The following is a 446,824-nucleotide window of genomic DNA, read 5'->3' on the forward strand; positions in this document are numbered from 1 at the left end:
ATCCACGATCCACAAGTTCGAGGACATGCCGCCGGACGTGGTGGGCCGGGACAACGTGTTCGTCCTCATCGACGAGGCGCATCGAACCACCACCGGGGACCTGGGCAACTTCCTGATGGGGGCACTACCCAACGCCACCTACCTCGGGTTCACCGGGACGCCGATCGACAAGACCGCCTACGGCAAGGGCACCTTCAAGGTGTTCGGGGGCGATGACCCACGGGGGTATCTGGACAAGTATTCGATTCGCCAGTCGATCGACGACGGAGCGACGGTCCCGCTGCACTACACGTTGGCGCCCAACGAGCTGCGGGTTGAGAAGGAGGTGCTGGAGCGCGAGTTCCTGGCACTCGCAGAGACGGAGGGCGTGGCCGACGTCGAGGAACTCGACCGGGTGCTAAAGCGGGCGGTGACGCTGCGCAACATGCTGAAGAACCCCGATCGCATCCGCAAGGTCGCTGCCCACGTCGCCAAGCACTACACCGAGACCATCGAGCCGATGGGCTACAAGGCGTTTCTCGTCGGCGTCGATCGGGAGGCGTGCGCCCTCTACAAGGGCGAACTCGACAAGCACCTCCCACCTGAGTGGTCAACGGTTGTCTACTCGTCCGCACACAACGATCCGCCCGATCTGGCTCGGTGGCATCTGTCCGACGACGCTGAGCGGGCGGTGCGCAAGGCATTCCGCAAGCCCGATGAGCTTCCGAAGATCCTCATCGTCACTGAGAAGCTTCTCACCGGGTTTGACGCTCCGATCCTGTATGGCATGTACCTCGACAAGCCGATGCGGGACCACGTGCTCCTGCAGGCCATCGCCCGCGTGAACCGTCCCTATGAGGACGACGAGGGACGGCGGAAACAGAACGGACTGATCGTCGATTACGTCGGCATCTTCGAGAATCTGGAGAAGGCGCTGGCGTTCGACTCCGAAGACGTCGGCGGCATCGTGGAGGACCTCGAGGTGCTGCGAGTCCGCTTCGAGCAGCTGGTCGGCGAGGCTCGCAGCGAGTATCTCGACATCGGCCAGGACTTAGGCGGCGACAAGAAGGTCGAAGCGTTCATCGAGGCGTTCCGGGACCCGGAGGATCGGGAAGGCTTCTACTCGTTCTACAGGGAAGCCGAGGAGCTGTACGAAATCCTGTCACCGGACCCGTTCCTGCGGCCGTACGTCGAGGACTTCGGCAAGCTGTCGGAGATCTACCGACTGCTGCGAGCCACCTTCGAGCCACACCTGCCGGTGGGCAAGAGCTTCCTGCGCAAGACCGCCGAGCTGGTCCAAGAAATGACACACACAGGTCGCATTATGGATCCGGAGGACGTGTACGTCCTCGACGAAAGGATCCTCGACATGCTGACCGACACCGACAAGCCCGACACCGTCAAGGTCTTCAACCTGGTCAAGGTGCTGGAACAACAGGCCCGGGAGAAGGGGCCTCAGCAGCCCTACCTGATCCCGATCGGAGAGCGGGCCGAACAGATCGCCGAAGCGTTCGAGCAACGGCTCATCGACGCCCAGCGGGCGCTGGAGGAACTCACCGCTCTGCTGGAGGAGGCCCAATCGGCCGAGCAGGAGCGGCACGAGTCGGGGATGTCCATGGAAGCGTTCTCTGTGGCGTGGCTCCTCAATCGGGAGGATGTCGACGAGTCGCTCGACATCGGCAGGGCCATGGAAGCCACGTTCAAGGACTACCCGCACTGGCGGGCAAGCCACAAGCAGCAGGCCGAGGTCCGCAAAGAGATGTACAAGCAGCTGCTGCCGGCGATGACCGTCGAGCAAGCCACCGACCTGGTCGGTCGCATCATCGATGTACTGAAGCGGAGCGATGTATGAGCCCGCTGTCGAAACTCGAGGAGCGGGTAGCGGCCGATCTGTTCAAGGCCGACGTTCGCCGGTGGGCGGACCAGATCGGCGTGGAGCCGAAGGAGATCCACCTCCGCCCGATGAAGCGCAAGTGGGCATCAGCCTCGTCGGCAGGGCGCCTCACGTTCGATACGGATCTGCTGACCGAGCCGCCGCAGAAACGAGCAGAGGTCATCGTGCACGAACTGGTCCACCTCAAGATCGGCAACCACGGCCCACTGTTCCGGAACCTGGTACGGGCTCACCTTGGAATCCGGGCCGAGACCGCAGGTAGCTGATGGGAAGACCGCCCCAGAGTCGCGATGGGATCCCGGCGGCTTCGGGCGGGAGGCCCATTGTCGCCGGCGTCGCTCCGTTCAGGCGGTCACTACTTCCCTCAAACCGTGACTCAGAGCTGTGGGCGTCGCTCAATGCTCTCGCCATTGAGCCGCATGGCTATCGACGGCTTGAGCGGAAGCACGGGATCAAGCTGGACGTTCAGGCTGGACGGCGGTTCTCGGCGTACGTAGTCCAAGCGCAGCAGTATTACGCCACCATCGGAACGGTCGATCCGATCGCCAAACCGCTGAGTGGCTACTACTTCGCGCTCAATCTCGCGAAGGCGTATCTGACGGCCGTAGATCCGAACAGCACCACGCCCGACTTCGTCCACCATGGCCTGACCAGCGGTTTCGCACGGAAGTCCCGGTATTTCTTCCAGCAAGAAGTGGTCCGTGTTCGTGATTCGGGTGTGTTCCGGCAACTGGCCCAGGCGACCGGTCGCGGCTTCTGCTGGGCCAAGGGATATGAGATGCGCATTGTCGATCTGATGCCATATCTCCCTGATGGCTACGACCTGTACGCGGATGCGAATGATGAGGCCCCGAAGTTGTTGCCGGTGGCGGATTGCTTTGCGTTGTTTGGCGGCAAGCAGGGCTGGATTCGCGTCGAAGTTAATGGGCACGAACTACGGCAGCGAAACATCGGTCCAGAGAGCCTGCCGACAAGAGCCCGAATCTTTGGAGAAGCCTTCAGGCTCGTGTCGTCTGACCTTCCGACGTTCTCGTACGAATCGAAGAAGGCGTTCTCCTACAACAAGAAGCTCTCGGAGGTTCTCGCCGATCTGTGCACCGTATTCGACGGCAGCCTGGTTGCTTCCAATCGGTACGTGCCCGGCAACCAGCGGTACTTGGTTCTCAGTCCACGCTCGAGCCTGTTGTCGCATGAGGCTGTGACTTTCGCGGTCCTGCACCAGCTGTCGACGATCGTCCGCTATCGACCACAGGATGCCGAGCGAGTGCGCGGGACGAAGCACTTCTGGCTCTTCTCGGGGTGGATCGATCGTGCATGCCAGGGTCTCCTTCTCGGAGTGGCGAGCAGGATCACGAGGGAGGAGCACGTAGCCGTCTGACGGCCCGGCCAAGGCTTGCGGCTGGATGCTGGAGCTCGATGCCAGGGGCGCATAGGACGCGTTTTGCTGAGAAACGACGCGAATCGATGAGCGTCAATACGTGGCAAATCCCCTGGTCGGAATCGAGCAGAGTTTCGTACGGCTGGCCTTGGTCAAGAGTGGTGACCTCGTCGATGAGTCGCCGCGGGGATATGGGAGATCTCCCTTCGCCGTCGCCACGCTAGGCCAAAGACCATTTCCACTTCGTGAGGTTTCCCGCCGGTCGCCGAAACCCGCGGAACGACCTTTACACCGCAGAGGTCACTGGTTCGATCCCAGTAGCGCCCACTGCGAAGACCCTTGTACCACACGGCCAGGAGCCGAACGCCGACGAGGGCACGCCTTCACTCGACCCGCACGATGCGCGACCCGGCACCAGCTCCGCAACTCATGTGCCTCGCGCACGACCCCCTTTCAAACCACACGCACGCGCTCATCGACCATGGGCTGGTCAGCGTCCTTGGCGAGTTCAGCGACGGAGATTTGCTTGTCTTCGCTACCGTCGCCGAAGAAGAGCCTGCCGATCGGGAAGTAGAGACCGCGAACCGTGAGCGGAGCGTCGACGCCATTGAGGAGCGATTGCGCGGCTGGGGCGAGCGTCTCCGTCGCTGGGAGGATGAACGAAGGGTCGAGAACAGCAGACCGAGTTCGTAGCCAGGTTGTCCGCGCGTCCGCACGCGACCAGTCAGAAGGTCGGCCACAACGAGCGATGCCCCTGCGGATCAGGGTCGAAGTACAAGCACTACCCCGGGCGTTGAGCCGACCCACGCGTCGACCATATCGCCGTTCGAGGCGCCCGGTATTCTCTTTAGATCAATGGAAGACGATCTCCTGCAACGGGTTTTGGCCGAGATGGGGGCGACAGATCCCGACCGTGGGCGCGATGCCGAAGCAGTCGCCGAGTGGCTCACGGCGGGCGAGGGTGTCGATGTCATCGATCTGGCAAGCGTGCAACGCTTCGCCTGGTACGGCCTGCCACTCAAGTGGTTCGGCTCTGCCGATCGACACAGACGGGTGCTCGCTGCCGCTGCCGAGTTGTTCGGTCGGCTCGACCTGCCACAATACGCGGCCGTGTGCCAGAGCCAGGAGACGGCGGAGATTCTCGACGCCTATGCCGTGTCGGGCCAGAGAGGATTCAAAGCCTTCCGCAAAGCGACCGAGCGGTCCGGTGTCGATCCCCCTGATCTGGAGGGCTTTGCGTGGGGTGACGTGATGGGCGTCGAAGAAGCGGTCGCCCAGGTCACGGCCGAGCGGGCCCTGGAGGAGGCGATATCACAAGGAACACTGACTCCGGGGGCACGTGGTTGGAAGTCAGTGGCGCGCGAGATCACCAGGGCGGTGCTGGATTCCGCCCATCCCACCCTTCCGGGGCAGACGCACCGCACCGCCATCGTGACCGAGCGCCTCGACGCCTGGCTCAGTCGGGTGGAGCGCCACAGTCCGGCCCTGCATCGCCTGCGCTCCCGTCACGTCAACCAGCTGCTGCACCCGATTCCGGTGCCGGCTGACATCGCCGACCGGATGGAGCCGATCACGTGGTTCCTCGATCGGGTCGACGAGGGGGCCCTGCTCACCCAGGCCGGATACCTGCCGACCGCTATGGTGCGAGAGGGCTGGGAGCGGTTCTCCTGGGATCTGGGGTGGACCGACCGGGCCCCGCGCAGCGAGGTGGACGTCGTCCAGGTTCACGAACTACACCATCTGCTGCGGAGGCTGGGCGCGGTGCGGCGACGCGGCCCGGACCTGCGGCTTTCCCGGCTGGGTCAGCGCATGCGTGATGATCCGCATGTGGCGTGGCGAGTGACCGCCGCCGGGTTGAGCGACGGGGAATGGCCCCGGGCGGTGGCCGAGGCCTTCACTCTGCTTTTCCTCGAGGGCGAGGAGCATGATCGAGAGCTGGAGTCACAGGCGACCGCCATCGTCGCCGAAGCAGGATGGCAGACAGGCGGCGAGCCCCCCGACGCCAGCGCGGTGAATTCGACCTGGTGGGAGACACGTCGGCCGCTCACGGTTCTCGGCGGGATCGAGTGCGGCTACGACTGGCGGTCCCCGATCACAACTTTGACGGGGTTCGGTGAGGCCACTCTTCTGGAGCAGATCCGGGTAAATGCGACCGGACCTCGATCACGACCGTGACGGTGATGTGGTGACACGGGTCCTACCACGCCTCGACCGCGAGGATCGGAGGATCGGCGGGCGATCCGACCGTTCGGCGCGATCGTCGATCTTGTGGACCTTGACGACGATGAGGGCTGCAACGCCCACGACCTTGGCAGATGGTGTCTTCGAGTTCGGGCCGTTCCTTGAGAAGGTTGGGATCGAGGGCGACATCCCCGCCTGTGGTGAAGTCCTCGTAACCATCCAGGGCGGGGCTTTGCGGCGCGGTGAAAAGCGACCGAGGCCCCTGTCGGGAAACTTCCGACCAAACTACCTCAACACCACGAATCCACAGCGCCGGATACAGCGCTCGTTGTAGCATCGGTGTGTTCTCATGGAACCGATTCACGGAGTTGTTCGTCCTCCTTGTGTGGAGACAAGGACAGAACCTGTGCCGATGGAGCAGCTCCGGCCGACCGTCGACTTCGAGGTGTTCTACCGCCGCTCCTGGTTGAGTGTGTATCGGCCTCTGGCAGCAACGCTTGGTGATCAGGAACTTGCGTCAGAGGCTGTCGATGAGGCAATGGTCCGCGCCTATGTGAAGTGGCGAACGGTACGCGAGATGGACAACCCCGAGGGCTGGGTATATCGAGTCGCATACCGATGGTCGGTGGATCGACTGCGGCGGCGAGGCCGTGAGCAGAGGCTGCTGCCACAACTCGTTGACCCACCCATAGGTGGTGAACCCGTCGTTGAACCGGGGCTGTCGTCGGCACTCGATGCGCTGTCGATTGAGCAACGAGCAGTTGTGGTTCTTGCGTGTGCGTTCGATTGGTCGGCGCGTGAGATAGCGGATGCACTCCAGATCCGTCCTGGCACGGTCAAGAGTCGTCTCCACCGCGCCCTGCAACGGCTGAGAGAGGAGATGGGCTTATGACTGTTGATGAGGCCACACGCACATATGTCCAAACGATCGTCGACTCTGTTCCCACCCGATCCGGGGATCTCAATGCTGTTGTTCGGCGTGGCGGACATCGCCGCAGGCTCAGGAATGCGTCGATGGTCGTCGGCGGACTGCTCGCCATCGTTGTTGCTGTGGCGCCGTTGTTCACGCTCGCCTCCGGCCCGGATCCGATGCACATTGCAGGGAGTCGTGGCGATACCTATCTGGTGCTATCAGACGGCTACGAGGTACCCGTCGAGCCGGAACCGGTGGAGTCACGCGGCGCCCTCGTCTATCTCGGATCGCTCGGACCGGAACCGGCTTTCGATACCTCAGCCTTGGGCACCGAAGTCATGTTCGAGCGGCAAGAAGCATCCCATCTCGTCGTCCCGTCATCGTCGAACCCGCTCGAACGCAACGCCCTCCGAGCCTCCGTGCTTGTGTATCTTGGCGATATCGAAACGGCCCAACTTGCCCTCAATGTGCTCGACACCGGTGAGGTGTGCATCTTCTTCGGCAACGGGACCGATGTGACCGGAGGCGGCTACTGCCCCGTGACAGATCGACCTCAAGTTGGGACGAGCTCAGATCCGGTTGTCGATGGCTGGCTTGTCTGGTCACAGCTCCCGAAAGACGCTGCAGTTGTTCAGATCACCTTGCCCGACGGAACGAGCTACTGGCAGCGACCTGTCGCGCGCACCTCATTCTTCCAGGTCGCCGATCCCGACACGCTCGCCGCCGCACGACTCGTTGCACTCGACGCGGACGGCAAGGTCCTGATCCGTGACGAGGCAACCTTCCTCGAAGGTCACGAGAATTGGAAAGACCCACTGGGGAGAGGCAAGGAACATGGGGACAGATGATCCCGTTGCGACGGTGGGGGAGAGGCATTTCGGGATACGGCTGCCATGGCGACCTGATGCCGCGTTGGGGCAGAGGTCGAAGCGCGCCGTACTTGTAAGGTTGAGGTGGATCGCTCGATCCGCCTTCGACGATCGCCGAGGTGCGGTCCCCGGACACATCTGATCGTTGCTGCGGAGATCAGCTGCGGGTTCGCGTCCGAATGGTCAGCCGGTTGCGGTGAGTTCGAGGAGTCCGGTCCTGGGTGTGCCGATCAATGCTGGTGAGGTCTCGGGCGAGGACCACACTTGGGTCTGGAGGTACTGCAGGAAACGCTCCGCATGTGCCGTGTCGTCGAATTCGAGATCGACGATCACATATGCCGGGTCGTCGGTTGGGCGGTGGACTCGGTGGCTTCGGACGCCAGCTTCCTTGCGAGCCGGGGTGAAGCGGTCGAATGCTGCTTTCCAGGTGGCGTAGTCGGTGATCGGGTGTTCGATGTGCAGGGTGGTCATTGTTCTCTCCTCGGTGTGGTGGTGACACTGTCGCTACGGTATCTGCCGGGTGTCGGGCGGCCTATCCCAAATTCCTGGGTTGCGCGGCAGGTTCGTGGCCATGACAGCTAGCTTTTCGGGATGAGGAGCGTCGATCCTGGTGTCCGAATCTCTTCCCGTTTTCGGGCGCTCGCCGCAGCGGGACTGGATCAGCGTTCGGTGAAGGTGGCGCTGCTCGACGAGATCCGGCGCCTGGTGCCGTTTGATGCGTATGTGTGGGTTTCGACGGATCCTGAGAGCGAGGTGGGATCCTCGCCCGTGGCGGATGTGCCGTTCTCGCCCTGGGACCTTCCGCGGCTCATCCGGCTGAAGTACGGGACGGCGACGAACAGGTGGACGCATCTCGTCGAACCGGCTTCCAGCCTGGCGATGGCCACAGGAGGAAACCTGGCGGAGAGCCTTGTGTGGCGGGAGCTCCTGAGCGACCACGGGGTGATCGACATCGCCGGGGTGGTGTTTCGGGATAGCTTCGGGTGTTGGGGGTTTCTCGACTTGTGGCGGATGCCGCCGCACTCACCGTTCTCGGAAGAGGAAGTGGCAATCCTCGCCCGTGTCGCCGAGCCTTTGACGGCGGCGCTGCGGGGAGCGCTCGCCTCGACATTCGATGAGACGGTACGGCGGACCGATCGGGTCGGACCCATAGTGTTGATGCTCTCGCCGGATCTCGTGGTGAACGCGCAGACTCCCGAGACGCCGTCCTACTTGCGCTGGCTGCTGCCGGATGACTCGGTGCCAGCCCCGGTCCCGGCGGGCGCATACAACGTTGCCGCCCAGCTCCTGGCTCGAGAGGCGGGTGTCGACGACCATCCACCGTGGGCGCGGGTGCATGTGTCGGGTGGGCCGTGGCTCACTCTGCGGGCCTCGCGGATCGGGCTCTCCGCTGATGATGTGCTGGCGGCCGTGGCGGTGAGTGTCGAGCCGTCGGCTCCGCTCGAACGTCTATCTCTGTTCGTCCGCGTCTTCGGCTTGACACCACGAGAGGCCGAGCTCGTCGGTCATCTCCGCGACGGAGGCGACACCCGTCAGGTGGCGGAGCGGATGTTCCTCGGAGAGCTCACCGTTCAGGACCATCTCAAGTCGATCTTCCGCAAGACCGGCACCCACAGTCGGCGCGAGCTGCTCGCCCGCGGCCTCGGGCAGTGACGGGTCGGCTTTCGAGTTTGCTCGGCTCGCAGGTGGCGTAGGTGCCTACGAAGTCGAGGCGATTCCCTCGACAGTCCAGGCTCGGACGGGTATGTGTCCCGTGAAGTGGTGGAAATTGGGTAGGTCCTTTTCTTGAAGGGGTCACCGTGTGACTCTCAGCGAGTTCATCCACGAGCTCGTAAGGAGATGCCACACGATGACCCACCATGATGATGCCTCAACGTTTGCTGATGTGCTTGCACGTTTCGGTGATGACGGCACCAAAGAGCTGTTCCGGGGCCTTTTAGAACAAACGCTCCAGGACCTGATCGACGCCGAGGTGACTGCCCAGATCGGTGCCGGGCGCCACGAACGCACCGAGTCTCGTTCGAATTATCGCAACGGGACCCGTGAGCGTGCCTTGTCGACTCAGGCAGGCGATGTCGGGTTGCGGATCCCGAAGCTGCGGGCCGGGTCGTTCTTCCCGTCGCTTCTTGAACCCCGCCGCCGGGTCGACAAGGCCTTGTGGGCGGTGATTATGACAGCGTATGTCACGGGCACCTCGACGAGGAAAGTTGATGATCTCGTCAAAGCGCTCGGTTGTGACACCGGGGTGTCGAAATCCACTGTCAGTCGTATCTGTGGCGAGATCGACCAACACGTTGCCGTGTTCCGTACCCGGTCACTGGATCACCTGGGATTCCCATACGTATATCTCGATGCCACCTATGTCAAAGCCCGCGTCGATCACCACGTCGTGTCAAGGGCTGTAGTGATCGCAACCGGTGTCGCTTCGGACGGAAACAGGGAAGTGTTGGGCCTCGATGTTGGCGATTCAGAAGACGAGGTGTTTTGGACCCAGTTCCTGCGATCGTTAAAAGACAGGGGTCTTGGCGGTGTCAAGCTCGTGATCTCAGACGCCCACCCCGGACTCAAAAACGCCATCGGGCGAGTGTTCCAAGGCGCAGCGTGGCAACGATGCAAAGTGCATCTGTTGCGCAACCTGATGGCTCACATCCCCAAGAGTCACAAACAGATGATCGGAGCAACCGTGCGGACCATCTTCGTACAACCAGACGCCGAATCGACTCGTACCCAACTCCGGCAGGTCGCCTCGATGCTCGAAACCCGATATGTGAAAGCTGCCGAACTCCTCACCGATGCGGAACACGATGTCACAGCGTATGCAGAGTTCCCGCAACCACACTGGTCAAAGATTGCCTCAACAAACCCGCTCGAGCGGGTCAACAAAGAGATCAAACGTCGTTCCAAGGTCGTAGGAATCTTCCCCAACGACGAATCCGTGATCCGCCTCGTCGGTGCCGTGCTGGCTGAAACCCACGACGAATGGCAAACCACCGAACGCCGCTACCTCTCAGAAGGATCCATGAACCAAATCGGACAACCACCACAGGAGGTCAACGCGCCCTACACACCAGAACTACCCGCCGCCTAACATGACAAACAACCGCTGAGAGGCACAACCTCATTTACACCACTCAACGGGACACTGCCTCGGCGGTGAAGTCGCGGCGACCCGCTTGCGGCCTACCTGGATGCCTCGATGCCGTAGCTGGCCACAGACCCGCGGTGCCCCATAGGTGCCGTGAGACGCCGTATGGATATCGACGATCTCAACGGTGAGTGCAGCGTCGTCGCGGTCACGTTGGGACGGCTCCCGGCTCCGCCACTCGTAGAACGTTGAACGAGGCACCCCAGCAAGTGCACAGAGCCTGGTGACCGGATACCGATCGGCATGCTCGGAGACGAACCGTCGGCTCACCTGTTCGTCTCCCGAGCGAAATACGCTGCCGCCTTGCGGAGGATCTCCCGATCCAGACGCAACTCTCGATTCTCCTTCCGGAGCCGCTCGAGCTCAGCACGCTCATCAGGATCAAGACCCGACTCGGCTTCGGCACGAGCCGCCTTGACCCACGCTGCAAGCGTGTTATCCGAAATCCCCAACGACCGAGCAACCTCGACCCTTGGACGGTCAGACGACCGATACAACTCGACAGCTTCCCTCCGGAACTCCTCCGGATACTTGCTTGGACGACCCATCGAAGGGCTCCCTTCCCCTGAGACTCACCCCAGGATCGGGTGTCCAACAAACCGGGTCAACTCCAGAGAGGCACAACCTCATTTACACCACTCAACGGGACACTGCCCTCGGACGGTCAGGCTGATGGCTCCATCTCGAGCTTTCGCTGCTCATTTCCTGTCGTACCGGGCTGATATGTTGTTTGGTATGAGCAGTTTGTTTGGTCCTCATAGGATTTCAGATATTGAGGCCCGTTTGGTTGGTATTGAGCGCCGGATTGGTGAGCTCCGAGCGTGGCAGGCGTGTCTTGTCAACGAGTTGGACAAAGCCAAGGCGCATCGCAGTGATGCGTCTCGTACGCTTGGTGAGTGGTTGCAGTCGCATCTCGATGTCAGCCGTGAAACCGCCCGGGCCCTTGTGGTTGCAGCACGAGGCGGCAGGGATACCGGCCGCAATGTGCAGCGAGACCTTGGAACCACGACCACTTTTGATCGGGCCGTGGCAACCCACAAGCTGATCTCCACCGGCATGTCAGAGCATGAGGCGAGGGATACGAGGTCGATGAACCTCGAGCAGGTCCGCAAGCTCATTGCACGGCGGCGTCGGACGGAGCCGGTTGATGAGCGCAGAGTGTTCGCTGAGCGGTACTTTTCGGTTCAGCCAACTCTTGACGAATCAGCGTGGACCGTTTCGGGGCGCTTGTCGGGGGTGATGGGCAGGATCGTTGACAAGGCAGTCACTCAGAAAGCCGACGAACTGCGTCTGATTCCAGGTGCCGAGGCATCGACGAGGGCGCAGCGTCAGGCTGATGCGTTGGTTGCCATGTTGCAAGACTCCCTCGAAAGCGACCCTGGAGAATCAGATGTCGGGTCCTCGGCGGGTCGTTGGGCCACATCACCGTGTTTGTCGACGCCCGAACCGTCGATGCTCGAACCGATGGGCAGTCAACGGGATCCCCGCCTCTGATGGTCCGGTTGTGGAGGTGGCCTTCGGTCCACGGGTCGGTCCCGATGTGCTCGAAGCGGTTCTCTGTGGTGGGACCGTCCGGGCTGTCGGAATGGACGGCGACGAACCGGTCTTCGCGTCACAAGCAACCCGGGCGATCCCTCCGGCGATCCGCGATACGGTGCTGTTTCGCGACGGTGGATGCACGATCGATGGTTGCAACAGCCGATACCGCCTTGAACCGCATCACATCATTCCCCGATCCGAACACGGCACACACCATCCATCGAACCTGACCACCCTGTGCTGGTACCACCATCATGTCGCGATCCACGGCAACGGGTTTCGCATCGACACCGAATCACCACCGCACAAGCGTCGCCTCATCCGGCCGCTCAACCATCGCGGGCCGCCACCATCGAGGTGACGACCAACGCTGCAGCCGTCAGCGGCGGGAAGGCGTGTCCTGGTCCTGTTCCTCTGCGATCTCTTTGCGGATCGCGTCCATGTCGAGGTCTTCGATCTGCGCGATCAGGTGCTCGAGGGCTTCCTCGGGAAGGGCTCCGGGCTGGGAGAAGACGCCGATGTTCTCCCGGAAGGCGACGAGGGTTGGAATCGAGCGGATACCGAAGTTCTGCGCAACCTCTTGCTGATCCTCGGTGTCGACCTTGGCGAAGGTGATGTCGGGATGCTGCTCTGACACCTTCTCGTAGGTTGGCGCGAACGAACGACACGGACCGCACCATTCGGCCCAGAAGTCGATCAGGACGATGTCGTTGCCTTCAATCGTCTCCACAAGCGTGTCTTTGGTGATATCGATGGTTGCCACAGTTGATTGCTCCCTGAATAGTGCTTCGACGATGGAACGCTGGGTGCCGGCGGCATATTCCTTGCGCCGTGCCGCTTGACTACCGGCCGACGCTTGCTGGGTCGTGCCCGTCGGTACCCTGCCGTCAGTGTCGGAAACCACCACCCTTGTGTCGCTCTCGGGCGTTGCGGTGCGTGCAGGCTCGATCCCGATCCTGCGCGATATCAACCTGTCGGTCGGTCCCGGTGAGGCCGTCGGGCTCTTCGGTGCAAACGGCGCAGGGAAGACCACCCTGTTGCGGCTCATCGCGACGATGACCCGACCGTCACACGGGACCGGCTCGGTGTTCGGCGCAGACCTCAACAGCCCCGACCGCTTCCAGGTGCGATCCCGCATCGGCTACATCGGCCACACCCCAGGGTGGTACCCCGAACTCACCCTCTTCGAGAACCTTTCCTTCATCGCCGACGCCATGGGCATCGCGGATGCCGATGTCGATGCGTGGCTCGCAGCGGTCGGTCTCGGCGCTGCAAGGGACCGCAGGGCCGACCGTTGCAGCCACGGGATGCAGCGCAGAGCCGAGTTCGCCCGTGTGCTCATGACCGAACCGGACCTGCTTCTCCTCGACGAGCCCCACTCGGCCCTCGACGCCGACGCCGTGAACCTCGTCGACAGGCTCGTCCATCGAACCGTCGAGCGAGGCGGGGCGGCAGTGCTCGTCTCCCACGACCACACCCGGGTACGGGGTCTCGCCGACCGGATCCTCACGATCGAAAACGGCACGATCGCCGGCGGGGACCGCACATGAGTGCTTCGTTCACGGCTCAGGCCATGACCGTCACCCGGCGCGACCTTCTGCGCGAACGCCGATCCGGAGAGGTCGCGTGGGTCACGCTGCCGTTCGGGGCGGTTGCCCTCCTCCTCGTCCCGATCGCCATCGGGACCGACACGCCGACGCTGCGCAGCGTCGGGATCGGGATGTTCTGGGTCGTCGTGATGCTCTTCGGTGTCCTGATCGCTGTGCGACGCACCACCTCTGACTCGGTCGCCCAACGCGACATGGTCGCGCTCACCGGTATGGATCCCGCCGCCGCCTTTGTTGGCACCGCGGTTGCCAACTTCGTGCTGCTCGTGCTGTTCGAAGTCGTCCTCGGCGTCCTCACCGTCGTGCTCTACGATGTCGAGCTGACCCAACCCGCGTGGATCCCTGTCATCATGCTGCTCGTCGCAGCCGGGCTCTCGCTCCTCGGAACCATCGCTGCGGGAATCGTCGCAACGGGCCGATCGACCACCGCCCTCGTCCCCCTCATCGTGGCTCCCATGTCGGTCCCGCTGCTGATCGCAGCAACCCAGTCCTTCGAAGGCTTACGGCTTGGCAAGAGTATCCTCGCGTGGATCCTGATGCTGGTCGTCATCTCGCTGGTTCTGGCGATCGCCGGGATCCTTTCCGCAAGAGCCCTCCAGGAGACCGGATGAGCACCCCGCAGCAGATCCCGAGCCCGGTTTGGCCATGGTACGCAATGGGCGCCGCAGGCATCGTGACCCTCGTCGCATCGTTCGTCCCCCCGCCCGACGCCGTCCAACAAGAGCTCTCCCGCATCCTGTATGTCCATGTGCCGGCCGCGTGGCTCGCCTATGTCTCGTTCGGGGTCACGATGCTCGCCTCGGCCCTGTACCTGTGGAAGAAGAACCTCACATGGGACCGCATCGCCGCCGCCTCGGCTGAAGTCGGTGTCCTGTTCACCGGCATGACTCTCGTCATCGGGATGATCTGGGGGAAATCGACCTGGGGAGTCTGGTGGACATGGGACGCCCGCCTCACGCTCACCGCGATCATGTTCTTCGTCTACCTCGGCTACCTCGCCCTTCGCCGCTCCACCGACGACCTCGAAGCAAGGGCGAGCCGGGCCGCCATCCTGGGCGTGCTCGCCGTCGTCCAGATACCGCTCGTCCACTTCTCCGTCGTGTGGTGGCGGGGCCTGCACCAGACCCCGTCGCTGCTCAAACCCGCATCGGTCGACATGGACACACCCATGGTCATCACGCTGTTCGTCGCCGTTGCGATGTTCACCGTCATGTATGTCGCGATGATGTTCAAACTCGTCGAACTCGGGAAGCTCCAAGACCAGGTTCTCCTCGCCGAACACGCAGACGCCGCGCCCGTCGCAGGCTCGGCCGTGACGGCACCGTCGCTCGGAGGTGAGTCCTGATGGACACCGCAGAGCAGTGGAACTGGGTGGGGCTCGCCTTCGGGGCGACCTACATCAGCCTCGTGGTGTTCGCCGCATCGATCGCGGCGCGCATCAACAAGGCACGGGAGAAGCTCGGGAAATGAAGCGGTACGCCCGGTTCCTGATCCCCGCAGGCATCATCGTCGTCGTCCTCGTCGTCCTGCTCGTCAACCTGTCCGCATCGCTCGTGTACTACTCCACACCGGCCGAAGTCCTCGAACGGTCGCCGTCAGCGGAACGGTTGCGGCTCGGTGGACGGGTCATGCCCGATTCGGTGATCGACGGCGGCACCACTGTGACCTTCACCGTTGCCGACTGCGACACGAGCGTCACCGTCGTCCATGCCGGTGTTCCTCCCCAGCTGTTCCAAGAAGGCATCGGCGTGGTCGTGGAAGGAACATGGGACGGGACGGTGTTCGCGTCGGACACGATGCTCGTCAAACACGACGAGCAGTACCGCTCAGACGACGAGCACTACGACACGGAACGCCACGCCTGTAGCGACGCATGATCGCCACCGCAGGCTACGCGGCGATCCTCGTCGGGCTCGGGGCAGCCGTCACCCTCGCCGTCAAGGGAGCGAGGGCAGCCGGTGACCGGTCGGCCGTCGCGGTCCCGATCAGGGTCCTCGTCGCTGCTGCTGTCGCTGCGTTCGTCCTCCTCGAGATCGGCATCCTGACCCACGACTTCTCGATCGCCTATGTCGCGAACAACACGGCGACCACCACACCGCTGATCTTCCTGTTCGCAGGTGGCTGGGCCGCGCTCGAAGGATCCGTCGTGCTGTGGGCACTCATGCTCGCCGTCTTCATCTGGCTCGTGTACCGCTCCCGGGCGTCACAGGACCGCCTCGGGGTTGCTGCGCTCGCCGTCATGGGAGGCGTCGCCGTGTTCTGGTTCGGGCTCATGGCCGTTGCGGCGAATCCGTTCGCGGTGTGCACCGAAGTCGTTGGCGGCGTCTGCGCCAACGACTCGTGGTGGCCGCTTGCGTCGACCGTGGCGCCCGCCGAAGGGCTCGGGCCGAACCCGCTGCTCCAAAACCACATCCTGATGGCGGTCCACCCGCCGATGCTCTATGTCGGCTATGTCGGGATGACCGTGCCGTTCGGGTTCGCGATCGCCGCCCTGTGGCTCAGGGAAACCGGCGCGTCGTGGCTCGACCGAACCCACCGCTGGACCCTCATCGCGTGGGTGTTCCTCACCACCGGCATCTTCTTGGGGGCGTGGTGGTCATACGAGGTCCTCGGATGGGGCGGCTACTGGGCGTGGGACCCCGTCGAGAACGCCGCGTTGCTTCCGTGGCTCGCCGCGACCGCGTTCTTGCACTCGGCGCTCGTCCAGCGGCGCCGGGGCATGCTCCAGGCGTGGAACTTCATGCTGGTGATCGCGGCGTTCTCGCTCACGATCCTCGGCACCTTCCTGACACGGTCCGGGGTCATCGCATCGGTCCACTCCTTCACCCAGTCTGCGGTCGGCCCGTCGATCCTGACCTTCCTCCTCATCGTGGTCGTCGGATCTCTCGCCCTGTTCGCCGTGCGCGCTCCCGACATCTCCCAAGCGCCTCGCCTCGACTCGCTCGTGTCGAGGGAAGGCTTCATCCTCGCCAACAACCTGCTCCTCACCGTGCTGACCTTCACGGTCCTGTTCGGCACTATGTATCCCCTCATCGTCGAAGCGATCGCCGGGGACGAAGTGGCCGTTGGGAGGCCGTTCTTCGACAAGGCGGCGGTCCCGCTCGCGCTCCTTTTGCTCCTCACGATCGGGATCGGGTCGGTGGCCCCGTGGCGGGTCGCGACCGGAACGGTGCTGTGGAAGCGGCTCCGGTGGGCCATCGCCGCGGGGCTCACCGCAGGCGCCGTCGCGGTCGTAGCCGGTCTCGACTCGGTCGGTGTCCTCGTGACCCTCGTCGTCGCCGTCTTCGTCATCGCAGCACTTGTCATCCGCTCCGCAGAGGTCGTCGGCGCACGGCCAGAGCCGGTATTCGCTGCGATGGGCAAGGTCGCGTCGAACGATCCCGGCTACTGGGGCGGCCAGGTTGCGCACCTCGGTGTGGCGCTCGTCGCTATCGCGCTTGCAACCACCAGCGGGCTCGCCGTGCGAGAAACCGTCCAGATCGACCAAGGCGGAACCGCCGTCGTCGGTGGCCACTGCCTGTCGTATGTGGCGCCGTTCGAAAGGGTCAGTGCGCACCGCACGGTGAGCGGCGTGTCGATCCTCGTCCTCGACGAGGCCTGCTCCGACCAGCGGGCACGCCTTGAACCAAGTGTCAACACCTACCCGGGGGTCTCCCAGCCCGTCGGCACCCCCGATGTGTGGACATCGTTGCGCAGCGATGTGTATGTCGGCCTCGCCGGCGGCACACCGGAGTCGGTGCTGCTCAATGTGTTCATCTTCCCGTACCAGTGGCTGCTGTGGTTCGGTGGCATGGTGATCGTTGCCGGCGGTGGCCTTGCGATGATGCGGAAACCGGCACGACACCGGCGAGCGTCAGAGCCCTCACAGGCACAAGGGGCCACCCATGAATGACACAATGAAGACCCTGCTTCCCATTGCGGTTGGCGCCATCGCGCTCGGCATCATCGTCGTCGGGCTCGCCGGAGGCACCGGCTCCGCGCCGACCGTCGACGATCGCGTCGAAGCGCTCGCAGCATCGATCAAGTGCCCGTTCTGCAGCGGGGAATCGCTCGCAGACAGCGGTTCGGCGGTCGCAGCCGACTACCGGGCATTGATCGCGCAACGAATCGAAGCCGGCGCGACCGACGACGAGATCCTCGACGAGTTTGCCGCCAACTTCGGTGATGCCTACATCCTCGACACCTCGACCAGCGGATGGCAGCTCGCTTTGTGGGCGATCCCTGTCGCGGCCCTCATCGGCGGCATCGTCGCGGTGGTCGGCATCAAACGGGCATCCGGGCGACCATGACACGCCACGACCGCACCATCGAAGAGATCGACGACCTCAACCGTGAGATCGCCGAGGTCGCAGAACAGCTCGCAGAGGGGGACATCGACGAGGCAACCGCCGCCGAGCTCACGGACAAGTACACGGCACGGCTCGGAACGCTTATCGATGCGCGAAGCACCGAACCAGACGACGAGCCGGCAGCGCGTGGTGCCCTCACCCGGCGTGCCAAGGCTGGCATCGGGATCGTTGGCGTGGCGGTCGTCGCCATCGCGGTGTTCGCCGTCGTGTCCCTCGCCGGCGACGGGACGACCGGCCTCGAAGGCGTCGCCCAGGAGGTCCTCACCGACGGGAACGGGCGCGACCTCTCGACGATCTCGAACGAGGAGATGGAACAGGTCGTCGCCCAGAACCCGAGCGTCGTCCCGATGCGGCTCGCGCTTGCACGGAGGTACTTCGAGGCGGGCGAATTCGACAAGGCACTCGACCACTACTTCGTCATCCTCGACAACGAACAACACCCCGAAGCCCTCGCCAATGTCGGATGGATGACCTACCTCAGCGGCTATCCCGATGTTGCTGTCGCCTATGTCGAAGCGGCACTCGAACGGGACCCGACCTACCTCGTTGCGAAGTGGTACCTGGCCAACATCTATGTGGCACTCGATCGCGGCGACGAAGCGATCGTCCACCTCGTCGCCGTCGCGGAAGCGGATGAGACCCCGACCGACATCAAAGACCGCGCCGTTGAACTCATCAGCCAGATCGAATCGCCCGATGGCTGAGCCCACAACCGGGCGTGGCTCAAAGATGGTGTGGGTCGCCATCGCCGGCGGGCTCGTGTTCGTGGTCCTCGCCACGGTGTTCGCGTCGCGGTTCGGTTCCGACCCGGGCATCACAAACTCGCCGCTCAAGGACAAGCCCGCGCCGACCAACCCGATCGCGCTCATGGACGGTTCAGGGGACATCTCGGTCGCCGACTATGCCGGTGACATCGTCGTCGTCAACTTCTGGGCGTCGTGGTGTTTCGGCTGCCGCACCGAGCACCCTGCCCTCACGCGCGCCGCTGCCGAGTATGAGGCATTCGGCACCACCTTCATCGCCGTCAACTACCAGGACGACCAGCACCGCGCCGAAGCGTTCCTCGACGAACTCGGACGAAGCCCGCAGACCGTCTATACCGTCGACGAAGGATCGGCGACCGCCTTCGCATGGGGCGTCCTCGGCCTCCCCGAGACCTTCTTCGTCGACCGGGAAGGCATCGTGGTCGGCAAGGTCTCGGGACCGATCAGCTACGAGCTGTTGAGCGCAACCATCGACCGGATCATCGTCGGCGACGCCATCGATGATGTCGTGACCGGGGATGTCGAAAACCGGTGACGGCCAGCCGGCGGCGGTGCGCTACCGGACCTCCAAGGCCTCCATCAGGCGTTCGGTGACGCCGGTGATCTCATCCACCGCCCGATCGAACGCCTCCCGATTGTGGGAGGCAGGGCGTGTGAACCCCGAGACCTTCCGCACATACTGCCGGGCGGCTTCCTCCATCGCCGCACGGTCGTGGATGACCTGTCCGTCCCTGAGCCGGTGAATCGATCTGCACATGCGCCTCTCCTCGGTCGAGCCGCCATCGTACGGCCGGCCCGCAGACGCTGTGCCCTCGGACAGTCAGCATTCCGGGCGCTACGCCAGTGCCGGGCCTTAGCATCGCTGCCACAGCAATCCTGAAAGGGATCATGGCCTCGGAAGCCGACTATCGCCTACCGCGGACGGTGCTGCCCGTCCACTACGCAATCACCCTCGAACCCGATCTCACGGCAGCGACCTTCTCGGGTGTCGTGGCGATCGATATCGAGGTCATCGAACCGACCCCGACGATCGTGCTGAACGCGATCGAGCTCGATCTGGAATCGGCAACGGTCGCCACCGATGGCACCGAACACACCGGCACCGTCACCCTCGACGCGGAGGCCGAGCGAGCGACCATCACGCTCGAGTCGCCGCTTCCGACCGGCCCGGCGGTACTGAGGATCGAATTCACCGGAATCCTCAACGACGACCTCCGTGGCTTCTACCGGTCGGTGTACACCGACGCCGACGGCAACGAGCACACCATCGCGACAACCCAGTTTGAAGCGACCGACGCCCGCCGTGCGTTCCCGTGCTGGGACGAACCCGACCTCAAGGCAAGCTTCCAGACAACGCTCGTCGTCGACGATGGCCTCACCGCCGTCACCAACGGGGGCGAGGTCGCCCGCACCACCCTCGACTCCGGCAAGGTCGCGATCCGTTTCGCCGACACCATCGAGATGTCGACTTACCTCGTGGCGTTCGTCGTCGGGGAACTGGAGGCGACCGACCCCGTCGATGTCGACGGCGTGCCCCTGCGGATCGTCACCCCTCCCGGCAACTCCCACCTCACCGACTTCGCGCTCGAAATGGGTACCCATGCGCTTCGCTTCTTCGCCCACTACTACGACATCCCGTATCCGGGCGACAAGCTCGACATGGTCGCCATCCCTGACTTCGCATTCGGCGCCATGGAGAACCTCGGCTGCATCACCTACCGCGAAACCGCCCTGCTGCTCGACCCGGCAACGGCGACCCAGGCAGAGCGGACCCGAGTCGCCGATGTGATCGCGCACGAGATCGCGCACATGTGGTTCGGTGACCTCGTCACCATGAAGTGGTGGAACGGCATCTGGCTCAACGAAGCGTTCGCCACCTTCGCTGAGATCAAATGCGTCGACGCCTACAAACCGCAGTGGAAGCGGTGGCTGTCGTTTGCTGCGATGCGGACCGCAGGCCAGGAAGTCGATGCCCTCTTATCGACCCGCCCGGTTGAGTTCGAGGTCGCATCACCGGACGAGGCGAACGCCATGTTCGATGTCCTGACATACCAGAAGGGTTCGACGGTGCTTCGGATGCTCGAACGCTTCATCGGCGAGGACGCGTTCCAAGCAGGTGTCACCGCGTACCTCAAGAAGCACCGCTACGGGAACACCGATGCACGAGACCTGTGGGTGTGCCTCGAAGCGGCATCGGGCCAGCCGGTCGGCGAGATCATGGACACATGGATCCTCCAAGGGGGGTATCCGCGGCTGTCGGTAAACCGTGAAGGTGACGGGTTCTCGCTGACGCAGGAACCGTTCCGGCTGATCGGGTCCGGCGAAGGGATCTGGCAGGTTCCGGTCCTGTACTCGTCGTCAACGGGGGAGGGGAAGGTCGTCGTCGGGGACGAACCCGTCACGATCGACGCGGCGGACGACCTCATCGTCGATGCCGGAGGCGAGGGCTTCTACCGGGTCGCATACGCCGACGATCTCTTCGCGGGGATCATCGAACGACTCCCGAACCTCGACCCGATCGAGCGCTACTCGGTTGTGTCAGATGCTCAAGCGGCGATGCTCAAAGGGGACATGCGCGCCCAAAAGTACCTCGATCTCGTCGACCGGTTGAGGGACGAGGACGAGGTCGATGTGTGGTCGATCGCCCTGTCCGGTATCGACACCCTCGACCGGGTCATCGCGACCGACGACCGCCCCGAGCTCCAAGCCTATGTGCGGCGCTTGGTCTCGCCGAAGGCAAGCGAGCTCGGCTGGGCGGCGAGAGAAGGCGACTCGGACCGTGTCCGCCAGATGCGGGGTCTTCTGCTGCGCACGCTCGGGAACCTCGGTGCGGATCCGTCTACGATCGCGACTGCCACCGATGTGTACGACGGGGGCGACAACACGGATGCTGAGATCATCGACGCGGCCTTGATGATCGTCGCAGCCAACAGTGGCGCGGAACGCTTCGACGAGCTGATCGATAAGTCCAAGAACGCAACCAACCCGCAGCACACCATCAAGTATCTGCGAGCAGCGACCCAGATCCGTGACCCGGAAGCGGCCGAGCGGCTGTTCCACATGGTGCTCGAAGGCCAGGTCAGGACACAGGACTCGTTCTGGGTGCTCGCTTTGCTGATCGGGCACCGTGAGAACGGCCCGATGATCTGGGGACTCATCGAAAAGCACTGGGAGGCGGCCCTCGCGGTGATCCCACCGGTGACCAAGCGGCGAATCCTCGATCTGATTCCGAACCGTTCCGAACCCGAAATCGCGCCGAGGATCGAACGCTGGCTCGGCGACCATCCCATCCCCGGTGTCGAACTCGCGACGAGCCAGCAGCTCGAGCTCCTCCGTGTCAATGTCGGGCTCCGCGAACGCGAAAGCACCCGCCTCGGCGACGCACTCCGCGGCACCTCCACATAGCCTCATTCGATCGCCCGCTACTGCCAAGGTACAGCCCTCTGGTCGCGGACCGCGCGATGTGGCATGCTCGCGACATGTCCTTCGCTGGTTCGGCCCGTCATGCGTTGTATGCTCGACTTGAGGATGTGCTGGGAACCGAGCACGCGGACACGCTGATGGCCCATCTCCCGACAAGCGCCAATGACGAGGCCGCCACCCGTGGCGACATCGTTCGCCTTGAGACCCACTTCGACGCGCTTGAGTCGCGACTTGACGCGCTCGAGTCGCGTCTTGATCGGCTGGAAGGGCGCTTTGACCGTCTCGAGGAGCGTTTCGACCGATTCGAATCGCGAATCGGGGAGATGTATGACATCATCATCGAGCAGCAGCGGTTCTACACGCGCAACACGGTCTGGTCGATGGTTGGGATGACCGCCATCTTCAGCCTCATCGTCACGCTCGTCGGCTGACGGTCCCCCGGTCGCCGTTGGTGGTTCTAGTCTGCGATCCGAATGCTCGCGGGAAGGAAGCCGGTGCAGGTCGTTGTCGATGGGTCGCCGCTGACGATCGACGAGGTTGTCGCTGTTGCGTACGGGGACGCCGAAGTCGTTGTCGGGGACGGGCTCGACGAACGCATGGCGCCCGCCGCCGAGCTCGTCGACCGGGTGGTGGCCGACGACCGGATCGTCTACGGCATCACGACCGGATTCGGCGCTCTCGCGAGCACCCACATCCCGCCCGACCGGGCGACCGACCTCCAGTACGACCTCATCCGTAGCCACGCGGCAGGGGTCGGTGAACTCATGCCCGCCGAGATCGTCCGTGCCATGCTGCTGTGCAGGGCACGCACCCTTGCGCAGGGCCATTCCGGTGTGCGCCCCGCCGTCGTGCGAGCCCTCATCGACCTGCTACGCAACGGCATCCTCCCCGCCGTTCCGTCGCAGGGATCCGTCGGGGCATCCGGCGACCTCGCACCGTTCGCCCATCTCGCCCTCCCCCTCATCGGCGAAGGTCTCGTGCTGTCCGACGACGGTCCCGTGCCGTCGGGTCCCGTGCTCGAAGCTGCCGGGATCGAGCCACTCGCCCTCCGGCCGAAGGAGGGATTGTCGCTGCTCAACGGAACCGAAGGGATGCTCGCAATGGGCTGTCTCGCCGTGCACCGTGCCCGCCAGCTCGTCGACGCGAACGATGCGGCGTGCGCCCTCAGCGTCGAGGCCCTCATGGGGTCGACCCGACCATTCGAACATCGGGTCCATGCCCTCCGGCCACATCCCGGACAGACCGAATCGGCGGCAAGGATCGGCAGGCTCCTCGAAGGATCCGAGATCTCCAAGATGCATCACGACGACTTCACGCACAAGGTCCAGGACGCATACAGCCTCCGGTGCGCCCCCCAGGTCCACGGTGCGGTCCGTGACACGATCGCCCGCGCAGAGTCGGTCTTCGGCATCGAACTCGGGTCCGTTGTCGACAACCCGATCGTGTTCCCAGACGATCGCGATGTCATCTCTGCCGGGAACTTCCATGGCCAGCCGCTCGCCTTCGCGCTGGACTTCCTCGCCATCGCCGTGACCGAGCTCGGCTCGATCTCCGAGCGAAGGACCGATCGCCTCCTCGACCCCGACCGATCGAGCGGGCTCACACCGTTCCTCGCGACCGAGCCCGGCGTGTCGAGCGGGTACATGATCACCCAGTACACCGCAGCGGGGATCGTTGCTGAGAACCGTGTGCTGTCCCACCCTGCGTCGGTCGAGTCGATCCCGACCTCGGGCCTCCAGGAGGACCATGTGTCGATGGGGTGGGGAGCCGCAACGAAGCTCAACACGATCCTGACCAACACCGCCCGTGTGATCGCCGTTGAACTGATGTGTGCGGCCCAAGGCGCCGAACAGCGCGAGGCGGCCCTCGCCCCCGGTACCGCAACCGTGAAGAACCTCGTCCGATCGGTGTGCAAACCCCTCGTCGCAGACCGACCGCCCGGCCCTGACATGGAGGCCATTGCGAACCTCATCGAGACCGGGGCATTCAGCCGGATCGGAGCACCATGACCAACGCAGCATTCGCATACGGCACCGGCCCCCGGACCGTGTCGGCACCAACGGGTTCCGACCTCACCGCCAAAGGCTGGCTCCAAGAGGCCGCTCTCCGGTGTCTCCTCAACAACCTCGACCCCGAGGTCGCTGAGGCCCCGATGGACCTCGTCGTGTACGGAGGGCGGGGGAAAGCTGCTCGGAACTGGGACGCTTTCGACGCCATTGTGGAGTCGCTCGTCGACCTCGACAACGACGAGACGCTCCTGATCCAGTCGGGGAAGCCGGTCGGTCGGTTCCGCACACACGAGATGGCGCCGAGGGTCCTGCTCGCGAACTCGAACCTCGTTCCGGACTGGGCGAACTGGGAGCACTTCTGGGACCTCGAGGAAGCCGGCCTGATGATGTACGGGCAGATGACGGCAGGTTCGTGGATCTACATCGGGACCCAAGGCATCCTCCAAGGCACCTACCAGACCTTCGCGGCGATCGCCGACCAGCGCTTCGGAGGATCTCTCACCGGAACGCTCACGCTCACCGCCGGTCTCGGAGGGATGGGCGGGGCGCAGCCACTCGCCGTGACGATGAACGGTGGCGTGTGCCTCGCCGTCGAGATCGACCCCGACCGCATCCGCAAGCGGCTCGACACCCGCTATGTCGACGAGGTCGCAGACACCCTCGACGGCGCGGTGGCAGCGGCGCTCGAAGCGAAGGCCGCGGGCGAAGCGACATCGATCGCGGTTGTCGGCAACGCAGCCGATGTCTTCGCGGACCTCCTCGCCCGCGGGACCGACATCGACATCGTCACCGACCAGACCTCGGCGCACGATCCGCTCAACGGGTACATCCCCGCTGGCATGACCCTCGCGCAAGCCGACGCCCTTCGTGCCGAGGAACCCGCCGAATATGTCCGTCGCGCGAGGGCATCGATGGCAGCGCACTGTGCGGCGATGGTCGGCTGGCAACACGCAGGCGCCGAAGTGTTCGACTACGGGAACAACCTGCGTGGGGAAGCTGTCGAAGGCGGCTACGCCGACGCCTTCTCCTACCCCGGCTTCGTCCCCGCCTACATTCGGGACCTGTTCTGTGAAGGTCTCGGCCCGTTCCGGTGGATCGCGTTGTCGGGTGACCCGGCCGACATCGGGGCCACCGACGACGCCCTCAGAGAGCTGTTTCCCGACGATGTGGCGCTGCGCCGGTGGCTCGACATGGCCGAGGAGCGTGTCGCGTTCCAGGGTCTTCCCGCGCGCATCTGCTGGCTCGGCTACGGGGAACGCCACCGGGCAGGCATCGCCTTCAACGACCTCGTCCGCACCGGAGCTGTGTCGGCTCCGATCGTCATCGGACGCGACCATCTCGATTCTGGCTCGGTGGCCTCCCCGTACCGGGAAACCGAAGCGATGCGCGATGGGTCCGATGCCGTTGCGGACTGGCCGATCCTCAACGCGCTGCTCAACACGGCGTCGGGAGCTGCGTGGGTTGCGGTCCATCACGGCGGGGGCGTCGGGATGGGCAAGTCGATCCATGCCGGTGCGCAGGTCGTCGCCGACGGTACCGACGCTGCTGCGCTGCGGATCGAACGCGTCCTCACCAACGACCCGGGGATGGGTGTCATTCGCCACGCTGACGCCGGGTACGACCTCGCGATCGATGTTGCCCGCCGTCGCGGTGTCCGGATCCCGATGCTTGACCGCTGAACCGTGTCCGACCTCCTCATCTCCAACATCGGCCAGCTCGTGACCAACGCACCGGGCCACCAGGGGCCGCTCGGCACCGTCGATGACGCCGCGGTTGCGGTTCGTCACGGCACCATCGCCTGGGTCGGGGAATCGGCAATGGTGCCGCCCGAGCACCGGGATCTGCCACGCCTCGACGCAGACGGCCACGCCGTCGTTCCCGGGTTCATCGATCCCCACACGCATGTCGTGTTCGCCGGTGATCGGGCGCATGAACACGCGATGCGTCTTGCGGGGGCCAGCTATGAAGCGATCCAGGAAGCTGGAGGTGGGATCTACGCGACGGTCATCGCCACGAGGGAGGCATCGCTGGCAGACCTCGTTCTTGCGTCCCACACCCGGGTCGCCCGCATGCTCGCCTCGGGTACCACCACCGTCGAGGTCAAGACCGGATACGGCCTCGACACGGCGACCGAGACCAAGATGCTCGATGCGATCGATGCGATCGACGCAAGCCTCCCGATCGACATCGTCCGGACCTTTCTCGGCGCCCATGTGGTCGCACCCGAGTTTGCAGGTGACCGTGGGGCGTATGTGGACCTTGTCGCGGACGAGATGCTCAACGCGGTGGCGGACAGGGTCGATTTCGTCGATGTGTTCTGCGACTCGGTCGCGTTCACCGTCGCCGAGACCCGAAGGATCCTCGAAGCGGCTCGCACGAAAGGACTGCGGGTGCGGCTCCACGCCGACCAGTTGTCCCATACCGGGGGAGCGGCACTCGCCGCCGAGGTGGGAGCGGTGGCAGCCGACCACCTCGACTTCGCGACCGACGCCGATCTGGTTGCGCTCGCGCGCTCGGGAACGGTTGCGGTCCTCCTTCCGGGGGTGTCGCTCACGATGGTCGAGCCACCCCCCGATGGGCGCCGGTTCATCGACGCCGGGGTCACCGTTGCGCTCGCGACCGACTGCAATCCGGGAACATCGTATGTCGAGACGATGCCGTTCATTGTCGCCCTCGCAGCGACCACCTCCGGCCTCACACCCGAAGAAGCGCTCTGGTCCGCCACCGCAGGCGGCGCCGTTGCGCTCGGCCTGAAGGACCGTGGCGTCATCGCCGCAGGCAAGCTCGGCGATCTCGTGATGCTCGACGCTGCGTCGTATGAACACCTCGTCTACCGCCCGGACGGGGACCTCGTCCGTCGAGTCATCAAGCGCGGCGTGGTGCTGTGACATCGGGCCTCGCCGATAGTCTTGCCAGCCACATGCGTCCGTACTTGACCCGCGAACACCCGATCCGGATGGCCCACCGGGGCAGCCGCGTCCTGTGGCCCGAGAACACGCATCACGCCTTCGACGGAGCGGCACAGTTCGGCTTGTGCTACATCGAGACCGATGTGAGGGTGACCCGCGACGGGGTGGTCGTCGTGTTCCACGACGAGACCCTCGAACGCACAACGAACGGCGTCGGCGCGGTCGCGGACTGGGACTGGGACGACTTGAGACACCTCGATGCTGCCTACCGGTTCTCACCTGACGCCGAATCGTTCCCGCTGCGGGGCACCGGAATCGGGATCCCCCGCCTTGACGACACCTTCGACACCTTCCCTGGCATCCATTTCAACATCGACCTCAAGGGACGCAACGCCGAATGGTCGGTCGCTGATGTCGTTGTTCGCAAGCGAAAACAGGACGAAGTTCTCGTCGGGGGCTTCATCGACACCCGCACGGCCCGGTTCCGGAGGATCACGAAGGGAAGGGTCGCGACCTCGGCAGGGTCGACCACCGCGACGGCCATGTACGCGGCCTCGCGAGTCGGGCGGACGATCAATCGAGGCGTCGACGCGTACCAGTTGCCCCACAAGATCACGGGTGCACGGATCGACCAGAAACTGGTCGACGCCATCCACGCGGCCGGGGCACAGGTGCACCTGTGGACGGTCGACGACCGAGATGACATGCTCCGGTTCCTCGCGATGGGCGTCGACGGCATCATCACCGACCGCCCCGATACGCTCAACGCGGTTCTTGGGGGGGACAAGGAATGACCCATGGAAGCCTCATCGGTCCCATTGTCCGGCTCCAGGTCCAGAAGTACCCCATCAAGGCGAAGGGAACCGGCTACATGCCTGAAGGCATCCTCGCCGTCGACCGCGCGTCGGTCGACGCCTCGGGGATGCTTGGTCACCACGACGACACCTGGGTTGTCGACGCCCACCACCGAACACACCCCATGTCGCGTGGGGGCGGTCGACGACCGCTGTCGGTCGGGTTCACCGGCCACTACCGCCTCATGGCGGATCGCTTCGGATCCGCGCCGTATGGGATTGCCGGGGAGAACATCCTGATCGACGGACCACCCCTGGCGCTCGAAGACCTCGTGGAAGGTCTCGTCGTCGAGACGACACATGGGACCCTCATCGCACTGGAAGGGGCACGGGTTGCCGCCCCATGTCTCGAATTCACCTCCTTCATGCTCGGACTGGACCATGTGGGGACACTTGAAGAGCTCGAAGGCCCACTCGCCGACCTCCACGACGGACGCCGCGGGTTCATCGTTGCCGCCAACGGGGCCGAATCCGCCGTCGAGGTGGCCGTCGGCGACCGAGTCCGCTTCGCAGGGGCAAGATGACCGTGTCCACGCAGCAGAAGATCCGGTATTCGGACTGTGACCCGCAGGGAATCGTGTTCAACGGCAACTACGCAAGGTACTGGGACGACGCGATGACCGACTGGATCGAAGACGCCGGATACGGCGGCCCGGAGCTCGGCGGCATCGGTGTCGATGTGGTCGCAGCGAGAATGGAGATCGACTTCAAGGCATCGGTGCGTCTCGGCGATGTGATCGAAACAACGGTGTCGGTCGGTTCGCTCGGCAACACCTCGATGACGCTCGGGTTCGTCACCACACGGATGTCCGACGGCGCCGTCGTTGCGTCCGGAAGGGAAGTCATCGTGTTCGTCGACCCTGAACAGTTTCGACCGGTCCGGATTCCCGATGATGTGCGCAAGGTGCTCGGAGCGCTCTGACTGTTGTACCGCGTGTGCCCGAATCCTCAACCGATCCGGAACGGGATCCCGTTCATCATGACGAGGCAATCGACGACCCGGTCGCGTGCCGCTTCGAAACCGAGGCGCTCGAAGAGCTCGTACGGTTCACCGTTGTGCTGGTGGTAGACCGTCAAGCCGTCGGCTCGCTCAAGGATGTAGAGGCCGTCCGCGGGACCGGGGATCGTCCGTCCGAGTGCTCTGAGCGCCGATAGGTCGGGGATCTCTGCGATCAGGTCGACGCGTTCGACCGTGAGCGCCTCCCGGAAATCCGAGCCCGTGGTTGCACGCCGTCCGAGCATCGCAGAAGCCACGGCGTGGGCCCGACGCTCGAGAATCGCCCTTGCCTGCTCCTGACGCGTGAAGCTCACGACACGACAGGCAGATACCAGGGCCGGGCAGTCTCGAACCGGTCGATCTCGGTCTCGTGTTCGAGGGACAGAGCGATGTGATCGAGGCCGTTGACGAGGCAGTGCTTGACGAACGGATCGATGTCGAATGTGGCATCGAACCCGTCCGCCGTCACGGTCTGGGCGGGGAGGTCGATTGTGACCGGCCCCCCTGTCGTCGTGGCGATCTCGACGAGCCGGTCGACTTCCTCCGTCGACAGTTCGACGGTGAGGAGTCCGACCTTCGAACAGTTGGTACGGAAGATGTCGGCAAACGACGGAGCGATGACTGCGCGGAAGCCCCAATCCTCAAGCGCCCACGGTGCATGCTCGCGGGACGACCCGGAGCCGAAGTTGTCCCCGGTCACAAGGATCACGGCGTCACGGTACCGAGGCTGATTGAGCACGAAGGTGGGATCGGGTTCGCCTTCGCGGTCCGACGCCCAGTCGAAGAACAGGAATTCGCCGAAGCCCGATCGTTCGACCCGTTTGAGGAACTGTTTCGGGATGATCTGATCAGTGTCGATGTTCGCCCGCGGGAGCGGTGCGGCAATGCCATGGATCGTGTCGACGGACCGCATCACAGGCCGTCCCTGATGTCGACGAAGTATCCGCTGACTGCGGCAGCGGCCGCCATGGCGGGCGAAACCAAGTGGGTGCGCCCTCCTCGTCCCTGGCGCCCCTCAAAGTTCCGGTTCGAGGTCGACGCGCACCGTTCCTCCGGTTGGAGGACATCGGGGTTCATCGCGAGACACATCGAGCAGCCCGCTTCACGCCACTCGAGACCGGCGGCGCGGAACACGGCGTCGAGGCCCTCTGCCTCGGCCTGCTGCTTGACGAGGCCCGACCCTGGTACGACAAGCCCCGTGACGGTGTCGGCGACTCTTCTGCCTTGGAGCACCGCCGCAGCCGCCCGGAGATCCTCGATCCGCCCGTTCGTGCAGGATCCGATGAACACGCGATCGATCGCGATGTCGGTGATCCTCTTGCCTGGCTCGAGATCCATGTACGCGAGGGCCCGGGTGATCGAGTCGCGCTCGAGCGGATCGTCGGTGTCGTCGGGGTGTGGGATACGGCTGGTCACAGGGAGGGTCTGGCCGGGGTTCGTCCCCCACGACACATGGGGCTCGATCGTCGCTGCGTCGATGATGACCTCCGCATCGAAGGAAGCACCCTCGTCGGACCCGATGCCGCGCCATGTCTCGAGTGCCTCGTCCCACGCGGTGCCCGAAGGTGCCATCGGCCGTCCCTTGAGGTAGGCGAAGGTGGTCTCGTCCGGTGCGATCATCCCCGCCCGTGCACCGGCTTCGATGGTCATGTTGCACACGGTCATGCGTCCTTCCATCGACAGTGCCTCGATCGTCGAGCCGCGGTACTCGATGACATGCCCGGTTCCACCTGCCGTGCCGATGCGGGCGATGATGGCCAGAATGATGTCCTTTGCGGTAACGCCCGTCGGCAGCGTGCCGTCGACGGTGATCGCCATCGATTTGGGCTTCGATTGCTGGAGCGTCTGGGTGGCGAGTACATGCTCGACTTCTGAGGTCCCGATGCCGAAAGCGAGCGCTCCGAACGCGCCGTGGGTCGCCGTGTGGGAATCCCCGCACACGATCGTCATTCCTGGCTGGGTGACACCTTGCTCGGGTCCGATGACATGGACTATGCCCTGCCGCTCGTCATCGATGTCGAACAGGCGGATCCCTTCGCGTTGTGTGTTCGCTCGGAGCGTCGCGATCTGCTTCCGTGAGAGCGGGTCGTCGATGCCCTGATCCCTCGGTGTCGTCGGTACGGCATGATCGATGGTCGCGAGGGTGAGATCGGGTCGCCTGACCGGTCGATGAGTCATTGAGATCGACTCGAAGGCCTGCGGTGATGTGACCTCGTGGACGAGGTGCAGGTCGATGTAGATGAGGGCCGAACCGTCGGCGTCCTCGTGCACGACATGGCTGTCCCACACCTTGTCAAGCATGGTCCGTGGCTTCGTCATGTCGCTCCTCGCCGGGTTCGGTGAGTGACCGGCAGGCTAATGCTCACCAGCTACGACCCCGCCGCGTCCAGCACGCCGGATGTGTCGCGCGTACCCAGGGTTCCCGTTCAACGAAAAGGTACTCCCTCGTCCACAGAAGCGGCCGTACCGTGGGCCACAGTTGACCTTTCAGTCGAACGGGAACCCTGGGTACGCGGAGTGGTGGGTCGCGGTTCTACGATGCGGGGATGTCGCTCGTTCTCGCCGTCGTTGCAGCTGTTGTCCTCGCGCCGCCGTTCGGAGCAGCATCGGCGACCGCGGTCGATGACACCGACGGACTCGTCGTCGAGGTCGTCGTCCAGTTCGACGCCGCTGCCGAGGCGGTCATCGTCCGGCCCCATTCGGACTTCGAGGAGCTCCCACCGACCGCAATGGCGGTGCAAGACGACGGCACATGGATGGCATGGGTGCAGCTGCCGACCGCGCAGAACTGGCAGATCACATTCGAAGGATTCCACCCCGACGGCGAGGTGGACCTCTCCGAATCCACGGATCTCCTCTCGCTTGGTGTCGACCCCGTCGTCATCACATCGGAGGTGACCGCGCCCCTCCCATCCCAACCGCTCATCCCCGCCGGGTCGTGGTGGCTCATCATCGGTGTGGTCCTTGCCGTGGCGGCGCTCGGGGTCCTCGCCGCTTGGACCTTTGGGGCAGATCGCACATCGGCGGTCGCCGATGCGCACACCGAGATCGCCGCGATCGACGACGAATGAGCCGGCTCGGGTGAACCCGTCCACCGAGCTGCCGAGCGGCGGCGCCCGGCTACCGTTCCACTAACTTTAGCACAGAGCGCTAAAGTGACGGCATGTCTGGAGAACTGTACGACCCGGTCGCAAACCCATATGCGCCAGGGGCTGGGACGCCCCCGCCGGCGCTCGTTGGTCGGGACGCCGTGCTCGAACAGGCTGACATTGCGATGCGGCGCCTCATGGCGTCCCGAACCACCCAGCACCACCTGCTCACCGGATTGCGTGGTGTCGGCAAGACCGTGCTCGTGTGGAAGATGGCGGCGCTCGCCGAGCACCTGGGCTATCGGGTCATCAGGCTCGAGGCGCTCGGTGGTGACGACACGATTCGCAGTCTGCTCCGTCAGACACGCCGCATCGCGCAGGATTTCGGTTCGGGCCCGGCGCTGACCCGACTGATGCGTTCGATCGACTCGGTATCCATCACGGTTGCCGGTACCGGCATCGGCGTCGGGCGGGAGGTTGCGACACCGGATCGCGACGCTCTCATCGATGTGATCTCCGACCTCGGGGCCATCGCGTCTGGTGCCGGTGTCGGTGTGCTGGTTGCCCTCGACGAAGCACAGACACTCGCGCCGGACGATCTCCGGCGCATCCTTGCGGGAGTGCACCGATGCTCACAAGACGGCCTTGCGCTGTACTGCGTCCTTGCGGGATTGCCGAATCTGGTCGGCGATGTGGCGAAAGCAGTGACCTATGCAGAACGCATGTTCACCGTCGCCGAGCTCGGGCCACTGACACCCGACCAGGTTGTCCAGGCCGTTGCTCAACCGGCCGCCGAAATCGGTGTCCGTTGGTCAGACGCTGCGGCCGACGCCATCGTCGACCGTTCCGACGGGTTCCCGTTCTTCGTCCAGACCTGGGCCTACCACACCTGGAACGCCGCTGTGGACGACCCGATCTCGGCTGCCGATGTCGAGCGTGCGGCACCCCACGCCGAACATGCTCTGGACTCTTCGTTCTTCGCTGCACGGATTGCTCGCATCCCTGAATCGGAGGTTGCCTATGTGCAAGCCCTCGCTTCGCTCGGGCCGGGCCCACACCGATCCGGAGAGGTGGCGGCGGCGGCGGGCCGGACGACACCCCAGGTCGCAGCGTTTCGAGACCGCCTGATCAGCGAGGGCGTGATCTACGCACCCCGCTACGGATGGGTCGAGTTCGCCATCCCGCACTTCGACCGATTCGTCACCAGGGCGATTCCCCGATCCTGAGAGGGTGTCCGCGTGCAGCCGCTCCGGAGGAAAGACGCCGGTATTCAGCCCCGACGCCTGCGTGTGGCGGCTACCAGAGCCCCAGCGGCGAGTGCACCTGCACCGGCGATCAGCCACACCTTCTTGGGCGGGGCCGGAACGCGCGGCCCGAGGCTGACCGGCCGCTGGAACTTGAGGATGGGCCATCCTTGCTCTTCCGCCTCGTCCCGGAGCTCCTTGTCCGGATTCACCGGGACCGGGTTCCCGACGGCTTCGAGCATCGGCAGGTCGGTGAAGCTGTCCGTGTAGGCGAATGAGGCTTCGAGGTCGATCCCGTCGGCAGCCGCGACCTCCCGCATCGCGTCGGCCTTCCCCGGCCCCATCACATAGCGTTCGAGCTCGGGGACATACCGGCCGAGACCGTCGGTCCTGATCCGGGTCGCGATGACATGGTCGATCCCGACCATCCGTGCGATGGGCGTGACGAACTCCTCGGGACTCGCCGACACCACATACACCGAGCGGCCCGATCGGCGGTGCTCGTCGATGAGGAACAGGGCCTCGGCGAACACGAGCGGCTCGATCACTTCGTCGAGAGTCTGCGCGACGATCGCTTCGATTTCGGCACGATGCCAACCCGAAACCAAGTCGAGCATCTCGTTGCGGGCGCGTTCGAGGTCGTCCTCGTCTGCCCCGAAGAGCATGTAGGACAGCTGCGCGATCCCCAGTCGGACCAGCGTCCCGCGCCGGAGAAAACCCGCCTTGTACAGCGGGCGCCCGAACGCGAGCGTGGACGAACCGGCGATGATCGTCTTGTCAAGGTCAAAGAACGCGGCTGGTTTCATCATCGGGAAGTGTATCGGTCGGGTCCCGGTGCCAGATGAGCCCTCCTTCGGCGCATCACGGACCCCTTCCCCTTGACCGTGCAGTTCGATATGTTCTTGCTGCTTCCCCTCCTGCCAAACCAGGAGGAATCCCGTGGCGGTTGTCGCCCTGTGGCCGTCCAACGACTTGCTGTTGAGTCTGATCGCTCCCATCGGCCTTGCTGCGACGCGGCGACAGTGCCTCGTCATCGACCTCGAAGCAAACGGGCCTGCGATGCGTGCCCCGTTCAGCCTCGCGGATCTGGTGCGTGACGGGCCGACACGAGCACAGCTCGAACCGACCGGACCGGGTGTTGCCATCCTCCCGAACGGTGGTGTGTCGACATCGGACGCATCGACGGTGGTTTCGGCACTCGCGCAGCGCTGGCCCGATGTGGTACTCCGCTGCGACCCTTCCCTTCCGCCACCCCGGTCCGCAGTGTGTCTTGTTCCGCTCCTGCCCGAGCCATTCACACCGATGGGGGCCAACCGGATCGTGTATCAACAGCTCGGTTTCCCCGTCGACGCACCAGCCGGTTCCCTAGTGCTGCCCCGCCCGTCGCGACCGACCGTCGATGCGCTCGTCGCCTTGCGTGCACCGCCCGGCCGGTCGCGCTGGCTCCGCAAGCTGTCGACCATCTGGAGCACCGCATGAACGATGTCGACCGGATCGTGGCTTCGATCATCGGATCCGATGTACCCCTCGAGCGAGTCGCCGTCACCCGTGCCGCGGCCACCGTCAAACCCGATGAAGCACCGATCGCCCCCCACCGGGTCGTCCACGATGCGGTCGACGAGCTCGTCGGCCTCGGTCCGCTCGAGCGCCTCCTCCGCGACCCGACCGTGTCCGATGTGCTCGTCAACGGACCGGCCGAGATCTGGGTGGAGCGCTCAGGTGCGCTCGAACTGACCGATGTTGTGTTCTCGGGTGCCGATGCCATCGTTGGGGCGGTTCGGCGTGTGATCGCCCCGTTGGGACTGCGGCTCGACCGTGCGGTTCCCGCCGTCGACGCACGCCTCCCCGACGGTTCCCGGCTCCACGCAATCATCCCGCCCGCTGCCGTCGACGGCCCGATCGTCGCTGTGCGTCGGTTCCTCCACACCGTGGTCGATATGGAAGGCTTCGTCGCCATCGGAGGGATCGACCCCGACGGTGCCGAACTGCTTGAAGCGGCGGTTCGGTCCCGTGAGAACATCCTCGTCGCAGGCTCCACCGGGGCAGGCAAGACGACCCTGCTCAATGTGCTGTGCGCCGCAATCACCACCGGCGACCGGATCGTGACCATCGAAGATGCCGCCGAGCTCGACATTGCCGGTCATGTCGTCAGGCTCGAAGCCCATCCACCGAATGTCGAAGGCAAAGGCGAAGTGACGATCCGGTCGTTGCTCGCACATGCCCTCAGGCTCAGGCCGGACCGGCTCATCGTCGGGGAAGTGCGAGGCCCTGAGGCGCTCGACATGGTTCAGGCCCTCAACACCGGCCACGCCGGTTCGATGTCGACGGTGCACGCCAACGGCTCGGCTGAAGCACTCGCCCGTCTCGAGTCGCTGGCGTCGATGGTCACCTCGAACCTGTCGGTGTCGACGCTCCATGCCCAGATCCGTTCGGCGTTCGACCTCGTCGTGTTCGTCGAGCGAGCCGACACGGGACGGCGGGTCGGGTCAGTCCATCGTGTGGAGCCGACCACGCTCACGGAGATCTACCCGTGTTGATGTGGACCCTTGCGATCATCGCGGTGCTGTGCGGAGCCCCGTGGCTGCTGGTCGGTGCCGCGGTCCTCGTCGCCGTGACTCCGATGCCGGGGATGGTGGCGTTGGTCGCTGTCGGTGCGATCGCCGGTATCCGGGCTCGGCGAAGACAGGCGAAGGGACGATCCGAAGTCACCTTTCTGCGGTCGGTTGCGTCAACCGTCGCCGCGGGGGGAACGCTGCGGGACGGTGTTGTCGCTTCTGGCCTCGCCGGTTCCCATGTGCTGCGACTCTGCAAGGCGGGGGCTTCGATGACCGATATCGGTGTGGCCGCATCGCGCGACCTCTTGGTCAACGGGAGGGCATTTGCATCCCTGTGCGCGATGTCCGAACAGACGGGTTCGTCGGTTGCCGCATCGATCACTTCCCTTGCGACACGGGCAGCCAAGCGCGAGTCCCGCGAACGCAGGAAGCGGGTGTCCCTCGCCCAGGTGCGGTTCTCGGCCTTGATCGTCGGGGTCGCTCCTCTCGCCCTGACGACGGTGATCACCGCCGCCCGTGGGATCCCTGAACCCGGCGGAGCGGCAGTGATCATCCCCATGATGGTCGGCGCGGCTCTCGAAATCCTCGGCACGACGATCGTGTTTCGCATGTCGGTTCGTCCCCAACGATGATTGTTGCCGCCGCTGCGCTCGCGATTGCCTACGGCGTGCTTCGGGGCCCATACCGCACGATCGTGATTCCGTCGATCGCCGTGGCGGGAATCCACCCCGCGCTTGGGCTCGCATGGGGCGCAAGCCATCTCGCGGTCGTGCGATCCCGTCGGATCGGATCGATCAGGGCGGCCGCCCGCGATGAGCGCTGCGAGCAGCTCCTCGCGATCGACCTCGTCGCGAGCGGCGTAGAGGCGGGTGTCGCCTTCACAAACGCTGTCGAAACCGCGATTGCCCATCTTCACGATCCCGTCGCGGGCGATCTCGCTCGACGGCTCCGTTTCACGAACCGCCGGATTCCGGAACATCGCGACGATGGCCCGATCGATGCCATGTTCGACGCTGCCGAAGTGTCGTCGGTGACCGGGGGCGCGCTCGCCAACGATCTGCGCGAACTCCACCGGACCGAGATCGAGCGGGACGACACGGCCGTCGAGGAACGCCTCCAGCGGTTGCCCGTCAAGATGCTCTTTCCCCTCGCTTTGTTGATCCTTCCGGGCTTCTTGCTCACGACCGTTGTGCCAGCGGTCGTCGCCGGAGTGTCCCGACTCGCCCCCTGACCACCGGCAAGACCACCGGCAAGACCACCAGCAAGACCACCAGCAACAAGGAGAACCCATGATCACAACCGAATCCGGTCAGGCAACCGCCGAGTATGCGCTCGTGCTGATCGCTGCGGCAGTCGTGGCCCTTGCTCTCATTGCGTGGGCTTCGACCACCGACGCCCTTCCAGCGTTCTTCAACTCGGTCATCTCGAAGATCGTTTCGTTCGCGAACGGTGCGTGAGCCCGCGGCGGGTATCGGTGCCGAAGGAGCATCAGCGGTCGTCGAGTTCGCGCTCGTGCTTCCGCTCGTCCTCGTGTTGCTGTTCGGCATCGTTGAGGTCGCCGTGATCGCGCGGTCCGAGATCCAGCTCATCCACGCGGCAAGGGAGGGGGCGCGTGAGGCAGCCGCGTCACCCGACACCTCCCGAGCGGCAAACGCCGTGCGGTCCGCCCTCGGCGATCTCGGATCACGGGCACGCATCGGTGTGTCGCGACCAGCAGCGATCGGCGCTCGGGCCACGGTGCGGGTCTCGGTACAGCATCGGGTTGCGGCCCCCATCTTCGGCGGGTTCACCGTGACACTCTCTGCGTCTTCGACGATGCGTGTCGAACGGTGACCAATCGTGAGCGTGGGTCGATGCTGGTCGGCTTCGGCCTGATTGCAGTGCTTGTCGTGTTCATCGGGGCCGTCGGCGTCGTCGGTGCTGCCGCCGCTACCTACGCACGCGCCGCGACCGCGGCCGACGCTGCCGCCCTCGCAAGCGCACCCGTCACCTTTCGGCCCTTCGGCGCGCGGGGGTCACCGAGGCAGGAGGCGAGTCGCTTTGCCCGCATCAACGGAACCCGTCTCGTGTCGTGTTCGTGTCCGGTGAACCGTGCGTGGATCGAACGGACGGTGTCGGTGACCGTGGCACGGACGATCACCCTCCCGCTTGTCGGGGAGATCACCGTGACCGCGACAAGCCGTGCGGTGTTCGATCCGACCCGCCTGCTTCCCGATGGGTCTGGAGTTCCCTGATTCGAGTCGCCTAGGCTTGCGCTCCATGCAAATCGTGATTGTCGGTGCTGGCGCCATCGGGTCGTTCCTCGCAACCAAACTCTCGATGGAACGCCAGGATGTCGTCGTGATCGAATCCGATCCAGAGGTTGCCGCCGCTGCACAGCGGGACATCGACTGCCTCGTGATCACCGGTAACGGTGCATCGGTCGAGACCCTCAAGCAGGCCGGAATCGAATCCGCCGACCTGCTGATCGCTGTCAGTTCCTCCGATGCGGTGAATGTCCTCGCGTGCGCCGCGGGGACGAGGCTCGGCATCCCCTTCAAGGTCGCGAGGGTCGAGGACTCACAGCTCAAAGCCGAAGTCGAAGCCCTCGGTGTGGATCTGGTGATCGACCCCGGAGCTGCCGCGGCACGGGAACTTCTCGCCTTGGCGATGGGGGGTGAGGTGGCAGAGATCGTGTACTTCGCCGGAGGCGATCTCATGTTGATCGGAGCGTTCATTTCCGACGACGCCACCTTCGTGGGAAGGACCCTCGCCGACCTTCGCGCCACGCTCCACAGCTGGGACTGGCTCGTCGTGGCGATCATCAGGGACAACCGGACGAAAATCGCCAGAGGCTCGACGACCCTCAAGGCAGGGGACCATGTCCTGATGATGGCGCGGCGCGACAACAAGCGCGAGGCGTACGAGTGGCTCGGTCTCTCGAGTGAGCCAGCGCGCAAGGTCATCATCCTCGGCGGAACCCGGGTCGCAACCCTCGCCGCGGGGCTGCTCAGTGAGAATCGAATCAGTACGACCCTCATCGAACCCGACATGGATCGCTGCAAGGTGATCGCAGAGCACTATCCGCGGGTCGTGACCGTCTGTGGGAATCCCACCGACCCGAAGCTGTTGATGTCCGAGAACGCCGGGGATGCCGACTCGGTGATGGCGTTGACCGGCTGGGACGGCGAGAATGTGCTCGGGGCGCTTGTTGCGAAGTCGCTCGGGGCGCGGGAGGTCATCTCGAGGTTCACCAACACCGACTTGATGAGCATCGGATCTTCGATCGGCATCGACGCCACCGTGAGCTCGCGGCTGTCGGCAGCGAACGAGATCCTGCGGTTTGTCCGGCGGGGAGCGATCTATTCGGTCGCGACCTTCTCGGACTCCGACGCCGAAGCGATTGAGCTCGAAGTGGGTCCGAACAGTCCCGCGGTCGGCAAGACGCTCGCCGAACTCAGGCTTCCGAAGTCGATGATCATCGGCGGCGTGCAGCGTGGCGACGATGCGTTCGTTCCAAGGGGAAGTACGCGCATCGAAGTCGGCGACCATGTGATCGTCATCGCACTCCCGGATGCCATCGAAGCAGCAGAGAACCTTTCGGGTTAGCCGTGTCGTGGCGAAACCTTCTTCATGTCGTCGGAGCGGTGGTCGCTGCGATGGGTGTCGCCATGGCCACATCGGTCGCGGTGGCGATGATCTACGGCGAATGGTCCGATGTGCCGGGGCTCAGTGGCGCCGCGGCCGTCACGATCGTGACCGGTGCGGCGCTGTGGAGATTCTTCGATCGACCGGGTGAACTCCGCTCGCGTGAGGGCTTCGCTGCGGTCGGGCTTGCATGGATCGCGCTCGGGCTGTTCGGGGCGTTGCCCTACCTGCTGACCGGCGCGATTCCCGATGTCACGAATGCCGTGTTCGAAGCCTCAGCTGGGTTCACGACGACCGGGGCGTCCATCCTCGCCGATCCCGGAGCGATGCCCCACGGAATCCTGTTCTGGAGGTCGCTCACGCAGTGGATCGGCGGTATGGGGATCATCGTGTTGTCCGTTGCGATCCTCCCATTGCTCGGGATGGGTGCCGTCCAACTGGCAAGGGCAGAGTCACCAGGGCCCGCCCCCGACCGGCTCACGCCGAGATTCTCCGAGACGGCGAAGCGCCTCTGGTATGTCTACGCGATCCTGACCGCTGTCGAGGTGGTGTTCCTCTGGTTCGGTGACATGAGCTTCTTCGAGTCGGTGAACCATGCGTTCACGACGATGTCGACCGGGGGCTTCTCCACGCATCTGGGCTCGATCGGCGCCTACTCCCCGTACACGCAGTGGGTCGTCATCGTCTTCATGGCGGTCGCAGGGATGTCCTTCACCCTGCACTATCGGGTGCTGACCTGGCGTGACCCGCTGGCATACCTCAAATCGGTGAGCCTCAGGGTCTACCTCACCATCATCGGCGCCGCAGCCGTCCTGATGACCATCGGCACCTGGGGTGACGCCGTGGCGACGACGATCAGGGACGCCGTGTTCACCTCGTTGACCATCGTGACGACCACCGGATACGCAACCACCGACTTTTCGGCATGGGTGCCTGCACTCGGGGTGATGATCGTCGGGCTGATGTTCGTCGGCGGGATGGCTGGCTCCACCTCGGGTGCCATCAAATCGGACCGGCTGCTGATCCTCTCCCAGGCATCGAAGACCGATGTCCGGCGGCTGATCCATCCGAGGGGCGTGTTCGTGACCCGCGTCGGGAAAGAGGCGGTCCCCGATCTCGTCGTCGAGACCGTCCAGACCTTCTTCCTTCTGTACATGTTCGCCTTCATGACGGGCGTCTTCCTCGTCGCCGGAGTCGGGTTCCTCGCAGATTCGGACCTCAGCATCACGACCATGGTGTCGGCGGTCGCCTCGTCACTTGGCAATGTGGGGCCGGGACTCGAAGAGGTTGGCCCGGCCGGGAACTACGAGGATGTGCCGATGCTGTCCAAGTGGGTGCTGTCGTCCCTGATGATCGTGGGGCGGCTCGAGATCCTCCCGATTCTCATCTTGTTCAATCCCGAACTGTGGAGGAAGTAGCGCCGGGTTCTGGCGCTCGATCCCACCCAACGGCACTCGGAATCTGTTGTCGCCGGTCGCGGGTCCGTATACTGCCGCCGATTCCCGAGTTTTCCCCGACCAGGAGTGAGATCTGTGTCTAATCCCGATCTGTGGCTGTATGTCGCCATCGGCATGGGTGTGGCGTCCCTGCTGCTCGCAGCCGCCTATGGCCGGCAGGTGATTGCCGTCTCGCCTGGCAACGACCGCATGCGCGAGTTGATGGGTGCCATCCGCAAGGGCGCGATGGCGTTCATGCGACGCGAGTACCTCGCAATCGCGGGCTTCGTCGTTGTCATGGCGGTCCTCATCTTCTCACTGCTCGACTGGGGACGGCCATGGGGCGCCGTGGCGTATGTGTTCGGCGCGACCCTTTCGGGGCTTGCCGGTTTCATCGGGATGCGGATCGCAACCGCAGCGAACGCGAGGACCGCAGAGGCGGCACGCACCGGCGGCACCGCTGGTGCCCTCCCGGTTGCCTTCCGGGGTGGTGCGGTGATGGGATTCACCGTCGCGGGTCTCGGACTGCTCGGGTTCAGCATCGGCATCTGGTTCTTCGGTGAGATTCTCGAGGACGAGCACTGGATCGACATCGTTACGGCGATCGGCCTCGGAGCGTCGTCGATCGCCCTGTTCGCTCGTGTCGGCGGGGGCATCTACACAAAGGCGGCCGATGTCGGCGCCGACCTCGTAGGGAAGGTCGAAGCTGGCATCCCTGAGGATGACCCGCGCAATCCGGCGACCATCGCCGACAATGTCGGGGACAATGTCGGGGATGTGGCAGGCATGGGCGCCGACCTGTTCGAGTCCTATGTCGGGTCACTCGTCGCACCGATCGCCTTCGCCTCGATCGTGTTTGCCGGTGAGGCGTACCTGCCGTACACGATCTTCTATCCGTTGATGATCGCGGCCATCGGGATGGTGGCGTCCATCGTCGGGTCCTTCCTTGTCCGCCCGAGAGGTGACAACCTCGCGAGGGCGCTCCACACGGGGACCTGGGCGGCCGCGGGGCTCACCGTTGTCGGGGTCGCCATCGCGACGCCGATCATGTTCAAGGATGTGCCGGGCGTCGAACACGCATGGGGGTTCTTCGGTGCGGTGATTGTCGGGCTCGTCGTCGGCATCCTCGTCGGCAAGATCTCCGAGTGGTACACCTCGGACCACTACAAGACCGTCAAAGAGATCGCCCGCCAAGCCGAAACCGGTCCCGCGACGGTGACCCTTGCCGGTATCGCCGAAGGGAAACGGTCCGCCGCATTCTCGGTTGTGGTTGTCGCCCTCGGCATGGGTGCTGCGTACTGGGCGGGGGATTGGGCCGTCGAAGGCGCAGGCATCTACGGTGTCGCCATCGCGGCGATCGGTGTGCTCTGCACCCTCGGCATCACGGTCTCTGTCGATGCCTATGGGCCCATCGCGGACAACGCGGGTGGGATCGCCGAGATGGCGGAGCTCCCGCCCGAGGTTCGCGAAGCCACCGATCAGCTCGACGCGCTCGGGAACACCACCGCGGCCGTTGCGAAGGGATTTGCCATCGCATCCGCAGCCGTGACCGCACTTGCCCTGTTCTTCACTTTCGCCCAAGCGGTGGAGGTCGACAGCTTCGACATCCTCGACATCGAAGTCGCCATGGGTTTGTTCATCGGCGCGATGTTCCCGTACCTGTTCGCCGCGATGACGATCCAAGCCGTCGGTCGTGCGGCGTTCCAGATGATCGAAGAGGTTCGCCGTCAGTTCCGCGAGATTCCGGGCCTCCGCGAAGGTCGCGAGGGCGTTGTCCCCGAATACGCCAAGTGTGTCGACATCTCGACGAAGGCGTCCCTCCGGGAGATGATCATCCCGGGGGCCATGGCCGTCGCACTCCCACTCGTCGTCGGCTTCCTGTCCGTCGAGATGCTCGGGGGACTCCTCGCAGGTGCCCTCATCTCGGGATTCCTGCTCGCGATCTACATGGCGAATGCTGGCGGGGCATGGGACAATGCAAAGAAATTCATCGAGGCCGGTGCGTTCGGCGGCAAGGGATCCGATGCCCACAAGGCCGCGGTCGTCGGCGACACGATCGGGGACCCGTTCAAGGACACCGCCGGTCCGGCGATGAACATCGTGATCAAGGTGATGACGATCGTGTCGTTGATCTTTGCATCCGCGTTCATCAGCTGACAGCTCAAGATCCGGGGACTGATGGGAAGAACTGTCACGATCATTCGACATGCCGAGACCAACGCCAACCGGGAACGGCGCTGGCAGGGATCAACCGATTCGGGGATCTCGACGCTCGGCTTCGAACAGATCGACCGACTCAGGGAGCGCTTCGCCGGACGCCTCGATGCCGATGTGGTGGTGTCCTCCGATTTGCCGCGAACCATGGCGACTGCGGCGGTTCTCGGTGAGGTGACCCCTGATCCTCGCTTCCGGGAGTTCTCGATCGGATCGTGGGAAGGACTGACCTCGGCGGAGGTCGAACAGCGGTATCCGGACGAATGGCTCTCCTTCGTCAACGGCGAGGATCTCGCGCCCGGCGGGGGAGAGCAGCTTTCGATGTTTGATCGCCGCATCGGGGATGCCTTCGACGATCTCGTCGACAAACTTGCCGATGGGCAACATGCGGTCCTCGTCACCCATGGCGGTGTCATCTGGTCGATCATGCGCCAAATCGCCGGCCTCGACGGGCGACCCTCGATGACTCCTTCGCACAATACGGCCGTGTCGCAGATCAGCATCGGCTCCGACGGGGAACGCCGCATCCACACATTCAACGACGCAACCCACCTCGACCACACGACCCAGCAATTCGGGCCGGTAGGGCTTCGCGCGACATTCATTCGGCACGGGCAATCGGAGGGGAATGTCGCCGGCACATGGGACAGCACCACCGACTCACCGCTGACGGACCTCGGACGGCGCCAGGCCGCCGAAGCCGCCGATCACGCCCCTTCGGTCACGGCCATCTTCAGTTCACCGAGGGTCCGAGCTACACAGACCGCCACGATCATCGGTCAGCGGATCGGGGTGCCGTCCCCGACCAGCGACGAGGATCTCGCGGAGATGTCATTCGGCGCCTGGGAAGGGCTCACCACCGCGCAGATCCTCGAACAGCATCGGGACGACATCGCCGAATATGAGAGCGGAAGCGGGGACCACACCCCAAGAGGTGGCCATGGGGAGTCCCTCGTCGGCGCTGGTACGAGGATGCGGGGGGCCGCGGAGCGGTTGGCGAAGGCGGCAAACGCCGATCCGTACATCGCCGTGTCGCACGGTGCGGCGATACGGGCCCTAGCGATCAATGTGCTCGGGGTCGCCAACGCCGGTCGCGGGAAGATCGCGATTCCTCGCAACACCGCGCAGTCGAGCTTCCTGCTCACCGAGCACGGCGCGGTGATGGCGTCGTACAATGTGGCTCCGCATCTGGACTGAACCGATGCGCCTCCTCATCGTCACGAACGACTTCCCACCCAAGCCGGGCGGCATCCAGCAGTACCTCGGAAACCTCGTCGACGCCTACTCGGACCCGGTCCACATCGTCGGGCCCCACGACCCTGCGGCCGAACCCGATACATCCGTGACGCGAGGAACGCGGCGCTACATGCTGCCGACCCGATCGACAAGGGCCCTTGTCGCGGGCACCATCCGCGAGTTCGAGCCGGACGCCGTTCTGTTCGGCGCGCCGCATCCGCTTGCGGCGCTCGGACCGTCGCTGCGGGACGAGTTCAACCTTCCCTTCGGCGTCCTCGCCCACGGCGCGGAGGTGACGATCCCTTCGGCCATTCCCGGATGTCGGCAGTGGCTCGGCCGGGTGTTGCGCGCCGCCGATGTCTGTTTCGCGGTGAGTCGCTATACCGCCGAGCGGGTCACAAGGATCTCTCGAAGCGAGGTGACGCGCGTCGGCGCGGGCGTCGATGTCGGGGCCTTCAAGCCGCCGGAGTGGACCCGTGCGAACCCGAAGCCGGTGATCGGTTGTGTCGGCCGGTTCGTTCCCCGCAAGGGCCACGAACGGCTGCTCGAGGCCGTGGCGATGATGGATCGGGATGTGCAGGTGCTGATGGTCGGCAAGGGTCGCCTGGAGTCCCGCATCCGGGAACGGGCCAACAAGCTCGGTGTGGACGCCCGGTTCGAGATCGATGTTCCGTGGTCGGACCTCGGGGATCTCTACCGCTCGATGGATATCTTCGCGATGCCGTGCAAGTCGCGATGGGGCGGGCTCGAAGTGGAGGGGCTCGGGCTCGTGTTCCTCGAAGCCTCCGCGACCGGCATCCCGGTCGTCGCCGGCGACTCCGGGGGCTCACCGGAGACGGTCCGTGTCGGCGAGACCGGGTTCGTTGCGACCGAACCAGCAGAGGTGGCGAGGCATCTCACGACCCTCGTCGATGACCCCGATCTTGCCGCGGCGATGGGCGCGGCCGGGAGGGAGTTCGTCGTGTCCGAATTCACATGGAACCGGGTCGTCGAGCGTTTCGTCGCCGGTTTTGCACCGCATCTGCGTTAGCTTGCGCCCCGCTGAGGCCCTTGACACGGACACGAACCTGTCCGATGTTTGATGGACCCATGAGCGAGAGGTACTTGTGTCGAAGAAACTTGTCATCGTTGAGTCGCCTGCGAAGGCGCGAACGATCGGGGGGTATCTGGGCGGTGACTTCGTCGTGGAGTCCTCCGTGGGGCACATCCGCGACATCCCAGCGAAAAAGACCGAACTCCCCGAGAGCAAGCAGGCTGCATGGGATCGGACCCGGTTCGGGATCGATATCGACAACGACTTCACCCCGATCTACATCGTGTCGCCGTCGTCTCGCAAGCAGGTTCGGTTGCTCAAGCAGCTTCTGAGGGACGCAGACGAGCTGTACCTGGCAACGGACGAGGACCGCGAGGGGGAAGCAATCGCGTGGCATCTCCTTGAGGAGCTCAAGCCGAAGGTCCCGGTGCACCGGATGGTGTTCCACGAGATCACCAAGCAGGCGATCGAGGAAGCCGCGGCCAACCCGCGCATGCTCGATGTCCCCCTCGTCCAGGCACAGGAGACTCGTCGGATCCTCGATCGGCTGTTCGGTTTCGAAGTCTCGCCTGTCCTGTGGCGTCGGGTTCGGAGGGGCCTGTCGGCCGGTCGGGTCCAGTCCCCCGCGACGAGGATTCTCGTCGATCGCGAGCGTGAGCGCATGTCGTTCGTGCGGTCGAACTACTCGGGCCTTCGGGCGACCCTTCGCCATGACGACACCGAGTTCCAGGCCCTCCTGCGCGCCGTTGAGGGCCAGCGTATCGCTGACGGTTCCGACTTCGGTCACGACGGAGGCCTCACCAAGGAGCGCAGGGTCCTCTCATCACACGACGCTGCCGCTCTCGCCGCAGGGCTCAGCAGCGCAGATTTCGTCGTTGCATCGGTTCAGTCCAAGCCGTACACCCGCCGGCCCTACGCGCCGTTCCGGACGGCGACCCTCCAGCAGGAGGCTTCCCGCAAGCTGCGGTTCGGGGCGAGGCGCACCATGAGCGCAGCCCAGGCGCTGTACGAACAGGGCTACATCACCTATATGCGGACCGACTCGACCAATCTGTCGGGAACTGCCATCGAAGCTGCCCGTTCCCTCGTCGCGGACCGCTACGGGCAACGGTTCCTTCCCGAAAAGCCGCGGTTCTACGGGAAGCAGGCAAAAGGCGCCCAGGAGGCGCACGAGGCGATTCGTCCTGCGGGACAGAGGTTCACCGACATCGACCGTGTGGCGTCCCATTTCGGGCCAACAGCCGATGCGTCTCGCCTGTACGAACTCATCTGGATGCGCACGGTTGCCTCCCAGATGAAAGATGCCAAGGGCGAGAGCGTCCGGGTGTCGATGACCGCCGATACGCTCGACGGCGAGATCTGCGAGTTTGTTGCGCGTGGGCGCACCATCACCTTCGCCGGCTTCCTGCGGGCGTATGTCGAGGGGAGGGATGATCCCGACGCTGCCCTCGACGACAAGGAAACCCATCTGCCAACCATGCGGGAAGGTGACGCTCCTCGCTGCGTGGCACTCGAGCCGACCGACCACGAGACAAAGCCACCTGCGAGATACACCGAGGCTTCGCTTGTGAAGCGCCTTGAGGAGCTCGGTATCGGGCGTCCATCCACCTACGCATCGATCATCTCGACAATCCTCGACAGGGAATACGCGTTCAAGCAAGGCGCGGCGCTGGTCCCGACCTGGAGAGCCTTCGGGGTCGTTGGGCTTCTCGAGCAGTACTTCTCGGACTATGTCGACTACGACTTCACCGCGAAGATGGAAGAGGACCTTGACCGGATCGCCTCGGGTTCCGAGGAGATGGTTCCGTACCTTCGCGGCTTCTACTTCGGGAATGGAAGCCCCGGCATCGTTGATCTCGTCTCGGAGGACGCCCTCGACCGTATTGACCCGAAAGCTGTCAACTCCTTCGAGATCGGGGTCGGTGATGACGGTGTTCCCATCATCGCCCGCTCCGGCCAGTACGGCCCGTACCTCCAGCGAGGCGAGGATCGTGCATCCATACCCCCTGACCTCCCGCCCGATGAGCTGACGCTTGAGCGAGCGAATCAGATCCTGAGCGAGCCCAAGGACGAGCGATCGCTCGGAAGCGACCCCGACACCGGCCTCGAGATCTTCGTCAAGAAGGGCCGTTACGGGCCCTATGTGCAGATGGGGGAGCGGGACCCCGAATCGCAGGAGAAGCCACAGATGGCCTCGGTGTTCAAGTCGATGGATCCCGCCGCTTTGACCCTTGAGCAGGCGATCGACCTCCTCAAGATCCCACGCGAGATCGGGCCCCATCCCGACGACGGGGGACCCGTGTTCGCCAAGAACGGGCCGCACGGTCCCTATGTCAACTGGGGCAAGGAGAACCGGTCAATCGAGACGGAAGAACAGCTGCTGACGATCACCCTCGACGAAGCCGTCGAGCTGCTCGCCAAGCCCCGCAAGCGGCGCGGTGCAAAGCCGCCGCTGAAAGAACTCGGGAAGGACCCGGTGACGGGCAACGACATCGTCGTCAAGGATGGCCGTTTCGGCCTGTACATGACCGATGGTGAGACGAATGTGTCCCTCCGTGTCGCCGAGACCCTTGAGAACCTCACCGTGGAGCACGCAGCCGAACGCCTCGCGGAGAAGCGGGAAAAGGGCCCGGCGCCACCGAAACGGAAGCGGAAACGGAAATAGGCCACTTCACCCGCCGCGACCGATTCTGACGGGACCGTGAACCGTAAACCGTAAACCGTGAACCGTAAACGGTGAACCGTCAACCGCAAAAGGTGCACTCCCGGTACCGTGTGGTCATGACCGGTCTCGCTCGTCGCTACATCGCCATCGAAGGAATCGAAGGTGCTGGGAAATCGACGGTCGCAAAGGCGATCGCCGACCATCTCAAGACCGTCGGGCACCCTGCGATCTTCGTGCGGGAGCCAGGCGGGACCGATGTCGGTGAACGGATCAGGGAGATCCTTCTCGGCAACGGCGATCCGCCGTCACCGAGAGCTGAGGCGGTCCTGTTCGCGGCGTCAAGGGCCCAACTCGTCGAGACGGTGATCAAGCCGGCGCTCATGGATCGTTCTTGGGTCGTCAGCGACCGATCCGCATACTCGTCGCTTGCCTACCAGGCAATCGGACGGGGACTCGACCTCACCGCGATCCGCAACCTCAACGACATCGCGATCGACGGTCTCTGGCCGGGAAGGGTTGTCCTGCTCCGCCTCAGCGCGGAGGCCGGCCTCGAACGACAAGCCGTCGACGACCGCATCGGGAGCGAAGCGATCACCTTCCACCACCGAGTTGCAGACGGGTTTGATGCCCTCGCCGCGGCTGAACCGGATCGCTTCATCGTGGTTGACGCCGAGCCACCTGTCACCGAGGTGATCGGATCCGTCATCGATGGGCTGGGACTGTGACCGCGTTCGCGTCGGTCATCGGCCATGCTCCGGTCGTCGAGTTGCTGAGGTCGGAGCTCGAGCATCCGGCCCAGGCATACCTCTTCGTCGGTCCTTCCAATGTCGGCAAGGCCTCGGTCGCGAGAGAATTCGCAGCGAACCTCGTCGGAGGTGACGATCCCGATGCCGTGCGCCGCGCGACCGGCGGCTCCCATCCGGATGTGATCGTCGTTGCACCGGAGGGTCGATCGTCGATCACCGTCGACCAGGCCCGGTCCGTGGTGTCGTCAGCGATCCTTGCGCCGCTGGAGGCGGCGATGAAGGTCTTCCTCTTCGAAGAGGCGTCGATGCTCAACGATGAGGCCGCCAACGCGCTGCTCAAGACGATCGAGGAACCGATCGTGTCGTCATCGTTCGTCTTGGTTGCCGACTCCGAGGACGACCTCCCTGCCACGATTGCGAGCCGGTGCAGGACCGTCGTGTTCGGCCGGGTGGGGACCGATGAGATCATCGACGGCCTCGAGGCCAACGGTGTGGATCCCGCCGCCGCCGCCGAGGCAGCGCGGATCTCGGGTGGGCGGCCCGGCCTCGCGCTTGCCCTCGCGACGGAGCCAGCCGTCGCTGCGTTCCGCGAGGCGTGGCTGTCCGTGCCGGGCGCCCTCACTGACCACCCCGGCGATGCCTACCGGATGGTCGGCAAGGTCCTCGATGCGACCGAGCCACTGCTTGGCGCCATCAAGGCCAGACAGGAGCGAGATATCGAGCTGCTGTACCCCGATCGCGACCCCCCGAAAGCCCTCGTCGAGCGGCAACAGCGAGAACTCGCTCGGGCCGCTGACGCCCTTCATGTCACCGGTCTTGAACTCCTCGCGAGCTTCTACCGAGACATCGCTGCGTCTCAGCTCGGGGCTCGCGTCCAGAACGCCGATGTCGATGTCGCCCTGCTCGCGCGCTCCGATGTCACCACGGCAGTGGCGAACGCGGCAAGGGTCTTTGATGCAATCGATGCCATCGGCGCCAACCAGCGGCCAAGCCTCGCCTTTGCCTCGTTGTTCGTGGATCTCGGACAGCATGGGTGAACGGCCCCTGATCAAGCGAAGCATCGACGCGGCATCACGCATCCCCGCGGCGGTGCTGGCCCGCGTGTACTTCGACATCTCGGTCGAGGGCCTCCACCACATCCCAAGCGAAGGTCCGTTCGTGATGGCCGCGAACCACTTCTCGCATCTCGATCCACCGTTCATCGGGTTCTCGACCCCGAGGACCGTCCGGTTCCTTGCGGTCGACGAGCTCTTCGGTCGGTCTCGGATCTTCGACCTCACGATGCAGTACTACGACGCGATTCCGCTCGACCGCGACGGCTATCCGATCGCGGCGATGCGGACCGCAATCGACCACCTCGAGTCGGGTCACCCCATCGGGCTGTTTCCTGAGGGGCGCAGGGTCGAGCAGTGGGGTGGAAACGATGCAAAGCGCGGCGCTGCCTGGCTTGCGTGGATGACCGGTTCCCCGCTGATTCCGGTTTCGATCTGGGGGACCCAGCACACCATGTCGCCCACCCAGCGCGGGTTCAATCGGACGGCGGTCCGCCTGTGGTATGACGAGCCGCTGTGGTGGTACGACTATGCGGACCGGATCGATCCGGTAGGCTCCATGACGACCGACTGGTTCACGGTGGTCGACGGGAGGCTCTCGGACTGGATGGAGCTATGAGCCCGAAGCGAGTCGTTGTTGCGGGGGCATCCGGCCTCATCGGATCTGGCCTGATGGAGGCACTCGAATCGAGGGGTGATGTCGTGGACCAGCTCGTGCGGCACACCTCCCGAGATGATCTGCCACCACACCGCTTCGGGTGGGATCCGCAGTTCGGGAGACTCGATCCTGCGGTCCTCGAGGGTGCGGACGCGGTGGTGGTCCTCAACGGAGCGCCGGTTGGGGACAAACGCTGGACACGCGCACGCAAAGAGCTCCTGGTCTCGTCCCGGGTCGAGCCCGTCACCACTGTTGCCCACACCGTCGCGGCGATGGAAGATCCGCCGCCGGTGCTCGTCACGGCATCGGCGATGGGGTTCTACGGCGACCGGGGCGACGATGTGCTCCCCGAGGCCGAGCCTGCCGGGGAGGGCTTTTTCGCCAAGCTGTGCGCGGCGTGGGAGGAGGCGTCGCACCCGGCAATGCGGGCCGGGGTTCGCGTCGTCAACATGCGCACCAGCCTCGTGCTGTCGCGGCGGGGAGGTGCGCTGAAACCGATGCTGCCGTTGTTCAAACTCGGGCTCGGCGGGCGTATCGGCGACGGGAAGCAATGGTGGTCCTGGATCTCAGACCAGGACTGTGTTCGGGCCTTCCTCCATGTCATCGATACGCATGTGCACGGCCCGGTCAATGTTGCGTCACCGAATCCGGTCACCAACGCCGAGTTCGTCAAGGCCCTTGGGTCGGCGCTGCACCGGCCGACCGTCCTTCCCACACCGCGGTTCGCCCTCGTGGCGCGGCTCGGTGGCGAGCTCGCGGAATCCATCGGCTATGTCTCGCATCGTCTTGCACCGCGCGTCCTTGAGGACTCGGGATTCACCTTTGTGCACGAAACGGTTGACGCCGCGCTCGCGGCAGCCGTCCGCTGAAGAACCCGAAGGGGACTGTTCGACAGGTTTGATATCATCCGCGCCTTCGCCGGGGTAGCTCAGGGGTAGAGCAACGCACTCGTAATGCGTAGGTCGCGGGTTCAAATCCCGCCTCCGGCTCCGTTCACGCGGGGCGGTTCGGGGCAATGTGCGGGACCGAGACGAAGAGATGCCCCCATGCCTCGATCCGTCCCGGTCCGCACAACCTGTCACCGTTGCTGGGCGGCGGCCGCCGCCATCGCATCGGTCGGGCCATCACCTCTTCAGACCGTGACGGTCCAGACTCGGCGGCGAAGGCGGGCAACATCTAGCCATCGTCGCCCACTCCGATGCAGCCACTCGCGTCCAGTCACGATTATGAAGACTATGACTCAACAATCGCGGTACCATCGTAGGCGGCGGCGCCAGAACCAGCAAACAGGAGGAGCCGCACCGGGTGGTGCGGCTCCTTCGCCTTGTTCGCCTCGGGTTGCCGGGTCAGTGCTCCCCGTCACCACCCGTGTAGGTGAACTTGAGGTGCTTCTCCTCGCCGGTTGATGCCTGGACGATCACCTTGAACGGTTCCCCAACAGGTGCCCCTTCGAAGAAGACCTTGAGTTCCCAATGGCCCTCATCGGACACCTCGGCACGACCCGAACCCCAGGCAGAACCAACCTCGACCACACTTCCCGGCTTTCCCTTGCCGTAGAAGATGTCGTACGGCGGGTTCTCCGAACAGGACCCGTAGGTTTGCGCCGCCCAGAACTCGTAGCCGGGCTCGTCGTCCCCCACATACCACACATGAATGGTAGCGACCGACTTGTTGCCCTCCTTGTCCTTCGCCTTGAAGGTAAGGGTGTTCTTGCCTGCCTTGAGCTTCACCTCGATCTTCCAGTCGTCGCCGTCGACATGGGCCTTGCGGTCCCCGTAGTAGACCTTCGCGCCCGGTTCGACGGTGCCTCGAACGAGGATGACTCGATCGTCGGTCTCAGAACCATCCGCAGGTGAGGTGATCGCGAACCTCGGTGGCTCGCCGTCATCACCGACGAGATACACGGTCACGGAGTCGCGCGCCTTGTTCCCTGCTTCGTCGAATGCCGTGAAGGTGAAGGTGTTCTTGCCCTTCTTGAGCTTCACTTCGATCTTCCAGTCATCACCGTCGACATGCGCAGGACGGTCACCATGAAAGACCTTGGCGCCGGGCTCGACATGACCGACAACCCGAATGACCTCGTCGTGGGTCTCATGGCCGTTCTTGGGGGAGACAATCCAGAACTTTGGCGGGGTCGTATCGGGCTCGGGAACCGGGTCGAGGAAGAGCGTCAATGTGAGGAAGGTCTTGTTCCCAGCTCGATCCATGGCCTTGAAGGTCAGCGTGTTGCGCCCCTCCTTCAACTCGACGCGCATGCTCCAATCATCACCTTCGACATACGCGCGACGGTCGCCGAGCCACACCTTCGCTCCGGGTTCGACACCGCCTTTGACCACGACGACATCGCTGTCGACATGGCTCTCGTTCTCCGGACTCGTGATGGAGAACCGAGGAGGTGTCGTGTCGCGGTCCTTGTCGTCATCGCGCTTGTCGGGCTTTGGAGTGTCTCGTCCGACCGACTCGGCGATCTTGCTCTCCGATTTCGGAATGGTCGTGGTGGCCTTGTCGGACGCCGGTTCCGTCGCGGGCGCGAACACCGACTCGGTCCGGTTCCCCGCCATGCCCGCAATCGCGGCACCGCCGATGAACACGAGCGTGAAGGCGATGACTGCCGCAGCGATTGGTTTGCCTCTCATGGATTGATCCTCCGTTGCACGATGTCGATGCCTTCCGGATCCCGAGATGCCCACCCGTTACACGCATCGTGGGGCTGTCAGGTTTACTCCCCACCGGAGAATCATCTGCAGGGCCCGGACTCCTGTGCCGATACGGACCTCAGTGGGAGTTGCGACGCTGCATCACGGCGGCCGAAGTAAACCTCTCATGCCTGACCTGCGAGTAACGGGTAAGAGAATGACCGTACGGCCGAGACCTCGTGTGCCCGAAACGGCACAGGATGACGGGAGGGGGGCGACCCCTTTCGTCCCTGTCGTTCGCTCGGTCGAACCGTTCGATCGGTTCTATGCACGAGAGTTCCGGTCGGTTGTGGGCCTCGCCTACGCATTGTCAGGGAGTCGATCTGGTGCTGAAGATCTCGCTCAGGAAGCGTTCATTGCGGCCCACAAGCAGTGGGCGAAGATCGGTGCGTATGACAAGCCGGAGGCTTGGGTGCGGCGCGTGGTGTCAAACCTGTCGGTCTCAAGGTTCAGGCGTCGCGCAAGTGAGCTCAAGGCAATGACCCGCTTGGCAGGGTTCCGCTCCGAGCATGCCACGATCGGTGAGCTTCCCGCGGAAGCCGGCCACTTCTGGGCCCAGGTTCGACGGCTCCCGAAGCGGCAGGCCCAGGCGGTCGCGCTCCACTACCTCGAAGACCTCCCGATCGCCGACATCGCCGACATCCTCGATTGCAGCCCTTCAACGGTGAAGGTACATCTCCACAAGGGGAGGCAGACGCTCGCCGAACGGCTCGATGTGCAAGGAGGCGTGCTGTGACAACCCTCGACCTGCTCGCCCGTAGTTCTGCAGATGCGATTCGTGACAGCGTCGCTTCGGTTCCAGTCCCGAGCGGCGGGATCTCCGCGGTTGCGAGGGGATTGGTCCTGCGCCGTTCGGTTGGCTATGCCCTTGCAGGTGCTGCGGCGGCTGTCGTCGCGGTCGTCGCGATGCTCCTGGTCGCACCCCCGGTCGTCGAGGTCACCGACACGCCGACCACCGTCGTCATCCCCACCACAACGGTCGTCGTGCCGACCGTGGAGCCACCGTCGCGACCGGATGTTCCAGTCCTCCCGATCATCCCTCCCGAGGGTGTGGACCGAACCCATCAAGCGACGCCCGACACGACCGCCGACATCGTGGTGGACACACCGGCTGACGGCACCCACACGACCGACCAGTCCGTCACCGTGGCGGGAACAGCAGAGGTTGGTGCCACGGTCGTGACACAGGACGATGTCGCAGTGCCGGTTGACTCGTCGGGTGCATGGCATGCCGATATCGCCCTTGAGATGGGCGAGAACCTGCTCGTCTTCCGCGCGACCGATGCGGTAGGCAACCTCGGGTATGCAACCGTCCGCGTCTTCCGTGACCCACCCCCCACGACCACGACCAAGCCCCCGACGAGCACCACGACGACCACCAAACCCGGCTGGGAGTTCTCTGCGCACAAGACCTACGGATCGTGTTCGGAGAATCCGCCGTACGACATCTACTACGGCACCGGCAAGCCCGGAACCGAGATCATCGTGACGAGTGAATTCGGTGGTGGAACGGTAGAGGTCGACGGAAGCGGCGAGTGGAGCGTCAAGGTGTTCTTCCCGGAGGCTCCTCCACACGCCCCGTTCACCGTCAAGGTGAAGCACTTCGACGGATCGAAGAAGACTTTCGAGTTCGTCTACAGCCCGTAGACGCCTGAGTGCTTGTCGCCGCCGATCATCAACACTGTTTCTCTTCTTCGATGATCGCGCGCAACGCGGCGAGGAACTCCTCGGACGGCTGCTGCTTGCCCGCAGCGGCGATGCGCGCTTTGAGTTCCTGTTCGAACTCGAAAGCGTCGTCGCAGTGGTTGCATCGTCGCAGATGCCAGCGGATACGGGCCTTTCGGGACACGGTGAGTTCCCCGTCGATGTATTGATACACATATTCGACAGCGTTTTCGCATCCGCTCATTGGTGTGGCTCCACGAGTCCGTGTTCGACCGCCAAGTTCCATAACTGTTTTTGCAGCGACTTTCTTCCCCGATGGAGCCGGGACATCACGGTGCCGATGGGTATGTCGAGGATCTCGGCGATCTCCTTGTAGGAGAATCCCTCGACATCGGCGTAGATGACGGGCATCCGGAAGTTCTCGGGGAGGGACTCGATGGCCTCGATGATGTCGTCGTCCACGAACATGTCGAGTGCGGTGCGCTCGGCGCTCACGGTCGCCCCAGAAGCCTCACCGAGGCGTTTGAACAGATAGATGTCCTCGAGCTCTCCGAGTTCGACCTCATCGGGCCTGCGTTGTGCCTTGCGATACTTGTTGATGTAGGTGTTGGTGAGGATGCGGTACAGCCACGCCCTGAGGTTGGTGCCGGCCGCAAACGAGCCATACCCTCGGTAGGCCTTCAGGTAGGTCTCTTGGACGACATCCTCGGCGTCGGCTGGGTTGCGGGTCATGCGCAGGGCAGCCGAATACAGCTGGGGAGCGTATTGCATTGCGTCGTCTGCGAAAGCCGCCTGATCTGCCATTGCCCGAAAAGTAGTCGCGCCAGCCCCCCAGTTCACATTTCCGGGACCCGAATCCGGGTCAGTCCTGGGGCCCTTATCCGATTCTCATGATCGAAGCGGAACCTTTTTGGGTATGGGGGCGTTGAAAGAGGCAGAAGATCAACGCCGGGATCCGGTTGCGGGTCCCGTGCCGTGGGAGGTCACGATGAACGAAACAGCACTCAAGGGGCGCCGGTTCGCCGGCGGGACAAGGCCCCCGAAGACATACGCGTCCGGCCGAACATGCGCAGCCAAGGACTGCGAGACACGGTTGTCGCAGTACAACCGCCGCGAATGGTGCTATGCGCATGCACCGACCAAGTACCCGAGGCTCAGGGGACGAATCGTCAAGGCCGAGGCGTAGCACTCGCCCGAGGACGCCACAGCCCTCCCCGACGGCCGGTGGACCACGACAGTGTGTGAATCCACCGGCCGTCTATTCTGTTCCCGATGCGTACGGTTTCGCGGCTCGCCCTCATCATGGTCGTCACAGTGCTGGCGATCGGTTCGACGCTTCCCGCCTTCGCCACGGAGGCGGCCACCGAGGGCGACGGCGCGACGACCACCACGGCTGCACCTGCCGAGACCGCGACCGGCGATGTCCCTGCGGTGGAACTTCCGCCACCAGAGGTCGTCGAGGCGAATCAGCCGTGGACCGCTCGATTCATGTACCCCCTGTTCGGCGTGCTCGCCCTTGTGATCATCGGTGGGTTCGCCATCGCCTACAACCGGACGGTCCGGCACCGCTACGAAGTCGTCAACTGACCGCAGTCCCGGTCGCAACCCACGAACCGTAGTCTCGCGATCATGAGCAAGGTCGATTGGGACACAGCGCGAGCCACCTCCAAGCGGTTCTCGGGTGACTACCCACTCGCAGGTACCTACCACGAGCGTCGCTTCGCAATGCAGGCTCCCGACCTTGTGGCGCGTGCGTCGGCGCTGGTTGCCGAAGCGACGGGGCTCTCCATCCCCGGATCCCCGACGGTGGGGGTCATCTCTCGGCACGACTGGGTCGTGACCAACACCCGCTCGTTCGCACACATGCTCGAGCCCATCGAGCGTGCCCTCGCCGCGGACGCGTCCGAAACCGAAGCCGCTGCTGCCGTCGAAGGACCGCGGGAGTCGAAGCCGACCCTTGCTGGCAAGGCCATGGGGGTTCAGGTCGGAGCCGTTCTCGGGTTCATGTCCAAACGCGTGCTCGGCCAGTACGAGCTCGTCCTGCCAACCGATGACGACACGGTCGGCGACTCGGTTCTTTTTGTCGGAGCCAATGTCCTTTCGATGGAACGGCAGCACCAGTTCAAGCCGTCGAGTTTCCGATTCTGGGTGGCCCTCCACGAATGCGCCCATCGCGCGCAGTTCACGGGGGTGCCGTGGATGCGCGGCTACTTCCTTTCGCTCGTCGAGGAACTGATCGCGGCGGATGGCCCCGAGAAGGGTCGCATGGCGCGCATCGCCTCGGAACTGCGCTCAGCGAAGGACCAAGGCGAGGATCCGCTTGGTGACAAGGGCATCCTCGGTCTGCTCGCTTCGCCGAAGCAACGGGAGGTCATCGACCGGGTTCAGGCGCTGATGAGCCTGCTTGAGGGACACGGCCATGTCGTGATGGACCGGGTGGGCGAGCGCGAGATCGTCGATGTCAAGCGGATGTCGCGCGTGTTGACCGCGCGCCGGAACGATCCGAGGACCGCGGCGTTCCTGAAGCTGGTCGGGATCGAGATGAAGATGCGCCAGTACGACGACGGTGCGAAGTTCATCAACGAAGTCGAACGCCTTGCCTCCTGGGACACCCTTTCGATGGCTTGGGAATCGGCAGAGACGCTGCCAACCCTCGACGAGATCCGTGACGCAAGGCTGTGGCTCGAGCGCATGCATTCATGAACGATCACCTTGTGTTACGGGTTCGGGATGCCCTCGGTACGGCACCGTGTGTTGTCGCTGTCGGGGGAGGGGCAGATTCCGCGGCATTGCTCCACGCCGCGGCACAATCCGGGAACCCGGTTCGTGGGGTCTTCGTTCACCACCATCTCTCCCACAGCGACCTCCTCGCCGCAGCGGCGAGAGCGATCGCCGCACACACCGGAACCGAGCTCGCGGTGGTAGATGCACCCGTCGTCGAAGGCTCCGATCTCGAGGCCCGCGCAAGGGCCGCACGGTATCGCGTCCTCGAACAGCACCTCGAACCTGGCGAACGGTGCTGCACCGCCCATACGCTCGATGACCAGGCAGAGACGGTGCTGATACGCCTGATGCGGGGATCAGGTCCGGTAGGCCTCTCTGGGATCCCATCGACGCGAGGCCCGTTCTGCCGTCCCTTCCTGACCGTCCGGCGCGCCGAGCTGCGGGCGGTGGCTGATGCGACCGGTCTCCCCTACACGGACGATCCGTCGAACCGTGACGATCGCTTCCTTCGGTCGCGGATCCGGTCCCACCTGATGCCGTTGCTCACGCAACAGTACGACGAGTCGATCGTCGAGGACCTCGCCCGGAGCGCCGATCTCGTCGCAGCGCAACACGGCGTCATCGTGGCGATGGCCTCGGAGATCCCTGTTCACATCAGCGACGACTCGACCGCGATCCCTACCGCGCCGCTTCTGACGGCGCCGCTTGCCGCTGCGTCCGAGGCGGTGCGCCGAGCACTCACGGTGCACCTCTTCCCCTACCACGGCAGCCACGCCGATGTCTCAGCGGTTCTCGCGACGGCCCGCGATGGCACAACCAGGACCCTCACCGGGGGCCTCGTGTGCGGTCGTGAGGGTCCGCATGTCGTCGTGGCCCCAAAGGTCGAGCAGGACGCCCCGACGCCGGTGTCCCTCGAGGCGGGCGTCCTGGCGTGGGGGCCTTGGCGCTTCGCCGTGTCGCTGTCTGACGCACCCGCCCTCATGACGACCGTCGGGCGTCGGACCGCGGTGAGCATCCGACCCGGGGACGAGGCGGTCATGCGCTGCGTCACGAACGGCGATCGTCTCGACATGAGTGGCCAAACGACGCCCGTTGCGGAGCTGCTCCGTGCCGCAGGCGTTCCGCCCCGGCTGCGTTCGTCTTGGCCTGCGATCGCGGTCAATGGCAAGATTGCCGCTGTTGCCGGAATCAGGGTTGCTGACTGGGCACGCCCCGGACCGGGCGAAGCGGCGATGGTGATCGAGCGGGAAGGGCCAATGTGAAGATCGGCAAGACACTCGTAACGGCGGAAGAGATCGAAGCCAAACTCGAAGAGATGGGTGCGGCGATCTCTCGGGATTATGCAGGAAAGGATCTCCTGCTGGTCGGGATCCTCAAAGGCGCCTTCGTTGTCATGGCCGACCTCGCGCGCCACATCACGATTCCGGTCGAGTTCGACTTCATGGCGGTGTCGTCATACGGATCCGCGACGAGGAGTTCGGGGGTCGTACGCATCCTCAAGGACCTCGATCAGCAGATCGCAGATCGCCATGTCCTGATCGTCGAGGACATCGTCGACACGGGCCTGACGCTGCACTATCTGCTCAAGAATCTGACGGTTCGCAAGCCGGCGAGTCTCTCGCTCGCGGCGCTGCTCGTGAAAGACGGCGTCGAGCGTCCCCCCCTCGACATCGCTTACGAGGGCTTCCACATTCCACCAGATTTCGTGATCGGCTACGGCCTCGACTATGAAGGGAAGTACCGAAACCTCCCATATGTCGCCGTTGTGGACTCCGTCGACTGACCGGATCTGCCGAATTTGACGGACTGAAGCCGTACCATGGGCTGGCCGATGGAGAGGCATCGGCTTCGATCCGCCCGCTAGGAGCACCGTGAACCGCACGGCGAGAACCATCCTCGTATATTTCGCAGCGATCGTTCTGGTCGTCCTCGCGTTCCAGGTTGTGTTCAATCAGGCGACGGCGCCGACGGAGTTGACGCTCGACGAGTTCACCACGGCACTCGAAGCCGGGCATGTGCAGGGGGAGGTCCTGATGAAGGATCGCTCCAACGAGCTGTCCGGCACGATCGACACGGGTAGCGAGGAATTCACATTCATCGTCAACTACCCGGCTGAGTACGCGGGCGACCTCACGAAGCAGCTCCAGGCGTCGGGTGTCTCCCTCCGCGTCGATGCCGAAGCGCCGACCATCCTCGACTACATCCTCACCTTCGTCCCGTATCTGCTCATCTTCGGGTTGTTCATCTTCGTGATCATGCAGATGCAGGGCGGCGGAAACCGTGTCATGCAGTTCGGCAAGTCCAAGGCAAAACAGGTGTCCAAGGACACGCCGAAAGTGCTGTTCTCCGATGTTGCCGGCGCTGACGAAGCCGTCGAGGAACTCCAGGAAATCAAGGAGTTTCTCGCGTCGCCTCAGAAGTTCAGGGCGATGGGTGCCAAGATCCCGAAGGGTGTCCTGCTCTATGGCCCGCCGGGGACCGGGAAGACCCTGCTGGCAAGGGCCGTTGCCGGCGAAGCCGGGGTCCCGTTCTTTTCAATATCGGGTTCCGACTTCGTCGAGATGTTCGTCGGGGTCGGCGCGTCGCGGGTACGGGATCTGTTCGACCAGGCGAAACAGAATGCTCCGTCGATCGTGTTCATCGACGAGATCGACGCCGTGGGCCGTCACCGTGGCGCCGGGCTCGGCGGCGGCCACGACGAACGGGAGCAGACGCTCAATCAACTCCTGGTCGAACTCGACGGGTTCGATGTGAAATCGGGCGTGATCGTGATCGCATCCACGAACCGTCCCGACATCCTCGACCCCGCACTCCTCCGACCGGGCCGTTTCGATCGCCAGGTCGTCGTGGATCGTCCCGATCTCAGGGGCCGCCAAGCGATCCTCGAGGTCCATGCAAAGGGGAAGCCGCTCGCTGACGGCGTCGACCTCGGAGTCCTCGCACGACAAACTCCCGGTTTCACCGGTGCCGATCTTGCGAACCTGATCAACGAGGCGGCGTTGCTGTCGGCGCGTCTCGGCAAGGACTCGATCGGTATGGCCGAGCTCGAAGAGGCCATCGAGCGGGTGATCGCGGGGCCGGAACGCAAATCGCGGGTCATGTCCGATGCCGAGAAGGAGATCACTGCGTACCACGAGGGAGGGCACGCTCTGGTCGGGTATGCGCTCCCGAACTCGGATCCGATCCACAAGGTCACGATCATCCCGCGGGGCAGGGCTGGCGGCTACACGCTTGCCCTTCCCCTCGAGGACAAGTACTACCAGCGACGGTCCGAGATGGTGGACCAGCTTGCGATGCTCCTTGGGGGGCGGACTGCCGAGGAGCTCATCTTCGTCGATCCGACGACCGGTGCCAGCAACGACATCGAGAAGGCGACCCAGATCGCCCGCAAGATGGTGATGGAGTACGGCATGAGCGACAAGCTCGGTCCCCTCCAATACGGGAAGCCCGATGGGGAGGTGTTCCTCGGGCGCGACTACAGCCGAAGCCAGGACTATTCGAACGAGGTCGCCGCAGCCGTCGACGAGGAGGTGCGGTACCTCATCACCCAAGCGCACGACGAGGCGCGCAAGATCCTCGAAACCCACATCGATGCCCTGCACCGCATCGCCAAGGCGCTCATCGACAAGGAGTCCGTCGACGCTGACGAGGTGGAAGAGCTGTTCGAGGATGTCCCGAAGTGGCAGCACGGCGATGACGGTTCCCTCAGGATCAAGGCGCCCGACAGTGGTCCCGCGATCCAACCAGCCGTCGCGGCGAGGACCGACGGCGCTTGAGCGGGTGACGCTGCTGCCCCGCCCGAATCCGGCATCCGAACTCCGCTGGGAGGTGCGCGGGGGGGTGGTGGATCTTTCGGCACCCGTCATCATGGGAGTCGTCAACGCGACACCGGACTCGTTCTCCGACGGCGGGAAGTACCTCAGCGTCGAAACCGCAGTCGAAGCGGGGATCTCGATGGTCGCGGACGGTGCCGCGATCATCGATGTCGGTGGTGAATCGACACGCCCCGGTTCGGATCCGGTTCCCACTGATGTCGAGCTCGCTCGGACCATTCCTGTTGTTGCGCGCCTCGCCGCGCGTGGATTGACGGTTTCGATCGACACCTCCAAGACGGAGGTGGCTCGAGCCGCAATCGAGGCAGGAGCGGCGATCGTCAACGATGTGACAGGGCTCGCCGATCCGGAGATGGTGGATCTGTGCGCATCCACCGGAGCGGGTGCCGTGGTCATGCACATGCTCGGCGATCCGCGCACGATGCAAGATCGGCCTCACTATGACGATGTCGTCGGCGATGTCCTCGAGTTCCTCACCCGGCGCGCCGCCGGGGCCCAACGACGAGGTGTCGTTCCTGGTCAGATCGTGATCGATCCGGGGATCGGGTTCGGCAAGACGCTCGACCACAACCTCATCCTGATGCGATCGATCGATCGGTTCGCCGCCACGGGTTACCCCGTCCTCGTGGGCGCCAGCCGGAAGCGATTCCTCGGCGCGATCCTTGAGCCGCTCCGGGGTGCGACGACGCCGCAGCAGCGGGACCGCGCGTCGGCGGCAGCCGTTGCGGTGGCGGTCGCCGGAGGGGCACGGGTTCTGCGCGTGCACAGCGTGCCTTCCGCTGTTGAGGTAGCGCATGTCGTCCACACTATTGTGAACGCCGGAGGGTCGTAATCGTCTGGTATGAGCAAGAAATCAACAGGTCTTGAGCCCCGCGGGTTCCGTTGGGTGATCAAGGGTCGCCTTGCCGTATCCGAACGAATCGGGGGGTACGGCTTCGAACATCGCAAGGTTCGTCGCGAAGAGGAGCTCATCTGGCTCCGCGACCGAAACATCAACTCGATCGTGAGCCTGCTCGGGCCTGAGCAGGCAGCACAGCCGTACGACAGCGCCGGATTCGCGTTTGCATCGATGGATGTTCCCGCGGATGTCGAACCCGAGGACGCAATTCCCGTCTTCGAACTCCTGCACCGTTCGCTGTCTGCTGCAGGAGCCGTCGTGCTCGTACACCGAGACACCATCGACGACACCCTCGCAGGCCTCCTCGCTGGCTATCTCATCCACTCCGGCATGCTCGACGATCCGATCATTGCCACCGATGTGATCCAGCGCATCCTCGGACGGGCGATCGGCCCGGAAGGTCGTCGCCTCATCCCGCTCTCCTGACGATGGCAAAGGCGTTCATCGGCCTCGGGTCCAATATCGGTGACCGCCGCAAGCACCTCCTCGCAGCCCTCGCGGGGATCAGCGACCTCGGGACGGTCACCGTTGGTTCACCGGTCTACGAGACCGATCCCATCGGGAATATCGACCAGGACCCGTTCGAGAACGCTGTGGTCGGTCTCGACACCACGCGGTCGGCACGGGACCTCCTCGCGGGCCTCGTCGAGATCGAAGACCGCAACGGACGGCGCCGCGATGTCCGATGGGGGCCGAGGACGCTCGATCTGGATCTCCTGTGGTATGACGGACAGGTCATCGCTGAGCCGGAGTTGATCGTCCCGCATCCACGGATCCGGGACCGCAAGTTCGTTCTCGCGCCGCTCGTATATGCGGCTCCGAGCCTCGCGGACCAAGACGGACCGTATGCCGACTCGCTCGCGGCAGTCGACGATCAGATGGTTCGGAGGGTGACCGGGCAGCTCGACCCACGCACCCTACGCTGGCTTGCCGGGATCGGTTCGGCTTTGGAACTTCGAGGATCCGACGGTACCTATGTGGTGAACCTTGCTTGCGACTGGGAGAACCTCAACGGTTCCATGTTCGGCGGCTATCTCGGAGCGGCTGTCCTCGCCGCCGCCGCCGCAGAGCACCCAGACAAGGTCCCAACCACGCTGACCTACCGGTACCTCCGGCCGGTTCCATGTGGCGGCGAGGCCCTCCTGGCCGTGGAACACAACCGGCGGACCGACCGGTCAGCGGACCTGTCGGTGTCGGTGTGGATCGACGACCTCGAATACGGACGCGCGCACCTGTCGGTCGTCACCGACCGCGGGCAGGTCGTCGCGTCCCCCGCGGTGCCGCAGGTGCTTCCGATGCACCGATGTCGACCGCTCGACGAACTGATCGACGCTGTCGGCCAGGAGCCGGGCAACTCGGTCCGATCCTGGCGTCCGCTCGAGAACTGGGACATTCCCGACCTCGTCGACGGGACATCGGGCGTCGTTCGGGCGTGGTGTCCGAACCCGGTGGAGGGTCTCGACGATTCCTACCTGTCGGCAGCAGGTCTGTTCATGGCGGTCGACGCCCTCGTGTGGCCGGCAGCCATGCTCGCCGCGGGGCGGCTCGGGGACCGGGCGATCTACACGCCGACCGTGGAGATCTCGACGCGATTCGCGGACACGGAACGGCTCGGTGGTTGGTGTATCGGTGAAGCTCGGGTTGATCACCTCACGACGAAGTGGGTGGCGGGTACGATCCAGGTGTGGGCGGGGGACGGACGACACGCGGCGACCGGCCACTCCCTCAACCTCGCGATCGGATGAGCGACCCGTCGCACGGACCGGGTACGCTTGTGGCTCGGACCGATACCCGGACGGATCGGAGCCTCATGAACATCGCCTTGTACGGGCCGGGTCGAGCCGGCGGATCGCTGCTCATCGCCGCGTCCAACGCCGGGCATCCGATTGTCCACATCGGCGGGCGATCCTCGGCTGCCGTAGCGTCCCTCAAGCGCCGCGTCCCCGTGACCGTCGGGGAGCCGGATGTGCTGATCATCGCCGTGTCCGACGACGCCCTCCCACGCATCGAGGCTACATCGCTGATCAAGGCTCCGATCGTCATGCATCTGTCAGGGGCCGTGTCGATCGCGGTGCTCGAACCCTTCGCCGCTGCGGGTGCACGAATCGCGTCGTTCCATCCCCTCCAGACCCTTCCGGATTGGGAAGCGGGTGCGCGAAGGCTGCCAGGTTCGTCCGTGGCTGTGACCGCCGAGCTGGACACCGAGTCGATCCTCGCCGATTTCGCCCGTTCTCTTGGGTGTAGGCCGTTTGCCATCACGGACGAAGCGAAGCCGCTGTACCACGCTGCGGCATCTGCGGCGGCGAACCACACGATTGCCGCCCTCGCTGTGGCCGACGCGTTGTTCCGATGTGCTGGAGTGGATCCGCTCGAGGCGCGCCCACTCGTCGAGTCAGTGATCGACAACGCGTACGACATGGGGCCGGTTCGGGCGCTCACCGGCCCAATCGCCCGTGGTGACATCTCGACGGTTGCCGCCCAGCTCGACGCCATACGGGCGGAGGCCCCGGAGCTCACCGACGCCTTCGTGTCCCTGTGTTCGGCGACGGCGAGCGTCGCAGGCCGGACAAGCGAGTTCGCCGAGGTCCTGCGGTGAAGATGGTGCGTACCTTCGCCGAGGTCCGGGCGCTCACCGAAGGAGAGGTGGGCCTCGTCCCGACGATGGGATTCCTCCACGAGGGCCATCTGAGTCTCATCGCGGCTGCTGCCAATGCGTCGGACACAACCGTGGTGTCGCTGTTCGTGAATCCCACCCAGTTCGGCGACGACTCGGACCTCGACGCGTATCCGCGAGATGAGGGCCGTGACGCCGGTCTCGCCGAGAAGGCTGGCGCCGACATCTTGTTCGCGCCCGACCCCGACGAGGTGTATCCCGAGGGAAACCGCGTGACGGTTGCCGTCGGCGGTGTCGGCGATGCCATGGAGGGACGCTTCCGGCACGGCCACTTCGAAGGCGTGGCCACCGTGGTCGCCAAGCTCTTCGCAGGCATCAGACCGGACGCAGCGTTCTTCGGACGCAAGGACGCCCAGCAGCTCGCCGTGGTTCGCACGATGTGCGCTGGCCTCCGGTTCCCGATCCGGCTTGTTGGACTTCCGACGGTGAGGGAGTCCGACGGTCTTGCCCTTTCGAGCCGCAACACCCGGCTCAAGGGGGAGCCACGCAGGAGTGCGGTCGCCCTCAGCAGGTCGCTGTTCGCCGCTGCCGATTCGATCGAGGACGGCGTGGTCTCATCGGGCGCGATCAAGGCGACGATGCGATCGGAGCTCGCATCGTTCCCAGCCGTAGAGGTCGAGTACATCGAGGTTGCCGATGCCCATGGAGCGTTTCCCGTCGACCGCGTCGAGTCGGATTCGTTCGTTGCGGTCGCGGCGCGTGTTGGAGGGGTTCGACTCATCGACAATGTCTCCGTCGATGCCGAGACCATGACCGTCGACCGGGGGATTCGACTCCACGAGCCGAGCATCCTGTACGGGGAGGTCTGATGCTGCTGACCGTTGATGTCGGGAACACGCAGATCGCCCTCGGGATGTTCGACGGCGACGAACTGATCGGCCACTGGAGAGTCGCAACCGAGCCTGAGGCGACCCTCGATGAGATCCGCTGGAAGATGACCGGGATTCTCGGGCAGGACGGCTTCACTCAGGGTGACATCGAAGGTCTCGCGATCTCGAGCGTCGTGCCGGCGGTGACGACGAATCTGCGCAGAATCAGTCACTACCTCACGGCGGGTCGGTCGGTCGTGGTCGAGCCCGGTGTGAGAACGGGTATGGCGATCGAGATCGACAACCCGCATGAGGTGGGTGCCGACCGCATCGTCAACGCGGTCGCCGCACGGCACAAGTATGGCTCGCCGACGGTCGTCGTGGATTTCGGAACGTCCACGAACTTCGATGTGGTCGGCTCATCCGGCTCGTATCTGGGGGGTGTCATCGCTCCCGGGCTTGTCATCGCGACGAACGCACTTGTTGCCGGGACCGCGGCATTGCGCCGGGTGGAGTTCGCGTCGCCCCGCAGCGTGATCGGCAAGGGCACCGTCGAGGCAATTCAATCCGGCGCCGTGTTCGGCCATGCAGGCATGGTCGACGCCATCTGCGACCGGATCGCGGTTGAGCTCGGTGGGGATGTCACGCGGGTGGCGACCGGGGGGTTAGCGTCTACGATCGTGCCGCATTGTCGAAGTGTCAGCACGGTCGACGACTATCTGACGCTGGAAGGCCTCAAGATCATCTTTGACCTGAACCAGGACCACTCGTGACCGAACCGCCGCCCGACGACAGCGCGTTCGACGATCGGGATTCCCTCGAATCGCATCCCCTGACGAGGGAACGCGTTCGCAAGTACCGCGAGGTGCTCGAAGACGGCGGATTCCCCTACGCCTATCAACGCACCCACACCGCAGAGGACCTCGCCGCACAGTTCGCCGGCCTCGAGCCGGGTTCCGAGACCGGTGTCGAGGTCGCTGTTGCGGGCCGCCTCATCAACACGCGGATGATGGGCAAGCTCGTCTTCGGGGTGCTGAAGGATTTCACCGGGTCCGTTCAGCTCTTCGTTGATCGTGGCACACTCGGGGACGAACCGTTCGATCAGTTCGGGGAACTCGATGCCGGTGACTGGATCGGGGCCCTCGGGACGGTGATGACGACCAAGCGTGGCGAAATCTCGGTGCGGGTCGGGTCCTTCGTGCTCCTCCAGAAGGGACTTCGTCCGCTGCCTGACAAATGGCATGGTCTCAAAGATGTCGAGGCGCGTTCCCGCCGTCGATATGTCGATCTCATCACCAACGAGGATGCGCGCACGACAGCGATCGCCCGCACCAAGGTGATCGCCGAGCTGCGGCGCCAGTTCGAGTCACGAGGCTATCTGGAGGTGGAGACACCCGTTCTTCTTCCGCAAGCGACCGGCGCGACCGCGCGGCCGTTCACGACCCATCACAACGCCCTCGGTCTCGACATGTCGCTCAGGATCGCGACCGAGCTGTATCTCAAGCGCCTCGTTGTCGGCGGGTTCGAGCGAGTGTTCGAGATGGGGAAGATCTTCCGAAACGAGGGGATCGATGCTCACCACAACCCCGAATTCACGATGCTGGAGTCCTACGAGGCCTTCGCGGATGTGAACTCGATGATGGATCTCGTCGAACAGGTCGTCGAAGCGTGCGCGATGGCCGTGAACGCGTCGACCGACCTCGTCGTCGGCGATCGCCCGCTGAGCCTCGCACCACCGTTCAAACGCGTCACGATGCTCGAAGCCGTGCAGGCCGAAACGGGCCTTGACATCGACTACCACACGGATCGTGACGAGCTGACCGCAGCTGCCCGCGACCTCGGCGTTGACCCGGAGGACCATTGGGGAGCGGGGAGGATCGTTGAGGCCCTCTTCGATGCGTGTGCAGGTGACACGATCTGGGAGCCAACTTTCGTCACCGAGCACCCGATCGAGGTGTCACCCCTCGCGAGAGTGCACCGCTCGAAGCCTCATGTGACCGAACGGTTCGAGTTGTTCATCGCGGGCTCCGAGTACGCCAACGCCTTCTCGGAGCTCAACGACCCGTTCGATCAGCGAGCGCGGTTCGAGGCCCAGGCCGCGCGCAAGGCCGCAGGCGACGACGATGCACACCCCGTCGACGAGGACTACCTGCGGGCGCTCGAATACGGGCTCCCACCGACAGGTGGTCTCGGGATCGGTGTCGACCGTCTCGTCATGCTCTTGACGGGCAAGACCCACATCCGCGAGGTCATCCTGTTCCCAACAATGCGCCCCGAGTAGCGCCCCTCAACGAAGGGCTCCCACTCGGCCTTTCCCGAGTGACAGCCCCGGGTTGTACCCAGGGTTGCGGAATCAGGTGCGATCGGCGTCGTCGGACACGACGGACCAGGCGTCGAGGAACGAGCCGGTGACATCGAGGTGGGTGTCGCCGGAGACCGCGATGGCCCAGCAGGTGACGGTTCGGTTCCCGAGCTCGAACTGGAACGGACCCATACCGAAGCCGGTCGCAAGGACCTCAACCGACGGGTCGCCGCTCGGGACGAGAGCTTCGCCGAGGTCCGCACAAGCCTCATCGAACTGCGTGTCATCGCCGACGGGGTAACCGTCGCCAGCGAATTCGACGGATCCGAGGTACTGGTAGCCGTGGGCTGCATCGCACCGCACGACCACTCTTGGGTCGGTTGCGCACGCACCGGGCTGAATCGACCATGCGAGATCGGTCAGGCCCGAAAAGGGGCCGGTCACGAGTCGTTCGGTGTCGTTGGGTCCGGGGATGATCGCCAGGCAAGCGATGTAGCGGTCCCCGCGCTCCCATTCGTCGGCGTCTGGCATGTAGCCCACGAGCGACACGCGAAGGTCCGCCTGTGCGCCACCGAAGGTCTCCGTGTAGGCACGGTCGCACGCATAGGAGCGCTGGTAGGTGATCTGGTCGATGTCGTACGCTTGGAGGTCCGTTCCGAGGTACTCGCTGTGAAGGACCTCCCCGTTGTGCGGGCCGTTGCACGGCACGACGATGTCCTGCGGGAACGGCGCCCACGGAGCGTTGCCGTAGACATCGAGCTGGTCCTGGGGCAGGTAGATGCAGTGTCCGGTCTCCCACACCTGGTTCGGCGCATCGAGCTCGGCACGAGCCTCGAGGTACTCGCGTGCGGCGGTATCGGATGTCGCCGTCGTGATCAGCAGCCCGTCACCTTCACTCCACAGGTAGAACACACCGCCGGACGCTGCCTCCACCTCGACGATCGCTGTTGCCGATTCGGGGTCGGGTGTGTCCTCATCGGCCCACAGCGCGAAGAGGCCGGCGAGGAACGGGAACCCCCGGAGACCGGACAGGGGAATGATCGACACGACGGCGATTCGTTCGCCGTCGGTGTCCGTGAAGCTCGTGACGGCGATCCCGTCGGTGAGCTCCAATGGCAGCCACGCCTCGATGAGATCGAGGAGTCCCGCATCGATACCGGTCGGTTCGAAGACCTGTTCGTAGCCCCTCAGCAGGATGATGGCGTCGAAGGCGACAACATCGGGATCACCGACCTCGGGCGGAGCGATCGGGTCAGTTGTGGTTCCGTCGTCAGGATTCGTCGGAGTCTCATCGGGTGGCAGACTCGTCGTCACCGCTGGAGGCGCAACGGTGCTCGTGATCGAATCCGAGATCGAAGTGCAACCGGTCACACTGATGGCCAGCGTGAGCAGACCCGCAGTGATCGTGTGATGACGCATGTCGTGAGTCCTCTTGGCAAGTCGTATTGCTGGCTCGGCGAGGCAACCGAGCCCTGATTGGATCCTATTGACTCCGAGCAGAATCGACGCGATCGAGCAGGTACCGGTCGAGGTTTGCAAGGATCTTTGACAGCGGGTTTGCCGGTATCTGGTTGGCTGCCTTCTCCGCGAGCCGGATCCGGTCGACCGCCTCGTCGAGCACGGATTCGATGTGTCCGCCCCTCACGGTGAGTTCGACGACCTTGTCGATCGCCTCGGACGGGTATGGCCTGCCCTGCGCGAGCAGCGCCCTGATCTCTTCGCCATGGTCGCCGTCAGCTGCGTAGAGGACCGGCAAGGTGAAGGTCCCTTCGCCGATGTCGGACCCAGCGGGCTTGCCGAGGAATTCCTCGTTGGCAACGAGATCGAGCACATCGTCGGTCATCTGGAACACCATGCCCATCTCCCACGCCCAATCCGAGATTGCTTCGACCGTATCGGTGTCTGCGCCACCGGTGAGGGCCCCGAGGCGCGCCGATGTGCGGATGAGGGATGCGGTCTTTCCGCCGATCACCGAGAAGTAGCCCTCGGCTCCGTGATCGAGGCTGTCCGTGTGAATCAGCTCGCGGACCTGTCCTTCGCAGAGGGTGGCGTAGGTTCGTGCGATCAAAGCGACCGCTTCTTCACCCAATGGTGCCGCGATCTCCGATGCGCGGGCGAGCAGGAAGTCACCGGCGAGGATGGCAACCGTGTTCGACCAGTTCTCGTTCACGCTGGGGGTTCCACGCCTGGTCTCGGCCTCGTCGATCACATCGTCGTGGTACAAGGATCCGAGGTGAACGAGTTCGACCGACACGCCTGCCTCGATCGGGTCAGATCCGGCGGCGCCACCGAGCTCCGCCGCAACCTGGGCGAGGAGCGGCCGGTACCGCTTGCCGCCAGCTCCGAGGAGATGCTGGGCGATGCTCGTGAGGAACTCCGTGTCGGCCACGGTGACCTCACCGAGGCGCTGCTCGACAGCGCTCATCCGCTCCCATACACGGGGTATCGGAACGAGCTGTTGGAAGATCGGACGATCCAAGATCCCTGCCCTTGTGGGGAATGGCGATGGTAGCGCAGGGGTTCTTCTGATAGACCGCTGGGGAGCAGTCAGGAAGGCACGGCCGGAAGGCCACGAATCGGTCAAGTCGGCCGGTTCGGTCCCCGTTGTTAAGGGGGTGGCTCCCTATACTGCGCGAGGCGCACCGGCTGACGGAGCGCCATAGATGTTTGAGGGGTGAACGGAACGGTGTTTGAGCGATTCACAGACCGGGCCCGAAGGGTCGTGGTACTTGCCCAGGAAGAAGCGCGGCTCCTCAACCACAATTACATCGGAACCGAGCACATCCTTCTCGGCCTCATCCACGAAGGCGAAGGTGTCGCGGCTCGCTCCCTTGAGAGTCTCGGGATCAACCTCGAGTCGGTTCGTGAGCAGGTCGTCGAGATCATCGGTCAGGGCTCCCAGGCGCCTTCAGGGCACATCCCGTTCACGCCACGGGCGAAGAAGGTCCTCGAACTGTCGCTTCGTGAGGCCCTCCAGCTCGGCCACAACTACATCGGGACCGAGCACATCCTTCTCGGCTTGATCCGAGAGGGGGAGGGTGTTGCGGCGCAGGTCCTCGTCAAGCTCGGGGCAGAGCTCACGAAGGTCCGACAGACCGTGATCCAGCTCCTGTCGGGTTCCCAGGAGGAGCAAGTCTCGAGTTCGAGTTCGTCATCCGGCTCATCGAGCTCCCGAGGGGAAGGTTCGTCGTCCGGTTCGACGGTCCTTGACCAGTTCGGACGGAACCTTACCCAGCTCGCCCGCGATCGGAGCCTCGATCCGGTGATCGGTCGGGCAAATGAGATCGAACGCGTGATGCAGGTGTTGTCGCGCAGAACGAAGAACAACCCAGTACTCATCGGCGAGCCCGGGGTGGGCAAGACCGCCATCGTCGAGGGCCTCGCGACCCAGATCGTCGACGGCACCGTTCCCGACACGCTGACCGGCAAACATATCTACACCCTCGACCTCGGTGCCCTCGTGGCGGGATCCCGGTACCGGGGTGACTTCGAGGAACGCCTCAAGAAGGTCCTCAAAGAGATCCGCACCCGCGGTGACATCATCCTGTTCATCGACGAGATTCACACGCTCGTCGGCGCTGGCGCTGCCGAAGGTGCGATCGATGCCGCGAGCATCCTCAAGCCGATGCTTGCCCGCGGTGAGCTCCAGACGATCGGGGCGACGACCCTCGAGGAGTACCGCAAGTATCTCGAGAAGGACTCGGCGCTCGAACGCAGGTTCCAGCCGATCCAGGTCGATGAGCCGTCCGTTGCCGACACGATCCGGATTCTTGAAGGGCTCCGCGAGTCGTACGAGGAGCATCACAAGGTCGAGTTCACCGAGCAGGCGCTCGTCAACGCCGCAAACCTGGCCGATCGTTACATCGCCGACCGTTTCCTTCCCGACAAGGCCATCGATCTCATCGACGAGGCGGGGTCGCGCATGCGACTGCGCCGTTCGAATCTCCCGCCTGAGATCAAAGAAATCGACGAGCAGATCGGCAAGGCTCGATCGGACAAGCGCGAAGCAGTCGCGTCACAGCAGTACGAGCGGGCCGCCCAGGTGCGCGACCACGAGCGTCAGCTGATCGATGAACGCCGGCAGCTCGAGAAGCTCGCATCCGAGGACGGCGCGGTTGCGTCAGCGGTCATCGACGAGGAGGAGATCGCGCAGGTGCTGGCCCAGTGGACAGGGATTCCGGTCCATCGCCTCACCGAGGAGGAGACGGCCAAGCTTCTCAACATGGAGGATGAGCTCCACAAGCGCATCATCGGCCAGTCCGACGGGATCGCGGCGGTGTCCAAGGCAATCCGTCGCACGAGGGCTGGCCTGAAGGACCCGAAGCGCCCGGCGGGATCGTTCATCTTCCTCGGCCCGTCCGGCGTCGGAAAGACCGAAACGGCGAAGTCCCTGACCGAGTTCCTGTTCGGGGATGAATCGGCGCTGATTCAGATCGACATGTCCGAGTACATGGAGAAGCACGCCGTGAGCCGCCTCGTCGGCTCACCCCCGGGCTATGTGGGGTATGACGAGGGCGGGCAGCTCACGGAAGCCGTCCGGCGCAAGCCCTTCTCGGTTGTACTGTTCGACGAGATCGAAAAGGCCCATCCCGATGTCTTCAACATCCTCCTCCAGATCCTTGAGGACGGACGACTCACCGACGCGCAGGGTCGCACGGTGGACTTCAAGAACACCGTCATCATCATGACATCGAACCTCGGAACGGCGGAGCTTCGCAAGAAGGCAGTCGGGTTCGCTCTCGCCGACGACGCAGTCAACTACGACAAGATGCGCGAAAAGGTGATGGAAGCGCTCAAGACCCAGTTCCGGCCCGAGTTCCTGAACCGCATCGACGAAACGATCGTCTTCCACGAACTCACCCTCGAAGAGGTCAAGGCGATCGTCGACCTGCTCCTCACCCGGGTCAGGGAACAGCTCGAGTCGCAGGCGTTGGATCTGGTGCTCACCGATGATGCCAAGGAGCTGCTCGCCACGAAGGGATACGACCCGCAGCTCGGCGCCCGTCCGCTGCGTCGGGCGATTCAGCGGATGCTCGAGGATCCGATCTCCGAGAAGGTGCTGTTCCGGGAGTTCCCTGCCGGTTCGACGATCCTCGTCAGCATCGATGAGGACGACAACGAGCGGCTCGCGTTCGAGGCAATCGAGACTCCGAACAAGCCTCCGGTGGAACTCGCCGAGAACTGATCCCGCCACCCGGCCGCGCGCTGGCGCGTCGCCGATCAGAAGCGGTCTCGGTGCCAACTCACTAGACTCACCGCTGCTCACGGTGGGTCGAACAACGACCCTTCCTGCCGGAGACCGGGAGCTTTCATTCCAACGAAACGAAAGGGTGCGCCATGCGCTCATGGATCGAACGGCGGGGCATCGTCCTCGCTCTGATGCTCGTCCTCGCGCTCGTTGCGGCTGCATGCAGCAGCGACTCGGACGAAACAACCACAACCGAAGGCGACATGTCGTCCGGTGAAGCCGTCAAGACCTGTCTTGTCACGGACCTCGCCGGTGTCGGCGACCAAAGCTTCAATGCAAGCGCTTGGAAAGGCGTCCAGGATGCGGTCGCTGCGGGGTACGCAACGGAGGACTCGTTCTATCTCGAGTCGACGGATGCAACCGACTGGCAGCCGAATGTCGACCAGATGATCTCGCAGGGTTGCCAGCACATCGTCACCGTCGGGTTCGCTCTCGGCGAGGTGACGGCGACCAACGCCCAAGCGCATCCCGAGATCACATGGACGATGATCGACAATGTGCTCACCGACGCGAACTTCAGCCCGCTCGCGCTTCCCAATGTGCGCGAGCTTGTGTATCAGACCGACGAAGCGGCGTTCGCGGCCGGCTACCTTGCGGCTGGGGTTACCCAGACCGACATCGTCTGCGTGTACGGGGGTGCGAACTTCCCGACTGTTTCGATCTTCCTCGACGGTTTCGCGAGGGGCGTCGAGCATTACAACGACATCAAGGGAACCTCCGTGGAGGTCAAGGGTTGGGACATCGATGCCCAGGACGGCCTGTTCACCGGTTCGTTCACGGACATGGAGCTTGCACGCTCGACGGCACAGAGCCTCTTCGACGAGGGCTGTGACATCATCCTGCCGGTTGGTGGCGCCATCAACCTGCCTGCCGGTGATGTCATCCTCGACACGGGGATCGACGCTGCCATGATCGGTGTGGATGCAGATGCCTACATGGCCATGGATCCGAAGTACCAGTCCGTGTGGCTCACAACGGTGGAGAAGGCGATTGCGCCGTTCATCACGCTTGCGGTCCAGGAGCAGGACGAAGGGACCTGGAGCCCGGGTGCGTTCGTCGGCAACCTCGCCAACGATGGTGTGGGGCTCGCCCCGTACCACGATTGGGCGGACCGCGTGTCCCCGGAACTCGATGCCGAGGTTCAACAGCTTCTCGAAGACATCAAGAACGGTGTCATCGACGCGTCCTTCACCCCGGTCGGGTACTAGTCCCCTGCACGGCAATCGATTCGAAGAAGGGCTCCCGCTTCGGGCGGGGGCCCTTCTTTGGTTCTGCCCCGGATAGACCCCGTCGGTCGGGGAGTCGGCGGCACCGATCGCGGCCGACGCACGGACATGCACCGATCTATGGTGGGGTCGGCGGCGGAGCCCGGAGGCGTTCATGACATTGGAATTGCGCGGCATCACGAAGCAATTCCCTGGCGTGCTCGCCAACGATGATGTGAACCTCTCGGTCTCAGAGGGTGAGATCGTCGCGCTCCTCGGTGAGAACGGGGCGGGCAAGACGACCCTGATGAACATCCTCTACGGGCTCTACACGCCGACATCCGGCGAGGTGCTTGTGGATGGATCGCCGCTGCTTCTTGAGTCCCCCGGGGATGCGATCGCCGCCGGCATCGGCATGGTGCACCAGCACTTCATGCTCGTTCCGGTGTTCACGGTTGCCGAGAATGTGGTCCTCGGGTTCGAACCCGTGAAAGGGCTTGGGGTTCTCGACAAGCAGTCCGCCCGCAAGAGTGTCATCGAGATCTCGGGCCGCTACGGACTCGATGTCGATCCCGATGCCGTCACGGAGGATCTTTCGGTCGGATTCCAGCAGCGTGTCGAGATCATCAAGGTCTTGTCGCGCGAGGCACGGTTCGTCGTCTTCGACGAGCCGACATCGGTGCTCACACCACCGGAGGTCGAGCGATTCTTCGAGATCGTCAACGGCCTCAGGGCCGACGGCAAGGGCATCATCTTCATCTCCCACAAACTCGGTGAAGCGCTCGAGGTCGCGGACCGGATCGTGATCATGCGGAGAGGGAAGACCGTTGCTGAGGTCACACCCGACGAGGTGACGGAGGAGCAGCTTGCCGAGCTGATGGTAGGAAGACCCGTTGATCTTGTGGTGGACAAGACGGATGCCGACCCGGGGGAGATCGTCCTCGCCGTCACCGAACTCGTGGTGCTCGACGACCGCAACAATCGGGCCGTCGACGGTCTCAGCCTTCAGGTACGAGCGGGGGAGATCGTCGGCATTGCCGGTGTACAAGGGAACGGTCAGACCGAGCTGGTCGAGTCCATCACGGGTCTCCGCCCCTCCATCGGGGGCGTCGTCGAGCTCAACGGTGAGGACATCACGACGAAGTCGCCCCGTGCGATCCACAAGATGCAGGTCGCCCATGTGCCGGAGGATCGTCAGCGCAGCGGCCTCGTGTTGCCGTTCACGGTCACCGAGAACATGGTGCTCGACACCTACTACGAGCGTCCGATCTCACGGGGCATCCTGATGGATTGGGATGCAGCCGAAGAGCGCGCTGAGCGGCTCGTGGAGGAATACGATGTTCGGACACCATCCACCCGGGTGGAGGTCTCGACCCTTTCGGGCGGCAATCAGCAGAAGGTCATCGTGGCACGCGAGTTCGATCGCGATGTGCAGCTTGTGGTCGCATCGCAACCGACCCGTGGGATCGATGTCGGATCGATCGAGTACATCCACAGCCGGATCGTCGACGAACGCGATGAGGGCGCTGCCGTCCTGATCGTGTCGTCCGAACTCGAAGAGATCAAGGCGCTGTCAGATCGCATCCTTGTCATGTACGACGGCAAGGTGGTCGCCGAATTTGATCCGTCGGCCTCCACGACCGAGATCGGGCTTGCGATGCTCGGAAGCCGTACGACCGAGGAGGCGCCGTGAGCGACCGACTCCCGACCGACGAATCGGCTGAGGCAACGGACGACCGCGGCGGTTCGAACGGAGCGCCGGAGTGGTATCGGCGTGTGACCGGTATCGGAACATCGGCTGCACAGGCAGCGATCGTCCCGGTTCTTGCCCTCGTCACCGCGCTGATCGTTGGAGCGTTCATCATTGCTGTGACCGATGTCGACACGCTCAAGATCTGGGGTGGCGATCCCGTCGAGGCCCTCCGACTCACCATGGTCGGGATCTGGGACGCGTACCGCGCGCTCTTCGTCGGATCCCTTGGGTCTTTCTCGGCCCTCAGCGAAACCCTCTTCGCCGCTACCCCGCTGATTCTCGCAGGGCTGGCGGTTGCCGTCGGTTTCCAGGCAGGACTGTTCAACATCGGGGTGAACGGGCAGATGCACATCGGCGGTATCACCGCGCTATGGGTCGGCTTCACATTCGCGATTCCGGCCGTCTTCCACATTCCGCTGGTTGTGGCAGGGGCCATGGTCGGTGGGGCGATCTGGGCAGGCATCGCCGGCGTGTTGAAGGCAAGAACCGGTGCCCATGAGGTGATCACGACCATCATGCTCAACTTCATCGCGCTGTTCCTCATCGACTATCTCCTCACCACATCCGTGTTCCAGGCGCCGGGCCGCAACGACCCGATCTCGAAGCCGGTGGCTGGCTCGTCGGTGTTCACAACGATCTTCGGGTCCTATCGCGTCAGCATCGGCTTCTTCATTGCCTTGGCGGCCGTGGCGGTCGTGTGGTGGCTCATGTACCGAACAACGATCGGCTACGAATTCCGCGCCGTGGGTTTCAATCCTTCCGGCGGTCGCTATGCGGGTATGAGCGTCGCATGGGTGTATGTGTCGGTGATGGCGGTCTCTGGCGCACTTGCCGGTATCGCGGGCGCGAACCAGATTGTTGGTGTGGCGCCATATCGGGCCATTTCCAACTTCGCAGGCAACATCGGCTTCGACGCGATCGCACTCGCCTTGCTCGGTCGGTCACATCCGGTTGGCGTTCTGTTCGCGGGGCTTCTCTTCGGCGCGCTTCGTGCCGGTGGTCGTGAGATGCAGGGTGCCGCCGGGATTCCCCTCGACTTGGTGCTCGTCCTCCAGGCACTCATCATCGTGATGATCGCGGCACCCGAGCTTGTCAGAGCGATCTACCGGATCAAGACGCCCGACGAGGAGATCACGATCGTGAAGTCGACGGGATGGGGCTCGTGACCACGGTTGCTGACACGAACGATCGGGTGATCCAGACCCGGGCAACCCCCGCCCAGAAGCGCGCAACCTTTGTTGGTTTCGTTCTCATCGCGCTCGCTGCCTTCACCCTGTGGGCGTTCGGACTCGGTGTCGACAGCGGCATCGAATCCACCTTCAACCTGTCACTGCCCAATGCGCGATTCGGTGACCTTTCATGGACTGTCGATGCGCGCACCGTTGCGTTCGTTGTCGTGGTCATCCTCGGATTCCTCGGCGGATGGTCACTGCGGCGCACCCACCTCACACGCACCAACCTGCTGCTTTCGATCGGCCTCGTGCTCTTTTCGTTCGCCTTCCTCACATGGGCAGCTGCGGGTGGGTCCTTCAGCCTCGTGGGGATGCTGCGGTCCACCGTGGTGCTGTCAGTACCGGTCACCCTCGGAGCCCTCACCGGGCTCATGTGTGAGAGCGTCGCGGTCATCAACATCGCCATCGAAGGGCAGCTGCTCACGGCGGCATTCGTCGGGGTCATCGTCGGATCATCTGCGGGGATCTGGGTCGGGCTCGCCGCGTCGATGATCACCGGAGCACTCCTCGGTGCCGTCCTTGCGGTGCTCTCGATCAGGTATCGGATCGACCAGATCATCGCCGGGGTCGTCATCAACATCTTTGCGCTCGGCCTCACGGCCTTCCTCGCGCAGCGCGTGCTGACCGAGGCACCGACTCTCAACTCACCGGGCCGGTTCACCGCAATCAAGATCCCGCTGCTCGGGGACATCCCCGTGATCGGCCCCATGTTCTTCGACCACAACATGTTCGTGTACATCACCTTCATTCTGGTGATTGCCCTGCATTTCGGCTTTTTCTACACACGGTGGGGCCTACGGGCCCGATCGGTTGGTGAGCATCCGAAAGCGGCGGACACTGTGGGGATCAATGTGTTCCGGACGCGGTACCGCAATGTGATCCTTGGCGGTTTCATCGCCGGATTCGGTGGGGCGTTCCTCACCCTCGCGCAGGTATCCCGCTTCGAGGACAACATGACCGGCGGGATCGGGTTCATCGGACTCGCGGCGCTCATCTTCGGACGATGGCGGCCGCTCGGGATCGTCGGTGCCGGCCTCGTGTTCGGTTTTGCGAGGGCGCTCCAGCAGAAGCTCGGCATTCTCGGAACACCGATCCCATCGGAGTTTCTTTCGATGACGCCCTACATCGTGACGCTGATCGTCGTCGCAGGCGTCGTGGGCAGGGCGAGACCGCCAGCGGCGGACGGGCAGCCCTACTTCAAGGACTGAGGCAGTTCACGGTTGACAGTTGACCGTCTCGAATGGTTGACGGTTGATCATTCACCGTTCACAGGTCTGCTGTGATGCGGGAGCGGTTGTCAGTTCTGATAGCCGAAGAACTTCACATCCTGGAGCGCGAGTTCCTCGAATGGTGGAGCGTCTCCGACCGGTTCGGCGTGGTGGACCGTCGTCACCCAGATCTTGAGGTTGAATGTTTCAAGACTCGCGATCTTCACTCGCTGGGGCTCGTTTGAGTTCTGGAGCCTTCCACTGATCGGAACATTGAGGTCATTGACCTCGATCTGGAAGCCGTTGATCTTGTAGTTGCGGCGGAAGATGTCGTCGTCTTCGACATTCTGGAAGAGGACCTCGGTGATCTGCACCGCGGAAGGGAAGGTGAACTCAAGCCATGCTCCGACGCCGTGGAGGCTGTTGTCGTTCCATCGTGTGTCGGGGTTTCCATCGATCAGGTTCTCTGCGCCAAAATCATCGCTGATCTCCGAACTCGCCTTGACCGAACTGGGGATCAGCTCGACGGGGGGCGAAAAAGCGGTCGAGGATGTCGATGAGATCGTTGTAGTGGGTCCGACGACATCGCGGCCATCGGACCCGCCGAAGATGTTCATCATGAGGGCAACGAGTGCCACAACCAGCACCACGGCAGCGAGGACTCCGAGGGCTCGGCCGCCAGCGGTCGATCGCGAGGGGGGTGCAGGGGCGATCGGCATGGGGGTCGTGCTCAGCCGCGAGCCGCATCGCTCACAGTGCTGGTTGTACGACGCGTTCGGGGCCCCACAAGCAGGGCAACTGACCGCCGCGACGGTCTGACCGGTGGTGGTGACATGCTGTTGACTGATGGGCATCTCACCCGTGGTGGCTGCGGCCTGCGACGGTGCTGTTGTGGTGGGGGTTGGCGGTGTATCCGACAGTTCGAAGGGCTCAAACAAGTCGTCGAACTGGTCGTTGCGGTCGTCGCCTTCCATATGCGTTCCTCACCTGTGGCTCGCCCGGCCGCGGGCCTTCAGTTCCTACTGGCAGGTATTGTGCCACGAATGCCGATGTTGTCCGCGATACGAGTCGCCGAACCCTGGACTCCTGTGTCCATCATCGCTGGCCTCGTGGTTCTCACCGCTCTCGTTGCCGGAATCGTGTGGTTGATCCGGCGGTCGTGATGTGTCACACCCGCGCCGTACGGTGTGCGTGATGAAAGGTACCCCCACAGCCGAGAAACTGACCTACCGGTGCGAATCGTGCGGGCACACCTCGTCGCGATGGATGGGCTTCTGCCCCCAGTGCCGTTCGTCGGAGGGGCTCGTCGAGACGACCGTGCGACCACACCGGGTCGCTCCGTCGATCGATGTCGTGTCCGCGGATGCCCCGCCGAAGACGATCAACGGTCGGGCACCGACTGGTCTCGGGGAGTTCGATCGTGTGCTTGGGGGCGGCATGGTCCCCGGGGTGACGGTCCTCGTCGGAGGAGCGCCGGGCATCGGGAAATCCACGCTTCTGCTCCACGCCGCGGACCGTTTCGCTTCGTCGACAGGACCCGTCCTCATCGCAACGGCAGAGGAATCGGCGCGGCAGGTGCAACTACGGGCGCACCGGGTCGGTGTGCGCACCGGCCAGGTGCTGATCGCGTCGGTCGCCGATGTCGACGACATCGTTGCCATTGCGGCAGCTCGGAAGCCAGCGGCGGTCATTGTCGATTCGATCCAGACCGTCTCGTCGACCGGCAGCAGCGGTGCGGCGGGTGGTGTTGTCCAGGTTCGTGATTGCGCGGCCCGCCTCATCGCGTTTGCGAAAAACTCGGACACTCCGGTGATCATCGTCGGGCATGTCACCAAGGACGGATCGATCGCGGGACCACGCACACTCGAGCACATGGTTGATGTGGTGTTGTACCTCGAAGGGGAGTCCGACGCCGGCCTTCGCTTCCTTCGCTCGGTGAAGAACCGCTACGGCGCGGTGCACGAGGTCGGTGTCTTCGACATGACACCGGACGGTCTCGTGGAGGTTCCCGATCCGAGCGGTTTGCTCGTGGGATTGCGCGACGACACCGCGCCGGGATCGGTGCTGTTCCCGGCCATCGAAGGGCGACGGCCGGTGGTGGTCGAGGTCCAGGCGCTCGTCGTCGGATCGAACGCGTCGCAGCCGCGTCGGAGCGTCACCGGTCTTCTTCCTTCACGGGTCCACCAGATCCTCGGCATTCTGACCCGCCACGCACGGATCCCGCTTGCGGGTCAGGAGGTCTACCTGTCCGTGATGGGCGGTGTGCGAATCTCCGAACCGGCCGCCGACCTCCCGGTCGCGCTCGCCGTTGCTTCGGCCTTCCACGATGTCGCGCTCGGCAGGGTCGCGGCATGGGGCGAGCTCGGCCTGACCGGCGATGTGCGCCCGGCCCCCCGCCCGTTGGTGCGAACGGCCGAGATCGAACGGATCTCGGCTGGGCCCATCCTGTGCCCGGAAACGGGCTTCAAACGCCTCGATCGAGCTCTCGCGGCGACGGGGCTCGCATCCGGCTGAATCGCTCCGGATGGGCCGTTCACCCCGCTCTTGCCGACGATGCGACTACCCTGCGCTGCGATGACGCCTCCCGAATCGGCCCCACTTGAGATCCTGCGCCGCTTCGCGCCCGGCACGCCGTTGCGCAACGCAGCCGAACTGGTCATGCAGCAGGGAACCGGCGCCCTGATCCTGTTCGGATCGGGCCCCGAGGTCGACGATGTGTGCACCGGGGGCTTCGAATTGAGCGGAGCGGCGTTCACCGCCCAGCGAGTTGCCGAGCTCGCCAAGATGGACGGCGGCATCGTCGTCGATGACCAAAAAGGTGCCATCGTGCGCGCCAATGTGCACTTCATGCCTGACGCGTCGATTGCAACGGCAGAAACCGGTACCCGGTTTCGTACCGCCGAGCGGCTTTCGATCCAGACCGGTTGCCCCGTCCTCGCCCTATCCGAGGAAGCCCTCGTCGTCGCCATCGTCTTTTACGGCCCGTCGCGGTTCATGTTGCAGTCAACGACTTCGCTCCTCGACGAGGCGAACCAGCGTCTCCAGTCCCTCGAGCGGCTCCGTCGACAGTTTGATGATGCGGTTGCGAGGTTGGAGCGATACGAAGTCGACGGCATCGTCTCGTTCCGGGAGGTGGTGAGCGTTGTGCAGCGTGCCGCCGTTATTCGACTTCTTGCGATGGAGCTCGAGCCCATCACCGCCGAACTTGGCGACCAGGCGTCGGTGATCTCCTTACAAGCAAGCGATCTCATCGAAGGAGTGGACGAGATCGCCGAACTGGTGAACATCGACTACCAGAAGCGAAAGCCGCGCAAGGAGACATCGATCTACTCCAAGCTCGACGGCCTGGATCGTGATGATCTGTTCGACCCATTCGCGGTCGGAGCGGCCCTCGGATTCCAGCCGACGGATTCCCATGTCGCGCCCCGAGGTGCGCGGGTGCTTGCGGGTGTTCCGAGGCTCCCCGACTCTGTGGCCGATGCGATCCTGAGGAAGTTCGGATCGTTCGAACGGTTGCGTGTCGCCACGGCGTCGGACCTCGACTCGGTTGACGGTGTCGGGCCGACGCGGGCCCAGACGATCCGTGCGTACCTCGACCGCCTCGAGGAGGTCGGGTTGCTCGGGGATGTCGTCAACTGACCCAGCGCTTGGTCCAACAACCGATACACTCGTTGTCCGACAAGATGCATTGAGGATTCGTGCCAGCAAAGAAGAAACCAACACAGAGCAAGCCGGCGGCCAAGAAGAAGCCGGCGCGCAAATCAGCCGCCAAGAAGCCAGCGACCGCCAAGTCGGCCACGAAGAAGCCAGCGGCCAAGAAACCAGCGGCCAAGAAGTCGACCGCCAAGAAACCAGCGGCCAAGAAGTCGACCCCCAAGAGGTCGACCGCCAAGAAGAAGCGATCGGCGAAGAAGCCAGCAGCAAAGAAGTATGCCTTCGAGGTCGGCGACAAGGTCGTCTACCCGCACCACGGCGCCGCCACCATCGTCAAGATGGAGCGCATCGAGTTCGATGGGGCGAAGAAGGACTACTTCATGCTCGAGGTGGCTACCGATCAACTCACGATCCAGGTTCCGGCCGAGAGCGCCGTCGAACGGGGTGTGCGTCCGGTCATCTCCAAGACCAAGGCGCGGCAGGTCTTCGCCACCTTCAAGGAAGATCCGCAGGAAGCCGGTTCCAACTGGAGCCGCTGGTACAAGCTGCTGACCGAGAAGATCAACTCGGGGGACATCTTCCAGGTTGCCGAGGTGGTCCGTGATCTCACCTACGCGCAGCAGGTCAAGGGCATCTCTCCGGCGTTGAAGCGCATGCTCGCCAAAGCACGGCTGATCATCGTCTCGGAGCTGCGGTTCTCGCTCGACCTGAGCGAGGAGGACGCTATCAAGAAGCTCGACCGGGCGTTGCCAAAGGTCGAGGAACCACTCGAGGCCTGATGGGCGTGGACCCCACCGTCTGATGACCCCATGGGCAATCGTGGTGGCAGCGGGCTCGGGGGAACGCTACGGCGGTCCGAAACACGAACTGATGCTCGATGGCGTGCCGCTGTGGAAGCGTTCCGTGTTGACACTCCGGGCAGCCGGGGTGGACTCGGTCGTTGTCGTCGGCGATGTCGAAGGTGGAATCCCGGGTGGTGCGCGACGAAGGGACTCGGTCGCGGCGGGCCTTGCGGCCGTGCCTGAGATGGTCGACTGGGTTCTCGTTCACGACGGCGCTCGGCCACTCGTGACTCGCCGTCTGGTGGCCCGTGTTGTCGAGGCAGCCCTGTCGGGGGTCGCCGACGCGGTGGTTCCGGCATTGGAGGTTACCGACACCCTCAAGGAGGTGGAGGGAGCAGCCGTCGTGGGAACGGTCGATCGGAGCCGCCTTGCGGCCGTGCAGACACCCCAGGCGTTCCGGGCGTCGATGCTGCGCGAAGCGCATCGAATCGACCCCGACGATGATGTCACCGACGACGCCGGCCTCATCGAGAGGATCGGCGGTACGGTGGTCTGTGTGCGTGGTGAACGAACGAACATCAAGATCACCTTCGAGGGGGACCTCGCAATCGCTGGTGCCATCTTGGAGCAGCTACACGATGACTGACACCCGAACCGGGATCGGCTATGACGCGCACGCTTTCGGCGGTGTCGGTCCTGTTGTCCTGTGTGGTGTTCCCATCGACCACCCGACCGGCGTCGTCGGTACCTCGGATGCCGATGTGGCGGTTCACGCGGTGTGCGATGCGCTTCTCGGCGCCGCGGCCCTCGGCGATCTCGGTGAGCACTTCCCGAGTGTCGCTGCGAGTTCCATCGATGCAGACTCGCTCGAGATGCTGTCGACCTGTACGGACATGGTCAACGCTGACGGGTACACCGTGTCGAGCATCGATGTCACGATCATCGCCCAGCAGGTTCGGGTTGCGCCCCACCGGGACCGCATGCGGACGAACCTCGCCAACGCAACTTCCACCTCGCTCGAGCGCGTCTCGGTGAAAGGCACCACCACCGACCACCTGGGTTGGATCGGCCGCAACGAGGGTCTCGCCGCCGTCGCCGTTGTCACCATCGCACGCTGACCACGGTGTCAACGCGTACCCAGGGTTCCCGTTCTACTAAAAGGTACATTCTGGCCCATAGAACAGGCCGTTCCGTGGGCCACAGTTGACCTTTCTGTTGAACGGGAACCCTGGGTACGCGTTCACAGGTGGTCGGCGACGCGGCGGCCGACCGCTGGATCGTTCGTGAAGATCCCAACGATGCCGGCGTGGAACAGGCGATCCATTTCGGTGGGATCGTCAACGGTCCATGCGAACAAGCCGAGTCCGTATGCGCCCGCCTGGTCAACGAGACCGGCAGCGTCTCGTGCGAGGTGACCGGCGTCGAGATGCACCGTCCGATGGCCCTCACGGCGCGCCACACCGAAGGCAGCCGACAAGCGGCGAGAGACCACGAGGCCTGTCGCGATGTGGGGTGCAAGCTCCCGTGATCGCCGAACGACGCCCGCGTCGAAGGACGAGATCAGCACTCTCGACGGATCGTCGCGAGCCTCGATCTCGTCGATCGTCGCATCGGTGATGGTGCGGCTCCGGTCGAACCCTCGTTCCGTCCGATGGTTCTTGATCTCGACATTCACAAACACATGCCGTGGGATCACCTCGAGAGCCTCGCGTAGGGTGGGTATCTCGGACACCGATCGTAGCTCGCTGAGCGTGCGCGCCGAGATCCTTCCACCCCTCGCATGGGTCGGATCGTGGGAAAGAACGAGGTACCCGTCTGCGCAGCGTCGCACATCGAGCTCGATGCCGTCAGCGCCTGCGGCCACGGCGCGTTCGAACGCTTCGATGGAGTTGTCGGGCGCGTGGGCGCTGTCGCCTCGGTGGGCATACACCAGCGGACCCGGTCCCTGGGGTGTCCGGCTCATCGGCTGCACAGTACCCCCGCCGACGACATCGTTGGAAGCGGGGACCCGAGCGATGTCGACACGCCCCGCATCTGCGGGTCGGGTGGCCAGAATCGGTAGCATTCCCGCCATGCAGGTCTACAACACGATGGAGCGTGCCGTCGTCCCGTTCGATCCCAAGGATCCCGAGCGGGTGACTATCTATGTGTGCGGGCCAACCGTGCAATCCGAGCCCCATCTCGGACACGGTCGATCAGCGGTCGCGTTCGATGTGTTGTGGAGATACCTCGAGTGGGTTGGCTACGGCGTCGAATTCGTTCGCAATGTGACCGATGTCGACGACAAGATCATCGATCGCGCGAACGAGATGGGCTTGACGACACAACAGGTCGCTGCTGAGGCGTTTGACTCCTTCACCGTTGCGTACGACCGGCTGGGCAACCGTCGACCGACGATCGAACCAAAAGCCACCGAGCACATCGACACGATGATCAAAGCGATCGGCTCGCTCATCGACCGGGGGGTCGCCTACGAGTCCGGCGGCGATGTCTACTTCTCGGTTCGGTCGTTCGAACCATACGGCAAGCTCTCCCGGCACGACCTTGACGACCTGCGAATCGGGGATCGCGTCGACCACTCCTCCAACAAGCACGATGTTCTGGACTTCGCGCTCTGGAAGGCTGCGAAGCCGGACGAGCCCGCGTGGGACAGCCCATGGGGCCAAGGACGACCCGGATGGCACATCGAGTGCTCAGCGATGGCCGCCGAGTACCTCGGGCAGCCTTTCGACATCCATGGCGGGGGCACCGATCTCATATTCCCGCACCACGAGAACGAGATCGCCCAGGCCGAAGCCGCCACTGGCGATACCTTCGCCCGGTATTGGATGCACAACGGCATGCTCAACCTCGTTGGCGAGAAGATGTCGAAGTCCACCGGACATGTTGTGTCCCTGCTTGACGGGCTCGACCGCTGGGATCCGATGGCCATTCGGCTGTTCTACCTCAGGACGCACTACCGAAAGCCCCTCGACTTCTCCGAGGATGCCATTGGCGACGCGGAAGCGAGCCTCGAACGGCTTCGGGCGTTCCGTCGTCGAACCGTCGGCTTGGTCCGTCAGGAAGCTGATCCGGAGGTTCTCGGGGAGTTCCGAAGCCACATGGACAACGACCTCGATGTTGCCGGCGCCCTCGGCGTCATCTTCGACACGGTGAGGAACGCCAACGCGGCCATGGATCGAGGGTCCACGCCGTCCGCATCGATTACTGCCGTGGATGAGTTGCTCGCAGTTCTCGGGCTCGATGTGGATGCCCCGACCGACGACGCGGTCGATGTGGATTCCCTTGCAGACGAGCTCGACATCGCGGATCGTTCCATCAACGGTCTCGTGGCAGCGCGCGACGCGGCGCGCCGCGACCGCGACTTTGCTCGTGCTGACGCCATTCGAGACGGCCTTGCGGAACGAGATATCATCATCGAGGACACACCCGATGGCACGCGCTGGCATCGGAGCTGACCTCGAGGGCTATCACGCCATCCGAGCGGCTCTCGACGCTGGGCGGGTTCGCTCCCTGAAGGTGGAGCGAGGTCGAATCGGGCACGCCGAAATCGCCGTACTCGTCGAGGACGCCACGGTCCGCGGCATCGAGGTGATGCTTGTCGACGATGTGCGCGAGGGAGCTTCCACGAGTGCACCCCAAGGTGTGGTCGCCGCCTGTGAACCGATTCGAACGATGGCGCTCGATGAAGCAGCCACGACGGGTGATCCACCTGCGCTGCTCGTGATGGACCATGTCGAGGACCCACGGAACCTCGGCGCCGCTGCGCGGTCCGCCGACGCGGCGGGAATCTCCGCCATGGTGGTCTCGCACAACCGGTCCGCTCCACTTGGAGCAACGGCCTTCAAGGCAGCGGCCGGTGCGCTCGAACGGCTCCCGGTTGTGTCCGTCTCGTCGATTCCGGATGCGCTGCTGCGGCTGAGCAAGGCCGGGCTGTGGTGTGTCGGGCTCGACGGATCCGCTGATCGGTCGCTGCTCGGACTCGACCTGCTCGGTGAACCGGTCGCGGTGTGTGTCGGAGCCGAGGGTCGCGGCCTTTCCCGTCTCGCAGCCGAACGGTGTGATGTGCTGGTTCGCATCCCGATGGTGGGATCCGTCGAGAGCCTCAACGCTTCGGTCGCCAGCGCCCTCGCGTGCTATGAGGTGGCTCGCGTGCGCGGCTGGGTATCCTGATCCCCGTGCTGGCGTAGCTCAGTTGGCCAGAGCAGCCGCCTTGTAAGCGGCAGGTCATGGGTTCGAGTCCCATCGCCAGCTCTGACGATTCCCAAGCGCGGTCGTCGGACCGTTGAGGCGTCCGACCGGCGGTCGGTTCTCGTGGTCGAGGTCCGCCACCGATACAATCGGCGAGTGGCCGACGAGCACCGCGATTACGACGAACCCAAGGGCCGGAACCTCACCATGGTGATTCGCCGTCTCGGTGTGTTCTCATGGTCGATGATCGGTGTTTTGATCCTCACGGCAATCGTCTTCTGGCTCATCGACAAGGGACGGATCGTCCTTGCACCGCTGTTGCTGGCAGTGGTGATCGTGTTTGTTCTCAATCCGATGGTCTCGTGGCTTCACCGTCGCGGTGTTCCCCGGATCCTCGGTGCCCTGCTCGGCTTCCTCGCCTTCTTCGCAGGGCTCGCTCTCGTCGCCGTCGTGGTTACTCCCGACATCATCGACCAGACCCAGTCGCTCGTCGACCGCTTCCCAACGATCTTCGACGACACCGCCCAGCAGCTGCGCGATCTGCTCGACGACCTCGGGTTCGGGAGCATCGCGGTGTGGAGCTATCAGGATCTGGTGGACTACCTCAACGACCCCGGCAATAGGGACACGCTCATCGATCTGTTGACCGCCAACATCGGGAGTGTCACCGCTGGTGTATTCGAGTTCATCCTCGTGTTCCTCATCGGTCCCGTCCTTGCGTTCTACTTCCTCGTCGATCTTCCCTCAACGGGTGAGAGGATGGTCGGGCTGATCCCCCCGAAGAAGCGGGGCGAGATGATGCATCTCGGCCGTCAGCTCAATGTCGCGCTCGGCGGGTTTCTTCGAGGGCAGCTCGTCGTTGCGCTGATCGTCGGTTCGCTGCTCTCCTTCGGATACTGGTTGATCGGCCTCGATTTCTGGTTGCTGATCGGAATCATCGGCGGCATTCTCAACATCGTTCCGTTCCTCGGGCCCTGGATCGGTGGTGCGCTCGGGGTCATCGTGGCGCTCACAACAGGGGACTTCTCGACGGTGGTCTGGGCGGTCGTCGTCGCCGTCGTTGTGCAGCAGATCGACAACAACTTCGTGTCGCCAACGGTCCTGCGCGCAACGGTTCGGCTGCACCCCACGGTCACCCTGCTCGTCCTTGTGCTCGGCGGAGCCCTTGCGGGCATCTGGGGCGTCATCATCGCTGTGCCGCTGACGGCCTCTCTCAAGATCCTCGTTGGTCACTGGTGGCGAACACGCGTCCTCGGGCAGACCTGGGAGGAGGCAGCAGAGGCGATGTTCGACGAACCGGTGGTGCCCCGTCACCGCCGAACCGGTGAGCTTCCGGTCGTGATCGCAGGTGATGCGAGCTCGGTCGACACCGATTGAGACGACACCGATTGAGACACGCTTGAGACACGATTGAGACACAGAGGGTCTGTCGATATGGCCTACGACTCGTCGGTCGCCGTCTCGTCGTCAGCCACATCCTCGCTGGCGTCTGACTCAGTCGCCTCTGACCCAGTCGCCCCTGACCCCACCGGCGGTGGGGGGAGATCCTCTTCGACTGCCTCGGCGACGGGGGATGTCGTCGAGGGTGGTGTCTGGGCGTCATGAGCCGAAATGGCGGCTGCGACGGCCTTCTCCGATTCCTGTCGGGTCACCAGGATCGCAACGACTGCGGCGATGATGCCGACGAGCACCACGATCCCCAGAATGATCCAGATCCAGATTGAGCCGGATCCTCCGAAGGACGACTCGGCGACGATGTTGATCGATCCGCCAAGCGGGATCTTCCACACCAAGCGGCCGTCACGGACCTCATCGGCGTTGTGCTCGGTGACCTTGCCCGGCATCTTGATGATGATGTTCGCCGAGATGATGTCATCGGTGATCTGGGAAGGGTCAAACCCGAAATCCCCGCCGAGATCGTCGGTCTGCTGTCCCTCGACCGACGCCGTGAGCTTCGCCCCATTGTCGTCGAAGGAGTACGAGAAGTTCGAGAACCCTTCACCGGCGTCCCCACCGTCCCATGTCGACAGGTCGTCGATCTCGGTGGAGACGGTCCAGTAGGTCATGTCTCCTTCGCTGCGCGTTTCGATCGGCCCGTCCCCGTCGAAGCCTTCGAACAGACCGTCGAGGAAGTCGTCCTCCGAGGCCCCGACTGAGCTGGTGATGAGGTCACGGAACTCATCATCCATACCGAACTCGACGGTGAAGGTCGCTGAGCCGTCCTCGTTGATGTCGAGTCCGACATTGGACTCGAGACGGCATGCCGCCAGCACGAGTGCGAGGATTCCGAAAATGAGTGCATATTTGCGCATGGTCTGCTCCCCTGGGTGGGGTGATGGTAGGCGGGGGATTGCAGCGTTGCGAGAACCGATAGGGTCAGGAGATGGAGGCTATCGCCGCGGAACTGCGGGCATCGTTCGTCGGAGCGTATCCGGCGTATGTCAGTCGCTGGTTCGCCAAGCGAAGGATCACGCCCGACGAGATGCTCGGCGACGCTGTTGTTGCCGGCACCCAACAGCTCGATCGCTTGCTCTCGGCCGCGGGCGAAACGCCGATCGCGGAACAGCGCAGGGGACCGCTTGAGTTGTTCGCAGATGGGCTCCGGCCAGTTGCAAGGGCGCTCGCCCACACCGGCATCGACCCGTTGCCGGTCGGCCAGCGATCACGACTCCAGGATTGGGATGTGTACGGCCTGGCACCCGGCTCGTCCCAGGTGTTGGGGGAGCGCGCACATGCTGCACACCTCGCGTGGGGTGTCGCACGGGCAAGCGCCGCTGGCGTTGGTGTGGGCGCCGGCCGCCGCCCACCGGAGCGTCCGGCTGTTCAGGTCGTGTGCCGGGATGCAGACGCTGGCAGGATCGCAGCAGCACTCACGGCCGCGGGGTACCGGATCGCCCGCGACGATGCGGTACGGGTCGTCGTGGTGCTCGTCGATGTCGACATCTTCCCCGACTCGATCGCGACCTTGGTCGACAGCGGTCGGCGCGTGCTCGCGTACGGTGACTCCGTCAACGACCTCACATCGCCCGGTTGGCATTCGGCAGGCGTGTGGAGGGTTGCAAGCCGAGCCCGGGTCCTCGAGCAGCTTTCCACGCTGCTACCCGGCCTCGCGTGATCCGTATCGCGCCGCGATCGCCGCCGACAGGTAGTTGGTGAGCCCGACACCGGCCTTGTCGAGGTTCGCGGCGAAGCGCCGATCGCCGGTATAGAGCTCACCGAGACCGCTGTGGATCTCCGGGGAGCAGTCGTAGAACCAACGGCTGATATGCGCTCGGTGCGCATCCACCGCATCTGCGGCTCTCGGGTCATCCGCTGCGACGGTGTTTGCCATCAGACCGAGGAACTGCTCGTACACCGCGTCGGCTTCGGCGGCAATCTCCTTCCAGTCGGCTTCGGTGTAGGTCGCCGTTCGCGCGGCGGACTGTCCATAGGCGTCCGTGTCGCCCCACCGCTGTCGCGTCTCGTCGTCGTACTGGGAAGGATCGAAATCGCCGAACACGCTCAGCTTCTCGTCAGGGGTCATGGGTGCTCCTGTTCTGTGTGCGAGGATTGCTCGGTCGAGCATGGTGCCGATCGAGCGCAGCCTTGATATCTGGTCCGTGACGCGACGCCGCTCCTCGATGAGGGCTTCGGTGGGATCCGTGCCGCCATCGATGATTGACCGGATGTCCTCGAGACCAAGGCCGAGTTCCCGATAGACGAGGATCGTCCGCAGTCGGTCGAGGTCATCATCGCCGTACAGGCGATAGCCGTTACCGGCACGGCTCGACGGTGTGAGCAGTCCTATCTCGTCGTAGTGGTGCAGGGCCCTCACGGTGAGTCCCGACAATGCGGCCACGGTGCCAACCGTTCGCTGTTGCATCCCTCCACCGTAAACCATGACGCAGCGTGAGGGTCAAGCCGACGAGGGTGCAGTACTTCGGAGCGTCAGGAGCGGAGCCGGAAGATCCGCTTCAGGACGACAAGGCCACCGATGACCGCCCCGAGGGCGACCAATGCCTTGCGAGCGTCGATGATGACCGTGGCATCGCCTTCGATCGTTCCGGCGAAGAGCATCCCGATCTTGCTGTGGTCGGCCTTGACGGTGTCGGCGATCGTGATCATCGCCCCCGCCGAGGTGAAGGTGACATTGTCGGCGCTCACCAACACCGCGCCGCCCAGCTGGAACGAGGCGTCGGTTGCCTCTGCCACCACCACACCACCCTGGTTGACGGTGAGGGTCCCGGCCGACGCCGACTGGATGCCTCCTTGGGTGACCGTGACCGTGTCCGCTTGCACGACGCCGGCGCCGCCCTGGTTGATCTCGACCGTTTCGGCGTTGACCTCGTCGATGACCTCGATGTCGTGATCCATGGTGTCCTCAGTTCGAGCGCGTAGCGATGTCGGTGCCAGTTTACGGGAGCGAACGCTTCGTCATCCCAGACGGTGACAACGGGCAGCCCGCGCGGTCAGGATCGCGACCCACGGGCCGCGAGCTGAACATCCCGCCCTGCCTGGATGTGGGCGATCATCTCCTTTTCGGCCCGTGCGGCATCTCCGGCGAGGAGGGCATCGAGGAGCGGGACATGCTCGTCGACCACATGTTGGATGTGGGCGTCCGAGCTGAACGCATGCGCGTACATGCGTAGCCCGATGCTCCGAGTCCAGACGGAGTCGAACAGCTCCACGAGCACCGGGTTTCCGGTCGCTCTGACGACTTCTCTGTGAACGGCCTCGTTTGCGCGAAACGCCTCAGTGACGGAGACCGGTTCGGACTCGGCGTGTGAACGCACCATCCGCTCGAGCTTGCCGAGTGCGGCTGCATCCTGGGCCTCGGCGACCGCCCGGGCGGCGAACCCCTCGATCGCGATGCGGGCTTCGTACAGGTCGTTGATGTCGTCTTCGGAGATGTCCCGGACGAAGAACCCCCTTCGCTGCACGAACTCGAGGATCCCCTCTTGTTCGAGGCGAAGAAGGGCTTCACGAACCGGGGTTCTGCTCACCGCGAGGTCGGCAGCGAGCGACTCTTGGATGAGCCGGGTACCGGGGGGGATGGTACCTCGCACGATCGCGTCGAACACCTGCTCGTAGACCGATTCGGCAAGCCGGGTCTGTGTCTGATCGATCTTGCTGAACACCGTGTTCCTCCCCACTGACGCGGCCTGCAGGCTACCGACCCGCAACCGTGGTGGCGACGGATTGTATTCCGCATACACCCCGTCGTTGGGCCCTTCTCCTCAACGCGGATCCCCACGACACGGATTCCGATAAGTGAGTTGCGCGCTCAGAAATTTCTGTATACCGTATTCAAGCAGATCGGGTGGCAGGAAGTAGCTGCGCTCGCGAGGGAGGTACGAATGTCCTGTAGAAACAAGCCGGTGGGCAGGTCCGTTCGAATGAGGTGGTTCACGATTGTCACCGTGATCGCCCTCCTTGCGGCGGCATGCTCGTCGGGATCGAGCGACGACACGACGACCACTGCCCCGGGCGGTGAAACGACAACGACCGCAGGCGGTGAAACGACCACCACCGCGGTGGCTCCCGGTGTCACCACACTCGACGATTGGCTTGCCGCCGATCTGTCCAACTGTGCGGACGCCCCGACGGGTGAGCCGTTCATCATCGGGTACGCGGCCGACTTCTCAGAGGTCGGCGGATTCGCCGACGAGCCTGGGGCGGACGCTGCCAAGTTCATGGTCGAGCTGATCAACTGCGCTGGCGGCGTTGGCGGGCATCCCGTCGAGATCATCGTCAAGGATGTGCAGGGCGATCCCGATGTCACCCAGCGCGCAGCGACCGAGCTTCTCGACGAAGGCGTCCACGCCCTCCTCGGACCACCGTTCTCCGATTTCGGACTTCCGTTGCTCCAGGTGGTCGGCGGACAGGTACCGGTCATCTTCGTTGCATCGACCGAGCCCATCCTTGCGAACGAGGAGTCCCTGTCGTTCCTCGGGACCTTCGACGACACGAGGCAGGCGACGGAAGCGGCGCTGTTTGCTCGCGGCCTTGGAAACGAATCCGCGGTGACATTCAGCATCCCGGGTCCGTACTTCGGATACAACCCCGAGGTTTTCACCAAGGTGTTCGAGGATGACGGTGGAACCGTTCTTTCGGACTACACCTTCGGCTTCGAGGATCAGGATTTCTCGACGCAGGTGAACGCCATTGCTGGCCTCGCCGAGCCGCCGGATGTCCTGTTCACGGCGATGCTCACGCCACAGCTCGGGGTGTTGATCCCACAGCTCACCGCTGCTGGCATCACACCGACCTATGTCTTCGCGGATGCCGCGGACGCGACAAGGGTCTGGGATCTCGGCGCCGATGCCGAAGGCGCGTACTTCGTGAGCCATGCCTTCCCGTCACCGGACAACCGGATGCAGGACTTCCTCGACAAGTATGAGGAGGCAAACGGTGAGCCGCTTGCAACCTTCTCGTTCGGGGGTCTCGCGGCCGATGCGGTGGTGCTGATGACCGATGCGTTCGTACGATCAGGCTTCGCCCTCGACGGCGTCACGATCGGCGAAACCCTCAAAGGGGCGTCGGATGTCACCGTTGTGACCGGGACGGTCAGCTATGCGGGCTCGAACGGTGTCCAGCAGAAGCCGCTGTACATCCTCCAGGTCAAGGGCGGCGATGTCGCCCTCGCCGAGGTGGTTGGCAGCTCCTAGGGACCAAAGGCACCCTTCCATGCTGGAGGTGGAGGGTCTCACGACCCGATACGGATCCATCACCGGCCTGCGCGACGCTTCGATCGTCGTGCGGGTCGGTGAGATCGTCGGCATCATGGGTCCGAACGGTGCCGGAAAGACCACGCTGCTCAACACCATCATCGGGTTACTAAGACCCTCCGCCGGACGCATCGTTTTCCGCGACGATGATGTGACTGGTCTCAGCCCGGAGGCCATGCTGCGCCGAGGCATCGCCCTCGTTCCCGAGCAGCGACGCCTGTTCAGCGAGCTGACCGTCGAGGAGAACCTGCTCGTTGCCGGCGTCACCAGCAAGGCAGTCGACCGCCACAAACGGCTCACTGAAGTGATGGACCTCTTTCCGGTTCTCGGTGACAGAGCGACCATGCCAGCGGGGTTTCTCTCGGGTGGGGAGGCGCAGCAGCTCGCGATCGGGCGGGGCCTGATGAGCGGGCCGGAGCTCCTCCTGATGGACGAGCCGACGCTCGGCCTCGCCCCGAGTCTTGTCACCATGGTGTTCGATCTCGTTGAGCGTCTTCGCAAGGACGGGACGACGCTCGTTGTCGTCGAGCAGAACGCACGGCGCCTCCTCGAGATCGCCGATCGCGCCTACCTCCTGCGAACGGGCAATGTCGTGGCTGAGGCAACCGCAGACGCCCTCAAAGAGCGCGACGACCTCTTCGATGTCTATCTCGGTGCAGCCGAATGAGTGTTTTCGTCCAACAGCTGGTGGATGGGATTGGCCAGGGAAGCATCTACGCGCTGCTCGCGCTCTCCCTTGCGGTGATCTTCGGCGTGATGCATCTCGTGAACTTCGCCCACGGTGAGTTGATCACGGTCTCGGCCTATGTCGCGTATGGGCTGTCGGTCGCGGGCTACGGATGGGCCGTGATCATTCCGGCGATTCTCGTGACCTCGGTCATCACATCGATCGCCATCGAGTTCCTTGCGTTCCGTTGGGTGAGGGGATCTGACGAATTCACCATGCTGCTCACATCCTTCGGCGTGCACTTCGTCGTCAGCGCCCTCTTCTTGATGTTTGTCTCCCCGAAGCCGCTCAGTTTCCCGAAGCCGGGTTGGATCTTCAACACCGTCAATGTGGCGGGGATCAGCTTCGAGGTTTTCGACCTGGTGACCGTCGCCGCGACCCTTGCAACGCTGTACGCAACGGCGTGGGTGCTGCGCAAGACCATGTTCGGGATCACGCTGCGGGCCGCCTCGCTCGATTTCGACGCAGCAAGGCTCATGGGTGTTCGGTCCAACGGTGTCATTCGGGGGGCCTTCGCAATGGCGGGCGTCCTCGCCGGGGTCGCAGGCGTGTTTTGGCTGATGAGGACCGGCACCGCGAGCCCCACTGCAGGGTTGACACCGTTGCTGTTCGGCGTGATCGCGGTCGTAGCGGGGGGTCTCGATAGCCTGCGTGGCGCCGTTGTTGGAGGATTCGCGCTCGGGATCGTCCAGGTCATGTTGCGCGGGTTCCTCCCGCCGCAGTACTCGGGCCTCACCGAAGGACTGCTCTTCGTCCTGCTTGCCCTGCTGTTCATCTTCCGTCCCCAAGGCCTGATCACCGTCAGCCACGCGGAGCGAGTGTGATGCGGCAGCGCCTCCTTGATCGGTGGGTGCTTCCGGTCGGGGGCCAGCTCGTGCTCGTCGGGATCCTCATCCTTGGCGGCGTGGCGTACGCAAGCGGAGGCCAGGGTGGTGGCCGCGACCTCCTCGTCACCCAGGTGTTCATCAACGCGATCCTCGTCGTGGGACTCCAGGTCTACATGGGCAACACGGGGGTGCTCTCGTTCGGGCATATGGGCTTCGCCGCCATCGGTGGATACACAGTCATGCTGCTGGTGATGGATCCGACCATGAAGGACATCCTCATCCCCGATGCGCCATTCGGCGTCGGTGACATCTCCATCGACCCGCTCGCTGCGACCGTAATCGCCATCGCCCTCGTGGCCCTCTTCGCATTCGTCGTCGGTTTGGGACTGATCCGAGCGGTTCGGTACGCGGGCCCGGTCGCTGCGACGATGATCACGCTTGCGCTGTTGTTCCTCGTTCGTGAGGTGGCGGCCAACTTCGTCACGCTCACGGCAGGGAACCGTTCCGGACTGGCTCTGGGACCGGGTCAGGGACTCGACGGCAAGCTCTGGGTCTACATCGGGCTGGTGTTTGCGGTCGTGGTCGCGAGGCTGTTCCGTGAAAGCCGACTTGGGCGACTCGCACAGGCCACACGCGACGATGACCTTGCCGCGAGGGCCATGGGGATCAACCCCGCCGTTCCGCATATGGTGGCGCTGCTGTTGAGTGTTGTGCTCGTGACGGTCGGGGCGTCGTTGCGGGTGCTGTCGCTCGGCTCGATGACACCCAACTTCTTCTTCTTCGACCTCACCCTGTTGACCCTCGCGATGCTGATCGTCGGCGGGAGGGGAAGCGTCACCGGCAGCCTGGTTGGCGTCGCCGTCATCACGGTCGGCAACGAGGTCGCCAGAGTCCTCGCAAGTGACTCGGTGACCGTGCCGGGCCTCGACTGGTTCCTCAGGCCCGGACTGTCGGCGCTGTTCCTCGGCGGGGCGATGCTTGGCTTCATGATGCTGCGACCGCAGGGCCTGTTGGGGGATCGCGAGCTTGAGGACCCCCTCCGACGGCGCCTTCGCGAGAAAGCCGATCCGCCGGAACCACCGACGAGCCTCCCGGAACCGGGTGATGCTCGACTCGTCGGCACGGATATGACCGTCCGTTTCGGAGGTTTCGTCGCCGTCGACGGTGTCTCGATCGAGGTTGCTGTCGGCGAAGTGGTAGGCCTCATCGGTCCCAACGGCGCTGGGAAGACGACGCTGATCAATGCCATCACCGGGGTCATCCAACCGAACAGCGGCACTTGGAGCCTCGATGGTCACGACCTCAGCGGGCTGCCCTCCTTCAAGGTGGCGCGGCTCGGCATCGCCCGCACCTTCCAAAACCTCAGGTTGTTCCAGAGCCTCACCGTGCGCGAGAACATCGCCGCATCAGCGATCGTTGCGGCCCGCCACCGCAGCGAGTATGCCGCCCCCGCTGCCGATGCCCTGATCTACGCCGTTGGCCTGTGGGATGACCGTGAAAGCCGCGCCGGTGCCATCAACTACGGCGCTGCGCGCAAACTCGAGCTTGTCAGGGCTGCCGCTCTCGCCCCAGGGATCCTCCTCCTCGACGAACCGACGGCGGGGATGTGGGAAGAGGACTCGGTTGCCATGGTTGGCCAGATCCGACAGGTCGCATCGTGGATCGGGGCGGGCGTGCTCGTGATCGACCACGATCTCCATTTCATTACCGCGATCTGTGATCGCATCTATGTCCTCGACCAGGGGGAGATCATTGCCCACGGCTCCGCCGAGGAGGTGAAGGCCGACCCACGGGTGCAGGCCGCCTACCTCGGCACCGATGAGTGAATCGAGTGCCTCACTGGAGACCGCGCGTACCGGGTTCCAGGAGATCGGGGGCTCCAAGGCTGTGGGTAGAGTTCGTCAGCCAGCGGAGGACGACGAGGCTGTGAGACACGAGCACAAGCGGGCCTTCATCACCGGGGCTGGATCCGGTATCGGGCGAGAGACGGCCCTCCGGCTGTCGCGGGAAGGGGCGTCGATCCTCGCAACCGACATCGACCTCGATTCCGCGAACGAAACCGTCCGGCTGATCGAGGGCGAGGGTGGTGCTGCGCTCGCGGCGCGCGTGGATGTGCGCGAACGAAGCGAGATCACCGCAGCGGTCGATCTCGCGAGGGATGCGTGGGGTGCCATGCATCTCCTCGTCAACAACGCCGGTCTCGTCACGAAGCATTCGCTTGCTGATCTGACCGAAGAAGCATGGGATCTCGTCGTGGATGTGAACCTGAAAGGTCAGTTCCTCGTGGCACAAGAGGTCTCGAAGCTCATCGCCGAGTCAGGCGGTGGCGCGATCGTGAACCTCTCGACCGTGGAAGCACTGGTGGTGGTGACGAGTGAATCGACCTCCCAGCCGCACTACAACGCAAGCAAGGGCGGGGTCCCGATGCTCACGAAGGCCCTCGCGGTCGAGCTTGCCGCCGCGAACATCCGGGTCAACTGTGTTGCGCCTGGTCCCGTGGCCACGGACTTCTTCGACTATGAGGCCGTGACGAGCCCCGAGGCGTTCGAGTTCATGAAACAGCGGCTCCTTGTTCAGCGAGTGGGGCTGCCGAGCGACATCGCATCGGCGATTTCGTGGCTCCTGTCCGAAGAGTCTTCCTTCGTCGATGGGATTCAGCTGATCGTCGACGGCGGCTGGACGACTCGATGAGCGGCCACATCCTCGAACCGTCGCAGCTCGAAGGGACCGGCATCCAAACGGTGATCATCGCGTCGCCCGACCTCACAGGCCGCTTGATCGGTCGACGGGTTCCGACGCGCCGGTTCGAGCAGGTGCTCGAAGATGGCGTGGATGTCTGCACCTGCGTGTTTGCCTGGGATGTGAAACAGGGGCTGGAACTCATCGAGGCCAATGTGTTGCCCCTGTGCGGTCTGCACAACGGCGTGCCCGATGTCACGCTGCGCGTCGACCCCGACTCGTTGCGGAGAGCCGCGTGGCTCGACGGTGTTGCGATCTGCTTCGCTGATCCGGTCGATGCGGAGACAGGTGAACCGTTGGCGCTGTCGCCCCGTGTCATGCTCAAGAGAGAGCTTGCTCGCCACACCGAGCTCGGGTACGCACCGAAGACCGGGACCGAGCTCGAGTTCTACCTGTTCGCCAACGATGCCCGCGCATTACGCGACGACGGGTTTGCGAACCTGCGACCGACGACCGCCGTCTCCTCCGACTTCATGATCCATGAAGGAAACGCCTACGAACCGTTCTTCCAGAAGCTGCGCCGCGACCTCGCAGACAGCGGAGTCGAGGTCGAGGCTGCCCAGGCCGAACTCGGCACCGGACAGTGGGAGATGACATTCGCCTACGGGGATCCACTCGAGATGGCCGATCGGCACAGCCTCTACAAACTCGCGGTCCGCGATGCCGCGATCGCGTCCGGGATGTCAGCGACCTTCATGGCAAAGCCGCTGAGGGATCAGCCCGGATCGTCGTGCCATGTCCATGTGTCCTACCAGTCGCTCGATGGCGACGAGCTGTTCTGGGATGGTGAAGGCGAACACGACATGAGCGCCTTGATGCGCGAAGCGATCGGCGGCGTCTTGGAGGAGGCGCCGGGTTTCATGGCGTGGTATGCCCCAACGATCAACTCGTGGCGGCGGTCCAACTCGATGGATGCAGCAGGTTGGGGCCGCACATGGGGCTTCGACAATCGCACGGTGACCGTCCGCGTCGTCGGCCACGAACCGAAGCGCTTACGATTCGAGTTCCGGCTCCCCGGAGCGGACACCAACCCGTACCTCACCCTCGCGGGTCTGCTGGCGTCCGCCCGTTCGGGGATCGTTTCGCACCGCGGGTTGCCAGCGCCGGTGGCAGGGAACGCCTACGAAGCGCCGCGAGATGATCAGATGCCGGTGTCGCTCAGCGATGCGATTGTGGCATTCGAGGCCTCGACCCTTGCCGCAGAAGCGTTCGGCACCGATGTGGTCCATCACCATGCCACGGTCCTGCGGCACGAATGGTCGGTGTTCCTCTCCGAGGTCTCCGTGTGGGATCTTGAGCGGTACTTCGACCGGATCTGAAGACCGAAGGTGTCGTTTCCTGATCTGTACACCTGGATTGCCGGCTCGCCGGAACCGAGCGAGATCGAGTTGGAGGACGATCTCTTCGATCCGAACACCTCGTCGCCGATACAGCGCCTCAGGTCGTCATCGGAGATGCAGGTGGACCGGGCGATCGAGGCGGCGGCGCGGGCGCACGCATCGGGTGTATGGCGTCGAAGCGGCGTGGCCGACCGGGCAGCCGTGCTCGACGCGTTCGCGAACGAGCTTGAGGGGGTCGTCGACGATGTGGCCCGCTTGGACTCCCTCAACAGCGGCGTCCCGATCACGGTCACAAGGATCCTCGCGGCATCGCTCCCCGGTACGGTCCGCGCAGCAGCCGAGCTGGCGAAGGCTGTGGGGGATGTGCAGGCCCTCCCTGCGGATGGACGCACCGTGCGGCTCCGCAAGGAGCCGTGGGGGCCCGCCGCACTGATCCTTCCGTGGAACGCTCCGTCGGCGATGGCGACCAAGAAACTCGCGTTCTGCCTCGCCGCTGGTGCGACCGCAGTCGTGAAGCCGTCCCCGGCGTCGCCGTGGAGCGCACAGCTGATCGTCGAAGCGGCTGCACAAGCGGGACTGCCGTCCGGAGTCGTGAACCTCGTGCTCGGGGGTCGGGCAATCGGCGAGCGGCTCGTCGGTGATCCCCGGATTCACGCGATCTCGATGACCGGTTCGACCCCAAACGGCAAGGCGATCGCCGCGAGGGCCGGAGCGAACCTGACGAGGCTGCAGCTCGAGCTCGGATCCAACAACCCGGCGATCGTCCGAGCGGATGCCGATATCGAGGCGACCGCCGCGAGTGTGGCGTCGGGTACGATGAAGCTCTCGGGTCAATGGTGCGAGGCGCCGCGCCGCGTGCTTGCGGATCGCAGCATTCTTCCGAACTTCGTCGAAACCCTTATCGACATCCTTGGCGGCATGCGTCTCGGCTCGAGTCTCGACGACGACACCGAGATCGGCCCGGTGGCGTTCGAGGCAAGGAGGGACGAACTGGTGTCCCAACGCGACGCGCTGGTCGCAGCCGGTGCAAAGGCAGTCGGGACGAGCCCGATACCGGACGCCGGATGGTTCGTGTCGCCGACCGTGATCGTTGGCGACGCCATTGACCTGTCCGGGGAGCTGTTCGGCCCGATGGTGACGGTGCAGCCGACCGACGACGATCGACAAGCCGTTCGTCTTGCCAATCAGGGCAGCTGCGGGCTCGCTGGGTATGTGTACTCACGGGATCTCGACGCGGCGCTCACGATCGGGGCTCGTCTTGTCGCCGGTGAGGTGAAGGTCAACGGTTCGAGCGTGCTCGACCTCGCCCCCGGTGCGGTGCAGAGCTTCTTTTCGGACAGCGGGGTCGGCGGCCACGGCGATGCGAACCTCCTCGAGTTCTTTCGCGGCACGCAAGTTGTCGGTGTGGAAGCCCCCGGACTCCCCATCTGACCCCCTCGGCCGCCACGACGATCACATCGGCGCTGATCTCCCGGTCGCGATTGCGCCCGTGGGTCCGACTGGTGGCGTTCTTGGGGACCATTTGCCACTTCTTTGTACACCGTGTACTGTATACAAAACCTGAGAGCGGAGGAGGTGGGTCGTGTGTGGAATTGCTGGTCGCATTCTTGGTGAACCCGGACCGGTTGGAGCCGACCTCGTCGACTTGATGCAGGCTCAGCGCCACCGCGGCGCCGATTCCACCGGTTTCGCCCTCTACGGAGAGCCCCTCGCTTCGGGCTACCGCGTTGCGGTTTTCATTGAGGATCGGTCGGATGCCGACTCCACGATCGACCAGTTCACGCAGATCGTCGCTCGGCACGGGTCCGAGCTCGTTGAGGCTCCGATACTCAACGACGCGGCGACGCGTCACGGCGCGATTCGTTTTGTGATCTCCGAACCAGAAGATCCGATCGAGGAATGGACGAAGGCATGTGATGCCATCGCAGGCACCGAGATCCTCTCGGTTGGCCGCTCGCTCGAGATCGTCAAGGACGAGGGCGACGCCGACCAGGTGGCCGACCGGCACGGCGTCCGTGACTTCATCGGTACCCATGGGCTCGGCCACGCACGGCTCGCCACCGAGTCGTCGGTCTCGCCGATCGCGAGTCACCCGTTCTGGGCGAGGCCGTTCCCCGATGTCGCCATCGTCCACAATGGACAACTCACCAACTACTTCCTGTGGCGGAGGCGGCTCCAGCGCGAGGGCTATCGCTTCTCGACGGAGAACGACTCGGAGCTGATCGCGGTGTGGATCTCGGATCAGATGGAATCAGGAGCGTCGCTTTCCGAGTCGCTGAGGGCCAGCGTGACGGCCCTCGACGGTGTTTTCACCTTTCTGCTGTCCACCGCAGACGAAATCGGCATGGCGAAGGACCGCCTCGCCATCAAGCCGATCGTCGCCGTGGAGTCCAACGGTGAGACGGCGATGGCAACCGAAGAGCAGGCGATCCGGCACATCTACGGCGTCGATGTCGAACCGATCAACTGTGACGGGCCCGGTCTCGTGCGGGTCTGGCCGATCAAGACGGGGGTGGGTGTGTCATGAGTGCGCCTTTGGAGATCGAAGCGGGTGAGCGGCCGCTCCGGGAGGTCAATGCAGAGATTCGGCGGGCCGTCGGGGAGGGCCGCGATGTCGTGGTCACCAACAGCATGTCCCGCCACAACCTCGCGGTCGGTCTTCCGCCCGGGGGTTCGGTGACCATCCCCGACGGCGTCGGCTACTACTGCGGGGGGCTCAACACCGGAGCGAGGATCAGTATCGGCCGCAACGCGGGCTGGGGTCTCGGTGAGGCGATGTCTGCGGGCGAGATCGTTGTCGATGGGCGCGCCGGACTCGGCGTTGGAGCCTCGATGCTCGGGGGCCTCGTCCATGTCAAGGGCAACGCTGGCCCGAGAGCCGGTGTCGCGATGAAAGGCGGCGACATCGTCGTTGAGGGCTCCGTGGGTTTCTTGAGCGGCTTCATGGCGCACGCTGGTCGCATCATTGTTTTGGGGGACGCTGAGGACGCAGCGGGCGACTCGTTGTGGGGCGGATGCATGTGGGTTGCCGGTGAGGTTGCATCGCTCGGCGTCGACTCCAAGTTCGTTGAGCCCGATGCCGAGGAGGTGGACGCTGTTGAAGAGCTGCTGTCCCGCCTCGGGATCGGCGACGACACGAGGTCGTGGAAGAAGATTGTTTCCGGCCAGAAGCTCTGGCATTTCGATTCGAGGGACGCGCAAGCATGGCTGATGATCTGAAGTACTCCGTGGAAGACCTTGTGGCGCTGAGGGACGGGGCAGATCCCGCCCACCCTGCGGGAAGCATCGCGTCGTACGACCGCGGCGAGTCCCCACGCTGGACCCCTGAGACGATCGCAGAGATCCAGGCAAAGGCACAACTCGGGCGCTACGCCATCCGGGGGTTCTCGACCTTTCACCGCAACTTGCCGTCGCTCGACGATCTCGTCTTCGTACCCGCAACCCTCACGCGCCTCCCGCTCGAGGGCTATCGGGAGGATTGCGATGCGGTCACCGTCCTCGGTAACCGGCCCGGCCTCGTCGAGCGGCCCATCGAACTCGCCATTCCGATCTACATCGCATCGATGTCGTTCGGGGCGCTTTCGGCATCGGCGAAAGCAGCGCTTGGCAAGGGAGCGTCGAAGGTTGGGACGATGACCTGTACCGGCGAGGGGGGCATGCTGGCCGAGGAGCGCGAGGCATCGGACAAGCTCGTGTACCAGATGACCCCGTCACGGTACGGGCTCGATCTCGACCACCTGAGGCGAGCGGACGCCATCGAGATCGCCGTCGGTCAGGGCGCCAAACCGGGAACGGGTGGCGTGCTGCTCGGCATGAAGGTTTCGGATCGTGTGGCGAACATGCGCACCCTCCCGCCGGGCGTCGATCAGCGTTCGACCGTGCGTCATCCCGACTTCCTCGGTGCGGACGACCTTCAGGTCAAGATCGAGGAGCTGCGCGAGGCGGTCGATTACCAGGTCCCCATCTTTCTCAAGATGGGCGCGACCCGTCCCCGGTACGATGTGGCGATCGCTGCGAAGGCAGGTGTGGATGTCATCGTGCTCGACGGTATGGAGGGTGGAACGAACGCGGCTCCCGAGATCCTCCTCGACCACACCGGTGTCCCGACGATCTCGGCCATTCGAGCTGCGCGAGAAGCGCTCGAGGACTGCGGCATGGCCGACGAAGTGAGCCTCGTCGCCGCAGGCGGGATCCGTTCGGGAATCGACGCCGCCAAGGCACTCGCGCTCGGAGCCGACGCGGTGATGATCGGGACGGCTGCGAACATCGCCCTCGGATGCAACTCGCCTCGCTATGTGGACGACTACGAGGCCATGGGAACCTCCCCGGGAAGGTGCCACCATTGCCACACCGGACTGTGTCCGGTCGGGATCCAGACCCAGAACCCCGAGTTGGAACAGCGCATGGATGTAGACGCCGGGGCCGAGCGGGTGGCGCGGTTCCTCACGGCGATGACGATGGAGATCACCCTGATTGCAAAGGCGTGCGGCAAATCGAGTGTCCACAACCTCGAACCGGAGGATCTCCGGGCCCTGACCTTGGAGGCATCGGCCTTCACCGGGGTAGCCCTTGCCGGAATCGATCGACCCTTCACATGGTAAAGGGTCCCTTGGACGCGAACGGAGGATGCCGATGACCGACCAACTCCTACCCGGCACGCACACGGTGGTTCTCGCCCTCGGGGACCTGTGCGGCATTCTCCGAGGCAAACGAATGCATGCATCCCAGTGGGACGGGGTCGCCGAACACGGCATGGCCATGGCTGGCGCCATCTTCGTCTTCGATATGACCTGCGATATCTGGGACACGCCGTTTGCCAACATGGACAACGGCTATCCGGACATCTATGTCACCCCGATTCCCGGGACCCTGCGTCCCGTACCGTGGGCAGATGGCACGATGCTCGCGATCGGTGCAGCCACCCAGGAGGGCGGAGCGCCGGTGCCCGTCGATCCACGCAGAGCCCTCGAAGGCGTAATCGGCAAGTTCGACGATCATGGCTATCAAGCCAAGATCGGTGTCGAGTTCGAGTTCTACCTCCTCGATCCCGAGACAAGGACACCGGTCGACAACGGAGTCCAGGTCTATGGCGTTGCGCGGGGTGCCCAGTTCGAGCATGTCCTCGGCCCGATCCGGAACCAATGCACCGAGTTCGGAATCCCGATCGAAGTGTCCAACCCCGAGTACTCATCCGGCCAGTTCGAGGTGAACATCCGCTACGGCGACGCGCTGACCGCGGTCGACAATGCAGTCCTGTTCCGCAACGCTGTCAAGGAGATCGCGGCGCAACACGGTTTTCTCGCAACCTTCATGGCGAAGCCGTTCACGGCTGAATCCGGAAATGGCCTCCACATCCACCAGTCGTTGTGGCAGGGCGATACGAACATCTTCGCCGACGGGAACCATCTCTCGGACATCGGACGGTGCTATGTCGGGGGGTTGCGCAAGCACATGGTGGAGTTCACGCTCTTCGGTGCACCGACGCCGAACAGTTACAAACGGCGAACTCCGTATTCGTTCTGCCCTGCGAACAACTCGTGGGGAGGGGACAACCGGACCGTCGGCATCAGGGTCATCGAGGGGCGTCCGTCAGCCGTGAGGGTCGAGCAGCGTGACGCAAGCGCTGAGGCGAATCCGTACATGGTCGTCGCAGGACAGCTCGCCGCGGGGCTGCGAGGCATCGAAGAGGAGCTGGATCCCGGCCCGCGCAACGACGGTGACGCCTATGCCGAAGCCGAAGCCGATGCGCTCCCGACCTCGATCCCTGAAGCCGTCGAAGCACTTCGCGGATCCGAATTCGCCGCCGAGGTGTTCGATGCCCAGTTGCTTGAGGTCGTGATCCAGATGGCCGAGCGCGAGGAGGGGTTCCTGCGTGCGAATGTCACCGATTTCGAACGGGACCGATACCTGGAGGTGTATTGATGCGCATTGCTCGAGTGGTTGGCACGGCAACGGGGTCGGTGAAGGATCCACCGCTGACCGGCCACAAGCTCCTCATCGTCGAACCCGTTGACGCAAAGGGGAAGACCGTCGGGCCCCACGAGGTCGTCACGGATGCCGCGGTGGGTGCCGGTGTTGGTGACTGGGTGCTGATCGCAACCGGATCGGCTGCTCGGCAGCCCGGTTCCACGACGGGTGTGGCGACGGATGCGTCGGTTGTGATCATCCTCGAGGAGCTCAAGATCGGGAACGAGACGACCTACTACAGCGGTTTGGCGTGACCAAACGGCAATCAACGACAAGACCCGCTGGGAAGAACAGTGATTCGAGCCCAGCACGACGAAAGGAAACGCGTATGGCAGATCAGTCGAAGTTGGCATTGGGCATGGTTGAGACGAAGGGCATGGCAGCGGCAACCGAGGCTGCCGATGCGATGCTCAAAGCCGCCAATGTCCAGCTCACCAGCTATATCCAGGTTGGCGGCGGCCTCGTGTCGGTGTTCATTCGGGGTGAGGTCGGTGCGGTCAAGGCGGCCACCGATGCAGGTGCTGTTGCTGCGAGCAAGATCGGTGAGGTGCTTTCGGTCCATGTGATCGCCCGTCCCCACGATGAGCTGCCCGGCACGATGTCGTTCATCACGAGCTCGTAGCGGGCATGTTCGAGCCCCAGCCCGTCGGAGGGGGCGTCTGAGTGGACGCCGACCTCCGTAGTATCGCCCAGGCTCGGGACTGCGTCGAGCGCGCAAGCATTGCGTTCGACCAGTTCCGCGGTGCCTCCCAAGAGGACATCGATCGCATCGTCGAGACGATGTCGCGCGCGGCGGCTCGGGAGGCGGGACGGCTGGGATCCCTCGCCGTGGAGGAGACCGGACACGGCAACGCCGCCGACAAGCGCATGAAGAACCTCTTCAACGCCCTGTCGGTGGCTGAATGGCTCCGCCATGTGCGCACGGTTGGCGTCCTGTGGAAGGACGAACGAACCAAGGTGATGGCCGTTGCGGAGCCGATGGGGGTCGTTGCGGCGCTCATTCCGGTCACGAACCCGACCGCGACGGTGATCTTCAAGGTGTTGAGTGCCGTCAAGGCCGGCAATGCCATCGTCTGTGCCCCGCATCCGCGTGGTGTGCGTTCCGGAGTCGAGACCACTGCGGTTCTCGCGGCTGCCGCCGACGAAGCCGGTGCCCCACCGAACCTGATCCAGTGTCTCTCCGAGGTCACCCTCGACGGCACCTCGGAGCTGATGCGCCACCGTCGGACCTCGGTCGTGATGGCGACCGGAGGCTCGGACATGGTGAGGGCGGCGTATTCGTGTGGCAAGCCGACGCTTGCGGTCGGACCCGGCAATGTCCCTGTGTTCGTCGATGCATCCAAGCGGCACGACCTTGAGGAGGTAGCCGACCAGATCCTCACCTCGAAGGCCTTCGACTACGGCACGGCATGTGTCGCCGAACAGGCGGTCGTTGCCCACCGGGAGATCGCGCGACCGTTGCGCGATGCGATCAGCACGAAAGGCGGATACTTCTGCACGCCATCGGAAGCGCAGGCCCTCGCGGCGGTCATGTTCGAACCGAACGGTCGCCAAGTCCCGAACCATGTTGCACAACCTGCGTCGAGGCTCGCCGAGATGGCAGGGTTTGATGTGCCGCCACGGACGAGGGTGCTCGTGGCAGAAGCATCCGAGATCGGGCGGCAGGTTCCGCTGTCGCGCGAGAAGCTCAACCCGGTGCTCGCGTACTACGAGGCGGGCTCGCACGATGACGCCTATCGACTGTGCGAGGCGGTCCTCGCGTTCGGCGGTATCGGCCACAGTGCGGCGGTCCACACCAACGACGCGCGGGTCAAGGCCCAGTTCTCGATGCTGCCGGTGGGCCGACTGCTGATCAACACGCCGTGTGCGCTCGGTGGCATGGGCTATTCGACCGATCTCGAGCCCAGCTTCATGCTCGGAACGGGGACCTGGTCGGGTTCGATCGTCTCGGACAATGTCACAGCGCTCCACCTGATCAACATCAAACGCATTGCCGAAGAGACACGGCCGTGGCGAAGCTTCAGTGAAATCGAAAGGAAAGCACCATGACAAGGTCCAAGACCGACATCCGGGCCCTCATCCAGATCGACCGGTTGCAGCCGCGGTTTGCCGCGTACAGCGCCGCAACCGTGAGGGGCTCGATTCCCCTTGAGGGAGACACCTTGCTCGTTGGTGAGATCGCCCCCGGCAACGAGGTGTTCCAGGTGGTCGACATCGCCTTGAAGGCCGCCGAGATCGAGTCGGTCTCCCAGATCGTCGAACGCGAATTCGGATTCTTCATGTTGCGGTCGCCGGTGAACACGGCGATCTCGATCGCCCGCGACGCGATTCTGGATCATCTCGGTGCGCAGCTGTCGGATCGCATGAAGCCCCGGATCGAGAGCACGCAGCGGATCACCGCCGTGGAGCCGCATCAGGCCAAGCTTCTCAACATCTGGCGGCAGGGGTCACTTGTGATCCCCGGAAGCACGCTCGGCATGGTCGAGTGCTCTCCTGCCGCGTATATCACGGTCGCGGCGAACGAGGCCGAGAAGGCAGCGAGTGTCGACATCGTCGAGGTCAGGGCGCTGGGGCGCTTCGGAAGGTTCTTCATGTCGGGGTCCGAGGACAGCGTCAGCGCAGCGCTCGATGCCGCCGTTGCAGCGGTGGAAGGGATGGACGGTCGTTCATGAATGTCATTGGTGAACGCGATGTCAGGACATTGGCTGCACGCAGCGATGTCATCGTCGTCGGTTCCAATGATCTCCTCACCCCGAACGCCCGCGACCTCGTGGCGCAGCTCGGACTGCGCATCGTGTCGGAACCGATCGAAACGGCGCCTCCGAACGCCCCTGATCATGGGACGGCCGTGCGAAGAGTGCTCCTGCGTCGATCCCCCAAGTGGGTTGCCCCAGAGCCGACCACCGCTGCGAAAGCCAAGCCGTTTGCCCGCGTCGCGATGGTGGGGTGTGGCGCAGTCGGTGCGGCCGCAGCCCACATGGTTGCGGCAACCGAAGCCGCGACGGACCTGACCATCGTTGACCTTGTGCCGGGCCTCGCCGCGAGCACTGCGCTTGACATCGAACACGCGTCCGGCATCACCGGTTCGCCGACCAGATGCGCAGGCGGTGAAACGATGGACCTCGTCGCTGGCGCCGATGTCGTGGTGGTCACCGCAGGCAGTCCCCGATCTCCCGGAATGTCGCGAGCGGATCTCCGCGACATCAACGCGAAGGTGATCAAAGGTGTGGCCGCAGCCGTCGAGGAGTTCGCCCCGAATGCGGTCCTGATCGTGGTCACCAACCCCCTCGATGAGATGACCTACGAGGCGTACCGGTCGACCGACCTGCCGAGGGAGCGGGTTCTCGGGATGGCGGGAACGCTCGACTCCTCACGGTTCCGATGGGCGCTCGCGACCGCAGCCGAGGTGCATCCACGGGATGTGTCCGCCTTCACCCTCGGAAGCCACGGTGACGAGATGGTGCCGATCCTGTCGCTCGCCACGATTCGGGGCCGTCCCGTCGAAGAGGTGTTGGATCCCGACGCGATCGAACGATGCGTACAAGAGACGGTCGGAGGAGGTGGGCGCATCGTTGCGCTGCGGCGCACCGGATCGGCTTCGATCGCCCCCGCGCATTCGATCGTCGAGATCCTCGATGCGATGCGCGGTGCGATTCAAGGTCCGATTCCGGTGTCGGTCGTGCTGGAGGGGGAGTACGGGATCAGCGATGTCGTTGTCGGCGTTCCGGTGCAGCTTGGAAGAGGCGGCCTTGAGAAGGTCGTCGAGTTGCCGCTCACACCGAGCGAGCTTGCGATGCTCCAAGGGGCGGCATCCGTCGTCAAGGAGCGATTGGTTCAATGATGTGTCTTGGAGGTGACCGATGAACAGGGACCAGATGCTGTCCGACATACTCGAAGAGTTGCGGAGCTGGCAGGGAAACGAAGGCGAATCCGGAGGGACGAGCGCGCCCAAGCCGCAGGCGAGTTACTCGTCCGGATTCGAGCGCGCCGTGGATCCGTCCCGGCGTGCCCACAAGGCGGACACGCTCAAGGTGTCCATCATCGGAGGTGGCAACGGCGGAATGGCCATGGCCGGTCATATGGCGATCCTCGGTTACGAGATCACGATGTGGTCACCGTTTTCGTGGGAGGTGGAACCCATCGAGGAGAAAGGCGGCGTGACGATCGTCGGCTCCGAGGTGTCCGGGTTCGGAAAGGTGGCCAAGGTCACCCGGAGCCTCGACGAGGCAGTCAAGGGTGCGGACCTGATCATGGTCGTTGCACCCGCAATGGCGCACAAGCCGTACGCATCGATGATGGCTCCGCTGCTGCGTGACGGTCAGGTCGTCGTGCTCAATCCGGGGCGCACCGGTGGCTCGCTGGAGTTTGCACGCACGCTCACGAGGTTCGCATGTTCTGCCCGGATCGTGCTCGGCGAGACCCAGACCTTCATCTACGCCGCCGAACGCAAGGATCCGTTCACGGTTGAGATCCTCAAAGAGAAGTTCCGGATGCGCGCGTCTGCGCTTCCGGCGGCGGACAATGACCTTCTGATGGATCCGTTGCGCGATCTGTATCCACAGATCGAACCTGCTCAGAATGTGCTCGAGACAGGGCTCAACAATGTTGCGCCGGTGGTGCACCCCGGCACGGTGCTGCTGAACACCTCGGTGCTCGAGCGCACGGCGGCGGGTGAGCCGCTCAAGTTCTACCAGGACCAGGTGACTCCCACGATTGCGACCCTCGTGATGGGCAAGCTCGACCAGGAGAAGCAGGATGTCGCGAAGGCGCTTGGCCTCAAGGAGGTGTGGTCGCTGCTCGACTGGTACCGCGAGAGTTATCACATCGTCGGTGACAGCATCTACGAGGTCTTGAAGGGCAATCCCTACATCGCGGGTTTCACGGCGCCGAGCCACATCCTTGCCCAGAACCATGTCCTCGACGATGTGCCGAACTCGCTCGTCCCGATCGCCGATTTCGGTCGAGCGCTCGGGGTGGCGACACCGACGATCGATTCGATCGTCCATCTCGCGAGCGCGATGTGCGGGATCGATTGGTGGGACGAAGGGAGAACCGTGTCGAGCCTCGGTCTTGCCGGCATGTCCATCGATCACATGATCGAGCATGTCGAGCACACCGCCCTCGGGGGTCGATGCTCGGAATCCGGTGTGTGTCGTGCCTTCGGCTTCTACGGCTAGGGGAGGTGTCGCATGACTGACTCCGCCGATGGTCGGTTGGTTTCCGCTGCGCACATCGACGCCGCATCCGAGGCAGGTATGGCCGAGCTGACGCTCCCACCGGGCACCGTCGTCACGCCGCTGGCCCGCGAACGGGCCGATGCGCTCGGGGTCGCGCTCAAGGTCGGCTCGGCGACGGTTTCGACGCCCGCAGCAGGCACGAGTCGTACTGCCCTCGAAGCCAAAGCTCGTGAGGTGGCCGCGAGAGTGGTCGCCAAGGAAGGGGGCGACCCGGCCATGGTCGATAGCTTGGTGCGCACCGCACTCGACCGCATGGGCCGGGATTGCCCATGCGGCAAGCACGGATCACACGGGTAGCCGAACCACCTCGTCGCGTACCCAGGGTTCGCGTTCGACGAAAAGGTAGCTTTTGGCCCATAGAACGGGCCGTCCACGGTTTATCGGTGTCGTCGCCTGGGTATCCCGCGCTAGTACCTTGGGCGCCGCTCCTGTCGCTCCTGCGCCTCGTTCACTCGCAGGTCGCGACCACCGAGATCCTGACCGTCGAGTTCTTGCATCGCTTTGCGGGCGTCGTCGTCTGCCATCTCGACAAACGCGAAGCCGCGTGAGCGTCCGGTGTCGCGATCGGTGATCAGGGCAACATCTTGCACCGGCCCGATCGCTTCGAAGGTGGACCGCACCGATTCTTCGGTCGCGCTCCATGGGAGGTTTCCCACATACAGTCTCATTACTTCTGGCTCCATTCAATTGGAAGCCCACGGCCGCGCTCTCTGCACTCCGTCGGAACTCGACTCAGGCGGGAAATCGGGCGGGGGTCACTGACGCATGCGAGGTTAGCCGTCCATTCGGCGGACCGCACACAACCCCGGGCTGTGCCCTGGGCTCCCACCCGGATCGTACCGTGCGGCAACCCTGGGCTGTGCCCTGGGCTCCCACCCGGATATAGCCGAGTGGGAGCCCTCGGTACGCGACGACCATCCCGGCGGATCCGGCCTCACACGGCGCGTTCGCGGACCGTCGCGCCGAGGTCGATCCTGCGGACCTTCCGAATTGCGGGAATCAACGAGAGACCGGCAGCGGCGATCATTGCCAAGGCGCTGATCACGACACTCGTCGGCCGCATGGCGAACTCGAGGGTGAACGCATCGACCGAGAACTGTTGCATGAACACCCATCCGATGAGGTAGCCGGCGACGATCCCCGGGATGATCCCGAGCACGGTCAGGAGGATGTTCTCCACCCCGATGAGTCGTGCAACCGAGCGGTGGGAGAGTCCGTTCGCTCGCATCGTGGCGAACTCCGTCGATCGCTCGGCGACATTCACCGAGATCGCGTTGTACATAAGCGCAAACGCCAGCGCACCGCCGAGGACCAGCATGAAGCCGACAAAGGCGTAGAAGAACCCGAGGAAGTCGTTGATGATGTTGTAGAGCGTTCTTGAGTCCGACACGAAGGCGACTTCGTCGAGGCCCCGGATCTCGTCGATGATCCGCTTCCGGTCTGCTCCGTCGGCGAACTTCGCTTGGGCGGCGGAAACCGTTGGATGGGAGGCCGTTTCGGCACCGACGATCTGATCGAATCGATCCCGATCCATGTACAGCACCGTACCGACCGGTTCGTCGAGGAACCCGACCAGCTCGGCCGTGAACTCCACATCGAGCTCAGGAAGGGACAGGCGGAGTTCGTCGCCGGGTTTGACATCGAGCCGGTTTGCCAACCCGTTGCCGGCGAGCACACCCTCTGCGGGAATTCCGTCGGGAAAGCCGTGCATCGTCGTCCCTTGCTGGTAGCCGAGCAAAGCCGTGTCGAATCGGTCCGCGCCAAATGCCACCGTGGCATTGACTCGGGCCACGACCTCTGCGCTCTGGACGCCAGCGATCGCTTCGATCGGAGCCAGAGAGCCCGAGCCGACGGCTGTGGCGAAGCCGATGTCGGCGTCTTGCAGCGACACCTCCTGGAACTGTCGGTCCATGAGGATGGTGATCGAGTCGATCATGCCCCACGACACCATGATGAGGACCAGGCCGAGAACGACACCGAGAACCGTGGCGGAGCTGCGACGCTTGTTCCGACCCAGCCCGCGCAGGATCATCAGCCACCGGACGCGGAGATGGCGAAGCGGCGGGATGACCCGCTCGAACCCGCTTCGTCTTCCACGACCTTCGGGAGCAGCACCCCGCATCGCCTCGGCCGGAGCAACCCCGACCGCTCGTCGCGCTGGCGCCCAAGCACCGAGAGCGCCCGCGGCCACCGCGAAGGCCAGCCCGATGATCGGAGTCACCCAGTGAAACGAGCGCACCGTGTCAGGGATGTCGAGCGCAGATGTGTACACGCCGGTGATCGCGAACGCGGACGCCATGCCGACGATCAGGCCAACGACCCCCGCAACAAGGCCCAGCCGGACCCCGTACGAGAGATAGTGACGCAGGATCCCTCGCCGGCCCATCCCTGATGCCCGCAGCGTCCCGATCACGCTCCGCTGGGCAAACACGATGCGGGTCAGCAGCACATAAGCCGCCATTCCCGCCGCGGTCATGAACAACACGGGGAACATGATCGAAAGCGACTGGAAGCCATTGACATCGAGAAGCAGCGTGGAGTGGGACGGATGATTGGCCCGGGAGATCACATCGGCGGCTCCGGCCGCCCCGGCCGCGTCGGTGACGAGCATGTCCGTGTGTTCGCGGTCAGCGTTCGCGTTGTAGGTGATCACAACATCGTTGCGTGCCGCCTGTTGCGGGATGTCGTCGACAAGTGCATCAGAGACGAAGGCGACTCCGAATGTTCCAGGCGCCGGGAACAGATCCTGGTTGTCCCGAGCAGGCCACAGATACTCCGCTGAGACGGCAACACCGACGACGGTTCCGTCAACCCAGCCGGAACCGGTGAAGATCTCGACCGTGTCCCCCGGACCGATGTCGAACTGCTCCGCCATGTGGGTTTCGATCACAACCGATGACGGTGCGTCTGGATCGAGGTAGGTGCCTTCGGTCACATCGATCCTGTTCACCGGCGGTTGGCCGTCCGCCGGGTAGGCGATGACCCGCCCGAGGAAGTTGCTCCCCTCGTCGACACTCATCGGCAGATCGGCTTGGATCCGAGCTTCGGCCCTGTCGACCCCCTCAATCGTGAGTGCAATGTCGACGAAGTCGGCATCGACACCGATGACCGTGATGTCGGCGAATGCCAGACGGTCGTAGGTGGCGTTGTATGACCCGTCGAGGTTTCGGTACGCGTCGTAGCTCGCCGCGAAGAGCATGACCCCGAGGCCGATCGTGACCGCGACGGCTATGAACTGGCCCCGCTGTCGTCGGATATCGCGCTTGCGTTTGGTGTTGAGCAGGCTCACCAGGTGACACCTGCCGGATCGGCCGGATCGTCGTTCGTCGTGACATCGACAACCTCTCCGTCCCGTAGCTCGATCACCCGATGGGCGATCCGAGCGATGTCGGTGTTGTGCGTCACCGTCAGTACCGACCGCTGACCGTCGGTGACGCTCTCGCGCAGGAGACTGAGGATCTGGACGCCCGTTTCCACATCGAGAGCCCCGGTCGGTTCGTCTGCGAGGAGCAAGGCAGGGTTCTTGACGAGGCCGCGGGCGATCGACACGCGCTGCTGTTGGCCTCCCGACAGCTGACCGGGGAAGCTGTCGACCCGGTCGCCGAGCCCGACATTGTCGAGTACCTGTCGAGAGCGTTCCTCGGCATCGTCACCGATCAGCTCGGCGATCAGGGCGACATTCTCGAGCGCGGTCAAGGTGGGAACAAGGTTGTAGAACTGGAAGATGAATCCGACCGAGTTCAGCCGGTAGTCGGTTTGGCCGTCGTCGTCGAGATCAGCGAGATCGATGCCGTCGGCGATGACCGTCCCGGAGGTCGGGGATTCGAGTGCACCGACCTGATTGAGGAAGGTTGTCTTGCCGGATCCAGAGGTCCCGAGAAGTACGACAAACTCACCCTTCGGCACCTCAACGGTCACATCCCGCAGTGCGTGGACTGCCGTCCCCCCCGTGCCGTAGATCTTCGACAGGTCGTTGGTCTGGATGGCTGCCGTCATGTCAGGTCCTTGTCGCGGGAGCATTCGAACCAAGTGACTATCGCGCCTCCTCACAACCGGTGCAACCGACGGCCACTGACGGCCGGTTCCTCAACATTGTTCCTCATGTCCTGATTCTGCGCCCCAAGCTCCCCGTCGACGGAAAACAGCTCGGCGTCACCAGTCGTCCAACGGTGGAGCCCGCTTTTTCCGTTTGGGGTTGACGAGCCGTCTTCGATTTGGTGCCGTGTCCGGGTCGATGATGTAGCCGTTGGTGTGGATGGCTATGTGGTGGTGATACCAACACAGCGTGGTCAGGTTCGTCGGATCGTGGGCGCCGTGTTCGGACCGTGGAATGATGTGATGCGGCTCGAGACGGTAGCGGCTGCCGCATCCGTCGATCGTGCATCCTCCGTCACGGAACAGAACACTGTCACGGGTCGCTTTCGGGATCGCCCGTGCGGAATCTGTGGTCGCCACCGGCTTGCCTCGGGTGTCGAGGCCGATCACACGAACCGTGCCTCCGCACAGCAGCGCTTCGAGGGTTTCGGGTCCGACGCGTGGCCCGAATGGGATCTCGGCGGTGAACCCGCCACAGGATTCGACTGTCTTGGTGCGTGCATCAACAAACACGGTCACCTGACCAGACATGGCACTGTCGACGATTGTGGTATCACCACCGAGCGAGTCCTGCATCAATGCCACGAGCGCATCGGCTTGGCGTTGACTGCGTGAGGATTGCTCGGCACCGGGGACGAGCCGGAGTTCGTCAGCTTTTTGTGCAATGGCCTTGTCGACAATGCGTCCCATCAATCCCGGCAACCGTCCATGGATCGTCCATGCGCCCTCGTCAAGGGACGGCTGGATCGTGAAATGACGATCGGCGTGTTCTGTGCGTTCATCTGCGGCTGTCATGCGGCGGCGACGGACACGCATCTTGCGGAGATCTTCCAAATTGAGTCTGCTCGTTTCGAGCGCTTCGGCTTCGGTGGCACCGGCCTCAACAAAGCGATGCATTTCAACGACCCGATCAAACGTCGCACCGCCATATCCCAACCGGTGTTCGATCCGTCGACACTTGGTACTGTTGCGAGCCGCGGACACCAATCCGGCTGCAGTGGTCCTTGAAACATCAAGATGTGACTGAACCCACTCGCCAAGGGTGCGTGACGCGTCACTGCGATGAGCGTTGATCTTGGCCAACTCGTTGACGATCGTCACCTGCTCAGCACGACGCTCAGAGATCTCAGCCTCAAGAACAACCAGGCGCTTCTCGAGCTCTGAAACGGAAAACGGTGCAAACAAACTTGCCATACCAACAACGTATCAGCCGGATATGTCAGATCTTCAGATCTTCAGATGTCAGATGTCAGATGTCAGATGTCAGAAGTCGGAGGGGGCTGCTCAGTCGCGAGAGTCGAAAGCGAAAGCGCTCTCGCTGCTGCCATCACGGCAAGGCCTCGTGTTCCGACCCAGGGTTAGAGCAGCTCGCTCGTCTCAAGTACCCGGGAGTTGTAGAAGGTGGACAGGTACTCCAGCGATTCGCTTTGGACCTCGTCGTACCGCTCACCAACCATCGGGGCGAATACGCATGTTGCGTCCGAGACCACTGCCACTGCAATACCCCTTGCGAAAGCGTCGTAGGTGGTATGCCGGCAACAGCAGTTGGTGTGCTGACCAACGACCACGAAACTGCCGATGTTGTGTACGCGGCATGTCGCATCGAGATCGGTCTCGGTGAACGCCGAGTAGAACCGCTTTGGAACGACGAAATCCCCCGCCTCAGGGGTCAGTTCGCTGACGACTTCGGCCCCCGTGGAACCGGCGAGGGCGTGCTCTCCGAATACGGCGAACTCAAAATCATTGTCCTTGTGCGCGTCATTGGCATAGATGACAACCCAGTCATCACGGTTCCGTGCAGCCTCGGCAAGCTGATGGATGTTGCCGATGATCGGCTTTGCGGCTTCATTGGCAAGCGTCCCATCGACAAAGTCGTTCAGCATGTCAAGAACCACCAGTGCGGTCTTCATGAATCTCCTCCTATGAGTCTTCTGTACTTGAAGTATGCCCCTGTCGACGAGAATCCCGTGCCGGAAATCGCTCAAACCAGGGAGGCCTGTTTGCACCCCGCCAGGATTCGAACCTGGGACACCCAAGATGGTCTTCCTGAACAAGACAAGTAGGATCGCAGCGCGTTTCCCATCCCTTCGAAGGTGTGCTCCCGGTCGATCGACGACGCGAAACTTAATGTGCGCCACCGCGACCAGCACAGAATGCAGCCCAGACACCACAAGTCGTGATCCCACCCCAGCGTCGCGCCCAATGCAGTCCGACCAGTTCACCTGGGCTTCCTCGCCCGGGGCAGTCTCGATCGGTATCGACGGCCCCGGACCCGTCGTGAATCGGGGACCCCGCAGCTGACGCAAGTGACGGGTCACCGTCGCATACGACCCCCACCCCACAAGCGTCTTTCACATCAGGAAGAACCCACCACCACACCAAACAGCTCGCCGATCTACTGCACACCACCGAGCAGATCATCCGCGCCTGGGTAAGGGGAGGGATCATCCCGGCGCATCGCAGACCGGGCGGCCGCAAGTCCATGTTTCTCCGCCACGAGATCTTCGACTGGCTCATCGCCAACCGCTACATACCGGACTGAAGGCAGCTCAGGTCTTGGAGGCGGGCTGGCCGTACCGCTGCCGCGCTGCCTCGCCCGAGGTTCCCACCATGGCGCCGATCGCTGCCCAAGAGTGCCCATCGGCGCGTGCCACCGAGACCGCGTCAGCGAGCCGGCGCTCGGCGTCGGCTCGAGCCTGGAACGCCAGCCGGACCCCTCGCAGCGAGGCGGCGTCCTTGATTCTGGCTTCATCCGGCTCGTGTTCCTCGAACCGCGCGGCGAGTTCGTCGGCTTGATCGAGGATCTCTTTGGCGGTTCGTGGCATCGGCGTCACCTCCGGTACTTGGGTCGGGCGGCCATGGCATGGACGATGACGGCACCATCGGCACTGTCCACAACACCGATCTCGTAGAGATTGCCAGCGTGGTCGGGTCCGATGAGCATGGTGAGACCCTCATCGAGGTCCTCGGCTCGGATCGGATTGTTGAAAGCGTGCATGATCGTGTCGTCGGAGACGCCGTGTCTACATGCGCTCGGTGCGATCCGTGGCGTCTTCACTCACACAAGTTACCTTGTCGCGCCCATGATTACAAGGTAACTTGTCGCTGATCCTTAGCGAAATAGGGTGGCCTAGTGAACGACTCGCTGCCGTGTTGACGACCGCGCCAATGATGATCACGAGACTTACAGCGCGGCGGACTACTTGCTTTGTCTACCTCAATACCCAGAACTCACAGGGTGGATCAGCGTGAACGTACACTGGCTCGACACCGACTCATCCGAGGCCACACAACTTGAGACGGTCTGTCACAAATCGGATTCAGAGCCTGAAGATGGATACCGGCCTGGCTCGAGACCCTCCCGCCAAAGTTCGGCATATGAAGGATTGGACAGTTGCGAGATTGCCGATCCGCAGAACCCAATCCAACAATGTTGTTCCGTCATTCATCGGCCCTGTGGAATGACAAGTCTCCAGGATTCCCGGCGCCCCCGCCAGGATTCGAACCTGGGACACCCGGTTTAGGAAACCGGTGCTCTATCCCCTGAGCTACGAGGGCCAAATGCCAAGAATACCCCGGATTCCCGCCGGCGCAGGGCGCGCCAAGCCACACAATCGGGGCCATGACGAGGGCGTGGTCGAAGCATGCCAGCCCGCACTGCTGCGCTTGGGTTGTTGAATACTCGCCTCGGCGGTGAAGTGGTCGATGCCATTACTCGCACCTTGTCGAGCAGTGCCTTGTCTCATCCTGCTTCCGCTCCTGCGCTCAACTCGGCCGATCGCGCCGCACCGGACCAGGCTGTCCGATGGGCCCGAACCTGGGTGATCCCGGGATCTCTTCCGGTAGAGTCGTGGTGACGAAGGGAGTCTGCATATGGTCGGAAGTCGAGGCGGAAGACGGACCGGCCGACGCGCTGCACGCCGGACCACGAGGCGGATGAACCGCCGCGAATCCATGATGGACGCAGCTTCGCCCGAGCCGGATTCCTACGAGCCGACACCTGATGATGCGCCCGCGCCCGCCGAGGTCGGGGCCGACCCGTACGAGAAGCTGAAGGAAGCCAAGCAGCTGCTCGACGACGGGATCCTCACCGAGGAAGAGTTCGCAGCCGAGAAGAAGAAGATCCTCGGCACATAGCGGTTTGTCTCTCGTGCGAGAATCCCTGCGCGCCCTGTCCACAGGCGCTTTCGGGGCCCAACGGCCGCCCCACAACGCTGAGTGGCCATCCGAGGTCGTGCGCATGGGCGCTCTGCTACCGTGGCGCAGCGAGACTTGTGTCCTCCACTGAGAGGAGCCGCAGAGGTGATGGATCACACCGTCGTCGCAGACGCCGAACAACTGACATTCGCTCCGACCTTCAATGTCGCCGTGCCGTTCATCGACCGGCATACGGCGGAGGGCCGCGGCTCGAAGGTTGCGATCCGGACGAACAACGGACACGAAGTCACCTATGCCGAACTTGCCGAACAGGTCAATCGTGCAGGGAACGCCCTTGCCGGCCTCGGACTGGTGCCGGGGGACCGAGTCCTGATGATCGTCAAGGACGATCCGATCTTCTACTCCATCTTCTGGGGCGCAATCAAGGCCGGGTTCGTCCCTGTTCCCCTCAACACGCTGTTGCGGTCAAAGGACTACGCGTTCGTGCTCGAGGACTCGGGTGCCGCCGCCCTCGTCTGGTCGCCCGAATACGACGAGGAAGTCGTCCCCGCCCTCGCTGCCGTCGATCCGGGGCCCGCCCACCAGCTCCGAACCACCGGCGACGGTGTCACCGCCCACTCGCTGCTCGCCGGGGCATCCGACGAACTCGAGCCAGCGGCCACCACCGCCATGGATGACTGCTTCTGGCTGTACTCGTCGGGGTCGACAGGGAACCCGAAGGGAGCCGTCCACCGGCACCGCGACATGGTTGTCACCTCGCAGTTCTACGGCGTCGACACCCTCGGTGCCCGCGAGGACGACATCTTCTTCTCGGCTGCGAAGCTGTTCTTCGCCTACGGCCTCGGCAACGCGATGACCTTCCCGTTGTGGGTCGGCGGCACCGCCGTCCTCTACGACGGCCGACCGACGCCCGAAACGGTGTTCGACATGATCGGCCGTTTCAAGCCGACGCTCTACTTCGGAGTGCCGACCCTCTACGCGGCCCAGCTCGCGGGGTTCGACGACCTCGCACCTGACACATCTTCGATCCGAATGTGCGTTTCGGCAGGTGAAGCCCTCCCGCCTGACATCCTGAACCGCTGGAAGCAGCGCACGGGACTCGACATCCTCGACGGCATCGGTTCGACCGAGCTGCTGCACATCTTCATCTCCAATGTCGAAGGTGACATTCGCCCCGGGGCAACCGGGCGTCCCGTTCCCGGCTATCGGGCACGGGTCGTCGACGAAGCCGGCGACGATGTCCCGCCAGGGACCTCAGGACGGTTGCTGATGTGTGGTCCGTCGGTTGCGAAGGAATACTGGAACAACCCGACCAAGACAGCCGCCACGATGCTCGGTGACGACTGGATCGACACCGGGGACACTTACATTCGCGACGAGGACGGCTACTTCTGGTACCAGGGGCGCAGCGACGACATGATGAAGGTCGGCGGCATCTGGACATCCCCATTCGAGATCGAAGCGAAACTCATGGAACATCCCCTCGTCCTCGAAGCGGCCATCGTCGGGAGGGCGGACGATGCCGACCTCGTCAAGCCCGCCGCAATGGTGGTCCTGACCGACCGGTCGGCCGCCGGACCCGACCTCGAACGCGAGCTGCGAACGCTGTGCAAGGACGGCCTTGCGCCCTACAAGTATCCGAGATGGATCGAGTTCGTCGACGAACTCCCCAAGACCGCGACCGGGAAGATCCAGCGATTCAAGCTCCGGACCGACTGATGCCAACGGCTCAACCACCCATGGGAGATCCTGCCACCTCGGAATTTGCTAACCCCTCGGCTAAGGAATTAGGATCGCTCCCGCCACCCGGCAATGACGTACTTCTCGACAAATGAATAGGCAATGATCGGGGAGAAAGAATGAGAAAGCGCAGATGGCTCATTCCGATGAGCCTCGTCCTTGCGCTGACGCTCATCATGAGCGCATGCAGCTCGGACGACACAGCAGATACGACAACAACCACCGAGGGAGAGGCCGCAACAACAACGACGGCTCCGCCCGCGGACACGACGACAACCGAACCGATGAACACCGAGCCGATCAAGATCGGCATGCTGACATCGTTGACAGCGACCTTCGCCCCGTGGGGCGTGTCGGTTGTCGACGGCATGCGGCTCGCCGTTGCGGAGATCAACGCTGCAGGCGGCGTCAATGGCCGCATGCTGGAACTGGTCGAGCGTGATACCCAATCCAATCCGGAAGAAGGCGTGAGCGGCTTCGAGCGAATGGTCGAAGACGGCGTCGTCGCGGTTGGAGGGATCATCTCGAGCGATGTGGGGCTCTCAACGGCGCGTACTGCCGAAGAACTCGAAGTTCCGCTGTTCCTCGTCAAGGCCGGATCCGACGCGATCCTGACCACCGACAGCCGGTACACCTTCCGGACCTGCCTCGTGGCAGCTCCGATGGTTGCCGGACCGCTCCGCCAGTATGTGGATGCCGAGGGCATCACGAAGGTCGGGGCGATCGTGGCTGATTACGCGTGGGGCCAAGCCATCAAGTCGGCACTCGAAACCGAGTTCGCTGACGCCGAAGGTGTCGAGCTCCAGATCGAGGTTGCACCGGTTCCCGAGCAGGACTTCTCTGCCTACCTGCGCCGCCTGAGCGACTTCGGTGCCGAGGTTCTCGTGGCGACGGGCCATCCGCCCGGAGGCGTTTCGATCACGAAGCAGTCCGCCGACTTCGGGATGAACATTCCGGTCACCGGCTCGTGGAACCCGATCGCGCTGATCGTCAACGCGGTCGGTGAGCAGGCAATCGATCGGTATGCCGACTTCGCGTGCGTCGATTACGACGATCCGGAGTACCAGGATCTCGCGAGGCGTTACCTCGCCATGTCGAACAACACCTTCATGGAGGATGATGCCGTCGCGGGCTTCGGCATCGTGCACATCATCGCCGAGGCGGTCGCTGCCGTCGGGGACGACCCTGTGGCCATCGCCCAGTATGTCCACGACAACACCTTCGACATCCCCGGCTACTCGCATCCGCTGAGTTGGACGGAGTGGGGTGAGCTCGCTGCGGCGCAACCGACCTTCACGGTCATGCGGCAGATGACGCCACCTGACGGCGTGAGCCCGGGTGCGGACTGGTACCCGGAGCTGCTGATCAAGGCAGAGCCACTCGAGCCGTTCGTTCCATAATCAGTGGATGGCAGTCCTCGAACTCGACAACATACAGAGACGCTTCGGTGGACTGCCTGCCGTTGACGGTGTGACCCTTGGGTTCAACGATGGCGAGATTCTCGCCATCGTTGGGCCCAACGGCGCGGGCAAGTCCACCTTGCTCAAGACCATCACCGGGATCCACCCTGCGACCGGCGGGATGATCCGCTTCGACGGCGTGGACATCACGAGGATGGCCACCCACGACATTCGCCACGCGGGTATTGCCATGGTGCTCCAGACGCCCCGCATCTTTGCGTCGCTCACGGTCCGTGAGAATGTGCTCGTCGGCGCGATGTTCGGCACGAGCGAACGCACCAGCGAAGCCGACGCCCGCGATCAGGCCGACGCGATGTTGGCCTTCGTTGGCCTCGAGGACAAGGCGGATCTCGCGATCGGCCAGCTCAACCTCCACGAACAGCGCTATGTCGATCTCGCGAGGGCACTCGCAGGAGGGCCGAGGCTCCTTCTCCTCGACGAAGTCATGGCAGGCCTCAACGACACCGAAACACAGGCTTCGATCGAGATGATCCGAACCGCACGGGACCGGTTCGGGATCACCATCATCTGGGTCGAGCATGTCATGAAGGCTGTCATGAGCCTCGCCGAGCGTGTTGCGGTCCTCGACTTCGGCCGACTCCTCACAAGTGGCGACCCCAAGACCGTCATGCGGGATCCCGCTGTCGTCAAGGCGTACCTCGGCGATACGGTGCTGCCAGATGCTTGAAGTCAACGCCGTCTCGTCAGGCTACAACCGGGAACCGGTCGTGCACGATGTGACGATCAATGTCAACGACGGAGAGATCGTTGCCATCATCGGCTCGAACGGAGCAGGGAAGTCGACATTCCTGCGTGCCGTGTGCGGCCTTCTACGGGTGATGTCGGGGACCATCACCTACGACGGCGCCCCCATCGCGAACAAACCGGCCTACCGGATCGCCCGCGCGGGCGTGGCGTTCGTCCCAGCGGAGCGGCACCTGTTCCCCGGCATGACGGTCGACGACAACCTTTCGCTCGGTGCGTATCCGCAGCGGCCAGATCCCGAACGCCAGGCCCTCGTCTTCGAGCTCTTTCCACGGCTCGGTGAGCGGCGACGCCAGGCCGCAGGGACGATGAGCGGAGGCGAGCAACAGATGCTGGCCGTTGCGAGGGCGCTCATGGCCAAACCCCGCCTCCTCATCCTCGACGAGCCGACGACCGGGATCGCACCGAGCCTCGCCGTCAACGCATACGGTTCGATCGCGAGCCTTCGTGACCACGGCATCTCGGTCCTCGTGGCCGAACAGCAGGTTCCCCTCGTTCTCGAGATCGCCGACCGTGGATATGTCCTCGAAAACGGAGTGATCCAGCTCGAGGGAAGCGCCGACGAGCTCCACGACAACCCGACGGTGCGGCGCGCCTACCTGGGGGTGTCATGACCGCGGTCATCCTCGACGGACTCGTGCTCGGACTCCAGTTCGGACTCCTCGGAGTCGGGCTCACCATCGTCTACGGCATGGGAGGGGTGCTCAACCTCGCATATGGACCGATGGCCGTCGCGTCGGCCATCATGATCTCCGTCACGATGCGCTGGGGCGTCCCAGCCGGCCCTGCGGTGCTGCTCGGCCTGCTCACCGGTGCCGGCCTCGGCCTGCTCCTCAATGTGACGATCATGCGCCCCGTCTACCGGCGGCAAGGCGAGGATCGCGTCCTGCTGAGCCTCCTCCTGACGATCGGCGTCGCGTTCATCATCAACGGATACCTGCAATGGCAACTCCCGATCGAGGCGCTCAGCCTCAGCATCGGCGGCGACGCGATCCCGATCCTCGGCGTGCCGATGCGCACAGGGAGCCTCCTTGCGTCGGCCATCACCATCGCCGCCGGTGGCGGGCTCCTCGTCTTTTTCAGGCGCACAACCACCGGCCGATCGGTCCGGTCCGTCATCCAGGACGAGGTCGGCGCGAGGCTCTGCGGTGTGAGCCCCGCAGCGGTACGCATGCTGATCTTCACCCTCAGCGGCGCCATCGCGGGGCTCGTCGCCGTGACCCGGTCCATGTCGTCGCCGGTGCCGGTCACGGAAGGATTCAACCTCACCATCCTCGCGCTGCTGGTGACGGTCGTCGGTGGCCTCGGCAGTATCAGAGGGGCGTTCCTCGCGGGCCTCATCCTCGGTGTTGTCAACGCATTCAGCTCGTTCTACATCGGCTCGTACATCACGACCATCGTGCTGCTGCTCGCTGCGGCGCTCACCATCTTGCTGCGTCCCTCCGGACTCTTCGGGGAGCATCCGACATGATCGACCAAGCCGAGCGCGGATCGAGGAAGGAGCGGATGTATCGGGCGTTCGGTGGATCCTCGTCGGGGTTCGCCCCGTATGTTGCTGTCGCGGTCACGGCACTGCTGCTGTCCCTCCTTCCGCTGTGGATCGGTGACTCCCGCACCCTCATCGGGGTCGCAACGAGCGGCCTCCTGTTTGCCTGCTACGCCATCGCGTTCAACCTGATCTTCGGAAGTACCGACCAGCTCTTCCTCGCCGTCGGAGCCCTCGCAGGCCTTGGTGCGTACACATCGGCCATCACTTCCGAGCGTCTCGGTGTTCCGCTTCCCATCGCAATCACGCTCGGTGCACTCGCAGCGATGGCGATCAGCGGGGTCTTCAGCTGGATCGCCGTGCGCCGATCGCTCGGGATCATCTTCACGGGTATCGTCACGCTGACCTTCTCGCTCGCATTCGACAACCTGCTGCTCGGCCAACGCGAACTCACGGGCGGCGAGACCGGAATCGTCGTCGACGCAGGGAAAGGCGCCTTCTTCCGGGGACAGGTCCCGCCGTACTATGTCTTTCTCGTCCTGATGGTGGGATTCCTCGTGGCGTACGTGGTCATCCACCGATCGCAGATGGGATGGGCGTTCCGGGCGCTCCGCGACGATGAGCTCTCGGCCAAACTCGCCGGGGTGAATGTGGCGAGGTACCGCATCTACGCGGGGGCGATCGGCGGTGCCATGCTCGGACTCTCTGGTGCGATGTGGGCACATGTGGAGGGCTTCATCAGCCCCGCCACCTTCACCTTCGTCCATGTCGATGTCCCGGTGCTGGTGATGCTCGTGTTCGGCGGTATCGGAACCCTGCTCGGCCCCGTCGTCGGGTCGGCCTTCTTCACCTACCTCGGCGAGGTCCTTGCCTCCTTCAGCCAGCTTCGACTCATCGTCGAAGGGACCCTGCTCATCGTCCTGTTCCTGTTGTTACCCCAAGGTGTCGTCGGGGCGGTGCGGGCTGGGCTCGCTCGACTGCGGCGGGGGCGAAAGGAGGCATAATGGGGGGCATGCTCGAAAGCGCGACCGGTATCGTTGTTCCGCTGGACGGGAGGGAACCCAGCGTTCGGGCCGTCCCGATCGCAGTGCGAATCGGGGGTCGGCTGGAACTTCCGGTTCGGCTCTACTCGGTGTCTGACGATCCGGGCCGCGAGGTGTGGCTGCGAGATGTCGCGGCGAGATACGGATCGGTCGAATCGGTTGCGGTCTCGGTCGAGCAGTCGGATGATCCGGCCGCCGCGATCGCCAGGACGGCAGGCGACACCGAGCTCGTGTGTATGGCGACCTCGGCCTCCATCCTTCCCCATCAGGGCCGCATCGGCTCGATTGCCGAAGAGGTTGTTCGTACCGTGCGGCGCCCCGTCGTTCTCGTCGGGCCCTCCGTCCTTCCGAGGACAGGAAACTCCACGGGGCGAATCATCGCGCCGGTGGACGGATCGGAGATGTCAGAGACAGCCCTCGGGTACGCGGCAGACCTCGCCGCCGCCGCATCGGTTCCGTTGTGGGTCGTCACGGTGGTCTCTCGGCGGTCGGAAGCCGCCCTCGCCGCCGACATCGGGGGTGCTGCGACGCCGGTCGTCGAGGCGAACTATGTGGCGAGGCTCGCCCGCGACCTCGAGGAGCGGGCGGGGATGGTGGTCGATTTCGAAGTGCTCCATCGTGACGACGCTTCCGAGGCAATCCTTGAGTTCGCAGGGGATGACGGCACGGTGGTCATGACCACACACGGAAGGTCAGGACTTCGCAGAATCTTCGGAGGCAGCGTCGCTACCGCCGTTGTTGCGGACTCCCCACGGGCCGTGTTCGTCTGGCGGCCCGACGAGGAGTAGCCGCCCGCATCCGCCGTCAGGGCTCGTCGACGACGAAACGCCTTGCTTTGAGCTCGAACCGCGGCAGGGTTCCGCGCGACACGACCACGACTTCCGGTCGCATACCCAACGAGGACTCGAACGCGGACTGCACAACGCGGGAGGTCCCGCCTTCGTCCATGCCGTCACGGCATTCTATCTCGATGACGAGGGCTGCCATCTGTCGCTTGTTCGCCACGGTGACCCTGAATTCCTCGACCGCGTCGTGCCGTCGAAGGATTCCCTCGATGGCCGAAGGGAAGACATTGACACCGCGCACGACGAACATGTCGTCAGCCCGCCCGATCACCCCGCCGTCGAAGCGGGTGAAGGTCCGCCCGCATGGACACGGATCGAGGCCGAGCCGAACCATGTCGCCGGTGCGGTACCGCAGTACGGGAAACCCGATGCGCCCGAGGTTGGTGATGACGAGTTCACCCTCCGTCCCCGGGTCGGCAGGCAGGTCCGTGGCCGGATCGATCACTTCGACGATGAACTCACTGTCGATCGCGTGGGTGCCACCAGGTTGGGCCTCACACTCGAAGCTGTGCGCCCCGACCTCGGACGCTCCGGCATGGTCGTAGCACTTGGCACCCCAAGTCGTCTGAATCCGCTGTTTCGTTTCCGGCACATTCGCGCCGGGCTCCCCGGCGTGCACGGTGACGCGCATCGGGATTCGCGTCAGGTCGAAGCCCTCGTCTCGTGCAACCTCGGCGAGGCGGAGTGCGTAGGTCGGTGTGCAGGTCATCGCGGTGACACCCATGTCGGCCATCAGCCCGAGACGCTGCGGTGATGTTCGGCCGCCGCCCGGGATCATCAGGGCCCCGATCCTGTTCGCCCCACCCACCGCGGCCCAGAACCCGATGAACGGACCGAACGAGAACGGAACGAACAGCCGGTCTGCTGCCGTCAGCCCTGCCCCGGACAGCACGAAACCCCAGCAATGCTCCCACCAGTCCCAGCTCTGTGCCGTGTCGTAGACCCGCAGCGGTGTGCCGGTCGTCCCTGATGTCTGATGGACACGGGTGTAGGCCGTCTCAGGGAAGGTGCAGTTGGTGCTCGGTTCGCCATCTTCCTGCGCGGTGAGCAGCTCGGCTTTCGTCGTGAACGGAAGCCCGGCCAGGTCCTCGAGGGTCCGGATGTCGTGCGGGTCGGCGCCTGCGGCTTCGAGTTTGGCGGTGACAAAGGCGTTTGCCCCGTAGACGGCGTCGATGACCGCGGCGAGCTTGGTCTCCTGAAGATCCCGCATCCGGTCGGCCGGCAGGGTTTCGATCTGGCTGTCGAAGAAGGTGGTCACCACCGTGTCAGTCTGCATCACCGCATCCCGGCACGCAAACCGGCTGCACCTCGGATGCGGTAGCTTCCCGCATTTCTCTTTCGGTGCTTGGATTCGCCGTGTCCCGATTCCATGGGTTGGCACGAACGCGAATCGGAATGGAGCACCGGCATTAGGCTCGATGGTGTGATCGACTTCCAAACCCACCCAGACAAGTACCGACACTGGAGGCTCCGGATCGAGGACCGCGTGGCGTTTCTCGATATGGATGTGGATCCCGACGCCGGCCTCCACGGTGACTACAAGCTCAAACTCAACTCATACGACCTCGGCGTCGACATTGAACTCGCGGACGCAGTCCAGCGGCTTCGCTTCGAGCATCCCGAGGTCGGCGCCGTCGTTATCGGCTCGGTGATGGATCGGGTGTTCTGCGCGGGCGCCAACATTCCGATGCTCGCAGGCGCCCCCCACCCCTTGAAGGTGAACTTCTGCAAGTTCACGAACGAGACCCGCAACAGCATCGAGGAAGCGTCCGCGTCCTCCGGCCAGCGCTACCTCTCGGCCATCAACGGGACCGCGGCCGGTGGCGGCTACGAACTGGCGCTTGCCACCGACCACATCATGCTGATCGACGACGGGAGTGCCGCAGTTGCGCTTCCGGAAGTGCCGCTCCTCGCCGTCCTGCCCGGAACCGGCGGACTCACCCGGCTCGTCGACAAGCGGTTCGTGCGCCGCGACCGCGCCGATGTGTTCTGCACCGTCGAAGAGGGGATCAAGGGTGACAAGGCTGTCGAGTGGAAGCTGATCGACGAACTCGTCCCCGGATCGGCATTCGAAGAGACCGTCCGCGAACGCGCAGCCGAATTCGCGGCCGCAAGCCCAAGACCGGTCGATACCCCCGGCGTCGAGCTCCTCCCCCTCGACAGGACCATCGCCGATGACAGCGTTGCGTATTCCACCGTCTCGGTGAGGATCGACCGCGCAGCGAGATCCGCCGAGTTCGTGATCGCAGGGCCCACCGACGACCCACCCGTCGACCCGGAAGCGGCCGTTCAGGCAGGTTCGGCCTGGTGGGGACTCCGTGCGGCAAGGGAACTCGACGACGCCATCCTCCACATGCGTGTCAACGAACTCGAGATCGGGACATGGATCTTCCGAACTGAGGGATCGCTTGAGGCGGTGCTTGGTCACGATGCCTTCCTCCACGAGCACGCGGAGCACTGGTTCGTCAACGAGGTGTTGCTGTATTGGCGCCGGATCCTCAAGCGTCTCGATCTGTCGTCACGGTCGATCGTTGCGCTCATCGAGCCCGGCTCGTGTTTCGCCGGGATGCTGTTCGAGATCGCCCTCGCCGCGGACAGGGCATACATGTTCCTCGGTGAGCGCCAAGGTGATGACGGCGTCGCCGTCGTTGCTGCAACCCGATCGAGCGCAGGGGCCCTTCCGATGTCGAACGGCCTGACGCGGATCGCGACACGGTTCTGGGGCGATGACGACGGGCGCCGCCGCGCCGAGGCCGTGATCGGCAAGTCCCTCGACGCGAAGGGGGCGATGGATGCAGGGTTGGTGACCGAGATCTTCGACGACATCGACTGGGACGATGAGCTGCGCCTGATCCTCGAGGAGCGAAACTCGTTCAGCCCCGACGGCCTCACGGCGATGGAAGCCAACCTCCGCTTCCCGGGCCCAGAAACCCTCGAAACGAAGATCTTCGGTCGCCTGACCGCATGGCAGAACTGGGTGTTCCAGCGTCCGAACGCCTCCGGTGAGACCGGAGCGCTCGGCCGCTACGGGACCGGTCTGCGACCTGACTACGACAGAAAGAGGGTGTAGGACCATGACCTTGGACAAGGTGGACTACGACGCGTTGATTCCGAACAATGTCGGTTTGGCTCAGGATGAGAAGCTGCGGCGTGCCCTCGAGGCGTGGCATCCCGGCTACATCGACTGGTGGATGACGATGGGTCCCGAAGGATTCCAGATGGCCGATGTGTACCTTCGCACGGCGATCTCGGTCGAAAACGACGGGTGGGCCAAGTTCGACTATGTGAAGATGCCCGAATACCGGTGGGGCATCTTGCTTGCCCCAGCGGTCGAAGGCCGCACGATTCCTTGCGGCGCCCACCTCGGCGAACCTGCCTGGCAGGAGGTGCCCGGTGAGTACCGATCGATGCTGCGACGCCTGATCGTGATCCAGGGCGACACCGAACCGGCCTCGGTTGAACAGCAGCGTTTCCTCGGCGAGACGGCCCCGTCGCTCTACGACCTTCGCAACCTGTTCCAGGTCAATGTGGAGGAGGGCCGCCACCTGTGGGCAATGGTCTATCTCCTCCAGAAGTACTTCGGCAAGGCAGGCCGCGAGGAGGCCCACGATCTCCTCGCCCGCCAATCCGGGAGCGACGAACGCCCCCGCATGCTTGGAGCGTTCAACGAGGAGACCCCAGACTGGCTGTCCTTCTTCATGTTCACCTACTTCACGGACCGTGACGGCAAGATGCAGCTCGAAGCACTCGCCCAGTCGGGTTTCGACCCCCTCTCGCGGACCTGTCGGTTCATGCTCGCCGAAGAAGCCCATCACATGTTCGTCGGATACACCGGTGTCAAGCGGATCGTCGAAGCGACAGTCGCCGCGATGGATGCTGCCGGCGTGGATGACCCGTACGATGTCGAGGCGGTGCGGGCACTCGGCGTGATCGACCTTCCCGCGATCCAGCGCAAGATGAACCTACATTTCTCCCTCACCCTCGATCTGTTCGGGTCCGAGGAATCGACGAACGCGGCGAATTTCTTCAATGCGGGCATCAAGGGCCGCTACCACGAGTCGAGCCTCGACGATGACCACCGACTCACCACGGACAAGTACCCGGTGATGAAGCTCGTCGACGGACGGCTCCGGCCGGTGGATGTGCCTGCCCTCACCGCACTCAACGCGAGGCTGCGCGATGACTTCATCGACGACTGCCAGGGCGGGGTGACCCGATGGAATCGGGTGATCGCAGGTGCCGGGATCGACTTCGAGCTCAGGCTGCCCCATGTCGCGTTCAACCGTTCCGTCGGCGAGTTCGCCGACATCGATGTGTCCCCGGACGGGAAGCTGCTCACTCCACCGGAATGGGCCGCTCAGCGCGACGGGTGGCTGCCGACGAGCGACGACCGCGCCCACATCGAGAGCCTGATGCAACCCCAGTTCGAACCTGCCGAGTTCGCTTCGTGGATCACACCGCCGTCGCGGGGCATCCAGAACATGCCAGAGGACTTCCTCTATGTGAAGCTCCCCTGAGGTGTCCGGGATGGATGCGGGGGTGACCGACCGTGGCAGCGACCTGGTCCGGATTGATGGGCACCTGCTCGATCTTCGCATCGTCGGGGAGGGCGATGGATCTCCGTCTGTGGTCTTCCTCCACGAGGGCCTCGGGTCGGTCGACTTGTGGCGGTCGTTTCCCGCCGATGTCGTGGACAGGGTCGGTGAGCGGGCGGTCGTGTACAGTCGCTACGGACACGGATGGTCCGATGTCCAGCGCGAGCCGCGACCGCTCGATTTCATGCACCACGAAGGTCTTGTGGTGCTTCCCGAACTACTCGAGGCGGTCGGGGTGGTCGATCCGATCCTGATCGGCCACTCGGACGGCGCGTCGATCGCGCTGCTGCACGCGTCGGAGCATCCTGTTGCTGGCCTTGTGCTGCTTGCGCCGCATGTGTTCACCGAACCGATGGGGCTCGCCGAGATTGCTGGCTTCACCGCACGGTTCCACGACACGGACCTCGCACAGCGGATGGCCAAGTACCACCGTGATCCGGTCGCCACCCTCAACGCGTGGGCCAATGTGTGGAACGATCCACAGTTCGTGCCATGGAACATCGAATCGTGCCTTTCATCCATCGCCTGCCCGGTACTCGTGATCCAAGGGGTCGACGACCAATACGGCACCCTCGCCCAGGTCGAGGCCGTTGCCTCCCAAGTGAGCGGCGAGGTCGACCAGCTCATCTTGGACTCGTGCCGGCATTCCCCGCACCTCGACCGCCCAGACGAGACGGTCCAAGCAACGGTGGACTTCATCAATCTGCTGCGTGGTCGTCTCGACGAGTGACGGGCTCCGCTGGTGGGTTTCCGTGTGAACGGACCAATCGTCGCGATGGCTCCCGCGGTGTCGTAGAATGTCCACCATGATGAATCTGTTCGCTTGCTGCGCCTGCTGTTGCGCTTGTCCGAACGCGGGAGGCGTGTAGCGGTTCATCATCACCAAAACCAACCCCATGCCATGACCCGCATCAGCCGATGCGGGTCTTTCACATTCGAGGAGCCACCAATGACGACCACAACAGCACCGAGCATCGGCACCGACACGGCGGTGCGTCGGTACGGCGACATCCGTGACCTGTTGCCGGGTCCCGACAACCCGACGCCGCTGGTTCGGGTGAACCACATCTTGGCGAACGACAGCACCGACTTGTTCCTCAAGCTGGAGTGGATGAACCCGTTCGGGTCGATCAAGGACCGGCCCGCCGCTTATATGCTCGACCGGCTCGAATCCAGTGGGATCCTCGATGGCAAGGAGCTCGTGGAAGCGTCGTCCGGTAACACGGCGATTGCCCTCGCGGCGATCGCGGCGTTGACGGGACGGCGGCTCACCGTGACGATTCCCGACGGTGTACCCGACGAGAAGAAGGTGTTGCTGCGGATGCTCGGTGCCGAGGTCTGGCCGACACCAGACGACATGTGTCCCGTGGATCACCCCAAGGACGGCGCGATTGCCCTTGCCCGATCTCTTGCCGAGAGTGACGACGGCAACCGATATGTGCTTGTTGACCAATACAACAACGAGGCCAATGTCTTGGCGCATTACGAGACGACCGGTCCCGAGATATGGAACCAGACCGAAGGCAGGATCCGTACTTTCCTCGCCGGCTTCGGGACCTGTGGGACGATCACCGGGATCGGGCGCTACCTCAAGGAGCAGGATCCCACGATCGAGGTCGTCGCCATCGAACCTCAGAAGGGCCATCGACTCCCGGGCCTCAAGAGCTTCGCTGAAGCAAACGAGCCGTCCATTCTCGACCGCTCCGTGATCGACACGGTCATCGATGTCGATGACGAAGCTGCGTACGCGATGACGAAGCGCCTGTTTCGGGAGGAGGGGCTGATGGTCGGTCCGTCCACGGGCGCCATTGTTCACGCGGCGAGCCTGATCGCGGCCGATCGACCGGGGGTTGCCGTTGGGGTGTCCCCCGACAGCGGACAGAAGTACGCGAGCTACTTCGCCGACATCCTCGGCGACGAGGGCCAGCCGACCGCATGAAGAGGCACCACATGAGAGGAGCACCACGATGACCGATGCGACAAGGATCGATGAGCGGCTCGACTGCTCGGGGCTGCTGTGTCCCCTTCCGGTCTACAAGGCTGGTCTCGCCCTGAATGCGATGGCGTCAGGGTCGCTGCTCGAGCTGACCACCACCGACCCTGGGGCACTCGAGGACATTCCGGCAATGGCGAGGCAACGCGGTGACACCCTCGTCGACACGAAGGACAATGGGGCCACCCAGGTGTTCGTCATTCGGAAAGGTGGCGGGTGATGGTTGCTGATCCTTCCGCCGCAGCCGAAGCCGTCGGGTCGAGGCAACGACGGCTCGCACTCGTTGCGTCCAAGGGGACCCTCGACCAGGCCTATCCGCCGCTGATCCTCGCCTCGACCGCTGCGAGTCTTGGCTGGGAAGCCGGGATCTACTTCACCTTCTACGGGCTCGACATCCTCCACAAGGAACGGTTCGAGAAGCTGAAGGTTGCCTCGCTCGCCAACCCCTCCGGCCCGGTTCGGGTCCCCAATCTCGTCGGGGCGATCCCGGGTGCGACGGCGGCAGCGACCAAGATGATGCGGTCGTGGATGAAGAACGCAGCGATGCCAGAAGTTCCCGAGTTCGTCGACATGTGTCGGTCACTCGGGGTCCGGTTCTTTGCCTGTTCGACGACGATGGGGGTCATGGGCATCGAAGAGAATGACCTGATCGAAGGCTGCGACATCGCCGGTGCTGCGGCATTCCTGGACTTCGCCGCCGATGCGGATGTGCAGCTCTTCGTCTGAGATTCCGGCGGTCAGCGATCGGGGATCGCGCGTGTTCGCGCAGCGTTCGCGGTTTGTCGCTTGCGGGTTGGTGCTGGGTGGGTTATCGCTGGCGGGCTGAAGGGTCGGTAAGCTCGATAGCGAGACCTCCGACGCCGCTGTACCCGCGGAACGGCGCGGGGGGAAGACCCCTCCGGAAGGGACCCTATGCGGCACATTGACACCAACGGTGTCACGCTCGCGGTTGACGACCGTGGAGACGGCTATCCCGTCCTGTTCATCCACGGCTTTCCGGAGCTCGCCTACTCGTGGCGCCATGTCGCTCCTGTTGTCGCGGATGCCGGGTATCGGGCGATCTCGTATGACCGGCGTGGAACCGGTGAGTCGTCGGGGCCATCCGATGTCGAGGCCTACGCCCTTGACAATCAGGTCGGTGATGCGATCGGGATCCTCGATCGGTGCGGGATCGATCACGCCGTGTTTGTCGGTCACGACTGGGGGAGCATCATTGCTTTCGCGGCAGCGTTGCGATACCCCGATCGAGTGTCCCATGTCGTGAGCCTCAATGTGCCGTACCTCGGCCACGCCCCCGGGTTCCCACCCACCTCGGTGATCCGCGACAAGTTCAAGGACCGGCTCGGCTATGTGCTCACCTTCCTCGAACCCGGAGTGACCGAGAAGAGGTTCAACGCCGCTCCCGACCAGTGGCTTCAGAGCCTGCTGGCCGCGGTTGCTGGCAGGGAGGGCTTCATCACGGATGAGGAGTTCGCGTACTACCGGGACAGTTTCGTCGCGTCCGGCCTCTCGGGCCAGCTCAACCCGTACCGCAACATCGACCGCAACAACGAGCTATTCGCCGATGTGGCCGGAGCAGCCCTGCAACAGCCAGCGCTCATGATCACGACGGATCGGGATCCCGTGCTTCCCGCCGCCATGGCAGAAGGCATGGCGGCATTCGCTGAGGATGTCGCATACGCCCACATCGAAGACTGTGGCCACTGGACCCAGCAGGAACGACCGGTCGAGACCAGTGCCATCATCGTCGATTGGCTCGATCGGCGGGTGCGGGGCCACGAGTGATACGCTGATCAGATGGAAGATGTCCGCATCGCACTGTTCATCGACTACGAGAACCTTGCCATTGGTGCCCGCGACGACCTCAAGATGGTGTTCGACTTCGCCCCGATCACCGACGCGCTCGCGGAGCGCGGCAGGGTGGTTGTGCGGCGAGCGTACGCCGACTGGTCGCGCTTCGAGAGCGATCGGCGCATGCTCACCGACAACCATGTCGAGCTGATCGAAATCCCGCAACGCCGGGGCATCGTGCGCAAGAACGCCGCCGACATCAAGCTCGCGGTCGACGCCATCGAGCTCGCGTTCGAACGCGACTATGTGACCACCTTCGTCGTGTGCACCGGGGATTCGGATTTCAGCCCACTCGTCCACAAGCTGCGGGAGCTGAACAAGTCGGTGATCGGCGTTGGGTTGAAGGCGTCGACCTCCAAGCTGCTGCCACCGGCGTGTGACGAGTTCCTGTTCTACGAGAACCTCGACGGTGTCGAGGTACCCCAGGCCCGCGTGATTCGCAAGGGCTCCGGCGGGGCAACACAAACCGCCCCCGACCTCGCTGCGCTCGATCGGCTCGTGTCGCGCACGCTGTGGGGCCTGCTGCGCAGCGAAGGCAGCTCGGTGCGGTCGTCGTTGCTCAAGCGGGCGCTGCTTCGCAAGGACTCGACCTTCGCGGAGGGTGACTACGGATTCCGGACCTTCGGTGAGTTGGTGAGGAATCTCGCGGATCGAGGCGTCGTCGAACTCGATGTTTCGGACAGCAACGGCGATCCAACGGTGTCGTTTTCCGAGAAGGGGAGCGGGGAGGACAAGGCGTTCACGCTACTTGCCGAGACCGTGGACGGACTCGCCAGTGGTGAGCCGGTTGCACTCTCGGGCCTCAAAGACGAGATGCGCAAGGTCGACGAGAGCTTCTCGGAGAAGGCATACGGCTACTCGGGCTTCCTCCAGTTCGTGCGCGCCGCCAAGGCCAAGGGTGTCGTGAACCTCGACTTCGACGCCGAATCGGGCGCCTACGCGGTGAGCGTCAACCCCCCGCGTTAACGCGTACCCTGGGTTCCAGGTGACCTTTTCGTTGCATGGTGACCCATGGGTCGCGGTGGAAGTGTCTCGGTGGGTGCCACGGGTGCTGGGCGGTCCCGAACGAGGATCTGGCGAGGTTCGCCCTCGAGCTCAGCCAGGCGGGGGTGGCAAATCGCTGACATGTGAATTACAATGATGTCATTCGCGGTGGAGGTCCGACATGGCAGTAGCCGTACAGGAAGCGAGCACGAGCGTCGATGTCGTTACGGAAGCGGTGCTCGATGTGTATCGGGCGCAGCTCGACGATGCTACGGAGATGGCGCTCGCGGAGCTCACTGAGCGGGCTGGTTCGGTAGGCGCCGTCCGCGCGATTGTCGCTGCCGAGTCTCGTACTGTCGAGATCGTGCTCGACGACGATGCGTCTCCTGACACCCTGACCGATGTTGCATGGTTTCTGCACGAACGCTCCTGGCAGGTGAATGTCCTGGTACACCTTTCGCGTCTTGGCGATACCCACACGGACCTGCGGGGGACACCGGTGACCCTTCAGGGCTGGTGGCTCGACGACGACGCCGTCCGGTTCGCAGGCTTCGAACGGCCCTAGCCCTCTTGGGCGACAGCGTGCTGCTCGCCCTCGATCGGTGACCCGATCGCGATAGGCTCTCGTCATGCCTGCGCCGCTGTACACGCAAACGGTCATCGCGTTCATCTGGGACTTCGACCGCACGCTGATCCCATCCAACATGCAAGAGCCCATATTCGAGGCGTACGGCGTTGACGCCGCCGAGTTCTGGGACGAGGTTGAGGGTCTCGCCGAGTTCTACGCTCGAAGCGGCATCATCATCCAGAACGATCTCGCATATCTCACCCACCTTCTGACCTATGTGCGAGAGGGCGTGTTCGCGGACCTCAGCAACGACAAGCTGTTCGAACTGGGTGGGAAACTCGTGTCGGTGCCCGGGATGCCCGACTTCATGACGGCGTCGCGTGATCGTGTTGCGGAGATTCCTGAGTTTGTCGATCAGGGCATCACGGTCGAGCACTACATCGTGTCGACCGGGCTCCGCAAGATGATCGAAGGGAGCGTGTTCGGCGACAAGGTCGACGGAATCTGGGCCACGACCTTCATCGAGGAGGCGGCCAAGCCGGGATACCTCGAGCGGTTGGGTGTTCCGGCACCGTCATCGCCGATCACACAGATCGCCTACACGATCGGGAACACTTCGAAAACTCGGGCGGTGTTCGAGATCAACAAGGGCATCAACCGGAACCCCGACATCGATGTGAACGCCCGGATGTCGGAGGATCAGCGTCGAGTTCCGATGAAGAACATGATCTACATCGCAGACGGTCCATCCGATGTGCCGGTGTTCTCGATTCTGAATACGGCTGGGGGTCGGACCTTGGGTGTGTATACGCTCGAGCCGCGAAACAACCATGCCAAGGTCAAGAGCCTTCAGGAACAGGGCCGCATTCAGGGCATGGCCGAGGCCGACTATCGACCCGGGAAACCGGCGTATCTCTGGCTGATGGACACCCTCGAGCAGATCGGCTACGAAATCGTTGAAGCCCGTAAGCAGGCCTATTCCCGCATCCCCAACCCACCGGGCCACTGACCGCCAACGGCTAGTAGGTGTAGAAGCCTTGGCCGGATTTGCGGCCGAGGTGGCCGGCTTCGACCATGCGACGGAGGAGTGGTGGTGCTGCGTAGCGGGGGTCTTGGTACTCGGCCATGAACGACTCCGATACGGCGAGCATCGTGTCGTTGCCGATCAGGTCCGACAGGGTCAACGGCCCCATGGGGTAGCCGGCACCCCCAACCATCGCGGCATCGATGTCCTCGCGGGACGCAAAGCCCTCCTCGTACATGCGCACCGCCTCGAGGATGTAGGGGCACAGGAGTTTGTTGACGATGAACCCGGCGCGGTCCTTGGCGCGGACCACTGTCTTGTTGAGGGTGCCCGCCGCGAATTCGGCTGCCCGATCCGCACAGGCCTCGTCGGTCACCACGGTTGAGACGACCTCGACGAGTGGCATGACGGTTGCCGGGTTGAAGAAGTGCATCCCGACCACCGCGTGCGGTCGGTTGGTCGCAACGGCGATCTGCGTCACCGGAATCGACGATGTGTTCGTCGCGAGGATTGCCGTGTCGGACGCGACGACCGCGTCGAGGCGTTCGAAGAGGTCCGTCTTGACGCCGAGATCTTCTACCACTGCCTCGATCACCAGATCACGGTCCGACAGCGCCGAAACATCGGTGCTGAAGGCCAGCCTGCCCAGCGCCTCGTTCCGGGCACCTTCATCGAGCTTTCCTCGTTCGAGAGCCTTGTCCAAGCTCTTCGTGATCCCGGCCCTCGACCGTTCCACGAGGTCGTCACTCACCTCGACGACGGTCACATCAACGCCGGCTTTGGCGCAGACCTCGGCGATGCCGCTACCCATCTGCCCGCCACCAACCACTCCGACCCGTGCGATGTCCACTGCCACTCCTTCGGTTTCCGCCGAGTCTATTGAGAGCCGCACCCCATCCACGAGCCGTCGGCTCCGATGGAGCACCAAGGCGGCTATCGGCTGCGGATCGAGGTGATCGTCATCCGGATCGGTGTGGGATAGTTCTGCGCGAACCAGGTCGGGGTCCACTGGTGGAAGTCGAGACGGTTCTGGTACCGCTCCAGGTACGCCTCGTTGACATCAGCTGAGGGAATCGAAGGGTCGATCCGTGCGGTTCCGTTCACGACGACGATGTCGGCACCGTGCGGATCCGAGTTCAGCGCGAGCGTCACATGCGGATTGGCCTCGATGTTGCGGACCCGGATGGAAGGGTTCCTGCTGTAGATGATGATGGAGTCGTCTCCGTCAACCATGTACCACACCGGCGCGGTTGACGGCACACCGTTGCCGCTCACCGTGGTGAGCCACGCGACGGTGTCAGAGCGCAGCCGTTCTTGTGCATGGGGTTTGCTGTTCAACATAGGTCTCAGGGTACAGCACCGCACCGTTGGTACCCTCGACGGTGTCCGGCATATCCACAGATCGGGGGAGCAATGGCGAAGATCACGGGCGGCCAGGTCGTTGCCAAGGCACTCAAGGCGGAAGGGGTCGAGGCCGTCTTCACCCTGACCGGCGGCCACATCATGCCGCTGATGGATGGCTGCGTGTCGGAGGGTATGCAGGTCGTCGATGTCCGGCACGAACAGGCGGCAGCCCACGCTGCCGACGCCTACGCGCGCCTCACCGGCAAGCTCGGGGTCGCGCTCGTGACTGCGGGGCCGGGCGTCACCGACGCGCTGACCGGTGTCGCCAACGCCTTCTTCGCCAATACGCCGATGATCCTTATCGGGGGCCGACACCTGACGAGGGAGGATCTCAAGGGCGGCCTTCAAGAGATGGACCATCCGAGGCTCTTCGACTCGATCACACGCTGGTCGGCAACGGCATGGACGACCTCTCGTCTGGCCGAATACATCGCAACGGGGGCACGCCATGCCTTCACGAACCGTGGCGGTCCCGTGTTCATCGACATCCCATGGGATGTCACCGCCGACACCGTCGAGGAAACGGCGATCGTGTGGCCGTCTTCGTCGAGGGCGAACCGGCCAGCGGGGCTCGACGATGACACCCTCGGCGAGGTGATCGAACTCCTCGCCGGCGCCGCAAAGCCCGTCGTGTTTGGCGGGACCGGTCTTCGCTGGACGCAGCAACCGGACTTCCTCGAGGCATTCGACGCGTTCGCCACCGGGTTCGGGGCACCCGTGTTCACCAACAGCCTCGCACGCGGCTCGCTACCGTTCGACCACCCGTATCTCGGCAACCGCGCACGCTCGGAGGCGCTGCGTCAGGCCGATGTCGTCCTGTCGCTCGGCGTTGACTGGGACTTCCGGACAGGGTTCGGCAAGAAGATCAATCCTGACGCGGCGATCGTCCACATCGATCAGGATCCGTCGAAGGTCGGATGGAACCGCGACGCGACGGTCGGTGTCGTCGCCGATCCTGGCACGGCCGTCGCTCAGCTCGCTGCGAATCTCGGTCGCCTCGGGCACGCGGGCCAGCGTGCATGGACTGATGAGATCCTCGCCGCCGAGCAGGTGAAGCAGGCAGCAGCCGAGGAGGCCGCGGCATCCGACGCGGACCCGATCCACCCGGAACGGTTCGCGCGCGATGTCGCGGAGTTTTTCGGAGACGATTCCATCGTTGCGGCCGACGGTGGCGACATTGTCTCGACCACGGCCAAGTGGCTTCGGACGAGTCGCCCGGGTGGCCTCCTCGATCCGGGACCGTTCGGGTGCCTGGGCGTCGGCGCCCCGTTTGCGATTGCGGCCAAGGCCGTCGAACCCGATACCAGGGTCGGGATTGTCTACGGGGACGGATCGTTCGGTTTCAACGGCATGGAGTTCGATACCCTCATCCGCCACGGCATGCCGGTGGTGGGGGTGGTCGGCAACGACGGTGCCTGGAACAACATCCGGACGCTGCACCGTGTCGCGCATCCCGACAGTGCCTTTCTGTCCGAGATCGGGTTCCGCCCATACGAGAAGATGGTCGAAGGGCTCGGGGGGTACGGAGAGCTCGTCGACAAACCGGCCGAGATCCTCCCTGCACTCGAACGGGCTGAAGCGTCGGGTGTGCCGGCGCTTGTCAATGTCAAGATCGCCGATCAGATCCGCCTTTCGTCTGCCTACGGCATGTGATGGCCGACCGGTACGATTCCCCCCATGCTTGACGCCGTCGTTTGGGGGCTCATTCAGGGCCTCACGGAGTTCCTTCCGATCTCATCGAGTGGTCACCTCGTGCTCATCCCTGCGGTGTTTGACCGGCCCGGACCTGACCTCGCGACGACCGCGATGCTGCACCTCGGAACCCTTGCCGCGGTCGTTGTGTACTACCGAACCGACATCGCGAACATGGCCCGTTTCGATCGTCCCGCGAGGCGGTTGATCACCCTGATCGTGCTCGGCTCGATCCCTGCCGTCGTGCTCGGGCTGGCTTTCGAGGACCGCATCGAGAGCCTGATCGATCAACCTGCGAAGGTCGCGGTGATGCTCGTCGTCACCGGTGTTGTCCTTCTCGGGACCGGGCTCTTGCGGCTCGGCGATCGCACAACGGAGACGATTCGGCCTCTCGACAGCCTCCTCATCGGGATCTCGCAGGCGCTTGCGCTGATTCCGGGGATCTCCCGGTCGGGGATGACGATCTCGTCTGGGCTTGTGCGGGGCATGGGGCGCATCGAAGCGGCACGCTTTGCGTTCCTCCTCGGGATCCCTGCGATCGCCGGGGCAGGCCTTCTCGAGTTCTTCGAGTTCGCTGGCTCGGATGCGTCGGTGGATGCGTCGGTGTGGGTCGGGGTTGGTGTGGCAGCCGTATCGGGGTACGCCGCCATCGCGTTCCTCATTCGTCTTCTCAGCCGCATCGGGCTTGCCCCGTTCGGGGTGTACTGCGTTGTCGCGGGGACGGTCGCGGGTCTGTTGCTCTGAGGCACCAGACCGGGGCCACGAGCCCGGGGATGCCCCGTCGGCGGGCCTTGAGGCGTGAACGGCGGGAGCGCCGCGACCTCAGAGTGGATCCGGGGGCACCGTCGTTGTTGTGGTCGTCGTGCTTGTTGTGGTGGTGGGTGGCACCGTGGTGGTGGGCGGCACCGTCGTCGTGGTGGTCGTGGTGGTGGTCGTCGTTGTGGTGGTGGTCGTGGTCGTGGTGGTGGGCGGCACGGTGGTGGTCGTGGTCGTGGTGGTGGGCGGCACGGTGGTGGTCGTTGTGGTGGTGGTCGTCGTCGTGCTGGTGGTCGTGGTTGGTGGCGGTGGTGGATCGGGGAGCGGTGGCGCCGACACGACGGCTTGTGGTGTTCGCTGGTTGTCAACGATGGATCCGTTCACAAACCACGGACCTCCGAAGATGCCTGCGTCGTTGTTGCACGGCGATGCGGCACTGTCACTCGACAGGATGGTGAGCGTTCCGGTGTAAGGCCCCGGCGTCACCGACTGGCCTGGTCGTGCCGTGACATCGACCCGGGCGAGATCGTTGGTACACAGCACATCGTCAGGCCCATTGGAGAACCAGGCGTCCTCCCCGGCTTGGATGTCCGGAAATGCGGCCATCGTGGTTCCGAGCCTTGCGAACGCTGCTGCGAAGTCGGTGATCTGGGAGATCTCATCGCCTTCCGTCGTCATCGGTGCAAACTGGATCCCGATCGTCGCACCACCCGATCCGAGGCTCTGGACCGTGAGCACATTGGAGGTTTGCATGCTCCAGTCACCGGCAACGGTCCCTTCTTGACCGGGGTCGATCTCTCCCCAGTGGATCTGACTGGTGTCGATGGCGACGAACTGTACGCAGTGCACCTCAAGGAGTCCGGTGGTGGTGGCGGTGGTGTCATGCGTCATGGCAATGGTCTCGGTTCGGTAGTTCCCGCACGGTTCGTTGACCGACAGCGACATCTGGGCGAAGGCAAATGCGCCGGCTTGTTCGTTGCAGCGATGCACCAAGGCGGCGATCGCGGTCGTGTCGAGCTGTCCTGTTTCGAGGGCTGCACCCATCACGGTGCCCGGTGTGGGCGGTGTTCCGTCCGTGAACCCTCCGAGGCTTGCGCACGAGATGGAGGTATCGGCTTCGAGCCGGGTCTTGAAGTTGCCGTCTGGATAGAACACATCGACATAGACATCGAGGTTCGTTCCGGCACCGTCCGGGACGGCCACCGCGCTCCACAGTGCCACGGTGCGTTTGCTCGGGGCATCGCCCGGGTTGGCGATGACTTGGGCTCCAACCGCGGCGTCGTGCTGAAGTGGTTGTGTTCCGGCGCACGGAGCGCCCGCGTCGATGCCCGGGTCGTCATCGCCGTGGCCCGATGCATCCGTGTATTGGATGCCGGTGACGGCGAGATCCATGTCGGGTAACTGCCATGCGCACAGGACGAGGTCGTCGGTCCCTGGCCCGGGCGGGATCGTCGTTGAGGTCGTGGATGTGGTTGCGGTGGTCGTTGGAGGGACACTGGTCGTGGTCGGCGAGGTGGTTGTTGTCGGTTGGGTCGTTGAGGTCGTCGATGTCTGTGCATCGGCCGGTACCGAGGCAAGGGACGCGACCACGCAGATCGCGATGATCAGGCTTGTGCGTACAGGTGCCCTGCCATGGTGTGGCGTTCGTGTGGGCGTTGACATGTTCCCTTCCTCCGACCTACTCCCTTGGTCCGACGGTGACCGACTCCTTGTCCGGATCGGTTGCCGCCGTGGCACCGTTCCCATTTCGTTTTCGGATCGCGAACCAACCACCGAGACCCAACAGTGCCAAGACGGCGATCCCGAAGGCGATCATGCCGAGCGGTGAGCCAGACGAGTCGTCGGCGACTCCAGGTGCGGCAACCGCGGTGAACGCGACGGTGAGCGAGTCGGTTTCGGTATCGCCGTAGCGGACAAGGGCGGTGAACTCGTAGTCTCCTTCTTGTGGGATTTCGATGTTGATGGGGAGGGGGAGTGCCGCGTCAGGCTGGACAAGGAACTGCTGGCTTTCGTAGGTGCTCACCGTGACACCGTCTTGGGTCAGTTCGCCGACCACCGTGCCGAGTACATCGACCTGGCCAGGATTCTGGATCGTCGCGGCGAAACCGGCGAGCCCACCGGCGTGTGCTTCGCCGGAAGGCTCCAGCGAGACGAAGGCCAGCACCTGGTCGAGGCTGCCGGCGGGATGAACCGTGAATTCGAGTTCCTCAGTTCCCAGATCGATTCCGGAGAAGTTCGTCGACAGGCTTGCGGTGTAGGCCCCGGGCTCGGCGTTCGAGGTGTCCCAACGGATTTCGAAGGTGGCCTCTTCACCGGGCAAGGACGGGACACTGGCGGTCGTTGTCGTCGAGATGGGGGAACCGTCTTTGGAGATGACCAGCGTGAACTCGGGTATGACCTGGGTGTTGCCTTCGTTCTCGATCACTGCATGGACGCGCGCCGGTACGCCGACTTCGGTGTCGCGAAGCGACACTCCGTGTAGCGTGGCAGCGATGATCTGGTCTCCCGTCACATCGATCGTGAACGGGATCTTCAGGCCGAGCCCGACGGAGAGCCCGTCTTCCGTGTCGGGAGGTGCGAGCCTTGCCCGCAAGACGCCCTGATAGGCGCGGTTCTCCGTGGACTCCGGTATGTCGATTCGGATGCCGACAGCTGCGCCGGTCCCGTCTTCGTCGAGGACTTCGGAGATCTCCGTGGCCCGGTCCTCGGGGTCGACGGCGGTCATCCATGCTCCTGCTTCGCCTTCGAAATCGAGTTCGAAAGGTGCCGCTACGCCGGTGTCGTTGTAGAAGGTGACCGTTCTGAACACGGTCGACCCACGCAGTGCGTTATCGATGTTTATCACGCCCGGCAGTGCCGAAACACCGGCGGCCAACGCTGGCGCCATGGCAACGGCAAGCAGAGCGGTCACCAATCCGACCAATCCAAGGCGTTTCACCCAAGTCCCCTCTCGTCGTTCGATCTATCCATCAACCGATCTCGCCAACCGTCTTCGACAACCCTACGCGACCCGGATGGGCCAGTCGACATCGGGGCTTGATCCTGCTCCGACGCCTTCGCGGTCGGTTGAGATTGAGATTGAGGTGGGTCGCCTGGTGCGGCGACCCACCTCAATCTCGCTACCGGTTGCTAACGGTCAGCTTTGGCTGAACCGAACATGTGGGGGATCCCAGATTCCGTGCTCATTCAAGCATGGGCTCCGGTACTCCTCACCGTTCGGTGTGTGGTGCCCGTACAGGAACAGGTCACCGCTGTAGTGACCGCCTGGCAGGCCGACCGGTGGATGGATCGACAGGTCGAGCTTGCCGACCTCGTTGGCGCAGAGCACTTGGTAGTACTCCCGCCCGAAGTGGGCTTCTTGGCCTGCGACGATCGGATCCCGGTATTCGAGGAAGTCGGGGTTGATCCCGAATGCCCCGTCGAACTCGGTGATCTTCTTCGTCGTCGGCTCTACCTCGTCCTCCCAATACATGGGGGTGAACTCGATACCGAGCGTCATGGCACCCGAACCGGTGTTCTTGACCGTCGGCCACGGGCTCTGTCCGCCCTCATCGAAGATGAGGTCGCCGTAGACCCAGTCAGTGCTGCCGGGGGTGACTGACTCCCAGTTCACCGAGTCGAAGTCGGCTTCGAGTTGGACGAAGCACAACACATTGATGTTGTTGGTCGTCATCGTTGTGAAGCCGAGGTAGGTCGCGTAGTTGTCGACCCTGTACAGACCGCACGGCTGATGCTTTGAGAGTCCGAAGGCTCCCTCGTACAGCCACAGGTCATTTTGCACGGCGCGAGCGATGATGCCCTGCTGGCTCGAGATCGTGGTGGGGTGAATCTGACCCGTCTGGTTCGATGCGGCGTACCACATGCTCCCCTGGCTCACATTCCACTCACCCGTTCCCTGGTTGAACGATGCTCCCAGCTCCTGGGGAGACCGGTCGCTGTGCTCGCCATGCACCTGGATCTTGAGGGACTCGTCCGGGTGGTAGATCTTCCAGAACACCGAGTCGACTGCCGAAACACTGGTGCTACCGCGAACGGCTGACCACAGCTCGATCCACTGCTCGGTGGGCTCGTCTTCGGCATTCGCCTTGACCTGGATGACTTCCCAGCCTTGCTCGTATTGCATGTTCGGGTCTTCACCGTGACATGGGAATCCGGCGTCGTTGTTGGGAGCATCGTCATCCGAGTACTGCATGCCGTTGTTCCAGTTGCCGTCACGGTCCGGCAATTCCCACTTACAGACGATCTCAGGATTGAGACCGTCGCCTCCGATGTCTGCTCCGGTGTCGACGGGATCAGCCGCCGCGGGTACCACGACGAGCATCGTGGCGAGCATCGCGAAGACGGCGAAGACGCCGAACCTCGCACTCCATTTCTTCTTCATTGTCTTCCTAACCTCCCTGACAGACTTGCCCTCGTCGATCCTGACCGGCGTTCCCCTTTCCGATACCAGCCGAATCACCCCTGTTGCTCCGCGCGAACAGCGGTCTCACTGTGACTGACCGTACGCGACGCGGGTGTCCGATTTGGGGGTCGAGGGCCAAAATGGCCGGTTCTGGTCAGTGAACTGACCGGTGGTTGGCTACTGGCTGCCGGTCAGGTCCTTGAGGAAGGCATTGGTGTCGACGAACCGCTCAGGGCACAGACTCCCGGAGGCGTGATTGACGATCGTGACCGCAGCGATGAAGTCCGAATCGTCCGGACTTGTCGGATTGCGGCCAGCGGTACGCGTGGTGACATCGACCACCGCGGCGACCGATCTGTCGATTGGCTCGGCGGCGTCTCTGGCCAGGCAGTAGAGATACCCGAGGTAGATCACCGCATCGTCATCGAGGACCGCGAAGGTGGCGCTGGCAATCGCCTGGGACGAGTCCTCATTCACGGCCGCGACGAAACGCTCCTCGGTATCCGAGCGGACCCGCAACCGGTCCGTGACGATGTCTCGCCGAAGCTCGACGCCCCCGAGGTGCGAGGCATCAAAGCTGTTCATGTAGTCGGCGAGGGGTCCACCGTCAGGTCCCTGCCGAGGTTCGGTGGTGGTGGTCGATCCGTTGCTACACGCGGCGACGGCAAGCGCAATGATGGAAATCGCTGCGACGCGGTTCCATGTCGTAGTCCTCATCGGGCTTTGACCCCGATTTCGTCGTTGATCGGTTCAACGCTTGGCTTCCGACCCGCCGTGCGAAGACTCAGGACCGCGAGGACGAGCCCGACCCCGATTGCGGCGATCGCGATCGGCACCAGGGCCCTGCCACCGCCAACGCTCCATTCGTAGATGATCGGATCGCCTGATGGATCGCCGCCACTCACCCACTGTCCCTCGATCGAGTAGGCACCTTCGGCTTCGATCGGGACGAAGAGGTCGACCGCGTCGGTGACACCCGGCCGTGCCGTGACATGAATCGACTCGACCGGTCCGGCGACCTCCCCGTCTCTTGACACCGAGCCAACGAACCGGGCATCGACCGGGCCCGTCCCAGCATTGGAGAAGGTGGCGACGAGGCGGGCAACGCCTCCCGGATCGGCTCGGTCGATCAGTTCGATCGTTCCGGGGATGATTGCTTGCGATCGGCCCCCTGCCGCGACCACTTCGACGGAAACGGTGCCTCGTGCCACCTCGACCTGGTCGAACCGCAGCACCAGATGCAGGCCGACTGTTTCCCCGACGGCGGCTGGTTGTTCGACGACCGCCACGAAGTCGCCCACACGACCCGGTGCGAGTTCGTCGAATTCTGTTCGCGATGTCGCGAGAGTTTCCGTGCCTTGCGTCAGGCTGAGTTCGAGGGTCGGGCGGACCCGGACGGTGCCGGTGTTGCGGACGGTCACCGCAACGGGCAGGTCGCTGCCTTCCGCGACGGTTTCGGGTACGGCGGCGACCTCGAGAGCGCCCGAGATGGCTGCGTCTCCGACGATCTCGATGCCAACAGGGACGATCACGGCTGCCTGGATCGGCGAGTCCGTCGTGAAGACCCTGATCTCGGCGACATAGACACCGTTGTTGACATCGGCGGGGGGGGTGACGGCAACTTCGATCGCCGCTCGGCCGTTTGCATCTGCCGTCACGACCTCGACGGGATCGTTCGACTCGGGACCCGTGAGCGTGATCCACGGGGCTGCTTGCCCCGTCACCGCGAGGTGGACAGAGGTCGCGGTTTCGGGGTCAGAGATGAGGGTGAGCGTCCTGGTGTCTGATCCGTCTCGGGTCAGGGTGAAGTCGAGGGATTCGGGGGCTGCACCCACGCCGTCCGCGAGGGCCGCGGAAGCAGCGAGCGAAACGGCGACGATCGTCGCGATGGCGATGCTCACGAGGACGGCCCGCGTCACGACTGCCCGCGGTTTGTCCGTGCGGTGTTCCCTGTCCCTTTCGCCAGTTGGATGAGCTCGGCTTGGGAGTGCACCTTCAGCTTCTTGAAGATGGCCTTGAGGTGGTTCCGGACCGTGTGCTTGGACACGCACAGTTCCGTTGCCATCGTCGTCACGCGGTGCCCCGCGAGGAGAAGCGCGAGTACTTCGGACTCGCGCTGGGAGAGGTCGTCGAGTCCCGGCAGGTGCCGGGCCTGCGGTTCGTTCGACAGGTAGCCGAGGGTCTCGACCTCGGCAGCGATGGACTTGATCGCCTTCTCGAGTTGGCGCGCACGCCCAAGACCATCATTGTCGTGGGCGTGAAACACCCACAGAACCGCGGCGATGGTGTCGCCCCCTCGCGTGGCCGGGACGAGATCCACGGGGACCCGGATGGCCTCACCCTCGCCGTCGACGATGTCGAAGTCGAAAGACAGGGATCCGTGGCGGAGGCGCCCCTGTTGCATCTTGTCGAGAATGCCGAGGTATTCGTCGCGCTTGTTGGGAGGGACAAAGGTGGGCGGGTCCGACGAACGACGAGGCGCGCAGGCATCGGAGCCAACCAGGTGATCCAGCGCAGGGTTGCTGTACAGCCTGACGCCGTCGAGGTCGGTCACCATGACGCCGTCGGAGATCACCGACAGCAACGCCTGGAGCGCTGCCTGATCGCGAACGGGGCCATCAGTCATCGAGTATCCGCGCGGCGGGATCTTGGGGCCTCGTGCGTGTCCGCATGGCCGCTTAAATCGCCAATGAATGGCGGATGAGGCTCCGGCACAAATGCCCTCCTGTTCGGTCGATGCCAGCGACATCGTCCTTGCCTATACCCAAGGCGCGTACGGTTCAGCCCTTCGCCGTACACCCCAAGTACTACGCACAGTGGTCGCCGCGTGCATGGGTCGATCGACCCATTCTTGGCTAGTGGCAGATCATTGCTGTCCGAACAACAGAACAACCTGGTTGGAGGCCGCAGCCAACGCGACCATGTCGGCAGCCTCGTGGGGGACCGCGACGAGTCCGGGTTCTCGCATCCCGAAGGGGTCATCGCGGGATGCCTCGACGACCCGGCCGACGACCCCGAACCCGTCAGCAAGGACGATCCGCACCGAGGCACCCGGTGTCGCCGCCGGAGGGACATCCATCGGAACCGTCCACCAGCCGATGGGGATGCTTGCCGCTGTCGAGAGGGCGCTCGCCACAATGGGTTCGCCGCGGTCGATCCGGGTCGCGGCCACGCCGGTGAGCTCGACCGCGGGGAGGAGGCCGACGGGTACCTGGCGCCACTCGATCATCGACGCCTCGATGACGGTCCCTCGCTCGATCGTCGTCGCAGCGAACGGTGCAGGTTCGGCTGCGCCTTTGGACAGATCCCACGCGAATGCTCCCGCGAGCAGCGCGACGGCGGCAAGCCAACGCAGGTACGGGGGACGCGACAGGACGAGCACAACCCGACCGTATCGCGCCACATCCACCGGGGGAAGGGGTCCGATCGGACCACCGACGGTTCCTACACTTGGCTGGTGGAACAAGCCGCTGCGATCGTTGTCTCGTACCTCGTTGGGAGCATCAGCTTCGGCATCATCGTCGCGTCGATGCAGGGCATCGACATTCGGGCCGTCGGATCGGGCAATCCGGGAACATCCAATGTCCTCCGCACCCTCGGGACGAAGTCGGCGGTGGTCGTCCTCGTCGGGGACGGCATCAAAGGCGCGGTGGCCGCGGGGCTCGGCGCTGTCTGGATCGGCGGAGACTTCGGGTGGGTCACGCTGTTCGCGGCCGTCGTCGGACACTCCTTCCCGCTGTGGCACGGCTTCAACGGCGGCAAGAGCGTTGCGACCGCGATCGGGGGAGTCGCCTACCTTGCCCCGTGGATCGGCGCGGTACTCGGCGTCGTGTGGTTCGCAGCGCTCGCCATCTGGAGGACCGCCTCGATCGGGTCTCTCGTCGTGATGGGGCTCCTTGTTCCCTTGGTCGCGTTGTCGGGCCGTTCGGGTGTGGCGATCACCTGGTCCGGTGCAACGGCAGCGTTCATCGTGATACGCCACATCCCCAACATCAGGCGGCTGATGAGCGCCACCGAACAACAGGTGCGCCCATGAGGCCACTCGAGGATGCCCGCGCCGATGTGCTTGGCGCCATGCGCCGCCTCCCAACCGAGATGGTCGCCGCACTGGTGTCCAAGGGCAGGGTCACCTCGGAACCCTGCGTCGCCAACGAGTCCGTTCCACCGTTCGCGAATTCGGCGATGGACGGGTTTGCCGTGAGGGCAGACGATGTTGCCCGCTGCCCGGTCAGCCTCACGATCAATGAGGATGTCCCGGCAGGTTCGGTTCCGACGGTTGCCGTCGGAGTAGGGACGGCGACGCGGATCATGACGGGTGCGCCGATGCCGGACGGGGCCGATGCGGTCGTCAAGGTCGAGGACACGCGTATCGACCGCGACGGTGCCGTGACGGTGCTGACGGCCGCAGACCGTGGCGCCAATGTGCGACCAGCTGGGGGCGATGTGTCGCAAGGGGATGTGGTGGTCGACGCTGGTGTTCGGCTCACGGCCCGGCACGCCGCAGCGCTTGCAAGTGCAGGGATCGCACCACGGGTATCGACGATGCCGGTGGTTGCGGTACTGTCAACCGGTGACGAGATCGTCGAACCGGACGCGTCCGATCTCGGTCCCGGCAAGATCCGCGACACGAACCGTGTCCTGCTGCTGTCGGTCCTCCGTTCGCTCGGTGTCGAGGCGGTGGATCTCGGCATCGTCGGCGACGATCCGGGCGCCCTTGCCGACATGTACCGGCGTGCCGCCGACACGGCCGATGTGATCGTGTCGACCGGTGGTGTGTCGATGGGGGACTACGACTATGTCAAGCAGGTCCTCGGCGACATGGGGTCCGTTGACTTCTGGAGGGTCGCTATGCAGCCGGCGAAGCCGTTCGCGTTCGGGTCGGTGAACGGTGTCCCGCTGTTCGGCCTTCCGGGCAACCCCGTGTCGACCTTCGTGGCGTATGAGCAGTTCCTGCGCCCAGCGTTGTTGCACATGATGGGCGCCACGGCCCTGCTCCGGCCGCGCATCGAAGCGGTGATGGGTGAGGACATCGAGACCGCACCGGACAAGGAGGTCTTCGTCCGGGTGATGCTCGCGACGGATCGGGGCGGGTCATTCGTTGCGGTCCGCTCGGGCGGTCAGGGTTCCAATGTGCTGTCGGCCCTCGCGTCCGCTGACGCGTTCGCGGTCGTCCCGGTCGGTGTGGGTACGCTGTCGGCGGGAGATCCGGTGATGTTGGAGATGTTCACATGGGACGAGAATCGGGCGCTCGATGGATGAGATGAACCATCTCGCCGATGACGGGACGGTGAGGATGGTCGATGTCGGCGCGAAGGCCGAGACGCAGCGCCGGGCGGTTGCCGTTGCTGATGTGGCCATAGAGGACTCCACGGCCGAGCGTCTCTTCGGCGGGGACCTCCCGAAGGGCGATGCGCTCGCCACCGTACGGATTGCGGCGATCCAGGCGACGAAGCGGACTCCGGACCTGATTCCGCTGTGCCATCCGTTGGCAATCTCGGGGGTGGATGTCACGGTCGAACGGTCGGCGTCGGGTGCGACGGTGACGGTTGATGTTCGTGTCGCGGGTAGGACCGGCGTCGAGATGGAGGCAATGACCGGGGCCGCCGTCGGTGCGCTTGCCCTGTACGACATGGTCAAGGGCATCGACCGGTCCGCTGAGATCGTTTCGGTCCGGTTGCTGCACAAGGCCGGCGGGCGGACCGGCGAGTGGCACCGTGACTGAACGGCGCGCCGGTGTGGTGACCGTTTCGAACTCGGCCGCTGCCGGCGCCACGGACGACCGGTCTGGCACGATCCTCGCTGAGGGCCTCGCCGACCTCGGATTCGATGTCGTCGAGCGGTCGGTGATCCCCGACGGGGTCGAATCGGTCGAGACCACGCTTCGCGACCTTGCCAGCCGCTGTGATCTGATCGTGACCACCGGCGGGACCGGGCTCTCCCCGACGGACCTGACACCCGAAGGCACTCTGCGTGTGGTGGACCGCCTCGTGCCCGGTGTCTCTGAGGCCCTGCGCGCCGATACCTTCGGAAAGGTCCCGTTCGGGATGCTGTCGCGGGGTGTGAGTGGACTCGCGGGCGCATGTCTCGTGATCAATCTCCCCGGCTCGCCCAAGGCCGTGTCGGAAGGCCTCGAGGTGATCGCCGGTGTGCTCGAGCACGCCATCGACCTCGCGACGGGAGAATTCGGACGCCACGACTGACAATGCCGTATCCTCCCGAGGTCGAATGAGTTGCCGATAGTTGGGCCTCCCGACCATCATGGGCCCGTAGGAGCCCGAAATACTTCGGATGATCACCGACCTTGCCTACGCTTTCAGGGCTGGCGGAGTAAGAGGAAACGCAACAGATGCCAATCGTGCTGTTCATTCTGGTTGCAGGATTGTGGGCTGCGTTTCTGCTCCCATCGTTCTTCGACCACCGCAGCCGAGCGCCCAAGGCGACGACCCGCGATTTCGCCCGCACAAGGGCGATGCTCGCCAATGTCGCCCAGTCCCAGCCGGACACCGATGTCTACATTCGGCGTCACGCGCAGGTTCGTCGGCGTCATGTGTTGATCGGTATGGGTGTCGCAGCGGTCGCGACCCTGGTGTTCGCCACTTGGACGGGGTCGCTGCCGTGGCTCTATGTGAACATCGCGGTCAACATCGGGATCGCGGTGTATGTCACCTTGCTGCTCACGATCAAGCAGCGACGGGAGCTCCAGCGCACGATCGTGACACCGATCACCGACGCCCCGCATCGCCCCCTTGCGGCCGTCCCGCTCCAGTCCACCTATGTGACCGACGAAGCGGCCACGGTGCGAGTCATCGCCGGGTAGCCGCGTCGCTGGACTCGTATTGCTGCGTTCAAGGGGATGTTTCGGTTTGCCGATCGTCCGTGCGACATCGACGATGCCGTGTTGTGAGCGCGCCGTAAGACTCGAAGGGCACCGATGATGTCGCTATGCCGCCGTTTATCGCACCTTCAGGTCGGTTCGTAGACTTGGTCGAGAAGGTTCACTCTCGGATCCCAAGGAGGTAGGTCCATGAGAGGGTCGCGGATGATGGTCGGAATCATCGTGCTGTCCGTGGCGATGTCGGCGTGTTCCGGCAGCGACGACGCAACAGGGGATGGCCCATCAGATGGAGCGGGTGGCGATCTGCCGGACAACTGCAGCTTGATCACCGAAGAGGAAGCAACCACGCTTGCCGGCTACGATCTCGAAGTCGGGGAGGACTCATTCCTTGGCTGCGGCTTCATCCCGCCCGGCGCCAATGTGGCTGACATCGTCGTGGCTACGGCGGTGAGGTCCGGGGGAGCGGCAGCCGTGGCAGCCGATGCCTATCCCAATGCCACGGAGGTCATCCCGGTGTCGGTGGGAGCCGACACGGTGGCGGTGACTTCACCCTCGGGTGAGTCGATCGCTGCCATCCTCACCACCGACGGGGATCGAGTTGTCGAATTGGGGATCATCTTCCTCCTCATCGACCCGACGGAGAGCTCCCGCATCGACGACGCTGCCGAACTGGCCGTGACCGCCTTGGGAAGATGGGGTGGCTGATACCCACAAGCACTGACTGGCACATCACGGATGCTCTGGGCGGGGGACCGTGCCCACCGTGTGGTATGAGGAGGGGCCCGTCGAAAGGCGCTGTCCCAGAATCCGCGGGCGATCGTGAGAGTGACGATGATGGCCGAGCCATCCGGCGACGACCCCTGCGTCGGTCATCGGGTTGAAGAACTCGTCCAACCCGAGCAGGATCGATACCACCGTGAATCCCAGGTGGAGGATCTCGTAGGCGACATTCGAGGGTCCGGTGCGCTGCGTGGTTACGGTCCTGACTGCCAGGTACTTGCCATACAGTTTGAGACATCGCCCGTGTGATGGGTGGCGACCGAGCGGTCGGAACCTATCCGAGGAGAAGGGACCGACGCATGGCAGGAGACAAGAAGCTTAGCGGACCAGACCTCCGAGTAGATGGGATCCCCGTTGACGAGGTGGCCGCTGGTGTGTTCAGAACGGGGCATTTCGACGGCAAGCCGGTGGTCATGGTCGGCTCAAAGGAGGGTGGTGTCCACGCGATAGGTGGGTCGTGCACCCACTATGGCGGACCGCTCGGCGACGGGTTGTGCATCGACGGGGAGATCCGTTGCCCGTGGCACCACGCCGCCTTCGATGTCTCCACGGGTGAGGCCGTGGGCGCACCGGCCCTCAATCCGATTGCCACCTACGAAACCGCCGAGCGTGACGGCCGCATCTTCGTCACCGGACCGAGAGAGGTCATGTCGCCAGACCGCACGCCGCCATCTCCTCCCGAGTCCGTGGTGATCGTCGGGTCGGGCGCTGCTGGCGCTGCTGCTGCCGAGCAACTCCGGGCGCAGGGCTACAAGGGCCCGATCGCACTGATTGGGCAAGAGCCACCTGTCGACCGACCCAATGTGTCCAAGGACTATCTCGCCGGGACCGCACCCGAGGAGTGGATGCCACTGCGCTCGTCGCAGTTCTACGCCGATGCAGCTATCGACCTCGTCATAGGCGGCCGAGTCGATTCGATCGATTCCGAGACGCGGACCGTCCGGCTCAACGATGGTGAAGAGCTGTCCTATGGTGCGCTCCTGCTCGCCACCGGAGCCGAACCCCGACGCCTCCCTGTTCCTGGCGCCGACCTGGTTCATGTCCACTATCTGCGAACGCTCGACGACAGCAGGGCCATCATCGCTGCCCTCGACAATGTGAGACAGGCGGTGGTGGTCGGCGCCGGGTTCATCGGTCTCGAGGTGGCAGCCTCGCTCCGCCACCGAGACATCGATGTCGCGGTGGTGGCCCCGGAGGAGATCCCGCTCGCCCGCCTCATCGGGGAAACCCTGGGCCGGTTCGTTGTTGAACTGCATCGGGAACATGGCGTCCAGTTCCACCTGGGTCGTGGCGTCACCGGGATCGAGGAGGACTCCGTGGTACTCGACGACGACACAAGGCTCCCCGCCGATCTCGTGGTGGTGGGGATCGGGGTCACGCCGCGAACCGGACTGGCCGAAGCAGCAGGGCTCGCCGTCGACAACGGCATCGTCGTCGACAGCCACCTCCGCACGAGTGACGCGAACATCTGGGCCGCTGGAGATGTCGCTCGCTACCCTGGACCGGACGGGAGACCGGTACGAGTCGAGCACTGGGTTCTGGCAGAGCGGCAGGGCCAGATCGCAGCTCGCAACATGCTGGGCCACGACATTGCCTTCACTCAGCCGCCGTTCTTTTGGAGTCAGCACTACGACATCCCCATCAATGTCACCGGACACCTCGACGACTGGGATGAAGAGGTGGTCAACGGTGATCCCCATCAACGGGATGTCCTGGTCGGCTACCGGAAGGCGGGACAGGTGACAGCGGTCGCCTCCATCTATCGAGACCGAGACAGCCTCCGCGCTGAACAGGCGCTCGCCACCGGCGACCAGCAAGCCCTTGCCGCGCTCGTTGACCGATAGAGATATCACGCACCGAAGTCGTTTCGACCCACAGCAAGGTCGAGCCGGCAAACGATGAGATCGTTCTGTCGGTTGCGCCGATCGACGGCGCTGTTGCACTTGCAGGGAGCGCAGCTGACCGCCCTTCGCTGCCTCTGTCGGAATCACCTTTCGGCCTATGCCCGCGCTTGCCCCACAACGGCCAAACTCCCGACCCCGACGCCGGACCGGCCGGAGCTTTGCCAGCAACCTCACACATCGACCCGACCGCCCGGGTACGGCAGGCAGTCCCGAATGGCTGGCGTCAGACGACTGTGCGACCCAACCCGCGGTACCATCCAGAGTTCTCGGGGGTGTAGCTCAGTCCGGCAGAGCGCCACGTTCGCAACGTGGAAGCCACGGGTTCAAATCCCGTCACCTCCACCACACGACGACCGGTCGATGCGCAATCCGATTCTGTTCCACACGTGTGCGTCGCAGTCTCGGCTCGTGGGATGGGGTTGACGAGCGGTCAGAGCTCCAGATCACCTCGTCCGCAATGTTGGGGCCACGGCTTCCATTCCCGTCTGCTCCAAGCACATGTGAAGACGCACCTACAGGTGAAGCCAGAACCTGTCCGCACATGCCCGTGAGGCGGGTTCTCGCTTCTCGAGGCAACTGGACATCGGAGGCTGCCGACAGAGCGCGGACAGTGATCGATAGCCCCTTGACCGTATCTGCAATCGAGATACAATGGATTGCATGAAGGGAACAAGAACCGTCGGTTTCTCGATAGCAGAGGCGGATTCGAAGCGCCTTGAGCGTCTGACCCGCATCTTTGGGCAGGGCAACCGGTCCCAGTTTCTGCGCGTTGCGATGGACGAGATGGAGCGAATCGAGCGCGCGGAACGTCTCAAGCGGCTACAGGCCTATGGCGCCGAACGCGCAGCATCTCTCGATGCTCCAATCACTGCAGTCGAAGCCGTCCGCGAGGTTCTCAAGAGCCGCCGATAGATGCCCGGCAGGTCAATCCCCGTCGTGTTCGATGTGAACATCTTCATCGGGGCAGTCACAGAAACGGGCGGGTCCTTTGCCTCGTGGCCCTCACCGCCGCCTGTGCGAGGGAATCTTGCGGCGAACGCCGTCGGAATCGTCAACGATGCTCGGGAGTTCGCTCTCTATGTGTCAGAGCACATCCTCGTCAATGTCATTCGAGTACTCCAGGACAAGTACCGATGGGATGCCGATAGGGCGGCGGAGTATGTGTCGGTGATTGTCGACATTGCCTACGCAAGCGGAGGCGGTGAAGTGAGTCCCACGAACACGGTGACTGACTGTAAGGACTTCGAAGACAACCGAATCCTTGAATGCGCCGAATCAGCGGGCGCGATGCTCATTGTCTCTGACGATACAGATCTTCTGTCAATGAGCCCCTGGCGTGGCACTCCCATCATCACCGCTGAGGACTTCGCAAGGCGAACCGATGCATCTCGTCGCTGATTCACCTCCGTTTGGGGGTTGATGGTCGTCCAAAGGTCTTCGAGCGCCGCGTTCGCAACGGGGAAGCCACGGGTTCGGGTCCCGTCACTCCACCAGCCACGGCGAACCCCGATCCACGGTAGCTGCCCGAACTCGTGCAGAGCACCGCCCAGATCGAAACCTCATCGTACGCTGAGGAGGCAGAATCGCAGGTAGCCGAATACATCGTCAATAAGCGATATCATCACCGCATGGCGATACATGTGGAAGACCGTTCGGATCGGGAGGTCGGCGCCAAGTTGTTCCGTGGTCTTGGCGACGGAACGAGACTTGCGATTCTGCAGATACTGGCGTCGGGTGAACATCGTGTCGCCGACCTGGTAGAAGCGTTGGGCTCCTCCCAGTCCAATGTCTCAGCCCATCTGGCCTGCCTGAAGCGCTGTGGCCTCGTCGAGGACCGCCCCGAGGGGAGGGCGGTCTTCTACAAGATCGCCTCCAATCGCGTGTTTCCGCTCCTCGAAGCAGCCGAGTTGTTGCTGGCTGATGTTGGCCAACAGGTCGACCTGTGCCCGGTTCACGCGCCCGGCGGCAACGGAGCATGACGGCTCCAGCCATCGGTGATCTGCGCCGCCGCGGACTTCGGCTCGAGTACCTGACCATCGGATGGAACATCGTCGAAGCGGTGATCGCCGTCGCCGCCGGGGTGGCGGCGAGCTCGATCGCCTTGATTGGATTCGGGTTCGATTCGACCATCGAGGTGGCTGCAGCTTCCGTCGTGGTGTGGCAGTTCCGCTCCGAAGTGCGCGGAGGAGTCGACGAGGATCGCGAGCACCGAGCCCTGAAGATGATCGCAGTCACCTTCTTCGCCCTCACCGCCTATGTCGCCCTCGAAGCGGTCCGAACCCTCGTCACCCAACACGCCCCCGAAACATCAACGGTCGGGATCGCCCTCGCGGCAGTGTCTCTCGTCGTCATGCCCGTCCTTGCATGGTACAAACGACAGACCGCGCTGCGAATGGGAAGCGCAACACTGCTCGCCGACGCCGCCGAAACCTTCCTGTGCGCCTGGCTGTCGGCAATCCTTCTTGGCGGTCTCGTGTTGAACGCGACTTTGGGCTGGTGGTGGGCAGACCCGATCGCCGCGCTAGGCATCGCCTACCTCGCCGTCCGGGAAGGGCTCGAAGCATGGAGAGGCGATCACCACGACCACTAGCCCCGACCTTTCACGGGTGCCGCGGTGGGGTTCGGACAGATGCGAGTCTTGCAACCCGTCGCGCCAATGTGGCATAGTTATGGCATGGCACGCATACGAGTGAGTACCACGGTCGACGAGTCACTCTTGAAGAACGCGAGGAAACTCAGGTCGAATCTCAACGACGCCGCCCTGCTGGACGAAGCGCTCACCGCGTTGGTGGCAAGACATCGCGCCGCCGAGATCGATGCAGGGTACGGTGTGTACGACGAACATCCCCTCGATGAGGCAGACGCATGGGGTGACCTGGCTTCCTTTCGAGAGGCGGCGGCCTCCTCGTGAACGATCTGCCAGCCAGGGGAGAGGTGTGGTGGTGCGAACTGCCCGGAATCGGTCGCCGCCCGGTCGTGGTTCTTTCACGAGACGCCGCGATCCCTCGACTTCGACGGGCACTCATTGCGCCGTGCACAACGACCGTCCGAGGGCTTGCGAGTGAGGTGCTCCTCGAGCCTGGCGACGATCCGATCCCGCGTCGGTCTGCTGTCAATCTCGATTCGGCAGAAGGTGTCGCGGTTGGGACGCTGACGGATCGACTTGGCAGGTTGAGTGACGGCCGCATGCACGAGGTGTGCGCAGCCCTCGCGGTTGCCGTCGATTGCAACAACTCGTAGTCCGAACGAACGGGGGATACGCACTCCGGTCGCTGCGCGTCTTTCAGGGTTCCTTCAGGCCCGACCCGTATGGTGGCCACATCGTTCGACTCACCAGAAAGGACCGCGCGATGCATCGACGAGTCGCCATCGTTTCGATCCTGGCCCTCCTCGTCCTTTCGGCCTGCTCAGGTTCGGCCGTTGATTCCACCGGACCGGATTCCACCGGATCGACCGGGGACCTTCCCACGACAACCGTCTCGGATATGGGCCCGGGCTCCCCCGATCCAACGCTGCCGCCGTCGGGCGGCGGCTCTGACTGTGAACCGGACCGCATCTGTGAGATCGAATACGAACCGACCGTCGTCCCCGTCGAAGGGTATGGGCTCGAAGAGATCGTTGTCGATGGCGAGACGGCTTTCGTCACGACCGACGACGGGGCTGTGCTCGCCATTGACCTGACCTCTGGTGCCGTGGACGGCATCTTCACGCCGGATTCCGACGCAGTCGATGTCACGGTCGCCGACGGAGATCTCTGGGTCCTGACCCTCGACGGTCCCGTGTTCGTCGACCGTTCGACGATGGAACCCGCCGTGTCCGGCACCCTTCCACCCGTGGCCACAGGATCGCACCTCACCGTGACCGGGGACGCCGTGTGGGTCACCACGGCTGGCACGGGAGATGTCGCACGGTTCAATCGGACAACCGGCGAGTTCGAAACCGTGATCACGGACTATCCGGACTTGGTCGCACCAGGATCGCCGCGCATCGTTGCGGTCGACGGCTCGATCTACACGATCAACGAGTACGACGGCATCGTCCTTCGCATCGACCCGGCCTCGAACACGATCATCGACCGATTCGACGACCTCGGCTACGAAGCGGAATCCAACGACAGCGGCACCACATCGATTCTGGCGAGGGGCCCCGAGTCGATCGGATACTTCGACGGGAGCGTGTGGGTGCTGTCGGATTTCGTCAACCCCGAGGGATCCTTCGTGTCGGGGAACGCCACGGCTTACACCATCGACCCAGCAAGCGGCTCCGTGTCACGGACCCTCGACCTCGTAGGCGATCCCCTGACCGAAGCGGCATTCGTGGTGACCCCGGACGCGCTCTGGTACATCGAGTACACCTCCTACAACCTCATCCGGGTCGACCGCGCGACCGGGCTCCAGCACCGTATCCGTGCGGGCTTCTCATCCGGGTACAACGCGGCGATCAGCGGTGGAACCATCTGGGTGACCACCGACGGGGCCCTCCTCGCGGTCGACACGGCCCAGGTACAGGCAGCGGTATCGTGACATCCCTCGTCATCCGCCTCCACGACGGTGATCCAGACGAGCTGCGCGGCACCCTCGAACGCCCAGGCGAGGCTGCACGGCCGTTCCGCAACGCGCAGGAGCTTCTCGACCTGATCGCGAGTTACCGGCGTTCCACGACATCGCCAGGAAACGGCGCAGGTTCGACATCGAGCTCAGTCATCCGGCCAACATAGGTCCCATAGAGCCTCCGGGCGGTACCGCGTCTTCCGGTCCGTTCCATCGCCCCGATCAGGCCCATGTGGGCGGATTCGTCGTAGGGATCGCGCTCGAGCATGCGCAGGTACCTCCGAGCCGCGGCGTCGTCGTCGCCTGCGTGCTCGGCGATCTCGGCGAGACGAGAAGCAATCGCCATGTACTCCGACCTCGCCTCTTCCCGCAACAGGATCGCCCAGTCGGCATAGGGCTGTTCTTCGAGAAAGTCACCGACATACACGAGCTCAGCGGCCACATACGCGGCCGCGGCGTCGTCGAGGCTCCCGGAACGGTCCAGACGATGTCCGAGGGCCGCCTTGTCGAGGAAGACTTCGACATCGACCGTCACATGCTCGCGAACGAGCATCACCGTCTCGCGATCGGCACGCAAGTAGTAGTCCTGGTCGTGTATCCGGGCGGGATCGAAGATCTTGCGGATCGTCGTCAAGGCGACCGAGAGTCGGTTTGTCGTGCGGGCAGGATCGTCGTCCGGCCACAATCGCTCGATCAGCACCTCGCGGTGGATCGGACGGAACCGGTTCGCGATCAGCATCCAGACAACCTCGCGTGCAACGCGCGACTGCCAGGCAGACAGGGGCACTTCTGCTCCTTCGACGACAACCGCGAAGCCGCCAAGGGTGCGAATCGTCAACCCGCGCGCCTCTTCCCGAGTAAGGGTTTCGGCGAGGTTCGCGGCTCGCAGGGCAAGACCGGACGCACCGTTGCGTCGAAGCATCGATGCGGCCGAACGGGCTCGGACCACTCCTTCCCGCCCACCATCGAGTCCGGCAAGGGCAAGATCAACGCGGCCGATCCCAACCGGGACCGAGAGTTCCACCCACAATGCTCGCGCCTTGGCCAGGTCGGACCTCGCGTCGGGCGCATCGGGGATCGCTGCTGAAAGTTCGAGCGCTTCGGCAAGGCCAGCGGCGTCGTTACGGACTGCTGCGGCTTCGGTCGCCTCGACCGCGTAGTTCCGTGCCCGTTCCAGGTCACCGCCGTGGAGGTTGGCGTAGCCTGCCGCCACAAGCGCGGAAACTCGTCCCATCACAGAATCGATGCTCGTCGCCTCATCGGCGAGCAGTCGGGCCGTATCGGGGTCGGACTCTGCGACAAGCCGGGCGAGACCGGCGAGTGCGGGAACGAGTGCTTGGAGGTCATGCTGTTCCCGAGACAGCGTGATCGCTTCCCGGTACCGGTCTGCCGCCCGTGCCGTGTCGCCACGATCGGTATACACCTGGCCGAGGTGCACGAGCGGATAGGCTTCCAGGCGGGAGCCGAGGTTTCGGAAGATCCGGCGTGCCTCGACAAGGTCCGCGACGGCCTCTTCGAGTTTGCCGAGCTGCCCGTTGACCTGGGCACGGTTGGAAAGGGTCATCCCGCGCCAGAGCACGAATCCGGTGACCTGTGCGAGCCGCAGCGCGATGTCGAGTTCATCGAGCGCCGCGCCGTAGGCCCCCTCCTCGAGGAAATGCGAACCGCGGTTGGAACGGATGCGGATCGTCTGCACCACATCGTTCGCCTGCTCTGCGAACTCGAGGGCACGCAGATAGTGCCGATCGTTGCCTTCCCGGTCTCCATCGAGTGCCGCAACCATCGCGAGCACCGTATGTGCCGTTGCCATGGCTGACGCATCCGCTGATCCCTTGGCCCGCTCAAGTGCGGATTTCGCGAGTTCGCTCGCACGATCGCGTTCCCCACGGAGCCAGTAGGCACTGGCGAGCCAGCCGAGCAGCGCCGCTTCCGCGGGATCCGTGTCGTCGACGAGCATCCCACGCTCATACACACCGATCGCCGTTTCGAGGTCCCCACGCATGTGGTACAGGAACCCGAGGTGTCTCGCCGCTGTCGCCGAGATCGGACCCTCCGCTGGCAGGACATCGCCATAGCGACGGATTGCCCCCTCCCAATCACCGAGCATCTGCACGACCTGAGCTTCGAGGATGGTGATCTCGGACGGGATCGTTCCGTGTGGAAGCGACTCGATCGCGTCGAGCACCTGACGAGCACCGCCCGTGGCGACGATGGTCGACCCGGCCTCGCGCAGCAGCTCCACCAGCCCGTCGGCATCCCCTGCCGCGACGAAACAGCCGAGTGCCTCGATGTCCGAACCCGATCCGCGATACCACCGAGCAGCGCGAGCGAGCAATCGGGCTTGCTCCTCGGCAGGCACCGGGTGCCGGGCCGCAACGAACTCCCCGACAAGGGGGGAAACGGTTGAGCGTTCCCGAGCGTCACGCATCGGAACGAGCCACGGGGACCCCAATGCAACAAGGGCCCTCACCGAAGACGAATCGGTCCCCAGCGCAGTGAGCAACTCGGGGGTGAACCAGGGGAGCAGCGACACGACGCGCAGGGCGTCGATCGTCGACGGGTCCTCGCCGACGAGTGCCTCTTCGGCGAGGTAGTCGAGCAGGACCGCTCGGCCGTCATCGGGTACTGCTGGCAGTGCGGGGTCCTTGCCGGCGATCCGGACCGAGAGGGCCGTCGGAGCCGGCCAACCCCCGGTGAGTTCCATGATCCCGTCGACAACCGCCGGAGCGCCCCCCCCGCCCTCGACGAGGGCCGCAACCTCATCACGCGTGAACAACAGATCCTCGGCGGTGATGTGGAGCATCGTCCCCGACACGGCCAGGCGCGACACGGGGAACGGGAGCGGTGCTCGGGACGCGGTGACGATCCGGAGCCGTTCCGGAGCGAGGCGGCACAAGGCGGCGATGAAGGCAACGCTGTCGCCTTCATCACCGAGGGCATGGACATCGTCGAACACGAGCACGAGGTCGCGTTCGATGTGGCTTTCGAGGTCCTCAGCGAGGGTTCCCGCGATGGCGATCGGACGGTTCGACTCCGATGCCGCGTCGGGTCCCCACGCGCCCTCCACGGCCGCTATGAGATCCGTTGACAGTGTGGGGACGAGGAGCCTGAGGCCCCTGATGACGCTCCGGGCAAGCAACGGGAACGAACGGTCTGCCTCCGTCAGCGTGTGCCACACGGCATTGCGCTGCGCGAAGCACTGCGTCAGGAGAGTCGTCTTGCCGAATCCCGCTCCGGCCGTGAGCACGGTCAGGCGACCGAGCGATGCCGCGTCGAGCTGGCGTTCGAGCCTTTGGCGTCGCAGCGGTCCCCGATTGTCGAGCCTGGTCATGCCTACCTGATGTTGCAGCGCGAACCCTACCGGTGGTCGACCGTTGCCGACGGTGGAATCGTACGACCGTGCTCTTTTCAGGCGACCCGAAGGGCGCTCTGATAAGTTGACGGTGCCACAAACGGGGCCACCAGTGGGTGCCACGAGACGAAAGGCCGTGCATGGGTCGGCGATTGGCCATCATCGCTTCAATCATGCTTGCCGGCATGGTGGTAGCGGCATGCGGGACCTCATCATCGGCGCCGAACGACGGACCGGATGCGGTCGGTGGCGCACTCCAAGGGGGATGGGAGGCCGTGTTCGACATCGCCGACGACGGCACGGTGCCACTCGATGCTGCGCTTGCGGCATTCAGCATTGCGGTGGGTCCCCTGCCGGATGTGACGGTTCCCGACACCCACGCAGTCGAATCCGAATCGGGGACACCGGCGGTCAACGCGGTCCTTGCACATTGGGATGGACTCACCGCCGACCAGCAGGGCGCCGTGACCGCCTACCTCGACGGTGCCGGTGAGCCGTCGGAGGCGGGGATCGTCCCTTCTGGTGGTTTCAACGGAGCGGCAGACGCCGACGAGCAGGCAATTCTCGGGGTGATCGAACAGGCGAAGTCCAACATCGCGGCACAGCTCGGCAGGGATCTGACCGTCGACATCGAGCTGCGCATCGCACCGAAGCTCACCGGTGAAGCCCCTGCCTACATGGTCGGTGTCGATACCGCCAAGGGGCACTTCGGGGTCATGGCCAAGTGCGTCATCGTCGTCACCGCAGAGGGAATCCCGATCATGAACGAGATCACCGGCGGGGTGCCGTCGAATCGTGTGGTGCATCTGATCACGCATGAAGTGTTCCACTGTTTCGAAGCCGACGCCGTGCCCCCGCTCGCGGAGTTCGCGACCCGTCCGAACTGGGTCACGGAAGGTCTCGCCGAGTGGGCTGCGGCGAACTTCTCGGGAACGGCGGGTGAGTACTCGTGGCGATCCTGGCTCGAGGTCCCGACAGCGAACTTGTTCACCCGCATGTACAGCGCCATCGGGTTCTGGGCACATCTGCAAGAACACGGCGCATTCGTGTGGCAGACGATCGACCCTGTCCTTGCCGCAAAGGGAAGCGAAGCGGCATACGCGGTCGCGATCGGCGCCGCCGACGCGACGGTCCTGCCCACATGGGGTCCGGGCGCGTACCGGGATCCCACCCACGCTCCCGAATGGGACCAGGACGGTCCGGCCATCCTGCCATACAAGTATCCGGCGATGACGACCCAGCCAACCATCAACGCCGGGGATTCGTGGAGTGTCACGGTGGATCGCCTGGAGGCCAACACATGGGACACGGACCTGGGGGCCGAAGTCGCGGTGGTGGCCACATCGGGTCCAGGGATGATGCTGCTCGCCGACGACACGCAGCTCACCTTCCCCGGCAGTGAAACCCTGTGCACCATTCCCGGCGGATGCACCTGCCCGGATGGCAGCCCGGGAGCGTCGGCGGTGTTTCGTGTCGTTTCGCCCGGACCTGCCCGGATCGGCCTTACCGGGGACCTGTCAGGGACGACACTCACGATCCTCGGGCAGTCGCTCGACGCCTTCTGCAACGAATCGCCGCCCCTTGACCCGTGCCTTTTCGGGACCTGGTCAAGCACCGGGTACTCGGCAACGGGTCAGGAGGTCCTCACCGGCACCGGTGTCGGCATCACGCTCATCGTGGACCCGTCAGGGGAGGGGTTTGTCGACTTCGCAGGTCACACGCCGGTGATTGCGCGTGTCACCGAGCCAACAGCGCCGTGGGTTCGTGTCCTCCAGACGGGGCGGGGGTGGCTGACGCTCGCCCCCGCCGGTCCCGGTCGGGCCGCGATCGTCGGCGGGGTGGCCGACGAATACTCGGCAAAGGCCCAGGTCGATCTCGGGGGTGGATGGATGGACGCCGGTCCGGGGATCTCGACTTCCGGCGGGGCGGTGTCGCCTGGGTCCCAACTCGCGTGCGAAAGCGGCGGCATGGTGTTGCACGCACCCGGTGACATCTCCCGGTATCGATTCACGAAATCGAACACCCCGGAAACCGAGATACCCCCCGAGCCGCCCGATGCGGAACCGATCCCCGGCTCAGGTGGGTCCTCCAGTGGGACCCCAGACGGCCCCGGCGAGACGCCCCCACCCCCTGACTGGGGACTGGCCTACAACGCGTGCTCGCTCCTGACCCCCGACGAGATCGCCAAGCTCGGTGACCCAGATTCGATTCCCACGGCCGAAGACGACCTTTCGAGCCAGTTCTTCCACCAGTGCTCGATCTTTGGCGCTGCAACGGTTCAGATCACCCCGCCGTCGTCACCGGCGGCCGTCAAAGTGCAGGCGGAAGCACTCGATTCGCAGTACGAGGAAGTGTCCGGCGTGGACGACTGGGCCGTTGTCGTCGTCGATGACGGGGTCCTGTGGATCTCGGGGGGCAACGCTTTGGGCACCGTCAGCATCTTTCCGTGGAACCACATCGATCCGGACACACCGGCGTTCGACACCCTCGTCGAACTTCTGAAAGCGGCCCTGTCCCGCCTCTGAACACCCGGTTTAGATCCCTCGACGGTGTGGCCGGTCTCCCATGACAACCCGCTGATGATCGGGTGGTTCGCTCGCCTCGACCGCCGTTCTCATCTTGCCTCCGCTGCTTCGCGGGCCTTGCCGGCCGTGGCCGTGAGCAGGTCCGCACCACGACTGACGAGCTTCGAAGTTTCGCCGTGCACGACTTGGGCAAGCCCCTCAACCTGGCGGATGAAGCGGGGGCTGCGCTTGAAGCGTCGGCCGATCTGTTCGTAGGTTTCCCCTTCGGCTCGCAAGGCAGCGACTCGGCGTGCGATCGGGCTGGGGCCGGACTGCTCCGGTGTCGGGGTGCGGTCGAACTCTGTCCAGGCGACAAGGCGTCTCACATAGTCGGGACTTCGGCGGAAGCGTGTTGCGATCTCGGGCGTCGCGATGCCGTCGCGGCGCATCGCAAGCACCCGCCGTTCGATGGGACGAAGATACTCAGCTGTGACCACGGTGCGGTCCTTTCTGTCGCACAACCCCGAATCTACCGCGGTGTCCACCCGCCAAAGACGCGACCTGTGAGCACGCCACCAGGATCATCGTGATCGTGGCCCTCGATCCTCCTCGGCGAACGAGCAGACCGCCGAGTCGGCGAAAGGCAGGGTCTTGGGCGGTTCGGTCCTCGACGGGATACTGTTGGGACGAGGTGGTGACGAGATGAGGGAACGCCCATGACCATGCTGGTGACGGCCCCACCGCGCATCCTGATGCTCTCGCTCCACGGGTATGTCGCTGCCGAGCCGGAGCTCGGGCTGCCTGACACGGGCGGCCAGGTGGTGTTCGTGCTCGAGCTCGCGAAGCAGTTCCGTGACCTTGGCTACATCGTCGATATCGTGACGCGTCGTTTCGAGGACCAACCCGAATTCGACGACATGGGCCCGAACCTGCGGGTCTGGAGGGTTCCATTCGGGGGACCGCAGTTCCTCCGCAAGGAGGACATGCACGACCACATCGGGGAGTTCGTGCAACGGTTCATCCCCGCCGTCCGAGACGCCCAGATCCGATACGACTTCATCAACTCCCACTACTGGGATGCCGGACATGCCGGTCAACGGATCTCAGAAGAACTCGGCGTGACCCACATCCACACCCCTCACTCGCTCGGATCGTGGAAGCGGGACGACATGGCAGGTGATCAACAGGAGATCGAGTCGAACTACCGCTTCGATGAACGGATTCGCAAGGAGTTCCTCATCTACCGGCGGTGTGATCGGGTGATCGCCACAACCAACCAACAGGTCGAAGTGCTCACCGACGCGTACGATGTGCCCGAAACCCATATCGAGATGATTCCGCCTGGGATCGACGAGGGGCGTTTCACACCGATCACCGACGCCGAACGCAGGGCTGTGAGGCGACGGTTGAAGTTCCGCAAGCACGATGTGTACACCGTCGGGCGCGCCGCAGCGAATAAGGGATACGACCTGCTGATTCGAGCACTCCCGGAGCTGCGCGAGCAGGTCTCCGATGCCCGCCTTCAGCTCGCGGTGGGCGCCAACTCGAGTGAGGACCGCAGGCGGGTCGCGTCATGGCAGGAGCTCGCATCGACCCTCGGTGTCGACGAACACATCACCTGGCGTGGCTATGTCGACGACGACGACATGGTCGCCCACTATCGGGCTGCGGCCGTGTTCGCCTTGCCGTCGAGATACGAGCCGTTCGGCATGACGGCGGCCGAGGCAATGGCGTGTGGGACGCCGTGTGTCGTGACCGTCCACGGCGGTCTCGAGGAGATGTTCGACTTCGGCTCCCACGCGCTGTTCGCTGATCCGAAGCGGCCACGCGAATTCGCCGTGATGCTGTCGATGCCTCTCCGCTACCCGCAGCTTCGGAAACGCCTCTCGATCGCAGGGGCACGGTTCGCTCGTCGCATGTTCGGATGGCACAGCATCGCGCGAAGAACCCTGGTTGCGTTCGACCACGCACGCGGCCAGCATGACGTCTCGATGATCGAGTCGACCTGACGGGTAGCTCACGGTTCACTTCCCGCTGATCGCCGTCGGGTCAAGGTCAGGGAATGCACCCGGATCCGCATCGAGATGCAAGGTGGCGTAGGCGTGCACATACGACGCAGCGCTCCACGCCTGATGTGCCTTTCCCATGGGGCGCCCGGTCTGCCCGTGAAGCCACTCGTTGAATTCCCAATCACCGCGTAAGCCGATCCGGCAGGCCTCGGCGAGGCTCGCAAGCTCGCGGTGGGCAAGCTCGACCCTTCCGGTCGCGGCAAGGAACCTGATCCACAGCCCACCGATGAATGGCCAGATCCCGCCGTTGTGGTAGTGGTGCGTGATGTTGAGGAAGTTGACGAGGAAGTAATCCTTCCAGTCGTCGGCTCCCGAGGCGATCGGCGGATACAGGCAGGTCACCGGGAAGGGACTGTTTGCGCCGACACCCCACAGAAAGGTGAACAGGCGGTCGAGTTTGCGTTCGTCGAGGAGTCCACCGAGCGCCGCGAGCAGGTTGGCATAGACATCACAGCGCCAGCCATAGTCGAACGGCGTGATCTGGCTCAACAGGTAGTACGCCTCGCCCGGTGAGAATTTGCCCGATTGGGCGCCCGCGATCTCCATCAGCTGTTCGCCGCTCGGCCAGAACTGATCGAGAATGATGCCGCGGACACGGTCGGCTCGTGCCGCCCAATCACTGCCATGGCGTCCCAGACCGTCGAGCAGCACAGCGGTATCGCGACATGCCTGCCCCCACAGCACCTCGTCGTACAACACATTGTACGAACGGGGGAAGATGTCCATCCAGTCTGACGACTCGGGGATCTCGATGAGTCCATCGTTGTTTGCATCGTGGGCCGCGAGCCACGCCATTGCACGCTCGACCGGGACAGCGATCTCCTCAGCGAAGGCACGGTCGCCGGTGTGGAAGGCGAGGCGCACCGCGCCGATGACGAACCAGATCACCGAATCGATGCTCGCGATACCGCCGATTCCCGAATAGTCGGGGCGTTCATCTGCGAGGCGAACATTGCCAGGGATCTGCCCCGCTGGGGTCTGATGCCTTGCGAGCACGCGAATTGTCCGCCGGAAGGTGTCGATCAGGTCGGTGTTATCGAGACAGAGGGTCCACAGCCCAGCGATGACGCCGTCGCGTGCCCACACGGCGGCATAGTTGGCGTCATGGGAATTGAGGAGGTTGTCCTTCGCAGAAGCGGCCGTGAACCCGAGTTCGGTTGTGTTGCGTGCAAGGGTGTCGCGTGCAGCGCGGAACGCCGTTTCGCAGATGTCGCGCGTGGCCGTGGTGGCACCACCATGGAGTTGGAGCTCATCGAATGCCGCGATCAGACGACTCTCGTCGACCGTGGCGCGGCGAGCGTCATCGGTGACGAAGCCAGCATCAAGGACGACGGCTCGGTCGAGGTGTTCCCTGATGGTCGTTGTGCTGCCGAGGATGCAGTAGACATGGGACCACGGGATGAGGAGACCTTCCGCGATGTGTTCGAGGGCATCGTCGAGCCCGGCTCTGTCCGATGGCGACGGCCACTCCTCGACCCGAACGGCCCCCGGAAAGCGGGTGATCGACGGGGCGTCCCGGTCGATCACATAGTCCGGTGTTGGGAGGCCAGGCACATCCGCCTTGCCGACATAGACGAGGATCGTGTCCCGGCGCATCGCCGCGATACGATCAGCAAGACGATTCCACGCCGAGGACGAATCGGTGTCGAGCATGTCGACATCGATTGCGATGAGGCGTTGTGTCGGGTCTGGCCCAGTCGGCGTGGGTGTCATCGGTGTTCCCGCATCAGGGGAAGGATGGCTGTCATCGTGATCGGAACCAAGGACCAGATCGAGTCACAAGCTGCTGTATCGGCATACGGTTGGCCCTTGGCTGGCATATGAAAGGAGGGTCGCTCGTGGCCACGAGGCCCCTGCTTGCCACGGATCTCGATGGTACCTTCATTGGTGACCAGACCGAGATGCTTGCGCTCTGGCACGACCTGAACGAGACAGGGATCCGCGTCGCGTTCTCGACGGGCCGTCATCTCGCGTCGATCAGGGCCTTCCTTACCGGATCGGAAACGACTTGTCTCCCTGCTGCGTGTATCTGCATGGTGGGCACCGAGATCTGGCATGTGGTTGACAATGAGTTCCGCAGGGACGACGCGTGGACGGACGAGATCGATCAGGACTGGGACCGCGCGGTCATCGACGGTGTCGTGCGCGCGGTCTGTGACGCTGAACCACAGCCGTCCGAGTGGCAGTCAGAGTTCAAGTCGAGCTGGTATATGGATCGGGTCGGCGGCTCCGATCTCGTCGAGATCAGCAACCGTCTCGAAGCCGCAGGTGTCGCGGCGAAGATCGTCGCTTCCGCCGAGCGGTTCCTTGACATCGTGCCGTCCCGGTCCGGCAAGGGAGGAGCTGTGAGATTCCTCGCCGAACGCCTGAACCTGGGGATGGACCAGGTCGTCACGGCGGGGGACACGGGCAACGACCTCGACATGATGCCCCCAGCGCTCGAGGTTCGATCCATCGCGGTTGGAAACGCAACTGAGGAACTGAGACACCATGAAGCCAGCGGCCTGTACCACGCGGACGCACCGTTTGCCGCAGGGATTCGGGAGGGACTCGTCCATTATGGATGGCTCGACGCTTGACACAGCCCCGAGACCCCCAGACCGTGCGGCGGAAGTCCGGTCGTGTTCACCGGATTCTGCCGTTCGCGGGATCCGTTCCGGGCGCCCCTGTGCGAAACGCCAGCACGGGATCATCTCCCAACCTCGTCATCTCCGAGATTCCGTGTCACCGGATTCGGCGTGTCGTGCGTGTGACCTCATGTATGGACAGCACTGACCGTGTGATCGATCGCTGCCGGGCTGGAGGGAGCCGTTGACCATCGAACCACATACGGATGAGCAACCCGCGGTATCGCCAGCCGTCCCTCTGACCGAGGACTTCACGGCTTTCTACGAACGGGAACTGCGTCCGGTCGTAGGGCTGGCATATGTGATCTCGGGGAGTCGATCCGGCGCCGAGGACATCGCGCAGGATGCCTTCATCCGGGCGTACAAACACTGGGACACGGTGAGTCAGTACGACAATCCCGGCGCGTGGGTTCGCAGGGTCGTCTCCAACCGAGCCACATCGGTGTTTCGGCGCAGGACCGCCGAAGCACGCGCCGTTTTGCGGCTCGCTGGATCTGCCCGCAGCGTTCCGGAATTGACACCCGACGCCACCGCCACCTGGGCAGCAGTTCGTCGCCTCCCGAAACGCCAGGCCCAGGTGATTGCCCTGCACTACTACGACGGAAGCGCCGTACCTGAGATTGCGCGGATCCTCGACTGTTCCGAGAACACGGTCCGCACCCATCTGCGTCGCGGACGAGAGACGCTGAGCACACGACTCGACGAAAGGAAGCACCCATGAATCACCACGACGCGCCCACCTGGATCGATGATCGTCTCGACCGTGCCGCGACCGATACGAAGCGAAGCGTGGCGACGATGGAGCTGCGGTCCATCACGACGCGGCAGGGCCGACAACGATCCGAGAAGTTGGTTGCGGCCGGAGGCGCATTCGCCCTCATGGTCGGGGCAGCAGGGGTGGCCGCGATCCTCGTCGCGCAGGAGCCTGCGCGACAGCCGCTGATGTTTGGATCCGATTCGGCGCCGCCTGCCCCGGTGGAGCAGGGAAGTGACGACGCGGGGAACACCGTGACGACCATTGCCCCGGATCCGGCACCTGACTCCGGGGCAATGGTCGAGTCCATGCCGCAACTCGGTCTCGTCCTCGACGGTTGGGGTTCGGTGACCGCGGGAGAGGGCAGCCACGCGCGGGAGGTCTACTACACGCACGGAGGCGACGGAGGTGGCGAGGGTGATCGAACCACCGTCGGGATCGAGACGAACATCTTCGCGACCCCGGAGGAGCTTGAAGCGGCATCGGCCGAATCCGACACCCATTGGGCCCAGTTGATCGACAGCGGGACCGCGACCCAACTCGACGATGTGGTCGTCGGAACCGGTGACTCCGCACATGCCTACCTGCTGAAGGAAGGGACAGGCCCAGGTTTCCCGTCCAGTTTCCCAACCGTCTGGTTCACATGGCAATCGTCATCCCGGTCCTTCACCAACCTGATCGTCTCATACGGATCAGTTGACGACGCGGTTCTCATCGCCCAATCGATCCAGGAGCTGAGCGACGAGGACTGGAACGCCATCCTCACCGAGGCTGCCGCCTTGGGAGCCGGCGACGAGTCCCCGGTTTCCACCACCACCTCGATGGCACCGTGAGTTCCTGACACGCCCCTCCACGAACTGAAGACACGAAACGGAATGCGACCCCGTCCCGTGACAATCAGGGTCGCGGGACGGCGAACAACAACAACCGAGGGCCACCTTCGAGTCTTTCGAGGCACGCGGTTGTCACCCCCGTCGAGGACCCAGTCGAAGGGGTGTGGCCGATTGCGGCACCGAGGAAGCTTCTACGCCCAGGACGCTCCGTGGCCGGGTTCTGCGGGTCGCCGGATCGGGACCGCGCGCCTCGGTTGGGCACGGAACGCCATGACGAGGTCGTTGAGCGCATCGGTGTCGACGAGGAAACTGTCATGGCCGTAGATCGAGTCAAGGACCGCGAACCGGCACCGAGGAAGCATGGCGGCGAGTTCCCGCACCTCCGACACCGGGTAGAGGGCATCGGTGGAGATCCCGACGACCAATCCCGGCGTGTCGATCCGGCGCAGGATCGCCTCTGCGGGCCCGCGTCCCCGGCCGAGATCATGGCTGTCCATGGCATCGATCAGGGTCAGGTAGGTGTTGGCATCGAAGCGGTCGACGAATCGCGAGCCCTGGTAGCGCAGATATGATTGGGCGGCGAACCCGTCGGCGTCCTCGCTGCGTCCGAACCGGTGTGCGAACTCGGCGTGGCTCCGGTAGCTGACCATCGCGATCATGCGTGCTGTTGCGAGCCCTCCGGACGGTTGGCGTTCAGCTGCGTAGTGTCCATCCTGGAACTCGGGATCGGTGATGATCGCGTGACGCTGAGCCTCCGACAGGGCAATCGCCCACGGTGACTGCGTGATTCCCACCCCGATCGGCACGATCGACCCCACACGGTCGGGATACAGGGCAGCCCACTCGAGTACTTGCATGCCGCCCATCGAACCCCCGATGATCAGGTCGAGCGTCTCGACGCCGAGCTCGTCGAGTGTGTGGCGCTGAACCTCGACGATGTCGCGGATCGTGACCTTCGGGAACCTCGGACCGTACGGTCGTCCGTCGGGATCGGGGAAGGTCGGGCCGGTCGTCCCGTAGCAACTCCCGAGCACATTCATCGACACGATGAACTCGTTCGCAGGGTCGAAGACCCTTCCCGTGCCGAAGAGGCCCGACCACCAGTCGTCGGCGTTCGCGTCCCCGGTCAGCGCGTGGCAGATCAGCGTCGCGTTCTTGCGGTGCCTTCCCCAGGTGCGGACCTCGACGGTGACATCGGTGAGGCTTCCCCCTCCCTCAAGGGGGAAGTCGCCGCCGATCGTGACCCGGTGCTTCACGATGCCACAACGCTCGGCTGCGGCAACGCTGCGAATGCCTGCTCGAAGTCTGCGGTGATGTCATCGATGTGCTCGATGCCGACCGACACCCGGATCAGGTCGTCGCTGACACCCGCCGATCGTTGCTCGTCGGAATCGAGCTGCTGATGGGTGGTCGACGCCGGATGGATGACCAGCGTCTTCGCGTCGCCGACATTCGCGAGGTGCGATGCAAGTTGGAGCGAGTCGATGAACCGCTTCCCTGCCTCGATACCGCCGTCGACCCCGAACGACAACACGCCGCCGAACCCGTTGCGCAGAACACGCTTCGCGATCTCGTGGTACGGGTGATCCTCGAGGCCCGGGTAGTTCACCCACGACACCTCGGGACGCTCGGTGAGCCACCGGGCGAGGGCAAGGGAATTGTCCGCATGCCGCTGCACCCGGAGCGAAAGCGTCTCGACGCCTTGCAGGAGGAGGAAGGCATTGAACGGTGACAGGGCTGCCCCGAGGTCGCGGAGCCCTTCGACGCGCGCCCTGATCGCGAAGGCGATGTTCCCGAACGGACCATCCGGCCCGAAAGTGTCGCCGAACACGAGGCCGTGGTAACCGGGGGATGGCTCGGTGAACTCCGGGAAACGACCGTTGCGCCAGTCGAAGTTGCCGGAATCGACGATGATGCCGCCGATCGATGTCCCGTGACCGCCGATCCACTTGGTGGCCGACGCCACGACGATGTCAGCGCCGTGGTCGATCGGGCGGGCAAGGTAGCCGGCCGCGCCGAAGGTGTTGTCGACAATGAGCGGAACCCCTGCGGCATGGGCGGTCTGCGCGAACGCAGGGAGGTCGGGAACATTGAACCTCGGGTTCCCGATGGTTTCGAGATACAACGCCTTCGTTCGGTCGTCGATCCTCGCGGCGAACTCCTCAGGGTCGTCGCCGGATACGAACCGAACCTCGATGCCGAGGCGCTCGAGCGCGACCTTGAACTGGTTGTAGGTGCCGCCGTATAGGTACGAGGTCGAAACGATGTTGTCGCCAGCCGAAGCAAGCGTCGTGATCGTCGTCAGTTGAGCGGCCTGGCCGCTCGCCGTTGCAACTCCGGCAACACCCCCTTCGAGCGCAGCGATTCGCTTCTCGAACACATCCGTTGTCGGGTTCATGATCCGTGTGTAGATGTTGCCGAACTCCTCGAGCGCGAACAGTCGGGCACCGTGGGCGGCATCATCGAATGTGTACGAAGTGGTCTGATAGATCGGAACCGCCCTCGCGTTCGTGCCGGGCGCTGGTTCCTGCCCTGCATGTACCTGCAAGGTCTCGAATCGGTGTGTGTCGGTCATGTGGTCCCTCCGGGGATCGGGGAGATGCGACGGGGCGGGAGGGTGCTCACATGAAGAAAGGACCTGCTCCGTGCCCGGTGCAGATCCTCTTGGCTTGTCTTGGTTTTGTTGCGCTACGCGTGAGGACTGCACGGCTGTGTCATCGCCATGCACATCATCTCGCGGGTCACTACAACACTCATGTGGGGAGCAACAGTACACCATTTTCTGCGCGTGTCAAGGTGGGTCGTCCGAGGATCAGACACCTGTCCGGGATCAGACATTGGTGAAGTCCCAGCGCTCCCGCGATGCCCTCGCTGCCGCGACATCGACGCGGGACAACAGCACGAACCCGACGACGAAGAAGGCAGCGACCGACAGGATCGCCGTCCGGCTGTCGGCGATCGTTCCGACGAGCCCGAACACGAGCGGGCCGATGCCGGACAGCTTCGAGAACACGGAGAAGAACCCGTAGAATTCCGCCGAGGCCGCTTCGGGAATCATCGTCCCGTACAGGGAGCGGCTGAGCGCCTGAACACCCCCGAGGACGAACCCGACCACGGCGGCGAGGGCCCAGAAGCCGACGGCGGACTCCTCCGGTAGGAAGTACGCACCCGCGGCAATCCCCGTCCACACGACGAGGGCGATCATGATCGCTCGCTTCGGTCCGGTTCGATTGGCGAGAACGCCGAACATCAGCGCGCCGACGAAAGCGATCAGCTGCACGATCAGGAAGGCGATACCGATTGTGGTGATGGACAGACCCAGCGTGTCTTCTGCGTAGGGCCCCGATACCGCGATCACGGTGCCGGTTCCCGAGTTGTAGATGATGAACGCAACGACGAAGAGCAGCAGCTGGGGGAAGAGACGGAGCTTCTTCGTCGTGTCGATGGTCCTGCGGAACCCGACTCGGGCGAACTCTGATACCCGGCGCCGTTCGGCTCCGATACCGTCCGGCGGCAGCCGTCGCAGCGAATAGACGGAAAAGCCGATCCACCACAGCCCGGAGCCGAAGATTGCGATTCTGGCGGCGAGCGTCTCGGTCAGTGCAGCATCCGTCGGTTCCTCATGCGAGAACATGATGAGGGCCAACGCAAGCGCCAGATAGATGCCCCCGCCGAGATAGCCGAACGCGAAGCCCTTCGACGACACCTGGTCGATCGTGTCGTCGGTCGTGATGTCCGGCAAGAACCCGTCGTAGAACACATTGGCGGCGACGAACCCGAACTGCGAGACGATCACCAACAGCAGGAACAGGGGCACCTGCCCCTCGGAAACGAAGGGGACGAGCAGGGTGAACCCGGCTCCGAGAAGCGCGAAGTTGCGCAGCATCCGCCGCTTCGAATCCGAATAGTCCGCGATGGCTCCAAGGACCGGCATGGCCAGGAGCAGGATGATCGATCCGATGCCGATCAGGATCGAGAACAGCGACTCACCCGACAGGCCCCAGTAGGTGTCGCCGTCCATGATCGTGCCCGTGAAGAACGCCCCGACCACAGCCCCGAAGATGGTGATGTAGGCCGAATTAGCCCAGTCGTACATCGCCCATCCGAAGATGGTTCGCTGGTCGTTGCGGTAGCCCTCGGCCATTGACAGCCCCTCTCGCTCGAATCGACGCTAGTGGCCTGTCAGGAACCATGCAGGCCGGGCATGCGGGTGGCCAGAGGCTATGCTCCCGCCGCACCCGCTTGGTGTGGCTCGTTTACCGGATTGGAGGAAGCGCGATGGTGCACAGCATCCTTGTCGCCGACTCCCTCGTGAAGCGTTTCGGGGACCACACAGCAGTTGCCGAGGTGAGCTTCGCGATCGGCGAGGGTGAGAGCTTCGGGCTGCTCGGGCCGAACGGTGCAGGAAAGACCACTTCGATCTCGATGGTGTGCGGCCTCCTCGATCCCGACGGTGGGTCGGTCACGGTGGCAGGGGAGCGCATCAGCACAGGCTCCACGAGGGGAAGGGATCTCATCGGGCTCGTTCCCCAGGATCTCGCCATCTACCCCGATCTCACCGGCGAGGAGAACCTCGCGTTCTTCGGTCGGCTGTATGGGATGAGCGGCAACGGGCTCGCGAGCCGGGTCTCCGAGGTACTTGAGGTCATCGGTCTCACCGACCGCAAGGACGACCGGACTGCGGACTACTCGGGGGGAATGAAGCGACGGCTCAACATCGGGGTGGGGCTGTTGCACCGCCCCAGCCTGCTCGTGCTCGACGAACCGACCGTCGGCGTCGATCCCCAATCGCGCAACGCCATCCTCGAAGCGGTCGAACAGTTGTCGCGCGAAGGAATGGCCGTGCTGTACACCACGCACTACATGGAGGAGGCCGAGCGTCTCTGTGATCGGGTCGCGATCATCGACGAGGGGAAGATCAAGGCCGAGGGAACCCGGCGCGAGCTCGTCGCCCTCGTCGGGGAGCAGGACCGCGTTTCGATCACGGGGTCAGGAGACCTCTCGGCGGCCGCCACAGCCGTCAGGAGCGTCACAGGCGTCACCGACGCGTCCGCGTCGGATCACCGCATCGAGATCCTCACCGACGACGCCTCCGCAGTTCTCCCCGAGCTCCTCGCGAAGGTGACCGACTCGGGCGGCAGCATTGCCGGTGTGGAAATCGTCGAACCGAACCTCGAAGCAGTCTTCCTGCACCTCACCGGCAAAGCGCTGCGGGATTGACCGTGGGCGCCGCGTTCCGCATCGCCTTCAAGGACCTGAAACTGCGTGTCAGGGACCGGTCCGTGTTCATCCTTGGGATTATCGCCCCACTGACCCTCGCCTTCATCTTCAACCTCATTTTCGGTGGAGCAGCGACTGGTGAGCTCGGCCTCGACTACGGCGTGGTCGACCTCGACAGCACCGAGATCTCCGGCACCTTCACGACAGTGCTTGCCGGTGCCGAGCAAGCGGGCATCCTGACGATCGAGCCCTACCTCGATGCGGCTGAGGCAGAAGCGGCGATCGACGCTGACGCCATCGATGCGTTCTTCGTCATCCCCGACGGCTTCGAGGACGCCGTCCGATTCAACAAGACGACCTCGATCCGGATTGTCGGCGATATCGATGCGCCAACCCCGACGCAGATCGCTGCAGGTTTCGCCGAGCAGTTCTCGGCCGGCATCGCGGCAAGCCAGCTCGCGGTCGCCACAACCGCAAGCGTCGAAGGCGCTCCCATAACGCCGGGTTTCGTGGCCGGACTGACCAACGACCCCGTCACGGCAAGCGGGTCGTTCGTGTTCCAAGACGAATCCGCTGCGGCCAAACAGCTCGACGCGTCGACCTACTTCGCTGCGGGCATGGCGGTCTTCTTCCTGTTCTTCACCGTCCAGTTCGGCGTCGCCGGACTCCTCGAAGAGGAGCGGGACGGCACGATGGCACGACTGATGGCCGCTCCGATCGGACGATCGTCGGTGGTGGTGGGAAAGGCCATTCTGTCGTTCCTCGTTGGTGTCATCTCGATGGCGGTCCTCGTCGTCACCACCTCTCTGATCATGGAGGCCGATTGGGGGGCACCGTTGGGAGTTGCTCTCCTGACGATTGCAGGCGTCCTGGCTGCCGTCGGGATCATGGGGGTCATTGCCGCGTTTGCGAAGAGCCCTGAAGGTGCAGGCAATTTCGGGGCGATCATCGCGGTGATCCTCGGGATGCTCGGCGGCACCTTCTTCCCCATCGGATCGAGCGGTGGGGTCCTCGCCAACCTGACGCTCCTGACGCCCCACGCATGGTTTCTCCGTGGACTCGGCGAGTTGAGCTCGGGGGCGCCGTGGACCGCCGCACTCCCCGCGGTCGCTGCGATCCTTGTGTTTGCCGCGGTCACCTGGGGTCTTGCCGGGATCCTCATCCGGCGAAGGTGGGCGCTGTGAAACCCCTCGCCATCGCATGGGTCAATGTGAAACGAATGTTGCGTGAGGGATCGAACATCTTCTTCGTGTTCGTGTTCCCGATCGCGCTGGTGCTCCTGATCGGTGTGCAGTTCGGGAGCGGGTTCGAGCCAGCGCTCGGGATCTCCACGGCAGACGACGGCGACCTCGCATCGCAGATCGTTGCGGCACTCGAGGCCGATGAGTCCGTGACGGTCACGACCTTCGATTCCTCAGACGAGCTGCTGACCGCAGTCGAGCGCGGGACGGTGCAGGTGGGTGTCGTCCTTCCCGCAGGCATGGACGCGTCGGCCGAAAGCGGCGAGACCGTCGAGATCGGCTACCTCGGCCGACCCGACGGGTCCGGTGCGCAGCTGCAAAGCATCGTGTCGTCGTCGGTTGCCGCGATCATGGCCCCAGTCGGTGCGGCCCAGTTCGCCGTGGCCGAAACTGGCTCGGACTTCGATGAAGCGCTCGCGCTTGCCGACCGGCTGTCGAACCAGGTCGAACCGATCACGGTGGAGGTCACCGCCGTGGGAGAAGCGCTTTTCCCCGACACGCTCGGTCAGTTCGACCTCGGGGCATCCTCCCAGCTCGTGCTCTTCGTGTTTCTCACAGCGCTCGCGGGTTCGTCGGCCTTGATCCTCACGCGACAGCTCGGGATCAGCCGCCGGATGCTCTCGACCCCGACTCCCATCTCGTCGATCATCCTCGGGGAGTCGCTTGGTCGTTACGGAACGACCCTCATCCAGGGCGTCTACATCATGGTGCTCACCTTGATCGTCTTCCAGGTCAACTGGGGCGATCCGGTCGGGGCGATCCTCATCCTCATGGCACTGTCGGCCGTAGGGGCTGGTGCCGGCATGCTGCTCGGGTCGATATTCAACAACGATCAGCAAGCCGCAGGTGTCGGGGTGATCGTTGCGCTCGGCCTTGCGGCCCTCGGCGGAGCCATGTTCCCGGCCGAGCTGTTTTCTGCCACCATGCAGCGCATTGCCCATGTCACGCCCCACGCCTGGGCACTCGACGGCTACGCCGAGCTGGTACGGAGAGGCGGAACGACGCTCGACATCCTCCCCGAGTTGGGTGTGCTTGTCGGGTATGCCGCGGTGCTGATGGGGCTCGCCGCGTGGAGACTGCGGGTGGCGATCACCCGACCGTGATGCTCGGGGTGCATGCGCGTTGACAGGTTCGCATGCAGATTTATATGCTGCATTGCATGCAAAGCACCAGTGTCCGGGTGGATCAGGACACCCACCAAGAACTGAAGAAGCTGGCGCAGGAGCTCGGGACCACTGTCGGTGAGGCAGTTGCAATCGCCGCCCGTCGGTTGCGTCAACACAGAATCGGGGTCGAGCTGAGAACTCCGCTCACCAAAGAAGAAGCCGTCTGGCTCGATGCTGACCTCGGGTGATGTCGTCGAGTTCGACTTGGGAGTTCCGTCCGGTCGGGAAGCTGGCTTGAGGCGTCCGGCTGTGGTCGTTTCGTCGCAGGAGATCCTTGACGAGTCAGCCAGCGTGGTTCAGGTCGTTCCCCTAACAACGAGCATTCGCTCCTTTGGCTCGGAGGTATTCGTTTCTGCTGACCAGACCAACGGTCTGTCCGCTGACTCAGCCGCACAGTGCCAACACATCAGGTCGGTATCGGCTGAGCGGGTGGAACAGGTCCTTGGCAACATCGGGCCGGTCGCTTTGGCAGATATCCGGGAGGTTCTGGGCTTGATCCTCGACATCCGCATCCGCTAACACCCCGCTCGTACGCCGAGACGGGACGACACTCGACATCCTCCCCGAGTTGGGCGTGCTTGTCGGGTATGCCGCGGTGCTGATGGGGCTCGCCGCGTGGAGACTGCGGGTGGCGATCACCCGACCGTGATGCTCGGCGGGCGCAACAGGGAAGGCCACCCCTGCGGGTGGCCTTCCTCGTGTTCACACGCTCCGGTCGGGGCGAGGATTTTGGCTAGATGCGGACGCGGTCCTTGAGGCCCTTGGCGGCCTTGAAAGCCGGCACCGTCGCCGCGGCGATCTGAATCGTCGCTCCCGTGGCGGGATTGCGACCCGTGCGAGCCTTCCGACGACGGGTCTCGAACTTGCCGAACCCTGCGATCGAGACATCGCGGCCAGCGTCGAGTTCGACAGCGATGATGCCGTGGCCCGACTCCGAGCTGAAGATCGCGTCGATGACCTCGGCGGCCTTCGCCTGCGACAGATCGGTCTGCTTGGCGAGCTTCTTCGCCATTTCGGTCTTGTTCACACCGGACTCCTTTGGGTTGCGGACGGGACCCAGCTTTCTCCCGTAGGGGGGACGATAGACCGTTTTCCGTCCAGAAGTCAGTGTTTTCGCCCTTCGATCGGCCCCGACGCGGAGAGACAGCGCATCACCTCCGGTTCCGGATTCGGCGCTGTAGCCTCAGCGGCGCCATGAACCACACACCCCATCGCCTGATCGTCGCGCTCGCCATCGGCGCCCTCCTCGTCGTCACCGCAGGGTGCGACAACGGTGCCAAGCCCGAGACCACCACGCCGGGTGCATCGACGACCGCGCCGACCCGGCCGGACACGACGACAACGGTCCCGACCATCACCTCCATCCCGCCCGACCAGATACCGGGCACACATTCGGCCTCGATCACCGACGAGCTCGACACCCGGATGCGGTCCGACATTGGTGACCTGATCCTCGCCGCCGAACAGTCCCGGGCACTCCCGTTCCTCCAGATGCCCACCGTGACGATCCTCGACGAGGCCGATTTTCGTTCCCGGGTCGCAGAACAGGTCTCAGAGGACCTCGACCCCGCGGAGATATCGGGTGACCAGGCGCTCTTCGAACTGATGGGGATGCTCGACGGTGACACCGACCTCGGAGAGCTGCTCATCGATCTGTACACCGAACAGGTGCTCGGCTTCTACGACGGATCGACCAAGGAGATCGTCGTTCCTTCCGCTCCCGACGGCTTCTCGGCATACCAACGGATCACGCTGGTGCACGAACTCGTCCATGCGCTGACCGACCAGCACTTCGAGTTCGACCCCGAGTTCGAGCGGCGTGACACCGAAGGCAACATCGACGATGCGGCCGCCCTCCTCGCTCTCGTCGAAGGCGATGCCACCTACCAGCAGTTCCTGTACATCGAGGACATGGATCCCGCCGAGGCGATCGAGGCGGCCCTCGAAGCATTGTCGTTCGAGTCCTCGACACTCGATGCCGCACCTCGCTGGGTTGGCATGGATCTCGCCTTCCCCTACGAGCAGGGCCTCATCTTCATCCAGCAGGTCATCTCAGACGGGGGCCTCAAGGCGGTCGACGAGGCGTACCAGGATCCTCCCGACACGACCGAGCAGATTCTCGAACCACGCAAGTATCTCCGCCGTGAGGATCCTGAGCCGCTCGATCCGGTCACGGTCACGCTTCCCGGATGGGAGATCCACGAGGATGCATCGTGGGGCGAATGGGGCGTTCGGATGATCCTCACCGACACGGTGTCACCCGGCATGGTGACCCAGGCAGCGGCCGGGTGGGGGAACGACTCGTACCGGGTGCTGCTCAACGGCGACGAGGTCGCGATGGCGTGGAGTTACCTCGCCGAGAGCGAAGAGGACGCCGAGGACCTCGTCAATGCCCTCATCGCCCACGCGAGAGACCGGATGGGTGCCACCTCGTCCAAGGAGTCGGGCGGTGGTCTCCTGCTCGAAGGCAGCGGAATCTATGTGTTCATCGACCGGATCGATGACCGATTCGTGTTCGTCGCTTCAACCGATGCCGCTGCGGGTGGTTCGCTGCGTTCCCAGATGGGCGTGTAGGGCGCAGCCAGCAAGGCGAATACCGCAGACCCCTACCGCTGTGTTGATGCTGAGCGTAGGGTGTGACCGTTGGCGTCAGCCGCGGCCGGCGTTGGGCTTACGACCATGATTCGCCTTCGAACGGCGAGCGCGGAGTTTGCGTCGTTTTGCCTTTGCCATGGTGGCTTGAGGGTACCCGGAGAGTCGATGTATCGGCGGTTCAGTCTCAGGTGGGCATCCGGATCGGTTGCTCCCGTCGGTGTTGCGTCGTCGTTCCTCGCTCGGCTCGTTGGTCTCAGGTCGCGGACGCTCGCAGGGATCGTCATCGACTGCGGCACGATCCACACGATCGGTATGCGCCGCCCAGTCACCGTCGTGGAAACCTCCATCTTCGGCGTCGTGACGGCTGCAACCGTGGTTCGGCCCAACCGGATCTACCGTCGACGCACCGGCACGGTGCTCGTCGAGATCAAGGACGGTGAGGACGCACCGTCCGTCGGGGACCGCATCTCGGTTCTACCATGCCCGATCGATGCCCGGCACCCTCATTCTGTGCGCAACACCGATCGGCAACCTGGCCGACATCAGCGAACGCCTCGTTGAGGCACTCGCCTCGGCTGATGTCATCTTCGCCGAGGACACACGCCGAACCGCAAAGCTCCTTGCCCGGATCGGTGTTGAGACGCCGATGCGGAGCTACTTTTCTGGCAACGAGCGCTCCCGAAGTGCCGAGCTGGTCGAGCTGCTCACGGCCGGATCCACCGTTGCGGTGGTCTCGGATGCGGGAACGCCGACCGTCTCGGACCCGGGTGCCTCTGCGGTCGCGGTGGCGGTGGACTGCAAGGCGACGGTCACGGCGATACCCGGTCCGAGTGCTCCCGCCACCGCTGTCAGCGTGTCGGGGTTCGACGGTGACCGCTTCGTGTTCGAAGGGTTCCTTCCGAGGAAGGGGAGGGAACGGGAAGACCGTATCCGTTCGATCGCGGACGACACACGAACGACGGTCGTGTTCTGCGCCCCATCGAGGGTCGGTGCCGACCTGACCGACCTCGTGTCAGCCATGGATCCCGACCGACGGGTCGTCGTGGCGCGGGAGCTGACGAAACTCCACGAGGAGATCTGGCGGGGCACGATACGGGACGCGGCCGGGCACTGGAATTCCGTGGAGCCCCGCGGTGAGTTCACCGTGGTCATCGAAGGGGCTGCCTCGGCGACGCCGAGCCTTACCGAAGCCGTCGCAGCGACGGTGGCCCGCATCGAACAGGGAACATCGATGTCCCGAGCGGTGCGGGAGATCGCGACGGAACACGGGGTCCGTCGGGGTGAGCTGTACGACGCGGTGCTCGACGCCGGCGTGTGATCTCGAGGGTCTCCGGGCTCAGGGCTGGAGATTCGTCCGGCAATCAAGGCAGACGCCTCTGCCGTGATACTCGCGAAGGTCTGCCGTCCCCTCGCAGAAGATGCAGGTCGCTTCGAGCTTCCGAAGCACGATGCCACCGTTTTCGACCGTGATGGCGAGTTCGTCGCCTTCATGGATGTTGAAGAGTCGCCTCGTCTCGGCCGGAACCACGATCCGGCCGAGGTCGTCGATCTTCCTGACGATGAGAGTGTCCAAGGTGGGGGCCTCCGTTCACCATCGGTCGCGGAGTGTTGGGGGGGGCGCGACGAACCCATAGTACCGACTCTCGGATCACCGCGCAGCGCGAGCAGGGTGACGGCTGGAACCCGTCCGAATCGTCGCCCCGGTAGCATCGAGCTCATGACGCAGAACGCCAAAGCGAAGGTTCTTGTGGCCGTTGCGTGGCCGTATGCGCAAGGACCTCTCCACCTCGGCCACATTGCAGGTGCCTATCTGCCCCCCGACATCTTCGCGAGGTACCGGCGTGCGATCGGGGACGATGTGTTGATGGTGTCGGGATCCGATGTGCACGGAACCCCGATCACGGTGAAGGCCGACGAGCTCGGTGTCACGCCAGAGGACATCGTCGCGAGGTACCACCCGGAGTTCCTCGGCTACTGGGAAGACCTCGACATCCAATGGGATCTCTTCACAACGACGGGAACCGACACCCATCGGCGCGTCGTCCAGGACTTCTTTCTGACACTCCTCCACAACGGCTACCTGTACACCGACACCACCGAACAGCTCTACGACGAGATGGAACACCGGTTCCTCCCGGATCGATATGTCGAAGGGATCTGCCCCAACTGTGGCTACGACAAAGCGAGAGGGGACCAGTGCGACCAGTGCGGGAAGACGCTTGACCCAACGGAGCTGATCGACCCCCGTAGCAGGCTGTCGGGCTCGACCCCCGTGCTTCGTGAGACCAAGCACTACTACTGGAAGCTCAGCGCATTCAACGAGCCCCTCCTCGCTTGGCTCAACGAGCAGGAAGGCTGGAGGCCCCATGTACTCAACTTTGCCATCGGAATGGTGACCGAGGGTCTCCACGATCGGGCATTCACCCGCGATCTCGAATGGGGCATCCCACTGCCGGTGAACGACATCGGACCCGGCAAGTCGATCTATGTGTGGTGGGAGGCGGTGATGGGGTACCTGTCGGCTCCGCAGGAATGGGCAGAGATCCACGGCGAGCCGGACGCATGGAAGGCATGGTGGGAGGATCCTGCGGCTGAGTCGTATTACTTCGTCGGCAAGGACAACATCCCGTTCCACGCCATCTACTGGCCCGCACTGCTGATGGGCCACGGCGGGTTGAACCTCCCGACGAATGTCCCCGCGAACCAGTATGTCACCTTCGGGGGCCGGAAGGCATCCAAGTCGCTCGGTGTCGGGAGACCGTTGTCGTGGTACCTCGACACCTTCGAACCGGACGCCCTTCGGTACGCGATCGCCCGGAGCCTTCCCGAAACCAACGACAGTGAACTGCCCGATGACGAGATCGTCAGAAGGATCAACGATGAGCTCCTCGCAACATGGGGCAATCTCGTGAACCGGGTCGTAGCGATGACCGGCCGGTACTTCGACGGTGTCGTGCCCGATCCGGGCGACCTCGATGTCCTCGACGAGGCAGCGATTGCCGCGACCGCTGCGACCCTCACCGAGGTCGGCGCCTTGATCGGAGAGGTGAAGCTGCGCGCCGGAATCGAACGGGCAATGCAGGGTGCCCAGGCGGCCAATGCCTACCTGAACGAGCGCGCACCGTGGAAGACCGCGAAGACCGATCTCGAGCGGACCGGCACGACCCTGTGGGTCGCGCTCCAGATCATCGCGACGAACGCCGTTGCCTTGTATCCGTACCTCCCTGCCACCTCGCGAACCGTGCTCGAGGCGTTCGGGGTTCTCGATGCTGACGCACCGATCCTGTGGGAGGAGCCGAGCGTCACACCCGGGACGAACCTCGCCGAGTTGCCTCCGCTGTTCGGGAAGGTCGAACTGGAACCCGAGGAGTAGATCGTGTCGGATCCCTCGATCGATCAGGATCTCCGCTGGGTCGACACGCACGGACACCTGTTCATGATCGACAGTCCGACCGATGCGGTCCTCGGGCGTGCGATCGACCGCGGCGTGGACTGGGTCGTGTGCCCCGGTGTCGACGCAGCGTCGTCCGCGGCCAGCGAGTCGCTTGCCCGGCTCCATCCCGGACGCGTCCGGTGGTCCGCCGGGCTCCACCCTCACGAAGCGACCCGTTGGCCCCAGGACGCCGACACGCTTGCTGACCTCGCAGCAAGGGCCGATGCCGTAGGTGAATGTGGGCTCGACTACTACCGAAACCTGTCACCTGTGCAAGACCAGCGAGTCGCCTTCCGTGCCCAGCTTCGGTTGGCGGGAGACCTGGGGAAGCCGATCATCATCCACTGCCGTGACGCGTTCGCGGATGTCTACGACCTGCTCGATGGGGCCCAGCTCGGTGCGCGAGCGGTGCTGCACTGCTGGACCGGTGGCCCGAAGTGGACGAGACGGTTCGCGGCGCTCGGCGTCACCTTCTCGTACGCGGGCCCGCTCACCTATGACACCGCCGAGACACTCCGACTCGGCGCGAAGCATGCACCCCCGGCACGCACGATGCTCGAGACGGACAGCCCGTATCTGACCCCCGAACCGCTGCGTGGCATGCCGAACGAGCCCGCCCATGTCCACCTCACCGGGGCGGTGCTTGCCGAGGTGTGGGGGACCACGGTTGCCGAGGTGGCGCGTTCCACGACCGCAGTGGCCACCGGGGTGTTCGGCCATGGGTGAGATGTTCGACGACGGGATGCAGGTGCGAAGCGAGATCCGCAGGCTCCTCGTCGATCACGACCGTCGGCCACGCAAGGCCTACGGGCAGAACTTCCTCGGGGATCCCGACACCGTTGCACGCATCGTGGCAGCGGCGGGAGTGGGTGCCACGACCGATGTCGTCGAGATCGGCGCAGGGACGGGTGCCCTGACCCTTGCGCTCGCGGCAGCGGCACGCCGCGTGGTGGCGTACGAGGTCGACCACGGCCTCGAGTCGATCCTCGACGAGGTGCTTTCGGGTCTCGACAATGTCGATCTCCGCTTCGCAGACGCAAGCCGCGTGGATTTCAACCGATCGCTCGAAGGGTCCCCGTGGACGATGGTCGCCAACCTTCCATACAACATCGGTACCGGCATCCTGCTCGACACCCTCCAAACCGTGCCAAAGATCACGCGGTGCGTGGTCATGGTCCAGCGCGAGGTTGCAGACCGCCTCGTCGCACCGCCGGGTTCGAAGACCTACGGCATTCCGTCCGTGATCGTGGCGCTGTACGGATCGGCCCGTAAGGCGTTCGCAGTCCCTCGGGATGTCTTCGAGCCCGAACCCCGCGTCGATTCGTCCGTTGTCGTCATCGATCATGTGGTCCCGCCCGACCACGCCGACCGAGCCGTCGAGATCGCGTCGGTCGCGTTCGGCCAGCGCCGAAAGATGCTCCGCCGCAGCCTTACGAGCAGTCTCGACGAGTCGGTGATCGTCAGCGCAGGCATCGACCCCACCGCACGACCCGAGACCCTCGCACCGGGTGACTTCGTCGCCATGGCCGCGGCAGAGGCGGAGGCAGAGGCGGAGCGATGAGAGCCCTCGCGCATGCCAAGGTGAATCTCGCGCTGATCGTCCGCCCCCGTGCCGCGGACGGGTATCACCCGCTGCGGGGCATCTACCAATCGATCGACCTGTGCGACATCGTCACGGTGGAACCCGCGAGGAGCGACCAGATCGAGGTCTCGAACGGCGAAGCCCCCGAAGACGAAACGAACCTCGCGTGGAGGGCTCTCGAGGCACTTCGGCGCGCGGGGCGTGATCCGAGGCCGTGCGTGTTGAGAATCGACAAGCGGATTCCGTCAGGGGCCGGGCTTGGAGGCGGAAGCGCCGACGCAGCAGCCACGATCGGGTTGCTCCGTGACCGCTATTCGGTCGACCGCGAGTTCGTCATCGAGCTCGCATCTGCGCTTGGAGAGGATGTGCCGTTTGCACTCACCGGGGGGTCGGCGATCGTTCGCGGGCGGGGTGACATGATCGACCCGATCGAGCCGCTTGCCGGCTTCGCCCTCGGTCTCGTCGTCCCGCCTTTCTCATTGGCGACTCCGGCGGTGTTCGCCGAGTGGGACCGGCTCGGCGGGCCCGAGGACCACGCGATCCCGGATTCGGGCCTTCCTCCGGCACTCCGGGGTCGTGAACCGATCCGCAACGACCTGTACCCAGCGGCGCGATCCCTCGATCCCAGGATCGCGGAGTGGCGGGACGAGCTGGCGTCGCTGTGGCATGGACCGGTCGCGATGACCGGTTCGGGTTCGGCGTTGTTCGGATTCTTCCCGTCCCTCGATGAAGCGGCCGCTGCGGTCGCGGAGGTACCGATCCCGGCGCGAGCCGCCGTGGCGAGTGATCTCGTGGAGCGCGGGTGGAGGCGAATCGATGACTGACCCGTACGGCGCCCACCCTTGCCCCGCCCCTACACTTCGGCGTCGCATCACGCGATGGGGGGTGGTGTAATTGGCAGCACAGATGGTTTTGGTCCATCGGGAACGGGTTCGAGTCCTGTCCCCCCAGCCGGTAATCGAGGAGTGAGAGTCGTGGACCCATGAGCACGAGTGTCATCATCCTGGCCGCCGGGAAAGGAACCCGCATGCGGACCGGGTGGCCCAAGGCGCTCCACATGGCAGCCGGACGAACCCTGCTTGATTGGGCGATCGACATCGCAAGGGGAGCGGAACCGAGCGAGATCAGCGTGGTGGTGGGATACGAAGGGGCCGCTGTGGACGCTGCGTGTCCAGACCATGTCACGGTCGTGACCCAGGAACCACAGCTCGGCACCGGTCACGCCTTCCAGGTCGGGCTGGCCGGCCTCGCGACGCTCGACACCACCATCATCGTGGTTCCGGGCGACATGCCGCTCATCACGCCGGCATCGATTCAAGCGCTCATCGAGGAGCACACCGAGGCGGGCAATGCCGCGACGGTGATGACGGTCGAGATGGATGATCCGACCGGGTACGGCCGCGTCGTTCGGTCGGAGGGATCCGTTTCGGCCATTGTCGAAGAGCGCGACGCCACCGACGAGCAGCGGGCGATCCGCGAGGTGAACACCTCGGTCTATGTCTTCGATGGCCCCATCGCTTCTGGCGCGATCAGCGGCGTGACCGATGACAACGACCAGGCCGAGTATTACCTGACCGACATCGTCGGCATCCTTGTCGAAGCTGGCCACCGTGTTGGTGCCGTCACCGTGCCTGCCGAGGAGGGGATCGGTGTCAATTCCCAGGCACAGCTCGCCAAGGTGTCGCACATCCTCAGGCAGCGCATCAACGCACGACTTCTCGACGCGGGGGTGACGATGATGGATCCGGAACGGGTGTACATCGATGCCGGGGCCGATGTTGCATCCGGGGCGCAAATCCTTCCGGACACCTACCTCCTCGGCGCCACCTCGGTGGGGCCCGGTGCGGTGGTTGGACCGTCGGTCGAGGCAGTCGATTCGATGATCGGTGCCGGGGCACGCGTGCGGTATGCGGTGCTCGATACCGCGGTCGTCGGGGCCGACGCGAGCGTCGGCCCATACGCTTACCTCCGGCCGGGGGCAGTCCTCAAGGAAGGGGCCAAGGCCGGGACCCATGTGGAGATCAAAGCGTCGGTGATCGGCAAGGGCTCGAAGGTGCCGCACCTGTCCTATATCGGCGATGCCGACATCGGCGAGGATTCCAACATCGGCGCAGCAACGGTGACCGTCAACTATGACGGGTTCGAGAAGCACCGCACGATGATCGGGGACCGAGTCCGGATCGGGTCCGACACGATGCTCGTTGCACCGGTCACGGTTGGTGACGACGCCACCACGGGGGCCGGGTCGGTCATCACCCGAAATGTGCCGCCGGGCGCGCTCGGCATCGAACGGAATGACCAGCGCAACATCGAGGGCTACGCTGAGAAGCGCCGGAAACGAGCTGAGAAGGAAGCAAGGTAGATGCAGCGTCCCGGACTCAAGCGAATGCTGGTGTTCTCAGGGTCGGCAAATGTGGAACTTGCTGAGGAAGTGGCAAAGCTCCTCGATGTCGAACTCGGCGGAGTCGAGCGTTCGCGCTTCGCCGATGGCGAGATCTACATCCGATTCACCGAGTCAGTTCGCGGCGCGGACTGCTTCGTGATTCAGAGCCACTCCAAGCCGATCAACGAACACATCATGGAACAGCTGATCATGATCGATGCGCTCAAGCGTGCCTCTGCGAAACGGATCACTGCCGTGGTCCCCTTCTATGGCTATGCCCGTCAGGACAAGAAGGGGCGTCCCCGGGAGCCGATCACGGCGCGCATGATGGGCGACCTGTTCATCGCGGCGGGGGCGGACCGGCTCGCAGCGGTTGACCTCCACACGGGGCAGGTCCAAGGGTTCATCGATGCTCCGTTCGACTCCCTCACCGCGCTGCCGCTCTTCACCGATTACCTCAAGAACCGGGAAGACGGACCGCTGACCGTCGTATCGCCTGACTCGGGCGGCGTCAAGCGGGCAACTCGTTTCGCCCATCACCTCAACGCCGAGGTGGCGTTCATCTACAAACGCCGCCGCACCGACGCACGAAACCAGGTGACGGCCAGCCATGTGGTCGGCGATGTCAAGGACCGCCATTGCATCATCGTGGACGACATCATCGACACGGCGGGAACCGTCGTCGCAGGTGCAGAGCTCCTCATGGCCCGAGGCGCCGCATCAGTCAAAGTGCTTGCGACCCACGGCGTGCTCTCCGGCCCCGCCATCGACCGGCTCAAAGACGCTCCGTTCTCGGAGATCGTCATCACGAACACGCTCCCGGTATTGCCACAAGCCATGTCCCTGCCGAATCTGACCGTGTTGTCGATTGCTCCGATCGTTGCCGGAACCATCGAGGCGATCTTCAACGACAGTTCGGTCAGCGAGATCTTCAAGGGCGAGAACACCTGAGCCCATCAACCGTGCGCTGATGAGCATCGACGCTGCAGGGATCACCGACATCGTTGAGGAAGGTTTCCGCGCCTACCAGCGTCGCGAACGGGCACTGACGGCACGGGCGTTCGTTCGGTTCGAGGCACGAGACTGGGCATCGGGCCGGAAGGACGCGCTCGAACGCATCGATGCGTATGGGATCAGCCTCGACCAGACCATCGAACGCCTCAAGGCCGAGGGGTTCACGACCGCGCAACGCAGCGAATGGTCCAAGGCGCGGGATGCGTTCGCCGAGATCTATCGTGATGACCCGTTCGTCGACATCGCAGAGACCTACTTCAACTCGCTCGCGCGGAAGATCTTCACGACCGCAGGCATCGATCCGATGCTCGAGTTCCTCTCGGATCCCGATGACCCCCGCCGTGAGGCGATGCCCGTCACCCGCATCTATGACGCGACCACGGGTTCGACCCGTTGGATCCATGAGGTTGCACGGGACTGCCGGTTCCATGTGTCGTGGGCGGACATGAACCGCGATGTCGTAGCTGCGATCGAGCGATTCCCGTTCCAACCGGTTGAGGTCGAGATCGTGAACCGGCTCTTCTTTCGCGGTCGGGCTGCCTACCTCGTCGGTTCCTTCACCGACGGTGAGGACACCGTTCCTTTCGCGTTCGCCATCCGGCACGCCGCCCGAGGGATTCGCATCGCAGCCGTCATGATCGGGGAAGCCGATGTGTCGATCCTGTTCTCCTACACGAGAGCGGCCTTCCAGGTTGCGTCCGACGCCCCCCGCGATCTCGTCGATTTCCTGTCGGAGCTGCTCCCGCACCGCGCAGACGCCGAGCTGTGGGCCGCCATCGGATACCGCAAACAGGCCAAGACCGAGCGGTATCGCGACATCATGCGGTATCTCGATACATCAGACGATGTGTTCGAGCCTGCTCCCGGCGTGCCCGGACTCGTGATGGTCGTGTTCACGCTTGCGGGGTATGGGGTCGTCTTCAAGGTGGTGAGGGACCACTTTCCGCCCCAGAAGTCCGTTACCCCGAGCCAGGTCGCGCAGCGGTATCAACTCGTGGCACGACACGACCGAGCCGGCCGCCTCGTCGAAGCACAACGCTTCCACGACCTTCGCCTTCCGGCGGACCGGTTCCGATCCGATGTTCTCGATGAGCTCGTGAGCGAGGCGTCCCGGAATGTGACCGTGACGGGGGATCAGGTGAACTTCGCGACGATCTATGTCGAGCGGAGGGTGACGCCGCTCGACATCCACATCCGTGTGTCGGACCCTGCTGAGGCCGAGCGCGCGATCATCGACTACGGCGCTGCTATCAAGAACCTCGCCGCATCGAACATTTTCCCTGGTGACATGTTGTTGAAGAACTTCGGTGTGACCAGTCGCGGTCGGGTGGTGTTCTACGACTACGACGAGCTCACCGAGCTCACCGAGTGCCGTTTCAGACGGTTCCCCTCCTCTGGTGATGGTTTCGACGACCTCGCCCCGACACCTTCGTTCGGGATCGGACCAAACGATGTGTTCCCCGAGGAGCTTCCCCGGTTTCTTGGGCTCAACGACGAGCTACGGAGGGCATTCTACGACCGACACGCCGACCTGTTCGAACCCGAGTTCTGGCTCGATGTGCAGCGCAGGATCGAGTCAGGGGAGACGATCGAGATCCTTCCATACCGGCGGTCCCGCACCTTGTGAGGCGGCAACCCCGGTCATTCGGTGACCTCGTCGATCCACGCGAGGTATCCCTCGCTCGCCTGCTCGATCGGAAGCATCAGGATCGGTGGAACCTCATACGAGTGCATCGATGCGATCGCAGCCTGCACTCGGTCGTAGAGACCTGTGCGGGTCTTGCAGATCAGGAGGAACTCGTCATCGTCGACGACCTCGCCCTTCCATGTGTACACGCTGGCGACCGTCACGATCTGGACCCCGGCGGCGAGGCCGTCCGACACGAGGCGACGCGCGATGGCATCCGCCTCCTTGCGGTCCCCACAGGTCGCGAGCACCAGCGCATGATCCGACATGGGACCATGATGGCACGACAGACGACTCGTAGAGGCGTCCGGACGCTTCAACCGGCACGCCACTAAACTCGCTGTCTGCATCCTCAGCCGAATCCGAGGAGATCACTCATGCAGCAGGAGACCCTGCGCGCGACCAAGCGCACGACATCGGGAAGCCGTGCTTCACGCCGGCTTCGGGACCGGGGTCGTGTGCCGGCAGTGGTCTACGGGTCCGGCCTCGATACGACGGAAGCCGTTCATGTCGACCGTCGTGAGTTGTACGGTGTGCTCCACACCGATGCCGGCCTCAACGCCATCATCGAGGTCGACATCGAAGGCGCTCAAGTCCTGACGGTCGCCCGTGAGATCCAACGCGACCCGATCAGAGGGACGATCTCGCACCTCGACTTGATTCAGGTCTCGCTCGATGTCGAGATCGAGGCCGAAGTCCACATCGAATACACGGGTACTCCCGTCGGTGTGGTCGACGATGGCGGCATTGCCGAGACGCTTGCCGCCTCCATCACGATCAGTGCCCTTCCGAACGCAATCCCGGCCTCGATCGAGGTGGATGTGACGCATCTCGGACTTCACGACACGCTGACCGTCGCCGATCTCCCCGAGGTGGAGGGTGTGACCTATCTCGCAGACGAGGGACACCCGCTGCTCACCGTTGTCACGCCCGCCGCGGAAATCGTCGAAGAGCCGGAAGTCGACGAGCTCGAAGGCGAAGAGGCGATCGAGGGCGAAGAAGGCGACGAGGCCGCTGCCGACGCCGTCGAGGAAGCCGAAGACGAAGAGGGTTGACCACAGAGTCGTCCGCACGCCTCATCGTTGGGCTCCGCAACCCCGGATCCGGTTACGACAGGACGCGCCACAACATCGGCTCCGTGGCGGTCGCAAGGTTCCTCGATGAACACGGTCTGGATCTCAAGCGTGCCCGTCAAGGTATCCGCGCGGACATCGCCGAGACGAACCTCAGCGGGAATCGAATCGTCGTGACGGTCCCGCGGACCTTTATGAACGAATCGGGGCAGGCGGTCGCTCCGCTCGTGAAGTACTTCGGTATCGCGGCGGCGCGGATGCTGGTGGTCCACGACGACATCGATGTTCCGTTCGGCAAGCTCAAAGTCACCGATGGTGGGGGCCACGGCGGGCACAACGGCGTGCGGTCGATCATCGGGTCCCTCGGATTCGACGACTTCTGGCGCCTGAAGATCGGTGTCGGGAGACCTCCGAGCGGTGTGGATCCTGCCGATTTCGTCCTCGACCGTTTCCGTCCCGACGAGAGGGAATCGATCACGGTGACCGCGTACCGCGGCGCCGAGGTGATCGAGTCGTTCGTTGTCGACGGGGGGGAACGGGCACGGCAGCATGCGGGCGAACTCAACATCTGAGGAGAACGATGACTCGATATGTCGGGGCGATCGATCAGGGGACCACGAGCTCGCGATTCGTCGTCGTCGATGATCGAGGCTCGATCGTTGCGAGAGCCCAGACGGAGCATGCCCAGATCCTCCCGCGACCCGGATGGGTCGAGCACGACCCATCCGAGATCTGGCGCAACACCGAGTGGGCGATCTCGACGGCCCTCGACGAGGCCGGTCTCGTGGCGTCCGACCTTGCCGGCGTTGGTATCACCAACCAGCGTGAGACCACCGTCGTGTGGGACCGCTCGACCGGGAGACCCGTTGCGAACGCGATCGTGTGGCAAGACACGAGGACGGCGGAACTCTGCCGCTCGATCGCAGAGCGGGTTGGCGAAGATGTCCTCCGACATCGAACGGGCCTTCCCGCCGCAACCTACTTCTCGGGGCCGAAGGTCCGGTGGCTGCTCGACTCGGATCCAGCGATCGCAACTGCGGCGTCCCGTGGAGAGCTGGCCTTCGGGACCGTTGATTCGTGGCTTGCGTTCCGGCTGACCGGCCGCCATGTCACCGATGTGACCAATGCGTCGAGGACGATGTTGATGGATCTCCGGACACTTGAGTGGGATGCGGATCTGTGCGACGCGATCGGGGTTCCCGCGTCGATGCTTCCGACGATCGAGGCGTCCGTCGCGCAGTACGGGCCATGTGATGGTGTCCTCGCGGGCACGCAGCTGCGTGCCATCCTCGGCGATCAGCAGGCAGCCCTCTTCGGGCAGGCTGCGTTCGCTCACGGCGACACCAAATGTACCTATGGCACCGGCGCCTTCCTGTTGACCAACACAGGTACCGTGCCGGTGCCATCCACCGCCGGGCTGCTGACGACGGTGGCATATCAAAGGCAAGGGCACGATGCGCGGTATGCCCTTGAGGGATCGGTTGCCGTCGCGGGGTCGTCGGTGCAATGGCTGCGCGACAATCTCGGTCTCATCGAGCACTCGGCCCAGGTCGAGGAGTTGGCTCGGCAGGTGTCCGACAACGGCGATGTGTATTTCGTTCCTGCGTTCTCGGGGCTGTTCGCACCGCACTGGCGTCCCGACGCGCGAGGGGTGTTGGTCGGTCTCACCCGATTCAGCAACAGGGGGCATGTTGCTCGCGCCGTACTGGAAGCAACGGCATTCCAGGTCAAGGATGTCCTCGTGGCGATGCGCAACGACACGAAGACGAGCCTCGATGAACTCCGGGTCGACGGGGGAATGGTTGCCAACGAGCTCCTGATGCAGTTCCAGGCGGACATCCTCGACATGGATGTCGTGGTTCCCACCCAGATCGAGACCACGGTCCTCGGAGCCGCATATGGGGCGGGAATCACCGCAGGGATCTGGTCGGGAGCTGATGATGTTCGCGACCGATGGACGGAACGGGAACGGTTCACACCTGGTCTGACGGTCGAACGAAGAACCGAACTCGATCGGGGGTGGCGAAAGGCCGTCGAGCGCTCCCTTGGCTGGGCCTGAGGCACTCCAGGCCGTTGTGGCTCAACGGGTGACCGTCCGTCGGCGTGATGATGGCGGAGTGGTCCCCGACCAGCACCCATCGCCGGCGATGCAACAGGCGGACAGCCGGATGCGGGCGCGACGGGCACCCTGCCCACGGTGCCGGAATCGCTTAGGCTCCGGGACCATGTCGATCCCGAACCTCCTCGCTGTGACCCGGCTCGTGCTCACCCCCGTCGCGATGGTGCTGATCCTCCATTCGCCACAGGGGCGTGGTTACGCGTACGCCGCGGCAATCGTGTTCGGTGTCGCCGCCGCAACGGATTTTGCTGACGGCTATCTCGCCCGGAGGTGGCGTATCACGACCACACTCGGCGCGTTCTTGGATCTCGTCGCGGACAAGGTGCTCATCACCGGGTCCCTGATCGCGCTCGTGGCGATCGGGGCGACTTCGACCTGGGCCGCCTTCCTGATCATCGGAAGGGAGGTGGCGGTGATGGGGCTCCGATCCGTCGCAGCACTCGATCATTTCTCGGTTCCTCCTTCGATCTGGGGGAAGTGGAAGGCGACGGTCCAGTTCGTTGCGATCTTCTTCGCGATCCTGCTTCTCGATGTCGAGATCGGCCCGCTGCGTCTCGATGAGTGGCTGATGTGGGTTGCTGTCGGGGTCACGCTGCTGTCAGCAGGTGACTACTTCTCCCGATTCCGGTCCGTGTTGTCACGGAAGGACCGCGCTGGGTAGCGGCGCGCGGCTGCGCGGCGCAACCCTGGGTTCCCACTCGGTCTGAGCCGACTGGCAGCCCTGGGCTCTACCCAGGGTTAGCCTCCGGCCTTGTGTCTGCTCCGCTCCGCGCGCTCGTCGAGGCTTGGCGCCCGGCCCTTGATCCGCCGGTTCCGGGGCGTTTCGTCGTGCCACCGGCGGTCAGGGCGTTCATGCTCGCAGGAATGCTCGAAACGGCCGATCGGCCCCTCTTGGCGATCGTGGCGGGAGATCGCGAGGCTGAGGAGCTCGCTGAGGACATCGAGCTGTTCACGGACGAGGTCCATCATCTCCCGGCCTGGGAAACGCTCCCCTTCGAACATGTGTCGCCCAACATCGTCACGATGGGTCGAAGGGTCGTTGCCCGCCACGCCCTCGACGCAGCGTACAAGGGCGTCGTCGTCGCTTCGGTTCGCGCGGTGTCACAGCGCCTGTCGCCGACGCGCACGGCACCGGTGCTCCTCGAGGCGGGCTCCACCCATGATTTCGATGATCTCGTCACCACCTTGAGCCACATCGGGTACCACCGCGTTGATCGGGTCGAAGCGAGGGGTGACTTCACGGTGAGGGGCGGCATCATCGACCTTTTTCCGCCGGAGGCAAACACCCCGATCCGGCTCGACTTCGTTGGTGACACCCTCGACGAGATCCGCACCTTCTCGGTTTCCACACAGCGTTCCGATGAGCGCAAGGACACCGTTGCCGTGTTCCCTGCCCGCGAGCTCCTCCTCACCGAGGAAGTCCGCGACCGGGCGCGGGCCCTGATGGTCGAAGCGCCGTGGGCAGCCGCGACATGGGAGCGCATCGCCCAAGGGGTCGCATTCCAGGGCATGGAATCGTGGCTGCCCTGGTTGTCGGAACCGGCGACGCTGCTCGATGCCAAGACTCCGACCGTGGTCGTGTTCGATCGTTCGCGATGCGCCGAGCGCCTCGAGGAACTGATTCGCGAGGAAGCCGATCTCGCAGAGGCACTGTCGGGGACATGGGGAACGGGGGAACCCGCCCCGAGCGATCATCCTCCCTTGTATCTCCCCCTCGACATTGACTCGGTCGGCGACCACCTGCTCGAGGCGGCTCCCCACGCCGCCGGGCCCGGTGATGATGGATACTCGCTCGGTGCCCTCGACGGGACCCCGGGTGATCCCGAGTCGATCGCCTCAGCGATCAACCGGTGGTCCGCTCGCGGCGTGTCGATCATCGTCGCAATGGATGGTGAGGGTGCCGCCAACCGGGCGGCAAAGGTCCTCTTGGAGGGGGGAGCCGACCTCCCGGTCATGTCGGAGCTCACAACGATCAGTCAGGCGGTGACCCCGACCGGAATCCACGCGGGGTTCATCCTTCCCTCCGCGGGCGTTGGGGTTGTCGGCGAGCGGGAGGTGGCTGGGAGACGCCGGGCCCATCGCCGCCTCCGGCCCGGCCACGGACGAGTTCCGAGGGATGCTTACCGCGACCTCAACGAGGGCGACTTCGTCGTGCATCACCATCACGGGATCGGCCGGTTCGCCGGCCTCGTGCATCGCGAGATGGCAGGCGTGGAACGGGACTACCTGCTGATCGAGTACGCAGCAGGAGACCGCCTCTATGTCCCGACCGATCAGCTTGCCGCCGTCACACGGTACACGGGTGGAGAGTCGCCTCGCCTATCGCGTATGGGTGGTGCCGACTGGAACCAGGTCAGGTCCCGGATACGCAAGGAGGTCGCCGTGGTGGCCGACCAGGTCGTCGCGCTGCACCGCAAGCGTGCCGCCGCCGCCGGGCACACCTTCGGACCCGACACACCATGGCAGCACGAATTCGAGGCCGCGTTCCCGTACGAGGAAACTCCGGACCAGCAGCAGGCAATCCTCGATGTCAAGGCTGACATGGAATCCGAGCGGCCCATGGACCGCCTCATCTTCGGTGATGTCGGCTTCGGCAAGACCGAAGTCGCCATCCGAGCCATGTTCAAGGCCGTCCAGGGAGGCAAGCAGGCCGCAATGCTTGTGCCGACCACACTTCTCGCCCAGCAGCATTTCGCAACCTTCGAGGACCGCTTCGCCCCGTACCCGGTTCGGGTCGAGATGCTGTCCCGTTTTCTGACACCCGCCCAGCAACGGGAGGTCATCGCCGGCCTTGCCGACGGCACCGTGGACATCGTGGTCGGCACGCACCGACTGCTGTCCTCCGATATCGCGTTCGGCGACCTCGGTCTCGTGGTGGTCGACGAGGAGCAGCGCTTCGGCGTGGCCGCGAAGGACGCGCTTCGCGAGCTGCGTACCAGCACCGATGTGCTGACACTGACGGCAACACCGATCCCGAGGACGCTCGAGATGGCGCTCACCGGGATCCGCGATGTCTCCAACATCCGGACCGCACCACAGGACCGGCATCCGATCCTGACCTATGTCGGACCATACGACGAGCAGGCCGTTTCGGCCGCGATCCGGCGCGAGATGCTGCGCGAGGGCCAGGTGTATGTCGTGCACAACCGGGTCCAGTCGATCGACCACGCCGTCACCCGACTTGCGGCGCTGGTGCCGGACGCTCGGATCGGGGTCGCCCACGGACAGATGGGTGAAGCCCAACTTGAGCAGGTGATGTTCGACTTTTGGAACCGCCAATACGATGTTCTCGTGGCCACAACCATCATCGAATCGGGGCTCGATGTCCCGCAGGTCAACACGCTCATCGTTGAGCGTTCCGATCGGTTGGGGCTGGCGCAGCTCTATCAGCTCCGTGGGAGGGTCGGGCGCTCGAACCAGCGGGCATACGCCTACCTGTTCCATCCGCCGGAGGAACGCATCGGCGAGGATGCCTACCGGCGTCTCGAGGCGATCGGGCAGTTCTCCGACCTTGGGAGCGGCTTCGAGCTCGCGATGCGGGACCTCGAGATCAGGGGGGCTGGCAGCGTGCTGTCCGAGACGCAATCGGGCCACATCGCAGCGGTCGGGTTCGACCTGTACACGGAGCTCGTTGCCGACGCGGTCCTTGAACTGCAGGGAGGGGGACCACCGGTTCCGGAGCCATCACCGATCCGGATCGACCTCCCACTCGACGCCCATCTCCCCGACGGCTATGTGTCCGGTGTTGAGACCCGCCTCGAAGCGTACCGGCGTCTCGCTGCGGCTCGGAGCCTCGACGATGTCCACGATGTCGTTGCCGAATGGCGTGATCGTTTCGGCGACCTGCCGGCGGCGGCCGAGGCCCTGATCGCGGTCGCCGAGCTCCGGGTCGAAGCGGCACGGCTCGGGATCGCCGAGATCCTCCAGACGCGGGACGAGGTCCGGATCAAACCCGTGGCTATGCGGGCATCCCAGGAGGTTCGGTTCAAGCGAATTGCACGGGACGGTTTGTTCCGCAACGGCACCGTGTACCTCCCGGCATCATTTGTGGGCACGACCGATCCCGCAGGTGCGATTGTCGGCTTCCTCCGTACAATGTGGCCTGCATCCGACGATGCACCCCCCGACTCGCACGACACCAGGTAGCAATTCGATGCCTTTGATCCGACCAGCCCGACCTCGTCGTTTCGCCGCCATTGCCGCGTTCGCGGTGCTGGTCGCCGCCGGCTGTGGGAGTTCGACCGGGGGAGCAGCGGCGGTTGTGAACGGCGTCTCGATCGAAGACTCCAGCGTCTACGCACTCGGTGGGCTCGATGCGCAAGCCGACACCGTGTCCGGGAGCGAGTTCCGAGATGCACTCTCGCTCCTCATCATCCAGCAAGCTCTGCTCGAAGCCGCTGACGAAACCTATGGTCTCGGGGACCTGTCGGAACCCGACGCCCTTGAGGCGTTCATGAATGATCTCGAACCGAGCGAGGCCAACGCCATCAACGATGCGATCGACGCCGGTGTCTCCCAGGGGCGAGATCCCGCCGCAACACGCTCGTATGTGACCACCCAGCAGCACATTGCGACGGCCGTGTCAGAAGCGATCATGGCTGATCCCGTGTTCTTGTCCGATGTCTTCACCAACAGCCCCGAACTGCTGATGATGGTATGCGCCCGGCACATCCTCGTGGCGACCGCAGAGGAGGCGGACGAGGTCCTCACGAGGCTCGAGGCGGGCGAGGACTTCGGTGCCGTTGCGGGCGAAACGAGCCTCGACACCCAGTCGCTGGGAGGCGCGTTGCCGTGCCCGGCCTCTCCGTTCGTATTCGGACAAACGCTCGGACCGGTGCTCGCATCGGTAGCGGTCGGCGAGTTGACAGGTCCCGTTGAGAGCGAGTTCGGCTACCACATCATCGTCGTCGACTCACGGGACACGCCGGGGACCTTCATCGAATTGACGGGTGATCCCGATCGGTGGGTGCCGAGAGGCGTTATCGAAACCGAACTGACTGCCTGGTACAACGACGCACTCGCGCGTGCGGACATCATGGTCAGGTCCCAGATCGGAACTTGGAACCCACAGGCGGATGCCATCAGCCCGCCGCCCGGTTCTCCCTGATGGCAATCACCGTCGTCGGAATCGGGCCAGCGGGTCTCGACCGGTGCGGTGCACAGCAACTCGATGCGATCCTGGATCCCGAGGTGGTCGTTGTCGTGCGAACCGTGAAGCACCCGGCCGCCGCGGAGCTGGCGGAGCGCCGCCCAGTGCAGTCCTGTGATGACCTCTACGACACCCACGATGACTACGACGAGCTGTACCGCGCGATCGTCACGAGGGTGCTCCAGATCGCTCGGGATCGTGATGTCGTGTATGGCGTTCCCGGGAGCGCCGTCGTGGGGGAGCGCAGTGTTTCGATGCTGCGCGATCGATGCTCCGACCAAGGCATTCCGATCCGCGTGCTGCCGGGCTCGTCCTTTCTCGACCTCGTCTACCTCGAAGCGGGTGTGGATCCTATCGCCGACGGCCTCCAGGTCGTCGATGCACGAATGCTGCCGGATCCCTTTCCCTTGCACCTGCCGACGGTCATCACCCAGGTCGATACGCCGCTTCGGGCTGCGGATGTGTCGGTCGCTGTCGGGAGAACCCTCGCGCCGGACCACGAGCTTGTCGTCCTCGACCGCCTCGGCGACGACGATCAGGTCGTTGAGCGCATCACGGTGTCGGACCTCGCGAACTACCGGGCGGGGTCGAGGACATCGGTGTTCATCGAAGCGACACCCGTTGGCTTGCTCGGCCTCGTCGCCACCAACCGGGTCCTCCGTCGCGAATGCCCGTGGGACCGCGAGCAGACCCATCACACCCTGTTGAGCCACCTTCTCGAGGAGGCATATGAGGCCGCCGACGCGATCGCGCTCCTGCCCCTCGATGCGCCCGATGGCCCCCCGGACTTCGGTGCCTATGCGGAAGTCGAAGAAGAGCTCGGCGACCTGTTGCTCCAAGTCGTGTTCCATGCAACGCTCGCGTCCGAGACCGGGGCCTTCGACATCGATGAAGTCGCAGAGACCATACGGGGAAAGCTCGTTGCCAGGCATCCCCATGTGTTCGGGGATGTCGTTGCCGAAACCCCAGGCGAGGTTCGGGCCAACTGGGAGCGTCTCAAGGTCGACGAGAAGCACCGCGAGAGCCTCATGGATGACATCCCCGTTGGCATGTCCGGTGTCGGGAGGGCGCACAAGGTGCAGCTCCGCGCCGCAAGTGTCGGGTTCGATTGGGAAGACCCGGTTGCGGTGCTCGACGACCTCCGGAGCGAGATCGACGAGTTGGTCGCAGCGGACTCCGACGACGAGGTCCATCACGAGGTCGGTGACATCCTGTTCGCAGCCATCAATGTGGCTCGGCTCAACGGCGTCGACCCCGAAACAGCCCTTCGGTCGAGCGTGAATCGTTTCATTGAACGCTTTCGCCTGATGGAGCAGCGGTTCGCCGCTGCGGGACGCACGATGAGCGACGCTCCGATGAGCGACCTCGACGCGGAGTGGGATCGCGCCAAGCAGTCCCTTGCGGACCATCCGACGACAAAGTCCTGAACGAAGCGAACCGGCGTCTACCCTCTGAGCCCTATGAGAGCTTCCACACGCATCACCGGAGTCCACGGACGGGAGGTCCTCGATTCACGGGGGAACCCGACCGTCGAGGCCGAGGTCAGGCTTGATGGCGGTGGTTTCGGGCGAGCGATCGCTCCATCGGGCGCGTCAACGGGTGCACTCGAAGCCGTCGAGCTGCGCGACGGCGGCGAGCGGTATGCAGGCAAGGGAGTTCTGACGGCCGTTGACCATGTCAACGGACCGATCGCTGATCGTCTCGCAGGGGTCGACGCGACGAGCCAGCAAGAGATCGATCAGCTCATGATCGATCTCGACGGGACGCCCAACAAGGGCAATCTCGGGGCGAACGCCATCCTCGCGGTCTCACTAGCGAGCGCCCGTGCCGCCGCGAGCGCCGTTGGGCTCCCGGCGTATCGGTACCTCGGCGGGCCCGGCGCGAGGGTCCTCCCAACTCCGTGTTTCAATGTGATCAACGGGGGTGCCCATGCCGCGAACTCGATCGACACCCAGGAATTCATGCTCGTCCCCGGCGGGCTCCCGAGCTACCGGGAGGCGCTTCGGGCCGGGGTCGAGGTGTATCACACGCTGCGGGGCGTACTCGCCAGCCGCGGCCACGACACGAATGTCGGCGATGAAGGTGGGTTTGCACCGAACCTCAAGAGTGATACCGATGTCCTCGAGACCCTCATCGAGGCGATCGAGCGGTCCGGATACACGCCGGGCTCCGACATCGCCATCGCGCTCGATGTTGCGGCATCCGAGCTCCACAACGACGACCGGTATCGCCTGTCGGGAGATTCGCTTTCGTCGTCGCAGATGATCGACCATCTCGAAGCGCTCGTCGGATCGTATCCGATCGTCTCGATCGAGGATGGCCTTGACGAGGCCGACTGGGATGGCTGGACGGAACTGACGCAACGACTCGGCACTCGTTCCCAGATCGTCGGGGACGACCTTCTCGTCACCAATGTGGACCTCTTGGAACGAGCGATCGACGCCGATGTCGCGAACGCAATTCTCATCAAGGTCAACCAGATCGGATCGCTTTCGGAGACGCTGCACACGATCGATGTTGCGGAGCGGGCGTCGTATGGCACGATGATCAGCCATCGTTCAGGCGAAACCGAGGATTCTTTCATTGCCCACCTTGCGGTGGCGACCAATGCCGGTCAGATCAAGACCGGCGCACCGGCGCGAGGTGAGCGCACGGCGAAGTACAACCAATTGCTTCGCATTGAGGAGAATCTCGGGCAAGATGCGAGATACGCCGGCTGGGATCGATTCCGGAAGTACCTATGACCGACACGCTGATTCGTGAGGAAGAGGAAGCGCAGCCGTCGCGGCGGCGCCGGAAGCGTTCGCGGTGGCCAACGGTGCTCTTCATCGCGCTCGTGGTATCGCTCGGTCTCGTCGCCTCGGGTGTTCTGCCCCTTCAGCAGTACCTCAATCGGGAGAACGAGGTGAACGGGGCCAGAGACGAGCTTCGGGTGATCGAGGACGAGAACGCGAGGCTCTCCGCCGATGTCGACGCGCTCCTCACCGATCAGGAGATCGAGCGTGTTGCGCGTGAGCAGTACGGGTTCGTGCGCCCAGGGGAGATCGGGTACGCGGTCATCACCCCCGACATCGACGACACGGCGCCGTCACCTGCCGCCACCGATACGCCGGTCGACGAACCCGGCTTCTTCGAGCGCATCTGGCGCTTTCTCACCGGTGACGATGTCGTCACCGATGGATGACGAATCCGTCGTAGCGATTCAGATCGGTCGTCCCCCGCGTTCGGCGGTGACGGTGCGGGCGCGATGTCACCTCCGGCTGCCGGTCGCCATCGAAGTTCCTCCCGTGCTCGATGACGGGACCCCGTTCCCGACCCTGTACTGGCTGACCTGCCCGCTCGCCGTCACCCGCATCAGCCGGATCGAATCCCACGGTGGCGTTCGCGCCGCCTCCGAGCTGCTTGCCTCGGATCCCGACATGGCTGAGACGATGGCAGCGACCCATCGACGATACGCAGCAGAGCGTGACTCGCGACTTCCCGCTGACTGGGATGGCCCCGTTCCCTCCGGTGGTGTTGCTGGGTCGATTGGCGGCGTCAAGTGCCTTCACGCCCAGTATGCGGACACGGTCGCAGGGAATCAGAACCCGATCGGGGAACAGGTCGCGGTGGAGATCGAACCACTGGACTGTCTGGTTGGGTGTGTGGTCGACGGTGGCGACGGTGTGGCGATTCCGAACCCGGAATGGTCGGAACCGGTATGACCGTCGCCGCGATCGACATCGGAACCAACTCCATGAGGCTTCTCATCGTGTCCGATCGGGGCGATGAGCTCCACCGCGAGGTCGTCGTGACCGGACTTGGGACGGGTGTCGATGCGACGGGCCGGTTCGAGCCTTCGCGGGTTGCAGAGACCCTCGCGGTGATGGAGGCATTTCGGTCGAAGGTCGACGCTTTCGGTTCCGGCACCCTTGGCGCGGTTGCGACTTCGGCGACCCGGGACGCGGTCAATGGTCACGACTTCGTCGGTGCGGTCGCGAGCCGGATCGGCGTGACACCTGCCATCGTCACCGGGGAGCGTGAGGCCGAGCTGTCGTTTCGTGGAGCCATGATGAACCTGGCGCAGCAGCCGACGCTTGTGATCGATGTGGGTGGTGGATCGACCGAGTTCATGCAGGGCATTACCCGACCCGAGATGTCGGTGAGTATCGACATCGGTTCGGTCCGCATCACCGACCGATGTCTGCCGGATCACCCCACGACCGCTGGCCAGATTCGGGTCGCTCGGGCGCTTGCCGAAGAGCTGTTTGCGCCCGTTCCGAAAGCCGATGGGGCACGCGTCGTCGGCGTTGCCGGAACCTTCACGAGCCTTTCGGCGATCGCGTCGGGTCACCCGACATATGACCGTACGGTGATCGACGGATCGTCGCTGACCCTGCACCAGATCGATGGGCTCGTGGAGCGTTTGTCGGTGATGACGCTCGCGGAACTCGAAGCGATCGGCCCGCTGGATCCTCGAAGGGCGCCCGTCATCGTCGGCGGCGCCATCGTCGCAGCGGGCGCCCTTCGTGCTGTTGGCGCCGAGGTGGTCACCGTGAGCGAATCGGATCTCCTCGACGGGCTTGTCCTCGAGCTGCTCACAAACAACAGCCGTTGAGGTCAGGTCCTCGCCTCGGCGAGGGCGCGATCGACGAGGTGAGCAGGCATCTCCTGGTAGTGGTCGTGCTCGGCGTTGAAGCTTCCCCATCCGTGTGTCAACGACCGCAAGTCGATGGCGTACCGCACGATCTCGGATGTGGGAATCATCGCGGTGATCGTCTGTGTGCCATCGCTCGCCGCCGTCGATCCCTGCACCGATCCGCGTCGTGCGGCGATGTCGCCCATGACATCCCCTTGGTATTCGCTCGGGACGGTGATGGAAACCCTCGAGATGGGTTCGAGCAGCACCGGCATTCCCTTGTCGAATGCCTCCTTGAACCCGGCGCGTGCAGCGAGCTTGAACGACATCTCGCTCGAATCCACGGTGTGTGCCTTGCCGTCGTCGACCGTGACCTCGACATCGACGACCGGGTAGCCGTGGTTGCCCCCTTGTGCCATCGTCTCGACGACACCTTTCTCCACGGCGGGGATGTACGAGCGAGGGATCGCCCCCCCTTTGACCTGATCGACGAACACGAAACCCTCCCCCCGCGGAAGGGGTCGCAGGATCAGGTGACAGACACCGAACTGGCCGTGGCCACCGGACTGCTTCTTGTGCTTCCCTTCGGCATCGGCAGGTCTGGTGATGGTCTCTCGATACGGAACACGGACGGGCTCCTGGTCGACCTTGACACCGAACTTGCGATCGAGCTTCTCAAGGGCGATTGACAGGTGCATCTCGCCCATTCCGTACAGCAGCGTCTGTTTCGTCTCGTCGTTCCGTTCGAGCCTGAGCGATGAATCCTCTTCAAGGATCCGGTGGAGGGCTGACGCCATCTTGTCATCATCGGATTGAGTCTGCGGGACGAGGGCGGTTGCGAGCACCGGCGCCGGACGGTCGACCGGTGGCACGATCACGGGCTTGTGCTTCGGTGCAAGCGTGTCGCCGGTCTGGGTGTCCTGGAGCTTTGCTGCTGCGACGATGTCGCCTGCGGGCGCTGCGTCGACTAGCGTCGTCTCCTTGCCGAACATCGTTGCGATCTTCGCGAGGCGTTCATCCTGGCCCGATCGGCTGTTCGTGAGCTGGGTCTCGGGTTTGAGGGTTCCCGACAGCACCTTGAACACCGAGATCTGCCCCACATAGGGATCGGCGAAGGTCTTGAACACGAAGGCAAGCGGGTCGCCGTTGGGGTTCTTCGGCACCTCGACCTGTTCACCACCGGCGACGACGACGGCTGGGGGGCGGTCGAGTGGGGAAGGGCCGAGTTCGACGATGAAGTCGGCAAGCCGGTCCACCGCGATGGGGCCGACCGCTGATCCGCAGACCACAGGGAAGACCGTGGCGTCTGCGACACCCTTCGCCATGGTGTCTTCGAGTTCCTGAACCGATGGGACGGTTCCTTCGAGGTACTGCTCGAGCATGTCGTCGTCGGCCACGACGATCCCTTCAACGAGGTTGTCGTGCACCTCGCTGGCGCGGGCGACGAGCCCTTCGGGGATGTCTGCGGCTTGCGCCTGCCCCGAGTCGTACACATGTGCCTTGTTCCGAAACAGGTCGGCGACCCCGCGGAAGGAATCCTCGATGCCGATCGGCAACTCGATGGGAGCGATCCCCGCGCCGAATCGTTCGCGTAGCTGGGCAAGGGTCCGGTCGAACGACGCGCGTTCCTTGTCGAGCTTGTTGATGAAGATCATGCGAGGCGTCTTGAGCTGGTGGGCCACCTTCCACGCATAGGCGGTCTGCACCTCGATGCCGTCAACGGCGCTAACGACGAAGACGGCGAGGTCCGCGACCCGAAGTGCGGCGTGCACATCGCCTGCGAAGTCGGCGTAGCCGGGGGTATCGATCAGGTTGATCTTGTGGTCCCGCCAGACGAACGGAGCGAGGGCCAGGGTGAGCGAGATGCCCCGATCGTGCTCCTCGGGGTCGTAGTCAGTGACGGTATTGCGGTCCTCGACTCTGCCGAGGCGCGTGACCGCTCCGGCGCGGTACAGCAATGCTTCGGCGAGAGTGGTCTTCCCGGACCCCGTGTGGCCCACGAGTGCAACATTGCGAATCCGTTCGGGAGGGAAGACCTTCACCCACCATCTCCTTGATCGAGTCCGTACAGCCTACGCAGTCGCGGAACGCCACGACGAGTCGGACACGGTACCCTCCGATGGGCCCGGGTGGCGAAACTGGCAGACGCGGCGGACTTAAAATCCGCTACTCGAAAGGGTGTGTGGGTTCAAATCCCGCCCCGGGCACCATGCCCTCAGTTACCGGTGAGTGGCCGGAGAGGGTTGCAGCGCGCGGCTCGCTGTCACGACCGAAGACCGAGCAGCTCCGCCTTTCGCTCGGCGTAGGCGCCATCGTCGATGGCTCCCCTCGAACGCTGCTCGACGAGGTCCTCGAGGCCAGACACGATCGCCGACGCGCGTGGGGTTGAGCCCATCTCCGCCTTCCCCGGTGGGTCGGGGATGGGCCGGACGGCGAAGTAGGCGGCAATGCCGATGTAGGTGGTGATGACCATTGCTGCACCCCACAGGACCTTTGGTATGACCCCCAGATCGGGCCCGCGGGCAAGGTCCCAGAAAGCGGCGATCCACAGCGCGACGAGAGGAACCACAAGGGCGATCCACAGCACGGTGCTGCTGTTGTCGTCGAGAAGCGACACAGGTCAGCTCAGCAGTTTGGCCTTGAACGCTTCGTATTCCTCTTGGTTGATGGCGCCCGCGTCGCGCAGGGTGGCGAACTTCTCCACCTGATCGGCGTACGAGCTCGCGACCGTTGAAGCGGGAGGGACACTCCGCATTGCCTCTTCCATCGGACTCGGTGGTCTCGCAATGAAGTAGATCACCATGCCGATGAGCGGCAGCAGCACGATGGTGATGGCCCAGAGGGCCTTCGCCGCGCCGGAGAGATTGTCCCGTTTCGTGAGGTCGAGGAGCGTGAAGACCCACAGCATGATGAGTGGGATGTAGATCAAAAGGATGAAGAAGAGGTTCCAGAAGGTCAATGTCCGCTCCGTTGTCGTGGATGGTTCATCCATCGTACTCGGTTCGCGGCAATCGCCCCGCGAAGGACGACTCCTTCACTCAGGCGTCCGTCCTGCCGATAGGACTGCATGGTTCCCACCAGCCACCCATGCTGATCCCGGTCGTCGCCGGGATCGTTGTCGCGGCGGCCGCCTCCATGGTGGTCATTGCCGTGGTACGCCGCCCCGAGCCGGTTGCGGACCCGATCGGGCACTTCGATGCCCTCACCGGCCTCATCAACCGAACGCTCTTCCAGGATCGTGTCACAAGCGCCTTGTCCCGCGCTCGTCGGGACGGCGGTCTCCTGACGCTGATGTTTCTCGACATCGACGGGTTCAAGGATGTCAACGATCGGTTCGGTCACGCCGTTGGCGATGAGCTGCTGCGCCAGATCGCAGGACGCCTGATCTCGGTCCTGCGTGAAACCGATACCGTCGCTCGGCTCGGGGGCGACGAGTTCACCATCATCCTCGAGGGTGGTCGGCGTGTCGAGGATGCCGGCCGGGTCGCGACGAAGATCCTGCGGACCGCGGCAGCACCGTACAGGGTGGGGGAGCGCGAGCTCGTGATCACCGTGTCGATCGGGATCTCGATGTACCCGGTCGACGGTGACAGCTACGAGGAGCTCATGAAGGGGGCCGACACGGCGATGTACCAAGCCAAGACGGCTGGCAAGAACACCTATCAGTACTACACCCGGTCGTTGCGGGACCGGACATCGGATCGCCTTGCGCTTCTCGACGACCTCAGGGAAGCGATCGAGGCAGGCGATCAACTACGGCTTGCGTATCTGCCGAAGGTCGATGCCGTACGCGGTGCTGTGACCGGGCTCGAGGCACTGGTGCGATGGCAGCACCCGACGAGGGGGCTCCTGTTGCCCGGTACCTTCGTTCCCCTCGCCGAGGAGTCCGACCTCATCGCACCGATGAGCCAGTGGGTGCTCGATGAGGCGTGCCACGACATGAAACGGTGGGTCCAGAACGGTATTCGCCCGCTGCGGCTTTCGGTGAACATCTCGGACCGCATGTTTCGTGACACGAACCTGGTGGAGGCGATCGCGGTGTCGCTCGCGGTCGCGGACCTCGATCCCCGCTACCTCGAGGTCGAGGTGACCGAGCGAACCATCACGATGGAGGCAGAGCGTGCCGGTCGGGCTATCGAGCGTCTCACCGACATGGGCGTCAATGTGTCGATCGACGACTTCGGGACGGGCTCGTCGAGCCTCCGCCACCTCCAGAACCTCCCGATCAGGGCGCTGAAGATTGACAACTCGTTCGTCGACAAGATTCATGAGCGCAAGGCTTCCCAGGCCATCGCTGCGTCCATCGTTGCCATTGCATCATGCCTCGGGATCGATGTCGTTGCCGAGGGTGTGCAATCCGCAGACGAACTCGCGTGGCTCACCGAGGTCGGCTGTAACCAGGTGCAGGGGTTCCTTGTGGCCAAGCCGCTTGCTCCAGAGGAGGTTGTCGACTTCGTAGCCACCTACGACCGGACTCTGTCGTTCCCGACAAATCCCCTCCCGGACTCCACCGTGTGAACCGAGCCGGTGTGGGATATCGGCTCCGGATGCCGGATGACCCGCGCGTGGGACAATGGTCCCGATTGGGAGGAGCCATTGACCACGACAACCCGAGTCAGCGTCTCGATCGACGATCCCCCGGTCGGATATCCGAGCGACTGGGAGGAGGACGCCGTCCTCAAGGACGGATCCACGGTGAGGATCCGGCCCATTGTCCCTTCGGACCGGATCGCCCTTCAGGCGTTCGTCAAGGAGATGTCAACCGAGACGAGCTACTTCCGGTTCTTTCGCGTCAAGCGTGAACTGAGCGAGGAGGAACTCGCGGCGTTCACCACGCTCGACTACCACACCGCGATGGCGTTCATCGCGATCGCCGATGGTCGTCTCGTGGGAGTTGGAAGGTATTCCACCCTCAAGGACGCAGATGACGGCGCCGAAATCGCGTTCACTGTCGCCGACGACATGCAGGGGCGGGGCATCGGAACCCTTCTCGTGTTTCGCATCGCCGCGTACGCCCGAGCCCTTGGCATCACCGCCTTCAAGGCGTATGTCCTTTCGGACAACCACGCGATGATGCGCGTCTTCCGCAATGCCGGTTTTGTGCTCACCCGCGAGATCGACGAGGGCGTCTATACCGTGACGATTCCGACCGAGGAATCCGACTCGGTTCGAGAAGCCGAGGGCGAAGCCGAACGAAGGGCAACAGCCGCGAGCCTCATGCCGTTGTTCTACCCGGCAGCGATCGCGGTCATCGGTGCGTCGCGTAACAAGCTGTCCATCGGTGGTCGACTGTTCAACAACATCATCAATGCCGATTTCACCGGTCCCGTCTATCCCGTGAACCGGAACACCTCTGTCGTCCGATCGATCCCGAGCTTCAAGTCGATCCTCGACATCGACGCTCCGATCGATCTTGCGTTCATCGTGGTGCCCGCATCGCAGGTGATCGACACGGTCCGCGAGTGCGCGCAGAAGGGAGTCCGGAGCATCTGTGTGATCTCGGCCGGGTTCTCCGAGACGGGGGCCGCCGGAGCCGCTGCAGAACGGGAGCTGCTCGATGTCGTGCGTTCGGCGGGCATGCGCATGGTCGGTCCGAACTGCATGGGGCTTCTCAACACCGATCCCGCCGTGAGCCTCGACGGCCAGTTCGGGCCCGTGACCCCGCCGAGAGGCAATGTCGCCATGTCGTCCCAGAGCGGTGCCCTTGGACTGGCCATCTTGGACCACGCGAGCAATCTCAACATCGGGATCTCGACCTTCGTGTCGGTCGGGAACAAGGCAGATGTCTCCGGCAATGATCTCCTCCTCTTCTGGGAAGGCGACCCGAACACCGATGTGATCCTGTTGTATCTCGAGTCGTTCGGGAATCCCCGCCGATTCTCGAGGATTGCGCGGCGAATCGGGAGGACCAAGCCCATCGTCGCTGTCAAGTCCGGTCGAACCAGCGCTGGAGCCCGTGCAGCTTCGAGCCATACGGGATCGCTGGCAAGCCTCGATGTGGCGGTCGACGCCCTCTTCCGCCAGTCGGGAGTGATCCGTGTCACGACCATCGAGGAGCTCTTCGATGTGACAGCGCTCGTGGCCAACCAGCCGATCCCGAAGGGACGAAGGGTGGGGCTCGTGACGAACGCTGGCGGGCCAGCGATCCTCGCCGTGGACGCCCTCGAATCCCAGGGTCTCGAGATCCCCCAGCTGTCGGACGAGTTCCAGGCGAACTTGCGGTCGTTCCTGTCGCCGGACGCCGCCGTTGCGAATCCCGTCGACATGATCGCCTCGGCGGGGCCGGACGAGTACCGCAGGGCCATCTCGATGATGCTTGAAAGCCCGGAGCTCGACTCGGTCATCGCGCTGTACATCCCGGCATCCATCGAGGGAGTCATCGAGACCGCCGTTGCGATCCGTCAGGCTGCCGAGTCCGGCCCGCCGGACACGCCGTTCCTCGCGGTGTACATGAACTCGTCAGGAGCGCCGTCGGAACTCGCGAGCGAACTCGCGAGTTTCCCCGCCTTTCCGTTTCCGGAACGGGCGGCCAAGGCGCTGCGCAAGGCCGTCGACTACGCCGAATGGCTTGGCAAGCCGACCGGGCACCCGGTCGAATTCGACGACCTCGATCCCGATACGGTTGCGACGGTGATCACCCGAGCCCTCACCGGAGCCGACGAGGCCACCTGGCTGGATGCCGACGCTGTCGAAGCGGTACTGAGCGCCTACGGCATGCGTCTTCCTGCGTCGGCCGTGGTCCGCACAGCCGATGAGGCGGTTGCGTTCGCCGAAGGTGTCGGTGGATCCGTCGTCCTCAAGGTGATTGCCCCATCAGCCATCCACAAGTCCGATGTCGGCGGGGTCGCGCTCGACCTCACGGGCGAAGACGACATCCGGGCAGCATTCGTCCAAGTCACCGGTGCGGTCCCCGACGCCGAAGGTGTGCTCGTCCAGGAGTTCGTCGCTGGCGGCCACGAGATCCTGATCGGCATGTTCGAGGATCCGAACTTCGGTCCGTTGATCGGCTTCGGGCTCGGCGGCGTCTTCGTCGAGCTCATCAAGGATGTCGCATTCAAGATCCATCCGCTGACCGATCTCGACGCCCGCGACCTCATCTCGGAGGTCAGATCCGGCAAGCTGCTCGATGGCTATCGTGGCGGAGAGGCCGGTGATGTCGACGCGGTTGTCGAGACGCTTCTACGCGTGTCAGCGCTCGTCGAGCAGCACCGTGAGATCGTGGAGATGGATCTCAACCCCGTGAAGGTGGCAAGGCCCGGTGAAGGTGTCACGATCGTCGATGCCCGCATCAAGGTTCGCCCCATCGAAGGACGATGGATACCATCTCGGTCGGATCAACCGATGAGGCTGTGAGGAGGACGGACCGTGGAAGTGCGAGACCTGATGTCCACCGATGTCGTGGCGGTGGGCCCGACAACCTCGATTCGCGACGCCGCCCGCCTGATGTTTCGGTACCGAATCTCCGGTCTCCCCGTCGTCGACATCGAGAACCGGCTCCTCGGGATCATCACCGAAGGCGACTTCCTCCAGATGGAGATCGAACGCATCGAGACCGGGGCCAATCCCCAACAGGTTGCTGCCGTGATGTCCACGACGGTCAAGACGATCCCCCCGAGCATGGATGTGATGGGTGCAGCCCGGTTCATGCAGGATCAGGAGGTCAAGCGTCTCGTCGTGGCTGAGGACGGCATCATGGTCGGCATCATCTCCCGCTTCGACATCGTTGCCGCCTTCACGCGGCCCGATGACCTCATCGAGGACGAGATCAGGGAAGATCTCGTCCGCCGTGTCCTGTTCGTCGACCCGGCGACGATCGATGTTGCGGTGACGAACGGCATTGTGACCTTCACGGGATCGATCGGCACCCGAACCGAGGCACGGCTCGTCGAAGAGCTCGCCCGCCGTCTCGACGGCGTCGTTGATGTGCAAAACGAACTCACCTGGAGACTCGACGACACCGACGAGACAGATGCCGATCTCTTCAGGGGCTGACCACGAAGGGCCGATCGCAACATCGGGCTCCGACCCCGCAGACGCGACCATGCTCCTCGCCCACGCCGCTGGCTTCTGCAAGGAGCTGTGGCATCCCGTGGTCGCGGCACTCAGGCGTGAACAGCCGGATGTTGAAGCGTTGCTCATCGACACGCGGGGCCACGGCCAGAGTACGCCGCATCCGGGGCCGTTCGATCCGGCTTCGATCGCAAGCGACATCATCGAGATCGTCGACCGCATCGACCGTCCCGTTGTCGGCGTGGGGCACTCGAGCGGAGGGGCAGCGCTCCCGCGCGTCGAGGCGCACCGACCAGGAACCTTCTCGAAGCTGGTCCTGATCGAACCCATCATCATCGAACCTCCGTACGCGCGGCGTGAGACCCCGCTGTCGATCAGTGCCGCAAAGCGGCGGGTGCATTTCGCGTCGGCCGAGCGTGCACGAAGACGGTTCGAGAAGCCATTCGCCTCGTGGAAACCGGAGGTCCTCGACCTCTATGTCGAGCATGCGTTCGAACACACCGACGACGGCCTCGTGCTGCGTTGCCTTCCCGAGGTCGAAGCTGAGGTGTACCGGGAAGGACTCAACAACGATGTCTGGGAGTTGATTCCGCACATCCGAGTCCCCGTCACGGTCGTCGCAGGGGAGACCTCGGACACGCTCACAAGCTCGCACCTCGACCGCATCGTCGAACGGTTCGACGACGCAACACTCGTGGTTGCCGAGGGGCACGGCCATCTCGTCCCCATGGAAGCACCAGACCTGATCGCGGAGATCATCGCGCGGGCGTGATCGACAGCCTGGTCGGTACCATCGGCAGATGCCTCCCGACGCACCTTCACCGCTCGTCACGCAGGATCACATCGCGGGGCTGCGTTCCCAACTCCGAGGGCGAGGAGAGCTGCGAATCGGCGAGATCATCGTCGATCTCGACCCGTTCGATTTCGCGCGAACCGGCGCTCCCCTTGTCGATCGAGCCGTCGCGTTCTCAGGGCCGAGTGGAACCCGCGTCGCGGGACTCGGAACGGCATGGCGAGCGAGTTCGGAAGGACCGAGCCGGTTCGTCGACCTCAACGAGCGTCTTCAGGAACTCGACGGTCTCGGTGTTCGAGCATTTCTCGGCTTCTCGTTCCTGCCGTGGGCAGGCAATGGCTCGATCTGGGGAGGGTATGAGCCTGCCGAGGCGTTCGTTCCAAGGATCATGATCGAAGGTGTCGACGGCGGGTCTCGGATACGCGTTGCCGCACCGACAGCAGATGCGGTCGAACCGACCCTCGAGCTCCTCGCGTCGATGCGTAAGCCGGTGTGGCGGCCATTCGAGGATCCCGGCAACCACGCCACGGAAGCCAACCCGTCCGTGTCGGATTGGGCCAAAGCCGTCGAGCTCGCCGTCGAAGCGATCGATCGGGGCGATCTCGACAAGGTCGTCCTCGCCAGGTCGGTTCTCGTGCGTTCGGCTGAACCTCCCCCCATTCTTCGCATGTTCAGGGAACTCGTTCGGACCTACCCGGGGTGCTACAACTTCGCATGGAAATCCCACGACGCCGTCTTTATGGGCGCGAGCCCGGAGCTGCTCGCTTCGGTTCACGGACGGGACCTGCGGGCCAACCCCCTTGCCGGCAGCGCGCCGCGGGGAGAAGGATCCGTTCAGGATGATCAGCTTGCGGCGGCGTTGCTGTCGTCGATCAAGGACCGAAAAGAGCACGCCTTCGTCGTCGATGCCATGGCTGGGCGCCTCGCTCCTCTCGCCGAGTCGATCACCGCTTCGGACGAGCCCCATCTCAAACAGATGTCCAGCGTGCAGCATCTGTCGTCCACGATCGACGCCACGCTGCATTCCGGCCATGGCCTGCTCGATGTGCTCGACGCGGTCCACCCGACCCCTGCGGTGGGTGGGGTCCCCACCGCCGAGGCGCTCGCGCTCATCAACGAGCTTGAGGCCATCGATCGCGGCTGGTACACCGGTGGTGTGGGGTGGGTCGACGCGCACGGGGACGGTGTGGTCGCCCTCGGTCTTCGATGTGGACTGATTCGGGACACCACAACGCACCTGTTCGCGGGAGCGGGCATCGTCGAAGGCTCGGTCGCCGACGCCGAAGTACGCGAGACCCGTCTCAAGCTCGAACCCCTGCTCAAGCTGCTCACCGCTTCCTGAGTTCCCCTGCTGACGATCAGGGCGTCTGCTCGGCGAGGGCCACTGAAACAGCTTGTTGGATGGTGTCGTGGACAGCGGCGTTCAACGACCGGTCCGTTTGAATCTCGACGAGGCCCGGTTGGCGCCCATCGTTGAGGCGGTCGCGGAGCTGGTCGACACGCTCGACCCGAGCCGCGGTGACGCCGAGGGAGGTAGCGATCGGGATGAGGGTGAACCCGTGTGGTGTCCCCCAATGGCGCTCATACAGGTCATCGGGAAGCACTGCGCTCGTTCGTTGCGGAAGGAATGAGAAGATGCCGCCTCCGTCATTGTTGATGACCACAACCGTGAGAGGTGCTTGAAGCCGGGCGAGTTCGGAGAGCCCCGAAAGGTCGTGGAGCGCAGCGATGTCGCCGATCACCGCAACGGTCGGCGTGCCGGTGAGGGCGCAGCCGATGGCGGTGCTGATCGAGCCGTCGATGCCGTTGACACCGCGGTTTGCGAGCACCGTCACATCGGGTCGTGCAACCCCGAAACGGTCGAGGTCCCTGATCGGCATCGATGAGGCCCCGAAGACGATCGATCCGGACGGCGCCGCTTCCATGACGGTCCGTGCCACGAGAGGCTCCGTGAGCCCGGATCCTTCGAGAGCCGACACGAGCGCGATCGACGCCGCACGATCCGCGGCCACCCATTCCGCGAGGTATGCGTGATCGGCGGTGCACCGCGGATCCGATGCGACGAAGTCGAGCGGGTCGATATCGATATGGTCGAGCTGTGTCTCACCGAGCCGGACCAGCGGATCCTCGAGCCTCGATCGCCCAACGAGGATCTGCGGGACGCCCGAGTGCGTCAGCCATGTCGCGACCGGCTTCGAGATCGGGAGTGGTCCGAATCGGAGAACGACATCGGGCGGCAAGCGGTCAAGCATCCCAGCCCCGGCGAGGGCATCTCCTGCCCTGAGGGCGCCGTCAGAGGCGGGCCGGCACTGCGGATCGGCGAAGATCGAGGCGCCGAGCGCCGACGCGTAGCGACCGAGCGCCGCGGGGAACCGTCGGGGTTGCCCCCCGCCCGCGATGATGAGCACTCGACGCCCTTCCACAAGGTTGCGCATGTCGGGGACGACGACGGAGGCTTGCTCCGGGCGTCGGATCGGGTTGGCCGGGAGCGCAGCGGTGAGCGCCGAGGGGGTGAGCGGCTCATCGAGGGGGACATTCAGATGGACGGGGCCGGGAATCCCGTCCGTGGCGGTCGCCACGGCCGCGATCGCGGTGTCCGTGAGCGCCGGGGCGGAGATGTCGATATCAACGAACGCTTTGACATGCGTCGTGTAGAGGTGTTCCTGGTCGAGGGTCTGGGGTGCGGAGGTTCCCCGAAGTCGCAGCGGACGATCCGCGGTGACGACGATCATCGGAACGCCCGCCTGGTCAGCCTCGACGATGGACGGGTAGTAGTGGGTGGCAGCCGATCCTGATGTACTCACGACGATGGCGGGGGATTCGGTCGCTTTGGCCCACCCGAGTGCCATGAACCCAGCCGATCGCTCATCCCGGATGGAGATGTCGTTGATTCGCTCCTCGGCGGCGAGTGCGAGCACAAGCGGTGTGTGGCGCGAGCCAGGCGACACGAAAGCGATCGTCACTCCGGCATCGGCGAGTCCGGAAACGAGATCACGGCAGCCAATCGAGGTCGGATTCGTTTCCGCGGTCACTCGACGAGCCTACCGCCGTTCAGAACGCGATCCCGAGAGCGAGCAGCAGCGCCGTCATCATCTGGAGCTGACCGGTTCCCTTGAGAACCGAGATCAGCTCAGGACCGTCGGTTGTCGTGTGGATCGTCCGGACAAGCGGGATGGCAAGTGGCGCAACCACGACTGCCATGAGGCTCATCGTCGGGAGCCATCCGACGAAGGCAGCAACCACAATGACGAAGTACGCACCGAATAGGGTCACGGTGAACAGCCGCCGTGCGCGGGTACGACCGAGGACGACCGCCAGCGTTCGTTTTCCCGAATCGCGGTCGGTGTCGAGATCGCGGATGTTGTTCGCCTGGAGGATTGCCGCGGCAAAGAGACCCATCGTCACACCTGCGGCCCACGCCTCGGACGAAACGGTCAGGTCGTACACATATCTGGTCCCTGCCGTAGCGACGAGACCGAAGAAGACAAAGACGAACAGCTCCCCCAATCCGTAGTAGCCATAGGGGATCGGCCCGTTCGTGTAGCCGAGGGCCGCGATGATCGACACCACGCCGATCGCAGCGATCACCCAGTCGGCGTACGCGATGAGGTAGACCCCTCCAATGGCTGCCACGCCGAACACGACGGTGATTCCGAGCTTCATCTCGGCTGGCCGAATCAACCCCGCTGAGACGGTCCTGAGGGGCCCGATACGCGCCTCGGTATCTGCACCCCGGTGCGCATCGGCGAGGTCGTTGGCGTAGTTGACCCCGACCTGGATGGCAAGGGCACACACGATGATGACGCAGAACGGGACGATCGCCGCGACCGAATCACGCCAGGCGCTTGCGGTGCCCACGACGACCGGCGCGATCCCGGCGACGAGGGTCGGGGGCCGTGCGGCAAGAACCCACCGGTTCGCCATCACCGGAACATCAGTGGCCTGTCGCACGAACAACGAAGACCCCCGTTCGGGCGACACACCACTAGAAGTGCCATGGGAAGTGCGAGTAGTCCTGCGGGCGCTTCTCCAAGAAGGCGTCCCTTCCCTCACGCGCCTCGTCGGTTCCGTATGCCAAACGGGTCGCTTCCCCTGCGAACAGCTGCTGTCCCACCAAGCCGTCGTCGAGGAGGTTGAACGCGTACTTGAGCATCCTCTGCGCCGTCGGGCTCTTGGCCGTGATCTCGGCCGCCCACCGCAGCGCAACGGTCTCGAGATCCGCGTGGGGGATGGAGGCGTTCGCCATGCCCATCGCGACGGCCTCGTCTGCGCTGTAGGTTCGACCGAGGAAGAAGATCTCTCGTGCCCGCTTCTGGCCGACTTGTTTGGCGAGCAGCGCTGATCCGTAGCCTCCGTCGAAACTTGCGACATCCGCATCGGTCTGCTTGAACTTCGCGTGTTCGGTCGATGCGAGGGTCAGGTCGCACACGACATGGAGGCTGTGGCCGCCGCCCACCGCCCATCCCGGTACGACGGCGATCACGACCTTCGGCATGAAGCGGATCAGTCGCTGGACTTCGAGGATGTGGAGTCGCCCGAGCCGCGTCGCGTCGACACCGTCGGCTCCCTCGTAGCGATAGCCGTCCTTGCCACGGATGCGCTGGTCCCCACCGGAGCAGAACGCCCACCCGCCATCGATCGGCGAGGGTCCGTTCCCGGTCAGGAGCACACAACCGACATCGGACATCATGCGGGCATCGTCGAGTGCTCGATACAGCTCATCCACCGTCGCGGGTCTGAAGGCGTTCCGGACTTCGGGTCGATCGAACGCGATGCGGACTGCGGAGCCCTCGACCGCCCGGTGGTAGGTGATGTCGGTGAAATCGAAGCCGGGAACCGTTTCCCATGCTTCGGGATCGAAGATGTCCGAAACCACGCTGCCTCCGGTCGTGCGGTCCGCGGTACTGTAGCGACCATGCAACCCGACTCTCCGGTCGACTGGATGAACCGTTGGGCGGACATCGATCCGGATCGTGTCGCGCTGGTCACACCCGGAATCGAGCTCACCTACGGGAAACTTCGATCACTTGTGCGCGAGAGGGTCGGTCGTTTCGCCGAGGGCTCTGGGCTTGCCCCCATTGGGGTAACGATCGATCACACGACGGTTGTCGACCTGTTGGCCGCGACCGAAGGCGGAGCGGTGGTCCTTCCCTTCATCGGGGACGAGCCAACGGTGACGGCCCCGCCCGATGAAGACGATTGCTATGTGATCCCGACCTCGGGATCGGTCAGCCGGGCGAGGCTGGTGCGAATCACCGCGAGCAACATCGCAGCCTCCGTGGTGGCGTCCCGGCAACATCTCGGAACCGGTGCATCCGATCGCTGGTTGCTGTGCCTGCCGCTCAACCATGTTGCAGGTCTCGCCATCTTATGGCGATCGCTCGAAGCCGGCGGTTCCGTTGCGATGGCTCCGTTCGATCGGGATCTCCCATCATTCATCGCCGCAACGGCCCCCACGATCGGCTCGTTCGTGCCGACCATGGTGAGGCGCCTCCTCAGATCGAATCCGGAGTGTCTCGGGTCGCTGCGCTTCTCGCTCGTCGGTGGGGCCGCCGTCGATAGTGCCCTTGTTGCGGCCGGGCGCCGAGCGGGAGCCGAGCTCCTCCCAACCTACGGGATGACCGAGACCACATCGCAGGTGGCGACGGTGCCACCGGGTTCCGAGACGGGTGGTGCGCTACCGCTGCCAGGGATCGCTGTTCGGATCGTCGACAACCGGGGGGATGGGGTGCCGGTCGGCGTGCACGGGACTGTCACCGTCGAGGGCCCGATCGTGAGCCCCGGCTACCTCGGGGACCCGGAACGATTGATGCCCCTTGTTACGAACGATATTGGCTACTTCGATGGATCAGGGGCGCTTCACATCGTCGGGCGCGTGGACGACATCGTGATCAGTGGCGGGGAGAACATCTCGCTGCGGCATGTCGCCGAGAGGATCATCGCCATCGACGGCGTGGATGATGCGGTGGCCGTCGGGCTTCCCGACCCCGAATGGGGCTCGGTGGTCGCGGTGGTTGTTGAGACCACATTGCCGATCGACGAGCTGACGGCGTTCGCCCGCGCGGTGCTTGCGCCGCACGAGCAACCCAAACGGGTGGTCATCGTGTCCGAGCTGCCCCTCCTTCCCAACGGGAAGCACGATCGAGCCGCGGTCACCACCATCGCCGCGGCAGGGTAGGGTCACGGCATGGATCTCGGACTCACCGGGAAGCGTGCACTGGTGGCGGCGGCTTCGAGGGGCCTCGGAGCCGCCATCGCCCGCCGACTCGCCGACGAGGGGTGCATCGTCGAGATCAGCTCACGACAAGCGGACAACGCCGTCACCACGGCGGAGGCCATCACCGCAGACACCCGGGGGGTCGTCACCGGCTGTGGGGTCGATGTGCGGGACGGGTCGGCGATCGAAGCCTGGATCGATGACGCCTCGGATCGGTTCGGTGGCATCGACATCGTGATCCCCAATGCTGGCGGGCCACCCCAGCAGGCGTTCTCGTCGACGACGCCCGATGACTGGGATGCCGCCTACGAGCTCACTCTTCGCTCAGCGATGATGTTCGCTCGCGCTGCGAGACCCCACTTGCGGGCGGGCGGCACGATGCTGTATCTGACTTCATCTTCGGTCAAAGAGCCGATCCCGCAGCTTGCGCTCTCGGGGATCTTCCGGGCCGGTGTTGCAGCCCTTGCCAAGACCCTTGCCACCGAATGGGCGTCGGACGACATCAGGGTCAATCACCTCATCCCCGGCAGGATCGCGACCGAACGACTCGACGAACTCGATCGCGCTGCGGCCGACCGGCTCGGGATCTCATTCGACGACGCGCGTGAGCGCAGCGAGTCGGCACTTCCGATGGGGCGCTACGGGCAGCCCGGCGAGTTTGCGGCGGCAGCGGCATTTCTCGTGTCTCCTGCGGCCTCGTACATCACCGGGGCAACCCTCCAGGTCGACGGGGGTCTCCTGCGCACGATGCTGTAGCCCAAGCGGAAGACAACGAAGCGTTACAGCCCGATCTTGCGCATGAACGCGTTGGCGTTCGGTTCGCGGCCGAGGAATGCTCGCAGGTGTTCAATGGCGTCTCGTGACGAACCCGCAGCGAGGATTTCTCGTCGGAAGCGAGCCCCCACCTCCGTTGACAGGACGCCTTGCTGTTCGAACACGGAGAACATGTCGTCTCCGTAGACCATCGACCACAGGTACCCGTAGTAGCCGGCGTCGTAGCCGCCGAGGAGGTGGCCGAATCCCGCGGCGAAGAAGGTGTCCTCGTGGAACGGCAACAGGGTCAGCTCGTGGGCTTGACGATCGATGACCGACATGTCGGGGCTCGGTCCCGATGTGTGAAAGGCGAGATCGAGGGTGCCGTAGTAGATCTGGCGGAGGGTCTTGAGGGCGATGTTGTGATCGCGCAGCTTCACCAATCCTTCGATCAATGCGTCGGGTATCTCGGTCCCGGTCCGGTGATGGCGTGCGTAGCGTTTGAGAATCTCGGCGTTCCACATCCAGTTCTCCATGATCTGGGATGGTGCTTCGACGAAGTCCCACTCGGTGTCGAAACCCGCGAACCGTTGCATGTCCACCTCGGTGAGGCACTCATGGAGGGCATGGCCGAATTCATGGAACAGGGTCACGGCCTCATCGTGGCGGAGCAACGATGGTGCATCCGCGGTGGGCTTCGTGAAGTTCGCGAGGATCGCCGCGCTCGGCATGCGGTAGGTCCCGTCGCTGAGACGGCATCCCTTCTGGAGCGACCAGCACGCCGCATGCGAGTACTTGCCCTCGCGGGGATGCAGATCGAGATGAAACACGGCCACCGACCGACTGGTCGCGCCGTCGATGATGCGGTAGGTGCGGACCTCGTCGTGCCAGGTTCGGACATCGTCGACCTGTTCGTATATCAAGCCGAATACCCGGCCGGTGATGTCGAACATGGCGTCGATGACCAACTCGAGCGGGAAGTACTGCGCCACCTCGTTGTGGTCGACACCGAAATCGTTCCGGGCCTGCTGCGTGTCGTAGTAGACCCAGTCCCATGTGGACAGCTCGGCGCCGGGCTCGTCGGCATCGAGCAGCCGCGCGAGGGCAGCGAGTTCCTCGCGGGCCTTCTCCGTGAGACCCGGCGTGATGCTTGCATACAGCGCGTTGACCGCGTCCGTATCGGCCATCTTGATCTCCATCTGGTGGTCGGCCCATGTCGGGAACCCGAGAAGCTCGGCCATATGGGACCTGATCGCTATGGCTTCGGCGAGGATGGGTCGATTCGGCTCGACCGCCTGATTCAAGTATTTGTGCTGAAGCACACGCCGGTTGGAGCGGTTCGCCGCCTGTTGCATGAACGGCTGATAGTCGGGGTAGTCGAGGGTGACGCGCACCGAGCCAGGTGTCTCGCCTTCCGACAACGACTCCACGAACACGGCTGGCAGTCCTTCGAGATCATCCCGTGCGACATCGAGATGATCGGTGTGTTCGGCGATGTTGCGATTGAACGACACCTCGAGTTCGATGAGTCGCGATCGGAGCCGCTGGAGTTCCTCGCGCTGATCTGCGTCGAGGCTGTGGCCGGCACGGCGGAGGTCGCGTAACCACCACGACAGCGATCGCGATTCGTTCCCGGTGACGCTTCGGGGATCCACGGCGTGTACGGCGGCATTGATGTCCGACCTGAAGATGAGATCCGAAGCCCATTTCTCGAGGCGTTCCCTCGCGTCGTTCCCCGCATCGCGCACCCCCTTGTCGGGATGGCAGTTGGCGAGGAATGGCCCGTAGCCGCTTGCGTCTTGCACGATGCCCATCGCGGCGTCGAGTGGTGCCACGCGGTCTGCAAAGACATCAGACGGTGCCGAACAGGCCCCTTCGACGAGCAGCTCTGCGGCGGCGATGGCACGGTCGACGGCATCGGCGATGCTTGTCGGCGTCGCGGTCGATAGGTCGTGACCCATGAACCGATGTGCCGTCAGGACCCTGGCCCAGCCAGCACGCGGACGGGGAGATGCCGGGCTGTCACATCTGGCCCGGTGTCGAGTTCAACGGGGGTCACGCCGGGCGTCATCAGCACGACATCGAGCGGGAGGCCGAGCCAGCCGCCGATGAGGGGAAGGTCAGATGCCCACGAGGTCGAGAGGTACCCGTAGCCTTCGGTTGCGTCTCGCAGGTCGGTCGTCGACAGCAGATCGCGCATGCCGCTCGTCCAGCGTGTGGCGCCGATGTTGCCGATCACGATGACCGGGTTCGACGCCGAGTCGATGATCGTGCGAATCGTGTCGAGGCGTGCGGCGAGGCGATCTGCCTTTGCGGCATTCGACGCCGTCGGCCCGAGTGCGGTCACGATGTCGTAGGTAGTCCCATTGCCGTCCGCCGTCACCCGGGTGACCGTGTCGCTCCCGACGCCGGTCGGAGTCACCGCGACCTCCCATCGTTCCCTTGCAAGCACGACCTGGCCCGCGGTGTTGTCCATGTCGGGTGCAAGCAGCACAAGCCAGGCCCCGTCGGTCGCGGTGATCTCGTCGACGAGCTCGGTGGTCGCACCCGAAATGAGGAGCACATCTGCGTCAGAGGCAGCCGCCCAGTCGGTGGCCTCTTCCTGGTCGGAGAAGCCGCCGGTCGCATCGAGGTGGATCACCACGAGGCTGCTCTCGCCGATCGAGTCGGGCTGTGACCCGAGCCAAAGCGGTGCGAGCACGAAGGCGTTGGCCGCCATGGCGACGAGCATGGCGACGACAAGCCATCCCTTGGCCGTGAGCGCGTAGATCACCGAGGCGATGAGGAGCACCCACAGCAGGTACCACCGGAGGTTGGCGACATAGTCGAACGGCCACCACACCGAACCGAAGAAGCCGACAACCGTCGCAATGGTGGCGAGTCCTCCAACGATCATCGTCGCGACGATGACGAAGAGGCGGAAGCCTGCAACCGTCCCGGTGTCTGTCCAAGCAATCACGAGCCGAAAGCGTACATGAACCCGTCGCGCGAACCGACGAATATCTGCCCATTCCAGATCGCGGGGGTTGCTTCGATGCATCCCCCCGTTGCGATGGTGGTCTCCCATTTCTCGACGGGGGCGCGAGGGTTCTCAAGGTCATAGGCCCGAAGGTTGCGCTGTTCAGACAGGCAGTTCGTGATGATGAGCAAAGTGTCGTCGACGACCAGTGGGGACGACCAGGCGTTCGCTCCTACATAGTCATCCCAGACGACTTCGCCCGTTTCGGTGTCGACGGCAAGGAGATCACCACTGTCGGCCGCGACGAAGATCAACCCGTCCTCGTGCAGGGCGGGTGTCGCCCACGCTCCGGTGTCCTGGCCCCTCGCCGCGGGGAGGTCGACCTTCCACACGATCGGATCCAGGTTCGAGAGCCCGTCACCGGGAATCGAGGTATCCAGCTTGACGAGCTGCCCAACTTCTCGCACGCGTCGAGCGGCGGTGTTGTTCCTCTTCTCGTGGTCTGCATGCGCCACGACATAGATGAACCCTTCGCGGTCGATCACAATCGTCGAATCGACATCGTCCCCCATCCAGAAGTCGAAGAAGACATCGGCATTGCCGTTTTCGATGTCAGAAAGGTCCACGCCCACAACGCGACCTGCGCTTGTGGCGTAATAGGCCTTCTGGCCAAACACCGCGGTGGAGTTCTCGACGGATTGTTGGCGGCCGAGGAGGTCGTACAGTTCGTCGGTCCAAGCCGGCATCTGGAAGACGACCTCGGGGGCGACGGTCACCGTGCCGTCGTCGGCGTAGCCGCGGTTGAGCTTGATCGCGAACCACCAGGAGTTCTCGCCCCCCTGGTACAGCATGTCGTCGACAATGACCGGATTTGAGTCCCAGTCGTCGTTCCACATCCCCTCGACGGATCGAGCATGGAGGGACCACACTTCCCTCACCTCGTCGCCGTCGAGGGCAAGGATGCGGAATCGGGGATCGCGCGATCCCGTGTACAGGAGCGGATAGCCGTCGGGGTCCAGTGTGGGGGTTCCTTTGATGATGTCCCCCATGTCGTAATCGGGGCGGAGCCGCGTCCCTGTTGCGGCATCCACGAAGTGAATCTTCTTGTCGTATGCACCGAAGATGACTTCTGTGGTTCCATCCTCGAGTTCGTGGACGAGTGGCTGTCCGGTCCAGCCGGTGCCCGACCACCACTTCTCCTCCTTCCCGACCGGCGACAGCCCGGACATGGGTTCGTCCGGGAACCGCCACTGCTGCTTCGGCGGCGTATCGGGAATCGGGCCCGTACCGTAGAAGGTCCGGGTCGGGTTCCCCCTGAACATCGTCAGGCCGACCACCGAGCCCCACGGTTCGAACACCGTGTCGGGGGTCACCACGCCCGGCGGACGAGGCGGCAGGGTCGTCGTGGTCGTTGGTGCAGGTTCGGTGGGGGTGGTGGTTCCCGAGGGATCCGAAGGGGAGGTCGTGTCCGCCGGTGGGAGGGTGGTGACCGTGATCGACGGCTCGGCCGCCACGATGTTGTCTACACCGGCCACGCATCCTGACGCGAGCACCGCGAACGACACAACAAGAAGAGAGAGGATGCGCATCGCGCGCGAGTGTAGAGACGGACCCCCAGTAGTCCGATGACCTCGCAGCGTACGGGCCGTAGGCTGCCGGGCATGCAAGGAATCGTGGACGGAATCGTCCCGTTCGTGAAACGGTGGGTTCGGGATTGGACGGTGCTTTCGCGCCGTGGAGACCCGTTGCTCATGGGCGCCGCCATTGCGTTCAACTCCTTGTTCGCTCTGGTGCCGCTCGCGATCGCGTTCGTGGCGATCGTGACCCTGTTCGAACGATCCAAGGTCTTCTTCGAGGACCTCGTCGAGTTCCTCGAAAGCACCCTTCCGCCCGATGTTGCCGTGTTCTTGGGCAACATCCTCGCCCAATCCCTCGAGATCGTCAGCGGCAAGCGGTCCGTGATCCTCGCGGTGTCGATTCTCGTTGCGTTGTGGTCGGGTTCGCGCGCCGTGTATGCGATCCAGAAGTCGCTTCGACTCGTCCAGGGAACCGTCGACGAGCGCGGGTATGTGAGGATCCGGGCGACCGGAATCGTCGTGACGGTTGCTGGCGGGGTCGCGGTGATGGCCGCATACCTCGTCATGCTCATCGGTGGGGGGGTGTGGCGCACCGTTTCGGACTGGCTCGGCTTGCCGGGCATCGGTATCACCCAGGCACTCGCGATCGCCCTTGCGCTCGCGTGGGTGTATCTCCTGCTGTGGGTGATCTACCGCTACGGGCCGCCGGAACCGGTGTCGTTCGCGTGGTTGACTGCGGCGATCGTCACAGCAGTCCTCGGCTTGGGAACAATGATCGCCGTGAACCTGCTTCCCAATGTCTCCTCACAGGCAGTTGCCGTGTTCGGATCGGTCGGCCTCGCCCTGCTGTGGCTCTACTACATCGGTGTCGTGGTCGTCGCTGCCCCCATCGGGATCCTCAGTTTTCTCTCCGCGTGGGAGGACTCAAGCCAGCGGTAGCCTCGCGTGGTGGCTTCGGAACCCTCACGACTCGCTGAACTCACCGACGGATTCCGGTTGCTTCGGTCGACCCTGTACCGGTACCGGTTCGTCGCGTCGGTTTCGATCTCGGGAGCCGTCCTGTGGATGGCAGCCGTCGTCGCGATCCCGTACTTCGTCGGCGAGATCGTCGATGTGGCGACAACCGAGAGCGACCCGTCACGGATCTGGCCGCTGATCGCTGCGCTCATCGTTGCCGGCGCCATCCAGGCGATCGGCATCTCGGTCAGGCGATACTTCGGCTTCAAGCTCTCATACCGCGCCGAGGCGGATCTTCGTAACCGCATCTTCAGCCATGTGCAGCGCCTCGCATTCAGCTTCCACGATGTGACATCGACCGGCGAGCTGATGGCGCGGGCCAGCTCGGATCTGAGCCAGCTTCGCTTGATCCTCGCCATGTTGCCGATCACCCTCGCGAACCTCGCGATGTTCCTCGTCGTGGGCGTCGTCCTGCTCATCATCGATCCGGTTCTTGGTGGTGTGGCGGCGCTGATCATCCCGGCCCTCCTGTACACATCGGCGCGTTTCGCGATCCGTGTCGTTGGCTACTCGTTCGACATCCAGGCAGGGTTGTCGAGCCTCTCGCATGTGGTGGAGGAGTCCGTGACCGGCATCGAGGTCGTGAAGAGCTACGGCCAGGAAGCCCAGCAGCGTCATCGGCTCAACGCCACCGCGATGACGATCTATCGGGCTGCCATGGCTCTTGCAAAAGAGCGCGCGATCCATCGTCCGCTGTTCGAGATCATCCCAGCACTCGGAACCGTTGCGGTTCTCGCGGTTGGAGGGATCAGGGTGATCGACGGCGCCATCACGCTCGGTGAGTTCGTGGCGTTCACCCAGTACCTCGCGGTGATGGTCCTGCCGCTGATGATCACCGGGTGGTTCTTCGCCAACCTGCCGAGATCTGCGGCTGCCGCAACCCGCATCGATGCCCTCCTCGCCGAGGATCCCGAGATCGAAGAGCCGGTACGGCCCGTGCGTCTTCCGGTCGGCCCCGGAGAGGTCGTCTTCGACGATGTCCAGTTCGCCTATCCCGACGGTACCCAGGTGCTCACCGGGATGAATCTGGTGATCCCTGGGGGATCCTCCGTCGGTGTCGTCGGGACCACCGGGAGCGGCAAAACGACCCTCGGGCACCTGATCCCGCGCTTCTACGATGTTGGATCCGGCACGATCACCATCGACGGGGTCGATGTCCGACGGCTCGATCTCGATGAGTTGCGCAACGAGGTGGCGGTGGTCTTCCAGGAGACCTTCCTGTTCTCGGCATCGATCGCCGACAACATCCGCGTCGGTGATCCGATGGCGACCGACAAGCAGATCAGGGCCGCAGCCCGGCTCGCGCGGGCACACGAGTTCATCTGCGAACTCCCGGACGGGTATGACACGGTTGTCGGGGAGCGTGGCGCCACCCTCTCGGGAGGGCAGCGGCAGCGTGTGAGCCTTGCTCGGGGCGTCGTGCGTGACCCGCGGGTGCTGATCCTCGACGATGCCACATCGTCCGTTGACGCCGTCGTCGAGTCCGAGATCCAAGCGGCCCTCCGTCAGGTCATGGCTGGCCGCACGACGGTGATCATCGCCCACCGGACCTCCACGCTTGCGCTCGTCGACAATGTCGCGTTCATCGACGACGGAAAGATCCTCGCATTCGGTCCCCACGAGGAGCTGCTTCGCGATGTCCCGAGGTATGGCGAGGTGCTCGCCGCGACCGCCGGCGGTGCCTTCGCATGAAGTACATGGCCGAGGCAGGGAACCGCGGCATTGAGCGCCCCGGTGCGTTGATCGTGCGTGCGGCCCGTATCGCCCCCGATCTGCTGTGGCCTTTTGCCGGAGCGCTCGGCATCGCGATCGTCGCAACGGTTGTGCGTCTGCTGGGTCCCCTGTTCGTCCGCGGCGGCATCGATGCGGGCATCGAGGCTGGCGACAAGGCCGCCGTTCTATTCGCCGCGGGCCTGTGGGTGGGCACCCTTGTGCTCCAGTATTTCGCAAACGGGATCGCCCAATGGGCGATTTCGTATGTCGGTGAACGGTATCTCGTTCGACTCCGAAATGTGGTGTTTGGGCGGCTCCTGAGCCTCGACATGGGGTTCTTCTCACGAACCAAGAGTGGCGTTCTCGTTTCCCGCATGACATCGGACATCGAGTCCCTCCAGGAATTCGCATCCGACGCATCGGTGATGGCGCTCACCAACTTCCTCACGGTCGTCGGTGTGGCGATCGCGCTGGTTCTCGTCGACTGGCAGATGGCGGCTGCCGTGTTCGGAGTCGTGATCGTCCTGCTCATCGCCTCGGTCGTCTTCCAGCGTCAGGCTCGGCGTGCGTATGACCTCATCCGCGAGCGAATCGGCCTTGTGCTGTCAACCCTCCAAGAGGGCATCACCGGCGTGCGAGTCGTGCAGGCGTTCACCCAGGAGGGTCTCCAGGCATCGGAGTTCGGCCGGGTCAACGAGCGACACTTCGACGCGAACATGGCAGCGGCCCGCGCCATCGCGTGGTACTTCCCGCTTGTTGCCTTCTTACGCGTCGTCGCCATGGGTGCTGCTCTGTCCATCGGTGCGGTGCGGGTGATCGACGGGTCGATGTCGGTGGGTACCCTCGTCGCCTTCACGCTGTATCTCGACTGGTTCTTCCAGCCGATCATCAACCTGTCGAATGTCTACAACCTCCTCCAGTCGGCCCTTGCCGCGCTCGCGAAGCTGTTCACGCTTGTCGACGAGACCGTCGTGATCTCCGACCGCGAAGGCGCCTACGACCTTCCGGAGCCGATCCAAGGTGCGATCGAGGTCGATGAGGTCGACTTCGAGTACCTCGACGGAGTGCCGACGCTGCGGGGTGTCTCGATGTCGATTGCGCCGGGGGAGCGCATTGCCATCGTCGGTGAGACCGGATCCGGGAAGTCGACGATCGCGAAACTGATGATGCGGTTCTACGACCCGAGTGCCGGTCACATCGCCGTTGACGGTCACGACCTGGCACATGTCACAAGGGACTCACGAGTCGGGGCGATGGCGCTGATACCTCAAGATGGGTTCCTCTTTGCGGGGACGCTCAGGGAGAACCTCGTATACGCAACCCCTGAGGCGACCGACGAGGAGGTGTGGAGGGTTCTCACGACCATGGGCATCGACGACTGGGTCACCTCGCTTCCGGACGGACTCGACACGGAGGTCCGAGAGCGAGGCGCGCGTTTCTCCGCGGGGGAGCGCCAACTCGTCGCGCTCGCGAGGGCGTTCCTCGCCGATCCGGAGATCATCGTATTGGATGAGGCAACATCGAACCTCGATCCCGAGACGGAGGTCAAGGTCGACTCGGCCCTCCATGCACTCCTTGAGGGTCGAACCTCGGTCGTGATCGCCCACCGGCTCCGATCGGCAGAGCGTGCAGATCGCGTCGTGCTGGTCGCCGACGGGGAGGTCATCGCGAAGGGCACACACGACGAGCTCGCGCGGTCGTCGGTCGAGTACAAGGAGCTGGTGGATGTCTGGAAGGTCGGGCTCGCGTAGGATGCAGTCCGTGCCGACCGACCGTTCACGCGTCCGCCGCCTCCCGGAGCGGGGTGCCTATGACCTCGACACGATCGAGGCGATCATCGATGCGGCTGCGATCTGTCATGTCGGGTTCGAGACCGACGACGGAGCGATCGTGATCCCAACGATCCACGCAAGGGTCGGAAAAACGCTGTACCTGCACGGATCACCGGCGTCGCGGATGCTCAGGGCGATACCGGGTCAGCAGGTGTGTGTGACGATCACGATCGTCGACGGCATCGTGGTTGCCCGATCGGCGTTCCACCACTCGATGAACTACCGGTCCGTGATGATCTTCGGGGTGCCGAGAGTGGTGGACGACCCGACCGAGCGGATCATCGCCCTCGAAGCCGTGACCGAACATGTCCTGCCTGGCCGGTGGGCAGAAGCAAGGCGTCCCAACGACGCCGAGAACCGAGCGACGAAGCTGCTTGCAATCGACATCGGTGAGGCATCCGCCAAGATCCGGACGGGCCCCCCCGGTGACGACGCCGAGGACATGGACCTCGACATCTGGGCAGGGGTCATTCCGTTGACCGTGGTGCCAGGTACACCGGTTGCTGCCCCCGATCTCAAACGCGGCGTGGCGATCCCCCCGTCCGTTGAGCGTTACGGCTCAGCGCGCACCTGAACTGGTCGCCGTGTTGATGTCATCTCGCCATGCGAGCCACTCCGACAAGGGCGCAAGGTCGTAGACCGGCCCGGTCAACCCTACGGTGAATTCGGTTGCGCCCGCGGCGTGGAGGGCGTCGGCGGTCCTGATCTTGGTCGGGCCAACCCCGATCGATCGGCGGATCTCGGATGGATCCCTTCCAATGGCCTCGCAGTGGCCGTCGAGCACGCCGGTCTTGTGGCTGAAGATCGCAACATCACCGAAGCTGTGCCAGATGTCTGCGTGCTCGGCAACGATGCGGAGCGTGACCTTCTCGCCACCGCCTCCGATGAGGATGGGCATCGGCCCGACGGCTGGCGGATCGAGCGCGGCCAGGCGCTTCTTGATGAGCGGCATTGCCCCGGCAAGGTCACGGAGCCGGGTCCTTGCGGTGCCGAATTCGTACCCGTACTCGTCGTAGTCCTTCTCGAACCATCCAGCGCCGATCCCGAGGATCAGCCGACCACCCGACATGACATCGACCGTCCGGGCCATGTCGGCGAGCAGCTGGGGATTCCGGTAGGAGTTGCAGGTCACGAGCGCGCCGATGCTGATCCGCTCGGTCGCCTCTGCCCACGCTCCGAGCATCGTCCAGCACTCGAAGTGCTTTCCGACATTCGGGTCAGGGATACCCCCGTGGAGCGGGAAGAAGTGGTCCCAGTTGTAGATCACATCCACACCCATGGCTTCGATTGCCGCAACGGCGCGGCGGATCTCGGCGTACTCGGCGTGCTGCGGTTGGAGCTGAACGGCGACGCGAACACGGTGCATTGGACTCCTCAGTTGATGCCTGTAAGAAACCTACCCCCACGCGTACCCAGGGTTCGCGTTCGACGAAAAGGTGTTCTCCTGCCCACAGAAGCTCCCCATTCACCCAAACCCCCATTCCGTGGGCCATAAGTGACCCTTTCGTTGAACGGGAACCCTGGGTACGCGTGAACGGTGGATTTCGTGAATTGGATCACGAGTGATACGGTGTGCGTTCGTTTCGGGCCGGGCGCCGACCCGAGAGCTGCCCCTTGAGGTCGATGCTCGCCCGCCAAGAGAGGTGTGAACAGGGTGAGCCGGTTTCCGCTATATGACACGAGTCAGCACCACGATGCGTGTGGTGTTGGGTTCATCGCGGATCGGTCCGCCTCCGTGTCGCACCGCATCGTCCGTCTCGGCGTCCAATGTCTGCACAACCTCGATCACCGGGGTGCGAGAGCAGCAGACGGGACCGGTGATGGTGCCGGGGTCATGACCCGGATTCCGCACCGCATCGTCGAGCGTGACCTCACCGCAGCAGGAATCGCCCCTCCGCCCCGGGACCGCATCGGCGTCATCGCAGGTTTCTTCCCGCGAGCACGATCGACCTCGGACGCCAAGGCGATCATCGAGGCGGTCCTCGCGGACAACGGCATCGAGACGCTGCTGTGGCGTCGTGTTCCCATCGACCGCAATGTGCTGTCCGCGACCGCTCGGCGGACGCTTCCCAAGATCCGCCAGGCCTTCGTTGCTGCATCGGACGACATCGCGGATCCCGACGCCTTCGAGCGGGCGATGTTCCTCGCGCGCAAGCAGATCGAACAACGCGACGACCTTCCCGGGTTCACGGTTTCGTCGGCGTCGGCGCGTACCGTGGTGTACAAGGGTCTGTTCACCGCCGATCTCATCGAGGACTTCTACTGGGACCTCCGGGATCCCGCGTACGAATCCGATTTTGTGATCTTTCATCAACGCTATTCGACCAACACCCAACCGGCGTGGGAACTCGCGCAACCCTTCCGGATGCTTGCCCACAATGGGGAGATCAACACGATCCAGGGCAATCGTTCCTGGATGGCCGCGCGCTCGAATGATCTCGGAACGAGCGTCTGGGGGGATCGGACACCGGATCTTGCGCCGCTGGTGCGGCCGGGCATCGGGAGCGACTCAGCGAGCCTCGACGAGGCCTTCGAGGTGCTGGTCCGCTCGGGACGGTCCCTTGCCCATGTCAAGGAGATGCTGATACCCCAAGCATGGGAGAATGTCCCCGACCTCGATCCGTCGCTCAAGGCCTTTCACGAATACCACGCGTTCCTCACCGAGCCATGGGACGGTCCTGCCGCGATTGCTGCCTCGGACGGAACAACGCTCATCGCCGGACTCGACCGCAATGGATTGCGGCCTGCGCGTTGGGCCATCTCGCCGGACACGATCGTCGTTGCCTCCGAGGCAGGCGTTGCGCCCGAGATCGAGGTGGTTGCTCTCGAGACGGGACAGCTCGGTCCGGGGGAGATGCTCGAAGTCGACCTCGCCACGGGCACCCACACCATGTCGTTGGAACTCAAGCAGCGGCTTGCACGCCTTGCCCCATACGCCGACTGGATCACGATGCAGACCAACTATGTGAACGATCCGTTCGATGAGCTTCAAGACGAACGATTCGATCCCGACGCGCTCGCGCGGGTGTTCGGCTACACCTCCGAAGAGCGGCGGCTGCTGCTCGAGCAGATGACCGATGGCGTCGAACCGATCCTGTCGATGGGACACGACACCGGCCTTGCTGCATTGTCGCCGCATCCCCAGCGCATGCCGAGATATTTCCATCAAGCGTTCGCGCAGGTGACCAACCCACCGATGGATCCGATCCGTGAGAAGCTCGTGATGTCGCTGCTGACCTATGTGGGGAAGCACGGTTCGCTTCTCGAAGAAACCGAGCAGCAGGCACACATGATCGAGCTCGCGTCACCGGTCCTTTCCGATGCAGAAGTCGAGGCGCTCCGATCCTCGTCCGATCCGACCTTCGCTTCAGCGTGGATCGACATCTTGTACCGACCAGCACCGGGTGCAGCGCCCCTTGTCGACGCGATCGCAGCGGTCTGTGACAGGGCCGAGGAGGCGGTGAGGGCGGGAGCATCGATCATCATGCTGTCTGATCGTGCTACCGACGCGGACTTGGCACCGATCCCCATCCTGATGGCGGTCGGTGCGGTCCACCATCGGCTCATCGACACCGGCCTACGGCTCAACGCATCCATCATTGCCGTGAGCGGGGAGCCACGCGATGCGCACGACCTTGCATGCCTCATCGGCTTTGGCGCCGCAGCCGTGAACCCGTATCTGGCGATCGAGCAGGTACGAAGCATGGCTGCCGACGGGATGGTCGACCACGGTGTGGTCGAGGCGCAAGAGAACTATCGGTCGAGCCTTGAGAAGGGGCTTCTCAAGATCATGTCCAAGATGGGAATCTGCACCGTGAAGTCGTACCGGAGCTCCGAGCTGTTCGAGGCAATCGGCCTCGATGACGAGGTCGTCGACCTTTGCTTCCGCAATGTGCAGCGCAGGGTCGGAGGTGTCGGCATCGAGCGGATCGCCAACGATGTGTTGGTCCGACACGCTCGCTACCGCACGGGTGACACCGAGATCGAGGGCTACTACAAACACCGCGGCGGCGGTGTTCCACACGCTGCCGGCCCCATGAATGTCCTTGCCCTCCAGCGCGCCGTGCGCTCCGGTGATGCCGAGGCCTATGACCGCTATGTGAACCTGATCGAACACGAAACGCCCGCGATGGAGATTCGCGACCTGCTCGAGATCGGGACGCTCGGCGAACCGGTTCCGCTCGAGTCCGTGGAACCGGCGGAAGAAGTCATGCGGCGTTTCGTCACGGCAGCGATGTCGCTCGGCGCGCTGTCTGCTGAGGTCCACCAGACGCTCGCGGCGGCCATGAACCGGATCAGGGGCCGATCGAATTCGGGTGAGGGTGGCGAAGACCCCGCGAGGTACGGAACGGAGCTCAACTCGGCGATCAAGCAGGTGGCAAGCGGCCGGTTCGGTGTCACGCCGGGATACCTTGCATCTGCCGCGGAGTTCCAGATCAAGATGGCGCAGGGCTCGAAACCCGGAGAGGGCGGTCAGCTCCCCGGGCACAAGGTCACTGCCGAGATCGCTGCGCTGCGTCACACCGAACCAGGCGTGACATTGATCTCACCGCCTCCGCACCACGACATCTACTCCATCGAGGACCTCGCCCAGCTCATCTACGACCTCAAGACCTTCAAGCCCAAGGCGGCGGTGTCGGTGAAGCTGGTGTCGGGTCCCGGCGTCGGAACGATCGCCGTCGGTGTCGCCAAGGCCCATGCTGACGGCATCACCGTGTCGGGCAACGGAGGGGGAACCGGGGCATCCCCGCTGGTGTCGATCAAGCACGCCGGATCTCCATGGGAGATCGGTGTCGCCGAGGCTCACCAGGCGCTGGTCGCGAACGGGCTCCGTGGTTCGATTTCTCTCGAAACCGACGGTGGACTGCGCACCGGCCGTGACATCGTGATTGCTGCGTTGTTGGGAGCCGACCGATTCGGTTTCGGGACGCTTCCACTGCTTGCGCTCGGGTGCAAGATGGTCCGCCAGTGTCATCTCAACACCTGTCCCGTCGGGATCACGACCCAGCGCGAGGACCTGCGAGCCAAGTACACCGGTTCGGTGGAACAGGTGATCGAACTGTTCCGACTGCTCGCAGAGGATGTCAGGCGGCATCTCGCGCGAATCGGTGCGACCGCGATCGATGAGATCGTTGGCCGCGGTGACCTTCTCACCGCTACCGATGGCGGGATCGGTGCAAGCCTCGCCAGCTTGCTGGTTCGGGCAGACATCGGTGAGGAGCGGCCGTTCCGGCGCACGGCGCGCTCGCCCCTCGGCGACATCCTCGCCGATCTCGGCCGCGAGGTCGCCGAAACGGAACGGCCCACGGTCGTGTCCTTTCCGATCAAGAACACGGAGCGTTCGGTCGGCACCCGGCTCTCGGGAGATGTCGCTGCATCCAAAGGTGATGCGGGGCTCCCCGAAGGCACTTTCACGATTCGCCTCTCGGGAACGGCTGGCCAGTCCTTCGGAGCCTTCCTCTCGAATGGCATCGATCTCGACCTCGACGGGGTCGCAAACGACTATGTCGGGAAGGGCATGGGCGGTGGATCGATCTCGATCCGACCCTATCCGGGTACCCGGTCGGTTCCCCATGTTGCCGGCAACGCCTGTCTGTATGGGGCGACGGGTGGAGCGCTGTATGCCGCTGGATCCGTCGGTCAGCGCTTCGCGGTGCGCAACTCGGGGGCAACCGCCGTCGTGGAGGGAGCTTCGGACCATCTCGCCGAATACATGACCGGGGGCACCGTCGCGGTCCTCGGTCCGACTGGGCGCAATGTCGCGGCGGGGATGACCGGCGGCGTGCTGTATCTGTACGACGCGGACCTCGGGGTCAAGGGCAGGCTCGCGGACAGCGCAACTCGTCTCGAACGGCTCGGAGCCGACGATGGAAGGCGACTGCACGCCCTCGTTGCTGAGCACCACATTCGGACCGGATCCGGGGTTGCGAAAGCTCTCCTTGACGATTGGGACGACGCCGTGGATCGGTTCTGGGTACTGCGCCCCGAGCCCCCGGAGCCGCGGGTGATCGGTGCCACGGATGCGGCGACCGATGTCATCTCATCGCACCTCATCGATCGGGAGTCAACCGACGGCTTCCCGCCGCCGCTGCCGCTTGCGTCGAGGGAACAATTCGTCCGCTGAATTCGTTGTATGGGTACCTATTTGCGGCTGGGACGGGCGGCCGGTCTTCCCCCACTCCCACTCGCTGTCGCCCGACCAGCCGCAACATGGGCTCCGTGACACCAAGCGGGTGTTCGGAGCGGTTTCGTTGAGGTGCGCCGTGCGGTGGACTAGGATTCGCACTAGCCGCGTAGTGCAATTCGTGAGGTGATGTCATGACCACGGTGGATATCGATCTCGGTAGTTATCAGCTTGGCTGGTCCGACTCCGAGGACGCCTATGTCTACAAGCCCGAGAAGGGACTGACCGAACAGCTCATCCGCGACATGTCGAAGATGAAGGGTGAACCCGAGTGGATGCTCGAGTTCCGCCTCAAGGCGTACCAGCGGTTCTTGCGCAAGCCGACCCCGACCTGGGGCGGTGCGGGCTTGCTCGAGACCATCGACTACGACGACATCTACTACTACATCAAGCCGACCGAGGGCCAAGCCAAGGACTGGGACATGGTTCCCGAGTCGATCAAGGACACCTACGAGAAGCTCGGTATCCCCCAAGCAGAACGCAAGTACCTCGCCGGCGTGACCGCACAGTATGAGTCTGAAGTCGTCTACCACCGCAATCGCGAGGATCTCGAGAAACTCGGCGTGCTGTTCTCCGACATGGACACCGCCGTGCGCGAATACCCCGACCTCGTCCGCGAGTACTTCGGCACCGTCATCCCGCCGAACGACAACAAGTTCGCGTCGCTGAACTCGGCTGTCTGGTCCGGCGGTTCGTTCATCTATGTGCCCCCCGGCGTGCATGTCGACCAGCCCCTCCAGGCATACTTCCGGATCAACGCCGAATCGATGGGGCAGTTCGAACGCACCCTGATCATCGTGGACGAAGGCGCCTACTGCCACTATGTCGAGGGCTGTTCGGCGCCAACCTATTCAAATGACTCGCTTCATGCGGCGGTGGTCGAGGTCATCGTCAAGGACGGTGGCCGCTGTCGTTACACGACCATTCAGAACTGGTCGAACAATGTGCTCAATCTTGTCACCAAGCGGGCGACCGCCTACAAGAACGCCACCATGGAATGGATCGACGGCAACCTCGGCTCCGGGCTGACCATGAAGTATCCCGCGGTGTGGCTCATGGACGAAGGGGCACACGGGGAGGTGCTGTCGATCGCCTTCGCAAACACCGGCCAGGTTCTCGATGCCGGGGCCAAGATGGTGCATGCGGCACCACACACCACATCGCTCATCACCTCCAAGTCGATCAGCAAGGGGGGTGGCCGGTCGGCGTACCGCGGCCTTGTTCGGGTCGAGGAGGGCGCAGAGGACGCCAAGGCCTTTGTCCGGTGCGATGCGTTGCTGCTCGACGAGGACTCCCGATCAGACACCTACCCGTACATGGAGATCGAGGAGTCCGACATCGACATCGGACACGAGGCGACCGTGTCCAAGGTGGGTGAGGACCAACTGTTCTACCTGATGAGCCGAGGACTGACCGAGGAACAGGCGACCGCGATGGTGGTGGCGGGGTTCATCGAGCCCATCGTCAAGGAACTCCCGATGGAGTACGCCGTCGAACTGAACCGCCTCATCGAACTCCAGATGGAAGGCGCCATCGGCTGACCGCGGTTGCGCGTACCCACGCGTACCCAGGGTTCGCGGACCACCGAAATGGTCGCTGCCGACCCACAGAACGGATCGCCGGATCTGCCGCTCGTTACGCTGGGCGGCGATGCGCATCCGGGTAGCTGTCTGCACCGTACGGTACGAAGGTCGCCTCAACGCGTCGCTGCCTGAGGCAACGCGGCTCGTGATGGTCAAAGCGGACGGTTGCGTCGCGATCCATGCCGACGGTGCTGCGTACAAGCCGCTCAATTGGATGAACGCACCCAACACGATCACCGAGGACGACGATTCGTGGACGGTCGTCAATCCCAAGGGGGAGCGACTCACCATTCGATTCCGAGAGGTCCTCTTCGAGGAGTCGTTCGACATGGGAGACGACCCCGGGCTCGAAAAGGACGGTGTCGAGCTCGAACTCCAGCGGTTGATCGCGCAACGACCCGAGACGCTCGGTGCTGGCATGGCACTGGTACGCCGTGAATATCCGACGCCGATCGGCCCGGTCGACTTGCTGTGCCGTGCACAGGACGGTTCGACGGTTGCCGTCGAGATCAAGCGTCGTGGCGAGATCCAAGCCGTCGAGCAGCTCACCCGGTATCTCGAGTTCCTGAACCGCGACACCCGCATCGCCCCGGTCACGGGCATCCTGGCCGCACAGCTCATCAAGCCGCAGGCTCGGCTCCTTGCTGTGGATCGCGGCATCGAGTGCGTGGAGATCGACTACGACGCCCTGCGCGGTGCCGAATCAGACATCCTGCGACTCTTCTGAGGCCCGGCAGCGATCGAACGCGCGTGCGGCGAGGCGACGCTACGAGCCGTTGTTCGTCAGGGTCAGCACGGGGACCGCCGCAAGTTCGTCGAGAAGCGCCGTTCGAGCAGCCTTCCACGGTTCGTGGATCGCGCATTGCGTGGCACCCCCACACGGTCCACCCCTCAGGACGCAGGTCTCCGTGTCCGTTTTCCCCTCGACGGCCTCGATGAGATCGAGGACACTGATCGTGACCGGATCGGCGGCGAGCTGATAGCCACCGGTCGGCCCACGCTTGGAATCGACCCACCCCATGTGGACGAGGGGTGACATGATCTGAGGGAGGTAGGCCTGGGTGGTATCGATCGCTTCGGCAAGGTCCGACGACTGCATCGACGACTTCGACCGGCTCAGGACCCGCAGTGCATCAACGGCAAGCCCTGTCTTTTTCTGGATGGAGAATTTCACAGTTCCGAAGTCTAGAACATTTATATCTCAGATGGGTCGACTTCGGGCTGAAGTTTGTCCCCAACCGGGACCCTACATGAGCGACGCGAGATCGAATCGTGACGATGGATGTCGGAGCTTCCCGAGTGCTCTGGTCTCGAGCTGTCGCACTCGTTCCCTCGTGATGCCCAGTTCGGCCCCAACATCGGACAGGGTGCGCGGTGGTTTCGCGTCGAGTCCGTAGCGAAGCACGATCACGATGCGTTCGCGTTCGTCGAGCGTCTCGATCGCCTTGGTCAGTTCCGCCCGCTGCACGAGGTCCGCAACGACCGAGAACGGGTCCGGTGTTTGCTCGTCCTCGACGAAATCACCGAGCTGGGCGTCACCGTCTTCACCGACGCTCCGATCGAGCGACACCGTGTCTCCCGGTGCGCTCAGAGCGAGAAGGATCTTGTCCTCGTCGAGCCCACTGACCGACGCGATCTCGGCGATCGTCGGCATCCGCCGCAATTGCTCGTGGAGCGACAGCTCGGCTTCTTGCACGGTTCGCACGATGTCGACCATGTGCACCGGGAGCCTGATCGTTCGTCCGTTGTTGCCGAGGCCCCGCGTGATTGCCTGGCGAATCCACCAGGTCGCGTAGGTCGAGAACTTGAAGCCCTTGCGCCAATCGAACTTCTCGACGGCCCGAATCAGTCCGAGATTCCCTTCCTGGATCAGGTCGAGGAGATCGAGACCCCGGCCCGTGTAGCGCTTCGCGATCGAGATCACCAGCCGCAGATTCGACCGGATGAACTCCTGCTTGGCGTGGTCGGCAAGTCGGATGTGGCGAACCAGCTCAACCCGTGCAGCCGTATCGAGGCCCCCGGCGGTCGCAAGTCGCTCCTCTGCCTCACGACCCCGTTCGATGGTTCGGGCGAGTCGGATCTCGTCCTCGGCCGTCAGCAGTGCATGATCCGACACGGCGTCGAGGTACAGGCCGATCGCATCGGCAGTGCCCTTGACTCTCGCTGCCTCCGCCATCACCCCCGCCCCTTGGCTGTGAAACCGCGTCCCTTGCCGGGAACTGGAAGATATCACCTTTCGGTCAGTGTGGCAAGAGAGCTGTACGCTTCATTCGCAGTCTCTTGAGGCACCCGTTCGGGGCGATCGGCATGAAGCAACGGCCATTCACAGCACTTGTCTCGATGGTCGCGCTCGTCGTCACCGGTTGCACCGGCATGAACGGCTTCGGGCCCAGTGATGCGGTTATCCCACCGGAACGGGGAGATCCCACGCTGCGGATCGTCGTCCTCGCTGCAGACGACCTCGGTGAGCTTCCATCGACGGTGATCCTCGACGGAGCGGTGCTCCCGGGATCAGGAGGCACGAGGGAGATCCCATGGCGGCGAGAGCCGATCGAGGTGTCTGTCGCCGCAAGTGGATTCCACCCCCTCGATCATCGTATCGAGCGATATCCGGAGGGGGGAGTCGTCGAGTTCCGGCTCGAGCCGGTCGTGCTCACCGGCCGTATCACGACCCACGACGGACGGCCGCTCCCCGGAGCCTTGGTGGAACTGGGCGGCGACTCGGATCGGACCGACAACGAGGGCCGGTACGCGCTCGAGCGAGCAACCGAAGGCACCATGACCCTGTCACGGCCCGCATGGCAGACACGGACCTACGACTGGGATGGGACCATTCTCGAGGTGGACATACCGATGGAGCGGTTCGACATCAGGGCGATCCGAGCATCGGCGGCAGACCTCGGCGACTCGGCGGCCTGGGATCGGATGCTCGATCTGGCGGATCGCACCGCGATCAACGCCGTCGTCATCGACCTCAAGGACGAGAACGGGGCGGTGGTGTACGGTTCGACGCTGGCCAGGGCAGCCTCGATCGGGGCGATCAACAGCTACTTCGACGCCACGACCGTGGTCGCGGACGCCAAGGAGCACGACCTGTACACGATCGGTCGGATCGGTGTGTTCCAGGACGACTTCTACGCAACGGCCGAGCCGGACCACGCCGTGACAACCACAACCGGGGAGCTGTGGCGAGCATCGAACGGCCATGGCTGGGTCGACCCTTCGGACCCCGCAGGTTACGAATACTCGGTTGCGCTCGCCGAGGAGGCATGCCTTCTCGGATTCGACGAGATCCAGTTCGACTATGTCTCGTGGCCGATCGGTGATCTCGACAACGCCGTCTTCGACGGCGAGTACAACCAGGAGGTTCGGGTGGCGTCGATCACGGCCTTCCTTGAGCGTGCCTACACCGTACTGCATCCACGATGCGCCGTGTCGACGACCGTTCTCGGCATCGTGCTCGAGTCAGGAACCGACGAGGGGGTGGGTCAGGAGCCGTCGGCGATGTCCGGCGCAGTCGATGTCCTATCGCCAACCCTCTACACGACGAACTACGGCGCCGGGTGGAAGGGGATGGATGATCCGAACGATCACGCCGTCGAGGTTGTCACAACGGCCCTCGACGGTGGTGCCAGCAAGCTCGTCGGTTTTGCCTATCTGCGTCCGTGGCTCCAGACCTGGGCGATCAGCGAAACGGATCAGCGAGCCGTACAGTCAGCGGTCAGCAACGATGGCATGGGGTGGCTGTTGTGGAGCAACAACGCGCAATACACGATGGGGAACCTGCCGAGCGGTTAGCGAACCTCACCGAGGAGCTGATCCAATGTCGACGCTGCCCTCGACTGGTGGCATGGCGCGAGGAGGTGGCAAGGACCAAGCGTGCCGCCTTTGAAGGTGAGGAGTATTGGGGCAAGCCGGTACCGGGGTTCGGGGATCCGATGGCTCGGATCGTCGTCATCGGCCTCGCACCCGCTGCACACGGGGCCAACCGCACCGGGCGCATGTTCACCGGTGATCGTTCAGGTGATTGGCTGTTTCGCGCGTTGCACACGGCGGGTCTGGCATCGCAGCCACATTCGGTCTCGACAACCGACGGGCTCACGCTGTCAGATGTCTGGATCACGGCACCGGTGCGGTGTGCGCCGCCCCAGAACAAGCCGACACCGGCAGAGCGGGATGCGTGCTCGTCGTGGTTCGATGCCGAACTCGGGATGCTCGCCAACGCCCGAGTGTTTGTCGCGCTCGGTCAGTACGGCTATCACGCCCTGTGGGCCCACCTGGCTCGTGCAGGACAGCCCCTCCCGGTCCCACGGCCGAAGTTCGCCCACGGTCTCGAGACCGCCATCGGCCCCCTCACGATTCTCACCAGTTTCCATGTCTCCCAGCAGAACACCTTCACGGGAAGGCTGACGGTCGAGATGCTCGATGCCGTGTTCTTGCGAGCCGTACGGCTCGTGTCGTGAGCGACGACATGCACGCCCGGGTCCTCCATGGGGGCGTGATGGGCAATTCACCTATCGTCGTATTGGAAACGCCGAGGATCCAGTAACCTCGGAGCATCCCAGCAAGGACATCTGGCGTGACAACACCCGCAACCATCGGAATCGATGACGCCGCGTGGATGGCGACTCGGCGCTCGGACGCGAGCCAACGGCTCGCGACCACAACCATGCCGTCCGAACGCGAGGAGGTCTGGCGCTACCTCGACCTCGACTTCGATCCCGACTTCGGCTCGGCGCCGCTCGCGCCCGGCGCTTTCCCTTCCGCTGATCAGTTGATGGACGACTGGGTCGGCTCGGTGATCTCGATCGTCGACGGGTTCGTTACGACCGACGGTGTGCACACCGTTGTATCCGAGCCGGAGGCGACCGACGACGGTGTCGGATCTGATCTGTTCGCAACAGCGTACGATGCGCTCGCCCCGGGTGCTGCGCTCGTGGATGCCGGTCATCTCGGGGAGCCGGTCTTCGTCGATATCGCAGCGACCGGCCCCGGAACCACCTTTCCGGGAGTGCATATCCACGCGCCCGCCGGATGCGATGCCTCGGTGGTGATCCGCTACCGGTCCGCTTCCGATGACGCTGCCGTGGTCGTGCCGCGCCTCACCGCCAAGGTCGGCGACAATGCTCGGCTCGCACTCACGATCATCCAGGACTGGAACTACGCGACGAGGGCGATGGGGCGAGCCGTCGTCGATCTCGGGCAGGATGCGGGGCTGACCCTGTCGGAGGTCGGCCTCGGTGCACTCCTTGGTCGCTTGCACCTCGATGTCAACTTCATCGGCCGCGGATCGTGGGGTCAGATCCACGGTGCCTACTTCGGCGAGGAGAACCAGACCCTCGACTACCGGTACTTCATGAACCACATCGGGACCAACACGCGGTCTGACATGTTCCTCAAAGGTGCCGTGGAGGACGAGGCGCTGTCGGTGTTCACCGGCATGATCAGGATCGAGACGACCGGCCAGAAGACCGAGGCGTTCCAGACGAACCGGAACCTGATCCTTTCACGCGGTGCGTCGGCACAGTCCGTTCCCAACCTTGAGATCCTCGCGAACGATGTCAAGTGCGGTCACGGATCGAGCGTCGGTCCCCTCGACGAGGACCAGCGCTACTACCTGATGAGCCGAGGGCTGATTCCCGAGGTCGCCGACCGGCTGCAGGTCCGGGGCTTCTTCGAGGAGGCCATCGCCAAGATCCCCCATGCGGATCTCGCACCGTGGATCCGCGAGCGGATCAACGCCAAGTATGTCCTTGCCCAGGAAGAAGGCAGGGTATGACGATCCATTCCCTCGGCTCCATCGATGCGCTCCCCGACGGAAAAGGGACCCGTTTCGATTTCGGTGATGAACGCATCGCGGTGTTCCGTGTCGGCGGGGCGGTGTATGCCATCGGAGATCGCTGTAGCCATGCGGAGGCATCGCTGTCTGAGGGCGAGCTGTTCGGGCTCGAGGTCGAGTGTCCGAGGCATGGTGCCGAGTTCGACATCACCACCGGTGCCGTCTGCTCGCTGCCAGCGACCAAGCCGGTTCCGTCGTACCCAACGGAGGTGCGTGACGGTGAGGTCCTCATCACGATCACAACGAAGGAAGAAGATGTCAAGCGCACTTGAGGTCAGCAATCTGACCGCGTCGATCGGAGATCTCGCGATTCTCAAGGGGGTCGATCTGGAGGTGCCGTTCGGAGAGGTCCACGCGGTGATGGGACCAAACGGTTCCGGGAAGTCGACCCTCTGCCATGTCCTGATGGGCAAGGACGACTACACGGCGTCCGGCACGGCTCGGGTGGACGGAGTGGACATCATGGGCATGACCGTCGATGAACGGGCCCGCGTGGGGCTGTTCGAAGCCTTCCAGTATCCGACCGAGATTCCGGGCGTCACGCTCGATGATCTCGTCGGTGCGATGGCGGCGTCGAACCCCGACGACGACGGATTCTGGGCGCGCGCCGATGCGACCGCACAGACCCTGTCGATGGATCGATTCCGGAAGCGGTCGGTGAATGTCGGGCTGTCCGGTGGCGAGAAGAAGCGTTCGGAGATGTACCTGCTCGGCGTTGCGAACCCCAAGGTGGCGATCCTCGACGAGATCGACTCGGGTCTCGACATCGACGCGGTGCGCGAGGTCGCAGCGCTGGTCGAGTCCATGCGAAGCGACGAGCGCGCTGTGCTCATCATCACGCACTACAGCAGGATCCTGCGCTACCTATCGGTCGACCGTGTCCATGTCATGGTGAGCGGCAAGATCGTCAGAAGTGGTGGTCCCGAGGTCGCAGAGGAACTCGAGTCCGGCGGCTACGCCGAATTGCAGGCAGCAGCTCGGTAGCGCACAGGCAGCCGGCTGCGGTGTGATCCGAGTGAGGTCCGGTGCCTTGCGTTCATAGTACGGTTCGTGCCATGGACGGCTCGATGTCACACCTCACCAGGCTCGTCGCCCAAGCCGACGCCATTCTCATCCTGAGCGGCGCAGGGATCTCCACGGCAAGTGGCATCCCCGATTTTCGCGGACCAAACGGGATCTGGAAGGCCGAACGCCCCGTCCCGTTCGACGAGTTCCTCACCAACGAGCAACGCCGGATCGCGTCCTGGGAACAGAAGGTACGAGCCGCCGAGGTCCTCCGGGACGCACGACCGAATGCTGTTCATGTGGCGTGTGTCGAGCTCGAGGCCTCTGGCAAGCTCGAGATGGTTGCCACACAGAACATCGACGGTCTGCACGCCGAGGCGGGCACCTCGCCCGGACGGCTCGTCGAGTTGCATGGCACCGGCCGGGAGGCCGGGTGCCTGTCGTGCGGTGAACGCACACCGATCGAGCCGCATCTCGAGCGGTTTGTGGCGACGGGAACAGCGCCGACCTGTGCGGCGTGTGGTGGTCTCCTCAAGTCGGCGACCATCAGTTTCGGGCAGGCCCTCGATCCGCTTGTGCTCGATCGGGCTCATCGGGCGGCGGAGCGCTGCGATCTGGTGGTGGCACTCGGGACCTCGCTCAGCGTGTATCCCGCCGCGGACCTTCCTCTGACGGCGGTTCGTCGAGGTATTCCGTACGCAATTGTCAATCGGGGCGGTACCGACCACGACACCTGGACCGGAGTAACGGTGCGCATCGATGGTGATGTCAACGAGGTGTTTCCACAAGTGGTCGCGGCCGCCATCGGCTGAAGTGACGCCGCGCGGGGTCACTATCGTTTGGACGAGTCGACGGTGAGGAGGAGACGATGCGGGTCGAGAAGGACTCGATGGGCGAGGTGTCCGTGCCGGACGGTGCGTACTACGGTGCCTCGACCCAACGGGCCGTTGACAACTTCCCGATCTCGAACCTCCGATTCGGACGCTCGTTCATCTGGGCCCTCGGCCTCCTCAAGGCCTCAGCCGCCGAAACGAACCTCACGCTCGGTCTGATCGACGAGCGGCAGGCAGACGCGATCATCGCGGCGGCCGAGGAAGTCATGAACGGGGACCTCGACGACCAGTTCGTCCTCGACATCTTTCAGACGGGATCCGGCACATCGACGAACATGAACGCGAACGAGGTGATCGCAAACCGAGCGACGGAGATCCTCGGCGGGGAGCTCGGATCAAAGTTGATCCACCCGAACGACCATGTCAACGCGAGCCAGTCCTCGAACGACACCATTCCCACCGCTATCCATGTGGCTGCCGTGGCCGGCATCGAGCAGCGGCTCCTTCCCGCACTCGATGCCCTCGCCGAATCGCTCGAGGCCAAGTCCGACGAGTTCGACGATGTGCTCAAGTCGGGCCGAACCCATCTGATGGATGCAACACCGGTCCGTCTCGGCCAGGAGTTTGGCGGCTACGCCGCCCAGGTGCGCAAGGGCATTGCCCGTCTTCGGGCGATCCTTCCGGACCTGCACGAGCTCGCGCTCGGCGGAACGGCGGTCGGGACGGGTATCAATGCCCCGCAAGGTTTTGCGTCGGGGACGATCGGGCGCATGGCGGAACGATCCGGATATCCCTTCGTCGAGGCAGCGGATCATTTCGAGGCGCAGGCGTCCAAAGATGCCGTCGTCAGCGCATCTGGGGCACTCAAGACGGTTGCCGTGTCCTTGTTCAAGATCTCGAACGACCTCCGATGGCTCTCATCGGGCCCACGAACGGGTATCGCCGAGATCACCCTTCCCTCGCTCCAGCCCGGATCCTCGATCATGCCGGGGAAGGTCAACCCGGTGATTTCGGAGATGATGATGCAGGTTGCGAGCCATGTGATCGGAAACGACACCGCCATCACATGGGGCGGTGCCAACGGCAACTTCGAGCTCAATGTGATGATGCCGATGATGGCTCACAACCTGCTTGAGTCCATCGACCTCCTCGCGTCGGCGGCGGCGGTCATGCGGGACAAGATGGTGGTCGGGATCGAGGCAAACTCGGAGCGAGCCAAGTGGCTCCTCGAGCAGAATGTGATCATCATTACGGCGCTCGTTCCACTGATCGGATACGACACCTCTGCCGAGGTGGCGAAGAAGGCGTTTGCCGAGGGCCGAAGCGTCCGTGAGGTCGCCCTCGAGATGGGAGTGCTTCCCGAAGAGGAGCTCAACGCTGCGCTTGATCTGCGCCCGATGACCGAGGGTGGTATCACGGGTTGAGGTTCAGTCCGCCGCCGGCATCGGGCATGGGACCCGCGCGGGATCCGATGATGGAGGGTTTCCTGTTCACCGATCAGTACCAGTTGACAATGGCCCAGCTGTACTGGAAGTACGGACTTGCCGACACCACCGCCCAGTTCGACTACTTCTTCAGGCGGTACCCGAACTACGGCGAGCACCAGGCCGGGTACGCCGTCACCGCGGGCATGGGATGGCTCCTCGACTGGATCGAGACAACCCGCATCACCGCCGAGGATCTCGAGGCCCTTCGCGCACAAACCGACAGGACAGGATCGCGCCGTTTCGACGACGGTTTCCTGGCGTGGCTCGCCGAGGACGGGAGCTTCGACCGGCTCCGGATCAGGTCGATCGCCGAGGGTCGAATCGTCCATGCCGCCGAGCCGATCGCCGTCGTGGAAGGCCCCCTCGCGGTCGCTCAGATCCTTGAGACCTCACTGCTGAACCATCTCAACTACCAGACCCTGATCGCAACCAAGGCCTCCCGAATCGCCGAACAGGCCCGAGGTGCCGTAGTGCTTGAGTTCGGGATGCGTCGGGGTCCTGATCAGGGGACGAACGCTGGCACGCGCGCGGCGCTGATCGGTGGGGCGCATGCCAGCTCCAATGTGGGCGCATCGGCGGTGTTCGGGACCGACCCAATGGGTACCCATGCTCATTCGATGGTGCAGCTGTTCATGGCGCTCGGTGAGGGCGAGATCGGGGCTTTTCGGGCGTATGCCGCAACCTATCCGGACGAATGTCTGCTGCTCGTCGACACCATTGACACCTTGCGCAGCGGACTCCCGAACGCCATCGAGGTGTTCGGGGAGCTTCGAGCTCGGGGCCACGAGCCGGTAGGGATCCGTCTCGATTCGGGAGATCTTGCGCACCTCGCGGTCCGTTCCGCTGCCATGCTCGACGATGCCGGATTCCCCGATGTCGCGATCGTGCTGTCCTCGGACCTCGACGAACTCGCGATGTGGCAGATCCGGGAACAGATCATCCAGGAGGCACCCGCATATGGCCTCGAGCCCGACGCCGTTGTCGCAAGGCTCACCTACGGAGTCGGGACCCGGCTCGTCACCTCCCACGGCGACTCGGCGCTCGGCGGTGTGTACAAGCTCGTCGGCATCGAACGCGACGGTGCACTTGCACCGGCAATCAAGGTCTCTGATTCGCCTGCGAAGATGCCGATTCCGGGCGACAAGCGCCTGTGGCGCGTCTATGACCAGCGCGGCCTCGCAACGGCCGATGTGGTTGCTCTCACCGGTGAATCTGTGGCACGGAACGAACCGATCACGGTGCACCATCCGCACCAGCCGGGCGTCAGCCGTCGCCTCGACGCCGGTCAGGTCCACGATGTGGAGGAACTCCATGTCGTCGTGTTCGACACGGGACAGCGCCGGGACCGGGATGGGAGCATCGATGCCCTCCGTGCCCGCCGCGACGCCGACCTTGACCGGCTCGATGTCGGTGTCAGACGCCTCGTCAATCCCCACCGATACCATGTTTCGGTGACCGATGGCGTGCGCGACCTTCGCGACCGGCTCCTTGCCGGGTACCACTAACGCACGGTGACGCCTGCGTCGACCATGGTGGCGATGGCGCGGGCACCGTCGCCGGGTTCGAGATCAACCGCGGCGATACCGTCAGCAACAACGATGGTCTCATAGCCGAGCCTGACGGCGTCGAGGCAGGTAGCAAGCACGCAGTAATCGGTGGCAAGCCCGACGACGACCACCGTGTCGATGCCGTGAGCGGTCAGCATGCCACCAAGCTCGGTCGGGATCTCATCACCCGAGGTGGGATCACGCATGGTGAACCCGGAGTATCCATCCTCCCCGTTCGTGCCCTTTCGAACGACCGGTCCGGTGGCCGTGCAGTCGGCGTGGAACTCCGCGCCCCAGGAATCTGCGACACAGTGCACCGGCCAGATCCCGCCATCCTTGGCGAAATGGGGGGTGGATTCGGGGTGCCAGTCCTGGGTTCTGACGACAAGGGATCCCGCTGCCGCTGCCGCGTCGGCCTGTTCGTTGATCGATGTCATCACCCGCGGTGCGCCGGAGACGAACAGCGACCCATCCGGATGGGCAAAGTCGTTCTGGACATCGACGACGATGAGCGCCGTGGTCTCTCCATAGGTGATCATGGATCGGCGGTCATGTCGTCACGCCGGCCTGTTCGAGTGCGTTGGCAAGCGTGGTCCAGGCGAGGTCGGCGCACTTGATCCGCACAGGGAACTTGCGGACTCCCTGGAGCGCTTCGAGGTCGCCGAGGACCGAACCGGGCCGTTCCTCGTCGACGGGATTCTCGCCCTCCTCGATCGACATCATGGTTCGGAACTTGTGGGCGAGATCGGTGATCTCGCCGGTCGTCTTCCCGACGATCGACTCCATCATCATGGAGCCCGACGCCTGCGAGATCGAACACCCCTGTCCCTGCATGGCGGCGTCGGTGACGACATCATCCTCGATGACGATGTCGAGGTAGAACTCGTCGCCACACGACGGATTGGTTCCCTCGGCGTGGATGTGGTCGGCCTCGATACGGCCCCTTCGCCTCGGGTTGCGGTAGTGATCGAGGATCACACCACGGTACAGCTCGTCGAGTTCTGCCATTCAGGTCCTGGTCCGCTGGGTTCGAGGATACCGGTGGGGGGTGAGCACTCAGGCGAGCCCGAAGATCCTGCGCGCCTTGTGGAGGGACTCGACGAGCACATCGACCTCCTCGAGCGTGTTGTAGAGGTAGAACGAGGCTCTTGCGGTGGCGGGTATGGCAAGGTACTTCATGAGCGGCCGCGCGCAGTGATGACCCGCCCGCACCGCAACACCGTCCTGGTCGAGGATGGTTGCGATGTCATGCGGATGGATGTCTCCGAGCTCGAAGCTCACGGCGCCGCCGCGCCTCGACACATCCTTCGGGCCGTAGATCGTCAAGTCGGGCACCTCGGACAGCCGCTCGAGTGCGTACTGGGTCAGGGCGCGTTCGTGCCCAACGATGGTCTCCATGCCGATGGCTTCGAGGTAATCCACGGCGGCACCGAAGCCGATCGCCTCGGCGATCGGTGGTGTCCCCGCTTCGAATTTGTGGGGGACCGGCGCCCAGGTCGCCGAGTGCCGCTCGACGGTGTTGATCATTTCCCCGCCACCTTCGGTCGGCTCCATCTCCTCAAGGAGTTCGGCGCGCCCCCAGAGGGCCCCGATCCCGGTCGGGCCGAGCATCTTGTGTGAGGAGAAGGCAAGGAAGTCGACTTGAAGCTCCGTGACATCCACCGCGGTGTGCGGCACGAGCTGGGCACCGTCGAGGACCGAGATGGCCCCAACCGAGCGCGCCGCGGCCGACAGGGTCTCGATCGGGCCGAGTGCACCCGTGACATTGGACATGCCGGAAAAGGCGATGACCCGGGTTCGCTCGTCGATCACGGTGTCGAGCTGGCTCGTGTCGACGCCGTAGTCGTCGTCGAGCTCGAGATAGGCGAGTTCGGCGCCCGTGTAGCGCGCGACGAGCTGCCACGGCACGATGTTGGCGTGGTGTTCCATGATCGTCACCACGATGCGGTCCCCGTCGCGAAGGTGGTTCAGACCCCACCCGTAGGCGATGTAGTTGAGTGCGGTCGTTGTTCCCCTTGTGAAGACCAGGTGCGCCGGGGACGCGCCGATGAAGGAGGCAACCTTCGACCGGGCTGTCTCATACTGCTCGGTCGCCTCTGCCGCGAGCGTGTGGGCGCCACGATGCACATTGGCATTCGAGGTCTCGTAGTAGGTGTCCATGGCGTCGAGCACCGACCGTGGCTTCTGCGTGGTGGCTGCCGAGTCGAGGTAGACGAGCGGCTTTCCGTTGACCTCGCGTCCGAGAATCGGGAAGTCCGACCGGAGCGCCCGCAGGTCGCTCACCCGACGCCGACCTCCGGCCGGAACGCCTCGTACCCTGCTTCTTCGATGGCGTCCGCGAGCTCGGCAGTGCCGGATTCGACGATCGTACCGTCCACGAAGACATGGACGAAGTCGGGCGTGATGTAGTCGAGCATCCGCTGGTAGTGGGTAATGATGAGGAAACCCCGTTGCTCGTTCTGGAGCCTCGTGACGCCTTCAGCCACGATCTTGAGCGCATCGATGTCGAGTCCGCTGTCGGTCTCGTCCAACACCGCGAATTCGGGTTCGAGGACCGCCATCTGGAGGATCTCGTTGCGTTTGCGTTCGCCGCCGGAGAAACCCTCATTGAGGTAGCGGTCGGCGAACGATGGATCCATGTCGAGGTCCCGCATGGCGTCCATCACCTTGAGGCGCAGCTCGAGGACCGTGAGATCGGTCCCCGTCTTGTTCGACAGTGCGGTGCGGAGGAAGTTCACGACGCTGACGCCGGGGATCTCCTCGGGGTACTGGAAGCCGAGGAACATTCCGACCTTCCCGCGCTTGTCAGGAGACCACTCGGTGATGTCCTCGCCCTTGAAGCGAACGGAACCAGAGACCTCGTAGGCGGGATGGCCGAGGAGGATGTTGGCAAGGGTCGACTTGCCGGATCCGTTGGGACCCATGATGGCATGCGTCTCGCCCGCGTTGATCGTCACATCGACCCCTTTGAGAATCGGGGTGCCGTCGACGGAGGCGTGCAGGTTGCTGACCTCAAGGAGGGGCGTTGGCATCGTCGTCATGGGGCGAGGATACCCCGTCAGATGGCCCAAGGAAGCGGTTTCCAATATGCTGGTAGGTGAAACACGGTTGGGTGGGCAGGAGGTCCGCCGTGAGCGTCGTCAGGTGCCGATGGCCTCGAAGACGAGGCGCATCCGATCGAGGTCGATGGCGTCGAGTGGCCGGTACTCCTGGATGTAGTACCGACCGATGCCCCACGACATCAGACGGTCGATGACGGCTCTTGCCATCTCGGGAGTCCCGTGTGGCACGCCGCGAGCATCGAGCAGGTCGCGGTAATCGGTGGCCGAGATGCCACGCCGTGCTCCCCGCGTCTCGAGCGCCTCGGCGTGTTCGCGTTCCGACTCGTGGATGAGGACCGGTCCCGCGAACGACACGAGGATCGCGTCCGGGTCACGGCTTGCGGCCACAGCTGCCGTGCGCATCGTCTCGACCCGCTCGTCGAGGTTGTGGCGTTCCGTGACGAACAGGTTGTATTCGTCGGCGTATCGCCCCGCGAGCTGCGGTGTGCGGCGTCGCCCGGCGCCGCCGATGACGATGGCGAACCCGTCCGAGACGCGTGGGTGCACCCTCGTGATGTCGAGCGAGTGATGGGTTCCCGGGACGGAACCGCCTCCGGATGTGATCGCGGCGATCACTGCCAGCGCCTCTTCGAGCCGATCGAACCGCTCTTCGATCGGGGGGAGGTCGACGCCGAATGCCTCATGTTCGGAACGCATCCAGCCTGCCCCGACGCCGAGGGTGAACCGACCGCCGGACATCTCGTCGATGGTCGCCGCCGATTTGGCGAGGACGGCGGGGTGGCGGAAGGTGATGGGTGAGACAAGCGACACGAGTCGGATCTTCGAGGTTTCGCGTGCGAGGCCCCCGAATGAGACAAGGGCATCGGTCGCATCGTTCGAGTCCTCCCCGTCGAGGTAGTGATCCGACCGGGCGAAGGCCGCAAAGCCCGTCGCTTCGGCCCACCGTGCGAGCTCGATGAGGCGCTCGTACGACCCACCGCATTGCGGCTCGACGAAGAGGCCGAGTTCCATCGCGTCCGTCCTCACCACCCGCGCTCGATCCACACGGGGAGCTGGTCGCGTTCGGTCCCGATCGTCGTGCCTGCACCGTGCCCGGGGAGCACGATGGTGGAGTCGTCAAGGATGAACAAATGGTCCCGGATCGAGGCGATGATCGTGTCGAACGAGCTGTACTCGAATCGGGTGGCCCCCGGCCCACCGGGAAACAGCGTGTCGCCGGTGAGCACGACGCCATCGAGCACGACGCAGATCGACCCCGGTGTGTGGCCCGGCGTATGGATGATCTGCGCCGTCACTTCACCGAAGGAAAGCGGTCCGGTGGCGAGGGGCGAGAACGGCTTGGCCGCGATGGTGAGATCGGCTGGGTGGAGGAGCACGGGTGCACCGAGGTGTCGACCGACCTCCTGGGCGGCTTGATGGTGATCCCAGTGGCCGTGTGTTGTCACGATGGCGACGACATCAGCATCGGCAGCGAGCTCCACCAGTGCGTCGATGTCGTCTGCCGCATCGACAAGGAGTGCTTGGTTGGTGCCCGTGCAGCGCACGAGGTATGCGTTGTTGTCGAGGGCGCCGACAGCGGCTTGATTGACAACGAACCCGGGACCGGTGATGGGGTCCGGTGTGGTGCTACTGAACAAGGTCCTGCATGATCGCGTTGAGCTGCTCGATCGGGAGTTCGCCCGAAGTGCGGAGGGCGACGGTGCCGTCTGCGTTCAGGAATACCCAGTACGGGAACCCTCCTGATCCGTAGGCGGTCAGCACGGAGTTCTTCTTGTCGTCGCGCAGCACGGGAACGGTCCAGCCCTCGCGCTCGAGCCAGTCCGACGGCGGATAGTTCTCGCGTGCCGAGTTCATCGAAGTCGCGACCGAGTACATGTCGACGCCATCGACTCCTCCACCGGCGTTCAGCCATGCCTGGACCTTCGGCACCTCGACCTGGCAGTGGGGGCACCAGTGGGCAAGGAACACAATGGCCTTGGCACGGCCATCCGCCGTGTCGATGACGACCGAGGATCCTTCGAAGTCCTCACCGATCGCACTCGGTGCGGGGAGCTCGTTGGCGGTGGTATCGACGGGACTGCTCGGTGGCATGAGGGGGAGGCCCGTGCCTTCGAGTTCCACGCTTCCGTACTCGGTGCCGACCTCGTTCGTTCCGAGCACGACGGCGAGGACAAGCAGCAGCACGATGCCGCCGCCGATGAGTCCGACGATGATGCCGGTCTTGCTCTTCGGTGTCGCTGTCGTCGTCATGGACTTCCTCGGTTCAGGGTGCAGACATCGTGGAGGTGTCGGTGCTCGGTCGGATTGCGTTCACTCGATCGGCCCACAGGAGGGTGAGGATAAGGGCGAAAGCGCTCAACGACATGTAGGGAATCGTGACGAAGCCGAACTTGTCGATCAGAGCAGCACTGCACGACGGCCCAGTCACCGCGCACGACCCGGCATCGAGGTCGGGAAAGGCCTGGATGGTTCGGTGGTAAGCGGCGATGCCCAGCCCGATCGATGCGATGGTTGCTGCATACAGCCGCACCATGGAGTCCTTGCGGTACGCCGCCATCAGCAGGATGAGGGCGAGGGGATACATGGCGATACGCTGGAACCAGCAGTAACGGCACGGCACGAGATGTGCCACTTCGGACAGGTACAGACTCCCGAGGGTTGCTGCGAGCGCGACGAACCCAGCCAGCCAGAGGGTCAGGCCCTCAAGTGCTTCGAATGGACTCCGATCACCGGAGCGACGAAGAACGCCGGTGACGATCAGCCCGACCGTGAGGAGGTTGGCGGTGAGCGCGGCAAGGGCAAAGAAGGTTGCCATCGTGTTGAAGTCCACGAACCTCTCCGTTCTCCGGTGGTGCGACGCTACCAGCGGCTCGGCGGTACCACGCCAAAGGTACGATGCTGACATGAACGGGCCCCTGTTCTTCGCCGTCCTGATGGTCGTCGTTCTTGCGTTCGGCGTCGCGATGTTCTGGCAGGAGTCCAAACGGGTTCGTGAGGACGCGGCGATCTACGGTGTGGAGGATTCGATCGAATTCGTGTGGGCGTCGCTCGGGGATGATCGGCGTGGACTCGACAAGTCCGATATCCGTCGGATCCTCGAGTGGGAACTGCATTACCTCCAACAGCCCCACTTGTGGGAGGCCGAGAGGAACGCGGTCGTCGGCAGTCAGGCATCGGCGGAGTATGTCCAGATCCATGCACTCGAAGCCGGATATGCCTACGAACCCGACCAGATCTTCGCCGTCCTCGACGGTCAGGCCTCGTATCTCGCTGCGATCGGGGCGATCGATTCGACAGACGAGACATCATGATGCATTTACAGGAAGACCGGGCATGGCAGGGTTGACCAGATTCGAGGCACACCGATTCGTCGGCACCCGCGACGACATGCGTGTCTACGACTGTGAGGACGCCGAACAGCTCGCGGCGCTGGTTGAGCGCGTCGAAACAGACGACCTCATGCGCCGCAAGATGCTCCAATCCTTCGGACCGGACACGCTCGTCGAAGCCCGTAATCGGGGGTTCCGGGCGCTCCGCCGAGCAACCGGCGATTAGGTGCGTCTGCCTGCGCCGGGGGAGACATCGATGGCCCCGATGACCTCGGTGGCGAGGCGTTCGTGTTTGAAGACGAAGAAGTGGTCCGATCCCGTGTACACCGACAGGTCCGCACCGATCTCTTCGGCGTACGCCTCGAGGGCGTCCACATCGACGAATTGGTCCCGCTCGCCGACGATGAACCGGCGTCGTGCCGGAGCAAGATCTCCGGGATCGGGGAGGTCGGGTGACAAGGCGCTTCGCACCGGCGGTGCGATCCCGACATAGGGCACCGTTGCGTGGGACATGGCCTGCCAGCGAAGCGCCATCACCGCGCCAAACGACCATCCGGCGATGCCTGCCAACGACGGCAGCTCACGATCGACGAGGTCGGTGATCGATGCGACATCGGAGGTCTCGCCGATGCCGTCGTCGTAGGCCCCCGTCGACTCGCCAACCCCGCGGAAGTTGAATCGCACGGTCACGAACCCGGCAGCAAGGGCACGCAACGCAATGGCCCCGAGGATCGGATGACGCATGGTCCCGCCCTGCGTCGGATGCGGATGACAGACGACGATGGTTCCCCGTTCGGAGCCGTCGGTCGGGTATTCGACGAGCACTTCGAGGACAACGCCGCCCGTGGAGGGCACGAGACGGGCCTGTGCTCTCGCGTTCACAATGTGACGAAGTAGATGCCGGTTGCAGCGAGGATCAGCAAGCCAACGGCGAGTGAGGCAAGAATCAGATAGCGCGTCTGCACGCGCGCCATCGTATCTACTCCCGCGGACTGGCGCCTACTCCGCCACTATCGTTTGCCCGCAGGGTCGCGAACAGCTGGAGCACGATTTCATGTATGACATTGTCGTCGTCGGCGGGGGTCCGGGCGGGTACGCTGCTGCCCTGTATGCCCACAACTTCGGGCTCTCGGTTGCCCTCATCGAGCGAGACCGGCTTGGCGGCACCTGCCTCCTTCGCGGTTGCATTCCTGCCAAGGCGCTGATCCAATCCGGTGAGGTCTACGCGACGGTGAAGGGATCCGCGGAGTTCGGTGTGGTCACCGACGACCCGACCTTCGACTGGTCGGTCGCGATGGCGCGAAAGACCAAGGTCGTGGAAGGGCTCGTCAGCGGCCTCGGTGGCCTCCTCAAGAGCCGAGGCGTGGAGATCATCGACGGCGTCGGCTCGCTTGGGGGAGAGCACACCGTCGTGGTCACGCACGGGGATGGCTCAACAACCGAGGTCGAGGCACGGGCAATCATCCTCGCCACCGGTTCGTCACCTGCGACCATCCCCGGCTACGCATTCGACGGCACGATGATCGTGTCGTCGGACCATGCGCTGTCGTGGGATTCCCAGCCTGACCGTGTCGCGGTTATCGGCGCCGGTGTGATCGGTTGTGAGTTCGCGTCCTTCCTCGCCGAGGTCGGAACCGAGGTCCACCTGTTCGAACTCGAGGATCAACTCGTTCCCGGGATGGAGCCAGAAGCAGCGAAGGTGCTCGAGAGGGCCTTCCGACGCCGGGGAGTTGTGATGCACCTCGGTGTTGGGGTCGGACGACCGACCGTTGATTCCAACGTTGTTGTCGTGCCGTTCGGCGATGACTCAGTCGAAGTCGATGTCGTGCTTGTCGCCGTCGGCCGCCAGCCGCAGACGGCTGGGATCAACCTTGAGGCGGTCGGTCTCACCACCGACCGTGGCTATGTCGAGGTCGACCCCGCGACGATGCGAACCACCGCCGACCAGGTCTACGCCGTGGGGGACATCGTTGCTGGCACGCCTCAGCTCGCCCATGTCGCGTTCGCAGAGGCGATCGCAGCCGTGACCCACATCGCGACCGGCGAGGTCGCGCCGGTGAACTACCACGCCGTTCCGATGGTGGTGTACACGCATCCGGAGATCGCGTGGGTCGGACACACCGAGGCAGCCGCCCGTACGGACGGTTACCGCGTCTCGACCTCCGACCATGGGATGCGAGGCGTTGGTCGAGCGATCATCCAAGGCGAGACCGGCGGCATGGTCAAGATCGTCTCAGAGGTCGATGGGCAGCTGCTCGGCGCAACGGTCGCCGGTCCGGGAGCCGGTGAGATGATCCACGAACTCATGTATACCGTCGGTTTCGAGGCCCTCCCAGACGAGGCTGCCGCGTTCATCCACGCCCATCCGACGATCTCGGAGGCCATCGGTGAGGCGCTGATGGCATCCGCGGGTCGCAACCTGCACTGATAGACAACGAGATCCCCGGTGGCCCGGGGGACGGGAGAGACACATGGCCGTCACGATCACAATGCCACAACTCGGCGAGACGGTGACCGAGGGTACGATTCTGACCTGGGTGAAGGAGATCGGCGAACGGGTCGAGGAGGACGAGATTCTCCTCGAGATCTCGACCGACAAGGTCGACACCGAGATTCCGTCGCCGGCATCGGGGGTGCTGTCCGAGATCCTCGTTGGTGCGGGCGAAACCGTCGCCGTCGGGGCCGCGCTCGCCGTCCTCACCGACGACGACGAATCGGCCGGAGATGCAGCCACCGCAGAAGCCACCTCGGAGCAGACGCCGCAGACCCCACCCACCGCGGAGGCAGCCGCCGGTGGAACGGGTGCAGGCTCGACCGGCGACACGACACGACGAAGCGTGCTCTCCCCGGTGGTGCGCAAGCTCGCGGCCGAGCACGGGGTCGATGTCGCGATGGTCCGCGGGTCCGGTGAGGGTGGGCGCATCACCCGCAAGGACATCGAGGCGTTCATCGAGGACCGTACCCCACCGGACCGTCCGCCTGTGGAGCCCGCGCCAGCACCACCGCCGAAGACCGAAGAACCCGAGAGGGTTGGCGTGGTCGAACCATCGACTCCGGCTTCCCAACCCGAGCCGGTGCCATCCGCAGGAGCGGCAGAAGTAAGGGAGATCTCGCGGCTCCGCGGGAGGATCGCGTCCAACATGGTGCATGCCAAGCAGACGGCCGCGCATGTGTGGACATCGGTGGAGGTTGACTACGAACGGGTTGCACGGGTCCGAGAGGCGCACAAGGACTCGTTCAAGGAAGCAGAAGGATTCTCGCTCACCTACCTGCCCTTCATCGTCCGCGCAACCGTCGACGCGCTCGGAGCCTTTCCGGTCGTGAACTCCCTCTTCGATCTCGAAGCGCAGACCCACACCTTTCCCCGGTCGGTGCATCTCGGGATCGCTGTGGATCTCGACCAACACGGACTCGTCGTCGCGACCGTGCGCGATGCGGATGCGATGACGCTCAAGGGCGCCGCGCGGGCGATTCGCGCCGTTGCCACCAAGGCACGATCGAACCAGCTTGCGCCAGACGACCTCGCAGGATCGACCTTCTCGATCACGAATCCGGGACCGTTCGGGTCGTTCATGTCGGTGCCGATCATCAATGTCCCGAATTCGGCGATTCTCAGCACCGAGACGGTGGTGAAGCGTCCCGTCGTTGTGGAGCTTCCCGATGGCTCCGACTCGATCGCGGTTCACCACATCGGATACCTCGGACTCAGCTGGGATCACCGGGTCTTCGACGGATCGACCGCGGTCCTCTTCCTCGATCGGATCCGGACCAACCTCGAGACTTGGGATTGGGAGCAGGAACTGTCGTGATCCCACCCGCGGACCATGCGAAGCTTCGCACGCGCTGGCTCGGCCGAGTCGAATATGCCGAGGCGTGGGATCTCCAGAAGGCGATCTGGGAGGGCAAGTCGTCCCACCGAACCGACGACGACTACCTGCTGCTGCTCGAGCACCCACACACCTACACGGTCGGACGGAACGGTGACGGTTCGAACCTGACCATCGAGGTCGGAGACCTCGATGGGATTGGTGCGTCCCTCGTTGCTGTGGACCGCGGTGGGGATATCACCTACCACGGTCCCGGCCAGCTGGTCGGATACCCGATCGTCGACCTTCCGCGACTCGGATCCGGCTACGACGCTGTCGGGCATGTCCGTCGGATCGAGTCGATGATCGTCTCGGTTCTCGCGGAGCTCGGCATCGAGGCATGGTGCGAGGAGGGCTTCACCGGGGTATGGACGGCGCGGGGGAAGGTGGCCGCGATCGGGGTCAAGACCTCCCGAGGGGTCACGACCCACGGGTTTGCCATCAATGTCGATCCCGACATGTCCTACTTTGCCCACATCGTCCCATGTGGAATCCCGGACCGACCCGTGACCTCGATTGCTGCGCTCGTCGGCCGCGGGGTTTCGATCGAAGAGGTCGTTCACGCCCTGGTTCCCCATGCCCCGATGCTCTCGGCGAAGTCGCCTCAGGAGGTTCAGCTCGGTGCGTTCGTGCGGGGTTCGGCGGATCGGTCCTTCGAGGTGGACCGCATGGTCGATGCGGGAGCCTTCACACCGGCGGTGCGGGCCGAGACGCCGGTGACGATCGGGGGCCGGCTTGTGGGGGAGCCCGACAAGCCGGACCGGATGAGGGTGAGGCTCGACCTCACCAACGAACGATATCTCGCGCTGAAGCGTCTCCATTCATCCCTCGACCTCAACACCGTGTGCGAGGAGGCCGGATGCCCGAACATCTACGAGTGCTGGTCGGCGGGAACCTCGACCCTGATGCTCCTCGGGAGCGTCTGCACGCGTGCGTGCTCGTTTTGTGATGTCACGACCGGGCGCCCGGGCGCGGTCGATCCCGAGGAGCCGGTTCGTGCGGCGCAAGCCGTCGAGCAGATGGGCCTCGAGCACGCCGTTCTCACATCGGTCAACCGCGATGACCTCCCGGACGGTGGTGCCGCGGTGTTCGCCCGGACGATCCACGAGATCCGGCAGCGGTTGCCTGCGTGCGATGTCGAGGTGCTGATCCCGGACTTCAAAGGGGACCGGGTTGCGCTCGCGACGGTCATGGACGCCCACCCGACGGTGCTCAACCACAACACCGAGACCGTCCTTCGGCTCCAGCGCGAGATCCGCACCGCCGCGAGCTATGCCAGATCCCTTGCATTGCTCGCGAGGGCGAAGTGGCTTGCACCCGACGGAATCGTCAAGTCGGGTCTGATCGTCGGCATGGGCGAAACGGATTCCGAGGTGGTCGGAGCCCTCGCCGACCTCAACGCCGTGGGGGTGGACATTATCACGGTCGGCCAGTATCTGCGACCAACGGCACGGCATCGGCGGGTCCAGCGCTATGTGGCCCCTGACACCTTCGACACTTACCGGCGGGCAGGCGAAGCCTTCGGGATCCGCCATGTCGAGTCCGGGCCCCTTGTACGGTCCAGCTATCACGCGAAGGCCGCCATGGCGGCGTCCGTATGACGAGCTTCGCGGAGCGGATCGACCGTGCGAGGTCGGCCATGGAAGCTGCCGAGATCGACGCGATGTGCCTCTCGTCGGGATCCGACCTCCCGTACCTCACCGGCTACCGAGCACCCGAGTCGGAGCGGGTCACGATGCTGGTCCTCGATCCGGACGGTGGCGCAACCCTTGTGATCCCGACCCTCGAAGCGCCGCGCGTCGCGAGCACGGGCGGCGTGTTCGACCTCTACGATTGGGGCGAGACAGACGATCCGATCGCGATCATCGATGGCTTGCTCGGGAATGCGAGGCATGTCGCCGTCGGTGGCCAGACCTGGTCACGATTCACGCTTGCGCTCCAGTCGCGATCAGGCCGCCGTTCGTGGGTCGATGCGGAGCCGATCATGTCGGGTCTCAGAATCGTCAAGTCCGCGGACGAGATTGCGCGGTTGCGTGCCGCCGCATCGTCGGTTGATCGGGTGGTGTCCGAACTCGAAACCGTCCGGTTCTCGGGAAGGACCGAGGTCGATGTCGCGCACGAAATCACCGAGCGAACGATGAAAGCAGGTCACGACTCGGTCGAGTTTTGCATTGTTGCAAGCGGTCCCAACGCTGCTTCGCCTCACCACACGCCGTCGAAGCGGATCATCACGCATCGAGACGCGGTCGTCGTCGACTTCGGGGGTTCCCTCGACGGCTACTACTCGGATACGACTCGCACCTTCGTTGTCGGGGAACCCCCCGACGGGTTCCGCGAGGCATACACCGTGCTCCGAGCAGCGCAGGAGTCGGCGACAGCGTTCGTCGAGCCCGGCAGAACGGCGGCCGAGGTGGATGCCCATGCACGAGATCTGATCGAGTCTGCGGGCTACGGGGACCGGTTCATTCATCGCCTCGGCCACGGCATCGGGCTCGATGTCCACGAACGGCCCTATCTGGTGGAAGGCGACGACACCGTGCTGACAACCGGCATGGTGTTTTCGATCGAGCCTGGCATCTATGTGCCAGAGGAGTGGGGGATGCGGATCGAGGACATCGTTGCGGTGACGGACGGCGGCTCCGAATCACTGAACACGAGCGATCGCGCCTACCGCGTGGTGTCGTGACCACAACCTCGTTCCGCTTCGGATCTAGCCTGCGGCCCCACGGGACCGGTAGGGAGGCCACATGACAAGGGACATCGACCAGCTTGCCGCGGACACGATCAGGGTGCTGTCGATGGATGCGGTCCAGCGGGCGAACTCTGGACATCCCGGCATGCCGATGGGCATGGCGGACATCGCGGTCGTCCTGTGGACGAGGTATCTCACCGTTGATCCCGGCGACCCGACCTGGGTCGACCGCGACCGCTTCGTCGTGTCGAACGGCCACGGGTCGATGCTCCTGTACGCCCTGTTGCACCTTTCGGGGTTCCCCCTGACGATGGACGACATCCGCGCCTTCCGCCAATGGGGCTCGGAAACGGCCGGTCATCCCGAGGCCAACCACGCGATCGGCATCGAGACGACCACCGGCCCACTCGGGCAGGGAATCGGTACGGCCGTGGGCATGGCGATCGCCGAGGAGCACCTGAGGGCGATCCACGGCTCGGATCTGGTTGACCACCGCACTTGGGTCTTCGCCGGAGATGGCGACCTCATGGAGGGTGTCTCCTCGGAGGCTGCCTCCCTCGCCGGCCACCTCGGCTTGGGGAAGCTGACCATCCTGTACGACGACAACTCGATCACCATCGACGGGGCGACCGACCTGTCGTTCTCGGAGGATGTCCCGGCTCGATTCGGTGCATACGGCTGGCACACCCTCGCCGTCGACGGGCACGACCGGGCTGCCGTCGCGGATGCCATCGACGCCGCGATTGCCGAACCCGGGCGGCCAACCATGATCGCATGCAAGACCCACATTGGCTTCGGAGCGCCGACCAAGGCCGACACGGCGGCGGCTCACGGTTCCCCGCTCGGACCGGATGAGATCACTGCCACCAAGGAGGCGATGGGTTGGACCCTTCCGGAGTTCGATGTGCCCCAGGAGGTCCATGAGCATTTTGCACGCGCCATGGCGCGCGGCGCAGCGCAGCACCGCTCATGGAGATCGCGACGCGACGCGCTCGACGGCGAGGCACGCTCGGCGTGGGACGCATCGTGGCAGCCGGGGCCCGTCAGCCTCCACGCGCCGGATTCTGAGCCCGGCACCTCGGTTGCGACGCGCAAGCTCTCCCACGCGGTGATCCAGGATCTCGGGAAGAAGCGTCCGGACCTGATGAGCATCTCCGGGGATCTTGCTCCTTCCACGAACAGCCTGTTCGACGATTCGTCGGACTTCTCGGTGACGAACCGTATCGGCCGCAACATCCGTGCAGGCATTCGCGAACATGCAATGGGTGCTGCCATCAACGGGCTGACGCAACACGGCGGCGTCAGGCCCTTCGGTGGGACCTTTCTGACCTTCAGCGACTACATGCGGCCCGCGGTTCGCCTTGCTGCGTTGATGGGCCTCCCTTCGGTGTTCGTGTGGACGCACGACTCGATTTTTCTCGGTGAGGACGGCCCGACCCACCAGCCGATCGAGCACCTTGCGGCGCTCCGTGCGATGCCGGGGCTGTTCGTGTGGCGGCCGGCGGACCCGACCGAGACCGCGGTAGCGTGGCAGGAGGCGATCAATCGGACGGATGGGCCGACCGCGATCGTCCTCACGAGGCAGGGAATCGAGGTTCCCGCAGATCCGTCGGATCCGGCCGCGGCGGCGCGCGGTGGCCACATTCGTCGTGTCGGCGACGACCTCGTGCTGGTCGCCACGGGATCCGAGGTGCCTCTTGCCGTCGCGACGGCCGACCTGCTCGCCGCAGACGACCTGTCGGTTCGTGTGGTGTCGATGCCGTGTGTCGAACGATTCCTTCGCCAGCCCGACACCTACCGCGCCGAGGTGCTTGGTGAGGGCCTTCCGGTCTTCACGCTTGAGGCGGCAGCCACATTGGGCTGGGACCGATTCGTTGCCAACGGCGGAACTTCGATCGGTATCGACTCGTATGGGGCGTCGGCGCCCGCAGCCGTCCTCGCCGACAAGTTCGGCTTCACGCCGGAGAGGGTTGCCGCCACGATTCGGGCGGCGCAAACGGAGATTCAAGCAAAGGAGCCACGATGATCGACATTGCCCACGCGAGCGAGCTGGACACCACGGTTGATGTGGCGGTGGTCCCGGTTCTGGCCGGTGTGGTGCCCATCGACGGTGATCCGTTCGTCCCGGATCTCGGAGCCCTCGGTTCCATGCTCGAGGCGCGGGACTTCACCGGGAAGGCAGGTCAGTGCGTCTTCGTTCCGAGCGGTACGGCGGCGCCAGAGACCCTGCTCGTCGGATTGGGCGACGATGTGGACCTCGAAACACTCCGCAGGGCAGCGGGATCGGCGGCGAAGGCCATCGGCGGCTATACGACCTGTGTTACGACCATGCATCGGGTAGGCCTTGATGGGGCGGCGGGGGCCGTCGCGATGGGCTTCTGGCTGGGTGCGTACTCGTTCGACGAGTACAAGTCGGAGCCGAAGGCCCGTGCCCTCGCGCGGATCACGCTTGTCGGCGGCGACGATGTCACCGACGAACTGATGCACGCCAAGGTGGTCTCCGAAGGTGTCGTGCTCGCACGAGATCTGGTGAATCGTCCCGCAATCGACAAGGCTCCTGCGGTACTCGCCGACATCGCAACCGGGCTGGCAGACAACATCACGGTGACGGTCCACGACGAGGAGGCGATCGCCGAAGCCGGTTTCGGCGGTCTGATAGGGGTCAATCGGGGAGCGGATCGACCTGCCCGGATGGTGGTGATGGAGTATCGCCCGCAGCATGCGGCAAAGACGGTCGCCTTCGTCGGGAAGGGAATCGTCTTCGACTCGGGCGGGCTTTCGATCAAGACCGCAGCGGGCATGGAGACCATGAAGACCGACATGGCGGGTGCAGCAGCCGTCTTCGGGGCGATTCGTGCGATCGCCCGCATGGGGCTGCCGGTCAATGTCGTGGGGATCACACCCCTCACGGAGAACCTCACGGGGGGGTCCGCCCAGCGTCCCGGCGATGTGCTGACTGCCTACAACGGTAAGACGATCGAAGTGCTCAACACTGACGCCGAAGGGCGGCTCGTCCTCGCCGATGGCCTCTCGCTTGCAGCCGAGATGGGGCCCGATCTCATCGTCGACATCGCGACCCTGACAGGTGCGTGCAAGGTGGCGCTCGGCCCGACGATCGGGGGCTTCCTCACCGACGACGAGGAGGCCGCGAACACCGTGGCCGCCGCGGCACAGGCAGCGGGGGAGAAGCTGTGGCGGCTCCCCCTCGAGTCCGAGTACGCCGCGTTGATCGAAAGCGATGTCGCCGACATGAAGAACACGGGAGGACGATGGGGCGGGACGATCACCGCCGCGCTGTTGCTGCGCGAGTTCACGGGCGAGGTTCCGTGGGTGCACCTCGATGTCGCAGGACCGGCGAGGGCCGACAAAGCCGAGCACTATGTCTCCAAGGGAGGCTCCGGCTTCGGCGTCCGCACCCTCGTCGCGATTGCGGAAGGGCTCGCTCGCTGAGTCCAGTGGTCGAGCGACCAGATTTCGGCTTCGATTCCCGATCCTGTTCTTCCAACGAGCGGAGAGTGTCCGTTCATCGTGGTCACCTTTCCACTTCCGTGGATCCGACTCACCCAGCGGGTGGACCACGATCCGGAGCTGATGGCAACTGCAACTTCGGCACGCGCGGCTCGCAGATCACGATGATCGTTGGGTGAAGTCGAATCGGGCACCGGTGTTAATCGCGAATTTGAAGAATTCCTCCGTACTGCGTATTCCACCCCAAATGACCACGCCGGGCATGCGGGTTGGTTTGGAGAGTGATCCCGGATGCCCGGATCGGCGCGGCGGGGCTTGACAGGGGGGGGTCCTTGAGAGAATGGAGCGCGGCCCTGCTGTCTTGGCCCGATGCGCGTCAAGGTGCAGCGGAAGGAGGACCGTCGTGTGATGGGTTGGAGCGTTGCGACTCGCAGATTCATGATTCTGGCCATAGCGATTCTGTTGACAAGCAGCGGGCTGGTGGCGCCCGCGGCGGCCAATCATCGGGAGAACCAGCGCCATTGGCCACTCCTGCAATACAACCACCGCGGCGAGGATGTTGTGGCCGCCCAGCATCTTCTCAACGGGTGGTCGAGTTCGCCGATCACCGTCGATGGCGTGTTCGGAAGCAACACACAAAACTCCGTCTCCGGCTTTCAAGCATCGCGGGGCCTCACTGCATCTGGTCGCATCGATGCCGCGACATGGGGTCGTCTCGCACCGACGATGTCACAGGGGTACCCAATAGCGGCACATGTGAAGGCACTTCAGCACCTGCTGAACAAGAAGCGCGGTGCCGGCTTGACTGTTGACGGAGTGTTCGGACCAGCCACCCGATCGTCCGTACTCGCATTTCAGCAGCATACTGGTCTCGTCCAAGATGGGATTGTTGGAGACAACACCTGGAAGGCCCTTGCATGGCACTACATCCAGATGCAGGGCTCGATGCCGAACCTCTGCGAGATCGGATCTCAAGACAGCCAAGAGTGGGGGCACGCATCCACGGTGGGTGCCGTGGTCAAGGCCGCTTACTACTTCGACCTCGAGTTCTTCGAGGAACTGCCATTCTGGGACACCTCGGTGGAGCACGGCTACGAGATTTCCGGGCACAGCAGCCACGAGGTCGGTCTCGATGTGGATATCGGCATCATCCTCGACAGCGGAGAGCATTGCACCGGAGGAAACCCCGGACGCGGTACGGGGTACACAAGCGGATGGTACAACCTCACTGGAATGGCAGAGCTCATCGACGCCCTCAAACGCGGAGCCGACTTCGGATCCAATGGGATGATCTCCGTGATGTACTTCAATGACCCGTTCTTCTATCAGAGTGATCCGCTCGTGCGATACGCAACCAGCCACCACCACCATGTCCATGTGCGCTACTGTATGACAACCGACACAACGACCCAGCGACCCCACCATCACTCGGCCAACTGGGACTCGGGAAACCCGCAGTATGGAGGATGCAGCTGATGCGTGTCTCCATCCGATTCGCCGCCATCGCCCCTCTGCTGGCTTTCGCCGTTGTTGCATCTGGGTGCGGTGCACAATCGGATACCCAACAGGCCACCACGGATCCGTCCGCAACGGTGACGGTCGGGGAAAGCATCGTCTCCACTACGACGACAGCGCCGCTCCCGATGACTCCACGCCTGAAGGGAGATTCGCACCGAGACCGCGTGAGCGGGTTCGTTTCATCGGGTGTGGAATCGGAGGAAGGCATCGTGAGTCTGCTGATCTCAGACGACGGAGATATTCGAGTGATGGAGTTCGCGCGAGATGATGCATTCCATGTCCTCTACGACGCCCAGGCTCTCCGCCTTGAGTCATCAAGCGAGCTCGGCATTGTTGTCAATACGGGCGCCCTCCCGGGTGGCCCGGACCGACCCAACCCATTCCTGCGCGAACAGCGGTATGCCCAGTCGGTCGCCGCCCTCGCTATCGAGCGTGGGGATGGAGAAATGGTCAAAGGCGATACGGCGGTGCGGGTGGTCACGATGCTGCCTCAGGATCCGGAAACGGGGTTGACAACGATTCGGGACATGGTCGTCGATGTCGGCAACGGCATGGTGCTGCGATTCGTTGAGTATCAACCGGGAATGGACCCGCCGGTTGGTATGGGCTCGGCTGCCCGAACCAAGGACATCTCCACTTCGGAGTTCGCGACGACTGCGGCACCCACCTCGGAGCTCGATCTCGGTTTCGAGCTCGTGGACTCGATCGACGAGGCTGCTACCAGGGCGGGGTTCTCGGTTGAGATTCCTGATCTCCCATCGGGGTTCGACCTTGTGCAGGTCGCGTTTGCACCGGCACCCGTATCCGATGTGTCCGGGAGCAAGAATGTGGTTGCACTCGTCTTCAGGAAGGCAGCTTGGGAGATCGTCGTGACATATCGGGACGCAGCAACACGCGGGGTGTGGACGGATCCCTACCCGTGGGACGGCTATGGGACGCATATCGAGCGACATGGTTCCTTTGAGGTGGTCACCGGTGGAGCTGTGAACCATGCTTGGGGGGTTGTCGGCGACCGGGTCGTCACGATTGGTGGAGGCGTCGGCGTACCAGATCTTGTGCGCGCCATACAGAGCCTGGATGAGGAACCAGGGGCGTAGCTCTCAGAATCACGAGTCCTCAGGTGAGGAATCGCTCAGGGTATCCGCGTCTAGGCCCGATACAGAGAGAAGTCAATCAACTGCTTTCTGTAAGGGGTCTTCTCGATGCGGGCTGCACGCCGATCGGTCGTTCTCGCCACGGTCACGGCCATGTTCGTCGCCATCATGGCGATACCGGCTGTGGCGGGATCGGCGGGTCAGTTCCTTTCCAAGATCAACGCTTCTCGGTCTGCAGCGGGGCTGGCGCCGCTCGAGGGCTACTGGGATCTCGCCGATGATGCACGGGCCCATTCGAACCTGATGGCCGACCGGGGCGAGCTCTTCCACAGCTCGAACCTCGGGAGTGTGACGACCGGCTGGGAGCGGCTCGGGGAGAATGTAGGTGTCGGACTCGATGTGGCGTCCCTCCACGATGCGTTCATGGCCTCGTCTGGCCACCGCAAGAACATCCTCGGTGACTACAACTACGCCGGTGTCGGAGTGACCGTCGACGACGAGGGGTTCATGTGGGTCACCGTGATCTTCATGAAGGCCGCACCCGGATTGAACGATCCCGAGGAGACGACGACCACGACGGCGCCACCGGCAACGACCACGACGACGACCACGACGACGGCGCCACCGGCAACGACCACGACAACGGCGCCACCGGCAACGACCACGACAACGGCGCCACCGGCAACGACCACGACCACAACGCAACCCCCGACGACCACCACGGTGTATCGCAGCGCTGACGGTGTTCCCGGCGAGGATGCGATGGCTGCACAGCTCGAACTCATCGCTCGCTACCCGAGATTCGGCAATCCGTCCCCCGTCGCCCTGATCGATTGATGGTTCCTCGCGCTATGAGCGCCCGGAACAGTCGATGCAGTCAGATCGCTTGGCAACCGAGACGCGATCGAAGCGTCCGGTCCGTGCGTCGTACATGGTGAGGGACCCGAAAAGCCTGTGGTCGACGCCCGCAGCGATCTGGAGTGCCGCGGCCGCTTGGAGAGATCCGATCACCCCGGTCACCGCCCCGAGGATCCCAACGGTCGAGCAGTCCAGCACCGAGTCGGGGCTTGGGCCGAAGGGAAACAGGCAGCGGTAACACGGGCCGGTCGACGCGTCGAAGGCCGCGAACTGGCCCTCAAAGGCATATACCGAGCCGTAGATCAGTGGGATCCCGTTCCGTGCGGTGGCACGGTTCAGCGCATACCGCACGGCGAAGTTGTCCGTTGCGTCGATGATCACATCGCTGCCACCGATGATCTCGTCGGCATTGTCGCCAGAGACGAGCTCGCGCATCGTCGAGATGGTGACGAGCGGATTGAGATGGGACAGAGCCGTCGCAGCAGCGTCGACCTTCGCGGTTCCGACATCGGCACTTGTGTACAGCGGCTGGCGTTGCAGATTCGACAGCTCGACGACATCGTGATCGACGATGGTCACCGCACCGACTCCTGCCGTCACCAGATAGCTCAACGCAGGACACCCCAACCCTCCGGCACCGACAACGGTGACGGTCGCTGCACCGAGCGCCCGCTGTCCATCGACTCCGAACCCGGTCAGACGGATCTGGCGGTCGAAGCGTTCGATCGCCTCCTGCGAGAGTCCGGCAGGGCCCGCTGCGGCGCGAAGACGCCGCAGCTCGTCGGCACCGCCCGCGAGCGATGTCGCCGTGACGCCGTTTGAGCGTAGGGCGGCCACCGCAACCCTCGATCGCACGCCGATGTCACACACGACGAGAACCCGCTGAAGGGGTTGCACGAACGAGAGCGGATCAGCGGTCAGGTCGTCGAGATCGATGATCTCGGCTGCGGGGAATGCGGGGTCATTGTCGCGCCCGTGCCGGATGTCGAAGATGCGGTCGTACCCATCCGGGTTGACATCCGCCGCTGCGATCTCGATCGGCACATCCGTCATGTCGATCGGAGGCTAACGGGCCGCGAACCCCTTCCCGGAGGTTGTGCCGACGAGCTCGCGGCGCAGCGCAGGGGCGAGGCGCGCCGCGAGCGGCGCAGGAATCGGCGGGATGCGATCCGGCACCGAGATCCTGCCTGAGGTGATCCGAACGAGGCGCTCCCGCAGCAATGAGGGCAGGTAGACCGGCAGTGGGAGGGGACGGCCGCGTTGTGCAGCAGCGGCGAGTCGGAGCAGGTCGGCGACCGCCCCCGGACCGAGCACAGCAACCCAATACCGTCTGACATACGGGTCGGTGAGTGGGTACCACGACGGATCGCCGATCTCGGTGACGGGACGCACGAGGGGCCGCAAGCGGGCGGTCCGTCGTGGAAGGTCCGAGACGCCCGGGAGCGGTGATCGTTTCCCGTCGCAGGGAGGACGGACTCGACGGGGCGAATTCCCGGACGCCTTCGGACTGATCGTGCTGCGGTCCATACCCTATTGATATCAAATACACATAACTGAGCACAAGTAGCATCAGAAAGATGCGCGAAAAGTCCCGATGTCCGAGCCCGTCAGGTCGGGTGGTCCGTCGCCAACTCGGCACCGGTTTGCACGGCCCACAGCGTTGCGTAGATACCCCCGGCGTTCACGAGCTCGGTGTGGGTTCCAACCTCGGCGATCGAACCGCCGTCGAGGACATAGATGCGGTCGGCGTTGCGGATCGTCGATAGGCGATGCGCGATGACGAGCATGGTCCGCTGGTGGCTGATGCGAGCAAGGGATCGCTGGATCGCTGCTTCGGTCTCGTTGTCGACTGCCGAGGTGGCCTCGTCGAGGATGAGGATGGGGGAATCCGTGAGGAGGGCCCGCGCGATCGACAGACGCTGGCGTTGACCGCCTGACAGCTTCTGCCCGCGTTCGCCGACGATCGTGTCGTATCCGTTCGGGAGCAGCTGGATGAACTGATGCGCTTCGGCCATCTCGGCGGCTGTGACGACCTCGTCGCGGGTGGCGTTCGCGACGCCGTACGCGATGTTCTCCGCAACGGTGCCGTGAAAGAGGAACACATCCTGGCTCACCAATGCCATCGATTGGCGCAGATGCGCGCGCTCAAGGGTGCGGAGGTCGTTCCCGTCGAGCGTGATGGTCCCGGCGTCGGGATCGTAGAACCGAAGCAGGAGCTTGACAATCGTCGTCTTTCCCGAACCCGTCGCCCCGACAAAGGCCGTGGTCTCGGTTGGGTCCACGCTGAGCGTGAGACCCGACAACACCGGAAATCCCTCGTCGTAGCTGAAGGTCACATCATCGAACTCGATGCGCCCCTTGGTGTCGGAGGGGTCGATCCGGACGGGCCCGTCGACGATGGTCGGCTCGGTATGGAGGACATCGAAGATGCGGTTGGTTGACGCCATTGCCCGCTGATACAGATCGACCGTCTGGCCGAGCCGGGTGAGGGGCCACAGCAGCCTCTGTGTCAGGAAGACCATCACCGAGTAGAGGCCCACATTGAGCTGACCGTCGAGTGCGAGGAAGCCACCCCACACGAGCGTCGCGCTGAATCCCACGAGGATTGCAACGCGAATGAGCGGGGTGAATGCCGATGACAAGCGGATGGCCGCCCGGTTGGCAACCCGATATTCCTCGGATGCTCCGGCGATGCGTTCGACTTCACGCGCCTCTGCCGTGAAGGCCTTGATCGTGGTGATACCCCCGATGTTGTTCGCAAGCTGACTGTTGATGTCGGCCGCCTTTTCGCGGACGGTGGCATAGCGGGGTTCGATGCGTTCCTGGAACTTGAACGACCCCCACAGGATGACCGGGACCGGAAGGAAGGCGAGCCACGCGACGGACGGCGCGATGATGAAGAAGCTCAAACCGATGAGCACAACGGTGGTCAGGAGCTGGATGACCTCGTTGGCACCGATGTCGAGGAAGCGTTCGAGCTGGTTGACATCGTCGTTGAGGACCGCCATGAGATCGCCGGTCGATCGATCCTCGAAGAAGGCAACATCGAGTTCCTGCATGTGGCTGTATGCGTCGATGCGAAGATCGTGCTGGATCGACTGTGCGAGGTTGCGCCACTCGATGCCAAGCAAGTACTCGAAGATCGACTCAAGCCCCCAAACGACGAAGGTCACGACCGCAATCGCGATGATCTGGTTCCGCTGCTCGGTGATCCCGAGGCGCCCCATCAGCGAGTCCGACCCGTTCACCACGACATCGATTGCCATACCGATGAGGAACGGTGGGGCGATGTCGACCGCCTTGTTCAGGAAGGACCACACGGTCGCGAGCACAATCCGCTTTCGGTACCCGGCGGCGTAGCGCCATAGACGGCGTAGCGGGGGTGCCGGTGTGGTCGCCGTCGTCATCACCAAAGCGTAGGCAGAGGACAGGGACCATGGGGCGGTGCTCCGAGACGGGCCACGGATCGCACGGACCGCGGCTCAGGGCGCGGGCACGCCGATCCGAACCGAGATGATGGCACCATTGCTCACGGCGGCTCCCGGCGCAGGGTTCGTGCTGATGACGATGCCGTGGAGCTCTGCATTCGATGTTGGGATTTCCACGAGACTCCAACCGAGCGAGATACCGGTCTCTGCCGCGAACTCCGACAGCTTCGCCGTCACCTCGAGTTGGGTGAGGCCTCGCAGGTCGACAAGGCCGACGGTCTCGGCAACACCCGACGACACCTGCACCTCGACCCTCGACCCTTGGCGCACCAGGGTGCCGGAGACGGGAACCGTTTCGAGGAAGGTGCCTTGTGGGAGAAGCGAGGGAATCTCGACGACATCGGCGTACAGACCCGCTGCGTACAGATCGGAGATGACCGTCTTGGTCGACAGTCCGGGCTCGGGTACCGCGGTGAACGGGGTCTGGCGGTAGATGTCCGTACCGGCGGGTTCGGGCGGGAAGTCGATGGTCGGGATTCCGAGTGTTGCGAACTCCATGAATTCGCGCCACACGGGGGCCGCGAGCGTTCCACCGGCGGCACTGCGGTAATACTGCTCGGTCTGTTCGAGGTCGTTGAAGACGGTGAAGTCCTTGAGCGGAACACGGCCGTCTGCGTCCCCGATCCAGACAACGGTTGTCATCTGGGGAATGAACCCTGCGAACCACACATCGGCGTTGTCGGTCGAGGTGCCGGTCTTTCCTGCCTGTGGACGGTCGATGTCAGCGCGCCGGCCGGTCCCGGAGGTCACCACCTTCTTGAGGGACCCGACGACGGCTGCGGCCACCTGTCCGTTGAGCACCGAGCGCGGCTGGGGTGTGTGCTCGTAGATGACGGTGCCATCTGCCGCGGTGATGCGTTCGATGAGATACGGCTCGTGGTATTCGCCGTAATTCGCGAGCGTCGAGTACACGACCGCGACATCCTCCGGGCGGACATCTTGGGCCCCGAGCGTGATCGACAGATGTTCCGCGAGCGGCGTTCTGATACCGAGTCTCGTTGCCATCTCGACCACGGACGCGGGACCGATCTGCTCGACGAGGCGCGCGTAGACCGCGTTGACCGAGTTATAGGTCGCCGAATCGAGGGTCCGCAGGTCGTTGCCCGAGCTTCCACCTGCGTTGTCGACCGTCCAAACATCATTCTCACAGTTTGCGGACGGGTCGCACGGAATGAGCGCCGGGCTCGCATCGTTCCAGTACGAGCCGAGCGTTATGGGTATGCCGTCCCGGGTACCCGAATCGAGCGCTGCGGCAAGTGTGATCGGCTTGAAGACGGAACCGGCATGACGGGCGCCTCCCGATGCAAGGTCGTATGGCCGCTGGCCGGCTTCGATGTCATCCCCGAAGTCGAGACCGGATGCCATCACCCGAATCGCTCCCGTCGCGTTGTCGATCGTCGAGATCGCCCCCGTCGGCCCATCGAGGCCGGGCCGGAACCAGGCGCGGAGGATCCGATTCGCTTCGGTCTGGAGTCGGTTGTTGACCGTGATGTCGATGCGCAGACCCCCGCCGCCGTCGCAGTCGGTCACCGAGGCCGGACATCCGAACACGGCACGCTTGCGTTCCTCGTAGGTTTCACCCAATCCGAATTCGTTGGTATCGAGCAAGGTGCGATTGACCCGCGACATGATGGCTTGGGGTGTCGAGATCTCCTTCGTCTCGTTTGGGATGACACCGAGCGGTTTGGCCTTCGCCGCTGCGGCCTCATCGCGCGTGATGTAGTTGTTGACGACCATGCGGTCGATGGTTCGGTTCCTTGCCGCGAGGGCGTTGTCTGCTCCCGAACGCGGGTGGTAGTAGGTGGGGTTCCGGATCGGGACGGGAAGGAGGGCGGCCTCTTCGAGGGTGAGATCGTCGAGGGACTTACCGAAATACTCCTCGGCGGCGGCATTGATTCCGTAGGCGTTCGAGCCGAAATAGACCGAGTTGGCCCAGAATTCGAGGATCTGATCCTTGCTGTAGCGATGCTCGAGCTCGGCGGCAAGCACCGCTTCGCACAGCTTGCGTTCGATGGTCTGGTCAGACGAGAGGAAGTTCTGTTTGACGACCTGTTGGGTGATCGTCGAACCACCACCGGAAGGGGAGTTGACGAGGCGTCCGATCATGGCGCGTCCGATCGCGGAGAAGTCGATGCCCTCGTGCTGGTAGAAGGATTTGTCCTCCGCGGAAAGGAGCGCAGCGACGACGAGGTCTGGCATCTCGTCGAGGCTGATGGGCTGGGAGTTGCGCTCCGTCAGCTGCCCCATCTTGACGCGGTCCTGGGAATAGACCGTTGAGAGTCGCGACAGGTCGGGGAATGCGAGATCGATCTCGGAGGTGTCACACAGGTATTCCTCCTGGAGCGAATCAGCTGCGCCATATGCCGTGTTCGCCGACAAGAACCCGAAGAATCCGACCCATGTGGCCCCCGCGATGACGAAAACCCCCAATCCGACGAGGGCGGGAAGACGCCTGCGGTATCGCTCCATACGCTCGATCTGTCGAATCGGAGGTTCCATGGTCCTGCCTGTCGAGCCGAAGCGGCACGATGCGCGCCAGCCCGGCCCTTGGTCGTGATGCTGCAGCGTGCAGCGGTACTATCGGCACCGATTCCGAGCATAGGTACCGACCCCGGATAGGCGATGCATCCCGAACCAGGCGACAAGCATGTGTATGGACCGTCCGATCTCGCCGGGTGGGACGCAGACCAAAGACTCGGGGAACCGGGCGTATTCCCGTTCACGCGCGGCCCGTATCCCACCATGTATGTGGGAAGGCCGTGGACGATGCGCCAGTACGCCGGGTTCGGGAGCGCACGGGAGACCAACGAGCGGTTCAAGGCACTTCTCGCTGCGGGCCAGACGGGACTTTCGGTCGCGTTCGACCTCCCCACCCAGATGGGGCTGGACTCCGACGCAGACCTCGCGGAAGGCGAGGTAGGAAAGGTCGGGGTTGCCATCGATTCGGTGGACGATATGCGCACCCTGTTCGACGGCATCCCCCTCGCCGAGGTATCGACCTCGATGACGATCAACTCGACCGCAGCGATGTTGCTCCTCATGTACGAGATCGTTGCCGAGGAACAGGGAGCCGTAGCCGATGAGCTTCGTGGCACGATCCAAAACGATGTGCTCAAGGAATACATCGCTCGGGGTACCTACATCTTTCCCGCCGCGCCGTCGCTTCGTCTCACCACCGACATCTTCGCCTATTGCGCAGCCGAACTGCCGAAATGGAACCCGATCTCCATCTCGGGATATCACATCCGGGAGGCAGGATCGACCGCGGCACAGGAGGTCGCATTCACGATTGCCAACGGGCTTGCCTATGTGGAAGCCGCCGCGGCGGCAGGGATCGAGGTCGATTCCCTCGCGCCGCGTCTCTCCTTCTTCTGGAACGCCCACAACGGCCTGTTCGAAGAGGCCGGGAAGTACCGGGCCGCACGCCGTCTGTGGGCTCACCTGATGCGTGACCGGGTGGGGGCGAAGGACCCTGCCTCTTGGCGCATGCGTTTCCACACCCAGACCGCTGGGTCGTCGCTCACGGCCCAACAACCCCTCAACAATGTGGTGCGCACCGCCTATCAGGGGCTCTCGGCGGTCCTCGGCGGCACCCAGTCGCTGCACACGAACGCATTCGACGAGGCGCTCGGACTTCCGACCAACGAGTCGGCGCTCGTGGCGCTTCGGACCCAGCAGATCCTCGCGGGCGAAACCGGTGTGTGTGATGTCGTCGATCCCCTTGCTGGCAGCTACTTCGTCGAGTCGCTCACCGACCGGATCGAGGACGAGGCAAGGGCACTCATCGGGAGGATCGACGAACTCGGAGGGGCCGTAGCGGCGATCGATGCCGGGTTTCAGCAAGGCGAGATCGAACGCGCGGCATACGATCACGCCCGTGCCGTCGATGCCGGGACCTCAGCGGTGGTGGGGGTCAACCGCTTCGTGACCACGAACCACGAGGAACCCGAGATCCTCGCCCTCGATCCACAACTCGAGAAGGATCAGATTGCGTCCCTCGAGCGCCACCGGTCCGAACGCGACGACGAAGCGGTGACATCGTTGCTGGCCGAGGTCGAGTCGACCGCCCGCGGCGGCGACAACCTGCTCAAGCCGATGAAGGCCGCGTTGATGGTCGGTGCGACGATCGGAGAGATCACGACGGCACTGCTCCCGGTCTTCGGTCGCTACCGTCCGGCAAGCTGATCCGGAGTCGATGATGTTCAACCCAGAAGTACCGACCCGTGTCGTGGTGATCGGCGGGGGTCCCGGTGGTCAGGCAGCGGCAACCACGGCGGCCCGATTCGGCGCCAAGGTGACGCTCGTCGAAGACCAGATCGTTGGCGGCGCGGCCCATCTGTGGGACTGCATTCCGTCCAAGGCGATGGTGTCGAGCTCGATCCGTATGCGGACCATCAGAAACGCAGCGAACCTCGGTTTGTCCGATCCGGGCGAAGTGACCGTCGACATGGGGCGACTGTCGGATCGTGCGGATCGCATCGCCAACACGATCGCCGCGTCGGTGACGGACCTCCTCGACTCCCAGGGGGTCACGATTGTCCGCGGCCGGGCACGGTTCGCGAGCGCTACGAGCGTTGTTGCCGAGACCGATGGCGGACAGATCGAGATCCAATTCGATCATGCGGTGATAGCGACCGGGTCACGGCCACGGATTCCTGACTGGGCTCCGATCGACGGGGAGCGTGTGCTCACCACGCGCCATGCGTATCGCCTCGGTGAGCTCCCGACCCGGATGGTGATCGTTGGTTCCGGTGTGACGGGTGTCGAGATGACCCACATCTTCTCGTCACTCGGGTCGTCCGTGGCTCTCCTCGTGAGCCGACACCATGTGTTGCCACATCGCGATGCCGAGGTCGCAACGGTGCTCGAAGAGGACTTCCTTGCGCGAGGTGTCGAACTGCTGAAGGGTTCGAGGGCGACGAGAATCGATCGCAACGGGAACGAGGTGTCGGTCAGGACCGAAGACGGCAGGGTCGTGAAGGGTTCCCATGCCCTCCTCGCCGTAGGATCGGTCCCCAACAGCGGCGATCTCGGACTCGAGCTCGCCGGTGTCACCCACACGGGGGGATTCATCGATGTGGATCCGTTCCAACGCACCTCGGCTCCCCATATCTATGCGGCAGGTGATGTGACCGGCCAGATGCTGCTGTCGTCGGTCGCGACGATGCAAGGCACCAAGATCGCGAGGCACATCCTCGGACACGAGGTCCATCCGATCGACTACCGCAAGGTCGCCCAGGCCGTTTTCACCGAGCCCGAGATCGCCTCGGTGGGGCTCGAGGAGGTCGATGCTGCTGCCGAAGGGCGCAAGGTCAGGATCACGAAGGTACCGCTCGCTCCCAACGCCAGGGCGCTCATCCAGGGGGATACGAAGGGTTTCGTCAAGCTCGTCTCGGACCCCGCGACCAGGATCGTCCTCGGCGGCACGGTTGTCGGCCACCACGCCTCGGAACTCATCGGATCGATCGCGGTCGCCACCAACGCAAGGCTGAGTGTTGACATCCTCGTCGAGACGCTGATGGTGCATCCTTCCCTGACCGAATCCATCGCCGAAGCAGCGGAGTAGATGCCGCGTGAGTGCCGGTACCACTGTCACCATCAGCCGTGTCTACGCCACCGACCGAGCCAAGGGATATCGGGTGTTGGTGGATCGGCTCTGGCCCCGTGGTGTGTCGAAGATCGATGCTGCCCTGGATGAGTGGCTCAAGGATGCGGCGCCGAGTACGGACCTTCGTCGCTGGTATGGACATCAGCCTGAGCTCTTCGACGAGTTCGCACAACGCTACGAGACGGAACTCGAGGGCTCACCAATCGCCCGTGATGCTGTGATGCACCTGTTGGAGATCGCGCGCACGCGGGATGTCGTGCTGGTCACCGCGACGAAGGATGTGGAGCATTCGGGCGCTCGGGTGCTCCTCGACCACCTCACGAGGCTGCGGATGCAGTGAGACACGATCGCCAACCTGCCGAATGGGCCTTCACGCCATCCCGAGTGGCACCTACGGCGGCATGCTCTGCGCGATCTCTTCGGGTCGTTCGGAACACCGCCTCGTGGACGGCGAACTCGACTCGATGGCGTCGCCGTGCCTGATTCAGGAGACGAACAGCCTACCGGTGCGACTGCACCGGTAGCGGCGGCGTCGGCGACCTCCGGCATTGCCGCAAGACCCCGTGCCGTGCGGACCATCGTTGATGCTGCCGACGAGGTGAGCCGTAGCGCGCCCTTCAACCAACTGACCAACCAACTGACCGTTGACACCAGATGTCGCAACGGCCCCAGCGCACGCCGGTCGTACTCGGCAACCCGAGCCAACAGGCATGCCTGTTGGGCATCGATGCGCTGCTTCAATTCGATGATCGATGCTTCCAGATCATCGTCTTTCATGAGAGCGAGTTCCTCGGCCAGCACCGTGGTGCTGCCGTCCTCTCCGAAGATCCCGCCCGCCGTGGGGGTCGGTGCCTTCATGGTGCCCATCGTATCGAACATATGTTCGATTGCCAAGAGGTTATGCTGTCGTCTGTCAGGTCACGCAGCAGCCCACACCCGGACAGGCACTCGGAAGGCAAGGAGCTGGTTTGGAATCGACGCAGGTCATCCTGTTTGTCGCCGATCAACAGCGTGCACGCGACTTCTACCGGACCGTGCTTGGAGCCGAGCCATCACTCGATGTGGTGGGAATGACGGAGTTTCCGTTGCCGGGTGGCTCGAAGCTCGGGCTGATGCCCATCGACGGGATACGGACCCTCCTTCCGAACCTACCCGATCCAAGGGAATCCCGGGCGCCGCGGTGCGAGCTGTATCTCTTGGTGACCGATCCGGCTGTCATGCATGCACGGGCACTCCGTGCCGGAGCCACCGAGGTGGCGCCGTTGACCGCGAGGGACTGGGGCGACGATGCTGCGTATTCACTCGACCGTGACGGTCACCTGATCGCGTTTGCCCGACCCAGGAGTCCTACGGCAGATTCGGAGCCGCACCCTCAACGACTGCGATGAGCGCCTGCTTGGCATCTGCGACATCCGCGTAGAGAATGGCGAACAGTGAGATCCGATCATCGAAGCAGACGGCGATCTCTGGTATGTCGCCGCTCTTGAACTTGGCGTCGGTTCCGAGGCCGTCAACAGGTTCCTCATCGTCGAATCCGCCGACGCTGAACACGAGCTCGCAACCCACTTCGGTGACATCCTGGAAGAGGAGTTCGATGCCACCACTGCCCGGATCGTCGGTAGGGGAATAGGCGCACAGGCCGTTGCCCAGCTTCTCGGAAGCTACTGCTTTGCCAAGGATCGTGCCCATCGAATCGTCATCAACGAACTCGCACGGGGTATCGAACGCGATCGGGCCTGATGGGGCCGTGGCAGTCGATGTCGTCGTTTCCGGCTGCGATTGTGGGGTGGTCGTCGTCGAACCCTCATCGGGAACCGAGCTCGATGTCAGTGGATCGTCGCCGCCGCCACACGCCGCCACGAAGACCAGGATCAAGACCGATATCAGAATCGTGCGTTTCACGAGCGCTTCCTCCGGTTCCGTGACCCGGTCGGGTTCGACGAGTCAAGCATCATTGCCGAGTCTGTCAAGGCACGCGGAGCAAGGGCCGCTACCTGATCACCATCAGGACCGCACCTGCCGAGACGGTGTCGCCCACCTGGGCCTTGAGATCCACGATCTCCCCACCGGTCGGCGCCTTGATCTCGTTCTCCATCTTCATGGCCTCAAGCACGCAGACGGCTTCGCCCGCTTCGACATGTTCGCCAGCCTTGTGGTGGATCTTGACGATCGTGCCCTGCATCGGGGCGACCACCGCCCCCTCGCCGCCACCGGTGTCCGCCTGCTTCGCCAGCTTTGGGGCCTTGCGCCTTGGGGCCACACGCGTGCCCGACCCGGGAGCGGTCAGCACCGCCGCCCAGTACTTGACCGTGAACCGTCTGCCACCGACCTCGACCGTCATCGAACGCTCCGCCAGTTCCTCTTCCTCCGGGAGGGACGGGGCCGTGGGCCGCTCGAGGTCCGAGAAGTCGATCGAGTCCTCGATGAGCCTCGTGCTCACATCGCCGTTGAGGAACGCCTCATTGTCGAGCACCCGAAGATGGGCGCCGATCGTGGTGTCGACGCCCCCGACCTCGAACTCCGTCAGCGCCCTTCGCGCCCGACGAATTGCCTCGTCGCGGGAGGCTCCCTTCACGATGAGCTTGGCGATCATGTTGTCGTAGTACTGGCTGATCGTCGACCCTTGGACAACGCCCGAATCGATCCGGATGCCGGGGCCAGCAGGCTCGTGATACCGGACGAGGGTCCCAGGCGTCGGCAAGAAACCCCGGGAGGGATCTTCTGCATTGATACGGAACTCGATCGCGTGCCCGACCGGATCGAGCGACCGCGGAGGCGTGAGCGTCTCTCCCATGGCGATCCTGATCTGGTCGGCAACGAGGTCGACGCCGAAGACCTCCTCGGTCACGGTGTGTTCGACCTGGATCCGTGTGTTCATCTCGAGGAAGTAGAACTCGCCATCGGCGAAGAGGAACTCGACGGTTCCGGCCGACTGGTAGCCCGCCGCGTGCCCGAGCGCCAAGGCCAGCTCACCGAGACGAGTCCGCAGCTCGGTGGTGAAACCCGGTGCAGGCGCCTCCTCGACGAGCTTTTGGTGTCGGCGCTGCAACGAGCAGTCCCGCTCACCGAAGAAGAACCCGTTGCCGTGGTGATCGAACAGCACCTGAGCCTCGATGTGTCGCGCCGCTTCGAGGTACCGTTCGACATAGACGGCCGGATTGCCGAACCACGACGCTGCCTCACGGCCAGCCGACTCGAACGCCTCCGCCAGTCCTTCTGCGGATCGTACGACCTTGAGTCCGCGACCTCCACCACCGGCAGCCGCCTTGATGGCGACCGGGAAGCCGTGCTCGGCGGCGAACGCCCCTACCTGGTCTGCGGTGGTGAGTGGTTCGAGCGTTCCCGGTACGCCGGGGACACCGGCTCTTTCGGCCGCAACGCGGGACTCGATCTTGTCACCCATCATCGCGATGGCACTCGGGGGTGGTCCGATCCAGGTCAGGCCGGCGTCGATGACGGCCTGAGCGAAGGTCGCGTTCTCGGCGAGAAAACCGTATCCGGGGTGGACGGCGGAGGCCTTCGACTTCCTTGCGATCTCGAGAATCCGCTCGATGTTGAGGTAGGAGTCCGATGCCGGTGCCGTCCCGACATTCCAGGCCTCGTCCGCCATTTCCGTATGGACGGCGTCACGGTCGAGTTCGGAGTAGATCGCGATGGTCCTGAGCCCGAGGTCCCGTGCCGCCCGTATGACACGGACCGCGATCTCGCCCCGGTTTGCGATAAGGATGGATTCCACGGCCTGCATCCTACGGTGCTCCGCTTCCCTCACGGCAGGGGAGGATTGGTGGGCCCTTCATCTCCCTTGATCGTCACAGGGGGATGTTCCCATGCTTCTTCGGGGGGAGGGCCTCACGCTTGTTCCGGAGCATCTCCATTGCACGGATCAGCCGCGGCCTTGTCTCGCGGGGTTCGATCACATCATCGACCAGCCCGCGTTCGGCCGCTACATACGGATTGTTGAACTGCTCCTCATACTGGGCGACGAGACCACTGCGCGTCGCGTCGGGGTCGGCGGCGCCGGCGAGCTCCCTGCGGTAGATGACATTCACCGCCCCTTGGGCACCCATCACGGCGATCTCGGCCGTGGGCCATGCGAACACGAAATCCGCCCGCACCGCTCTGGAGTTCATGACGAGGTAGGCGCCTCCATAGGCTTTTCGGAGAATCACGGTGACCCGGGGCACCGTCGCTTCGGAGAACGCGTACAGCAGCTTTGCCCCGTGGCGGATGATGCCTCGATGCTCCTGATCGACCCCGGGGAGGAATCCGGGCACATCGACGAGTGTGACAAGCGGGATGTTGAACGCATCGCAGAAGCGCACGAAGCGAGCCCCTTTCACCGACGCGTCGATGTCGAGCGTTCCCGCGAGGACGGCCGGCTGGTTCGCCACGATGCCGACCGTGTACCCGTCGAGCCTTGCGAATCCGACCACGATGTTGCCGGCCCAGTGTTCGTGGACTTCGAAGAACTCGCCGTTGTCGACGATGCTCTCGATGACATCGACGACATCGTATGGCTGATTCGCCGAGTCGGGGATGATTGTGGTCAGTTCCTCGTCGGTTCGATCGGGTGCATCGGTCGGTGTGAAGAACGGTGCGACCTCCATGTTGTTCGATGGCAGAAGCGACAACAGGAACCTGATCTCCTCCAGCGCTTCTCGGTCGTCGCCGACGACGAAGTGCGTGACGCCGGACTTCGAAGCATGGGCATGCGCACCGCCGAGTTCGTCCATCGTGACTTCCTCGCCGGTGACGGTCTTGATCACATCGGGACCGGTGATGAACAGGTGAGATGTGCCCTCGACCTGGAAGATGAAGTCGGTCAGGACAGGCGAATACACGGCGCCGCCTGCACACGGGCCCATGATCACCGAGATCTGGGGAATCACCCCCGATGCGCGGACATTGCGTTCGAAGATACGACCGTAACCGTCGAGCCCGACGACGCCTTCCTGGATCCGGGCACCTCCTGAGTCCTTCAGGCCGATGACCGGTGTCCCGGTATCGAGTGCGAGGTCGAGCAGCTTGCAGATCTTGTCCGCGACGACTTCACCGAGGGATCCTCCGAACCTCGTGAAATCCTCCGCGAACACCATCACGGTCCGTCCGTCGATCGTCCCCCAGCCGGTCACGACGGCATCTCCCAGCGGTCGTTTTTCCTCTAGGCCGAATCCCTGGGTCTTGTGTCGGACGAACGGGTCGATCTCCTGGAACGAACCCTTGTCGACGAGGATCTCGATCCGCTCGCGTGCGGTCAGTTTTCCTGCGTCGTGCTGACGGTCGACGGCGCGCTGGTTGTCCGGCCGCACCGACGCTTCACGAAGCGCCCGGAGCTTCTCAATTCGTTCTTCCGTACTCACCGGTCCTCCCGGTAGGCTCGCCTCGGCCACAGTGACTTCGACTTGCCCGGATCGGTTATGGCTACACACTACGACATCGTGCACCTCTCCGAGGTGGGAACCACCCAGGATGAAGCGGCCTTGCGCCACGCCGCAACGGGACGCCCGACCCTGGTCGTTGCCGACCGCCAAGTAGCCGGAAGGGGCCGCCAGGGCAGGTTGTGGGAGCAGCCCGACCGGGCCTTGTTCTCATCGGTCGCCTTCCGGACCCGGTGGGACCCCGAACATCGAACGCTCATTCCTCTGACGGCGGGTCTCGTGATGTGCGGCGCCCTCGAAGAACGCGGGTTCGGCGGTGTTCAGCTCAAGTGGCCGAACGATCTCGTCGTTGCCGGGAGGAAAGTTGGGGGTGTTCTGGTCGAACTCGACGGTGACACGGTGACGGTTGGCTGCGGTGTCAATCTGTTCTGGCGCAATCCCGTCGTCGGCGCAGCCTTTTTGTACGACGAGGACCCCGGGCCAGCCGTCGCCCCGGACCTCGCGAATCGCTGGGCTGCCTTGCTGCTTGCGGCGATGGAGGCCCCATCCGGGCAGTGGCAGGAGGAGGAGTACCGATCACGATCTGCGACGCTCGGCCGTGACATTGTGTGGGATGAAGGATCGGGTCGTGCAAGGGATCTCGGTATCGATGGCGCCCTCGTCGTGGAGACACCTGATGGCATGATCACCCTCCACGCGGGAGATGTCCACCTTCGCGGGCACCGCTAGCCTGCGCCCGGAAGGAGGGACCTTTGGCCGTCCAGACAGGCGAAGGCATCATCGACATCATCTACGGCACCACCAGCGTGCCGGCGGGACCACGCGTCTTTGGAGGCTATCTCGCACGGCCCGACGGAGCGGGGGAGTGGCCAACGGTGCTCATCTACGGGCCCGCACCCCTGCCGACGAGCACGATCAAGGACATCTGCAGGGTTCTCGCCCGGCACGGCATCGCTGCCCTCGCCCTCGATCTCACCGACTCCCGGGAACACAATCGCTCAGTCTCGCGAGCTGCTGCCGCGTTTGTCGGTGATCCATCGGGCGAGTGGTCCAACGGCCAACTGGGTTACGGCGTTCTCGCCTTCGGAGCGGGCATTGGCGACCTCGTGGAACTCGCGCACGCGGACCCACGGTGCGTCGCGGCTGCGATCGTCGCAGCGACCATCGATGGCGCCGACGCAGAGCTCCTGCATAGCGCCGGGATCGATGCGTTGGCGATCCTGTCGCGAAAGGACGCCTCCGTCGATCTCGAAGCCACGCGCGACGCGCAAGCCGACAACCCCCACCTTGCCATGGTCATCTATGCGTCGGGGGAGGAGGGCTTCTGGGATGCGGGCACGGATGCCTTCGACGATGCCCGATACCGCGACACCATCGATCGCGTAATCGCCTTTTTCACCGAGCAGCTGCCTCCGAGGGTCTGAGATGAACAAGTCCGTGGTGACGGGAGGCGCCGGGTTCATCGGCTCGAACCTCGTCGACCTGCTCGTCGACGAGGGTCACGAGGTGCTCGTGCTCGACGATCTGTCGTCCGGTTCGATCGCGAACCTCTCGTACGCCCGTGACAGCGGTCGGACCAAGCTTCACCAGATCGACATCGGCTCGGCTGAAGTCATCGATCTCGTTCGGTCGTTCCAGCCCGACACAATCTTTCATCTCGCCGCCCAGATCGATGTTCGATACTCCGTCGCCGATCCCGTTGCGGATGCACGCAGCAATGTGCTCGGAACGGTCAACATGCTCGAAGCGGCGAGGCACAGCAACACCGAGCGGTTTGTGTTCGCCTCATCGGGTGGTGCGGTGTTCGGGGACACCTTCAACCTCCCGACTCCCGAGACCCAGGAGCGCAAGCCGGAGTCACCGTACGGTGTCTCCAAGAGCGTCGCCGATCAGTACCTCGCCTACTATGACCGCACGCACGGCATCGACTGCATGTCGCTCGGCTTTGCGAATGTCTACGGCCCGAGACAGGATCCCCACGGCGAGGCGGGTGTCGTCGCTATCTTCATCGGATCGCTGCTCGAGCACACAACGCCGACGATCTTCGGGGATGGTCTCCAGACGAGAGATTTCGTGTTCGTCGAAGATGTCGCCGATGCGATGCTCCGGGCATCCCGGATCGGCGGGTCCCGCTTCCTGAACATTGGCACCGGCATCGAGACCTCGATCCTGAGCCTCTACGATGCCATCGCGGGCGCGACCGGCGTCGATGTGGCGCCGGTGATGGCTGCCCCGAAGCGCGGGGAGCAGCTCCGATCGTGTCTCGATCCGTCGCTTGCCCAAGCCCACCTCGGATGGGAACCGTGGACGAGCCTCGCCGACGGCATCGCCCAAACCGTGGCATGGGCCAGATCTGCGAGGTAGCCAGTTCGTCGTGACCGCTGTGGCGGCGTTCAGCTCTCGGCTGCGTGCCTCGGCCAGTCGTCCCTGAGTAGGCGTGACAGAGCCCGATCTGCGAGGATCCGGCCCTCGGTCTGACAGGTGGGGCAGTAATTCGTCTCGCGATCCTTCGCGACGATGCGCTGGATCGTCGCTCCGCACGCCGGGCAGGGCTCGCCGAACTTGCCGTGCACGGCCATGTCCGGATGGAATGCCGTCACCTTGGCGGGGAACCCGCTTCCGGTCTCGGCGATGCGCTTGTCGGTCCATTCGCTGAGAACCATCCGGCAGGCGTCGAACAGCGTCGTAATCTCCTCGTCGGTGAGGTTGGTGTTGATCTGGGTCGGGGACAGTCGGGCGCGGTGGAGGATCTCGTCGGAGAACGACCCACCGATACCCGAGAAGTATCTGGCGTCCGTGAGCGCTCGCTTGAGCGTGTGCCGATTCGTAAGGAGAGCAGCCGCGAACTCGGACCGGGTGGCATCGGCGATCTCGATACCACCGGGATCGATGTCGTCGGTGTTGCGCAGAACCGCAAGCGAGGCGCGCCGCTTTGTGCCCGCCTCGGTGAGGACAAGCGTCCCGGTCGAGAAGTCGAAGGCGGCCAGGGTGCCCCGTTTGGGCTTCGAAGGGCGGGTCTCGAACCACCCGAGACGACCCGCGACCATCAGGTGGATCACGAGATTCAGCGCATTGTCGAGATCGATGGAGATGCGCTTGCCGATCCTGCGCACACGCTCGACGACCCTGCCCTCGGTCTCCTCGATCGATGGTTCGACCGTCTTGAGGAGTGAGAACGACACGATCCGGACCTGTTCGAGAACCGCGCCCACGATGCGGTGACGCAACGCGTGGAGGTACGCCTCGATCTCGGGGAGTTCAGGCATCGGTCACCTGAAGAAGTCTTCGTCGGCTGGCCGCACCAGGTCCGTCACTCGCCCGTCCCCTGCGAGCACGAGACCCCGCACCAACGCGGCGGGGACTGCTGCAGCCTTGCCCATCACAAGATCGGCAGCCGACGCAATCTCATCCACGGCAGCAACTTCGGTGACCCGCAGCGTGTTCCCGTGCGAGTCCGTCGTGCCGCGCAGATCGACAAGCGAGGGCAGGCCGGAGATGCCGATCGCGACATCGGTGAGGCCGCGCCGCCACGGCCGACCGAAGGTGTCGGTGATGATGACCCCGATGCGTTTCCCCGTTGCGCGCTCGATGCGGATCCGGATGCGGTGGGCGGAACGGTCCGGATCCACGGGGAGCAGCACGGCGTAGCCATGGGCAACATTCGACCGATCGACCGCCGCGTTCGCGCAGATGAATCCGTGGCGTGTCTGGGCGATGACGGTGTCGCCTCGGCGGCGGAGGATTCGGACGGACTCCGCTTCGACGAGCTGTCGGTAGGTCGCCTCGTCGGGAATCTGGCGGATCCGGCCCTCCGCCTTCGAGACGACCTTGTGCGTGATGACCACGATGTCGTCCTCCGCGATCGGCGTTCCGTTGGCTTCCGTGGCGTCGACCACCATCTCGGCGAGGTTGTCGCCATGCTGTATCTCGCCGATTCCAACGACGGGCCAGATCATCAGCGGCGCCGGGGGATGCGTCATGACACCATCAGGGTCAGGATGGTTGCGGCGACCTCCGGGCCTCCGACCGGATCGAGGCGGGTATTCACCGCGTGGACGGTGACCCCCCGATCGTGGCCGAGCACCGTGTCGGCTGCGTCGTCGATGTCCACAAAGAGCGCGTCGATGAGCCCATCGTACGCGTCGAGAACGCCCTCCGTGCTCGGGGCAAGGCCGAGGCCGGCCATGACGGCATCGGCGGGTCCCTTGAGGGGCTTGCCACCGAACAGGGGACTCACCGCTGCCGTGTTCGGATGTGCCGCAACCGCAACGCTGATCGGCTCGATGGCCGAGATGGGCCAGATCGAAAGGGGCGGATTCGAAGGGGCGATGATCACGAGATCCGCTTCCGCGATGGCCTCGAGCACACCTGGCGCGGGTCGAGCCTCGACGGAGCCGATGTAGGCGACCGCGGTCACGGCGTCGCGGTGGCGTCGGTCCACGAAGTAGGTCTGGAAGTCGAGCCACGCGCCGCCGGCGATCTGCACACTTGTCGCGACGGGATCGTCGCTCGCGGGAAGCAGCGTCACATCGTCGATTCCGAAATGGCGACCGAGGTCAGTCGTGATCACCGACAGTGGAACGCCCTCGTGGAGTCGAGCGGTACGATACGCGCACAGTGCGAAGTCCTTGTCGCCGAGTCGCATGGTGGTGTCGACCCCAAGGGTGCCGAGTTCGTCCATGATCCGGAAGGTGTCGTTCTCCCGACCCCAGCCATCGGGACCAACGACGCCAGCCAGGGTGTAGAGGATGGTGTCGGGGTCGGCAGCGATCGTCACGCCGTATCGTTCGACATTGTCCCCGACATTGGCAATCACCGTGAGAAGGCCGGGTCCGAGGACCGACCGGAGTGCTCGGGCCATGCGCGCCCCACCGACACCGCCGGCGAGGAGAACCACCCGATGATTGAAGTAGGGCCGCTTCGACTCCAGAATGCACCTCACATGCCCATGACATCCACACGCCACGCCGCGGTTGCGACCGTGGTGCTCGCCGATCCCGACGGTGGAATCGAAGCGACGCTTCATGCGCTCGATGCGCAAGTGTACGAGCAGGTCGGAGTCGTGGTTGTCGGGGATTCGGCAGTTCCCGACGCCACCGTCAGTGGTCGACGGGTGGTGAGCCGGCCGACGATCGCCGAGGTCATGTCCCGTCTCCCCGCCGGTGTCACCCATGTGTGGTTCGTGCGTGAGGGAGCGGTTCCCCGCCCTGACGCAATGTCGTCCCTGATCGCCGACATGGAGCGAACCGACGCTTCGATCGGTGGATCCAAAGTGGTCGGTGGCGTCAATCATCAGCTGCTGTCGGTCGGGCTCGTCACCGACGCATTCTGCGTCCCGTATACCGGCATGGACACCGAGGAACGGGATCAGGGCCAATACGATGTTGTTCGGGATGTCGCGGCGGTGGCGGGCATCTCGATGATGGTGCGGCGAGATCTGCTCGCGGGTCTCGGCGGCGTCGACGAAGCACTCGAGCCGTTCGAGGCCGCCGTCGACCTGTCGCAGCGTGCACGGCTCAAGGGAGCCAGAACGATCATCAGTCCGGCGTCAGTGGTCGACTACGCGGGGACGAGGAGGGGTGGCAACCGATGGCGGGCTGAGGCGTCGAGGATTCGCGCGATGCTCAAGGTGTACGGACCCCTGACGCTGGCGTGGGCGATTCCCCTCGACTTCCTGATCGGCATCGTTGAGGCGGTCGTCTCGGTGTTCCTCGGTCGTTGGCTGGTGTTCGACTTCGTGAGGGCATGGGGCTGGAACCTCATGAAGGCCCCGAGCACCATCGCCGCGCGGCGGGTCGCCCGCAGGGGCCGGACCGGCGGCGATCCGGAGTTGTTTCGGTTCCAGCGCAGGGGCAGCGTCAAGATGGCCAACCTCGCGCAGGCGGTGGCATCGGCACTGCGGAGGCGTCTCCCCGGCGACGACCGGCTCACGGTCGAATCGATCGGCGCAGACATTCGACAGCCGGCCTTTGTCGTTGGTGGCCTTGCGGTGGTGTTCGTTCTGCTTGCCGCGAGGAACATCTGGTCCGACGGTCTGCCGACCGTCGGTTACACGATGCCGTTCCCTGTCAGCGGTTGGGACGCCGTTGCGGGATACGCCGGTGGGTGGAATCCCGCCGGGTTGGGAAGCGCAGAGGCGCTTCGACCCCTGCTCCTGCTGGTCGGCCTTGCGAGGATCCTCACGCTTCACATCGGCAACCTCGCCGAGTACCTGCTGACGGCAGGTTCCCTGCTCGCCGGACTGTGGGGGATGACGCGGCTCCTTCGGACCTGGTCCATCCCCGCCGCACCGGCGCTGGTCGGCGGCATCGTCTATGTGGCAGGGCCCGCGGCGCAGGGGATCGCGAACAACACCCACATCGGGACGCTGATCGCCGTCGGCCTTGTTCCGTGGGCACTCCGCTTGTGCCTTGCGTCGCTCCGTGACGGCGTGTGGGCCGGCGTCGGGCGGGTCGCCGGTGTCGGGCTCGTCTTCGGTGTCGTCGGTGGGTTGTCGCCGCTGTTCCTGCTCGTCCTTGCCCCCGCCATTGGGGTGTACGCCTTCTTGCGGATGAATGATTCCGGAGCGTGGATGGGGGCCATCCTCGCCCTCGCCGGGACCGCCATCGCCGGCCTGATGCTCTCGCCGTGGATCTGGCAGGTCGATCTCGTCGCCATCGCGAGGGTCGGCTTCTCGTATTGGGAAGTGTCGCCGGTGTTCGGCGTCGCCGGCGTGGTCGTTGCCGTCGCTGCCGTGGGCGGGGCGAGGTCCGAGCTCCGCGTCGTCACCGGGTGGGCGGCCCTCATTGCCGCGGTCGGATTTCTTGGATCACGAGCAGGCGACTTCGGCTGGGGCGTCGAAACTGAGTCGGTTTCGCTCGCGATCGTCGGACTGGGTGCTGCGATTCTGATCGCAGCGATATTCGAGAGGGTCCTTGCATCCGGTATCGGCTCGATGCGCCGGGTCCTTCTCGGCATCGGTGCGGTCGCATCGATCCTCCTCGTGGTGGCATCGTTGACGATCGTCCTCGGCGGAAGGGTTGGCCTCCCCGGCGATGTGTACGCCGACGCTCTCGGATTCACGAGGGCGAACGAGGGTGAGGCCGAAACGAGCCGTGTCCTTCTCGTCGGCGATGCGCAGGACCTCCCGGGTGACCATCGGTCGATCAAGGGGGGTGCGTACCGTGTTGTCTCAGCGACGGGCCCCGACCTCGGGGAGACCTACCTCGCGCCGCGGGGAGCGTTCGACGATCTCCTTGAGGAGAAGCTGGCGTCGATCATCAACGGGGAGACCCGCAGAGCTGGCGGCGAGCTTGCCGCGTTCGGCATTCGATGGATTGTGGTCATGCGGGGGAGTTCGGGAGTCCACACGCCGGGGGCAGCCGAGGCGTGGCGGAGCGTGTTCGCAGGCCAACTCGACCTGCTTCCGCTCTCGTCGAGTCCCGGGAATGCGGTCTTCGTGGCTGATGTCACCCCGATCGGGCGGGCGCTGACCTCGAACTCGGAGTCGTGGGCCCGGACGGGCTGGTCGTACCGCGGCGAAGCCGCCGATGGAGCGCGGGTGTTTGTCGCTGAGAACCCCGATGTCCGTTGGGGGCCCGACCCGAGCCAGATCGTCGGCGACATGAACGAGGTCTCGGCAGCCGAAGGTGTTGTCACCTTCGATGCCGATGGCGGGCGCAGACTCCAAGTGCTCATCGTGCTCGGGGTGGCGATCCTGCTCGGATCACTCGGACTCGTGGCGAGGCGGCGACGATGAGGGGTATTGCGCTGCTGGCGCTCGCCGTGATCATCGGTGTGGTGGGGATCGTCCAGACGGGTCCGACCGCGGCGCCACCACCCGACTTCGGCTCGACCGACACGACCGATGGGGACGGTGCGGCCGCAAGTCCGAGCGTGTGGTACTGCCCGTGGGTTGAAGCCGGTGATGTCGCCGATACCGATGTCGTGGTCGCATCCGATCCGTCGGCCGATGTTTCGCTGACCCTGCTCGACCCGATCTCGAACACCGAACCGACCGTCTTCGATTTCGACATCGTGGGTCCCGGTGCCACGGCAATCGATGTCGGAGGAGTCGTACGGCGGGGCGAGTCCCCTGCCACCGTCGAGGTGTCGGACGGGCCCGCCGCCGTCGCGACGCTCCAACACGCAGACGGATTTCTTGCAGGCGATCGTTGTGCCGTTTCGGTGCCAAAGGTGTGGTACCTCACGGGCGGTTCCACCAAGACCGGCACCTACACCGAGATCCGCCTTTTCAACCCATTCGCCGACAACGCCGAAGTCACCGTGACGGCCTACTCGGAGTTCAACCTCGACCTCGTCGCCGACCTCGAATCGATCGATGTCGCGGGCCGATCGTGGACGACGATCGATCTCGAGCCGTTCCTTCCGTTCCGTGACGAACTTGCGTTCACGGTCGAGACCGCGAGTGGGCTCGTGATACCCGCCCTCATCCGCTCGGACGATCGGGGAGTAGCCATGTGGCCAGGGGCCGCCCCGTCCCAGACATGGGACTTCCCAATCGTGACACCCGGTCGGCTCGAGCCGTTCCTCGCGGTGATGTCCGCAGGTGACGATGAGGTCACCGTCACCGTTGATGTCATCACCGAGAACGGGCCCATCGTTGCCGCACGGGAGATCGTCATCGACGGATCCGCTCCCGCGCTGATCCCGCTGTCGGATATCGCCGCGCCGCCATACGGGGCTCGAGTCCGTGCGTCGAGCCCCATCGCGGCCTCCGTCGTTGCCACCGTGCCGGTTCCGGATGAGGACGATGCGGGTGAACCCGGTGATGGTCAGGGCACCTCCCAACCCTCGGACGAGACGGCGACAACCGAGTTCATCAGGGGACTTGCAGGCATGGTCGGGCTTCGGGAGTCATCGACGACCTGGATGGTGCCGCTCGACACGCTGCTCGACGCCTCCACCATCGTTTGGGTGATGAACCCGGCCGACACACCAACCACGGCCACCCTTCTCCCGTTGTCCGACACCGACGGTGACCCTGCCGTTGTGACCATCCCCGCGGGTTCAACGATTGGGATCGAGGTCGATGTCGGGATCGGCATCTCCGGCTACTCGGTGCGGGCCGACTCACCGGTCACCGTTGCATGGGAGATCAGCGGGGAGCGGGGGGTCGCCCTCACCGCCGGTATCGCTGGCCTATGAGCGACCCATTGGCAAGGATCTTGGTCGTGGCCGCGATCATCGCCGCTGCATTGGTGATCGCCCATCTCGCCAACCGGTTGCGCAAGCCGTTGCATCCGGCGGTCGTCGTCGGCGATCTCGGGGATCGGCCCGGGGTCGTGCTGTTCACCTCAACGGACTGCCGGACCTGCAAGGAAGCGATCGCTTCGCTCAAGGACGCCGGACTCCGATATCGGGAAGTCACCTACGACCTCGAACCGTCGCGCTTCGACGAGTGGCGTGTCGTTGCGGTTCCGCTGACCGTGTTCATCGATGCCGAATCGGACCCGGTTGCGGTCCTCACGGGGGTTCCGACCCGGCGAGCGCTTTCGAGGGCGCGCGCCAAAGCGGGGCTGTGACCGGGTGGTGAGGTCCTTGGAGTGCGGACACCCGAGCTCTACCTTGCCAACCCCATGATCACGAAATTGCAGGCCTGTGTGCGCTTGGTTCGGAGCGTTGGCTGATGGCCATCGACCGGGATGTCATCGACGCCGTCCGCGAGATGGACGAACCCGAACTCCGACGCCTACTGATGCTCACGAGGGCGAGACTGGAGTCACAGGGCCACTCCTTTCCGGCAACAGGACCCGATGTCAGGGTCCGCAGCCAGATGGTGCGCTGCGGAAAGGACTCGTGCACGACCTGCCCCCACGGGCCGTACTACTACGCGTACTGGACCGAAGACGGGAAGCGGCGATCCAAGTATCTCGGGAGAAGCGTCGACATTCCCGAGATGTCGGAATCCTCGGATTAGAGGAGTCAGACTGGCATACTTGCCCCGTCGTTGGGCGACGGCGCAGATGCATGGAGGGCATGTGGACAACGCACCCGGTAGTGGCTTGACCTGCACATCGTGCGGCTCGAATTCCGTGATCCAGATCGAGATGTCGCTTCCGGACGGAACCGAAGTCCTGTTCTGCTCCTGCCACATCTGCGAGGCTCGCTGGTGGGATCGCGATGGCGAAACGGTGGATGTCAGTGGGATCATCGGCCGAGTCGGGGACTGAACCGGACCCGTACGCTTCGCGGCCGGTGTCGGAATGCCCCGCCTAACCTGCCACCGTGACCGTTGACGCACCCCCTTCCCCTCCGATTGTCGTCGAGGATTCGGTCGAACCGCCATCGAGCAAGCGGGCGGTTCCGAAATGGTTCGTGGTTGCCGGCATCGCAGCCCCGACCGCGCTCATCCTCCTCACGATGTCTGGCATGCTCGGACCGTTTGGCCAAGGGACGAGTTCGCTCCTTCGGGTGCCATACCTCCTCGTCGCGAATACCCCGACCGGCGGTGATATGGGTGCCCATGTGCTCCTCCCGAAGGTCCTGCTCGAAGATGTGCTGCCATCGGGGCGAATTCTCGGATGGAGCATGGACTGGTACGCGGGCTTTCCGGCCCTGTACTTCTACTTTCCTCTCCCGGCGCTGACCACCGTCCTGCTGGACCTCATCTTGCCGTACGGCGTCGCATTCAAAGTCGTCACCATCGCTGGTCTCGTCGCTCTCCCCACCTGTGCGTACTTCTTCGTGAAGATGCAGGGCTTCACGCGATACATCGCGGTGATCGGAGGCGTGGCCGGGTCGCTCTTTGTCTTCATGGAGAGCTACTCGATCTTTGGGGCGAACATCAAGTCGACGCTTGCAGGCGAGTTCTCGTTCTCGTGGTCGTTCGCCCTTTCGATCCTGTTCGTCGGGATGGCCGTACGAAACTACCGGAGGGGGACCGTCTTCGATCCGTGGGCAGGCGTCGTCCTCGGACTCACGGCGCTATCGCATGTGATCACCACCATCGTCGTCGTGTTTGCGACCATCCCGATGCTCGCCGGACCTCTTGCCGCGCTGATCACCAACCGCGACCGGGTCCGCGCTACAGCAAGGGGAGCCGTTGGGCTTGCAATGAGCTATGCGGTCGGCTTCGGGCTCTCGGCATTCTGGAGCCTCGCGCTCGGTGTCAGGGTCTTCGGCGGGATGACATCAGACATGGGATGGGCTCCTGTCGAGAATGTGGTCGGAGACACAAGCCCCGGGTCGCCGATTCCGGGCGAGTTCGTTCCGATCCTCGTCATCGGTGTGATCGGCATGCTGTGGACCGTCTTTCGCCGCGACGGTGTCGGCACGATGGTCTGGCTCACGATCGGCCCGTTGCTCGGATACTTCGCCATCGCCGAGCTGCATCTCACGGTCCTGTACAACGCCCGCCTTCTCCCGTACTGGTACTTCGGTATGTTCGTCTTCGCCGGGATCGCGATTGCCCTGACCGGCGCCAGCGTTGCGAGACGGTTCTCGGATCGCCGAAAGGCAGCCCTCGTCATGGGAGGGCTTGCAATTGTCCTGATGGTCGGGGCGGCGGGGGCATCGATGCATGACCTCCCGGGGTGGGTGAAGTGGAACTACGAGGGGTACGAGGGGAAGACCGACTGGCCGGAGTACGAGGCGTTGATGCAGACCGTCGATGGGCTCGACGATGGTCGCATCATGTGGGAGGCGAACTCGGACATGAACCGCTACGGGACGCCGATGGCGCTGATGCTTCTCGGCTACTGGTCCGACGGCCATCCGTCGATGGAGGGCCTGTTCTTCGAGAGCTCCCTCACCACTCCATTCCACTTCCTGAACGCGGCTGAGGTCAGCGAACGCCCGTCGAATCCCGTGAGAGGTTTGCGGTACCACCACCTCGACCGACCCCTCGATCCGCAGAATCCCGAGCCTTTCGGCTTCGATCGGGCGGTGCCCCACCTCGGGTTGTACGATGTCGCCTACTACATCTCGTTCACCGAGGCGGGTCATGACGCTGCGGTCGCGTATGGCCTCCCGATCATCGCCGAGTCCCCGCCGTGGACCATCTTCGAGTTGCCGGAGACGGATCTCGTTGAGATCGCACGATATGAACCGGTCGTGTGGGCAGGCGAGGGCGACTTCGTCGATGCTGCCCTCGAGTGGTACGACGATGTCGAGAACCTCGATGTGTGGCTTGTTGCCGACGGGCCACCCCAGTGGCGCCGCGTCACCACCGTGGATGAGCGCTTGACGGCCCTCAAGCCGTACGCGGTGGATGGATCGGTGGATGTCACGACCTTCGACGATCACTCGATCGGCTTTTCGACGGATGCCGTTGGTGTCCCGCACATGGTGAAGGTGTCGTATTTCCCGAATTGGAGCGTCGAGGGTGCCGACGCCGTCTACCGCGTCGCTCCATCGACGATGCTCGTCGTTCCCACACAGGAGGATGTCAGCCTTCAGTTCGCGAACACTTGGGTCGAAAACATCGGCATGGCGCTCACCGTTGTCACGGTCGCCGGACTGATCGTGTTTGCCGTTGTTCGCAGACGGAAGAAGAGAGCATCGTGAAGCAGTACCTGGGCTCGTTCGCCAATCGCGAGTCGTTCGTGCAAGCCGTCAAAATCGGTCTCGTCGGTGTGTTCAACACGGTTGTGTCGCTCGGGCTTTTCAATGTGTTCCTCGTCGTCGGCCTCGGATGGTTCCCCGCCTTTTCGCTCGCGTTCGCCATCACAACCTTCCTTTCGTACCTCATCAACCGCCGCTGGACCTTCGCGCTCAAGGACGGCAAGGTCTCGGGGCACGAGACGGCGAAGTTCTTCGGTATCAATATCGCTGCCTACCTGGCGTCGAGCCTCATCGTGTGGGTGGCCGATTCGCTCTTCGGTCCGCTCTCGACGCTCGGCTACAACGCCGCGCTGATCTTCGCTGCCGTCGTACTGATCCTTCCGAAGCTCGCCAGCTATCGCGATGTGGTGTTTTCGCACGCCCTGAGCGCACCAGCCGCGCCGAGCCCCGATGTACGGTCCGAGAGCCAGCCGATCGGGGATTGATGCGTCGTCGGTTGTCGGCCGCTACCGGCCGACCGACCCATCAGATCGCAGTGCCCGGCGAATCCGCCAGACGCCAACGAGGGTCCTCGGCACGCGTTTGAGCAGGCTCGACCCGGAATCGCGTTGTTCAACGACCGACGCGGGCAGTTCGAGGATCCGGTAACCGGCCCGCTCGGCGCGCACGACGAGTTCCGTGTCGAAGAGATCGACCGTCGAGATGACGCTCGGTGCGATCTGGGCAACGACGGTCGACCGCACCAGCTTCATGCCATGGGTGTCGGACACACTCGAGCGCAGGACGAATCGAAGGATGAGATTGAAGGTCCATGTCGCCAACCGGCGAAGGGCGGTCCGTTGATCGTCTGAACCGGCTGCTCGCTTGGACGCAAGGACGATGTCGGCTCGATCGGCAAGCGCAAGGGCCTCGTTGAGGAACTCCCCCGAGAAGTAGTCGATGTCGAAGTTCACAACCCACTCGGTTTCTGCACGAAGGAAGCCGTCGCGCATCGCCGCGCCGTAGTCGGGATCCGGGAGTTGGAGCAACTGGAGCTCCGGATGAGAGGCCATCGACTCCCGTACGAGATCGGCCGATGCGTCGGTGGAGCCGTTTTCGGCAATCACGATCGTCACCTCGGCATCGACCGCTTCCATCTCGGCCAGCAGCTGTGGTAGGGCAACCGGCAAGAATGCAGCTTCATTGTGGACGGGTATGACCACGGTGACCGACGGTTGGGGGGACGGGGACATCGGGCGAGTGTAGGGATCGCGGTCCCGAACCAGCCGTCATCGCGGCCGTAGAATCGGCCGTCATGGACCTGTCAAACATCGTCAAGGCATACGATGTGCGCGGTGTTGTGCCCACCGAGCTCGATGCCTCGATCACCCGACGCCTCGGCGCTGCGTTCGCTGCTTTCGCCGGAGGGGATCGGATCATCGTCGGCCACGATTGCCGCGTGTCCTCCCCGGACCTTCGAGATGCCTTGATCGATGGGATCATCTCCCAGGGGGTCGATGTCCTTGCCATCGGGGAGGTGCCGACGGATCTGCTCTATTACGCATCGGGAACACGGGCACTTCCCGGGGTCGTGATCACCGCGAGCCACAACCCCGGCCAGTACAACGGCCTCAAGTTCTGCGGTCCCGGGGCAGCTCCCATCGGTCAGGACACCGGTCTCGCCGAGATCCGATCGCTGGCCGAGCGAGGGCTCGAACCTGCCGCAACTCGGGGAACCGTCGCCAGCGCCGACCTGCGTGACGGATACATCGACCATGTCACCGATGCCACCGGCGCGTCTGCCATCGGTCAGCTTCGGGTTGTGATCGATGGCGGCAACGGCATGGCAGGTGCAGTGCTGCCGCAAGTGTTCGCAAGGATCAACGCCGAGATGATTCCGCTGTACCTTGAGCCCGACGGGACCTTCCCGAATCATCCCGCCGACCCACTCCGGCCGGAGAACCTCGCGGACCTGGTCGACCTGGTGCAATCCGAAGCGGCGGACCTCGGGGTCGCGTTCGACGGCGACGCCGACCGGGCCTTCTTCATCGACGATCAGGCCGTTCCCATGCCGGGCAGCACGGCAACCGCCATGATCGCCGAGTGGTTCCTCGACAAGCATCCCGGGTCCCGGATCGTGCACAACCTCATCTGCTCCAAGGCGGTTCCCGAGATCGTCCGCCGCTCGGGTGGCGAGCCGATCCGCACGAAGGTCGGACATTCATTCATCAAGCAGGTCATGGCCGAATCGAATGCGGTCTTCGGCGGCGAACACTCGGGGCACTACTACTTCAGGGACAACTTCCGCGCCGATTCGGGCATCATGGCAATGCTCGTTCTCCTGCGGGTGGTGTCCGACGCGGGACAGCCACTGTCGCGGCTGCGCGCACCGTACGAACCGTACGCACAGTCCGGTGAGATCAACTTCGAGGTGGATGATGTGACTGCGACAACCGAAGCAGTGGCGGGAGCTTTTCCCGAGGCCGCAACGGACCGGCTCGACGGCCTGACGGTTGACTTCGGGGACCGGTGGTTCAATGTGCGACCATCGAACACCGAACCCGTGCTTCGACTGAATGTGGAAGCCCCGGATGCAGGGGCGGTCCGGACGCTCGTCCAACAGGTCGGAGCCATCATCGAGGAGGCAGGCTGATGGATCACGAACCACTCATCGCCCCGCGGCTCCTTGCCATCATGCAATGCCCCGCGTGCACCGGTGCGCTTCACGAACGCCCTGAGCCCCCGGCGTTGGTGTGCGATGACTGTTCAATGGCGTACGCCGTCACCGACGGCGTGCCCAACATGATCGTCGCCGAGGCAGAGACCCCCTTGGGGGAGTAGTGCCGAAGCCAACAGGACTCACCTCGTCCCAGGTTGCCGATCGCCGGGCCAAAGGGCAGGTCAACACCACCGAACACCGGACCTCGCGAACGGTCGCCGCCATTGTGCGAGCCAATGTGCTCACCCGCTTCAACGCGATCATCTCGGGGCTGTTGGTTGTCATCCTCATCTACGGTGAGCCACCCGACGCCCTCTTCGGTCTCGTCATGGTCGTGAATTCGGGAATCGGCATCGTGCAGGAGATCCGTGCAAAACGCACGCTCGACTCCCTACGGCACCGCATCGCGCCAACGGCAACCGTCATCCGTGACGGAACCGAGATGACGATCCCTGCCACCGAGATCGTTCTCGGGGAGCTGGTCGCTGTCCGTACCGGGGATGCCGTGCCCGTCGATGGCCGGATCGTGCAGTCGGACGGACTCGAGATCGACGAGTCGTCCCTGACAGGGGAATCCGATCCGGTCGCGAAGAGCGTTGACGATGAGGTTCGGTCATCGAGTGCCGTCGTGGCCGGCTCCGGTCTCGTCACGGCGACCGCAGTCGGCGCCGATGCGTGGGCGCACCAACTCACGAGCAAGGCCCGCGAGTTCTCACTCACCGAATCGGGGCTCCGCAAGGACATCGACCGGCTCCTCGGATGGATTATGTGGGTGATCGTCCCTGTCGGTGTCCTGTTGTTCGCAACGCAGATGTCGAACGCACCAGATGTGGCGTCGGGTCTCGTGAGCACCGTGTCCGGGATGGTTGCGATGATCCCACAAGGACTCGTGCTCTTGGTGTCGTTGTCGTTTGCGGTCGCGGCGTTGCGCCTCTCCGAACGCAATGTCGTCGTTCAGGAGCTCGCCGCAGTCGAAGGGCTCGCACGCGTCGATGTGGTGTGCCTCGACAAGACCGGCACGCTCACGACCGGCACGCTTGAGGTTGAGTCGATCTCCTGCCTCGGCGATGAACAGACCGTGCTGGCAGGGCTCGCGGTGCTTGCGAAGTCCGATCGCAACCCCACCGCCACACTTGCGGTGGTGGCAAGGACGCTCCCCGCCGCCGAGTCGTGGGTTTCGACGGCGACCGTGCCCTTCTCATCTGCGAGGAAATGGAGCGCCGCATCCTTCGACGGATTCGGGACATGGGTGGTCGGTGCTCCTGAGGTCCTCCTCGACGCCATGGAAGCAAGTCCGACCGTCGAGGCGCTGCGGGAACAGGTCGCCTCGTTGGCGAAGCGGGGTCGACGCCTGCTCTTGGTCGGTCGCACCGAGGTAGATCTCGACGATCGTGTCGTGCTCCCCTCCCATCTCACACCGGCTGCCATCGTGGTGATTCGAGAGGAGTTGCGCCCAGATGCCGCCGAGACCCTTCGCTATCTGCGGTCCCAAGGCGTCGCCGTCAAGGTGATCTCCGGCGACCATCCCCAGACCGTGTCGGCGGTCGCGACGGAGCTCGGACTCCCTGATGCCGATCGAGCCGTTGACATGCGACGCGAATCCGATCTCACGGCGATCGCTCCCGATGTTGTGGTGTTCGGTCGGGTCCTCCCCGAGCAAAAACGAGGGCTGCTCGCGCAGCTCCAGGAGCGAGGCCACACGGTTGCCATGACGGGGGACGGTGTCAACGATGTCCTCGCGCTCAAGCAGGCAGATATCGGGATCGCCATGGACACGGCAAGCTCGGCGACGAAGGCCGTCTCCCAGTTTGTGCTGCTCGACGGTCGATACGATCGTCTCCCCACGATCGTCGGCGAGGGCCGTCGCGTCATCGCGAACATGGAGCGCGCATCGGCGTTGTTCCTCACCAAGACCGTCTATGCCGTGCTGCTCGCGGTGTGGGTCAGCCTTGCCGGGATCGCGTTTCCGTTCCTGCCCCGACATCTCACCTTGGTCGGAGCGCTCACGATCGGCATCCCCGCTTTCGTGCTGAGCTTCTGGCCGTCGAACCGTCCAGCAAGGCCCGGCTATCTCGAAAGGACGCTCCATTTCGCCATCCCTGCGGGACTCACCGCCGCCATCATGACTTTCGCGGTGTACGCGACCGTCCACACCTGGGTCGGCGCGTCCGTGGAGGAGGCCCAGACCGCTGCGACGCTGACCCTCGCGCTCGTGGGCTTCTGGATCCTGTATCGACTCATCCGGCCACTCGGCCGTGGTGAAACCGTTCTTATCACGATGCTGATGGCTGGCCTCGTGGCGGCGTTCCTCTTGCCGCCATCTGCTGAGTTCTTCGCGCTCGAGTTCCCGTCAACGGCGGTAGCTCTTTCCGTGACCGCTGCCACCATCGTCAACATCGTGGCCCTTGAGCTGATTGTGGCGCTCGCGGAGCGGCACGGTGAGCACATCCGCTGGCTCACAGCACGATGACTCGCCTCAGGGAGCGGTGGTCCCCTCACGGTTGTAGTCGTCTGCGAGGCGGACCACATCGTCGAGGTGTGGAGTGGAGACCTCGATGAGGTCGACCGGCCCCGATTCGGGAGCTTCGAAGCGGTGGACCTGCCTCGGGGGGATATCGGCGGATTCCCCCTCGCGTAGTTGCACGACCCGAGCGTCGTCACCCTCGCCGAGGTTGAGGAGAAGCGTGCCGGACACAACCAGGATCGATTCCTCCTTGGTCTCGTGGAATTGGAGACTGAGCCGCTTCCCTGCATCGATGTGGATGATCTTGCCTGCGTAGTGGTCGGTCAGGGTCCAGAGGAGCTCATGGCCCCACGGCTTGTCCGTGCGTGGATGCATAGGCCGAGCCTACCCGGCCGGGTCGCAACACCGCCGCCCGTGTCCAAGGGGTCGGGAACGAGACTCGCTGCCACTACCGTATCGGATCATCGACCACATGGGGCGCAGCATGGATTTCGACATCGCGAACATCGATCTTGCCGATCGGGGTGATCTTCGAATCGAATGGGCTGCTCGCCGCATGCCGGTGCTTGCGGCCATCAGGGACCGGTTCGAACGCGACCAACCGCTCGCCGGCTACCGGATCGGCGCGTGCATGCATGTCACGACCGAAACCGCAAACCTGCTTCATACCCTGGTTGCGGGGGGCGCCGAGGTGGCGCTGTGTGCATCGAATCCCCTCTCGACCCAGGACGATGTCGCCGCTGCACTTGTCCGAAGCGGCATCGCCACCTTTGCCGTGCGCGGCGAGACCGCCGACGACTTCTATCGCCACATCAACGCAGTGCTCGACACGAATCCGCACCTCGTGTTCGACGATGGCGCCGACATGACAACGGTCCTTCACAAGGAGCGCGCCGACCAGCAGGTGCTTGGCGGCATGGAGGAGACGACCACGGGCGTCATCCGGCTCAGGGCGATGGCCGAAGACGGTGTGCTGCGATACCCGGTTGTTGCCGTCAACGATTCCGAGACGAAGCACCTGTTCGACAACCGGCACGGCACCGGCCAGTCCTCGCTCGATGGCGTCCTTCGCGCATCCAACATCCTTTTCGCCGGGCGGCGGGTGGTGGTTGCCGGCTACGGGGATTGTGGCTGGGGCATCGCGACGAGGGCGAAGGGTCTTGGTGCCGATGTGATCGTGACGGAGGTGAATCCCGTTCGTGCGGTTGCTGCTGCGATGGAAGGGCATCGCGTGATGTCAGGCACCAAGGCGGCGGCCGTCGGCGATGTGTTCATCACCGCGACGGGCAACATCCATGTGTTTGGTGCCGGGCACTTCGCGTTGATGCGCGACGGGGCGATTCTCGCCAACGCAGGGCATTTCGATGTGGAGCTCGACCTCGTTGCGCTCGACGAGATGGCCGTATCTCGGCGGGTGGTCCGCGACAACCTCGAGGAGTTCATGATGCCGGACGGCCGTCGGATCCTGGTCGTGGCGGAGGGGCGGCTGGTGAATCTCGGCGCCGCTGAAGGACATCCGGCCGATGTGATGGACATGTCGTTCGCGGATCAGGCGCTTGCTGCCGAGTGGCTCATCGAGTCCGGGTCGGAGCTGGGCCCCGGTGTACACCGCCTACCCGAGGAACTCGACCGGGAGGTTGCCCGGCTCAAGCTGCTCGCACTCGGTGGCTCCCTCGAGGAGCTCACCCCCGAGCAGGCGAGCTATCTCGAGTCATGGCAACACGGAACCTGATACCACGGCGTTGTGTCACATCCTCGAGATACCGTCTGAGAGGTGTTCTGTCTCGCGTGTTCGATGGTTGGCTGGCCACTGTGTGACGAGTGTGGTCGAACGCTGATCCGTGCGCCGGTTCGCACGGTCGGCTCGGAGTGTTCCGACGGCTCGGTGCGGGTCGAGGTCATCCCTGTGTACCGGCATTCGGGCGCCGCGGTACGCCTCGTTCACCAACTCAAGTACCGAGGTTCGGTCGGAGCGGGCCGGTTGCTCGCGCGATCCATGATCGAGCAGTTGCCTCCTGCCACCGGCGCGCTGGTTCCAATTCCGCGTGTGTTCGCGCGGCGCGTCGTTACCGGCATCGATCAAACTGCAATGCTTGCGTCGCTCATCGCCGAGCACTCCGGCATTCCCGTCGTGTCGGATCTGCGCGCCGGGGTGTGGTCGCCCCGTTCGGCGGGCCGCGACCGTCGTCGGCGAACTCCGGGACGCTTTCGGTGGACGGGGCGCGAACTCTCGAGCCCGCTGCTCGTGGACGATGTGTGCACGACCGGAACGACGCTGGTCGCCGCCGCCGTGGCAATGGGGCTTCAGCGAGCCGTGGGGCTCGTGGCGACCTCGGCAATCCCTCGATTGGCATCAGGAACCGAACCCGTCTTCGGTTGACCTTGACTGGAGCCTTCGGGCCGGATTACTTGTCCTTCGGCTTCTTGACCTTCACCTTGGTCTTGAGGTCACCCTTTTTGGTCACCCAACCATCGATCAGGATTTGCTCACCGGTCTCTTCATCGGTGAACTCGAGCTTGATCTTGTTGTCCTTCTCGCTCACGGTCTCCATGTCCCATCCGGCATGATCCGCTTTGACGAGGGTGACCTTGTCATCCACGAAGCCGAAGGTGACGAGAACCTTGCCCTTGACCCCGTCGGTCACCGTCGGATAGTCGGGGACAGTGGTCGTCGTGGTCGTCGTCGGAGGAATCGTCGTCGTGGTCGTCGTGGTGCCGAGGCCGCCGCCGCCTGTTCCGCCTCCGCCGCCACCGGCGGTGGTCGTGGTGGTCGATGTCGGAGCGATCGTCGTGGTCGGTGCGCCTTCACCGGTCGTGGTCGGTGTCGAGCCAGATCCACCGCCCTGGGATGAGTATGACGCTGCCACGGTCTCGAAGTTGTCAGTTGCGGCGTTGCCAACGGCGCTGACCGACACGGATGCGACCATGGCGATGAGTCCAGCCATCAGAGCGTATTCGACGATGCCCGCCCCGCGTTCATCGCGGATCGCCGTGCGCGCGACTCGGGTGATGTGTCGTGGTTTCATACAGCAGATGTCGGCAAGTTCGATGCACCGGCTCGATAGGGCGATCGCCCTATTGCGCGGACTAGTCAGTCGGTGCACAAGCCCATGATCATTGAGGTTATGGTGAGTTGAGGCGGTGCGCTGGGCCGTCACCAAATCGCCGATCGACCCGGGGACTCACCCTTGCCGGTACAATGAATCCGAGGATCGACGATCTCACCCGTGGAGGTGAAGTGACGGACCGACCCGAGATGGTCAATGACCATCGTTGTGGTGCGTCGCCGGTCGTTCGATCCACGATCCCCAACCCATGGAGGGAGTGCAGGTGACCGTTCGCGTCCACGGCAGGAACATGCAGGTTTCCGAAGAGATCCGATCGGTCGCAGAGGACCGTGTCAAACATGCTGGCCGCATCTTCGACGACGGCGGCTATGTCGATGTCGAGTTCACCGAGAAGCAGAACCCACGCCAGGCAAACGGGCGATACAAGGTTGAGATCACCTCGACAGCCGCGGGCAACATTGTGCGCATCGAAGCCGAAGCCGCCGAGGAACGAGCCGCGCTCGACCTGGCAACGGATCGTTTCGAGCGTCAGCTTCGCCGCCTCAAGGAGCGATTGATCCAGCGCAACCGCACGAGGAACAAAGATCTCAACCATGTCGAGGGGCCGTCCGATGTAGATCAGGACCGTGATCCCCAGATCGTCAGGACGAAGAGTTTCGAGATGAAGCCGATGACGCCAGTGGAAGCAACTCTGCAGATGGAGATGCTCGGGCATGACTTCTTCTTCTTTCTGAACGGTGATTCCGGGAAACACTCGGTGGTGTACCACCGGCGCGACGGTCATGTAGGACTCATCGAACCGGAGTGAGCCGGAGCCGCAATGAAGAGACTGCTCGTCGTCGACGATGTTCCACTGTTCCGCGCGGGGCTGACTTCAGCGCTTCGTGGTGCCGGATACGATGTCGTCGGGGAGGCCGCTGACGGCGAGTCGGCGGTTGCGATCGCCGAGACGGAACAGCCCGACATCGTTCTCCTCGATGTCCTGATGCCGGGTATTTCCGGTATCGATGCGATCGACAAGATCCACGCCGTTGCGCCCGAGGCGGCACTCGTCGTGCTCACCGGATCCGAATCCGACGAGGATCTGATCACCGCGATCAAGCTCGGTGCGCGGGGGTACATCGTCAAGAACATGCCGTTCGAACAGCTCATTGTGTCGATCGACAGCGTGGCCGCGGGTGGCGCGGCCCTGTCGCCGGTGATGGCAGGGAAGCTGTTCGACATCACGAGGCAGCTCGTCCTGCACCAAGACCTCGTCGGTGCAAGGAAGCCGACGCTCACGGCTCGTGAGATCGAGGTGCTCGAGATGGTGGCCGATGGCAAGACGAGTCGCCAGATCGGGGACTTGCTGTTCATCTCCGAGAACACGGTCAAGAACCACATCCGCAACATCCTCGACAAGCTCGGTCTCCATTCGCGCAACGAAGCGGTCCTGTACGCGGTTCGGGAGAACCTGATCGAGCTGTAGCGGCACCGAACGCCCGGTATCGGGGGGATGCAGCGGGGTTCAACCAAAGGGCTCGGACCCGTACACTTGTCAACGATGTCCGTATTCAGCAAGGTCCTGCGTGTCGGCGAAGGGAAACGCCTCAGGGAACTCGAACGGCTCGCCGCGCGCATCAACGAGCTCGAACCGGAGATCGAGGTCCTCTCAGACGACGAGCTTCGTGCACGAACGACCCGGTTCAGGGAGCGTCTCGGAAGCGGCGAGACCCTCGAAGACATCGAAGCAGAGGCGTACGCGACCGTTCGGGAGGCCGCAAAGCGGGTCCTCGGACAACGCCATTACGATGTCCAGCTCATCGGTGCCGGAACCCTCCACCGGGGCATGATCGCCGAACAGAAGACCGGCGAGGGCAAGACCCTCGTGTCGACCATGCCGAGCTACCTCAACGCACTTGCGGGCCGAGGAGTCCATGTCGTGACCGTCAACGACTACCTCGCGAGCCGTGACGCCGCGTGGATGGGGAAGATCCATCGGTTTCTCGGACTCGAGGTCGGCCTGATCCAGGCATGGATGACACCGGAGGAGCGGCGCCCCGCGTACGCAGCAGACATCACCTACGGCACCAACAACGAGTTCGGTTTCGACTACCTGCGCGACAACATGACCATGAATCCCGAGCACATGGTCCAGCGCGGACATGCCTACGCCATCGTCGACGAGGTCGATTCGATCCTCATCGACGAGGCGCGGACGCCGCTCATCATCTCGGGCCGTGTCGGTGAGACCGGCAAGTGGTACCAAGAGTTCGCCCGGATCGCGGCAAGGCTCCGTGTGGATGAGCACTACGAGGTCGACGAGAAGAAGCGGCAGGTCGTCACCACGGAAGAGGGGGTGACACGGGTCGAACAGATGCTCAAGATCGACAACCTCTACGACCACGCGAATGTCGACTTCATCCATCATCTCGATGTCGCGCTCAAGGCCAAGACCCTGTATCAGCGGGATGTGGACTACCTGATCCGGGGTGGTCAGGTCATGATCGTTGACGAATTCACCGGACGCGTGCTCGAAGGTCGACGCTATTCGGAAGGTCTGCACCAGGCGATCGAGGCGAAGGAATCGGTTCCGATCAAGGAGGAGAACCAGACGCTCGCCACGATCACACTCCAGAACTACTTCCGGATGTACGACAAGCTTGCTGGCATGACCGGTACGGCGGTCACGGAGGAGAGCGAATTCGTCGAGATCTACGGGCTTGAAGTGGTCGTGATCCCGACGAATCGACCGATTGCGCGCGTTGACCACTCGGATCTCGTCTACATCGACGAGGAGCACAAGTACAAGGCCGTTGCGGCCGACATCATCGAACGACATGAACACGGCCAGCCGGTGCTCGTCGGGACGGTTTCCATCGAGAAGTCAGAGCGCCTTGCCGCCGCGCTGAAGCGCCACGGCGTTCCGTTCGAGGTGCTCAATGCCAAACAGCACGAACGAGAGGCGCACATCATCGCCCAGGCCGGGATGCCGGGAGCGGTCACGGTCGCGACGAACATGGCAGGTCGTGGTGTCGACATCGCCCTCGGTGGCAACCCCGAGGAGCTCGCGAAGGCGTCGCTGCGCAAACAGGGGATCGAGGAAACCGATCCGAGTTACCCGGATCGGCTCGAGACCGAGACCCGCGAGTTTGCGGTCCAGACGGAGACCGACCGGGAGAGGGTGCTCGATGCCGGCGGGCTGTATGTGCTGGGCACGGAGCGTCACGAGTCGCGGCGCATCGACAACCAGCTGCGTGGACGATCCGGGCGCCAGGGGGATCCGGGTGAGAGCCGCTTCTACCTCTCACTCCAGGACGACCTCATGCGAAGGTTCGCGAACGAGCGTGTCGCCTCGATCATGTCACGGCTCAAGATCCCCCCCGATGTCCCGATCGAGGCCAAGATCGTGTCCAAGTCGATCGAGCGAGCGCAGTCACAGGTCGAGAGCCAGAACTTCGAGATTCGGAAGAATGTCCTCAAGTACGACGAGGTCATGAATACCCAGCGCGAGATCGTCTATCGGTGGCGGAACCGCATTCTCCACGGCCAGGACACCGACGAGCTTCTTGCGGGCTGGCGCGACGAAGTCATCGAGAACGCGGTGCTTGAGGTCACCGGTGGCGTCGACGCGTTCGATTGGGATTGGGAAGAGCTCGTGACACGGATCGGGGCGATCTACGACACCGGCCTGTCACGGTCATCGTTCGATCGGCCCGAGGATCTCCATCCGGAGGAACTCGTCGACCGCTTCATCGATGACGCCGCGGAAGCCTACGCCACTCGTGAGAAGGCATTCGGTTCCGACATCATGCGGCAACTGGAGCGGTCCGTCGTCCTTGCCGTCATCGACAACAAGTGGCGTGAACACCTCGCCGAGATGGACTACCTCCGGTCAGGGATCGGCCTGCGTGCCATGGGACAGCGCGACCCACTCGTGGAGTACCAGCGAGAGGGATTCGGCTACTTCGAGGAGCTGGTCGCATCAACCAAGGCGGACTCGATCCGCTACATGTTCCATGTCGAGGTCGCCGGATCGACCCCGAGACCCTCGGCGAGCGCCGTGGTCACCTCGTCGGCGAAATCCGACGGCACCACCCGAAGACAGGTGCAGCGAAGCGGCGACAAGATCGGACGGAACGATCCGTGCCCATGCGGGTCGGGAAACAAGTACAAGCGCTGCCACGGGGCACCGGGTGCCCAACCGCTTCCCGAATCCGCCTAGAGTCGCGCCGAGCAATCGGAGGACCGCATCGGAACCCGGCAGCGCATCAGGTCGGTCGCGAACGGAGTGACGCTCGCGGCGGCGGTTCGGCGTTCCGTCCAATGGGCGAACCCCGTCACCGGTTCACCCGCGGCGTCGATCGAGACGGTCGCGTTCCTCGAGTCGTTCGGCCCGTCGTTGATGCCTCACACCTCGACGCAGCAGGGTGTGGTTGCAGGGCTGTCGGTGCTCGCGGCCCGTGGCACGATGGCGGTGGTCGTGACCCTCACTTCAGCCATCGTGAACGAGGACGATCCGCTCACGCACCAACTCGGGATGCGTGGGCTCCTCGGTCTCGTTGGCGGGTCCTTCGCTGGCCTCCCTGTTCGGGAAGGCGAATCCCTCAAGAGGGCCGGTGCCCGGACGGCGGGCCGCCTGCTTCGAACCGGTGCGATGGGCGGGGCGCTCTATGACATCGGACGGTGGGTTCAGCGGCGGTATCCGGCCGCGACGGTGACCCGCCCGTTGCTTGTGTCTGCCGCGGCAACAACCGGTGTGCTCGTCTGGGCGAAGAATCGGCTCGACGAACGCGAACGCGACATCGAACGCTGGCCGATTCCCCAAGCGAATGAGTTCCTTCCCGGGGTGGCAGTTGGGTACGCGGTGACCGGGATCGGAACCCTTGGAGCAAAGGGATTCCTGTGGTCACGGGCAGGATGGATGTCGTTTATGGGTGACTCGTTCCTGCGGCGCCGTCTCGCCGGGGTTGCCAACGCAGCGATGTGGGCTGCGGGCCTTGCCTTTCTCTACAACTCGGGAGTCGGCTACATCGGGCGAGCCAATGAGAAGATCGAACCCGGCTACGCCCAGATCCCCCCATCGCCGTTCGTGTCCGGCAGCAGCGCAAGCCTCTCCCCGTTCATCGACCTCGGCCAGCAGGGCCGCCGGTTCGTCACCGATGTCCTCACGCCCGACTTCATCAACGCGACGATGGGCGAGACCGGTGCGATCCATCCGATCCGGGTGTTCATCGGATACAACTCCGAGCCGCTGTACCCGACCGGTCGGGCGGAGATGGCCCTTGACGAGATGGAACGCGCAGGGGCGTTCGAACGCGAGTACCTCTTGCTCGTGTCACCGACCGGTACGGGTTGGGTCGACCAAACGATGATCGAGTCGGCGGAGCTGTTCACCCGCGGGGACATCGCATCGGTGTGCATCCAGTATGGGAAGTTCCCGTCGTTCCTTTCGGTGCAGAAGGTCGCGCTCGGCAGGTCCCAGTTCAGGCTGCTGTTGTGGGGCGTCAAGCAACGACTCGAGGGGATCCCCGAGCGTGATCGACCCAAGGTTCTCGTCTTCGGCGAGAGCCTCGGCGCGTGGACTTCCAGCGATGTGGTCATGTTCAATGGCATCGACGGCTTCGACCACTACGGCATCGACAAGGCGCTGTGGGTAGGGCTCCCCTGGCTCGCGAAGTGGTCAAGAAGCGGTATGACCCGCGGTGCGAGCGACCTTGTTCCCGTCGGCACCGTCGGAGTATTCGACCACCCGGACGAATACGAGGCGATCGGCGCCGAGGCACGCAAGGCACTGCGGGCCGTTGTGCTGTCTCATGACAACGACCCCATCGCCGTGATGGGTCCGGATCTCGCCATCCAGGAGCCCGAATGGCTCCGAGGCGAACGGGGGAGAGGCGTACCTCCCTCAATGCGGTGGTCCCCGATCGTGACCTTCATCTCGGTCCTGCTCGATGCGGCGAATGCCATGGTCACGGTGCCGGGACACTTCGGGTCGTTCGGCCACGACTACCGGGCAGACATGGCACGGTTCGTTCTCGGGGGACTCGACCTCCCGCACGCGACCGAGTCGCAGGTCGTACGGGTGGAATCGGCGTTGGTCGCCCTCGAGATGGAGCGGTCCGAGCGCATCAACGCGGAGAGCATCGATGCCGCACCACCGCCACCGTCACAGATCTCCCACGGAAACCGTGTGATCAGCGGTGTCCCCCTTCGGGGCAAGCGCGCCCCTCGGTCCGGGGTGATTCGCGACCTGCTGAAGCGAACGGGCGTCCCTGTGGGAGATGTGCAGTAAGGAGATGCACCGGAGGGTGATGGACGGGAGCGCTTCCCGTTTTTCGATCCTCCGCTCCCTACTCTGATCGACATGGAACCCGTCGAGCTTCGCGCAATCGTCGCTGATCTCTCGGAGCGCCTTGCCGATGCTCGATCGTTTCTCGATGTCGACGGCAAGGAAGCCGAGTTGGGCGAGTTGCGTCGGCTGGCGTCGGCACCGGACCTGTGGAACGACAAGGACCGAGCCCGCGAGGTGACCCGAAAGCTCGCACGATTCGAACGAATCATCGGCCATGTCACCGATCTGGATCGCTCGGTCGAAGATCTCAGCGTCCTCCTCGAACTCGCAGTCGACGAGGAGGACGCCGGAGCTCTCGCTGAGGTCGAACAGGAACTCGACGGCCTCGGCAAGGAGGTCGCGACCCTTGAGCGTGAATCGCTGTTCTTTGGCGAGTACGACGATCGTCCCGCCATCGTGTCGATCTCCGCCGGTGCCGGTGGCGTCGATGCCCAGGACTGGGCCGACATGCTCGTTCGGATGTATCACCGGTACCTCGAACGATCGTCGTTCAGCTTCGTGGTCGATGAATACCAGGAAGGGGAGGAGGCAGGGATCAAGTCGGTCACCCTCACGATCACCGGCGACAACGCATATGGCACCTTCGAATCCGAACGAGGGACGCACCGGCTCGTGCGGATCAGCCCGTTCGACTCCCAGGCACGGCGCCACACGGCGTTCGCCGGTGTCGATGTGATCCCGGAAGTCGAAGTCGAGGACCTCGAAATCGATCCGGAGGATCTCCGTATCGACACCTACCGGGCTTCTGGCGCTGGTGGCCAGCATGTCAACAAGACGGATTCGGCGGTTCGGATCACCCATCTTCCAACGGGTGTGGTGGTGTCGTGCCAGGCCGAACGGTCCCAGATGCAGAACAAGGCGAGAGCGATGCAGCTTCTCGCTGCGAGGCTTGCGGAGCGGGCGCGTGAGGAGCAAGCCGAGACAGTCGCTTCGATCCGCGGGGAGCAGCACGAAGCGGGATGGGGGAGACAGATCCGCTCCTATGTGCTCCAGCCCTACCAGATGGTGAAGGACCTCAGAACGAACTTCGAAGTGGGCGATGTCCAAGGGGTGCTCGACGGTGACATCGATGGACTGATCGATTCCTATCTCCAATGGCGTCGGGCCGAACAGTACGAGGCGTAGGAAGCGCCAGCACGGCTGGCGCTTCAGTTCACTTCACAGTTCACAGTTGACTGTTCACTGTTGACGGTTCACTGTCGACTGTTGTCTGTTGTCTGTTGTCTGTTGTCTGTTGTCTGTTGACTGTTGATGCAATACCTCGCGTTGTTGGGATGCACCGCTACCCTCGCCGGTGGCTGCGGAATGGGCCACACGCGTACAGCCATCCCCGAGTTTCTTCATGATCAAACTTGACAATGTCACCAAGGTGTACCCCGGCGGCACCGTCGCGGTCAAAGACGCTTCATTCGAGGTGCTCAAGGGCGAGTTCGTCTTTCTCGTCGGAGCGTCCGGATCCGGGAAGTCCACCCTGATTCGACTGATCATGCGAGAGGAACGCCCGACCAACGGCGACCTCTGGGTCGCGGGAAAGCACGCGTCCGACCTTCCGAATTGGAAGGTGCCCCACCTGCGTCGCTCGATCGGAACGGTCTTTCAGGACTTCAAGCTCCTCCGGAACAAGACGGTGTACGAGAATGTGGCGTTCGCGATGGAGGTCACCGGCAAGCATCGTTCGGTGATCCGCAACCAGGTCCCCCAGGTACTCAAGTTGGTCGGCCTCTCGTCGAAGACGGATCGCCTACCCCGACAGCTCTCCGGCGGTGAGCAGCAGCGAGTCGCCATCGCTCGCGCGTTCGTCAACCGGCCACTGATTCTGCTCGCCGACGAGCCGACAGGGAACCTCGACCCCGCAACATCTGTTGGCATCATGCGGATCCTTGATCGCATCAACCGAACCGGCACGACGGTCGTGATGGCGACGCACGACCACGCCATCGTCGATGCGATGCGCCGGCGTGTGATCGAGATCGATCGGGGAAGGATCAGCAGAGACGAGTCACGAGGCATCTACGAGACCGCCGTCCAGTCGACGGTGCCGATGACCACGGAAGTCGAGGCCGAGATACCTGTCGATATGTCTGGGCCCGTCGATGAGGATCCGGTTGTCTTCACGATGGACGACGAGATGCCGCTCGGTGGGCCCGCCGACGATGGGCTTCCCGAGGGGGAGATCGTTGCCGCCGTGGAACCCGACTCCGCCGAAAGCGTCTCCGACGACGATGCGAGGGACTCTGCGTGACCCGGATCGGCTACATGTTCAAGGAGGCGATCTCCAACCTCGGGCGGAACGCGCTCGTGGTCCTCGGCGCCGTCCTTGCCGTTTTCATCTCGCTGACGCTGACCTTCGGGACCCTTGTCTTTGGCGAGGTCGTCCGCGTCAACACCCTGCGTTGGGCTGAGGATGTCCGCGTCATCGCGTTTCTCCAAGACGACATGACCGCCCAGGACACGGCCGCCCTGCAAGCCGAGGTGGCCACATGGCCACAGGTTGCCGATGTGTTCTATGTGTCGAAAGCCGACGCCTTCGACGAAGCACAGATCCTGTTCGCGAACAACGAAGCGATGTTGTCCGTCCTCGAGCAGAATCCGGATCTCCTCCCGGCATCGCTTCGGGTGCAGCCGACCGATCCCGACGACTACGACATCCTCGTCACCCGCCTTGGATCGACGCCGGGAGTCGACAAGGTCCAGAGCGCCGATGCTGCCATCGACGCGATGATCGCCCTGCGAGATGGACTCCAGCTGATGTTCTGGATTCTCGCTGTTGCGCTCGGAGCTGCCGCGGTGGCGTTGATTGCGAACACAATCCATATGGCGATCTACGCGCGGCGCGACGAGATCGAGATCATGCAGCTCGTCGGCGCGAGCAACTGGTTCGTCCGAACCCCATTCCTCATCGAGGGAGCGCTCGAAGGGTTCTTCGGTGGGGCGCTGGCGGTTGCTTTCGTCGTCACCGCACAACAGTTGGCGGTTGACCGTCTCCAGGATCTGCCCGATTGGATCAATCTGGCGATCGACAACGACTTCCTCCTCAAGCAGGGTGTGCTGGTCCTGCTGTTTGGTGTAGCTGCCGGCCTCGTCGGCAGCTCCTTGAGCCTTGCAGTCCACCGCACCCTGCGTTCATGATTCGCCGCGCCCTTCTCGTCACCGTTGCTGTTTCCCTCCTGATCGGTGCTGCGCCTGCCACCGCAGGTGATCTCGACGATGATCTCGCAGCGGTGCGGGCACGAATCACATCGTTGCGTTCGCAGCTGTCGGATCAACAGGGGGTTCGGACGCCGATCGTTGAAGAGGTCCTCGCGGCCCAGACGCTTGTCGATTCCGCAGCAGCAGATCTGGCCACTGCAACAACCGCGTACAACGACGCCGTCACCGCGGAGGCGGCAGCACGCACGCGGCTGGATGTCGTTCGCGAGGAGCTTGCGGTGCGGTTTGCGCACCTCGCCGCGCTGCGATCCGATGTCGACGCGGCGCGGACGGAGGCCAAGGCGTGGGCTCGCGAGGCGTACACAAGGGGTGGCATGGCCGAACCTGCCATCGCCTTTTCGGTGCCTGCGCTCGCCGACATCGCGGTCGGGGTCGCCTATCTCGATGTTCTGACCGGTGTCTCGTCCGATGCCGCCGATCGATTCCAGCTTCTCGTCGACGCCGAGGCGATCGAGGAGGCCAAGGTCAAGGCCGTCGAGGCCGAACTCGAGCACCAGATCGCGGCCCTGGAACTGTCCCAGTCCGACCTCGCGACGGCGATCTCTGCCCTTGATGCCCATCGAGCCACCCTTCAGACGGCTGCCGACGCGCAGCAGGCGCGTCTCGATGAGATCGACGCAAGGATTGACGAGTTCGAATCGGAGATCTCGGCGCTCGCCCGTGAGGAGTCCTCCATCAAGGCCGCGATCTACGCGGCGTCACATCCGACGCCGAGTTCGTCTGGGGCTCTCATCCGGCCGGTGCCGGGCGCCATCTCCTCGGGGTTCGGCAAGAGGGTGCATCCCATCACCGGAGGCATCAAGATGCACAACGGTGTCGATATGAACGCCCACCACGGCGATCCCATCCGCGCAGCGGGGGATGGTGTGGTGATCCTGTCGGGCGTCAAGGGCGGCTACGGCAACACGGTGATGATCGACCACGGGGGTGGGATGGTGACGCTCTACGCGCATCAGTCCAAGCTTGGTGTGTCGGTCGGCCAGCATGTCTCACAGGGGCAGGTGATCGGGTGGGTGGGCTCGACCGGTCAATCGACCGGTCCCCATCTGCACTTCGAGGTCCGGATCAACGGAACACCCAGAAACCCGGTCAACTACTGGTGAGCAGATAGCAGATATCAGATATCAGATATCAGATATCAGACATGAGATACCAGACATCAGATATCAGACATCTGGCATCTGAGATCTGAGATCTGGCATCTGGCATCTGGCATCTGGCATCTGGCATCTGGCATCTGGCATCTGGCTTCTGGCTTCTGGCTTCTGGCTTCTGGCATCTGGCATCTGGGATCTGAGATCTGAGATCTGGCTTCTGGCATCTGACATCTGGCTTCTGGCATCTGGCATCTGACATCTGGCACTAGCCTCCGGGTGATGGGTGGGCGCAAGGTCGTTGCAACGAATCGTCAGGCGCGGTTCAACTACGAGATTCTCGATACCTTCGAGGCCGGTATGGTCTTGAGGGGCTCGGAGGTCAAGTCGCTGCGTGCTGGCCAGGCCCAGTTGAAGGACTCCTACGCCGACATCCGCGACGGCGAGGTGTGGCTCGTCGGAGCGCACATCTCTCCGTACAAGTTCGCGGACAACGGAGGACATGACCCGGAACGCCAACGCAAGTTGCTCTTGCACCGCCGCGAGATCGATCGCCTCTTCGGCCGCATCCGCGAGGAGGGACTGACCTTGGTTCCGACCCAGATCTACTTTGCTGAAGGTCGAGCCAAGGTTGAGCTCGCGCTCGGCAAGGGGAAGCGGCGCCATGACAAGCGCAGAACGATCGTCGAGCGACAACAACAACGGGAGATGGACCGCGCTCGGAGCCACCGACGATAGACGCCGCAAGCAGCGCGCTATGCGCCGATGTTCTCGACCTGCTCGAAGAGTTCCTCGATATGATCGGTTTGGAGCAGCCCTGGGGCACGGAGGAGGACCTCGCCGCTGCCGCTGGTCACGACCCAGAACGGGAAGGCGGAGACCCCCATCTTGGCCGCCATTCGATTCGATGCATCGACCACGATCGGAAACGGGAAGTCACCGTTGTCGAGATACGCGTCAAGCGGATTCCCACGGGATGGATCGATGCTCGTCGTCACGGTCACGAGTTCGGTCTCGTACCGTTCTGACGCTTCCGGGTACCAGTCCGAGAGCAGCGGGATCTCCTGTTGGCAGTACGGGCACCAATGCGCCCAGACCATCCAGACGCGCCGTGTTCCGTCGGCCGGATCGATCGAAACCGGTTGATCCGTGTAGGCGTCGGTGCCTTCGATTGTGCCCATCGTCATGCCGAGGGCTTGATCCGGCGCGTCGCGTTCGAAGCGGGGGAGGTATCCGGCCGGCACGGACGCTGCTGGTGGTTCGATGGTGCTTGCCCCACCGGCCTCGGCTTGCGGGGCGAGGACGAGCGCTTGCACGCTTGTGCCGAGATCGGCGATGTCCTTCGCAAGTCCATTGATCTCGTCGCCGATCGACTCGACCTGTCCGGCCAAGGTCTCGTTGAGTGATTCGATTCCTGCTCGGTTCTCGTTGAGGGCGTTGAGCGTGAGGATCTGTGCGGTGATGAGTCCCGCGACGACGAGCGCGGCGACCGCGATGACTCCGATCATCCACCTGGGGAGTGTGCTCGAACCCGTGTCTCGTACCGAGGCGGCGGCGATGTCTCTTGCAACCGTCCCTTCCTGGGAGTCAGGGTCGTGCTTGGCTGTGCCGTCGGACGCGTCGGGTTCGCTCGGAGTCTCGTGCATCGCTCAAGGATATCGGCGCCTCGGGTGACAGTTCCGGGATCGAGAACCGTGGAGGCAGGCGTCGGGAAGGGGTATCCTCCGGAATGTGGATGTGCACCAACACATCTCCCGATTCGGGGGTGACATGGTTTCGACCGTGAGCGTTGATGCGTCGGAAGCGAGCCGAGGTTGCCGGAGTCCTCGTAAAAGAGCCGGTATCAACATAAGTGCAGACAACGAAAGTTACGCACTGGCAGCGTAGATAAACGCTCCTGTCCGACCGGAGGGCTCCCACCTCGCCGGGCCCGGGCATTGCAATGTGGGATGCCCCCACCGGGGTTCCGTGACCGGTGGGGAAAGACGATTGCGGATAGGGCATGGGGTTGCTTGCCGGCAGGGTCCCCGTGGTCCGAACGCTCGCTGCTGGCTGCGCTCGGAGATGCCGACGCTGAAATCTTGCGGGACGGGGGTTCGATTCCCCCCACCTCCACCCACCAAGAGAGCCATCCGGCCCTCTTGCGCGTACGCGTGTACGCGCGTGCAACATCAGGGGGTGAGTCCCCGAAGGAGTTCATCGACGATGGTGGTGCTCCAGTCGTCGGGGGCTGCATCGAGTCTCCCGGTCATCTTTCGGATGATGACCGGTCCGGTGAGCAGGTCGACGACGGTGTCGGTGTCGATATCGGTCCGAACCTCGCCGCGGGACCGAGCAGATTCGACGAGCTGACCGATCGCAGCCCGCCGGGGGCCCACCACGGTGCGGAAGTACAGCAACCCGATCTCGCTTCGCTTCGCCATCTCTGCGGCGAGCCACGGTAGGAGCTCTCCCGCCCTCGAATCGGACACCAATGACCGCAGCCCGTCGAGGGCACGGACGAGGTCGGCTCGCAGATTGCCGGTGGCCGCGACGGTCACCTGCGCCGCAATGGTGCCGATCGCGGCAACGATGATCTCATCCTTCGATGACCAGCGCCGGTAGATCGATGACTTGCTGACGCCGGCTCGGAGTGCGATCGACTCGATCGTGAGCGACGAAGGGCCTTCGTCTGCGAGCAGCGACATCGTGGCGTCGATGACCCGACGGTCCACCGACTCGTCGCGCGGTCTACCGGGTGGCGGCGTCGATGTCATGACGGATCGGTGCGAGGGGATGGGCCGTCGGCGGCAAGGTCGGCTGCTGCGGCACTGCCCTCGATGTTGCGCGGCCTCGCTGGAAGAAACAGGGCCGTCACGACCGCACCGAGAAAGGCGATACCCGCCGCAACCCACACCGACGCGGCCATGCCGTCGACAAAGGCCCTGCTGGCAGCGTCGATCAGCGGCTCGCCCGCAGGTCCCAGTTCGGCGGCCACGCGGAACGCGCCCCCGATCGAGTCCTGTGCGATCTGGTCAACCTCCGCCGGAAGCGCGCTGACCGCTGAACCCATCGCCGACGAGTACACCGACGCGAGAATGCTCCCGAGGATGGCCACGCCGAGGGCACCACCCACCATCCGGGTGGTGTCGTTCATCGCCGATCCGACGCCTGCTTTGGCGAGGGGGAGTGAGCCCATGATCGAGTCGGTCGCGGGTGCCATCGCCGTTCCCATCCCGATACCCAGGAGGGCGAGTGTGACGGCGACATGCGCGTAGCCCGAGTCGATGGTGGTGGTGGCCAACCACGCCATGGAACCGGCCACGACCGCGAGCCCGGAGGTGACGACGATCTTGGTGCCGATGCGTTCGACGATCCGTGCCGAGAGCGGGGCAGCGACGATCATCGTCGCGATCGGCATCACTCGGATGCCGGCCTCAAGAGGCGAGTAGCCGAGAACGAACTGGAGGTACTGCGTCAACAGGAAGATGGTGCCGAACATGGCGAAGAACACGAGGGTGATTGCCCCGCTTGCAGCACTGAATCGAGGGTTCTCGAAGAACTCGAGCCGAAGCATCGGATAGGTCGCTCGGTTCTCCCAATACAGGAAGCCGACGATGAAGACGGCCGATGTGAGGAATCCGGTGACGACGAGTGGGTCCGTCCAGCCGAGACTTGGTGCCTCGATGATCGCGTACACGAGGGTCCCGAGGCCCGCGATGGATAGAACGGCTCCGAGTGGATCGAGCGGTGTGGCATCGGGGTCCTTGGACTCGGGCACGAGGAAGGAGCCAAGCACGATCGCGACACCTGCCACGAACACATTGATCAGGAAGACCGATCCCCACCAGAACTGCTCGAGGAGCCAGCCACCGAGCGCAGGGCCGATGACGATCCCGAGCCCCGCAACGGCGGCCCATGCCGCGATGGCACGGCCTCGTTCCGTTCCCTTGAAGATGTTGGTGACGATCGACAGCGTCGATGGCATGATCAGGGCGCCGCCGACACCCATGACGGCGCGAGTCACGATCAACATGTCTGCGCTCGTGGAGAACGCCGCGAACAGCGACGCCGCACCGAAGATGATGAGGCCGGCGTTGAGGGCGAGCTTCCGCCCGAACCGGTCCCCGAGCGCCCCCATCGTGAGCAGGATGCCGGCGAACACCAGCACATATGAGTCGACCATCCACTGCAACTGACTCGCCGATGCGTCGAGCTCGTGCACGAGGGTGGGAAGGGCGACATTGAGAATGGTGTTGTCGAGTCCGATGATCAGGAGGCTCAGCGACAGCACGCCGAGCGTCAGCCACCGTCTGCGATGAATGGTTGTTTGGTCCATGGGGTTCCTCATCCAGTATTACGATACGGTACGGTTCCGTTTCGGAATAAACGGTACCACTGGACGGGGCCAATCATGTTCGGCTCGCAGCCTACGAAGCGATGCCGAGTGCAACGCGGGGGTCGACGAACTCGGCGTTGAGGGCGTGGGCGACAGCTTCGTTCGTGATGGCGCCCGCAACGACGCTCACCCCGCCCCCGAGCTCCGGGAGGCGTTCCACAGCCGTTGGGACACCGTCGGCGAGGGCCCGCACATAGGGCAGGGTCACATTCGACAGCGCCCTCGACGCGGTGACCGGAACCGATCCGGGGATGTTCCCGACCGCGTAGTGGACCACACCGTCGACGACATAGGTCGGCTCGTGGTGGGTGGTCTCCCGGCTGGTCTCGAAGCATCCTCCCTGGTCGATCGAGATGTCGACGAGCACCGAACCGTCGTGCATGTCGCCAAGCATGTCCTTCGTCACCACAACCGGCGCCCGGTCACCGGCAACCAGTACGGCTCCGATCACGAGGTCGGCCTGGCTCACCCACTCGTTGACCGACGATCGGGTCGAATAGTCCGTTGACACCCGTGATCCCCAGTGGTCGATCACGCGCTCGAGCGCCTGGAGGTTGACATCGAGGACCGTCACCTGGGCACCAAGACCAACGGCGACATCGATGGCGTTGAGGCCAGCGGAACCGGCGCCGATCACAACGACGCGACCCCTCGGTACGCCAGCATGCCCGCCGAGGAGCACGCCGCGCCCACCGTGTGGTGCCATCAGATGGTGGGCGCCGACCTGGGTCGACAACCTGCCAGCGATGTGGCTCATCGGTGCGAGCAGGGGGAGCGATCCTCGGACCTCAACGGTCTCATAGGCAATGGCGGTCGCTCCCGACGCGCGCAGCCCGTCCGCAACCTGCGGGTACGCCGCGAGATGCAAGAAGGTGAACACGATGTGATCGGAGGTCAGCAGCTCGAGTTCCGTGGGCTGGGGTTCCTTGACATGCACGATGAGTCGTGCCGCGTCGAACACGGCCTCCGCGGTGTCAACGAGGATCGCGCCTGCGGCCGTATACGCCTCGTCGGGTGCCCCTGCGCCGCTTCCCGCCCCGGCCTGGACAAACACCGAGTGGCCACGCAGGACGAGGTCGTGGGCTGCTCCCGGCTGGAGTGCCACCCGCCGCTCATCCGGCTTGATCTCTGTCACGACGCCGATATTCATCGGATTCCTCCGTTGTCGGTGGGTTCCGGCCACATTCTTCCGCGTGCTGCTTGCGCGATATGGCCGATGATCTCCCTCGCTTGTTCCGTGTAGGTACTCGTGGTGACCCGCACATGTCGGCCCTGCTCGCCGCGCAGTTGGAATGGCTTGCCCCGTGCGACTCCGATGCCGTGTGCCGCGAGCATCGGCACCGCGAAGGCCTCGTCGTCCACAGGCACCCACGCGTTGAGTCCGTCTCCGTCGTCGACCTCGATTCCATGGGCGGCAAGATCCTCGACGAAGGTGGCGCGGCGCTGCGCATACTCAGAGGCGGCGTGTTCGATCGAGCGGTTGACCTCTTCGGAGGCCAGCATCGCCGCGAGGATGCGTTGCAATAGTCGGGACGACCACGACGGGCCGAGACTTCGCCTGCGTTCGACGGCGATGATCGGTTCGGCCGGTCCACCGACCGCAGCGAGCCGAAGGTCGGGCCCATGGGACTTCGAGAAGCTGTGGATGTGCAGCACACGATCCGGAAGGGCATCTCCGAAGCTCACAAGCGGAGCCCCGGCCACCATGCCGGAATGGTCGTCTTCGATCACGAGGACTCCCGATCGCTCGAGGATGGGGAGGAGCTCGTCTCGGCGTCGAGGTGTCATGCTCGCGCCTGTCGGGTTGTGACCGCGAGGTTGGACGAACAAAATGCCGATGCCGGCGTCGACCGCCCCGGCGACCGAGTCGGGAAGGAGCCCCTCACCGTCGAGATCGATCGGGTACGGCACGGCGCCAGCCGTTTCGATCATGTCGAAGATCGGCGGAAAGCCGGGGTCGCTCACACCGATGAGGTCCCCCACCTGTGCGGTCACCCCGAGGATGCGGTCCATGGCATCCATGGCCCCATTGAGCACCGTCATTCGTGCCGGGGCGAAGGGCCAGATGCGGAGAAGCTCTCCTTCGAGTTCCTCGGCGACCGGCGCCTCGACATAGGACGACACCGACGGCGTGCTGTCGAGCTCGGCGAGGATGTCGTGGGGGTTCGGGAGCAGGGACGCATCCGGAATCCCGCTTGACAGGTCGTAGCTGATCGCGTCGCCCCTCACGGGCACCTGCCAATACCGCGTCGTTGGTCCACCGGTACGGTCGCGTATGAACGAGCCGCGCCGGCCATCGGTCTCGATGACCTTGTGTCTTCGGAGGATCTGCCACGCTTCGCCAACGGTCGATGGGCTCACCGCGAGCGCACCGGCGAGGTCGCGCACCGTCGGAAGCCGGGTCCCGGCAGCGAGCGCACCCGACGACACGCACACACCGATCGCCTTTGCGATTCCGTCGGGTGTTGCTTCGACAACCGCGGCGACGATGCGACTCTCTGCGGACGGCATGACAACCTTTGTCTGGTACGAATCGGCGTTTGTACAACTCTATCGAATCTTTGTATGGTGTGCAGGTGGCGGAGCAGCGCCCCGCAGAAGAAGTGCCGAACGAACGGACACCAAGGAGCCACCGATGAGTCGTGTCGTACGCGCAGCCATCCTCCAAACCGAGTGGACCGGCGACAAGGAATCGATGATCGAACTCCACGAGGAGTACGCAAGGAAGGCAGCAGCCGACGGCGCCAAGGTGATTTGCTTCCAGGAGCTGTTCTACGGCCCGTATTTCTGCCAGGTGCAGGACATCGAGTACTACGGGTACGCCGAGGCGATCCCGGACGGACCCACCACGCAACGATTCCAGAAGATCGCCGCCGAGCTCGGCCTTGTCATGGTGCTCCCAATGTATGAACGGGAGATGGCGGGCTTCTTGTATAACACGGCGGCGGTCATCGATGCAGACGGCACCTATCTCGGCAAGTACCGCAAGCATCACATCCCCCATGTCGGTGGCTTCTGGGAGAAGTTCTACTTCCGTCCGGGCAACAGCGACTTTCCCGTGTTCGACACGGCCGTCGGGAAGGTCGGCGTCTACATCTGCTACGACCGCCACTTCCCTGAAGGATGGCGGGCCCTCGGCCTCAACGGGGCCGAGATCGTCTTCAATCCGTCAGCGACGAGCCGGGGCCTCTCGTCGTATCTGTGGCAACTCGAGCAGCCCGCATCGGCGGTAGCAAACATGTACTTCGTCGGGGCGATCAACCGAGTCGGTGTCGAGGACCTCGGTGACAACGACTTCTACGGCACCTCGTACTTCGTCGATCCGCGCGGCCAGTTCGTCGGCGATGTCGCAAGCGACAAGGACGCAGAGCTCGTGGTGCGCGACCTCGATCTCGACAAGATCGAGGAGGTTCGCAACACATGGGCCTTCTACCGCGACCGGCGTCCCGACGCATACGATCCACTGGTTCAGGCCTGATCCCGATGGGTGTCCACGCCGAACTCACCGAACGCACGAGGGCGGTGATGCCGTCGTGGCTCGCTTTGTACTACGACGAGCCGATTGCGATCGATCGCGGCGATGGCCGGACCGTGTGGGACCTCGAAGGGAACGAGTACCTCGACTTCTTCGGCGGCATCCTCACCACGATGACGGCCTACGCACTCCCCGAGGTGACCGCTGCGATCAACGAGCAGGCGGCCAAGGTCCTCCACACCTCGACGCTGTACCTCAACCGACCGATGGTCGAGCTCGCAGAAATGGTCGCGGAGCTGTCAGGGATCCCCGATGCTCGTGTCTTTTTCACCCCATCAGGAACCGAGGCGAACGATGCAGCCATGTTGCTTGCGACCTCGTTCCGGCGATCGAATCAGGTGCTTGCCCTTCGCAACAGCTACCACGGGCGGAGCTTCACGGCCGTGGCACTCACCAGCCACCGTTCGTGGTCGCCAACGAGCTACTCGGGGCTCCAGGTCCATTATGTCCAAGGGCCGTACAAGGCGCGGAGCCCGTATGCCCACCTCGACGACGACGCATTCACCGCTGCGGCAGCGAGCGACCTCCAGCAGGTCATCGACATGATGACATCGGGGGATGTCGCCGCCATGATCGCAGAGCCGATCCAAGGCGTCGGCGGCTTCGCAACCCCTCCCGACGGGTTCTTCGCCCGCTTCAAGGAGATCCTCGACGAGTACGGCATCCTGTTCGTCGCCGATGAGGTCCAAACCGGGTGGGGACGCACCGGCGAGTACTTCTGGGGCTACCAGGCCCACGACATCACGCCGGACATCATGACCTTCGCCAAAGGGATCGGGAACGGGCTGTCGATCGGCGGGGTTGTCGCTCGAGCCGACATCATGAACTGCATCGGTGCAAACTCCATCTCGACCTTCGGCGGCAACCCTCTGGTGTGTGCCGGCGCACTTGCCAACCTGCGGTATCTCCTCGAGCATGATCTCCAGGGAAACAGCCTCAAGCAGGGAACCCGCCTGTACGAACGGTTGTATCCGATCTCGCAAGACACACCGTGGATCTTCGAGCTTCGGGGCAAAGGCTTGATGCTCGCGATCGAAACCGCCCACCCCGGTTCGGGGGACCCGGACGCCGGGCGCGCGAGCCGCCTCCTCGAGGAATGCAGACAGCGAGGGCTCCTGGTTGGGAAAGGGGGCTTGTACGGGAATGTGCTGCGCATCGCCCCACCCCTGTCGGTGACCCAACACGAAATCGATACGGCCGCCGACATCATCGCCTCGGCCGTGTCAGCGATCGACTGAAGAGGAGGATCGGCATGAAGACCATCATCTCGGGAGGAACCGTCATCACCGCCGTGGACATCATGGCCGCGGATGTGCTCATCGTCGATGAGACCGTCGCTGCGCTCGCCTCGCCCGGTTCGCACGATTGGGCCGATGATGCCGCCACCGTGATCGACGCCACCGGGAAGTATGTCATCCCGGGTGGCATCGATCCGCACACGCACATGGAACTCCCTTTCGGCGGAACGGCCGCATCGGACACCTTCGAGACCGGGACCAGAGCCGCGGCGTGGGGTGGTACCACGACGATCATCGACTTCGCTGTCCAGACCAAGGGTGAGAGCCTTGTCGGCGGGTTCGACAACTGGATGGAGCGCGCAAGCGGCAACTGTGCCATCGACTACGGCTTCCACATGATCGCGGGTGACATCAACGAGACATCCCTCAAGGAGATGGAGGTCCTGATCGACCGGGGCTGCACCTCCTTCAAGCTGTTCATGGCCTATCCGGGGGTGTTCTACTCCGACGACGGCGACATCTTGCGTGCCATGCAAAAGGCAGCCGACACCGGGACCTTGATCATGATGCATGCCGAAAACGGGATGGCGATCGATGTCCTTCGCGAACAGGCGCTCCAGCGCGGCGAGACCGACCCGAAGTACCACGGGTTGACGCGTCCACCGATCACCGAAAGCGAGGCGACGCATCGCGCCATCAAGCTTGCCGAACTGACAGGGGCGCATCTGTATGTGGTGCACATGTCGGCCAAAGAAGCCGTTGCCGAGGTCGCGAAGGCCCGGGACGAAGGCCTCCCCATCTTCGGTGAGACCTGTCCACAGTACTTGTTCCTCACCCACGAGGAGCACCTGAGTGCACCCGGGTTCGAAGGCGCCAAGTATGTCTGCTCGACCCCGATCCGGAAACAATCGGAGGGCCATCAAGATGCCCTGTGGCGGTACCTCGCAACCAACGACCTCCAGGTCATCTCGACCGACCACTGTCCGTTCTGCATGGACGACCATCCCGTCCTCGGGACGCAGAAGAAGCTCGGGCTCGGCGACTTCACGGCGATTCCGAACGGGCTCCCTGGTGTCGAGGACCGCTACCAGCTGATCTACCACGGTGGTGTGGTCGGAGGCAGGATCAACCTCAACCGATGGATCGAGCTGTGCGCCACCGCACCCGCCAAGCTGTTCGGCCTTTTCCCGAAGAAGGGCACCATTGCGGTTGGCTCCGATGCCGACATCGTGGTGTTCGATCCCGGTGTCTCGTGGACCAAGTCGGTTGATCAGCACCACATGGATGTCGATTACTCCGCCTACGAAGGCATGGAGGTCGAAGGACGCGTCGAGACGGTGCTGCTGCGTGGCAAGGTGATCATCGACAACAACTCGTATGTCGGAGTCAAAGGCGACGGTCAGTATCTCCCACGCGACAAAATGTCCATTCACCACTAGGCCCCAGAGGCACCGGAGCACACATGAAGCAGATCAACCACATCATCGGGGGCGCCGAGTTCGTCTCGACTTCGGGTCGGACGAGCACCGTCTACAACCCAGCGACAGGCGAAGCCGCCGCCACGGTCGGCCTCGCCTCGGTGGACGAGGTCGATCACGCCGTGGCCGTTGCCAAGGCGGCGTTCGAATCGTGGGCAAGGACTTCGGTCGCCAAACGAACCGCGATCATGTACCGCTTTCGGGACCTCGTTGACCACCACGCGAACGACTTCGCCGCCCTGCTCACGGCCGAGCACGGCAAAGTGCTGTCGGACTCCCTCGGCGAGTTGCAGCGCGGCCTTGAGAACATCGAATACGCATGCGGCTTGTCCGAACACCTCAAAGGCGGGTTCTCCCAGCAGGCGTCAACGGACATCGATGTCTATTCGGTGCGCCAGCCCCTTGGTGTGGTTGCCGGCATCACGCCGTTCAACTTCCCCGCGATGGTGCCGATGTGGATGTACCCCAATGCCATTGCGGCAGGCAACTCGTTCATTCTGAAGCCTTCAGAGAAGGACCCGAGCGTGAATCTCCTCGCGGCCGACCTCCTCGCCGAAGCTGGCCTTCCGGACGGTGTGTTCAACATCGTGCAAGGCGACAAGATCGCGGTGGATCGGCTCCTCGAACACCCCGACATCCAGGCAGTCTCGTTCGTCGGTTCGACACCGATTGCCCGATATGTCTACACCACCGGGACCAACAACGGAAAGCGGGTCCAGGCACTTGGCGGGGCAAAGAACCACATGATCGTCCTCCCCGACGCAGATGTCGGTGTTGCGGCGGACGCAGCGATCAGCGCAGGCTACGGGTCTGCTGGAGAACGCTGCATGGCGATCTCGATCGTGGTTGCGGTCGGGGCGGTCGCCGATCCGTTGATCGAAGCCATTGCCGAGCGAATCCCCGGCATTGTGGTCGGTGACGGCATCCGAGAGGACACCGACATGGGTCCGCTGATCACCGCCGAGCATCGCGACCGTGTCGCGTCGTTCGTCAAGAACGCACCGGACGAAGGAGCAACGGTGGTTGTTGACGGCACCGAGCCTCGTTTCGACACGGGTGGGTTCTTTCTCGCTCCCTCTCTCCTTGACCATGTGACGCCCGGTATGGCGTGCTATGACGAGGAGATCTTCGGTCCTGTGCTCGGCGTTGTCCGGGTCGACTCATACGAAAAGGCAGTCAAGCTCGTCAACGACAATCCCTACGGCAACGGGACGGCAATCTTCACGAGGGACGGTGGTGCGGCCCGGCGCTTCCAAATCGATGTCGATGCAGGGATGGTCGGCATCAATGTGCCGGTTCCGGTCCCGGTCGCGTACTACAGCTTCGGGGGATGGGGGGACTCGCTGTTCGGGGACTCCCATGCGTACGGACCGGAGGGCTTCCACTTCTATACGAGGGCCAAGGTCGTGACATCGCGTTGGCCCGATCCCTCGACGAGTTCCATCGACCTCGGCTTCCCGCAGAACCTCTGAACGGATGACGACGCGCGACGACACAGCACGGGCCGTCGCTCGCTTCGAACGAAAGGCGGCGGTCCGGCGCGGTATCCGCAGGGTCGTGGTGTTCGTTGCCTTCGTTGCCGTCCTCGCGCTCGTGTACACCGGGTACAAGGCATTCGGGCAGGCCGTCGACGACGCGCAGACGGACTGGTGGCTCGTCGGGCGAGTCCTCCCGCGCTCGGATGACCTCACGATGCCGCCCATCCAAGACATCATCGCCGAGATCGGTGTACCGCCGCAGCGCAACTCGGACAAGCCCCTCGGTGCCTTCATCGCCGAAGCGTCCCTGTTCACTTTCCGCGAGGCGGCATTCGGTTTCGTGTCGGGGGTGATCCTCGGGCTTGCCCTCGCCATCGTGATGTTGCGATCCCGCTGGATCGAGCGCGGAATCTCACCGTATCTCGTTGCGAGCCAGACGGTCCCACTCGTTGCCATCGCGCCCATCATCGTGATCTGGGGTTCCAAGTCGATGGGTTGGCTCCCCTTCGAATGGCAACCTTGGATGTCCGTGTCGATCATTGCCACCTACCTCACCTTCTTTCCCGTTGCGATGAACGGGATCAGGGGGCTGCACTCGGCGGATCCGGCAGCACTGGAGCTGATGCACTCGTACGCAGCGACACGACGCCAGACGCTTATCAAGCTTCAGCTCCCTGCGGCGCTGCCATATCTGTTTGCCGCGTTCAAGCTTGCGGCGACCGCAGCGATCGTCGGCGCCATCGTCGGGGAGATCTCCGGGGGCGTCAAGGGCGGCCTCGGGAGACTGATCCTCGACTACGCAAGCCGGTACACGACCGGTCCTCCGAGGCTGTATGCAACGGTGCTCGGCGCAGCGGTCCTCGGCATCGTTGCGGTCGGCATCGTGACGATCACCGAGTTCTTCGTGATGGCACGCCGCCAGGAAGGTTCGGCGATCCAATGAGTCGCGACCTCGACCGGGGTGTGCACCATGTCGTGGAGATCGACGGCGTGTCAAAGGTCTTCAACCGGGGCAAGCCCAACGAGGTACATGCCCTCGACAGCATCGACCTGCACATCGCGGACGGTTCGTTCGTTTCGCTCATCGGTCCATCAGGATGCGGCAAGTCAACCCTTTTGAGACTCATGGGGGCGCTGACGCACCCGACGGGGGGACGGATCGAAGTCAACGGGAAGTCACCGGACCGGGCGCGTATCGACCGTGACTACGGAATGGCCTTCCAGACATCAGGCCTGTTCGAATGGCGCACGGTCACCCAGAACATCGAACTGCCACTCCAGCTGATGGGCTGGAGCAAGCAGGAACGCAAGGATCGTGCCGCCGAGATGCTCGCCCTCGTGAAACTTCCCGAGTTCGGCAATCACTACCCGCGGGAGCTCTCGGGGGGTATGCAGCAGCGGGTCGCCATCGCGAGGGCGTTGTCGTTCCGACCACAGCTCCTGCTCATGGACGAGCCGTTCGGCGCGCTCGACGAGATGACCCGCGAGCACATGCAGGCCGAAGTTCTCGAGATCTGGGAGAAGACGGGGAGGACCATTGTCTTCGTCACCCATTCGATTCCCGAAGCGGTCTTCCTCTCGAGCCGAGTGATAGTGATGTCCCCAAGGCCGGGACGGATCGCTGCGGACATCGCCATCGACCTCGGGAAACGCACCCTTGAGACCCGCGAATCGCAGGGGTTCTTCGAATCGATCACTGAGGTGCGTGAAGCCCTCCGGTTCGAGGAGGGAGGATCATGACCAGACGGTTGGTGTCGGGGGTCATGCCTGCGGTCGTCTTCGGACTCGGAGGTCTGGTGCTGTGGGAGCTCACCCTGCTCATCATCAATCCCGATGGGTTCGTGCTGCCTCGCCCGTCCGAGATTATCGCCTCGTTCATCGACAACATCGATGTGATCTGGATCGCGACCCGCAACACGGGCTACATCGTTGTCACCGGGCTCGTTGCAGGAGTCCTGATCGGCGTTGTGTGGGCACTGCTGGTCTCCCGGTTCCGTATCGCGGACGAGACGCTGACCCCGCTCGCGATTGCCCTCAACGCGATCCCGATCATCGCGCTCGCCCCCATCTTCAACGCCTGGTACGGACTCCTCTCCCCGACCTCGAACCAGGCGATCGTGGTCCTGCTGGTCTTCTTCCCGGTGTTCATCAACACGACCCGGGGGCTCACACAGGTGGGTGCAACCGAGATCGAACTCATGCACTCGTACGCTGCATCGAAATGGGAGATCACCCGCATTGTCCGCATTCCCAACGCGATGCCCCTGTTCTTCACGGCACTCAAGATTGCGTCGTCGCTCGCCGTGATCGGAGCGATCGTCGCCGAGTATTTCGGGGGTCGGCAGGACGCGCTCGGGCAGTTTATTGTCCAGAACGCGGCCTCGGCGAGGTACACCGAAGCGTGGGCTGCGGTACTCGCGGGAAGTGCCATGGGGATTGCGCTGTACCTGCTGAGCGGAGGTTTCGAGCGGTTTGCCACGCCGTGGCGGCCCGAAGTAGATGTCGTTGGGTAAGGCCAGCGATGGCATGAGAGAGTGAGGAGACTCGATGCAATTGACCAACAGGAAAGGCATGGCTCGGTGGCTTGCAGTGCTGGCCATCGTCGCGGTCATCGCGACGGCATGTAGCAGTGACGACACCGATGCCACCACGACCACGGCAGACGACCAGATGGAGCTGACCCCGGTCAAGCTTCAGATGCAGTGGTTCACCCAGGCCCAGTTCGCTGGGTACTACGCGGCTCTCGCCGAAGGCTATTACGAGGATGCTGGCCTCGATGTCACCATCCTCGAGGGTGGTGTCGACATCGTCCCAGCGACGGTGCTCGATTCCGGTGAAGCCGACTTTGCACTGTCGTGGGCCATCCGTGCCCTCGCACCGCGTGAGGAAGGCGCCGATGTCACGAACATCTCCCAGGTGTTCGAGCGGTCCGCCACACTCCAGGTTTCGTTTGCCGACGCTGGCATTTCGACACCTTCGGACCTCGAGGGCAAGAATGTCGGGAACTGGGGTTTCGGGAACGAAGCTGAGCTGTTCGCGGGGCTCAGGCAGGCGGGTCTCGATCCGTTCGCCGATGTCAACCTTGTCCAGCAACAGTTCGACATGCTGGCGCTGATCTCGGGCGACATCGATGCTGCCCAGGCCATGACCTACAACGAGTACGCGCAGGTCCTCGAGACCGTGAACCCCGACACCGGGGAGCTCTACCAGCCGGAGGATCTCTCCGCGATCGACTGGAACGAGGTCGGCACTGCGATGCTCCAAGATGCCATATGGGCCGACGCGGACCGTCTCGCAAACGATCCCGCGTACCGCGAGACAGCGGTGAAGTTCGTCGAGGCATCGCTTCGGGGATGGGTGTTCTGTCGGGACAACTTCGATGCGTGCGTCCAACATGTGCTCGATGCCGGGCCGACGCTCGGTGAGTCCCACCAGCGCTGGATGCTCAATGAGATCAACAATCTCATCTGGCCGTCCTCGCACGGGATCGGGACGATGGATACGGCCCTATGGGATCAGACCATCAAGAACGCTGTCGACGGGGAGGTGCTCAAGGGAGTGCCGACCGAAGGGGCGTATGTCACCGACATCAATGACGAAGCACTCAAGAACCTCCGGGACGCCGGTGTCGATGTCGACGGCAACGGCTGGACGCCGAAGGAGATCGTGCTGAACGAGGGCGGCAACTAGTAGTCCACTAGCCGCGAACGATGAGGAAGGATGGAACGGGTATGAACCGGATCGAGCCACGACCCGTTGTGGCGTCTGCGCTCCAACCAGCGCCGACGATGACATGGGACGAGGCACTCGTCGAGGCGCATCGATGTCTGATGTGCTGGGACGCACCATGCACGCGGGCATGTCCCACAAGCATCGATGTTCCCCAGTTCATCAAGCGGATATCGACCGGCGACCTCACCGGTTCTGCCCGGACCATCCTGTCGTCGAACATCCTCGGCGCGTCGTGTGGGCGCGTGTGTCCGGTGGAGATGCTCTGCGAAGGAGCGTGTGTCCTCAACGAGCTCCACGAGCGACCGATCCAGATCGGACGCCTCCAAGCCTTCGGAACCGAAGAAGTCGTGTTCGGTGGCCGCCACCTGTTCGAGATCGCGACACCATCGGGGTCCTCGATCGGCATCATCGGAGCCGGGCCAGCTGGCCTTTCCGCGGGAGCCGAGCTCGTCAAGGCCGGACATTCGGTGGTCGTCTACGACGCCAATCCCGACCCGGGGGGTTTGAACACCTACGGCGTCGCGAACTACAAGATGGACATGGCGACCGCGCTGGCCGAGGTCGAGTTCATCCGGGGCCTCGGTGTCGAGCTCCGATCAGGGATCACGGTCGGAGCGGAGGTGTCGTTTGACGAACTGATCGGCCGTCACGACGCCCTCTTCGTGGGTGTGGGCCTCGGTGGTGTCCCCGAGCTCGGCCTTCCGGGGGAGGATCTCGATGGCGTCGCCGACGCTCTCGACTTCATCGCCGAAGTCAGGAGCGGAACGGCAAATGTGCAGGGTGAACGGGTCGCGGTGATCGGCGGGGGGAACACGGCCGTTGACGCCGCAACGCAGGCGGCGATGTCGGGAGCGGCCCGTGTCCACCTCGTCTACCGACGGGGCCGTGCCGAGATGGGCGGCTACCCCCATGATGTCGACCGCGCCCTCGCACAGGGTGTCGAGTTCGTGCACTGGAGCACACCGGTCCGGATCGAAGGATCCGGCTCGGTGGAGGGCCTCACCTGCATCCGCACTGAGATCGCCCCCGACGGTTCCGTCGCCACGATCAACGGCACAGAGTTCTCGATCCCCGTCGACCGTGTGCTTCGGGCAACCGGACAGGCCAAACGAACTGCCTTCCTTGGTGGTCTTCCCGGCGTTGAGATCGACGAACGCGGGAGGGTCATTGTCGACGAGCATCACCGGACCGGCAACACCAGCGTGTGGGCAGGCGGCGATTGTGTCAACGGCGGGAAGGAAGTCGTGAACGCGGTCGAGCACGGCAAGGTTGCCGCACGCAGCATCGACGCCACGCTCCGCGCAAGCTCGCGAGTCTGAGGAGGCACCATGGCAGACCTGTCCGTGAACATCTGCGGCATCGAGTCACCGAATCCGTTCTGGCTCGCTTCGGCCCCACCGACGAACACCGGTGATCAGGTCGCCCGGGCGTTCGACGCTGGTTGGGGCGGTGCGGTGTGGAAGACCCTCGGTGAGCCGATCGAGAATGTCTACAGCCGCTACTCGTCGGTTGATATCAACGGTTCCCGCATGATGGGACTCAACAACATCGAGCTGATCACCGACAGGTCCCTTGAGGTCAATCTGGTAGAGATTGCCGAGGTCAAGCGTCGCTACCCGGACCATGTCGTGATCGTCAGCCTCATGGTCGAATCCGACCCGGACGCGTGGGACACGATCATCAAGCAGGTCGAACAGGCAGGGGCGGACGGTATCGAGCTCAACTTTGGATGCCCCCACGGGATGTCGGAGCGTGGCATGGGGTCTGCGGTCGGTCAGGTCCCCGAATACACCTGTGACATCACGACATGGGCGAAAGCCTCGGCGACCACACCGGTGTTCGTGAAGCTGACCCCCAACATCACCGACATCCGCTACGCGGCGAGGGCAGCCAAGGACGGGGGAGCGGATGCCGTGTCGCTGATCAACACGATCAACTCGATCACCGGCGTCGACCTCGACTCGTTGGTTCCCCGCCCCGTGGTTGGCGACATGTCGAGCCATGGCGGCTACTGCGGCCCCGCCGTGAAGCCGATCGCCCTCAACATGGTCGCGGCGATCGCCGCCGACCCCGAAACGGCGGATCTGCCGATCAGCGGGATCGGAGGTATCCAGACCTGGCAGGATGTCGCGGAGTACATCCTGCTCGGCGCGACGACCATCCAGGTGTGTACCGCCGTGATGCACTACGGCTATCGCATCGTTGAGGGGATGCATGAGGGGCTGTCGAACTACCTCGACGACAAGGGCCTTGCGAGCGTCAGCGACCTCCGCGGCAGGTCGGTGGATCGGCTCACGACCTGGGAGAACCTCGACATCAACTTCGTCCTCAAGGCAAACATCGACCATGACAAGTGCATCGGGTGTGGGCTCTGCTACATCGCATGCGAGGACGGTGCCCACCAAGCCATCGGTTCCAAGCCGACGGAGGACGGCAAGACCGAGGTGTGGATCAAGTACGACGATTGTGTCGGCTGCAATCTGTGCAGCCTTGTCTGCCCGGTCAAGGACTGCATCACCATGGTGCCGCAAGATGTCGGAGCGACCTCGATGACCTGGGTGGAGTACACGAGCGACGCTCCCCCCGGCGACCTCTACCCGAGGCCGAAGCACGGCCTCACCATCGGAAGCTGATCCGCGTACCCAGGGTTGGCGGACCACCAAAAGGGTGGATTCGGGCCCACAGAAGCGTTCGATGCACAGCCAGCGGGACACTTGGTGATCATGGGGTGATCGGGCGTGCGAGGCCTTCGACGACCCGGACCGACGGCATCCGGGCGAACACCTCGGGATCGACCTTCACCTTCATGTCGCGCGTCCCCCCACCGACAACGACCCAAGTGGGGTCGAGCACGGCAGCATCGACCAGCACCGGAAGATCGGTGGGGAGGCCGAACGGAGTGACGCCGCCCATCACCATGCTGGTGACCTCAGCTGACACCTCGGGGGCAGCGAACGACACCTTCTTGACGCCCATTTCGCGTCGTGCCACGCCGTTGACATCGAGCCGGTCCGTCGCGAGCACCAGACACGCTGCGTAGACATCTGGGGGGCGTTTGGACGCAAGCACGATCGCGTTCGCCGAGTGATCGGGCGCGATGTCGTACGCCTCGCAGAATGCCGCGGTGTCGGCAAGGTCGGGGTCGCACTCCATGATGTCGAAGTTGGCCTTCAGGTCCACGAGGGCGTCGATCACTCGTCGCCGGAGGGATTCCGTCACGGGCTGTCCCCCATGCACACACCAAGAGCCCGCGCCGTGCGAATCCACGGATGATCCTGCGGGACGAGGTGCACCTTGCCAGCGACCTCGGTGAGCGGCACGAGCGCGACATCTTCGCCGCGCGAAGCGACCATGACCCCCGTCGTCCCGCTTGCGATGGTTGCCGTGGCAGCGACGCCGAGTTTGGTGGCGACAACCCGGTCCATCGGTGAGGGAGCACCCCCTCGCTGAACATGTCCAAGAATCGTGACACGCGACTCGAGGCCTGTCAGATCCTCGAGTTCTCGTGCGATCTCGACGGTGGTCTTGCGCTCATCGAGGAGCTGCTTGACCGCCTCATCGCGCGCTGGTGATTCGGGGACCGCAGCGATCATCTCCGTCAGCCGTTTCGAGATGGCCCCCTCGGCTACCGCGACGACCGAGAAGGTGGAACCGGCAGATCGGCGCATCGAGATGGCGTCAGCGATCGCATCCACCGAATACGGAATCTCGGGAATCACGATGACATCGGCACCTCCGCTCAGTCCAGCGCCGAGGGTGAGCCAACCCGCGTTGTGGCCCATGATCTCGACGACGATGATTCGGTGGTGGCTGTGTGCCGTTGAATGCAGGCGGTCGACGGCCTCGGTAGCGATGCCGAGCGCGGTGTCGAATCCGAGGCTGTCATCGGTTCCATACAGGTCGTTGTCGATCGTCTTTGGCAGCGTCACGATCGGCATGCCCTTCTCCGAGAGCCGAAGGGCGTTCTTGTGGGTGCCGCCGCCTCCGATGCACACCAACGCATCCAAACCGTGGTGGTTGAACGAGTCGAGCATCGCGTCGGTCATGTCCATGACCTTGTCTCCGACACGCATTCGGTGGGGTTTGTCGCGTCCGCATCCGAGAATCGTCCCCCCGGAGGTGAGAATCCCGGAGAGGGTGTCCTTGTCAAGTCGAACGATGCGGTTTTGCATGAGCCCACGGAAGCCGTCGCGAAAGCCGATCACATTCCACCCGTACTGGTGGATCGCCGACTTGCCGATGGCGCGAATGGCAGCGTTGAGCCCGGGGGAGTCACCGCCCGCAGTCAAGATGCCGATGCTCTGTGTCACGCAACCCTCCGTGGTCGCCGCGGAGCCACCCTACATGGGTGCGGTGGCAGCGAAACTGTGGCTGCGAACCGTTCATCGCGGCTGCTCCCACCGTGAGAACCTTCGCGACATCCGCTAGGTTCGGATCGATCGCGGATGTTTGGAGATTGTGATGCTGATGACCATGACGATGCACAACGCGAGGTCCCTGAAGGGACCGATCACATGACCATCGTAGCCCACGCCCATTCGGGACCCAAGATGTCGGGGTGGATCCGGACAGGACTCGTGCCGTTTCTGCTTGCGAGCCTCGTGCTCAGTGGTTGCGGCGGTGGGGATGATGGCGCGGGAGCAGCCCCCGGCTCAACCGCGGGTGGTGACAACGCGGGATCGGCGTCCGGCGGCCAAGTCGTCGATGTGCAAGCACCGGGAAAAGCATCCGTCTCGGTCGATGGACAGGAATTCAACCTGACGATGTCCCCGGCGTTGGAATGCACCATCGCGCCCGACACCATCACCTTCGCCTTCTGGGTCGGGGACAACAGCACCACCCTCGGCGGTGGAGCCAACCTCTACGATGACGGATGGCTCGGCAACCTTCGCTTGGCGACGGTCGACGACGAGGGCCTGCCCGTCTCGTACTACCCCGATGACACGGCGATGGACAGTGGCATCGCCGTCGATGGTGACAGCATGTCGTTCTCAGGTCCGATGTTGATGCAGCCGCCGAACGACGGGACCAACCCGCCCCCGGTCGCGGTAGGCGACGGGACGATCAGCGTCACCTGCGGATAGGGTTCACTGCGCGCATCCGCGCCCGCGGATGTCGGGTGTCACAGTCCCGTGGCGCTTCTCGATCCAGAGCCCCGCGGTGGGGTGCGACGAACAGTTGTGGCGTCGGTGACACGCGGTGGTACGATGCTCCTACGGAGAAAGGAGGTGGTCCAGGAATGTGTAGTTCTTGCAGGACCCCGGAGGTGGCCGAGCGCTAGCCGGCCAGCTGTGACCAGCGAGGTCGTGCTCCTCTTCGTGAGGTAGGTAGCGACTTCAACTCGGACCACCGGAACCCGGAGATCCGCACGACGGTCCCGTGCGGCGGCGCACCCGCCGAAGATGCTCCGGGTTCTTTCGCGCCCGGCTGCATTGTGGTTACAATGGACACATGTGGGGAATCCTCCTCGGGCTCGGCATCGTTGTCCTGCTCGTCATCTTGGTTATCAGCATCTACAACCGTCTGGTTGGCCAACGCAACCGGGTCGACAACGCCTGGGGCCAGATCGAAGTACAGCTCCAGCGGCGATATGACCTGATTCCGAACTTGGTGGAAACGGTCAAGGGCTACGCATCCCACGAGCGTGAGACCTTCGAACGCGTGACCAAGGCAAGAGCTGCGGCAGCAGCGGCCGAAAGCCCCGCCGATCAGGCCCAAGCCGAGAACTTCCTGACATCGGCGTTGCGCCAGCTGTTCGCCGTGGCCGAGGACTATCCCGAGCTCAGAGCGTCGGAGAACTTTGCAAGTCTCCAAGCCGACCTGACGGACACCGAGAACAAGATCGCCGTCGCCCGGCAGATCTACAACGACACCGTGCTCATGTACAACAACACGGTTCAGCAAGTTCCATCCAACATCGTTGCCTCGATGACCGGCTTCAAGACCCGTGAGCTCTATGACGCGCCGGATGCCGCCGATACCGCTCCCGAAGTCGCCTTCTAGCGGGGTGCGGAACCGAACTCCGTTCGGATTCGTCGCGGTTCTCGTCGCCGTCGTCATGCTCGTCCTGCTTCCGGCAGGAGCTGCGTTCGCGAAGTCCTTCTGGATCGATGCTGCCGACATCGTCGTGACTGTCAACGATGACGGTTCCCTCGCTGTCGTCGAGTCGATCACCTTCGATTTCGACGGCAGCTTCACCGGCGCCTACCGTGACATCCGGCTTCGTTCCGGTGAGGTCGTCGGTGACATCGTCGTTTCCGACGCTGGCGGGGAGTACACGCTGGGCGGTTGCACTTCCCTTGGTTGCTCATCCCCTCCCGGAACCTACGGCGTCGAGATCCACCCGTCGTTTGTGCGGGTGGTTTGGCACCATTCGTCCATCGACACGCTCCGAACCTTCACGCTCGCCTACACGATGACGGGTGTTGCCACGGCATACGACGATGTGCTCGATGTCAATCTCCAGGTCTGGGGTGACCAGTGGGCGGTCGGTGTCAACGACCTGACGGCTCGGATCGTGATCCCGGGGTCACCGACCGCGGGGGAGGTGCTCGTGTGGGGCCATCCGTACGATATCGACGGTGAGACCACCCTCGGCGACGACGGTGTCTCACCCGCGTTGTCGGCGCACGACATCCCAGCCGAGCGATGGGTCGAGCTCAGGGCCGTGTTCCCGGTCGACCTGCTGTCGTCGACCGACGGCGCTCGGCGCTTCACGGGACCGGGGCTTGAGGCGATACGGGCCGAAGAGGAACGCTTCGCATCCGAGGTGGAAGATGCCAATCGGGCCGCTGGCGTCGGTCTGCTCATCGGTTTGATAGCGATGGTGGCGATCGCGGGCGGGCTTGGGCTGCTCACCTACCTCCGATACGGCAGGGAGCCAAGAGTCGACTACGACCGGGACTACGAGCAGGCACCTCCGACCGACCTCCATGCTGCCGAGGTCGGTGCGCTGCTCTCACAGGGGAAGGTTGCCGAGAACGAGTTCACCGCAACGCTGTTCGCCCTGATTCAGGCGGGCGCGATCGACGCCAAACCGACCCAGGTGGTCCGATCGACATGGGGTGGCCTGAGGAAGGAGACCATCAGCGACCTCGAGTTGAGCCTCGGTGACAAGACGACGGGTCTTCGCGATTTCGAACAGTCGGTTCTCACGGTTGTCAAACGGGTCCTCGACGATGGTCCGATGCCTCTCACCGACTTCCGTTCCCGAATCCGCGACGATGCCGCCGCGAACGCGACGACCTACGAGTCCTTCCAGGGTCGCGTCCTCGACGCCGTACTGCGCGCCGATTTGCTCGACCGATCCGGCAACATTGCCGCCGTTCTCACGGTGGTCGTTGCGGGCCTCCTTGTGGCTGCGGCGTGGTTCGTGCTGCCGCGAACGCTCGGCGACCGGCCCGGTGGGGAGGCGATGGTGACGCTGATCATCTTCGGGATGGCCCTCGGAACGGGGCTCCTCGTTCTGCTTCTCCTGTTCCGAAAGGTCCGAATCAAACGGACGCGCAAAGGAGCCCTCGAAGCAGAACGATGGTTCGCCTTCAAACGGTACCTCAAGGACTTTTCCCGGATCGTCGACGCTCCGACGATCTCCCTCGACCTGTGGGACCAGTACCTCATCTACGGCATCAGTCTCGGTGTTGCCGAAGAAGTGCTCGAACAGGCGAGGCTCCACGCTCCGCCCGAGCTCGAATCGGCGTCCTCGATCTACTGGTACGGCACCCACGGGTACACCGGGGGCAGCACCCAGAACGCGTTCGCTGGGATCACCTCGGCCCTGTCGGGAGCCTTCACCCCACCGTCGTCCGGCGGAGGAGGGGGCGGTTTCTCCGGTGGAGGAGGGGGTGGCGGAGGAGGGGGTGGCGGCGGTGCGTGGTGAGCCTGGCCGATCCGCAAGCGGCGAGATGACTGGGCGCTAGGGTTCGCCGGGTGTCCACGCTGTCTGATCCGCTCGCACTCCCGGTCGAGGAGTATCTCGATGCGGTCCGCTCCGACGGTCGAGTCCTCATCGAGTCTGCGGCCGATGCCGGCATGGATGCGCCGGTGCCAACCTGTCCGGATTGGACGGTGCTCGACCTCGTCCACCATGTCGAGTCGGTGTACCGGCACAAGACCGCAAGCGTCAGGGACGACCACCGGGACGGCTCGCCGCCGTGGGTGGATGTGGACGACGGCGCCGACCTCGGATCACTCGGTGGGGCCCTCTCGGAGATGATCTCGGTGTTCGAGCGGGCCGATCTGTCGCTTCCTTCCTGGACATGGTGTCCCCACGACCACCGAGCGGACTGGTGGGTGCGCAGGATGGCACACGAGACCACGATTCACGCCGCGGACGCGCTCGCCGCGGCTGGACGAAGCCATGAGATCCCGCAAATGCTCGCTGTCGATGGCGTCGACGAGATACTCGACGAGATGCTCATCGGTGCGCCCCGGTGGGCGACCCTCACACCGGCTGACGGGAGAATCGACTTGCGAAGTGACGGGCGAACATGGAGCGTTCGCCTCGCAACGATGGTGGGCACCTCGCCGCGGACCGGAATCCACTACGACGAGGATGCGTTGATCCTTGAGCCCGACACGCAACCGGATACGGTCATCAACGCCGACCCGAGCACCCTTGACCTGTGGCTGTGGGGGAGGGCGACACTTCCACCCTCGTGTGTCTCAGGGAACGGCGAACTGGTTGATCGCCTTCGCTCCATCGCCGCAAGCGCCACCGTGTGACGCCGGGGCGTCGCCCGTGACCAGCCCCGACCGAGCGACCGTGCAGGTGTACGGAGTTCGCGCTGAAGCCGACATCGCAGTGGCAAGGCTCGCAGCTGACGGGATCGATGCCGTCGTGTACCAGGACGACGAGGGTGGCCTCAACCCGGGCTTCTTCAGGCGATACGGTGTGCGGGTCGAAGTCGATGCGTGCGACCTCGTCGATGCCATGTCGAGCCTTGGCATCGAACGAGTCCGTATCCACGGAGAGATGGCGGTGGGGATGTTGCAACATGCCAACTGGGCATATCCCGACGAAGCATGCGGACTGGTTGCGTTTGATGCGGCGAATCAGCCTTCGTTCCTGTTCTGTCTGACCAACGCGGAAGCGTCGGATCGCCGTTTCTTGATCACGCCGGTTGAGTTCCACGGGGCGCTCACCCTCGCAGAATCCATGGGTATGTCGATCGGCGGGGTGTTCCACAGTCATGTGCGCTCGGAGGCGTTCCCGTCGAGGACCGACATCGACATGCGACCAGACCGTCGGTGGTTGCACTTCATCGTTGGGCCGGTTTCGGGCCTGCCCGTTCTCAGAGGGTTCCGAATCGTTGACGGCCTTGTCACCGAAGTGTCGCTTGTCGTCGAGGCATAGACTCGCGCCAATGGCCCGCTCGGAGCACAACCGTGAGGCGTACCGCGCCCTGTTCGGATATGTCGGGGCCGGTCTCCAGGCATTTGCCGGTCTCCTCGTGCTGATCTCGGTACCGATCGCGCCCGGCTGGCTCATGGTCGTACTGCTTACGCTGCTCGTCGTGGCGGGTGTCTGGTCCTGGTTTCGGTACCGCTCGAACTTCATGATGCCGACCCTGGTGGGCGTGGCCGGTGCCGTGATCTGGATGACGGCGGTCGGCGTTGGGGTCGGTGTGTTGGGTTGGTCGCCGTGAAGCTGACGGTTCTCGGATCATCGGCCGGAACCCCGACTCGGACGAATCCCGCGTCCGGATACTTGATCGAGCACGAGGGCGCCACGGTATGGCTCGACGCAGGGCCGGGCACCTTCATGGCGCTCGCGGCCATCACCGACCCCGGCCAGCTCGATGCGGTCGTCATCTCCCATGTCCATGTGGACCATTGCAGCGATCTGTTCGGCTTGTATGGCTACCTCGCCTATGGCCCCTCGGGACATGTCCCGATCCCCGTGTTTGTGACGCAGGGCGCGACCGAGCTCTTCGCTGCGTTTGCGGGAGCCTCCGGGGAGCATGTCTTCCACTCCGTGCTCGACTTCAGGGAGGTCGGCCCTGCCGATACCGACACGGTCGGGCCGTTCGAGTTCGAGTTTGGGGCCGGGCACCACGCAGTCACAAACAACATCACGAGGGTGACGACGGCAGCGGGAACGATCGTGTATTCGGGGGATACCGGGCCATCCCCAGACTTGGTGGCGACCGCGCGCGATGCAGACCTCTTCGTCTGCGAAGCGACGATGGTCGGATCAAGGGACGACCAAACCTACCCCTATCACCTCACTGCCGGCGAAGCCGGAGAGGCGGCCGCGTCGGCCCGAGTCGGCCATCTCGTCGTGACCCACATCTCACACCTTGTGGAGTCGTGGCTGTCGGTTGCCGAGGCGGGTGCGAGCTTCGATGGGCCGATCTCGTACGCTGCACGGGGCGCCACCTTCGAAATCTGACGAATGGAGCTGAACATGCGTACGAACCGGCAGCCGAACGAGCTGCGCGAGGTCAGGATCACGCGAGGATTCACCGAGATGACGCCCGGTTCGGTGCTCATCGAGATGGGGAAGACCCGCGTCCTGTGCACGGTGTCACTCGATGATCAGGTGCCTCCGTGGATGCGGGAGTCCGGGAAGGGCTGGGTTACGGCCGAGTACGCCATGCTTCCCGGGGCAGGGTCGAGCCGGATCCGCAGGAGCTCGATCAACGGTGGTCGTACGAAGGAGATCCAGCGGTTGATCGGCCGGTCGCTGCGTGCCGCCGTCGATGCCGAGGCAATGGGGCCGATCACGGCGCTGGTCGATTGTGATGTGCTCCAGGCCGACGGGGGAACACGAACAGCATCGATAACGGGTGGTTGGATCGCCCTTGCGGATGCCTTCGACCAGTGGATTGCAGACGACAAGATCGCGACGAACCCGATCACCACGAACATCGCTGCGGTGTCGGTCGGTGTGGTTGATCGCCAGCCCCTGCTGGATCTCGACTACCGCGAGGATGTGGCTGCCGATGTCGATGCCAATGTGGTGATGACCGGCGATGGCCTGATCATCGAGGTACAAGGGACCGCCGAGGGAGAACCGTTCGATCGTGCGCTGCTTGACACCATGATGGACTACGCAAGCGAGGGCATCGCCTCCCTTGTCGATGTCCAGAACGAGTCGCGCCGATGAAGCGACCGCACGGCGTCGTGGTCGCGTCGAAGAACGACGACAAGATCGCCGAGATCGCGGCGGTGCTCGGGGCGCTCGATCCTCCGATTGTCATCATCGGCGGCCATGCGTGGCCCGACATCGAAGAAACGCAGGACACGCTCGCAGGAAACGCGTTGCTCAAGGCTCGTGCTGTTTGTGAAGCTACCGGTCACGCCGCGGTCGCCGACGACACCGGGCTTGAGGTTGACGCGCTCGGTGGCGATCCAGGGATCCACACGGCCCGCTATGCGGGGGACGACGCAACCTACACCGACAATGTCGAAAAACTGCTCGCAGATCTCGAGGGCGTCACCGCTCGAACGGCGCGTTTCAGGACGGCAATCGCCCTCGTCACTCCGTCGAGCGCCGAGGTGATCGTCGAGGGGGTACTCGAGGGTGTGATCACCACCGAGCGGCGCGGTTCGAGCGGTTTCGGCTATGACCCGGTGTTCGAGGTGCCGTCCGACGGGCGAACACTCGCCGAGATGGAGAGCGAGGAGAAGAACGCGATGTCGCATCGTGCGGTTGCGCTGCGCCTCCTCGCCGACCATCTCGGGTAGCGCCTTGACCGCGTCGCCAAGGCTCACACCGGCCATCGATCGGGCACTGTGCGGTGCGGGTGGGGAGATTCGAACTCCCACATCTTTCGATACCAGGTCCTAAACCTGGCGCGTCTGCCAGTTCCGCCACACCCGCATGGCTCTCGATTCTGGCAGGGATGCGTCACCAAGCAACGGGAGAAGGTTGATGCCCCCGTGATACGGGGGCTTGTCGTGGGTCGCCTGGGACTTGAACCCAGAACCTACGGATTAAGAGTCCGTTGCTGCTGCCAAATTGAGCTAGCGACCCGTTCATCAGGCTACCAAGGTGGTCGATCTAGCGAAGCGTGGGCTTCAGCTACGACATCGATCCAGACCATGACTTGGTGCCAGTAGTTCGATGCCTTCCGAGTTCGGACGCGACACACACCGTGTGGCAAGGGGTTCTTTCGGTGTCCGGTCCCCGCAGGCTTGATGAATGTCTTCCCGAAGGGTGCGGCTTCCATTCCGAGTTCAGTCGACCAATACCGCTTCGCGGCACTCTCGTCATTGCCTGCATGAAGGTGTAGCCCGAGCTTGAAATCGGCTTTCTCGTCGAGATAGCGACGCACCCAGCGGATGAAGTACCGCAGCGCAGCAGGGTCAGAGTTGGCGAGATCAAGCATGTTGCGAGTCTTGGACCCCTCGGCCCAGTAGAGGACGACACCTCCAACCCACCGTGCATCGTTCAGGTAGGTGTAGCCGGACTTATACGCGTCGCGGCGGATCGAAGCGATTTCGATATGCCTCTTGCGCTGCGTATCCCTGGGGATACCTCGCTGGGTATGCGGACCGGTGCGGTCTCGAATGGCTTCGATCTGGGCGTTCGTCATGGTGACCTCGCGGCACCAGTTCGACAATGTCGACTTTGGTACAGCGATCAGTGTTTGGATCTCAGAGAAAGTGAGGCCAAGGCGGCGGAGGGAGAGGCCGAGTTGCTTGCGTTCCCAGCGGTGCAGGTCTTTCCATGATTCAGCGAGAGCGAGGAGTTCGGGCGGTACGACGGGCTCCATGCTTCATCATCCCGGCCCGGTGTGACAAGTTGTGTGCGTGCGGGGCTGGGCACGGTATCGTCACGGGTCAACCGGGCTGTGGCGCAGCTTGGAAGCGCACCTGCTTTGGGAGCAGGGGGTCGTCAGTTCAAATCTGACCAGCCCGACGTCCACGCGTACCCAGGGTTCCCGTTCGACAAAAAGGTCAACTGGAACCCTGGGTACGGTCGATACCACCTACCGAAGTAGTCTGCGACGGTCTTCGGTGGGATGAATGGAACGCTCCAAGCTGATTCGAATGGCTGCGCTTGGCATCGCGCTGGTCGCTGCCATTGGCACGCTGATCGTTGTTCGTAGCCGCAACGAGGCACCAACTCTGGCAGCGCATCTCACCTGTGACACCGAGGCGGTCGGAGCCACGAGGTTCCGCGAGGTCAGCGCACCGAATCCGGCCGTGTCGTTGACCAAGCTCGCCGATGTGGAAGACCCGACGGATGCCACCATGCGGCCCGGTGATGAGGGCATCTATGTGACGAGCCGCATCGGTCGCGTGCTGAGGATCACGACCTCGGCATCCCCAGAAACCGTGCTCGATGTTGGCACGCTGGACCGCACTTGGCAGGGGGCCCTCATGTCGCTGACCTTCGACCCGTCGGGTCGGTATCTGTATGTCAACTACACGCGAGATGGCGTCAATCATGTGGAGGCTCACGCGGTTGACGGTGATGGGACCGTCGCTCCCGAAGCTGTGTCGATCCTCGCGGTTTCGCAACCGGTTGATGTCCACAACCTCGGGGCGATGGTGTTCGGACCCGACGGCAACCTGTTCATCGCAAGCGGTGACGGTGGCAGTCCCGGCGAGCTTCCCGACATTCGTCGGGACGGCCAGAACATCCGGACCATCTACGGTGGGATCCTTCGCATCGATCCGGATCCGGTGAACGGCGGCTACTCGGTTCCTCAGGACAATCCGTTCGTGGAGGTCGAGGGCGCCGCGACCGAGTTGTGGGTCATCGGGTTTCGGAACCCGTGGAGGTTCAGCTTCGATCGCGAGACAAGCGACCTGTGGGTTGGTGATGTTGGGCAGTGGTGTTGGGAGGAGGTCTCGCAGGTGCCGTTCGTCGATGCGCCCGGAACCAACTTCGGTTGGAGTGGGTTCGAGGGGTTTCACCGAGGCGCCGATGATCCACCCGCCGAGCATCGGCTTCCGGTGTACGAGTACCGTCGCGGTGACCCCGAGGCGGAGATCGCCCACTGCGCGGTCATCGGTGGATTCATCTATCGAGGGGACGGCATCCCGGCACTCCGAGGTGCATATGTGTTTGCCGACTACTGCGCCAGGCAGCTCGAAACCCTCCGTCTGCACGAGGACGGCTCGGTTGAATTCCAGGTTCTCACCGGCACCGACGGGCTTGTCCAGGCGATCGGTACCGATCTCGACGGGGAATTGCTGATTGTCGAAAACGACGCGGTCTATCGACTCGGTCCCGGTTAGGGGCACATCAGGTTGGTCTGACCGCGTGCACGACGACATCGATGGCGGTCGCGTCTGCCTCCTCGACGGAGCGTTCACGCTCACCGAGCTCGATGATGTCCAGACCGGTCAACAGCGGTCTGATCTCGTCCTCACGCCACAGCACCTCCGGATCCTGGGGACCGCCGTAGCCGAAGCCCAGATTCCGGGCTCCATGCCCCACACCGAACAGGACACCCCCCGGCGCAACCGCTTCAACAGCCATACGAATGGCGCCGGCGAATGGCTCAGCAGGCAGCTGGAGGTAGAAGACGATCACGAGGTCGAAGCTCTCCTCCGGTTCCCATGTCGTTGCATCGGCGACGAGCCAAGTGATCGTTGACTGCCCAGCGAGCCTCCGCGCCTTTGCGATTCCCACCGGTGAAAAGTCGATGCCTGTCACCGTCCACCCGTGTCGGGCGAGCCAAATGGCGTTCCTGCCTTCACCGCATGCGATGTCGAGGGCCGTGCCGGGTTCGAGGCCCTCGACGAGCGGTGGAAGGAACTCGTTGGGACCAGCGGACCAGACGAGCTCGGATTCGGCGTAGCGATCATCCCATCGGGTGCTGTCCATCGTCGCATCGTACGATGCTCGGGCTGCGAAGATGCAGCCCATGGTCCCATCCACCAAGGACAGCGTCACGGTCGACGAGATCGCCTGCCTCTTCGAAGGGCACGACATCGCCTGGTGGGTTGCGGGCGGACTCGCCATCGACGCCTTCCTCGGTTGGCAGACCCGCGAGCATGCTGATCTCGACATCGAGATCTACCGTGCGGATGCGGAATTGCTCCACGAGATCTTCGCCGGTTGGGAACTGGCGACGGTTACCGAAGACTCGCTCGACCCGTGGCCGCCTCGAGTCCCGTTGAGCGATGCCGTATACGCGGTGTGCGCGCGACGGGCGTCGACTTCTGCGTGGACGGTGGAAGTCGTCCTTGCTGACGGTGACGACGCTTTCTGGCGATTCCGTCGTGAGACCGGCATCGTGGTGCCCCGAGATGAGGTGTCCCGCGTCATCGACGCGATTCCCTACGGCATGCCCGAGGTCCAGCTTCTGTACAAGGCGCTCAGGCATCGCCGGAAAGACGACCTCGACATGGTCCGTTGCCTGCACCGACTCGAGCGACGCCAACTCGAGTGGCTAGCTACGGCGATCGAGCGCCTCGAGCCGTCGCACCCGTGGATCGATCTGATCGCTGCGGCGCTCACCCGCCACACGACTGGTGTGTGAACCCGGTAACCTCTCCATGCGTTCGCGGGTGTAGCTCAATGGCAGAGCCCCAGCCTTCCAAGCTGGTTACGCGGGTTCGACTCCCGTCACCCGCTCGGCCGGTGGAAGAAGAACCATCGGGAGTAGCCCCCGTAGCTCAACGGGATAGAGCAACGGACTTCTAATCCGTAGGTTGCACGTTCGAGTCGTGCCGGGGGTGCATACAAGACCCGTCGGTGGCAAGGGTCGGCTCGTCCCCGCGTACCCAGGGTAGACAGACCACCACAGTGGGGGTCTGCAGCCCGCAGAACCGCCACGCAGGGTTTTCGACGCAACCGACCGACAGTTTGTCGAACATCTCTCGGCGTAGACCTTGCCGTGATGCATCGCTGTGAATGATGCACTGAGAGCTGGAGGTTGCTCGAATGTTCAGAAATGCAAGCCTGCTGATGGGTCTTGTGCTCGTCGTCACCGCGTGTTCCGGTTCCGATACTGCCGACACAACAACGACATCGTCGACATCAACGACCGTGGCACCTGCGACGACGACAACGGCCCAGTCGACCACGACGATCGGCGAGGTCGGAATCGATGTTGAGGCGATCGTGCCCGGGGAGAACCCAGACGCAGACGCGATCGTCCAGACATACGCAATCGTGTTCGACAGCACGACAACCTTCGAGGAGAAGGCCCCGTTCCTGGTTGATCCTGAGGGACTCGAGTCAACGGTCGACGCCTACACCGATGCCGGTGCCGCGGTAGGAGGCATCTTCCTTGAGGTGACGGCGGTCGGGATCAGTGACGATCTGGCTTCGGTCAACTACGACTTGCTATTCGGCGGGAATGTGTTCCAACCCGATCAGCAGGGTGATGCCGTCCGTGTGGATGGCAGGTGGCAGGTGACGCGCGACTACTTCTGCTCGATCATGGCGCTTGCACGCGTTCCCTGTTCCTGAGTTTCCACATATTCGGTTCATCGTCCATGGTTGCGCCTGACGCGGCGAATGTGAACCGTGAACTTCTCCTACACTTCCCCCGCTCGAGCGTTCGGCTTGCAACCGCTCGGTAGCTTTTGCGAGTCCGCTGGAACATGGTGACCGTAGCTCAGTCTGGTGAGAGCACCGGGTTGTGGTCCCGGGGGTCGCGGGTTCGAATCCCGTCGGTCACCCCAACGCCGCTGGCTCCCCCACATCGGTGGGGGAGCGGCGCGGTGTCGTCTTCGAGGAGCGTGTGTGAAAACAGAGGTCAAGGAGTCCGGACGGTTCGAGCGAACCCTCACGGTTCGGATCAGTAGCGAGGAGCTCGCGACCGCCAAGAAGAAGGCGGCAGCGAAGCTCTCGGCTTCGATGAAGATCAAGGGCTTTCGTCCTGGCAAGGCTCCGGTGGCCGTGGTCGAACGGACCGCCGGTGCCGGGTATCTGCGGTCCGAGGCGATCGAAGAGGCCATCAGGAAGGTCATCCCTGCCGCGATCGATGATGCGGGTCTTGAGCCGGTGACGGTGCCAGCGGTATCGGACATTCGCGACGAGTTCGACGACGGTACCGTCGAGGTCGATGTCGTGGTGACGCTGTGGCCGGTGCTCGAAGCGCTCCCGGACCTCGGGGATTTCGAGATCGAGGTCGAACCTGTCGATGTCACCCAGGAGGCCATCGACGAACAGATCGACGCGCTGCGGAACCAATTCGCCGAGCTTGAGGATCACGAAGGCAAACTGTCTGCGGGCGACTTCGCGATGATCGACATCACCGCCACCGTCGATGGCGAAGAGATCCCCGAGGCAGCGGCACGGGACATGATGTACGAGGTCGGATCGGCGTCGTTCATCGACGGACTCGATGCGATCCTCGAAGGCGCGTCTGCTGGGAGTACCGTCCATGGCGAGGCAACCCTTCCGGAGGGATACACGGACCACGGCGGCCAGCGGGTCACCCTCGAGGTGGTGATCAGGGAGGCCAAGAAGAAGACCCTGCCCGATCTCACCGATGAGATGGCTGCCGACGCAACCGAATTCGAGACCGCGGCCGAGCTGCTCGCAGCGCTCGAACGCAACATGCTTGCGTTCAATATCCACACCCAGCGCAGGGTGCTTCAGGACAAGGTCATTCAATATGTGCTCAACGAAATCGATCTCGACCTGCCAGAAGCGCTCATCGCCGCGGAGATCCAAGCGAGGGTGCGCAATCTCAGTTCCCGTCTCGAATCCGACCATCTCTCCATCGAGGACTACCTGCGCATCGTCGGCAAGGATGAGGAGGCGTTCATCGCTGATACGCGTGCCCAGGCCGAGAACGCCCTCGCCACAAGGGTCCTGCTCGAGAGCATCGCCGCGATCGAGAACTACGAAGTGACCGATGACGACCTTCGTGACCAGATTCGTTCCATGCTGCAGGGACAGGAAGCCGATGTCGACGCGATCCTCGAGGTCTGGAAGTCCGGTGGTCAAGTTGAGTCGCTGACCGGTGATATCCTCCGCGACAAGGCACTGCTGAGCCTGATCGAATCGGCGACTCCCGTCGACTCGGATGGCAACGCCGTCGATCTGACCCCGGTCGAGATCGATGAGCCGCAACAAGAGAACCCACAGAACCCAGATCAAGACCCCACCGACGGTGTCGGGGAGGATGATGACCCTTCCCCCGAACCCGAGGATGCGCCGAACGAGCCGGAGGAATCACTATGAGCTATCTCGTCCCAACGGTTGTCGAACAGACCCCACGCGGTGAACGAGCCTTCGACATCTACAGCCGCCTCCTCAAGGACCGCATCATCTTCCTCGGGACGCCGATCGATGACGGTGTCGCGAACATCATCATGGCCCAGCTGCTCCACCTCGAAGGCGAGGATCCCGACAAGGACATCAACCTGTACATCAACTCGCCGGGTGGCTCCACCTACGCGTTGATGGCGATCTACGACACGATGCAGTTCATCAAGCCCGATGTCGCAACCTACTGTATGGGGTTGGCGGCATCCGCAGCTGCGGTCCTGCTCGCGGCCGGGGCGAAGGGCAAACGGTATGCGCTCCCACACAGCCGCATCATGATCCACCAGCCCCATGTGTCGGGTGTCGGAGGCCAGGCAACCGACATCGAGATCCACGCACGCGAGATCCTCAAGACGCGTGAAGAGATCAACCTGATCCTTGTGGAGCACACCGGCCAGCCGCTTGAGGTGGTCGAAGTCGACACCGAACGCGACTTTTGGCTCGGACCTGACGAAGCCATCGAGTACGGTGTGGTTGACTCGATGTTGACGGGTCGTCAACTCGAAGCCGTCTCCAGCTAGGGGAGCACCGTGGCGAAATACGAGGGATCCGAGCTGCTCAAGTGCAGTTTCTGTGGAAAGTCGCAGAAACAGGTCAAGAAGCTGATCGCCGGCCCGGGCGTCTACATCTGCGACGAGTGCATCGAGCTGTGCAACGAGATCATCGAAGAGGAGCTCTCTGGCACCCAGGAAGTCGAGTTCGCCGAGCTTCCCAGGCCGCATGAGATCTACGAATTCCTCGAGGAGTATGTCGTCGGGCAATCCCAGGCAAAGAAGGTTCTCTCGGTTGCCGTGTACAACCACTACAAGCGGGTGAGGGCAGGAGAACGATCCACCGACGACGATGTGGAGTTGCAGAAGTCGAACATCCTGATGATCGGCCCGACCGGTTCGGGCAAGACGCTGATGGCCCAGACGCTCGCCAAGCTGCTCAATGTCCCGTTCGCGATCGCCGACGCAACGGCCCTGACCGAGGCCGGCTATGTCGGGGAGGATGTGGAAAACATCCTCCTCAAGATCATCACCGCTGCGGACTTCGACACGAAACGAGCCGAGCAGGGGATCATCTACATCGACGAGATCGACAAGATCGCACGCAAGGCCGAGAACCCTTCGATCACACGCGATGTGTCCGGTGAGGGTGTCCAGCAGGCACTCTTGAAGATCCTCGAGGGTTCCGTTGCCTCGGTACCACCCCAGGGAGGCCGCAAACACCCCCACCAGGAGCTGATCCAGGTCGACACGACCAACATGCTGTTCATCTGCGGTGGTGCGTTCGCAGGGCTCGAAGAGGTGATCGCGAAGCGGGTCGGCGGCTCCGCGATCGGCTTCGGCGCCGATGTGAAATCCAAGGAACAGGCGCGGGCCGCCGACATCATCGACAAGGTGATGCCGGAGGACCTCATCAGCTACGGCCTCATCCCGGAGTTCATCGGGCGTTTGCCCGTGATGACCACCGTTGCCGATCTCGATAAGGAATCGCTCGTGAGGGTCCTCACCGAGCCGAGGAACGCCATCACCAAACAGTATGCGCGGTTTTTCGAGATGGACGGTGTCGAATTGGTCATCACCGACGATGCTTTGGTTGCCATCGCCGAACAGGCCATGAAACGCGGAACCGGAGCCAGAGGGCTTCGCGCCATCATGGAAGAGGTCCTGCTCGACACGATGTACGAACTGCCGTCGCGTACCGATGTCGCCCGTGTCGTGATCGACGGCGATGTGGTGCGCGAGCGGGTCAACCCGACGCTTGTACCGATCCAAGATGTGGTGGCGTCGGACCTCCCAGAAGAACGCACCGCGTAGGATCGACCTCGGTGCGGTCGATGACCCCGCACATGCCCCACGACCCGATTGCGGACCCCGCCGAATGGCGTCGTCGGATCGTCATTACACTCCTGTGCCGCGGAGGACGAAGTGAGCGAAGGCCGTGATGAACCCAACGTATCAGCCCGACGAGGTGGAATCGCGGTGGTACAGGGTCTGGGAGGAGTCCGGCTCGTTCCGTCCTGAGGTCAACCCCGACGGTGAGCCGTTCTGCATGGTCATCCCCCCGCCCAATGTCACGGGTGTGCTGCACATGGGGCACGCCCTCGACCACGCGATGCAAGATGTGATCATTCGTCGGAAGCGCATGCAGGGGTTCGCGGCCCTGTGGTTGCCGGGAACCGATCACGCCGGCATCGCGACACAGAATGTGGTCGAGCGCGAACTCCGCAACGAGGGCATGACCCGGCATGACCTGGGGCGCGAGGCGTTCGTCGAACAGGTGTGGGCATGGAAGGCCAGGTCGGGGAACACGATCGCAACGCAGATGCGGCGCCTCGGCAACTCGACGGATTGGAGCCGCGAGCGCTTCACCTTCGATGAGGGACTCAGCACCGCGGTGCGCAAGGTGTTCGTCGACCTGTACCACGAGGGGCTTGCGTACCGCGCCAACCGGATCATCAACTGGTGTCCGCGGTGCCACACCGCCCTTTCCGATATCGAGGTCGAACACCATGAGGTCGCAGGAACCCTGACCCACATCAGGTACCCGTACGCCGACGGATCCGGTCACCTCACCGTGGCAACGACCCGGCCCGAGACCATGCTCGGCGACACCGCCGTTGCGGTGCATCCCGATGATGATCGGTATCGGGAAGCAGTCGGTTCGACCGTCGTGCTGCCGTTGATGGACCGCGAGATCCCGGTGATCGCCGATGATGCGGTCGAATACGAATTCGGCACGGGCGCGGTCAAGGTGACGCCTGCCCACGATCCCGTCGACTTCGAGATCGGGGAGCGTCACGGGCTTCCTTCGATCATCGTGATCGACACGGAGGCACGGATCAACGAGAACGGGGGCACCTTTGCCGGCATGGATCGCTTCGCAGCTCGTGCGGCGATCGTGTCCCGACTCGGCGAGGTCGGTGCGATCGACAAGGTCGAGGAGCATCACCATTCCGTTGGCCACTGCTCCAGATGTAACACGGTCGTTGAGCCGGTCTTGTCGCTCCAGTGGTTCGTGAAGGTCGAGCCACTCGTCAAGCCTGCAATCAGGGCGGTCAAGGACGGCGAGGCGCGGTTCATCCCGCACCGGTGGGAGAAGACCTACTTCCACTGGATGGAGAACCTCAGGGACTGGTGTGTGAGCCGTCAACTCTGGTGGGGACACCGCATCCCTGCCTGGTACTGCGACGGATGCGACGAGACGATCGTGTCAATGGACGATCCGGTGGCGTGCCCCGCGTGCGGTTCGTCGGAGCTGCATCAGGACCCAGATGTGCTCGATACCTGGTTCTCGTCGGCGCTGTGGCCTTTCAGCACACTGGGTTGGCCGGAGGAAACCGACGACCTTGCTCGCTTCTATCCGACGAACACGCTCGTGACCGGCTTCGACATCATCTTCTTCTGGGTTGCTCGGATGCTGAAGATGGGGCTCCATTTCACGGGCAAGGCACCGTTCAGCGACATCGTCATCCACGGGATGGTGCGCGACATGGACGGCGTCAAGATGTCGAAGTCGTCAGGGAATGCACTCGATCCCCTCGAGCTCGCTGACGAGTACGGTGCAGATTCGGTGCGCCTCGCGCTGATCCAGGCAGCCTCACCCGGTCATGACATCCCACTCAACACCGAGTGGGTGGATGCGGCAAGGCGGTTCGGCAACAAGCTGTGGAACGCGCTGCGCTTCGCCGTCGAGTTCATGGAGGTCACCGAAGTCCCACCAAACGGCGGCTATCCGGCCCAACCGGGACCCCAGGACGCCTGGATCCTGTCGCGGCTGCACGAGGTGGTCGGGCAGGTCGATGCCCTCCTCGACGAGTACCGCCTCTCGGACGCCTACGGCGTGGTGTACAACTTCGCGTGGGCAGAGGTGTTCGACTGGTATCTCGAAATGGCCAAGGCGGTCGCCACCGACGAGGTCGACGGCCCCCGCATGCGCCAGACGCTCGGTGTCGTGCTGCGGGATGTGCTCAAGCTGTTCCATCCCGCTATCCCGTTTGTCACTGAGGAGCTCTGGCGCCATCTCGGTGACCGAACCACCCTCTTGGTGACGGCACCGTGGCCGGACCCACCGTCGTATGACGCACCGACCGAGATCGCGTCGCTTCGCGATGTTGTAACCGGGATCAGGCAGTTCCGTTCCCAGCACCAGATCTCGCCGAAGACACCGATCCCCGTGATCGCCGTCGACGATGGTTCGTTGCCGCCATGGTGGATGCGACAGGCTGCGTCGTTGGCGAACGCGTTGCCTCGAAGTGGCCGACGACCGGACCCGATCACCGGGCACTCGCGCCTTTCGGGAGCCGATGTGGAGGCCTACATCCCGCTCGAGGGACTGGTCGACATCGAAGCCGAGCGGCCGAGGGTGAAGAAGGTCATCGATGAGCTTGAGGCAAACCTTGCACGGTCCAAAGCCAAGCTCGACAATCCCCAGTTTGTCGACCGCGCGCCGGGGGAAGTCGTTGACGCCGAACGGGAACGAATCGAGGACCTCGGTACCGAGCTCGTCAAACAACGCGCCTTGCTCGCCGAACTCGGCTGATCCGATGGAACAGCCCTCCATCATCACGACCCGCGAGCAGGCCGAAGCGTTCCTCGATGCCCGCATCGGTGCAGGGGTCCGTCCCGGGCTCGAACGCATCTCCGGCCTGCTTGAGTTGATGGGGAACCCCCACAAGGCTTATCCGTCGATTCACATCGCGGGAACCAACGGCAAGACGACCGTGGCGCGGATGGTGCAGCAGATACTCGGTGCCCACGGGCTCGCAACCGGAGGATTCACCTCACCGCATCTCGGAAGCGTCGAGGAGCGCTTCGCTATCCACGGCGAGACGGTCGAGCCGGAGGAGTTCACCAAGGCCGTCGCCGACATCGCATGGTTTGTCGAGCGGTACGAAACCGACACCGACACTACGGTGACCTACTTCGAGGTCACCGTGGCGCTCGCCTTCTCCATGTTCGCCGCCAGAGCCGTCGACGCGGCCGTTGTCGAGGTTGGCCTCGGGGGACGGCTTGACGCGACCAATGTCGTGGACGCCGATGTGTCGATTGTGACCGGCGTCGACATCGACCACACGGAATACCTCGGGTCGACCGTTGTCGACATTGCAACCGAGAAGATGGCGATCCTCAAACAGGGAGGAACGCTCGTGACCGGACCGCTCCCTGCCGACGCGATCGGTGTTGCTGCCTCCCGAGTCGAGGCGGCAAGGGCCAACTGGATTCGGCACGGATTCGATTTTTCCGTGACGGACGCGACCCTCGCCGTTGGCGGCTGGCGCTGCTCGGTCGCCGGTGTGCACGGGGACTACGACGGACTGTATCTGCCCCTCCATGGGCGTCACCAGGTCGAGCACCTCGCCCTGTCGGTGGCGTCGTGCGAGATGTTGCTCGGACGGGAACTCGACCACGACGCCCTTGTGCTTGCGGTGGAATCGGTGACTTCGCCCGGACGGCTCGAAGTCGTGCGGAGGCGTCCCGTTGTGTTGCTCGACGGAGCGCACAACGCTCAGGGATTCCGAGGCCTTGCAGCGACGATCGACGATGAGTTCCCTGCGATGGAGTGGAGGATGGTCCTCGGCATTCGGGGCGAACGATCCGTTGAGTCCCTCATTGCCCCGCTCGTCGGCCAGGTTTGCAAGGTGTATGCAACTGCGGCGAACGATGAGAGTGCGATCGCCCCCGATGTCATTGCCGCCGCGGCGGCCGATGTGCTCGAGGTGCCAGCTGCTGCCTATGAGCGATCCGAACAGGCGCTTGCCGATGCGGTTGCCGACGCAGGCGTCGATGGCGGCGTGATTGTCACGGGTTCGTTGTATCTCGTTGGGGAAGTGCGGCATCTCTTCGAAGTCGCGGTGGACGCGTCTGCCGGGGCACATCTGCGTTTCGAACCCGAGGTTCTCGACGACTGAGCGCAGTGTCGTGACTCGGTGCCGGTAGTCGGCAGGCGGTCGATACCCTCTCCGCACCTTTCGCCGTGCATTCAAGGGGAGCGTCATGGCAGATGAGCACACCTTCGTGATGGTCAAGCCCGACGGGGTCGCCCGTCATCTCGTGGGTGAGGTCATCAGCCGCCTCGAACGCAAGGGTCTTGCGCTGGTCAACATGCAGATGCTGACCATCGATACCGAGCTCGCCGATCGGCACTACGCCGAACATGTCGACAAGGCGTTCTACCCGGAACTCGTTTCGTTCATCACCTCGGGTCCGGTGGTGGCTATGGAGTGGTCAGGTGAGCGCGCCGTCGAGGTCGCAAGGAGCCTCATGGGTGTCACCGATCCGGCCGCCGCGGCGCCCGGCACGATACGCGGGGACTTCGGGCTCGCTATCACCGAGAACATCGTCCACGGCTCGGACTCGGTTGCAAGTGCCGAGCGTGAGCTCGGCATCTTCTTTCCCTGACCGGCTTTTCGTTCGATTGGTGGTCCGGTGGTTACACTCGGGCCCAACAGTCCGGAAGACACATGAACAGCCTTCTCTCATTTGCTGGCCGCGATATGGCGGTCGACCTGGGCACGGCCAACACCCTCGTTTTCGTCCGCGGACAGGGCATCGTGCTCAACGAGCCATCGGTCGTTGCCATGAACACCCGCGACAACCGCCCACTCGAGGTCGGGATGGCCGCGAAGCGGATGATTGGACGGACACCGTCGTACATCCAGGCGATCCGGCCTCTCCGTGACGGCGTCATCGCGGACTTCGATGTCACCGAGAAGATGCTTCGGTACTTCATCGACAAGGTCCACACGGGTCGTTTTGCCGCAAGGCCACGGATCGTCATCTGCGTCCCGTCAGGAATCACCGCTGTCGAGCGAAGAGCGGTCGAGGAAGCGGCGTATCACGCCGGAGCGCGTCGTGCCTACACGATCGAAGAACCGATGGCGGCGGCGATCGGCGTCGGTCTCCCTGTCCACGAGCCCACGGGCTCGATGGTGGTCGACATCGGCGGTGGAACGACCGAGGTGGCCGTCATCTCGCTCGGGGGGATCGTCGTTTCGAAGTCATCGCGTATCGGCGGCGATGAACTCGACGAGGCGATCATCCAGTGGGTCAAGAAGGAATACAGCCTCATGCTCGGTGAACGGACTGCCGAGCAGATCAAGATGGCGATCGGGTCCGCATGGCCATATGCGGACGAACCTGCCGCTGAGGTTCGAGGGCGCGATCTCATCACGGGGCTTCCGAAGACCATCGTGCTGTCAAGCGCCGAAGTGCGCGAGTCGATCGAAGAACCCGTTCAGTCCGTTGTCGATGCGGTCAAGTACACCCTCGACAAGACACCTCCTGAATTGGCTGCCGACATCATGGAGCGTGGCATCGTCCTCACGGGGGGCGGCGCCTATCTCAAAGGGCTCGATGTTCGGATCGCGCACGAGACCGGCATGCCGATCGTGACGGCCGACCGCCCGCTCCACAGCGTTGTGCTGGGATCCGGGGCGTGTCTCGAGGAGTTCGATGTGCTTCATGTCGTGCTCCAGTCGTCCGGCCGCGCCTAGGTGGGCGTGCCCTTCCGCTGATGCTCCCCTCCGGGCGCCGAATCACGAGGACGACGATCCTGTTCGCTTCACTCGTCGCGATCGGCTTCCTCATCGCGACCTTCGATGTGCGCGACGACGGTGACAGCGTCGCCAATGTGCTCCGGGAAGGCACCCAGTCCATCTTCGAGCCGCTTCAGAAAGCAACCGACTGGGTCGCAAGTCCCGTCGTTGGGTTCGTCGATGGGGTCACAAATCTCGCAGGGCTCCGGACCGAGAACGAACGCCTCCAAGACCGTGTGGCCGAGCTCGAAGCCCAGGTGCTCGAATCGACGGCCCTCAAGGAGCAGGTGAGGCAGCTCGAAGCCATCGCCGGGATCGATGCACCTCTCGAACTCCCGACCGTCACCGCGAAGATCTACTCGTCGGGACCGTCAGCGTTCGACAATGCCCGGTTCATCGACAAGGGGGCCAACGACGGCATCGCCGTCGGACAGCCCGTCATCGACGAGAACGGCCTGATCGGAAGGGTCGATCTCGTGTCGGCAAACGATGCGAGGATCAGGCTCATCATCGATCCCCTTGTGTCGGCTGGCGTGCGGGTGCAGTCGACGAACGAGACCGGCATCGTGACCGGAAGAGGTGACGGACCGCTTCGGCTCGAGATGTTCAGAGCAACCCTCAGCGTTGCCGCGGGCGACCTCGTGGTGACCGACGGGACGAGGTTCCCACCCGGGCTGGTCGTCGGGCGCATCACCGAGGATGCAACCGCCGAGGTTGGGTTCGTCCTGCGCGTCGGTGTCGAGCCTGCGGCAAACCTCTCCCAGGTCGACTATGTGAAGGTGATCATCGGTTGGACGGCGCTCGATGCAGACCTCCAGGACGGAATCATCGACACATCGGTCGCGACGACCTCGACAACGACCATCCCGGTCACCACGACCGAGGCGGGTGGCTGATGAGCCGAGCGCGCGTCGCAATCGCATTGCTCGCCGTGGTCGCGTCTCTCGTGATCCAGACCACGATCTTCGGTGCCTCCGGGATCGAGCCGCTCGGCGTCGCGCCGGCGTTCGTGACCCTGGTCGTGATCGGGATCGGGCAGTATGTCGAGGCCGAGTATCACCTCCTCCTCGGATTCACCGCAGGAATCCTTGCGGACCTGATGGGAAGTGGAACGCTCGGTCTGTGGGCAATGACCCTCACCGTCGTGGCATACGCCTCGTCGCGGTTGCGGTCCCGATTCAACGAAGGGATCCTGCTTTCGGCAGTCCTCGTGTTCTCGCTCACCCTGCTCGGTCAGGTCCTGTTCGTGGTGCTCGGGACGCTCTTCGGTCAGAATCTGCTCAAGGACCAGGCGCTCGCAGCAAAGATCATCTTGCCCGCGTTGTGGAATCTCTTCCTTGCGTGGCCGGTTCTGTGGATTCTGTCGCTCGCCTTCCGTAGACCGAGTCAGGGGTGGGCGACATGACGAGCACCGTGAGGACCGTCGTCATCGGGTTCGTCTTCGTTGCGCTGCTCGGCGTCCTCGTCCTGCGCTTGTGGACCATGCAGGTCACCGACGCCGCTGCGTACGAGGTCCGCGCCGAGAGCAACCAGGTGCGGGTTGTACGGACACCAGCCCCACGGGGGGACATCTTCGATGCGAACGGCGTCAAGCTGGCAGGGACACGCTCCGCGCTCGCGGCAGTCGTTGATCTCGCCCTCGTCGACGACGATGACCTCGAGATGCTTGCAAGGAACCTTGCGGCCTTCCTCGACGGGGACGCGTCCGAGATCCTCGAAACCCTCGAGGATGCCGACGGACCCCAAGTGACCGTTGCGGCGGACCTCACCGATTACCAGGCCACCTTTGTGGTGGAGCACCGTGAGGTATTCCCGGGCGTCAACATCATTCCCCAACCAGTGCGCATCTATCCGCGAGGTGAGATCGGAGCGCATGTGATCGGGTACATCGGGAAGCCGAACGCCGAGGACCTCGAACGCGAGAATGTCAACGGCAACACCTTCGTCGGCAAAGCGGGCGTCGAGGCGTATTACGACGACGAACTGCTCGGAACCGAAGGGCTTGTCGAGTATCAGGTCGATGCGAGGCGCAAGGTTCTCTCCCTGGTGGGGGAGGAAGCGCCGACTGCTGGCGGAAGTCTCGTTCTGACGATCGATGCCGAGGCGCAGGCTCAACTCCAGGCGTCACTGCGAGACGGCCTCATCCTCGCGAGACGCGACGAGATGGAACAACGCGCCGCCGAACTGTCCAAACAGTCGATAGCCGACCGGCTCGCCGAAGCGCTCGCAGACGCCCAGCAGGCAGCCAGGGAACAGGAAGCAGACCGCACCGAACAGGACACGACCGAGCCGGGGACCGCGGAACCGGGTACTGACGACGACGATGTCGCATCGCCGGTGGCCGACATCACGATCGATCCTGCCGAGGTCCTTGCTTCGCTGTATCCGGGACTCCCGATCGACGACAACGGTGTCTGTGTGCCGGTCCAGCGGGTCACCGTTCCACTCGACGGGGACGCGGTCCTGTCGGGCTCAGAGCCACGATTCATCCGACTGGAATCGATCGTCGACACGGACGGTGTCCTCGAGGCGACCCTCGCGCTCGGACAGGATCGGTTCACCGTGCGGGACAACCAGTCGTTTGCCTCGACACTCCAGGTCGTCGCCGTTCAAGAAGACAGGGTCATCCTGCATCACAAGGACAAGTGGTGTCCGGTTCGGGCCATCGGCACGGTGATTGATCCCAACGACGGGTCCGTTGTCGCCATGGCCTCATATCCCGCGTACGATCCGGCGGCCTTCGTTGACGGGCTGAGCGATGACCAGTGGGCGGCGTTGACGACCGAGTCGGCATTCCAGAACTTCGCCGTCCAAGGCCTGTATGCCCCCGCTTCGACTTTCAAGACGGTGCCGTATGTCCTCGCGATGGAGGAGGGGTTCTACCCAGTCGATCGCGGCGCCGGTGACAAGGAGCTCGTCGACGATACCCAACCCGCCCCGGCGGAGCCGTTGACGACTCACACGGATCTGTACAACTGCTCGGGGGAGTTTCGGTTCGAGCTCAACGATGGAACGACCCAAAAGAAGCGAGATTGGCTTTCACGGGGTCATGGGCCTCTCGACCTGCACGGCGCCCTTGTGGAGTCGTGCGATCTCTACTTCTGGGATGTTGCGCTGCGGTTGTGGGAGGAACGCAACGACGAGTCCGGAGTGGACAAGGAGAACCTGCTTCAGGTCTACGCACGGAACTTCGGTTTCGGCACCGCGACCGGCATCGACCTGCCATTCGAGCGAGATGGCCTTGTACCGGACCGTGCTTGGTTCCAGGCCGAGCAGAGCGCGAACTCGCCACGGGTTCGACCAGACGGCCCATGGGTCGGAGGTGACCTCATGGACATCGCGGTTGGTCAGGGGGCGATGCTGACGACGCCGCTCCAGATGGCCAACGGCTACGCCGCCATGGTCAACGGGGGAACGCTGTACTCGCCTCGGGTCGTTGATCGAATCGTCGACGGCGACGGCAAAACCATCCGAACGATTCCTTCAACGGTGATCCGCAAAGTGGACATGGATCCATCAACAGTGCGGTGGCTCAGGACAGACCTCCAACGAGTTGTCAATGACCTCGGCGGTCCCGACAACTATGGCGGAACCGGCAAGTCGGCGTTCTACGACCGCAGCGGCCGGAACATCTTCGGCGATGGTGTCGACACGATCGGGGGGAAGACGGGCACCGGCGAGGTTATCAAGGCTCCGGATTCCGAGGCGTTCCGCGAGGTCGACAACGCGTGGTTCATCGGCGTCGCGCCGATCAGCAGCCCCGATTTCGTCGTCACCATCGTGGTCGAGCGCGGCGGGTCCGGCGGCCGAGTCGCTGCACCGATCGCCCGCCAAGTCCTGCAGTACCTCCTCAATGGTCCCGAAGGTGTGACCGATCTCGCGCCAGGATTGGACGCCGACTGATGGCCATCGACCGCCGCGACTCGATTCCGATCTCGTTCATGCACCGCGAGTTGCCGCTCAAGCCAGACCTCGTCCTCGTCCTCACCTACCTTGCGATCACGGCGATCGGCCTGCTCATGGTGTACTCGGCAACGGCGCCGGGTCTCGAGAACCGTGGTCTGGATCCGACGACCGAACTCAAAGAGCAGGCCATCTTCGTCGTGATCGGTTTTGTCGTGTTCGGTCTCATCTCGTGGATCGACCTGACTGAGATCCGTGGCTTCGTGACACCGATCTATGTGATCTCGATGCTGCTTCTCGTGCTGGTGTTTGTCGTCGGTGACAACGCGCAGGGAGCGATTCGCTGGATCGACATCGGCTTCCTGCGTTTCCAGCCGTCGGAGGTCGCGAAGGTCGCGACGATTCTCGCCCTTGCATCGGTGCTTGCCGCCGTCGAGCCGCCTCTGCGGTGGGTCTCCGTTGCCAGGTCGGTGATGCTCGTCGCGTTGCCCGGCGTGCTCATCTTTCTCCAGCCCGACCTCGGAACCATGCTTGTGTTCGCGTTCGTGCTGATCACCATGCTGTTCGTGGCGGGCGCGACCGCTCGACAGCTCGCCTTCCTCGCGGTTGTGACGATCATCGGGACGGTGGGGGTGTTCCAACTCAACCTCATCCAGCAATACCAGATCAACCGGCTGACCGCGTTTGTCAACCCGGGGGCACACGAGTTGAGCCTTTCGTACAACCAGGTCCAGTCCGAGATCGCCATCGGTTCGGGTGGACTGTTCGGCAAGGGGCTCTTCGAAGGATCGCAAACGAACCTTGAGTTCGTGCCGGTGCAGGCGTCGGACTTCATCTTCACCGCGGTTGGGGAGCAATTCGGGTTCATTGGATGCGTCACGGTCATTGTCTTGATCGGGATTCTCCTGTGGCGTCTCCTCCGGATCGCGCAAAGCGCCAGGAACCGGTTCGGGTATCTCGTCACGATGGGGGTCGCTGCGATGCTTGCCTTTCATGCGTTTGTCAACATCGGAATGACGGTTCGGATCATGCCGGTGACCGGGCTCCCGCTCCCGTTCATGTCCTCGGGTGGAACCTTCTTCGTGGTGATGAGTGCTGCGCTCGGGCTCGCGCACTCGTCGTGGATTCGTCGTCCCCCCGCCCCCGGCGAAGCCCGCCGAGACAGTTGACAGTGAACAGTTCACAGTAGGATCGCCGCCATGGAGCGACGGGCGGACCAGGGGTGGATCGAAGTTATCACCGGTCCGATGTTCTCTGGGAAGTCCGAGGAATTGATCCGCAGGGTCACTCGCTACCACCTGGCGCGGATACCAACCCAGACCTTCAAGCCGGCCCTCGACTCGCGGTACGCCGTGGGGGAGCTCGTCTCGCATTCGCGTATGAGCACACGGGCCCAGCCGGTTGAGGATTCGGCAGAACTGCTGCGGTCGGTCGACGATCGAACGGTCGTTATCGGCATCGATGAGGCCCAGTTCTTCGACGAAGGGCTCGTCGATGTGGCGGCGATGCTCGCAGGGGCGGGAAAGAACCTGATCGTCGCGGGGCTGGATCTTGACTATCTGGGCCGTCCGTTCGAGCCGATGCCATCCCTGATCCTGCGAGCCGAGTATGTGACAAAGGCGCTCGCGGTGTGCCATCGGTGTGGGGGTCCCGGGCTGTTCACACAACGGGTTGTGCAGTCCGACGAGCTTGTCGTTCTCGGGGCGCTCGACGCGTACGAGGCGCGATGTCGCCGATGCTACGACCCTCACGAAGCGGAGCAGCAACGGCTCGATGTCGGGGCCATCTCCCCCTGACCGATCCGCGATCTCGGTCGCACATCGAGGAGCAAAGACCCGGAGTTGGATCCCTCCCTTGTTAGCCTTGTGAGCACCACACCACCTCGTGTGGTCGTCAGATTTCCTATCCAGGACGGGCAATGACCGTCGTCCAACCGCCAGAGTCGCAAACGCCCGAACGATCTGCTCGGGTGTTGCGGGACTCGCACCCCCTGTTTCACAGTGGCGTGGCCGCTTTTGCCCCGACACCACGGCCGATCTCGTATCGGTCGCCTGCACGCTTCGCCTTCACACGCGACGCGGGAAGAGGCTGTCCTGGATCGGATGAAACACATGCCCACCCCATCGGGTGGTCAAAGGAGTTGATCCATGGGACTCTTCAGAAAGAAGGCCCCTCGCGTTGTACGCAAGAGCGAAGCGGGGGTCGAGCACACCATCAAGACGGTGAACGGACAAGAGTTCACCATCCGAAAGCCGGCCACTAGGCCGCAGACAACCGGCGGGACCGCCACAAAGAAGCGGTCCAAGCGGCAGCATCGTCCGACGAAGAAGGCCGCAGGCTCCCAAACCTCCCCGTCGTCGCGCCCTCAGCGCCGTCGACCGCCCGTCGAGATTGTGGAACCGCCCGAGACGGCGCGCAAGCAGATGCTCGTACGCAGCAGCCCCCATCAGACACAGATCGTGGTGCTCGAGGGCCCCGTCCTCGTTGAGCATTATGTCGCAAGTTCGGACCGAAAGTCCCTTGTCGGGAATGTGTATATCGGCAAGGTGCGCAATGTCCTTCCGGGCATGGAAGCCGCCTTCATCGACTTCGGTGAAGGCAAGAACGGCGTTCTGTACGCAGGGGATGTCAACTATCGCGAATACGACCTCGATGGCAAACCGAAACGCATCGAGAACGCTCTCAAACCGGGTGACGGAGTTCTCGTCCAGGTCGTCAAGGACGCCATGGGGCACAAAGGGGCGCGACTCACCAACCAGATCAGCCTGGCAGGGAGATACCTTGTCCTTGCGCCGAACGAGGAAGTCCGCGGCATCTCTCGTCGCCTCTCCGACGACGAACGTAGGCGTCTGCGTGAGATCGTCGGAGATGTCCGACCGAACGGAACGGGCATCATCGTGCGCACCGCCGCTGAGGGAGCGACTCGTGACGACATCAAAGCCGACATCGACCGGTTGAAGGAGATCTGGGACACGATCGACCGCGATCGGACCACGGCCAGCGCACCTGCCCTCATCTACGAGGAGCCACCGCTCGTTATCCGTGTCATCCGGGAGCACTTCACGCGGGACTTCAAACGACTCCTCATCGACGATCCCGATACGCATGCCCTCGTCCTCGACTATCTGAAGGGAACCGAGGCCGATCTCGTCGACAAGGTGAAGCTGTACGACGACGAACTCGCCCTCTTCGAGCGCTATCACGTCGAGGACCAGCTCCGCAAGGCACTTGATCGCAAGGTTTGGCTCCCATCGGGAGGCCATCTCGTCATCGACAGGACCGAGGCTTTGACCGTCATCGATGTCAACACGGGGCGGTTCGTTGGGAAGAACAACCTTGAGGAGACCGTCCTCGAGAACAATCTTGAGTCGGCAGAGGAGATCGCACGCCAACTCCGCCTGAGGGATATCGGTGGCATCATCGTGATCGATTTCATCGACATGGAGGACCCCAAGAGCCAAGATGCGGTCCTCCTTCGGCTCCGCGAGCACCTCGCGAAGGACAAGACGCGAACCCAGGTGTTCGATGTGTCCCATCTCGGACTGGTTGAGATGACGCGCAAGAATGTCTCAGCTGGCCTCCTCGAGTCCTTCTCCGAAACCTGTACCCACTGCAATGGCCGCGGCGTTCTGCTCCACGAGGAGGCTGCTGCCACCGGGGTCCCCGCGCACGACGCCGGAGTCCAAGAGGCAGCGGACGAGCTGTGACATTTCGCTCCGCCGAGCCGATGTCCTGAACTCCCGGCTCTAAGCGCTCCGGCTCGGTACAATTTCGCGACGGTCCCGTCGCGGGCCACCCCAATCTCGCAGAAAACGATCACCACATGTACGCGATCATCCGCGCAGGCGGCAAACAGGCCAAGGTCCACGAGGGTGATGTGCTCGATGTCGAGCGCATCAAGGGAAGCGGCACGGTGTCGTTCACGCCTCTGCTGATCGTCGGCGAGGACGGCACCGTCATCTCGGATCGGGATCGACTCGGTTCGTCGTCGGTGACTGCTGAGATCGTCGGGGAATCGGCCGGCCCGAAGATCGATATCTTCAAGTACAAGAACAAGACCGGCTACCGGCGGCGGCAAGGCCACCGTCAGAAGTACACGACCATCAAGGTCACCGAGATCAAAACGGCCGCGGGCGGCAAGAAGAAGGCCGCCACGCCCAAAGCGGCCGATGGCGACGATGCCGCAGCATCTGAGGAGGAGTAGATGTCGAAGACCAAAGCGTCTGGTTCCTCAAGGAACGGAAGGGATTCGAGGGCCAAGCGTCTCGGACCCAAGGTCTTCGATGGCCAGGTCATCAAGGCCGGTGCCATCATCGTGCGCCAGCGCGGCACGCGAATCCACCCCGGACACAATGTGGCCCGTGGCGGTGACGACACGCTCTACGCGCTCAGCGACGGAACGGTGAAGTACGGGTCGCGTCGCGGGCGGCGCCAGGTATCGGTCCAGGTCGACGCTTAGACGAACACTCTCGAAGCAACGATACGAGCCAAGCCTCGACCCCTGTTTCGTCTCGAAGTAGGGGCTTGCACCCAGTGGTCCACCGGAAGCAGAACAGGACGACCATGTTCATTGACCGGGTCAGGCTCACGCTCAGGGGCGGCAATGGTGGCGCCGGTGTTGCGTCGTTTCTTCGTCGAAAGGGTCTTCCTCGTGGCAAGCCGAATGGCGGTTCGGGCGGCTCCGGTGGAGATGTCGTGCTTGTCGCAGACCCGGCGGTGTCGACTCTGTTGCGGTACGACCGCCACCCGATCTGGCAGGCAGAAAGCGGGACCCACGGCGAAGGTGACCTGCGCCACGGGCGCCGCGGTTCGGATCTCGAACTCCCGGTTCCGCTCGGCACCGTCGTGCGCGATGGCGGGGGAGTCCTGCTCGCGGATCTGGTCGAGGAGGGCCAGGTCGTGCGAGTGGCATCGGGCGGCCGAGGAGGCAAGGGCAACGCCGCATTCGTGCGTTCGTCTCGAAAGGCCCCGACCTTCGCCGAGCAAGGTGAGTACGGCGAGGAGATCGAGATCACGCTCGAGCTGAAACTGCTTGCCGATGCAGCCCTCATCGGCTATCCGAACGCCGGAAAGTCCACACTCATCTCCCGCGTGTCTGCGGCAAGGCCGAAGATCGCCGACTATCCGTTCACGACGCTCGAACCAAACCTCGGCGTGGTATCGGTCGGGGACCGCGAGCTTGTCATCGCCGACATCCCCGGCCTCATCGAAGGGGCGGCATCCGGCAAGGGCCTCGGTCACGAGTTTCTCCGTCACACGGAGAGAGCCCGTCTCCTAGTGATCCTGCTGGATCCGAGTTCACTCCAGGTCGATCCGCCCAAGCGTCAACTCGAGGTTCTGCTTGAGGAACTGGAGTTGCATGACCCTGCCCTCGCGTCGGTCCCGCGGATCGTTGCCCTTTCCAAGGCCGAGCTGGTCTCGGAAGTCGAACTCGAGCAGTTCGATCTGGATCCCGGCACCCATCTCGTGTCCGCCATGACCGGGCGCGGCCTCGACGAGCTGTTGTACGCCATCGCCGATGCCGTTGGTGAGGCCGAGACGATCTCACAGGATCGCGAAGGGTATGTGCTGCACCGGCCGCTTCGCGACGAGTTCACGGTGAGGCGCAGCGGCGACGGCTGGGTCGTTGACGGGATCGCCGCGATACGAGCGGTCAACCTCTCAGATCTGACAGACCGTGACGCGGCCGACTTCGTCGCGTCCCGTCTTGTGTCAAGCGGTATCGTGGATGGGCTCGTGGAAGCCGGTGCAAGGCCGGGCGATGATGTCACGATCGGTTCGATTGTCTTCACATTCGATCCGGAAGGGTCCGCAGCGGGAGAGGAGGGTTTGGTGTGAGAAAGGCCGTGGATCCCGGTGCGTCGATCGTCGTCAAGGTCGGCTCATCGAGTTTGACCGGCAGCGATGGGGGCCTCGACGACGCATCGGTCGCATCGGTTGTCGATCAGCTCGCAGCGGTGATGTCTTCTGGCCATCCAGTCGTCCTTGTGACTTCCGCGGCGATCGCCGCTGGGCTGCCATCTCTCGGGATGACGACGCGTCCGACCGCGATCGCCGACCTTCAGGTCGCTGCGGCCGTCGGTCAGACCAAGCTGATGGAACGCTACGCCTCGATGTTCTCCCGGCACGGGATCGAGGTTGGCCAGGTGCTGCTCACCAAAGATGTTCTCGGCAACCGGGGCCAGTACCTCAATGCCCGATCGGCCCTGCTGCGGATGCTCGAACTTGGGGTGATGCCGATCGTCAACGAGAACGACACCGTCGTGGTGGACGAGGTCAAGCTCGGGGACAATGACCGCCTTGCCGCAATCGCGTCTCACCTCATCGGGTCCGGCATGCTCGTGGTACTGACCGACACCCATGGTTTGTTCACGGACGATCCCCGACTCACGGATGATGCCGAGCTGCTGACCGCGGTCGTCCACTCCGACGAGGTTCTCGATCGGATCCGTGCGGCGGGCGGAAAGGGATCGCTCGGTTCGGGTGGCGTGGTCACAAAGGTCGTCGCCGCCCGCATGGCGGCGTTCTCCGGCATCCCAACCGTCGTGGCGTCGGCGAAGGTGGATCGTGTCGTCGCGCGGGCAGTCGCTGGCGAGGAGGTCGGGACATGGATCGGGCCTCGACCGGACCCGCTCCCGGCCCGCAAGCTGTGGATCGCATTCGGGCTTCCTGCATCGGGAACCGTCACCATCGACCGCGGTGCCACACAGGCCGTCGTCGACGGGGGTCGGTCCTTGCTCGCTGTCGGCGTCACTGATGTCTCTGGAGGCTTCGAACGGGGGGATGCCATCGATGTCATCGACTCGGACGGGTCGATCTGTGCCAAAGGTGTTGCGCGGGTCAGTGCCGCCGATGCGATGATTCCGGGTGTCGAGGTGATCCACCGAGACGACCTGGTCGTCCTGCGCTGACGGCTCCATCGTTCATGGCGGCGGGCGACCGGTGACCGGTTCGCTACGCTGCGGTTGATGAGCGCACCGTGGACGAGCCTGGAAGAGGTCGCCGAGGACCTCGCGTCGGTCGGATACCTCCCCGATACGAGGATTGCCCAGGTGACCTACCTCGCCACCGTCCTTGGCAAGCCGATTCTCGCTGAGGGACCCGCTGGTGTCGGCAAGACCGCTCTCGCGCTTGCCCTCGCCGACGCGACGGGTCGACGCCTTGTTCGACTCCAGTGCTATGAGGGCCTCGATGAGGCGAAGGCGCTGTACGAGTGGGACTACCACAAGCAGCTCCTCCGGCTCCAGTCCGATGAGGGTGCCGCGTGGGATGATCTCGAGGGGGACATTTTCTCAGAGCCCTTCATGCTCACCCGTCCACTTCTCGACGCCATCCGTTCGCCGGAACCCGTCGTGTTGCTGATCGACGAGGTCGATCGGGTCGAGGTCGAGACCGAGGCACTTCTGCTCGAGGTGCTGGATTCGTATCAGGTCACGATTCCCGAGCTCGGCACGATGCAGGCCGTAACGACGCCCATCGTCGTGCTCACTTCGAACAACACGAGGGAGCTCTCGGAGGCCCTCAAGCGCCGATGCCTCTACCTCCATGTGCCGTACCCGACCATCGAGAGGGAGCGAGCGATCCTTGCCGCTCGAGTGCCCGATGTGGAGGAGCGGATGGCCGAGAAGATCGCACGGACGGTTGCAACAATTCGCGCCATCCCGCTGAGGAAGGCGCCATCGGTGTCCGAGACGATCGATTGGGCGCGAACGCTCATCGCGCTTGGCGTTGAGGATCTCGACGATGCCGCCACGGCCGACACACTCCATGTTCTGCTCAAGTATCAGGCAGATATCGAGCGGGTGTCCAAGGAGCTCTCGTTGAAACTCGATGCGGTGTGAGTCGTGATCGGTTCGCTGTCGGAGTTCGTGTCTGAGCTGCGAGCCATCGGCATACCGGTCTCGATGGTCGAGGCCCTCGATGCCATCGAAGCGATCGAACACACCGATCTGGGACATCCAGAGCACCTGCGGGCGACGCTCGGCGCGACGCTGGTCAAGAGTCCCCGCCACTACGACGCATTCGATGCAGCATTTGATGTGTTCTTCGGTCTCAGATCCGAAGTGGGAACACCCGACGACGATGACCCCGGTCCCGGCGCAGGGGGGAGCGGTGGCAGCGGTGCAGATGGTCTGCCAGACGGCGTGTACCGGGCCCTCGTCGAAGGGGACATCGATGCGCTGCGGGCGTTGATCGCCCGTGCCGTTGATCACTATGCCGGCATGCAGCCGGGACGGCCGGTTGGCGGTCGCTACTACGCGTACCGGGTGCTTCGACGGCTCGAAAGCGAACATCTCCTCGCAAGGCTCATCGCGGCACTGGTCGGCGCCGATCTGGATTCAGAGATCGAATCCCGGATTCAGCGCGCCGAAGTCGACGCGCTCATCGAGCTTCTCCGGAGTGAGATCGATCGGGAGGTAACGGCACGCCTCGTCGCGGATCGCGGCGCAGCCGCGGTCGCGGCGTCGCGTCGGGTTGCACTGATCGAGGACATCGACCTCATGCATGCAACCCAGCTCGAGATCGAAAAGGTCTCCCAGGCCATCGGACCGCTGGCTCGCAAGCTTGCGACCCGGCTCAGCCATCGACGGCGCCGCGGCAGGGTGGGACGCCTCGATGTGCGTCGCACGATTCGTCGCTCGCTCGCCCACGGCGGGGTCCTTCTCGAGCCGAGCTTCAAGCCGCCGAGGGTCTCCAAGCCGGAGTTCGTGGTGTTGTGCGACCTGTCGGGCTCGATGGCAACCTTTGCCCGGTTCACGATGCAGCTTGCGTATGCGATCTCGTCGGAGCTCTCGAAGGTTCGGGTGTTCGCCTTCATCGATGCCCTCGACGAGGTCACCGATCATTTCGGGCCGGGATCCGACTTCGGATCAGCACTGCTCGAGATCGGGCGGGTCGCGACGCTTGTCAAGCGGGACGGCCACTCCGACTATGGGAGTTCGTTCGCTGACATGTGGGAGCGCTACGGCGATGCCGTGACATCCAAGTCGACCGTCATCGTCACGGGTGACGCACGCAACAACTACCGAGATCCCGGGATCGAATACCTCGATCAGATCGCGCAACGGTGCCGGGCGCTGTTCTGGCTGAACCCGGAACCTGAACGCTTCTGGGACACGGGGGATTCGGTGATGTCTCGCTATGCGCTGCTCTGCGACCGTGTCGAACAGGTTCGCACGCTGCGACAGCTTGAGGGCTTTGTCGAACGGGCCGCGCTGCCGGTTGTTCGCAGGAGTCGCTTGGTGTCGTGAGTGGTGGTGCGCCGCCTTCGACAATGGTGCGGATGACCTGTCAAGCGTCGTCCCTTGCCCGCCGATAGAGCACCAGACATCACCACGATTGCCCTTCGGGCATCGAAGGACCCGGAGGATCCCTTGGCCAGCGTTCTCGTCGTCGACGACTCCCATGTGCTGCGGAGGCTCGTTGAGATAGCGCTCGAACCGCTCGGTCTCGATGTCTCGACCGCCGGGTCGGTGACCGAGGCGCAGGACTGTGTGGAAGCGATCGTGCCCGATGTCGTTCTTCTCGATGTCGGTCTCCCCGACGGGCACGGCATCTCGGTTCTCGAATGGATGAGGCGCAATCCTCGCTATGACGGTGTCTCCGTCGTGATGGCGTCGGGCTACGCGGCGAACGACGAGATCAACGCGGCGATGGCTGCTGGTGCGTCGGGATACCTCACGAAGCCGTTCTCGCCTGACGATGTGCGAGCGGCGGTCCTCGCGGTTGTCCACGATGGGCAACGGCCGGCTGGTTCTGGTCCTATCCGTGTCGTAGGGTGACAACCACGGCAGCGGCGCGAGGTGTGCCGTGTTGGGTTCGCTTGTCTCCGTGGCGTTGCTGGTTTCAGGTGCCTGTCCGGCCGTCGGGGCGCAACCGGGCACCATCGTTCGCGCCTACGAACCGGTCGGGCGCTTTGCAGGCCATTGGGGGATCGATATCGCCGCAGCGGAGGGGGCACCGGTGGCGGTCGTCGGCGACGGGGTCGTCACATTCGCCGGATCCGTTGCCGGTCGCCTGTCGGTGACGGTTGCCTCCGGTTCGGCCAAAGTCTCGTATTCCTACCTTGCAGCGATCTCGGTCTCAGAAGGGCAGCGGGTGGTTCGGGGTGCGACGGTGGGGGTCGTGGGAACCCACGGTGGGCGAGCCGCGTTCCATCTCTCCTTTCGGGTCGACGGCCGGTATCGGGATCCCAAGGCCCTGTTTGCGTGTCTCGGGCCGCCAGCCCTCGGCCTTCGGCTCGCCCCGAGTACTGCGACCTATCCTGTTTCCCGTGTACGGAATACTCGGCGGCACATTTGACCCACCGCACATGGCGCATCTCGCGGCGGCCCATGCCGCTTTCGAACAACTCGGTCTCGACCATGTGCGGCTGCTCCCGGCCCGTGAGCCATGGCAGAAGTTCGATTGGGGGGTGACCTCACCGAAGCACCGTTGGGCGATGACGATGCTTGCCGCGGCTGAGGCACCGTTCCTGTGCGCTGATGACACCGAGATGCTGCGTCGCGGCCCGACCTATACGATCGATACGCTTGAGGCACACGATGGCGACGCGGTCCTGATTCTCGGCTCCGATTCGGCTGTCGGCATCCCGTCGTGGCACCGCGCTGACGAGCTGCTTGCCACAGCGACGATCGCCGTTGTGCCCCGACCGACGGTGTCCTTCGACGAGGTCGCCGCGGCGATTGGCGACGGGTTCACACCGGTCCGGATGCCGACCCTCGACCTGTCCGCGACCGAGATCAGGGAGCACATTCGGGCAGGCAGATCGCCTCGGTTCTTGGTACCCGACAGCGTGTTGTTCTACATCGCGGCCAACGATCTGTACACCAAGCGGGATGCATAGGGGTGGGGCTCCGTGCTGGAAGCGTGCGTCGACCGCTAGCATGCCCGCTGAATGAGCAGGCCGCGGGCAAGAGCAACCGATGAAGCGATCGCAGCGGCTCGACTCGCGGCCAAGGCCATCGTCGACAAGAAGGGCGAGAATGTCGCGCTCTTGGACCTCTCGGGTCTGCTCGTCGTCGCCGACATCTTCGTGATTGCTTCCGGCACCTCGAACCGACATGTCAGGACCCTCGTGGAGGACACCGAGGCCGCGCTGCGGGGGATCGGGCGCAAGCCGATCCGGCGTGAAGGTGTGGAATACGGCAGGTGGGCGCTCGTCGACTACGGCGATGTCGTCCTCCATGTGTTCGACCGTGAGACCCGCGACTACTACGACCTCGAGCATCTGTGGGGGAATGCCCCGCGGATCGCGTTCGAGCCGGCTTCCACCGCCATCGACTCCTGACCCGGCGCTACAGGCTTCCGAGTGCGATGACGAGCAGTGCCTGGGCCCCGTGGTAGGCCATCATCGTCAGCAGTCGACCGTGGGGGAGCGGTGCGACAAACCGGTTCCAGCCAAGGATCGTATCCGACAGGTAGAACAGCCCGGCACCGACCGTTGCGGCCGGGTTCATGGTGCCGACCGCAGCGACGAGCATGGCCGAGATGGCCACGATGTAGCCCGCAACGGGAATCCCGAGCCTCCGATCGGCACCTGACGCCGCGCGCTGGATACGCCAGCCCGTTGTGACGATGGCGAGGATCACGAGGACGACTCCCACCGCAACGGCTCGCAGATCCAGTCCGGCGTCGACGAGCCCGACGGTGTAGGCGATGTGGGCTGCAAGAAATGCCCCGAGACCAGCAACGAACCATCGGGTATCCATGAGGAGGAAGACATCCCCCGCCAGGCTCAGGACGAGACCGGCAACGAACAAGGCCCGGATCGTTGGGGTTGCCGGGTCGATGGCCAAGGCAGCGCCGACGAGGAGCGCAAGGGTGGCTGGCTTGGCCACGATCTCGATGGATCGACGACCGGTGGCCACCGACCACCAGTCGACGACCGCCGCGATGCCGGCAGCAGCGAGGACGAGGACGGCCGTCGAAGTCACACTCGCAAGGTAGTGCAGCGCCGAGCCCTCGACTCAACGGCAAGTCCGACATGGACCGACCCCTGATACACTCCCGGCTCTTGGGGCTGTAGCTCAGCCTGGCAGAGCACTTGTCTGGCAGACAAGGGGTCAGGGGTTCAAATCCCCTCAGCTCCACGAAAGCGGAAAACGCTGAAACCCCGGCAAGGGCTGGGGTTTCAGCGTGTTCGGAAGTGGCGATTCGTCGGTCTATATCAACTGAAGCACACGCGGCTCGCCGGAGGTGATGTGACTCCCTTGCCCGAGACGTCCGAAGTTGGATGAAGCGCAGAGGCGTCGTGCCTTTGGCGAGCTGTATGACTCAACGTTCGATCAGATCCTTGCCCATTGTCGGAGGCATTGCTTGGGTCCGGACGATGCCGAGGATGCGGTCGTTGAGGTCTATTTGACGGCTTGGCGCAAGCTTGAAGAAGCACTCGAAGCGGACCCGCCCAGGTCGTGGTTGTACGGTGTGGCATTCCGAGTCACAGCGAATCAGAGGCGTGGTCGCGACCGCTTCAAACGCCTCGTTGGGAGGCTCGCCGAGATCCCTCACCGGTCCGTCGAGGACTCCGCAGAGGACATGGCGATGACGGCTGCCTCAGCTGACGCGGTGTATGCAGCGTTGGAGACACTCGCACCGATCGATCAGGAACTCATCAAACTCGCGGCCCTTGACGGGTTCTCGCATCAGGAAATCGCAGCGATTGTTGACCGGTCGGTGCCTGCTGTCAGGACACGGCTGTTCCGGGCCCGCCAGCGCCTCGCGGCTCGCCTCGAGCTCAATGCCCGCCGCGACATCTCCTCGAAGCCGGACATCTCTTTAGGTAGAGAAAGCATGCATCGGCCAGCAAGCCCCGGAACTGGGCAAACCGACGAGGAGGAGCAGTGACCAAGGACAGACGCGACCTGTTCGAGGCTCTACGAGAGGGTGACCCGGCTCGTATGAGCAACTCCGAACAGGATGCTCTGCTGCGCCAACGCATCAAGTCGAGAGTTCTCGCGGCTGATCGTCGACCGTTGCGCGCCACACGGCGCAGGATCCTCGTCGTTGCATTGGTAGCCGCCTTTGCCCTCGCATCCACGGCTGCTGCCATCTATCTTGCTCGTGAGCCGTCCGATCCCGCAGGGATCGGCTGCTACCAGGCCGCAACGCTTGACGCTCCACAGTTCGGCGTTCGTGCACCATCGTCATTGCACCCAAGCGAATGTGAACAACTTTGGGCCGACGGAACTCTCACCAACCCATCCGTTGTACCGAAAGGAGAGATCCCACAACTCGTTGGATGTGTCAACCCAGCTGGAGGGCTCGCCGTATTCCCCAGCAACGACGACCAGCTCTGTGACCGGCTCGGCCTCGCGCGCTACGAGGAGCCCACTCGAACCGATGTCGTCGAACTCAACGTTCAACTCTTGGGACTCTTCACGACCGAGAAATGTATGACGATGGATGACGCACAAACCCGGGTCGAAGACATCCTCACCGCTCAGGGCCTCAGCAACTGGTCGGTGACTGTCACCACGCCAGCCTCAGCCGATCGGCCCTGCGCCAGCTTCAGCCTCAACGGGAGCGACCACACCATTCTGCTCGTCCCCATTCCTGTCCCACCGGACGAATAACACATAGCGGATTCCGAGACGTGTCAATCAGTCTCGACCAGAGCGGGCACAGCGCCGTCGTTATCTGCGATCACGGCATGAGAGTGCCGACATTGGGTCGCGACATCTTGAATCGGCCGGACATCTACAAAGACAAGAGGGCGAGACACCGATACACTTCACTTGGACATTGGGACGTGCTATGGGTCGCGCTCTAGATGTCCTTCACACAGAAATTGTTGACAGGTAGCCGGTTGGCGGGTGCCGTCCCGATTTCGGTGTGGAGTCGGTGCCAGTTGTAGTCGTGGAGCCAGTTGGGAAGCGAATCGATGCGTTGCTGGTTCGACGTGAACGGCTGGTCGTAGGCCCACTCGTTGAGGAGGGTCTGGTTGAATCGTTCTGCTTTCCCGTTTGTTTGGGGCCGGTACGGTCGAGTCGTGAGATGCCGGGCACCGGCTTGGGCGAGGGCCTGTTGGAAGACACGTGAGCGGCGGTAGTTCAAGGCGTTGTCGGTCATGACCCGCTCCACGGACACGTGGTGGCTGGCAAACCAGTCCATTGCTCGGGTGATGAAACCGGCACATGTGGCGCCTTGTTCATCATTGTGAACTTCGACATACACGACCCGACTGTGGTCATCGATTGCCACATGGATGTTGGTCGCCCGGAGGAATGCAGGTCAGGAACAACAATTCGCGGCTTCCTTGGCCAATTCTGCAATAGGATCGACACGATGATGAGACGTGCAGTGATTTGGATCATCGTCGTGTGGGCCGTGGGCGTATCTGCCTTTGCATTGTCGGCGGTTTCCGATGCGAACGATGACGCGCGCGCCATCGTTGTAATCGCATCAGTCTTGGGCCCCGTGTCGGCTCTGTTTGCTGCGTGGGCATATTCCAAGCAAGAGTTAGGCGTCGCTGTGGTGCTTCTCCTTCTGTCGACCGTCACTCCGACCTATTCCGCGTGGCCGTTGTCGTTGGTTCCCGTTGTCTTGGCTGTTGTGATCGTGCTCACGAGATCGCGGGACAGATCGTCTCTGGTTTGAGCGAGAGCGGCTGTTCTATCTCGAAGGTCTCAGCGCAGGACTTGTCCATACCCGGGGTCGTGGACCTGGCCAGGGAACAGCAAGCGGGGGCGGCGATTAGTGACGGTCACCTGATGGCCTCAACGACGACCTGCGCCAGGGCGCCGTGCGATTCCGCGATCGGCAAACGGGCCGCTACTTGGCATCCGACGACATCGGCATCAGTTGACACCGGTATTCCCTGCAAGTAATATCCTCTGTGTGGCATACGAGGTAATCGTTCTCGACGAGTTCGTCACCTGGTGGGACATGTTGACCGAGAAACAACAAGATGAGTTGACAGGTCGGATCGAGCTGTTGGAGCGTCATGGTCCGGGTCTTGGTCGACCCGTGGTCGACACGATCACGGGTTCGTCGTTGGCCAACCTCAAGGAGCTTCGCGCCAGATCGGAGGGATCCGACTTGAGGGTGTTATTTGTCTTCGATCCGTTGCGAAGAGCCGTTCTTCTGCTGGGAGGCGACAAGTCAGGGCAGTGGACGAAGTGGTATCAGAGAGCAATACCGAGGGCCGAGATGCGATATCAGGAATACCTGGAGAGCGACCAGTACACAGCCGAATTCGACGAGCACCAACGACGACAGCCGTGATGCGAGATCGAACGAATGAACGGAGAAAGACGATGAGTGCGAGGAAGCCCGCTGCGGACAAGCGTGACTACCGGCGTTTCAGTGAACTTCGTCGCGAGATCGACGGTGATACCGAACGGCGTACCCGTGCAAACCGGGCGTACCAGGACGGTCTGCGGGATGTCATCACCCATAGTCTCACCGAAATCCGCCAGATGCGTCAAATAACGCAGGTCGAACTCGCTGAGGCACTCGATGTGGGCCAACCGAGGATCTCTCGGATGGAACGCGGGGGAGACAGCCTTCTTTCCACGGTGGCCGCGTATGTCGAGGCCCTGGGCGGGCATCTGGAGGTCGCGGCGGTGTTCGACGACGATCGGGTCCTCCTCGAGTTGACCAAGACCGAGATGTCGAAATAGCGGTCGCAACCATCTGCACGGCGAGACGCGGTTTCGCATGCGCCGACGCGAACCGCTAGGGGGCGCGCTACCCGGCGTAGGAGTCGATGTTCCCGCGGGTGCTCCGTTGTTGTGTTCCCCGAGTGTTGAGTCATGAGAGCGATTCTATTAGAGTGTTATTGACACAACAGGTGTGTATCTGCTACTATCCGAGTATGGATACGATCAAGCAACCACAGAGCACGATTCAGTTCCCTCCGACGACACGACCGGAGGGCGCGACGCCCGCCCAGTTCGGTCGTGTTGATGCATACGGACCCCTTCACCCTCCGCGGTACTTCGCGCAGGCCGAAGGTCCAATCGAGGTCAAGGCTTGGGATTGCCACGCCCTGTGCTTTCCCCACCACACGGCCGGTCAGATCGCGGCCTTGCTCGATGGACAGGCACTGCATGTCGACACCATCGAGATCCGCGGCGGCGAACTCGACACCAAGGACATCGATGCGATTGCCTCGGCAGGTACCGACAATCTGGTCCTTGGTCACGAGCGCGACGAGGAGGGATTCTGTGAGACGACGGTCTCGTTTCGGCATGGTGCGGACCTCTCGAAACTGTGCCTCTCGTACCTGACGGTGTCGGGCATCCCGTTCACCGATGAACTGCTCAGCACCCTCGGCGCACCGACCGAACTCTCCTTGCTGGCCGTCGACACGACGAAGGTGTCGCTTGCGGCCATCGCACGATTGCGCTGGCTGGAGATCCTTTGGATGGCAGGCGTAGCAGTCGACCCGTTGGCCCTGCGGTCGCTGGAATCGCTGAGGTCGCTGTGGTCGATTCGGCTTCAGCACACCGACCTCACCGATGACGAGCTACCCCTCCTCTCCTCACTTCCGTCGTTGACGCACCTCGAGATCGGCTACAACAAGAACATCGGTTGGAACCTCAAACCACTCACGCACGCGCGGCAGCTGACATGGATCAGTCTGGCAACGACCGGTGTCACCGACAAGAGTCTTGCGCCCCTCGGCCGGATGCCATGGCTCCGACATGTGGTGCTCCAATGTACGGCGGTCACCGACAAGGGGCTCTCGGCAATTCGAGATCTGCCGCTTCAATCCCTGAATCTGGCAGGAACCGCCTTGACCGACGATGGACTGGCCAAGCTGGTACGCGACCTTCCCACGCTTGAGAGTCTCGATCTTCGGGCAACTCGTGTCACACGCCGGGGAGTGGCCAAACTCATTCCCGAGCTCCCGAACCTCTTGGAACTCGGCGTGTCGGGTGACTTGCTCGATCGGGACATGGGATTACACCTCTCGGAACACTCCAGCGTGCGGCAACTCCGCATCTGCCCGCCCATGGACGGACGGGGTTGGGTCGAGGCCGTCGCCTGTCTTGGTGCCGCTACCTGGACAGGACTACCGGCGTGACCCATCGATCACACCAGCGGCACAGCAGCGATCTCAGGCCGGTGGTGATGATGGAGCGGCTTCGGTTCGGAGCGTCAGATCTTCGGGATCGAGGCTGATGCTCCCGTCGGTTCGATGCAGATCGGTGTGCTCGTCGACGAGGATATCCCACTCGGAGTGATCGGCGGTGCCTCGGACATCGACGGCGATCATGTGGCGCGTTCTCGGGCCACCGGTACGATCGAATGAGGCCGCACGCCTGATCACGACCGCTGCGTGCTGATCAATCCGTCGGTGCTGACGCAGGTGGTTGTCCCACGATGAAAGCACCATCACCTCCGTCATCGTGAGCACATCGGAAGCATCGCGATACAGCCGCCACCGGTAGGCACCGGTGGTCAGTCGTACCAGCCTGAGATCATTCATGGCATCGATGAAGTCCGGCAGATCTTCAGGGTCGATGGTCCAGGTGGTTGCGATCAGGACCGGCCCGCCGTCGTGCTGGATGTCGTGCGGCTCCGGATCCCAATCATCGAGTGGTTCGGTCGACACATACTCGCCGAGCCGTGGAACACCGAACCAGAGGCTGACGAGACCAACGATCACCGTCGCGAGCGAAAGGACGGCGACGGCCTCGGCAGGCCCGATCATGGAACCGAGCACGCCGGCGGCGATCGATCCGATCGGGAGAAGCCCGGAAAACGACAGGGTGTACAGGCTCATGGCCCTTCCCCTGACCCATGCGGGAACGAGCAGCTGGACGGTCGCTCCGAGCGTCGCAAGTGACCACACCCAACACAGGCCGGCAGCCGCCATCGCCGCCCCGGTGAGCACGGGTGTCCTCGACATGCCGACGATGAAGCCGGATGTGCCGAACAGGGCGATCGACACCGGGACCATGCGTGAACCGAGCATGCTCTGCGCCCACACCCTCGAGAATGCCCCGACCAGCGCACCGATACCCATCGCACCCAGCAAGAGCCCGTACAACAACGCGCTCCCGCCGAGAGCCGAACCCGACACATTGGGCAGCATCGACTGGACCACGGCCGAGGTGATGGCAAAGGCTCCAGCGACCGCAAGCAGGCGACGGAACGCAGGGGTGAACCTCGCGAAGCGCAACCCGGTTGCCATCGCGCTCCCGATCGGTTCCGCGTCCTGTCTGACGAACCGCTGGCTTCCGAATCGTGCAAGGACCACGATGACGCCCAGATAGGTCGCTGCGTTGAACGCGAAGGCGATTCCCGCTCCGGCCGCGGCGACGATCGCACCACCGAGCGCAGGCCCGATCGCCCTCGCGACATTGAACGATGCCGAATTCAGCGCAACGGCGCTCGCGATCATGCCCCTCGGCACAAGATCGGGGACAAGTGCCTGCCACGACGGCATGTTGATCGACAGGCCGACGCCGAGCAGCAGGCCGAGCCCGAGCAGGACTCCGGGCGTGAGAGCGTCGAGATACGATGTGATCGCCATCGCCACCGCTGCTCCACCCATGATCGACTGGGCAACGATCAGGACCCTCCTGCGTTCGAAGAGGTCGGCAATCGCGCCCGCTGGGAGCGCGAGGGCAAGGAGGGGTAGCGTTGATGATGCCGCCATCATCCCGACCCACAGGGGCGATGATGTCAACTCGAACATCAGCCAGGATCCGGCGACGGCCTGGATGAACGAGCCGACATTCGAGACCATCGACGCCGCCCACAGGGCCCGAAACTTCGAGATGCGCAACGGCTCGATCGAGGTCTGAAGGCTCACGGTCGACTACTCACATGGGGCGGACACTGCTGACAATTCTACGGTCGGGGGCCGACCGTCAGAACTGCGCGTCCATCACCGCTGGGCGCGTTCAACACAAGCGAGGTGATTCGCTGCACACCGTGACCGACGGTCGCGGTTCGTGTTGTGGGTTCGCTACCGGTCGTCGCTTCGGAACTGCCATGCGCCCACGGCGCACAACCCACCGGCAACCCAGAAGGCGATCTCGAAGAACAGCGTGGATCCGCTGTAGCGGAAGCTCGTGATGAGGGTCTCATCGATCAGTGCGCTCAGTGCGATCAACGCGATGGCCCATGCGCCGACACGAACGAGCGTCCCGTAGTGTGCGTGCCACGCCCGTTGTTTGCCCGAGTAGTAGAAATACATCGCGACGAGGATGCCCAACGGGATCAGCCATGAGCTGTTCGATAGGCCGTAGTCGTCGAGGATCCAGGTCCCGATGAGCAGATCGACGACAAGGATGATCAAGCATCCCAACGCAATCAGTCGCTCGCCCGCGGTCAACTGGTTGCTGACATTCATCGCGGCTCCCGCGATGTCGTTGGCGGCTGACGGTTCCTCAGCGGGCTTGTCGCCCGCTGCGTGTGGCTCGCTGGTCATGCGTCCTCCCCTGTGAGATTCGCTCCACAACAATTATCACCGTGAGCCTAGAGAATTCGGCCCGTGCGTGCACGGATATCCGGCTCCTTTTGGTGACTCCTCTTTGTGACAGAATTGCTGCAACGCTCGAGGTGTCCCAGGCGTGGATGGGGTGATGGACGAATCAGAGATCTATTTGTCCGTTCGGAGGGATCTGATGCGATACGCCACAGCACTCACCGGGCCAGACGCCGCCGACGACATCGTGTCTGCGGTGGTCACGCGCACGCTTGCTCGTTCCGGCGGTCTTTCGGGGCTGCGTGAGCCCAAGCATTACCTGATGAAGTCGGTTCTCAACGAGGTCCGGTCCCGCCATCGCAAGCAGGCTCGACGATCCGAGATGCCGGTCAGGACGGAGGACGCCGTTGACGGCATTCCGGATTCGTCGACAGCTTCGCTCGTTGATCATGTGATTGCATCGTTTCCTCCTCGTCAGCGTGCCGCTGCCTACCTCGTGTTCCACGAGGAATACACACCGTCAGAGGCTGCCGCAGTGATGGGCTGTCGCCCTGCAACCGTCCGCCGATACCTCCATCTCGCCAGAACCCGGCTACGGGAGGCCCTCGATGCCTAGAGATCACATGGACGATCACACAACGGACATGTATCTGAGCGAGGGATTTGAACGCCTGACAGCTGATGCAGGTGACGGTCCAGATTGGTCCGAGCTCGGAGCCCCAGCCTTCGGTACCTCCAAGACTCCCGGGCGGCGTGGTGGACTCCTTGTCGGCCTCGCGGTCGGTGTCGTAATCGTGATGACCGTCGGCGTCGTGGCGTTGTCCCGAACCGGAGGCGGAACGCCCGTCGCCGCATCGGCTATCGAGTATGTCAAGCTTGCATGGTCCCAAGAGGCCGAACTCGCCTGCGTCGGCATGGACACACATGACAACGGCGGCTTCGACGACGCCACGATCGAGATGTGGGGTCCGAATGCCGATGGCCTTGTGCGGATCGATGCAACTGCCCCGGATGGGATGGTCGAACGCATCCTTCTTGAGTATTCCGTCGAGGAGGGTCGATCAGAACCACTCGGGACGAGTCACGAGGGTGTCGGAAGATCGGATACGGTGTTCCATGTCTCGGCGTGCGTGACTTCCGACGCCGACGGAACCGACTCCTATTCTGTAGCCCAGTCGCCAATGGCGCACCAGGGAGCCGATCTGATGGCATTCGTAAGAGTCCCATCGGTCGACAGCGTTGGCAGCCCGTTCGATGCGAAGCAGTGGCTCGAGCTTGGCGGAGCATCCGAAGACGGGGAGTGGCTCGGGACGCCCGTGACGATCTACACGATGTCCACCACCGAGGACACCGAGTTGGGCGGTCAAACCAGGCGAACATCGACGACATGGTTCGATCCTCTCCGTACACGCTACGAGCGTGTGTTCCATGACAGCCGTTCTGAGACCCTCGGATCAGTGAAATGGGTCGTGGAGGTCGTTGAGAGAAAGACCGTCGCCGAGTCATCCGTGTCATTTTCTGCCGAGGAGCTCTTCACAAACGGTGAGAAACCTTCGACACCTACTTCGACATCTACCCCGGATGACAGTTCGACGACCACCTTGCCGATCGACAATCCTGGTCTGAGTCTGGAGACCTCATGTGGCCCGGTTTCTCTCGGAAGTGGACAGAATCCGGTTCTTCCGACGAGCGTGCCGGACGCCGATGTGGCACAAGCAATCGCGGATGCCGAGGTGGCGCTCGGTCTTGAGGGAGCATTCTTCGGAGCGTTCGAGTTCTTTGTCGCGGAACAGACGCCAGACTCTGTCATCCTGTTCGCTACCGGAACGGCAGACGGTGCCCTCGCATACGCCTATGCGACTTTCACACTCAGGGACGGCATGTGGGCCCCGTCAGGCTGGGGCGGCTGCCACATCGAGACCACCGCAGAAGGCTGGGGGACCGCCGACTGGATCCTCGATTCCGCTGTTGAGCTCGAACCGGAGCCGAAACAGCTTGCCGTCCTGATCCAAGAACGCGCGTGCGCGTCAGGTCAGGCACCCATCGACCGTGAGATTGTTCCTGTCGTGGTCCGATCCGCCGATCGCATCACCGTCACCGTGTTCGTCGAGCCGGTGCAGGGGTATGCATCGTGTCCGTCCAACCCGTGGCATCCGATCACCATCGATCTCGACGGGCCCCGGGACGACCTGCCCATCTACAACGGAAGACCCACTCCGAACGCGCTGGTGGTACCAGCGAGGTGAATCGTCTTCTTGTCCGTCCTGGACAGCGGTCGGAGAAACCCGAGGCGGCGAGCGTCGCCAGTAGGCTGCTCCCATGCTTGATCTCTCCTCCTACATTGCCGACGTCCCGGATTTTCCCGAGCCCGGGATCGTGTTCAAGGACATCACCCCCCTCTTGGCGAATAGTGAGGCGTTTCTTCAGGCGATCGAGGAGATGGCCGCCCCTTTCGTTGATGAGGACATCGATATCGTCGTCGGTATCGAATCCCGTGGATTCCTGCTCGCCGGGTCGATCGCCGAACGCATCGGTGCCGGGGTTGGCCTTGTCAGGAAACCAGGCAAGCTTCCGCGAAAGACGGTTTCGGTCACCTACGACCTCGAATACGGGACGGACTCCCTCGAGATCCACGAGGACGCGTTCGTGGCGGGCGGCAAGGTGTTGATCGTTGACGATGTGCTTGCAACCGGAGGAACGCTCGCCGCGACAAGCGAGCTCGTGGCAAAGGCCGGGGGCACCGTCGTAGGGGCCACGATGCTGATCGAGCTGTCGGTCCTTGGCGGCCGGGCACGCTTCGACCGTCCCTTGCACGCTGTCCTGTCGTTCTGACATCCGCGAGCATCCCAGGCGGTACGATGCGGGGATGGAACACTCGGACCTGACCTCGCTGGTCGCAGGCACACCGATCCCGTGGGGCGGCACGAAGGTTGCGTATGTGTCCGCCGAGCTCGCAGATGCCTTCAGGCCCGGCGATGCCCTCATCGTGGTCCAGGACACGGGGGAGTTGTTGCACATTCCCGCAGAGCCGCGCCACAGGGCCGACATCGCGGTGAGCGCAGCGGTGGAAGCGTTCGGTGCGATGGGTGCCGTGTCGGACGAACAGATCACCGACTTCTACCTGCGGTTTGCCTCGGCGCTTGCCGACGACGCTTCGTTCACCCCGATCGCGGACGCCAATCGGCACGATGTGGAATCGGCACGCGACCGCGGGCGAAGCGTCACAAGGCTCATTCTCGACGAACGCATGCGGAGCGACATGGTGGAAGGTCTCAAGGGTTGGGCACAGACGCCGAGCGGGCGTGGCCGTGTCGTCGAGACCATCGAGCACGAAGGTTGGAGCCTTGCCCAGATCGTCGACGGTCTCGGGGTCATCGGGTTCGTCTTCGAAGGGCGGCCCAATGTGTTTGCCGACGCGACCGGAGTCCTCAGAGGTGGCAACACGGTGGTCTTCCGCATCGGCTCCGATGCCCTCGGGACCGCCAAGGCCATTGTCGATCACGCGCTTGCGCCAGCGCTCGCCGCGAGCGGGCTGCCGAGTGGTGCGGCGAGTCTCGTGGAGAGCCCGTCGCGTGCGTCCGGCATCGCCATGATGAGCGATCCGCGGCTCAGCCTCGCCGTGGCCCGCGGCTCGGGCGAGGCGACCCAAAGGCTTGGAGCGGTCGCCCGCCAGGCAGGCAACAGTGTGAGCCTCCACGGCACCGGAGGCGCGTGGATCGTCGCAGGGGATACAGCACGCATCGGGGATTTCGAAGCTGCCGTATACCACTCGCTCGACCGGAAGGTCTGCAACACCCTCAACACGGCATGCGTCCCGCGATCTCGGGTCGGTGACCTCGTCCCAGCGCTGCTGAAGGCCATGGAGCGCGCCGCAGCGCGAAGGGATGCCAACCCCAAACTGCATGTGCTCGAATCATCCAGGGCAAGCGTTCCGAATGAGTGGTTCGACCGGTCGGTTGCGATCAGCAGGGCTGAAGGCGCCGTTGATGAACCACAAGCCGAGACCCTCACCGAGGACCAGCTCGGCGTTGAATGGGAGTGGGAGGACAGCCCAGAGGTGACGCTCGCCGTGTCCGACGATGTGGAACAGGCGATCGGTTGGTTCAACCGCTACAGCCCCCGATTCGTTGCCTCGCTCATCTCATCCGACCCGTCCGAACACGACGCCTTCTTCCGGTCCATCGACGCTCCATTCGTCGGGAACGGGTTCACACGGTGGGTCGACGGCCAGTACGCCCTCGATCGTCCCGAGCTCGGCCTCTCGAACTGGCAGATGGGTCGCCTCTTTGGGAGGGGAGGGATCCTGTCGGGGGATTCGGCTTACACGATCAGGACTCGTGTCACCCAGCAGGACCCCGATATCGGCCGGTAGCGGCCGGAATCCCGAGTTCGAACCGATTGCATTACGCTTTGGCGTCCACTCAGGAGGGCCATGGCCTCGTACGACTTCAGGGAGATCGAGCGACGCTGGCAGCAGGCATGGGCTGACCAGCGGATCTACCGCGTTCCGAATCCGGGAGATGACGGCTTCGATCCGGCGAAGCCGAAGATGTACATCCTCGACATGTTCCCATACCCATCCGGAGCGGGACTCCATGTCGGCCACCCCCTCGGGTACATCGGCACCGACATCTACTCGAGGTTCTGGCGAATGCGCGGATCGAATGTGCTGCACCCGATGGGGTTCGATGCATTCGGTCTCCCTGCCGAGCAGTACGCAGTCGAAACCGGTGTCCACCCGAGGGTGACCACCGACAAGAACATTGAAACTTACCGCCGACAGCTCACATCGTTCGGGTTCTCCTACGACTGGAGTCGGTCCATCGCGACGACCGACCCCGACTATTACCGGTGGACGCAATGGATCTTCCTGAAGCTGTTCGACTCGTGGTTCGACGAGACCGCCAACCGGGCTCGCCCCATCAGCGAGCTCGTTGCCGAACTCGAATCGGGTGAGCGGAGCGCTGACGGTGTTGCGTGGATGAACCTCGAACAGGTCGACCGCGCCGCGTACCTCGACAGCCAGCGACTTGCGTACATCGACGAAGTGCCGGTCAACTGGTGTCCGGCGCTCGGGACGGTGCTCGCGAATGAAGAGGTCACGCCCGAAGGGCTCTCCGAGCGCGGCGACCATCCGGTGTTCCGCCGGCCGCTCCGTCAGTGGATGCTGCGAATCACCGCCTACGCGGACCGTCTGATCGATGATCTCGAGACCCTCGACTGGCCCGAATCGGTCACGACGATGCAGCGGAACTGGATCGGTCGCTCCGAGGGGGCGACCATCGTGTTCGACATCATCGATCACGGGCAGCTTCGGGTGTTCACAACCCGACCCGATACGGTGTTCGGTGCGACCTACATGGTTATGGCGCCCGAGCACGCCCTCGTCGACAAAATCGTCGCGGCGTCCTGGCCTGACGGTACGAAACCCTCGTGGACCCTCGGCATGGACGATCCGGTGACGGCGACGCGGGCCTACCGGAGCGCTTCGCTGCGTAAGTCCGAGCTTGAGCGACAGGTCGAGGACCGTCACAAAACCGGAGTGTTCACCGGGGCGTTCGCCATCAACCCCCTCAACGGCGAGGAGATCCCGATCTTCATCGCTGACTATGTGCTGATGGGGTACGGAACCGGTGCAATCATGGCCGTGCCGGGCCAGGACGAGCGGGACTGGGAGTTCGCAGAGCAATTCGACCTGCCGATCGTACGCACCGTCGAGCCGCCCGTGGACTTCGCAGGCAACGCATACCTCGGTGACGGTCCAGCGATCAACAGTGGGTTCCTCGACGGGCTCGACATCGCCGAAGCGAAGAGCCGCATCATCCACTGGCTGGAAAACAACGGTGCCGGGAAGGGAACTGTCACCTACAAGCTGCGTGACTGGCTGTTCTCGCGCCAGCGCTATTGGGGAGAGCCGATACCGATCCTGCACGGCCCAAACGGCGAACTCCGTGCCGTCGACGAAAGCGAGCTACCCCTTCGGCTCCCCGAGGTCGATGACTTCACGCCGAACGCCTCCGACGATGAAGATGCCGAACCGACCCCTGCGCTCGCCAAGGCGCCCGATGACTGGAAGCTCGTCGACATCGACGGCACCACTTGGCAGCGCGAGCTCAACACCATGCCGCAATGGGCGGGATCCTGCTGGTATTACCTGCGCTATCTCGATCCGCACAACGACAACGAGCTCGTCGATCCCGAAGTGGAGCGGTACTGGATGGGGTCCCAGGGTGTGGACCTGTATGTCGGCGGGGTCGAGCATGCCGTCCTGCATCTGTTGTATGCGCGCTTCTGGCACAAAGTGCTTTACGACCTCGGCTATGTCGGGACACCGGAGCCCTTCGGCCGACTCTTCAACCAGGGATACATCCTCGCTGACGCCTATCAGGACGCCCGCGGGATGTATGTCCCAGCCGACGATGTCGTTGAAGTTGACGGCATGTTCATGTATCGAGGTGAACCGGTCGAAAAGCAATACGGGAAGATGGGGAAGTCACTCAAGAACTCCGTCAACCCCGATGACATCTTCGAGGAGTACGGCGTCGATACGCTGCGCCTCTACGAGATGTTCATGGGTCCCCTCGACGCATCCCGCCCGTGGTCGACCCGGGACATTGTCGGTGTGTACCGGTTCCTGCAACGACTGTGGAGGAACTTCGTTTCTGAAGATGGCGGGATCCTCGTCAGCGACGAGCCCTCCGAAGGTGAGCTCAAGGTTCTGTTGCACCGCACGGTGGAAGCCGTGACGCGCGACATGGAGCAGCTCCACTTCAACACGGCTGTCGCGAGGCTCTTCGAGCTGAACAATGCTCTTGTCGGTCTCGAACGGATCCCCGCTGATGTCGCAGATGTGCTGCTTCGTCTGCTTGCCCCGCTCGCCCCCCACATCTGCGAGGAACTGTGGCATGTGATCGGCAACACCTCGTCGGTGGTCCTCGCTGAGTGGCCCGATTGGGATCCGGCTCTCACCGCGGTGGAATCCGCCACCATGGTTGTGCAGGTGAACGGCAAGGTTCGTGATCGGATCGATGTGCCGATTTCCATCACCGAAGAGCAGGCGGTTGCACTTGCGTTGTCCTCGAGGAAGGTGCTCGCCCACACCGGCGGCGACCAACCCCGCAAGGTGATCGCGAAGCTCCCCAATGTCGTGAGTCTCGTGGTCTGATGCTTCCCGCAGCGGTCGCGATCCACCGGGCAGGACTTGCGGTCGACCCCGACGAATTCGCCGATGTGTCCTTCGAGGTGATGCCGCGATGGTTGCGGAGGATCTCGGGCGCCGGGATCGAAGGCATCTCGGTCGCAAGGAGGGTCTTTGTCACGGAAGAGGTATTCGAGCAGGTGGTGCTCGGACAACGGCCCGACATCGTCGCTCACGAACTCGTCCACACCGCACAGTGGGCCGACGGCGGTCTCGGATTCTGGGCTCGCTATGTAGGGGAGTATGCGGGCCTGCGGCTGCTTGGCCTTTCCCACGGTGCCGCCTATCGGGGAATCTCATACGAGGTGGACGCCCAGCGTGTGGCGTCCGAGCACTTGTGAGCGTGCAAGGCGTTCCGCCCCCTCCGCCGCCACCGCCACCCGGATACCTTCCCGTTCCCTCGTCGTTCGTCGGTTCGGTGGCGATGTTCTGGTGGACCGTCGGCGCCTTCTTCGCCGGTGTGCTCGGCGCCAACATCGTCGGTGTCTTCGTCATCGCAGCACACGCAGACCTGACGGATCCGGTTCCGTTCGCTCTGGTGTTCCTCGGACAGGCCGGCGGCTCCTTTGCCCTTGTATGGCTGTTCTCAGCCCGAGCGTCGTCCGGTTCCCTCGCCGCAGATGTCGGGCTCGTGCTACGGCCGTCTGATTGGTGGGCTCTCCTTGCCGGTATGGGATTGCAGATCGCTGCTGCCCTCATGACCTACCCACTCGTCGATTCGCTCTTCCCCGACGGAGCCCCCCAACAAGGAGTCGCGGGGATCACCGCAGGAACACGCACCACCTTCGAGGTCATCGTCATTTTCCTGTCCGTCGCTGCCGTTGCGCCGATCATCGAAGAGATCATCTATCGGGGCATGCTGCTGTCCTGGCTGCGCCGCCACATGGGTCAATGGGCAGCCATCATCGTGAGCGCGGCGATCTTCGCCGGGCTTCACCTCGTCGACTGGAACGCCCGTGCTGCGGTTCCCGGCCTGTTCCTGATCGGTGTCGTGCTCGGCTGGGTGGCACTCCGCCGAGGGGACCTGTCCCTCGCGATCCCGATCCATGCCGGTGTCAATCTCCTCGCGGCGATCATGCTGGTGTGGGGCGATGAGATGGCCGAGTGGGCAGAACGACAGCTTGAGGAGCTCGACACCCTCAACGCGGTTGTGCACTGGATCATCGGCCTCCTCTGATGTGTCGGTCGCCACGGCGGCCTGCGCTGCGGTTGGCTATGGCGCGATCGGGAACTCGACCCTCGTGAGGAGATCGGCAGGAGGCACCGTTTGGGGGTCGTTGAGGTAGATCTCCCTCGGTGGTCCGGTCATCTCCCTTCCGTGCTCGGCGATCCAGGCCATCGTGGCCTCATAGGCTGCGCCGATCTCGGGATACGGTCCCCGATGGATGGTGGTTGCCACCGTGCCGCCCTCGAGTTCGCGGGTCGACACGCCGCCGGAACCGGCGAGCGGCCCGGCGACCGGCACACAGATCTCAATGTCGCCGTCGGTGGTGTCGTCGATCACATCGTGGTACACGAGCAGCGGTGCTCCCGTCGCGACCGCCGATTCCTTCACCATGGCCTCCATGACGGCTCCGAAACCGGAACCGATGTCGGCGGCGATACTCGCGCGGTTCGTACGGATCCGGGTGCTTGCAATCGTCTGGGGAGCTGCTTCGGTGACTTCGATGGTGTAGGGCACGATCACGCCTCCAGTCGTTGCCGACGACCCTACCGCGCGCGTCTTGGTGCTGTGTGACCCATGGATCGTCCTGAAGGGTGCCGACGACGGGTTGTCGTCCGCGGGACGAACCCCTTCCGCTTGGTCGGTGGTTGCGGTACAACGACAGGAGCGCAGCGGCATGGAAGCCATGGCCACGCGCGGGACGAACCTATCGGTTACTTCGGTTGGTGTTGCAGCCATCGTGCTTGTCGGTGCTGCCGTGTGGTTCGGTGTTGGGCATAGTGTTCCCCCGTCGGCTGTCGAGTCCTCCGCCTCGCCCGATGTCTTCCCCGGGAGCTCGCAGATCGTCACGGTCCATGTCTCAGGGTCCGTACTCGATCCCGGTTTGGTCGCCGTTCCCGACGGTTCGCGTATTGCGGACGCGGTTGCAGCGGCTGGTGGCGCAACACTCGACGCGGATCTGCGACGGCTGAATATTGCAGCGACTGTTCGCGACGGGGACCAGATCGTCGTCCCGTCCGTTGCCGATGACCCCTCGCAGGGAGCGTCGGAGCCGACCAAGATCGACATCAATACGGCGGACGCGACGGGCCTCGCCACCCTTCCCGGGATCGGGCCCGTCATCGCGCAACGGATCGTTTCGTACCGCGAACAGCACGGGGCTTTTGCCACGATCGAGGACCTTCTCGATGTTCCGGGGATCGGTGAGGCGAAGCTCGCAGCAATCAGGGATGCGATCGGTAGTTCGTGAGCCGCCTCCTTCCGGGGATTCCGGCACGCTGGTGCATGGGTGCGGCGAGCGCGGTCTGGCTCGGCGCCCTCGTCGGGATCAAGGGCTCGATCGGTGGGCTGATGGCCATCGGCATCGTATTGCCGATCGCCGGTCGATGGTGGCGGCCCGCAGCAACACTGGCCGTTTTCTGTGCACTTGGGCTCGCCTCCGGGTGGTTCGCGTCGATCCGTTCCGAGGCGGTCACCGACGCTGATATTCCGACGGGTTCGGTCGCGATCACCTTCAAGGTCGCGGAGGATGCCTCGACGACAACCCACGGCATCGCCGTTGGTGTGATCCGTGACCTCGACGGCCACGCGTGGGATGGGCCGCGTATCGGCATCCGTCGTCTCCCGCACGAGATCACGGTTGGCCACGAGGTCTCCGCGCTCGGAACGCTGATCGATGGGCACCGGCGCATCGCCGACGAGCTCGTCGCAGGGATCTTCACCCTCGACGAGGTTGTTGCCGCTCGCGCATCGCCGAATCCGCTCGTTGGCGGCGGCAACGCCGTGCGTCGTGCCGTGCGGGACCGCTACAACGGCGCCCACCGAGCCGACGGACTCCTGTCTGGCTTCCTCACCGGTGACACCGATCGGATGCTCGCGCCGGACACGGAGGACCTCCGTCGTGCGGGTTTGTCGCATTTCGTTGCGGTGTCGGGCTCCAATGTGTCGCTGTTCCTGGCGATGTGGTGGATCGTGACCGCACCGCTGTCGATCCACAGGCGACTGAGGGCCCTTGTTGGCGGGGTTGGTCTGATGCTGTTCGTGGTCGTGACACGCTGGGAGCCATCGGTGATCAGAGCCGGGGTGATGGCGGCGGTTCCTCTTGTTGGGAGCCTGGCGAGTGTGCCGGTTGATCCGTGGATGGCACTCGGCGTCGCGGTGACGATTCTGGTGCTCGCATCGGGGCACCTCGTCCTTTCGGTCGGGTTTCAACTGTCCGTGCTCGCGACAGCTGGTGTCCTCGGTGGACTTGCTCTCGCGCGTGGTCGCCGGCCCCGCTGGCTGTTTGTGCCGTTGTTCGCCACGGTGGGTGCCCAGATGGCTGTTGGTCCCTTGCTCCTCGCCGTGTTCGGGACGGTTCCGCTGTTCGCACCGGTCACGAACCTCTTCGCAGGACCGGTCGTTGCGGCCTCGACGGTTGTGGCGGCTCTCGGAGTGATCGTCCCTCCCGTCGCGCACCTCGCGAGATTCGGGGGATCGACCGTGTTGTGGATCGCAGCGATGGCTGCCGACGGGCCACAGCTCGGTGCTGGCGGGGTGACTTGTGTGGCGGCTGCCGTCGGCGGGTTGTGGATCCGCGCTGTGCGCCCTCTGGTGATCGCAGGCGTGATCGTTGTTGTTGCCGCGGGCGCTCCTTGGTCGATCGCCTGGCCGAGAGTCGCCACGCTCACGGCTCTCGATGTCGGACAGGGAGACGCAATCCTCATCCAGGACCCATCGGGATCGGCGATGCTCATCGATGGCGGTTCTGATCCCCGAGTGCTCGACTCGGCGTTGCGTCGCCACGGAGTCAGGTTCATCGAGACCGTCGTGGTGACCCACAACGACAACGACCATGCAGGGGGACTTGCCGACCTGGTCGCATCAAACAGCATCGGGACCCTGATCGTGAGCGCCTACGCGCCGGACTCGTCCCTCGTCACCGCCGCCCGCGACGCAGCGATCACGGTTCGGACGGTTCGTGCAGGGGCTCGGCTCGCCGTTGGCGCCACACCGATCCGGGTCGTGGCACCATCCCGTCGCTTCGCCTCCGACAATGATGGGTCGATCGTTCTGATGGTCGACACCGGGATTTCTGTGCTCTTGCCGGGGGATATCGAAGCGGTCGCCCAGCATGAACTCCCGCCGCTGCACCCGGAGGTGATGGTTGTCCCGCATCACGGCTCGGCAACGACTGATCTCGATTGGCTGGCCGACACGGTTGGGGACAGAGCCATCCTTTCGTACGGCCCGAACCGCTACGGCCACCCGCATCCGACGGTTGTGGAACTGCTCGGCGACCTCGGCGTCACTGTTGCGAGAACACCTGAAGGCGACATCTCGATTCTCCTCCGCGGTGGCGTGCCGGGGAGCGATCCGGTGGCGGGAGTCCGGGAGCTGACGGACACGGTACGCTGAGGCGATGGGCTGGAAAGGGATCTCGGGACCGAAGGATGCCGGTCCGTCCGAACGCGAGCAGATGCTCGCGATGGCTGCCGAAGTCTTCGCCGAAGCCGGGGTGGCGAACCCGACGCGCATCGATGTCCCAGGGAGGGGCGCGGGATCGTCCGGTGACGGGGGAACGATCCGGGAACAGGTCGCCGCGATCGTCCCTGCACTCCAGTCCGGGTCGCTGTTCGGCGGGTCGACCGGTGTTCTCGTCATGGATGCCCAGAACCTCCTGAAGGCGGAATCGGCGGCGGTCGCCGAGCTGCTCGCCGTTGCCGACCCTGATCAGGTCGTTGCCGTGTTTGCCTCCTCGGGTGCCATGCCCGCCGCGCTGAAGAAGACAATCGGAAGCGATAACATCGTTTCGCTCAGGGCGTTGCGAACGCAGGACTCGCTTCGGTGGCTCAACGAGTACGCAAAGCAACACCGCCTCCGGATCGATGCCGCTGCGCGCGACGAGCTCGTCAAGCACTTCGGAGCGAACCAGGCGGCGATGCGGCGAGCCATCGACTCCCTCGCGATCTCAGGATCGACGATCGAGGCCGAAGCGATTGCTGCCACGATCGACAACCGCCCGAACGAGCCGGTGTGGCTGCTCGGTGATGCCATCATGACCGGGAACCACACGCAGGCATTGCGGCGACTTGCCGACTATCTCGAGCATAACCACCCGTTGATCCTGTTGTCGTATCTCGAGGGGGAGGTGCGGCGTCGTTCGCTCGCCGCCGTTGCCCCCGACTACGACACCTTCGCCACATGGGCGCGGGCCAATCCAGCTTCATACGCGACGAAGAAGGTGTGGGAGGGACGAACCCGCGCCAACGGTGAAGCCCTCGCGAGCTGTGTCCGAGCGCTAGCCAGAGCGGATCTGACCCTCAAGACGCAGCCAGAGGCAACGCACCGCGTCACGATGGAACGCCTGACCGTCGCAATGTCCCGTTGGATGGCCCGCTGACTGCGTCAACGGTGGGCTGATCAGCCCTCGTAGGTGTGAACCTGCGTCACTCGGTAGGTGAAGGTTCCGCCAGGCGCGTCGAAAGTGACATCCTGGCCGGGGCGCGCTCCGAGAAGTGCAGCGCCGAGCGGTGAGTCGGGGGATGCGAGCAGCATCCCATCGACGCGGTTCTCCGCCGGCGCGACGAAGAACGCGAGTTCGTCACCGTCGTCGTCGACCACCGTTGCAACGGTGCCGATCTCGACGGCACCGGAGTCGGGGACGGGCTCGACGACCGCGTTGTCGATGAGGTGGCGCAGCTCACGGATCCGTGCCTCCATGAGGCCCTGCTCGTTCTTCGCCGCGTCGTACTCGCCGTTTTCCTTCAAGTCTCCGTGCTCTCGCGCTTCGGCGATTCTGCGGACGACTTCTTGTCGACCGTCCGTGGTGAGGTGGTCGTATTCGTCCTGAAGCTTCTGGAGTGCAGCAGGGGTCATCCACTTGTGTGCGCTACCGGTCATGAGGTGTTCCTACGCCAGGATCGAATGAACCCGGGCCATGAGGCGGGACTTGCGCCGCGCCGCGGTCGCCTTGTGCAGGACGCCCTTGGTGACGGCCATGTCGATCCGCTTCTGCGTCGTGGACAGCAGCCTCGTGGCCTCGGCGGCGTCGCCAGCTTCAGCAGCCTCGACGGTACGCTTCGTCCATGTGCGCAACTCGGAGCGAACGGCCCGGTTGCGCTCGTTCGCGCGAGTGTTCTGGCGATTGCGCTTGATTTGGGACTTGATGTTTGCCATGGGGAAAGAGAACCTCGTGAGGTGTGACGGGATCGACCGCAGGATAGCAGCCGGACGCTCAAACGGTACACTCGATCTGTGGCGCTGCCACCCCTCGTCCACCGGAGAGTCCACCGGAGAACTCGATGGATCAGTCGCGTATCCGCAACTTCAGCATCATCGCCCACATCGACCACGGGAAGTCGACGCTCGCCGATCGGCTCCTCGAGCGCACCGGCGCGATCTCCGAGCGCGAGATGCGAGCGCAGCTCCTCGACGAGATGGACATCGAGCGTGAACGGGGGATCACGATCAAGGCCAATGCGGTACGCATCGACTACGAGGCACTCGACGGCGAGACCTACGAGCTGAACCTCATCGACACGCCGGGCCATGTCGATTTCTCCTATGAGGTCTCTCGCAGCCTTGCCGCGTGTGAAGGCGCGCTCCTGCTCGTCGATGCGTGCCAGGGGGTCGAGGCACAGACCCTCGCGAACGCGTATCTCGCCATCGACAGCGGCCTCGAGATCATCCCGGTCGTGAACAAGATCGATCTGCCTGCTGCCGAGCCGGGTCGCGTCTCGGACGAGATCGCGGCGGTCCTTGGCGGCTCGCCGGACGAAACGGTTCAGGTCTCGGCGAAGTCGGGTGCTGGCGTCGCAGAGCTTCTCGAAGCGATCGTCCAGCGCCTGCCGCCTCCCAATGGCGATCCGGACGGACCGCTCCGTGCGCTGGTGTTCGACTCGTATTACGACACCTACCGTGGGGTCGTCAGTCTTCTGCGCGTGGTGGACGGCACGATCGGCCACGGTGACGCCATTCGGCTGATGGCGCGGAACGAAGCGCTCGAGGTCGACGAGATCGGCGTCCGACATCCGACGATCGAGCCGACCGGGCGCCTGAACGCTGGCGAGGTCGGCTATCTCGTGACCGGGGTCAAAGACATCGACCTGATCAGGGTCGGCGACACCGTCACCCATGTGGACCGACCCGCCACCGAGCCCCTCGCGGGCTACGGTGAGCCGAAGCCGATGGTGTTCTCTGGCCTGTTTCCCACCGACGGCGACGATTTCGAACGCCTCCGTGAGGCCCTCGACAAGCTTCGGCTCAACGACTCCTCGTTGGTCTATCAGGCTGAGACCTCTCGGGCGCTCGGGTTCGGTTTCCGCTGCGGCTTCCTCGGCCTCCTCCACATGGAGATCGTCCGGGAGCGCCTCGAACGAGAGTACGACCTCGACCTCGTCACGACCGCGCCATCGGTCGAGTATCTGGCCAACACGACCGACGGGAAACAGGTGATCGTCCACAGTCCCCAAGACCTGCCCGCGACGGCGTCGATCGTCTCCATCGAGGAGCCCTATGTGAAGGTCATGATCATCACCCCATCTGCGTACATCGGCACCGTGATGGACCTGATCCAGGCGAAACGGGGAGAGATGGGGGACATGACCTACCTGAGCCCTGAACGGGTCGAGTTGCACTACATCGTTCCCCTTGCCGAGATCGTGTTTGACTTCTTCGACCAGCTCAAATCCCGGACGCGAGGCTACGCGTCACTCGACTACGAACCCGACGAGTACCGGGTCTCGGATCTCGTGCGGGTCGACATCCTGCTCAACAGCCAGCCGGTCGATGCGTTCTCGACGATCGTCCACAAGGACAAGGCGTCGACCTACGGCAGGGCGATGGTGAAGCGGCTCCGCGAGCTCATCCCACGCCAGATGTTCGATGTCCCTGTGCAGGCGGCTGTCGGTTCGCGGATCATCTCGCGCGAGACCATCAAGGCACGGCGCAAGGATGTCACGGCCAAGTGCTACGGGGGCGACATCACCCGAAAACGCAAGTTGCTCGAGCGCCAGAAGGAAGGCAAGAAGCGGATGAAGATGGTCGGATCCGTCGAGGTCCCCCAGGAGGCCTTTGTTGCGGCCCTCACCATCGGGGATGAGTGATCCGCGTAAGCAACCGCAGGTCCGCCCCGACAGCCCTGTCCTCGCTGACTGCGCAGCCACATGGAAGTCGGCCTACATCCACATTCCGTTCTGTCTTCGCCGATGCCCGTACTGTGACTTCGCGATCGTCGATGAATCATCTCGGGGACGAACGGAGGTCGATCGCTATGTTGCGTCGGTTCTGGCCGAGATCGAGATGGAATCCGGCATCGGCCGACTCGACGCGATCAATGTCGGGGGCGGAACGCCCACCCGCCTTCCCCCGGTCATGCTCAAGCGCATCGTCGAGCATGTGATCGACCGACACGATGCGAGGCACGACATCGAGATCTCGCTCGAGGCCAACCCCGAGGACTGGGACGAATCGATGGCAAGCGAGCTCGTCGCTGCGGGATTCAACCGCGTCTCGTTCGGTGCGCAGTCGTTCGATGAATCGGTGCTGTCGGCTCTCGGCCGAAGTCATACACCCGACGACATCGACCGAGCCGTCCACACCGCACGCGAAGCAGGGTTCTCGTCAGTCTCGCTCGACCTGATCTTCGGCCATCCCGCGGAGTCGGACACCTCGTGGGAGCTCACGGTGCGCAGAGCACTCAGCCTCGACTCCGACCATCTCTCGACCTATGCGCTCACCGTGGAACCCGGCACGCTGCTGGCACGCCAAGTCCAAGGAGGGGCTACAGGGCCCGATGACGATGTGCAGGCCGACCGCTACCACCGATTCCTGTCCCTCGCAGAACCCGAAGGGTTCGTTCGATACGAGGTCTCGAACCACGCCCGCGCGGGGCATGCGTGTCGCTACAACCTATCCACTTGGGCACACGGGGAATACCTCGGATTCGGGATGGCTGCCCACGACCACATCGCAGGAACCCGATCCCGTAACCACCGCCGACTCGACCGCTACCTCGATGCCGTCGAGGCAGGGATCCGGCCCCGCCTCGGATCGGAGGTACTCGACGCAACCGACGCAGAACGCGACGCCTTGATGCTCGGGCTACGCCTCGCCTGCGGAGCCCGCATGACCAAGACCGCGCAGCGATTCTGGGAGTCGGACCCCGGGCAGCGGCTCGCTGATGCGGGTCTTCTGACGATCGCCGACGGCAGGCTCGTTGCCCCAAGACCCATGCTTGCGGACACGGTCATCCGCGAAGCGTTATCAGTCTCGGCATCCGATTGCTAACTTCCCATGATGCTCGACAACCGACGATCGCGGGTCCTCAAGGCCCTCGTCGAGGAGTACATCCGAACGGGGGAGCCGGTGAGTTCCCAGTCCGTGCTGACGCGGAGCGGACTCGATGTGAGTTCCGCAACGGTGCGCAACGACCTCGCGCGCTTGGAATCGTACGGTTTCGTCGCCCAGCCCCATACTTCGTCGGGCCGAGTCCCGACCCACCAGGGGTACCGATTCTATGTGGATCACCTCGCCCCGTCGAAGCTGCGCGAAGCGACCCGGCACCGGATCGATTCGTTCTTCCACGATGTCCACCGGCAGGTCTCCGACCTGCTCAGGGAAACCTCGACCTTCGTGAGCGACCTCACGACCTATCCGTCGGTGGTGGTCGGTCCCGTACGGCTGAACGACACCGTTCGTGAGGTCCGCCTCATCGGTATCGGTGGCAGCGTCGTGCTCGCGGTCGCGGTCGCCGACGACGGCCGCGTCCATCAGGAGTTCGTCGATGTCGGGGTCGTTCCCGACCGTGACACGCTCGAGTCCGCCGAGCGTCTGATCGCGGCCGCCTACGAAGGTCGGTCGCTTGACGATCCGGCAAAGGACAAACTCCAGGTGTCGGAAGTATCGGCCGTCGTGCGGAGGGTGATCACTCCGGTCACGAGCAAGCTCGCGACGGCGGGAGATCAGCATCGTGAGGTCTATGTGGGTGGGACTGCCCAGATGGTGTCGCTGTGGAACGATCTGACGATGGTGCAGCGGCTTCTCGAGCTGATCGATCAACAAGCATCGCTCGTCGACCTCGTGAGCGACGATGCGGGCGGCACCCAGGTCCGGTTCGGGCCCGATGTGGGAGATGTCGACGATCTCGCCGTGGTGTCGACAACCTACGAAATGGCGTCGGGCGCAACCGGCCAGATCGGCGTCATCGGTCCGATGCGCATGAACTACCGGCGGACGATCCGGGTCGTCGAAAAGGTGTCGGAGAGCCTCAAGGGACAGCTTGGGGCCGACGAATGAAGGACTACTACAACATTCTCGGCGTCTCGCGCGACGCGTCCTCCGATGAGATCAAGCGATCCTTCCGGAAGCTCGCACGGGAAACCCATCCGGATGCGAACCCGGACGACCCGACAGCCGAGGAGCGTTTCCGGGACATCGCAGAGGCCTACGAGGTGCTGTCCGATGCGCAAAAGCGCGCACGGTACGACCGGGGCGAGACCTTCCGAGGACAAGACCTCTTCAGCCAGTTCGGAGGACTCGAGGACATCCTCCAGCAGTTCTTCGGCGGGAGCTTCGGTGGGTTCGGAGGCTTCGGAGGAGGCGGCCGCCGAGGGCCATCGCGCGGCAGCGACATCGCCATACGCATCGACCTCGACCTCGCGGATGCAGCGTTCGGGACGCAGCGTGAGGTCTCGTTCGTTGCAGACATCGCCTGTTCGACCTGCTCGGCAACCGGGGCAGCACCCGGCACGACGCCGGTCACCTGCTCGACCTGTGGCGGCCAGGGTCGGGTGCAAGCCGCCCGCCAAACCATGCTCGGCACGATGATGTCGGTTCAGGACTGCCCGGACTGCTCGGGAACCGGCAACCGCATCGACGATCCGTGCGATGACTGTCGGGGAGAGGGGCGCCATCGCGGGGAGCGAACGCTCACCGTCGATGTTCCTGCAGGTGTGGACACCGGCACGCGACTCCGCCTCACCGGGAAGGGTGCTGCCGGTCAACGAGGAGCCCCAGGCGGCGATGCCTATGTCGAGATCAGGGTTGCCGACGATCCGAGATTCCAACGGGTGGGTGATGACCTCCACCACCGGGTCACGATCGGGTTTACGGAAGCCACCTTCGGTGCCGAGATCGAGGTTCCGCTGCTCGATGGTGGCACCGAATCCCTCGACATACCGGCAGGGACCCAGCCCGAGACGATCTATCGACTCGGGAAGCAAGGTGTGCCACGCCTCCAACGGCGTGGTCGGGGCGACATGCTCGTGCATGTCGAGGTCGCCGTTCCGACGGACCTCGACGACGAGCAGGAGGACCTGCTTCGCAGCTACGGGAACCTCCGCGGCGAGGAGCCCGCGGCGAGAAAGCGCGGCCTGTTCCGTCGATGAGACACCTGCCTCATCTGCTCGTACCCGGCGAGTGGGGACACGGAGCGTTCGAACTCGAAGCTGCCGACCTTGCGCACCTGACACGGGTGCTCCGACTCTCAGACGGGGACACCGTCTCGTACACCGACGGCGCCGGCCGAGTCGGACACGGACGGCTCGAAGGGAGAGTCGTGGCTCGAGGGACCGAGTCCGAGGTCCCCCGACCGCGTGACCTGACGGTTGCCGTAGCCCCGCCCCGGCAGCGTGACCGCGCAAGGTTCCTTGTCGAGAAGGTCCAGGAAATCGGGGTCCGTCGCCTCATGTGGCTTGACACCGACCACGGTGAGGGCAAGCCCCCGAGCGATGCCCGAGTGGCGGCGTGGCGCAAGGCCGCCATCGAGCAGTCGCGGGGAGCGTGGCTCGTTGAGGTCAACGGTCCGGTACGGCTCGCCGACCTCGAGAACCCGCTCCTGTGTGACCCGGACGGGGAGCCGATCGCGCACTTCGACGACACGGGTCCGATCATGCTGGCGGTGGGGCCCGAGGGCGGCTGGTCCAATGCCGAACGAGACGGTCGGAGCGCAATATCCCTCGGTTCCCAGATCCTTCGTGTCGAGACGGCGGCCGTCGTCGCGGCTGGGATCATCCTCCACGGCAGGTAGCAAACCGTTATGATGAAGCCACGAGTGATGCGTCCAAATCACGGCACGGAGAGTATTCTCGCAAGCACGGTCCGTGGCGTGATGTGCTGCGTGATGGAGGAGAGATGGACTACAACGAACGGGTCGGTGAGCGTCTCCGGGCCATCCGTGTGCAACTCGGCATGTCCCTCCAGGATGTCCACCGCGACACCGGGGGCGAGTTCAAAGCAGCGGTCCTCGGGGCGTACGAGCGTGGTGAACGGGCCATTTCGGTGCCAAGGCTCCATCGTCTCGCCTCCTGGTACCGCGTTCCGATCGCACAGCTGCTGCCGGACGAGGACCGTGAGGAGACAGCTCCTCCGATGTCGGAAGGCGTCACCATCGATCTGTCGAGGGTCGAAGCGCTCGACTCGACGACCGGTGCCGCCATCGACCGTTTCCTCAAAAAGATCCAGATCCAACGCCAGGACTTCAACGGACGAGTGCTCACGATACGCGGTTCGGATGTGGCGCTCCTCGCAACGCTGCTGGATCTCGCCGATGCCGACCTCGTCGATCAGATCATGCAGCGTCCCTGATCGGCGCCTGTCCGTTTCCCCGGCCTATCAGGGTCCGGGGGATATACTCCGGCCACGCTCTTTGAGCGTTCCCGTATCTGCCAGCAGACAGGACCGTAGGCATTGACCTATCCGCCTGACACAGACTCACGGGTGCGTGTTCCTTCGAATCACCTCATGATCGAACTATTGGGGAACCGGGACGCGCACCTCAGACGCGTCGAGAACGCGTTCCCACGCGCGCGGGTGGTTGCCCGAGGCAATGAGATCGACATCACCGGGGACAACCGCGAAGCCGAGATGGCGTACACGGTCATCGAGGAACTGCTGGTCCTCGTCCAGGAGGGCCAGTCGCTCGACGCCGAGCGCGTCGATCGTGTCATCGAGATGGTGCGGGCCGATGTCCCGAAGCCATCGGGTGTGTTCACCGACTCGATTGCGGTCGGCCGCGGCAAGGTCGTCCGGGCCAAGACGCTCGGGCAGAAGGGCTATGTGGATTCGATCCGCGAGAACACGATGGTGTTCGGCATCGGACCCGCCGGAACCGGGAAGACCTATCTGGCGATGGCGTGTGCCGTCGAAGCCCTCGTGTCGGGTGCCGTTCGTCGCATCATCTTGTCGCGTCCCGCCGTCGAAGCGGGGGAGCGTCTCGGCTTCCTCCCAGGGGACCTCGCCGCGAAGGTCGATCCGTACCTGCGTCCGTTGTACGACGCGTTGTACGAGATGCTCGGCCCCGAAGAGACCGGCCGGCTGATGGATCAGGGCACGATCGAGATCGCACCGCTCGCCTATATGCGCGGCCGCACGCTGAACGACGCGTTCGTGGTGCTCGACGAGGCGCAGAACACGACGCAAGAGCAGATGAAGATGTTCCTGACCCGGCTCGGTTTCAACTCGAAGATGATCGTGACGGGGGATGTGACGCAGATGGACCTCGCCGACGGGCGCCCATCGGGCCTTGCGGTGGTGCGCCGGGTGCTCCAACGAGTCGATGGGGTCGGCTTCGTTGAGTTGACCGGTGACGATGTCGTGCGCCACCGGATCGTCGCTGCGATCGTCGATGCCTACGCGCGGTACGAGTCCGAGCAGCGCCGATGAGCTCGTTCATCGACCGGCACCACTCGGCTGTGAGTGTGTTCCTCGTCGCCCTCACCGTGGTGATCTCGTCCGGGATCCTGATATTCGGATATGAGCAGGTGACCGATGTCCCAGCCGTGATCGCCGAGGGGGAGCGATCGCCACAGGACTTCTACGCCGACCGATCGACCTCCGAGATCCCAGACGACGCCAAGACCGAGCAAGCTCGAACACAAGCCGAGATCAACGAGCCGGCGCCGTACACAATCAACCAGACGACTTCGCAGAATGTGATCAACGACATCATCCTGTTCTTCTCCGATCTCGACGATGGGGCCTTCCTTCCGGCTCCTCCACCGACGACCACAACGACCATCGATGTGACCACGACGATCGCAGGGGACACGACATCGTCCACATCGTCGACGACCACGGTCCCGACGACAACCACCACCACGACGCTGCCCCGTCGTGACGCTGAAGACCAGGTCTCGCGACTGATGGCAACCCACGCGATCCTCACCGAGGACACCATCGCCCAGTTCGTCTACCTCCACGACAAGGATCTCGATCGCGTTGCAGACGGTGAGGCGTCGGTGTTCCCCGACATGCAGGCAACCGCAACCGGATGGGCGTCCGATGAGCTGACCGAAGGGATACGAACCTCGGATCTCAACACCGTACAGAGCAAGTACCTCGCGTCGGCGACCCGGCCACCGATCTCGATCGTCGGAATCCCGGAGGAGGATGTTCCGATCACCCACGAAGCACTCGGTTCACTCGTCGCGCGGCGGCTCCAGGTGAACGAGGTCGTCGACGAGACACAGTGGGAGATCAACAAGCAACTTGCGCGTGACGCGGTTCCCGTGCAAACGACCTCGTACTCGATCGGAGAACCGATCGCACGCGAGGGAGATGTACTCACCGCGGTGCAGGTGGCCGCGATCCAAGAGCTCGGTCTCTACGAGCCGGAGATCGAACAGGGCGTGTCACCGTGGGCCATGGTACTGGTGACGGCACTCAGCGTCCTGCTTGCCGCATTCCTGCTGTGGCGTATCGCACCTTCCCACCTCGAACGACCTCGCGACATGGCCCTCCTCGCGATCATCATCTCTCTCGCGGCCGCCGCGGCCCGCGTGCCTGACCTCGTTACCTCGCCCGACAACCACGCGGTGGGCTACATCATGCCCGCCGTCGCGATCGGTGTGATGGCCGCGATCTTGTTCGATCAGAGAACGGCGCTGCTCGTCGCGCTTCCGATGGCTGCTTTCACAGCGGTCGCGACGGGGGATATCGGGTTCACGGTCTACGCCGGTATCGCAGCAGCGGTCCCGGTTGGATTCGTGTCGAGTGTCTCGACTCGGTCGCAGCTGCGATTGTCGGTGCTCGGCTCGGCTGCGGTCGTCGCACCGCTCGCCGCTGGGCTCGAACTCGTGTTCTTTCCCGGGGCCACCGGCGCTGACGCACTCGAGTCGCTCGCGTGGGCCCTCGCCGGTGCGGTCGTTGGTGGCTTCCTCGGCCAGGGACTTGTGTCGTTCCTCGAGACCGCCTTCGGGGTCACGACGACGATGACCCTGCTGGACCTGCTCGACCGCAACCATCCCGCCCTTCAAGTCCTCGAGGAGCAGGCGCCCGGGACCTTCAACCACTCGATGCTTGTCGGCTCGCTCGCAGGGAGGGCGGCGAGGGCAATCGGCGCCGACCCGCTTCTTGCGCAGGCCGCTGCGTGGTACCACGACCTCGGCAAGACGAAGAACCCCCAATACTTCGTCGAGAACCAGCTCGGTTACAACCCCCACGATGAGCTCGATCCACAGGAGTCGGCATCGATCATCCGCCAGCATGTTTCCGACGGCCTTGAGCTCGCCCGCCAATACCGAATCCCCGACGATGTCGCGGCCGGGATTCTCATGCATCACGGCACGAGCCTCATGCGCTACTTCTACCACAAGGCGCTCAAGACTGACGAGGATGTCGACCCGGACCTCTTCCGCCATGCTGGGGAGAAGCCGCGACGCCGCGAGATGGCCATTGTCATGATCTCGGACGCAACCGAGGCCGCGGCTCGCGCTTATGCCCAAGCCGAACAGCCGACCGAGATCGGACTGGCGAAACTTGTCGACTCGATCGTCGCCGAGAAACTCGACGACGGCCAGTTCGACCGATCGTCCCTGACCTTCGGAGAACTGACGGTCATCAAGGCCGAGATCGTCAACGCCCTTGCCGGCTACTACCATGTTCGGGTCGAGTACCCGGACTTCCCGACCGCGGATGCCGATCAAACCGCATGACGGCAACGGTGAAGGGCCCAAACGACGAGATCGATCTGGATGCACTCACTCGGTTCGCGCAGGCGATCCTCGACGGCGAGGGGCTCGACGATTCGGCAGCCGTCACCATCCGGCTCGTTTCGAACGACGAGATCGCGGAACTCAACGAAACCCACCTCGGAAGGTCGGGTCCGACCGATGTGCTCGCGTTCCCGATCGAGGACGCAGAGCCCGGGAACCCACCGAAGCGCCTTCCAGGCGCCCCTCCACTCGATCTCGGCGATATATTCATAGCTACCCATGTGGTCCATCAGCATGCAGACGAATACGGTGTCGATTTCTCCACCGAGCTGCACCTGATGGTGTGCCACGGCCTCCTGCATCTCCTCGGCTGGGATCACGAAACCACCGAGGACGCAGAACGGATGGAACAGCGCGAGGCGGACCACCTCGGGCGTGTCGGCATGGTGAGACGGCCATGACCGATGTCGGGATCGTCGTCGGCGTTGCTGGTGCGCTCGTCATCGCGGGAACCGCGGCGATCCTTCGCGCTGGCGGCGCAAGCCTTGTGCGAACCGCTCGCGCCGATGCCCTCAAGGCCGTCGCGGCTGGTGTCAACGGTGCCGAGCGGGTCGCTGTCCTCCTCGAGAACAGGGCAAGAGTTCAACCTGCGCTTGGAACCACTATCACCTTCCTCGCGGTGGTTGCGGTGATTCCCTTGACATGGGCAATCACCGATACGCTGAGGGGGGCAGAGCTTGGGCTGGCGTTGCTGGTGATGGCCGCCACGCTGTTGATGGCCATCGACATCGTTCCGAGAAGGCTCGGTCAGGTCCGTCCCGGAACACTCGCGTACCGGCTTTCACGGCCGCTTTCGATCGCCATTCGCTTCGGTGAGTTCGCAGGCGACCTCATCTCCGAGGTCGACGACGAGGATGTTGTCGAGGACCAGCAAGCAGCAGACGCTCAGGAAAAAGTCCTCATACGGTCGATTCTCGAGTTCACCGAAACGATTGTGCGCGAAGTCATGGTGCCGCGAACGGACATGGTCACGATCCCGGGTTCTGCGTCGACGGACGATGCCGTCGACCTCGTCCTCTCGTCGGGACGCTCGAGGATCCCCGTGACGGGTGAAGGCGTGGACCAGGTGCTCGGGGTGCTGTACTCGCGCGACCTGCTGGAGTTGTTCGATCGCGAAGCCGAACCCCGGCGGACCGATCAGGTCTGTCACGACGCGTTCTTTGTTCCCGAAACGATGCGGATCTCCGAGCTGCTGCGTGCAATGCAGTCCATGCAACAGCACATGGCGATCGTCGTCGACGAGTTCGGCAGCACGGCAGGCATCGTGACCATCGAGGATCTCGTTGAGGAGATCGTCGGGGAGATCGCCGACGAGTACGACAAGGAGGAGCCGATGATCATCGAAGACGGTGGGTCGTTCATCGTTGACGCACGGCTCGGGGTGGGTGAACTGGCGGCTCTCGTTGGCACCGAGCTGCCATCAGACGAGTGGGACACCGTCGGCGGCCTCGTGCTCGAACTCGCAGGCAGGGTCCCCGAGGAAGGTGAGTCCTTCGACCACGACGGGCTGACCTTCACGCCGATGTCGGTCCGGGGAAGGCGCGTCGAGAAGGTGCGGGTCGGTCGGGCGTGACCGACACCGAAACACGATCCGGGTTCGTCGCGGTTGTCGGCCGTCCCAATGTGGGCAAGTCGACCCTCGTCAACGCCCTCGTCGGTGACAAGGTCGCGATCACCTCGCCGCGACCACAGACAACACGCAACACCATCAGGGGCGTCCTCACCGACGAGGCGGAAGGATTCCAGATCGTCCTGGTCGACACGCCCGGCCTCCACAAGCCCAAGACCGCCCTTGGGAGACGGCTCAACGCGCTCGTGGAAGCGTCCCTCGCCGACGCCGATGCCATCATGTTCGTCATCGACGCCACCCAGCCGGTCGGTCCGGGGGACCGCTTGATCGCCGAGCGGCTCATTGCCGCAGGTACACCGGCGATCGTCGTCGTGAACAAGGTGGACCGTGCGGATCGGGAACAGATCGCTCAGCGGCTCACCGAAGCCGCCGAGTGGGGATTCGGGGCCTATGTCCCGGTGTCGGCGTTGAAGCAGGACGGCACCGCCATCATCGTCGACGAGCTTGCAGAACGCCTCGGACCCGGCCCATTCTTTTTCCCTACCGACGCGGTGACCGACCAACCGGATCGATTCACGGCTGGCGAACTCATCCGTGAGAAGTACCTGTCGAGACTCCACGACGAGCTGCCGCATGCGCTCGCAGTGGTGGTGGACGACATGGAGCAGCGTCCCGACGGTCTGCTCGAGATCGTCGCGACCGCCTATGTGGAACGGGAGTCGCAGAAGGGCATGGTGATCGGGAAGGGCGGGACGATGGTGCGTGATGTCGGCACGGCAGCGCGCTCCGACCTCGAACGCTTGTTCGGGACCCGGGTGTTCCTCGATCTGCGTGTCAAGGTTGCCCGTGACTGGCAGGAAACCGATGCGATGCTCGATCGGCTCGGGTTCTGAGGGACCGACCCCGATCCGACCCCTTTCAGCTACCAGCGATCGAGTCGAATCTGGCAGCCAGATCGGTGTCGCGGGCGGTGAGTGCGGATTCGGAGTGCGTCGTGAGGGTCATCGTGACCTTGTTCCACCGGATGTCGATGTCGGGGTGGTGGTCGGCCTGCTCGGCAGCGAAGGCGCATTCGGTCACGAACGCGACCGCGGACGGGAAGCCATCGAACTCGTAGGTTCTCTCGATCTCCTCACCCTCGAGATCCCACTCGGGGTGCTCAGCAGCGAACCTGTTTCGCTCCGACTCCGACAACCGCATGCCAGCAGTCTACCGTTCGCCCTTGGAGTCGCCGATACCGGGAACGGTGAACGGCGAACGGTAGACTTCTCCGATGGCGCTCCGATCCGACCAAGGCATCGTCCTCAGGGGCTACCCGTTCGGCGAGTCCCATCGGGTGGTGGTGCTGTTGAGTCCCAACCACGGGAAGCTGCGCACCGTGGCCAAAGGCGTTCGCAAGACCAAGAGCAGGTTCGGCGGTCGTCTCGAGCCGATGACTCATGTCGACATCGTGCTGTATGAGGGTAAGAACCTCGACACGATCACGCAGGTCTCGGTCATCAACGGGTTCCCACAGATACGCAACGACCTCGACCGCGTGCTCGCCGCAGGGACCATGATCGAGGTCGTCGACGCCGTCGTCGCAGAGGATGACCCGTCTCTGCGCATGTTTCTCCTGCTCCAACGGGGCCTCACCGTGTTGGATCATGGGCCACCGCACCCCGACCTTGTCACGGCGTTCCTGCTCAAGGCGGCCGACATCGTGGGCGTCGCCCCTGCATTCGATTCGTGCTCGGGCTGCGGCCGGACCGGTGGTCTGCGCCGGTTCAGCTTCGAGGCCGGAGGATCGGTCTGCGAAACCTGCCGCGCACCGGGATCGTTCGCGCTGCGCGCTGGTGTCGTCGAGTACCTCGCAGGGGTCGCCCACGCCGACCTCGCATCGCTCCCGGAGGCGGATGGGTCTCTCTCGGGGGAGGCGCTCGGGATCACCAAACGGTTCATGGAGTACCACCTCGAGCGGCAGCTCAAGACGCTCACCGGTCCGCGTGGCTGAGCCGTCCCGCCACGGCGTCGCCGTCCCTGCCCATGTCGCGATCATCATGGACGGGAACGGACGATGGGCGAATGCCCGTGGCTTGCACCGAACGCAAGGCCACGCCGCCGGTGAGCCCGCCTTGTTCGATGTCGTCCACGGTGCGCTCGACCTCGGCATCGAATGGTTGACGGTGTACACCTTCTCGACCGAGAACTGGTCGAGGGATCCCGACGAGGTCGAGTTCTTGATGCAATTCAATGTCGACCTCCTGGAACGGCGCCGCGACGAGCTGCACGAACTCGGAGTGCGGGTGCTGTTCTCCGGCGACCGAAACGACCCACGGATCCCCCCGGTCCTGCTCGAGCGGATGGCCACGGCTGAGCAACTCACCGCCTCCAACACGGCGATGTCGATGGTGTTCGCCTTCAACTACGGCGGCCGCACGGAGATTGTCGATGCCGTACGCGAGATCGCGAGGTCGGTGGCGGCGGGCGCACTCGATCCGGACACCATCGACGACGACACCGTCGAAGCAGCCCTCTACCTCCCTGACATGCCGGATCCCGATCTCGTGATCCGCACAAGCGGCGAGCAGCGGACCTCGAATTTCCTGCTGTGGGAAGCTGCATACGCTGAGTATGTGTTCACGCCGGTGCTGTGGCCAGACTTCGACCGGCATGAGCTCGCACGGTGCATCGCCGAGTTCAGGGCCCGTGAACGCCGATTCGGCGGCGCCGAGGATGCATCCTTGCAAGGTCCGGGCCGGTAGCATCCGACGACCCCGGCAGTCGGAAGGGGTAGGCATGCCAACGGATTTCGATACGATCGTGAACCTCGCCAAGAAGCGCGGTTTCGTGTTCCAGTCCTCGGAGATCTACGGGGGCCTGAGGAGCGCATACGACTACGGGCCGCTCGGCGTCGAGATGCTCCGCAATGTCAAGAACGAGTGGTGGCGGTCGATGGTGCAGCTCCGGGACGATGTCGTCGGGCTCGACAGTGCCATCCTTCAGTCGCCTGAGGTGTGGATCGCCTCGGGTCATGCCGATTCGTTTTCGGATCCCCTCGTCGAATGTAAGGAATGCAACGCCCGCCATCGGCTCGACAAGCTCGACGATCCGAACCAATGCCCGGCCTGTTCCAGCCGCGACAGCTTCACCGAGCCCAAGGCATTCAACCTCATGTTCGAGACCCACATGGGCCCGGTCGAGTCGCGTGACAACCGGATCTGGCTTCGCCCGGAGACGGCGCAAGGCATCTTCATCAACTTCCAGAATGTGCGGAGGACCGCGCGGATGAAGCTTCCCTTCGGCATCGCCCAGATCGGTAAGTCCTTCCGCAACGAGATCACCCCTGGCCAGTTCGTGTTCCGCACAAGGGAATTCGAACAGATGGAGATGGAGTATTTCTGCCACCCGAACGAAGCAGCCGCCACCTTCCAGGATTGGATCGAGACGCGGTACCAGTGGTACCTCGATCTCGGCATGACCCAAGAGAACCTTCGGCTTCGCGAGCACGATGCGGACGAGCTCGCCCACTACGCGGCCGGAACCTTCGATGTTGAGTATCGGTTTCCGTGGGGCTGGGACGAACTTGAGGGGATCGCCAACCGAACCGATTTCGACCTCAAGGCCCACATCGAACGATCCGGCGAGGATCTGACCTATTTCGATCCTGACACGGAGGAGCGGTTCGTCCCGTTCGTGATCGAACCGGCTGGCGGCGCGACCCGTACGACCTTCGCGTTCCTCATCGACGCGTACACAACCGAAGCGGTCAACGGAGAGCAACGAGTGGTGCTCAAGCTCGACCCGAGGCTGTCGCCGGTGAAGGTTGCGGTGCTGCCCCTGTCGAAGAAGCCCGACCTTGTCGATACGACCGAGCGGGTTGCTGCGCCGCTTCGGGCGCGGTGGCAGATCGAGGTGGACATCACTCAGAGCATCGGACGGCGATACCGCCGACAAGACGAGATCGGGACGCCGTACTGTGTCACCGTCGACTTCGATTCCCTCGATGACGGCCAGGTGACGGTCAGGGATCGCGACACGATGGCGCAGGACCGTATCCCGATCGACAACCTCGAGGCATACCTCGCCGACCGGCTCGTCGTCTGACCCGACCCGTGGCGGACTTGCGGCATCGTCGCTGAACCGGGCTCGCGGCAATCCGGTATCTTCGTCCCATGGCGTATTCACGCGACGACATCGACCTCGTGAGAGACAAGACCGACCTGGTCGAGCTTGCCGCAGAGGTCACCAAGGTGAAGCGGTCGGGACGCTCGACGATGGCGGTGTGCCCCTTCCACTCGGAGAAGACGCCGTCCATGTCGATCGACGGGGCACGAGGCCTCTATCACTGTTTCGGATGCGGCAAGTCGGGCGATGTGTACCGATGGGTGCAAGAGACCCAAGGAGTCGACTTCACCGGCGCTGTCGAGTTCCTCGCACGACGGGCAGGCGTGACGCTCACCGTCGATCCGCAGGCCGCACGACGGCGGAGCCGCCGCGAACGCCTCGTTGAGGCGATGACCCATGCGGTGACATGGTACGCCGAGCGCCTCAAGTCGGCCTCGGACGCTGGCGGCGCAAGGAGCTATCTGAGGGGCCGAGGCTATGACGCACCGGTCGTGGAAGAGTTCGCGCTCGGTTACGCGCCGGACGAGTGGAGCGCCCTTGTCGAGCATCTGCGCGACCGAGGCGTCAGGGACGATGTGATGACGACCGCCGGTCTCGCGACGAGGTCGAGCCGCGGGGGCCTCATCGATCGTTTCCGGGGACGCATCATGTTCCCGATCCACGACTTGCGCGGCGACCCTGTGGGTTTCGGGGCGAGGATCCTCGACGGGGACGGTCCGAAGTATCTCAACAGCGCCGAGTCGCCCATCTACCACAAGTCCCGACTCCTTTACGGTCTGCATCGGGCGAAGTCCGACATCGTCCGACGCGGCGAATCGGTTGTTGTTGAGGGTTACACGGATGTGATCGCGATGCACATGGCGGGCCTTCCGATCGCCGTTGCGACATGCGGCACCGCCCTCGTCGAGGGTCACCTTGACCTGCTTCGGCGGTTCTCGGAGCGTGTGGTGCTTGCTTTCGACGCCGACGAGGCGGGCGTCGGTGCGGCACTGCGCGGGTTCGAACGGTCGGTCCCCGGTGACCTCGACCTTCGGGTGGCGATGCTTCCGGAGGGGAAGGACCCCGCAGATGTTGTCGCAAGCGGCCGGATCGGCGAGCTCGACGAAGCCATCACGACCTCGACACCGCTGTTGCTGTTCCGGATCGACACGGAGCTCAACAAGCACGAGCTGAACGAGCCGGAGGCCCGGTCGCGTGCCGTGCGTGCCGTGGCAGCTGTCATCGCGCTGCATCCGGATCCTGTCGCACGCCACGAGTATGCGGTCCATGTCAGCCGCCGTACCGGTGTCGATGTCAAGTTCATCGAACAGGCGTTGCGTGATGTCCGAGGGTCACGACCGGGAGCCCCGCAGGAGGCTCCCGCGTCGGCAGCATCCGAGGAACACCCCACGGCCACCTACCCGACCGAGTTGGAGCTCCTGCGTTCACTTCTTGCCAACGATGAACGCCTTGCCGGTGTCGAGGTCACGGCCGACCTGTTCGCGAACCGTTCCACGGTCGCGGCGTATGCGGTGGTTGCGCCGCTGGTCGCCGAGCTCGCCCCGGGGCAGGCACCCGATCTCGGGAGCGCGATCGGGAGCGACGAGTCCGCGGTCGGTGAGTTGCTTCGCAAGCTCGCCTTCGACGAAACGCCGTTGGCGGATCCCGCCGAACTGGTCGCGTGGCTGACGGTGAACCGCATCGAGGGGGAGATCGCACAGATCGAGGCATCGCTCCAGACGGCGAACGAACACGCCGATGAACAGAAGTCTTCGGAACTGTGGGCTCGCTTGATAGCGTTACAACAACGCCGCAGGGATCTCAGGAGCGCGGATTGACCGACAGGGACATCATCGACACATTGACCGTGCGTGGCAGACAGCGCGGGTTTCTGCTCGTGGGGGAGGTCCAGCAGGAGCTCGAGGACGCCAAGGCTCCGGCTGAGGCGTTCGACGCCACGGTGCTGACACTGCGGGAGCGCAACATCGATGTGCGTGACTCGTCAGAGGACGCCTTGTCGGACACAGCGATGTCGGGAGACGAACTCGTGCATGTCTCCGATCCGGTCCGCATGTATCTCCAGGAGATCGGCCGGTTTCCGCTCCTCGACGCCCAGCAGGAGGTCGAGCTCGCCATGCAGATCGAAGCAGGCGAGCGGGCCGAGCAGCAGTTCGCATCCGGGGTTCCGCTCGACCCCGGAGCCAGAATCCTGCTGCAACGCCAGATCCGCAACGGGGAGCGGTCGAAGGCACGGCTGACCGAATCGAATCTGCGCCTCGTCGTGTCGATCGCAAAGAAGTATGTGGGTCGGGGCCTGAGTCTCCTCGACCTGATCCAGGAGGGGAACCTCGGGCTGATCCGTGCCGTCGAGAAGTTCGACTACCGGAAGGGTTTCAAGTTCTCGACCTATGCGACCTGGTGGATCCGTCAGGCGGTCACGCGGGCGCTCGCCGACCAGGCCCGCACGATCCGTGTGCCGGTGCACATGGTCGAGACCATCAACAAGCTCGCGACCGTCTCGCGACTCCTCAGCCAAGAACTCGGACGCGAGCCGACGATCGAGGAGATTGCGGTCGAGCTCGACATCGAATCGGGGAAGGTGACCGAACTCCGCCGTATCGCGCAGGATCCTGTCTCGCTTGAGACTCCCATCGGCGAGGACGATGACGGCACGATCGCCGACATCGTGCCGGATCTTGATGCGGATGTCCCGGTCGAGGCCGCGGCGTTCAAGCTCCTCCAGGGGTACCTCGGTCTGGCACTCGAGTCGCTCAACGAGCGTGAGCGGCAGGTCTTGGTCATGCGGTTCGGTCTCGATGATGGAAGCGTCAGGACCCTCGAGCAGGTCGGAAACCACTTTGATGTGACGAGGGAGCGAATCCGCCAGATCGAGACGAAGGCACTTGCGAAGCTGCGACAGCCCGCAAAGGGAAGGGAACTGAGCGACTACCTTGAGGATTCGCTCTGATCCTGCGGGGCCGCCGAGGCTTTGGCTCTGATCGTCTCAGCTGCGTTGACGAGCCCGTTCCCGGCGACTCCTCTCGGCGTACGCGTGCGACGCTCCGCGGCTCGCGTCGCCTTTCCAACCGATTCGCTGGAACGAACACGATCGAAGGCCGCCATGATCTGTTCGTAGCGTCGACGGCCTGCCTTGGCGCCAAGGACATACCCAACGGCGAACCCGACGATGACTCCCGTCCTGAACCTCATGCTGGATTGTCCCACACGGGTCGTGCCTGCGTGTCGCTGCGACCAGATTGGAGGGGCCGTTTGGTATCCTCAGCGCCGTTCACCGACCGGTGGATCGTTCCGGGGTAGCTCAGTTGGCAGAGCAGCGGACTGTTAATCCGTTTGTCGTGGGTTCAAGTCCCACCCCCGGAGCCGCGGATCTCGACCGCAAGGGTTTTCGCCAAGTCCCACCCCCGGAACCGCAACGAGACCCCTGTTGACCAGGCAGTAATCGGCCGACGCAGCCGACGCAAGCCGGAGGGGTCTGGGCCCGCCGAATGCAGATCTTGCCCGCTCACCATAACGGTGAACAGCCCTGCGGCATTGGGCACACCTGTCCGTCGAGGGGCTTGCCGGTTGCCGGGATATCTGACGGAGCCATGGGCTGTTGGGGCGCACCCGATCACCCAGTATGTGCGTTATCACCCCGGAGCACGAACCACGCATTTCGGCACTCACAGGTCTCTCATACGGAGGCTCCGCACCGGCTCAAAGCCAGATCGATTCCGGGTGGCCAAACCCAGACGGTGTTCGATTGCGGTTGCAGCGATGAGGGCGTCGGGGAGACGGATGCCGCTCTCTCGTCGGATCCGCCCGGCGCGTTCGGCTACCGCGCGATCGACCGGGATCTCCCGGAACGGTGCAAGAAGTGTGCTGACCAGATTGGAGGCGGTGTTGCCAGCGTAGAGCTCAGCTCGGGTGATGACCGAGTAGTGGAGCCGGTGACGGCCGGGAGCAAGCTGGTGAGCGCCTCGGAGGTGGTCGATGAAGATGTCGGTGTCGACGAGGATGTCAGCCACGATCCCATTCGTTCCGGCTCGGCACGGCGGCGTCTGGTACCGCCCCGAATGTGGCAGCCAGCGCAAGCTTGGGATCGGGTGTCTTGTCTTCGAGGTATGAGTTGACGGCGCGCCGAATGATCTCCGTCATGGTCACGCCATCGGCCTCGGCGAGGGCGTCGATGCGTTGGCGCTGCTTTTCGGTGAGGTATACCTGGGTACGAGTTGCTGACATACAGCACATATACAGCACCATTCCGTCCAGATCAAGTGTTCCCGAGCGGGAGCGTCCGCATCACTGAACAGCGTGGACTGTTCATCCGTTTGTCATGGGTCAAGTCCCATCCCTGAAGCCGCCAAATGCCCTGAGCCGCGGTTTCCTGAAGCGGTTCCGGAAACTCCGACCCTCTCTCTGTGAGCGAGAATTCATCGGCCCGGGACTCGGATCCTCGCTCGGGCGCCGATCCGCCGAAAGACCACAGGCAATCAGCCGGATCCAGGGACCACCTTGGAGACCGTGCCGCTGATGGACACCACATAGACCTCGCCGGCGCCGTCGACACCGAATCCGGAGATGTTGCCGACATCGCCGAACGCTGCCGACCAGTCGCGGTGATCGGTGGCGGTAGAACCGAGGAGTCGGAAGGATCGGACCCACCCGTCGAAGAAGTCCGCATAGAAGAAGGTACCGCTCAGGTTCGGGATCGCCGAACCGCGGTACACCGGCCCCGCGACCACCGACACCGGGCCGGAACTGTGGTTCGGATACCACACCACCGGTGCGGTGAGCCCGGCCTTTGAACAGCCCGATGGTGGATTGAAGCATTCGGGCCCTTCGACGATGTTCCAGCCGTAGTTGATCCCCGCCACACTGGCCTTGCCGACGGAGATCTCCTCCCACGAGTTGTATCCGACATCCCCGATGTACAGATCGCCGGTCGCCGGATCGATCGATGATCGGTATGGGTTCCGAAGTCCGTTCGCCCACACTTCCCGAGCACCGTTGGTGCCGTTGTAGGGGTTCCCTGCGGGGATCGCATACGGGACGCCGCCGTCGACATCGATGCGGACCACCGAACCGAGCAGGGTGTGCGGGTTCTGGGCGTTGCCGTCCGGGTCGCCTTGCTTGCCGCCGTCGCCGAATGGGATGTACAGGTTGCCGTCGGTACCGAACGCGATCGATCCGGCGTCGTGGTTGCACCGCGGTTGGTCGACGGTCAGGATCGTCCTGACGGGGCTCGTGTCGGCGGCATCGGAGGCCGGGTTTGCGTGGTACTCGACGATCCGGCTCTGGAGCGAGCTTCCGAGGGGGGCCGTGTAGTGGACGAAGAAGCGTCCGTTCGTGTCAAAGGAAGGATGGAAAGCGAGGCCGAGGAGGCCACCCTCGCCACACATCGAGACGCCGGCGACGGTGAGGAACGGCATTGCCTTCACCGTCCCGTTCTCGACGACCTTGATCACACCGGAGCGTTCGGCAACGAACAGCCGGTCGTCACCTGCAGGGGCCGTGGCGAGCATCGGAGCGGTGAACCCGGATGCGTAGGGCTCGAGTGCGAGGTCGGGGATCGCGGGGATGTCTCCCCAGGTGCCCGCCACCGGAAGCATGGATCCCGAGCCGTACGGAAACGACTCGTCTGCGTTGCCTTGGGAGTTCGTGTACTTGAGATAGACCGTCGAGTTCGACGGCCGGAACACGCCGGGTGTGTCGATGCCGGCCCCGGTCCAGCCCCCGGCGACGAACCGATCGCCAGGGTTTCCGAAGTAGAACTCATAGTCGGCGACCCCCTGAGTGTGCGAGTTGCGGAAATACAGATAACCAGTCGACTGCCGGTAGAGGCCAACGGTGTCAATCCCGTCGCCGTTGAAATCTCCGGTGAACGGAACATCGCCGGGGATTCCGAAGTAGTAGGCGACCTCTGCGGCGCCGAGCCCTTCATCGCCATCCCCGATGCTGTTGATGATGTACACGCGGCCCTCCGACGGCCGGTACACCGATACCGTGTCACAGCCATCGCCGTCGAAGTCCCCTGCGATGGGAATGTCCCCCGGGTTACCGAAGAAGAACGAGATAATGGCGATGCCTTGGGTGTTGGCGTTCCGTAGGTACCCATACCCATCGGACTGTCGATACAGGCCGGGCGTGTCGATGCCGTCGCAGTCCCAGTCGCCCGCAAACGGCGTGTCGGCAGGATTCCCGTAGTAGAACGAGTGGGTGTGCCCCGCGTCGTTGCGGAGGTTCCAAATCCCGGTCGCCGGGTCAACGAGCCCCACGGTGTCGTCGGCGACCGCCACGGCTGCGGTCCCCGTCACGATCGTCATCAACATCGCTGTGGCGGTTGCGAGCCTTCGCATGTTCTCTCCCAGACCTGCCGACGCTGTGTCCCATCCGACACTAACCGTCAACACCCACGCATTGTGCTGTTAAGCTCACTGTGGGTGTTCGCCCCGTACGGGCGGACGGAAGGGAGCGACATGAGGAAGCTAGCAATCGTCAGCGCCTTGGTGCTTGCGTTGATGGCCATCGCCGGGCCGGCGGCGGCGAAGGCCGACAAGACTTGGGTGTGCCACCACACCCATTCGGAGACCAACCCCATCATTTTGGTTCATGTGAGCAACGGATGGGACAAGGGACACGGGAATCAGAAGGTCTCGAAGCATCAGACCGATGATCAGGAGGTCGACGGCTACGACGGCAAGGCGGGACCTGCGGCCAAGCGCGGCTTCTCCGAGGACTGCCAGGTGCAACAGCCAACCTGAGCAACGAACCGAGTGAACTGATGTGGGGCGGCCGTTTCCGGCCGCTCCGCATCGCGTCGGTGCCCTGAGTCCATTCGGGGTGCTCCGGCCGACCGGTAGACTCGGTGGGAGATGACAGACACGGGTCGGGACACGCAATGGGTCGCGAGCTTCAAGGACGCTGACGAGACCAAGAGGGACCTCCTTGGGGGAAAGGGCGCAGGGCTCGCCGCCATGACCCAGATCGGCCTCCCGGTCCCGCCTGGGTTCACGATCACCACTGCCGCATGCCGCGAGTACTACGCGACGGACGGTGCCATCTCCGATGAGGTCTGGTCCCAGATCGCCGACGCCGTCACGCAACTCGAAGCCGAGACGGGGAAGCGGTTCGGCGACCCTGCCAACCCGCTGCTCTTGTCGGTCCGATCCGGCTCGGCGGTGTCGATGCCTGGCATGATGGACACGATCCTCGACCTCGGCATGAACGACGAGACCGCCACTGGCCTCGGCCGTTTGGCCGGCGACGAACGGTTCGCATGGGATGCGTACCGACGCTTTCTCCAGATGTACGCCGATGTGGTGCTCGGCATGGACTCGTCGGTCCTCCACGACATCAGCGCCGAACCACGCGAGGCGGTCGAACAGCTCAAGACGATCGTTGCCAGCGCGACAGAGCCGATTCCCACGGATCCGACGACCCAGCTCAGAGAGTCCGTTTCAGCCGTCTTCCGATCGTGGATGAACCGTCGGGCCGTCAACTACCGCGCGGCGAACGGGATCCGCGACGATCTGTACACCGCGGCCAATGTGCAGGTGATGGTGTTCGGCAACATCGGTGACCGTTCAGGGACGGGGGTTGTCTTCACGAGGGATCCCACGAGCGGAGAACCGAGCCTGTGGGGGGAGTACCTCCCGAATGCCCAGGGTGAGGACATCGTTGCGGGACTTCGGACACCGCTTCCGGTTGCTGCCCTCGCGCAGGATATGCCGGATGCCTACCGCGATCTCGAGGACTGTGCACGGCGCATCGAGCGCTACGAACGAGACATGCAAGACATCGAGTTCACGGTGGAGAACGGAAAGCTGTGGATGTTGCAAACGCGCCGAGGGAAACGAGCGGGACGGAGCGCGGTCAGGTGCGCGGTCGACATGGCAACCGAGGGGCTCATCACCCGATCAGAGGCCGTCGCACGAGTACGCCCGAGTGAGCTCGACGAGCTGCTCCATCCCGTGGTTGCGGCGTCAGATGACGATGTCGTGCTGACCACAGGGCTAGCGGCGTCACCCGGCGGAGCTTCGGGGATCATCGCGTTGACTGCCGATGACGCCGAACGACTCGCCACCGAGGGCCACGATGTGGTGCTGGTCCGCGACGAGACGAGTCCCGACGACTTCCACGGCATGGTCGCATCGAAAGCCGTCGTCACTGCACGGGGCGGCATGACCTCCCACGCTGCGGTTGTGGCCCGCGGGATGGGAATGTGCTGTGTCGTCGGATGCAAAGACCTCACCATCGACGATGACGAGCAGACGGTCTCGACCGACCGTCTGACGGTCAAGGCGGGGAAGGTCGTGACGGTCGACGGATCCACCGGAGTCGTCTACCTCGGCGCCGTCCCCACGGTCGATGCGGTCCAGGACGACTACTTCGCGACCCTGCTCGCGTGGGCCGCCGAAGAAGGTACGCTCGGTGTCAGGGCGAATGCCGACACCGCCACAGACGCTGCTCGGGCCCGCGACTTCGGAGCCGAAGGGATCGGGCTGTGCCGTACCGAACACATGTTCTTCGCTCCGGACCGTATCGAGGCGGTCAGGGCGATGATCATGGCCGCCGACATCGACGCCCGGATCGCAGCCCTCGAGGTCCTCGAGCCATACCAGCGAGAAGACTTCGTCGGCATCTTCACGGCCATGGACGGGCTCACCGTCACGATCCGGCTTCTCGACCCTCCGCTACACGAGTTCCTCCCCAACCGCGACGAGACCGTCGAGGAACTGCTCCGGCTCGAGTTCGCTCCGAGCAACGGCGAGGATCGGACGGGGAGGGTCGAAGAGCTGCGAGGACTCCTCGACCGGACCGACCGTCTCGTTGAGGCGAATCCCATGCTCGGCCATCGCGGGGCTCGCCTCGGCGTCACCTATCCCGAGATCACCGCGATGCAGACGCGGGCCATCCTCACCGCTGCGATCATCGCACGGAGGAACGGCGTCGAGGTGCACCCCGAGATCATGGTGCCGCTCGTTGCATATGTGACCGAGTACCGGGACCAGAAGCAGATGATCGACTCCACCGCCGAAGGGGTCTTCGACCAGCTCGGGGAATCGGTACCGTTCGCGGTGGGTTCGATGATCGAACTTCCGAGGGCAGCCCTCATCGCGGACGAGATCGCGGCAGAAGCAGACTTCATCAGCTTCGGCACCAACGACCTCACCCAGACAACGCTCGGCCTCAGCCGGGACGACTCGTCCCGGTTCCTGCCCGGCTACCTGACACGGGGCCTGATTCCAGCCGATCCCTTCGTCGAGCTCGACATCGACGGGGTCGGCGCCCTTGTAAGTATCGCGACCGAACGGGCCCGCGCGGCGAACCCGACGATCAAGATCGGTGTGTGTGGTGAACACGGAGGGGACCCTGCATCGGTTGCGTTCTTCGCACAGATCGGTCTCGACTATGTGTCGTGCTCTCCGTTCCGGGTGCCACTCGCAAGGCTTGCAACCGCTCAGGTGGACGACTGAACCGCTTGTCCTGTCCGCCCGCGGGAAAGGAGCCATCCACCGGCTATCGCGACCAGCGCCCCGGCGATCTGGATCCACTCGACGGTCTCGTCGAGGACCACGACCCCGAGCACGAGGGCGACAATCGGGATCAAATACGAGATGATCGAGGCGCGAACAGTTCCGAGCCTCCCAAATGCCGCGACCATCAGCGAACGGGCGAATCCGGTCCCGACGACACCGAGGATCACGAGCGCCGCGATCGGCTTGACGGCAAGTGAGGAATCCCCGGCACCCACGATGCCGAACGGTGCGAGGGCGACGGCTGCGATGCTGAGGGTCCACAGGACGACCGCGTTGGCTCCGTAGCGCTGCTGCAACGGGGCGTAGAACACGGCCGCGACCGCATAGCCGATGGTCGCGGAGATAACCATGCCCACGCCCACGGCGCTTGCGGTGGACTCGCCAAGGGCGGGAAGGCCCAACAGAGCGATGCCGGTGAACCCGAGGGTGAGCCCTGCGACGCGGCCACCCGATGGCCTGGTTCGGGTCAGGAGCGCCGCGAGGACGGCCGCAAACACCGGGATGCCGCTCACGAGCATGCCGGTCAGCGACGACGAGATCCGCTCCTCGGCCATGGCGAACAGCAGCGACGGACCGGCCTGCCCGACGAGTGCCGCAACGACCACACGGCTCCAATCACTTGGGGCCGGCAGGATCCGGGCCGAACGGAACAACGCAATCGCGCCAGCGCCGAGGACGACCCGTGTGAACGCGATCACCCCGGGCGACAGCGAACGCAACGCGATGGAGATCCAGAGGAAAGCCGATCCGAAGATCAACGAGGTGAGTGCGATGTGTCCCCAGTCGAAGGGCCGAAACCCACCCGGCTGGGTGCCCTCGACCGATTCGCGCGCTGACCGTGCCTGCTCCATCACATCAGGATGGCGAGTCGCGGTTCCTACCGTGTGAGCATGCGGCGCCATCGATGGAGGGATCCTGCGGTGCGGTAGGGTGCGCCCACTTCGAACAGGAAACTCGAACAGGAAACCATGTCAGAGCTGTCCCTCTCGTTCCACCATCTCGTCGTGCCACTCCGTGCCGCGTTCACGAACGCAGCCACGACGATCACGGAACGACACATCGGCCTCGTCGAGCTGAGCGACGGCTCGAACACAGGATGGGGGGAGGCATCGCCGTATCCGAGCCTCGACCCACCCATCGCGTCGCTGATCGCCGCCGCCGAATCCGGACGGGCGAGCCCGCTCCTTCACACGGCCGTGTCGCTCGCGAGAGCCGATCTCAGTGCACGGCAGGCAGCACAACCGCTCGGACGCCAGTTCGGGATCGAGCGCACGACGGTTCCGATCTGCCTGGCCGTTGGACACGGGGACATGGCAGTCGAGGATGTGAAGACAGCGTCAAGTCGAGGCGTGACCCGGTTCAAGATCAAGGTCGCACCGGGACAGGTCGACCATGTCCGCGCCATCCGGGAGGCATTCCCAGACCATGTGATCGGCGTCGATGCCAACGGGTCGTTCGACGGAACCACGATCGAGCAACTCCTCGTCCTGCGCGAGGCAGACCTCGCCTTCATTGAACAGCCATGTGACCTAACCGATCGGGCGCTTGTCGACCGGGTACACGCAAACATCGACGCTCCGGTGTTCGCTGACGAGTCGGTGAGGACCATCGCCGATGCGGCTGCCATCGCCGCCACGGACCACATCGACGGCCTTGTCCTCAAGCCCGCTCGTCTCGGCATCGTCGGGGCGGTCGACGCTGCCCGTGCGGCGTCACATGCCGGGAAGCGATGGCGGGCGTCGGGCCTGCTCGAATCCGGCATCGGACGCGCATACAGCAACCTGCTCGCGGCCCACCGGGATGCGTTCGTGTCCGATGTGGCACCAGCCGACTGGTTCCTCCAGCGCGATGTCGCCGCGGTGGGGGTGGTCGACGCATCGGTCGAGATTCCCGCCGGTCCCGGCATCGGCCTCGTTCCGGACGAGTCGGTGCTCGACCGCTTTCGGATCGGCGCCTACGACCTCAGGAACCTTCTCAATTGACCGGTAGTCCAAGGCCTCTGCTGATGACGAGCCGCTGAACCTCGGAGGTCCCTTCCCCGATCTCAAGGATCTTGGCGTCGCGGTACTGTCGTGAGACAAGCGTTTCGTCGATGAAGCCCGCACCACCGAAGACCTGGGTCGCGTCCCTGGTCGCGCTGATCGCGGCCTCGGTGGCATAGAGCTTGGCGACAGCCGCCTCCTGTTTGAACGGCAGCCCGCTGTCCTTGAGCCACGCCGCGCGATACACGAGGAGCCTCGCGGCATCGGTCATGACTTCCATGTCGGCGCATTTGAACGCGATCGCCTGATACGAACCGATCGGCTTGCCCATCGACTCGCGCTCGTTCGCGTACGCAACCGACTGTTCGAGACAGCATTGGAGCACCCCCACCGCCATCGCACCGAGCGCAATGCGTCCGTCGTCGAGGGTCGACAAGAACTGGTTGAAGCCCTTGCCGCGGTCCCCGAGCAGGTTCGTGGCCGGAACTCGACACTCGTCGAAGATGAGGCCATGGGTGTCAGAGGCACGCCACCCCATTTTCCGATACGGGGGTTCGACGATGAACCCCGGGGTGCCGGACGGAACGACGATCGCGGAGATCTCGTCGGGTCCGGTCCGTGCGGTGATCGTCACGAGGCTGGTCATGTCGGTCCCCGAGTTGGTGATGAAGGCCTTTGCGCCGTTGATCACCCATTGGTCCCCGTCGAGCTCCGCCCGTGTCGCGGTTGCGCCCGCATCGGAACCTGCGCCGGGCTCGGTCAGGCCGAACCCCGCAAGAGCTCTCCCCGCAACGAGGTCCGGCAGCCACCGCTCCTTGAGTTCAGGCGATCCGAACTCGTGGATCGGGTTGATGCCGAGACCGACCCCTGCCTCGAGCGTGATCGCCATCGATTGATCGACACGGGCGAGCTCCTCGATCGCGATGCATAGGCTCGTGAAGTCCCCGCCTGCACCGCCCCATTCCCTGTCTGCGGTGATGCCGAAGAGCCCGAGGTCACCCATCTCTCTGACAACATCGATCGGAAAATAGTGGTCGCGGTCCCACGCCTCAGCATGGGGAGCGATCCTCGTCTCGGCGAAGTCGGAAACCATCGCCCGAAGGGCATCATGTTCGGCGGTAAGACTGAAATCCATCGAAGCTCCCGTGGTCGCCGGCATGATACGACGGTCGGGTCCTTCGCTGCCGGGTGGACCACCTGTGTGATCAGCCCGCAGAGGGATCGACGCGCGGCAGTGCCGTCCTGAGAACCGCCGCAAGCCACGGTGTGAACATCGCACCACAAAACGGTGCCAGATCGGCGGCATCGCAATCGAACCATCGGAGTTCCGCGATCTCTGCCGGGTCCGGCTCCGGGTCGTCGGTGAGCACCCCCGCAAAGACATGGTCGAGTTCCCATTCGGCGAACGCAGACTGTGGATCATCTGCTCGGTAGGTGAACGATCCGCACGGCACAAGGTCGGGTGAGGCGACCTCGAGCTCCTCCCGTACCCGACGCGCCGCCGCTTCCGCTGGCGCTTCACCCGGCATCGGGTGGGTGCAGCAGGCGTTCGACCACAGGCCGCCGAAGTGGTACTTGGTCGGCGCGCGCCGTTGGAGCAACACCGCACCGGTGGTATCGAACAAACAAACCGACACGGCGCGGTGCAGGAGCCCTGGTCCGGAGTGTGCGATGATCTTGTGCTCAACCCCGACATCGCGGTCCTCGGGGTCCACGAGCACGACCAGATCGCGATCAGTCGGCGAGGTCACCTCTTCCCCGGTCGACATGAGCCGGAGCTCACCCGTGTTCGTCGAGCCACGGGATCAGGTCGGCGATGCTCTCAAGCACGGTGTGGGGCCGCTCCGCCTCGGACACGCCGTCGAGGTCGGTGGCCTTCGCCGTGCCGGTGAGGACCAACACCGTGTGCATCCCGGCGTTGCGACCCATCGCGATATCCGTTGCGATCTGGTCGCCGATAACAAGGCCCTGTTCGGGAGGCACGCCGAGGACCCGTGCCGCCATCTTCCCAGACCACGGGGAGGGCTTTCCGGTCACGATCGGTTCCTGGCCGGTGGCGTAGGCCACCGCTTTGACCATGGCCCCTGTCCCTGGAGCAAAGCCGCCCGCAACCGGGAGTCGCGGGTCGTAGTTCGTTGCGAAGAACTCGGCTCCTCCCCAGATCGCTTGGCACACCGCGTTGAGCCGTTGCGGATCGAAGTTCGAATCTCGTCCCATCACGACCGCATCGACCGGCTCCGTCGAGTCGAAACCGACGAAGTTGAGGTTCCGTTCCGTGAGGGCTTCGAGCAGGCCGGGGTCGCCGACCCCGAGGATCCGACTCGTTGCGTGCAGTTCCGCCATCACCTCCGCTGCGACGATGGCCGATGTCACGATCTCGGAGCGCTCGGCGGGAATCCCCATGTCTCCGAGTCGCTCGATCCATGTCCCAACCGTCATCGAGTTGTCGTTCGTGAAGAACGCGAACGGCACGCTCCGATTGCGGAGTTGGGCAAGGGTCTCGAGGGCGCCAGGAAGAACCTGGCGCCCCCGAGCGACGGTGCCGTCGATGTCGAAGATGATGCCTTCAATGCGTCCGTTCGAAGCGTTCGGTCGCGGGTTGTCGTCAGACGACTCGCTCATCCGAAGTACTCGTCCCAGTGCTCCTTGACATGGGCTGCCATGTCGTCGTCGAGGAAGATTCTCGCCGGGCGCTCGTCATCGCCCCACTCGTACGGCGTTGTGCAGTCGATGATGACACGAGAGGTCATGAATCGATCCGAACGCGGGAGCGACGGGTCAAGCGGCGTCGAGCGGCCCCGACGCAGGATCTGGGTCCCGAACTCGGGCTGATACTTGAAGCTGAGGGCGTACATCACCTGATCCATGTTCTCGACATCGATGTCGTCGTCGACGAGGATCACCGTCTTCAATCCGTAGTTTCCTGTCGTCGATGCGAACGCAGCGAGCCCGACTTGGGTCGAGTGGCCGTGATACATCGGTTTCATCGAGATGATGGCGAGCATCCGGCCTGCGGACGCTGGTGGACCGTACACGGCCGTGATACCGGGGATCTGCATCCGTCGCAGGTCGTTCCACAGCGAAGCGGTCCGGTTGACGCTCATCACCATGTGGGTGTCGGTGGTTGGCCGTCCGACCGTCGTCGACCACAGGATCGGATCGTTGCGGTGGGTGATGGCCTTGACGCGGATGAAGTACTGCTCCTCGTCGCCCTTTCCCGAGTAGTGACCGGTGTATTCACCGAACGGGCCCTCGCTGCGGACCTCGCCGGGGACGATCTCGCCTTCGACAACCCACTCGGCGCTTGCGGGCACCAGCAGGTCAGAGGTCTCGGCCTTGACCACCTCGACGGGCGATCCACGAAGGGCGCCAGCGACATCGTATTCGCTCTCTTCGAGACCGAAGAGGGTGCTCCCACACAGGAACAGGGTCGGGTCAGCGCCCGACACATAGGCAACCGGCATCGGGATACCGGCCTCCTGGTAGTCGCGGAAGTCGATCTCGCCGTCCTTGGCCTTGATCATGTAGATGCACAGTTCCTGGCTGTCGCCAACCATCGCCCGGTAGGTCCCAAGATTCAGGCGTCCCGTCTTGAGGTTCCGGGTGATGAGATAACCAGCGGTGCCGAAGTAGCGGCCACCGTCTCCCGGGTAGAACCACGGTGAGGGGATCTTGAGGATATCTGCGTCATCGCCGAGGAGGATGTTCTCCTTCGTCGGGCCCGTATCCAACTCCTTGGGCGGAACGAGGTTTCCGTGGATCCGATCAACCCACTCCTGGGAGAGGTTCATCAGGCTTGTGTCCTGTGGCATGTCGAGGGAGATGGCGAGACGCTCACGCGCCGTCAAGGCGCTCGTGAAGACGCGCTTGCCCGGGTAGTCCTTCACATTGTTGAAGAGAAGCGCGGAACCGCCCCCCTGTCGTTCCTCGTTCAGCTTCGCGACATGGCTCAGCTCGAGGTTCCAGTCGACCTCGCGGTCGATCGTATGGAGTTGTCCCTCGGCATCGAGTCGCTCGATGAATGATCGCAAGTCGTCAAATGGCATGTGTCGTCTCCTTTCGGCGCGCCGAATCGTCGCGCTCACTCGCTGGCTGGTTTCGTGCCCTCAGTCCTTTCTTGTTCCGTATCGTCCGCTCCGAGCTGCTCTGAGATGGCCTTCGATGCTGCGAGCGCTGCCTTGATGGCAAGCTCGCCTGGTTGATCGCCGCTGCGCGAGGTGAATCCCACGATCGTCAGCGCAGCGACGACGCCGTCGATCCCCATGAGTGGCACCGACACGGCCCGCACACCGAGGAGGTACTCCTCGGTGTCGTCGACCGCGTAGCCGCGTTCACGCACGAGGGCCAACTCGGCCTTGTACTCGTTCGGATCCGTGATCGAGGCAGGCGTGAATGCCTCCAGACCATGCGTCGCGATGAGCTCGTCGACTCGTGCCTCGGGAAGCCAAGCGAGGAACACCCGACCGAACGAACCAGCCGAAAACGGGATCCTCTGGCCAATCGCCGCCGACACATGGAGGCTTCCGACGGGATCCACCTTGTCGATGATCGTCAGCTGATCGTGGTGGAAGGTCCCGAGAAGCACCGACTTGCGCAGCTCCCTCACGATTGACTCCATGTACGGCGTCGCGATCCGACGCACATCGGTCTGCTCGTGGGCGAGGAACCCGAGCCGGATGAGCGCCGGTCCGAGGCGATACCGAAGCGTGTGCTCGTCCCTTGTCAGAAATCGGTGCTCTGCAAGGGTCTGGAGGATCCCGAACGCGGTGCTCTTGTTGAGTCCCAACAACCCGACCAGTTCGGTGAGGCTGTACTCGTCCTCATGCTCGAACGCCCGCATGATCTGGATCGCGCGCTCGACCGCCGAGACCGTTGCTACCACGGCCGCCGCCTTCGGCGATCGAGGATGATGGAGGCGGGGGAGCCGATCTGATTCGTTCGCGTCATAGAACCCTGTTCTAGTTACAGAACCGTACCGTATCGGCTCACCACCGTCAAATCGGACCGTTGATCGTCAATCGAGGATCTTGACGGTCCCTGCAGAGCCGTCGACGGCAAGGCGCTGTCCCGTTGTGATCCGTTGGGTCGCGAAGCCCGTTCCGACCACCGCAGGGACGCCGTACTCCCGGCAGACGATCGATGCATGGGACATCATCCCGCCGATGTCGGTCACGGCCGCTGCGATCTTGGAGAACACCGGACCCCAGCTCGGGTTGGTGATCGGGCAGACGAGGATCTCGCCGTCCTGCACCGCACCGAGATCGTCGGCGTTGAGAATCACCCGCGCCACACCTTCGACCGAGCCGGGGGACCCGGCGAAGCCCGTGAGGTCGAACTCGGCGTCGGCTCCACCCTCGAGGCCGAGCCAGTTCTGGATCGAGTCCGTCGTGATACCCCACAGCATGATCGTGAACGGCTCCGTGACGACCTCCGGCGGCTCGCCGAGCGCAGGGAGTGGCTTCCACTGGGCCAACTTCGCAAACAACTCCTTGCGCCGTGCGACTTCCTTCGGCCAGTAACCGGGCCCCCTCGCCGGTGTCCCGACCCCCCAGGACCCGAGGAGGTCGTACAAAGCCGCCTGGACCTCGAAGCGGTGCAGGTAGAACATGTCGTCGACTTCCTCGAAGAAGCCAGCATCGACGAAGATCTCACCGAACTCACGCATCTTGTTCCAGAACACCGCGTGATGCCAGTGCTCGACATAGAAGTTGTGGTCCTCGATGAACGGGAACACGGTCCGTGCAAGCCCGAGCTGCTCGTTGAAGTTCTTGAGATCGTCACCGTCGAGCAGGGATGCATACTCGTTGGACAGGCGATCCCGCTCCGCGATGACATCGTCCATGGGCCGCTCGATGCTCTCACCGGCTTCGATCTTGCGGATGTAGTCGGCGATTCCCGTGAAGGGAAAGGTCTGGTCGTTGATCCATGTCTTGTGATGGTGGTAGAACCCGGAGCCGGTCGAGAAGTAGAACCACGGGTCCTTGACTTTCTCAAGTTCAGCGATCCAGCGCTGGCCGGCATCGGACTCTTCGAGCACTTCGATGGCTGCGGCGGGATCGTCTGCGTCCTTGAGGGCATCCCCAACGCCGAGTTCAACGGCCTTCTTCGCGAGCTTCTTCAGTTCGGCGTCCGGCCGGAACAACAGCACATCGATGCCAGCAACCATCTGGGCGACGACCTGGTCCGGGATGTCGGGGAACAGCTGTTTGCAGAACCCGAAGTAGGTCAGGTACGCCGCATAGCCGAGGTTCAAGAACTCGAAGTGGAGATGCCAGATCTTGTGCATGTTCTCGATGACACGGTTGTACGCGACCAGCAGGTCGTACGCCGAGGTCAGCCCGCGGCCCGATTGAACGACCTCGAGATCCTCCATCTCAGGGAGCGGCTTGACCTCGACGGCCTTGAGCTCTTCGATCGTCTCGCGCGCCTTGTCCTGCCACTTCGCATACAGCTCGTCCCAGTGCTCGTAGTAGTACCCGGCGCGCTCCATGAAGTGTGCGACACGCTCGCCCACCACCGCTTCGTCCATGATCGCATTTGCGCTGATGTACAGCCTTCCGTTGAGTACCCGATGGTCGATGCCGAGTGCGGGCGGCACGATGTAGACCCTGCTGTTCATCTCCCCGAGGGCAACCCACCAGCTCTCCGAGGTGATCGTGTCGAACGGATACAGAACCTCGGGATGATGCATACCGTCGAAGAACCAGAACTTCGACTCGTCGAACTCCCTGCGCTCTTCGCTGAACAGGTAGTAGTAGGGATACAGGTCCTCCCATCCCTCGCAACCCTCCGGCGTCGGGACCTCGAATGGGTTCGGGAATCGTGTCTCGGTCATGCGTGCTCTTCCCATCTCGCCGTAGCCGGCGCTCGTGTCCGATCCTCTTGCTTCCGGTGCGCTGATCGCACCCCTGTCTCAGTGCCCACTGCTGCTCTTCGCCGAACCCGGGTCACCGGCCCGCACCCGCACACCGGTGAGGAGGTTCGCAACGATGTAGTCCATCGTCGAGTTGTCACCCCTCGACACCTGCTTGCGGTCCTTGGTGCTCCAGACGGTCTCGGGTCGGCTTTGGAGGAGGAGAACATTGTTCGGCGATTCGAGGTCCGCGTCGATGGCCCACTCGAGGTCCTGCGGGCACAGGTGGTGGGCCTCGACATTGCGAGCGAGGCGGCTCAAGGCAAGGATCTCGTCATCGGAGAGGCATGGAGCTTCACGGCGTTCGGCTGGCACATCGGTCTTTGTGACGCGTCGCTCGGACGGAATCGCCCGATACTCGATGGCTTTGGGTGACACGGTGCGACGGGCGATCTTCATCGCGATCTTGTCCACGAGGTAGTTGTCCGGTGTCACCTCCCCGGAAGCGACGGCCTCCCCGAGACCCCAACTCGCGTCGATGGCCACCTTCGAGCGATCCCCGTTGATCGGATTGAGGGTGAACATGACCCCTGCTGCCCGTGCGTTGACCATCTTTTGGATGCACACGCTCATGTACACGCTCTCGTGCGCGAATCCACGCTCCATGCGATAGGCAATGGCACGCGCCGTGTAAAGACTCGCCCAGCAGCGTTTGACAAATCCGATGACATCGTCGCCGCCGACCACCCAGAGGAAGGTGTCCTGCTGTCCCGCGAAACTGGCGCCGGGGAGGTCCTCTGCGGTGGCGCTGGAACGCACCGCCACGGGGAGATCGTCCGTGCGATTCCCACTCGAGCACAGCGAGGTGAGCTCGTCGTACGCCTCCCTGACGACGGACTCGACTTCAGCGGGCATCGGCACGCCCATGATCAGGTCGCCGATCTTGGTGCTGATGTCGTCGAGCCCTTCGACATCGTCGGAGTCGGCTCCTTCGAGGAGGGCGGCGATCTCTCGTTCGAGCCCGTTGTCGCCGAGCATCGCCTTGTAGGCATGGGTGGTCACGGCGAACCCGGGAGGTACCGGGACTCCGGCGCGGATCATGCTCCCGAGGCCGGTGCTCTTCCCACCGACCAGCGCGACACAGTCCTCGAGGCAATCCTCGAAGCGCAGCACATACCTGCTGTCGATGGTCATGATCGGGACGATCCCGGCGCCGGCGTGAGTGCCGTATTCCGGGCGAGACGAACCCGCAGCGGCCCCGTGTTTGGGCGCTCGAGGTGGAATCGGCGCTTTGGAGGGCGACGCATGATGCAGAAGCACCAGAACTCATGATCTGTTCGCGTCATAGAACCTAATTCTTGATACAGAACCGTAACGCGCGGGATTGACGGCGTCAACCGGCACGCCCGAAGGCGACGAGGGAGGCGGCGAACGGCTCGGTCCGGGCTCCTCAGCCGCCGCCCCAACGGCGAACGAGATCGTTGTCGATGCCGAAGAGGTCGAGGACGCGGCTGACCGTGTGATCGATGATCTGTGCGACCGATTCGGGTCGGTGGTAGAGCGCCGGTACGGGCGGCATGACGACGGCACCGATCTCGATGGCCCTCACGAGGAGCTTCGCATGGCCGAGGTGGAGCGGCGTCTCACGGGGGAGCAGCACCAGCCGTCGCCGCTCCTTGAGCGTCACATCGGCAGCACGCAGGAGCAGGTTGTCGCTGTAGGAGTTCGCGATGCCCGAGAGGGTCTTCATGGAGCACGGTGCGACGACCATGCCTCTCGTTCGGAACGATCCCGATGAGATCGGTGCTGCGACATCCCGCAGGTCGTGGACATGATCGGCAAGGGCCGCGACCTCGTCAGGGTCGAAGTCCGTCTCCAACTCGATGGTCTTGCGTGCGCCACCACTCATCACGAGATGGGTTTCGATGTCGGGCAATCCCGAAAGGACCTCGAGCATCCGCACGCCGTATACGGCGCCGCTCGCTCCGGCGATCCCAACGACAAGACGATCCATGGCTGACTCCCACCTTCGAGATGTCGGAAGTACGCTGACGGGAAACCTACTCGTGAGCGAAAGGGGTTGTCGAATGCAAAGCCGTCGCGACGAGGTGCTCGACTACCTCTCGGATCACCGTGTTGCGACGCTCTCCACGCATGGGCCGGGAGGTCCTTGGGCAGCTGCCGTCTTCTATGTCAATCACGGGTTCACGCTCACTTTCCTGTCCTCGCCGCGCAGCCGGCATGCCTCGGACCTCGCCGTGGACCCGTCGTGTGCCGCTGCGGTCCACGAGGACTATGCGGGATGGTCGGATATCCGAGGCGTCCAACTCGAAGGTACGGTCACGGTGCTGTCGGGTTCTCGGCAGCGTGAAGCCCTCGCACGGTACGAGGCGAAGTTCCCGATGATCCGGCCGGACCGAGCACCCGAGCCGATCCGCAACGCCCTTGAACGCGTCACCTGGTACGAGCTCGTTGCGAGCCGGTGTTTCTTCGTCGACAACTCAGTCGGGTTCGGGAATCGAGACGAGATCCCGGTCTCGTGATCGACGGGTGACGCTCGTCAGAACTCGATGACCTGGCGAAGAGCCGTTCCATCGGCGAGGCGGTCGAGGGCCTCGTTGATGTCGTCGAGCCCGATGTGGTGCGAAACCAGGTTGTGTGTCGGCAGTTCGCCAGCTTCGTACAGGGAGATGAACCTCGGCACATCGCGAGCCGCGATGCACGATCCGAGATAGCTGCCTCGGATGGTGATGCCACCGGCGACAAGCGATGCAAGTGCAAGCTCGTGGAACGACTCCGGCCCCGGCAGACCAAGCGTCGTGACGGTACCTCCTCGCCGGACGAGACCGACGCAGGTCGTGAATCCGTCAACGGTGCCGGAGGCTTCGATGGCATGATCGACGCCCCCGTCGGTCCATTGCGCTACGCGGTCGGTAGCATCGCCGTCTGCGATCAGTGTGTCCGTCGCACCAACCGATCGTGCCAGCGGCAACTTCGCTTCGAGTCGGTCGATGGCGATGATCCGTCCAGCACCCGCCGCCCTCGCACCGAGGATCGCCGACAGGCCGACCGCTCCGAGGCCCACAACGGCGACCGTCTCACCGGACGCGATGCCCGCAGTGTTGAGCGCTGTTCCCGCGCCACACAGCACGGCGCAGCCGAAGACGCACAGTTCCTTTGCCGGAAGGCCCGGCGGCACCTTCACCGCGGATGCTTCGGCGACGATCGTGTACTCGGCGAAGGCCGCCACACCCATGTGATGGAAAAGGTGCTCTCCATCGTGGACGAGTCGGGTCCCTCCGGTGAGCAACTCCCCTTTGCGGTTCGCTGCCATGCCGACATCACACAACCATGCCTTTCCCGCCCGGCAAGCGGCACAGGTACCGCATTGGGGGAGATAGATCAACACGACCTTGTCGCCCGGCTCGAATCGTGCAACACCGGATCCGACGGCTTCAATGCGGCCCGCAGCCTCATGTCCGACAACCATCGGGAGTGGCCAGACGCGGGCACCGGTCACGACCGACAGATCGGATCGGCACAGACTCGCCGCCTCGACCTTGACCAGCAGCTCATCAGGTCCGGGATCGGGGAGTTCGAGCTCCACGACCTCGAGTGGTCGGGATATCCCGTACGGTCGAGACCGTCCGCGCTCACGCAGGACGGCGCCGCGAAACACTGTCATCGGTCGTGCTCATCGTTGCCGAACCACTCCATGGCTTTCCAGTCTGGCACGGTGAGAATGCCCGCAGTGAACCATTGACGACTTCGTCCCTGGGATTTACTGTTCGATGTGGAGGAACCAACTCCCCATCGAACCATCCCCATCATGATGACTCACAATCCTCTGTGTTGGACCGAACGGTTTGGTTCCTTTCGAGGTGGTGGTGGTGTGGCGCAGTGAATCGCCCTGGGATTCTTGGAGGCTCTTGAGTGTGGAAAGATGAGAGTCATGTCAAGGGAAATCACACCAGGAAGGCCGACGACTCGTCGGTATACGAAAGAGGAGAAGGATCAGGCTGTCCGGCTGGTTTTCGAGCTCCGTAAGGAGCTTGGGACGAGCCAGGGCACGGTGGTTCGCGTCGCTGACCAGTTGGGGTATGGCCCCTAGTCTGTGCGTCGTTGGGTAGCTGACGCTGAGATCGAAGCAGGGGATGCCCCGGGCATGTCTGCTTTTGAGCGGGCAAAGATGAAGAAGCTGGAGCAGGAGAACCGTGAGCTGCGCCGTGCGAACGAGATCTTGAAGCGGGCTTCGGCTTTCTTTGCGGCGGAGCTCGACCGCCCACACAGATAATGGTCAAGTTCGTCGACGAGAATCGTGACGAGTTCGGGGTCGAGCCCATCTGCACCACGCTGGAGGTGGCCCCGTCAACGTATTACGACAACAAGAAGCGGCCCCTGTCCGCGAGCGCTGCGGGATGCGGTGATGATGCCGATCCTGTTGGCATTGTGGATCTCGAACCGGAAGGTGTATGGGGCTCACAAACTGTGGAAAGCAGCCCGGCGTGCCGGCCATGACATTGGCCGTGACCAGACGGCTCGTCTGATGAAACAGCTCGAAATCCAAGGTGTGTCACGGCATCGACGGGTTCGTACAACACGACCCGACGAGTCAGCCACACGCCCCCAAGACCTGGTGGATCGTGACTTCACCGCGGCTCGTCCGAACCGTCTGTGGGTAACAGACCTCACCTTTGTGTCGACCTGGTCGGGGGTGGCATATGTGTGTTTCATTGTTGACGCATTCAGCCGACGGATCGTTGGGTGGAGGGTTGCTTCCAACATGCGCACCCAGATGGTCCTCGACGCACTCGAGATGGCACGCTGGTCAAGAGGCACCCGCCTTGAAGGCCTCGTTACGCATTCCGATGCCGGATCTCAATTCACGAGCGTCCGATACGGTGAACGTCTTGCCGAGATCGGAGCGGTGCCTTCGATCGGGTCGGTCGGTGATTCGTTCGATAACGCCCTGGCCGAAACAGTGAACGGTCTCTACAAGACCGAGTTGATCTACGGACCAGACCAAGGACCGTGGAGAACGGTCGAGGAAGTCGAACTCGCCACCTTGGGGTGGGTGCACTGGTACAACACCGAGCGGCTCCACAGCCACTGCAGCGATATCCCACCAGCCGAATACGAGGAGGCCCGCTACGCTGAACTAGCCACAACTGGCAAGTAAGGAAACCAAACAAAACGGTCTCCATCAAACCCAGTGTGATTCACTCCAGCCGATAGCCTGCGCGAATCCCTTCATAGAGCTTGTGCCAGTTTTCTGCGAACCGTTGCGGGAATGTTGGGGGACTCGGGCGAGGGGTTCCGATTCGGTCCGGTGCAGGATCGAGGATCTGAGATACCGTCCCGGCGGGATCAAGCCCGTGGTTGGCGTAACCCGTCAGCTGTCGCTCACCTAGCTTGCAGCATCACCTGGGCGAACTCGGCGGTATTCCTGTCAGGGACGGGCTCCTGAGCTCAGATCGGGGATCGGGACAAGGTGTACTGTTTCGTTGGCGACGTCGAACGCGAGGCTTGCGCAGGGTCGCCCCGCTCCGCCGGGTGCCACCTGGATTTGCCAGTCTTCGAACCCGTGGGTGTCGAGAATCCGGCGCACGTCCTGGCTTGCGTCCTCGATTGGTTGGCATACCTGTTGGTCGAAGTGTTGCACCAGTTCGTTCTGGAGTTCTCTCAGAACATCGCTGTCGGGCACCGACTCCGGGTTCGGTTCGGCGAGTCCAAGCTGCGTACAGAGTGCCTGGCTGTCGCTGGGGAATACAGCGAGGTTGCCCTGGTCCGTGACACATCCAACAAGGGGCGGTACTTCCCCGGACGGTACGATGTCTTCGTTGACGAGTCTCCCGGACTTCCAGGCGGGTTCGCACAACTCGACACCGAGGGTCCCCTCGGTCGTGGCGTCGGCGGCGTCGCTATCGAGGCTGGGGGCTTGGTAGCAGACGACCGCTATCGGATCTGTCACATCGCGTAGGATGAGCCAAGCGGCAGCGATCGAGGCCAAGGCGAGCAGCGCCACGGCAATGGCAACGACCAGTCTCCGTCGCGGAAATCGTGCCAGTGCAACCTCCTGGGTGCGTGGTGTCGCCGTGATCTCATCGAACAGAGCTCGTGCTTGGGGTGAATCGGGAGCGGGCACGGTTGATTCGTCGACGGGATTGCTGGCGCGGAACGCCTCGAACGCATCGTCACGTTTGCGCACGCCACACCTCCAAACAGCCCTCTCGACGACCGCAACTGATAGGTATGTGCGGCATTTCTGGCCGGCGTTGCAATGAACGCCTAGTCATTGACTGACGCGCCGGGTAACTAGTCATGAGCCACCACCCTCGTCGAGGGTATCCCTGAGGCTTCTGGCATAGGCAGTCTGCAGGCGTCGGCGCGCCCGCAACAGCCTGGTTCGAACAAGTACCCGGGAGATGTCGAGGATCTGAGCAATCTCAGCGTGCGAGCATTCCTCCCAACCAACAAGCCGGAGGATCTCCTGGTCGGATCTGGACAGTGTGTCCACAGCGGCGGCCGCCCGTTCCAGCTGATCCCGCGTCACGATCGACGACTCGACCGACTCCACCATCCCGGAATGCTGCGAGGCTGCCCTCTCGACCAATTGTGCCGCCCTTGCCACGCCTCGGCGGTGGCTCAGAACGGTCCGATACGCGACTCCATAGAGCCATGCCAAAGGCTCGTCGGCACCAACCAGATCTTCAAGCCGGCGCCAGGCGACCGAGAACGTAGTGGCCGCTACGTCGTCGGCGTCCTCGATCGAGTGGGTACGGCGCCTCGCGTAGGCAACAATCTTCCGATAGTGCGTCCGGTAGAGCTCCTCGAACCGCTCGACAGCTTCGTCGTCACCAATTGGTCGGCGACCGCTGCTCACAAGCAGGCGCCCAACGAGGCTGGCTCCACGAGTCCGGTCACCCGATGTAGATAGAAGAGACGCGGTTGCTCCACCCTGTAGCCATGACCGGAGCCACGTCCCAAGCTTGCGTCCCCGAAGTGGGATACAAAGACCCGTATCCGTTGTTGTAGTCAGCGAAGACCGACGAGCAAGGCCCGATCTTGAACGAAGAGGTCCGGTTCGAGAAGCCGTAGGCACTGAGGTTGATCCATGCGAGACGATTGCGAAGGTTTAGCACACTCCCTGTGTACACCACGCCGTCGTACAAACGCACGTCCCCCGAGCACTGCGACGCTCTCGCCGACCCTTCACCCAGATCAAGCTCCTTTTCGAGCTCCGCGATCCGTTCGTCCATCTCAGCTTCGGTACGGAAACACTCCGCCACGTTAACGTCGTCCCAGATCAGACAGGCTGTGGCCTCCCCCCAATCCACACCGAGATCGAGGAGCTCACCTTCAAACAGAGCGTCGACGCTCGCTCCGGTCGTATCTGCCTCTGTTGCACCGACCGGAGCGACCACCACCAACGCCGTCACCACACAAACTGCCAACGCCACCACACCCCGAACCCAATTCACTCGTCGGGCCACGAAACCACTCCACACCACGAGACTTCTCCTGACACATCGGCATCTCGGGACTCAAGTCCCACTTCAGACATGTATGTGTCCGAAACCGGCCAAGCGTTGCACGCGTTTCTCTGCCCCTTCCGCTGTGCCGCAACGCGCGACCACAATCCGGCACAAACAGCACCGTGGAGCAACAGAACGAAAGGGCGGACACTGCAGTGGACGATCAGCGGGTCGTCGGGATCGACCACAAGACGCGTGGCATGATCCGTCGCGCCATCATGCTGCTACTCGACGATATGGGATATGGCACCGAAATCCCCCAGGACCCCTTTCAGTGGCTCACCGGGCACCCTGCGAGCCAGCTTCTCGTGGCCATCCCGCAGCGCACCCCCCCTAACATCCGAGCCGCACGCGCTTCAGCACCCCATGCCATCATCGTCGGTGTGTGCGATCAGATCGCAGACACAGCGACCTTCAGGCAGTACCTCGGCGCCGGTGCAAACAGCATCATCCGAGCCGACACTCCATCCGACACCCTCAAACACGCCCTGGCCGTCTCACTAAGAGGACTTGCCGTGCTACCGGGTCCAACCGCCAGGGCCATCCTCCGCCGACTTGAGGAACCCCCGGCATCGCTCAATCTCACCGAAAGAGACACACGCCTGCTCAGCCTCATCGCCCAGGGAGCAACACCAACAGCGGCCGCCGCAGAGATTGGATGCTCCCACCGACACCTCCGCAGAATCACCAGCGCCCTACTCAACACCATCGGGGCCGACAACCGCGCCCACGCCGCCGCCCTCGCCACAAGATGGGGCCTCGCAGCCATGCCCCCGTGAACGCAATCAACCGACGTCCCTGCCAAGGCGATGGCGACGCGCGTTTAGGCATGATGCCCACACCAGGTTCTGGGACGGCTTCGCGAGAAATCGCGCAACGTTGGAGCGGTAACTGACACAAGGTCAATGGAGGCGGCCGTATCGAACAGGACCGAGTGATCGGAAGCACGGAGAGGACATGGCAGTCCTGCGGGTAGCAACTGCTGCCTCACCTTCGCAAGCCGTGCGATCCGCCGCTCTCGTAGTCAAGGGAGGGGATTCGCGTGGAGGCATCGCAAACGTGGACGTGGGGAAGGAGGCCGCATGTTGGGAGCTAATGTTTGCTCGGGTCCTGCTGTCCGCCACACCTGGGTTATCGGCGTAGCACTAGCGCTCGTGGCAGTCGCGTTGGCGACTGTGACTGCGGAACCGGCCAACGCCTACCCGCAAGAGACCAACAACTGCAATGATCGCACCCTGCACTGGGAATTCCAGACCAACTCGCTATGGACGGCGGGTGGGGTGGATCGTCGCACTTGGGTCAGGGCCGCGATCAACACCCTGAACGACGAGAAAAGCTACGACGGATCAACGCTGGTGACCGTGACTGAGGACGGCGGCATCGATGTCCAGATCCGGGACGAGCCAGCCAGCAGCTACGGTTCGTCGGAGTGCTCAGGCGGTGCTTCCTTTTGGGTCAACTCCAACTACTCGTCAAGCAAGTTCTACTACAAGGTAGGGCGGCACGAAATGTTCCACCTCGCCGGCGCCGAGCACGGCGGCGATGAAGACTCGATGAATAGTGACAATCCGCCAACGATGTCGACATGCATCAGCTGGACTACCTTCCGCACCACTAACAGCCTGGATCAGGACTCCGCTGCCTACGAGAACTGGCTACACAACGGTGCTAGCGGCAGGCAACTGCACGCGAACATGGGATTCGAGCGGAACACGACCTACTGGGGCAAGGTCAACGGCACGTGGTCGGTAGTGACTACGGGAGGCGTCAGCGGACCCAAGAACGTAGCCTTCTTTGCGAGCGGCTCGTCGTACGCCAGCTCCTACATCTACCAGACGATTCGTCTGTGGACCGGAGATGACAACGAGAGTTACCGCTCGAGAGCCTACGTACGTGAGCCAATCTCGTCCTACTCGACACTCGCGCAGTCAAAGATCTTCCGACGCAACATGACCGAATCGGGGGACAACGGCTGTTCATACCCCGATGGCCTGCAGAACCCAAACAGTTGGAGCATTGGCGGCTATGTGGAGCTCGCCAAGTCGAGTGTCAAGTCGGTCACCACCACCTGGAGCGACGTAACCAGCAGCTACGTAAACCCGACGAACACAGACGGGTTGCAGCTTCAGATTCGTATCTACGGCAAAGCCACCCCGAGTGGCGGTGGTAGCGGTTCAATTCGCATCGACAACGCACGAGGGGGTGGCACATGATCACGCGACTAAGCCTACGAAGAGGAAGACGTGGAGTAGCGATTGCGGCAATATGCATGGCCTTGATATCCGCAAGCTGTGGCGAGGGACCCCCCGACGCAGGCAGCGGGTCCGCTCTACTTCCTGCAGATGCCACCATTGGGGAACTCGCGGCGACCTTCTCGGTGTGTCCGGAACCACTGGACGCAATCGCTCCTGCTGCCGAGTACCTGGAAGAGGCGATCGGGTGGATGAAGGTCGACAGGGTTGTTCGACACAGCGACGATCCGGACCGCACCCTCCCAGCCACCGTACTAGTACAGGGCGTTGACTCGACGACCGAGGAAGAAGTGTCGATCCATGGATCCTACTGGCCTGGGATCGAGTGGGCATTGGCGAGCGGGGGTCAGGTCTGGTTCGCGATGGGCGATCCCGAGATGCTGGCCTTCGACAATATGGTGCTGTATGTCCTCACGTATACCCCAGATGGCAAGGCGTTCTTCCCCGGCCGCTGCCAGCACGACATCCTCTACAAGCCACTAGTGCAAGCGCTAGGCGAGGAGTTCGACGCCAGGATGAACGCCATACCAGGGAAGACCGGCGATGACCTTGTGATTGCGTTGAGAGGGCAGCTCCCAGTGGAGCCACCGGATGACGTTGTGATCCTCAACCCGGAGACGGCGCCGGAGAAGTTGCTTGAGTCCCTTCAGTTCGCCGTGGTTCATGTGACTCTCAATGCCGCACTGGGACCCGACTACACCATCTGCACGTATGTCGAGGCAGGTTGGAACGACTGCTTTGTCCCGGACTCTGATGCCGTCACGATCGGGTACGCAGTTGATGCGTACCTGGACGACACCGGTGTGCTGGAAGTCTGGCTGTTGGATTCCAACGCCAATCTCCTTGAGCCCATAGAGCTTCTAGGCACGGTCAATGTCCCCGCTTCTCTGGCGGACACAGAGGAGATCGCCATGCGTATTGAGGTGGACACGGCGCAGCTGAGCAAGGGAGAACCAGGCACCGCTGACCTCGTCGAGACCATCCCGCTGGCAGATCTCGACATCGAAGATCCCGACTGGCCTGGACTCGGTGGTCCCGTAACCCCGGGCGTCCCGGGACCATAGGAGCCCATTCGATGACACGGTAACCGTCTGCTCAGCGCTGACCGGGAGCTGATGCGGAACACGCCCTGCTAGCGGAGTCGGATCGGGTGTATCGGTACAAGCCGCACCCGATCCGGCGATTCGGACGCTGACCGCTGCGGCCAATGATCGCGAGCAGCGGATCGGCATGGGAACCAAGCATGCTCAGATCAGCGTCGGATCGGCATGAGCACAGGCCACGAGGAGGCGCACCGATGACCAAAGCGATGGCATACGTTGCGGGCAGCGTGTTGCTGGCGGGTTTCGCGATGTCGCTCGTCGCCGTTATCGCCGTCAGTGAAGGGCCGACTCAGGGCTGCCAGTCGGGCCCGATGAAGTTCGACGCCCTGCTGGCAAGTGAAAGCATCATCGGAGTGACGCGTCACGACGCCTTCGCCGACCGTCCAGGGCTGGCGGTTTGGGCGCCCGGTACAGTCGCCAAAGCAACCGCAGTCTGGGGTGTTCCAGCCGATGAGGAGGAACTGGCGACAAGCGGCGGTCGTTTCAGCTTGGTCGCCGCCGACGAGGAGCGATGCGCAACCCAGCGCCTAGGCACAAGCAGATATGAAATCACCTATCAGTCTGAAGGTGGTCCGCACGTCCTGGCCGCCATCACCTCCACCGGAGAGGAGACGGAGCTGACCCGCCGCTTCGGTCAACCGGCCACAGATCCGGTCCAGTTCACCGACCGCCTGGTCGCCAATGCCGCCCTGTGGGCCGGACCCATAGCAACGATTGGCGCGGTGCTGATCGCTGTTGCAGCCATCCTGGTGTTCGTCGAGAAGCGCAGGGCCTGGTAACGAGCTCAATCTCGACGGGTGTCAGCAATGCCAAGCGGCGACCTTGCCGGCTGTGCCAGATCTCGACGTATTCGGACATGGCGGTGATGGGCTCGACGGAATCGACGACGTTCTTTCCCTGGAGGCAGCAAACCCGTGCCGCGGTGCTTGCGGCGTAGCCTCACCGTCGGGTGTGGAGTGGGCGGGTTTCGCCGTGGGGGATCCGCACGATGATGTCGTTTTGGAAGGGGTCGCGGGTTTGGAGGCGGTGGAGGGTGGTGGCCCAGGTGGTGATGGCGTTGGGGTATTCGCACAGGAACGGGTCTGTGGATGCTTCGCCGATCAGGTAGTTGATCCGGTTGGTGGCTGCTTGTTCGGTCATGTCGCCGAACACGAATAGGACGTGGGGGAAGGTTGGGTAGTGGCGTTGCCAGCCGAGGGCTGGCCGGTGGAGTTCGCCCTCCTGCGGGGGTGGCCGGTAGCCGGCGACCTCGACGTAGGCGCGCAGTTTGGCGACGAGGATGTTGGGAGCTTCGGTTGCGCGGTCGTATTCGATGAATCGCCACAAGGGCACGACGTCGCCGGTGGCGGTGTGGAGGGTGTAGGTGAGTACAGCATCGGCGATCGCCGCGTTGGTTTTGCCGTAGGGGTGGGCGACTTCGGGTTCCCAGCTGATGTCGTCGCCGTAGTGGCGGGCCCACCGGTTGAGGGCGATACCTACTGAATCGCCCTGGGATTCTTGGAGGCTCTTGAGTGTGGAAAGATGAGAGTCATGGCAAGGGAAATCACACCAGGAAGGCCGACGACTCGTCGGTATACGAAAGAGGAGAAGGATCAGGCTGTCCGGCTGGTTTTCGAGCTCCGTAAGGAGCTTGGGACGAGCCAGGGCACGGTGGTTCGGATTGCTGACCAGTTGGGGTATGGCCCCGAGTCTGTGCGTCGTTGGGTAGCTGACGCTGAGATCGAAGCAGGGGATGCCCCGGGCATGACAGCTTTTGAGCGGGCAAAGATGAAGAAGCTGGAGCAGGAGAACCGTGAGCTGCGCCGTGCGAACGAGATCTTGAAGCGGGCTTCGGCTTTCTTTGCGGCGGAGCTCGACCGCCCACACAGATAATGGTCAAGTTCGTCGACGAGAATCGTGACGAGTTCGGGGTCGAGCCCATCTGCACCACGCTGGAGGTGGCCCCCTCAACGTATTACGACAACAAGAAGCGGCCCCTGTCCGCGAGCGCTGCGGGATGCGGTGATGATGCCGATCCTGTTGGCATTGTGGATCTCGAACCGGAAGGTGTATGGGGCTCACAAACTGTGGAAAGCAGCCCGGCGTGCCGGCCATGACATGGCCGTGACCAGACGGCTCGTCTGATGAAACAGCTCGAAATCCAAGGTGTGTCACGGCATCGACGGGTTCGTACAACACGACCCGACGAGTCAGCCACACGCCCCCAAGACCTGGTGGATCGTGACTTCACCGCGGCTCGTCCGAACCGTCTGTGGGTAACAGACCTCACCTTTGTGTCGACCTGGTCGGGGGTGGCATATGTGTGTTTCATTGTTGACGCATTCAGCCGACGGATCGTTGGGTGGAGGGTTGCTTCCAACATGCGCACCCAGATGGTCCTTGACGCACTCGAGATGGCACGCTGGTCAAGAGGCACCCGCCTTGAAGGCCTCGTTACGCATTCCGATGCCGGATCTCAATTCACGAGCGTCCGATACGGTGAACGTCTTGCCGAGATCGGAGCGGTGCCTTCGATCGGGTCGGTCGGTGATTCGTTCGATAACGCCCTGGCCGAAACAGTGAACGGTCTCTACAAGACCGAGTTGATCTACGGACCAGACCAAGGACCGTGGAGAACGGTCGAGGAAGTCGAACTCGCCACCTTGGGGTGGGTGCACTGGTACAACACCGAGCGGCTCCACAGCCACTGCAGCGATATCCCACCAGCCGAATACGAGGAGGCCCGCTACGCTGAACTAGCCACAACTGGCAAGTAAGGAAACCAAACAAAACGGTCTCCATCAAACCCAGTGTGATTCACTGAGTAGGTTGGCGACTGCGCGGCCAGTTGGCAAGCCGCAGTGCACAATCGCCTGACCCGCGGGACACGGAACGCTGATGGCGAGCCCGCGGGCTGGATCGGCGCTTAGGATCCCCATCATGGATACCGCCGTGGCCCTCGTGCAAACCTACCTGTACATGAACGGGTTCTTCACGGTCACCGAGTATCCCGTTCTCGAGCAGATGGACACCGCTCATCCGAGGACGCTGACCGATGTGGATGTCCTCGCCGTGCGGTTTCCCGGGGCGGGTTCGATCAGTGTCGACGGATCGGCCGGTGGGATCGAGGTGCCTCCCGATCCGGTTCTCGACCCTTCCGACCGGATGATCGATGTGATCATCGGGGAGGTGAAGGAAGGGGCGGCAGACCTCAACCGAGCGGCTCGCGATCCGCTCGTGCTCCGGGCTGCGATCGGGCGGGTGGGGAAGGTCGAACCGGGGCTCGCGGACCTCCTCGTCGGGGACATCGCTCGGACCGGCACAGCGATCCATCCGGCAGGTATCCGGATGCGGCTCATGGTCTTTGGTTCGAAGGCGCCGATGGACCCGCACCCGAGATACACCTGGTGCAGCCACGGGCACATCATCCGGTGGATGACCGACCAGCTCAGAAACAACTGGGATGTCGTCAAGTCGGTCCAGTCGAAGAACCAAGCCCTCGCGTTCCTGCTGCTGCACGAGAAGGCACTTCGCAGCGAGGGATGACGCATGTTCGATGTTGTGCTGTGGCAGCCCGAGATACCCCCGAACACGGGCAACCTGATGCGGCTCACCGTCAACACACATTGCCGCCTTCACCTGATCGAGCCGCTCGGATTCGAACTCGATGACACCCGGATGCGCCGTGCCGGCCTCGACTACCGCGAGGCGGCGTCCGTGACGCTGCATGCATCCTTCGAGGCATACCTCGAGACCGGTCCCGGGCGCGTGTTCGCCTTCACCCAGCACGCGACGAGGCTGTACGCCGATGTGTCGTACCGGCAAGGGGATGCGCTCCTCTTCGGGCGCGAGTCAGACGGCCTTCCCGCCGAGGTCCTGGATCATCCCGCCGTCTCGGAGCGTGTTCGCATCCCGATCGCCGAAGGTGGGCGGTCACTCAACCTCGCGAATGCCGCCGCGATCGGTGTCTACGAGGCCTGGCGGCAGAACGGGTACCGGTAGCGAGGCGAACTGGTCGGAGCGTCAATCGACGGCGGACCCGCGCCGCCGTCGAGGCTTTGTTGCAACAAGCATGCCGAGGCCGAGCAGGATGCTCGCGATGGCGATCGCTGCGACATCGGCGGTCTCGAAGCCGGTCATCGGCAGGGAATCAACCGTGACGCTCGCCGTGGCCACATTGTCAGACGGATCGGTCTCGTTGGCAGCATCTGCCGATACCACCGAGGCCGTGTTCGGCACCGATTCGCCGATCGACGCATCGACCTTCGTCACGATGGTGATGACACTCGAAGCGCCCGCGGCCAATGGGTCAGCGGTCGTGCAGGTGACGGTGCCGTGCGTGTGTCCACACGACCAGCCTTCACCGCTGCCGCTGACGAAGCTGAGCCGGTCATCGAGCGCATCCGTGACGGTGACCGGTCCCAGGACCGCTGACGGGCCGGTGTTGCCGATGAGCAAGGTCCAGCTCACATCGTCGCCTGAGGCAACCGACGCAACGGCCGACTTGTCGATCGTGAGGTTGAACCCGACATTGAAGGCGACATCGGTGGTGTCGGTCGCCTCGAGGGGTGCCTGGATGCCCGCAGCGAGCACGGTTGCAAGGTTCGTGTAGGCACGAGGTGCACCGTCGGGATCCACCGTGATGTCGAGATGAATGCTCGCCGTCGTTCCCGGCGCAAGGCTGTTGGTTCCGTCGAGGAGGTCGATGTCGGTGGCGCCGTCGTAGTCCGGGTTGACGGTCAAGGTCGGTGAGTTCACGCCATCGACGGTGAACTGGCCGGAGCCGAAGACGGCTTCGAGGTCGTCGGTGACCCGAAGGCCGTGCACCGTCACATTGCCGGAGTTCGCAACGGTGAGTTCGTAGGTCGTGTCGAAGGTCCCGTCACCGACCGGGATGCTCATGCCGGTCTTCGTGAGTGAGATCGCTTCGTGTTGGATCCCTTGAACGACGATGCTGTCGGACTCGTCGGATGCCTCGATCCCGTTGAGCTTGCCTTCGGCCGTCGCCGAGGCCGTGTTCGTGACCGAACCGTGGTCGAGGTCGGCCTGGGTCACCGTGTGCGTCGCCGTACATGGCAGTGACGCCCCTGGGAGAAGGGCCGCTGGCTGGGCAGGGCTGCACTCGACGACCCCACCATCGGCGGTGGGGTCAGCGACGGCCACATCGACGAGGGTGGTGTTTCCGGTGTTGACGACCACGATCCCGTAGCCGAGCGTGTCCCCAACCGTGTCATAGTCGGAGGACAGGGCTGCTTTGGTGATGTCGAGGGTGGTGATCTGGTCGAGTGTGACCGTGGTGCCATCGTCTGCTCTGACCGGCTCACCGGCTGGCGGGTTGGCCGATGCGGTGGCCGTGTTGAGAACATCCCCGCGGTCGATGTCGTCCTGTGTCAATGGGTAGGTCCCGGTGCAGGTATGGCTGTCACCGGGGGCGAGGGGCGTGCCGGGACAAGTGACGGTTGCGATCAGCGGATCGGTGACGGCAACGGAGGTCACCGTGACATTCCCGTCGTTGGTCACGACGAAGGTGTAGTCGATCGCATCGCCAGCATCGGTTCGGTCCGATGGTGCGACGATCGTCTCGTCGACCGTTCCCTGCTTGACGAGCGAGATCTCGGGAACCGCCACGACAGGGACCTGGGTGACATCGGTGTCGTCGACGGAGACACCGGCAGCGTCGGTTCCGGAGGCGATCGCGTTGCTCTCGACGACACCCGAGTCGATCTCGCCCTGGGTCACGGCATGTGACGAGGCGCACAGTGAAGATGCACCGGGGGTCAGGGTCGTGGCATCACAGGTGACCGGGTCGCCGAGCGTCTCGGCGACCCCCACTCCCGTGAGTGTGGCGGTCCCGGTGTTGGTGACGAGATACGAGAAGTGGAACAGGTCACCGGCCGTGACGGTGCCGGAGGAGTCCGTATCGGTCGATCCCGTGTAGTCGGAGTCCACGGAGATGCCGCAGGTGAGGGCAAAGGCAACATCGTCGACGAGGTTACCGATGCTGCCGACATCGACGGGGTCGAGTACGAATCGTGTCGTGGTCTGTCCGTCCGGCACGATGTAGGTGCCGCCGTATCGGGCCCATCCTGCGGTCCCGGTCGTGAAGTCGCCCTCGTCGGTCTGCGTGGCGGTGGAGCCGAGTCGGACGATGACCCGGTCGTCGTTCTGGCGGCCCCGGTGGTCGAAGCTCCATTCGATCTGGTCGCCGCCGAGGGTCGGGATGTCCTGCCAATCGGGGGCGTTGTTGTTGCCTTGCAACTCGGCGTGTTGGGCGCCGTCGGGTGACACGGCACCGAGGAATCCCGATTGCCAGATCTCGATGCCCGTATCCGTCGTAGCCCATCCCGGGATCGGGATGATCGTCCAGTTGATGTTGATGACCGGTTCCTCAAAGGACAGGTTGGTGCCGCGGCTGCAATCCACCGGAGCGGCAATCGCAGGGGATGCCGCCGTCGACAGGACGAACAGGGTGCAAAACAGTGCGGCAGCGATGAGCATCCGGGGGATGCGTCGAGGTGTTGTTGCCATGATCGTGATCCTTCGCTTCGAGGTTTCACGATCTGCATCGACCCCTGACTAGACACGCTTGAAGTCATCTCGCAATGCACTAGGTAACTAGTCACCGATCACGAGTGGGGAGCCCGCCAAACGGGGATCTTCCGTCTTCGTGTAGCGTGGCTGCATGGTCCACACGACACCGATTCGGGTGAGGTTCTACGAACTCGACCCGTATCGCCATTTGAACCACTCGGTCTACATCCAGTATTTCGAGGTCGGCCGCATCGACCTGTTCCGTGCCGTCGGGTGGACGCTGACCGGTCTCGCCGACCGAGGCGTTCGCATCGTGGTGTCAAGCATCGAGACCCGGTTCCTCGGGTCGGGGGTCGAAGGTGACGACCTTGTTGTCGAAACATGGGTCGAGGAGATCCGCAAGGCAAGCACCCGGTTCGGTCAGCGCATCGTGCGCGGCGATGAGGTCCTCGCGACGCAGGTTGTGCACGGTGCGTGCATCAACGATCGGGGCCGCCCGATGCGAATGCCCGGCGACATGGTCGATGCGCTCACCGGTTTCCTCGTCGAACCTGCATGAAGTCGGTCTCGGACCTCGAAGCCGCGCTGTACGACACCTGGACACCGGACGAGTCGGCCACGATCGCGGGATGGACCGTGCACGCAAACGGTGGCTTCACCCGCCGAGTCAACTGCGCGACAGGCGTAGGTGCACCTGACACCGACCCCGGGGCGCGTGAGGAGATCACGGCATGGCTGACGGCTCGTGGCGGGCAGCCCATCGTGCGGGTGACGCCACTGCTCGCAGCATCCGCGGTAGCGGCGATCCACATCGAGTGGGGTTACGCGGCGTTCGACGAAACCGTCGTACTTGCCGCTCCGGTCCAGGCTGCTGCAAGAGATCCGGCGGTCGAGATTGTCGGTGTCGATGACGAAGCCTTCTTCGACAACATCAACGCGCTGAACAACCGCCACGAGTCGTCGAAGCAGGCATGGCGAAGACTGCTCGGCCGCATCAAGGACCGAGCCGCCGGGTTGCTGGTGCATGATGTCGGGGTCGCGCTCGTGGCCTCGAGCGGTCCCATCGCCGAGGTGTACACGGTTGCGGTCGCCCCGGCCCATCGACGACAAGGGATTGCCCGGTCGCTGATGGCAACCGCACACGCGTGGGCTCGCACGCGTGCCTGTGAGATCGTCAGTCTCCAGGTCGGTGGAACCAATGCCCCTGCCCTGGCGCTGTACGACGAGCTCGGATACTCGGAGGCGTACCGGTATCACTACCTCCAGCCGCTCGGGCATAGCTCCGATGGGCGGATCGACGGTTGCTAGGCGGGATGACCTCAAGCCGGGGAACCTCCTTCAACGACTTCCGCGAGGGGTCGGCCGGAGAGAATTGTTCGCATGTCTATTCCCCGCAGGCGGCAAGAATGTGATCAACCGACGCGGTGTTCGCCGCATCCCAACACAAGAAACGATGTGACGCCATGGCAGCAGAGCTTGAGCCCTTCATCGCCCTCGACGAGGCTATTGCGCGGGTCGGCGGATCGATGCGGGTACTCAAGCATCTCGCATGGCCGGAAGGCCAGAAGCGGCGCTTCCTGACCTCATGGCGATCGGGCCGGCCTGTGCTTCCGGATGTCGCTTTCGAACCCGTCGCCTACGACGGGCCGATCCGTGAACTCGAGACCCTGATGGAGTCGTGTGATCGTGGACATCCGATCGGAAACCATCTCTGGAAGACGGCGTGGAGCTATGCGACGGTCGGTCGGATGCTCGGAGCGATTGGGACACCGATGTTCACCGACTATTCGGCCGCCCTGTATGGCCGCCCCGACATCGTCTACGAGCGGCAGGGTCTTTCCGCCATCCACGCAGCCGATTCGATCATGGCAGTGACATCGGACCTTGTGACCGGTGATGTCGTGGCAAAGGCAGACACGACCATTACCGCGGAGGCGTTCGCTGCCCGTCTCCGCGCCGCCCTCAACGACTTCTTCACGGATGACCCGGTCGAGGTCGTGGTGTCGTCCGGTATGTCTGCGAAGGCTGCCGCCGCGAGCAAACGGGTCAGGCTCCGCGAGGGGGCGATGTTCTCCGAACTTGATTTCGCCCAGTTGCTGAACCACGAGGCACTCACGCACACCCTCACATCGATCAATGGGAAACGCCAGCCGCTCCGTGCCCTCGGTCTCGGGTCCCCGCGCACGACGCGAACCCAGGAGGGCCTTGCGGTCTTCTCGGAACTCGTGACCTTCGCGATCGACATTGGACGGCTACGGCGCGTCGCACTCCGTTCCCAGGCGGTCCACCTCGCCCTTTCGGGAGCGGACTTCATCGAGGTCTTCGAGCATTTCCTCGCCGCCGGGCAGACCGAATCCGAGAGTTACCACTCGGCGCAACGGATCTTCCGCGGCGGTGACGTGCGCGGCTCGGTGGCGTTCACCAAGGATGGTGCGTATCTCGAGGGGCTCGTCCTTGTCCAGACATTCCTGCGGAAGGCAATCGCGGTCGGACGGGAGGAGTTAATTCCGCTGATCTTCGCAGGTCGGCTCACCCTCGGTGACACAATCGAGCTTGAGGAGTTCTTCACGAACGGTGTGCTCGCACCGGCTCGCTACATCCCGCCGTGGGCGCAGGGTCTGCGCCAGCTCGCCGCCAATCTCGCCTACTCGCTGTTCATGGGGCGGATCCAAATGGACCTCGTGGATCTCGGGCGATTCATCGATCTCGACGAGCCTGACTCGGCCCAGTCATCGAGTGTGTATGCATGAGACCATGATGCACCGCATCCGCCCGTCCGTTCGGCGCATCCAAGGGCTTCGAACCGGACGGTGTGAGCGGTGCACGAAGCAGCGACCTTGAGGACGGTCACCGTACAATCTTGGCACGGGCCCGTAGCTCAGTTTGGTCAGAGCAGGCGACTCATAATCGCTTGGTCGTAGGTTCAAGTCCTACCGGGCCCACGTGCGCGATCGTGTGTTCGAGACCCACCGATGGGCACGGTTGTCGCAAGAGCTTC

Annotated in this window: 424 protein-coding genes, 15 tRNA genes, 1 other RNA gene, 4 pseudogenes and 2 other annotated features; of the genes and pseudogenes, 326 read left to right on the forward strand and 118 right to left on the reverse strand. The window is 63.8% G+C overall.

Going from position 1 to position 446,824, the window contains the following annotated elements; translation table 11 throughout:
- From R2823_08655 to R2823_08690, 8 genes are all read left to right on the forward strand, one after another.
- On the forward strand, positions 1-1,831 hold a 1,831-nt coding region (locus R2823_08655), incomplete at its 5' end, for a type I restriction endonuclease subunit R (GenBank protein ID MEZ5176258.1).
- On the forward strand, positions 1,828-2,139 hold the full coding sequence (locus R2823_08660; GenBank protein MEZ5176259.1) for a M48 family metallopeptidase: 312 nt from the start codon (positions 1,828-1,830) through the stop codon (positions 2,137-2,139). The genes R2823_08655 and R2823_08660, both read left to right, overlap by 4 nt.
- Entirely contained in the window at positions 2,139-3,251 is a 1,113-nt protein-coding gene (locus R2823_08665; GenBank protein ID MEZ5176260.1) for a YaaC family protein, read from the forward strand. Before R2823_08660 ends, R2823_08665 begins: the two co-directional genes overlap by 1 nt.
- A gap of 399 nt (positions 3,252-3,650) precedes the next feature.
- The gene (locus tag R2823_08670; protein ID MEZ5176261.1) at positions 3,651-3,944 is read left to right on the forward strand and encodes a hypothetical protein; all 294 of its coding nucleotides are present in this window, start codon (positions 3,651-3,653) and stop codon (positions 3,942-3,944) included.
- A 162-nt stretch (positions 3,945-4,106) separates the two neighbouring features.
- Positions 4,107-5,426 (forward strand): hypothetical protein, encoded by a 1,320-nt coding sequence (locus tag R2823_08675; GenBank protein MEZ5176262.1) that lies wholly within the window; start codon positions 4,107-4,109, stop codon positions 5,424-5,426.
- A complete protein-coding gene (locus R2823_08680) occupies positions 5,398-5,766 on the forward strand; it encodes a hypothetical protein (protein MEZ5176263.1) in 369 nt (122 codons plus the stop codon). The genes R2823_08675 and R2823_08680 overlap by 29 nt, the downstream gene beginning before the upstream one ends.
- Positions 5,767-5,844: 78 nt before the next feature.
- Positions 5,845-6,324: a sigma factor-like helix-turn-helix DNA-binding protein gene (locus tag R2823_08685; protein ID MEZ5176264.1), complete on the forward strand. Its 480-nt coding sequence runs from the start codon at positions 5,845-5,847 to the stop codon at positions 6,322-6,324.
- Positions 6,321-7,193, forward strand: coding sequence for a hypothetical protein (locus tag R2823_08690; GenBank protein MEZ5176265.1), 873 nt, complete (start codon positions 6,321-6,323; stop codon positions 7,191-7,193). Before R2823_08685 ends, R2823_08690 begins: the two co-directional genes overlap by 4 nt.
- A 204-nt stretch (positions 7,194-7,397) precedes the next feature.
- Here the strand turns inward: R2823_08690 and R2823_08695 are convergent, their stop codons facing one another.
- Positions 7,398-7,685, reverse strand: a complete 288-nt coding sequence (locus R2823_08695) for a hypothetical protein (GenBank protein MEZ5176266.1) — start codon at positions 7,683-7,685, stop codon at positions 7,398-7,400.
- A 120-nt stretch (positions 7,686-7,805) separates the two neighbouring features.
- On the opposite strand from R2823_08695, the gene R2823_08700 reads away from it, so the two are divergent.
- A complete protein-coding gene (locus R2823_08700) occupies positions 7,806-8,867 on the forward strand; it encodes a helix-turn-helix transcriptional regulator (GenBank protein ID MEZ5176267.1) in 1,062 nt (353 codons plus the stop codon).
- Between the two features lie 196 nt (positions 8,868-9,063).
- Positions 9,064-10,302, forward strand: coding sequence for an IS256 family transposase (locus tag R2823_08705; GenBank protein ID MEZ5176268.1), 1,239 nt, complete (start codon positions 9,064-9,066; stop codon positions 10,300-10,302).
- A gap of 323 nt (positions 10,303-10,625) precedes the next feature.
- Here R2823_08705 and R2823_08710 read toward each other — a convergent pair whose 3' ends face one another.
- Positions 10,626-10,907: a transposase gene (locus R2823_08710; protein ID MEZ5176269.1), complete on the reverse strand. Its 282-nt coding sequence runs from the start codon at positions 10,905-10,907 to the stop codon at positions 10,626-10,628.
- Positions 10,908-11,259: 352 nt separating this feature from the next.
- On the opposite strand from R2823_08710, the gene R2823_08715 reads away from it, so the two are divergent.
- The gene (locus R2823_08715; protein ID MEZ5176270.1) at positions 11,260-11,853 is read left to right on the forward strand and encodes a hypothetical protein; all 594 of its coding nucleotides are present in this window, start codon (positions 11,260-11,262) and stop codon (positions 11,851-11,853) included.
- A gap of 16 nt (positions 11,854-11,869) precedes the next feature.
- Entirely contained in the window at positions 11,870-12,259 is a 390-nt protein-coding gene (locus R2823_08720) for an HNH endonuclease (GenBank protein MEZ5176271.1), read from the forward strand.
- A gap of 18 nt (positions 12,260-12,277) precedes the next feature.
- On the opposite strand, the gene trxA is transcribed toward R2823_08720, so the two are convergent.
- Positions 12,278-12,661, reverse strand: coding sequence for a thioredoxin (gene trxA / locus R2823_08725; protein ID MEZ5176272.1), 384 nt, complete (start codon positions 12,659-12,661; stop codon positions 12,278-12,280).
- Positions 12,662-12,788: 127 nt separating this feature from the next.
- Between trxA and ccmA the strand changes: the two genes are divergently transcribed.
- Genes ccmA through R2823_08770 form a run of 9 tightly spaced genes read left to right on the forward strand, consistent with a single transcriptional unit; the run spans position 12,789 to position 19,153 of the window.
- Positions 12,789-13,448: a heme ABC exporter ATP-binding protein CcmA gene (gene ccmA / locus R2823_08730; protein ID MEZ5176273.1), complete on the forward strand. Its 660-nt coding sequence runs from the start codon at positions 12,789-12,791 to the stop codon at positions 13,446-13,448.
- Positions 13,445-14,116: a heme exporter protein CcmB gene (locus R2823_08735; GenBank protein MEZ5176274.1), complete on the forward strand. Its 672-nt coding sequence runs from the start codon at positions 13,445-13,447 to the stop codon at positions 14,114-14,116. Before ccmA ends, R2823_08735 begins: the two co-directional genes overlap by 4 nt.
- The gene (gene ccsA, locus R2823_08740; GenBank protein MEZ5176275.1) at positions 14,113-14,850 is read left to right on the forward strand and encodes a cytochrome c biogenesis protein CcsA; all 738 of its coding nucleotides are present in this window, start codon (positions 14,113-14,115) and stop codon (positions 14,848-14,850) included. The genes R2823_08735 and ccsA overlap by 4 nt, the downstream gene beginning before the upstream one ends.
- Positions 14,850-14,975 carry a hypothetical protein gene (locus tag R2823_08745; protein MEZ5176276.1) on the forward strand — a complete coding sequence of 42 codons (126 nt, stop codon included), beginning with the start codon at positions 14,850-14,852 and terminating at the stop codon, positions 14,973-14,975. Before ccsA ends, R2823_08745 begins: the two co-directional genes overlap by 1 nt.
- Positions 14,972-15,382, forward strand: a complete 411-nt coding sequence (locus R2823_08750; GenBank protein MEZ5176277.1) for a cytochrome c maturation protein CcmE — start codon at positions 14,972-14,974, stop codon at positions 15,380-15,382. The genes R2823_08745 and R2823_08750 overlap by 4 nt, the downstream gene beginning before the upstream one ends.
- Complete coding sequence (locus tag R2823_08755) at positions 15,379-17,397, forward strand: cytochrome c-type biogenesis CcmF C-terminal domain-containing protein (GenBank protein MEZ5176278.1); 2,019 nt, start codon at positions 15,379-15,381, stop codon at positions 17,395-17,397. Before R2823_08750 ends, R2823_08755 begins: the two co-directional genes overlap by 4 nt.
- Entirely contained in the window at positions 17,390-17,794 is a 405-nt protein-coding gene (locus tag R2823_08760; protein MEZ5176279.1) for a cytochrome c-type biogenesis protein CcmH, read from the forward strand. Before R2823_08755 ends, R2823_08760 begins: the two co-directional genes overlap by 8 nt.
- A complete protein-coding gene (locus R2823_08765) occupies positions 17,791-18,558 on the forward strand; it encodes a tetratricopeptide repeat protein (GenBank protein ID MEZ5176280.1) in 768 nt (255 codons plus the stop codon). Before R2823_08760 ends, R2823_08765 begins: the two co-directional genes overlap by 4 nt.
- Positions 18,551-19,153 carry a TlpA disulfide reductase family protein gene (locus R2823_08770; GenBank protein MEZ5176281.1) on the forward strand — a complete coding sequence of 201 codons (603 nt, stop codon included), beginning with the start codon at positions 18,551-18,553 and terminating at the stop codon, positions 19,151-19,153. Before R2823_08765 ends, R2823_08770 begins: the two co-directional genes overlap by 8 nt.
- A gap of 21 nt (positions 19,154-19,174) precedes the next feature.
- On the opposite strand, the gene R2823_08775 is transcribed toward R2823_08770, so the two are convergent.
- The gene (locus R2823_08775; protein MEZ5176282.1) at positions 19,175-19,318 is read right to left on the reverse strand and encodes a DUF2277 family protein; all 144 of its coding nucleotides are present in this window, start codon (positions 19,316-19,318) and stop codon (positions 19,175-19,177) included.
- Between the two features lie 188 nt (positions 19,319-19,506).
- Here R2823_08775 and R2823_08780 point away from each other — a divergent pair, with 188 nt between their 5' ends.
- The 8 genes from R2823_08780 to R2823_08815 all read left to right on the forward strand — a co-directional run bounded on the left by R2823_08780 (position 19,507) and on the right by R2823_08815 (position 28,735).
- A complete protein-coding gene (locus R2823_08780; GenBank protein MEZ5176283.1) occupies positions 19,507-22,023 on the forward strand; it encodes a M1 family metallopeptidase in 2,517 nt (838 codons plus the stop codon).
- A gap of 74 nt (positions 22,024-22,097) precedes the next feature.
- Complete coding sequence (locus tag R2823_08785) at positions 22,098-22,472, forward strand: hypothetical protein (GenBank protein ID MEZ5176284.1); 375 nt, start codon at positions 22,098-22,100, stop codon at positions 22,470-22,472.
- A gap of 42 nt (positions 22,473-22,514) precedes the next feature.
- On the forward strand, positions 22,515-24,050 hold the full coding sequence (gene hutH, locus R2823_08790; GenBank protein ID MEZ5176285.1) for a histidine ammonia-lyase: 1,536 nt from the start codon (positions 22,515-22,517) through the stop codon (positions 24,048-24,050).
- Positions 24,047-25,729: a urocanate hydratase gene (gene hutU / locus R2823_08795; GenBank protein MEZ5176286.1), complete on the forward strand. Its 1,683-nt coding sequence runs from the start codon at positions 24,047-24,049 to the stop codon at positions 25,727-25,729. Before hutH ends, hutU begins: the two co-directional genes overlap by 4 nt.
- A gap of 3 nt (positions 25,730-25,732) precedes the next feature.
- On the forward strand, positions 25,733-26,938 hold the full coding sequence (gene hutI / locus R2823_08800) for an imidazolonepropionase (GenBank protein ID MEZ5176287.1): 1,206 nt from the start codon (positions 25,733-25,735) through the stop codon (positions 26,936-26,938).
- 32 nt (positions 26,939-26,970) lie between these two features.
- Positions 26,971-27,753 carry a glycerophosphodiester phosphodiesterase gene (locus R2823_08805; protein ID MEZ5176288.1) on the forward strand — a complete coding sequence of 261 codons (783 nt, stop codon included), beginning with the start codon at positions 26,971-26,973 and terminating at the stop codon, positions 27,751-27,753.
- Entirely contained in the window at positions 27,750-28,337 is a 588-nt protein-coding gene (locus R2823_08810; GenBank protein ID MEZ5176289.1) for a hypothetical protein, read from the forward strand. The genes R2823_08805 and R2823_08810 overlap by 4 nt, the downstream gene beginning before the upstream one ends.
- Entirely contained in the window at positions 28,334-28,735 is a 402-nt protein-coding gene (locus R2823_08815) for a thioesterase family protein (GenBank protein MEZ5176290.1), read from the forward strand. Before R2823_08810 ends, R2823_08815 begins: the two co-directional genes overlap by 4 nt.
- 26 nt (positions 28,736-28,761) lie before the next feature.
- On the opposite strand, the gene R2823_08820 is transcribed toward R2823_08815, so the two are convergent.
- The 3 genes from R2823_08820 to leuC are packed head-to-tail and all read right to left on the reverse strand — an operon-like array spanning position 28,762 to position 31,129.
- Positions 28,762-29,124 (reverse strand): hypothetical protein, encoded by a 363-nt coding sequence (locus R2823_08820; GenBank protein MEZ5176291.1) that lies wholly within the window; start codon positions 29,122-29,124, stop codon positions 28,762-28,764.
- Entirely contained in the window at positions 29,121-29,723 is a 603-nt protein-coding gene (gene leuD, locus R2823_08825) for a 3-isopropylmalate dehydratase small subunit (protein ID MEZ5176292.1), read from the reverse strand. Before leuD ends, R2823_08820 begins: the two co-directional genes overlap by 4 nt.
- A complete protein-coding gene (leuC, locus tag R2823_08830; GenBank protein MEZ5176293.1) occupies positions 29,723-31,129 on the reverse strand; it encodes a 3-isopropylmalate dehydratase large subunit in 1,407 nt (468 codons plus the stop codon). Before leuC ends, leuD begins: the two co-directional genes overlap by 1 nt.
- A gap of 227 nt (positions 31,130-31,356) precedes the next feature.
- Between leuC and R2823_08835 the strand changes: the two genes are divergently transcribed.
- Positions 31,357-31,881, forward strand: a complete 525-nt coding sequence (locus tag R2823_08835; GenBank protein ID MEZ5176294.1) for a hypothetical protein — start codon at positions 31,357-31,359, stop codon at positions 31,879-31,881.
- Between the two features lie 92 nt (positions 31,882-31,973).
- The gene (locus R2823_08840; protein MEZ5176295.1) at positions 31,974-33,125 is read left to right on the forward strand and encodes an ATP-binding protein; all 1,152 of its coding nucleotides are present in this window, start codon (positions 31,974-31,976) and stop codon (positions 33,123-33,125) included.
- A 44-nt stretch (positions 33,126-33,169) separates the two neighbouring features.
- Here R2823_08840 and R2823_08845 read toward each other — a convergent pair whose 3' ends face one another.
- On the reverse strand, positions 33,170-33,949 hold the full coding sequence (locus tag R2823_08845) for an HAD family hydrolase (protein ID MEZ5176296.1): 780 nt from the start codon (positions 33,947-33,949) through the stop codon (positions 33,170-33,172).
- Between the two features lie 133 nt (positions 33,950-34,082).
- Here R2823_08845 and R2823_08850 point away from each other — a divergent pair, with 133 nt between their 5' ends.
- The 18 genes from R2823_08850 to R2823_08935 all read left to right on the forward strand — a co-directional run bounded on the left by R2823_08850 (position 34,083) and on the right by R2823_08935 (position 51,354).
- Positions 34,083-34,622, forward strand: a complete 540-nt coding sequence (locus R2823_08850; GenBank protein ID MEZ5176297.1) for a hypothetical protein — start codon at positions 34,083-34,085, stop codon at positions 34,620-34,622.
- Positions 34,619-35,680 (forward strand): ATPase, T2SS/T4P/T4SS family, encoded by a 1,062-nt coding sequence (locus R2823_08855; GenBank protein MEZ5176298.1) that lies wholly within the window; start codon positions 34,619-34,621, stop codon positions 35,678-35,680. The genes R2823_08850 and R2823_08855 overlap by 4 nt, the downstream gene beginning before the upstream one ends.
- Positions 35,674-36,330: a hypothetical protein gene (locus R2823_08860; protein MEZ5176299.1), complete on the forward strand. Its 657-nt coding sequence runs from the start codon at positions 35,674-35,676 to the stop codon at positions 36,328-36,330. Before R2823_08855 ends, R2823_08860 begins: the two co-directional genes overlap by 7 nt.
- Entirely contained in the window at positions 36,327-36,929 is a 603-nt protein-coding gene (locus R2823_08865) for a hypothetical protein (GenBank protein ID MEZ5176300.1), read from the forward strand. Before R2823_08860 ends, R2823_08865 begins: the two co-directional genes overlap by 4 nt.
- A 58-nt stretch (positions 36,930-36,987) precedes the next feature.
- On the forward strand, positions 36,988-37,155 hold the full coding sequence (locus tag R2823_08870) for a hypothetical protein (GenBank protein MEZ5176301.1): 168 nt from the start codon (positions 36,988-36,990) through the stop codon (positions 37,153-37,155).
- The gene (locus R2823_08875) at positions 37,148-37,531 is read left to right on the forward strand and encodes a TadE/TadG family type IV pilus assembly protein (protein MEZ5176302.1); all 384 of its coding nucleotides are present in this window, start codon (positions 37,148-37,150) and stop codon (positions 37,529-37,531) included. Before R2823_08870 ends, R2823_08875 begins: the two co-directional genes overlap by 8 nt.
- Positions 37,532-37,551: 20 nt before the next feature.
- Positions 37,552-37,932 (forward strand): hypothetical protein, encoded by a 381-nt coding sequence (locus R2823_08880; GenBank protein ID MEZ5176303.1) that lies wholly within the window; start codon positions 37,552-37,554, stop codon positions 37,930-37,932.
- A gap of 25 nt (positions 37,933-37,957) precedes the next feature.
- Complete coding sequence (gene trkA, locus R2823_08885) at positions 37,958-39,286, forward strand: Trk system potassium transporter TrkA (GenBank protein ID MEZ5176304.1); 1,329 nt, start codon at positions 37,958-37,960, stop codon at positions 39,284-39,286.
- A gap of 2 nt (positions 39,287-39,288) precedes the next feature.
- Positions 39,289-40,743, forward strand: a complete 1,455-nt coding sequence (locus R2823_08890) for a TrkH family potassium uptake protein (GenBank protein MEZ5176305.1) — start codon at positions 39,289-39,291, stop codon at positions 40,741-40,743.
- Between the two features lie 114 nt (positions 40,744-40,857).
- Positions 40,858-42,918: a sodium-translocating pyrophosphatase gene (locus R2823_08895; protein ID MEZ5176306.1), complete on the forward strand. Its 2,061-nt coding sequence runs from the start codon at positions 40,858-40,860 to the stop codon at positions 42,916-42,918.
- 21 nt (positions 42,919-42,939) lie between these two features.
- Entirely contained in the window at positions 42,940-44,172 is a 1,233-nt protein-coding gene (locus R2823_08900; GenBank protein MEZ5176307.1) for a histidine phosphatase family protein, read from the forward strand.
- Positions 44,173-44,176: 4 nt separating this feature from the next.
- Positions 44,177-45,241: a glycosyltransferase family 4 protein gene (locus R2823_08905; protein ID MEZ5176308.1), complete on the forward strand. Its 1,065-nt coding sequence runs from the start codon at positions 44,177-44,179 to the stop codon at positions 45,239-45,241.
- 76 nt (positions 45,242-45,317) lie between these two features.
- Positions 45,318-47,909, forward strand: a complete 2,592-nt coding sequence (gene topA, locus R2823_08910; protein ID MEZ5176309.1) for a type I DNA topoisomerase — start codon at positions 45,318-45,320, stop codon at positions 47,907-47,909.
- A gap of 116 nt (positions 47,910-48,025) precedes the next feature.
- Positions 48,026-48,634 carry a dTMP kinase gene (tmk, locus tag R2823_08915; GenBank protein ID MEZ5176310.1) on the forward strand — a complete coding sequence of 203 codons (609 nt, stop codon included), beginning with the start codon at positions 48,026-48,028 and terminating at the stop codon, positions 48,632-48,634.
- The gene (locus tag R2823_08920; GenBank protein MEZ5176311.1) at positions 48,631-49,692 is read left to right on the forward strand and encodes a hypothetical protein; all 1,062 of its coding nucleotides are present in this window, start codon (positions 48,631-48,633) and stop codon (positions 49,690-49,692) included. The genes tmk and R2823_08920 overlap by 4 nt, the downstream gene beginning before the upstream one ends.
- Positions 49,685-50,326 (forward strand): lysophospholipid acyltransferase family protein, encoded by a 642-nt coding sequence (locus tag R2823_08925; protein MEZ5176312.1) that lies wholly within the window; start codon positions 49,685-49,687, stop codon positions 50,324-50,326. The genes R2823_08920 and R2823_08925 overlap by 8 nt, the downstream gene beginning before the upstream one ends.
- A complete protein-coding gene (locus R2823_08930) occupies positions 50,323-51,234 on the forward strand; it encodes a TIGR01777 family oxidoreductase (protein MEZ5176313.1) in 912 nt (303 codons plus the stop codon). The genes R2823_08925 and R2823_08930 overlap by 4 nt, the downstream gene beginning before the upstream one ends.
- 48 nt (positions 51,235-51,282) lie before the next feature.
- Positions 51,283-51,354, forward strand: a tRNA-Thr gene (locus R2823_08935).
- Between the two features lie 357 nt (positions 51,355-51,711).
- Here the strand turns inward: R2823_08935 and R2823_08940 are convergent.
- Positions 51,712-53,001 carry a hypothetical protein gene (locus R2823_08940; protein MEZ5176314.1) on the reverse strand — a complete coding sequence of 430 codons (1,290 nt, stop codon included), beginning with the start codon at positions 52,999-53,001 and terminating at the stop codon, positions 51,712-51,714.
- A 241-nt stretch (positions 53,002-53,242) separates the two neighbouring features.
- Here R2823_08940 and R2823_08945 point away from each other — a divergent pair, with 241 nt between their 5' ends.
- Both R2823_08945 and R2823_08950 read left to right on the forward strand, forming a co-directional pair.
- The gene (locus R2823_08945; protein MEZ5176315.1) at positions 53,243-53,797 is read left to right on the forward strand and encodes a SigE family RNA polymerase sigma factor; all 555 of its coding nucleotides are present in this window, start codon (positions 53,243-53,245) and stop codon (positions 53,795-53,797) included.
- Positions 53,794-54,708, forward strand: a complete 915-nt coding sequence (locus R2823_08950; protein ID MEZ5176316.1) for a hypothetical protein — start codon at positions 53,794-53,796, stop codon at positions 54,706-54,708. Before R2823_08945 ends, R2823_08950 begins: the two co-directional genes overlap by 4 nt.
- 28 nt (positions 54,709-54,736) lie before the next feature.
- Here the strand turns inward: R2823_08950 and R2823_08955 are convergent, their stop codons facing one another.
- Entirely contained in the window at positions 54,737-54,970 is a 234-nt protein-coding gene (locus tag R2823_08955) for a zf-HC2 domain-containing protein (GenBank protein MEZ5176317.1), read from the reverse strand.
- Positions 54,967-55,530, reverse strand: a complete 564-nt coding sequence (locus tag R2823_08960; GenBank protein ID MEZ5176318.1) for a sigma-70 family RNA polymerase sigma factor — start codon at positions 55,528-55,530, stop codon at positions 54,967-54,969. Before R2823_08960 ends, R2823_08955 begins: the two co-directional genes overlap by 4 nt.
- 184 nt (positions 55,531-55,714) lie before the next feature.
- On the opposite strand from R2823_08960, the gene R2823_08965 reads away from it, so the two are divergent.
- The 13 genes from R2823_08965 (at position 55,715) to lysS (ending at position 67,945) form a co-directional block, all read left to right on the forward strand.
- Positions 55,715-55,912, forward strand: a complete 198-nt coding sequence (locus R2823_08965; GenBank protein MEZ5176319.1) for a hypothetical protein — start codon at positions 55,715-55,717, stop codon at positions 55,910-55,912.
- An 86-nt stretch (positions 55,913-55,998) separates the two neighbouring features.
- Entirely contained in the window at positions 55,999-56,313 is a 315-nt protein-coding gene (locus R2823_08970) for a hypothetical protein (GenBank protein MEZ5176320.1), read from the forward strand.
- Positions 56,314-56,355: 42 nt separating this feature from the next.
- Positions 56,356-57,429 (forward strand): zinc-dependent metalloprotease, encoded by a 1,074-nt coding sequence (locus R2823_08975; protein MEZ5176321.1) that lies wholly within the window; start codon positions 56,356-56,358, stop codon positions 57,427-57,429.
- Positions 57,426-58,712 (forward strand): tRNA lysidine(34) synthetase TilS, encoded by a 1,287-nt coding sequence (gene tilS, locus R2823_08980; protein ID MEZ5176322.1) that lies wholly within the window; start codon positions 57,426-57,428, stop codon positions 58,710-58,712. Before R2823_08975 ends, tilS begins: the two co-directional genes overlap by 4 nt.
- On the forward strand, positions 58,709-59,233 hold the full coding sequence (gene hpt / locus R2823_08985) for a hypoxanthine phosphoribosyltransferase (GenBank protein MEZ5176323.1): 525 nt from the start codon (positions 58,709-58,711) through the stop codon (positions 59,231-59,233). The genes tilS and hpt overlap by 4 nt, the downstream gene beginning before the upstream one ends.
- 88 nt (positions 59,234-59,321) lie before the next feature.
- Positions 59,322-61,226, forward strand: coding sequence for an ATP-dependent zinc metalloprotease FtsH (ftsH, locus tag R2823_08990; protein ID MEZ5176324.1), 1,905 nt, complete (start codon positions 59,322-59,324; stop codon positions 61,224-61,226).
- 4 nt (positions 61,227-61,230) lie between these two features.
- Entirely contained in the window at positions 61,231-62,115 is an 885-nt protein-coding gene (gene folP / locus R2823_08995) for a dihydropteroate synthase (protein MEZ5176325.1), read from the forward strand.
- A gap of 9 nt (positions 62,116-62,124) precedes the next feature.
- Entirely contained in the window at positions 62,125-62,607 is a 483-nt protein-coding gene (locus R2823_09000) for a hypothetical protein (protein MEZ5176326.1), read from the forward strand.
- 2 nt (positions 62,608-62,609) lie between these two features.
- A complete protein-coding gene (gene folK / locus R2823_09005; protein ID MEZ5176327.1) occupies positions 62,610-63,926 on the forward strand; it encodes a 2-amino-4-hydroxy-6-hydroxymethyldihydropteridine diphosphokinase in 1,317 nt (438 codons plus the stop codon).
- A gap of 65 nt (positions 63,927-63,991) precedes the next feature.
- Positions 63,992-64,777 carry a DUF2520 domain-containing protein gene (locus R2823_09010; protein MEZ5176328.1) on the forward strand — a complete coding sequence of 262 codons (786 nt, stop codon included), beginning with the start codon at positions 63,992-63,994 and terminating at the stop codon, positions 64,775-64,777.
- A 2-nt stretch (positions 64,778-64,779) separates the two neighbouring features.
- On the forward strand, positions 64,780-65,664 hold the full coding sequence (gene panC / locus R2823_09015; protein ID MEZ5176329.1) for a pantoate--beta-alanine ligase: 885 nt from the start codon (positions 64,780-64,782) through the stop codon (positions 65,662-65,664).
- Entirely contained in the window at positions 65,664-66,437 is a 774-nt protein-coding gene (locus R2823_09020) for a type III pantothenate kinase (protein ID MEZ5176330.1), read from the forward strand. The genes panC and R2823_09020 overlap by 1 nt, the downstream gene beginning before the upstream one ends.
- Positions 66,434-67,945, forward strand: a complete 1,512-nt coding sequence (gene lysS / locus R2823_09025) for a lysine--tRNA ligase (GenBank protein MEZ5176331.1) — start codon at positions 66,434-66,436, stop codon at positions 67,943-67,945. The genes R2823_09020 and lysS overlap by 4 nt, the downstream gene beginning before the upstream one ends.
- A gap of 72 nt (positions 67,946-68,017) precedes the next feature.
- Here lysS and R2823_09030 read toward each other — a convergent pair whose 3' ends face one another.
- A complete protein-coding gene (locus R2823_09030) occupies positions 68,018-69,385 on the reverse strand; it encodes a septum formation family protein (protein MEZ5176332.1) in 1,368 nt (455 codons plus the stop codon).
- A 64-nt stretch (positions 69,386-69,449) separates the two neighbouring features.
- Positions 69,450-70,391: a polyprenyl synthetase family protein gene (locus tag R2823_09035; protein ID MEZ5176333.1), complete on the reverse strand. Its 942-nt coding sequence runs from the start codon at positions 70,389-70,391 to the stop codon at positions 69,450-69,452.
- A 261-nt stretch (positions 70,392-70,652) separates the two neighbouring features.
- Between R2823_09035 and R2823_09040 the strand changes: the two genes are divergently transcribed.
- From R2823_09040 to R2823_09060, 5 genes are all read left to right on the forward strand, one after another.
- Complete coding sequence (locus R2823_09040; protein MEZ5176334.1) at positions 70,653-73,151, forward strand: ATP-dependent Clp protease ATP-binding subunit; 2,499 nt, start codon at positions 70,653-70,655, stop codon at positions 73,149-73,151.
- A 152-nt stretch (positions 73,152-73,303) separates the two neighbouring features.
- The gene (locus R2823_09045; protein MEZ5176335.1) at positions 73,304-74,422 is read left to right on the forward strand and encodes a BMP family ABC transporter substrate-binding protein; all 1,119 of its coding nucleotides are present in this window, start codon (positions 73,304-73,306) and stop codon (positions 74,420-74,422) included.
- Positions 74,423-74,594: 172 nt separating this feature from the next.
- Positions 74,595-76,112 carry an ABC transporter ATP-binding protein gene (locus tag R2823_09050; protein ID MEZ5176336.1) on the forward strand — a complete coding sequence of 506 codons (1,518 nt, stop codon included), beginning with the start codon at positions 74,595-74,597 and terminating at the stop codon, positions 76,110-76,112.
- On the forward strand, positions 76,109-77,338 hold the full coding sequence (locus R2823_09055) for an ABC transporter permease (protein MEZ5176337.1): 1,230 nt from the start codon (positions 76,109-76,111) through the stop codon (positions 77,336-77,338). The genes R2823_09050 and R2823_09055 overlap by 4 nt, the downstream gene beginning before the upstream one ends.
- Positions 77,335-78,612 carry an ABC transporter permease gene (locus R2823_09060; GenBank protein MEZ5176338.1) on the forward strand — a complete coding sequence of 426 codons (1,278 nt, stop codon included), beginning with the start codon at positions 77,335-77,337 and terminating at the stop codon, positions 78,610-78,612. The genes R2823_09055 and R2823_09060 overlap by 4 nt, the downstream gene beginning before the upstream one ends.
- Positions 78,613-78,701: 89 nt before the next feature.
- Here R2823_09060 and R2823_09065 read toward each other — a convergent pair whose 3' ends face one another.
- On the reverse strand, positions 78,702-79,586 hold the full coding sequence (locus R2823_09065; GenBank protein ID MEZ5176339.1) for a discoidin domain-containing protein: 885 nt from the start codon (positions 79,584-79,586) through the stop codon (positions 78,702-78,704).
- A gap of 220 nt (positions 79,587-79,806) precedes the next feature.
- Between R2823_09065 and radA the strand changes: the two genes are divergently transcribed.
- The 5 genes from radA to ispF are packed head-to-tail and all read left to right on the forward strand — an operon-like array spanning position 79,807 to position 84,166.
- Positions 79,807-81,126: a DNA repair protein RadA gene (gene radA / locus R2823_09070; protein ID MEZ5176340.1), complete on the forward strand. Its 1,320-nt coding sequence runs from the start codon at positions 79,807-79,809 to the stop codon at positions 81,124-81,126.
- A gap of 60 nt (positions 81,127-81,186) precedes the next feature.
- A complete protein-coding gene (gene disA, locus R2823_09075; protein MEZ5176341.1) occupies positions 81,187-82,251 on the forward strand; it encodes a DNA integrity scanning diadenylate cyclase DisA in 1,065 nt (354 codons plus the stop codon).
- Positions 82,252-82,310: 59 nt separating this feature from the next.
- The gene (locus R2823_09080) at positions 82,311-83,045 is read left to right on the forward strand and encodes a CarD family transcriptional regulator (GenBank protein ID MEZ5176342.1); all 735 of its coding nucleotides are present in this window, start codon (positions 82,311-82,313) and stop codon (positions 83,043-83,045) included.
- A 22-nt stretch (positions 83,046-83,067) separates the two neighbouring features.
- Positions 83,068-83,694 carry a 2-C-methyl-D-erythritol 4-phosphate cytidylyltransferase gene (locus R2823_09085; protein MEZ5176343.1) on the forward strand — a complete coding sequence of 209 codons (627 nt, stop codon included), beginning with the start codon at positions 83,068-83,070 and terminating at the stop codon, positions 83,692-83,694.
- Positions 83,687-84,166: a 2-C-methyl-D-erythritol 2,4-cyclodiphosphate synthase gene (ispF, locus tag R2823_09090; protein MEZ5176344.1), complete on the forward strand. Its 480-nt coding sequence runs from the start codon at positions 83,687-83,689 to the stop codon at positions 84,164-84,166. Before R2823_09085 ends, ispF begins: the two co-directional genes overlap by 8 nt.
- A gap of 122 nt (positions 84,167-84,288) precedes the next feature.
- On the opposite strand, the gene R2823_09095 is transcribed toward ispF, so the two are convergent.
- Complete coding sequence (locus R2823_09095; GenBank protein MEZ5176345.1) at positions 84,289-85,011, reverse strand: glycerophosphodiester phosphodiesterase; 723 nt, start codon at positions 85,009-85,011, stop codon at positions 84,289-84,291.
- Between the two features lie 109 nt (positions 85,012-85,120).
- On the opposite strand from R2823_09095, the gene cysS reads away from it, so the two are divergent.
- The 4 genes from cysS (at position 85,121) to R2823_09115 (ending at position 88,616) form a co-directional block, all read left to right on the forward strand.
- Entirely contained in the window at positions 85,121-86,506 is a 1,386-nt protein-coding gene (cysS, locus tag R2823_09100; protein MEZ5176346.1) for a cysteine--tRNA ligase, read from the forward strand.
- Complete coding sequence (gene rlmB / locus R2823_09105) at positions 86,481-87,221, forward strand: 23S rRNA (guanosine(2251)-2'-O)-methyltransferase RlmB (GenBank protein MEZ5176347.1); 741 nt, start codon at positions 86,481-86,483, stop codon at positions 87,219-87,221. Before cysS ends, rlmB begins: the two co-directional genes overlap by 26 nt.
- A 7-nt stretch (positions 87,222-87,228) precedes the next feature.
- Positions 87,229-87,302, forward strand: a tRNA-Thr gene (locus R2823_09110).
- 93 nt (positions 87,303-87,395) lie between these two features.
- Positions 87,396-88,616 carry an AI-2E family transporter gene (locus R2823_09115; protein MEZ5176348.1) on the forward strand — a complete coding sequence of 407 codons (1,221 nt, stop codon included), beginning with the start codon at positions 87,396-87,398 and terminating at the stop codon, positions 88,614-88,616.
- A 62-nt stretch (positions 88,617-88,678) separates the two neighbouring features.
- Here R2823_09115 and R2823_09120 read toward each other — a convergent pair whose 3' ends face one another.
- Entirely contained in the window at positions 88,679-89,551 is an 873-nt protein-coding gene (locus tag R2823_09120) for a hypothetical protein (protein ID MEZ5176349.1), read from the reverse strand.
- A 71-nt stretch (positions 89,552-89,622) separates the two neighbouring features.
- On the opposite strand from R2823_09120, the gene R2823_09125 reads away from it, so the two are divergent.
- Positions 89,623-90,354: a hypothetical protein gene (locus tag R2823_09125; protein MEZ5176350.1), complete on the forward strand. Its 732-nt coding sequence runs from the start codon at positions 89,623-89,625 to the stop codon at positions 90,352-90,354.
- Here R2823_09125 and R2823_09130 read toward each other — a convergent pair.
- The 3 genes from R2823_09130 to R2823_09140 form a co-directional block, all read right to left on the reverse strand.
- Entirely contained in the window at positions 90,337-91,101 is a 765-nt protein-coding gene (locus tag R2823_09130; protein ID MEZ5176351.1) for a MerR family transcriptional regulator, read from the reverse strand. The genes R2823_09125 and R2823_09130 overlap by 18 nt on opposite strands.
- A gap of 65 nt (positions 91,102-91,166) precedes the next feature.
- Positions 91,167-91,592, reverse strand: coding sequence for a hypothetical protein (locus tag R2823_09135; protein MEZ5176352.1), 426 nt, complete (start codon positions 91,590-91,592; stop codon positions 91,167-91,169).
- A gap of 95 nt (positions 91,593-91,687) precedes the next feature.
- Positions 91,688-92,356 carry a GntR family transcriptional regulator gene (locus R2823_09140; GenBank protein MEZ5176353.1) on the reverse strand — a complete coding sequence of 223 codons (669 nt, stop codon included), beginning with the start codon at positions 92,354-92,356 and terminating at the stop codon, positions 91,688-91,690.
- A gap of 258 nt (positions 92,357-92,614) precedes the next feature.
- Here R2823_09140 and R2823_09145 point away from each other — a divergent pair, with 258 nt between their 5' ends.
- The 18 genes from R2823_09145 to R2823_09230 all read left to right on the forward strand — a co-directional run bounded on the left by R2823_09145 (position 92,615) and on the right by R2823_09230 (position 111,080).
- Positions 92,615-93,886, forward strand: a complete 1,272-nt coding sequence (locus R2823_09145) for an ABC transporter substrate-binding protein (GenBank protein ID MEZ5176354.1) — start codon at positions 92,615-92,617, stop codon at positions 93,884-93,886.
- A gap of 19 nt (positions 93,887-93,905) precedes the next feature.
- The gene (locus R2823_09150) at positions 93,906-94,613 is read left to right on the forward strand and encodes an ABC transporter ATP-binding protein (protein MEZ5176355.1); all 708 of its coding nucleotides are present in this window, start codon (positions 93,906-93,908) and stop codon (positions 94,611-94,613) included.
- Positions 94,610-95,497, forward strand: a complete 888-nt coding sequence (locus R2823_09155; protein ID MEZ5176356.1) for a branched-chain amino acid ABC transporter permease — start codon at positions 94,610-94,612, stop codon at positions 95,495-95,497. Before R2823_09150 ends, R2823_09155 begins: the two co-directional genes overlap by 4 nt.
- A complete protein-coding gene (locus R2823_09160) occupies positions 95,497-97,326 on the forward strand; it encodes a branched-chain amino acid ABC transporter ATP-binding protein/permease (GenBank protein ID MEZ5176357.1) in 1,830 nt (609 codons plus the stop codon). Before R2823_09155 ends, R2823_09160 begins: the two co-directional genes overlap by 1 nt.
- Complete coding sequence (locus tag R2823_09165; GenBank protein ID MEZ5176358.1) at positions 97,319-98,191, forward strand: SDR family oxidoreductase; 873 nt, start codon at positions 97,319-97,321, stop codon at positions 98,189-98,191. The genes R2823_09160 and R2823_09165 overlap by 8 nt, the downstream gene beginning before the upstream one ends.
- Complete coding sequence (locus tag R2823_09170; protein MEZ5176359.1) at positions 98,188-99,558, forward strand: glutamine synthetase family protein; 1,371 nt, start codon at positions 98,188-98,190, stop codon at positions 99,556-99,558. The genes R2823_09165 and R2823_09170 overlap by 4 nt, the downstream gene beginning before the upstream one ends.
- A 9-nt stretch (positions 99,559-99,567) precedes the next feature.
- On the forward strand, positions 99,568-101,010 hold the full coding sequence (locus R2823_09175; protein MEZ5176360.1) for an aldehyde dehydrogenase family protein: 1,443 nt from the start codon (positions 99,568-99,570) through the stop codon (positions 101,008-101,010).
- Positions 101,011-101,161: 151 nt separating this feature from the next.
- The gene (locus tag R2823_09180; GenBank protein MEZ5176361.1) at positions 101,162-102,106 is read left to right on the forward strand and encodes a glutamine amidotransferase; all 945 of its coding nucleotides are present in this window, start codon (positions 101,162-101,164) and stop codon (positions 102,104-102,106) included.
- Entirely contained in the window at positions 102,103-102,798 is a 696-nt protein-coding gene (locus tag R2823_09185; GenBank protein MEZ5176362.1) for a hypothetical protein, read from the forward strand. The genes R2823_09180 and R2823_09185 overlap by 4 nt, the downstream gene beginning before the upstream one ends.
- Positions 102,783-104,180, forward strand: coding sequence for an FMN-binding glutamate synthase family protein (locus tag R2823_09190; protein ID MEZ5176363.1), 1,398 nt, complete (start codon positions 102,783-102,785; stop codon positions 104,178-104,180). The genes R2823_09185 and R2823_09190 overlap by 16 nt, the downstream gene beginning before the upstream one ends.
- 31 nt (positions 104,181-104,211) lie before the next feature.
- On the forward strand, positions 104,212-105,501 hold the full coding sequence (locus tag R2823_09195) for a glutamine synthetase family protein (GenBank protein MEZ5176364.1): 1,290 nt from the start codon (positions 104,212-104,214) through the stop codon (positions 105,499-105,501).
- The gene (locus tag R2823_09200) at positions 105,501-105,800 is read left to right on the forward strand and encodes a EutN/CcmL family microcompartment protein (GenBank protein ID MEZ5176365.1); all 300 of its coding nucleotides are present in this window, start codon (positions 105,501-105,503) and stop codon (positions 105,798-105,800) included. The genes R2823_09195 and R2823_09200 overlap by 1 nt, the downstream gene beginning before the upstream one ends.
- Positions 105,801-105,874: 74 nt before the next feature.
- Positions 105,875-106,168, forward strand: coding sequence for a BMC domain-containing protein (locus R2823_09205; protein ID MEZ5176366.1), 294 nt, complete (start codon positions 105,875-105,877; stop codon positions 106,166-106,168).
- Between the two features lie 41 nt (positions 106,169-106,209).
- Positions 106,210-107,595 (forward strand): aldehyde dehydrogenase family protein, encoded by a 1,386-nt coding sequence (locus tag R2823_09210; protein ID MEZ5176367.1) that lies wholly within the window; start codon positions 106,210-106,212, stop codon positions 107,593-107,595.
- Positions 107,592-108,218: a BMC domain-containing protein gene (locus R2823_09215; protein MEZ5176368.1), complete on the forward strand. Its 627-nt coding sequence runs from the start codon at positions 107,592-107,594 to the stop codon at positions 108,216-108,218. Before R2823_09210 ends, R2823_09215 begins: the two co-directional genes overlap by 4 nt.
- Positions 108,215-109,387 carry a malate dehydrogenase gene (locus R2823_09220; protein ID MEZ5176369.1) on the forward strand — a complete coding sequence of 391 codons (1,173 nt, stop codon included), beginning with the start codon at positions 108,215-108,217 and terminating at the stop codon, positions 109,385-109,387. Before R2823_09215 ends, R2823_09220 begins: the two co-directional genes overlap by 4 nt.
- A 19-nt stretch (positions 109,388-109,406) precedes the next feature.
- On the forward strand, positions 109,407-110,723 hold the full coding sequence (locus R2823_09225) for an NAD/NADP octopine/nopaline dehydrogenase family protein (protein ID MEZ5176370.1): 1,317 nt from the start codon (positions 109,407-109,409) through the stop codon (positions 110,721-110,723).
- A 12-nt stretch (positions 110,724-110,735) separates the two neighbouring features.
- Entirely contained in the window at positions 110,736-111,080 is a 345-nt protein-coding gene (locus tag R2823_09230; GenBank protein ID MEZ5176371.1) for a hypothetical protein, read from the forward strand.
- Between the two features lie 110 nt (positions 111,081-111,190).
- Here R2823_09230 and R2823_09235 read toward each other — a convergent pair whose 3' ends face one another.
- The 8 genes from R2823_09235 to R2823_09270 form a co-directional block, all read right to left on the reverse strand.
- Complete coding sequence (locus tag R2823_09235; protein MEZ5176372.1) at positions 111,191-111,451, reverse strand: RNA-binding protein; 261 nt, start codon at positions 111,449-111,451, stop codon at positions 111,191-111,193.
- 266 nt (positions 111,452-111,717) lie between these two features.
- On the reverse strand, positions 111,718-114,072 hold the full coding sequence (locus R2823_09240; protein MEZ5176373.1) for an ABC transporter permease: 2,355 nt from the start codon (positions 114,070-114,072) through the stop codon (positions 111,718-111,720).
- Positions 114,069-114,779, reverse strand: a complete 711-nt coding sequence (locus R2823_09245) for an ABC transporter ATP-binding protein (protein MEZ5176374.1) — start codon at positions 114,777-114,779, stop codon at positions 114,069-114,071. Before R2823_09245 ends, R2823_09240 begins: the two co-directional genes overlap by 4 nt.
- Before the next feature lie 156 nt (positions 114,780-114,935).
- A complete protein-coding gene (locus R2823_09250) occupies positions 114,936-115,979 on the reverse strand; it encodes a DUF222 domain-containing protein (GenBank protein ID MEZ5176375.1) in 1,044 nt (347 codons plus the stop codon).
- Positions 115,980-116,236: 257 nt separating this feature from the next.
- Complete coding sequence (locus R2823_09255) at positions 116,237-116,788, reverse strand: isochorismatase family cysteine hydrolase (protein MEZ5176376.1); 552 nt, start codon at positions 116,786-116,788, stop codon at positions 116,237-116,239.
- 639 nt (positions 116,789-117,427) lie between these two features.
- Complete coding sequence (locus R2823_09260; protein ID MEZ5176377.1) at positions 117,428-117,703, reverse strand: hypothetical protein; 276 nt, start codon at positions 117,701-117,703, stop codon at positions 117,428-117,430.
- 5 nt (positions 117,704-117,708) lie between these two features.
- Positions 117,709-117,936, reverse strand: coding sequence for a hypothetical protein (locus R2823_09265; GenBank protein ID MEZ5176378.1), 228 nt, complete (start codon positions 117,934-117,936; stop codon positions 117,709-117,711).
- Positions 117,937-118,363: 427 nt separating this feature from the next.
- Positions 118,364-118,436 (reverse strand) — tRNA-Arg (locus R2823_09270).
- Between the two features lie 378 nt (positions 118,437-118,814).
- On the opposite strand from R2823_09270, the gene R2823_09275 reads away from it, so the two are divergent.
- The 8 genes from R2823_09275 to R2823_09310 all read left to right on the forward strand — a co-directional run bounded on the left by R2823_09275 (position 118,815) and on the right by R2823_09310 (position 126,318).
- Complete coding sequence (locus R2823_09275) at positions 118,815-119,015, forward strand: SHOCT domain-containing protein (GenBank protein ID MEZ5176379.1); 201 nt, start codon at positions 118,815-118,817, stop codon at positions 119,013-119,015.
- A gap of 168 nt (positions 119,016-119,183) precedes the next feature.
- A complete protein-coding gene (locus R2823_09280; protein ID MEZ5176380.1) occupies positions 119,184-120,755 on the forward strand; it encodes a benzoate-CoA ligase family protein in 1,572 nt (523 codons plus the stop codon).
- Between the two features lie 140 nt (positions 120,756-120,895).
- On the forward strand, positions 120,896-122,176 hold the full coding sequence (locus R2823_09285) for an ABC transporter substrate-binding protein (GenBank protein ID MEZ5176381.1): 1,281 nt from the start codon (positions 120,896-120,898) through the stop codon (positions 122,174-122,176).
- A gap of 7 nt (positions 122,177-122,183) precedes the next feature.
- Positions 122,184-122,924, forward strand: coding sequence for an ABC transporter ATP-binding protein (locus R2823_09290; GenBank protein MEZ5176382.1), 741 nt, complete (start codon positions 122,184-122,186; stop codon positions 122,922-122,924).
- On the forward strand, positions 122,917-123,615 hold the full coding sequence (locus R2823_09295; GenBank protein MEZ5176383.1) for an ABC transporter ATP-binding protein: 699 nt from the start codon (positions 122,917-122,919) through the stop codon (positions 123,613-123,615). Before R2823_09290 ends, R2823_09295 begins: the two co-directional genes overlap by 8 nt.
- Positions 123,612-124,472, forward strand: coding sequence for a branched-chain amino acid ABC transporter permease (locus R2823_09300; GenBank protein ID MEZ5176384.1), 861 nt, complete (start codon positions 123,612-123,614; stop codon positions 124,470-124,472). The genes R2823_09295 and R2823_09300 overlap by 4 nt, the downstream gene beginning before the upstream one ends.
- On the forward strand, positions 124,469-125,491 hold the full coding sequence (locus R2823_09305) for a branched-chain amino acid ABC transporter permease (protein MEZ5176385.1): 1,023 nt from the start codon (positions 124,469-124,471) through the stop codon (positions 125,489-125,491). Before R2823_09300 ends, R2823_09305 begins: the two co-directional genes overlap by 4 nt.
- Positions 125,492-125,499: 8 nt before the next feature.
- A complete protein-coding gene (locus tag R2823_09310) occupies positions 125,500-126,318 on the forward strand; it encodes a universal stress protein (protein MEZ5176386.1) in 819 nt (272 codons plus the stop codon).
- Between the two features lie 16 nt (positions 126,319-126,334).
- Here R2823_09310 and R2823_09315 read toward each other — a convergent pair whose 3' ends face one another.
- Complete coding sequence (locus R2823_09315; protein MEZ5176387.1) at positions 126,335-127,651, reverse strand: AMP-binding protein; 1,317 nt, start codon at positions 127,649-127,651, stop codon at positions 126,335-126,337.
- A 93-nt stretch (positions 127,652-127,744) separates the two neighbouring features.
- Here R2823_09315 and boxC point away from each other — a divergent pair, with 93 nt between their 5' ends.
- The 10 genes from boxC to R2823_09365 all read left to right on the forward strand — a co-directional run bounded on the left by boxC (position 127,745) and on the right by R2823_09365 (position 137,375).
- Positions 127,745-129,445 carry a 2,3-epoxybenzoyl-CoA dihydrolase gene (boxC, locus tag R2823_09320; GenBank protein MEZ5176388.1) on the forward strand — a complete coding sequence of 567 codons (1,701 nt, stop codon included), beginning with the start codon at positions 127,745-127,747 and terminating at the stop codon, positions 129,443-129,445.
- Positions 129,446-129,449: 4 nt separating this feature from the next.
- The gene (gene boxB / locus R2823_09325) at positions 129,450-130,892 is read left to right on the forward strand and encodes a benzoyl-CoA 2,3-epoxidase subunit BoxB (GenBank protein MEZ5176389.1); all 1,443 of its coding nucleotides are present in this window, start codon (positions 129,450-129,452) and stop codon (positions 130,890-130,892) included.
- A 10-nt stretch (positions 130,893-130,902) separates the two neighbouring features.
- Entirely contained in the window at positions 130,903-131,700 is a 798-nt protein-coding gene (locus tag R2823_09330) for an alpha/beta hydrolase (GenBank protein ID MEZ5176390.1), read from the forward strand.
- A gap of 219 nt (positions 131,701-131,919) precedes the next feature.
- Positions 131,920-132,909, forward strand: a complete 990-nt coding sequence (locus tag R2823_09335) for a cysteine synthase family protein (GenBank protein MEZ5176391.1) — start codon at positions 131,920-131,922, stop codon at positions 132,907-132,909.
- A 28-nt stretch (positions 132,910-132,937) separates the two neighbouring features.
- Positions 132,938-133,183, forward strand: coding sequence for a sulfurtransferase TusA family protein (locus R2823_09340; protein MEZ5176392.1), 246 nt, complete (start codon positions 132,938-132,940; stop codon positions 133,181-133,183).
- The gene (locus R2823_09345; protein ID MEZ5176393.1) at positions 133,183-133,689 is read left to right on the forward strand and encodes a DsrE/DsrF/DrsH-like family protein; all 507 of its coding nucleotides are present in this window, start codon (positions 133,183-133,185) and stop codon (positions 133,687-133,689) included. Before R2823_09340 ends, R2823_09345 begins: the two co-directional genes overlap by 1 nt.
- A gap of 186 nt (positions 133,690-133,875) precedes the next feature.
- Positions 133,876-134,748, forward strand: coding sequence for an alpha/beta hydrolase (locus tag R2823_09350; protein MEZ5176394.1), 873 nt, complete (start codon positions 133,876-133,878; stop codon positions 134,746-134,748).
- Between the two features lie 12 nt (positions 134,749-134,760).
- Positions 134,761-135,780, forward strand: coding sequence for an NYN domain-containing protein (locus R2823_09355; protein MEZ5176395.1), 1,020 nt, complete (start codon positions 134,761-134,763; stop codon positions 135,778-135,780).
- A 199-nt stretch (positions 135,781-135,979) separates the two neighbouring features.
- Positions 135,980-136,363 carry a hypothetical protein gene (locus R2823_09360; GenBank protein MEZ5176396.1) on the forward strand — a complete coding sequence of 128 codons (384 nt, stop codon included), beginning with the start codon at positions 135,980-135,982 and terminating at the stop codon, positions 136,361-136,363.
- A 64-nt stretch (positions 136,364-136,427) separates the two neighbouring features.
- Positions 136,428-137,375: an HAD family hydrolase gene (locus R2823_09365; GenBank protein MEZ5176397.1), complete on the forward strand. Its 948-nt coding sequence runs from the start codon at positions 136,428-136,430 to the stop codon at positions 137,373-137,375.
- 10 nt (positions 137,376-137,385) lie between these two features.
- Here R2823_09365 and R2823_09370 read toward each other — a convergent pair whose 3' ends face one another.
- Both R2823_09370 and R2823_09375 read right to left on the reverse strand, forming a co-directional pair.
- Positions 137,386-138,246 carry a 3-hydroxybutyryl-CoA dehydrogenase gene (locus R2823_09370; protein ID MEZ5176398.1) on the reverse strand — a complete coding sequence of 287 codons (861 nt, stop codon included), beginning with the start codon at positions 138,244-138,246 and terminating at the stop codon, positions 137,386-137,388.
- Positions 138,247-138,323: 77 nt separating this feature from the next.
- Positions 138,324-138,731 (reverse strand): pyridoxamine 5'-phosphate oxidase family protein, encoded by a 408-nt coding sequence (locus R2823_09375; GenBank protein MEZ5176399.1) that lies wholly within the window; start codon positions 138,729-138,731, stop codon positions 138,324-138,326.
- A gap of 72 nt (positions 138,732-138,803) precedes the next feature.
- Between R2823_09375 and R2823_09380 the strand changes: the two genes are divergently transcribed.
- Both R2823_09380 and R2823_09385 read left to right on the forward strand, forming a co-directional pair.
- Positions 138,804-140,447: a thiamine pyrophosphate-binding protein gene (locus R2823_09380; protein ID MEZ5176400.1), complete on the forward strand. Its 1,644-nt coding sequence runs from the start codon at positions 138,804-138,806 to the stop codon at positions 140,445-140,447.
- Positions 140,448-140,471: 24 nt separating this feature from the next.
- Positions 140,472-141,230 (forward strand): undecaprenyl-diphosphate phosphatase, encoded by a 759-nt coding sequence (locus R2823_09385; GenBank protein MEZ5176401.1) that lies wholly within the window; start codon positions 140,472-140,474, stop codon positions 141,228-141,230.
- Between the two features lie 78 nt (positions 141,231-141,308).
- Here the strand turns inward: R2823_09385 and R2823_09390 are convergent, their stop codons facing one another.
- The 7 genes from R2823_09390 to R2823_09420 form a co-directional block, all read right to left on the reverse strand.
- Positions 141,309-142,904 carry a hypothetical protein gene (locus R2823_09390; GenBank protein MEZ5176402.1) on the reverse strand — a complete coding sequence of 532 codons (1,596 nt, stop codon included), beginning with the start codon at positions 142,902-142,904 and terminating at the stop codon, positions 141,309-141,311.
- Positions 142,905-142,920: 16 nt separating this feature from the next.
- On the reverse strand, positions 142,921-144,180 hold the full coding sequence (locus R2823_09395; GenBank protein MEZ5176403.1) for a hypothetical protein: 1,260 nt from the start codon (positions 144,178-144,180) through the stop codon (positions 142,921-142,923).
- A 198-nt stretch (positions 144,181-144,378) separates the two neighbouring features.
- A complete protein-coding gene (locus tag R2823_09400; GenBank protein MEZ5176404.1) occupies positions 144,379-145,623 on the reverse strand; it encodes a hypothetical protein in 1,245 nt (414 codons plus the stop codon).
- A gap of 198 nt (positions 145,624-145,821) precedes the next feature.
- A complete protein-coding gene (locus R2823_09405) occupies positions 145,822-146,361 on the reverse strand; it encodes a hypothetical protein (GenBank protein MEZ5176405.1) in 540 nt (179 codons plus the stop codon).
- The gene (locus R2823_09410) at positions 146,358-147,563 is read right to left on the reverse strand and encodes a hypothetical protein (protein MEZ5176406.1); all 1,206 of its coding nucleotides are present in this window, start codon (positions 147,561-147,563) and stop codon (positions 146,358-146,360) included. Before R2823_09410 ends, R2823_09405 begins: the two co-directional genes overlap by 4 nt.
- Entirely contained in the window at positions 147,560-148,270 is a 711-nt protein-coding gene (locus R2823_09415; GenBank protein MEZ5176407.1) for a LuxR C-terminal-related transcriptional regulator, read from the reverse strand. Before R2823_09415 ends, R2823_09410 begins: the two co-directional genes overlap by 4 nt.
- Before the next feature lie 240 nt (positions 148,271-148,510).
- Positions 148,511-149,026 carry an SAF domain-containing protein gene (locus R2823_09420; protein MEZ5176408.1) on the reverse strand — a complete coding sequence of 172 codons (516 nt, stop codon included), beginning with the start codon at positions 149,024-149,026 and terminating at the stop codon, positions 148,511-148,513.
- Positions 149,027-149,101: 75 nt separating this feature from the next.
- Here R2823_09420 and R2823_09425 point away from each other — a divergent pair, with 75 nt between their 5' ends.
- The 15 genes from R2823_09425 to R2823_09495 all read left to right on the forward strand — a co-directional run bounded on the left by R2823_09425 (position 149,102) and on the right by R2823_09495 (position 159,686).
- Positions 149,102-149,680, forward strand: coding sequence for a glycerol-3-phosphate acyltransferase (locus tag R2823_09425; GenBank protein MEZ5176409.1), 579 nt, complete (start codon positions 149,102-149,104; stop codon positions 149,678-149,680).
- Positions 149,677-150,903 (forward strand): molybdopterin molybdotransferase MoeA, encoded by a 1,227-nt coding sequence (locus tag R2823_09430; protein ID MEZ5176410.1) that lies wholly within the window; start codon positions 149,677-149,679, stop codon positions 150,901-150,903. The genes R2823_09425 and R2823_09430 overlap by 4 nt, the downstream gene beginning before the upstream one ends.
- Positions 150,896-151,366: a cyclic pyranopterin monophosphate synthase MoaC gene (gene moaC, locus R2823_09435; GenBank protein ID MEZ5176411.1), complete on the forward strand. Its 471-nt coding sequence runs from the start codon at positions 150,896-150,898 to the stop codon at positions 151,364-151,366. The genes R2823_09430 and moaC overlap by 8 nt, the downstream gene beginning before the upstream one ends.
- Complete coding sequence (locus R2823_09440; GenBank protein MEZ5176412.1) at positions 151,359-151,844, forward strand: MogA/MoaB family molybdenum cofactor biosynthesis protein; 486 nt, start codon at positions 151,359-151,361, stop codon at positions 151,842-151,844. Before moaC ends, R2823_09440 begins: the two co-directional genes overlap by 8 nt.
- Before the next feature lie 146 nt (positions 151,845-151,990).
- Complete coding sequence (locus tag R2823_09445) at positions 151,991-152,461, forward strand: hypothetical protein (GenBank protein ID MEZ5176413.1); 471 nt, start codon at positions 151,991-151,993, stop codon at positions 152,459-152,461.
- Between the two features lie 207 nt (positions 152,462-152,668).
- Complete coding sequence (locus R2823_09450; protein ID MEZ5176414.1) at positions 152,669-153,184, forward strand: hypothetical protein; 516 nt, start codon at positions 152,669-152,671, stop codon at positions 153,182-153,184.
- 374 nt (positions 153,185-153,558) lie between these two features.
- The gene (locus R2823_09455; GenBank protein MEZ5176415.1) at positions 153,559-155,103 is read left to right on the forward strand and encodes an FAD-dependent oxidoreductase; all 1,545 of its coding nucleotides are present in this window, start codon (positions 153,559-153,561) and stop codon (positions 155,101-155,103) included.
- A 328-nt stretch (positions 155,104-155,431) separates the two neighbouring features.
- A tRNA-Ala gene (locus R2823_09460) sits at positions 155,432-155,508 on the forward strand.
- 315 nt (positions 155,509-155,823) lie between these two features.
- Entirely contained in the window at positions 155,824-156,075 is a 252-nt protein-coding gene (locus tag R2823_09465) for a hypothetical protein (GenBank protein ID MEZ5176416.1), read from the forward strand.
- The gene (locus R2823_09470; protein ID MEZ5176417.1) at positions 156,076-156,561 is read left to right on the forward strand and encodes a PIN domain-containing protein; all 486 of its coding nucleotides are present in this window, start codon (positions 156,076-156,078) and stop codon (positions 156,559-156,561) included.
- 230 nt (positions 156,562-156,791) lie between these two features.
- Entirely contained in the window at positions 156,792-157,142 is a 351-nt protein-coding gene (locus R2823_09475; protein ID MEZ5176418.1) for a metalloregulator ArsR/SmtB family transcription factor, read from the forward strand.
- A complete protein-coding gene (locus tag R2823_09480) occupies positions 157,139-157,753 on the forward strand; it encodes a cation transporter (GenBank protein MEZ5176419.1) in 615 nt (204 codons plus the stop codon). Before R2823_09475 ends, R2823_09480 begins: the two co-directional genes overlap by 4 nt.
- Positions 157,754-157,837: 84 nt before the next feature.
- Positions 157,838-158,074, forward strand: coding sequence for a DUF2191 domain-containing protein (locus tag R2823_09485; GenBank protein MEZ5176420.1), 237 nt, complete (start codon positions 157,838-157,840; stop codon positions 158,072-158,074).
- Positions 158,071-158,403, forward strand: coding sequence for a type II toxin-antitoxin system PemK/MazF family toxin (locus R2823_09490; protein ID MEZ5176421.1), 333 nt, complete (start codon positions 158,071-158,073; stop codon positions 158,401-158,403). Before R2823_09485 ends, R2823_09490 begins: the two co-directional genes overlap by 4 nt.
- A gap of 110 nt (positions 158,404-158,513) precedes the next feature.
- Positions 158,514-159,686: a hypothetical protein gene (locus tag R2823_09495; GenBank protein MEZ5176422.1), complete on the forward strand. Its 1,173-nt coding sequence runs from the start codon at positions 158,514-158,516 to the stop codon at positions 159,684-159,686.
- Positions 159,687-159,807: 121 nt separating this feature from the next.
- Here R2823_09495 and R2823_09500 read toward each other — a convergent pair whose 3' ends face one another.
- The gene (locus R2823_09500; protein ID MEZ5176423.1) at positions 159,808-163,044 is read right to left on the reverse strand and encodes a tetratricopeptide repeat protein; all 3,237 of its coding nucleotides are present in this window, start codon (positions 163,042-163,044) and stop codon (positions 159,808-159,810) included.
- A gap of 161 nt (positions 163,045-163,205) precedes the next feature.
- Here R2823_09500 and R2823_09505 point away from each other — a divergent pair, with 161 nt between their 5' ends.
- On the forward strand, positions 163,206-165,590 hold the full coding sequence (locus tag R2823_09505; protein MEZ5176424.1) for a hypothetical protein: 2,385 nt from the start codon (positions 163,206-163,208) through the stop codon (positions 165,588-165,590).
- A gap of 89 nt (positions 165,591-165,679) precedes the next feature.
- On the opposite strand, the gene R2823_09510 is transcribed toward R2823_09505, so the two are convergent.
- Positions 165,680-166,066, reverse strand: coding sequence for a hypothetical protein (locus R2823_09510; protein MEZ5176425.1), 387 nt, complete (start codon positions 166,064-166,066; stop codon positions 165,680-165,682).
- 219 nt (positions 166,067-166,285) lie between these two features.
- On the opposite strand from R2823_09510, the gene R2823_09515 reads away from it, so the two are divergent.
- Positions 166,286-167,578 carry a glycosyltransferase gene (locus tag R2823_09515; protein ID MEZ5176426.1) on the forward strand — a complete coding sequence of 431 codons (1,293 nt, stop codon included), beginning with the start codon at positions 166,286-166,288 and terminating at the stop codon, positions 167,576-167,578.
- A gap of 15 nt (positions 167,579-167,593) precedes the next feature.
- Here R2823_09515 and R2823_09520 read toward each other — a convergent pair whose 3' ends face one another.
- Positions 167,594-169,351 carry a glycoside hydrolase 100 family protein gene (locus tag R2823_09520; GenBank protein MEZ5176427.1) on the reverse strand — a complete coding sequence of 586 codons (1,758 nt, stop codon included), beginning with the start codon at positions 169,349-169,351 and terminating at the stop codon, positions 167,594-167,596.
- A gap of 125 nt (positions 169,352-169,476) precedes the next feature.
- Here R2823_09520 and R2823_09525 point away from each other — a divergent pair, with 125 nt between their 5' ends.
- The 3 genes from R2823_09525 (at position 169,477) to R2823_09535 (ending at position 171,852) form a co-directional block, all read left to right on the forward strand.
- The gene (locus R2823_09525; protein ID MEZ5176428.1) at positions 169,477-170,217 is read left to right on the forward strand and encodes an HAD-IIB family hydrolase; all 741 of its coding nucleotides are present in this window, start codon (positions 169,477-169,479) and stop codon (positions 170,215-170,217) included.
- 232 nt (positions 170,218-170,449) lie between these two features.
- A complete protein-coding gene (locus tag R2823_09530; GenBank protein ID MEZ5176429.1) occupies positions 170,450-170,986 on the forward strand; it encodes a sigma-70 family RNA polymerase sigma factor in 537 nt (178 codons plus the stop codon).
- Positions 170,983-171,852 carry a hypothetical protein gene (locus tag R2823_09535; GenBank protein ID MEZ5176430.1) on the forward strand — a complete coding sequence of 290 codons (870 nt, stop codon included), beginning with the start codon at positions 170,983-170,985 and terminating at the stop codon, positions 171,850-171,852. The genes R2823_09530 and R2823_09535 overlap by 4 nt, the downstream gene beginning before the upstream one ends.
- Before the next feature lie 191 nt (positions 171,853-172,043).
- Here the strand turns inward: R2823_09535 and metX are convergent, their stop codons facing one another.
- The 3 genes from metX to R2823_09550 form a co-directional block, all read right to left on the reverse strand.
- Complete coding sequence (gene metX, locus R2823_09540; protein MEZ5176431.1) at positions 172,044-173,108, reverse strand: homoserine O-acetyltransferase; 1,065 nt, start codon at positions 173,106-173,108, stop codon at positions 172,044-172,046.
- Positions 173,105-174,427, reverse strand: coding sequence for an O-acetylhomoserine aminocarboxypropyltransferase/cysteine synthase (locus tag R2823_09545; GenBank protein ID MEZ5176432.1), 1,323 nt, complete (start codon positions 174,425-174,427; stop codon positions 173,105-173,107). The genes metX and R2823_09545 overlap by 4 nt, the downstream gene beginning before the upstream one ends.
- A 255-nt stretch (positions 174,428-174,682) precedes the next feature.
- Positions 174,683-175,996: an MFS transporter gene (locus R2823_09550; GenBank protein MEZ5176433.1), complete on the reverse strand. Its 1,314-nt coding sequence runs from the start codon at positions 175,994-175,996 to the stop codon at positions 174,683-174,685.
- Between the two features lie 134 nt (positions 175,997-176,130).
- Here R2823_09550 and R2823_09555 point away from each other — a divergent pair, with 134 nt between their 5' ends.
- Genes R2823_09555 through R2823_09575 form a run of 5 tightly spaced genes read left to right on the forward strand, consistent with a single transcriptional unit; the run spans position 176,131 to position 179,998 of the window.
- A complete protein-coding gene (locus tag R2823_09555; protein MEZ5176434.1) occupies positions 176,131-177,072 on the forward strand; it encodes an ABC transporter ATP-binding protein in 942 nt (313 codons plus the stop codon).
- 2 nt (positions 177,073-177,074) lie between these two features.
- The gene (locus tag R2823_09560; protein ID MEZ5176435.1) at positions 177,075-178,256 is read left to right on the forward strand and encodes an ABC transporter permease; all 1,182 of its coding nucleotides are present in this window, start codon (positions 177,075-177,077) and stop codon (positions 178,254-178,256) included.
- Positions 178,253-179,416: an ABC transporter permease gene (locus R2823_09565; protein ID MEZ5176436.1), complete on the forward strand. Its 1,164-nt coding sequence runs from the start codon at positions 178,253-178,255 to the stop codon at positions 179,414-179,416. Before R2823_09560 ends, R2823_09565 begins: the two co-directional genes overlap by 4 nt.
- Before the next feature lie 56 nt (positions 179,417-179,472).
- On the forward strand, positions 179,473-179,667 hold the full coding sequence (locus R2823_09570; GenBank protein MEZ5176437.1) for a hypothetical protein: 195 nt from the start codon (positions 179,473-179,475) through the stop codon (positions 179,665-179,667).
- A gap of 46 nt (positions 179,668-179,713) precedes the next feature.
- Positions 179,714-179,998, forward strand: a complete 285-nt coding sequence (locus R2823_09575; protein MEZ5176438.1) for a type II toxin-antitoxin system PemK/MazF family toxin — start codon at positions 179,714-179,716, stop codon at positions 179,996-179,998.
- A 214-nt stretch (positions 179,999-180,212) separates the two neighbouring features.
- Here R2823_09575 and R2823_09580 read toward each other — a convergent pair whose 3' ends face one another.
- Positions 180,213-180,506 carry an HU family DNA-binding protein gene (locus R2823_09580; GenBank protein ID MEZ5176439.1) on the reverse strand — a complete coding sequence of 98 codons (294 nt, stop codon included), beginning with the start codon at positions 180,504-180,506 and terminating at the stop codon, positions 180,213-180,215.
- Positions 180,507-180,673: 167 nt separating this feature from the next.
- On the opposite strand from R2823_09580, the gene R2823_09585 reads away from it, so the two are divergent.
- From R2823_09585 to rsmI, 3 genes are all read left to right on the forward strand, one after another.
- Positions 180,674-182,053, forward strand: a complete 1,380-nt coding sequence (locus tag R2823_09585; GenBank protein ID MEZ5176440.1) for a hypothetical protein — start codon at positions 180,674-180,676, stop codon at positions 182,051-182,053.
- Positions 182,054-182,239: 186 nt separating this feature from the next.
- Positions 182,240-182,635 carry a hypothetical protein gene (locus R2823_09590; GenBank protein MEZ5176441.1) on the forward strand — a complete coding sequence of 132 codons (396 nt, stop codon included), beginning with the start codon at positions 182,240-182,242 and terminating at the stop codon, positions 182,633-182,635.
- Positions 182,565-183,392 carry a 16S rRNA (cytidine(1402)-2'-O)-methyltransferase gene (gene rsmI / locus R2823_09595; protein MEZ5176442.1) on the forward strand — a complete coding sequence of 276 codons (828 nt, stop codon included), beginning with the start codon at positions 182,565-182,567 and terminating at the stop codon, positions 183,390-183,392. The genes R2823_09590 and rsmI overlap by 71 nt, the downstream gene beginning before the upstream one ends.
- A gap of 18 nt (positions 183,393-183,410) precedes the next feature.
- On the opposite strand, the gene R2823_09600 is transcribed toward rsmI, so the two are convergent.
- Complete coding sequence (locus tag R2823_09600) at positions 183,411-183,647, reverse strand: AbrB/MazE/SpoVT family DNA-binding domain-containing protein (protein ID MEZ5176443.1); 237 nt, start codon at positions 183,645-183,647, stop codon at positions 183,411-183,413.
- A 144-nt stretch (positions 183,648-183,791) separates the two neighbouring features.
- Between R2823_09600 and metG the strand changes: the two genes are divergently transcribed.
- From metG to aceK, 8 genes are all read left to right on the forward strand, one after another.
- Positions 183,792-185,447: a methionine--tRNA ligase gene (gene metG, locus R2823_09605; GenBank protein MEZ5176444.1), complete on the forward strand. Its 1,656-nt coding sequence runs from the start codon at positions 183,792-183,794 to the stop codon at positions 185,445-185,447.
- Between the two features lie 3 nt (positions 185,448-185,450).
- On the forward strand, positions 185,451-186,233 hold the full coding sequence (locus tag R2823_09610; GenBank protein ID MEZ5176445.1) for a TatD family hydrolase: 783 nt from the start codon (positions 185,451-185,453) through the stop codon (positions 186,231-186,233).
- Entirely contained in the window at positions 186,226-187,068 is an 843-nt protein-coding gene (gene rsmA, locus R2823_09615; GenBank protein MEZ5176446.1) for a 16S rRNA (adenine(1518)-N(6)/adenine(1519)-N(6))-dimethyltransferase RsmA, read from the forward strand. Before R2823_09610 ends, rsmA begins: the two co-directional genes overlap by 8 nt.
- Entirely contained in the window at positions 187,065-187,913 is an 849-nt protein-coding gene (locus R2823_09620; protein ID MEZ5176447.1) for a 4-(cytidine 5'-diphospho)-2-C-methyl-D-erythritol kinase, read from the forward strand. The genes rsmA and R2823_09620 overlap by 4 nt, the downstream gene beginning before the upstream one ends.
- A gap of 55 nt (positions 187,914-187,968) precedes the next feature.
- A tRNA-Gln gene (locus R2823_09625) sits at positions 187,969-188,040 on the forward strand.
- A gap of 31 nt (positions 188,041-188,071) precedes the next feature.
- A complete protein-coding gene (gene glmU, locus R2823_09630; GenBank protein ID MEZ5176448.1) occupies positions 188,072-189,451 on the forward strand; it encodes a bifunctional UDP-N-acetylglucosamine diphosphorylase/glucosamine-1-phosphate N-acetyltransferase GlmU in 1,380 nt (459 codons plus the stop codon).
- Positions 189,452-190,423, forward strand: a complete 972-nt coding sequence (locus tag R2823_09635) for a ribose-phosphate diphosphokinase (protein ID MEZ5176449.1) — start codon at positions 189,452-189,454, stop codon at positions 190,421-190,423. It abuts the gene before it with no gap.
- A gap of 19 nt (positions 190,424-190,442) precedes the next feature.
- Positions 190,443-192,113, forward strand: a complete 1,671-nt coding sequence (gene aceK, locus R2823_09640; GenBank protein ID MEZ5176450.1) for a bifunctional isocitrate dehydrogenase kinase/phosphatase — start codon at positions 190,443-190,445, stop codon at positions 192,111-192,113.
- Positions 192,114-192,127: 14 nt separating this feature from the next.
- Here aceK and cutA read toward each other — a convergent pair whose 3' ends face one another.
- The gene (gene cutA / locus R2823_09645) at positions 192,128-192,442 is read right to left on the reverse strand and encodes a divalent-cation tolerance protein CutA (GenBank protein MEZ5176451.1); all 315 of its coding nucleotides are present in this window, start codon (positions 192,440-192,442) and stop codon (positions 192,128-192,130) included.
- Positions 192,443-192,550: 108 nt separating this feature from the next.
- On the opposite strand from cutA, the gene R2823_09650 reads away from it, so the two are divergent.
- From R2823_09650 to R2823_09700, 11 genes are all read left to right on the forward strand, one after another.
- Entirely contained in the window at positions 192,551-193,228 is a 678-nt protein-coding gene (locus R2823_09650) for a 50S ribosomal protein L25 (GenBank protein MEZ5176452.1), read from the forward strand.
- The gene (gene pth / locus R2823_09655) at positions 193,225-193,818 is read left to right on the forward strand and encodes an aminoacyl-tRNA hydrolase (GenBank protein ID MEZ5176453.1); all 594 of its coding nucleotides are present in this window, start codon (positions 193,225-193,227) and stop codon (positions 193,816-193,818) included. The genes R2823_09650 and pth overlap by 4 nt, the downstream gene beginning before the upstream one ends.
- A gap of 8 nt (positions 193,819-193,826) precedes the next feature.
- On the forward strand, positions 193,827-195,305 hold the full coding sequence (gene glpK, locus R2823_09660; protein ID MEZ5176454.1) for a glycerol kinase GlpK: 1,479 nt from the start codon (positions 193,827-193,829) through the stop codon (positions 195,303-195,305).
- Positions 195,306-195,471: 166 nt separating this feature from the next.
- Complete coding sequence (gene pgsA, locus R2823_09665; GenBank protein ID MEZ5176455.1) at positions 195,472-196,026, forward strand: CDP-diacylglycerol--glycerol-3-phosphate 3-phosphatidyltransferase; 555 nt, start codon at positions 195,472-195,474, stop codon at positions 196,024-196,026.
- A 92-nt stretch (positions 196,027-196,118) separates the two neighbouring features.
- Complete coding sequence (gene mfd, locus R2823_09670; protein MEZ5176456.1) at positions 196,119-199,511, forward strand: transcription-repair coupling factor; 3,393 nt, start codon at positions 196,119-196,121, stop codon at positions 199,509-199,511.
- Positions 199,512-199,518: 7 nt separating this feature from the next.
- Positions 199,519-200,472 carry a peptidylprolyl isomerase gene (locus tag R2823_09675; protein MEZ5176457.1) on the forward strand — a complete coding sequence of 318 codons (954 nt, stop codon included), beginning with the start codon at positions 199,519-199,521 and terminating at the stop codon, positions 200,470-200,472.
- Entirely contained in the window at positions 200,472-201,941 is a 1,470-nt protein-coding gene (gene mazG, locus R2823_09680) for a nucleoside triphosphate pyrophosphohydrolase (GenBank protein MEZ5176458.1), read from the forward strand. Before R2823_09675 ends, mazG begins: the two co-directional genes overlap by 1 nt.
- Positions 201,942-201,974: 33 nt before the next feature.
- Complete coding sequence (gene eno, locus R2823_09685; protein ID MEZ5176459.1) at positions 201,975-203,258, forward strand: phosphopyruvate hydratase; 1,284 nt, start codon at positions 201,975-201,977, stop codon at positions 203,256-203,258.
- Positions 203,255-203,698: a septum formation initiator family protein gene (locus R2823_09690; GenBank protein MEZ5176460.1), complete on the forward strand. Its 444-nt coding sequence runs from the start codon at positions 203,255-203,257 to the stop codon at positions 203,696-203,698. Before eno ends, R2823_09690 begins: the two co-directional genes overlap by 4 nt.
- Positions 203,691-204,218, forward strand: a complete 528-nt coding sequence (locus R2823_09695) for a DUF501 domain-containing protein (protein MEZ5176461.1) — start codon at positions 203,691-203,693, stop codon at positions 204,216-204,218. The genes R2823_09690 and R2823_09695 overlap by 8 nt, the downstream gene beginning before the upstream one ends.
- A complete protein-coding gene (locus R2823_09700) occupies positions 204,215-205,111 on the forward strand; it encodes an exopolyphosphatase (GenBank protein ID MEZ5176462.1) in 897 nt (298 codons plus the stop codon). Before R2823_09695 ends, R2823_09700 begins: the two co-directional genes overlap by 4 nt.
- Before the next feature lie 2 nt (positions 205,112-205,113).
- Here R2823_09700 and fusA read toward each other — a convergent pair whose 3' ends face one another.
- Positions 205,114-207,174, reverse strand: coding sequence for an elongation factor G (gene fusA / locus R2823_09705; GenBank protein MEZ5176463.1), 2,061 nt, complete (start codon positions 207,172-207,174; stop codon positions 205,114-205,116).
- An 81-nt stretch (positions 207,175-207,255) separates the two neighbouring features.
- Here fusA and R2823_09710 point away from each other — a divergent pair.
- Positions 207,256-207,342 (forward strand) — tRNA-Leu (locus R2823_09710).
- Positions 207,343-207,395: 53 nt separating this feature from the next.
- On the opposite strand, the gene R2823_09715 is transcribed toward R2823_09710, so the two are convergent.
- Together R2823_09715 and R2823_09720 are read right to left on the reverse strand one after the other, a co-directional pair.
- Positions 207,396-207,749: a hypothetical protein gene (locus R2823_09715; protein MEZ5176464.1), complete on the reverse strand. Its 354-nt coding sequence runs from the start codon at positions 207,747-207,749 to the stop codon at positions 207,396-207,398.
- Positions 207,750-207,752: 3 nt separating this feature from the next.
- Positions 207,753-208,124, reverse strand: a complete 372-nt coding sequence (locus R2823_09720; GenBank protein ID MEZ5176465.1) for an SHOCT domain-containing protein — start codon at positions 208,122-208,124, stop codon at positions 207,753-207,755.
- Positions 208,125-208,219: 95 nt separating this feature from the next.
- On the opposite strand from R2823_09720, the gene R2823_09725 reads away from it, so the two are divergent.
- The 5 genes from R2823_09725 to R2823_09745 are packed head-to-tail and all read left to right on the forward strand — an operon-like array spanning position 208,220 to position 215,277.
- Positions 208,220-209,650, forward strand: a complete 1,431-nt coding sequence (locus R2823_09725) for an EAL domain-containing protein (GenBank protein MEZ5176466.1) — start codon at positions 208,220-208,222, stop codon at positions 209,648-209,650.
- Positions 209,651-209,686: 36 nt separating this feature from the next.
- Positions 209,687-212,485 carry a bifunctional GNAT family N-acetyltransferase/acetate--CoA ligase family protein gene (locus R2823_09730; GenBank protein MEZ5176467.1) on the forward strand — a complete coding sequence of 933 codons (2,799 nt, stop codon included), beginning with the start codon at positions 209,687-209,689 and terminating at the stop codon, positions 212,483-212,485.
- 12 nt (positions 212,486-212,497) lie between these two features.
- A complete protein-coding gene (locus R2823_09735) occupies positions 212,498-213,124 on the forward strand; it encodes a CBS domain-containing protein (protein ID MEZ5176468.1) in 627 nt (208 codons plus the stop codon).
- Positions 213,102-213,914 (forward strand): alpha/beta hydrolase, encoded by an 813-nt coding sequence (locus tag R2823_09740; GenBank protein MEZ5176469.1) that lies wholly within the window; start codon positions 213,102-213,104, stop codon positions 213,912-213,914. The genes R2823_09735 and R2823_09740 overlap by 23 nt, the downstream gene beginning before the upstream one ends.
- A 28-nt stretch (positions 213,915-213,942) precedes the next feature.
- Positions 213,943-215,277: an isochorismate synthase gene (locus R2823_09745; protein MEZ5176470.1), complete on the forward strand. Its 1,335-nt coding sequence runs from the start codon at positions 213,943-213,945 to the stop codon at positions 215,275-215,277.
- A gap of 16 nt (positions 215,278-215,293) precedes the next feature.
- Here the strand turns inward: R2823_09745 and menD are convergent, their stop codons facing one another.
- The 3 genes from menD to R2823_09760 form a co-directional block, all read right to left on the reverse strand.
- Positions 215,294-216,967: a 2-succinyl-5-enolpyruvyl-6-hydroxy-3-cyclohexene-1-carboxylic-acid synthase gene (menD, locus tag R2823_09750; GenBank protein ID MEZ5176471.1), complete on the reverse strand. Its 1,674-nt coding sequence runs from the start codon at positions 216,965-216,967 to the stop codon at positions 215,294-215,296.
- A gap of 19 nt (positions 216,968-216,986) precedes the next feature.
- Entirely contained in the window at positions 216,987-217,859 is an 873-nt protein-coding gene (locus R2823_09755) for a 1,4-dihydroxy-2-naphthoate polyprenyltransferase (protein MEZ5176472.1), read from the reverse strand.
- Positions 217,860-217,920: 61 nt separating this feature from the next.
- Positions 217,921-218,811, reverse strand: coding sequence for a 1,4-dihydroxy-2-naphthoyl-CoA synthase (locus tag R2823_09760; GenBank protein MEZ5176473.1), 891 nt, complete (start codon positions 218,809-218,811; stop codon positions 217,921-217,923).
- 39 nt (positions 218,812-218,850) lie between these two features.
- Here R2823_09760 and R2823_09765 point away from each other — a divergent pair, with 39 nt between their 5' ends.
- Complete coding sequence (locus R2823_09765; GenBank protein ID MEZ5176474.1) at positions 218,851-220,113, forward strand: AMP-binding protein; 1,263 nt, start codon at positions 218,851-218,853, stop codon at positions 220,111-220,113.
- A 9-nt stretch (positions 220,114-220,122) separates the two neighbouring features.
- A complete protein-coding gene (locus R2823_09770) occupies positions 220,123-220,908 on the forward strand; it encodes an SDR family oxidoreductase (GenBank protein MEZ5176475.1) in 786 nt (261 codons plus the stop codon).
- A gap of 23 nt (positions 220,909-220,931) precedes the next feature.
- Here the strand turns inward: R2823_09770 and R2823_09775 are convergent, their stop codons facing one another.
- From R2823_09775 to R2823_09785, 3 genes are read right to left on the reverse strand one after another with little or no spacing between them, the layout of a single operon-like run.
- Positions 220,932-222,866, reverse strand: a complete 1,935-nt coding sequence (locus R2823_09775; protein MEZ5176476.1) for a M3 family metallopeptidase — start codon at positions 222,864-222,866, stop codon at positions 220,932-220,934.
- A 14-nt stretch (positions 222,867-222,880) separates the two neighbouring features.
- Positions 222,881-223,864: a hypothetical protein gene (locus R2823_09780; GenBank protein ID MEZ5176477.1), complete on the reverse strand. Its 984-nt coding sequence runs from the start codon at positions 223,862-223,864 to the stop codon at positions 222,881-222,883.
- Positions 223,861-225,453, reverse strand: coding sequence for a PQQ-binding-like beta-propeller repeat protein (locus R2823_09785; GenBank protein MEZ5176478.1), 1,593 nt, complete (start codon positions 225,451-225,453; stop codon positions 223,861-223,863). Before R2823_09785 ends, R2823_09780 begins: the two co-directional genes overlap by 4 nt.
- A gap of 72 nt (positions 225,454-225,525) precedes the next feature.
- Here R2823_09785 and R2823_09790 point away from each other — a divergent pair, with 72 nt between their 5' ends.
- Genes R2823_09790 through R2823_09805 form a run of 4 tightly spaced genes read left to right on the forward strand, consistent with a single transcriptional unit; the run spans position 225,526 to position 230,577 of the window.
- Positions 225,526-226,380, forward strand: coding sequence for a YihY/virulence factor BrkB family protein (locus tag R2823_09790; GenBank protein MEZ5176479.1), 855 nt, complete (start codon positions 225,526-225,528; stop codon positions 226,378-226,380).
- 9 nt (positions 226,381-226,389) lie between these two features.
- A complete protein-coding gene (locus R2823_09795; GenBank protein MEZ5176480.1) occupies positions 226,390-228,150 on the forward strand; it encodes an ABC transporter ATP-binding protein in 1,761 nt (586 codons plus the stop codon).
- Positions 228,147-229,922: an ABC transporter ATP-binding protein gene (locus R2823_09800; protein ID MEZ5176481.1), complete on the forward strand. Its 1,776-nt coding sequence runs from the start codon at positions 228,147-228,149 to the stop codon at positions 229,920-229,922. The genes R2823_09795 and R2823_09800 overlap by 4 nt, the downstream gene beginning before the upstream one ends.
- Before the next feature lie 10 nt (positions 229,923-229,932).
- Positions 229,933-230,577, forward strand: coding sequence for a pyridoxamine 5'-phosphate oxidase family protein (locus tag R2823_09805; protein MEZ5176482.1), 645 nt, complete (start codon positions 229,933-229,935; stop codon positions 230,575-230,577).
- Here R2823_09805 and R2823_09810 read toward each other — a convergent pair.
- Positions 230,563-231,369, reverse strand: a complete 807-nt coding sequence (locus R2823_09810; protein MEZ5176483.1) for an LLM class F420-dependent oxidoreductase — start codon at positions 231,367-231,369, stop codon at positions 230,563-230,565. The two genes, R2823_09805 and R2823_09810, sit on opposite strands and share 15 nt — an antisense overlap.
- Positions 231,370-231,657: 288 nt before the next feature.
- Between R2823_09810 and gltB the strand changes: the two genes are divergently transcribed.
- From gltB to nucS, 3 genes are all read left to right on the forward strand, one after another.
- Positions 231,658-236,127, forward strand: a complete 4,470-nt coding sequence (gltB, locus tag R2823_09815; protein ID MEZ5176484.1) for a glutamate synthase large subunit — start codon at positions 231,658-231,660, stop codon at positions 236,125-236,127.
- A 194-nt stretch (positions 236,128-236,321) separates the two neighbouring features.
- Positions 236,322-237,728, forward strand: coding sequence for a Fe-S cluster assembly protein SufB (sufB, locus tag R2823_09820; protein MEZ5176485.1), 1,407 nt, complete (start codon positions 236,322-236,324; stop codon positions 237,726-237,728).
- Positions 237,729-237,837: 109 nt separating this feature from the next.
- Positions 237,838-238,497, forward strand: coding sequence for an endonuclease NucS (gene nucS / locus R2823_09825; GenBank protein MEZ5176486.1), 660 nt, complete (start codon positions 237,838-237,840; stop codon positions 238,495-238,497).
- Positions 238,498-238,536: 39 nt separating this feature from the next.
- Here the strand turns inward: nucS and R2823_09830 are convergent, their stop codons facing one another.
- The gene (locus R2823_09830; protein MEZ5176487.1) at positions 238,537-238,944 is read right to left on the reverse strand and encodes an Rrf2 family transcriptional regulator; all 408 of its coding nucleotides are present in this window, start codon (positions 238,942-238,944) and stop codon (positions 238,537-238,539) included.
- 72 nt (positions 238,945-239,016) lie between these two features.
- A complete protein-coding gene (locus tag R2823_09835) occupies positions 239,017-239,946 on the reverse strand; it encodes a sigma-70 family RNA polymerase sigma factor (protein MEZ5176488.1) in 930 nt (309 codons plus the stop codon).
- Positions 239,947-240,077: 131 nt separating this feature from the next.
- On the opposite strand from R2823_09835, the gene R2823_09840 reads away from it, so the two are divergent.
- The 8 genes from R2823_09840 to R2823_09875 all read left to right on the forward strand — a co-directional run bounded on the left by R2823_09840 (position 240,078) and on the right by R2823_09875 (position 248,439).
- Complete coding sequence (locus R2823_09840; protein MEZ5176489.1) at positions 240,078-241,568, forward strand: putative glycoside hydrolase; 1,491 nt, start codon at positions 240,078-240,080, stop codon at positions 241,566-241,568.
- A gap of 47 nt (positions 241,569-241,615) precedes the next feature.
- On the forward strand, positions 241,616-242,233 hold the full coding sequence (locus tag R2823_09845; protein MEZ5176490.1) for a uracil-DNA glycosylase: 618 nt from the start codon (positions 241,616-241,618) through the stop codon (positions 242,231-242,233).
- A gap of 116 nt (positions 242,234-242,349) precedes the next feature.
- Entirely contained in the window at positions 242,350-243,549 is a 1,200-nt protein-coding gene (locus R2823_09850; protein MEZ5176491.1) for a SufD family Fe-S cluster assembly protein, read from the forward strand.
- On the forward strand, positions 243,546-243,881 hold the full coding sequence (locus R2823_09855; GenBank protein ID MEZ5176492.1) for a non-heme iron oxygenase ferredoxin subunit: 336 nt from the start codon (positions 243,546-243,548) through the stop codon (positions 243,879-243,881). Before R2823_09850 ends, R2823_09855 begins: the two co-directional genes overlap by 4 nt.
- On the forward strand, positions 243,865-244,593 hold the full coding sequence (gene sufC, locus R2823_09860) for a Fe-S cluster assembly ATPase SufC (GenBank protein ID MEZ5176493.1): 729 nt from the start codon (positions 243,865-243,867) through the stop codon (positions 244,591-244,593). The genes R2823_09855 and sufC (R2823_09860) overlap by 17 nt, the downstream gene beginning before the upstream one ends.
- Positions 244,594-244,664: 71 nt before the next feature.
- Positions 244,665-245,426 carry a Sir2 family NAD-dependent protein deacetylase gene (locus R2823_09865; protein ID MEZ5176494.1) on the forward strand — a complete coding sequence of 254 codons (762 nt, stop codon included), beginning with the start codon at positions 244,665-244,667 and terminating at the stop codon, positions 245,424-245,426.
- Between the two features lie 56 nt (positions 245,427-245,482).
- On the forward strand, positions 245,483-246,871 hold the full coding sequence (locus R2823_09870; protein ID MEZ5176495.1) for a class II fumarate hydratase: 1,389 nt from the start codon (positions 245,483-245,485) through the stop codon (positions 246,869-246,871).
- 26 nt (positions 246,872-246,897) lie between these two features.
- Positions 246,898-248,439 (forward strand): nicotinate phosphoribosyltransferase, encoded by a 1,542-nt coding sequence (locus tag R2823_09875; GenBank protein ID MEZ5176496.1) that lies wholly within the window; start codon positions 246,898-246,900, stop codon positions 248,437-248,439.
- On the opposite strand, the gene R2823_09880 is transcribed toward R2823_09875, so the two are convergent.
- The 8 genes from R2823_09880 to R2823_09915 form a co-directional block, all read right to left on the reverse strand.
- Positions 248,436-249,020 (reverse strand): isochorismatase family protein, encoded by a 585-nt coding sequence (locus R2823_09880; GenBank protein MEZ5176497.1) that lies wholly within the window; start codon positions 249,018-249,020, stop codon positions 248,436-248,438. The two genes, R2823_09875 and R2823_09880, sit on opposite strands and share 4 nt — an antisense overlap.
- A gap of 10 nt (positions 249,021-249,030) precedes the next feature.
- A complete protein-coding gene (locus R2823_09885; GenBank protein ID MEZ5176498.1) occupies positions 249,031-249,489 on the reverse strand; it encodes an SUF system NifU family Fe-S cluster assembly protein in 459 nt (152 codons plus the stop codon).
- Between the two features lie 48 nt (positions 249,490-249,537).
- Positions 249,538-250,764 (reverse strand): cysteine desulfurase, encoded by a 1,227-nt coding sequence (locus R2823_09890; GenBank protein MEZ5176499.1) that lies wholly within the window; start codon positions 250,762-250,764, stop codon positions 249,538-249,540.
- Complete coding sequence (gene sufC, locus R2823_09895) at positions 250,761-251,513, reverse strand: Fe-S cluster assembly ATPase SufC (GenBank protein ID MEZ5176500.1); 753 nt, start codon at positions 251,511-251,513, stop codon at positions 250,761-250,763. Before sufC (R2823_09895) ends, R2823_09890 begins: the two co-directional genes overlap by 4 nt.
- Before the next feature lie 108 nt (positions 251,514-251,621).
- Complete coding sequence (locus R2823_09900; GenBank protein MEZ5176501.1) at positions 251,622-252,554, reverse strand: LLM class flavin-dependent oxidoreductase; 933 nt, start codon at positions 252,552-252,554, stop codon at positions 251,622-251,624.
- Between the two features lie 11 nt (positions 252,555-252,565).
- Positions 252,566-253,180: an MBL fold metallo-hydrolase gene (locus R2823_09905; GenBank protein MEZ5176502.1), complete on the reverse strand. Its 615-nt coding sequence runs from the start codon at positions 253,178-253,180 to the stop codon at positions 252,566-252,568.
- Positions 253,170-253,793, reverse strand: a complete 624-nt coding sequence (locus tag R2823_09910; GenBank protein ID MEZ5176503.1) for a TlpA disulfide reductase family protein — start codon at positions 253,791-253,793, stop codon at positions 253,170-253,172. The genes R2823_09905 and R2823_09910 overlap by 11 nt, the downstream gene beginning before the upstream one ends.
- 13 nt (positions 253,794-253,806) lie before the next feature.
- Positions 253,807-254,373, reverse strand: coding sequence for a disulfide bond formation protein B (locus tag R2823_09915; protein ID MEZ5176504.1), 567 nt, complete (start codon positions 254,371-254,373; stop codon positions 253,807-253,809).
- Positions 254,374-254,446: 73 nt separating this feature from the next.
- On the opposite strand from R2823_09915, the gene R2823_09920 reads away from it, so the two are divergent.
- Together R2823_09920 and R2823_09925 are read left to right on the forward strand one after the other, a co-directional pair.
- On the forward strand, positions 254,447-254,854 hold the full coding sequence (locus R2823_09920) for a hypothetical protein (protein ID MEZ5176505.1): 408 nt from the start codon (positions 254,447-254,449) through the stop codon (positions 254,852-254,854).
- Positions 254,855-254,876: 22 nt separating this feature from the next.
- Positions 254,877-255,098, forward strand: coding sequence for a hypothetical protein (locus R2823_09925; protein ID MEZ5176506.1), 222 nt, complete (start codon positions 254,877-254,879; stop codon positions 255,096-255,098).
- Here the strand turns inward: R2823_09925 and R2823_09930 are convergent.
- Positions 255,095-255,754, reverse strand: a complete 660-nt coding sequence (locus R2823_09930) for a hypothetical protein (protein MEZ5176507.1) — start codon at positions 255,752-255,754, stop codon at positions 255,095-255,097. The genes R2823_09925 and R2823_09930 overlap by 4 nt on opposite strands.
- 172 nt (positions 255,755-255,926) lie before the next feature.
- On the opposite strand from R2823_09930, the gene lpdA reads away from it, so the two are divergent.
- The 9 genes from lpdA to R2823_09975 all read left to right on the forward strand — a co-directional run bounded on the left by lpdA (position 255,927) and on the right by R2823_09975 (position 268,347).
- Complete coding sequence (lpdA, locus tag R2823_09935; GenBank protein ID MEZ5176508.1) at positions 255,927-257,300, forward strand: dihydrolipoyl dehydrogenase; 1,374 nt, start codon at positions 255,927-255,929, stop codon at positions 257,298-257,300.
- 43 nt (positions 257,301-257,343) lie between these two features.
- Positions 257,344-258,681, forward strand: a complete 1,338-nt coding sequence (locus R2823_09940) for a dihydrolipoamide acetyltransferase family protein (GenBank protein ID MEZ5176509.1) — start codon at positions 257,344-257,346, stop codon at positions 258,679-258,681.
- Complete coding sequence (gene lipA / locus R2823_09945) at positions 258,678-260,339, forward strand: lipoyl synthase (GenBank protein ID MEZ5176510.1); 1,662 nt, start codon at positions 258,678-258,680, stop codon at positions 260,337-260,339. Before R2823_09940 ends, lipA begins: the two co-directional genes overlap by 4 nt.
- Complete coding sequence (locus R2823_09950; GenBank protein ID MEZ5176511.1) at positions 260,336-261,424, forward strand: Xaa-Pro peptidase family protein; 1,089 nt, start codon at positions 260,336-260,338, stop codon at positions 261,422-261,424. Before lipA ends, R2823_09950 begins: the two co-directional genes overlap by 4 nt.
- Positions 261,425-261,485: 61 nt before the next feature.
- Positions 261,486-263,456, forward strand: a complete 1,971-nt coding sequence (gene tkt, locus R2823_09955) for a transketolase (protein MEZ5176512.1) — start codon at positions 261,486-261,488, stop codon at positions 263,454-263,456.
- Complete coding sequence (locus R2823_09960; protein MEZ5176513.1) at positions 263,453-264,880, forward strand: leucyl aminopeptidase; 1,428 nt, start codon at positions 263,453-263,455, stop codon at positions 264,878-264,880. Before tkt ends, R2823_09960 begins: the two co-directional genes overlap by 4 nt.
- 387 nt (positions 264,881-265,267) lie before the next feature.
- Complete coding sequence (locus tag R2823_09965; protein ID MEZ5176514.1) at positions 265,268-266,374, forward strand: peptidoglycan-binding protein; 1,107 nt, start codon at positions 265,268-265,270, stop codon at positions 266,372-266,374.
- On the forward strand, positions 266,374-267,513 hold the full coding sequence (locus tag R2823_09970) for a hypothetical protein (protein ID MEZ5176515.1): 1,140 nt from the start codon (positions 266,374-266,376) through the stop codon (positions 267,511-267,513). Before R2823_09965 ends, R2823_09970 begins: the two co-directional genes overlap by 1 nt.
- 105 nt (positions 267,514-267,618) lie before the next feature.
- Positions 267,619-268,347 carry a CAP domain-containing protein gene (locus tag R2823_09975; GenBank protein ID MEZ5176516.1) on the forward strand — a complete coding sequence of 243 codons (729 nt, stop codon included), beginning with the start codon at positions 267,619-267,621 and terminating at the stop codon, positions 268,345-268,347.
- Between the two features lie 12 nt (positions 268,348-268,359).
- On the opposite strand, the gene R2823_09980 is transcribed toward R2823_09975, so the two are convergent.
- From R2823_09980 to R2823_09995, 4 genes are all read right to left on the reverse strand, one after another.
- Complete coding sequence (locus R2823_09980; GenBank protein MEZ5176517.1) at positions 268,360-269,421, reverse strand: ThiF family adenylyltransferase; 1,062 nt, start codon at positions 269,419-269,421, stop codon at positions 268,360-268,362.
- Positions 269,422-269,433: 12 nt separating this feature from the next.
- The gene (locus R2823_09985) at positions 269,434-269,772 is read right to left on the reverse strand and encodes a hypothetical protein (protein ID MEZ5176518.1); all 339 of its coding nucleotides are present in this window, start codon (positions 269,770-269,772) and stop codon (positions 269,434-269,436) included.
- A 203-nt stretch (positions 269,773-269,975) separates the two neighbouring features.
- Entirely contained in the window at positions 269,976-271,775 is a 1,800-nt protein-coding gene (locus tag R2823_09990; protein ID MEZ5176519.1) for an ABC transporter ATP-binding protein, read from the reverse strand.
- 75 nt (positions 271,776-271,850) lie between these two features.
- A complete protein-coding gene (locus R2823_09995; GenBank protein ID MEZ5176520.1) occupies positions 271,851-274,355 on the reverse strand; it encodes a transglycosylase domain-containing protein in 2,505 nt (834 codons plus the stop codon).
- Between the two features lie 123 nt (positions 274,356-274,478).
- On the opposite strand from R2823_09995, the gene R2823_10000 reads away from it, so the two are divergent.
- From R2823_10000 to R2823_10015, 4 genes are all read left to right on the forward strand, one after another.
- The gene (locus tag R2823_10000; protein MEZ5176521.1) at positions 274,479-276,041 is read left to right on the forward strand and encodes a methylmalonyl-CoA mutase family protein; all 1,563 of its coding nucleotides are present in this window, start codon (positions 274,479-274,481) and stop codon (positions 276,039-276,041) included.
- A 10-nt stretch (positions 276,042-276,051) separates the two neighbouring features.
- Positions 276,052-277,422: an FAD-dependent oxidoreductase gene (locus R2823_10005; GenBank protein MEZ5176522.1), complete on the forward strand. Its 1,371-nt coding sequence runs from the start codon at positions 276,052-276,054 to the stop codon at positions 277,420-277,422.
- Positions 277,423-277,429: 7 nt separating this feature from the next.
- A complete protein-coding gene (locus R2823_10010; protein ID MEZ5176523.1) occupies positions 277,430-277,804 on the forward strand; it encodes a DUF488 family protein in 375 nt (124 codons plus the stop codon).
- Between the two features lie 628 nt (positions 277,805-278,432).
- Positions 278,433-278,852 (forward strand): VOC family protein, encoded by a 420-nt coding sequence (locus R2823_10015; protein ID MEZ5176524.1) that lies wholly within the window; start codon positions 278,433-278,435, stop codon positions 278,850-278,852.
- Here R2823_10015 and R2823_10020 read toward each other — a convergent pair.
- The 3 genes from R2823_10020 to R2823_10030 all read right to left on the reverse strand — a co-directional run bounded on the left by R2823_10020 (position 278,812) and on the right by R2823_10030 (position 282,824).
- A complete protein-coding gene (locus R2823_10020; protein ID MEZ5176525.1) occupies positions 278,812-279,366 on the reverse strand; it encodes a hypothetical protein in 555 nt (184 codons plus the stop codon). The genes R2823_10015 and R2823_10020 overlap by 41 nt on opposite strands.
- A gap of 88 nt (positions 279,367-279,454) precedes the next feature.
- Positions 279,455-281,209, reverse strand: a complete 1,755-nt coding sequence (locus tag R2823_10025) for a biotin carboxylase N-terminal domain-containing protein (GenBank protein MEZ5176526.1) — start codon at positions 281,207-281,209, stop codon at positions 279,455-279,457.
- 64 nt (positions 281,210-281,273) lie between these two features.
- Positions 281,274-282,824 (reverse strand): acyl-CoA carboxylase subunit beta, encoded by a 1,551-nt coding sequence (locus R2823_10030; protein ID MEZ5176527.1) that lies wholly within the window; start codon positions 282,822-282,824, stop codon positions 281,274-281,276.
- 57 nt (positions 282,825-282,881) lie between these two features.
- On the opposite strand from R2823_10030, the gene R2823_10035 reads away from it, so the two are divergent.
- The 3 genes from R2823_10035 to R2823_10045 are packed head-to-tail and all read left to right on the forward strand — an operon-like array spanning position 282,882 to position 285,206.
- Entirely contained in the window at positions 282,882-283,571 is a 690-nt protein-coding gene (locus tag R2823_10035) for a biotin--[acetyl-CoA-carboxylase] ligase (protein MEZ5176528.1), read from the forward strand.
- Between the two features lie 23 nt (positions 283,572-283,594).
- Positions 283,595-284,266, forward strand: a complete 672-nt coding sequence (locus R2823_10040; GenBank protein MEZ5176529.1) for a hypothetical protein — start codon at positions 283,595-283,597, stop codon at positions 284,264-284,266.
- Between the two features lies 1 nt (position 284,267).
- Complete coding sequence (locus tag R2823_10045; GenBank protein MEZ5176530.1) at positions 284,268-285,206, forward strand: GDP-mannose 4,6-dehydratase; 939 nt, start codon at positions 284,268-284,270, stop codon at positions 285,204-285,206.
- Between the two features lie 29 nt (positions 285,207-285,235).
- Here the strand turns inward: R2823_10045 and R2823_10050 are convergent, their stop codons facing one another.
- Genes R2823_10050 through R2823_10060 form a run of 3 tightly spaced genes read right to left on the reverse strand, consistent with a single transcriptional unit; the run spans position 285,236 to position 287,784 of the window.
- Positions 285,236-286,108, reverse strand: a complete 873-nt coding sequence (locus tag R2823_10050; protein ID MEZ5176531.1) for a DNA-formamidopyrimidine glycosylase family protein — start codon at positions 286,106-286,108, stop codon at positions 285,236-285,238.
- Between the two features lie 3 nt (positions 286,109-286,111).
- Positions 286,112-286,822 (reverse strand): coenzyme F420-0:L-glutamate ligase, encoded by a 711-nt coding sequence (gene cofE / locus R2823_10055; GenBank protein MEZ5176532.1) that lies wholly within the window; start codon positions 286,820-286,822, stop codon positions 286,112-286,114.
- On the reverse strand, positions 286,819-287,784 hold the full coding sequence (locus tag R2823_10060; GenBank protein MEZ5176533.1) for a 2-phospho-L-lactate transferase CofD family protein: 966 nt from the start codon (positions 287,782-287,784) through the stop codon (positions 286,819-286,821). Before R2823_10060 ends, cofE begins: the two co-directional genes overlap by 4 nt.
- On the opposite strand from R2823_10060, the gene R2823_10065 reads away from it, so the two are divergent.
- The 7 genes from R2823_10065 (at position 287,785) to R2823_10095 (ending at position 295,831) form a co-directional block, all read left to right on the forward strand.
- On the forward strand, positions 287,785-290,580 hold the full coding sequence (locus tag R2823_10065; GenBank protein MEZ5176534.1) for a hypothetical protein: 2,796 nt from the start codon (positions 287,785-287,787) through the stop codon (positions 290,578-290,580). It begins immediately after the preceding gene.
- On the forward strand, positions 290,577-291,989 hold the full coding sequence (locus R2823_10070; protein ID MEZ5176535.1) for a DUF5719 family protein: 1,413 nt from the start codon (positions 290,577-290,579) through the stop codon (positions 291,987-291,989). The genes R2823_10065 and R2823_10070 overlap by 4 nt, the downstream gene beginning before the upstream one ends.
- Positions 291,986-292,366, forward strand: a complete 381-nt coding sequence (locus R2823_10075; GenBank protein MEZ5176536.1) for a hypothetical protein — start codon at positions 291,986-291,988, stop codon at positions 292,364-292,366. The genes R2823_10070 and R2823_10075 overlap by 4 nt, the downstream gene beginning before the upstream one ends.
- Positions 292,367-292,470: 104 nt before the next feature.
- Positions 292,471-292,761: a hypothetical protein gene (locus R2823_10080; protein ID MEZ5176537.1), complete on the forward strand. Its 291-nt coding sequence runs from the start codon at positions 292,471-292,473 to the stop codon at positions 292,759-292,761.
- A 61-nt stretch (positions 292,762-292,822) separates the two neighbouring features.
- Complete coding sequence (locus tag R2823_10085) at positions 292,823-293,014, forward strand: hypothetical protein (GenBank protein MEZ5176538.1); 192 nt, start codon at positions 292,823-292,825, stop codon at positions 293,012-293,014.
- A gap of 55 nt (positions 293,015-293,069) precedes the next feature.
- The gene (locus R2823_10090) at positions 293,070-295,349 is read left to right on the forward strand and encodes a hypothetical protein (protein MEZ5176539.1); all 2,280 of its coding nucleotides are present in this window, start codon (positions 293,070-293,072) and stop codon (positions 295,347-295,349) included.
- Positions 295,346-295,831, forward strand: coding sequence for a GtrA family protein (locus tag R2823_10095; GenBank protein MEZ5176540.1), 486 nt, complete (start codon positions 295,346-295,348; stop codon positions 295,829-295,831). The genes R2823_10090 and R2823_10095 overlap by 4 nt, the downstream gene beginning before the upstream one ends.
- Before the next feature lie 21 nt (positions 295,832-295,852).
- On the opposite strand, the gene R2823_10100 is transcribed toward R2823_10095, so the two are convergent.
- Entirely contained in the window at positions 295,853-296,578 is a 726-nt protein-coding gene (locus R2823_10100) for a glycosyltransferase family 2 protein (protein ID MEZ5176541.1), read from the reverse strand.
- A 62-nt stretch (positions 296,579-296,640) separates the two neighbouring features.
- On the opposite strand from R2823_10100, the gene manB reads away from it, so the two are divergent.
- From manB to R2823_10115, 3 genes are read left to right on the forward strand one after another with little or no spacing between them, the layout of a single operon-like run.
- Positions 296,641-297,978: a phosphomannomutase/phosphoglucomutase gene (gene manB, locus R2823_10105; GenBank protein MEZ5176542.1), complete on the forward strand. Its 1,338-nt coding sequence runs from the start codon at positions 296,641-296,643 to the stop codon at positions 297,976-297,978.
- Complete coding sequence (locus R2823_10110; GenBank protein MEZ5176543.1) at positions 297,978-298,166, forward strand: Trm112 family protein; 189 nt, start codon at positions 297,978-297,980, stop codon at positions 298,164-298,166. The genes manB and R2823_10110 overlap by 1 nt, the downstream gene beginning before the upstream one ends.
- On the forward strand, positions 298,166-300,514 hold the full coding sequence (locus tag R2823_10115) for an HAD-IC family P-type ATPase (GenBank protein ID MEZ5176544.1): 2,349 nt from the start codon (positions 298,166-298,168) through the stop codon (positions 300,512-300,514). The genes R2823_10110 and R2823_10115 overlap by 1 nt, the downstream gene beginning before the upstream one ends.
- A 6-nt stretch (positions 300,515-300,520) precedes the next feature.
- On the opposite strand, the gene R2823_10120 is transcribed toward R2823_10115, so the two are convergent.
- Complete coding sequence (locus tag R2823_10120; GenBank protein MEZ5176545.1) at positions 300,521-300,883, reverse strand: cupin domain-containing protein; 363 nt, start codon at positions 300,881-300,883, stop codon at positions 300,521-300,523.
- Positions 300,884-300,980: 97 nt separating this feature from the next.
- Here R2823_10120 and ahcY point away from each other — a divergent pair, with 97 nt between their 5' ends.
- Together ahcY and R2823_10130 are read left to right on the forward strand one after the other, a co-directional pair.
- Complete coding sequence (gene ahcY / locus R2823_10125; protein ID MEZ5176546.1) at positions 300,981-302,240, forward strand: adenosylhomocysteinase; 1,260 nt, start codon at positions 300,981-300,983, stop codon at positions 302,238-302,240.
- 42 nt (positions 302,241-302,282) lie between these two features.
- On the forward strand, positions 302,283-302,888 hold the full coding sequence (locus tag R2823_10130) for a hypothetical protein (protein ID MEZ5176547.1): 606 nt from the start codon (positions 302,283-302,285) through the stop codon (positions 302,886-302,888).
- 25 nt (positions 302,889-302,913) lie between these two features.
- Here the strand turns inward: R2823_10130 and R2823_10135 are convergent, their stop codons facing one another.
- Positions 302,914-303,534: a hypothetical protein gene (locus R2823_10135; GenBank protein MEZ5176548.1), complete on the reverse strand. Its 621-nt coding sequence runs from the start codon at positions 303,532-303,534 to the stop codon at positions 302,914-302,916.
- Positions 303,535-303,838: 304 nt separating this feature from the next.
- On the opposite strand from R2823_10135, the gene raiA reads away from it, so the two are divergent.
- From raiA to smpB, 9 genes and pseudogenes are all read left to right on the forward strand, one after another.
- On the forward strand, positions 303,839-304,384 hold the full coding sequence (raiA, locus tag R2823_10140; GenBank protein ID MEZ5176549.1) for a ribosome-associated translation inhibitor RaiA: 546 nt from the start codon (positions 303,839-303,841) through the stop codon (positions 304,382-304,384).
- A gap of 12 nt (positions 304,385-304,396) precedes the next feature.
- Complete coding sequence (locus R2823_10145) at positions 304,397-305,044, forward strand: response regulator transcription factor (GenBank protein MEZ5176550.1); 648 nt, start codon at positions 304,397-304,399, stop codon at positions 305,042-305,044.
- A gap of 75 nt (positions 305,045-305,119) precedes the next feature.
- Complete coding sequence (gene secA, locus R2823_10150; protein MEZ5176551.1) at positions 305,120-307,780, forward strand: preprotein translocase subunit SecA; 2,661 nt, start codon at positions 305,120-305,122, stop codon at positions 307,778-307,780.
- 66 nt (positions 307,781-307,846) lie between these two features.
- Entirely contained in the window at positions 307,847-309,850 is a 2,004-nt protein-coding gene (locus tag R2823_10155; GenBank protein MEZ5176552.1) for an alpha/beta-hydrolase family protein, read from the forward strand.
- A 72-nt stretch (positions 309,851-309,922) separates the two neighbouring features.
- On the forward strand, positions 309,923-311,035 hold the full coding sequence (prfB, locus tag R2823_10160; protein MEZ5176553.1) for a peptide chain release factor 2: 1,113 nt from the start codon (positions 309,923-309,925) through the stop codon (positions 311,033-311,035).
- A 217-nt stretch (positions 311,036-311,252) separates the two neighbouring features.
- A pseudogene (gene ftsE, locus R2823_10165) lies at positions 311,253-311,924 on the forward strand (cell division ATP-binding protein FtsE).
- A 224-nt stretch (positions 311,925-312,148) separates the two neighbouring features.
- Entirely contained in the window at positions 312,149-313,039 is an 891-nt protein-coding gene (locus tag R2823_10170; GenBank protein ID MEZ5176554.1) for a permease-like cell division protein FtsX, read from the forward strand.
- Positions 313,036-314,223: a peptidoglycan DD-metalloendopeptidase family protein gene (locus tag R2823_10175; GenBank protein MEZ5176555.1), complete on the forward strand. Its 1,188-nt coding sequence runs from the start codon at positions 313,036-313,038 to the stop codon at positions 314,221-314,223. The genes R2823_10170 and R2823_10175 overlap by 4 nt, the downstream gene beginning before the upstream one ends.
- A gap of 273 nt (positions 314,224-314,496) precedes the next feature.
- The gene (gene smpB / locus R2823_10180) at positions 314,497-314,952 is read left to right on the forward strand and encodes an SsrA-binding protein SmpB (protein MEZ5176556.1); all 456 of its coding nucleotides are present in this window, start codon (positions 314,497-314,499) and stop codon (positions 314,950-314,952) included.
- Between the two features lie 17 nt (positions 314,953-314,969).
- Here smpB and R2823_10185 read toward each other — a convergent pair whose 3' ends face one another.
- The gene (locus R2823_10185) at positions 314,970-315,860 is read right to left on the reverse strand and encodes a TlpA disulfide reductase family protein (GenBank protein ID MEZ5176557.1); all 891 of its coding nucleotides are present in this window, start codon (positions 315,858-315,860) and stop codon (positions 314,970-314,972) included.
- Positions 315,861-315,975: 115 nt separating this feature from the next.
- Here R2823_10185 and ssrA point away from each other — a divergent pair.
- Positions 315,976-316,332: a transfer-messenger RNA gene (gene ssrA, locus R2823_10190) on the forward strand.
- Between the two features lie 53 nt (positions 316,333-316,385).
- Here ssrA and R2823_10195 read toward each other — a convergent pair.
- From R2823_10195 to R2823_10210, 4 genes are all read right to left on the reverse strand, one after another.
- On the reverse strand, positions 316,386-316,970 hold the full coding sequence (locus R2823_10195; GenBank protein ID MEZ5176558.1) for a TetR/AcrR family transcriptional regulator: 585 nt from the start codon (positions 316,968-316,970) through the stop codon (positions 316,386-316,388).
- On the reverse strand, positions 316,967-318,532 hold the full coding sequence (locus R2823_10200; GenBank protein ID MEZ5176559.1) for an MFS transporter: 1,566 nt from the start codon (positions 318,530-318,532) through the stop codon (positions 316,967-316,969). Before R2823_10200 ends, R2823_10195 begins: the two co-directional genes overlap by 4 nt.
- A gap of 91 nt (positions 318,533-318,623) precedes the next feature.
- Entirely contained in the window at positions 318,624-319,742 is a 1,119-nt protein-coding gene (gene ald, locus R2823_10205) for an alanine dehydrogenase (GenBank protein MEZ5176560.1), read from the reverse strand.
- Positions 319,739-321,103 (reverse strand): aminotransferase class I/II-fold pyridoxal phosphate-dependent enzyme, encoded by a 1,365-nt coding sequence (locus R2823_10210; protein MEZ5176561.1) that lies wholly within the window; start codon positions 321,101-321,103, stop codon positions 319,739-319,741. Before R2823_10210 ends, ald begins: the two co-directional genes overlap by 4 nt.
- Positions 321,104-321,227: 124 nt before the next feature.
- On the opposite strand from R2823_10210, the gene R2823_10215 reads away from it, so the two are divergent.
- Genes R2823_10215 through preA form a run of 10 tightly spaced genes read left to right on the forward strand, consistent with a single transcriptional unit; the run spans position 321,228 to position 332,686 of the window.
- Positions 321,228-322,070, forward strand: a complete 843-nt coding sequence (locus tag R2823_10215) for a nitrilase-related carbon-nitrogen hydrolase (GenBank protein MEZ5176562.1) — start codon at positions 321,228-321,230, stop codon at positions 322,068-322,070.
- A 5-nt stretch (positions 322,071-322,075) separates the two neighbouring features.
- Complete coding sequence (locus tag R2823_10220) at positions 322,076-323,365, forward strand: aspartate aminotransferase family protein (GenBank protein ID MEZ5176563.1); 1,290 nt, start codon at positions 322,076-322,078, stop codon at positions 323,363-323,365.
- Positions 323,366-323,373: 8 nt separating this feature from the next.
- Positions 323,374-324,804 carry a dihydropyrimidinase gene (gene hydA / locus R2823_10225; GenBank protein MEZ5176564.1) on the forward strand — a complete coding sequence of 477 codons (1,431 nt, stop codon included), beginning with the start codon at positions 323,374-323,376 and terminating at the stop codon, positions 324,802-324,804.
- A 23-nt stretch (positions 324,805-324,827) separates the two neighbouring features.
- Positions 324,828-326,315, forward strand: a complete 1,488-nt coding sequence (locus R2823_10230) for a CoA-acylating methylmalonate-semialdehyde dehydrogenase (protein ID MEZ5176565.1) — start codon at positions 324,828-324,830, stop codon at positions 326,313-326,315.
- 4 nt (positions 326,316-326,319) lie between these two features.
- A complete protein-coding gene (locus R2823_10235) occupies positions 326,320-327,264 on the forward strand; it encodes an ABC transporter permease subunit (GenBank protein ID MEZ5176566.1) in 945 nt (314 codons plus the stop codon).
- On the forward strand, positions 327,261-328,061 hold the full coding sequence (locus R2823_10240; protein MEZ5176567.1) for an ABC transporter ATP-binding protein: 801 nt from the start codon (positions 327,261-327,263) through the stop codon (positions 328,059-328,061). Before R2823_10235 ends, R2823_10240 begins: the two co-directional genes overlap by 4 nt.
- The gene (locus tag R2823_10245) at positions 328,058-328,834 is read left to right on the forward strand and encodes an ABC transporter permease (protein MEZ5176568.1); all 777 of its coding nucleotides are present in this window, start codon (positions 328,058-328,060) and stop codon (positions 328,832-328,834) included. Before R2823_10240 ends, R2823_10245 begins: the two co-directional genes overlap by 4 nt.
- Before the next feature lie 34 nt (positions 328,835-328,868).
- On the forward strand, positions 328,869-330,011 hold the full coding sequence (locus R2823_10250) for an ABC transporter substrate-binding protein (protein MEZ5176569.1): 1,143 nt from the start codon (positions 328,869-328,871) through the stop codon (positions 330,009-330,011).
- A 41-nt stretch (positions 330,012-330,052) separates the two neighbouring features.
- Complete coding sequence (locus tag R2823_10255; protein ID MEZ5176570.1) at positions 330,053-331,372, forward strand: NAD(P)-dependent oxidoreductase; 1,320 nt, start codon at positions 330,053-330,055, stop codon at positions 331,370-331,372.
- A 9-nt stretch (positions 331,373-331,381) separates the two neighbouring features.
- The gene (preA, locus tag R2823_10260) at positions 331,382-332,686 is read left to right on the forward strand and encodes an NAD-dependent dihydropyrimidine dehydrogenase subunit PreA (protein ID MEZ5176571.1); all 1,305 of its coding nucleotides are present in this window, start codon (positions 331,382-331,384) and stop codon (positions 332,684-332,686) included.
- Positions 332,687-332,774: 88 nt separating this feature from the next.
- Here preA and R2823_10265 read toward each other — a convergent pair whose 3' ends face one another.
- On the reverse strand, positions 332,775-333,272 hold the full coding sequence (locus tag R2823_10265; GenBank protein MEZ5176572.1) for a YbaK/EbsC family protein: 498 nt from the start codon (positions 333,270-333,272) through the stop codon (positions 332,775-332,777).
- Positions 333,269-334,363 (reverse strand): ATP-dependent 6-phosphofructokinase, encoded by a 1,095-nt coding sequence (locus R2823_10270; protein ID MEZ5176573.1) that lies wholly within the window; start codon positions 334,361-334,363, stop codon positions 333,269-333,271. Before R2823_10270 ends, R2823_10265 begins: the two co-directional genes overlap by 4 nt.
- A gap of 204 nt (positions 334,364-334,567) precedes the next feature.
- Here R2823_10270 and R2823_10275 point away from each other — a divergent pair, with 204 nt between their 5' ends.
- The 9 genes from R2823_10275 (at position 334,568) to rdgB (ending at position 341,744) form a co-directional block, all read left to right on the forward strand.
- Positions 334,568-335,137 carry a hypothetical protein gene (locus tag R2823_10275; protein MEZ5176574.1) on the forward strand — a complete coding sequence of 190 codons (570 nt, stop codon included), beginning with the start codon at positions 334,568-334,570 and terminating at the stop codon, positions 335,135-335,137.
- Between the two features lie 367 nt (positions 335,138-335,504).
- Positions 335,505-336,056 carry a LemA family protein gene (locus R2823_10280; protein MEZ5176575.1) on the forward strand — a complete coding sequence of 184 codons (552 nt, stop codon included), beginning with the start codon at positions 335,505-335,507 and terminating at the stop codon, positions 336,054-336,056.
- 4 nt (positions 336,057-336,060) lie between these two features.
- Positions 336,061-337,932 (forward strand): DUF2207 domain-containing protein, encoded by a 1,872-nt coding sequence (locus R2823_10285; protein MEZ5176576.1) that lies wholly within the window; start codon positions 336,061-336,063, stop codon positions 337,930-337,932.
- Positions 337,933-337,982: 50 nt separating this feature from the next.
- Entirely contained in the window at positions 337,983-338,777 is a 795-nt protein-coding gene (locus tag R2823_10290; GenBank protein ID MEZ5176577.1) for a maleylpyruvate isomerase family mycothiol-dependent enzyme, read from the forward strand.
- A gap of 16 nt (positions 338,778-338,793) precedes the next feature.
- Positions 338,794-339,408, forward strand: coding sequence for a M67 family metallopeptidase (locus R2823_10295; GenBank protein ID MEZ5176578.1), 615 nt, complete (start codon positions 338,794-338,796; stop codon positions 339,406-339,408).
- A 10-nt stretch (positions 339,409-339,418) separates the two neighbouring features.
- On the forward strand, positions 339,419-339,700 hold the full coding sequence (locus R2823_10300) for a hypothetical protein (GenBank protein ID MEZ5176579.1): 282 nt from the start codon (positions 339,419-339,421) through the stop codon (positions 339,698-339,700).
- Entirely contained in the window at positions 339,697-340,446 is a 750-nt protein-coding gene (locus R2823_10305) for an MBL fold metallo-hydrolase (GenBank protein ID MEZ5176580.1), read from the forward strand. Before R2823_10300 ends, R2823_10305 begins: the two co-directional genes overlap by 4 nt.
- Before the next feature lie 15 nt (positions 340,447-340,461).
- On the forward strand, positions 340,462-341,163 hold the full coding sequence (rph, locus tag R2823_10310) for a ribonuclease PH (protein MEZ5176581.1): 702 nt from the start codon (positions 340,462-340,464) through the stop codon (positions 341,161-341,163).
- Positions 341,160-341,744 carry an RdgB/HAM1 family non-canonical purine NTP pyrophosphatase gene (gene rdgB, locus R2823_10315; GenBank protein ID MEZ5176582.1) on the forward strand — a complete coding sequence of 195 codons (585 nt, stop codon included), beginning with the start codon at positions 341,160-341,162 and terminating at the stop codon, positions 341,742-341,744. Before rph ends, rdgB begins: the two co-directional genes overlap by 4 nt.
- Positions 341,745-341,798: 54 nt before the next feature.
- Here the strand turns inward: rdgB and R2823_10320 are convergent.
- The 3 genes from R2823_10320 to R2823_10330 all read right to left on the reverse strand — a co-directional run bounded on the left by R2823_10320 (position 341,799) and on the right by R2823_10330 (position 342,775).
- A tRNA-Leu gene (locus R2823_10320) sits at positions 341,799-341,880 on the reverse strand.
- A gap of 78 nt (positions 341,881-341,958) precedes the next feature.
- A tRNA-Lys gene (locus R2823_10325) sits at positions 341,959-342,033 on the reverse strand.
- Positions 342,034-342,043: 10 nt separating this feature from the next.
- Positions 342,044-342,775: a hypothetical protein gene (locus tag R2823_10330; protein MEZ5176583.1), complete on the reverse strand. Its 732-nt coding sequence runs from the start codon at positions 342,773-342,775 to the stop codon at positions 342,044-342,046.
- 72 nt (positions 342,776-342,847) lie between these two features.
- Here R2823_10330 and R2823_10335 point away from each other — a divergent pair.
- Both R2823_10335 and R2823_10340 read left to right on the forward strand, forming a co-directional pair.
- Positions 342,848-342,921: transfer RNA gene (locus R2823_10335), tRNA-Pro, on the forward strand.
- Positions 342,922-343,028: 107 nt separating this feature from the next.
- Positions 343,029-344,249 (forward strand): PQQ-dependent sugar dehydrogenase, encoded by a 1,221-nt coding sequence (locus R2823_10340; GenBank protein ID MEZ5176584.1) that lies wholly within the window; start codon positions 343,029-343,031, stop codon positions 344,247-344,249.
- A gap of 7 nt (positions 344,250-344,256) precedes the next feature.
- Here the strand turns inward: R2823_10340 and R2823_10345 are convergent, their stop codons facing one another.
- Positions 344,257-344,841: a class I SAM-dependent methyltransferase gene (locus tag R2823_10345; GenBank protein ID MEZ5176585.1), complete on the reverse strand. Its 585-nt coding sequence runs from the start codon at positions 344,839-344,841 to the stop codon at positions 344,257-344,259.
- Between the two features lie 40 nt (positions 344,842-344,881).
- On the opposite strand from R2823_10345, the gene R2823_10350 reads away from it, so the two are divergent.
- The 28 genes and pseudogenes from R2823_10350 (at position 344,882) to rsfS (ending at position 370,961) form a co-directional block, all read left to right on the forward strand.
- Positions 344,882-345,499: a hypothetical protein gene (locus tag R2823_10350; GenBank protein ID MEZ5176586.1), complete on the forward strand. Its 618-nt coding sequence runs from the start codon at positions 344,882-344,884 to the stop codon at positions 345,497-345,499.
- A 24-nt stretch (positions 345,500-345,523) separates the two neighbouring features.
- Positions 345,524-345,594: transfer RNA gene (locus R2823_10355), tRNA-Gly, on the forward strand.
- Positions 345,595-345,624: 30 nt separating this feature from the next.
- A tRNA-Arg gene (locus tag R2823_10360) sits at positions 345,625-345,698 on the forward strand.
- 205 nt (positions 345,699-345,903) lie between these two features.
- The gene (locus tag R2823_10365; GenBank protein ID MEZ5176587.1) at positions 345,904-346,434 is read left to right on the forward strand and encodes a hypothetical protein; all 531 of its coding nucleotides are present in this window, start codon (positions 345,904-345,906) and stop codon (positions 346,432-346,434) included.
- Positions 346,435-346,571: 137 nt separating this feature from the next.
- Positions 346,572-346,649 (forward strand) — tRNA-His (locus R2823_10370).
- Positions 346,650-346,710: 61 nt separating this feature from the next.
- Positions 346,711-348,159 (forward strand): trigger factor, encoded by a 1,449-nt coding sequence (gene tig / locus R2823_10375; GenBank protein MEZ5176588.1) that lies wholly within the window; start codon positions 346,711-346,713, stop codon positions 348,157-348,159.
- Entirely contained in the window at positions 348,156-348,764 is a 609-nt protein-coding gene (locus R2823_10380) for an ATP-dependent Clp protease proteolytic subunit (GenBank protein MEZ5176589.1), read from the forward strand. The genes tig and R2823_10380 overlap by 4 nt, the downstream gene beginning before the upstream one ends.
- 9 nt (positions 348,765-348,773) lie before the next feature.
- The gene (gene clpX, locus R2823_10385) at positions 348,774-350,048 is read left to right on the forward strand and encodes an ATP-dependent Clp protease ATP-binding subunit ClpX (GenBank protein MEZ5176590.1); all 1,275 of its coding nucleotides are present in this window, start codon (positions 348,774-348,776) and stop codon (positions 350,046-350,048) included.
- A gap of 127 nt (positions 350,049-350,175) precedes the next feature.
- Positions 350,176-352,773, forward strand: coding sequence for a valine--tRNA ligase (locus R2823_10390; protein MEZ5176591.1), 2,598 nt, complete (start codon positions 350,176-350,178; stop codon positions 352,771-352,773).
- A 4-nt stretch (positions 352,774-352,777) separates the two neighbouring features.
- A complete protein-coding gene (locus R2823_10395) occupies positions 352,778-354,142 on the forward strand; it encodes a Mur ligase family protein (protein MEZ5176592.1) in 1,365 nt (454 codons plus the stop codon).
- A gap of 85 nt (positions 354,143-354,227) precedes the next feature.
- Positions 354,228-354,632: a nucleoside-diphosphate kinase gene (ndk, locus tag R2823_10400; protein ID MEZ5176593.1), complete on the forward strand. Its 405-nt coding sequence runs from the start codon at positions 354,228-354,230 to the stop codon at positions 354,630-354,632.
- A 62-nt stretch (positions 354,633-354,694) separates the two neighbouring features.
- Positions 354,695-355,726 (forward strand): rod shape-determining protein, encoded by a 1,032-nt coding sequence (locus tag R2823_10405; GenBank protein ID MEZ5176594.1) that lies wholly within the window; start codon positions 354,695-354,697, stop codon positions 355,724-355,726.
- Positions 355,727-355,746: 20 nt separating this feature from the next.
- Positions 355,747-356,664, forward strand: coding sequence for a rod shape-determining protein MreC (gene mreC / locus R2823_10410; protein MEZ5176595.1), 918 nt, complete (start codon positions 355,747-355,749; stop codon positions 356,662-356,664).
- Positions 356,664-357,173: a rod shape-determining protein MreD gene (gene mreD / locus R2823_10415; GenBank protein ID MEZ5176596.1), complete on the forward strand. Its 510-nt coding sequence runs from the start codon at positions 356,664-356,666 to the stop codon at positions 357,171-357,173. Before mreC ends, mreD begins: the two co-directional genes overlap by 1 nt.
- Entirely contained in the window at positions 357,170-359,671 is a 2,502-nt protein-coding gene (locus R2823_10420; GenBank protein ID MEZ5176597.1) for a penicillin-binding transpeptidase domain-containing protein, read from the forward strand. Before mreD ends, R2823_10420 begins: the two co-directional genes overlap by 4 nt.
- A complete protein-coding gene (gene rodA, locus R2823_10425) occupies positions 359,671-360,840 on the forward strand; it encodes a rod shape-determining protein RodA (protein ID MEZ5176598.1) in 1,170 nt (389 codons plus the stop codon). The genes R2823_10420 and rodA overlap by 1 nt, the downstream gene beginning before the upstream one ends.
- Before the next feature lie 30 nt (positions 360,841-360,870).
- Complete coding sequence (locus tag R2823_10430) at positions 360,871-361,467, forward strand: thymidine kinase (GenBank protein ID MEZ5176599.1); 597 nt, start codon at positions 360,871-360,873, stop codon at positions 361,465-361,467.
- 351 nt (positions 361,468-361,818) lie between these two features.
- The gene (locus tag R2823_10435; GenBank protein ID MEZ5176600.1) at positions 361,819-363,378 is read left to right on the forward strand and encodes an Rne/Rng family ribonuclease; all 1,560 of its coding nucleotides are present in this window, start codon (positions 361,819-361,821) and stop codon (positions 363,376-363,378) included.
- A gap of 116 nt (positions 363,379-363,494) precedes the next feature.
- Positions 363,495-363,794: pseudogene (gene rplU, locus R2823_10440) on the forward strand (50S ribosomal protein L21).
- Positions 363,795-363,875: 81 nt separating this feature from the next.
- Positions 363,876-364,130, forward strand: a complete 255-nt coding sequence (rpmA, locus tag R2823_10445; GenBank protein ID MEZ5176601.1) for a 50S ribosomal protein L27 — start codon at positions 363,876-363,878, stop codon at positions 364,128-364,130.
- Between the two features lie 104 nt (positions 364,131-364,234).
- A complete protein-coding gene (gene obgE / locus R2823_10450) occupies positions 364,235-365,509 on the forward strand; it encodes a GTPase ObgE (protein ID MEZ5176602.1) in 1,275 nt (424 codons plus the stop codon).
- On the forward strand, positions 365,506-366,582 hold the full coding sequence (gene proB / locus R2823_10455) for a glutamate 5-kinase (protein ID MEZ5176603.1): 1,077 nt from the start codon (positions 365,506-365,508) through the stop codon (positions 366,580-366,582). Before obgE ends, proB begins: the two co-directional genes overlap by 4 nt.
- A gap of 57 nt (positions 366,583-366,639) precedes the next feature.
- Complete coding sequence (locus R2823_10460) at positions 366,640-367,512, forward strand: MoxR family ATPase (GenBank protein ID MEZ5176604.1); 873 nt, start codon at positions 366,640-366,642, stop codon at positions 367,510-367,512.
- A gap of 3 nt (positions 367,513-367,515) precedes the next feature.
- Positions 367,516-368,922, forward strand: coding sequence for a VWA domain-containing protein (locus R2823_10465; protein MEZ5176605.1), 1,407 nt, complete (start codon positions 367,516-367,518; stop codon positions 368,920-368,922).
- Between the two features lie 54 nt (positions 368,923-368,976).
- Positions 368,977-369,453 (forward strand): response regulator, encoded by a 477-nt coding sequence (locus R2823_10470; GenBank protein ID MEZ5176606.1) that lies wholly within the window; start codon positions 368,977-368,979, stop codon positions 369,451-369,453.
- 28 nt (positions 369,454-369,481) lie between these two features.
- A complete protein-coding gene (locus R2823_10475; protein ID MEZ5176607.1) occupies positions 369,482-369,973 on the forward strand; it encodes a M23 family metallopeptidase in 492 nt (163 codons plus the stop codon).
- Complete coding sequence (nadD, locus tag R2823_10480; protein ID MEZ5176608.1) at positions 369,945-370,517, forward strand: nicotinate (nicotinamide) nucleotide adenylyltransferase; 573 nt, start codon at positions 369,945-369,947, stop codon at positions 370,515-370,517. Before R2823_10475 ends, nadD begins: the two co-directional genes overlap by 29 nt.
- Positions 370,518-370,568: 51 nt before the next feature.
- Positions 370,569-370,961: a ribosome silencing factor gene (gene rsfS / locus R2823_10485; GenBank protein MEZ5176609.1), complete on the forward strand. Its 393-nt coding sequence runs from the start codon at positions 370,569-370,571 to the stop codon at positions 370,959-370,961.
- 7 nt (positions 370,962-370,968) lie between these two features.
- Here the strand turns inward: rsfS and R2823_10490 are convergent, their stop codons facing one another.
- Positions 370,969-371,607 (reverse strand): lysoplasmalogenase, encoded by a 639-nt coding sequence (locus R2823_10490; GenBank protein MEZ5176610.1) that lies wholly within the window; start codon positions 371,605-371,607, stop codon positions 370,969-370,971.
- 82 nt (positions 371,608-371,689) lie between these two features.
- On the opposite strand from R2823_10490, the gene R2823_10495 reads away from it, so the two are divergent.
- The 3 genes from R2823_10495 (at position 371,690) to R2823_10505 (ending at position 373,245) form a co-directional block, all read left to right on the forward strand.
- Positions 371,690-371,763: transfer RNA gene (locus R2823_10495), tRNA-Ala, on the forward strand.
- A 139-nt stretch (positions 371,764-371,902) separates the two neighbouring features.
- Positions 371,903-372,517 carry an RNA polymerase sigma factor gene (locus R2823_10500; GenBank protein MEZ5176611.1) on the forward strand — a complete coding sequence of 205 codons (615 nt, stop codon included), beginning with the start codon at positions 371,903-371,905 and terminating at the stop codon, positions 372,515-372,517.
- On the forward strand, positions 372,514-373,245 hold the full coding sequence (locus tag R2823_10505) for a hypothetical protein (protein ID MEZ5176612.1): 732 nt from the start codon (positions 372,514-372,516) through the stop codon (positions 373,243-373,245). Before R2823_10500 ends, R2823_10505 begins: the two co-directional genes overlap by 4 nt.
- A 193-nt stretch (positions 373,246-373,438) precedes the next feature.
- Here the strand turns inward: R2823_10505 and R2823_10510 are convergent, their stop codons facing one another.
- Entirely contained in the window at positions 373,439-373,873 is a 435-nt protein-coding gene (locus R2823_10510; GenBank protein ID MEZ5176613.1) for an integrase core domain-containing protein, read from the reverse strand.
- Here R2823_10510 and R2823_10515 point away from each other — a divergent pair.
- From R2823_10515 to R2823_10530, 4 genes are all read left to right on the forward strand, one after another.
- The gene (locus R2823_10515) at positions 373,763-374,269 is read left to right on the forward strand and encodes a hypothetical protein (protein ID MEZ5176614.1); all 507 of its coding nucleotides are present in this window, start codon (positions 373,763-373,765) and stop codon (positions 374,267-374,269) included. The two genes, R2823_10510 and R2823_10515, sit on opposite strands and share 111 nt — an antisense overlap.
- Positions 374,270-374,557: 288 nt before the next feature.
- Positions 374,558-374,896, forward strand: a complete 339-nt coding sequence (locus R2823_10520) for a type II toxin-antitoxin system RelE/ParE family toxin (protein MEZ5176615.1) — start codon at positions 374,558-374,560, stop codon at positions 374,894-374,896.
- Positions 374,897-374,928: 32 nt separating this feature from the next.
- Positions 374,929-375,294: a helix-turn-helix transcriptional regulator gene (locus R2823_10525; GenBank protein MEZ5176616.1), complete on the forward strand. Its 366-nt coding sequence runs from the start codon at positions 374,929-374,931 to the stop codon at positions 375,292-375,294.
- A 194-nt stretch (positions 375,295-375,488) separates the two neighbouring features.
- On the forward strand, positions 375,489-376,703 hold the full coding sequence (locus R2823_10530; GenBank protein ID MEZ5176617.1) for a hypothetical protein: 1,215 nt from the start codon (positions 375,489-375,491) through the stop codon (positions 376,701-376,703).
- Positions 376,704-376,736: 33 nt separating this feature from the next.
- Here the strand turns inward: R2823_10530 and R2823_10535 are convergent, their stop codons facing one another.
- A complete protein-coding gene (locus R2823_10535) occupies positions 376,737-378,440 on the reverse strand; it encodes an MFS transporter (protein ID MEZ5176618.1) in 1,704 nt (567 codons plus the stop codon).
- A 156-nt stretch (positions 378,441-378,596) separates the two neighbouring features.
- On the reverse strand, positions 378,597-379,061 hold the full coding sequence (locus R2823_10540; protein MEZ5176619.1) for a hypothetical protein: 465 nt from the start codon (positions 379,059-379,061) through the stop codon (positions 378,597-378,599).
- A 154-nt stretch (positions 379,062-379,215) separates the two neighbouring features.
- On the opposite strand from R2823_10540, the gene R2823_10545 reads away from it, so the two are divergent.
- From R2823_10545 to R2823_10575, 7 genes are all read left to right on the forward strand, one after another.
- Positions 379,216-379,674, forward strand: a complete 459-nt coding sequence (locus tag R2823_10545; protein ID MEZ5176620.1) for a sigma-70 family RNA polymerase sigma factor — start codon at positions 379,216-379,218, stop codon at positions 379,672-379,674.
- Positions 379,675-379,681: 7 nt separating this feature from the next.
- A complete protein-coding gene (locus R2823_10550; GenBank protein MEZ5176621.1) occupies positions 379,682-381,304 on the forward strand; it encodes a hypothetical protein in 1,623 nt (540 codons plus the stop codon).
- 73 nt (positions 381,305-381,377) lie between these two features.
- Positions 381,378-381,890, forward strand: a complete 513-nt coding sequence (locus R2823_10555) for an adenine phosphoribosyltransferase (protein ID MEZ5176622.1) — start codon at positions 381,378-381,380, stop codon at positions 381,888-381,890.
- Between the two features lie 34 nt (positions 381,891-381,924).
- Positions 381,925-383,430, forward strand: a complete 1,506-nt coding sequence (locus R2823_10560; GenBank protein ID MEZ5176623.1) for an aldehyde dehydrogenase family protein — start codon at positions 381,925-381,927, stop codon at positions 383,428-383,430.
- Between the two features lie 60 nt (positions 383,431-383,490).
- The gene (leuS, locus tag R2823_10565; GenBank protein MEZ5176624.1) at positions 383,491-386,223 is read left to right on the forward strand and encodes a leucine--tRNA ligase; all 2,733 of its coding nucleotides are present in this window, start codon (positions 383,491-383,493) and stop codon (positions 386,221-386,223) included.
- Positions 386,223-386,597: a hypothetical protein gene (locus tag R2823_10570; protein MEZ5176625.1), complete on the forward strand. Its 375-nt coding sequence runs from the start codon at positions 386,223-386,225 to the stop codon at positions 386,595-386,597. Before leuS ends, R2823_10570 begins: the two co-directional genes overlap by 1 nt.
- 83 nt (positions 386,598-386,680) lie before the next feature.
- Positions 386,681-387,433, forward strand: a complete 753-nt coding sequence (locus tag R2823_10575; GenBank protein ID MEZ5176626.1) for a CPBP family intramembrane glutamic endopeptidase — start codon at positions 386,681-386,683, stop codon at positions 387,431-387,433.
- 36 nt (positions 387,434-387,469) lie between these two features.
- Here the strand turns inward: R2823_10575 and R2823_10580 are convergent, their stop codons facing one another.
- On the reverse strand, positions 387,470-387,937 hold the full coding sequence (locus R2823_10580; GenBank protein MEZ5176627.1) for a GyrI-like domain-containing protein: 468 nt from the start codon (positions 387,935-387,937) through the stop codon (positions 387,470-387,472).
- 160 nt (positions 387,938-388,097) lie between these two features.
- On the opposite strand from R2823_10580, the gene R2823_10585 reads away from it, so the two are divergent.
- Genes R2823_10585 through R2823_10595 form a run of 3 tightly spaced genes read left to right on the forward strand, consistent with a single transcriptional unit; the run spans position 388,098 to position 391,802 of the window.
- Complete coding sequence (locus R2823_10585; protein MEZ5176628.1) at positions 388,098-388,670, forward strand: ComEA family DNA-binding protein; 573 nt, start codon at positions 388,098-388,100, stop codon at positions 388,668-388,670.
- Positions 388,667-390,817: a ComEC/Rec2 family competence protein gene (locus tag R2823_10590; GenBank protein MEZ5176629.1), complete on the forward strand. Its 2,151-nt coding sequence runs from the start codon at positions 388,667-388,669 to the stop codon at positions 390,815-390,817. Before R2823_10585 ends, R2823_10590 begins: the two co-directional genes overlap by 4 nt.
- Before the next feature lie 4 nt (positions 390,818-390,821).
- Positions 390,822-391,802 (forward strand): hypothetical protein, encoded by a 981-nt coding sequence (locus R2823_10595; protein MEZ5176630.1) that lies wholly within the window; start codon positions 390,822-390,824, stop codon positions 391,800-391,802.
- Positions 391,803-391,822: 20 nt separating this feature from the next.
- On the opposite strand, the gene greA is transcribed toward R2823_10595, so the two are convergent.
- Both greA and rpsT read right to left on the reverse strand, forming a co-directional pair.
- On the reverse strand, positions 391,823-392,302 hold the full coding sequence (gene greA / locus R2823_10600) for a transcription elongation factor GreA (protein MEZ5176631.1): 480 nt from the start codon (positions 392,300-392,302) through the stop codon (positions 391,823-391,825).
- A 9-nt stretch (positions 392,303-392,311) separates the two neighbouring features.
- Entirely contained in the window at positions 392,312-392,578 is a 267-nt protein-coding gene (gene rpsT, locus R2823_10605) for a 30S ribosomal protein S20 (protein MEZ5176632.1), read from the reverse strand.
- A gap of 125 nt (positions 392,579-392,703) precedes the next feature.
- On the opposite strand from rpsT, the gene lepA reads away from it, so the two are divergent.
- The 11 genes from lepA (at position 392,704) to era (ending at position 404,856) form a co-directional block, all read left to right on the forward strand.
- A complete protein-coding gene (gene lepA, locus R2823_10610; protein ID MEZ5176633.1) occupies positions 392,704-394,506 on the forward strand; it encodes a translation elongation factor 4 in 1,803 nt (600 codons plus the stop codon).
- Positions 394,499-395,689 carry a radical SAM family heme chaperone HemW gene (gene hemW, locus R2823_10615; GenBank protein MEZ5176634.1) on the forward strand — a complete coding sequence of 397 codons (1,191 nt, stop codon included), beginning with the start codon at positions 394,499-394,501 and terminating at the stop codon, positions 395,687-395,689. Before lepA ends, hemW begins: the two co-directional genes overlap by 8 nt.
- Before the next feature lie 9 nt (positions 395,690-395,698).
- The gene (gene hrcA / locus R2823_10620; GenBank protein MEZ5176635.1) at positions 395,699-396,697 is read left to right on the forward strand and encodes a heat-inducible transcriptional repressor HrcA; all 999 of its coding nucleotides are present in this window, start codon (positions 395,699-395,701) and stop codon (positions 396,695-396,697) included.
- A complete protein-coding gene (dnaJ, locus tag R2823_10625; GenBank protein MEZ5176636.1) occupies positions 396,694-397,788 on the forward strand; it encodes a molecular chaperone DnaJ in 1,095 nt (364 codons plus the stop codon). Before hrcA ends, dnaJ begins: the two co-directional genes overlap by 4 nt.
- Positions 397,785-398,429: an RsmE family RNA methyltransferase gene (locus R2823_10630; GenBank protein MEZ5176637.1), complete on the forward strand. Its 645-nt coding sequence runs from the start codon at positions 397,785-397,787 to the stop codon at positions 398,427-398,429. The genes dnaJ and R2823_10630 overlap by 4 nt, the downstream gene beginning before the upstream one ends.
- Before the next feature lie 104 nt (positions 398,430-398,533).
- The gene (locus R2823_10635; protein MEZ5176638.1) at positions 398,534-398,986 is read left to right on the forward strand and encodes a helix-turn-helix domain-containing protein; all 453 of its coding nucleotides are present in this window, start codon (positions 398,534-398,536) and stop codon (positions 398,984-398,986) included.
- 156 nt (positions 398,987-399,142) lie between these two features.
- Positions 399,143-400,063: a PhoH family protein gene (locus tag R2823_10640; GenBank protein ID MEZ5176639.1), complete on the forward strand. Its 921-nt coding sequence runs from the start codon at positions 399,143-399,145 to the stop codon at positions 400,061-400,063.
- Positions 400,060-402,333 carry an HDIG domain-containing protein gene (locus R2823_10645; GenBank protein ID MEZ5176640.1) on the forward strand — a complete coding sequence of 758 codons (2,274 nt, stop codon included), beginning with the start codon at positions 400,060-400,062 and terminating at the stop codon, positions 402,331-402,333. The genes R2823_10640 and R2823_10645 overlap by 4 nt, the downstream gene beginning before the upstream one ends.
- Positions 402,330-402,794, forward strand: a complete 465-nt coding sequence (gene ybeY / locus R2823_10650) for an rRNA maturation RNase YbeY (GenBank protein MEZ5176641.1) — start codon at positions 402,330-402,332, stop codon at positions 402,792-402,794. Before R2823_10645 ends, ybeY begins: the two co-directional genes overlap by 4 nt.
- Positions 402,791-403,966 (forward strand): hemolysin family protein, encoded by a 1,176-nt coding sequence (locus tag R2823_10655; GenBank protein ID MEZ5176642.1) that lies wholly within the window; start codon positions 402,791-402,793, stop codon positions 403,964-403,966. Before ybeY ends, R2823_10655 begins: the two co-directional genes overlap by 4 nt.
- Positions 403,963-404,856 (forward strand): GTPase Era, encoded by an 894-nt coding sequence (gene era / locus R2823_10660; protein MEZ5176643.1) that lies wholly within the window; start codon positions 403,963-403,965, stop codon positions 404,854-404,856. Before R2823_10655 ends, era begins: the two co-directional genes overlap by 4 nt.
- A 25-nt stretch (positions 404,857-404,881) precedes the next feature.
- Here era and R2823_10665 read toward each other — a convergent pair whose 3' ends face one another.
- Positions 404,882-405,163 carry a 4a-hydroxytetrahydrobiopterin dehydratase gene (locus R2823_10665; protein ID MEZ5176644.1) on the reverse strand — a complete coding sequence of 94 codons (282 nt, stop codon included), beginning with the start codon at positions 405,161-405,163 and terminating at the stop codon, positions 404,882-404,884.
- A 73-nt stretch (positions 405,164-405,236) separates the two neighbouring features.
- Between R2823_10665 and recO the strand changes: the two genes are divergently transcribed.
- The 5 genes from recO (at position 405,237) to rpoD (ending at position 411,017) form a co-directional block, all read left to right on the forward strand.
- Positions 405,237-405,956: a DNA repair protein RecO gene (gene recO / locus R2823_10670; protein MEZ5176645.1), complete on the forward strand. Its 720-nt coding sequence runs from the start codon at positions 405,237-405,239 to the stop codon at positions 405,954-405,956.
- Complete coding sequence (gene uppS, locus R2823_10675; protein ID MEZ5176646.1) at positions 405,949-406,707, forward strand: polyprenyl diphosphate synthase; 759 nt, start codon at positions 405,949-405,951, stop codon at positions 406,705-406,707. The genes recO and uppS overlap by 8 nt, the downstream gene beginning before the upstream one ends.
- A gap of 34 nt (positions 406,708-406,741) precedes the next feature.
- A complete protein-coding gene (locus R2823_10680; protein MEZ5176647.1) occupies positions 406,742-408,049 on the forward strand; it encodes a glycine--tRNA ligase in 1,308 nt (435 codons plus the stop codon).
- 68 nt (positions 408,050-408,117) lie between these two features.
- Positions 408,118-409,887, forward strand: a complete 1,770-nt coding sequence (gene dnaG / locus R2823_10685) for a DNA primase (protein ID MEZ5176648.1) — start codon at positions 408,118-408,120, stop codon at positions 409,885-409,887.
- A complete protein-coding gene (gene rpoD / locus R2823_10690) occupies positions 409,884-411,017 on the forward strand; it encodes an RNA polymerase sigma factor RpoD (GenBank protein ID MEZ5176649.1) in 1,134 nt (377 codons plus the stop codon). The genes dnaG and rpoD overlap by 4 nt, the downstream gene beginning before the upstream one ends.
- On the opposite strand, the gene R2823_10695 is transcribed toward rpoD, so the two are convergent.
- Complete coding sequence (locus R2823_10695; GenBank protein ID MEZ5176650.1) at positions 410,996-411,259, reverse strand: YtxH domain-containing protein; 264 nt, start codon at positions 411,257-411,259, stop codon at positions 410,996-410,998. The two genes, rpoD and R2823_10695, sit on opposite strands and share 22 nt — an antisense overlap.
- A 98-nt stretch (positions 411,260-411,357) precedes the next feature.
- Here R2823_10695 and R2823_10700 point away from each other — a divergent pair.
- Positions 411,358-411,430, forward strand: a tRNA-Asn gene (locus tag R2823_10700).
- A 302-nt stretch (positions 411,431-411,732) separates the two neighbouring features.
- Here the strand turns inward: R2823_10700 and R2823_10705 are convergent.
- From R2823_10705 to R2823_10715, 3 genes are all read right to left on the reverse strand, one after another.
- Positions 411,733-412,077: a type II toxin-antitoxin system VapC family toxin gene (locus tag R2823_10705; GenBank protein MEZ5176651.1), complete on the reverse strand. Its 345-nt coding sequence runs from the start codon at positions 412,075-412,077 to the stop codon at positions 411,733-411,735.
- Positions 412,070-412,291 carry a CopG family transcriptional regulator gene (locus R2823_10710; protein ID MEZ5176652.1) on the reverse strand — a complete coding sequence of 74 codons (222 nt, stop codon included), beginning with the start codon at positions 412,289-412,291 and terminating at the stop codon, positions 412,070-412,072. Before R2823_10710 ends, R2823_10705 begins: the two co-directional genes overlap by 8 nt.
- A gap of 251 nt (positions 412,292-412,542) precedes the next feature.
- On the reverse strand, positions 412,543-414,408 hold the full coding sequence (locus tag R2823_10715; GenBank protein MEZ5176653.1) for a PQQ-dependent sugar dehydrogenase: 1,866 nt from the start codon (positions 414,406-414,408) through the stop codon (positions 412,543-412,545).
- 120 nt (positions 414,409-414,528) lie between these two features.
- Here R2823_10715 and R2823_10720 point away from each other — a divergent pair, with 120 nt between their 5' ends.
- Together R2823_10720 and ppdK are read left to right on the forward strand one after the other, a co-directional pair.
- A complete protein-coding gene (locus R2823_10720; GenBank protein ID MEZ5176654.1) occupies positions 414,529-414,813 on the forward strand; it encodes a hypothetical protein in 285 nt (94 codons plus the stop codon).
- 111 nt (positions 414,814-414,924) lie between these two features.
- Entirely contained in the window at positions 414,925-417,528 is a 2,604-nt protein-coding gene (ppdK, locus tag R2823_10725) for a pyruvate, phosphate dikinase (GenBank protein ID MEZ5176655.1), read from the forward strand.
- Here the strand turns inward: ppdK and R2823_10730 are convergent.
- Positions 417,513-418,442, reverse strand: coding sequence for a DMT family transporter (locus R2823_10730; GenBank protein ID MEZ5176656.1), 930 nt, complete (start codon positions 418,440-418,442; stop codon positions 417,513-417,515). The genes ppdK and R2823_10730 overlap by 16 nt on opposite strands.
- Positions 418,443-418,559: 117 nt before the next feature.
- Here R2823_10730 and R2823_10735 point away from each other — a divergent pair, with 117 nt between their 5' ends.
- The gene (locus R2823_10735; GenBank protein MEZ5176657.1) at positions 418,560-419,573 is read left to right on the forward strand and encodes an enolase C-terminal domain-like protein; all 1,014 of its coding nucleotides are present in this window, start codon (positions 418,560-418,562) and stop codon (positions 419,571-419,573) included.
- On the opposite strand, the gene R2823_10740 is transcribed toward R2823_10735, so the two are convergent.
- From R2823_10740 to R2823_10775, 8 genes are all read right to left on the reverse strand, one after another.
- Positions 419,566-420,708 (reverse strand): acyl-CoA dehydrogenase family protein, encoded by a 1,143-nt coding sequence (locus R2823_10740; protein ID MEZ5176658.1) that lies wholly within the window; start codon positions 420,706-420,708, stop codon positions 419,566-419,568. The two genes, R2823_10735 and R2823_10740, sit on opposite strands and share 8 nt — an antisense overlap.
- Before the next feature lie 70 nt (positions 420,709-420,778).
- Positions 420,779-421,342, reverse strand: coding sequence for an isopentenyl-diphosphate Delta-isomerase (idi, locus tag R2823_10745; protein ID MEZ5176659.1), 564 nt, complete (start codon positions 421,340-421,342; stop codon positions 420,779-420,781).
- A 10-nt stretch (positions 421,343-421,352) separates the two neighbouring features.
- A complete protein-coding gene (locus tag R2823_10750; protein MEZ5176660.1) occupies positions 421,353-422,195 on the reverse strand; it encodes an HAD-IIA family hydrolase in 843 nt (280 codons plus the stop codon).
- The gene (locus R2823_10755) at positions 422,192-423,619 is read right to left on the reverse strand and encodes a UbiD family decarboxylase (GenBank protein MEZ5176661.1); all 1,428 of its coding nucleotides are present in this window, start codon (positions 423,617-423,619) and stop codon (positions 422,192-422,194) included. Before R2823_10755 ends, R2823_10750 begins: the two co-directional genes overlap by 4 nt.
- Before the next feature lie 35 nt (positions 423,620-423,654).
- Entirely contained in the window at positions 423,655-424,455 is an 801-nt protein-coding gene (locus R2823_10760) for an IclR family transcriptional regulator (GenBank protein MEZ5176662.1), read from the reverse strand.
- Between the two features lie 132 nt (positions 424,456-424,587).
- Entirely contained in the window at positions 424,588-426,408 is a 1,821-nt protein-coding gene (locus R2823_10765) for a PEP-utilizing enzyme (protein MEZ5176663.1), read from the reverse strand.
- 78 nt (positions 426,409-426,486) lie between these two features.
- The gene (locus tag R2823_10770) at positions 426,487-427,620 is read right to left on the reverse strand and encodes a PEP/pyruvate-binding domain-containing protein (protein ID MEZ5176664.1); all 1,134 of its coding nucleotides are present in this window, start codon (positions 427,618-427,620) and stop codon (positions 426,487-426,489) included.
- Between the two features lie 256 nt (positions 427,621-427,876).
- On the reverse strand, positions 427,877-428,440 hold the full coding sequence (locus tag R2823_10775) for a UbiX family flavin prenyltransferase (GenBank protein MEZ5176665.1): 564 nt from the start codon (positions 428,438-428,440) through the stop codon (positions 427,877-427,879).
- Positions 428,441-428,513: 73 nt separating this feature from the next.
- On the opposite strand from R2823_10775, the gene R2823_10780 reads away from it, so the two are divergent.
- Positions 428,514-428,969: a pyridoxamine 5'-phosphate oxidase family protein gene (locus R2823_10780; GenBank protein ID MEZ5176666.1), complete on the forward strand. Its 456-nt coding sequence runs from the start codon at positions 428,514-428,516 to the stop codon at positions 428,967-428,969.
- 17 nt (positions 428,970-428,986) lie between these two features.
- On the opposite strand, the gene R2823_10785 is transcribed toward R2823_10780, so the two are convergent.
- Positions 428,987-430,111 carry an alcohol dehydrogenase catalytic domain-containing protein gene (locus R2823_10785; GenBank protein MEZ5176667.1) on the reverse strand — a complete coding sequence of 375 codons (1,125 nt, stop codon included), beginning with the start codon at positions 430,109-430,111 and terminating at the stop codon, positions 428,987-428,989.
- A gap of 267 nt (positions 430,112-430,378) precedes the next feature.
- On the opposite strand from R2823_10785, the pseudogene R2823_10790 reads away from it, so the two are divergent.
- A pseudogene (locus tag R2823_10790) lies at positions 430,379-431,605 on the forward strand (IS3 family transposase).
- Positions 430,681-430,794, forward strand: a sequence feature (AL1L pseudoknot). It overlaps the preceding pseudogene by 114 nt.
- Positions 431,606-431,875: 270 nt before the next feature.
- On the opposite strand, the gene R2823_10795 reads toward R2823_10790, so the two are convergent.
- The 3 genes from R2823_10795 to R2823_10805 form a co-directional block, all read right to left on the reverse strand.
- A complete protein-coding gene (locus R2823_10795; protein ID MEZ5176668.1) occupies positions 431,876-432,634 on the reverse strand; it encodes a hypothetical protein in 759 nt (252 codons plus the stop codon).
- Positions 432,635-432,745: 111 nt separating this feature from the next.
- On the reverse strand, positions 432,746-433,309 hold the full coding sequence (locus R2823_10800; GenBank protein ID MEZ5176669.1) for a sigma-70 family RNA polymerase sigma factor: 564 nt from the start codon (positions 433,307-433,309) through the stop codon (positions 432,746-432,748).
- A 37-nt stretch (positions 433,310-433,346) separates the two neighbouring features.
- On the reverse strand, positions 433,347-433,868 hold the full coding sequence (locus R2823_10805; protein ID MEZ5176670.1) for a hypothetical protein: 522 nt from the start codon (positions 433,866-433,868) through the stop codon (positions 433,347-433,349).
- Positions 433,869-434,116: 248 nt separating this feature from the next.
- Between R2823_10805 and R2823_10810 the strand changes: the two genes are divergently transcribed.
- From R2823_10810 to R2823_10825, 4 genes are all read left to right on the forward strand, one after another.
- Positions 434,117-434,740 (forward strand): hypothetical protein, encoded by a 624-nt coding sequence (locus tag R2823_10810; GenBank protein ID MEZ5176671.1) that lies wholly within the window; start codon positions 434,117-434,119, stop codon positions 434,738-434,740.
- Positions 434,741-435,115: 375 nt separating this feature from the next.
- Entirely contained in the window at positions 435,116-436,174 is a 1,059-nt protein-coding gene (locus R2823_10815) for a hypothetical protein (protein MEZ5176672.1), read from the forward strand.
- Positions 436,175-436,230: 56 nt separating this feature from the next.
- The gene (locus tag R2823_10820; protein ID MEZ5176673.1) at positions 436,231-437,277 is read left to right on the forward strand and encodes a hypothetical protein; all 1,047 of its coding nucleotides are present in this window, start codon (positions 436,231-436,233) and stop codon (positions 437,275-437,277) included.
- A gap of 233 nt (positions 437,278-437,510) precedes the next feature.
- Positions 437,511-438,095 carry a hypothetical protein gene (locus tag R2823_10825; GenBank protein ID MEZ5176674.1) on the forward strand — a complete coding sequence of 195 codons (585 nt, stop codon included), beginning with the start codon at positions 437,511-437,513 and terminating at the stop codon, positions 438,093-438,095.
- A 160-nt stretch (positions 438,096-438,255) separates the two neighbouring features.
- Here the strand turns inward: R2823_10825 and R2823_10830 are convergent, their stop codons facing one another.
- The gene (locus R2823_10830; GenBank protein ID MEZ5176675.1) at positions 438,256-438,960 is read right to left on the reverse strand and encodes a replication-relaxation family protein; all 705 of its coding nucleotides are present in this window, start codon (positions 438,958-438,960) and stop codon (positions 438,256-438,258) included.
- On the opposite strand from R2823_10830, the pseudogene R2823_10835 reads away from it, so the two are divergent.
- From R2823_10835 to R2823_10845, 3 genes and pseudogenes are all read left to right on the forward strand, one after another.
- Positions 438,847-440,072: pseudogene (locus R2823_10835) on the forward strand (IS3 family transposase). The gene R2823_10830 and the pseudogene R2823_10835 overlap by 114 nt on opposite strands.
- Positions 439,149-439,262, forward strand: a sequence feature (AL1L pseudoknot). (Overlaps the previous pseudogene by 114 nt.)
- A 163-nt stretch (positions 440,073-440,235) precedes the next feature.
- Positions 440,236-440,841, forward strand: coding sequence for a hypothetical protein (locus tag R2823_10840; protein MEZ5176676.1), 606 nt, complete (start codon positions 440,236-440,238; stop codon positions 440,839-440,841).
- Between the two features lie 3 nt (positions 440,842-440,844).
- Positions 440,845-441,297 (forward strand): tRNA (cytidine(34)-2'-O)-methyltransferase, encoded by a 453-nt coding sequence (locus tag R2823_10845; GenBank protein ID MEZ5176677.1) that lies wholly within the window; start codon positions 440,845-440,847, stop codon positions 441,295-441,297.
- Between the two features lie 21 nt (positions 441,298-441,318).
- Here R2823_10845 and R2823_10850 read toward each other — a convergent pair whose 3' ends face one another.
- Positions 441,319-443,823, reverse strand: coding sequence for a hypothetical protein (locus R2823_10850; GenBank protein MEZ5176678.1), 2,505 nt, complete (start codon positions 443,821-443,823; stop codon positions 441,319-441,321).
- A 154-nt stretch (positions 443,824-443,977) separates the two neighbouring features.
- Between R2823_10850 and R2823_10855 the strand changes: the two genes are divergently transcribed.
- The 4 genes from R2823_10855 to R2823_10870 all read left to right on the forward strand — a co-directional run bounded on the left by R2823_10855 (position 443,978) and on the right by R2823_10870 (position 446,768).
- A complete protein-coding gene (locus tag R2823_10855; protein MEZ5176679.1) occupies positions 443,978-444,385 on the forward strand; it encodes a thioesterase family protein in 408 nt (135 codons plus the stop codon).
- Positions 444,382-445,134, forward strand: a complete 753-nt coding sequence (locus tag R2823_10860) for a GNAT family N-acetyltransferase (GenBank protein ID MEZ5176680.1) — start codon at positions 444,382-444,384, stop codon at positions 445,132-445,134. Before R2823_10855 ends, R2823_10860 begins: the two co-directional genes overlap by 4 nt.
- Positions 445,135-445,352: 218 nt before the next feature.
- Entirely contained in the window at positions 445,353-446,576 is a 1,224-nt protein-coding gene (locus R2823_10865) for a DUF1704 domain-containing protein (protein MEZ5176681.1), read from the forward strand.
- Between the two features lie 117 nt (positions 446,577-446,693).
- Positions 446,694-446,768 (forward strand) — tRNA-Ile (locus tag R2823_10870).
- Positions 446,769-446,824: the final 56 nt, after the last annotated feature.

The organism is Acidimicrobiia bacterium (assembly GCA_041393965.1).
In the GTDB taxonomy this organism is placed as follows: domain Bacteria; phylum Actinomycetota; class Acidimicrobiia; order Spongiisociales; family UBA5794; genus UBA5794.

What these genes read in the sequence shown, in the direction of transcription:
- R2823_08660 (MEZ5176259.1), top strand. Translation starts at nt 1,828, where the DNA reads ATGAGCCCGCTGTCGAAACTCGAGGAGCGGGTAGCGGCCGATCTGTTC.
- R2823_08665 (MEZ5176260.1), top strand. Translation starts at nt 2,139, where the DNA reads ATGGGAAGACCGCCCCAGAGTCGCGATGGGATCCCGGCGGCTTCGGGC.
- R2823_08670 (MEZ5176261.1), top strand. Translation starts at nt 3,651, where the DNA reads ATGCGCGACCCGGCACCAGCTCCGCAACTCATGTGCCTCGCGCACGAC.
- R2823_08675 (MEZ5176262.1), top strand. Translation starts at nt 4,107, where the DNA reads ATGGAAGACGATCTCCTGCAACGGGTTTTGGCCGAGATGGGGGCGACA.
- R2823_08680 (MEZ5176263.1), top strand. Translation starts at nt 5,398, where the DNA reads ATGCGACCGGACCTCGATCACGACCGTGACGGTGATGTGGTGACACGG.
- R2823_08685 (MEZ5176264.1), top strand. Translation starts at nt 5,845, where the DNA reads ATGGAGCAGCTCCGGCCGACCGTCGACTTCGAGGTGTTCTACCGCCGC.
- R2823_08690 (MEZ5176265.1), top strand. Translation starts at nt 6,321, where the DNA reads ATGACTGTTGATGAGGCCACACGCACATATGTCCAAACGATCGTCGAC.
- R2823_08695 (MEZ5176266.1), bottom strand. Translation starts at nt 7,685, where the DNA reads ATGACCACCCTGCACATCGAACACCCGATCACCGACTACGCCACCTGG.
- R2823_08700 (MEZ5176267.1), top strand. Translation starts at nt 7,806, where the DNA reads ATGAGGAGCGTCGATCCTGGTGTCCGAATCTCTTCCCGTTTTCGGGCG.
- R2823_08705 (MEZ5176268.1), top strand. Translation starts at nt 9,064, where the DNA reads ATGACCCACCATGATGATGCCTCAACGTTTGCTGATGTGCTTGCACGT.
- R2823_08710 (MEZ5176269.1), bottom strand. Translation starts at nt 10,907, where the DNA reads ATGGGTCGTCCAAGCAAGTATCCGGAGGAGTTCCGGAGGGAAGCTGTC.
- R2823_08735 (MEZ5176274.1), top strand. Translation starts at nt 13,445, where the DNA reads ATGAGTGCTTCGTTCACGGCTCAGGCCATGACCGTCACCCGGCGCGAC.
- ccsA (MEZ5176275.1), top strand. Translation starts at nt 14,113, where the DNA reads ATGAGCACCCCGCAGCAGATCCCGAGCCCGGTTTGGCCATGGTACGCA.
- R2823_08745 (MEZ5176276.1), top strand. Translation starts at nt 14,850, where the DNA reads ATGGACACCGCAGAGCAGTGGAACTGGGTGGGGCTCGCCTTCGGGGCG.
- R2823_08750 (MEZ5176277.1), top strand. Translation starts at nt 14,972, where the DNA reads ATGAAGCGGTACGCCCGGTTCCTGATCCCCGCAGGCATCATCGTCGTC.
- R2823_08755 (MEZ5176278.1), top strand. Translation starts at nt 15,379, where the DNA reads ATGATCGCCACCGCAGGCTACGCGGCGATCCTCGTCGGGCTCGGGGCA.
- R2823_08760 (MEZ5176279.1), top strand. Translation starts at nt 17,390, where the DNA reads ATGAATGACACAATGAAGACCCTGCTTCCCATTGCGGTTGGCGCCATC.
- R2823_08765 (MEZ5176280.1), top strand. Translation starts at nt 17,791, where the DNA reads ATGACACGCCACGACCGCACCATCGAAGAGATCGACGACCTCAACCGT.
- R2823_08770 (MEZ5176281.1), top strand. Translation starts at nt 18,551, where the DNA reads ATGGCTGAGCCCACAACCGGGCGTGGCTCAAAGATGGTGTGGGTCGCC.
- R2823_08775 (MEZ5176282.1), bottom strand. Translation starts at nt 19,318, where the DNA reads ATGGAGGAAGCCGCCCGGCAGTATGTGCGGAAGGTCTCGGGGTTCACA.
- R2823_08780 (MEZ5176283.1), top strand. Translation starts at nt 19,507, where the DNA reads ATGGCCTCGGAAGCCGACTATCGCCTACCGCGGACGGTGCTGCCCGTC.
- R2823_08785 (MEZ5176284.1), top strand. Translation starts at nt 22,098, where the DNA reads ATGTCCTTCGCTGGTTCGGCCCGTCATGCGTTGTATGCTCGACTTGAG.
- hutH (MEZ5176285.1), top strand. Translation starts at nt 22,515, where the DNA reads ATGCTCGCGGGAAGGAAGCCGGTGCAGGTCGTTGTCGATGGGTCGCCG.
- hutU (MEZ5176286.1), top strand. Translation starts at nt 24,047, where the DNA reads ATGACCAACGCAGCATTCGCATACGGCACCGGCCCCCGGACCGTGTCG.
- R2823_08805 (MEZ5176288.1), top strand. Translation starts at nt 26,971, where the DNA reads ATGCGTCCGTACTTGACCCGCGAACACCCGATCCGGATGGCCCACCGG.
- R2823_08810 (MEZ5176289.1), top strand. Translation starts at nt 27,750, where the DNA reads ATGACCCATGGAAGCCTCATCGGTCCCATTGTCCGGCTCCAGGTCCAG.
- R2823_08815 (MEZ5176290.1), top strand. Translation starts at nt 28,334, where the DNA reads ATGACCGTGTCCACGCAGCAGAAGATCCGGTATTCGGACTGTGACCCG.
- leuD (MEZ5176292.1), bottom strand. Translation starts at nt 29,723, where the DNA reads ATGCGGTCCGTCGACACGATCCATGGCATTGCCGCACCGCTCCCGCGG.
- leuC (MEZ5176293.1), bottom strand. Translation starts at nt 31,129, where the DNA reads ATGACGAAGCCACGGACCATGCTTGACAAGGTGTGGGACAGCCATGTC.
- R2823_08835 (MEZ5176294.1), top strand. Translation starts at nt 31,357, where the DNA reads ATGTCGCTCGTTCTCGCCGTCGTTGCAGCTGTTGTCCTCGCGCCGCCG.
- R2823_08840 (MEZ5176295.1), top strand. Translation starts at nt 31,974, where the DNA reads ATGTCTGGAGAACTGTACGACCCGGTCGCAAACCCATATGCGCCAGGG.
- R2823_08845 (MEZ5176296.1), bottom strand. Translation starts at nt 33,949, where the DNA reads ATGAAACCAGCCGCGTTCTTTGACCTTGACAAGACGATCATCGCCGGT.
- R2823_08855 (MEZ5176298.1), top strand. Translation starts at nt 34,619, where the DNA reads ATGAACGATGTCGACCGGATCGTGGCTTCGATCATCGGATCCGATGTA.
- R2823_08865 (MEZ5176300.1), top strand. Translation starts at nt 36,327, where the DNA reads ATGATTGTTGCCGCCGCTGCGCTCGCGATTGCCTACGGCGTGCTTCGG.
- R2823_08870 (MEZ5176301.1), top strand. Translation starts at nt 36,988, where the DNA reads ATGATCACAACCGAATCCGGTCAGGCAACCGCCGAGTATGCGCTCGTG.
- R2823_08880 (MEZ5176303.1), top strand. Translation starts at nt 37,552, where the DNA reads ATGCTGGTCGGCTTCGGCCTGATTGCAGTGCTTGTCGTGTTCATCGGG.
- trkA (MEZ5176304.1), top strand. Translation starts at nt 37,958, where the DNA reads ATGCAAATCGTGATTGTCGGTGCTGGCGCCATCGGGTCGTTCCTCGCA.
- R2823_08900 (MEZ5176307.1), top strand. Translation starts at nt 42,940, where the DNA reads ATGGGAAGAACTGTCACGATCATTCGACATGCCGAGACCAACGCCAAC.
- R2823_08905 (MEZ5176308.1), top strand. Translation starts at nt 44,177, where the DNA reads ATGCGCCTCCTCATCGTCACGAACGACTTCCCACCCAAGCCGGGCGGC.
- tmk (MEZ5176310.1), top strand. Translation starts at nt 48,026, where the DNA reads ATGACCGGTCTCGCTCGTCGCTACATCGCCATCGAAGGAATCGAAGGT.
- R2823_08925 (MEZ5176312.1), top strand. Translation starts at nt 49,685, where the DNA reads ATGGGTGAACGGCCCCTGATCAAGCGAAGCATCGACGCGGCATCACGC.
- R2823_08930 (MEZ5176313.1), top strand. Translation starts at nt 50,323, where the DNA reads ATGAGCCCGAAGCGAGTCGTTGTTGCGGGGGCATCCGGCCTCATCGGA.
- R2823_08940 (MEZ5176314.1), bottom strand. Translation starts at nt 53,001, where the DNA reads ATGAGAGGCAAACCAATCGCTGCGGCAGTCATCGCCTTCACGCTCGTG.
- R2823_08955 (MEZ5176317.1), bottom strand. Translation starts at nt 54,970, where the DNA reads ATGAGCGGATGCGAAAACGCTGTCGAATATGTGTATCAATACATCGAC.
- R2823_08960 (MEZ5176318.1), bottom strand. Translation starts at nt 55,530, where the DNA reads ATGGCAGATCAGGCGGCTTTCGCAGACGACGCAATGCAATACGCTCCC.
- R2823_08965 (MEZ5176319.1), top strand. Translation starts at nt 55,715, where the DNA reads ATGAACGAAACAGCACTCAAGGGGCGCCGGTTCGCCGGCGGGACAAGG.
- R2823_08970 (MEZ5176320.1), top strand. Translation starts at nt 55,999, where the DNA reads ATGCGTACGGTTTCGCGGCTCGCCCTCATCATGGTCGTCACAGTGCTG.
- R2823_08975 (MEZ5176321.1), top strand. Translation starts at nt 56,356, where the DNA reads ATGAGCAAGGTCGATTGGGACACAGCGCGAGCCACCTCCAAGCGGTTC.
- tilS (MEZ5176322.1), top strand. Translation starts at nt 57,426, where the DNA reads ATGAACGATCACCTTGTGTTACGGGTTCGGGATGCCCTCGGTACGGCA.
- R2823_09000 (MEZ5176326.1), top strand. Translation starts at nt 62,125, where the DNA reads ATGAGCAAGAAATCAACAGGTCTTGAGCCCCGCGGGTTCCGTTGGGTG.
- folK (MEZ5176327.1), top strand. Translation starts at nt 62,610, where the DNA reads ATGGCAAAGGCGTTCATCGGCCTCGGGTCCAATATCGGTGACCGCCGC.
- R2823_09010 (MEZ5176328.1), top strand. Translation starts at nt 63,992, where the DNA reads ATGAACATCGCCTTGTACGGGCCGGGTCGAGCCGGCGGATCGCTGCTC.
- panC (MEZ5176329.1), top strand. Translation starts at nt 64,780, where the DNA reads ATGGTGCGTACCTTCGCCGAGGTCCGGGCGCTCACCGAAGGAGAGGTG.
- R2823_09020 (MEZ5176330.1), top strand. Translation starts at nt 65,664, where the DNA reads ATGCTGCTGACCGTTGATGTCGGGAACACGCAGATCGCCCTCGGGATG.
- R2823_09030 (MEZ5176332.1), bottom strand. Translation starts at nt 69,385, where the DNA reads ATGCGTCATCACACGATCACTGCGGGTCTGCTCACGCTGGCCATCAGT.
- R2823_09035 (MEZ5176333.1), bottom strand. Translation starts at nt 70,391, where the DNA reads ATGAGCGCTGTCGAGCAGCGCCTCGGTGAGGTCACCGTGGCCGACACG.
- R2823_09045 (MEZ5176335.1), top strand. Translation starts at nt 73,304, where the DNA reads ATGCGCTCATGGATCGAACGGCGGGGCATCGTCCTCGCTCTGATGCTC.
- R2823_09050 (MEZ5176336.1), top strand. Translation starts at nt 74,595, where the DNA reads ATGACATTGGAATTGCGCGGCATCACGAAGCAATTCCCTGGCGTGCTC.
- R2823_09065 (MEZ5176339.1), bottom strand. Translation starts at nt 79,586, where the DNA reads ATGGAAGGCGACGACCGCAACGACCAGTTCGACGACTTGTTTGAGCCC.
- radA (MEZ5176340.1), top strand. Translation starts at nt 79,807, where the DNA reads ATGAAAGGTACCCCCACAGCCGAGAAACTGACCTACCGGTGCGAATCG.
- disA (MEZ5176341.1), top strand. Translation starts at nt 81,187, where the DNA reads ATGACGCCTCCCGAATCGGCCCCACTTGAGATCCTGCGCCGCTTCGCG.
- R2823_09085 (MEZ5176343.1), top strand. Translation starts at nt 83,068, where the DNA reads ATGACCCCATGGGCAATCGTGGTGGCAGCGGGCTCGGGGGAACGCTAC.
- ispF (MEZ5176344.1), top strand. Translation starts at nt 83,687, where the DNA reads ATGACTGACACCCGAACCGGGATCGGCTATGACGCGCACGCTTTCGGC.
- R2823_09095 (MEZ5176345.1), bottom strand. Translation starts at nt 85,011, where the DNA reads ATGAGCCGGACACCCCAGGGACCGGGTCCGCTGGTGTATGCCCACCGA.
- cysS (MEZ5176346.1), top strand. Translation starts at nt 85,121, where the DNA reads ATGCAGGTCTACAACACGATGGAGCGTGCCGTCGTCCCGTTCGATCCC.
- rlmB (MEZ5176347.1), top strand. Translation starts at nt 86,481, where the DNA reads ATGGCACGCGCTGGCATCGGAGCTGACCTCGAGGGCTATCACGCCATC.
- R2823_09120 (MEZ5176349.1), bottom strand. Translation starts at nt 89,551, where the DNA reads ATGCGCAAATATGCACTCATTTTCGGAATCCTCGCACTCGTGCTGGCG.
- R2823_09125 (MEZ5176350.1), top strand. Translation starts at nt 89,623, where the DNA reads ATGGAGGCTATCGCCGCGGAACTGCGGGCATCGTTCGTCGGAGCGTAT.
- R2823_09130 (MEZ5176351.1), bottom strand. Translation starts at nt 91,101, where the DNA reads ATGCAACAGCGAACGGTTGGCACCGTGGCCGCATTGTCGGGACTCACC.
- R2823_09135 (MEZ5176352.1), bottom strand. Translation starts at nt 91,592, where the DNA reads ATGGATCACGACATCGAGGTCATCGACGAGGTCAACGCCGAAACGGTC.
- R2823_09145 (MEZ5176354.1), top strand. Translation starts at nt 92,615, where the DNA reads ATGAGGTGGTTCACGATTGTCACCGTGATCGCCCTCCTTGCGGCGGCA.
- R2823_09150 (MEZ5176355.1), top strand. Translation starts at nt 93,906, where the DNA reads ATGCTGGAGGTGGAGGGTCTCACGACCCGATACGGATCCATCACCGGC.
- R2823_09155 (MEZ5176356.1), top strand. Translation starts at nt 94,610, where the DNA reads ATGAGTGTTTTCGTCCAACAGCTGGTGGATGGGATTGGCCAGGGAAGC.
- R2823_09160 (MEZ5176357.1), top strand. Translation starts at nt 95,497, where the DNA reads ATGCGGCAGCGCCTCCTTGATCGGTGGGTGCTTCCGGTCGGGGGCCAG.
- R2823_09165 (MEZ5176358.1), top strand. Translation starts at nt 97,319, where the DNA reads ATGAGTGAATCGAGTGCCTCACTGGAGACCGCGCGTACCGGGTTCCAG.
- R2823_09170 (MEZ5176359.1), top strand. Translation starts at nt 98,188, where the DNA reads ATGAGCGGCCACATCCTCGAACCGTCGCAGCTCGAAGGGACCGGCATC.
- R2823_09185 (MEZ5176362.1), top strand. Translation starts at nt 102,103, where the DNA reads ATGAGTGCGCCTTTGGAGATCGAAGCGGGTGAGCGGCCGCTCCGGGAG.
- R2823_09190 (MEZ5176363.1), top strand. Translation starts at nt 102,783, where the DNA reads ATGGCTGATGATCTGAAGTACTCCGTGGAAGACCTTGTGGCGCTGAGG.
- R2823_09195 (MEZ5176364.1), top strand. Translation starts at nt 104,212, where the DNA reads ATGACCGACCAACTCCTACCCGGCACGCACACGGTGGTTCTCGCCCTC.
- R2823_09200 (MEZ5176365.1), top strand. Translation starts at nt 105,501, where the DNA reads ATGCGCATTGCTCGAGTGGTTGGCACGGCAACGGGGTCGGTGAAGGAT.
- R2823_09205 (MEZ5176366.1), top strand. Translation starts at nt 105,875, where the DNA reads ATGGCAGATCAGTCGAAGTTGGCATTGGGCATGGTTGAGACGAAGGGC.
- R2823_09215 (MEZ5176368.1), top strand. Translation starts at nt 107,592, where the DNA reads ATGACAAGGTCCAAGACCGACATCCGGGCCCTCATCCAGATCGACCGG.
- R2823_09220 (MEZ5176369.1), top strand. Translation starts at nt 108,215, where the DNA reads ATGAATGTCATTGGTGAACGCGATGTCAGGACATTGGCTGCACGCAGC.
- R2823_09225 (MEZ5176370.1), top strand. Translation starts at nt 109,407, where the DNA reads ATGAACAGGGACCAGATGCTGTCCGACATACTCGAAGAGTTGCGGAGC.
- R2823_09230 (MEZ5176371.1), top strand. Translation starts at nt 110,736, where the DNA reads ATGACTGACTCCGCCGATGGTCGGTTGGTTTCCGCTGCGCACATCGAC.
- R2823_09235 (MEZ5176372.1), bottom strand. Translation starts at nt 111,451, where the DNA reads ATGAGACTGTATGTGGGAAACCTCCCATGGAGCGCGACCGAAGAATCG.
- R2823_09245 (MEZ5176374.1), bottom strand. Translation starts at nt 114,779, where the DNA reads ATGACGGCAGCCATCCAGACCAACGACCTGTCGAAGATCTACGGCACG.
- R2823_09255 (MEZ5176376.1), bottom strand. Translation starts at nt 116,788, where the DNA reads ATGAAGACCGCACTGGTGGTTCTTGACATGCTGAACGACTTTGTCGAT.
- R2823_09260 (MEZ5176377.1), bottom strand. Translation starts at nt 117,703, where the DNA reads ATGCCACGAACCGCCAAAGAGATCCTCGATCAAGCCGACGAACTCGCC.
- R2823_09275 (MEZ5176379.1), top strand. Translation starts at nt 118,815, where the DNA reads ATGAACCGCCGCGAATCCATGATGGACGCAGCTTCGCCCGAGCCGGAT.
- R2823_09280 (MEZ5176380.1), top strand. Translation starts at nt 119,184, where the DNA reads ATGGATCACACCGTCGTCGCAGACGCCGAACAACTGACATTCGCTCCG.
- R2823_09285 (MEZ5176381.1), top strand. Translation starts at nt 120,896, where the DNA reads ATGAGAAAGCGCAGATGGCTCATTCCGATGAGCCTCGTCCTTGCGCTG.
- R2823_09290 (MEZ5176382.1), top strand. Translation starts at nt 122,184, where the DNA reads ATGGCAGTCCTCGAACTCGACAACATACAGAGACGCTTCGGTGGACTG.
- R2823_09295 (MEZ5176383.1), top strand. Translation starts at nt 122,917, where the DNA reads ATGCTTGAAGTCAACGCCGTCTCGTCAGGCTACAACCGGGAACCGGTC.
- R2823_09300 (MEZ5176384.1), top strand. Translation starts at nt 123,612, where the DNA reads ATGACCGCGGTCATCCTCGACGGACTCGTGCTCGGACTCCAGTTCGGA.
- R2823_09305 (MEZ5176385.1), top strand. Translation starts at nt 124,469, where the DNA reads ATGATCGACCAAGCCGAGCGCGGATCGAGGAAGGAGCGGATGTATCGG.
- R2823_09310 (MEZ5176386.1), top strand. Translation starts at nt 125,500, where the DNA reads ATGCTCGAAAGCGCGACCGGTATCGTTGTTCCGCTGGACGGGAGGGAA.
- R2823_09315 (MEZ5176387.1), bottom strand. Translation starts at nt 127,651, where the DNA reads ATGCAGACTGACACGGTGGTGACCACCTTCTTCGACAGCCAGATCGAA.
- boxC (MEZ5176388.1), top strand. Translation starts at nt 127,745, where the DNA reads ATGGGTTGGCACGAACGCGAATCGGAATGGAGCACCGGCATTAGGCTC.
- boxB (MEZ5176389.1), top strand. Translation starts at nt 129,450, where the DNA reads ATGACCTTGGACAAGGTGGACTACGACGCGTTGATTCCGAACAATGTC.
- R2823_09330 (MEZ5176390.1), top strand. Translation starts at nt 130,903, where the DNA reads ATGGATGCGGGGGTGACCGACCGTGGCAGCGACCTGGTCCGGATTGAT.
- R2823_09335 (MEZ5176391.1), top strand. Translation starts at nt 131,920, where the DNA reads ATGACGACCACAACAGCACCGAGCATCGGCACCGACACGGCGGTGCGT.
- R2823_09340 (MEZ5176392.1), top strand. Translation starts at nt 132,938, where the DNA reads ATGACCGATGCGACAAGGATCGATGAGCGGCTCGACTGCTCGGGGCTG.
- R2823_09345 (MEZ5176393.1), top strand. Translation starts at nt 133,183, where the DNA reads ATGGTTGCTGATCCTTCCGCCGCAGCCGAAGCCGTCGGGTCGAGGCAA.
- R2823_09350 (MEZ5176394.1), top strand. Translation starts at nt 133,876, where the DNA reads ATGCGGCACATTGACACCAACGGTGTCACGCTCGCGGTTGACGACCGT.
- R2823_09355 (MEZ5176395.1), top strand. Translation starts at nt 134,761, where the DNA reads ATGGAAGATGTCCGCATCGCACTGTTCATCGACTACGAGAACCTTGCC.
- R2823_09360 (MEZ5176396.1), top strand. Translation starts at nt 135,980, where the DNA reads ATGGCAGTAGCCGTACAGGAAGCGAGCACGAGCGTCGATGTCGTTACG.
- R2823_09365 (MEZ5176397.1), top strand. Translation starts at nt 136,428, where the DNA reads ATGCCTGCGCCGCTGTACACGCAAACGGTCATCGCGTTCATCTGGGAC.
- R2823_09375 (MEZ5176399.1), bottom strand. Translation starts at nt 138,731, where the DNA reads ATGTTGAACAGCAAACCCCATGCACAAGAACGGCTGCGCTCTGACACC.
- R2823_09380 (MEZ5176400.1), top strand. Translation starts at nt 138,804, where the DNA reads ATGGCGAAGATCACGGGCGGCCAGGTCGTTGCCAAGGCACTCAAGGCG.
- R2823_09385 (MEZ5176401.1), top strand. Translation starts at nt 140,472, where the DNA reads ATGCTTGACGCCGTCGTTTGGGGGCTCATTCAGGGCCTCACGGAGTTC.
- R2823_09390 (MEZ5176402.1), bottom strand. Translation starts at nt 142,904, where the DNA reads ATGTCAACGCCCACACGAACGCCACACCATGGCAGGGCACCTGTACGC.
- R2823_09400 (MEZ5176404.1), bottom strand. Translation starts at nt 145,623, where the DNA reads ATGAAGAAGAAATGGAGTGCGAGGTTCGGCGTCTTCGCCGTCTTCGCG.
- R2823_09405 (MEZ5176405.1), bottom strand. Translation starts at nt 146,361, where the DNA reads ATGAGGACTACGACATGGAACCGCGTCGCAGCGATTTCCATCATTGCG.
- R2823_09415 (MEZ5176407.1), bottom strand. Translation starts at nt 148,270, where the DNA reads ATGACTGATGGCCCCGTTCGCGATCAGGCAGCGCTCCAGGCGTTGCTG.
- R2823_09430 (MEZ5176410.1), top strand. Translation starts at nt 149,677, where the DNA reads ATGAGGCCACTCGAGGATGCCCGCGCCGATGTGCTTGGCGCCATGCGC.
- moaC (MEZ5176411.1), top strand. Translation starts at nt 150,896, where the DNA reads ATGGATGAGATGAACCATCTCGCCGATGACGGGACGGTGAGGATGGTC.
- R2823_09445 (MEZ5176413.1), top strand. Translation starts at nt 151,991, where the DNA reads ATGCCAATCGTGCTGTTCATTCTGGTTGCAGGATTGTGGGCTGCGTTT.
- R2823_09450 (MEZ5176414.1), top strand. Translation starts at nt 152,669, where the DNA reads ATGAGAGGGTCGCGGATGATGGTCGGAATCATCGTGCTGTCCGTGGCG.
- R2823_09455 (MEZ5176415.1), top strand. Translation starts at nt 153,559, where the DNA reads ATGGCAGGAGACAAGAAGCTTAGCGGACCAGACCTCCGAGTAGATGGG.
- R2823_09465 (MEZ5176416.1), top strand. Translation starts at nt 155,824, where the DNA reads ATGAAGGGAACAAGAACCGTCGGTTTCTCGATAGCAGAGGCGGATTCG.
- R2823_09470 (MEZ5176417.1), top strand. Translation starts at nt 156,076, where the DNA reads ATGCCCGGCAGGTCAATCCCCGTCGTGTTCGATGTGAACATCTTCATC.
- R2823_09475 (MEZ5176418.1), top strand. Translation starts at nt 156,792, where the DNA reads ATGGCGATACATGTGGAAGACCGTTCGGATCGGGAGGTCGGCGCCAAG.
- R2823_09480 (MEZ5176419.1), top strand. Translation starts at nt 157,139, where the DNA reads ATGACGGCTCCAGCCATCGGTGATCTGCGCCGCCGCGGACTTCGGCTC.
- R2823_09485 (MEZ5176420.1), top strand. Translation starts at nt 157,838, where the DNA reads ATGGCACGCATACGAGTGAGTACCACGGTCGACGAGTCACTCTTGAAG.
- R2823_09495 (MEZ5176422.1), top strand. Translation starts at nt 158,514, where the DNA reads ATGCATCGACGAGTCGCCATCGTTTCGATCCTGGCCCTCCTCGTCCTT.
- R2823_09500 (MEZ5176423.1), bottom strand. Translation starts at nt 163,044, where the DNA reads ATGACCAGGCTCGACAATCGGGGACCGCTGCGACGCCAAAGGCTCGAA.
- R2823_09505 (MEZ5176424.1), top strand. Translation starts at nt 163,206, where the DNA reads ATGGGTCGGCGATTGGCCATCATCGCTTCAATCATGCTTGCCGGCATG.
- R2823_09515 (MEZ5176426.1), top strand. Translation starts at nt 166,286, where the DNA reads ATGACCATGCTGGTGACGGCCCCACCGCGCATCCTGATGCTCTCGCTC.
- R2823_09520 (MEZ5176427.1), bottom strand. Translation starts at nt 169,351, where the DNA reads ATGACACCCACGCCGACTGGGCCAGACCCGACACAACGCCTCATCGCA.
- R2823_09535 (MEZ5176430.1), top strand. Translation starts at nt 170,983, where the DNA reads ATGAATCACCACGACGCGCCCACCTGGATCGATGATCGTCTCGACCGT.
- R2823_09545 (MEZ5176432.1), bottom strand. Translation starts at nt 174,427, where the DNA reads ATGACCGACACACACCGATTCGAGACCTTGCAGGTACATGCAGGGCAG.
- R2823_09550 (MEZ5176433.1), bottom strand. Translation starts at nt 175,996, where the DNA reads ATGGCCGAGGGCTACCGCAACGACCAGCGAACCATCTTCGGATGGGCG.
- R2823_09555 (MEZ5176434.1), top strand. Translation starts at nt 176,131, where the DNA reads ATGGTGCACAGCATCCTTGTCGCCGACTCCCTCGTGAAGCGTTTCGGG.
- R2823_09570 (MEZ5176437.1), top strand. Translation starts at nt 179,473, where the DNA reads ATGCAAAGCACCAGTGTCCGGGTGGATCAGGACACCCACCAAGAACTG.
- R2823_09585 (MEZ5176440.1), top strand. Translation starts at nt 180,674, where the DNA reads ATGAACCACACACCCCATCGCCTGATCGTCGCGCTCGCCATCGGCGCC.
- R2823_09590 (MEZ5176441.1), top strand. Translation starts at nt 182,240, where the DNA reads ATGTATCGGCGGTTCAGTCTCAGGTGGGCATCCGGATCGGTTGCTCCC.
- rsmI (MEZ5176442.1), top strand. Translation starts at nt 182,565, where the DNA reads ATGCCCGGCACCCTCATTCTGTGCGCAACACCGATCGGCAACCTGGCC.
- metG (MEZ5176444.1), top strand. Translation starts at nt 183,792, where the DNA reads ATGACGCAGAACGCCAAAGCGAAGGTTCTTGTGGCCGTTGCGTGGCCG.
- rsmA (MEZ5176446.1), top strand. Translation starts at nt 186,226, where the DNA reads ATGGGTGAGATGTTCGACGACGGGATGCAGGTGCGAAGCGAGATCCGC.
- R2823_09620 (MEZ5176447.1), top strand. Translation starts at nt 187,065, where the DNA reads ATGAGAGCCCTCGCGCATGCCAAGGTGAATCTCGCGCTGATCGTCCGC.
- glmU (MEZ5176448.1), top strand. Translation starts at nt 188,072, where the DNA reads ATGAGCACGAGTGTCATCATCCTGGCCGCCGGGAAAGGAACCCGCATG.
- R2823_09635 (MEZ5176449.1), top strand. Translation starts at nt 189,452, where the DNA reads ATGCAGCGTCCCGGACTCAAGCGAATGCTGGTGTTCTCAGGGTCGGCA.
- aceK (MEZ5176450.1), top strand. Translation starts at nt 190,443, where the DNA reads ATGAGCATCGACGCTGCAGGGATCACCGACATCGTTGAGGAAGGTTTC.
- cutA (MEZ5176451.1), bottom strand. Translation starts at nt 192,442, where the DNA reads ATGTCGGATCATGCGCTGGTGCTCGCGACCTGTGGGGACCGCAAGGAG.
- R2823_09650 (MEZ5176452.1), top strand. Translation starts at nt 192,551, where the DNA reads ATGCAGCAGGAGACCCTGCGCGCGACCAAGCGCACGACATCGGGAAGC.
- glpK (MEZ5176454.1), top strand. Translation starts at nt 193,827, where the DNA reads ATGACTCGATATGTCGGGGCGATCGATCAGGGGACCACGAGCTCGCGA.
- pgsA (MEZ5176455.1), top strand. Translation starts at nt 195,472, where the DNA reads ATGTCGATCCCGAACCTCCTCGCTGTGACCCGGCTCGTGCTCACCCCC.
- R2823_09675 (MEZ5176457.1), top strand. Translation starts at nt 199,519, where the DNA reads ATGCCTTTGATCCGACCAGCCCGACCTCGTCGTTTCGCCGCCATTGCC.
- mazG (MEZ5176458.1), top strand. Translation starts at nt 200,472, where the DNA reads ATGGCAATCACCGTCGTCGGAATCGGGCCAGCGGGTCTCGACCGGTGC.
- eno (MEZ5176459.1), top strand. Translation starts at nt 201,975, where the DNA reads ATGAGAGCTTCCACACGCATCACCGGAGTCCACGGACGGGAGGTCCTC.
- R2823_09690 (MEZ5176460.1), top strand. Translation starts at nt 203,255, where the DNA reads ATGACCGACACGCTGATTCGTGAGGAAGAGGAAGCGCAGCCGTCGCGG.
- R2823_09695 (MEZ5176461.1), top strand. Translation starts at nt 203,691, where the DNA reads ATGGATGACGAATCCGTCGTAGCGATTCAGATCGGTCGTCCCCCGCGT.
- R2823_09700 (MEZ5176462.1), top strand. Translation starts at nt 204,215, where the DNA reads ATGACCGTCGCCGCGATCGACATCGGAACCAACTCCATGAGGCTTCTC.
- R2823_09720 (MEZ5176465.1), bottom strand. Translation starts at nt 208,124, where the DNA reads ATGGATGAACCATCCACGACAACGGAGCGGACATTGACCTTCTGGAAC.
- R2823_09725 (MEZ5176466.1), top strand. Translation starts at nt 208,220, where the DNA reads ATGCTGATCCCGGTCGTCGCCGGGATCGTTGTCGCGGCGGCCGCCTCC.
- R2823_09730 (MEZ5176467.1), top strand. Translation starts at nt 209,687, where the DNA reads ATGACCCGCGCGTGGGACAATGGTCCCGATTGGGAGGAGCCATTGACC.
- R2823_09740 (MEZ5176469.1), top strand. Translation starts at nt 213,102, where the DNA reads ATGCCGATCTCTTCAGGGGCTGACCACGAAGGGCCGATCGCAACATCG.
- R2823_09745 (MEZ5176470.1), top strand. Translation starts at nt 213,943, where the DNA reads ATGCCTCCCGACGCACCTTCACCGCTCGTCACGCAGGATCACATCGCG.
- R2823_09755 (MEZ5176472.1), bottom strand. Translation starts at nt 217,859, where the DNA reads ATGGCGAACCGGTGGGTTCTTGCCGCACGGCCCCCGACCCTCGTCGCC.
- R2823_09765 (MEZ5176474.1), top strand. Translation starts at nt 218,851, where the DNA reads ATGCAACCCGACTCTCCGGTCGACTGGATGAACCGTTGGGCGGACATC.
- R2823_09770 (MEZ5176475.1), top strand. Translation starts at nt 220,123, where the DNA reads ATGGATCTCGGACTCACCGGGAAGCGTGCACTGGTGGCGGCGGCTTCG.
- R2823_09775 (MEZ5176476.1), bottom strand. Translation starts at nt 222,866, where the DNA reads ATGGGTCACGACCTATCGACCGCGACGCCGACAAGCATCGCCGATGCC.
- R2823_09785 (MEZ5176478.1), bottom strand. Translation starts at nt 225,453, where the DNA reads ATGCGCATCCTCTCTCTTCTTGTTGTGTCGTTCGCGGTGCTCGCGTCA.
- R2823_09790 (MEZ5176479.1), top strand. Translation starts at nt 225,526, where the DNA reads ATGCAAGGAATCGTGGACGGAATCGTCCCGTTCGTGAAACGGTGGGTT.
- R2823_09800 (MEZ5176481.1), top strand. Translation starts at nt 228,147, where the DNA reads ATGAAGTACATGGCCGAGGCAGGGAACCGCGGCATTGAGCGCCCCGGT.
- R2823_09810 (MEZ5176483.1), bottom strand. Translation starts at nt 231,369, where the DNA reads ATGCACCGTGTTCGCGTCGCCGTTCAGCTCCAACCGCAGCACGCCGAG.
- sufB (MEZ5176485.1), top strand. Translation starts at nt 236,322, where the DNA reads ATGACCACGGTGGATATCGATCTCGGTAGTTATCAGCTTGGCTGGTCC.
- nucS (MEZ5176486.1), top strand. Translation starts at nt 237,838, where the DNA reads ATGCGCATCCGGGTAGCTGTCTGCACCGTACGGTACGAAGGTCGCCTC.
- R2823_09835 (MEZ5176488.1), bottom strand. Translation starts at nt 239,946, where the DNA reads ATGGCGGAGGCAGCGAGAGTCAAGGGCACTGCCGATGCGATCGGCCTG.
- R2823_09840 (MEZ5176489.1), top strand. Translation starts at nt 240,078, where the DNA reads ATGAAGCAACGGCCATTCACAGCACTTGTCTCGATGGTCGCGCTCGTC.
- R2823_09855 (MEZ5176492.1), top strand. Translation starts at nt 243,546, where the DNA reads ATGACGATCCATTCCCTCGGCTCCATCGATGCGCTCCCCGACGGAAAA.
- sufC (MEZ5176493.1), top strand. Translation starts at nt 243,865, where the DNA reads ATGTCAAGCGCACTTGAGGTCAGCAATCTGACCGCGTCGATCGGAGAT.
- R2823_09865 (MEZ5176494.1), top strand. Translation starts at nt 244,665, where the DNA reads ATGGACGGCTCGATGTCACACCTCACCAGGCTCGTCGCCCAAGCCGAC.
- R2823_09870 (MEZ5176495.1), top strand. Translation starts at nt 245,483, where the DNA reads ATGCGGGTCGAGAAGGACTCGATGGGCGAGGTGTCCGTGCCGGACGGT.
- R2823_09875 (MEZ5176496.1), top strand. Translation starts at nt 246,898, where the DNA reads ATGGGACCCGCGCGGGATCCGATGATGGAGGGTTTCCTGTTCACCGAT.
- R2823_09880 (MEZ5176497.1), bottom strand. Translation starts at nt 249,020, where the DNA reads ATGATCACCTATGGAGAGACCACGGCGCTCATCGTCGTCGATGTCCAG.
- R2823_09885 (MEZ5176498.1), bottom strand. Translation starts at nt 249,489, where the DNA reads ATGGCAGAACTCGACGAGCTGTACCGTGGTGTGATCCTCGATCACTAC.
- sufC (MEZ5176500.1), bottom strand. Translation starts at nt 251,513, where the DNA reads ATGCCAACGCCCCTCCTTGAGGTCAGCAACCTGCACGCCTCCGTCGAC.
- R2823_09900 (MEZ5176501.1), bottom strand. Translation starts at nt 252,554, where the DNA reads ATGGAACTCGGCCTCTTCGTCGAGCCGCAATGCGGTGGGTCGTACGAG.
- R2823_09910 (MEZ5176503.1), bottom strand. Translation starts at nt 253,793, where the DNA reads ATGACGACGACAGCGACACCGAAGAGCAAGACCGGCATCATCGTCGGA.
- R2823_09920 (MEZ5176505.1), top strand. Translation starts at nt 254,447, where the DNA reads ATGAACGGGCCCCTGTTCTTCGCCGTCCTGATGGTCGTCGTTCTTGCG.
- R2823_09925 (MEZ5176506.1), top strand. Translation starts at nt 254,877, where the DNA reads ATGGCAGGGTTGACCAGATTCGAGGCACACCGATTCGTCGGCACCCGC.
- lpdA (MEZ5176508.1), top strand. Translation starts at nt 255,927, where the DNA reads ATGTATGACATTGTCGTCGTCGGCGGGGGTCCGGGCGGGTACGCTGCT.
- R2823_09940 (MEZ5176509.1), top strand. Translation starts at nt 257,344, where the DNA reads ATGGCCGTCACGATCACAATGCCACAACTCGGCGAGACGGTGACCGAG.
- R2823_09950 (MEZ5176511.1), top strand. Translation starts at nt 260,336, where the DNA reads ATGACGAGCTTCGCGGAGCGGATCGACCGTGCGAGGTCGGCCATGGAA.
- tkt (MEZ5176512.1), top strand. Translation starts at nt 261,486, where the DNA reads ATGACAAGGGACATCGACCAGCTTGCCGCGGACACGATCAGGGTGCTG.
- R2823_09960 (MEZ5176513.1), top strand. Translation starts at nt 263,453, where the DNA reads ATGATCGACATTGCCCACGCGAGCGAGCTGGACACCACGGTTGATGTG.
- R2823_09965 (MEZ5176514.1), top strand. Translation starts at nt 265,268, where the DNA reads ATGCGCGTCAAGGTGCAGCGGAAGGAGGACCGTCGTGTGATGGGTTGG.
- R2823_09970 (MEZ5176515.1), top strand. Translation starts at nt 266,374, where the DNA reads ATGCGTGTCTCCATCCGATTCGCCGCCATCGCCCCTCTGCTGGCTTTC.
- R2823_09975 (MEZ5176516.1), top strand. Translation starts at nt 267,619, where the DNA reads ATGCGGGCTGCACGCCGATCGGTCGTTCTCGCCACGGTCACGGCCATG.
- R2823_09980 (MEZ5176517.1), bottom strand. Translation starts at nt 269,421, where the DNA reads ATGACGGATGTGCCGATCGAGATCGCAGCGGCGGATGTCAACCCGGAT.
- R2823_09990 (MEZ5176519.1), bottom strand. Translation starts at nt 271,775, where the DNA reads ATGACGACGGCGACCACACCGGCACCCCCGCTACGCCGTCTATGGCGC.
- R2823_09995 (MEZ5176520.1), bottom strand. Translation starts at nt 274,355, where the DNA reads ATGGAACCTCCGATTCGACAGATCGAGCGTATGGAGCGATACCGCAGG.
- R2823_10000 (MEZ5176521.1), top strand. Translation starts at nt 274,479, where the DNA reads ATGCATCCCGAACCAGGCGACAAGCATGTGTATGGACCGTCCGATCTC.
- R2823_10005 (MEZ5176522.1), top strand. Translation starts at nt 276,052, where the DNA reads ATGATGTTCAACCCAGAAGTACCGACCCGTGTCGTGGTGATCGGCGGG.
- R2823_10025 (MEZ5176526.1), bottom strand. Translation starts at nt 281,209, where the DNA reads ATGCAGGCCGTGGAATCCATCCTTATCGCAAACCGGGGCGAGATCGCG.
- R2823_10035 (MEZ5176528.1), top strand. Translation starts at nt 282,882, where the DNA reads ATGGCTACACACTACGACATCGTGCACCTCTCCGAGGTGGGAACCACC.
- R2823_10045 (MEZ5176530.1), top strand. Translation starts at nt 284,268, where the DNA reads ATGAACAAGTCCGTGGTGACGGGAGGCGCCGGGTTCATCGGCTCGAAC.
- R2823_10050 (MEZ5176531.1), bottom strand. Translation starts at nt 286,108, where the DNA reads ATGCCTGAACTCCCCGAGATCGAGGCGTACCTCCACGCGTTGCGTCAC.
- cofE (MEZ5176532.1), bottom strand. Translation starts at nt 286,822, where the DNA reads ATGACGCATCCCCCGGCGCCGCTGATGATCTGGCCCGTCGTTGGAATC.
- R2823_10065 (MEZ5176534.1), top strand. Translation starts at nt 287,785, where the DNA reads ATGCCCATGACATCCACACGCCACGCCGCGGTTGCGACCGTGGTGCTC.
- R2823_10070 (MEZ5176535.1), top strand. Translation starts at nt 290,577, where the DNA reads ATGAGGGGTATTGCGCTGCTGGCGCTCGCCGTGATCATCGGTGTGGTG.
- R2823_10075 (MEZ5176536.1), top strand. Translation starts at nt 291,986, where the DNA reads ATGAGCGACCCATTGGCAAGGATCTTGGTCGTGGCCGCGATCATCGCC.
- R2823_10080 (MEZ5176537.1), top strand. Translation starts at nt 292,471, where the DNA reads ATGGCCATCGACCGGGATGTCATCGACGCCGTCCGCGAGATGGACGAA.
- R2823_10100 (MEZ5176541.1), bottom strand. Translation starts at nt 296,578, where the DNA reads ATGTCCCCGTCCCCCCAACCGTCGGTCACCGTGGTCATACCCGTCCAC.
- manB (MEZ5176542.1), top strand. Translation starts at nt 296,641, where the DNA reads ATGGACCTGTCAAACATCGTCAAGGCATACGATGTGCGCGGTGTTGTG.
- R2823_10110 (MEZ5176543.1), top strand. Translation starts at nt 297,978, where the DNA reads ATGGATCACGAACCACTCATCGCCCCGCGGCTCCTTGCCATCATGCAA.
- R2823_10120 (MEZ5176545.1), bottom strand. Translation starts at nt 300,883, where the DNA reads ATGCATCCACGCACGGACAAGCCGTGGGGCCATGAGCTCCTCTGGACC.
- ahcY (MEZ5176546.1), top strand. Translation starts at nt 300,981, where the DNA reads ATGGGGCGCAGCATGGATTTCGACATCGCGAACATCGATCTTGCCGAT.
- R2823_10135 (MEZ5176548.1), bottom strand. Translation starts at nt 303,534, where the DNA reads ATGAAACCACGACACATCACCCGAGTCGCGCGCACGGCGATCCGCGAT.
- R2823_10145 (MEZ5176550.1), top strand. Translation starts at nt 304,397, where the DNA reads ATGAAGAGACTGCTCGTCGTCGACGATGTTCCACTGTTCCGCGCGGGG.
- secA (MEZ5176551.1), top strand. Translation starts at nt 305,120, where the DNA reads ATGTCCGTATTCAGCAAGGTCCTGCGTGTCGGCGAAGGGAAACGCCTC.
- prfB (MEZ5176553.1), top strand. Translation starts at nt 309,923, where the DNA reads ATGGAACCCGTCGAGCTTCGCGCAATCGTCGCTGATCTCTCGGAGCGC.
- R2823_10175 (MEZ5176555.1), top strand. Translation starts at nt 313,036, where the DNA reads ATGATTCGCCGCGCCCTTCTCGTCACCGTTGCTGTTTCCCTCCTGATC.
- smpB (MEZ5176556.1), top strand. Translation starts at nt 314,497, where the DNA reads ATGGGTGGGCGCAAGGTCGTTGCAACGAATCGTCAGGCGCGGTTCAAC.
- R2823_10185 (MEZ5176557.1), bottom strand. Translation starts at nt 315,860, where the DNA reads ATGCACGAGACTCCGAGCGAACCCGACGCGTCCGACGGCACAGCCAAG.
- R2823_10195 (MEZ5176558.1), bottom strand. Translation starts at nt 316,970, where the DNA reads ATGACATCGACGCCGCCACCCGGTAGACCGCGCGACGAGTCGGTGGAC.
- R2823_10200 (MEZ5176559.1), bottom strand. Translation starts at nt 318,532, where the DNA reads ATGGACCAAACAACCATTCATCGCAGACGGTGGCTGACGCTCGGCGTG.
- ald (MEZ5176560.1), bottom strand. Translation starts at nt 319,742, where the DNA reads ATGAATATCGGCGTCGTGACAGAGATCAAGCCGGATGAGCGGCGGGTG.
- R2823_10210 (MEZ5176561.1), bottom strand. Translation starts at nt 321,103, where the DNA reads ATGCCGTCCGCAGAGAGTCGCATCGTCGCCGCGGTTGTCGAAGCAACA.
- R2823_10215 (MEZ5176562.1), top strand. Translation starts at nt 321,228, where the DNA reads ATGAGTCGTGTCGTACGCGCAGCCATCCTCCAAACCGAGTGGACCGGC.
- R2823_10220 (MEZ5176563.1), top strand. Translation starts at nt 322,076, where the DNA reads ATGGGTGTCCACGCCGAACTCACCGAACGCACGAGGGCGGTGATGCCG.
- R2823_10230 (MEZ5176565.1), top strand. Translation starts at nt 324,828, where the DNA reads ATGAAGCAGATCAACCACATCATCGGGGGCGCCGAGTTCGTCTCGACT.
- R2823_10235 (MEZ5176566.1), top strand. Translation starts at nt 326,320, where the DNA reads ATGACGACGCGCGACGACACAGCACGGGCCGTCGCTCGCTTCGAACGA.
- R2823_10240 (MEZ5176567.1), top strand. Translation starts at nt 327,261, where the DNA reads ATGAGTCGCGACCTCGACCGGGGTGTGCACCATGTCGTGGAGATCGAC.
- R2823_10245 (MEZ5176568.1), top strand. Translation starts at nt 328,058, where the DNA reads ATGACCAGACGGTTGGTGTCGGGGGTCATGCCTGCGGTCGTCTTCGGA.
- R2823_10250 (MEZ5176569.1), top strand. Translation starts at nt 328,869, where the DNA reads ATGCAATTGACCAACAGGAAAGGCATGGCTCGGTGGCTTGCAGTGCTG.
- R2823_10255 (MEZ5176570.1), top strand. Translation starts at nt 330,053, where the DNA reads ATGAACCGGATCGAGCCACGACCCGTTGTGGCGTCTGCGCTCCAACCA.
- preA (MEZ5176571.1), top strand. Translation starts at nt 331,382, where the DNA reads ATGGCAGACCTGTCCGTGAACATCTGCGGCATCGAGTCACCGAATCCG.
- R2823_10275 (MEZ5176574.1), top strand. Translation starts at nt 334,568, where the DNA reads ATGACCATCGTAGCCCACGCCCATTCGGGACCCAAGATGTCGGGGTGG.
- R2823_10280 (MEZ5176575.1), top strand. Translation starts at nt 335,505, where the DNA reads ATGTGGGGAATCCTCCTCGGGCTCGGCATCGTTGTCCTGCTCGTCATC.
- R2823_10300 (MEZ5176579.1), top strand. Translation starts at nt 339,419, where the DNA reads ATGGCCCGCTCGGAGCACAACCGTGAGGCGTACCGCGCCCTGTTCGGA.
- rph (MEZ5176581.1), top strand. Translation starts at nt 340,462, where the DNA reads ATGCGTACGAACCGGCAGCCGAACGAGCTGCGCGAGGTCAGGATCACG.
- rdgB (MEZ5176582.1), top strand. Translation starts at nt 341,160, where the DNA reads ATGAAGCGACCGCACGGCGTCGTGGTCGCGTCGAAGAACGACGACAAG.
- R2823_10330 (MEZ5176583.1), bottom strand. Translation starts at nt 342,775, where the DNA reads ATGGAGCCCGTCGTACCGCCCGAACTCCTCGCTCTCGCTGAATCATGG.
- R2823_10340 (MEZ5176584.1), top strand. Translation starts at nt 343,029, where the DNA reads ATGGAACGCTCCAAGCTGATTCGAATGGCTGCGCTTGGCATCGCGCTG.
- R2823_10345 (MEZ5176585.1), bottom strand. Translation starts at nt 344,841, where the DNA reads ATGGACAGCACCCGATGGGATGATCGCTACGCCGAATCCGAGCTCGTC.
- R2823_10350 (MEZ5176586.1), top strand. Translation starts at nt 344,882, where the DNA reads ATGGTCCCATCCACCAAGGACAGCGTCACGGTCGACGAGATCGCCTGC.
- R2823_10365 (MEZ5176587.1), top strand. Translation starts at nt 345,904, where the DNA reads ATGTTCAGAAATGCAAGCCTGCTGATGGGTCTTGTGCTCGTCGTCACC.
- R2823_10380 (MEZ5176589.1), top strand. Translation starts at nt 348,156, where the DNA reads ATGAGCTATCTCGTCCCAACGGTTGTCGAACAGACCCCACGCGGTGAA.
- R2823_10390 (MEZ5176591.1), top strand. Translation starts at nt 350,176, where the DNA reads ATGAACCCAACGTATCAGCCCGACGAGGTGGAATCGCGGTGGTACAGG.
- R2823_10395 (MEZ5176592.1), top strand. Translation starts at nt 352,778, where the DNA reads ATGGAACAGCCCTCCATCATCACGACCCGCGAGCAGGCCGAAGCGTTC.
- ndk (MEZ5176593.1), top strand. Translation starts at nt 354,228, where the DNA reads ATGGCAGATGAGCACACCTTCGTGATGGTCAAGCCCGACGGGGTCGCC.
- R2823_10405 (MEZ5176594.1), top strand. Translation starts at nt 354,695, where the DNA reads ATGAACAGCCTTCTCTCATTTGCTGGCCGCGATATGGCGGTCGACCTG.
- mreC (MEZ5176595.1), top strand. Translation starts at nt 355,747, where the DNA reads ATGCTCCCCTCCGGGCGCCGAATCACGAGGACGACGATCCTGTTCGCT.
- mreD (MEZ5176596.1), top strand. Translation starts at nt 356,664, where the DNA reads ATGAGCCGAGCGCGCGTCGCAATCGCATTGCTCGCCGTGGTCGCGTCT.
- R2823_10420 (MEZ5176597.1), top strand. Translation starts at nt 357,170, where the DNA reads ATGACGAGCACCGTGAGGACCGTCGTCATCGGGTTCGTCTTCGTTGCG.
- rodA (MEZ5176598.1), top strand. Translation starts at nt 359,671, where the DNA reads ATGGCCATCGACCGCCGCGACTCGATTCCGATCTCGTTCATGCACCGC.
- R2823_10430 (MEZ5176599.1), top strand. Translation starts at nt 360,871, where the DNA reads ATGGAGCGACGGGCGGACCAGGGGTGGATCGAAGTTATCACCGGTCCG.
- R2823_10435 (MEZ5176600.1), top strand. Translation starts at nt 361,819, where the DNA reads ATGGGACTCTTCAGAAAGAAGGCCCCTCGCGTTGTACGCAAGAGCGAA.
- rpmA (MEZ5176601.1), top strand. Translation starts at nt 363,876, where the DNA reads ATGTCGAAGACCAAAGCGTCTGGTTCCTCAAGGAACGGAAGGGATTCG.
- obgE (MEZ5176602.1), top strand. Translation starts at nt 364,235, where the DNA reads ATGTTCATTGACCGGGTCAGGCTCACGCTCAGGGGCGGCAATGGTGGC.
- R2823_10460 (MEZ5176604.1), top strand. Translation starts at nt 366,640, where the DNA reads ATGAGCGCACCGTGGACGAGCCTGGAAGAGGTCGCCGAGGACCTCGCG.
- rsfS (MEZ5176609.1), top strand. Translation starts at nt 370,569, where the DNA reads ATGAGCAGGCCGCGGGCAAGAGCAACCGATGAAGCGATCGCAGCGGCT.
- R2823_10520 (MEZ5176615.1), top strand. Translation starts at nt 374,558, where the DNA reads ATGTTGACCGAGAAACAACAAGATGAGTTGACAGGTCGGATCGAGCTG.
- R2823_10525 (MEZ5176616.1), top strand. Translation starts at nt 374,929, where the DNA reads ATGAGTGCGAGGAAGCCCGCTGCGGACAAGCGTGACTACCGGCGTTTC.
- R2823_10530 (MEZ5176617.1), top strand. Translation starts at nt 375,489, where the DNA reads ATGGATACGATCAAGCAACCACAGAGCACGATTCAGTTCCCTCCGACG.
- R2823_10540 (MEZ5176619.1), bottom strand. Translation starts at nt 379,061, where the DNA reads ATGACCAGCGAGCCACACGCAGCGGGCGACAAGCCCGCTGAGGAACCG.
- R2823_10545 (MEZ5176620.1), top strand. Translation starts at nt 379,216, where the DNA reads ATGGACGAATCAGAGATCTATTTGTCCGTTCGGAGGGATCTGATGCGA.
- R2823_10550 (MEZ5176621.1), top strand. Translation starts at nt 379,682, where the DNA reads ATGGACGATCACACAACGGACATGTATCTGAGCGAGGGATTTGAACGC.
- R2823_10555 (MEZ5176622.1), top strand. Translation starts at nt 381,378, where the DNA reads ATGCTTGATCTCTCCTCCTACATTGCCGACGTCCCGGATTTTCCCGAG.
- R2823_10560 (MEZ5176623.1), top strand. Translation starts at nt 381,925, where the DNA reads ATGGAACACTCGGACCTGACCTCGCTGGTCGCAGGCACACCGATCCCG.
- leuS (MEZ5176624.1), top strand. Translation starts at nt 383,491, where the DNA reads ATGGCCTCGTACGACTTCAGGGAGATCGAGCGACGCTGGCAGCAGGCA.
- R2823_10570 (MEZ5176625.1), top strand. Translation starts at nt 386,223, where the DNA reads ATGCTTCCCGCAGCGGTCGCGATCCACCGGGCAGGACTTGCGGTCGAC.
- R2823_10575 (MEZ5176626.1), top strand. Translation starts at nt 386,681, where the DNA reads ATGTTCTGGTGGACCGTCGGCGCCTTCTTCGCCGGTGTGCTCGGCGCC.
- R2823_10585 (MEZ5176628.1), top strand. Translation starts at nt 388,098, where the DNA reads ATGGAAGCCATGGCCACGCGCGGGACGAACCTATCGGTTACTTCGGTT.
- R2823_10595 (MEZ5176630.1), top strand. Translation starts at nt 390,822, where the DNA reads ATGGGCTGGAAAGGGATCTCGGGACCGAAGGATGCCGGTCCGTCCGAA.
- greA (MEZ5176631.1), bottom strand. Translation starts at nt 392,302, where the DNA reads ATGACCGGTAGCGCACACAAGTGGATGACCCCTGCTGCACTCCAGAAG.
- rpsT (MEZ5176632.1), bottom strand. Translation starts at nt 392,578, where the DNA reads ATGGCAAACATCAAGTCCCAAATCAAGCGCAATCGCCAGAACACTCGC.
- lepA (MEZ5176633.1), top strand. Translation starts at nt 392,704, where the DNA reads ATGGATCAGTCGCGTATCCGCAACTTCAGCATCATCGCCCACATCGAC.
- hemW (MEZ5176634.1), top strand. Translation starts at nt 394,499, where the DNA reads ATGAGTGATCCGCGTAAGCAACCGCAGGTCCGCCCCGACAGCCCTGTC.
- hrcA (MEZ5176635.1), top strand. Translation starts at nt 395,699, where the DNA reads ATGCTCGACAACCGACGATCGCGGGTCCTCAAGGCCCTCGTCGAGGAG.
- dnaJ (MEZ5176636.1), top strand. Translation starts at nt 396,694, where the DNA reads ATGAAGGACTACTACAACATTCTCGGCGTCTCGCGCGACGCGTCCTCC.
- R2823_10630 (MEZ5176637.1), top strand. Translation starts at nt 397,785, where the DNA reads ATGAGACACCTGCCTCATCTGCTCGTACCCGGCGAGTGGGGACACGGA.
- R2823_10635 (MEZ5176638.1), top strand. Translation starts at nt 398,534, where the DNA reads ATGGACTACAACGAACGGGTCGGTGAGCGTCTCCGGGCCATCCGTGTG.
- R2823_10640 (MEZ5176639.1), top strand. Translation starts at nt 399,143, where the DNA reads ATGATCGAACTATTGGGGAACCGGGACGCGCACCTCAGACGCGTCGAG.
- R2823_10645 (MEZ5176640.1), top strand. Translation starts at nt 400,060, where the DNA reads ATGAGCTCGTTCATCGACCGGCACCACTCGGCTGTGAGTGTGTTCCTC.
- ybeY (MEZ5176641.1), top strand. Translation starts at nt 402,330, where the DNA reads ATGACGGCAACGGTGAAGGGCCCAAACGACGAGATCGATCTGGATGCA.
- R2823_10655 (MEZ5176642.1), top strand. Translation starts at nt 402,791, where the DNA reads ATGACCGATGTCGGGATCGTCGTCGGCGTTGCTGGTGCGCTCGTCATC.
- R2823_10665 (MEZ5176644.1), bottom strand. Translation starts at nt 405,163, where the DNA reads ATGCGGTTGTCGGAGTCGGAGCGAAACAGGTTCGCTGCTGAGCACCCC.
- recO (MEZ5176645.1), top strand. Translation starts at nt 405,237, where the DNA reads ATGGCGCTCCGATCCGACCAAGGCATCGTCCTCAGGGGCTACCCGTTC.
- R2823_10680 (MEZ5176647.1), top strand. Translation starts at nt 406,742, where the DNA reads ATGCCAACGGATTTCGATACGATCGTGAACCTCGCCAAGAAGCGCGGT.
- dnaG (MEZ5176648.1), top strand. Translation starts at nt 408,118, where the DNA reads ATGGCGTATTCACGCGACGACATCGACCTCGTGAGAGACAAGACCGAC.
- R2823_10695 (MEZ5176650.1), bottom strand. Translation starts at nt 411,259, where the DNA reads ATGAGGTTCAGGACGGGAGTCATCGTCGGGTTCGCCGTTGGGTATGTC.
- R2823_10710 (MEZ5176652.1), bottom strand. Translation starts at nt 412,291, where the DNA reads ATGTCAGCAACTCGTACCCAGGTATACCTCACCGAAAAGCAGCGCCAA.
- R2823_10715 (MEZ5176653.1), bottom strand. Translation starts at nt 414,408, where the DNA reads ATGCGAAGGCTCGCAACCGCCACAGCGATGTTGATGACGATCGTGACG.
- R2823_10720 (MEZ5176654.1), top strand. Translation starts at nt 414,529, where the DNA reads ATGAGGAAGCTAGCAATCGTCAGCGCCTTGGTGCTTGCGTTGATGGCC.
- ppdK (MEZ5176655.1), top strand. Translation starts at nt 414,925, where the DNA reads ATGACAGACACGGGTCGGGACACGCAATGGGTCGCGAGCTTCAAGGAC.
- R2823_10730 (MEZ5176656.1), bottom strand. Translation starts at nt 418,442, where the DNA reads ATGGAGCAGGCACGGTCAGCGCGCGAATCGGTCGAGGGCACCCAGCCG.
- R2823_10735 (MEZ5176657.1), top strand. Translation starts at nt 418,560, where the DNA reads ATGTCAGAGCTGTCCCTCTCGTTCCACCATCTCGTCGTGCCACTCCGT.
- R2823_10740 (MEZ5176658.1), bottom strand. Translation starts at nt 420,708, where the DNA reads ATGGATTTCAGTCTTACCGCCGAACATGATGCCCTTCGGGCGATGGTT.
- idi (MEZ5176659.1), bottom strand. Translation starts at nt 421,342, where the DNA reads ATGTCGACCGGGGAAGAGGTGACCTCGCCGACTGATCGCGATCTGGTC.
- R2823_10750 (MEZ5176660.1), bottom strand. Translation starts at nt 422,195, where the DNA reads ATGAGCGAGTCGTCTGACGACAACCCGCGACCGAACGCTTCGAACGGA.
- R2823_10755 (MEZ5176661.1), bottom strand. Translation starts at nt 423,619, where the DNA reads ATGCCATTTGACGACTTGCGATCATTCATCGAGCGACTCGATGCCGAG.
- R2823_10765 (MEZ5176663.1), bottom strand. Translation starts at nt 426,408, where the DNA reads ATGACCGAGACACGATTCCCGAACCCATTCGAGGTCCCGACGCCGGAG.
- R2823_10770 (MEZ5176664.1), bottom strand. Translation starts at nt 427,620, where the DNA reads ATGACCATCGACAGCAGGTATGTGCTGCGCTTCGAGGATTGCCTCGAG.
- R2823_10775 (MEZ5176665.1), bottom strand. Translation starts at nt 428,440, where the DNA reads ATGGATCGTCTTGTCGTTGGGATCGCCGGAGCGAGCGGCGCCGTATAC.
- R2823_10780 (MEZ5176666.1), top strand. Translation starts at nt 428,514, where the DNA reads ATGCAAAGCCGTCGCGACGAGGTGCTCGACTACCTCTCGGATCACCGT.
- R2823_10785 (MEZ5176667.1), bottom strand. Translation starts at nt 430,111, where the DNA reads ATGACAGTGTTTCGCGGCGCCGTCCTGCGTGAGCGCGGACGGTCTCGA.
- R2823_10820 (MEZ5176673.1), top strand. Translation starts at nt 436,231, where the DNA reads ATGGCCTTGATATCCGCAAGCTGTGGCGAGGGACCCCCCGACGCAGGC.
- R2823_10825 (MEZ5176674.1), top strand. Translation starts at nt 437,511, where the DNA reads ATGACCAAAGCGATGGCATACGTTGCGGGCAGCGTGTTGCTGGCGGGT.
- R2823_10840 (MEZ5176676.1), top strand. Translation starts at nt 440,236, where the DNA reads ATGGATACCGCCGTGGCCCTCGTGCAAACCTACCTGTACATGAACGGG.
- R2823_10845 (MEZ5176677.1), top strand. Translation starts at nt 440,845, where the DNA reads ATGTTCGATGTTGTGCTGTGGCAGCCCGAGATACCCCCGAACACGGGC.
- R2823_10850 (MEZ5176678.1), bottom strand. Translation starts at nt 443,823, where the DNA reads ATGGCAACAACACCTCGACGCATCCCCCGGATGCTCATCGCTGCCGCA.
- R2823_10855 (MEZ5176679.1), top strand. Translation starts at nt 443,978, where the DNA reads ATGGTCCACACGACACCGATTCGGGTGAGGTTCTACGAACTCGACCCG.
- R2823_10860 (MEZ5176680.1), top strand. Translation starts at nt 444,382, where the DNA reads ATGAAGTCGGTCTCGGACCTCGAAGCCGCGCTGTACGACACCTGGACA.
- R2823_10865 (MEZ5176681.1), top strand. Translation starts at nt 445,353, where the DNA reads ATGCGGGTACTCAAGCATCTCGCATGGCCGGAAGGCCAGAAGCGGCGC.